We start from the raw sequence: 461373 nt of genomic DNA on the forward strand, positions 1-461373 counted from the left end.
CCCCAGGCGATCTGCCCCGGCTCGTACACCGACGCCGTCACCCGCTCCTTCACCCCCCAGCGCATCCCCCCGCTGGTGGCGACGACCATCACGAGCACCGCGACGGATGCCACCAGAGCCCGTGGCCCGCCGGACGCCGTCGCCCCACCCCGAGCGCCGCCCAGGAGCCGGGCGAGCCGGTCCCCCACGGCCGTGAGCCCGACCGCGGCGAGCAGCGCGGCGGGCAGCACGATGAGCGGCGCGATACGCGCGGCCTGGGTGTACCAGAAGCCGGTCAGCCCGCGCAGCGGGTTCTCCACCGGCCCGGCGGCGAGGAGCACGAGCACGACGGCGCCGGCCCAGCCAAGCACCAGCCAGCGGGCGCGCCGTCTCAGCAGGCACACCACCGCACCCACGGCCGCGAGCACGGTGACTGCCACGTGACCGAAGCCGACGTCGCCGTACTCGTACACCAGGGGCGCGTCGACGAGGAGCTTCTTGAGGGTGGGCACATAGCTGTCCGCCCCTCCCCGCTCGAACCCGAGCGTGCTGCGCAGGGCCGGGAATCGCGCGACCGCGAGCGCCGACGTGGCGAAGAGCCCCGCGCAGGCGACGGCGACCACGGTCACCAGGCGCGGTCGTCCGGCCCACCAGTGGCGCGCCTGCCGGGCGAGCACCACCACCACCAGGGCACCGGCCACCGCGATGACCGAGAATGCCCCGGAACCATGTGCGGCCACCGTCCCACCCAGGGCCAGCGCCGCGATGAGCGTCCCTGCGAGCTTCGGCCCCCACATCCACGGCGTGCGGAGCGCGACGACGAGTGCGGCGAGGGCTCCCGGCAGCACGGCGATGGAGAGTCCGTAGGGCCACGGGGCCAGGACCGTGAGGACCACCGTCGGATAGGCCACGAAGCTCGCGGCCAGCACCGGGGCAACCAGCGCAGGCAGCACCGGACGCACCGCGACGCGGGTGAGCGCGGCGACACCGGCAGGCCACACGACGGCCCCCAGCACCAAGTTCTGCAGGTTGGCCGCTGCGGGAACCGAGCTCAGCCCGGGCGCGACGGCCGCCATGGCGTGCCACACGATCGGGTAGTAGGGGCGGCCGCCGCCGTACATCGGGGCGAGCGCCCCCAGCGTGGACGCGTTGCCGCTCTCACGCACCAAGGCGAGGGCGTTGAGGTGGAAGACGGCGTCCCACGCCTGCTCGGGCCGGTCGGGGGCGCCCATGCCGGCGACCATCGGGCCTGCGATCAGCACCGCGGCGACGGCGAGAGCGAGCGTGAGGCCCGCCGCCTCAGCCCGGGCGAACGGGGCGGGCAGGGCGAGGCCGCGCCACCAGGCAGACGACGCCGCCGACGACGACGACGACGACGGACCGAACCACTCCCCCGGCCAGACACCTGCCCCAGGCGCGGGAACTACGAGGCGGCCGACCGACCGGCGTCGCAGGAGTGCTCCGGCCGCCGCGGCCAGCAGCACCACACCGAGGAGGCCGGTCAGCGCGCTTCCGAGTGACCACCGAACCCCGACGGCGCCATAGAGAACTCCCAGCCCACCGAGCATCGCCGCCGTGACGGCGGGCCCGGCGCCGAGCCCGACGATCCCCCGGGCTCCCAGCGCCCGCGTCACAGCCCAGCCGGGCAGCACCCACAGCGCCACCAGCGCCAGCGCGCCGGGCAGCGCCGCCCACCAGCTCAAGAGCAAGAGCCAGGAGCGAGGACGGCGATGCGCATGCGACTCCTTGACTCAGCTGGGGAAGTGCCGCCGTCCTCCGCGCACGGCACGGCTGCCAGCATAATCGGCCCCTTGTGCGGCACCCCGGCCGGGCTCTGTCTTGGACTCAGCGCGAAGCGGCCGCGCCGAGCAGTTCTGCGAGCGACGTCATGGTGGGGTCGGCATGGCATTCGCCGAGGCGTGAGCAGATCCTCTCGCCTTAACGCGCCACGAGCTCCGCAAGCGTCTGCGCGACGGGCCCGGGCACGACGCCGGTGCCCCCGAGCACCACGATCCGCCCCGGGCGCAGCCGGGCGAGCTCGGCCGCGAGCGACGGCGGCACCCCGGTCGGGGCGGTCAGCAGCACCGGGCCGCGCCCACCGGCGGCCGGCGCACCGGCCAGGGCGTCGGCGTAGTCCTGACCGGTGGCGACGTACGCGACCGGGACGCCGCCGTCGAACGTGGCGGCCGAGACCCGCGCGGCCGTCTCATACCGGTCCCCGCCGAACAGCCGCCGCACCTCCCCGCCGGTGTGCCCGCCGACCCGGTCCAGCACCGCCTCGGAGACCACCGACGGCCCGCCGAGCACTACGACCCGCCGCGGACGCAGCCGCTCGAGCTCGGCGGCGACCGAGGGCGGGAGCCGGTCGCGGCCCGTCAGCAGCACCGGGCCGCGCCCGCCGGCGGCCGCGGCCCCGGCCAGGGCGTCGGCGTACCCGCCGCCCGTGGCCAGGTAGGCGACCGGGACGCCGGGGTCGAACGTGGCGGCCGAGACCCGTGCCGAGGTCTCGTACCGGTCGGCGCCGGCCACCCGGGTCACCTCGCCGTACGTGTACCCGGCGAGCTCGGTCCGCACCGCCCCCGAGACCACCGACGGCCCACCGAGCACGACGATCCGGCCCGGCCGCAGCCGTGTCAGCTCGGCGCGGACCTCGGCGGGAACCGCTCGGGGGGACACCAGCAGCGTGGGCCCGTGGTCGTGCGCGGCGGCCGAGGCGGCGGCGAGGGCGTCGGCGTAGCCCTGCCCGGTGGCCACGTACGCCACCGGCACGCCGGGTTCGAACGCGTCAGTGGCGATCAGCGCCGCCGTCGCGTACCGGTTCGCTCCCCCCAGCCGGTCGAGGCCGTCGAGGGGCTTTGCCGGCTGCGGCACCCGCAGGAGCAGGTCCGGGGACCCCGGGCCGGTGCCGGTCAGCACCCGCCCGGCCTGGCCGGTGAGCGTCGCGGCCACCTGGGCCGGCGTCGCGCCTGGCACGTCGCCCAGGAGGAGCGCGGCGGCGCCCGCGACGTGCGGGGCGGCCGCCGAGGTGCCCGTCATGGCGGCGGTCCGGCCCGGGGCGGCGTAGTGCAGCGAGTGCACCTCGGCGCCGGGGGCGAACAGGTCGACCTTGGCCCCCCAGTTCGACCCGCGGCCGGCGTTTTCCGTCCACCGGGTGTCCGCCCTGGTCGACGCCCCGACGGTGACGGCCTCGTCGACGCGGGCCGGGGACGTGCGGGCGGCGGCGGTGTTCTCGTTCCCCGCGGCGACGACCACCGTCAGGCCGGCGTCGCGGACCGCACGGCGGATCGCCTGCTCCAGCCCCAGGTCGGGGTCCGTGCCGCCGATGCTGAGGTTGAGGACACCCGGGGTGCCGGCGGGGTGGGTGGCCAGTATCCAGTCGATGGCCTCGTGGACGTCGGTGGTCTCGCCGCGGCCGTCACAGCCGAGCACGCGTACGGGCACGATCGTCGCCCGCTTCGCGACGCCGTAGGTCTGCGAGGCGATCGTGCCGGCCACATGTGTGCCGTGGCCCTGGCAGTCGGTGGTCGTACGCCGGCCGTCGTCGGTGAAGTCCGCTCCCGGGGCCAGACGGCCGCCGAGCTCGGGCAGCGGCGTGACGCCGGTGTCCAGCACGTACACCCGGACGCCGCGCCCGGCGGTGTCGGGGTAGGTGTAGCGCCCGTCGAGCGTGCGGGCGGCCTGGTCGATGCGGTCGAGGCCCCAGGTGGGGTCGTACTGGGTGCCGAGGATGGAGACGGGCCGGGCCCGCTCCGCCGACGTGACGGCGGGCAGGTCGGCCAGGGCGGCGGCCTGCTCCTCGGTGAGCTGCGCGGTGAACCCGTCGGTCGTGGTGGTGAACTCGTAGCTGGGCTCGATGCCCAGCTCGGCGAGCTTGTCGCGGACGAGGTCCTGGGTGCCGGGAGCGACCTCGATCGTGTGGGCCGATACGTCCTCCGCCGAGACACCGTGCGCCGGGGCCCCCGCGAGAGCCGCAGTGAGAACGGCGGCCGCCGTCAACGTCTTGCCCCACCGCCTCACGTCCGACCCACCTCACTTGCCACCACGGGTGTCAGCCGTGCCGATGCCTTCTAGCTGTCACATCACATGCACCCATTCTCGATATCGGCGGCTGGACGAGCTTCATGAGCCGAGCTGGACGATCTCGTGATCGGCCAGTCAGTCGACCGGCATCCACACGCGCATGGTCGACGACCCCCGGTTGGCCCACCGGTGGTAGGGCGTGAGCGGCACGAGCCGGGGTTCGCTCGCCGGCGGGTTCGGTGCCCCGTGGCGGTAGGGCCAGGCCGCGTCGTCGAGCTCGGCGGTCACCACCGGGACGAGGACGGCGCCGTCGCGCTCGAGCGGCGGTTCGTCGGTCCGCACCCGGGCGGTGGCGACGTCGGCGCCGAGGTCGACCGACTCCAGGCACATGACGACCGGCCCACGTTCGACGGCGACCTGCCCGCGGGCCGCGTCCACCCGGGGGTCCGCCCAGCTCCAGCGGGCGTGGACGGGTAGTTCGAGCTGCACCACCTCCCCGGCCGCGAACGCACGGGTGACCCGGGCGTACCCGGCGGTCACGGGCTCCGAGCTGCGGGCGGCGGTCACGGTCGCACCGTCGGCCCAGGCGGGCACCCGCAGGCTGAGGGTCCACGGGCGCGCGGCCCCGCGCAGCACCTCGACCCGGATGTGGCCGTCGGCGGGGTACTCGGTCAGCACGCGCAGCTCGACAACCTCGCCGTCGGGCAGGGTGGTGCGGATGTCGGCCGGGGCGTACTGGTGGAGCTGGACGCCGTCGTCGTCGGCCGTGGCCACGTAGGCCCCGAGCGAGGCGAGCGTGCGGGCGACGTTCGTCGGGCAGCAGGAGACCGCGAACCACGGCGCGCGCAGACTGGCCGCGGCGCGGGGGCTGACGGCGTCGGGCGCCGCCACGATCCCGGGCGTGCGCTGGTGCAGCGTGTTCGTGTAGAAGAAGGCCTTGCCGTCCTCCGCCGGTGAGGTGGCGACCACGTTGTACAGCGCCCGCTCGACGAGGTCGGCGTGCCGGGCCTTCCCGGTGGCCAGCAGCATCCGCTGACCGGTCATGACGGCGGCCACGCCGGCGCACGTCTCGGAGTAGGACCGGTCGGGCGGCAGCTCATAGTCATCGCCGAAGGACTCGCCCTCGTGGTGAGCGCCCATGCCCCCCGTGATGTAGGTGCGGCGGGCCAGCGTGGTGGCGAGCTGACGGTCGACGGCACCGAGCAGCTCGGCGTCGGCGGTCTCGACGGCGACGTCGGCCGCGCCGGACGCGAGATACAAGGCCCGCACGGCATGCCCGCGCAGCACCTCGGCGTCCCGCACCGGCACGTCGTCCTGGAAGTACTGCTGCCCGAACTCGATCTGCGCGAGCGTGCCACGGCCGCGACGCTCGACGAACAGGCGGGCCTGCTCGAGGTATCGACGATCGCCGGTGTACCGCCCCAGCTCTACCAGGGCGACCTCGACCTCCGGGTGCCCGCACACGGCGTCGAGCCCGTCCGGGCCGAACGTCTCGCACACGTGGTCGGCGGCGCGCACCGCGATCTCCACCAGCTTGTCACGCCCGTGGGTGCGTCCGCGGGCGACGGCGGCCTGGAAGAGGTGGCCGTAGCAGTACAGCTCATGGCCCCACTCGAGGTCGCTGTAGCGCGGCTGCTGCCCGGGCCGGCCGAACATGGTGTTCAGGTAGCCGTCGGCCTCCTGGACCGGGGCGACGCGGTCCACCAGCGCGACGAGCCGGGCCTCGAGGGTCCGGTCACCGGTCCGTCCGATCTCCCAGGCCATGGCCTCCATGAGCTTGTAGACGTCGGAGTCGGAGAACTCGCGCCCACGGCGGTCGGCGGGGAGCCGGTTCTCGACGGCGGCGTCGAAGTTGCCGATCCAGCTCACCCGCTCCATCCACCGCTCGGCGTGGTCGATGATCGTAGTGGCGTTGAGCTCCTGGAACCGGCCCCAGAAACCGCCGGTGATCCGGACCTCATCGAGCCCGAGGGGCCGGAGCACCCCGGTCGACGGGGCAACGGGGCGGCCGTGGTCCGGGCCGGTGGCGAGGGCCGACGCGGCGTCAGCCGAAGGTGTGGACATGTCAGACCAGCTTCTTCCGTGCGGGTGGTGGTGCTACTTGACCGCGCCGACCGTGAGGCCGTCGCGCAGCAGCCGGTAGCTGAGGGCGTAGACGAGGAGGATGGGGATCGAGGTGAGGACGGCGAGGGCCATCAGGCCCGGCCAGTTGATACCGAACGCCCCCACCTGCTGGGCGAGCAGGGCGCTGAGCGGGTAGGTGCCGGGCGAGAGGAACAGGTTCACGGCGTAGAGGAACTCGCCCCAGGCGAGCATGAACACGAGCGTGCCGGAGGTCGCGATGCCGTTGCGGGCCATGGGCAGGACCACGGAGAAGAACGAGCGCCGGACCGAGGCGCCATCGATGGAGGCGGCTTCCTCCAGCTCGATCGGCACGGCGCGGAAGAACGGCCGCATGAGCATCACGGCGAACGGGGTGAGCAGTGCGGTGTCGGCGAAGATCACGCCGAGCGTGCTGTCGAGGAGCCCCCAGTTCCCGAACACCTGGAACAGCGGGATGATGTTCGCCGTCTGCGGGAGCATCTGCAGGACGATGAGCAGTCCAAGCCCGATCGTCGCCACGTGGCCGCGCGTGCGGGCCAGGCCGTAGGCAGCCGGGACCGCGATGAGGAGCACTAGAACGGTGGTCCCCACGGCGATGAGGACCGACTGCTGCAGGGCAGCCATGAGGTCACCGTTCAGCGCGTCCACGTAGGCGGTGGTGACGGGACGGAACAGGAACGTCGCGTCGGAGGCGAAGACGTCTGCCGAGCTCTTGAACGACGTGAGGATGATCCACAGCAGCGGGATGCCGTACATGATGGCGAGCAGGATCTTGATGGCCCCGGTGACGAGGCCGGCCTTGCGCCTCATTCCGACTCCTCCCGCTTGATGCTGCGGGCGTAGACCACCGCGAGGACGATGACGAACAGCACCGCGATCACGGAGGTCGAGGCGCCGAGGCCGAAGTCGTAGCGGCTGAACGCCTGGAGGTACCCGAGGAACGGCAGGGTGTTGGTGGCCGTGCCTGGACCGCCGTAGGTCATCACGTAGATGTAGTCGAAGCTGCGGAACCCGAAGACGATCGTCAGCACGAGCAGCACCAGCGCGGTGGGCCGCGCGGCCGGGATCATGATGTGCCGGATCTCCTGCCAGCGGGAGACGCCGTCGAGCGCGGCCGCCTCGAAGACCTCGGGATTGATGTTCATCAGCGCCGCCCGGAACACCAGCGCGTTGAACGGGATGCAGGCCCAGGCGTTGACGAACGCCACCGACCACAGGGCCCAGTACTGGTCGTACAGGAACGGCAGTGCGGTGTCCGTCAGGCCGATCCACCGGGCGACGACGTTGAGCAGGCCCGCGTCGGCGAAGAGGAACTTCCATACGCTGCCGTTGACCACCGGCGGCAGCGCCCAGACGAAGACCATCAGCGCCAGCACCACCTCCGACCAGCGGCCGGCGGTGCGCAGCGCCACCGCGGCCGCCAGGCCGCCGACCATGGAGACGATCGTGACGGCGACGACGAACACCAGCGTGCGGGTCAGGGCCGCGGTGGTGTCGCCCGAGGCGATCCCGTCGCGGAAGTTCTCCAGCCCGGTGAACACCCACTCCGAGTTCAGTGTCACGGAGGTGACGTCGCTCAGGCTCATCCGCACGAGGGTCATGAGCGGGTAGATGGCGAACAGGGCGAGGAAGACGGCGGCCGGGAGCAGGAAGAGGTACCGGCTGTGGCGCCGGGCGCGCCACGGGGACGGACGGGCGGCCGCCCGTCCCCGCGCCGACCGCGTGGGCACTGATGTGTCGATCACCGCCATGGCTGACCCTCCAGTGATTCGTGCGACCGGTGCCGGGCGCTCAGCCGAGGAGCGTCTGGAGCTTGGTCATCACCTGCGCCGCGGCCTGCTGGGGCGTCATCTGGCCAGCCAGGGCGGAGCTCCAGGCCTGTCCCACGGAGGTCTGCAGGTCCGCGACCGCCTCCGGCGGCACGACGGCGTCGGGGTAGTTGGCGCCCATCTCGTTCAGCGTCTGCGAGAACGGGGCCAGCAGCGGGTCGTCCGTGACGGCGGCGTCCTGGGACGCGTCGGCACGCGACGGGATGGACCCGACGAGCTCGACAGCCTTGGCCTGCCCCTCGGCCGAGAGGTACGTGGCCTGCAGGTACACCCAGGCCAGGTCGGGGTTCGCGCTGAAGGCGCCGATGGACTGGCCTTCTCCGCCGAGGTAGACCTTGCCCGAATCGCCCAGCGGGAGCGCGACGACGCCGTACTCGAAGGAGGCGTCCGTGGCGGCGGCCCCGGACTGCCAGTTGCCGTTCTCGGCAAAGGCCACCTTGCCGGAGGTGAACTGCTGGAAGGGGACGGTCTGATCCCACGTCACGGCCTCTTGGGAGAGGAAGCCGTCATCGATCCAGCCGCGGACCATCTCGAAGCCGGCGGTGAGCGCGGCCTCGTCGGGATCGGCGTAGTCGAAGCCCTGACTGGTCAGCCACGGGTAGGCCTGCCACTCGCCCTGTGACTGCGGCAGGCCGGAGAGCGTGATGCCCATGTAGCCGGCGTCCTTGGCCGTGGCCATGGCGGCCTCGAGCTCGTCGAGCGTGGTGGGCGGCTCGACGCCGATCTCCGCCAGGATGTCGGCGTTGTACCAGAGGCCCAGCAGGTTCACGTAGCCCTGCACGGCGTAGATGTTGTCGTCCATGCCGTGGATGACCGACTCGGGCAGCTGGTCCGCGTCGGCGTAGCCGTCCCAGTACTCGTTCAGAGGCGCCAGGGCGCCGGCCATGGCGAGGGTGCTCCACTCGGCGCCGTTGAAGACGACGACGTCGGGTCCCTGCTGCGCACCGGCGGCGGAGATCACCTTGGAGTTCATCTGGTCGTACGGGACGAAGACGTTGTTGACGGTCACGCCGTCGTGCGCCTCCTCGAACATGGCCGCGTAGTCGTCCATGAGCTGGACCTGGTTGTCCGCGTTGAAGTAGTGCCAGACGGTGAGCTCGGCGCTCTCGCCGCCCGCGGCGCTCTCACCGCCCTCCGGCGCGGTGGCGTCGCCCCCGCCAGAGCATGCGGCTAGGACGAGTGTGCCCGCCGTGATCGCTGCGGCGGCGGCCGCGAGCCGCCGGGTCCGCGCTGACCTGATGGTGATGTTCACGCCATTCCTCCGGATCGTCTTTGAGTGAGGTTTGTGGTGAGGCGAAACGGTCCGAAACCGTTTTCGTTACCGTATCGCGTGGCTATCAACACGTCAACAGCGCTATGATCTCAACCGGTTCACGGAGGAGGTGCGGCCCAATGGCCCAGGACGCCATGGCGCGACCACGAGGTGCGACTCTCCGCGATGTCGCCACCGTTGCCGGGGTGTCGGTCTCGACCGCCTCCAAGGCCCTCAACGGGCGCGCGCACGTGCATCCGGACACCCGCCGCCGGGTGATGGACGCCGCGGAACGGCTCTCGTTCACCCCGAACGTGCTCGCACAGAACCTCACCTCGGGCCAGAGCGGCACGGTCGGGCTCATCACCAACGACCTCGAGGGCCGTTTCTCGATCCCGATCCTCATGGGGGCGGAGAACGCGTTCGGTGCGGGAAAGATGTCGGTGTTCCTGTGCGACGCCCGCGGGGACGCGATCCGGGAGCGGTACCACCTGCAGGCGCTGCTGAGCCGCCGGGTGGACGGGATCATCGTGGTGGGCAGCCGGACGGACGTGCGCCCGTCTCTGGGCCACGAGATCCCGGTCCCAGTGGTGTACGTGTACGCCCCATCGGACGATCCCGAGGACCTCTCGCTCGTGCCTGACAACGTAGGCGCCGGCCACCAGGCGGTGGACCACCTCCTGTCGATCGGGCGCCGCACCATCGCCCACATCGCGGGCGACCCGACCTACGCGGCCGCCCAGGATCGGGTGCGCGGGATCCAGCACGCCATGGCGGCCGCCCAGCTGCCGCTCGTCGCCCCGACGCCGTTCGGGAACTGGTCCGAGGCCTGGGGCCGGGCCGCCACCCGGCAGCTGTTGGCTACCCATCCCGAGGTCGACGGCCTGATCTGCGGCAGCGACCAGATCGCCCGCGGCGCCCTCGACACCCTGCGCGACCTGGGGCGCGACGTCCCCCGGGACGTGGCCGTCGTCGGGTTCGACAACTGGGAGATCCTCGCGACCGGCTCGGCTCCGCCGCTGACGAGCGTGGACATGAGCTTCCAGGCGCTCGGCCGGATGGCGGCCGAACGTGTCTTCGCCGCGCTCGACGGCGAGCAGGGGTCCGGCGTCCTCACCCAGCCGTGCCGCCTGGTGGTACGCGGCTCGACCATCGAAGGGGCCTGAGCGAGTTCGCGCGAGGTGTCGGGCGACTCAGGCCCCGCCGCCCACCGTCAGCCGCGGCGTGCCCGCCCACCGCGCGGCATCGGTCACCCGACGCCCGTCGAAGAGGAGCCGCACCCCGGGCAGGTCCGCCGGGGTCAGGTCGGCGTACTCGGGGTGGTCGGCCTGCACGATCGCCAGGTCCACCGGCTCGGCGAGGTGGTACGGCGTCCAGCCGAACCCGGCGAGCTCGTCGTCGGAGAACATCGGGTCGTGCACGGCCACCTCCGCACCGCGCGCCCGCAGCGCGTCCACCGTGGCGAACACCCCGGAGAACGCCGTCTCCTTGACCCGACCGCGGTAGGAAGCGCCGAGCACGACGGCGCGCAGCCCGCTCAGGTCGCCGAGCACCTCGGCGGCCCGGTCCACCACGTACTGCGGCATGGCGGCATTCGACTGCCGCGCCATGCGCACGATCGAGGCGTCGGGGTCGGTGGACAGGTACAGGCGCGGGTAGACCGGGATGCAGTGCCCGCCGACGGCGATGCCGGGGCGATGGATGTGCGAGTACGGCTGGGAGTTGCAGGCCTCGATGACCTTGTACACGTCGATGCCGGCCTTGTCCGCGAACAGCGCGAACTGGTTGGCCAGGCCGATGTTGACGTCCCGGTAGGTGGTCTCGGCCAGCTTGGCCATCTCCGCGGCCTCGGCCGTCCCCATGTCCCACACCCCGTTCGGCCGCGGCAGGTCCGCACGCTCGTCGAAGGTCAGCACCGACTCGTAGAACTCCACCGCCCGGGCGGTGCCGGCGTCGGACAGCCCGCCGACCAGCTTGGGGTAGCGGCGCAGGTCCTGGAACACCCGCCCCGTGAGCACCCGCTCCGGGGAGAAGACCAGGTGGAAGTCCTCCCCCTCGCGCAACCCGGAGAGCTCCTCGATGAGCGGCTTCCACCGGCTCCGCGTGGTCCCGACGGGCAGCGTGGTCTCGTAGGAGATCAGCGTGCCCGGCGTGAGGTGCTCGGCGAGGGACCGGGTGGCGGCGTCCATCCAGGCGAAGTCCGGTTCCCACGTGGCGTCGTCGACGAACAGCGGGACCACGACGACGACGGCGTCCGCGCCGGGAATGGCCGCTGCGTAGTCCGTGGTCGCCTTCAACCGCCCGGCCGGGACGAGCTCGCCGAGCTTGTCCTGCAGGTGGGCCTCGCCGGGGAACGGCTCGGTGCCGGCGTTGACGAGGTCGACGATCTGCTGCTGCACGTCCACGCCGATGACCTCGTGCCCGGCGTCCGCGAACTGGACGGCCAGGGGCAGGCCGATCTTGCCCAGGGCGACGACGGCAATACGCATGGAGCTCCTCAGGTGGTCGGTGGCGCCACAGACGCGGCGGACGCGTTTGACAGCATAATCTTCGGCCCCCGGCCCGGCCTGTGACCGAGGCCCCACGTACGCTGCGGCGTATGCGGTCCGCTGGGACGAGGGCGACGGCGCTGGGCGCCGACCGCGGCCCCGGCCGGCCCGGGCGGCTCACCGGTCTGGACTGGGCCCGCGGGCTCGTCGCCCTCGTCCTGGTCGGCACCGAGTCGGTCCTAGCGCCGCGGCCCGCGCAGCTCGTGCACGCGGAGTGGACCGGCGTGACGGCCTATGACCTGATCTTCCCGTTGTTCGTGCTGCTGGCGGGCTGCGGCATGGCGTTGGCGTACCAGAACGAGGTCCCGGCCCGCCGCACGGCCAGGCAGGTGCTGGTCCTGCTGCTGGCCGGGCTGGCCTACAACGTGGCGACGACGGCGGAGGTCACCTGGGCGACGTTCCGCGTCACCGGCCCGTTGCAGGTCTTCGCCGTGCTCGTGCTCGTCATCGCGCCGCTGCACCGGGTCATCCGCACGGCCCGCGCCTGGGCGGTCCTCACCCTGCTCGCCGCCGTCGGCCACGCCGTCGCCCTGGCTGCGTGGGCGGGCCGGTGCGGTGGTGAGCTGACGCCGGGATGCAACCCGTCACGAACGATCGACGGTGCGCTGTTCGGCGCGCACATGTACGCCCAGGGCGCGCTCGGCCACGACCCCGAGGGCGTCGTCGCCATCGCCGGCGCCTTCGTGACCGCGGCCGCCGGGGTCACCGCCGGACATCTGGTCGCGCGGTACCGGCGGGCCCCGCTCGCGCCGCTGTACCTGCTCGCATGGGCAGCCGGGTGCTTCGGCGCCGGGGCCGCGCTGGCGCAGTGGGTGGAGCCGATGAAGCGGCTGTGGACACCCAGCTTCGCGCTCACCACCGCCGCCGCAGGGATCCTCCTGGTCGCCGTCGGCCTTGCCCTGCATGACGGTCCCGCGCCGGCGTGGTGGGCGACCGTGCGGGTGCGGCTGGCGGTGCCGCTTGTCGCGGTGGGCCGCAACAGCCTGCTCGTCTACTTCGGGTCCAGCGCGGTGCTTGCGCTGCTCCTCCGCAGGGGCGGGGAGCCGTCGGCGGCGGTGCGCATCGCCGACGCCGTCAGCCGGGACGGGGACCCGCGCCTGGAGTTCGCCTTGCTCTCGGTCGCCGCCTGGTGGCTGCTCGCCCTCGTGCTGCACCGGTGGCGGATCTATGTGCGCGCGTGAGAGCCCGTCGAGATTCTATTCTCTGCATTTCCGGTCGCGTGTGAAGTGTGCACTACCGCACTCATGAAACACACCGACGCGTACTTGCCAGCATCGCGGTTCACCTCACGAACGGGACCGCCGGGAGACGGGAATCGTCGGAGGGCCCGAGGGGCTTGAGCACCTCCCGCTCGAGCACCTGAGCCACCCCGTCCTCGGCGGCCGCCGGCGCGAGGTGCGCGGCCGCCGCGATGGCCTCGGGGTGCCCACCTTGCATCGCGTAGCCGGCGCCTGCCCAGGCGAGCATCTCCACGTCGTTGGGCATGTCCCCGAAGGCGATGACCTCCGTGTGGTGCACCCCAAGGGAGCTTGCGAGGGCGGCCAGTGTCGAGGCTTTCGAGACGTCTCGCGGACCGAGCTCGAGCAGTGCGAGACCTGTGCTGGAGTGGGTGGGAACCGCAAGGTCGCCAACGGCCTCCCGGCCGACGGCGAGCAGCTCGTCGGGGCTCAGCGTGGCGCTCAGCGCGACAACCTTGATGATCGGCTCGTCGTCGAGGAGCTGCTCGATACGAGGCGCCTCGGGCATCGCCGCCACGGTACGCGGCGCCAGGCTCTCCACGTGCACCCCGCCGCGGACAGCGCGGTAGCCGGCCTCCGCACGGAACTCGTGCGGTGTCTCGATCGCGAAGAGCACGTCCCGGACGCGACGCCGCAACGCATCGACCACTTCGTGGACGGTGGCTGCGGTGAGGCGATGGCGGGTCAGCATCCTGCGGGCCGAATCTATGACCACTGCGCCGTTCGCGGCGATCACCGTGCCGCGGTGCCCTGTCGCCTCGAGGATCGGTGTCACCCACCGCGGCGGCCTGCCGGTGGCGAGGACGACGTGGGTTCCGGCGTCCGTGCAGGCTGCCAGCGCTTTTCGCGTCCGGGCGGAGATGGTGCCGCCATGGGGAAGGATCGTGCCGTCGATATCGGTTGCCACCAAACGGTAGGTGGGGGCGCCGGCCACATTCATTTCCGCCAAGATTCTCCTCGTTTACGCCGTTCAACAGTCTCGCATGCACCGGGCACTCCAGGAAATCTCCCTGCAGTTGACCGCCGAGATGGAAAGCGTGCACCACGCCGACGTCACCACCGGCGGTCGCTACGCCGTCGGCGGTGACGAGGTCTGGCTGGTCGGGTCGACGGTGTCGGGGTGAACCTGGCGGGCTAGCCGCGCGGGCGGGGACTCTCACACGGGGCCCGCACCACGCCCGAGGCCACCGTGTCGCCATCGGCACCCGGACGAACGGATCGGGGAGCTTTCGTCAGGTATGCCCTGACGAAAGCTCCCCGATCGTGTGGAGAAGGCCCTGCCAGGCGGTCACCGCCGGGCGTGAAGCTCCTAACCCCTCAGCACCTCGTCGACGACGTCGGTGAGGTGCTCGACGGTGAACCCGTACCGCTCCGCGATCACCTCGGCGGGTGCTGAGGCCCCGAAGTCCGTCACGCCGACGCACCGGTCCGTCGGCCGCAGCACGCGGTACCAGGACATCGGGTGCGCGGCCTCGACCACCACCCGCGGCACCGCGGCCGGGGCGAGCCGCTCGAGGGCCTCGGTCGGCAGGGTCGAGAACCGCTCGACGTCGAGCACCGAGACCACCGCGGCGCGCCGGCCGCACGTCCGGGCAGCCTCCACGGCCAGGTGGGTCTCGCTGCCGGTGGCGATGAGCACCACCTCGGGGTCCTCTACCGGCACCAGCAGGTAGGCGCCGTCCTCAGCCGAGCCGACCTGCACCGAGTGGTCCAGCTGCGGCAGGTCGGAGCGGGAGAGCACCAGGCAGGTGGGACGGTTCTGCTCCTGCAACGCGAGCTTCCACGCCACCTTGGTCTCGTAGAAGTCCGCCGGCCGGAGCACCTGCATGTGCGGGATCGACCTCAGGAAGGGCAACACCTCCACCGGCTGGTGCGTGGGGCCGTCCTCCCCCAGCAGCACCGAGTCGTGGCTGAAGATGTGGATGGACGGGCACTCCTGCAGCGCCGCCATCCGCAGGGCGTTGGCCTGGTAGGTGGCGAACATCAGGAAGGTGCCGCCGAAGCCGCGGAGCACCGAGTGCATCGTGATGCCGTTGGCGATCGCGCCCATGGCGTGCTCGCGGACCCCGAACCGGATGTTCTGCCCGGCCCGCTCCGCCGGCCCGAACACCCCGCCGTCCGAGAGCCGCGCGAAGGTGGCCCCGGCGAGGTCGGCCGAGCCCCCCAGCAGGAACGGGGCGTACGGGGCGATCGCGTCGAGCACGGCGCCCGACGACGCCCGGGTGGCCTCCGCGCCGGCGGGCGCCTCGAGCACCTCAAGCACCTCGACGCACGCGGCCACCATCTCCTCCGGGCTCAGCAGCGACTCCGCGCCGCCCGCGCACGCAGTGCGCGTCTCCCAGGCGTCGTACACGGCCTTGTTGCCTTCCCGCACAGCCGCCCAGAACTGGGCGACCTCGGCGGGCACCTCGAACGGTGCATACCCGTCCAGCCCGAGATGGGCGCGAGTGGCCGCCAGGTCGGCGGCGCTGGGCGCCCCGGAGTGGCTCAGCCGGTCGTCCGTCAACGGCGACCCGGCGCCGATGGTCGTGCGCACGCGCACCAGGGTCGGCCGCTGCGACTCGGCGGCCGCCTCGGTGAACGCCCGGCTCAGCCCGCCGACGTCCATGCCGTCGACGGCGTCGACCACGTGCCATCCCAGCGCCCGGAACGCCTCGACGATGCCGTCGCTGTCCATGGTCTCCGAGGCGCGGGAGTCGATCACCACGTCGTTGTCGTCGTAGACCACGCACAGGTGGGACAGCTCGAGCTTGCCCGCGATCGCCGCGGCTTCGTAGGCGATGCCCTCCATGAGGTCACCGTCCGAGGCGAGCACCCAGGTGCGGTGGTCGACGACGTTCGGCCCGAGCCGTGATCGCAGGTACTCCTCGGCGATGGCGAGCCCGACGGCATTCGCCACCCCCTGGCCCAGCGGGCCGGTGGTGACCTCCACGCCGGGCGTGTCGCCCCGCTCGGGGTGGCCGGGCGTCTTGGAGCCCCACTGCCGGAAGTCGCGCAGGTCCTCCACGGACAGGTCGTACCCGGCGAGATGGAGCGCGGCGTAAAGCATCGCGCTGCCGTGCCCGGCCGACAGGACGAACCGGTCGCGGTTGAGCCAGGCCGGGTCCTCAGGGTTGAACCGGAGGTGGTGGGCGAAGAGGGTGTGCACGATGGCGCCGGCACCCAGCGGGAAGCCGTAGTGGCCGGACTTGGCGATGGCGACCTGGTCCATCGCCAGCATGCGGGCGGTGTTGACGGACAGGGCCTCGACGTCGGAGCAGTGGTGCGGGTGGAGCGAGATGGTCGTGGGTTCGGCCAGCATCGAGAATCAGCCTTTCGTAGCACCGGCGGACAGGCCCGCCACGATGTGCTTCTGTGCGAAGAGTGAGAAGACGAAGACGGGCAGCGTCATCAGGACGGCCGCCGCCATGAGGCCGCCCCAGTCGATGCTGGCGTAGCCGATGAAGTCGAAGAGGGCCACGGGCAGCGTCTTCTTCTGGGAGGCGCCGAGGATCATCGAGAACAGGAACTGGTTCCACGAGAAGATGAACGACAGCAGCGCCGCGGTCGCGATGCCTGGCTTCGACAGGGGCAGGACGATGCGGAAGAACGCGCCGATGCGGGTGAGCCCGTCCACCCGGGCGGCCTCCTCGAGCTCGATCGAGACGTTCTCGAAGAAGCTGATCATGATCCACACCACCATCGGCATGGTGATGACGAGGTGGCTCACGATGAGCGAGAAGTAGCTGCCCACCAGCCCGAGCTTGGTCAGGATGATGTACCACGGCACGAGGTAGGTGATGCCGGGGAGCATGCGCACGAGCAGCAGCACCACGCCGGTGCGGCGCAGGCTGTAGCGGGCGATGGCGTACGCGGCGGGCAGGCCGATCACCAGGGACACCAGGGTGGCGCCGACGGCGACGATCACCGAGTGCTGAGCGGCCTCGGGAATGTTCGACTCCGTCAGCACGGTGCCGTAGTTCTGCAGCGTGGGCGTGAAGGCGAGCAGCTTGTCCGGGTTGTAGATGTCGACGTTCGCCTTCAGCGACGAGACGATCATCCACACGATCGGGAACACGCACACCACCGCGACGAGCACGATGAGCACGGTCCGGATGAGGTCGGCGCGGTGCTTGGCACGGCGGAAGCCGGTCCGTATCGGGGCGGGCGAGGTGACGGCTGCCGGCTCGACAGCGGTGCGGGGACGGTCCTGGATGGCGGTCACTTGAGGGTCCTCCCGGCCATCTCGTTGCCCTTCGAGGTGATCAGCGTGATCACGAGGACGATGAGGATGAACAGCATGATGACGGCGGAGGCCATCCCGAAGTTGGTGTACTCGAACGCCTGCATGAAGCCGTAGGTGTTCAGGGTCTCCGTGGCGTACCCCGGCCCGCCCTTGGTGGTGGCGTAGATGATGTCGAAGGTCTTCAACGAGTCGACGAGGCGCAGCACGATGGCGGCGAACATTGCCGGGATCATCAGCGGGAAGGTGATGAAGCGGAACCGCTGCCACGCCGTCGCACCGTCCACGAGGGCCGCCTCGTAGGGCTCCTCGGGCAGCGAGGTCAGGCCGGCCAGGAGGATCAGGGCGATCATCGGCGTCCACTGCCACACGTCCACCACCATCAGCCACCACAGCGCGCCCTGCGGGTCGGCGAGGAACTGCTGGGTCTGCAGGCCGATCGCCTGGAAGAGCTGGTTCGCCACCCCGATGTTGGGGTCGTAGATGATCATCCACGCCATGGAGATGGCCACGGGCGTGGCGACCACGGGCAGGAGGATCAGGGTGCGGGTGACGCGTTCGCCCTTGAACGGCTTACGCAGCAGCAGCGCGATGGCGTAGCCCAGGGCGATCTCCACCGCGACGGTCACGAAGGTGAACAGCAGCGTGCGGCCGGCTGCCGCCATGAACCGGGCATCGGTGGTGAGCAGCTTGACGAAGTTGGTCACGCCGACGAACGTCGGTGCCTTGACGGCGCTGCCGCTCCACGTGGTCAGGCTCATGTAGAGCGTGTAGGCCAGCGGGAACACGAGCAGGGCCAGCGTCAGGAGCAGCGCCGGGGCGATGAAGACGTGCTTGATGTGCTTGTTGAGCCACGTGGACATGTTTCCTCGATCTGGGGGGCGTCACGGCCGGGGTCGTGACGCCCCCCATGTCTCGTTCTCGGTCGGGTGGTCGGGCGGCTACTCCAGCCCGAACTCCGTCTTCTCCGAGTCGATGAGCTGCTGGAAGGCCTCGTTCGCGGTCTTGGCGGCCGCGGCGACGTCGCCGCCCTCGATGGCCGTGACGAGCGCGCCGCCGATGGCGTCGCGGGCCTCGCCGACGCTGACGATGCGCGGGCGGTCGTAGGGCACGCCGTTGGCGTTGCCGTCCTGGACGGCGGTCACGACGTCGGCCGGGAACTTCTCGGCCGTCTGCTCCGACTCCCACGCCGAGTCACGCGCGCCCATGACGCCCGCGGCCTGCATCTCGGCGGCCATCTCCTTGCTGGTGGCCCAGCGGATGAACTCCCACGCGCCGTCGGGGTTGTCGCTGCCCGCGGCCATGCCGAAGGCCTGCGGGGTGACCACGGAGGTCTTCGCGGGCGACGGCGCGTAGCCCACCTGCTCGGTGGTCAGGGTGGACTTCTCCGGGTCGGTGAACTCGGGCCAGCGGTCGTCGCCCTCGATGTACATGGCGAGCTTGCCCTGGGAGAACAGCGCGCTGCACTCGGCCCAGGACATGTTCAGCACGCCGTCGGGGCCGTAGTTGCTCACGAGGTTGCCGTAGTACTCCAGGGCCTCGATCGCCTCGGGGCTGTCGATGGTGGCGTCGCCGTACGGCGCGCCGCCGTCGTTCCAGTCGCCGTCGAAGGCGTAGAGGAACTGGCCGAAGGTGGTGACCGCCTGGGCACGCTGGCCGCGCAGGCAGATGCCGGCGACGTCGTCGCCGTCCAGCTTGGCGGCGGTCGCCTCGAGCTCCTCGAGGGTGGTGGGCACGTTCTCGATGCCGGCCTCCGCGAAGAGGTCGGTGCGGTAGAAGAGCATCTGGCGGGCGGTCGCCACGGGGACGGCGATGACGTTGCCCTCCGTGGAGGTGACCGCCTCGCGGGTGGGGGCACCGAAGTCGTTCCAGTCGAACTCGGCGTCGCCCTCGACCTTGTCGGTGAGGTCCGCGATCCAGGCGTTGTTGACGAACTGTGCGGAGTCCTGCGGCGGGCGGTAGAGGAAGACGTCGGTCTCGCTGTTGCCGGAGCCGAACTCCACGCGCAGCTGCTGGGAGACCTGGTCCTCGTTGAGGCTGGTGATCTCGACGTCGATCCCGGTCGCCTCCTCGAACTCCGGGAGCCTCTCCTCGATCATGTCGGTGATCGAGTGCGGCGACATCATGACCTGAAGGCTGGAGGTTTCCCCGCCCTCGTTCGCGGCGCCGCTCGTCCCGCAGGCGGCGAGCCCGCCGGCCAGAACGGTGGTCCCGAGCACCGCAATCACTCTCGTGCTTCTCATCGCAACTTCCTCGTTGTCGGCAATGTGCAGCCCCACGACTGTGTGAGCAGCCCCACGAACTGTGGAGCGCCGCCAGGTTAGGGAAGTTGTCACTGACATGTCAAAACAATCGACAGAAGGCCGAAACGGGATGCACCGACACCCTGGGCGGATCACCGGGAATGTCTGTATTTTCACTGGTCGCCTTCGATCTCGGCAGTGTCACGGCATTGTCCGGACATTACGTGTGTTGTAAGGTCTGACACAATCCGGACGCAGAGGTCCGGCGCCGCGAAGCAGCGCAGCACGCGAACGGATGGGCACCGCCAGCCATGGAGACTCAGCAGCACGCATCACATCTACCGATCGAGCTCGACAGGTCGTCGACCACCCCGCTGTACCTCCAGCTCGCCGACGCCATGGAGACCGCGATCATGGAGGGGGCCCTCGCCCCCGGGTCCCGGCTGGAGGCCGAGGTGGGCCTGGCCGCGCGGCTGGGCCTGTCACGGCCCACCGTCCGCCAGGGCATCCAGGAGCTGGTCGACAAGGGCCTGGTGGCTCGCCAGCGCGGGGTGGGCACGCAGATCGTCTCGCCCGAGCTCCGGCCGTCCGTGGCCGCTCCTCGCCGTCCGGGGCTCGCGGGAACTGCTGACGACGGCGCCACGGCCCTCACCGGCACCGTGGGCCTCGCCGTCCCCGACTTCTCCAACCCGTTCTTCTCCGGCATCGCGCAGGTGATCGAGCGCCGCGCCCGCCAGCTCGGGTACTTCCTCCTCATGGCGGACACCGACGAGGACCCGGCCACCGAGCTGAGCACGCTGCAACGTATGAGCGAGCAGGTGGACGGCGTGATCGCCGTCGCCCCCCGCGCCGGCGACGAGGATCTGCACGGCGTCCTGGCCGGCATGGAGAACGTGGTGCTGATCAACCGTCAGCTCCCCGGACTGGCGAGCGTGAACGTCGACGTCGCGCTCGGGATGCGGCAGGCGGTGGCGCACCTGGCAGCCCTGGGCCACCGGGACCTGGGCTACATCGGCGGCCCGGAGGCCTCCCGCGCCGGGCGGACGATCGCGGCGAGCCTACGGGCCGCGGCCACCGAGTTCGGCTGCCAGCTGAGCGAGCTCGCACACGTGGAACCCAACCACCGCGGCGGGTTCGCGGCCGCGGACGTCGTCGTCGCGTCGAAGGTGACAGCCGTCGTCGCCCACAACGACCTCATCGCCTTCGGGCTCATCTCCCGGCTCGTGGAGCGGGGCCTGGCGGTGCCCGACGACGTCAGCGTGATCGGCTGCGACGACATCCCCTTCAGCTCTATGCTCACCCCGACCCTGACCTCCGTGGCGGTGGACCCCGACCGGGTCGGCCGCTCGGCGGTGGACCTGCTCATGCGCAGCATCCACGCCGGTGAGGACATCGGCGCGGTGGAGGTCACGGTGCCCTCCCAGCTGGTGGTGCGCGCCTCGACCGGGGTGGCGCCGGTCTAGTCGACCGTCACGCCCCACCCACCCGTCGGTCGAGGCCTGGTCGTGGCGCTGGTATCGATCTGCGAGCACCTGCGGGTGTGTGGCCGGAGGTCGGCGATAACGCCGCGATAACATCGAGGTGACGACGTCGTGACCATGCTCTGAGGTCACGATGAACGCGACACCGGGCCCACGAAGCGTCATGCCCGAGATCTTCCGCGTCTGCGCCGCCGGCACGGACGCCGAGAGCGAGGCCCTGGCCGATCGCGAGCTCCGGCGCATCGCCGAGGAGCTCGACGCCGCCCCCACCCAGACGCGGGCCCGCGCCGGGTCGGTCTTCACCGCACACCTGTGGCCACGGGGCGCGGCCTACGACCCCCGCACACTGAACCAGGACCTCGTCCCCCTCCACTTCCCGTGGCCGGAGCCGACCGCCCTGGCGAAGATGATGCGGCGTGAGGTCGACGACCTGTACGTCGGGGGCGGGGAGGACGGCGCGCGTCATCTGCTGGCCAGCATCGCCTACAGCGAGACCGTGTACGCCACCGGCCACGATCTGCCCGGTTCCCCGTTCCGCAACCTCGTCCCGTTCAGCAACTCCCAGGAGGCGTTGGAGGCCGGGCGGCGAACCTACGTCGCTTGTGACAACGCGATACGGGACGTGCTCAGACGTGCCCGAGCCACCCTGTCCGCCACCGAACAGACGGCCTTGGCGCTGGCCGACCACGACCTTCAGGCGGCGCGGGCAGAGATCCATCGCGAGGCGGAGCGGTACCTCGACATCGCCTCGGCGCCCGGCGCCGACGCCCGGCAGATCCTCGGCTGGGACGGCCCGTTGTCCGAGGTGGTGCTGCGTGGTCCGGATGTCGCCGCACTGGCGGGTGCCCTGCGGCGGATCCACGAACAGCTCCGCGCGCTCGAGGGTGCCGTCCACGCCCTGGTGCGGACCACCGCCGCCGGCGGCCCGCGAGCGCCGGGTGCACTGGCGGTCGAGGCCGCCGCACAGGACCTGGCCGTGGTGGTGGCGGCGGAGGCCGCCGGCTTCCCGATCCTGTACCGCGTCTGGCGAGACCACCCGCTGCCCGCCGGCATCGTCGCCGTCCCGGCCGACGGCGGATCCACCCTCACCACGGCGCCTCGCCGCGGTGAACGGCAGTCCGTCGCGGAGGCGAGCGGGAATGCGCGAGCCATCGCCGACCTGCAGAACGCCATCTTCCGCACCCTGCAGCGGGCCGACCGGGCGAATGCCGGCTTCAACGCCGCCCTGGTGAGCGATCCGCACAAGGTGTGGCGCTACGCACCGCTCGTCGCCCGCGCCCTGGACGCCCAGCAGGTCGACGGCCCCTCGATCGCCTTCCGCGCGGCCGCGGACGAGCTGGACGACGTGTCGGGGATGTCCGCGCTGGCCACGCTCAACCTCGTCGCGGGGGCCCTGTCCATCGCCGCGGGGCTCACGGCCGCGGCCCCGCCCGTCGCCTTGGCGTTCGCGGTGGCCAGCGCCGTGCTGGGTGCGGCCGAGACCCTGGAGGACTACTTCAGGCGCGCGGAGCAGGAGGACGCCTTCAACGCCGTGCTGGATCCCGGCAAGGCCGTGGCCGCCGCGCCCGGCTACCTCGGCATCGTGGTCGGCGTCGTCTTCTCGGTGCTCGACGTCAAGGGCGTGATGGACGCCGTCGCGGCCGCACGCGCGTTCCGCAGCGCGTCGGCGGCCACCGCGGCGGCTGAGCTGGTGTCACCGTGAAGCCGGCCGGCCTGGCGTCGCTCGCCGCCGAGCCGGTCTCCGCCGCGGCGGTGAAGTTCGAGATGCGCAGCCACGGCGCGGGGCTGCGTCCGTTCGCCGCGCTGCTCGCCCGGTTCGGCAAGGCGGCCGCGCGCGACGTCCAGCTGGTCGACCGGGTGCTGCGGACCGCGAGCAACACCGTGCTCACCGAGTCCGCGTCCGGCGAGGCGTGGGCGGCCGTGCGGCGGCTCGCCGAGCGTGCCGAGACGATTGCGGACGGCCCCGAGCGGCTGCGCACGGCGGTGGAGCTCGAGCGGGCGATGCTGGCCCTGCTCAGCCGCGAGAGCGGGTTCGCCGAGGCCTTCTCGGACGGTGTCGCAGCGGCAGCCCGAGAGGCACGCGACCTCAAGGACGCGGCGGCGGTCAAGGCCGCCGGCAAGCACCTGCTCCACACGCCGGCGCCCACGACCGCCTCGAAGGTGCTCGGCCGCATGGCCACCCTGGTCGACGCTGGTGACCCGCTGCTCGCCCGTCTGTGGCGGCGCTACCGAGCCGTGGCGGGCGCACCCGCGGGGCTGGAGCGGGCCGCCGCCGTCGCGGCCCAGCAGGCCGACGCGATGGCAGCCGTGCTGCGGCGCAAGGGCCTGAGCACGGTCGAGCGGCGCCTGAAGCTGTGGGGGTATCTGTCGAAGATCCGTGGCGAGCTCGGGGAGGCCTATGCGCTCGGGAACCGGGTCTGGCTCGGCGAGGTGGAGAAGGAGCTCGCCCGCGCCTGGGCGATCGCCGCGCAGCTGGGGCCCGGGCACACCGTCGAGTACCTGACGCAGGCCGCGCACGGCCTGCGGGTCAACGGGCGCGAGGGTGCGGACGCGATGATCGTGATCGTCGACCACGCCAACAAGGTGGTCTACGACACCATGCGCGGCCAGGTCAAGATCGCCACCTTCAGCGAGGGGGCCGGCCAGAGCGCCAACGACGTGTTCCGGGCCATCGGTCTCGAGCGCGGGGCCGCCCCCGGTGTCGCCTCCCTGGAGTTCCGCTCGAGCACCACGGGCCTGACCGAGGCGTACACGCTCGCCAGCCGGCCGGAGGTGAGCACCCGGCTCTACCTCCTCAACGCCGCCGGGAGCGTCACCCCGGCGCAGGATCTCGCAGATCTGGCGGCGCTGGGCTATCCGGTCACCGAGATCGTCCTCGACATGACGGTCAGCCAGTTCACCCACCTCGCGATCTCGGTCGCGGAGAGCGCCGTCAAGCTCGTGACGGTCGGCCCCTGAGGACACCCCATGGACATCGCCGAGTTCGCGGCCATCCGGCCGGCGCGCACCGTCGAACCGGAACGGTTGATCCGGCTCGAACCCTCGTTCGTCCTGCCACGGCCGGCCGGGGTGATGACCCACGTCCCCCCGCCACTCATCCTCTCGGGGGAGTCGATGCCGCCCGGCCTGGGCGACCCGGCGTGGGACCCGCTGCGCGAGTACGACAACGTCGCCGACGCGTCCCTCATCGCCCGCATCCATGCTCTCGTCCGGGCCTGCGAGCGCGCCCTCACCGCGGCCGACGACCGGCTCGACGCGGCCGGCCTGGTCGCCGTGGTGCAGCGCGAGGTCAAGGTGCACGAGCTCGATGCCGTGGACTGGAAGCTGGCGACCGGCGGCACGACCGACGCCACGGTGATATTCCCTATCGCCCGGGTGCTCGTGCGCCAGGCGCTGATCACGACCCTTTCCGCCAACCCACCGGACTACGAGCGCGCGCACCGGCTGACGCGACTGGCGCTCGTCGCCCACGCACTGTGCGAGCTGCTCCGTCACCCGAAGATGCGGGCGGAGCAGATTTACGACCTCCTCCACCGACGTCCGTTGGTCATCCCCGGGCTGGCCGACGCCGTCCTGGCCCCTGCACCGAAGATCAAGCTCATCCGGGAGACCACCGTCCGTGACCTGCAGGTGGTGCGGCGCGAGTGGGCCGGCTACGTCGCCGGGGAGGTCGCGAACGTCCGCAACGTGATGGCCGGGGAGAGCTTCAGCCAGCACGAGATGTCCACCCGGGAGACGGAGACGACGACCACGGCGCTGACCGAACGGCGCGAGGAGACCGAGACGGAGTCGGAGGCGAAGCAGACCAGCGAGCTCACCGCCTCGGTCTCCAACCAGCTGGGGGTGACCATCAACGGCCACGCCGAGGTCTCCGCGGAGTACCGCTACCCCGTGGTCACCGCCCGCATCAGCGGCGGCGTCGACGCCGGGCTGACGCTGCAACGCAGCGACCAGCAGTCGAGCAAGATCGCACGCGAGGCGGTCGCCCGGGCCACCAGCCGGGTGGAGTCGCTGACCCGCGAGACCCGGATGCGCCGCGAGCTGGCCCGCACCGAGGAGGGCTACACCTACGCGTTGCGCAACAGCACCGACAAGCACGTCCACGGCGTCTACCGCTGGGTCGACCGCATCGACACCTACCAGCTCTTCCGGTACACCGATCGCCTCCAGCTCGAGTTCCAGATCCCCGAGCCGGCCGAGTTCTACCGGTGGCGGCGCGACCGCCAGGAGGCCGCAGCCACCGCGGTGGACGCCCCGCCCGAATGGACCCTCACCGCGGACGCCATCAAGGCCGAGGACCTCATCACGCTCGCGAAGACCTACCACGCCACGAACGTGCCGCCTCCGCTCGAACCGACGGTGACCGTGGTGCGGACCGTCACGGTGGAGACGGCCGCGCCGGCGCCCGGGAGCGGCAAGCCGTGGAATCCCCCGACCGGCGCGAAGGAGCTCGACATCCCGATACCGACGGACTACGCCACGTCGTCGGTCTCCTTCGAGGGCGAGGGGTTCCCGGCCGCCGGGGAATGGACGGACGAGACCGGCAAGGAGGTCAAGGGCGTGCGTTCGGCCTTCGCCGCCGTCGCCGTCGGCAGCGAGAGCCACTTCTTCTGGAACGGCGGGATCTGGTACGGCCCGCTGCGCTTCCTGGCCACCCACGGCAACGTCAAGGACATCGGCGTCGCCAACGCGGTGCAGCGAGGTGAGCCACCGTACGGGCGGTCGTTCCTGCCGATCGGATCCGACGCCGGGCTGCATCCCAACCCGGTCACCGCGCCGCTGTCCGGTGCTCAGAACGTGCTGAAGGTCGCCCTGACAACCTTGGGGCTGCTGACGTGCACCGTCACCTTCGCGGTGAAGTGCGTTCCGACCTCGTCCGCCCAGCACGCGTGGCGGCTCAGCGTGTACGACGCCCTGTTCGCAGCCTGGTCGCAGTGGAAGCGCGACTACGAGTCCCGCCAGGTGCGGGGGCAGCTGCTCGGCGAGAGCGCGGCGGCCGATGCCGGCAGCAGCCAGCGCAACGAGCAGGTCATCCTCGAGGAGCTCAAGCGCAGCGTGATCGCCTGGCTCCTCGACGACGCTGAGTTCGCCGGGCGCCCCGCCCTGAAGCCGCGGAAGAAGGACGCGACCGGGGTGGAGACCGACTTCGCCAACATGGACATCCCTCAGGCCATCCTCGACGCTCCGACCATCCAGTTCCTGGAGCAGGCGTTCGAGTGGTCGAACCTGGCATACGTCTTCTACCCGTACTTCTGGGCTGCGCGAAGCCGGTGGGAGGTGCTCTCCGAGGTCACCGCCAACGACCCGGTCTTCGAGCGGTTCCTGCGCGCCGGGTCGGCCCGGGTCGTCGTCCCGGCCCGCCCGAGCTTCGAGAGTGCGGTGAAGAACTGGCTGATGACCGGCGTCCCGTTCCTCAACGGCGACCTGCCGACGCCGGACAAGAAGCTGTACATCTCGATCGACACCGAGGTCCGGGAGATCAGCGCACCGCAGCGCGGCGGGATCCCCGGCGACCACTGGCAGTCACGGCTGACCACGACGCTGGTGTACCTGGAGAGCAAGGGCGACCTGCCCTTCACCAACCAGCTGCACCAGCTGCCCGCGCCCGTCGGCGCTCCGTACGAGCCCGGTGACATCCTGGATCTGGACGAGGAGACGTAGCAGGACGCGTCAGAGCGGCCGCCCTGCTCGCCGGTACACCTCCCGAGGTGTACCGGGCACAGCTAGGGCAGCACGTGCCCCAGCTCGCGGCGGGCCACGCTGGCGGCGGGTGTGTGGTGCCGCGCCTCGAGGGCGGCATGCCAGGTGTAGCAGGCGGTGATGAGCTCGTCGAGGCGGTCGTCACCCTGGCCCTCGTCGAAGGCCAGCACCGCGGCCAACGCTTCCGCGCCCCGCAGGGCAACCCGCTGCAGCGCGCTGAACCCCTCGCGGGTGAGCCGGTGCTCGGGGCCCGCGAGCTGCCGCCCGATCTCCTCGACCACCTTGTCGCCGTTCGCGTCCTCCTGGTATGGCCACTCACGCGCGGGTGTGCCCGTCAGCCCGAAGACGGCGATGAGGTCGCGGTCACGGAGCACGGGATACGCCTCGTTGTCGGCGATGGCGGGCAGGGCCCGCTTTCTGCTCCAGTCGACGGTCGCACCCGAGACCCCGCGGAGGTACTCGCGCAGCGGTCGGTGCGCGGTCCGCACCCGGGCGCGCAGCATCGGGATGCCGGTGGCCTGGCTCCACTCGGCGAACGCGGCGGCAGCGGCCAGGAGCCCGTCCCTGAGCCGTTCGAAGTCGCTGTCGCCGGAACCCATGCCGAAGACGGGCTCGTACATGGCGCGCCGCTGGTCGGCGGACGGGTACCACTCCGAGTGCCCCACCCGGCTCCTGAGCCGCGCGAGCCGCGCCGGCATGTCCTCGTCACCCAGGCTGACGTACAGCTGGGGGCGCGCGAAGAAGTCGGCGGCCACGTGGCAGGCGAGCTCGATCAGCGGGTCCAGCTGGGCGTACGCGTACAGCCCCGCGACCGCCTTGTCGCCGCCGGTCACGTCCTTGAACGATTCAGGTCCTGAGATCGGCATCGAGATCGCCTCCGCTAGGAGATGCCCGGCCCATCGTGCGCGGGCCCGCGTTACTGCCTCGTTACCGCGAAGCGCACTGCGCGGTGCACCTCCCGGGCGCCGGCCGCTGCCGCAGACCGTCAGCCGCCGCAGGCGATGACGTCGATCAGCGGCGCGCCGTCGATAGAGATGTGAAGGACCCCGCACCCACCAGGGTGCGGGGTCCGCGTCAGCTGCGCGCCGGGGCAGGTCCGGCGCGGAGCCGTACTACTTGATCGAGGCCTCGATAGCGGCCTCGACCTGCGCGGAGACGGCCGCCTCACCGAAGAGGTACAGGTTGGTCTTCGTCTCCGCCGAGGTCAGCCAGCCCAGGTGCGCGGAGGTGTGCGCGGGAAGCGTGCTGGGCTTGGTCATCAAGAAGCGGGCCCTCCTGGTTCGCGATGAACGCCGCAGCGACGACGACGTCGGCCGAGCTGAGCCCGGACGCCTCCGCTGTGGAACGTGCAAGGTTGGCACCCAGAACTCTTCGGATGCGCAGGTGTAGTTCGTGTGCCACATCACTCATGATGGGGACGTACGGCTGTCGTTATTGGAGCCGTCACTTGTCTGCGCACAAAGGGGTGTATCCATGTCTTCAAAGTCCGTTGCTCCGGCCCCGGTCATCACGCCACCGGCCCATCCATTGGCGGCACTGACAGCCGATGAGATTCGTGCGGCAGTCGCGCTGGCCAAGGAGTCGGGCCGGCTCACGGACCGGGCCCGGTTCGTCACGGTGGCGCTCTGGGAGGACAAGGAGGCGACCCTCGCCCGGCAACCGGGCGAGACGGTGGACCGCCTGGTGGAGCTCGTCATCATCGACAAGGCGACCCGGGAGACGCACGAGGTCGTGGTCAACCTGTCGTCATCCGAGGTGGCGCGATGGGATGTCGCCCCCAAGGGGTCCGAGCCCATGATCCTCTGGGAGGAGTGGGACGAGGCCGAGCAGATCGCCAAGGCCGACCCCCGGTTCGTCGACGCCCTCGCCCGCCGTGGCATCGACGTCGCGAACGTGTTCGTCGACCCCCTCTCCCCCGGCAACTTCGCCCGGCCCGAGGAGGCGGGCCGCCGCCTCATCCGCGGCCTGGTGTACTGGCGCGAGGACGGCACCGACAACGGCTACGCCCACCCGGTGGAAGGCCTCGTCCCGGTGCTCGACCTCTACGAGCGCAAGATGATCAGCCTGCTGGACGAGGCGGACGCACCGCCGATGCCGACCGAGACGGGGCGGTACGACGCCGCCACCGTCGAGTCGACCTGGGGGCCGCTCCGCACCGACCTCAAGCCGCTGGACATCGTCCAGCCCGAGGGTGTGAGCTTCGCGCTCGACGGCAACGTCCTGGAGTGGCAGAAGTGGAAGGTCGTCATCCAGTTCCACTCGCGTGAGGGACTGGTCCTGAGCGACATCACCTACGACGGACGCTCGGTGCTCTACCGCGCGAGCCTGTCGGAGATGGCGGTCCCGTACGGTGAGCCCTCGGAGGCGCGCTACTACCAGGCGCCGCTCGACGTCGGCGAGTACGGCATCGGCAAGCTGACGAACTCCCTCGAGCTGGGCTGTGACTGCCTCGGCGAGATCCGGTACATGGACGCGGTCCTGGCGGACGAGCTCGGCGAGCCGATGACGATCAAGAACGCGATCTGCCTCCACGAGGAGGACGCCGGCATCCTGTGGAAGCACTTCGACCCCCGCGCCAACCAGGCCGAGGTCCGCCGGAGCCGGAAGATGGTGATCTCCTCGATCTGCACCATCGGCAACTACGACTACGCCTTCTACTGGAACTTCTACCAGGACGGCATGATCGAGCACACCGTCAAGGCCACAGGCATCATGCACACGCGCGCCCTCGCCGACGGCGAGACCTCGCCCTACGCCCCGCTCGTCGCCCCCAACCTCGGCGGCACGAACCACCAGCACTTCTTCAACTACCGGCTCGACTTCGCCGTCGACGGCGTGCGCAACTCGGTCGTCGAGGTCGACTCGACCGTGCTGCCGATCAGCGACGAGAACCCCTACGGCAACGCCATGACCACGACGGAGACGGTCCTCGCGCGCGAGTCCGGGGCGGCCCGCGACATGAGCCTGGAGCGGAACAGGTACTGGAAGGTCATCAACCCCGAGGTGCACAACCGGCTCGGCCAGCCGGTGGCGTACAAGCTGATGCCGGGCAACAACAGCACCTACCTGATGCACCCGGACTCCTCGCTCGGACGGCGGGCCGAGTTCGCGCGGCACCACCTGTGGGTGACCAAGTACGACCAGAACGAGCGTTACGCGGCGGGTGAGTACCCCAACCAGTCCAACCCCGAGGACCGGCCGGGCCTGCCCTCCTTCCAGGAGCAGGACCGGGCCCTGGAGAACGAGGACGTCGTCCTGTGGTACTCGTTCGGCCTGACCCACACGCCGCGGCCCGAGGACTGGCCCATCATGCCGAGCGACCCCATGTCGTTCTGGATCAAGCCCCACGGGTTCTTCGACCGCAACCCCGCGCTCGACGCCCCGCTGCCGCGGGCGGCGCAGTGCTGCAGCACCACGTCCGGCGGCCACGGCTGCCAGTGCCACTAGCGGCTGCCACCACCGCCCCCGAACCCGTCAGGACCGCCGCGCCGGCGGCGGTCCTGACGGGTTCGGGGGCGGCGCCGTGCGAACGGCTGGCACCCGTGCGGGGTTCGCCTACCGGTCGAGCTCGCCCAGCTTGAGACCCATCGACAGCAGGAGCAGGTCGTCGGGGTCCGCCGGGTCCAGGCCGGTCAGCTCGTGCACGCGACGCAACCGATAGGTGACGGTGTTCGGGTGGACGTGGAGCAGGTTCGCGCTGCGAGTCAGGCTGTACCGCGTCTCGTAGAAGGTGCGAAGGGTCTGCACCAACGTGGTGTTCCGCTCGTCGTCGTACTTCCTGAGCGGGACGAGCGTGTCCTCGATGAGCGAGTGCGAGAAGCGGCTCGCCCGGGCGAGGTGGTCGAGCAGGACCTCACGGAAGTGCGTGACCCTGCCGAACCTCTCGAGCGAGACGGCGATCGCCGCCGCTTCCGCGGCCTCGCCGTAGCTCATCTCGATGCCCTGCACACCCTCGTGCCGGCGCCCGACGCCGACGACGTACTGGTGGAGGCCTACCGCGACCGCCTCGCAGCGTTCCTCGATCTCGCCCTCGCGCTCGGTCGCCGTCGTGGGGTAGACGACGACCAGCTCCTGGCCGCGTGCCCCGATGAGCAGCCGTTCCTTGTCCGGACGCAGCTTCTCCCGCACGTGGTCCACGGCCGATCGCAGGGAGTAGGACCCGCTGTTGAACCGGTCCTCGGTGTGGAGCACGAGCACGACGTAGGAACCGGACAGCTCCTTGCTCATCGCGGCCAGGCGCCGCTCGACCTCGGCGCTGGCGGGCGCGTCACCCAGAAGCGCGTCGAGCAGGTCCCCCCGCACGATCGACCTGTCGGCCCGCACCCCGGAGACCTCGGCGAAGAAGGCCTGGGCGACGACGACCGACGTGTGGTCGACGTAGGTCATGATCCGCTCCGCGACCTCGAGCCCCGACGCGACCTCGACGGGATCCTCGGGCCGGATGACCGCCTTGATCTCGTTCCAGACCAGGCGGCCCCAGAGCCGGTACGACTGAAGCAGGCCCTCGATGGACACACCTTGGTGGAACCGACGGACGGCGCTGTCCCGTAGCTGCTCGTCGAACTCCGGGTCCACGTCGGACAGCGTGGTGATGCTGGTGAGCAGGTGCTCCACCAGGCTCAGGGAGTTGGGCAGGACGTCGTTCTCGATGACCGCCGCGGACAGCTTCGAGTAGTCCGGCACCTCGGCGCGGTAGACCGCGACGATCCGGGTCGCCAGCTCCTGGCTCAGCTCGATCCGCTGGATCAGCCGGCGGATCGTCGAGTCGAGAGATTCGGTCACGTCGCACCTTCCGCAAGCCCGCCGCCGCACCCGCGCGGCCCACCGCCCCGTGCACAGATGAGCCGGACGTTGGTGCAGTATGGCCCGCGCCGGCGCGGTCGGTCGTGGAGTCTCAGCGCTACGGCCCCGAACCGGCTGACGGCGCCTGGTCCTGTTCCGGCGGACAACGGCGTTGGGACCGCCGCCCCTCGGTGCGGGTGCAGCGGTCCCAACGTCATGTCGGTCGGATCAGGTCACTCCAGGGAGATCGGGCGCTTGGCCGCGAGGACCCAGCCCCCGACGAACGCGGCTCCCAGCAGGCAGAGGATCCCGATCGCGATCGGCTTGGAGTCTCCCACCAGGCCTGGCAAGTTCTGCAGGACCAGGATCGTGACACCGACGAGCCCGAGCACCGCCAGACCAGGCGCCACGAACGCCCGTCCCACGCTGTGGGTCAGCTGGCCGGCCTTGCGCTGACGGTTGAAGAACACGAGCACGGCGGTGCTCGTACCGAGGAGAAGAAGGATAAAGGCCACGGTGGTCGTGCCGGCGAACCACGCGTAGAGCTGGTTCGCCGGATCGAGCCCGACCAGGGCGGCACCGATGATGAAGACGATAGCGACGACGGTCAGCATGGCGGACGCCGTGTGGGGCGAGCCGTGCTTGGCGTGCGGCTTCCCGAACAGGGCGGGAAGGGCGCCGCGGTTCGACAGCGTGAAGGTGTACCGGGTCACGATGTTGTGGAACGAGAGCACGCAGGCGAACAGGCTCGACACGTAGAGCGCCTGGACGAGGTGGAACGCCATCGTGCCGAGGTAGCGCTCGGTGGCCAGCGGCAGCATCGAGTCCGGGGCCGTCGATGCGACCTCCAGCGCGGCCTGGTCCCCCCACGCGGAGATCAGCGCCCACGTCGAGATCACGTAGAAGACGCCGATGACGATGACGGCGGTGTACGTCGCGCGCGGGATGGTCCGGTCCGGGTCGCGCGCCTCGTCGCGGAAGACCGCGGTCGCCTCGAATCCGAGGAACCCGAGGAAGGCGAAGAGCAGCGCCAGGCCCGGCGCTCCCGACAGGACCGTGCTCGGCTCGAGGAAGCCGGTGGAGAGCCCGCTGTCGCCCCCGGTGACGAACACGGCCGTGTCGAGGGCGACGATGATGACGACCTCGGCGATGAGGAGAACCCCGAGCACACGCTTGGAGAGGTCGATGTTCCGGTGCCCGAGGTACGCGACCCCGAGGCAGGCGAGGATCGCCCAGAACGCCCAGTGCACGTCCAGCCCCCAAGAGCTGAACAGGTTGTCCGCGCCCCCGCCGAGGAGCCCGTAGACCGCGATCACCTCGGCCGTGTAGGCCAGGAGAGCGACGAACGCGGCGCCGAAGCCGGTCTTCCTGCCCAGCCCCGCCCCGATGTACGAGTAGAAGGCACCGGCGTTGCGCACGTAGGGCGTCAGCGCCGTGAACCCGGCTGCGAAGAGCAGCAGGATGATCGCGCCGGCGGCGAACGCGGCCGGGAAGCCCGCGCCGTTGCCGAAGCCCAGCCCGATGGGCACGGTGCCGCCCATCACCCCCAGGGGCGCGGCCGCCGCGACGACGATGAAGACGATTCCCCACACTCCGAGCGAACCCCTGAGCCGGGCTCGTTCGGGCCGTTCAGCGACGCCTGCTGCCGGCGGCCCCGCCGGCTCGAAGTCGAGATCCTTGGTCATTTCCTGCCTCCTCGATGCGCCACGCTGCGCTCATCGGACCTGCATTGTCGGACAGGGAACCGAACGTCCCTTGACCTCGTGGCGACCATAGGGCGGCCAGTTTGGGCTGTCTGTAGAGAAATTCTCAACACTTGACACTTCGACCTCGTGAATCACGCAAGAGGCGCCACATATGGCGGCGCTCCGCAAAGAACGAGGCGCCCCCCTGCAAAGGACGCGAGGACTCCGGCAAACGTTCTCGATTTCCCCAGTTCCACCGCGGTGCGCGTGCCACTACGACTAGTCCTATGAACTTCGAGAAATCCGGCAAGGTTGCCGCATTGATCGCGGGCGCCAGCGTCGTCGCCCACCTCGTCGCGGCTGTGCAGATGCCCCTGCAGGGGTTCGGCACCGCACTGATGCTGGTGATGGCGTTCGGGTGCCTCGTGTGCGTATGGCACCTGTGGAAGGCACCGAGCGCCAGGCGATGGGCCCAGACGTTGCTGATGTACGGCGCCATGCTGCTGGCGCACCTGCTCATACCGATGGACCACATGCACGGACACCACGGACACGAGGCGAGCGGCGGGTCCACCATGCTCTCCCTGAGCCTGGCCCTGATGGTCGTCATGGCCGTCGTCGCCGCCGTCAACCTTCTGCTCCTCGCGATCCGGCACAGCGGCGCCCCCCGCCGAACGGCGGCACCCGTTCCCGAGGCCTCACGGCCCTGACCGGTCCAGCTCACACTCAGCCCGCGCCCAACGAAGGGATACCCATGACCGCCATCGACACCCGGCCTCACGACATCAGCGACATCCTCGAGCGAGAGCCCAAGCTGCTCATCGACGGGGAGCTCGTGGACTCCCACTCGGGCGAGACGCTCGACGTCCTCGACCCCGCCACCGGGCAGAAGGTCGCGACCGCGGCGTCCGCGGACGCCACCGACGTCGACCGGGCCGTCCGTGCCGCCCACCGCGCCTTCGACCTCAGGGCACCGTGGCGGCGGATGAGCGCGCTGGACCGCGGGCGGGCGATCATCCGACTCGCACGGCTCGTCGAGCAGCACGCCGACGAGCTGGCCGAGATCGAGGTCGTCGACGGCGGCTGGCTGCGCCAGGCGGCACGCGACGTCGAGATCGACCTGACGGTCCGGCACCTGGACTACTTCGGTGGCTGGCCCACGAAGATCGAGGGCAACACCATCCCCGTCTCCATCCCGGACGTGATGGTGCGCACCGAGCGCGAGCCGGTCGGCGTCGTCGCCCAGATCGTGCCGTGGAACTACCCGCTGCTCATGGCGATCTGGAAGGTCGCGCCTGCGCTGGCCGCGGGCTGCACCATCGTCCTCAAGCCGGCGGAGAACACCCCCCTGATCGCCATGCGGCTCGGTGAGCTGGCGCTCGAGGCGGGTATCCCCCCCGGTGTCCTCAACATTCTCCCGGGCCTCGGCAGCGTCGCCGGGGAGGCCCTGGTCGAGCACCCGCTGGTGGACAAGGTGGCGTTCACCGGGTCGACCGCCGTCGGCACCCACATCGCCGCGAAGTGCGCGCCGATGGTCAAGCGCGTCACCCTCGAGATGGGCGGCAAGAGCCCGAACATCATCTTCGGTGACGCCCCGCTCGAGTCCGCCGTGGCCGGCGCCGCGTCAGCGATCTTCTTCAACGCCGGGCAGGCCTGCTCGGCGGGGTCGCGCCTGTACGTGGAGTCCGGGATCTTCGACGACGTCGTGGCGGGCCTCGCGGACACCGCAGATCGCATGGTCGTCGGACCGGGCAGCGACCCCCGCTCCCAGGTCGGCCCGCTCATCAGCGGCCGGCAGCTGGACCGGGTCCGCTCCTACATCGACGACACGGTCGAGCGCGGCGGACGTGCCGTCGCCGGCGGCTCCGGCACACCCGACGGCGTCGACCCCTCCGGGTACTTCGTCCGGCCGACGGTCCTGGTCGACGTGGACGAGACCATGCCGGCCGTCCGGGAGGAGATCTTCGGACCGGTCGTCGTCGTCCAGCCCTTCGACACCCTGGAGGACATCGCCCGCCGTGCCAACGACTCCGACTACGGGCTGGCGGCGGGGATCTGGACCCGGGACATCGGCCGCGCCAACACCCTCGCCGGGATGCTGCGCGCCGGTTCGGTCTACATCAACACCTACGGTCTGACCGACGCGGCCGCCCCCTTCGGCGGCTTCCGGCGGTCGGGGTACGGACGCGACATGGGCCACCAGAACCTCGAGTCCTACCTCGAGACGCGGACCGTGTGGACCGCGCTGGACGGCGAAGGCTGACCATGACGATCTCACCAGTCAAGGACGTCGCCGTGGACACCGGCAAGGTCATGTGGTCGCCTGACCCGGCGGAGGCGGCGGAGAGCAACCTCGCCCGGTTCATGGCGGCCACCGGCTTCCCGGGCGCGGCGTACGACGAGCTGCATGCCTGGTCGGTCGCAGAGCCGGGCGAGTTCTGGTCGGCGGTATGGGAGTTCACGGGCGTCGTCGGCGACCGGGGAGCCACCGCGTTCGTCCGGGACCAGGACGCGCCGATGACGGGGTCCCGCTTCTTCCCGGACGCGACGCTCAACCTGGCCGAGAACCTGCTCCAGGGCCCGGCCGACGCCGTCGCTGTCCTCCAGGCCGACGAGACGGGCGCCGTCACCGAGGTCACCCGGGACGAGCTGCGCATCCGGGTGGGCCGGGCGCAGCGGATGCTCGCCGGGCTCGGGGTCCAGCCCGGGGACCGGGTGGCCGGCATCCTGCCGAACACGGTGGACGCTCTTACCCACACGCTGGCCGCGCTGTCCCTCGGTGCCATCTGGACCTCGTGCGCCCCTGAGTTCGGGGTGCAGGGGGTGCTCGACCGGTTCGGGCAGGTCGACCCGGCTGTGCTCGTGGTCTCCGCGGGGTACGTGTACAACGGCAGGCGCCACTCGCTCGTCGACAAGGGCCTCAAGGTGGGGGCGGCGCTGCCGGGGCTCCGGCACGTGGTCATCCTGGGCGGGACGTCGTCCGCGTCGACGACCGGCACCGCGCGCGTGCACGGCGCGGCCGACCTCACCGACGAGCTCGAGACGGCGCCGCAGTTCCGGCGTCTGCCCTTCGACCACCCGGCCTACATCGTCTACACGTCCGGCACCACGGGGCTGCCGAAGTCGATCGTGCACCGAGCCGGCGGGGTGCTCCTGAACACCGTCAAGGAGCACGTGCTCCACGGTGACGTCCGGCCCGGGGACCGGATGCTCTACTTCACCAACACCGCCTGGATGATGTACCACTGGTCGATCGCGGCGCTGGCCTGCGGTGCCTCGGTGGTGCTCTACGACGGCGCGGCCATCCCCAAGGACGACCCGGCGGTCCTCTTCCGCCTGGTCCAGGACACCCGCGCCACCCACTTCGGCACGTCGCCGAAGTACCTGGCCACCCAGGACAAGCTCGGGATCAGGCCCCAGGACACCTTCCAGCTCGAGCGGCTGCGGATGATCTGCTCGGCGGGCGCCCCGCTCACCGACGACCACTTCGCCTACGTCTACGGCGCGGTCAAGCAGGACCTCATCCTGGCGTCCATCTCCGGCGGCACCGAGATCCTCGGCTGCTTCGTCCTCGGCAACCCGCTGCTCCCGGTGCGTAGCGGAGAGATCCAGTGCAAGGGGCTGGGCCTGGCCGTCGCGACACTCGACGACCGGCAGGTCCCGGTCATCGGGCGGCCCGGCGACCTGGTGTGCACCGAGCCGTTCCCCTCGATGCCGCTGCGCTTCTGGGGCGAGGACGGGTGGGAGCGGTACGTGGGCACCTACTTCGCCACCAAGCCCGAGGTCTGGTACCACGGCGACCTCGCGGAGATTCGCCCGCACGGCGGAGTGGTCGTCTCGGGCCGCACGGACACCACCCTGAAGCCGGGCGGTGTGCGCATCGGCACCAGCGAGATCTACCGCGTCGTCGAGACCACCCCCGGTGTCGCCGACTCCGTCGTCGTCGGCTTCCCGGTCGAGGACGACATGGAGATCTGGCTCTTCGTGGTCCCCGAGGCGGGCCGGAGCGTCGACTACGCCGAGGTGCGGCACCGGCTGCGCACGCAGGCGTCCCCGCGGCACGTCCCGGCCCGGATCTTCACGGTCCCGGCCGTGCCGTACAACCTCGCAGGGAAGAAGGTCGAGGCGGCCGTGCTGCAGACCCTCCTGGGCAAGGAGATCAAGAACCGGGAGTCCCTCGTGGACGCGGGAGACCTCGAGCACTACCGGCTCGAGATGCTCACGGAGGTCGTGGCATGAGCGGGGCCATCGTCGGCATCGGGGAGCTCGCCCCGCGGCGGTACTCCGAAGGGGCCACCACGCTGAGCATGCTGGCCGAGGCCAGCATCCGCGCCATCACCGATGCCGGGCTGACGCCCGACGCCGTCGACGGCCTGCTGGTGGGGCCGCAGGTGGGCGAGACACCCCAGCACGTGCCGGCCACCGTGGCGGAGTACCTGGGGCTGCGGCCGACGATGGCCGGCATCGTCGACCTCGGCGGGGCGACCGCCGCGGGCATGGCCTGGCGCGCGGCCGCGGCGATCGAGGCGGGGATGTGCGAGACGGTGCTGTGCGTCCTGGGCAACGTCAACGAGCGCGGCCGCAGCGCACGCTCCCCGAACCGCAACCCCATCCGGGAGTTCGACGTCCCGTTCGGGGCGTCCGGGGCGAACACCTCCTATGCGTTCCTCGCCAGCCGGCACATGGCCGAGTACGGCACCACGAGCGAGCAGCTCGCCCGGCCGGTCGTGGCCCAGCGGCACAACGCCCAGCTCAACCCGGCGGCCGTGTTCCACGGCCAGCCGCTGACGGTCGAGGATGTTCTCGCCTCGCCGATGGTCGTCGAGCCGCTCCGGCTCCTGGAGATCGTCATGCCGTGCGCGGGGGCCGCGGCGTTCGTGGTCACGAGCGAGAAGCGGGCCAGGTCGTTCCCGCACCCGGCCGTGCTCATCGCCGGAGCGGGCGAGAAGGTGACCCACCGCGCCATGTCCTCCGCGCCGTCGCTGACGTCCGGGCCCCTGAAGCCCGCCATCGCGCGGGCGTACGCCCAGAGCGGCACCGGGCCCGCGGACATGGACCTCATGCAGCTCTACGACTGCTACTCCATCGTCATCGCGATCACCCTCGAGGACGCGCAGGTCTGCGCCCCGGGCCAGTCCGGGCCGTGGATGGCGGAGCACGACCTCACCTGGGCCGGCGACACACCGCTGAACACCCACGGCGGGCAGCTCTCGTTCGGCCAGGCCGACCTGGCCGGCGGGATGTCCCACATCACCGAGGCGGTGGTCCAGCTGCGCCACCAGGCGGGCGAGCGCCAGGTGCGCGACGCCGGCACCGCGCTGGTGACCGGCAACGGCGCCACCCTGAGCGAAGCCACCGCGCTCGTGCTGCGGCGCGCGGACTAGAGGAGACCCGATGGACAAGACGATCCCGTTCCCGGCCCCGACCCCCACCCCGATCAGCCAGCCGTTCTGGGACGGCGCGGCCGAGCAGGAGCTGCGCTTCCAGCGCTGCCGATCCTGTGAGAGCGCCATCTTCCCGCCCCGGGCGCACTGCCCGCGGTGCTGGCACGCCGACCTGACGTGGGAGGTGAGCGGCGGGCGCGGCCGGCTCGCCTCCCGCGCGGTCGTCCACAAGCCCGGCCATCCGGCCTTCGCTGCGCTGGCGCCCTTCGCGCTGGCGCTCGTGGACCTGGACGAGGGCTTCCGGATGCTCACGCGCCTGGTGGGTCCCGGCGCGGACGAGCTCCCGGTGGAGGCACCGGTACAGGTGCGCTGGGAGCCGCAGGGCGACGTGACCCTGCCGCTGTTCGGCACTGACGACGGCGAGCTGTCGTGACGACGGCGGAGCGCACCCCCGTCCTGCTCGACGGCGTGCGCACGCCCTTCGGCAAGTACCTCAAGGGGCTGAGCACGCTGCCCTCCCGTGAGCTCGGTGCCCAGGCGCTGCGCGCCCTGCTGGAGCGGCACGAACATCTGCGCCGCTGCGACGGGGTGCTCCTGGCCCAGGTGCTCCAGGGCGGGCAGGGGCAGAACCCGGCCCGGCAGGTGGCGGCGAGCGCCGGTGTCGACCCGATCGTGCCGGCCCTGACCCTCAACAACGTCTGCCTGGGCGGCATGGCCGCGGTGGCGGACGCGTCCCGGCGGGTCCGCCTCGGCGAGGGGACGTCGTACGTGGTGGGCGGGGTCGACTCGATGAGCCGGGCCCCGCATGTCGGCTACCTGCGCCAGGGCGCCTCGATGAGCGGCCTGAACCTCATCGACTCGCTGTCCACCGACGGGCTGTGGTGCGCACTCGTCGACGAGTCCATGGGCGTGCTCTCCGAGCGGGCGAACGCCGAGCTGGACATCGACCGGCACGTCCAGGACGACATCGCCCTGCGCTCCCACGAGCGCGCGGCGGCGGCCCGCGACGCCGGCCGGCTCGCCGAGGAGATCGTCACCGTGCACGTGGACGGACGCACGGTCGAGCACGACGAGGGCATCAGAGACACGAGCCGCGAGCGCCTGGCCGCGCTCCGGCCGGCGTTCGCCGAGGACGGCACCATCACGGCCGGCAACTCCTCGCAGATGACCGACGGCGCGTCGATCGGTGCCGTGACCTCAGCGGCCGCCGCGGAGCGTGCGGGGACGCGGCCGCTCGCGCGGATCGCCGGCTACGCCGAGGTCGCCGGCCCGGACGCCTCCTTGCACCTCAAGCCGGCGGTCGCCGTGGAGCAGGTGCTCGAGCGTGCCGGCGTGCCGCTGAGCGCCGTGGCTCTGCTGGAGATCAACGAGGCCTTCGCCGGCGTCGTGGAGGCCAGCCGCCGTCGCCTGTCCGTCCCGCTGGACATCGTCAACCCCAACGGCGGCGCGATCGCCCTGGGCCACCCGCTCGGCGGAACCGGCTTCCGGCTGGTGCTCACCCTCGCCCGCGAGCTGGCCCGGCGGGGCGAACGCTACGGCGTGGCCAGCATGTGCGGCGGCGGCGGGCAAGGCGCCGCCGTCCTCCTGGAGAACCTCAACTAGCAAAGGGGCACGACCATGACCGAGACCAGCACCCGCGCCATCGGCTGGGAGGGCACCCGACTGGGCATGCCCCAGGTGGGCGCGTCGGCGAGCATCACCAAGACGCTGGGGGCCCACGAGGTGGAGCTCTTCAGCGAGATGACCGGTGACTACAACCCGCTCCACGTGGACGAGGCCGCCGCCAAGGCGTCGCGGTTCGGCGCGCTGATCACCCAGGGTGGCGTCACCTCCGGCCTGCTCAACGCGGTCGTCGCGGAGAAGCTCCCCGGGCCCGGCACGGTGTTCCTGTCGGTCAGCTGGAGCTTCAAGCGGCCCACCTACTTCGGGGAGACCATGACGGCCACCGTCACGGTCACGAAGGTGCGCGAGGACAAGCCGATCTGCACCGTCCAGACCACGGTGACGAACGCCGACGGGGAGGTCTGCATCGAGGGCGAGGCGGTGACCTTCACCGTCACCCTGGACTGATGACCAGCGCCGAGGTCCCGCCGGGCGCCTACCGCGGCCTGGCGGCGCTGGGACTGGCCATGCTCCTGGGCATGGCCACGTGGTTCTCCGCGAGCGCCGTCGTGCCGCAGCTCAGCGTGCAGTACGACCTGTCCAGCGGCGCCTCGGCATGGCTGACCATCGGCGTCCAGGTCGGGTTCGTCATCGGCGCCGTCCTGCTGGCCCTCACGAGCGCCGCCGACCGCTTCGGCCCCCGCCAGCTCATGGCGGCGGGGGCCGCACTGGCGGGGGCGGCGAACCTGGGCCTGCTGGTCGTCGAGACCGGCGCCGGGGCCATCGGCGTCCGCCTGCTCACCGGCGCGTGCCTGGCCGGTGTCTACCCACCGGCCATGAAGGCGATCGCCACCTGGTTCAGGGCGTCCCGGGCGACGGCGCTCGCCGTCCTCATCGGGGCGCTCACCCTGGGCTCGGCGAGCCCGCACCTCGCCGCCGCGGCGGGCGGGCTGGACTGGCGCTTCGTCGTCGTGGCGAGCAGCGTCCTCAGCGCCCTCGGGGCGGCGACGGCGTTCCTCGTGGCGAGCGACGGGCCCTTTCCGTTCCCGCGCACCACGTTCCGGCTAGGCGATGCGCTCCGTGCCTTCAGCGACCGGCGGGTGCTGCTCACGTCGCTCGGCTACTTCGGGCACATGTGGGAGCTGTACGCCATGTGGGCGTGGTTCGGGGTGTTCTTCGGCTCGGTGCTCGCGGCGGGCGGCACACCGGAGACCGGGCGCCTCGGCAGCCTTGTCACCTTCGTGGTGATCGGGATCGGCGCGATCGGCTGCTGGTTCGGCGGACGTCTCGCCGAGCGCATCGGCAGTGCCCGGACCGCCATCATCTCGATGCTGATCTCGGGCTCCTGCGCGCTCCTGATCGGCTGGCTCGCCGGCGGGCCGGTGTGGCTCGTCGTCGTCGTCGCCCTGGTGTGGGGGTTCTGGGTCATCCCGGACTCCGCACAGTTCTCCGCGCTGATCACGCAGGTGGCCGACCAGCGTTACGTCGGCAGCATGCTCACCCTGCAGATGGCGTGCGGCTACATCGTCACGGTGCCGATCGTGTGGCTCACTCCCCTGCTCCAGGAGAGCAGCGGGTGGGGCTGGACCTTCACGGTGCTGGCGCTGGGCCCGGCCGTCGGGGCGCTCGCGATCCGGGCGCTCGTGCGAGTCGGCACGGGAGACGACTCGGAGCCGGCCGTCAAGGGCCTCACCGGATGAGACCGGCCCCCGTCAGCCGGCGTAGCCGATCGCGTCGATCTCGATCCGGAACTCGGGCTTCACCAGCCGCTCGATCACGAGCAGGGTGTTGGGCGGGTACTTCCCGTTCGGGAAGAGCTCGGGGAAGATCTGGGCGCGCACCTCGTAGAAGGGGGCGATGTCGTCGGCGTCGACCAGGTAGGTGGTCAGCCTGGCGATGTTCTCCAGGCCCATCCCCTCGGACTCCAGCGCCATCCGGATGTTCGCGAACGCCTGACGGGTCTGGGCCATGACGTCCTCGCCGGCCAGCTCCCCGTCGGGCGCGACGCCCACCTGGCCGGCCACGTAGACCGTGTCCCCGGCGCGGCTGACGTGGGAGTACGGGCCGAGGGGGGTGCCGAGGGCCTCCGGGTTGGTCAGTACGGGTGCGGTGCTCATGCCTGCTCCTTCGTGGTGGATGTTGTGGGTACCGCCGCCAGGGTGCGGCAGGTGTTGGTGAGCGTGCCGATGCGCTCGATCTCGACCTCGATCGTGTCCCCGTCGCGCAGGAACACCGGCGGGGTGCGGAAGGCCCCCACCCCGAGCGGCGTCCCGGTGGCGATCACGTCACCCGGCACGAGGGTGAGGGAGGCCGAGAGGTAGGAGATGAGCTCCGCGACCGGGAAGATCATCTCCGCCGTGCTCGAGTCCTGCATGACTTGGCCGTTGAGCCGGCTGCGGATGGCCAGGGCCTGGGGGTCCGGGATCTCGCGCGCCGGGACGATTACCGGGCCCATGGGGCAGAACGTGTCGAGGCTCTTCGCCCGCACCCACTGCGCCTCCGCCTTCTGGATGTCCCGGGCCGTGACGTCGTTGACCACCGTGTAGCCGAACACGGCGTCCAGGGCCTCGGCCACCGAGACGTTGCGGGTGCGGCGGCCGATGACGACGCCGAGCTCGGCCTCCCAGTCCACGGCGTCGGTAATGTCGGTGGACCAGGTGATGGCGTCGCCGTCGCCGAGCACGGACTGGGGGGCCTTGGTGAAGATCACCGGAGTGTCCGGCGGGGTGGTGCCGAACTCGCGGCAGTGGTCGGCGTAGTTCAGGCCGATCGCGAGGACGGACGACGGCGTGAGCAGCGGGCTGAGGGTGCGCGTCCCGTCCGGCGCGGGCGCCGCCCCGTCTGAGCGGGCTCCTCCACCGATCGGGCGCGCCCCTCCCCCGTCCGCGAGCGCCGCCTCGATCCGGTCCAGCCAGTCCTCCGGCGAGCGGACCAGCTCGTCCAGGGTGGCCGGGGCGCCGGGCAGGGCGTCGGGGACGACCAGTCGAACGCCGTCGTCCTCCGCGAAGAGCCGGGGCCCGGCGGGGGTGTGCACATGACCGAGTCGCAACGTTCTCTCCCTTGGTAGACGTTCAGCGGGCCCAGGCCGTGAGCCGGCGTTCGAGCGTGCCGAAGACGAGCGCGTCCACGGCCCGCATGAGGACGATGAACAGGACGGCGACGGCGATCAGCTCGTCAGCGCGCAGCAGGCGAAAGGCGGTGTAGATCTGGGCGCCGGCCCCGAGCGGCTGGCTGATGGCCTCGACGAGCACCACGATCTTCCAGGCGAACGCGAACGAGGTGCGGGCGGCGACCACCAGGCCGGGGGCGACCTGCCGACCCAGCACGTGGGTGAGGTAGGGCCGGCGGCCGAGGCGGTACACCCGGCTCATGTCGTCCAGCGACCGGTCCCGCGCCTTCACGGCGCCGTGCACGATGGTGATGACGAACGGCAGGACCGCCAGGGTCAGCGCGATCACCCCGCTGGACTCGGCGGTGCCGAGGATGAGGATGGCGAAGATGATGTAGACGGGGTCGGGGATGGCGAGCGCGATCACCGTCAGCGGCCGGAAGAAGGCCTCCGCCCAGCGGTTCAGGCCCATGAAGGTCCCGATCGCGAACCCTACCGCCGTCGCGCCGACGAAGGCCTGGGCGATGCGCCAGGACGTGATGCGCACGCCCTCCCAGAACTCCCCGGTCTGGACCACCTTGACCATCGCGGCGAAGATCTCGCCCACGGACGGGATCCAGCCGTCGGAGATCCACGTGGCGAGCTGCCAGACCACCAGGCCCAGCACGAGCGCAACGACGGCGGACAGCGCGGTCATCCCGCGGCGTCCCGGTGCCGACGACTGCCGTGCGAGCACCGCACGCGGGGACCGGATGCTCGTGGCGGTCACGGCGTGTCCGCGGGTCGCTGGTCGTCTCCCCACACCGCCATGACGCGGTCGACGATCTCGGCCTCGACGGCGGTCAGGGCTGGGTCCTCGTAGCGCCGTGGCCGCCCGATCGGCACCACGACCTCCTCCAGCAGCGTCGCCGGGCCACGGGTGAGGATGACGATCCGGTCGGCCAGGAAGACGGCCTCGCGGATGGAGTGCGTCACGAAGATCACCGCGCCCGGCCGGGCCATCCACAGCTCGGAGAGCTGCTGGCGCATCACGCGCGCGGTGACCTCGTCGAGCGTGCTGAACGGTTCGTCCATGAGCATGACCGCCGGCTCGACCGCCAGCGCTCGCGCGATCGAGACGCGCTGGCGCTGGCCGCCGGAGAGCTGCATGGGCCAGCTGTCCACGTACGGCTCGACCTGGAGCATCGTGAGGTACTTGGTGATCCGGCCGGGCCACTCGGCGCGGGGCACGCCGGCGGCCGCGAGCACGATCTCGAGGTTCTGTCGGACGGACCGCCACGGCAGCAGGCGGTGGTCCTGGAAGACGTACCCCACCCGGAGCCGCTCCCCGGCCACCCGGGTGACATCGTGACCGGCGATGGCCGCCGAGCCAGCGGACGGCGGGAGCAGCCCGCTGAGCACCTGTAAGAGGGTCGACTTCCCGCACCCGCTGGGCCCGAGGACCGCCACGAACTCTGTCTCCCCGACGTCCATGCTGAGCCCGCCGAGCGCCTCCCTGCCGTTCTCGTAGGCGACCTTCAGGTTCTGGACCGAGATGTAGTCCTTCGGGGGTGCCTGAACCATGCTCATGCCTCACCTCCACGCCAGCGCAGGACGAACCGCTCCAGGGGCCGCAGCACCAGGTACTCGGTGCCCAGGAGCAGCGCGATGAACGTCAGCAACCAGAGGCACACGTCCATCAGCAGGAAGCGGTCGTAGGCCTGGATGAACCGCCGCCCGATCCCGCTGTTCACCGAAAACACCTCGGCGAGCACCACCACGCGCCACGCGTGCGCGTACTCGTTGCGCACCGCGGAGAGCGTGTAGGGCACCAGGTGCGGGACCGAGACGTGCCGCATCGTGCGCCACGGCCCCAGCCCGTACACCGAGGCCATCCCCGTCAGGTGCCCGCCGGCCGCCCGCAGGCCCTGGCTCAGGGCGATGGCGACGAAGGGGAACGTCGCCAGCGCCACCACGACGAACACGCCGATCTCGGAGCGCTTGAAGATGAACAGCGCGAGCAGCGCGGCGATCGTGCTCGGCAGCCCCAGCGCGAGGTCGACGTACCGGCTGACCACCCGGCCCCAGAACCGGCCCCGGGCCATGACCACGGCGGCCGCGAGGCCGGCGACGATCGCCAGCACGAGCGCACCCACCACCCGCATCAGGCTGACGAGGATGTCGCGGTAGATCGTGGTGTCGGCCAGGAACGCCGGGATCTCGGCCAGCACGTCGGTCACCGGCGGGATGAACGCCGTCTGCTCGCTGCCCACCCACCACAGCGCGATGAAGCTGGCCACCCCGGCCACGCCGACCAGCGCGGTGTTGGGGCCGTGCCGGCTCCGGACCCGGCGCGGCCGGACGGCGAGGCCCGCGGCCGTCAACTCTGGAGCTCCTCGAGTCGGATGGCCACCGGCTCCGGTGCCCGCTCCTCGATCAGGATCTGGTGCTTGACCATGAGGTCGAGCCAGTCGTTGAGGTGGGCGATGTCCTCGTCCGTCCACGAGGTGAGGAAGCACGGCAGGTCGGCGCAGTACTCGATGAAGCCCTGGAGCTCCTCGTCGCTCCCGGGGGCGAGGAACGTGGCGTAGGGCTCCTCGGCGAAGATCTCGTAGTTGCTCTCCTCGATCACCCCCACGGCCTCGATCCACGCGTCGCGCACGTTGATCGCGAGGTCGAGATTGTCGTTCAGCCAGTCGGTGCGGGCGGCGAGGTTGGTGAGGTAGGGCGACCAGCCGCCCGTGGCGCCCGCCCACTCCTTGGCGGGCTCGAACACGTACCGGCCCGGACCCTCGATGACGGCCCGCAGCGCGAGCGGCTCGTAGTCGAGGATCGCCTCGACCTCCCCGCTCTTGAGCAGCTCGGGCAGCGCGGCGGGCCCCGCCTCGCGGAGGTCGTAGTCGGTGAACAGGTCGATGTCGTACAGCTCACGGAGCATGACGGCGATCACCGACGTGGTGCCGGAGTCGACACCGAAGTGGCCCACCTTCTTGCCGATGAGGTCCTCGGGGCTCTGGTAGGGCGAGTCCTCCAGCACGACCATCGACATCATCGTGTTCAGCACCGGGAAGAACACCACGCCCTCCTCGCCCTGCTGCTGGGCGAGCGTCATGGTGACCGCGTCCTGCTCCATGGCGACGTCGCTCTCGCCGAGCAGGAGTGTGTTGGCCGCGGCGTCCGGGTCGACCTCGAGGAACTCGGCGTCGAACCCGTACTTGGTGTCGATGCCCTGGTCCTCCATCACGAGCATGGGCAGGGCGGCCGGGTCGGCCGGCAGGCCCTGCATGCGTACGACGGGCAGGTCGGTGCCGCTCTCCCCGGCGGCCGGCTCGCCGTCGTCGCTGCTGCCGCAGGCCGCGAGCGCCAGGACGGCGGTGAGGGTCGCCGCGGCGGCGGCACGGACCGGGACGGTGGGTCGTCGTTGACTCATGACTGGTCCTCCTAGGGCTGGGTCGGCGGGGCCGGCCCTCAGGACATGTCGGCAGTGCTCTGGACCGAGATGCCCAACGGGGTGGGGTTGAACCCGGTGCACGGGTTGTTCTCCTGAGGGCAGTTGGAGATGGCCACAAGGAGGTCCATCTCCGCGCGCAGCACCATGTAGTCCCCGGCGGTGGAGGGTGCCGGGTGGTCGATGGACACCACACCGGTCTCCTCGACGGGGTAGCGCAGGAAGATGTTGAAGCACATGGGGATGTCCTTGCGGCGCAGGCCCCACGGGGCGATCGCCGCCTCGAAGTTCTCCATGCACCCCGGCTTGGCCTTCTCGGTGCCGTACCGCACGACGTCGAGGGCGTAGCTGCAGGAGCCGCAGATGACATCGTTGACGCCGACGGTGTCTTCGATGATCGTCATCATCGGGTTGGCCAGAGTCGAGTACAGCACGTGGCCGGTGGAGAGATAGATGGTGCCGTTGAGCTTGGCGGAGTGGGCGGCCCAGAACCCCTCGTCGAGGTTGTCCAGGTTGTAGCAGATGAGGTCGACGGCCTGTTGGCCCTCAAGGTCCTCGATCCGCAGGGTCTGGCCCTTGGCCATCGGGAACGCCGTGCGTCCGCGTGCGGGAATGACCTCGGTCAGGCTGTCGGGGATGTCGTGGACCACGTTGTCCCTCTTCCTTGAGAGCCACGCAATTGAACATCGTATACCGCGTACGGGCCACTATTGCGGTGCCCGACACGTGCTGTCAAGCCTCGTCCGCACGCCGTCGCGCACGGCTACGGCATGAGCGCGCATGGACAAACCGTGCGGCGTGCGGGGTTATCGCGTGAGCTTGCCCGCGTAGTAGTCCTCGACGATCGCCAGCGTGGAGCGCAGGTGCTCGTTTGTCTTCCGTGCCGCGAGGTCGGCGTCCCCGGCCCGGAACGCCGCGAGGATCCGGGCGTGCTCGTCGTTCCCGGTGAGCATCCGGTCGCGGTACGCCCAGATCGACTGGGCCACCGGCACCGCCGCGGCATCGCGCAGCATGCCGATCATGTTGCGCAGCCACGTCGAGGGCGCGGCGTCCATGAAGACCGCATGGAACTGCCGGTTGAGCTCCACCCACTGCCCGATGTCATCCACGGCCAACATCCGCTCGTGGAGCTCGCCGGCCCGGTCCAGGTCCGCCGGCGTGAGCCGAGGCATCGCGGAGGTGACCGCGAGCGGCTCGAGGGCGAGCCGGAGCTCGTAGATCTCCCGGGCCTCCTCGACCGTGCCCTGATGAACCACCGGGCTGCGGTAGGCGTCGAAGTCCACCAGCCCCTCAGTGGAAAGATCGCGGATCGCCTCGCGGATGGGGGTCCGGCTCGTCCCGAGCTGCTCGCTGAGCTCGGAGAGGATCAGCGGGGTGCCGGGCGCCAGGACACCGCGCAGGATGGCCAGGCGCAGCTGCTCGCGCACCATCTGGTGCGCGGTCTGCCGGCGTACGTCCTTCAGGCCCTCGAGACGCCCGGGCGCCGTGTGGCGTGGCGCGAGCGGATGGTTCGACGGTGACGCCATGCGTCGCATCGTACCTGATATACAGTCGATTCATGACGGGCCTTTGGACGGTGGAGGTCATCGGTCTGGGCGGGACCATCGCGATGCCCCGCTCCGACGACGGCGGCGGCGGCGCCGTACCGAGCCTGACCGCCGAGGACCTGGCCGCGGCCACCCCGGGACTTCTCGACGTCGCGGACCTCAACGTCTCCACCCCGCACCTGCTGCCCGGCGCCTCGCTGACGTTCGAGCTCTTGCGCGACGTCACGGCGCAGGCGCGACAGGCTGTCGACGGCGGCGCCGCGGGCGTGGTGCTCACCCAGGGCACCGACACCATCGAAGAGACCGCCTACCTGTTGGACCTGCTCTGGGACCGCGACCAGCCGCTCGTGGTCACCGGCGCCATGCGACCGCCGGGCACCGCGGGCGCCGACGGCCCGGGCAACCTGCTCGCCGCCGTCGCGGTCGCGGTGGCTCCGGAGAGCCGCCGGCGGGGCGTGCTGGTGGTGTTCGGCGACGAGGTGCACGCGGCCCGGCGGGTGGCGAAGGTGCACAGCTCCCGGCTCGCCGCGTTCGCGTCCCCGGCGGCGGGGCCGGTCGGCGGCGTCACCGAGGGCATCGTGCGCTACTGGTCACCACCCCCCGCCCGCCGCTCGACCCTCACCGTCGGGAACGGGCCGGCGCCCGCGGTGGCACTCGTACCGGCGGTCCTGGGCGACACCGGCGCCGCGCTGCGCGCCACCGCCGCCGCCAGCGAGGGCGTCGTCCTCGCGGCGATGGGCGGCGGTCACGTACCGGCCGCGATGGTCGACGCGCTGGCGGCGGTCGTCGCGGCGAAGCCGTTGGCTGCGGCCACCCGCACGGGCGCGGGTCCTCTCCTCCGCGACACCTACGGTTTTCCCGGCTCCGAGCGGGACCTGCACCGCCTCGGCGTGCTCGACGCCGGCGACCTGCCGCCGCTCAAGGCGCGCATCCTGCTCACCGCGGTGATGTGGGCGCACGGCGCACGCGCAGAGCAGGAGGCGGCCTTTCGGCGCGGCGCCGACGTCTGAGCCGGCCTTCCGGCGCGGCGCCGAGGTCTGAGCCGGTCCAGCCCGCGGGCTCACCGACGATCGCGCGGCTCACGGACGAACATCGCCGATGCCCGAGCCTCACACCAGCAACGGGGAACTTTCGGCAGGCAGTGCCTGATGAAGTTGCCCCGATCTCACGTCCCAGCGGTCCTGCCTGCTAGCTGATCGCCTCGCTCAGCGACGCCACGACCCCGGGCGCGACGGCCCCGGGACCGCCGAACACCCGAACCAGCGACGTCGTCTCTGGCGAGGAGACGGAGGCGAGGTAGGAAGCGGTGGCCGCGGGGAGCGAGTCGGCCCTCGTCAGCAGCAACGGGCCGTCCCGGTTGGCGACGAAACCCGACGCGACGACGGCGTCGGCGAAGTCCTCGCCCGACGCGACAGCGATCGTCCTCACGCCGTCGGGGAAGAACGTCACCGAGCGTGCGACGAGCGCGGCGGTCTCGTACCGGTCCTTGCCGACGAAGGACGTCCCCCTGCCATGGAGCACCTTCGTCGCCGGGCCGCCGACCGTGTAGACGGGTCCGGTGATCACCTCGCCCTCCTCGCCGAGCATGAAGGACTGCGTGTATCCGCGCTGCCGCCATGGTCCGGTGTGGCTGTGAAGGTCCAACTGGTCCCCCTTGGTAAGGAGGACGACGCCGTTCACCTGGGCCGCTGCGGCGCCCGCGGCGAGGGCGTCCGGGTAGTCAAGGCCGGTCGCGAGGAACACGGGCGTGTCGCGGCGCTGCTCCCACTCCTCGTTCGGCCCCATGGTCGCGGGGTCCGGCGGCGCCGTCGACTCGCCCTGCCCGGCGGAGGTGATCGTCCACAGTGCGAGGGCGGCGGCGGTGGCGTACCGGTCGGGGCCGGCAATCCGGTGGACGGACTGAGCCCCCACGATCGCGCCGAGGTCCTCCTCGGCCGTCACTGAGACCGTCCCCGGGCCTCCCGCGATGACCACGTGTGCCGCCGAGAGCCGCCTGATCTCGGTGGCGACCCGGTCGTCGAGCGCCTTTCCGCTCGGGGTGATCAGGATCGGCGCGTCCAGCTGGTCAGCCAGCGGCACGGCGGTGAGTGCGTCCGGGAAGTCGTCGGAGCGGGTGACGATCACGGTGCCGGTTCCGGGGGCGAAGGCGTGCGGCCTCTGCGCCTGGGACGCCGCGACCGCGGTGTCGATACGGTCGTCTCCATGGATGCGGATCACTTCATCCGCCTCTGCGGTCACCGCAGTGTCCGGGCTCGCGGTCGCGGTCGTCGCTCCGGCGCACACGAGGGCCGCCGCCAGGGCAGCTGCGATGGAACCAACACAGGCACGTCTGAGCATCTCGCCCCCCACGAAGCGTTCGACGGCCGGCACAGACGCCGAATGCCATCGACACAGCACATTACCGTCGATCTCCGTCCATTGTGCATCGGTAGCCGCGGTGGGCCACAGACGTTCACGGCGTCTTTTCCGGTCACGACGGCCGCGCGCCCGGGCCCGCGCCCGGGCCGACTGCAGCCCACCGCCCGCATCGGGGTACTTCCGAAAGGCAGGACCTGACGGAGTTTCCCCGACGAGGCGCGCGGCAGCCCGGGGAGATGCACAGCCTGGCCCGCTGCGCGCGGCACGGCTGGAATCCCGGCCGGATCGGGGTAGTTCCGTAAGGCAGGACCTGACGGTCTTTCCCCGATGACGTCAGCGGGACAGCTGACCCCATGGCCCAGACCAAAACTCCCAACCCGCCCGCCCCACGTAAGGTCGTGTCCGTGACCGACCCCGCCGTCCTGCACTTCAACGACTGCGCGAACGTGGGCGCGAATCTCGTGCGCGCGGCCCGCGCGCAGGGCTGGCGCTGGGGCTACGTCCCGCCCGCCAAGGTCCGCCCGGCTGCCACACCCGAGCAGCTGCGCGGCGTCGGCAAGGCCCGGTACCTGCCCTTCCTCGCGCACCGCCGCCAGGCCCTGCAGCGGGCCGACGTCGTCCACGTCCACTACGCCACGTCCGCCCGGTTGCTGCGGGAGCGCTTCATGCCGCGGCGCCCGTACTTCCTGCACCTGCACGGCACAGACATCCGCACCCAGTGGCTCGACCCCGCCTACCACGAGGAGGTCCGCCGGGCCGCCGGCGAGGCGGTGGGCGTCTTCTACACCACCCCGGACAACCGGGAGCACGCCCTGCAGGCCCGCGCCGACGCGGAGTACATGCCAGTGTTCGTCAACTTCGACGAGCTGCCCGCCTGGCAGCCGGCGGACCGGCCGCGGGTGGTCTTCGTGTCCCGGTGGGAGGACGTCAAGGGCCTCGCCGACCAGCTCGCCACCGCCGAGCAGCTCGCCAACGCCAGCGGCCCGGACGTCGAGCTGGTCGGGCTCGACTGGGGTCCGGGCGCCGACGCCGCCAGGCGGGCCGGGGTGCGTCTCATCGCGCCGCTCCCCCACCCGGAGTATCTCGACCTGCTCGCGTCCGCACACGTCACGGTCGGGCAGTCCACGGCGATCCTCAGCGTCAGCGAGCTCGAGGCGATGGCCATCGGCGTCCCGCTCGCCGCCTCGGGTGAGCACTACCCCATGCCCGACGGCGGGACCCCCCCGATCCTCACCGGCACGGTCGGGGAGACGGTCGAGCAGGTCGTCGCCGCCCTGGCGGACCCGTCCGCCACCGCGCGGACCCTCGACGTCGCCCGGTGGGTCCGCGACCACCACGACGCCGCCGATCACGTCGCGGGGCTCGAGGCCCGTTACCGCGCGGCGACCGCGAGCGCCTGACGCGCGCGGCGGCCACGAGCGCCTGACGCGCGGCGGCGCACCAGATCGTCCTTGGCCGTCATGCAGATGCACCAACGAAACGGGGCCCCTGCCCGAAGGCAGGAGCCCCACTCCTGGTTCAGCTGCCCGAGGGCAGCGCCGCTACTGCATCAGCGGGTCAGGCGCCCGCCGTCGGCGCGGGGGCCGGAACCGGCTTCGCAGCGGTGACCGTCACCGGGAACGCGTTCGGCGCACCCGCCAGCGTGGCCGAGATCGTGTAGGAGCCCTCCGTGATGGGGTCGACCTTGGCGTCCTTGACCTCGAAGGTGTACACGCCGTTGGCGTCGGCCTTCACGGTCGCAGCCTTCGCCCAGTCGACGTCCGCACCAGTGCCGGCGGCGATCTTGACGTCCGCGCCCGGGGTGGCCTTGCCGGTGATCTTGGTGGCGTCGGTCGTCACCGTGGCGGCGTCCGCAGAGAGCACGACGGGCGCCTTGATGAAGACAGCCGTCTCGGCGCCGTTGGTCGCAACTGCCGAGAGGACGAGCACCTCGCCGGCCGGCACGCCGGCCTTGAGGGTCACGATCGTCTCTTCGTCGGTGTCTGCGGTCTGGCTGGCGACAACCGCACCCGCCTTCGTGGTCACGGTCAGCTTGGCGCTCGGCGTCGACTTGACCGTCAGGGTACGGGCGGCGTCGCTGGTCGACGTCGCGAAGACGCCGCTGACCGGCGTCGCGCCGAGCGTGGCCTTGACGGCGTCGGCGACGCCCTTGGAGACGGCGCCGGTCTCACCGAAGACGGTGACGTCGGCGTTGCCGTTGGCCGTGAAGTACACGGTGGTGAACGGCGAGGTCTCCGTGGCCTTGGTGAGCAGCACCGGGGCGTCGTTCGCGGCCGCCCAGGCGCCCGCCACGACGGCGTCGGGGAAGTTCTGGCCGCTGGCCAGCGCCACACGCGGTGCAGAGTCGAACGTCTCCGCGACGATCTTGGCAGTCTCGTAGCGGTCCACGCCGGAGAGCTTCACGCCGGCCTTGGTCCCGGCCGCGGTGACGGCGGAGCCGCCGACTGCGACGACGTTCGCCGAGGCGACCGCGTTGTTGTTGAAGTAGTCGTTCGTGAAGAACTCCAGCTTGTCGCCGCGGGTGAGCAGCACGACGCCGCCCTTCTCGGCTGCGGCAGCGCCGGCGGCGAGCGCGTCGGCGAAGTCGTCGCCGCGGGCAAGGTAGACCTGCGGCGTCGGGACCGCGGAGACGCCCGCGAGGGTCGTCGAGCCGATCTTGCCGGTCTTGATGACGTCGGCGATGAGCGTGGCGGTCTCGTACCGGTCCGCGCCGCCCACGCGGAAGACGTTGGCCGAGCCGACGGCGGAGACGAGCTCCTGCTCGGCGGCGGCGGAGACGGCGCCCTTCTCGCTACCGGCGATGATGACGCGCAGGGTGGCGTCGCCGTTCTCGGTGTTGAGGCGCTTGATCTCGGCGAGGACGCGGGCGTCCAGGCCCTTGCCCGGCTGGGTGAGCAGGATCGGGGCGTTGCCGGCGACCTCGGCCAGCGGGGTGGCGGCGAGCGCGTCGGCGTAGACGTCGTAGCGGGCGACGACGACGTAGCTCGCCTTGGAGTTGTTCGTCTCCGTGTCCGGGTAGACGTTCTTGGACGCCGCGATGGCGGTGTCGATGCGGTCCTGACCACCGAGGCGGTTCACGGTGTCCGCGGCCGTGGCGCCGGTGGCGCCGGCCAGGACGACCGCGATGGCGGCAGTTGCGGCAAGCGAGCCGCGGCGGATGAGCTTGTTCATGAGTGACCTCCAAGATCACGGGTGTTCGGGTCCCCCCTGCCTCGAGGAGGCCGCACCACGGAAGCGTGGGCGATCCTCGACGTCACGAGCGATGACCGAGGCAGGTATTCCGGACTCTATCCTTCGGGACTGACACCGTCCTGATATGGCTCTCCCGGGTAGTCACATGGCGGTAGTCCGGCGGCAAAGGCTTCATGAGCACCGCCGTGACCTGGGAGGACACTCCCGGGATGCGCCTACGGCGTGGCGTGCCTCACTGAGACGAATCGATTCAGTGGGCTGCGGCGGTTCGCTGCGCCCGCTTGTCCCACTCCCCCGCCACCCAGAGCGCCAACCCGATGAAGACCACCAGCAACCCCGCCATCTCGATAGCGATCAGCGTCACCACCGCCTCGATGCCGCCCTCGGCGAGCAGGAGCGTGAGCAGCGGGACAGCCATGTAGATCACCGAGAACGCCAGCGAGACGCCCTGGCGCTCCACGACGAGGAAGACCGTGGACAACGGCGAGGTGATGAAGTTCAGGTACAGCCACGGCACCAGCAGCTCGGCGAGACGCCCGGCCAGGCGCCACTGCTCCCCGAAGACGAACGCGAACGCCGGCTCGGCGAGGAAGAACAGCGCCGCGAACGGCACCACGCCCAGCAGCGTCGACCGCGAGACGCACCACCAGGCCAGCGCGCGCATCCCGCCGCGCTCGGTGGTGGCGAAGCGCTGGTAGTAGATCTGCGACAGCGCGCCGTTGACGAGCGTCAGCGGCGCCTGCACGGTGCGCCACGCGAGGGAGAACTGCCCGAGCAGCGCGTTGCCGAAGATCCGCCCGATGAGCACGTTGATGCCGTTGAGCCGGAACGCGTCGATGAGCGCCGTCGGCCCGTTGAGCACCGGCATGCGCCAGTACCGGCGCAGCAGCCCCGCCGTCTCGGCGGGCGCCGCCCCGGGTTCGGGCCGCGCACGCCGGGCGAGCAGGGCCAGCCCGAGCGCCGGTCCCACGAACGTGCCGCCGATCAGGCCCGGCGCTCCCGCGCCGGCGAACCCCGCGGCGAGCTGGGTGCCGGTGGTCCCGACGGCCTGCAGCATGCGGTTGCCGCTCATCGTGGCGTAGCTCTTCCGGCGGTTGAGCCAGCTGATGTAGATCTGAATGTGGCCGAGGACGAGGATGTTCAGGCCGGCCAGGTACAGCCACGGCTGCAGTGCGGGCGCGTCCAGCCACTGCGCGATGGGTCCCGCGAGCGGCAGCATCACCAGGGTGAGGACGACGGCGGTCACCGTCACCAACCGCGACGAGAGCCGCACGAGCCCGCGCCCCTCAGCGTCGGAGCGGGGCAGCACGATGGCGACGTCGTAGCGCCAGGCCGCCATGGTCGCGATCGCCGAGACGATCGAGGTGTACAGCGCGAGCACGCCGTAGTCGGCGGGCTCGTAGAGGCGTGTGAGGACGACGGACGCGGCGATCGGGATGGCCTGCGCGATCGCGGAGCCGGAGAAGAGGGTGAGGAAGTGGCGCGCGAACTCGTGCTCGCCCACGTACCGCCGGATCCGGTTCATCGTGCTCGATCCTGGCATGGCATGCGCGCGTGATCGGACACCGAGCTACCGCAGCGCGAGGCTCGAGTCGTAATAGTCCTCACGCAGCATCTTCGCGTCCCGCTCGAACTGCGACTCACCCGTGATGAGGCCGAGCAGCCGGAGCTGGTGGATGTGGATCATGTGGTAGACGTCGGTCTGCCACCGCTCACCTTCGCAGACGACCCCGTCCACGCAGTACCGGGAGATCTCACCGGGCTCGCGGAAGTCCTCGAAGACGTCGAGCACGGTGGTCGCACCCGCGTCGAACAACGCCGCGGCCCGCGGATCCTCGGTGAGGACGTAGTAGTCGTACAGCCCGAACAGCGCGAAGTTCTGTCCGTTGATGACCAGCAGCGGCTCGGTGTTGCCGGCGTACTCCTCGAACCAGAGGTTGCCGCCGTCGACCAGGGTGAAGCCGAGCCCGGTTGTCTCGTCGCGCTCCACGAGGAACGACTCCATCGTCCGGTCGGCGGCTTGGCGCCACCGCTCCTCGCCGGTCTCCTCGTACATCCGCACAAACAGCGACAGGGCCTGCCCCTGCGCCATGCCCGAGTACCACGGGGCGCGGATGACGTTGTTGCCGATGCCGCCCAGGACGTAGTCGCGGTCGTAGGAGAACCACAGCGCGCCCTCGCGAAGCTCGCCGTGATCCAGTAGCTCCTCGGCGTTCGCGGTGGCGCGGCGCAGGTGCTCCGCCCGGCCCTCGCGGTGGTACGACGCCAGCGCGTGCAGGGCGTACTGCGCCGTGGCGACCGGGTGCACCCAGCGGGTTCCAGTCTCCTTGCCGTCCACGCCGGCCCACATGACGACGACGCCGTCCTCGTCGATCTCGAACTCGGGATCGGCGAGGTCGAGATCACGGCGCTCGGCGTCGTAGGGCCGCGGCTCGATCTCGCGGAGCACGAAGCCGCTGGTGCGGTAGGGCGTGGACAGCCGCGGCGGCTTCTGCGCCAGCTCGACGCGGCGGCTCACCTCGGCCGCAGCCCCGGCACCGGCCGCCGGCAGCACCACGCAGCCGGTCAGGCTGAGCGCCACCGCCGCCAGGACGCCAACCAGCCCAGCCCGTCTCATGCCCGCTCCCCCCGGCCCGGTGCGTGACGATCACGCGGTGGACACGGCCTTCGACGGTAGTTCGAGACGGGTGCCGTCCTCCAGAAAGCGGAGGTGTTTGTGGGCTATCGCACGAGCAGTGAAGCGGCCATGAACCGCGCCGGGCCTTCGCGGGCGAGCAGTCCGCGCGGGTCCCGCGTCAGCACCGTGCTCGGCCGGCCGTGGCGGCGCCGCGCCCGGGCGCCGGCAATCAGCTCCTCGGCCAGCGCCGCGGGGTCGGCCGCCGCGTCGAGCACGCGGCGGTCCGCGAGCGAGAGCACCCGCTCGTAGCCCGGCGCCGCCTCGGCCAGCCGCCGGGTGACGGCCGCGAGCGCGGCGCGCTCCTCGGCAGTCCAGATCGCGGCGTCCTGCCGGTGGAACACCGCCCCGAAGAGATGGATGCGGGCCACCTTCACCGCGACGGCCTGCCGTGCCCGCAGCGGGTAGGCGGCGAACCACGGCTGGTCGAACAGGTGGTGCACGAACGCCAGCTCGACGGCGATCGGCCGGGGCGCGTAGGTCACCCGGTCGGCGGCGTCCTCGCCGATGACGTAGGCGGGACCGCCGCGGTCGACGGCCACCTTCGACTCGAACCACAGCCGGGTGACGTAGGGGACGTCGTCGCCCACCGCCAACCCCTCGGCGAGCTCGGCCCCGAGCCGTGCCCGGGCGGCGGTGGACACCAGTCCGAGCGGGGCGCTGCGGTAGCTGAGCCGGTCGGCCAGGGGGTCGGAGAGTCCGCGCAACCTGGGCCGGGTGGGCGGGGTGGGCACGATGGTCCGGCGCGCCCCGCGCACCAGGCGGGCCACCACGGTCTCGGCACCGGTGCGCCGGGCCAGCGCGAGCCAGGAGGCGACGGCGCCCGGCTCCATCGTGTCGTCCGAGCCCATGATCGAGACGAACTCGCCATCGGCGGCCCGCATACCGGCGTTGAACGGCCCGGCCGCGCTGCGGACAGAATCCCGGTGCTCGAGGAACCGCACCTGCTCGCGGTGGCCGGGCGGCACCTCGGCGGCGATCTGGTCGGCGTCGATGTTGTGGCACACCACGCTGAGCCGCACGCCCTGGCCGTTGCCGTCCAGCACCGAGGCCACCGCCCGGGCGATGGGCCGGGTGGGGGTGTGGACCGCGATGACGACGTCGACGGCCGGGTCAGCCACGCCGCTCCCCGACGCCGACGCCCTCCACGTCCGCGCCGTGGTCGAACTCGTTCATGGCGGTGAGGTTGGCGTGCATCCTGCGCAGCATGCCGATGAGCAGCTCCCGCTCCTCCTCGTCCAGGCCGTCGAGGAGGATCTGCTCCCGGCGCACTGCGATCGGCAGGATCCTGTCATGCAGGGCGACCCCGTCCTCGGTGAGGTAGATGCGCCGTGCGCCGTCGGCGCTGTCGAGCCCCACGAGCCCCTTGTCCTGGAGGGTCTTCAGGCTGCGGCTCACGACCGCCTTGTTGGTGCGCAGGAACCGGCTGACGTCGGCCGCGGTGCACCCCGGTTCGTTGGCCACGTGCGCCATCAGCCGCCACTCGTTCACCCCGACCCCGAAGCGTCGCAGGTACCCCAGGGCGCTGCCCCAGGAGATCGCGTTGCCGATCGTCACCAGGTAGTACGGCGTGGACGTCCATCCCGCCGCGGTGCGCGGCAGCCTGGCCCGCCGGAGCTCACTGGTCTTCACAAGGCTTCTTTGTACGCCATCGCCCCGCGCATCCACGTATCCGCCGCCTCACCAGTGGTTCCGCATCGGGAACTGGTCGAGCGGGCTGGCCCCGTCCTCGGTGAGGTGAACGAGCCGCTCGGTCCGCAGGCCGCCCACGCCGGGCTTGTTGATGGTGGCCTTGAGCGTGAAGACCATCCCTGGCTCGAGCACGTCGTCGTTCGTGGGCCCGATCCAGGGGTACTCCTCCTCCGGGTCCATCCCCGTGCCGTGGCCGGTGCCCCGCCCGCGCGCTTCGATGGAGTACTCCGCGTAGCCGCGGTCGACGAGCACCCCCTGGATCTCGTGGTTCAGGGCGGACGCCGTCACGCCCGGCCGCGCATAGGCGAGCCCGGCCTCGACGGCGCAGACGGATGCGTCGACCACGTCGAGGACCGCCTCGGAGACCTCACCGACGGTGAAGCCGCGTCCGCCGTCGGCCACGTAGTTGCCGTAACGCGCGCCGATGTCGGTCAGGACGAGGTCTCCCGGTGCGATCGTCCGGCCGGACGGCAGCGCCAGGCTGAAGGACGACCGTGGGCCGGACTGCACCATGGAAAGGAATGCCACGCCGTCTGCCCCGGCTCCGATCATCGCCATGTCCGCCTCGCGGGCGAGGTCGCGCTCGGTGCACCGCTCACCGGAGGCGACGATCTCCTCCAGCCGGGCGATCGCCACGTCGGTCAGCGCGGCGGCATGGCGCAGCTGGCTGACCTCCCAGTCCGACTTCACCGCCTTGGTGCGGGCCAGCACGTCGGTGTCCGTCACGCGGCAGCCGTCCAGCGCGGCCTCGAGCGTTGCCCGGACCGGGGCGGGCACTTGCCCAGAACCGGCGAAGCCGACCCTCCCCTTCGTCCAGACGCCGGCCTTTGCCGTGGAGATGCCCGGAAGTTCGCTGAGCAGGTGGACCGGAAACGGCGTGGTCTCCTGAGCGGCGTCGAGGCATCCGTCGGCGACGAACAGCTGCGGGTCGCCGGCCAGCGGAAAGAGCAGGACGGCCTGCTCGATGCCGTTGATGCCGTCCACCGGACGGAAGTCGGTGAAGTACCTCGTGTTCGCGGTCCGCCAGGCGTCGCCGTAGCAGACGAGCAGGTCGAGGTGGTTGACCGCCATGGCCGAGCGGAGGCGGTACTGCCGGTCCTCGTACTCCGCGCGCGGTGTCGGTCCGGGGGGCGGGATGTGCACGGGGGTGAGCTCCTTCGTCGTGGTCACGGTCGTGGTGGGTGCGGGGCGCGCCGCGGCCATCAGCCGAAGCCCAGCGTGGTCGGAAGCCAGAGGGACAAGGCCGGGAAGAGGACGAGCAACAGGAGCACGACGGCGACGGGCAGGTAAAGCCACCGCGCCTCCCAGTAGACGGAGGCCACCTTCGCCCTAGCGACGGCGGCGGCGATGAAGATCAGGCCGCCGACCGGCGGGGTGATCTGGCCGAGCATGATCGACAGGACGAGCACGACGCCGAGCCAGACGAGGTCGATGCCGGCTGCCTCGGCGATCGGGGCGAGGATCGGCACGACGAGCACCATCGCCGGCGGCGGCTCGAGCACGAGCCCGACCACCAGCAGGAAGACAACGATGAGCACCATGAGAAGGGCCTGGTTGTCGATTCCCTCCAGGCGGCGCGCGACATTGGCGGGGACCTGCTCGGCGATGAGGAGCCACGCGAGCGGCCCGGACGCGGCGAGCAGGAAGAGGATCACCGCAGTGTCGTTGGCCGACTCCTTTGCCGCGGCCCAGAAGGAGCCGAGCGAGACCCTGCGGTACACGAACGTGCCGATGACGACCGCGAATAGGCAGGCGACCGCACCGGCCTCCGTGGCGGTGACGGCGCCCTGGCGCAGCAGCATGAGAATCCCGAGCGGCAGGAGCAGTGCCGGGAGGGCGTAAACCAAGGCACGTCCCTTCTGCGACCACCCGCTCCTGGGCTCGGCCCGGATGCCGCGGTAGACCCGCCCGGCCAGCAACCAGACGGCGACCATCAGTGCGGCCGCGAAGATCAGGCCCGGGATGACGCCGGCCATGAACAGCGCGCCGACCGAGACGCCGGCGAGCGAGGCGTAGAGCAGGAACGAGATCGACGGCGGGATCATCGTCGTCGTGATGGAGCCCATGGCGGTCAGCGCCGCGGCGAACGCGCGCGGATAACCGGCCTGCTCCATAGGCCGCACCAGCAGCTTCGCCACCATGGCGGAGTCGGCCGAGCTGGACCCGGACAGCCCGCCCAGCAGCGTCGAAGTGGCGATGTTGACCTGTCCGAGGCCGCCGCGCAGGTGGCCCACCAGGGACAGGGCAAGGTCGATGATTGCCCGGGTGATCCCGCCGGCGTTCATGAGCGCGCCCATGAAGATGAAGAACGGGATGGCGAGCAGCGTGAAGTTGGTGCTGACCGCGGAGGCGAAGTGGTTTGCGATGACCACTTCCGGCAGGTCGCCCGCGGCGAAGGCGACCGCCGCGCCGAGGAGCAGCGCGTGGGCCACAGGGGCACCGAGTGCGAGCAGCAGCATCGATGCCACCAGCGACAGGACGGTCGCGTCGAGGACGACGAGGTAGGAGTACTGGACCCCCTCGAGCACGACGAAGGCCAGCACTGCACCAACGGCCACGGTCGCCGGGACCGCCCACCGCGGCACGCCGGTCACGTCCGCCCGCAGCAGGTTCAGCAGCGAGAGGAGCGCACCGACCGGCAGGGCGAGGTAGAGCCACTCGTAGGAGACGTGACCGCTGATGGAGAACCCTGTGGTCTCCGCCATGAGTCCGATGCCGAGGTAGCCCACAAGCGCCAACGCCGACGCCGAGAGCGCGATGCCGAGGAGGTCCGTGTACGGCCGGGTCCGAGTCGGCAAGAGGTGCACGAACATTGACATCCGGATGTGGCTGCCGGTCCGGGTGACAGTGACACAGCCGAGCATCACCAACCACATGAAGGCCCAGCGGGACATCTCCTCCGGCCACGCCAGGGGCGCGTCCATCACGTAGCGCATGAACACCTGCGTGATGGCGACGCCGACCATGGCTATCAGCAGCAACGCGGTCGCCGTCTCGATCGTCCGGTCGAACAGGACTACGGCCTGGAGCCGCGGGGCGCGGGCGGCGGGCAGGTCCTCGGACTCGTGCAGCTCGTCGAGCTTCGTCGACTCCTCGGGGGGCGCGACGGCGTTCCCGCGGCGCTCCGTGGGCGCGATGGTCACGGCGTCGTCCTCCTCAGTTGGACGCGAGGGACTTGACATCGGCGATGAACTCCTCGGCCTCCGGGAACTTCGCGAAGTACTGCTCGTCGTAGGTGGCGGACCGCGCCTTCCACTCGTCAAGGTCCGTCGGCTCCTCGAGCACCGTGACACCCTCGGCCTGGAGCTTCTCGAGCGTCTCCGCCTCGAGCTGCCGGCTGGTGGTCCGAACCTCGTCGAACACCTCCTCGGCCGTGGTGGTCAGGCAGTCCTGCAGCTCCGGCTCGAGGGCGTTGAACCACTCGGCGTTCGCGCGCACCGGCTTGATGTTGAACCAGTGCTTGGTGTTGTTCAGGTGCGGGGCCGGCTCCCAGAACGCGTTCGCGTCGATCTGGGCCAGCGCACTCTCCCCGCCCTCGATCACACCGGTCTCCAGCGCGTTGTACATCTCCGTGAACGGCACGGGCGTCGGTGCGGCGCCGAGCGCGGTCCACAGGCCGAGCGGGATCTCAGCCTCGGGGACGCGGATCTTCAGGCCGGCGAGGTCGTCGAGGTTGGCCACCGGTCGGGTGCTGAACGTCCAGCGCCAGCCGTCCTCCCCCATCCCGAGGATCGTCGCGCCGGTCGTGGCCTCGAGCTCCTCGGCCATCTGCGGCATCATCTCGTCGATGACCCGCTCGACGTGCTCCTCGTCCTCGAAGACGTAACCGAGCGAGAGGGCAGACAGGCTCGGAGCGAGCTCGCCCTCGACGTCGAAGCCGCCGCTGGTGATCTCGTACGTGCCGCTGCGGTTGCCGTCGATGAGGTCGACGAAGCCGCCAAGCTGACCGGCCGGAAAGTTCGTGCCGACGAGGCGGCCGTCCGAGCACTGCTCGACCTCCTCGACGAACCGGTCGAAGCCGTCGTTCATGGGGGTCCCCACGCCTTCGATCGTGGCGACGCGGTACTCGATGACGTCCCCGGCGGCGGCACCATCGGTGCCGTCGGAAGAGCTCTCGGTGTCCGGTGCACAGGCCGCCAGCACGGCAACGCCGGCGCCGAGGGCCGTGAGGGTGGTGAGGTTCTTCCGCCGCCCAGAGGTGAGAAGCATGCGTCCTGACCTTTCTCGTCGTTGAGGCGCACACGGTCCAGCCGCGCGCAGGAGGAGATTCAAATCTGTCTCGATGCCCGACGGCAGCGAGTTGCAATAGCAACTGTGCCACCGGCGTGGTTGCAATAGCAACCCCGATGTGAGAAGTGCCGCGGCGAGCGCGTGCTCATGGGAGGGAAGCGCAGGTCACCGCGGCGGCCGGCGCCAGAAACTCAGCTGTAGGTGCGTGCGCGCCGGGCGCGCACCTCGATCGCACGGCGGTAGGCCCGCTCGTACCCGACGGCCACCTGCTCGGCGGAGAACCGGTCCCCGATGGTGCCGGCGATCGTCTCGGCGCTCAGGCCCCGGGTGGCGGCGTCCACCCGCTCGATCGCGGCCGCGTACAGGTCCGGGTCCTGCCGGTCCACGAGCTCGCCCACGGCGTCGTCGATGTACTCCCCCTGCCCGCCGGTGGCGCCGACCACCACGGGCCGGCCGTGCACGAGCGCCTCGGCGGCGGAGACGCAGAAGTTGTCCGCGCGGGTGGGCAGGAAGAACAGGTCCGCGGCGGCCAGGGCGGCGGAGACGCCCGCGGTGGGCTGGTTCCCGGCGAGCGTCACACGGTCGGCGACGCCGAGCCGGGCGGCCTCGGCGCCGACCTCCTCGCGCAGCGACCCCTCCCCCACCCAGGTGAGGTGGGCGTCGGTGCCTCGCTCACGCAGCGCGGCCACCGTCCGGACGGCGACGACAGGGTCCTTACGTTCCACCAGCCCGCCCACGCCGACCAGGCGCAGCATGCCGTCCCGCTCGCGCCGCCCCGGCACGGGGTCCAGCGGCGGCACGATGCACGGCACGATCTCCATCGCGCCTGGGCGGGAGCGGCGGATGGTCCGGGCGAGGAAGTCGCAGACGGCGGTGGTCACGTCCGGGCGGGCCTGGAGGCGGGCGAGCACCGGCAGCGCCACCCGCCACGTCAGGGGCAGGGTCGCGGGGGTGGTCAACCCGGACCAGTGCTCCGTGTGGACCCACGGCGCGGCCGGGCGCCACCAGGCCAGCGGCAGCAGCGTGGAGAAGGCCATGGTGTGGACGACGTCGGCGCCGTCGAGCAAGGGACGCAGCGCCCGGCCCGCGGCCAGGATCTGGTCCGGCCGGTTCGTCGCCATCGGGATCCGCCGGACCGGCAGGCCCTCGTGGTCGAGCGCGCGGGTGCCGTCGTCCTGGTGCGGCGGCACGAGATGGACGACGGCGACGTCGTGCCCCGCGGCGGCGATGGCGGCGACGTCTTTGGCCACGAAGGTGCCGGACGACGGGGCGCGGGTGGTGGGGAACCAGGTGGAGACAGCAACGACCCGCATGGGCCTCATCATGCCAGCCGTGTCCGGAGTACTGATTTACGGACGTGCGCGCGTCCAGGCAACGTGCACACATCTCCTGTCCCGAGGGGCGTACGCTCGAAAGTCATCCGGACCGGAGTACCGCTCACCGATCGAGCGTCCCTCCATCCTCCACAGGAGCGGGTGACCGAAGGACTTCGATGACCGCAACGGTGCGCTCGGTGGCCAAGGCCGTGGCGATGCTGCAGGCGTTCGACAGCCAGCATCGCCTCCTCACCGTGCGCGAGCTCAGCGCCCTCACGGGCGTGCCACGCAGCACCTGCCACGCGCTGTGCCAGACCCTGGTGGAGACCGGGCTGCTGGAGATGCACGGCGCGGAGGGTTACCAGCTCGGCCAGTCGTTGGCAACGCTCGGTGGTCAGGTGATCGAGCGGACCGGGCTTGTCGACGCCACGCTCGGGCCTGTCTCGACGCAGCTCGCGTCCACCCGCACCGAGATCCACGTGGCCCAGTACGTCCCGACCGGCATCGTGTACCTCCTCCGCCTGCAGAACGGCCGGCGCCTGCCCAACAGGAACCGGACCGGGCGGCACTGGCCGCTGCACGGGAGCGCCTGCGGCCTCGCCGTGTACGCCACCCTGCCGGCCAACGCCCGGGCCCCGCACCGCGAGGGACTGCCGGAGGAGACGCTCGCGCTGATGGACGAGGCCGCGGTCGCTTTCGTCAAGCGCGGCTACATCGTCACCGAGGTCAGCCAGGAGGGCTTCCGCAGCGTCGGGGCACCCGTGCTCGACCAGCACGGCGACGTCGTCGGCGCCATCGGCACGGGCGACGCACGCAACCTCATGAACCCGCAACGTACGCACGAGATCGGTGTGGCGATCCGCCGCGCCGCCGAGACTTCCTCACGCGCCCTCGGCTTCCTCCCGTCGCTCGCACCCGACGCCAGTCAGAAGCGCCGGCCCGCCTGATTCAGCGGTCACCGCGCCACCGCGAGCGCGACCAGATTGGCAATCTGGTCGCAAAATCGGGGGGCCGCGAGCGCGACCAGATTGGCAATCTGGTCGCAACATGGGGGCTCCAGGTGGCCCACCTCACACCTCGTGTCCAGCGATACGGGACAGCCCGTGTGAGCGCGGTCACAGCCCTGCTTACTGTCACGCCATGGTTCTCGACACACTCTCTCGCCAACGCGAGCACACGTCCCTTCCCGACCACCCCATCACCGCGCTCGCCGAGCGCGACCTGCGCTGGCGCCGCCTGCACGACGCCATGGCCGCCGAGGGCTACGACGCCCTCCTCTTCGCCGCCGCCGACTACCGCGGCCACAAGGGCAGCCTGCGCTACCTCTCCGACTACAACCTGGGCCACCGGTACGGCTACGCCGTGATGTTCGCCGGCGAGGAGCCCATCGTGGTGCTCCCGCAGAACCTCGAGGCCGACCGCCGGCCGGCCGGCGGCTGGGTCTCCGACTACCGCTTCCCCTACAACCTCGGCGCCGGCCTCGCAGAGATCCTGCGGTCCAAGGGCGAGGCGCTGCGTGTGGGCATCGTCGGCCTAGGCCAGGTCATGAAGGTCGAGGACTACCTCGCCGTCACCCAGGGCCTGCCGCGCAGCACCTTCACCGACGCCTCGGCGCTCTTCGACCGGGTCCGCGCCATCAAGAGCCCGGCCGAGACGCGCGCGGTCCGCGAGGGCGCCTACATCGTCGACCGCTGCTTCGACCGGCTCCTGGAGATCGCCAAGCCGGGCATGACCGAGCAGCAGGTCGCCGCCGAGATGTTCCGCGTGGGCGCCGAGCTCGGCGGCCAGGACCCGCTCTTCCTCACCATGTACGCCGAGGAGCGCGACGGCGTCACCCGCGCCACCTTCGGCCAGCCCCAGGACCGGGTGCTCGGCGTCAACGACGTCTTCACCTTCTCCTACGAGATCGTCGGCCCCTCCGGGTACTGGGTGGAGCTGTCCCGCATGGTCACCTTCGGCGAACCCGCCGCCAGCGTGGACCACATCGGCCGCGCCGTGGCCCTCGGCATGGACGCCGCCGCCGCGGCACTGCGCCCGGGCACCGGGTTCGACGCCGTGCAGCGGGCCGTCATCGACGCCGTCGAGAGCCAGGGCGTCCGCTCGGAGTACTGGTCCGGCCACGGCCTGGGCCTGGACGTCCTCGAGGAGCCCTGGGTGGGTCTCGACGTCGTCCAGGACGGCTCCAAGGCGGGCGCCGTCACCGCCGTCGAGCCCGGCATGGTCCTCGCCATCCACCCCACCCTGTGGGACGAGGACACCCGCGCCATGGGCTACATGGCCAACACCTACGTCATCGACGACGACGGCGCCCAGGCGCTGTCCCGTCACCCCGTCACCGTCCACCCGATCCCCTGAGGGGCAGACCCATGACCACCACCACACCCGCCGTCGACCCGATCCTCGCGTCGGTGCTCCAGCGCCGGCTCGACGCGATCTCCAAGGAGATGGCGACCCTGCTCATGCGGTCCTCGCGCTCGCCGATCTTCAACGAGATCGGCGACCTCGTCACCGTCATCTTCGACGCCCACGGCCGCACCCTCGCCCAGGCCGAGTACGCCGCGATCATCGCCTTCGGCGCCCGGCCCCCGCTGGAGTACATCCTCGAGTACTTCGGGGACGACATCCACGAGGGCGACGTCATCATCCACAACGACGTCTTCACCGGCGGCAACCAGAACGCCGACACCGGCATCTACATGCCGATCTTCCACGACGGCGAGCTGGTGGCCTGGTCCGCCGCCAAGGGCCACCTGGCCGACATCGGCGGCATGACCGCCGGCGGGTACGACCCCAACGCCAAGGAGGTCTGGCAGGAGGCGTTCCGCATCCCGCCGGTGAAGATCTACGAGAGCGGCGTGCTGCGCAAGGACGTGTGGGACCTCGTCGCGGCGAACATCCGCTTCAGCTTCGTCATGGAGGACGTCAAGGCGATGGTGGGCGCGTGCGCGATCGGGCGCCGCCACATCCAGGCGCTGCTGGGCCGGTACGGGCGTGCCACGTTCGACACCCACATGGAGTACGTCCTCGACAGCTCCGAGCGGCAGGTGCGGGCGGAGATCTCGCGGTGGCCCGACGGCGTGTACCACGGCGAGAGCGAGATGGTCTCGGACGGCCTGGACCCCACCCGCCGCTACCGCATCGCCTGCGAGATCACGATCGACGGCGAGGAGATCACCTTCGACTTCTCCCACACCGACGACCAGGCACCCGGCTTCACCAACATGCCGCCGGCCTCCGCCTCCGGGGCGGTGCGCATCGCCTTCCTCATGCTGGTGGCCGCCGGCGACATCGTCATCCCGACCAACGAGGGCCTGTTCGCGCCCATCCGCACCGTGTTCCGCAAGGGCTCCCTGCTCAACCCGAACTTCCCGGCGGCCACGATCTTCGGCAACCAGATGAGCGACGAGGTCATGGAGTGCGTGATGTCCGCCCTCGCGGACGCCCTCCCCGACCGCGTCACCGCCGGCTGGGCGAAGTACATGGCCACCGCGTTGCACGGCACGGACCCCGCCACCGGTGAGCCGTACGTGACCCTGACGGTGTTCCAGCGCACCGGGCCGGGTGCCATGAACGGTTCGAACGGCTGGGACGCCCTCGGCTTCTCCGGCACGGCCGGGCAGATGCGCGCGGCGGACCCGGAGATGTTCGAGATCACCTCCCCGCACTTCATGGAGTACCACGAGTACCTGCCGGACTCCGCCGGCGCCGGGCGCTGGCGCGGGGGTCTGGGCACGCGCTCGGCCTGGCGCAGCGACGGCGTGCACGCGCACGGCGTGACCATGGGCGAGGACATCGAGGCCGAGGGCGCCACGCCCGGGCTGGGCCTGTTCGGCGGCCACGACGCCGGCCTGAACCGGATGCTGCTGGAGTACCCCGGCGGCTCCACCCACGAGTGGGGCTCGAAGGAGATCACCGACCTGCCTCAGGGCACCGTCATCCGCTCGTGGTGCGGCGGCGGCGCCGGGTACGGCGACCCGTTCGAGCGCGACGCCGCGGAGGTGGCCGAGGAGGTCCGCTCCGGCCTTCTCTCGGCCGCCAAGGCGCACGACGAGTACGGCGTCGTGGTCGACGCCGCCACCAACCTCACCGACGAGGCCGCCACCCGCGCACTCCGCGCGCTGCGCGCCACCACGACGAAGGAGAAGAACTGATGGGTACACGTATCGGCATCGACGTCGGCGGCACATTCACCGACTTCCTCGTGGTGGGCCCGGACGGCTCTCGCCTGGTGCACAAGACCAGCTCCATCCCCTCCGACCCCGCCCGGGCGGTGACCCAGGGCCTGCGGGAGATCGCGGAGAACCGCGGCGAGAGCGTCGAGGAGTTCCTCGCCGGGGTCGACACCATCGTCCACGGCACCACCGTGGCCACCAACGCCCTGCTCACCCGGCGCGGCGCGAAGACGGGCCTACTGGTCACCGAGGGCTTCCGCGACGTGCTCCCGCTGCGCGACGGCACCCGCGAGGAGCCCTACGACAACCGGCTCCAGCCGCCCGCCCCGCTCGTCAAGCGCGAGCACACCGCCCCGATCCCGGGCCGGTTCGACGTGCACGGCCAGGAGGTCACGCCGCTCGACGAGGACGCCGTGCGGCGCGCCGCCCGGCTGTTCAAGGACGAGGGCATCGGCGCCGTCGCCATCTCGTTCATGCACTCCTACACCGACGACCGGCACGAGGTGCGCGCCGCCGAGATCCTCGCCGAGGAGCTCGGGGAGGCCTACGTCACCCGGTCCGCCGACCTGCTCGCCCAGGCCCGCTACTACGACCGGACCAGCAGCACGGTGCTCAACTCCTACGTGGGCCCGATCATCCGCGAGTACATCCGGGTGCTCACGGCCACCCTGGAGGAGGCCTCCTTCCGCGGCGTCCTGCTGCTCATGCAGTCCAACGGCGGGGTCGCTACCCCCGAGGAGCTCAGCGCCCGTGCGGCGCTGTCCCTCCTGTCCGGCCCGGCGTCCGGGCCGACGGCGGGGCTGCTCGAGGTGGCCGCCCACGGCTGGGACCGGTGCCTGACGGTGGACATGGGCGGCACGAGCTTCGACGCGGCCATCGTCGACGGCGGCCGCCCGCTGGTCATGACCGACGGCAAGATCGACCGGTGGCGCATCGCCCTGCCCATGGTGGACATCCACACCATCGGCGCCGGCGGCGGCAGCATCGCGGCGGTCGACGACGGCGGGATGCTGCGCGTCGGCCCGCAGAGCGCCGGCGCCGTGCCCGGGCCGATCTCCTACCGCCGCGGCGGGCAGGTGCCCACCACCACCGACGCCGACGTCGTGCTGGGCTACATCTCGCCGTCGAGCTTCCTCGGCGGGGGCATGAGCCTGGACGTCGACGCCGCCCGGCAGGCCATCGGGGAGCAGATCGGCAAGCCCCTGGGGCTGGACGCGATCCACGCGGCCGCCGGCATCTACGACGTCGTCAACGTCTCCATGGCCGCCGGGGTCCGCGAGATCACCGTGCGACGCGGGCTGGACCCGCGCGACTTCCCCATCGTGGTGGCCGGCGGCGCCGGCCCGGTCCACGCCGCGGCGATCGCCCGCGAGCTGGAGATCCCGCTGCTCGTGGTGCCGCGTGAGTCGTCCATCTTCTGCGCCGCCGGCATGCTCGTGTGCGACTTCAAGCACGACTACGTGCAGAGCCAGCACTGGGACCTCGCCCAGGTCGACTCCGCGGAGGTCGCCGCCATCTGGCGGTCCATGGCCGAGCGCGGCACGACCACGCTGCTCGGCGAGGGCGTGCCCGAGGACAAGATCGAGTACGCCCCCTCGCTGGACATGCGCTACAAGGGCCAGTGGTTCGAGATCAACGTGCCCCTGCCCGCCGACGCCCTCGACACCCTGGACATCACCGCCGCGGCCCGGGAGTTCCACCGCCTGCACGACATCCAGTTCGGGTACCACACCGACGAGATGCCCATCGAGGTGCTCAACGTCCGGCTCACCGCCACCGGCCTGGTGGCCGGCTCGAGCGGCACCCCCACCTGGGGCGCCGCCGGGGTGGCCCAGGCGCACCGCGGGCAGCGGGACATCTGGTCCCCCGGTCAGCGGCGCATGGTCGCCGCCGACGTCTACGCCGGCCAGGACATGGTGCCGGGCGACGAGATCCAGGGCCCGGCGATCGTGGAGCTCGGCACCACCAGCATCGTGGTCCTGGACGAGTACGACGCCGTCGTCGACGTCACCGGATCGTTCGTGCTCTACCTGCGGGAGCGCGCGGAGGAGATGCGCGCGCGCATCCAGACCGGGCGGACGCCCGTGACCGCCTGACCGCGTCACCACCCGCGCCACGTCCCGACGGCGTCCGGCTCGTCCCGCCGTCGCACCTCGCTCGATCCACACTCCAGAACCGCACATCGCTCCCCAGCCTCGTCGCGCGCGGTACGCGCGCGACGAGGCCCGGGAGCCGTGCGCCCTCGGCTCGTATTCGAAGGAGAATGCCATGAGCTCAGAGCGAACCACCCCCACCCTGCGCGAACAGATGGAGGACAACGTCCTCAGCCCGGTCGCCGCCGCGGACCGGCAGGGCGGCTGGGCGCTGCTCTCCAACACCGCCGGCGTCGGCACCACCCTGGCGATGCTGCTGATCGGCGGCTCGGCCAGCTACATCGTCGGTGTGAAGTGGGCCATCGCCATGTCCCTCGTCTCGGCCCTGTTCGGGTCGGTGGTCGGCAGCCTGGTGGGCCGGGTGTCCCAGAGCACCGGGATGTCCTCGACCGTGACCAGCCGGTTCCACGGCCTCGGTGCCACCGGCTCGGTCGTGGCCTCGCTGATCTTCGCGTGGATGATCCTCAGCTTCCTCGCCCTGGAGAACGTGCTGCTCTACAACGGCACCCTGTTCATGCTGGGCTGGGCACCGAACCTCGCGAACGCGATCGGCATCTACGGCGCGCTGACCGCGCTGTGGATCTTCCTCGCGCTGTTCGGCGTCAAGCTGGTCCAGAAGACCTCCCTCGTGCTCACCCTCGTGGCGGGCGCGCTCATGATCGGGGTGGGCGTGCTGGCCTTCACCCGGTCCGAGCTGAGCGTGGGCCAGGTCTTCGGCGTCCAGCCGGAGCACGTGGGACCTGCCGAGATCATGGGTGTCCTGGCCGCCATGGTGGGCATGGCCGGGGCGCTGGCCCTCACCGGCGCGGACTTCGCCCGCTACGCCCGCACACCGAAGGACGTGCGGATCATGGCGATCGGCGGCAACATCATCGTCAACTTCGGCGTGGTCTCCCTCGGCGCCCTGCTCTACCAGGCGGGCGACACCGTGGTCTCCCGGTTCCTCGAGGACCCGGCCAACGCCGCGGTCGCCGCCGCGCAGGTCGGCGAGACCACCGCCGAGCAGGTGCAGTTCCTCGCCCACTCCAACGCCGGCGCCTACTTCATCCTCCTGGCCGGGGTGCTGGGCTTCGTGGTGATGTACGCGGCGCAGGTCAAGGCGCAGGTCATCAACGTGTACGCGGGCTCGCTGTCGCTGACGAACCTCGTCGACGCGCTCCTCGGCAAGAAGGTCAGCCGCATCCTCATGGTGCTGCTCGCCAACGCCATCGCGCTGCTCGCGGTGTGGGGCGGGATCCTCGGTGTCCTGGTCCAGTTCCTCGGGGCCCTCGGCATCGCCACCTTCTCCCTCGCCGCCCTGGTGGTCACCGACTTCTACATCGTGCGCCAGCGCCGGCCCGCCCCGGTGGCGCGGGTGGAGAAGGTGAACTGGGCCGGGCTGATCGCCATGGCCGTGGGCTTCACCGTGTCCTACCTCCTCCTGGTGACCGGAGTGTTCGCTCTCGGCTTCGTGGTCACGCTCGTCCTCACGCCGCTGGTCTACGTGGCGCTGCGCGGCACGGTGCTGCCCGAGGGCCGGGGCACCCGGTTCGTGCCCGGCACGGCCGCGCTGAAGGAGGTGGAGGACCTCGAGGCGGCACCGGTGAACTGACATCGACAGCTGGGTGTGCCCCCTCCCGTGGGAGGGGGCACACCCGTGCTCGGCCGGCTATCCGACGGTCGCGTCCATGCGGTCACCAGACCTGCGCCATGCTCGACGACGTGCTCGAGGCTCACCAGCCCGACTGCGTGCTCGTCTACGGCGACACCAACTCCAGCCTCGCCGGCCCGGTCTCGGCGGTGAACCTGCACGTGGGGATGTCCACCGTCAGGCCTCCGCCCGCCGGAAACCGAACCGAGCCAGGACGGCCGACTCGATCAGGTTGACCACCATGTACAGGCTGATCGAGACGATGGTCGCCACGGCGGCGAGCGCCCACACCTCGCTCATCTTCGCCTGCGCGACAGCGGCGACGATCGCACGGCCCACGCCCTGCCCCGTCGCAAGCCACTCGGCGATGAGCGCCCCGGTGATCGATCCCGGCACGGCGATGCGCACGGCGCTGAACAGGGCCGGGACCGATGAGGGCAGCGCTACGCGCAGAAGCGTCGCCAGCGAACCCCCGCCGTACACACTCACCAGCTCGACCATGTACGGGGAGACCGACCGGAGGCCGAACACGATCGTCACGAGGGCGGGGAAGACGACGACAAGGCCCCCCATCACCGCGACCGTGGCAGTCTCACGTCCGAAGATGAGGATGATCAGCGGGGCGATCGCGATGAGCGGCATCGACTGCACGAGCAGTGCCAGCGGCATGATGGCGTGCTCGAGCGGCCGCACCAAGAGGAACAGCGCTGCCAGAAGGAGCGCCGCCCCCATGCCGGTAGAGAACCCGATGGAGGCATCGAGCAGAGTCTGACCGAGCTCGCCGAAGACGTAGGCGCGGTTCGCCTCCGCCTCCTCTCCCATGAAGAGGTATCTCCACACGTCGACCGGCCCCTTGCCCACGAAGGGCGGTACGCGAAGGAGCCAGATCGCTGCCATCCAGACGATGATGAGGCTGCCCAGCGCGAGGATTGCCGTCAGCAGGCTGCTGCCCGTCGCACGCAGGACGCTGCTGGTGCCGCGCCGGCGAGCCGGGGCGGTGACCATCGTGTTCTCGCTCATGCCTCGCTCCTGGATGTCCCGCGCGTCCAAGGGGTGACGAACCGCGAGATGATCGCGATCACCACGAAGCCCAGCCCCGAGCAGATCCCCGTCACTAGGGCGATCGCCCACGCGCGGGGCGCCTGCAGGGTCTGCTGGGCGTTGACCAGTGCCGGTCCGATCCCCACGTCCACTCCCCCCATGTACTCGCCGATGATCGCCCCGAGGAACGCCAGGGGGGCGGCGATCTTGAGGGCGTTGAGAACGCCCGGCAGCGCGGCGATGCTCCTCACCAGCACGAACTGCTTCCACCGGCCCCCGCCGTAGACGCGGATCAGATCCAGGCTCGCCGCGTCCGCGGCACGCAGTCCCACGAGTGTCCCGATGACCGTTGTGAAGACGACCAGCATGGCGCTGAGGAAGACGGCCGTGACGGACGGCTCCCCCGGCTTCGGACTGCCCGCGACGATCCGCACGATCGGCCCGATCGCCACCACCGGGATGCAGTAGCTCACGGTCGCTATGAGGGTGATGAACCCTTCGAGGCGCGGTGCGAGCACGACGACGCTTGCCAGCACGAGCGCAAGGCCCACACCCCAGGCGAAACCGAGCAGCGCCTCGAGGCCGGTCACCGAGATGTGCCGGTACAGGTACGCGGGACCGACCTCCACGATCGCGCCGACCACCTCGGCCGGGTTGGGGATGGAGCCGCCCTGACCGTTCGGTGCGACCCCGACGTCGGCGAAGACAGTCTCGGCCAGGACCCACCAGGCGACGACGGTGCCGACCACGCCCAGTGCGCCGTACAGGCGCTTGACGGGCCACATGCGGGCGGATCCCCTGAGTGTGGGCGCAGTCACACCTCACCGTCCACCGGTGTGCCCGCCCCACCGAAGAGGAGGTCGGCGGCGTGGTCGTGGAGCTCGTGGAACTCGGGACTCCGCATGACGTCCGGTGTCCGTGGGCTCGGCAGGTTGATGTCCATGACCTCCTTGATGCGTCCCGGGCGGGCCGACATGACTGCCACCCGGTCAGACAGGAAGATTGCCTCGGCGATGCCGTGGGTCACCATGAGGGTGGTCACCGGCTTCTCGCTCCAGATCCGCAAGAGCTCGACGTTGAGGCGTTGGCGCGTCATGTCGTCCAGCGCACCGAACGGCTCGTCCAGCATCAGCACCGACGGCCGCATGACGAGGGCGCGGGCGATCGAGACGCGCTGCCGCATGCCGCCGGAGAGCTGGCCCGGACGTGCCTTCTCGAATCCCCGCAGACCGACGAGGTCGATCAGCTCGTCGATGTAGTCACGGTCGACCGAGACCCCAGAGACGTCGAACGGCAGGCGGATGTTCGCCTCGACCGTGCGCCACGGCAGCAGCGCCGAGTCCTGGAACGCGACACCGAGGCGGTTCTCGTCGCGCAGCTCCTTGGGTGCCTTGCCGTCCACCGTCACGGTGCCGGAGGTTGGTTCGTCGAGCCCAGAGAGCATCCGGAGGATGGTCGACTTCCCGCACCCGGACGGACCGAGCAGGGAGAGGAAGGTCCCTTGGTCCGTGTCCAGGTCGACGCCGTCGAGCGCGGTGACGGTTTGCCGTCCCTGGGTGAAGGTCTTGTTCAGGCCACGGAGCTGGATGCCCGTGGCCGTCGCGACACTCTCGTGCAGGCCCGCACGTGCTGTGGTCGAGATGGTCTCTGCCCTCATCGCTCAGCCCAGCAGCTCGGGGTTCTCTTCGTAGACCTCTTCCAGCAAGGAGAGGTCGAAGAGCTGGTCGGCAGTGATGTCGACGTCGGCGGCCCCGATGACGTCGATGTTCGCCTGGAGGAGCTCTGGGGTGATGGTGAAGAGCCCGTTGCTGTCGGTGTCGGCGGAGACGAGGAGGTCGTTCGCGGCGACGGCCTGCCCGAGCTCGAGGTCGAAGTTCAGCCCCAGGTCGGCGCCGTACTCCTCCACGGCCAGCCGGGCCGACTCCTCAGAGTCGGCGATGGCGTCGTGCCAACCCCGGATCATCGCGCGGAGGAACGCCTTGACCGCCTCCCGTTCGTTGTCGATGGAGTCCTGGGAGACGACCACGGCCTTGGCCACCAGGGGCAGCCCGTTGTCGGCGTAGAGGAGGTTCGCGACCTCGTAGCCCTGCGACTCCACGATCACGGCCTCGTTGGTGACGTACCCGAGGAAGCCGTCCACGTCACCGGTGATCAGCGACGAGGGGTCGTACTCGACCGGCACGATCGTGACCGAGTCTCGGTCCAGGCCGTTGGCCTCGAGCAGCGAGTAGAACAGCGGCTCGTTGCCCGTCTGGATCCCGATCCGCTTCCCCACGAGGTCCTGTGGAGTGGTGATGTTCGCCTTGTCGGCCAGCGAGATGATCGAGAACGGACTCTTCTGGTACTGCGCTGCCACGATCTTCACCGGGGCGCCTTCGTTGGCGACCGCCGGCGCGACCCGCGTGGGGTCGCTGATCCCGGCGAACGCCTGCCCGGAGGCCACGATCGACGGTGTCGCGGCCGGGCCGGGGATGAGCGTGACCTCGTCGAAGCCCTCCTCGGCGAAGTACCCCTTCGTGTCGGCGAAGTACTCGCCGGCGAACTCCACGGTCTTCACCCAGGACAGCTGGACCGAGATGTCGCCGAAGTCGGCCGTCCCCTCGGTGGTTTCCTGCTCGGAAGGCGCGGAGGCAGAACTGCCACCACACGCGGCCATGAGGGTGGTCGCCGCCGCGAGAGCGAGGACGGACGTGGTGCGACGACGGTGTCGCGTCAGGCGCTGAGACATTGGGGGTACTCCTCGTCGATGGGGAGGGTCCGTCCGTCCACTAGGACAGGACGAATGCGAATCAATACCGAACAGTAGGGGTGGGACGCATCACATAGCAAGGACTTCTGATCAGAAGTTCTAGCCGGTTACGAGCGGGTAAACGGGCTTGATCCAGTGCCCGGACGTGCGCCCGTGGTTACGCGCCCAAGGCGCGCACCGCAGGCCCGGACGGGTCGGCCTCAGCGCGCTGCTCTGTGCGCGTCCTGAAGCTGGTCCGCGGGGGAAGCACGTGGGTCACGACTGCGAGAACGGTGGCCAGGCGGGGCATCAACGGCGATGCCCGCCCGACGCGGATCAGTCCCGCGGCCCGGACAAAGGAAGCGTCGGTCGAGTAGTGGGGGTCAGTAGATCGGCGGGGCGCTCGAGAAGAGGATCACGCAGGGAGCGTCCGCCTTGTTGGCGAAGCGGTGCGGGGTGGCGGGGTCGAAAGACAGGCAGTCACCCTCGTAGAGGGTCATCTCGTCCCCGTCGATGTTCACCTCCAGCTCGCCCTGCTCGACGATCATGCTCGTCTCACCGGAGCCGTAGGTGTGCATCTCGGGCCCGGTCGAACCGCCGGGAGCGACGACGGACCGGATGACCTGCAGGTGCGAGAAGTCTCGCGGGGTCAGGAGCGTCTCGTCCCACTGCCGGTTCGGGTGCACCAGCCGTGGTCCGTCACCCCGGCGGAGGAGCCGGGATGTCGAGTGGTGCTCGAACAGGCTGCCGATCGTCCGCCCGAGGGAGTTGGCGATCCTCATCAGGCTGGCGATCGAAGGGCTCGCCGTGCCGCGTTCGACCTGGGACAGGAAGCTCACCGACACATCGCTCTGGGCGGCGAGCGCCCGCAGCGACATGTTCTGCTTGAGCCGATACTCCCGGATCGTCGCGCCGAGCTCACGCTCGTCGAACGACGCTTGAGTCGCCGAGAACTCGTGCGCAGGCAGCGGATTGGAGGGTTCAGCCATGCCGGTAGCCTAACTATTCTCGGGATGGGTGCCCGTGATGGGCGACCATCGCGCGGTCAGTGCGTCCACCCGAGCGGCCGTTGCCTCGGTATCGATCGTGAGCACGCGTCCTTCCTCGACGACCGTCCGGCCTCCGACGAGCACCCGGTCGATCGCCTCAGGCAGCATCGAGTAGATGATGTTCTGGGTGACGGTTCGGCGCGGCCGCAGCGACAGGGCGGTGAGGTCGAGGGAGACGATGTCGGCCTTGTACCCAGGGGCGATCTTCCCGACGGGCATGCGCAGCGCCCGCCCGCCTGCGGAGGTGCCCATGCGCAGGACGTCGACAGCGGTCATCGCTCGGCCGTCGCGTGCGGTCGCCTTGGCCAGGAGCGCGGCCTGGCGCATCTCGTCGAAGAGCGAGCGGCGTGAGTTCGCGCCGCCGGCGTCCGTTCCCAGACACACCGGGATGCCCCGCTCGACCATCTGCGCGACCGGGGCGATCCCCCCGCCGAGGAACGCGTTCGTCGAGGGGTTGTGCACCACCCCCGAGCCGCCCTCGGCGAGCAGCGCCAGGTCGTCCTCGTCGACGCGGACCGCGTGCACGGCCAGGAGGCGCTCGTCGAGAACCCCGACGGCGTCGAGCCGGCCGACGGGGCTCTGCCCGAAGCGCTCCCGCGAGACGTCCACCTCCCCTTGGGAGTCCGCCACGTGGATGTGCAGGGGCACGTCGTACTCGCCGGCGAGCGCGGACCCGAGCCGGAGCATCTCCTCGCTGGTGCCAAGGACCGAGTGGGGTGCGGGGTGCACCTCCAGCAGCGGATCGGCTGCGGTGGCCTCCCGGAGCTCGCGGAAGTTCCGCTCGAAGAGCTCGGGAGTCTCCAGGTACCTCGTCGGCCCACCCGCGGCGTCGAACATGCACCTGGCAAAGACCGTGCGCATGCCTACGCGCCGGCCGGCGTCGAGGATCGCCCAGGCGTTCTCGTTCCCGCCGTCGTGGAGGTAGAAGTACTCCACCGCCGTCGTGATGCCCATCCGAAGCATCTCGGCGAAGTCGTACTCGGTGGCGAGTGCGAGCTCGTCGGAGCCGAGCTGGGCGGCGGTGGGGTGCACGAGGCCACCCATCCACGCCATGAATGGCTGGTCGTCACCGAACCCGCGCAGCAGGGTCTGGAAGGCATGCCCGTGCCCGTTGACGCCGCCGGGGACGATCGCCCGGTCGTCCCAGTGCTCGACGTCGCCCCCCGCCTCAGCGGGCAGGACCGCATCGGCCCGGCCGGCGGCGACGATCTCGTCACCGTCGAGGACGACCGCCGCGCCGGCGAGCCACTCGTCGTCGACGAATGCCAGGGGCGCCGTAATCACCCGCCTGCTCATCGCGCCTCCGCGCCGAGCAGGGCGTCGACGGCGGCCTGGTCGGACTCGAAGAACCGCAGCGTCGCCAGTGCGCCGTCACGCACGGTCGAGACGATCACCCGCTGCCACTCCACGGTCTCCCCCGCCACCGTGGCGCTGGCGCGGGCGTAGGTCACCACGTGGTCGTCGCTGGCGAGCAGGTCGATCGGCTCGAGCCGGAAGGTGCCGCCCGTCAGCTGCGCCATCGTCCTGCCGAAGGTGACGACCCCGTCGTGCCTCTCGTAACGGCCCGCGGCGGGATGGGCACCCGGCACGTCGAGGACGACGTCGTCGGCGTAGTAGGGCATGGCCGCCGGCGGCCCGCCCTCCTTCATCGCCTGGAAGTAGTCCCGCAGGACCTGGAGGTTCTGGTCGGCGCTCATGCCTTGTCCTTTCCACGCACGTACCGGCCGGTGCCCGGTGCGGCGATCAGCTCGTGGTCCTTCACGACGTGCTCCCCGCGCACGAAGGTGTGCCGGGCCCAACCTCGCAGCGGTTGCTCGGCGTAGATCGAGTAGTCGGAGTTGGTGCCGAGCCACTCGGGGTCGGCGACGCGCTCGTTCTCGAGGTCGACGAGGGTCAGGTCGGCGTCGAAGCCGACGGAGATGTCGCCCTTGCGCTCGAGGCCGAGCAGCTCGGCGGGGCGCGCGCTGGTCAGCTCCGCGATGCGCCCCAGCGGGATGCCGCGCTCGAGGTGCCCGTGGGTGAGCAGGACGGGCAGGATCGTGGGTGAGCCGGGGAAGCCCGCGCTCGCGCTCCAGATGCTGCCGTCCTTCGTGGCCCGCTTCCGGCTGACGTGGTCGGAGGCGACGGTGTCGACGGTCCCGTCGGCGATCGCCTCCCAGATCGGCTCGACCTGGTCCGCCCGGCGCAGCGGCGGGTTGACCTTGCCCACGATGCCCTCGGAGTAGTCGACGGTGTGGGTGAGGTAGTGCGGGCAGGTCTCGACGGACATGTCGAGGTCGGGGAACTGCCCCCGAGCCGTGCGGATCTCCTCCAGGGACTCGCGGCTGCTGATGTGCACGAGGTACACGCGCGTGCCCAGCTCGTTGGCGAGGTACGCCACGCGCCGTACCGCCTCGGCCTCCACGTACGGGGGCCGGGCGTCGTCCCACGCTGCCAGGTCGTCCCGGCCGGCACGCTGCAGACCGTCCCGCAGGTACGAGACGACCTCCGGGTTCTCGGCGTGGACGAACAGCAGGTCGTCCAGCTCGGAGACGTCCCCGAAGATCTGGTACATCTTGCCGTCGTCGGTGCCCTCGACGCCGAGGTACTTGCCCTCGTCGCCTCGGAAGTGCATGAAGTACTTGTAGACACCCACGTCGTAGCGCTCGCGCAGCGCTGGGAGCTCGGCCAGGTGCTCCGGCGTCATCAAGGTGAGGTGGAACCCGAAGTCGATCCGTGACTGTGCCGAGGCGGACTCCAGGTGCTCGGCGAGCATGTCGCCGTAGGCCCCGCCGGTGGCGAGGATGTTGAACATGGTGGTCACCCCGCCGAGGGCCGCGGCCCCGGTCTCGGTGCTGTACTCCTCCAGGCCGTTGCCGGCGCCGAGGTGGGTGTGCCCGTCGACCACCCCGGGCAGGATGGTGAGGCCGGTGGCGTCGAGCACCTCCTTGGCGTCCACCGGCGCGCCCGGCTCGAGGATCGCGCTGATGCGGCCGTCACGGATACAGATGTCGCTCGCGACCGCCTGCTGACGCGGTCGGGCGACGATGCCGCCTCGGATGACGAGGTCCGCCGGGGCGGTAGACGTCATGATGGGTCCTTTCGTTCTGCGCTCAGCGCGGGGTGCAGGTCAGGGAAGAGGATGCTGAGGGGCCGCGCGTCGAGAATCTGGTCGACGAGCGGGGGTTCGACCGGCGGGGCGCCGGCAGGCGGGGACAAGACGAGGTCGCGGAGCTGGCGGATGCAGTCCGCCGGCGTGTAGATCGGGAAGTCGGAGCCGAAGAGCACGCGTTCGCCCACCCCGTAGTCGGTGAGCCCGCGCAGGATCGTGGCGAGCTGGTGCGGACGGCCGTAACGGGCGGACAGATCGGTCCACACGTTGGGGTTCTTGAACATCACCGCCGCCGTCTCATGGCTCCAGGGCTGGCCGGCGTGGGCGATGATGATGGAGGTGTCGCGGAAGCTGCGGGCGACCCGATCGAGCAGGATCGGCTGGGCGTACTCCAGGGCACCCCCGCGCAGGAAGACCCCTCCCTGGTGGAACATCAGCGCCAGCCCCCGGTCGGCGGCGGCGGTGTACACCGCCCACGCGGCGTCGCTGTGCGGGTGGAAGCCCTGGTAGGGCGGGGAGAGCTTCAGCCCGCGCAGGCCGAGGTCTGCGGCGTGGTGGACGCGGGCGACGGCGTGGGGATCGGCGGGGTCGACGCTGCCGAAGCCGACGATCCGCCCGGGGTGCGTCGCGGCGTACTCGGCGACGTACTCGTTCGGGATGTCGAGGTCGATCTCGCACGCCACGAGCGCGACCACCACGGCGGCGTCGATCTCGCCCTCGGCCATGGCGAGCTGGTGGGCCTCCCAGGACCCGTCCCGGCTGGGGTGCGCGCCGACGTTCGCGTCGAGCTCCGGTCCCCAGGTGGGGCCGAGGTGTCGCGGCTCCCAGACGTGCGAGTGCCAGTCGACCCTCACCGGGCCGCCCGGGCCAGGTAGGAGACGGCGTCGGCGGCGGGCACGACGTCGGCGTACTTGCTCGCCAGGTCGAAGAGGGAGACCGCGTGCACGCGCTCGGTGCGGTCGTAGACGGCGTCGGCGACCACACCCACCTTGAACCCGTAGGAGAAGGCGTCGACGGCGGAGGCGCGCACGCACCCGCTGGTGGTGGCGCCGGTGAGGATGACGGTGTCGACGCCGAGCTCGACCAGGTGGGTGAGCAGCCGGGTGGCGAAGAACGCGCTGGGGTGGTCCTTCGGCACGACCAGGTCACCCGGCTGCGGCGCCGTCTCGGCCGGGAACTCGTACGCCGTCGGCTCGGGCGAGGCCAGGCTCGGCGACTTGCCGCGGAACCCGCCGGGGGTGTCGCCGTCCTTGGGAGCCACGTGCGGGTAGAGCACGGGGACCCCGGCCGAACGGGCGGCGGTGAGCACCTCGGAGATCCGGTCGACAGCGGGCCAGCCGCGCTCGCCACATGCCGTGGGGTACTCGCGCATCGCCTCCTGGATCGGGGCGCGCTCATGCCCGAGCGTGCGGTACTGCACGTCGATGACCAGGACCGCCGGGCGCGTGCCGAACCCGGCGGTGCGCCCGAATCCGGCTGCGTCGTAGAGTTGGACGTCTTCTTCGGAGATGTGGCCCAGCCACGGGGACGTCGTTGTCGCAAGCATGTGGGGACCGTACCGACGCCGCCTCAGGGTGTCAATCAATACCGATCAACTGTTCTGTCCTGATTCACGAAGCTGGACGGGGCCCACCCCAACCGAACCCCGTCACGGCTACCGGGAGCTCGGTCGCCTGCGCCGGGCTCAGCAGCGCGTGCTGTGTCGCGGTGGCGACCACGGTGCCGCTGGCGTCCACCAGCTCCACCTGCCCGACAGCCAGGTCGCCGCACATTCGGGCGGTGACGCGCTGCCGCAGCCATGTCGAGCTCGTCAACGCGTGCACGGCGACCGCGAGCGACACCGTGGCGACACGGAACGGCCCTAACACCCCCGCGGCGAGGAGCGCCGGGCCGATCACGTCCGCGGCCACGAGGTACCAGCGCGGATCCAACACGCGGCGCCCGCCGGCCTCGTACCACCACTCGTGGCGCGGCCGGATCCAGGCATCGACCACACCGCGAGCCGCACCCGAACGTGTGCCCGCGGGCCACCCACCGACCAGCCGGAAGTCCGCCATCGGCGAGAGGTCACCGAAAGCCGGCTCGGCAGCCGGTGGCAGCTCGGCCGGCTCGACGGCGTCGGTCCGCACGAGGCGCTCCGGCGCCCCCCACGTGACATGGGCGCTGGCCAGCGCCTTCTGCTCACCCAGGACCAGCCGGGTGGTCGCCGTGGTACGGCCACGATGGACCGTCTCGACGCCGGCCGGCAGCACCCCCGTCGGCACGGGACGGTGGAAGCTCACGGCCACCATGAGCGGCACCCAGCTTCCGCCCAAGGCGCGCGCCCCGGCTCCCACCAGGCCGGCGGCGACCGCACCGCCGAACATCGCGCCGAGCGACCACGACTCGCTGAGCTCGACGAAGACACTCGCGGGGGCTCTTGCCATCATGCTCACCATCGTGCAGTATTCGTGCAATCTTGTGAAGTAGCACTTCACTACCCGCTACTCACCTCGACGGAGAGGCACTCCCCATGAAGTTCGACTACCTCTTTACGATGGACAACCCCGGCAACGTGTACCGGTACGGGGACCTGCTCGACATGGCGACCGAGCAGATCGTCTTCCTGGACGAGGCCGGCTTCGGCACCTTGTGGCAGGGGGAACACCACTTCGGTGGTGAGGGGTACGAGATCAACCCCAACCCTGTTCTTGCCGGAGCCTACGCCGCCGGCATCACGAAGAACCTGCGCTTGGGCACCGGCGCGGTCACGCCGCCGTTCTGGCACCCGCTTCGCCTCGCCGAGGATCTGGCCCTCCTGGACCAGTTCAGCAAGGGCCGGCTCGACGTCGGCGTGGCCCGTGGGATCCAGCCGCGCGAGGCGACCAACTTCAACCTGGCCGGGGACCGCCGCGACGAGGAGAAAAACTGGCGGTTCTTCCTCGAGCAGCTCGACATCATCAAGAAGGCCTGGACGCAGGAGGGCTTCACCCACGAGGGCGAGTTCTACCGCTTCCCGCACCCTGGGGTGAAGGACTCCGCCACCTGGTACCCCCGGAACCCGCTGTGGCGCGACGAGAACGACGAGTACGTCGGCATGTCGATCATCCCCAAGCCGTACCAGAAGCCGTACCCCTCGATGTGGAACCTGCTCGACAAGACGCCCGGCTTCAAGCGGAGCGCCGAGGAGCGGATGAACGTGATCACGTGGCTTCGCTCCCGCGAGGGGCTGCGCGAGGTGATGGACGTCTACCAGGAGGCGCTCAGCGAGACCCTCGGTCGCCCGGCGTTGCGCGGCGAGGGCGTCTCGCTCATGCGGATGGTCTACGTGGCCGAGACCGACGAGCAGGCACACCGGGAGGCCCGCCAGCCCATCGAGCAGCTGTACAACTACGTCGGCGGCGTGCGCCCGCGCGACATGTTCGCCAACCCGGGTGAGAAGCTCACCGACGAGGAGCAGACCGGCTCGTGGTGGGACTTCCTCTACCCGCGCGAGCACCTGTTCATCGGCTCCCCGGAGACCGTGCGCGCCCAGATCGAGCACCTGAACTCCGAGTACGGCGTCGACCGCGTCGTGCTGTGGTCCTGGATCCCGGGGCTCACGCAGGAGCAGGTCATGCGTTCGAACACCTTGTTCGCCGACGAGGTCATGCCCCACTTCGGCCGCGAGTGCCTTCCCGCGGTCACGCCCGCGATGCCCGAGAACTTCGGCCCGCTGACGGGAGACTGACCGATGCGCAGGATCATCCAGGTGGCCAATGGCCCCCAGTACGACGAGACCTACCCGCTGTCCCAGGGGGTGGAGACCGAGACGTTCGTCTTCGCCAACGGGATGGCGTTCGACAACGACACCCGTACCCGCATGGCAGAAGCGGTGACCATCGCGGACGAGACCCGCATCGTCATGGAGTCCATCGGCTCGGTCCTCGCCGACGCGGGCGCCACGATCAACGACATCGTCAAGACCACCGTCTACCTCTCGGAACGGTCGTACTACGACGAGATGAACTCGGTCTACAAGACCTACTGGCAGCCGGGGCAGTACCCCACCCGGGCCACCGTCTACGTCGGCATCGGCAGCGAGTGCCGGGTCGAGATCGACGTGGTGGCGGTCAAGGGGGCGTCACGATGACCGTCCTGACGCTTCCCGCTGTCGCCGCGTCGATCATCGGCGACGAGGAGATCACCGACGCCGCCGAGACCCTCGAGGTCACCAACCCGGCCGACGGCAGCACGATCGGCCGGGTGCCGCTGGCGGACGCGGCACTCGTCGAGCACGCCGTCGCCACCGCTGCGGCAGCCTTCCCGGCCTGGGCCGCCACGCCCGCCACGACTCGCGCCCGGCTGCTCCTGGCGCTCGGCGCGGCACTCGAGGAGCGGTCACCGGAGCTCGCCGAGCTCATCAGCCTGGACAACGGCAAGACGCTGGCCGACGCCCGGGCGGAGCTGGCCCGCGCCCGTGAGCACCTCGAGGCGGCCGCCACCGCGCCGGCGCTCCTCGCCGGCGACACCACGATGGACGTCCTGCCCGGCCTCGACGCCGCCATGGTGCGGGAACCGATCGGGGTGTGCGCCGTCGTCGCCCCGTTCAACTTCCCCATCATGACGGGGCTCATCTACTGGTCCTGGGCGCTGGCCTGCGGGAACACCGTCATCATCAAGGCGTCGGAGCAGGCGCCGTACGCGGCCACCCGCCTGGCGCGCATCGCCAGGGAGGTGGGCTTCCCCCCCGGCGTGATCAACGTCGTCCACGGCGCACGTGCCGCCGTCGAGGCGCTGTGCGACTCCCCCGGGGTCGCCGCGATCTCCCTGGTCGGCTCCTCGGCGACGGCGCAGGCGGTGTACGCCCGCGCCAGCGCCACGGGCAAGCGCGTGCACGCCGCCGGCGGCGCGCGCAACCCGCTGGTGGTCCTCCCGGACGCGCCGCTGGAGGGCACCGCCGACGCGATCGTCACGTCCGCCTACACCATGGCCGGGCAGCGGTGCCTGTCCGCCAGCATCGTCGTCACCGTCGGAGGCCGTCACGCCGAGCTCGTCGACCTCGTCGCGGAACGGACCCGCCGCCTCGTCGTCGGCCCCGGCTACGACGCCGCCACTCAGGTGCCGCCGCTCATCTCCGGGCACGCGGTGGAGGCGCTCGAGCGGACGGTCGCCGAGGCGATCGCCGCCGGCGCCACCGCCGTCGTGGACGGCCGCCACCCGGACGCGCCGGCGGGTGGGTACTACCACGGCCCCACCCTGCTCGACGGCGTGGCCCCGGACAGCGACCTGCTGGCCCGGGAGAGCTTCGGGCCGCTGGTGTCCGTCACCCACGCGGACGACCTCACCGGCGCACTCGAGATCGTCAACTCCAGCCCGTTCGGCAACGCCGCCTCGATCTTCACCGGGTCCGGCGCCGCCGCGCGGCGGTTCTCCCGCGAGGCGCAGGTGGGCAACGTCGGCGTGAACGTGGGCGTGGCCGCCCCCACGGCTCACGTCGGCTTCGGTGGCCGACGACGGTCGTTCTACGGGACGATCCACTCCCAGGGCCGGCACGCCGTCGAGTTCTACACGGACATCAAGGCGGTGCTGACGCGATGGCCGTGACCCTGACCGAGGACGCGCGGGACCTCCTCACGTTCCCGGTGCAGATCGGGCCCGCAAAGATCCGCAACCGGGTGTTCGTCGCGCCCCACACCACCAACTTCGGTCAGGCGGGCGCGAACCTGGTCACCGACAGGCACCTGGACTACCACCGCGCTCGCGCGCGTGGCGGCGCGGGACTCATCATCACCGAGGGGATCCGGGTCCATCCCACGAGCCTGCGCCAGCTGGGCCTCCAGGCGTACTCCGACGACGCAGTGCCGGGCCTGACCGCCCTCACCGAGGCCGTGCACGCGGAGGGGGCCGCGATCTTCGCGCAGATCCTGCACACCGGCCGGCACTCGGGCGACGAGCACTACGGCTCCTGGGCGCCCTCCCCCACCCCGTGGGCCACGGGGGCACCGGTCCCGCACGCCATGAACGCCTTCGATCTCGAAACCCTCGTGGCGTCCTACGCCGCCACCGTGGAACGGGTGATCCAGGCCGGCTTCGACGGGATGGAGGTGCACCTCGGCCACGGCCACCTGCTGCACCAGTTCCTCTCCCCCGTTACGAACGCCCGCGGCGACGGGTACGGCGGTGACCCGGCGAGCCGGCTTCGCCTCGCCCTAGAGGTGCTGCGCACGGTCCACGACGTGGTCGCGGGCCGGGTGGCGCTGGGCGTGCGGCTCAGCGCCGACGAGTTCCTCCCGGGCGGGCTCGGGCCCGAGGAGATGGTGGACATCATCCGCCGGCTTCTCGGGGAGGTCCCGCTGGACTTCCTCCACGTGAGCCACGCCGCCTACATCGGCACGTCCTCGCTGTCGACCCAGATGGCGGACATGAGCTACGGCCGTGCGCCGTTCCGCCACCTGCCCGCGCGGTTCAAGCAGGAGTTTCCCGAGCTGACGGTGCTCGCGGTCTGCCGCCTCGACACCCCCGAGACCGGCGCCGAGCTCCTCGCCGCCGGGGAAGCCGACCTGGTCGGCTTCGCCCGCGCTCACATCGCCGAGCCGCGGCTGCTGCGGGCCTACCTCGATCAGGACGAGCCCGCGCCGCGCACCTGCATCGCCTGCAACCAGGGGTGCAACGCCAACCTCGAGGCCATCACCCCGATCACCTGCACGGTCAACCCGGCCGTCGGCCGCGAACGGCAGTGGGACGCGGCCGCGGCCGCCCCGGCCCGGCCGCAGGACACCGTGGTGGTCGGTGGCGGCCCTGCCGGGATCGAGGCGGCCACGTGGTTGTCACGACGCGGGCACCGGGTGCGACTGGTCGACGCCGCCCCGGAGCTGGGCGGCCAGCTGCGCGAGGTCGTGCGCGTCGACGGCCGCGACGGGTTCCGGATCCTCCTGGACGAGCTCCTCGCCGAGCTGGCCACCACCGACGTCACGGTCGTGCTGGGCCGCCAGGTCACCGCCACGGACCTCGCCGCGTGGGACCCCGATGCCGTCGTCCTCGCCACGGGAGCTCACCACGATGCCCCCATGCCGGCATACGCGGGTGTCCGGGTGCTCAACCCCGAGGACGTCCTGCGGGACCCGACGCTCGCCGGAAGCCGCGCCGTGGTGGTGGACGAGCTCGGCGTGTGGGAGGCGAGCGGCGTCGCCCTGCACCTGGCGGCCCGAGGCGTCGACGTGGACTACGTGACCCCCCTGGCCGGGTTCGCGCCACGGGTGACGGTGTACTCGCGCCTCGCCCTGGGTGACCAGCTGGCCGCCGCGGGCGTCGCCGTGCACCCCATGTCTTCCATCGGCGTCGACGACGGGCTCGTCACCATCATCCCGACCATCGGTACGGACAGGATCATTCGCGACGGCGTGAAGTCGATCGTGCAGGTTCGTCCTCGACATGCCCGCAGCGCTCTTGTTGAGGGGTTGCTGGCGTCGACGTGGCAGGGCGAGCTGCACTTGGTCGGCGACGCATTCGCGCCACGCACCTCGCAGGAGGCTATCTACGAGGGCCGGGCGGTCGCCCACATCATCGGCGTCGACGATCCGACGATCGCCGCCGGGCTGAAGGTGAGGGCGCCGTACCGGTACCCGCGCCTGGCATTGGCGGTAACACGATGACTGCACCGGCCACGCCCGTCGCGCTCATCACCGGTGCCGGCGGCGGCATCGCCAAGTCCATCGTCTCCCGGCTGCTCGGCGAGGGGTGGCGGCTGGAGCTGGCCGACCTCGACCCGGCACAGGTGGAGCAGGCCCTCGCGGAGCTCCCGCAAGCAGATCGTGATCGTGTGCGCGTGCACCGCCTCGATGTCACCGACGAGGACTCGTGCCTGCGGGTGGCGCAGGACTCCGCGGCGAGATCGGGCGGCCTCGACGCCCTCATCAACGCCGCCGGCATCATGATCCGCCGCGACGCCAACGCCACGACGAGCGGGGACTGGCGCCGGGTGCTCGACGTCAACCTCACCGGCGCCTTCTTCATGGCTAAGGCGTGCTACCCCGCGTTGCGCGCCTCCGACCGGGCGGCGATCGTCTCGGTCTCCTCCAGCCACGCGGTGCTCGCCGCACGAGGGTCTGTCGCCTACTCCGTCAGCAAGGCCGGTCTCTCTCACCTGACTCGACTTCTCGCGCTGGAGTGGGCACCGGACCAGATCCGCGTCAATGCCGTCGCCCCGACGGTCGTCCCGTCCCCGATGACTGCCGACGTCCTCGCGGACCCCGCATACGTCGACCGCAAGCTCGCCGCGATCCCCCTGGGCCGCCCGATTCAGCCCGAGCACGTCGCCGCGGCCACGTCCTACCTGCTCTCTCCCGACTCCGGATCCACAACCGGCCAGACTCTGCTGCTCGACGGCGGCGAGAGCCTCGCCTGACCCCGAAGGAAACCGATGACCAACGTGAACACCGCACAGGCGACCACCACCCACCTCTACACGGCGCACGCCTCGGTAGCCGGGGGCCGCAACGGCCACGGCCGCACCGACGACGGGCGCCTCGACGTCGACCTCTCCCGGCCCGGTGCCATGGGGGGCGAGGGCACCGGCACCAACCCCGAGCAGCTCTTCGCGGTCGGGTACGGCGCGTGCTTCGAGGGGGCGCTGACGCTCGTCGCTCGCAGGCAGCGGGTCCAGCTGGGCGAGACGCACATCGACTCGGCAGTGGAGCTGCACTCCGTGGACGACGGCACCTTCCGCATCGAGGTGGCGCTGGACGTGTCGATGGCGGGTGTCGGCGACGACGAGCTCGCCGTCGCGCTGGTGCGTGAGGCGCACCAGGTGTGCCCATACTCCAACGCGCTCCGAGGGAACGTGGACGTGGCCCTGACGGCCAACGGCGTGTGGGTGGCAGGTCCCCGTGACTGAGGAGCTCACCATGATCCGCGGGATCGACGACCCGGTTCTCCTGCGACGTGGCTTCACGCTCTACCCGCGGGGGGTCATGGCCGTTGCCGCGCGGGTCGACGGCGTCCTGACCGGCTTCGCCGTGAGCGCCTTCACCTCGGTGTCCCTCGACCCGCCGTTGGGCCTCATCTGCGTGGACAAGGCTTCAACCACGTGGCCCAGCCTCTCGCGGGCCGAGACGTTGGGCGTCTCGGTACTTGCCGAGGAGCATGCCTGGCTCGGCCGTCAGCTCGCCTCCCGCCGAGGCGACCGGTTTGCCGGCGCCGAGTTCAAGGAGCGCCCCGGGGGCGCACTGTGGCTGCGCGGTTCTGTCGCGCGGTTTGACGCCTCGATCGATGCGGTTCATGACGGTGGGGATCACCTCCTGGTTGTTCTTCGGGTGTCCGACATGGAGGCCGATCCGTCGGTGCCCCCGCTCCTGTGGCACGACACCGCATTCGGCGCGGTAGCACCGCTAGGCAACAAGTGATTAGCACCCAGAGCCACCGTCCCCGGTCCGATGGCACCCTCGTGCTCCTCTCTTTTCGGCACCGTGGCGCTGCGCGGAACGGTGCCGGCTGATGGGGCACCGGAGCGTCGCTGGCACGGGCGCGCTGGAGGCGGTGAGTCCAGGCGCTAGTGAGACGGGCGCGTGCCATAAGGCCGTCACCGAGCCGCCGCGGCCCGCGTGAGAAGGGGCGCCACCGGGCCCGGCCAAGCCATTCATGCAGGCCCGCATAGGATGGCGCCCCGTGAAGGTTCTCAGCGTCGTCGGCGCCCGCCCCCAGTTCGTCAAGCTCGCCCCCATCGCCCACGAGGCCGCCGCCCGCGGGGTGGAGCACGTCATCGTGCACACCGGCCAGCACTACGACCCCATGCTCTCCGACGTCTTCTTCGAAGACCTGAAGATCCCCACTCCCGACGTGCACCTCGGCGTCGGCAGCGGCGGCCACGGCCAGCAGACCGGCGCCATGCTCGCCGCCCTCGACGACGTGCTCGACTCCCAGCAGCCCGACTGGGTGCTCGTCTACGGGGACACCAACTCCACCCTCGCCGGCGCCCTGTCCGCGGTGAAGCTGCACATCCCCGTCGCCCACCTCGAGGCCGGGCTCCGCTCCTTCAACCGCGCCATGCCCGAGGAGATCAACCGGGTGGTGACCGACCACGCGGCCGACTTGCTTCTCGCCCCCACCGACGTGGCCATGTCCCATCTGGCCGACGAGGGCCTGACCGCGCGCAGCGTTCTGGTCGGCGACGTCATGACCGACGTACTGCTGCAGGTCCGCGACGCCGTGGCGGGCAGGCCCCCGGCGCTGCTCGCCGAGCTGGGCCTGGAGCCCGGCGGCTACTCTCTCGCCACGATCCACCGGGCGGAGAACACCGACGACGCCGGCCGCCTCTCCGCGATCGTCGACTCCCTCGCCGCAGTCGACCATCCGGTGGTGCTGCTGGCCCACCCGCGCCTGGTGGCCAAGGCCCGCGACGCCGGCCTCGCCCTTGAACGGGGCAGCGTCCGCGTGCACGCCCCGCTGGCCTACCCCGATCTCGTGGCCGCGGCGCTGGCGAGCCGGGGCGTGGTCACCGACTCGGGTGGGCTGCAGAAGGAGGCCTTCTTGCTTAGCGTGCCGTGCACGACGGTGCGGCCGCAGACAGAGTGGGTGGAGACGGTCGACCTGGGCTGGAACGTGCTGGTTGAGCCCGGCCCGGCACTGGTGGCCGCCGCCTCGCGGCCGGCTCCGTCGGCGACGAGGGCGGCGCCTTACGGCGACGGCCACGCCGCCGCCCGGGTCATCACCGCGCTGGAGAGTGCCGCGCCTTCGCCATGAGAGCGTCGATCGCCCGCTCCCAGCCCTGCACCTGGGTCTCGGCGCTGAGCTCGTGGGCGCTGGCGTGCGCGGCCTGCTTCATGGCGGCCACCCGCTCCGGGGTGAGGGCCTCGATGGCGGCGATGGTGGCCTCGGTGGTGAAGTCCTCGGTGACGACGCCGAGGCCGTGCTCGCGCACCATGTGGGCCATCTCCGGGGAGGGGCCGACGAGGAGCCCGAGCCGGGCCTGGACGTAGTCGAACACCTTGTTCGGCAGCGCCCACTTGTTGTTGAAGTTCACTGGCGGCAGGACGTGGACGCCTACGTCGTACTGGTTGAGGGTGCCGACCAGCTCGGCGTAGGGCACGGGTTCGTGGATGGTCACCCGGCCTGAGCCGGCCGACCGGGCAGCGAGCTCGTCGAGCAAGTCGCGCTCGGTGGGCATCAGATAGAGGTCGAGCGTCACGTCGGCGCGGGCGCGTACGACGGCGTCCACCAGCTCCACCAGGCCTCGGGCACGCATGGCGTTGCCGCTGTGTACCAGCCGAATCGGGTTGCCCGCCTCGACCGGCTCGAGGTCGACATACGGCGCCGCGTTGGTGACCACCGTGGCGGGGATTCCAAATACCCTCGCGTACTCGTCGGCGATGCCCTGACCGACAGTCGTGACCGAGGAGCACTGAGTCACGTACTTCCGGCACAGCCAGGCCATGTACGGGCCGACGAACATTCGCCAGCGCAGGAGATCCTCTTTCTCACGCGGGGCGTACTCGTGAAGGTCGGCGTGGACGCCACCGCGCGGCGCAAGATGCAGCGCCAGCGGCACCGTGTCGACGTCGTCGGCGAGGACGACGTCAAAGTGGCCCCGCGGCAACCGGTCCCACAAGTAATCCACCACAGCGTTGCGGCGGTGGACAGCGGCAAACCGGCGCTGCATAAGTAGCGCACGATCCTTGTGCCAGTACACCAACTCGTCAGGAATCCGGATGTGCCCAGCGACACGGTCCGGCTGCTCCCCGTAGCCGCAGGTGGTCACCTCGTACTGCTCGAAGAAGAGCCGCGCCTGCTTGAGCACGCGCGCGTCTCTCGCTATAGGCGAGAAGGACAAGATGAGGAGACTTGGACGCAGCGACACAGTGTGATCCTGCCACGGTCCTGAGACCTTATCCCCTGCCGTCCCGAAAGCCGCAGTTTCTGAGATATCCGCAACGGGGCCGCACTCAGAAAGCGAGCGAGGCCCCCCACCAAGGGCGGGAGGCCTCGCTCGCGACGGCTAACTCTGGACTATCAGACCAGGGCGGGCCACACGAGGGTCGTCACGAGTCCCTCAGCGTTGGCTGCCTTGACCGTCAGAACATCGGTCGTAGCGAACTGCTTACCAGCGGGCAGCGTGCCGGTCCAGACATCTGCAGAGCTCTCGGTGAACGCGAGCTTGGTGCCTGCGTTGGTGCCGCCTGTGACCTCACCGGTGACGGTGCCGTTGGACGCCACGGCAACGAGACCGTTGCCCTTCGCCGGGCCCGTCAAGGAACTGACGGTCGAGGTCTTTGACGTGACCTTGAAAGCTGCGGAAACGTTCGCAGGCGACGCGTCGTCGCTCGCGGTCAAGCTGAACGTGTACTCCTTGTCAGCCTCGTAGGTCAGGCCCGTGAGGTTGAGCACGAACTGACCGTTGGCCGGCACGACAAGCGCAGCGCCGCTGGGCTGCGTGCCCGTGACAGTCCCACCCGTAATGCTCAGTGCAAGCGTCGCACCCGGCTCAGACGTGCCGACCAGGTGACCCGCCTTCAGCGAGGCCGTGAGACCAGGAGCGGTCGTGTCCTTGGTCTCCGAAGCAGCAGTCTTGATCGCAGCTTCGGTCGCCGCCGAGATCGGCTGAGTTCCACCGAAGAGGAAGAAGTCCTCGAAGCCCGTGTTCGCAACCGCGTCGTTGGGGTCCGTGTTGGCGCTGATGAAATCAGCTGTCACCTTGGGCAGTTCGGCAGCCTTGGTGAGCAGCAGGGGGCCATCCTGGTTCGCAATGAACGCGGACGCAATCACGGCGTCTGCGAAGGTCTCACCGCTCGCAACGGCGAACTGCGGGGTTGCTCCGAGCGCGTAAATCGGCGTGGTCCCGCCGGCCAAGGTGCCGCCAGCGACCTTAACGGCGGTCTCGTAACGGTCCTTGCCAACGAAGGACTTGAGAGCCTTCTCAGTGTCGGTGCTCAGCGTGCCCTTGGCCTTGCCGGAGCCAACTGCGTTTGCCGCAGGGCCACCCACGAGGTGCAGGTCGCCTGCAACGTAGTCAGTGACATCCTTGGCGGGCGTGCCTTCCGTCTTGTTCTCGAAGAGGTAGCCCAGCGTGTTGCTCGACTTGGTGACGGTGCCCCACTCGTTCTTCGTTGCGGAACCGTCAAACTCCGAGCCCTTGGTGAGAAGGACAACGCCGTTGCTCTCCGCCGCCGCCGCGCCCGCAGCGAGAGCGTCGGCGAACCCGTCCGCCGGGTTCGCGGGGTCGTAGCCGGTGGTCAGGAAGACGCGAGTGTTGGCCTTGTCAACAGCGTAGGTGTCCGCTGCGGGGTCGCTGTCGTATGCGCCCGTAACGAGGTAGTCGGCGATCTCAACAGCAGTGGCGTAGCGGTCGGAGCCTTCCAGGCGCTCAACCGCGATCCCGAGGCCCTTGATCGTAGCTTCGGCCGTAGCCGAGACCGCGCCGGTGCCACCGATGATGATGACGTTCTTGACACGCAGACGCGAGAGCTCGGCCTTCACGCGCGGGTCAAGGTCCCCCGTGTTCTGCGTGAGGAGGACCGGAGCGTCGTAGGCGTCCGCGAGCGGCGCGGCAGCCAGTGCGTCCGGGAACATGTCGTAGCGAGCGATCACGACGGTGTCCACGGCCGTGCCAACCAGGTCAAGGCCCGTGGCACTCGGGTACTGCGCCACCGATGCCGCGATAGCGGTCTGGATACGGTCCTGGCCTGCAACACGCTGGACCGTGTCGTCCGTCCGCGTCGTCACGTCCGAGCGGACGAGAGGGTCGGCGCCATCGGCCGGTGTGGGAGCAGCACTGGCAGTGGCAGCGCTCGAGAGAACCACCGCAACAGCGGCAGTCAGGGCGAGGGAGCCCCGGCGGGTAATCTTACCCATTTGTGTTGACCTCCTAAGGTCACGAGCTAGTTGTACAACTGGTCCCCACAACCCGTGCCATTTGGCCTGAGCAACCTTGGGAACTAGCCCTCGGCCGTGCTTCACCATCAACTCACATCGGTGGGTCATGGGTGACGTTAAGGGCTCGGGTTACGTTCGCGCAAGTCCGTTTCCCGGCGTGGCGGAAACCGATGAACACGTTCACCCGCCAGCCGGTTGGGCATGGTATGGCGCCGCACCACACGGTATTGTTGCAGTTTGATAACAGCTTGTTCCGTAACGACCCGGACCGCCTGACGCGGACCCGAACGTGGTATAGCCACCCGTCCCGTCCGCTACGACTTGCCAGGTCAGGTCATCACTGTCTCGCTCGTGGCGCTTCCCGTGGCACGAACGGCTCCACGCTTTAGGCCGGGACAAACCGCGCGATCCAAGACAACGTACTCGCCCCAAATAAAGCGACCGGCGGCCACCTTCGCTTCTCACGAGGATGACCGCCGGCCTGGTGCTCACAAGTTGGTCATGACCGTTTCGCCCGAGGGGACCGATTCGAGCTAAGACATGCCCGCAAGACCTTCCGCACCGCGGTCAGATTAGCCAGAAGGAATCCCTCAGCGCAACACGGCCGCCATGGGCACGATTAGATGTCGTCAACACACGTCGTTTAGCGCGGACGTTTTCACCGCACCTGTTCCGCCGAACACAGCAATTGCCGTGGGTGTAAGGCCAGCAAGCGCCTCGGAGGCTCGTCTCGGCAGGCACGCCGGTCGGGTGAGGAGCATCGGCGCCGCTGCCACGCCAGCCGCGGGGACACCGCTCAGGGCATCGGCGAAGTCGGTCCCGGTGGCCAGGAACGCCACACCGGACCCGTTCGGCCAGGTGGCGCCTGCGATCGTTGCGGCGGTGTCGTAGCGATCGCTCCCGGCTAACCGCGTCACGCGCGCGCCAGGAAGGGTCTGTTGCACCGCCTCAGCGACTCCCGCGTTCAGCGCACCCTCACCGCCGAGAAGGACGACCAGGTTCGGGCCTAGGCGCTGCAGCTCCGACTTCACCGAGTGCGTGAGGAGGTTGCCCGGTGTTACGTACAGTGGCGCACCAAGCGCGGCGGCGGCGGCCCCGCCAGCAAGCCCGTCGGCGAAGTCCTGACCGGAGGCGAGGTAGACCGTCTGGGCGCTCACCCACCCTGCCCGGCCGACCGCAGCCGACGTCTGGTACCTGTCCGAGCCGGCCAGGCGCGTGACGCCCGTGTACGCCATCAGCTCTGTCACCACCGAGTCGGCGACGGCCGCCGGTCCACCCAGCACGTAGATGCGCGAGGGCCGCAGCCGCTGAAGCTCGACGTGCACCGTCATCGGGATAGCCGTGCGCTGCACGAGCAGGATCGGCGCCCCCAACTTCACCGCTGCCGGGCCGGCGGAGAGGGCGTCGGCGTACTGCGTGCCGGTGGTGATGAAGACGGTGTCCGCCGTCGGGAAGGCATACCGTGAGGTGGCGGCGGCGGTGGCGTACCTGTCCGCTCCCCCAATCCGGGTCACGCCGCCGGCGGTGAGGCTGAGGTCGTCCGGCAGAAGCGCCTGATAGTCGTCCACCAGTCCGGTGAGCTCGCCGAGGCGGGGGTAGAAGTAGGCGCCCGGGCAGGCGGTGTTGCCGACGTCGCGGTGCCCCACCACCGGCTTCATGGCCTTGCCATTCACGCCGGTCGCGGTGCCGGCAGTGGCGATGCCGTGGACGGCGAACTTCCAGGCAACCACTTGTGCGACGGTCCGGAAGGCGGCGTCGGGCACGGGGATCTTGTCGAAGTTGCCCATGACGGAGATGCCGAAGGTGGTGGAGTTGACGCCCTTGGCGTGCGCGGCGATCACCGCGTTGGTCAGCCCGCCCGAGCGGCCCTCCCAGGCGCGGCCGTAGGCGTCGACGAGAACGTTGTAGCCGATGTCCCCCCAGCCCAGCGACTTGGCGTGGTACGTGTAGATGCCGCGGATGATGCCGGGCACGGCCTCGGCCGTGTAGCCGTTGGCGCCGGCGGTGTGGTGGACCACCACCCCGGTGACCTTGCCGATCTGCGGCTTCCAGGTGCGCAGCGACTCGTCCGCGCCCCAGTCCGCGCGGCCGTAGATTCGGGGCACGGCGTTCGCCGCTCCCACCGCGAAGGCACCGGTGGCCGCCCCGACGGCACCCTCGCCGAGCGGGCTCTCCCCCACGGGCACGTTGGCGTCGGCGGCACTCTCGCCGGGGTCCACCACCACGAGCTCAGGATCGGTCGGCAGGGTGCCCGGCGCACCGGCGAGGGTCACCTCGATCTCGTCGGCGTCCATGACCGCGAGCGGCTCGGTTCCGCCGCGCATTTCCGCGGTGGCCTCGCCGGCGCTGAGCGGTGCGGTGATCTCCAGGTCGGTCCAGCCCGACCAGGTCTCGCCGTCGCGGCTGCGCAGCCTCGCCGTCAGGCCCGCGCCGGCCTCGACCTCCGCCCAGCTGACGCCGACCACCACGAGGTCCCCGCCGGGGCCGGAGACGGTGACCTCCTCCACCGGCCGCGGGCCTTCGGTGGTCTCCGCGCCGTCCATCGCCACGGTGGCGACGTCCGCCTCCACGGGCACGGCGCCCTCCACGGTGGGGGTGGTGCTCGCCAGGGCGGCGGCCGCCGTCGCCGCCGCGTCCGCCGAGACCTCGGGGACGGCGTCGCCCGCGTCGGTGGACCGGGCGGGCGCGGCTGTGAGGGAGACGCCGAGCAGGGTGAGCGCCAGGCCGAGGGCGGCCGGGCGCACGAGAGTACGAGGGGTCACGAGATTCGCCTGTGCTTTCGGGGGAAGACGGCACATGGACGTCGCCACTGTCCCACAACCGTCCCGGTAGCGTCCGGAACTTCCGAAGGTGAGCGGGCGTGTCAGCCAGGGATACCGACGTCACACCGGCCGTCCGTGTGCCCGGTGCTCAAAGTCCCGAACCCGAGGGCCAGAAAAGGCGGCGGCGACGATGAACAGCAGTCCCGTCGTCGCTCCTGCGAGGGGCAGCAGCCTGCACGCGAAGGACGGGAGCCGGATACACCCTGATGTCGTCGCACGGGAGATCCTTCCACCGCCCGACGAAGCAGCATGAGGCTGTAAGCACGCCGGCGCGGACCTGGCCGAAGTTTCCCACGCTCGTCACAGGCTGCTCACCCGTGGCACGGAAACCGTGCGAGGGAGGCGTCAGTGCCGGTAACCGGGGCCGTCACCGTGAGACGAGCACGCTGTTGTCGGCGGCCCACGAGACACGGATGTCCTGACCTGGCACCGCCTGGCTCCAGCTGCCTGCCGTCTCCTTGACGACAGCCCGGCCACCGCCATCGAGGTCGAGGAGGACCTTGCGGTGGGAGCCGAGGTACACCACGTCCGAGACCGTGGCGCCCACGACGCCCAGGTTGTCGGTACTGGCGAGGTTCTCGTCTTCGAGCACGCGGATGCGCTCGGGCCGCACGACGATGGCGCACTCGCTGCCGCTCGCGATGCCGTCCTTGCTGCAGGCAGGGATCGACGTGCCGTCCGGGCGCCGCACCCGACCGTCGCCGCCGAGCACGCCGTCGATGATGGTGGAGTCGCCGAGGAACTCGGCGACGAACAGCGACCGCGGGTGGTCATAGAGCTCTGCGGCCGTGCCGACCTGCTCGACCTTGCCGTTGTTGAACACCGCTATCCGGTCGGAAAGAGCGAGGGCCTCCTCCTGGTCATGGGTGACGAAGATGATGGTGATGCCCAGGTCTCTGTGCAAGCGAGCGATCTCGCCCTGCAGCTGTTCGCGCAGCTTCTTGTCCAGCGCGCCGAGTGGCTCGTCGAGCAGCAGCACCCGCGGTCCGAACACGATCGAGCGGGCGACTGCTACGCGTTGCTGCTGTCCACCGGAGAGTTCCTTCGGATAGCGAGCACCCAGAGCGCCCAGCCGGACCATGTCCAGCGCCTCGGCCACGCGCCGCGAGATCTCGGTCTTCTCCACCTTCCGCCGCTCCAGGGGAAACGCGACGTTCTCGGCAGCGGTCATGTGCGGGAACAGCGCGTACTGCTGGAAGACCACACCGATGTTGCGGCGGTGGGGCGGTAGCCCGACGATGTCCTGGCCATCGATGTAGATGGATCCGCTGGTGACCTCAACGAACCCCGCGATCATGTTCAGCGTCGTGGTCTTGCCAGATCCGGACGGGCCTAGGAAGGTCATAAACTCCCCGGGCTGGACGTCCAGCGAGACGTCGTCGACCGCCAGAAGGTCGCCCTGACCGTAGGACTTGGTCAGGTTCTGGAGCCGGATCGGTGCGCCGCTCTTCGAAGACATGGGATCCATCAGCCTCTCTTGTCGCTTCGCCGCAGGACCTGCGGCAGCAGAACGAGCATCGTCGTGACGAGCAGGATCAGCGTCGACCCCGCCGCGATGGTCGGGTCGACATCGATCGTCACGCTGTTGAACATCTGGACCGGCAAGGTCCGCAGGTCGGGTGTCTGCAGGTACAGGGCGATCACGACCTCGTCGAGCGAGGTGACAAACGCGAACACCGCCCCGGAGAGGACGCCCGGCAAAATCATCGGCAGGGTGACGAGGCGGAACGTGCTCCAGGGGCCGCTGCCCAGGCTGGTCGCCGCGCGCTCGAGGTCCCGGTTGAACGTGCGCAGGCTCGCCGTCACCGCCACGAACACGAATGGCAGCGCCAGCACCGTGTGGGCGACGACGAAACCGAAGAGCGTGCCGTTCAGCCGCCACCGCAGGAACACACCGAGCACCGCAACGGCGGTGACGATGCCCGGGACGATCATCGGGGCAAGGATGGCCGCGCTGATGATTCCCTGACCGCGCAGCCGGGACCGGCTCAGGGAATACGCGGCCGCCGAACCGATCACCGTTGCGACGACCATGACGATCAGCGCCACCTGGATCGAGTTGGCGAGCGCGTCCACCCAGGCCGGCTCGGTGAAGAAGCGCCGGTACCAGCGCAGCGACCATCCCTCGGGCGGGAACCGGAAGCTCTGCGCATCGGTGAACCCCAACGGGATGATGATGAACCCCGGGGCGCCCAGCCAGACGGCGACCAGCGCGCACCAGATCTTCAGCCCCCAGGGGGACTTATGGGTCTTCTCGCTCATCAGGAGCCTCCCTCGAGCAGCTTGCGGTTCCCGGAGACCCGCGAGACGACGATGAGCAAAAGCGCCGTCAGCACCAGCAGGAGCACGGACATCGCGCCCGCACCGCCGAAGTCGAGCAGGCGCTCGACCCGGATGCCGATGACCTGGGCGATCAGCGACTGCTGCGGCGAGCCGAGGATGCGCGGGGTGATGTAAAAGCCCAGCGAGATGACGAACACCAGGGTGTACCCGGCGGCGACCCCGGGCAGCGACAGCGGCAGGTACACGCGACGGAATGCCGAACGGGGCGTCGCCCCAAGGCTCTTGGCCGCGTCGACCAGGCGCATGTCGATGCCCTGCATCGTGCCGTACAGCGTCAGGATCATGTAGGGCAGCAGCACCTGGACGGTGCCGACCACCACGCCCCAGACGGTGCCGAGGAGCACGACGTCGTCCATGCCGAAGAGCGCGAAGAGCTTCGCCACGGGACCTCCATGCCCCAGCAGAACGACCCAGGCAAACGTGCGCGCCATGAGGCTCATCCAGAACGGCAGCATCGCGATCGCCATGAGAACGGCTCTGGTGCGACGGTTGACCCTGGTCATCATGTACGCGTACGGGTACGCCATCACCAACGTGATGGTCGAGACCGCAAGCGCCGTCAGGAAGGTACGGAGGAGGACCTTGAGCGACGATTCGTTGGTGAAGAGCTCGACATAGTTCGCGAACCCCAGACTGGGCTCGCTGAAGCTGCGCCAGATGATCAAGGCCAGTGGGTAGAGGAAGAACACCGCCAGCACGATGCACGCCGGGAGCACGAGCAGCCCGGCAAGACGTCGCGGCCTGGCCTTCCTCGGAGCGGGAGTCGGGAGGGTACTCCCCGGCGCGTTGCGCGCCGGGGAGTACAGGAGGGAGGAGCTCATCAGCCGGTCGTCCAGGCGGTCCATTCGTTGACCGCTTCGTCCATGTGCTCGGCCCAGTAGCCCATGTCACGCAGGAAGGCGGTACCGCCATCCTGCCCGAGGGGGAGGAACTGCTCCTTGAGCGGGTCCACCTCCGGCTTTGCGTCGGTGTTGATCGGCGCGTAGGCCGTGTTCTCCGTCAGCGTCGCCTGCGGGCCGGCCGCGATGGAGAACGAGATGAACTGGTGCGCGGCATCGAGGTTGGTCGACCCCTTCGGGATCGCCATCCCGTCCCAGTAGAGCATCGCCTGGTTCCACACGGTGCCAAGGTTCGCGCCGTTCTGGGCAGCGCCGTACGCGCGGCCAGGCCAGGACAGCATCATGTCGACGGCGCCGCTCTCGAGTGCTTCCTGCTGCTCGGCACCGGTGGTGAGGTAGGTGGTGGTGTCGCGGATGGTGTCCAGCTTGGCCAGGGCCCGGTCGATGTCGAGCGGGTACAGGTCCTCCGGGTCGACGCCGTCTGCGATGAGCGCGATCTCCAGCGCACCCTGGTCCGGGTAGTCCATGATGCCGCGGGTGCCGGGGAACTTCTCCGCGTCGAAGAAGTCCATCCAGGAGGTCGGCGCCTCCGGGTAGGTGTCCTTGTTGTAGACGAACAGGTATGCCGACTTCATGTCCGGCATGCTGCACTCGGTGATGAGCTCGGGCTCGACACCCGTGGTATCGATCTTCTCCAGGTCGAGGACCTCGAAGTACTTCCCGCAGTTCTCGCCCATGGCGAGGTACGGGTCGACCTCCATCACGTCCCAGGTGGTCCGGCCGGACTCCACCATGGTCTTCACCTTGGCGAGGCTGTAGGGCTGGTCCTGGGCGACGGTGATGCCCGTCTCCTCCTGGAACGGCTCGATGAAGGCGATCGTCTGCGCCTCCTGGTAGGAGCCGCCGGCACCGGTGAAGACCATCTCGGTAGATGCGCCCTCGGCGGCTGCGGTGCCTTCGTTAGCGCCGCCGCACGCGGCGAGACCCATGGTCGCCAGTGCGGCCACCGCGGCCACGCCGGTCATCTTCTGCCTACGTCTGATCATTTGTTGTACCTCTCCATTGAAGGTTCTGTCTGCAACAGGTGAGTCGTTGGATCTGGGCATGCGCTTCCCCCCCGAGCACCTCCTCGGGTCAGAGTTGTCGGCCGCGAGAGACCGTCAGGCGGCCACCGCGCGCGCGGCGCCGGCGATCCCGGCAGCGTCCGGGATCACGGCCGCCAGCAGCGACGGTGCCGCGGGGATGCGGACGTCCGGCGCCCCCAGCCGTACCGGCCGCGAGAGCAGCTCGATGCCGGACTCGGCGACGGCGGCGACGATCTCCGCGCCGACGCCGAGGAACTGGTGGGCCTCATGGACGACGAGCAGCCGCCGCGTGCGGGTGACGCTGGTCAACACGGTGGTGATGTCGAGCGGCCTGATCCATCGCAGGTCGACCACCTCGGCGGAGACGCCCTCGGCCGCGAGAGCATCCGCAGCCTCGAGCGCGGTGCGGACCATCGAGCCCCAGCTGACGATGGTGACGTCGCTGCCCGGGCGGCGGACCTGGGCGCCGCCGAGGGACTGGACGGCCCCGCCGGTGGTGACCTGTTCCTTGGGCCCGTGGTACAGATTGCGGTTCTCGATGACGATCGTGGGGTCGTCGCTGCGGATCGCGGTGCGCAGCAGGTCGTAGGCGTCCTGGGCGCTGGCGGGCATGCAGACCTGCAGGCCCGGCACGTGCGCGAAGAAGGTCTCCAGACTCTGGGAGTGCTGGGCGCACGCGCCTGGTCCGGTGCCCTGCTGGGTGCGGACGGTGATGGGTGCGCTCAGCTGCCCACGTGAGACGTAGCGCACGTTGGCGGCCTGGTTGACCAGCTGGTCCAGGGCGACGAGGGAGAAGTCGGCCCACATGATCTCCACGATGGGGCGCATGCCGACAAGGGCTGAGCCCACGGCGCCGCCCAGGATCGCCGACTCCGAGATCGGTGTGTCGAATACGCGCTCACCGAAGTCCTTGTGCAGCCCCTTGGTGACGCCGAAGACACCGCCGGGCAGCGCGACGTCCTCTCCGAAGAGCAAGGTGTTGGGGATGGCGGACAGGGCCTCGCGCAGCGCGGCATTGACGGACTGCGCGTAGGTTAACGAGTTCTGCTCATGCATAGAGGTGCTGCCTCACAGTAGAAGGATCGGCCTTCGGCATCTGCAGGGCCCGAGCGCCCGCCTGCCGGACGTTGTCGAGCTCGCGCTCCTTGGCGAGCTCAAGCTCGCTTCGGGACATGCCGGCCTCGACCAGCGCGTTCTCAGTGCGGACGATCGGCTCGCGCGTGCTGGCGCTCTCGACCTCGCCGGCGGGCCGGTAGGCCTGCGCGTCGCCGATGTAGTGGCCAACAAGCCGCTCGGTCATCGCCTCGATGATGGCGGGGCCGCCGCCGTCGCGAGCCTTCTTGACCAGGTAGGCCACGGTGGCGCGCACGGCCTCGACATCGTTGCCGTCCACCCGCACGCCGGGGATGCCGTAGGCCGATCCGCGCTTGTAGAACCGGTCGGACGTGACCATGGAGTCCGAGGGCGTCAGCTCGGAGTAGTGGTTGTTCTCGATCACGAACAGCACGGGCAGCTTGCGGGACGCAGCGAAGTTCATGGCCTCGTGCACCGCCCCCTGGTTCATGGCACCTTCACCGAAGGCGGCGACGGTCACCCGCCCGGATCCGTCGAACGTGCTGGCGAGCGCGGCACCGGTCGCGATCGGCGCACCGGCACCAACGATCGAGTTCTCGCCGTACATGCCGTAGGCGGGCGCCGAGAGGTACGCGGAGCCACCGCGGCCACCGTTGGTGCCGCCCTCCCGGCCGAGCAGCTCGCCGAACATGGCGTCCAGCGGCACGCCCGTCGCGATCGCCCAGCCGTGCCCGCGATACGTCGGGAAGACGAGGTCGTCCGGGAGGTTCAGGGCGGTGCACGTACCGACGTAGATGGCCTCCTGACCGTTGCACAGGTGAACGGAGCCGACGATGTCGCCGGCGGCGCGCAGCCGCATCACCTCTTCCTCGAAGAACCGGATACGCCACATGACGACGAGGCTGTCGAACAGGGTGGAGGGCGGCGCGGTGTTCTCGAGCACCGCGCTGGTGGCCGTGGCCACTGCTGCTCCGCCGGGGCGCAGGTCCGGGTGCGTCGTCATCGGCCCTCGTCCTGCCCGATCGTGGCGGCGAACCACCCGACGACCGCCTTCTGGCCGTCCTGGTTCTCGGCCCAGGCCTCGACCTCGATGCGCGTGCCGTCTCTGTCCGGCGTCATGCCGCTCACCACGCCGTACATGGAGATGGTGTCCTCGGCGAACAGCGGCGCGAGGAACGACAGGGACATCCACCCGTTCGTGAACCAGGGTGCTCCGAAGAGGTCGGTCGCCCACTCCGACAGGTAGGTCGCCACCATGAGGCCCTGGGCGACCGTCCCCTTAAGTCCGCTCTCGACCGCCACGTCCTGGTCGGTGTGGATGCTGCGCCAGAACGTGTGCGCGCCTGAGTAGATGGACATCTGGTCCTGGTGGACCACCTTGCGGGGGCCTGCGAGAGGATCGCCGACCTGGGTCTCCGGTCCGACGGTGACGCCGAGCGGCCGGTCGGTAGGGAGCTCCCCGCGCACCCGGCGCGGCGGGACCGCGTCGACCCGCTCGTCCTCGGTGACGCGTGCCGCCGTGATCTCGGTGGTCTCGATGGCACGGTGCCGGATGATCAGCCGGTCGTCCTCGATCGTGCGCGCCTCGGCCTCCGTCACGATGTAGCCACGGCCCCGCTTGACGTACTTGTCGACGAACCGGCCGGTCAGCCGCACGCGCTCCCCGACGAAGACGGGGCTGTGCAGCCAGAACTCCTCGCGCTGGTGCAGTCCGCGATCGCGGTCGGGGTCGTAGCGCGTGTAGAGCAGGCGCAGCAGGTCGCACAGAAGCGCGCCGGCGTGCGCGACGGGGCCACCGAACGGCGACGCGTCACCCAGGTGCCAGGCCCGGTAGTCATCCACGGTGAAGGCCGTGGACTTGACGAAATGCTCGTCGATGTCGATCTCGACCGGGCCGAGATCCTCACCGATCTCCATCAGCTCGTATTCCACGGGCTTTCGTGTTGCGACTGTCATGGCGCCTTCACCTCATCTTTGATGCGGACGTCTTCGAGGACGGGTTGTTGTGCGTGTGCGGGGTTGCTCGGGGCCCGCCCAGGTTCGTGCGTGACGATGACCCGGTGTCGACGAAGCTCGTCGATCTCGTCGATGGTCAGGCCGCACAGGTCGTGGAGGATCTCCACGGTGTGCCTGCCCACCGGCGGTGCGGCAGAGACGATGCGCCCAGGCGTGGCGGAGAGGTTCAGGACCATGCCGGGCACGTTGATCCGCTGGCCGTCTTCCGTGGTGACCTCCGCGACCATCCCGCGGGCCCGGAACTGCGGATCCGTGATCGCCTCCTCGACCGTGTTGACCGCGCTGAACGGAATCCCGGCCCGGTCGAGGCCGGACCGCAGCACCTCGAACGGCACGCTGGCCGCCCACGTCTCGATGCGGTCGTGCAGGAGGTCGAGATTGTCGATGCGAGCCTCGTTCGAGACGAAGCGCGGATCGTCGGCGAGCTCCGGCGTGCCCATCACCTCGCACAAGTTGCGGAACAGCGTGTCGGTGCCGGCGTCGAGGTAGACCGGACGGTCATCTGCCGTGACGAACAGGTCGGCGGGCGCCGTGGCGCTGTCCCGGTTCCCGCTGCGGTCCGGGAAGGGCAGGTCGTTCATCTTCGCCGTGAGCGCAAACCCGAGCAGGGAGAACATCGCGTCAGTCAGCGCCAGCTCGACACGCTGCCCAACACCGGTGCGCTGACGCTCGACCCACGCGAGCAGGGTGCCGATCGCGGTGTACAGCCCGGTGCCGTGGTCCGCCGCGAAGTACCCGCTCATCGTGGGCGGCGCAGAGGCGTCGCCGGTCAGGCTCATCGCCCCGGAGAACGCTTCCGCGATCGTGTTGAAACACGGACGGTCGCTCTCTGGGCCGGTTTCCCCGTACCCGGACACTGACGTCATGATCAGCGCCGGGTTGGCCTGCCGCAGGGTCTCGTAGTCCAGACCCAGCCGCTGCAGGATTCCGGGACGGAAGTTCTCGACGATCACGTCGGCCCAGTCGGTCGCCAGGCTGCGCAGGATTTCCTGGCTGCGCGGGTCGCGCAGGTCCAGTGCCAAGGCACGCTTGTTCCGGTTGTAGTGGTGGACGTAGGCACTGCTGTCGGCCAAGGACGGGGCGGTGTGCCGCGCGTCCTCTCCCAGGAGTCCTTCGACCTTGATGACGTCGGCGCCGGCGTCGGCCATCAGCATGGTGGCGAAGGGGCCGGCGATCCATCGGCTCAGGTCGAGGACCTTCATTCCGTCCAGCGCGCCGCGGGGCAGAACGCCCGTCATCGGGCTGCCTCGGGCACCGCGATGACAGCCTCGAGCTCGACGAGGTGGTGCGGGGCGCTGAGCGCGTCGACCACCAAGAGGGTGTGCGTCGGGTAGCGGCCCTCGGGGTAGTGCGTGTCGAAGAAGTCCTTGCGCGCCGCCGCGAACGCCGGGTAGTCGCTCGCCGAGGTCAGATAGGTGGTCAGCTTCACGAGGGCCCCCCACCCCTGTCCCACGTGCGCCAGGGCTGCGCCGATGTTCTCCAGGATCTGGCGGGTCTGCCGCTCGACGTCGCCCTCGCCGACGAAGGATCCGTCGGGGCCGATCGCGACCTGCCCCGACACGAAGACCAGGCCGCCGGATCGCACATGGATGAGCTGGGTGTACAGGCCTTGCGCCGGCCCCATCGTCGCGGGGTCTATGTGCTCAATTTGTGTCATCTGTGCTCAGCCTTTCTGATTGCCAGGTCTCCACTCCGTCGAGAAACCTGGTCACGTCGTCGTCGTCGTTGAAGCCGTGGAAGCCGACCCGCAGCCCCGTCGGTCCGCCGCTGGCGATGACGCCGCGGCTCCGGAGGTGGCGGGCGAGCACGTCGCTGCCACCGGCGTACATCCGGACGATGTGGCTGGGCTGGTCAGAGGGCGCGACCTCGATGCCCAAGGACTCCAGCCCCCGCCGAGCTTGTCCCGCGAGGTCCAGGGCGCGGGCCTCGACCTGCTCCGCGTCGAGCCGCCGCAACCACTGGACCGCGGCACGCCCGCCGATCCACGGCAGCCATGGCAGCGCGCCGTCCAGCTTCCGTGCGTGCGCTGACCACGGTTCCTCACCGAAGTAGCTGGCATTGGGCCGGTCCACGGTGTGCCAGCCCGGGGCGAGCGGCTCGAGTTCGCTCACGTTGCCCGACCGCACGTACATCCAGGCGCACCCGCGCGGGGCCAGCATCCACTTGTACCCGTGCACGGCCACGTAGTCCGGTCTGATCGACTCGAGATCGAGGCGAAGGACGCCGAAGGACTGGGTCGCGTCGAGGAACAGCTTGGCTCCCGCTGCGCGCGCCCGTGCCGCGATGACGGACAGGTCAGGGCGTGCACCGGTGGAGGAGAGCGCCGTGCTGACTGCCACGAGATCGATGCCGTCGACCAAGCTCGCGCAGAGCCGGTCGGTGAGCGTGCCGGTGCCTCCCGCCTGGGGGCTGACGACCTCGATCTCGCCTCGCTCCGCAAGCGCTGTCCACGGGAAGAGGTTGCTGCGGAACTCCTCGGCCTCCACCAGGACCCTGGCTCCGCGCGGCAGCGAGCGCGCGATCGTCGACGCTGCCTCTGACACCGAGCTCACGAGCGCGATATCGGCGGGTGTCGCGCCGAGGAGCGACGCGATGTCGGCCCGAGCATGATCGGGATCCGCTTCCCACTCCGTCCAGCTGAAGTGGCCCTCCTGCCAGCTGTCGAGGTTTCGGTGCAGCGCCTCCAGAACCGGCCGGGAGGCCGGGGGACAGCCGGGTGTGTCGAGCCAAGCGAGTGTTTTCAACGCGTCAAACCCGGCACGGAACTCATCGAGAGTCATGTGGAGGGCCGGGCCCACGCCCGCCCTGCCCATCGCGACGCTTTTCATGAGCCCCCGACCATCGCTTCGGCCAGGTGCGACGAATCCGGGACGACGATCTCGACGTCGGCCGCCGCTTGGCACACGGCGGTGACAAGCTCGTTCTCCCGGTTTCGGAAACGCTCGATCGGTGCCGAGATGGTGATCGCGCCGAACACGCGCCCCAATGCGTAGACGGGCGCGGACGCGCAGCCGACGCCGACGATGAATTCCTCGAGCTCAGTGGCGTAGCCCTGCTCGCGAATCTTCACGAGCTCACTCATCAAGGTGGCGGGGTCGGTGATGGTCTCGTCCGTGACCCGGTTAAGGTTCTCGCTTCGGAGGAAGTTCTGGATCGTCTGGTCATCGCTGAGCGCTAGCAGAAGCTTTCCGGATGCCCGGGCGTGCTCCACCCCTCGAGAACCGCTCGGCAGGACCGCCACGTGGACGGCGTTGCTGCCCAGCTCCGACATGAGCATTTCGATCTTCCCGTGCCGCCACGCACTGAAGTACGCGCTCTCACCGGTCCTCGCCGCGAGCTCCCGCACCCTGGCGACAACCGTGGCGGGCAATCGCCCGCTTCTGTGGTGCGCCTCGGCCAAGAAGGCGAAGGTCGGGCCGAACTGGTAGCAGCCGGACGTGTCCTTCGACAGCAGCCCCGAATCCTCAAAGGTATTCAGGAGGTGGTAGGCCGAGGACAGGGTGAAACCCGCAGCATCCGCCAGGACGCGCGGCTTGCGAACGTCCATCGGGGTCTCTGCCAGCACGACCAACAGCTGTATTGCGCGGCTCACGGAGCCGATTCGCGTGGGGGCTGATTTCATATCCTGAACTACCATTTCATCGGGTGCCCACACCTTGGCGGTGAACTACAAAACTGTCAAGGAGCGTCCGACATTAAGAAAAAAGCGCCGGCTGGGGGCTCGCTCGCACCACTCGCGTCCGACGCCGATGTCTGCGCGTCGCTGCCGCGGCCGACCCGCGATCTTCAGCGTCCGTGGTCGTCGAGATGCCCGTCTAGAAGGCGCCTGAGCTCGCTGAAGTCTGGTCAGTCGCTCAGCCTCAAGGGGCTCTCCGACAGCTTGGGCATGAGCGCCATGCCCATCCGCGAGGCGCTCCGTCAGCTCGAGGGCATCGGGGTCGTCGAGATCATCCCCCACCGGGGTGCGCGGGTGCGGCCGCTCTCGTTGGACGACCTCGTCGACACCTATGACGCCAGGATCCCGCTCGAGAGAGCCCTTATCCGGCGCACCGCCGCCCGGATGGACGACGCCACGTCAGCCAGGGTACGTGGGGTGTTGGACCGACAGGCCGAGGCACTTGCAACGGGCAACTTCGCGGCCGCGCGCTCGGCCCACGAGGACTTCCACCTGACCCTGTACCGCGCCGCCGAGTCGCCGTGGCTGTTCAGACTGTGCAAGCAGGTGTGGCTGAACAGCGAGCGTTACCAGGCACTGACGATGACGGAGTACGCACACGTGCACGAGAGGCGGCTCGAACACCAGGCGATCCTCGATGCGTGCCAGACCCATCAGCCGGACAAGGCGGAGAAGGCCCTCGAACGCCACCTGACCCGTACCGTGACGTTCCTCAGCAGCGCGATGGCGAACGAGCACGAAGAAGTCGAGCACCGCACGCTGACGAGCCGGGCGCCGTGAGCCCCTTGTTTCCGCACGGGCGAGAACGGTGGTCGCCACATCCTCGCGTCTATCCGGTCGTTGACGCGACTGATGTGGCCACCACCGTCTCGCAGGTCGACGTCGCGGTGACGTGCGGGGTGGAGGGGGTCTTCCTCATCAACCACGGTGCCGACTACAAGAAGCTGGTGCGGTGCCTTGCCGCGGTGCGGGACGCTCATCCGAGCATCGTGCTCGGCGCAAACTTCATCCGGCTCGGACTCGCGGAATCCCTGAGCACACTGGCCGAGGATCACGATGCCACCGCGTTGGTCGATGCGCTGTGGACTGATGATGCTCGGAAGGAATGGTCACCAGACGGCCTGGACACCATCGCGCTCATGCGCGAGAAGACCGGGTGGCGCGGGGCTCACTTCGGCGGCATCGCGTTCAAGTACCAGGCCCCGGTGAGCGACGCCGAGCTCGAACCGTTGGCCGCGCTGGCAGCGGATCGCACGGACGTGCCCACCACCTCCGGCCCGGGCACGGGCAAGAGCGCCGACCCGTCGAAGCTCGCCGCGATCCGACGAGGTGCGGGCATGACGACGCCGCTAGCCATCGCGAGCGGTGTCACGACCGAGAACATCCACTCGATCCTCCCGGTGGTCGACTTCGTCCTCGTCGCCACCGGCATCGCTGCTCCTGACGGTCGCATCTCCCCCACCCGCCTGCGCGAGATGCTGGCAGTGGCGAGCGACGCCGGCTGACGAGGCGGCACGTCGGCAAGGGCGACGCCGCTGTCCCGAGCCGGCCGAAGCCCCGCCTGAGCCCGAGGGACTCGAGCACGCCTCGACCACGGTGAGCGTGTGCACGCCCTCGGCCACGGGACCTGCCGGAAGGCGGTCGTCGGACTCTACAAAGCAAGGTGGAGCCGAAGTGCGCCGTCCAGCTCCGACATGATCGGGTGAGGCACCCGCCCAAGGCGGGCCCGATGCGCTCGACCGCCACCGCGCGCACCTGCTCGGCCTGAGCCTTGGAATCAACCCGCAGCCCTGTGAGCTCGGCTGGCAGCAGGGTCTGGAACGGGAAGACTCGTGAGACGTTGCTGGTCAGCGGGACAACGGTGACAACACCCCTCGAGAGCCGTTCCGCCGTGGCGTTCGCGTGGTCGCTACTGACAATCACTGCCGGCCGTCGTTTGCTCGCCTCGCTGCCAAGCACCGGCTCGAGGTCGACGAGGTGGATGTCACCTCGGCGCATCGCGCAACCCGTCCACGACCGTGGCCTCCCAGTCGTGGCGGTGCCCCGACACTTCCCATTCCTCCCAGGCGGCCCCGTAGTCCTGCTCAAGGGCGGCCATCCGTAGCAGGGACAACGCACGCTGAATCACCGCGGATCGGGAGCTCAGCCCGGTGGCGCGGGCGTACTCGTCAATCAGTGCAACATCGTCCTCGGGAATGCTGATACTGAGCTTCATGCTCCATGCATGCTACCGAGGTACTACCGCGGTAGGAGAGGCCTCGCGCCGTCGTAGTCAGCGCCGACGCCTCACCCGAGCATGACGGTCCGCCCCGTGGCCGCGGACTCGAGCACCGCGTCGATCCGTGCGCCGCACCAGGCTTGGCCAGACGCGAGCCCACCATAGTTTCTCTCCTGCCGTACGTCGTCGTCGAGTCCGCTTGCGGCGACTACGGAAGGAGCGCCTCGAGGTCCGGGTCCGACTCGTCGAAGAGCCCCCACTTGGCGCCCAGCTCGGCGACGTGCTCCACGGACGCGGTGTTGATCTCCGCGGGCGCCGGGAGCGTGAGCGCGTCGTAGATCGACGGGTCGATCTCGGTGTATTCGGACAGGATCGCCCGGGTCTCGTAAGGGTTGTCGGTGGCGTAGGCGAAGGACTCCTTCACCGCCGTCGCAAAGGCGTCCACGACCTCAGGGTCTGACTCCGCGAAGGCGCCAGAGGTGAAGTAGGTCGCGACCGTGAGGTCGTCGGTGGCCTCGGCGTAGAGCGCCCACACGTCCTTCGCGCCGCCCTGGCGCGCGATGGTGAGGAAGGGCTCGACCTCCCAGATGACGTCAACCTGGCCGGCGTCCAGCGCGGCAACCATGTCCGGGTGCCGCATCTCGACGAACTTGATCGTCGAGGGGTCACCACCGGCTTGCTCGACCGCCTCGCGGATGAGCGTGTCGTTGATGTTGTTGAGCGTGTTGATCGCTACCGTCTTGCCGGCCAGGTCCGCGACGGAGGCGACGTCACCGTCCGGCTTCGCGAGGATCGCACCGAAGTCAGCCGACGGGTCCCCGTCGAGGAGGACCCTGGGCTGACGATCGTGGCCGGCTCGGTGGTTGCCGTGGTCGGAGGTATCGGAATCCTCGGGCGGTTCTTCTGGACCTGGCAGTCCGGCCATACCCGTCACCGCAGGCGCACGCTTCCACTCTTGGCCCTCGGCGGGGTGACCGCTTCTGCGACGCTCGCGGTCTCGGCATCGCTCGGCGCCTCAGGTGCGTACTGGATCGCAGCGGTGATCCATGCGTTCACCACGTTGGCGATCACTGGCGTGGTCGTTCTGAGCGTGATGCAGGCCGTACCGCCCGCCTCGGTGGGCGAGACTTCCGGGCTCGTCGGCCTGTGCCAGTTCGCTGGTTTCGCAGCAGGTCCGCCCGTGATGGGAGCCCTCTCCGCCGGCTACGGGCTTCGGGCGGGGTGGGTCTTCGTTGGCGCGTGCAGTGCCATGTCTGTGGCGCTGGCGCTGCTCGGAGCACCCCCGAAGGCAGCGCCCCGCTGATCGGAAGCGTCGCCAACCTCGTGATCCGGAAGGCAGGAGCACCACGAGTACTCGCGGCCGTTTTTCGCTGCAGCGCCGTCGCTGACAAGCTGTGCTCGGGGCAGGGCCGGTACCGCGTCAGGCCGGCCCTGCACTGCCACGGCGGTGGCGGCCGTGCACCAGCGCGTAGTGGGCGGCGGCGGCGATGGCGATTGCGGCCGTCACCAGGAACATCACGCGGTAGTCCGCGCGCGTGACGATCGCGCCCAGTGCCAGGGGGCCCAGCCCCATCCCGACCTCGAGCATGAGGAAGTACGTCGAGACCGCCAGGCCCATGCGGTGGGGCATGACCCGGGCGACCGCGATGGCCTGCCCGGAAGACATCAGCGTGCCGAACCCCGCGCCGAGCAGCGCGGCGCTGAGCAGCAGCACGGCGTCGGTCCGGGCCACCGCGATTGCGAGGAGGCCAGCGACGAACAGCACGAGCGAGGGGTACATGACGACGTTGTCCCCACGCAGATCCTGCACCCGGCCGGCGACGAGCCGGGCGCCGAACAGCACCACCGAGTAGACGAGGAAGAACGCCCCGGCACCTGTGGCCAGGTCGAGCTCGATGGCGTAGGAGTTCACGAACGTGATCACACCGGAGTACGCCACCCCGACGAGCAGCATGAACGTCGCCACCGGCAGCGCCGTTGGCTCCAGCAGGTTGCTGACGCGGAAGCCCCGCGTACGCACCCGCCGCGCGGATGCCGGGCGCGCGGACGGTACCCGCAGGGCCAGGGTGACCACCACCCCGACGACGGACAGGGTGAACGACGCCCAGAACAGCGCCTCGTAGCCGATGCGTTCGATGAGCGTGACGCCCAGGAACGACCCCACCGCGGCGGCCAGGGAACTGCCGAGGGTGAAGTAGCCGGTTCCCTCCCCGCGGCGCAGCGGCGGGACGAGGCTCTGGGCGATGGTGACCACCGCCGTCGTCGCTAGCCCGTGGGCCATGCCGTGGACGAACCGCACGATGAGCAGCAGGGGCATCGACGAGCTGGGCAGGTACGCCAGCGACACGACGACGAAGACCGCCATCATGAGCAGCAGCATCCGCCGACGGCCCACGGCCTCCGTGAGGGTGCCGGCGACGACCCGCACCACGATGGCGCCGATCACGAACATGCTCGAGGCGAGCCCGGCCATGCTGTCACTGGCACTGAAGCGGTCGACGGCGTACAGGGCCATCGTGACCATAAGCAAGAAGAAGTTGGTCGCGATGGTGAGGTTGATGACGCAGGCGAGGACGAAGCCCCGGGACCAGAGCTTGTCCGGGACCACCATGTGCGCTCCTCCTCAAGTGCGGGGCTGAGCGCCGTGCTCTCGCCAGGGTGATGGTCCCCCAGGGCGGCAGGAGGACGAATTCGGTATCGCGTTCCGACCCGCGCCTGTCCGCGTCACCCAGGACCACGCGGTCCACCGCCGTGCCAGCCAAGCGCCACCCGCTCCGGCCCGGGCGAAGGTCCCGCGGCCGGATGGCGGCGACGGCCGGCTCGGTGGCCGCCCGGCCTATTTAGACCGTCTGCCCCCGTCTGCGTCCCGAAGGGGAGATTGTCGAGAACCAGGGCGTCGATGACGTCCTTCCGGTGGGTGGATCGGTGAGCGCCCGGCACTGCCAATTATCACTGAAGGGCTTCGGGAAAAGTGTTTTCCAATCGTCCCTTGATCAAGTGAACTTCAGTCTTGAATGCGTGGTAGGTGCGCTGCCACGCTTCGTCGGTCGGCCGTGCGCCTCGCCAGGTGACCAACGTGATCACACATGTTTCCGGATCCCGCCCGAGCTCGGCCCCTGGAACGATGCGCGCCTGCACTAAACGTCGCAAGCCGTCGGGGCTGGTGCCGGTGTAGAAATCGACAAGTCCCAGCTCCGGATAGGACTTCAACTTGATGAACAGCTTCGACCCATCCCAGAGAGAAGTGCCGCTAAAGACACCATCTCCCTCGTCTTGCCGATTCCAGCTGCCTAGCGCCCAGTATTTCTGGTTGAGCCCTGAGGACATGAACTCGAACGCGACGTCGTGAGGCACCGCAACTTGCACGCTCGCAATGTGAGCGTTCGGATCGTCTGCAGGCATAGCTTCTCCTTGGGTCTACTGAGGGCCGTTATCGCGAAGTTCGCAGGCGGCCTGTGAGGTTTTACAACGGGACGATCGCCAGCGCGACGAACCGGGTCGTTGTGGCGCTGGTACTTCTTTGGTGGCGGCTTCGGGGCTCGCCGACACGGGCCCGGTGAATCACGCTTGCGAGGCCACCATTCGGCACGCGATCCACATCGACTCGTGTCGATACCCCGCACGCAACGCCCAAAGCCGGGCCGGAGGCGGAGGCGGAGCCGTTGAGGAACTGACGGGACGCGGCACCAGTGTCGCGTCTTGCGGCCCTTCGCGGTTCGGGGTGAACGCCCGTCACACTGGACGGTTAGCCCCGAACCGCGAGCCGCATGCACTGGTTGCCGTCTTGCCTAGACGCGTCGCATGCAGCTTGCTTCTCGCGATGAGACGATCGGCCTTTAGGGTCTGGATTCGACGTTCTGCTCGAACCAATCCGCCAGCATGACCTGCTGCAGGTCGATCGGCTTGTCTAGCACATCGATTCCTTCGAGGAACTGCACCAATCCCTCGACTGCTTCATAGTCTGATGGAGTGAACCCGCGGACATCGAACGAAATAGCCTCGATTGCGGAAGCGGCAATCTTTTCGTCGACCTGGATCGCCTGCATCGCGGCGTCGACGGCGCTAGCTTGGTCTGCTTCGACAAGCTCAGATGCTCGGTCGAGCACAGCAACAACCTTGGCTGCAGTTTCTTCATTTGCAGCGAGCCAGTCCCCATTCGCCACGACCCACTGGATTGCTTCAGTGTCAAAGTCCGCGCTGCTGCCCACCACTTCGCCCCCCTGTTCAACACCCCTGGAGACCCATGGTTCAAAGACGATGTATCCGTCGGCGTCACCGTTTCCCAAGATGGCGGGGAACTCGGGCGGACCAGCGCTAATCAGTTCGATCGCATCCGGGTCGAGTCCCTGACTCTCGAGATAGCGCAGGGTTATGTAGTGACCAAGTCCGGGAAAATACGCCATGGAACGGATATCGGCGGGACTTACCCCCTCTCGGAGCACCACCTTGAAGAGGTCTCCCGTCTCCTGGAATACCGCGACGGCTTTGAGTTTTGAATTTTGCGCACTGAGCGTTGCCACGTCGGAAGTGATCGCAATATCAGCAATGCCGGCACCGACGTTTTGAACGGCCGCCGGACCACCCTCGGTCTCAACGAACTCGACTGACAACCCGGCCTCTTCGAAGAGGCCTTCCTGGTCCGCAATATACAAAGGCGCGAACGATGGATCCACCCCCATCGAGATCCGGACACTTTCGAGGTCGTCACCGCCAGCATCCGGCGCACTGTCGGCGCTGGTACAGGCAGCCAACGACACCCCCAAAGCAGCTACCACCGCGGCGGCGGTGTATCGACGATTTTCTTTTCGCATGATTGTCGCTCCTATGCGCTTCTTCGATTGCGCGCGCCATCGAAGGGTTGGATGATGTCTGGACATAGCACTTCGATCGCCACGCTGTTCTGTCCTGAAAGGTGGCGGCGTCAAAAGCCTTCACGTCCGTTACCCGAACGGGGCGGCGTTCGGGCTCGAAGTGCGCCGATCGGGGTCGAGGGTGAGATCACAGTCCCGGCCGATGGCGGTGGCAATTGTTTGATACCTGAGCAGCTCTCGGGTTGTCCGCACCACGAAAAACGTGTGCTTACAGGTAGGTATCGTCCGAGATCGACTACGCGTTTTGGCGACGCGGCCGCTCATCACGAGTTCGCCTACACAACGAGAACGTCTGGCTCTCAGTGTTGAGCGAAGCTGATGTGTCTGCGTCTGAATTGATGGCTCGTCCGTGTCGTATGTCGGTCTTCTCCTGTGTCGGTCACCTCGTCGTGGCCAGCGGTCGTCGCGACGTTACGCAATTTGTGATCACGTGTCAATCATCACAAGTACGTAAGCGTCCCGGCTCCGCCTTGGTTCACGGCCGTTGTCGGTCAGCTAGCTCGTCCAGGCCCGCTGTGCCGGCTTTCCGCCGAGTCGTTCCTCCGAGGGGAACAGGCTGTCGGCGGCCCCGAGGAACTTGCCCGGCGACGGCCAGATAGTTGCCCGCTGACGGACATGAGAGTTGCACGCGGGCGGACATGGAGCGTTGCCCGCTGGCGGTCATCGGATCTGCCCGACAGGACATTCGTTGCCTCGTCGCTTGCGCGGTTCGGGGCCGCACCTTGGTTGCGAAAGCGGCGCTGAAGCGCCCATTGCCCCGGGCGGGGACACGTGAACCGAGGAGATCTTGAAAATTCTCGGAGCGTTCGACCTCACCGGGTCCTACCCCGACGCCGGCAAACTGGCCGGGATCTCCCCCACACCGTCGCCCGCTACGTCGCCGCCCGCGATGGGGGGCGGTTGAGCGACAGGCCCACCGCCCGGGCACAGCTGATCGATGAGTTCTTGCCCTTGTGGCCCTGGGCTGCGCGGGCTCGGAGCGCACCACCCGCCGAGCGGTCGCGACCGCGACTCAGCAACGGTTCCAGACCAGCCATGACCTCTTGGACGTGCTCGTCGTCGCCGACGCCGGCGCGCCGCCCGAGTAGGAGGTGAAGGTAGCGTCAGCCACGTGGACAGTCGGATCGGCGAAGATGGTCCGCATCGGAGAACCTCGCCCTCTACGCAGCGACCGACACGCGGCCGGGCCGACTCTTCCACCGCTAACGGCGAAGAGCCACTCTCCTTTGGAACGCGATCTTGCCGCCCCGTATCGCCACTTGATCCCTACATTACGGAGGTTCACCAATGATGACTTCGCTCGTTGGCCAGCATGTTGATGCGCTTGATACGCCGGCATTGCTTATCGATCGAAAGGTATTACTCGGGAACATTGAAGTGATCGGCGCAAGCCTGCGAAAGCTGGGGACAGCTTGGCGTCCACATGCCAAGGCGCACAAGTCGCCTTCGATCGCCCACCTGCTGCTTGAGGCTGGCGCACATGGGATCACCTGCGCCAAGACCAGCGAAGCTGAAATCTATGCCGCATCGGGTATTCGTGACATCCTCATCGCGAACCAGGTCGTCGGACCGATCAAGACTCGCCGACTCGCACAGCTGGCAAGACAAGCGGACATCGCTGTGGCGGTTGATTGCCTTGAGAACGCGCTCGAGCATGACGCTGCCGCGGCCGAGGCGGGGACATCGCCGCGGCTTGTGATCGAGATAAACTCCGGCATGAACCGTGCGGGAATTGACCCCGGTGACGACACGGTAGAGCTGGCGAAACGGATCGTGGCCCTGAAGCATGTCCGCTTTGGTGGTGTCATGACGTGGGAGGGACATACGACGACGGTCGTCGATCCGGCCGCGCGTGAGCAGGCGATCCACGATTCACTGGCGCCGGTGCTTGAGTCGGTGCTGGCCATCCAGGACGCTGGCATAGACGTGCCGATCGTCTCGTGTGGTGGCACCGGAACGTTTCGGACCACTGCTGGTATCGAAGGCGTGACGGAGGTACAGGCGGGTGGAGGCATTTTTGGCGATCAAATCTACCGCGCACTTGGCGTCCCGGTGCAGCCAGCGCTCTCGCTTCTGGTAACAGTGACGAGCCGGCCGGCACCGGACCGGGTGATTATCGATGCGGGGAGGAAATCTTTGGACCCCACCGCTGCTTTGCCCGAAGTACAAGGGTTGAGCAACGTCCAATCGATGTCGTTCTCAGCCGAGCACGGCATCATCAACCTCAGTGCACCTACCGCAGACGTTCGGATTGGCGATCGGCTGCAGCTGCTGATCGGCTATAGCGACCAAGCCGTGCATCTCCACGAGCAGTTCTTCGTTCTTGACGGCAACACCGTGAGTTCTGTCTGGCCGACGTGGGCGCGCGGACGCTTGCAGTGAGCATGATGGGTGTAGAGCACGCGCCGGTAGAGGTTGGCGTCGCGCTTCCGCTGACACTGCGACGCCTTCGACGGCGGCCAGCTCGTCGACTCCATCACCCCAAGAACCGGCCGGCGCAGCGAGAACGACCCGGCGCGGCGTGTGACCGCGAGCCCAGGCGGCCTCGTAGTCCTTCTCAAGGTCGGACGTCCGTAGCAGGGACAAGGCGCGCTGAATCACCGCGGATCGGGAGCTCAGCCCGGCGCCGTCGTTGTCAGCGCCGACGCCTCACCCGAGCGTGACGGTCCGGCCTGTGGCCGCGGACTCGAGCACCGCCTCGACCACGGTGAGGGTGTGCACGCCCTCGGCCATGGTGACGATGCCGCCGACGTCGCCGTTCAGGGCGTCGCGGAAGTGCTCCTGCTCCACCCGCAGCGGCTCGCGCTTGGAGATGGCGAATCGGGTGACGTCACCCTCGGTCACGCCCCGGAACGCGGCGACGGCGCTCCCACTCGGTGGGGATGGTGCCGTTGGCGTAGAACGTCAGGTCGCCCGGGGCGGTGTCCGCCACGAACGCGCCGCGCTCACCGGTGACGATGGTCTGGCGCTCCTTGCGTGGGGAGAGCCAGTTGACCAGGTGGTTGACGATGATGCCGTTGGCCAGCCGACCGGTGACGGAGACCATGTCCTCGTGCTCGCGCCCGAGCGGTGCGCCACGTGCGCGGCGACGGTGGCGTACGGGGACTGGGCGATCCGGGCGGTGAGGTCGACGTCGTGGGTGGCGAGGTCCTTGACCACCGACGTCAGAGATGCGGCCCGGGAATGGGCCCTGCCGGCAGGTGGAGATCTGGTACACCTCACCGAGCTCGCCGTCCGCGATGCGGCCGCGCAGCTCGAGCAGGGCGGGGTTGCACCGCTCCACGTAGCCGACCGCGCCGTCGTGCTCCAGCCTGAGCTAGAACGCGACGATGTGGACGATCGCCAGGACACCCACCGCTAGGACGACGACTCTGTAGACGAGGTCCGGGATACGTCGGCCGACCCGCGCGCCGATCTGGCCGCCTATGACGGCGCCGACCGCGACCAGCGCCGCGGCGGGCCAGTCGACGTCGCTGATGAGGATGAACACCACAGCCGCCGCGCCGTTGGCGGAAGCAGCCAGCACGTTCTTCAGCGCATTGGCCTTCTGCAGTCCTCCAGGCAAGGCGATGGAGAGCACCGAGAGCAGGATGACGCCCTGCGCCGCACCGAAGTAGCCGCCGTAGACGCCGGTCAGACCCACCCCGACACTCAGCTTCCCGGTCACCGCACCTGGCGCCCCGACCGCCGCCCGGCGAGCCGCCAGCCGCTGCTTGAGGCGCGGGCCGACGACGATGAGGACGCATGCCAGGACGATGAGCACGGGCACCACCCAGGCGAAGATCTCCTCGGGCAGCACCAGCAGGAGCAGTGCGCCGAGCACGCCGCCGATCATCGAGGCGATCGCCAGTCGCGAGGCCACCCGGTAGTTGCCCCGCAGCTCCCGCCGGTAGCCGATCGCCCCGGAGATGTTGCCCGGCAGCACCCCGATGTTGTTGGTCACGTTCGCCAGCACCGGGGGCAGGCCGACGGCGAGCAGTGCCGGGAACGTCACCAACGATCCGGAGCCCACCACGGTGTTGATCGTGCCGGCGGCCGTGCCGGCCACCAGCAGGAGCAGGGCGTCGGCCCACGTCATGGCGTGGCCTCAGAAGCCACCGGCGTGACCGTCCTTCCGCGGGTCTGACCCACCGATGAGGGCGTCGCCCTGGACGATGACCGCCTGCCCGCCGCCGAAGCCGTGGGCGTTGTCGTCGAGGACGACCTGCTCGCCGGCCTCCTCCAACGCGGCCGCCTCGGGCCAGTAGCCCTCCTCGAGGTGGACGCCGTCGCCTGCGACGAGGAAGCGGGGGCGGTCCAGCGCGGCCTGCACGTCGAGCCCGTCGTCGACGAGGCTCGACACGAACTGCATGTGGGCCTGCGCCTGGATCGGGCCGCCCATGATCCCGAACGGACCGTAGAGGTCGCCGTCCCGGGCCATCATCCCCGGGATGATCGTGTGGTACGGCCGGGTGCCGGCGACCACGCGACCCTGGACGCCGAAGCCCGCACCCCGGTTCTGCAGCACGACCCCCGTGCCGGGGGCGACGACTCCGGAGCCGAATGACATGTACAGGCTCTGGATGAACGACACGGCCATCCGGTCCTCGTCGACGGCGGCGATGTAGACGGTCCCGCCCAGCGGCTCGGCAACCAACTGCTCCTGGACCTGGACGCGCCGGTCGAGGTGGGCGGGATCCAGGAGGTGGCTCACGTCGACGCCGTCACGCACGTTCGCCAGTGCGTCCTCGATCGCCAGCCGAGCGGCGCGGATCCGGTTCGGCAGGGTCGGACCGTCCATCCGTTCGAGCAGCCCGAGCGCCTCCAGTGCCGCGACACCCTGGGTGGGCGCGGGAAGCTCGAGAACCTCGGTGCCGCGGTAATTGTGCCGCAGCGGCTCGACCCAGCGCGGCGCGTAGGCGCGCAGGTCCTCCTCCTCCAGCCAGCTGACGGATGCGATGGCCTCGGCCACCGGTCCGCGGTAGAAGGCGTCGGGGCCCCCGTCGGCGATCCGGCGCAGCGTGGCGGCGAGCTCGGTCGCGGTCACCCGCTCCCCCAGGGTCGGCGCCGGCATGCCCGCGGGGGAGTCGGCGGCCGCCCACAGCTGAGCGGTGATCGCCGCGACGGCGAAGCCTCGTTCCGCCGCGTCGATCGCGTCGGCCAGGCACTCCTCGAGGCTGAGGCGACCGTAGCGGGCGTTGAGCTCCGCCCAGCCCGCCACCGCGCCGGGCACCGTGACCGACCGTGGCCCACGCGTGGCCGGGGTGTCGTCGTCGATCCGGGCGGGAGCCGGCCCGGCGGCGTCGAGGGCGTCGGCCTTGCCGTCCTTCCAGACGATCGCGAAGCAGTCCCCGCCGATGCCCGTGGACATCGGCTCGACCACGGTCTGCATGGCCGCCGCGGCGAGCGCCGCGTCCGCGGCGTTGCCCCCGCGGTTCAGGGCCCGCAGCCCGGCCCACGTGGCCAGCGGCTGGCTCGTCGCCACCATGGCACGCCCTGCGACGGTGGGCGGCCGGCCGGCGGCGGTGCGCACCGGGCGCCGGACGTGCGCGGGACCGTAGGAGGGACCCTTGAGCTGCGCAGGAGCATTCGTCATTGAACTACCTTTCTCACCACATTGCTTTGTCTGTATCGATCTCGACCATCTGCTGCAGCTCGCGCTCGAGCACGCGCTCGCGGAGATAGACGCCGACGGCGATGTCCTGAAAGGTCAGGCCGGAGCTGTCGAACAGGGTGATCTCGGACTCGCTGCGTCTGCCCGGTCTCGCGCCGGCGATCACGTCACCGAGGCTCGCGGCGACCACCTCGGCGTCCGCCGCCCCGGCGGCGATCGCCGTGCTGAGCTTGCCGTGGGCGACGGCGTTCGCCTTCTCGTCGGCGATCGTGCGAGCCATCGAGAAGATCCGGGGATCGAGCTCGCCCTGGTGCCCCATCGCACTGACGTGCGTTCCGGGCGCCAGGACCGTGGGATCGAACGCCGGCGTGCCGGCCCCCGTGCCGGTGATGAGGATCTCGGCCCGGCGCGCGACGTCGTCGGCCGTGCCGAACGTCTCGACGTCCACCCCGTGCCGCTGCCGGATGTCCGCGGCGAAGCGCGCGGCGCGCTCCGCGGAGGGGCTGAACAAGCAGATCTTGTCCACGTCACGACCGAGCGCCAGGTGGGCATCGACCGAGAACCGCGACACCGCACCGCTGCCGAGCACACCGATCACCCGCGCGTCGGGACGGGCCAGGTGACGCGTCGCCACCGCGCCGGCCGCACCCGTCCGCATGTAGCCGAGGTAGTTGGCCTCGATGATCGCGGCCGGCAGCAGGGACTCCGCCTCGAAGAGCGTCACGATCGCCATCCGCCGCTTGGCGTCGACGTCACCGTCGGAGAAGGCGATCATCTTGATCCCCCACCAGTCCGGCTCGATCCCGCCGAGCATCATCTTCGCCGAGCGGGGATGGGCCATGGCCGCGACCTCCGGCCGGGCCCAGGCGCTGGCCCCCTCCCAGGCCCGGCCGGAGGCGCTCAGCCCGAACACCTCTTCCTGCAGCCGGACACACTCCTCGACCGACAGCAGGTCCTTCACCTGCTGCATGGGGATGACGAGCGTTGCGCCCATCATGTGATCACGAAGAGCCCGCGGTCGGGGACGGAGAGCACCTCGGGACCCGAGGAGGTCAGCACGATGCTTTCCTCCGTGCCCCACTGCATGTCCGGCCGCCGCACGTAGATCTCGACGGAGAACACCATGCCCTCCTCGAGGACGGTCTCGTCGGTGAGCCGCACGAGCGGCATCTCGCTGGACTGCAAGCCCAGGCCGTGCCCGGCGTGCATGTAGGGGAACCGGTCGTAGGGCGCCAGGCCGCTGCCGTTCTCGGAGAAGCCCTCCTCCTCGAGGATGCCCAGGATGTCGCGCATGGCCTGGTCCGAGGTCACGCCGGGCCGGATCGCCTCGTCGATGGACCGCCGCACGAGCGTCCGCACGAGATCGTGCGAACGGTGCTGGGACTCGCTCGGCTCGCCCATGACGGCCATGCGCCCGAACTCGCCCCAGTACCCGTCCACGACCACGCCGGTGTCGAGGAAGATGGAGTCCCCCGGCTCCAGGGGCACCTCGGTCGGGCCGGAGAACGGCGTGATCGTGCCGTGGCCGCGGTAGCGGGCACTGGAGGAGATCGTCATCTGCGAGAACGGCGGCTCGTTGGAACCGGCGTCGATCAGGGCGTGCGCGCACAGGTCGTAGATGTCGCGCTCGCTCATGCCGGGCTCGGCCTCGGCGAAGGTGTGCGCCAGGGCCCGGCCGTTCATCTCGTGCGCCGTGCGGAGCCGGTCGAGCTCCGCCTCGGACTTGCGCGTGCGCATCTTCCACAGCAGCGGGCTGGCGTCCTCCCACGAGCACTCGGGGAGCTCACGCTTCGCCCGCTCCAGCTCACCGATCGGCATCTGGACGCGCGAGTCGAGACCCATCTCCAGGCCGATGCGGCCGCGCTGAAGGCCCACGCGCTTGAAGAGCTCGACCACGTCGGTGTGGCCAAACGGCTGGGTGTACGTGTGGATCTCCTCCACCCATCCCTGACGCGCGGTCACCACGCTGGCGTGGTGCACACACATCGCCGCGCCGCCCTCACGGGTGAGGAGCAGCAGGTGCGGGCGGCTCGTGGTCGCCTGGTAGTTCCGGGGCGAGTGCCCGGACAGGTACCGGTAATTCGGAGCCGACGTGGCGTCCCCCGTGACGATGATCGCGTCGAGGTTCTCCTCCGCCATCAGCTCCTTCGCACGCTCGACGCGCGCCCGGTACTCCTGCTCCTCGAAATCCATCAGTTCCCACTCCTTTGCCAGAAAACGATCTTTTTGTCCAAGAACTCGACGAACCGGTAGACGGCCAGGCCGACGATCCCGAGCGTCGAGATCACCGCGAAGGCGTTGGCCATCTGCAGCTGCATGTTGAAGGTCGTGATGAGGACGCCCATCCCCTCGTTCCCCCCGACGAACTCACCCACGATCGAGCCGATGAGCGCGAGGGGGACGGCCGTGCGGATACCACCGAAGACGACCGGGAGGGCGAACGGCCACTGCAGCTTCCGGAACAGCTGCCAGCGGGAGGCGCCCAGCGACCGCATCAGGGTGCGGGCGTCCGCCGGCGCGGTCGACAGCCCGACGATCACGCTGACCAGGACCGGGAAGAAGCACGTGGTCGCCGCGAACAGCACACGCGGGGTCAGGCCGAAGCCGAACCACACGAAGAAGAGCGGCGCGAGCGCGACCTGCGGGGTGGTCTGGAACAGCACCGCCAGGGGGTAGATGGCGCTGCGCACGAGCGGGATGAGGCTGATGAGCGTGCCGAGGACGATTCCGGCACTGGCGCCGATGGCGAACCCGGCGACCGCCTGCCACATCGTGACCCGCACGGCCCCCCAGAAGAAGGCCTCGTCCGCGAGGTCGACCAGCGCCGTGGCGACCTCGGTCGGGGCCGGCATGACCAGCGGATTGACGAGCTCCGCCGTGCTGGCGACCTGCCACAGTGCCAGCAACGCGACGATCGTGATGATCGGCGCCGCGACAGATGTACGGAGGCGGCGCCGGCGAGCCGCGCCGACGGTGGCCGTTCGCGTCCCTCGGCGGGACGGGACGGCAGCCGGCACCGGGTTCGGCTGGGCGGCCACGTCTACCTTCACTGAACCTTCTCCTCGGTGGATCCGTCCAGCGCCCGCCGGATCCGCTCGATCAGCGCCGTCCCCTCAGGGCTCGTCATCGACAGGAGCGTTCGCGGCCTCGGCAGGTCGATGGGCACGATGTCGACGATCTCGCCCGGGCGCGCCGTCATCACGATGACCGTGTCGGAGATCAGCACGGACTCGGCGATGTTGTGCGTGACGTAGATCAGGGTGCGTTGGAACCGCTCGTGCAGCTGGACCAGCTCGAGGTCGAGCCGCTCGCGCGTCATCTCGTCGAGGGCCGCGAACGGCTCGTCCATCAGCAGGAGCTCGGGCTCGAACACCAGGAGCCGGGCGAGGCTGACACGCTGCTGCATGCCGCCCGACAGCTCCCAGGGATACTTCTTCTCGAACCCTTCGAGGCCGACGAGGTCGAGGAGGTCCTGCGTCCGCTGCGCAGCCTCGCTCTTGTCGAGCCCGAGGATCTCGACCGGGAGCATCACGTTCTCCCGGACGGTGCGCCAGGGCAGGAGGACGGCGGACTGCATCATGATCCCGCAGTCCCGGCGCCCCGGGGCCGGGTCGGAGCCGCGGACCGTGATGGTCCCGCGGTCGTAGGTCTCCAACCCGGCGATCATCTTCAGGACCGTGGACTTCCCGCAACCGCTCGGGCCGACCATCGAGACCACGTGGCCGTGCGGGACCTCGAAGCTCACGTCCCGCACCGCCTCGACAACGCCGTCCCGGGTGGCGTACGTCTTGAAGATCCCGGAGACCGTGACCGCGGGCTCACTGGCCTGCACCACCGTGGTGCCCGGGCGCGGCGATCCGTCAAGCTCTGGGGTGCTGTTCATCGCGGGCCGTTCCATTGTGATCGCTGCACGATTCCTCATCAGGCCCCCGCTTGCTCGAGCAGCCCGTCGTTGATCGACTCGAGGAACTTGCCGTTGAAGGCCTCCTCGACCGGCACCGTCAGCGCCTCGCCAAGCGTCATGTCGAGGAGGATCTGGATGTTCTCGTAGTCGAAGGCGCCGGCCTTGCCGTCCTTCTCGGGAGCGAACTTCTCCGAGACAAGCTCGAGGGTGGCGTTCACGTACTCGTCGTCGGTGCAGTCACTGGGGATGACGCCGCAGACGATCTCCTTGGCCTCCTCGGGGTGCTCCTGCAGGAACCAGGCACCGAGGAAATAGCCCCTGACGAGATTGATGGCGACCTCGCGATCCTCCGGGTCCGCCATGGACTCCTCCGAGACCACGAAGCCCTCCGCCGGGAGCGCCTGGTACTTCTCCGGCATGAGCGACCGGAGCGTCATCCCGGCGTTGACCTTGAGTGCGGGGATGTCGCTGAGGCCGTGCGCGTAGGCCGCGATCCGGCCCGAGTCGAACGCGGCAGCGACCGCCGGTCCACCGGCGCCGACCGCGGGGATCTCGTACTCGTCCTCGGAGATGCCGGCTTCCTCCATCAGCTGCTTGACCAGGGCGACCGAGCCGTCACTTGCCGACGGCACACCGATCGCCTTGCCCTTCAGGTCCGCGAGCGACTGGATCGGCGAGTCGTCCGGCACGCTGACGCGGTTGATCAGGCCTCGGCCGAAGGCCGCGATGGCCATGACCTCGCCGCCGGCTGCCCGCGCGGCATAGGTCTCGCGAACCGAGACGCTGCCGGCGAACGCGTTGCCGGTGGCGATCTGCTGGGCGACGCTGGCGCTGCCATCCACGGACGGCAGATCCACGTTGATCCCCATCTCGGGGTAGAACTTCTCGGCCGCGATGATGTACGGGGACCAGAAGAGGCCAAGTGGCACGGGAAGTGCGACCGTGACGTCGCGCATCTCCCCGGCCGGCTGGGTCTCGCTGGTTGGCTTGTCGCCGCTGGTCGGTTCGTCGCCGTCGGCCGCGACGGCAGGTTCGTTGCCTGAGTCCCCGCACGCGGCGGTTGCAAGAAGCGCTGCGGCGACCATCGCCGCCGCGATCCCGCGGCGGGCCGAGCTGGATCCGCTGATAGACGTTCTCATGGTTCCACTCCCCTTCGAGTGAGGTTGACAATTTGAAGGTACAAGCGCCCTGAAAACATGGTCAACCAAGTCTGGTGCCTCACGTAATTCGTCCGCGAAAGCGGCCGAGCGAACCCTGTCCGGCATGGAATATTTCGCAAGCAGCAAACACTTGACCAGGGGCGCGCGATCACCTGGCCCCGTTCGGGCGGGAACAGCACGCCATTGATCCTGGAATCCCGGATACCGCCGCCTATGTGAAATCCGGGCGGTCCACCGGCCCTTAGCCCGTGGCCCCGGCGCAGCTTCCGGTCAGGGCCTCGAAATGGGCGGACGGGATGCTTGCGTGCCCGGTCTCGGCCCGGGCCAGCAAGCGCCGCCGGGTCAACAAGTCGTTGATCTGGTGGTCGATGGCGGCGGGGTTGAGCCGCTCTCGCGAGGCAGCCAGCTCGGCCTCCTGCGCCGGTGAGACGACTCCTGCAGCCAGGAGACGGTCCAGCGGCGTGGCGGGGTCGTCATACAGCCGCTTGCGGCGGCCCTGCATGTCCCACTCCCACCCCAGCGGCTTACGAGTGGGCGTGAAGTGATTGAGCCGGTCATTGACCAGGCTCCACGCCGTGTTCAGGACCTGACGTTCCGCCTCCGTGTCGAAACCGTAGGGGAAGCGACACCGGTGCGACAGGTCGGTGTTCTTGAGCACGGGTGCCGGACTGCCGTCGTCGCACCGTGATATGACGACCTCGAGAGCACGCCGGCGTGCCCAGTCGATCAGCGCGGTACTGCTGAACTCCTTGCGATTCTCGAAGTCGATCGCGACTACGGCGAAGGGGATTGTTCCGAGCGCGATCTCGAGAACGTCCAGGAGGTGCAGGACATTCTTGTTTGGCGTGGTGCGGGTGAAGGTCCAGCCCGTGTGGGCATCAGTAAGCACCAACGTACGGGCGAACTCGCCGTCGGCTCCGGGCCGGCAGTGCTCGATCACCTCGGCCGTGAAGAATCCCGGTTCACCCTCGCCCTCGTCCACAGCCCTGGTGTTGTTGGGCCATGACCGGGACAGGGCCGATGCCTCCGTTCTGCTGAGCATCCGCGAATGCCCATCGGATTTCATCTGCTGGAGGTAGCGGTCGATCGTCGCAGCGCTCATGGACAGCAGCTCGTCGCGAACGGTGGCGGTGTAGCCACGCTCCCCCTCCACCACTTCGCCGTGGCGCTCCAGACCCTCGAGGATCAGCGGTATCGAGACCACCAGGTACTTGCCGCACTGCTCACCTGACACCTCCCACACCCACCGCAGAAGCCGTCGCGCCTCGTGGGAGTACTTCGACGCGCGCAGCCGCTGTTTCACGACCACCTTCTGCGCCGGCTCCTCAGCCGCGCCGACCAGTCGACGACGCGCAGTGTCACGCGACCACCCCGTGAGGTCCACCACCTCGGACAGGATCCGTCCCTTGTCCTTCTTCCTCGCCGCCACGTACGCCTTGGCGCTCATGGGGTCGATCTCGGCATGAACACGCACAGCAACCTCACTTCCCACGCGCCACCTCGTCTGCGGTCAGCAGGCGCGGTGCGCCCTACGGATACAGCCCTCTGGCCAGGTGCGCCTCTGCCACCGTCTTGACGGCGAGCGACATGGCCGCGGATCTGAGGTCCAGATCGGCGGCGGTCGCGTGGGCGAGGACCCGGTTCCACGTCAGCTCCATGCGCGCCGCCAACCGATCCTCGACCTCCTTCTGGGTCCACCAGTAGGCCTGGTTGCCCTGGACCCACTCGAAGTAGGACACGACAACCCCGCCGGCGTTGGCCAGGATGTCGGGCACCACGAGCTGACCGTTGGCCCGCAGCGCCGCGTCCGCCTCCGGGGTGGTCGGACCGTTCGCGCCCTCGACGATCAGTCGCGCCGACACGTTGGCGACGTTCGCCGAGGTGATGACGCGCTCGACGGCGGCCGGGACCAGGACATCGACGTCGAGCTCGAGCAGGTCCTCCCGGTCGGGGAGCATCTCGGCGCCCGCGAAGGCGACCACCGTGCCGGCACGGGCGAAGTACGTGTCCAGCTCCTCGACGTCGATGCCCTCGGCGTTGTAGATCGCGCCGTGCTCGTCACTCACCCCGACGACGGTGAAGCCGGCGTCGTAGAAGTACCGGACCGCACCCCGGCCGACCTTTCCGTACCCCTGGACCGCCACCCGCGCGCCGGTGGCCTTGATGCCCGCGTGGTCGAGCGCGTGCCTGGCCGTCAGGAAGACGCCCAGGGATGTCGCGCTCGACCGGCCCAGCGAGCCGCCCAGGGCGACCGGCTTACCGGTGACCACGCCGGGGACCGTGTGCGCCGCCGCCGTGGAGTACGTGTCCATCATCCAGGCCATGACCCGCTCGTCGGTCCCGATGTCCGGCGCCGGGATGTCGCTGCTCGGACCGAGCAGCGGCATCATCTCGCTGGTGTACCGGCGGGTGACCCGTTGGACCTCCGCCTGCGAGTACATCCTGGGATCGAACGTCACGCCGCCCTTGGCCCCACCGAACGGCACGTCGACGAGCGCGCACTTCCAGGTCATCAGCATGGCGAGGGCACGTACCTCGTCGAGGCTGACGCTGCTGCTGAACCGCAGCCCGCCCTTGGCCGGGCCGCGGGACAGGTTGTGCTGCACCCGGTAGCCGACGAGGACCTCGACGGACCCCGTGTCCCGGCGGAGCGGGATGCTCACGGTCATCTCGCGCCGCGCCCTGGCCAGGAGGCTGTAGAGGCCCTCGTCGTACCCGAGGAGGTCCACTGCCCCGCGCAGTTGCGAGAGAACGTCCGAGAGCGGACCGTCGTTGCCCTGCGCGGGGACCGACCTCTCGGGCGCTGTCGTACTCACTGACTGAATCATCTGCTCGCTCCTCCAGGAGGACTCGGACGAACCGGCTGGCCTGCGCAGTTCCCTACTTCACGACGGTGCTGGACAGCTCCCGCTCGGATGTACCGGCCGCGCTCGTGTGCACCGGGGTGCACCAGTGCCGGTACTTGGGGTTCTTGCCGCGCACCATGTCGAGGTAGAACTCCTGCAGCCGCCGCGTGATCGGGCCGATGTTGCCGTCGCCGATCTTTCGGCCGTCGACGCTGCCGATGGCGGCGACCTCGGCGCCCGTGCCGCACAGGAACGCCTCGTCCACGCTGTACAGCTCGCTGCGGTCGACCACCCGCTCGCGGACCTTCAGCCCGAACTCCTCCTCGGCGATCTCCATGATCGTGCCGCGGGTGATCCCCACGAGGATGTCCTCGGTGGACGGGGGCGTCACGAGCTCACCGCCCACCACCAGGAAGAGGTTCGACGTGGAGCCCTCGGCCACGTTGCCCTCGCTGGTGAGCATCAGGGCCTCGTCGAAGCCCTGCAGCAGGCTGTCGGTCTTGGCCAACGCGGGGTTGACGTACGTGCCGCCGATCTTGGCGCGCGGGGGCGCCGCGTTGTCCTGGATACGCACCCAGGAGGAGACGCCCACGCTCAGCCCGCGCTCGGTGGGGAGGTACCGCCCCTGGGGGAAGCAGTAGGCCACGAACTCGTCGACGGCGTCGAGCAGGTTGACGCCCAGCTTGGTCGGCAGGCCCTTGTAGGCGATCGGCCGCAGGTAGGAGTCCTCGCGCAGGTTGTTGCGCTCGAGGAGCGAGCGGCACCGCTCGACCATCTCGTCGATGTCTGCCGGGAGCTCCATGCGCAGGATTCGCGCGGAGTTGTGCAGGCGCTGAAGGTGCTCGGGCAGGCGGAAGACGAAGAGCTGCTTCTCCTCCTCGTTCCAGTACGCCCGGATGCCCTCGAAGACACTCCACCCGGAGTTGAAGGCCATGGTGCGCACACTGATGGTCGCCTCGGCCGCGGGGACATACTTGTCGCCCATCAGAACAACGTCGGTCACTTTGCCACACTCATTTCTTTTGCTGCATCACTCAGTGGAAGGTCGTTAAGCATCGATCGCCCGTCGCGCATGACGTACCACGGGAAATCGAGCAGGACGGGGTCCCGGGCGAAGTTCGGGTCGACCAGGATGAGGTCCGCGATCTTTCCCGGCTCGATGGAGCCGATCTGGTCGGCAAGCCCCAGGCACCGCGCCGAGTTCAGGGTCGCGAACTTCACCGCCGTGCTGATCGGGACACCGCCCTCGACCATGAGGCGGATCTCCAGGCCCACCCCGCCGTGCGGGTTCTGCGGGGTGCCGGCGTCCGTGCCGCAGACCACGTTCACGCCGGCCGCGACGGACCGCCGGAAGCTCTCCGTGTTGGACTGGGCGGCACCGACCGCCTTGCGAATGATCGACGGCGCAACCCCGTCCTGGGACCCGCCGGCCACCAGGGTGTGGTAGGCGGACAGGGTCGGGGCGTGGGAGACGTTGCGCGCACGCATGAGCTCGCACGCCTCGTCGTCCAGGTAGCTGCCGTGCTCGATCGAGCCGACTCCTGCGCGGAGCGCGTTCTTGATGCCCTCGGTACCGATGGCGTGGGCCGCGACCGGGATGCCGAGCCGGTCGGCCTCGGCCACGCCCGCGGCCAGCTCCTCCTCGGTGTACGAGGCGCCGCCCGGCTCGGTGCCCGGGGTGAGCACGCCGCCGGTCGCGATCAGCTTGATGGAGCGTGCGCCGCGCTTCGCCTGGCCGCGCACGGCGGCGCGGACGGCCTCGGCGCCGTCGGCCTCCACGCCCGCCCAGTTGCCGTGCCCACCGGTCATGGTGATGAACGACCCGCTCGCCACCACGCGCGGGCCCGCCACCAGACCGTTGTCCACGGCGTCGGCGAGCGCGATCACCGCCGAGGTCCGGGCGCCACAGTCACGCACGGTCGTGACGCCCCCGGCCAGCGACCGCAGTGCGCTGGAGACCACGATGAGCGTCTCCTGGGCCTCGGAGTTCGCCGCGTAGCTCGTCGGGTCCGGCCGGCCGTCGAAGCTCAGGTGGACGTGGGTGTTGATGAGGCCCGGCAGGAGGGCGCGGCCTTCGGCGTCGACGACAGACGGATCCGCGGCCACCTCCGCCGGCAGGTCGCTCAGCGGCCCCACCCACGCGATCCGCTCGCCGTCGATGCTGACGGCGGCGTCGTACAGAGGTGCACCCCCCCGGCCGTCGTAGACAACGACATTCCTAATGAGCATGAACTCGCCCTTCGATAAGTGGTGCAGCGGGCACGGTGCGCTCTGCGACACGTGCCAGGACTTCCCAGCCGAGCCGTACGTCGATGCTTGCTTTCCCGGTCGGCAGGGCAACCGTGGGTCCGGTTGCCTGCCGGGCACTGCTGCCGTCGAGGATCGAGGCGATCTCTTCCCAGTCCTGCCAGGCGATCCGGTCGGGTCGTTGGTCGTACTGCCCCGCGAGAAACTCGCGGTGGTCGGTGACGAATCGCCCGGCCGTGGCGAAGAGGGAGTCGTCCCAGACGTACAGCCCGTCGATCGGGACGGCGACCGCGTCGTCGTCCAGCCACGCGCTGCGCAGGCTGGGCTCAGGGCACGGCACCGTGGAGGAGACGATGAGCTGCGAGCCACGCACCGCCTGCTCGGCGTCGCCCAGGGGCACCAGCTCGCACGCCACCTCCTCGCGCATCTCCTCACAGAAGCGGTCCCTGGTGGCGGCGGTGCGGGACACCACGCGCACTGTCTCGATGGCCGGGAAGGTCTCGACCAGTGCACGCAGCGTCCACCGCGCCAACATGCCCGCGCCCACGAGCGTCACCGTCGTCGGGGCCCGCGGCACCGTGAACTTGGCGAGCACCGCCGCGCAGGCGGCCGTGCGCAGGTTCGTGATGAGCGAGCCCTCGACGACCGCCACGGGCAGGCCCGTGTCCCAGTCGTCGAGGATGATGACGCTGTGCGAGTCGGGGACGCCCCATCTGCTGTTCCCGGGGAAGAACGCCGCCCACTTCATGCCGGACTGGCGCCACCCGGGAATCGATGCGGGCATGGCCAGCTTGAACGCCCCGTCCCGGCCGGTGTGCATCTCGATCTTGACCGGGACGATGCTTCCCGACGCGGCCTCCATGCGGTACGTGTCCTCGACGGCGCGCAGCGCATCGGAGATGCTCAGCCCCGTCGCGTCGACGTCCTCGTGGGAGACCACCGTCAGTGTGTGGACCATGGCTATCTGACCCACACCTGCTTCTCGAGGTTCACCAGCGGCTCGGCGCCGCCGGCGGTGACCAGGGCGGTCTCGCTGATCGCCATCATGGTGACGTCGTCGCTGAGCGCCGGCACCACGTGCAGGACCATGCCCTCGGTGATGACGGTGTCGTCGTGCGGGCGCAGGCTCATGCCTTCGATCCAGGTGCGGAAGCCCAGGCCGATCGAGTAGCCGCTCCGGTGGTTGAAGTACTCCCCGAGGCCGTGCTTCTCGACGGCGGCCCGTGCGGCGGCGTCGACCTCACCGGACGTGGCGCCCGGCTTCAGGGCGGCCAGCCCGGCGTTCAGTCCGTCGCGGCTGGCGGCCTCGAGACGCCGGCGGGTGTCGTCCATCCGCCCCAGGGCCACCGTCCGCATGGCGCCGGCGTGGTACCTGTTCATCGCGCCGCCGCACTCGATGAAGATGAGGTCGCCGTCGCCGAGCCTGGTGCGCTCCCATGCGGCGTGCCCGAACGGTGCGCGGAACCCGGCGCCGACGAGCGGCCCCAGGGAAGGGTCCTCGCTCCCGGCGCGGATCATCGCGTCGAGGCAGGCCGCCGCGACGTCGTTCTCGGTGTTGCCGACCACGCACGCCTCGACGGCCGCGTGCATGCCGATCCGGGTGAACTCGGCGGCCTGGCGGATCTTGGCGATCTCGAGCTCGCTCTTGACCAGCCGGAGGCCGGGCAGCAGCGTGGTGGTGTCGTGCCAGGTGGCCCCGGGCAGCTCCCGGGCCAGCCGGGCGACGTCGTTGGCGGAGATGCTCAGCCCGCTGCTGGGGATGCCGATCCGGCCGGTCTGGGCGCCGAGGTCGTGCAGGAGACCGACGAAGGTGGTCACCGGGTCCTGGTGGTCGTCGTACGCGAGGTACTCCTCGGCCCAGGAGTTGTTGAGGTAGATCCGCCGCTCGAGGTCCCGCGAGAGCATGACGGGCGTGCCGTCTGCCCGGACGATCAGCGCCTGCCAGGCGAAGAACCCCATGGAGCGGTAGCCGGTGAGGTAGTACAGGTCCTCGGGGCCCATGACGACGAGCGTGTCGATGCCCTGTTCCGCCATGGCGGCGCGGGTGCGGGCCATCCGCGCGGCGTACTCCTCGCGGGGGAAGACCAGGCTCTTCTCCAGCCCCGTCCCGGTGGCGATGTTGGTGGTGGACGCGGTCATCAGTTCACTCCGAGATCTCTTGGTGGCCGTCGTTGTCGCGCAGGATCTCCTCGCGCCAGAAGTCCAACGACCGCATCACGGGGAAGTCGTTGAAGGAGAACAAGAAGGCTTCCTCGTTGGGGTCGAGGTTGACGTGCTCGTGCCACGCCCAGCTCGGCACGCAGAAGATGTCGCCCTTCGTCCAGTCGTACCGCTTGCCCGCGATGACGGAGTACCCCGAACCCTGCGCGACGGTGTAAACCACCGAACCGGTGTGGCGGTGCGCCTTGGTCGCCTGACCCGGCAGCAGCATCTGCATGTGCGCACTCAGGGTCGGCATCACCGACCCACCCGTGAGCGGGTTGGAGTACTCCACGATGTACCCGTCGCACTCCGACCCCGGCGAAGCCTTGGCCACGTTGTGCAACGCGTCGTAGACCTGCTCCCACGGGTAGGCGAACAGCGGCGAGTACCGCTTCGACCACGAGTCCTCGAACCCGTACGGGCGCAGCTGCCCCACCCCGTACTTCAGGTACGAGTGGTTCGGCACCGGGTCCACGTCCTGGTACAGCTTTGGGTGCACCTGGTAGAAACCCGCGTCCATCGCGTTGACCAACGGGATGTCCAACCCGTCCTGCCAGATCACGTTGGTGTCGTCGGACTCGTTACCGTGCTCGTGGAACGCACCCGACGGGGTGATCGCGAAGTCACCCGGACCCACCGTGAGCTTCTGGCCGTCGACAACCGTCCACGCCCCCTTGCCCTCGTGGACGAACCGCAACGCCGCCGCCATGTGCCGGTGCGCCGTCATCGACTCACCCGGCCCCATGATCTGCAGGCCCGTGTACACGTTGCCCACCACCGCCGAGCCGTCCTGCTTCCCGGGGTTGACCAACATGATCACCCGGCGCCCGGCGTCATCGGCCTTCACCAGCCCCAGCGCCTGCTCCACCAACGGGCGCAGGTCGCGGTACTTCCACAACGCCGGCACCGTCTTCGGCTGCGGGAACCACGGCTCAATATCATTGGCAACCGTCCACAGCGCCCCCGCATTCACCCCCTTCAAAACCTCATAAAACTCATCCAGCGCCGCATCACTCGCGACCCGCGCCCGACCAATAACATCATCCGAATACGTCATGCCTGCTCTCCTCACACTCTCGTGACTACTTGATCACCAAAGACTCGATATCAACCGGCTCATCGAGACAGCTGACGCAACTCTCTTGTCACGTCAGGCGACGACTTGACGAAACCCGCAGGACCTGTCCCACAGTGGGCGCACTCGCCGCACGGACCTTCGGTCCTGACCGGGCCCGCGACGACGAGGGTGTCGATTTCTTGTTCCGCCATGCTCGTGGACGCGGTCATCAGTTCACTCCGAGATCTCTTGGTGGCCGTCGTTGTCGCGCAGGATCTCCTCGCGCCAGAAGTCCAACGACCGCATCACGGGGAAGTCGTTGAAGGAGAACAAGAAGGCCTCCTCGTTGGGGTCGAGGTTGACGTGCTCGTGCCACGCCCAGCTCGGCACGCAGAAGATGTCGCCCTTCGTCCAGTCGTACCGCTTGCCCGCGATGACGGAGTACCCCGAACCCTGCGCGACGGTGTAAACCACCGAACCGGTGTGGCGGTGCGCCTTGGTCGCCTGACCCGGCAGCAGCATCTGCATGTGCGCACTCAGGGTCGGCATCACCGACCCACCCGTGAGCGGGTTGGAGTACTCCACGATGTACCCGTCGCACTCCGACCCCGGCGAAGCCTTGGCCACGTTGTGCAACGCGTCGTAGACCTGCTCCCACGGGTAGGCGAACAGCGGCGAGTACCGCTTCGACCACGAGTCCTCGAACCCGTACGGGCGCAGCTGCCCCACCCCGTACTTCAGGTACGAGTGGTTCGGCACCGGGTCCACGTCCTGGTACAGCTTTGGGTGCACCTGGTAGAAACCCGCGTCCATCGCGTTGACCAACGGGATGTCCAACCCGTCCTGCCAGATCACGTTGGTGTCGTCGGACTCGTTACCGTGCTCGTGGAACGCACCCGACGGGGTGATCGCGAAGTCACCCGGACCCACCGTGAGCTTCTGGCCGTCGACAACCGTCCACGCCCCCTTGCCCTCGTGGACGAACCGCAACGCCGCCGCCATGTGCCGGTGCGCCGTCATCGACTCACCCGGCCCCATGATCTGCAGGCCCGTGTACACGTTGCCCACCACCGCCGAGCCGTCCTGCTTCCCGGGGTTGACCAACATGATCACCCGGCGCCCGGCGTCATCGGCCTTCACCAGCCCCAGCGCCTGCTCCACCAACGGGCGCAGGTCGCGGTACTTCCACAACGCCGGCACCGTCTTCGGCTGCGGGAACCACGGCTCAATATCATTGGCAACCGTCCACAGCGCCCCCGCATTCACCCCCTTCAAAACCTCATAAAACTCATCCAGCGCCGCATCACTCGCGACCCGCGCCCGACCAATAACATCATCCGAATACGTCATGCCTGCTCTCCTCACACTCTCGTGACTACTTGATCACCAAAGACTCGATATCAACCGGCTCATCGAGATAGCCGGCCTTCACCATGAGGTCGGGATTGACCGCGATCTTGTCGACGTCGATGTCGGCCGGGAACTCCGGGAGCGTGACCGCGTCCATGACGTCGTCGTCGAGCTTGGTGTAGACCTGAAGCAGGTCCCGGGTCTCGTCAGGCGACGACTTCGCGAACTTCGCAGCATCGGCGAGCGCCGCCTTGATGCTCGCGATCGTCGTGGGGTTCGCCTCGGCGAACTTCTTCGTCGTGTAGAACCCGGCCACCGAGAGCCCGTCGGCGGGCCCGCTGTACGCGTCGACGACCTCGTTGACGTCGTAGTCCTTCTTCAGCAGGGTGATGAACGGTTCGGTCAGCCATGCCGCGTCGAAGTCCCCACGCGCCAGGCCGGCGCCCATGTCCGGATACGGCATCTCCACGCGTTCGATGGCGCCGTAGTCCACACCCAGGTCTTCCAGCACTGTTTGGGAGACGAGGTCCGGAATGGTTCGCACCTGGGCCAGTGCGAGCTTGTTGCCGGGCAGGTCCTCGGGCCCCACCACATCGGAGTCGGCGAGCGAGTAGATCCCCGCCAGGCCCTTGGTCGCGCGCGCCGCCTCGGCGATGATCGCCACGTCGAGGATGCCCTGGTCGTGGGCCTGCAGGATCGTGACGTAGGCGCCGAAGCCGACGTCGATGTCACCGGCGGCCATCGCGGTCGCGTTGGTCGCCCCGCCGATACCGGAGCTCAGCTCGACATTGAGACCGTGGTCCTCGAAGTAGCCCTTCTCCAGGGCGATGAAGACGAGGCCGGGGTCCAGCACGGGAATCAGGCCGATCGTGATGTCGGTCTGCTCCTCCGCGTCGCTGGCGGCGTTGGATCCGCCGCACGCCGAGAGCACCATGGTCGATGCGGCGATCGCCGCGATCACGCTAGAACGCCAAAGCTTGTTGTTCATGAGGCTCCTCAGGGGGTCTGGATGGTGGCTACGGCCGTGGCTTCGACCGAATCGGCTGGAGTGGTGGGGCCGAGGTCCGGCGGGACCCCCTTCGCTGCGCGGATGAGCCGCGCGAGGCGGGAACGAAGCTCGATGAACTCGTGCAGCTCCCTCGTGCGGATCTGGTGCCGCGGCCGTGGGATGGGGATCTCCACGTCCGCGATGACGCGCGTCGGGGAGGAGCCGAGCACCACGACACGGTCCGACTGGTACACGCTCTCGTCGATGTCGTGGGTGACGAACAGGATGGTCATGCCGAACTTCGCCCAGACGTCGAGGAGGAGGTCCTCCAGCTCGGCGCGGGTCTGCGCGTCGACGGAGGCGAACGGCTCGTCCAGCAGCAGGATCTTGGGCCGGTACGCGAGGGCTCGGGCGATGGCGACCCGCTGCTGCATACCGCCGGACAGCTGCCACGGGTACTGCGCCGGGATGTCGCCGAGCCCTACCGCGTGGAGGCTCTCGTCGATACGCGCGTTGACCTCCGCCTTGGAGAGCTTGAGCCCGTTGAGCGCGAACCGGACGTTCCCGGCGACGGTGAGCCAGGGGAAGAGCGACCGGCTGTAGTCCTGGAACACCAGGGCAAGCTCCCTGGGGACGCCGGTGTACCGCGCGCCGTCGAGCGCGACCGCCCCTGAGGTGGGCTCCATCAGGCCGGAGATGCAGCGCAGCAGCGTGCTCTTTCCGCAGCCCGAGGGACCGACGATGGAGACGAACTCCCCGGCCCCGACCGTGAAGGAGAGGTTCTCCAGGACCCGCCGGGTGGTGTCACCGGCGCCGTACTCGTGCATGACGTCGTCGGCGACCAGCACTCCCGTGGACCTGCGGGGCACGCCGTGGCCGCCGTCTGGTGTCGGGCCGTTCGAAAGGGTTGCTGCTGGCATCACACGCTCCTCTTCTTTGAGCCTCGATGCCACCGAAGTAGTCGAGATTCCGCGTACTGCAGGCCCACGCTGAGGGCATATCCCATGAGGCCGAGCAGGATGATCCCGGCCCACACGTTCAAGATGTCGAAGGACCGCTGCGCCGTGAGGATCCCGTACCCCACGCCGTTGACGCCCGCGACCATCTCCGAGATCACCATGAGGATGAGCCCCAGCGAGAGGCCGATCCGCAGTCCCGTGAAGATGTAGGGCAGGGCCGACGGCAGGACGATCTGCATCAGCCGCTGCCGTGCGCTCAGGCGGAAGATGATGCCTGCCTGGAGCTGCGTGGGTTCTACCGCCTGCACTCCGGTGATCGTGTTGAGCAGGATCGGCCACATCACCGCGAAGGCCACGAAGGAGATCCGCATGGTCTCGGTGGCACCGAACAGGATCAGGAACAACGGGATGAGCACGGGCGGGGGGATCGCCCTCATGAACTCCAGCAGCGGCATGAGGTAGGAGTCGAGCCCGCGGACCATCCCGAGGAGGACACCGAGGACGATGCCGATCACCGACGCCAGCGCCCACCCGCCGACCGCCCGGACCAGGCTGGGCAGCACGTCGTCGGCGACCGCCTGGGTGAGGAAGAGGGCGGACACCGGCCCGGACAACCAGTTCTCGCGCGCCCGGCCCAGAACGTCGAGCAGCGGCGGGAAGAACGGCGAGTCGATGGCGACGGCCGCGGCCTGCCACACCACGCCGGCTGCCAGGATGACGGCCAGGCTCAACGCGCCCCGCATCCCGAGGGCGCCTCGCCGGAGGGTCGTCGCGATCATGCCTTGCGCTCCGAGTTCTTCCAGAACAGCATCCGCCGCTCGACGTACACCAGGGCGCTGTTGATACCGAGTCCCAGCAGGCCCGTGAGCACGGTCGCCGCGTAGACCGTGTCGGCACCGGCGCCGGTGATGCTGGCCTGGAAGATCAGGGTGCCGATTCCGGCGTCACCCCCGGCGAGGAGCTCCGCACTGATGGCCACGACCAGGACGACGGCCGAGGCGATGCGCACACCCGTGTAGATGTGCGGGGCCGCGCTGGGAAGCGTCACGCGCGTGAGAACTCCCCAGCGGGAGTAGTTGAAGCTGACGGCGGTGTCCTTCGCCGTGGGGTCGACGTCGTGGACGCCGGAGATCGTGTTGAAGAAGATCGGCCAGAACGCGGCGTAGACGGTCAGGACGACCTTCATCTCGGTCCCGGTCCCCAGCATGAGCATGGCGATCGGGATCAGCGCCACGGACGGGATCGGCCGCAGGAACTCCACGAGTGCGCTCGACGCCCGGTAGGCGAGCTCCGAGGTCCCGACGAGGATGCCGACCGGTACGGCGAGCAGCATGGCCAGGGCGAGACCCGCCACCCACGCCAGCAGCGTGGCGGCCGCGTGACCGAGGAACTCACCGTCCAGGAGCAGCTCGCCCGCCCGGACCAGGACCACCGAGGACGGCGGCAGGTAGCTGGGCGGCACGATCCCGCTGCGACCGACGAGCTCCCCCACCACGATGAGCACGGCGAACCCGACCACGCCCTGGAGCCGTAGCCGGAACCGCCGCCGCGGCGGGCGCCCGACGGGTGCCACGCCGGGGCGCCGGAGGGTGGTGGCAGCCATGCTCAGTGCCCGAACGCTTCCACGAGCCACCAGGCGGCGAGATCCTGGCTCGTCTTCGCATCGATGACCAGCGGACGGTCGCGCGGGCCGGCCAACCAGGTCGTGATGATGTCGAGGTCCCGGGCCTCGCGCACCGTGGCCGCCTCGCAGCCCAGCGAGCGGGCCAGGCTGGCGATGTCGACGTCAGGGAACGTGACCGTGTCGAGCTCGTGACCGTCCGGACCGAAGTGGTGAACCTCCGCGCCGTAGCCGGCGTCATTGTACACCACGATCACCATCGGCAGCCGCAGCCTGACCACGGTCTCCAGCTCGGAGACCCCCATGAGGAATCCGCCGTCACCGCACGCGACCACCGGCAGCCGATGGGGCTGGGCCAGGGCGGCGCCGATCCCGGTCGCGAGGCCCAGGCCGATGCTCTGGAACGCCTGGGTGAAGCAGAAGGCGTCCTCGTCGGGCACCCTCAGGTAGGCCGCCGGGTAGCCCATGAAGTTCCCCGAGTCGACCGCGACCACGCGGTCGTCCGGGAGGGCGGCGTCCAGGGTCCTGCTCAGGATCCGCGGGTCGATCCGGTCACCGGTGTGCTCGTCCTCGACCGGGACGTTCGTCCAGTGGCCCCCCGCGGCGATCCGCGCGCCGACGGCGGCGGTGCGGTAGCCCTCGCGTGGCTGCGTGAGGCGCGAGGCGAGGTGCGCTCGGACGGCGGCGGCGGTCGCGGCGACGTCTCCGACCACTCCAAGGTCGATGGCCCGGTGCGCGCCCAACGCCTCGCGTTCGAGGTCGACCTGGACGACGGTGGCCTCCTCAGAGATGAGCTTGCCTGATCGCATCGTCCACATGTTGAGGGCGCAGCCCCAGCCCACGATGAGGTCGGCTCCATGGACCAGGTCCGCCACCTCCGGGGTGGAGAAGCCGCCTACGATCCCCAGGCTCCAGGGATTCCCGGCGAACAGCCCGTTCGCGACGGCGGAGGTCCCGACCAGGGCGCCGACCTCTGCCGCCAACGCCGTCAGCGCCTCGGCGCCCCGCTTGCCGCGAGAGCCGCGGCCTGCGACGAAGACGGGCTTGCGGGCGGCCAGGAGAAGGTCGGCAAGGGTCTGCACGGCTTCCGCGTCGGGCTCGACCGGGGAAGTGCCGCTCGCACGCCGCACCGCATACTCACCGTCGCCCGTGATCTCCTCGGCCAGGATGTCGATGGGCAGGTTGAGCAGCACCGTGCGTCGTTGCTCGCGTGCTTCGTCGAGCGCGGCGAGCGCTTCCGCGACTGCGGTCTGCGCGCTGGTGACGGTGCGCGCGACTGCACCGACCGATGTGGCGAGCTGCTGCTGCTCGATCCAGAAGTTCGAGTGCCGCAGCACTGCCTGCGGCGCCAGCACCAGCATCGGGGTGCGGCTCTTGGCAGCCTCGGCGATACCGGTGACGGCGTTGGTCAGGCCACACCCCTGGTGCACCGACAACACCCCGACCTCGCCGGACATCCGGGCGAAGGCGTCCGCCATGGTGGCGGCCCCGCCCTCGTGCCGCGCTGCCACGAAGCGAGCCCCGGACTGGTTGAGGGCGTTCGTGACGTGGAAGTTGCCGCTTCCCACGACGCCGAATACATGGCTCACCCCTGCTGCTGCTAGGTGCTGGCCGATGGCCTGATCTACGCGCATAGCTCCCCACACGTCATCGTGAATCGGGCGCCGCCGCTACCGCTCTGGGCGGGTGCTGCTGGCATCTTGTGACGGACACTACACAGACGTTTGATCAAATGCTAGTATGTATGTTGATCAAAGGAGACGATGTGGATCTTCCACAGTTCAAGGCCGCCGCAGTCCAGGCGGCCCCGGTGTTTCTCGACACTCAGGCCACCATCGACAAGGCTTGCTCGCTGATCCACGAGGCTAGCCGCGCCGGCGCGCGCCTCATCGCCTTTCCGGAGGTGTTCGTTCCGGGATATCCGTACTGGAACTGGACCAAGACGCCGATCGCCGGCAGCCCCCACTTCGAGGAGCTCGTCAAGGCCTCGATCGTCGTGCCGGGTCCGGAGATCTCCCAGCTCGCCGGCGCCGCCAGGGCCGCCGACGCCTATGTCGTCATCGGTGTCAACGAGCGGCACCCACGATTCCCGGCGACCATCTACAACTCGGTGGTGATCCTCGGCCCGGACGGCAGCCTGCTCGGCGTGCACCGCAAGCTCGTGCCGACCTGGGCGGAGAAGCTGACCTGGACGGGCGGCGACGGCAGCTCACTGCGTACGTACGACACCGCCGTCGGCAACCTCGGCGTGCTGGCGTGCGGCGAGAACACCAACACCTTGGCTCGGTTCACCTTGCTCGCCCAGGGCGAGACCGTGCACGTCGCGAACTACATCGCACTGCCGGTGGCACCGGACGACTACGACATGGTGGAAGCCATCAAGGTGCGTGCGGCCGCCCACTCGTTCGAGGGCAAGGTGTTCACCGTCGTCTCCTGCTCGACGATCACGCCGGAGATCGTCGACGCCGTCGCACACGACGACGAGTCACGCAGGTTGTTGGAGCGTCCACACTCCGCCTTCTCCGGGATCTTCGGCCCGGACGGACGACTCCTCACCGAGCCCTTGATCGACGACGAAGGGATCGTCTACGCAGAGATCGACATCGCGCGGTGCATCCAGCCCAAGCAGATGCACGACATCGTCGGCCACTACAACCGCTTCGACATCTTCGAGTTGCGCGTGAACCGACAGCGCCAGGACCCGATTCTCTGGAGCGGCGAAGCCGCCTGCCCTGACGTGCCAGCAGGAGCAAACGGTGAGCACCGATCGCTCGCCGGCCTGCCGGCGCCAGAAGTTTCACCACCCGACCCGAACGAGCTGATTGGGATGCCCAGGCCATGAGACTTGCGACGTACAAGAAGGACAACGAGGGGTCGACCTCGTGGGGAGTGGAGCAGAGCCCCGGCACCGTCATCGACGGTCCGGCTCTCTACCCCACTCCCGACGAGGCCCCAGCGACACTGCTCGAGCTGATCCAGCACGGCCCCGATGCACTCTCCCGACTCAAGGCGCTGGTGGCGGCTTCCGACCCGGAGACCTCCATGAAGGTCCTCGATCCTGTGCTTCTCGCCCCCCTCAAGCCGGGCAAGATCATCGGTGTCGGCCTGAACTACGTCGATCACGTCGCCGAGTCCAGCCGCAGTCTCGACACCGACGCGTCCCTGCCCACCCGGCCGGTGCTCTTCAGCAAGCCCGGCACCGCGGTCGTGGGCCCCAACGGACCGATCCTGCACAACAGCGAGCTCACCAACCAGCTCGACTGGGAGTGCGAGCTCGCCGTGGTCATCGGCAGGGAGGCTCGCAACGTCGCAGTCGAGGACGCCCTCGACTACGTGTTCGGTTACAGCATCATCAACGACATCAGCGCGCGGGACCAACGTCGCTCCGGCCAGTGGTTCTTCTCGAAGGGGCAGGACAGCTACGCGCCCCTCGGTCCTGCCATCGTCCTGCGCGACGCCGTCACCGATCCGCACAACCTCGACCTGTCGCTCCTCGTCAACGGCGTGCAGATGCAGAACGGCAACACCAGAGACATGCTGTTCAAGATCCCCCAGCTGATCGCGGACATCACGTCCGGCATGACGCTCGAGCCAGGCGACGTGATCGCGACGGGGTCACCGCAGGGCGTGGGTGCGGCGATGGACCCACCTCAGTACCTCCAGCCCGGCGACGAGGTGGTCGCCACCATCTCGGGCATCGGCACCCTCTCCAACTACGTCACGGCCGTGACGGCACCGATCAACCACGTCACGGAGGTGGCGGCACAATGACTCAGACCCTTTACCGCGTCGGGCAGATCGTTCCGAGCTCGAACGTGACCATGGAGACCGAGCTGCCCGAGATGTTCCGTCGCCGCGAGACGTTAAGGCCGGAACGATTCACGTTCCACAGCGCACGCATGCGGATGAAGCAGGTCACCAAGAGCGAGCTCGAGGCCATGGACGACGCCTCGGACCGCTGCGCCGTCGAGCTCTCCGACGCGGCGGTGGACATCATGGCGTACGCCTGCCTGGTGGCGATCATGACCAGGGGTGCCGGCTACCACCTGCAGTCCCAGAGCCGCCTGGAGGAGGCCACAGCGAACAACGGGCGGCCCACCCAGGTGGTGTCGAGCGCGGGAGCGCTCATTCATGGCCTCGCGACCCTGGGCGCACGGAAGGTCGCCCTGATCGCCCCGTACATGATTCCCCTCACCGATGAGGTCGTCCGCTACATCACCGAAGAAGGTTACGAGGTGACCGATCGCCTGGCGTTGGAGATCCCGGACAACCTCGAGGTCGGCCGCCGCGACCCCATGCTCCTGGAGGGTCTCGTGAACCAGCTCGACCATAGCGACGCGGATGTGGTCATACTTTCTGCGTGCGTGCAGATGCCGTCACTCGCAGCCATTCAGGTCGTCGAGGACAAGATCGGCAAACCGGTCATCTCCGCGGCGACTGCCACCACCCACCAGATCCTGCGCTCGCTCGGTCTCGACACCGTGGTGCCTGACGCAGGATCCCTATTGTCTGGACGCTACTGATGTCCCTTGATATCAACACCCCTGAACGCGTCACGACGACGTCGCAGGCGTACAACGCCGTCCTCACCGCAATCCTTGACGGCTCCTTGAAATCTGGTCAGTCGCTCAGCCTCAAGGGGCTCTCCGACAGCTTGGGCATGAGCGCCATGCCCATCCGCGAGGCGCTCCGTCAGCTCGAGGGCATCGGGGTCGTCGAGATCATCCCGCACCGGGGTGCGCGGGTGCGGCCGCTCTCGTTGGACGACCTCGTCGACACCTATGACGCCAGGATCCCGCTCGAGAGAGCCCTTATCCGGCGCACCGCCGCCCGGATGGACGACGCCACGGCAGTCAGGGCACGCGCGGCGTTGGACCGACAGGCCGAGGCACTTGCAACGGGCAACTTCGCGGCCGCGCGCTCGGCCCACGAGGACTTCCACCTGACCCTGTACCGCGCCGCCGAGTCGCCGTGGCTGTTCAGACTGTGCAAGCAGGTGTGGCTGAACAGCGAGCGTTACCAGGCACTGACGATGACGGAGTACGCACACGTGCACGAGAGGCGGCTCGAGCACCAGGCGATCCTCGATGCGTGCCAGACCCATCAGCCGGACAAGGCGGAGAAGGCCCTCGAACGCCACCTGACCCGTACCGTGACGTTCCTCAGCAGCGCGATGGCGAACGAGCACGAAGAAGTCGAGCACCGCACGCTGACGAGCCGGGCGCCGTGAGCCCCTTGTTTCCGCACGGGCGAGAACGGTGGTCGCCACATCCTCGCGTCTATCCGGTCGTTGACGCGACTGATGTGGCCACCACCGTCTCGCAGGTCGACGTCGCGGTGACGTGCGGGGTGGAGGGGGTCTTCCTCATCAACCACGGTGCCGACTACAAGAAGCTGGTGCGGTGCCTTGCCGCGGTGCGGGACGCTCATCCGAGCATCGTGCTCGGCGCAAACTTCATCCGGCTCGGACTCGCGGAATCCCTGAGCACACTGGCCGAGGATCACGATGCCACCGCGTTGGTCGATGCGCTGTGGACTGATGATGCTCGGAAGGAATGGTCACCAGACGGCCTGGACACCATCGCGCTCATGCGCGAGAAGACCGGGTGGCGCGGGGCTCACTTCGGCGGCATCGCGTTCAAGTACCAGGCCCCGGTGAGCGACGCCGAGCTCGAACCGTTGGCCGCGCTGGCAGCGGATCGCACGGACGTGCCCACCACCTCCGGCCCGGGCACGGGCAAGAGCGCCGACCCGTCGAAGCTCGCTGCGATCCGACGAGGTGCGGGCATGACGACGCCGCTCGGCATCGCGAGCGGTGTCACGACCGAGAACATCCACTCGATACTGCCGGTCGTCGACTTCGTCCTCGTCGCCACCGGCATCGCTGCTCCTGACGGTCGCATCTCCCCCACCCGCCTGCGCGAGATGCTGGCAGTGGCAAGCGACGCCGGCTGACGAAGTGGCACGTCGGCGAGCTCGACGCCGCTGACGCGGACTCGCCCGAAGACCTCTACATGCTTCAACCGGTGATCTCGACGTGCTCCAGGTTGACCGTCTGGCCAGTGGCGGCGGACTTCAGCACGGCCTCGACCACGGTGAGGGTGTGCACGCCCTCGGCCATGGTGACGATGCCGCCGCCGTCGCCGTTCAGGGCGTCGCGGAAGTGCTCCTGCTCCACCCGCAGCGGCTCACGCTTACTGATGGCGAAGCGGGTGACGTCCCCCTCCGTCACGCCCCGGAACGCGGCCACCCTCTCCCACTCGGTGGGGATGGTGCCGTTGGCGTAGAACGTCAGGTCCCCCGCGGCGGTGTCCGCCACGAACGCGCCTCGCTCGCCGGTGACGATCGTCTGGCGCTCCTTGCGCGGGGAGAGCCAGTTGACCAGGTGGTTGACGATGATGCCGTTGGCCAGCCGACCGGTCACGGAGACCATGTCCTCGTGCTCGCGGCCCGAGCGGTGCGCCACGTGCGCCGCGACGGTGGCGTACGGGGACTGAGCGATCCAGGCCGTGAGGTCGACGTCGTGAGTGGCGAGGTCCTTGACCACCCCGACGTCGGAGATCCGGCCCGGGAAGGGGCCCTGCCGGGAGGTGGAAATCTGGTAGACCTCGCCGAGCTCGCCGTCCGCGATGCGGCCGCGCAGCTCGAGCAGGGCGGGGTTGCACCGCTCGACGTAGCCGACGGCGCCGACGAGGCCGGCGCCCTCGAAGGCGGCGGCCACCCGGCGGCCGGCGTCGGCGGAGTGCGCGATGGGCTTCTCCACCATGGTGTGCACGCCGGCGGCGGCCAGGGCGAGGGCGACGTCCTCGTGGTAGACGGTGGGCACGGCGACCATCGCGGCGTCGATGCCCGCGTCGATGAGCGCGCCGACGTCGGGGAGCACCTCGAGGTCCTTGGCCACGCCCCAGGCGTCGCCGTTGGGGTCGGCGACGGCGACGAGCTCCAGGCCTTCGGTCTCCCGGATGACGCGGGCGTGGTGGCGGCCCATGGAGCCCAGGCCGATCAGGCCCATACGAACGTTCTGGCTCATCAGGCGCCTGCCTTCACGACGGTGTTCACGGCGGTGACGATGCGGTCCAGGTCCTCCTGGCTGAGCGAGGGGTGCACCGGCAGGGAGATGACCTCGGCCGCGGCCCGCTCGGTCTCGGGCAGCTCCAGGCCCGGCGCGTAGGGGGCGAGAGAGGCCAGGCGGTGGTTGGGGATCGGGTAGTACACGCCCGAGCCCACCTGGTGCTCCTCGCGCAGGGCGGTGACCACCCGGTCGCGCTCCGGGCCCGTGCTGCCGGGGATGCGGATCGTGTACTGGTGGTAGACGTGCACGGCGCCGCCGGCGACCGGGGGCGTGGTGACACCCTGGAGGTTGGCATCCATGAACGCGGCGTTGGCGCGGCGCTCCGCGGTCCAGTCGTCGACCTTGGTGAGCTGGACGCGGCCGATGGCGGCGTGGATGTCGGTCATGCGGTTGTTCAGGCCGACCAGCTCGTTGGCGTACTGGCGCTCCATGCCCTGGTTGCGCAGCAGCCGGACCTTGCGGGCGATCTCGTCGTCCACGCAGGAGACCATGCCGCCCTCGCCGGAGGTCATGTTCTTCGTGGGGTAGAGGGAGAACATCCCGAAGGTGCCGAAGGTGCCGACCTGCTGCTTGTTCAGGCTGGCGCCGTGGGCCTGGGCGGCGTCCTCGAAGACCATGAGGCCGTGGTCGTCGGCGATGGCCTGGAGGGCGGGCATGTTCGCCGGGTGTCCGTACAGGTGCACCGGCATGATCGCCTTGGTCTTGTCCGTGACCGAGGCGCGGACCGACTCGGGGTCGAGGCAGAAGTGGTCCGGCTCGATGTCCGCGAACACCGGGGTGGCGCCGGTGAGGGCCACGGCGTTGCCGGTGGCGGCGAAGGTGAAGGACGGCACGATCACCTCGTCGCCCCGGCCGATGCCCGCGGCGAGCAGGCCCAGGTGGAGACCCGAGGTGCCGGAGTTCACGGCCACGCACGCGTACCCGGGGGTGAAGTGCGCGGCGAACTCCTCCTCGAACGCCTTGACCTCGGGGCCCTGGGCGACCATGCCGGAGGCAAGAACGGCATCGACCGCCCGGCGCTCGTCCTCGCCGATGATCGGCTTGGCCGCGGGAATCATGGGCAGGCTCACTCGGCTGCCACCTCTCTGATCGTGTTCTCGAAGTCTTCGTAGACCTTGCCGGTCTGGGGGCAGCGCCAGCGCTGGGGCGTGGCGGCGGGGCCGCCGTCGAGGCCGGGCGCTTCCGCGGGAACGGGCGCGGCACCGTCGGGGGCTTCCGCGGAAACGGTTGGGCCGCCGTCGTCGAGGGGTTCCAGCCGCACCCCGGCCTCACCGACCCAGCCGATGCGGCGGGCCGGGACCCCGGCGACGAGCGCGTGGGCGGGGACGTCGCGGGTGACGACCGCGCCGGCCGCGACGGTGGCCCAGGCGCCGATGGTCACCGGGGCCACGCACACCGCGCGGGCGCCGATGGCGGCGCCGGTCTCGATGGTCACGCCCACCGGCTCCCAGTCGTGCGCGGACTTCAGGGACCCGTCGGGGTTGATGGCGCGCGGGTACGTGTCGTTGGTGAGGACGGCCGCGGGGCCGATGAACACGCCGTCGGCGAGCGTGGCCGGCTCGTAGACGAGGGCGTAGTTCTGCAGCTTGCAGTTGTCGCCGAGGTGCACGCCGGGGCCGATGTAGGCGCCGCGGCCGACGATGCAGTTCTTCCCGAGCCGGGCTCCTTCGCGGACCTGCGCGAGGTGCCAGACCGAGGTGCCCTCGCCGAGGGTGGCGTCGGGTGAGACGTCTGCGGTGTCGACGACGCGGGTGGCCATGCGCTCTCCTCGTGGTGCGGTCTCGCCGCCCGGTCGCCCCCCCGGTTGGGCCGGGGCGGCGTCTTCCGGGCCGGTAAGAACGTTATCCCAGCGGCGTGGGGGTCTGCCGGGGCGAAGGGCCCGGGGCCGACGTGAGTGAGGAAGCGCACGGACCAACGGTCGTGCACGCGGAGCGGGTTCGGTCAGAAATTGGCGCTGAGGGTGCCGACGGCCAGCATCAGGAATAAGACGATGAAGACGACCACGACGGCGATCGAGATGCCGAGGCCGACCCAGCCGAGCACCTTCCCGGCGGTCGCCCGACCACCCGCCTGTTCGGCCTTCTTGGCCTGCCAGATCGCCAGCGGGCCGAAGACGGGACCGAAGGCGACGATGGCGAGGATGCCGAAGACGAGGGCGAGCTGCTCGGCGCTACGCGCCTCCTCGGCCTGCGGGGAGTACCAGAAGGCCGGGGGTGCGGGCGGGGCGCCGTAGCCGTACGGCGGCGGCCCGTACTGGGCTTCGGGTGGTCCCTGCGGGCCGTATCCGGTGGCCGGTCCGGGCTGGGGGTCGGGGCGCGGTGCCACGGGCTGATCGTGCTGGTTCTCGGACATGCTCACCTCTCACGGTTGCGACACATTGTGTCCCTTCTCTCGGGTCACGGGACGACCGTCGACGCGTAGCCGCTCTCCTCCAGCGCGGTGAAGCCAAGGCCGGCCGACGCGTAACCGACCTCGTCGTACGCGGCGTCGGCGCGCTGGGCACCCCACAGGTAGCCGCTGGTGGGGCGGTACACGGTGCCGGGGCGGTCGTCCACGGGGCCGCGGGAGTAGCGGACCACGCGGGCGCCGCCGTCGCGCACGGCCTCGGCGGTGGCGCGGTGGTCCGGGTGGTCGTCGTCGAGCAGGGCGGCCACATAGAACTCCGTGGTGGGGCCGTACTGCGCCGCCAGGTCCTTGACGCGGGCGGTGATGGCGGCCTTGCGGCCGGCGACGGCGCCGTCCTCGAGGCCCAGCCGGATCACCTGCCCGTTGTCGGTGAGGTAGGACCAGGAGGCCACCTGCTCCGCCCGCCGGACCGCCTTCAGCTGGCCGACCGTGAACCCGAACTGCGCGCGGACCGCGCTCGCGCCGCCGTCGGTCACCGCGACGAGGATGAGCCGGTCCCCGCGTTCGACGGCGTAACGGATGTAGCCGGTCAGCCGCAGCGTCTCGTCGTCCGGATGCGGGCTGACGATGACGGTGGTGCGGGGGCCGGCCGCGGTGGCGCGCGGCGGGGCGGAGCCGGTGACGACCAGCAGTCCCAGGCACAGGACCACGACGGCGGAGATGGTGCGACTGAGGTTGTGGCGCATGGCCGCTCCCTGCTCGGGCGGCTCGTCTACGTCCCTGCGCGGCGGGCCGACGCGTGTGAGGTGGGCATCTTCGCGCGCGGACGTGGCGGCCCGAGGCTGTTTGACGAAAAAATGAACGGTTTGCATTTCGGACGGCTCATTCACCACGATGTGCCCGTGACCAACGCGCGCATCGACCCCCGGACCCAGCGCACCCTTCGTGCGCTGCAGGACGGTCTCCGCGAGGTGATGCGCACGACCTCCCCCGCCGACATCGACGTCTCCGCGCTGTGCCGGGTCGCCGGCGTGCACCGCACGACGTTCTACAAGCACTTCGACACCGTCTCGGACCTGGCGGCCACCTTGCTGCGCGACCTGCTGGACAAGGCGGGCTCCTCGAGCGCGCGGTCCCACCAGGGCTTCGGCGACTGGCTGACGTGCGTGCTCGAGCAGGTCGCCGCCGACCGGGCCACCTACCGCCATCTGCTCACCGAGAGCGGGGACCCGGCACTCGCCCGCCTGGTGTGCAGCGAGCTGAACCGGGCCGCTCAGCGCGCGGTGAGGACCGCCGTCGCCAGCGGCACGGACGTCGGCATGGATGAACGGGCGCTCGCCCTGGCGGTGGGCTTCGGCACCTACGGCCTCGTCGAGGCCGTCCTGACGGACGAGGACCTCGACATCCCGGCCACCGTCGAGGGCTTCGTCGCCCTGCTGCCAGGCACCCTGGGTGTCCGGCTCGCCGCCTGAGCCACCGGCGGGAGTGGCAAGGGCCACGCGCGAGGATTGCGGCCGGGGCCGTCCGGGCAGCGATCGGCCTGCGAGAATGACGGCCATGTCCGTGCCACCTTCCCTGCCCGAGGCGTGGCTCGTCATCCCTCTGTACAACGAGGCCCCGGTGATCGGGGACGTCATCGCCGAGGCCCGGCAGACGTTCCCGCGGATCGTGTGCGTCGACGACGGCTCCACCGACGCCTCGGCGGAACGGGCCGAGCGGGCCGGTGCCGTCGTCGTCCGGCACCCGGTCAACCTGGGCCAGGGCGCCGCCCTGCAGACCGGCATCGAGTACGTGCTGTCCCAGACCGACGGGCGCTACGTGGTGACCTTCGACGCCGACGGCCAGCACGACGTCGCCGACGCCGCGGCCATGGTGGGGCTGGCGAAGCAGGAGGACCTCGCCGTCGTGTTCGGCTCACGGTTCCTCGACGAGCGGACCAAGCCCGGCCTGGCCAAGCGGATGGTGCTCAAGACGGCCGTGTGGGTGACGAACCAGTCCACGGGCCTGCGGCTGACCGACGCGCATAATGGGTTGCGGGTGATCCGGCGCGACGCCGCGGCGCAGGTGCACCTGCGCCAGGACCGGATGGCGCACGCGAGCGAGATCGTGACCCAGCTCGGGCGGACGAAGCTGGCGTGGCGGGAGTACCCGGTGCACATCCGCTACACCGACTACTCGCGGGCGAAGGGGCAGCCGTTGCTGAACTCCATCAACATCCTCGTCGACCTGCTCGTGAACTGAAGGGGGCGCCCATGTGGATCCAGCTGCTCCTGCTGCTCGGCATCGCCGCCACGGTGATCCCGCTCACCCGCTCCGCGGGCGCCCGGCACCAGGCCATCCGCCGGCTCCTGCTCGGCGGGTTCGTGCTCCTCGCCGTCTTCGCCGTGCTGTTCCCGTCCGTGCTGACCTCGGTGGCCAACGCCCTCGGCGTGGGCCGCGGGACCGACCTGCTGCTCTACATGCTCGTCATCGCGTTCCTCACCTACGTCTCCAGCAGCTACCGGCGCCTGACCGGGCTCAACCAGAAGCTGACCGTGCTGGCGCGCGAGCTGGCGCTGACGCGGGCGGCGCTGGAGCGGACCGGGGCGCGTGGTGACGCCCTGGACGGTGACGGTGCGGGCGGTGACGGTGACGGTGCCGTTGCCGGTGACGGGGTGGTCCGACCCGATCACGGCGCTGTCCGACCCGACCGCCAGGGCGCCGTCCGACCCGACGGGCGCGCCACCGGCTGACCACCCTCTCGGCCAGTCCTCCAGCCCATTCCCAGCCCCGCTACATAGGATCAACCCTCGTGCCCACCGCGACTCCCCCCATCACCCGCCGCGGCCGCCGTGCCGCGCCGGTCGGTGGGGCGCGGGCCAGGGCGGCCGCCGCGGCGCAGGCCGCGGCCGCGCGTCACGTGCGTGGGACGCCGACCGACCCGCACAACCCCCGGCACGCCGCCCACGGGCTGCGCCGGCACCGAGTGCTCAACAGGGTGGGCATCGGCGCGCTGGCCGCCACCCTGTTCCTGGGCACCGGCGGCGCGCTGGCCTACAACGAGATTCAGGGCAACGTCTCCCGGCACGACATCACCGACCTCCTCGGCGACCGGCCCGGCGGGGCCGCCGAGGCCGCACCCCTGGACCAGAAGGCCGGCAAGCCCATCAACCTGCTGGTCATGGGCTCCGACATCCGGGAGGGCGCCAGCGACGTCGACGGCGCAGGTGCGGCCGGCGCGGTCGAGGGCATGCGCTCGGATACCACGATGATCGCCCACATCTCCGCCGACCGGTCCCGGGTGGAGATCGTCTCCATCCCCCGCGACACCCTCGTGGACATCCCCGCGTGCATGATGCCCAACGGCACCGAGACCGCCGCGCACTCCGACGCGATGTTCAACTCCGCCTTCGCCATCGGCGGGCAGACGGGCGACGTCGGCGCCGCGGCCGCGTGCACCATCCGCACCGTGGAGAACCTCACCGGCGTCCTCATCGACGACTTCGTGGTGGTCGACTTCGCCGGGTTCATCAACGTGGTCGACGCCCTGGGCGGGGTGCCGATGTACGTGCCCGAGGACGTGAACGACCCCGCCGCCGGACTGACCCTCCAGGCCGGCTGCCAGGTGCTCGGCGGGCAGGACGCGCTCGGCTTCGCCCGTGCGCGCAAGTCCCTCGGTGACGGGTCGGACATCTCCCGCATCGGCCGCCAGCAGGAGCTGGTGGCCGCGATCGCCCGCGAGGCGCTGGGCAAGAACCTGCTCACCGACCTGCCGGCGCTGTACAAGTTCCTCGACGCCACCACGTCCACGCTCACCACCGGCCAGTACATCGGCGGGCTGACCACCATGGCCGGCCTCGCGAGCTCGCTGCGCGGCCTGGACGCGGGCGGCATCTCTTTCACCACCATGCCCTTCGACTGGGCCGGCGCGCGCGTGGTCCCCGCCGCCGCGGCCGAGGACCTGTGGGACACCCTGGCCGCGGACCTGCCCATCGAGGCGACGCTCACCGGGACGGGCGAGGCGCCGACGGCGGAGCCGAGCGCGCCGGCCGGTGCCGGCGCTGAGGCGACCGGTGGCGGCACGGGCACCGGGACGCCCGGCGCGGTGACCACGGCGCCGGACGACGGCGTCGCGAGCGCGGCGCCGACACCCCAGGCCGAGCCCACCGTGCCGACCTGCACCAAGTAGGCCGTCAGGCAGCACAGGCCGGTATAGCCGCACTATAATCTCGCGCGTGGACGGGAATGCCTTGCGAGAGCTGCGCCGAAGCTTCGGACTCACGCAGGCGGAAGTCGCACGTGCCGCCGGCATCCATCAGCCGGACCTGTCGAACATCGAACGCGGCCGGGAGCTGCGGCCCCGGATGTTGGACGCGATCCGCGACGCGATGTACTCCCTCGTGCCGCCGTCGGTCGTGCTCGACCGGCACCGTGAAGAGCTTCGTCGGGTGCTGACGAGCATGGGTGTGAAAAACCCACGAACCTTCGGCTCCGTCCTGCACGGCACCGACCGGCCGGGCAGCGACATCGACATCCTCGCCGAGCTACCCACGGGAGCTGGGCTGCTCGAGCTCGCAGAGATCACCGACGCGGCGCACGACGTCATGAGAGTGCCGGTCGACATCTTGCCCGACGATCCGCGCAACCAGCACGCCCTGGCATCCGCCAGGTCGGAGGCAGTTCCGCTGTGAGTCGGTCCACCGAGCGCGACCACAAGCATGTGCGAGACATGCTCGCCCACATCAGTGACGCCGACGAGATCGTCCGGCGCGGTGAATCGGAGTTCCTCGACGAGCGGTCGGCTCTGCTGTTCCGCGCGGCGAAGTCGATCATCATCGATCTGTCGTCAGCCGCGGACCGGGTCTCCGACGAGTTCAAGGAGGATCACCCGGAGGTCCCCTGGTCGGCGATCCACCGCATGCGCAGCCTCCTGGCGCACCATTACGACAACATCCAACGCCCGATCGTCTGGGACACCCTGATTGGGAACCTGCCCTTGGTACGCGATGCCCTTGGGGAAGCGATCAAGTAGCGGACGGACAGCCTCGAGGCCGGCACGAGCGACGACCCCGCAGGGCCCGTCGACGACACGACGCGGCCCAGGAACGACACTGGATGAAGCCGATCGCGGATCGCGACTAGGATCACGGCGGTCCCGCACGAGCGTCCTGCTCGCTGCGGCTCGGCGGCGCATGAGGGAGCGACGATGGGACGTGATGAGCGCGACGTTCCGCCCAGCTACTCCCCCGGTTCGTCGGGCCGCCGGCCCGCCGCGCGCGGCGCCCGGCCCGTCGGGCCCGATCAGGGACCGGCCGTGCCGCGCCCCCGCCGGCAAGCCGGGGCGAGCCAGCCCCGTCCCGATGCCCCGGTGCGGCGCCGGTCGGTGCGCGAGCAGTCCGCGCGGGCCGGCGCGGGCTACGACGGCCAGCCGCCGCCGTCGTATGCCCCGGCGAACGGCGGGCACGCTCGCAGGGCCGGCGCTCGCGACGCCGCCGAGCACGACCCCACGGCGACCCGCGTGGACCCCGGCCGAACGGCACGGAGCGGAACACCACGCACTGCTGCCCCCGCCACCGCGCCGCACGCGCCCGGGAGGCGTCGGCGTCGGCCGCTGCGTACCGTCCTCGTGGTGCTGCTCGTGCTGCTCATCGCCTGGCCCGTGGGACTGCTGGTGTGGGCGAACGGGAAGATCCAGCACACCGAGGCGCTCTCCGGCGCGCCGAACACCCCGGGCACCACCTACCTGCTCGCCGGGTCCGACTCCCGCGCCGACGGCGCCGTGGCCGACCCCACCGAGGGGCAGCGCTCGGACACGATCATGGTGATGCATGTGCCCGCCTCCGGGCCGGCCGCGCTCATCTCCCTGCCTCGCGACACCCTGGTGGAGATCCCGGGCGGGGGGCTGAACAAGCTCAACGCGGCGTACTCCCAGGGCGGGGCGCCGCTGCTGGTGGAGACGGTCGAGGGCCTGACCGGGCTGACCATGGACCACTACGTCGAGATCGGCATGGGCGGGGTGCGCGACGTCGTCGACGCCGTCGGCGGGGTCAACCTGTGCCTGGACTACGACGTCGTCCACGACGAGTTTAGCGGGCTCGAGTGGGTCGCCGGCTGCCACCAGGCGGACGGCACCACGGCGCTGGCGTTCGCGCGGATGCGCTACTCCGACCCCCAGGGCGACATCGGTCGCGGCGAGCGGCAGCGGCAGGTGATCGGTGCGGTCGTCAAGGAGGTGGCCAAGCCCGCCACGCTGGTCAACCCGGTGGACCAGGTGCAGCTGATCGACGCGGGGACGAACGCGCTCGTGGTCGACACGGACACGGGGATCATCGACCTGGGCCGGATGGCGCTGGCGTTCCGGGGCGCCACCGGGCCGGACGGGATCGTCGGGGCCCCGCCCATCGCGAGCATGGATTACCGGCCGGGCGGCGGGCTCGGCTCGACCGTGCTGCTGGACCAGGAGAAGGCGCCGGCGTTCTTCCAGAAGCTGCGGGACGGGGAACTGACCGCGGCTGACGTCGAGACGCCGTGAGGTGGGTCGGCGGTACGTCATCGGGGCAGCGCCGGCGGCGGTCGCGCGTCATCGGGGCAGCGCCGGCGGCGGTCGCGCGTCATCGGGGCAGCGCCGGCGGCGGTCGCGCGTCATCGGGGCAGCGCCGGCGGCGGTCGCGCGTCATCGGGGCAACTCCGTCGTGCATAGCCTGACGGAAGTACCCCGTTATAAGTCCTCTGCCCGAACGCACAGCGGCCTCGGTGAGACGCGGGTGCATCCCGACACTCATATGTGACGCACATCACAATTGTGCCGTCCGTATCGGTTCCATGTTGCTGGTGTGACAGATGAGAATGACGGGTATGAGTGTTTACCCGTCCGTCTCGCTTTCGGCGCGCCCGTGAACGGGCGCCTGCGAGCCCTCGCTGTCGCCGCGGCGCTCGCGCTCGGCGCCACACCCGCTTCTCTAGCAGTGGCCCCGAACGCGCAAGCCGCACCGACGACCATCGCCTCAACGCGGCTGGCCGGGGACGACCGATATGCCACCTCGGCCGCCATCTCGGCGGCAAACTTCAAGCCGGGCGCTGCCGTGGCCTACGTGGCCAGCGGACGCGACTTCCCCGATGCGCTCTCAGGTGCCGCAGCCGCGGGCACGCAGGGCGCACCGGTGCTCCTGACCACACCGACCGCCCTCCCGGAGGCCGTGCGCGCCGAGCTGGCGCGGCTCAGGCCGAAGTCGATCGTCGTGCTCGGCGGCGAGGGCGCGGTGAGCGAGGTGGTGCGCGAGGGGCTGCAGGCGCTCACCACGGGCGTGGTCGCCAGGCTCGCCGGCACCGACCGGTACGCCACCTCGGCGGCCGTCTCCGCGGCGACCTTCCCGCGGGACGTGGCGGTGACCTACGTGGCCACCGGCCGCGGATTCGCCGACGCCCTCTCCGGCGCGGCCGCTGCGGGCGCGAAGGACGCACCCCTGCTGCTGGTGCCGGGCTCGTCGGTCACCGCGGAGGTCCGCACCGAGCTTGCGCGGCTCAGCCCGGACCGGATCGTCGTGCTGGGCAGCACGGGCGCCGTGTCCGCGGGCGTCGAGGCCGAGCTGGCGGCGTTCGCGCCCGCAGTGGACCGCCTGGGCGGCGCCGACCGGTACGCCACCTCCGCAGCCGTCTCGGCGGACAGCTTCCCCGCCGGCGTTCCGGCCGCGTACCTGGCCAGCGGCCTCGACTTCCCCGACGCGCTCGCCGGCGCCCCGGTGGCCGGGCTCGTCGGCGGGCCGGTGCTGCTGGTCCCCGCCAGCATCCCCGCTGCCGTGCGCACCGAGCTCACCCGGCTCTCCCCCGGCAAGGTCGTGGTGCTCGGCGGGCCGGGCGCCGTGAGCACCGCCGTCGTCCAGCAGGCCGTCGGGCACGACGAGATCGGCCGGATCGCCGCCGCCTACACCGCGCCGCCACTAAGCAAGGGTGCCGGCGCCAAGTCGCTGGCCTGGGCACACACCCAGCTGGGCGTGCCGTACAAGTGGGCGGGCACCGGCCCGGACACGGGCGGGTACGACTGCTCCGGGCTCGTCATGAAGGCGTACGAGGCGGCGGGCGTCACCCTGACCCGGACCACCCGGCAACAGTGGGCCTCCACCACCCGGGTGGCGCTCGAGGACCTTCAGCCTGGCGACATCGTGTTCTGGTCGAGCAACGGGCAACCGTCCGGGATCTACCACAACGCCCTCTACGCCGGGAAGGACCCGGTGACGGGCAAGAGCATGCGCCTGCAGGCACCGTCGCCGGGCAAGTTCGTCGAGCTGGTGCCGATGCTCGAGGCGAACCTGCTGCCCTTCGGGGGACGGATCGGGTGACCCGCACCCGCGCGACAGGTGTTGCCGAACTGAGACCCTCCCCGAACCGCAATCCCCGCCGGGGCTGCCACGCACGGCGGTAAGTTCCCACCTCCAGGTCGCAGCTTCGCGTTCCGGAGGAGCTCATGTCTCGACGCATCCGACCGCTCGCGGCCGCCACCGCACTCAGCGTCGCCGGGGCCCTCGGGCTCCTCACGGGACCGGCGGCGGCACCCGCCGCAGCGGCCACGTGCAGCAGCGGCTACGTGGCGCTGACGTTCGACGACGGCCCCCGGGCGGTCACCACCGGCCAGGTGCTCGACGCACTCAAGGGCCGCTCGGTGCGCGCCACCTTCTTCGTGGTCGGTCAGAACGTGGAACGGCTCCCCGCGCTCGTGCGACGCGCGGTGGCCGAGGGACACCGGGTGGAGAACCACAGCTGGGCGCACGAGCGGCTCACCGACCTCAGCGCCGCCGGGGTGCGGACCTCCCTGAGCCGGGCCGACCAGGCGGTGCGCAATGCTGGAGTGCGCGGCACCCGCCTGTTCCGGCCGCCCTACGGCCTCACGAACGCGACCGTGCGCAGTGTCGCCGCCGACCTCGGGCTGCGTCAGGTGCTGTGGAGCGTGGACCCGACCGACTACGCCACCGGCACCACCTCGGCGCAGATCCGCGACCGAGTCCTCGGCGGCCTGGCCGCCGGCGCCGTCGTCCTCCTGCACGACGGCGTGGTCAACTCCCCCGCCACCGTCGGCGCGCTGCCGGGCATCATCGACGGCGCCCGGGCGCGCGGCTTCTGCTTCGGGGTGCTCACCGACTCCGGCGCGGTGGTCCCACCGGCCACCCCCACCCCGACGAAGGTGACGTTCTATCTCACCGACACGTGGGGTCCCGGCACGAAGTACACCTTCGCCTACGGCCGCCCCACCGATGCGGCCTATACGGGCGACTGGGACGGCGACGGCCGGGACTCGCTCGCCGTGCGTCGTGACGCGACGCTCTACGCCAAGAATGCGCTCGGAGCCGGGGCGGCCGACGTCGCCGTCACCTACGGACGGTTCGACGACGCCGTGGTCGTCGGCGACTGGGACGGCGACGGCCGAGACACCCTCGCCGTGCGCCGGGGCAGCACCTACCACCTGCGCAACTCCCTCACGCCGGGCCCGGCGGACGCCGTCGTCACCTACGGCCGGACGGCCGACACGGTGCTGGTGGGCGACTGGGACGGCGACGGCCGAGACACCCTCGCCGTGCGCCGCGGCAGCACCGTCTACGTGCGGAACTCCCTGTCCGACGGGCCGGCCGACGTCGTCGTCACCTACGGCCGGTCGACGGACACGGTGCTCGTCGGGGACTGGAACGGCGACGGCCGCGACACCCTCGCCGTGCGCCGCGCCAGCACCTACTACCTGCGCAACTCGCTGACGCCCGGGGATGCCGAGGTGGTCGCCACCTACGGGAGGTCGACGGACCAGGCGCTGGTTGGGGACTGGGACGGCGACCGCGGCGACACGCTCGGGGTGCGCCGGCTGGAGTAGGGCGGCCGCGGGCACCCGGCACCCGGCACCCGGCACCCGGCACCCGGCACCCGGCACCCGGCACCCGGCACCCGGCACCCGGCACCCGGCACCCGGCACCCGGCACCCGGCACCCGGCACCCGGCACCCGGCACCCGGCACCCGGCACCCGGCGGAGGTTCGCACACGCGGGAGTGTCGGGACCGCTGACACTGCGCCCGGAAACCCGAACCTAGGTCAGAGGTGCCGAACTTACGCAAAGCTGACAGAGGTTCAGCAGCGCCGGCGCCAGATCGGAATTCCTGGCAGGTCCCCGTCGGGCGACTCGACCGGTACAGCAACGCACAGGGCCTCAGTCACCTAGGTGTCACGGCGGCCGGCGGCGACGACCTACTGCAGCATCGTGCGGTCGTCGAGACCGGCGCCCTTGATCTTCTCGAACTCGTGCAGCAGGTCCGGCACGGTCGCGCGGGACTTCGCCTCGGCGTCGAGGTCGAGGATGATCCGGCCGGCGTGCATCATGACCAGCCGGGTGCCCAGGCGCAGCGCCTGCTCCATGTTGTGGGTGACCATCAGCGTGGTGAGGTGATGGCGCTCGACGGCCTCCGCCGTCAGCCGGGCCACGAGCTCGGCGCGCTGGGGGTCCAGGGCAGCGGTGTGCTCGTCGAGGAGCAGGATCTTCGGTTCGCTGAAGGTGGCCATGAGCAGGGAGAGCGCCTGGCGCTGCCCGCCGGAGAGCATCCCGACCTTGGCCTTCAGCCGCGACTCCAGCCCGAGCTCGAGCGTGGCGAGCTCGCGGGCGAACAGCTGCCGTTTGGCGGCGGTGACGCCGCGGCGCAGCCCCCGGCCCTTGCCGCGCTCGTAGGCCATCGCGAGGTTCTCCTCGATGGTCATGTGCGGCGCGGTGCCGGCCATCGGGTCCTGGAAGACCCGGGCGACGTCGCGGGCGCGCTGGTGGTCGGCCAGGGCGGTGACGTCCTTGCCGTCGATGGTCACCGCGCCCGTCTCCGGGCGCAGCTTGCCGGCGGCGATGTTGAGCAGCGTGGACTTGCCGGCGCCGTTGGAGCCGATGACGGTGACGAAGTCGCCGGGTTCGAGGGTGAGGGTGACGCCCTGCAGTGCGGCGCGCTCGTTGGCGGTGCCGGCGAAGAAGATCTTGGTGACGTCGTCGAGGCGCAGCATCAGGCGTCCACCTTCACCTTCGTGCCGGCGGTGTGGGTGCGGCGCAGGCCGAGCCGGCTGTTGAGCCACCGGAACCCGCTCCACTGGGGCAGGATCAGCGCGGCCACCACGAGCACGGCGGAGACCAGCTTCATGTCGGTGGGTTCGAGCCCGACCATGAGCGCCACCTGGATGACCTCCCGGTAGAGCACCGAGCCGAGCACCACGGCCAGTGTGGAGATGAAGATGGTCCGGGCCCCGAAGACGGCCTGGCCAATAATCACCGAGGCCAGGCCGGCGACGATGAGACCGATGCCCATGCCGATGTCGGCGAAGCCCTGGTACTGGGCGATGAGCGCGCCGCACAGGGCGACCAGGCCGTTGGACAGCGCCAGCCCGAGGACCTTCATCCGGTCGGTGCTCACGCCGAAGCTGCGGATCATCTCCTCGTTGTCACCGGTGGCCTGCATCGCCAGCCCGAGGTCGGTGTGCAGGAACCAGTCCAGGAGGAGCTTAAACACCAGCGCGACGACGGCGAAGAGCGCCACCGACACGGCGCTGCCCATGAGGCCGCCGTCGCGCAACGGCGTGATCAAGGTGTCCTCACGCAGGAGCGAGAGGTTCGCCTTCATGCCCATGATGCGCAGGTTGATCGAGTACAGCGCGATCTGGGTGATGATGCCGGCGAGCAGCGGATTGATCTTGCCCTTGGTGTGCAGCAGCCCGGTGACCGCCCCTGCCGCCAGGCCCGCGGCGATGGCCGCGAGCGTGGCGAGCAGGGGGTTGGTGCCGCCCACGATGAGGATGGCGGCGACGGCGCCTCCGGTGGTGAAGCTGCCGTCGACCGTCAGGTCCGGGAAGTCGAGGATCCGGAAGGTCAGGTAGACCCCCAGGGCCATCAGCCCGTAGATCAGTCCCAGCTCGAGGGCGGCGATCATCCGCGGTCCTTACTCCTGCACGACGACGTCGGCGCTGTCGAGCAGCTCCTGCGGGATCGTCACGCCCATGCGCTCGGCCGCCGTCGGGTTGACGTACAGCTTCAGGTCGGTCGGCTTCTCGATCGGCATCTCGGCCGGGTCGGCGCCCTCGTCGAGGATCTTCACCGCCATGAGGCCGGTCTGGTAGCCGAGCTGCTCGTAGTCGAAGCCGTAGGTGGCGACGCCGCCGTTGGTGACGGAGTCACCCTCGCCGACGACGACCGGCACCTGCTTCTCCTCGGCCACCTGGACCAGGGCGTCGAGCGCGGAGACGACGTTGTTGTCGGTGGGGACGTAGAACGCGTCGACGTCGAGGGAGTTCGCGGCCTGCTGCACCTCGCCGGAGGTGGTGATGGTGGCTTCCTCGAGGGTCAGGCCGAGCTTCTCGGCGGCCTCCTTGGCCAGGTCCACCTGCACCTGGGAGTTGATCTCGCCGGAGGAGTAGACGACGCCGACGGTCTTGGCGTCCGGCGCGAGCTCCTTAATGAGGCCGAGCTGCTCCTCGACGGCGTTCAGGTCGGAGGTGCCGGTGATGTTGCCGCCCGGGGCCTCCCAGCTGTCCACCAGGCCGGCCTCGGCGGGCTCGGTGACGGCGGTGATGAGGATCGGGATGTCGGTGATCGCCTGCGCGGCGGCCTGCGCCGTCGGGGTGGCGATGGCCAGGACGAGGTCCTTGCCGTCCGAGGCGAACTTGTTCGCGATGGAGGTGGCGGTGGCCTGGTCGCCCTGGGCGTTCTGCTCGTCGTAGGTGACGTTCTCACCCTCGACGTAGCCGTTGTCCGCCAGCGCGTTCTTGAAGCCCTCACGGGCGGCGTCGAGGGAGGTGTGCGAGACGATCTGGGTGATGCCGATCTCGACGGTCTCCTGCTCGCCACCGGCGGCGTCGGTGCCGTTGGCCTCGGAGTCGCTGCTGCAGGCGGCCAGGGTGAGGGCGGTGGCCGCGAGCGCCGCGCCAAGGATGCTCGACTTCGAGCGCTTCATGGGGTTCCTTCCGGGACGAGCTGACGGGCCGGCTGGGCCCTTGGGGTCGGGGCGCCGGCTGGAGGGTGGCGCCGGGGCCGTCCGGCCCGCTGTGACCGCAGAATCTAGTGCACGCGTCCACGTGTTGGTACCAGCGTCTCAGGTTGTGGTTTGACCTCGCGCGGCCGCGACTACGGCGGCGGCCCGCTCGCCGCTGCTGCGCTGAGAACGGTGTTGCTCCACCCAGGCTGTCAGCCGCGCGCTCGTGGCGCCGTCGTCCGCTCGCTCGAGGGCCTCCGTCATCGCCTCAACGACCGCATCGACATCGTAGTCGGTGACCCAGCCGAGCCGGTGGTCCCGCACGTCTGCGGCGGCGGGGCCGACGCCGGCGTAGATCACCGGGGTGCCGCTGGCCAGGGCGGCGAGGATCTTCGTCGGGTAGGCGAAGTCGTAGCCCTGTCCCGGCACGATGCTGACCACCGCGGCGACGGCGCCACGCTGCCAGCGGGCCGCCTCGACCGGCGGAACGGCGTCGCGGAGCTCGACGGCGCCGGAGGGTAGATGTCGGGCGAGCTCGCCGATGTGCTCCCATGCGCTGCCTTGGCCGATGTAGACGAGCCGAGCGTCGGGCACACGGGCGAGGACCTTCGGCATGGCGCGGGCGAAGATGTCCGCGCCCTGCCACTCGGAGGCGGTGCCGGCGTAGAGCAGGTAGGGGCCGGGAGCCGCGGCGTCGCCGTCGGGACGGAAGATCGCAGTGTCGACGCCGTTCGGCACGACCTCGACGTGGGTGGCGCCGAGCTGGCGCACGCGGTCGGCGACGCCGTCGGAGACCGCGATCACCCGGGCGGCGCCGCGCAGCACCCAGGCCTCGAGCCGTCGCAGCAGGGCGACGACGATCTTCGGTGCACCGGTCTGGGCGGCGGCGTCCGACCAGACGTCGGCCGCGTAGTACACGTACGGCGTGCGGCGCAGCGTGCTCATGACGCGGACCACGGCGCCGGTCGTCGGGGGTGGCTCGACGACGACGACGTCTGCGCGAGTCACGGCCAGGCGCACGGCGAGCGGCACGTCGAAGCTCAGGTACTGCAGGTAGCCGCGCACGTAGCCCTGCTTGTCGCGCACGACAGGCCAGCGGGAGACGGCGACGCCGCGTGCCGATTCCGAGCGGGCGCTGGCGCGGACCCCGCCGGCGCTGGCGCGGTCCCCGCCGGTGCTGGCACGGCCCTCGGGGACGCGCGTGGTGAGCACCCGGACGTGGTGACCCGCGCGGGCGAGGGCTTCCGCCAGCGACTGCAGCCGGAAGGACGCCGCGGCGGGCTCGGGGGTGAAGATCCTGGTCGCCAGGACGACGCGCACGGTCGGTGATCCTTCGGTGGGGGCAGGTGACAGGGGCACGTTACCCACCGGCGGGTGCCGGGGGCCCATCCGCCCGCTGGTGACCGGCGCCTGTTGGTGACGGGCGCCCGCTGGTGACCCGCGCCCGTTCGTGACCGGCGCCCGACGACCGGGTCGAGATGTCTCGGTCAGGTCACGATCGGACGAGATTGCCCCGAAAGGGGTTCCCGTTACGGACGAGGGGTGCATGATGAGAATGAGTAAGGCGCACCCTGCTGGGGGTAGGAGGTCAGAAATGACTCCCCAGCAAGGTGCGCCTTTGCGTCGCTCGTGACGTGACACCAGCCTGCCTTGGCGGGCCAGGTGGATGCAACATCTACGGGCGTAGAAATTGTCCTGAACGGCCCGAATGGCGTGTGGATCGCCTCACGTCGAGCACGACCTCACGTCGAGCACGCCCCTCGCGTCGGTCTCCCCCGCTGACGCACGAACGCCCCACCTCCGCCGTGGCGGTGGTGGGGCGTCGGTGCGGTGTGTCGGTCAGTCGCAGCTGAAGCTGAACCGCTGGGTGTTGTACAGCCCGTTGTCGGTGGCGATGGTGCCGGTGGCCACGAAGCGCAGGTCGGGGTGCAGGATGTTGGCGCGGTGCCCCGGCGAGTCCATGTAGGCGGCCATGGCGGACTCCGGCGAGGCGGCCGTGTCCGAGGCCCAGTAGATGTTCTCGGCCCAGCCGCCACTGCAGCCGCCGGCCGCGGTGTCGGCGTCCATCGTGCCGTCGCTGGCGTGCTGGAAGGCGCCGGTGCTGTTCATCCAGCCCGAGTGGGCCAGCGCGCCCGCGCGCAGCCCGCCCCAGTACTTCAGCGGGGCGACGCCCGCCGCGGCCCGCTCGGCGTTGATGATCGCGGCCATCCGCTGGTCAAAGGAGTCCTGGACGCCGCCGGCAGCAGCCACGGTCGGCGCGGGCGCGGGCTTCGCCGGGGCGGTGGGCGCCGCACGTTGAGGCTCGGGGGCTGGGGCCGCTGTCGTCGGTTCCGGCCGCGCCGTCGTCTCCGGCTCGGCGGTGTTCTCGGCCGTGGGCTCTGGAGCGGGAGCCGTCGTCGGCGCCGGCTCGGCGATCTCGAGGGGCGCCTTCGTGGGCTGCTCGGTCGGCTCGGCGGGCGACTTCGCGGTCGGTGCGTCCGTCGCCTCGGACGAGGCGCCGTAGCGACCCGGCTTTAGGAGGTCGGTGACGGCCGCGGGCTTTTCCGCCGGTGCGGACACCGCCGGAAGCTCGGCCTTCCCGGGCCCGCTGAGCGGCAGCTCGATGGCACCGGCGGAGATGGTGGCGGCCAGACCGATGCCCACCGTCAGGCCGACGGCCACGACGGCGCGCTTCCTGATGGCAACACCGCGCTTCTTCACACGCATGCCGTGTTTGCTCCTTGTGTCGTCCGTTGGGCCACCCGAAAGGTTAGGTGGCGAACAGCCGTCCGATAAACCTGGAGGCGGCTCACGAGGAAAAGATCACAGTTTCGTAACGTCGGTGTGGTCGCCAACGTCCGATTGGCGGTGCTCGGCCCCACCGGACGCGGCCGCCCGGAACGTGGTTGGCTTCGACCATGGACCCGACCACGAGCCATGTCAACGACACCGAGGTCGTCCGCCGGCTGCTCAGCACGCCGGGCCGGTGGGCCGTCGTGGGCCTCTCCGAGAACCCGGCCCGCACGGCGTACGAGATCGCCGAATACCTGCAGCGGGACCTGGGCATGAAGATCGTCCCGGTTCACCCCAAGGCCGACACGGTGCACGGGGAGCCGGGCTACCCGACTCTCGCCGACGTGCCCGGCGCCATCGACGTCGTGGACGTCTTCGTGCGGTCCGCGCTCGCCGGGGCCGTGGTGGACCAGGCGATCGCCGTCGGCGCGAAGGCGGTCTGGCTGCAGCTGGGCGTGATCGACGAGGCCGCCGCCGCGCGGGCCACGGAGGCGGGCCTCGACGTCGTCATGAACACCTGCCCCGCCATCGAGGCGCCGCGGCTCGGGATCGCCTGATCAGCCAGGGCGTTCGTCCCGCCGAGCTCTCTCCGCATCGCTCTCGAAGATCGAGAGCGATGGTGCCGGCGCCGCACCCGCGAGGTCACACCTCGAGGACCAGCAGGAGCTCGGCTAACCCGTCGAAGTCATGCGCGTTCCGCGTGACCAGCGGAAGGTCCTCGGCGACGGCGACCGACGCGATGAGAAGGTCGGCGAAGCGTCGCGGTGGCCGCCGCCCGCGCGCGAATACCGCGGCGTACACCCGGCCATATGCACGAGCCGCTTCGATGCCAAAGGGCAGCGGGTCGAAGGCAGCCTCCGCTCGCTGAAGCCGGTCCTGCCGCCGGGCGCGCTCGGCTGCATCGGTCGCGGCCGACGGTCCCGCTGCGAGCTCGGCCATGGTGACCGCCGAGATGGCGACCTGCTCGGGCAGCCGCTCCGGATCCAATGATTCGAGGCCGATTACCACGGAGGTGTCGAGCAGACCCCGTGCGAGCCGCTCAGGCACTGGGATCGATGTCCTGCTCGACGACCTCATCGAGGTCCTGCTTCATCCGCTCCCAGTCGACACCCGGAGCGTGACGGAAGATGTCGATCGCCGCGCGGGAATCGATGAACCGCTGGCGGCGCAGCGGGCGCAGCTCTCCGACCGGATGGCCGTGGCGGGCCACAGTGAACGTCCGCCCTTCCTCGAGGGCGCGCATGATCCGACCGCTGTCGTTGCGCAGCTCGCGCTGGCTGATCTGCTCACTCACGGCTGGAAGCGTAGCGGAGCGTGCTACAGCTCGCAGGACTAGCTGTGGACGGTTGACCGATTCGTCCGCGGCGACAGGGCTGGCCGGGCCCGCCGCAAGGAAGTCTCAACCGAACGACGCATGCGCGGGCTGAGCCGCTTCTCCAGGGCGTGCAGCCCGATCGCCAAGACCACCGCGAGGGCACAGGCGGCGGCGAGGACCACCCACCGGTTGGCATGCGGGGCGAGCAGGTCGATCGCCCACCAGCCCCAGTACTCGTGGATGAGGTACAGCGGGTAGGTCAGTGCGCCGAACGTCATGAGCCACGGCGCCCGCAGGTGCTGCACGCGGGTCAGCGCGATGACGGCGATCGCCGCGAAGCAGCCCGCGGTGAGCACCCCGAGCACCCACGGGTTGGGGGTGAAGACGGTGTTGGTGGTCACCGAGGTCATCTGCCACGGGACCGTGTTGCGCACCGCCAGGCCGACGTTCATGACCACCAGGAGCCACGGCACGACCGCGTGGCCCTCGCGGTGCATGAGGTAGAGGAGCATGCCGCCGGCGAAGAAGGGGGCGTAGCCGTCGGCCAGGGCGGTGCTGGCGTGCTCCCACCCGAGCTCGAGCGCCACCTGCGCGACCACCGGCCACAGCGCGCACAGCCACAGCAGCCGCTTCCGGGTGATCCCCCACTCCACGAGCAGCACCATGATCAGGTAGAACCGCAGCTCCACCCACAGGGTCCAGTACACGCCGTCGACGTGCCGGACGTCGAAGAGCTCCTGGAGCATGGTGAGGTTGACCAGCGCCTCGTGGACGCTGATGTCCTTCCCGGCGGGCCAGATAAACAGCAGCAGCACCGAGGTGGCGACGACGGCGATCCAGTACGGCGGGTACAGCCGGGCGAGCCGGGAGGCGACGACGTACGGCACGTCCCGGCCCCAGGCGGTCATGAGGATCGCGAAGCCGGAGACGACGAAGAACAGCTCTGGGCCGAGCACGGCGTAGATGAGGACCGGGCCGGTCTCGGGGAAGACGTGTCCGGGGTCGTCTCCCCACACCTGCGACCAGCGTGCGGTGAAGTGGTAGAGCATGACGCCGACGGCGGCGAGGAACCGGATGCCGTCGATCGCGTAGAGCCGAGGACGGTCGTACGCCGTCATCCTTGGGTGTTTACCCAGGTCAGGCGTCGACGTGCGGAGGCGGAGCGTGGTTGCCATTCATTCCACGCTAGGTGCGGCCCTACGGACCTGCCACCGGAATATCACGATTCGGTCACGGTGGAGCGGGGCGGTGCGCCGCGGCGGCGATGCCGATGAAGTCGGCCACGCCGAGACCACGCGCACATCGGGGAACATCCGTCAGGGCTTGCCTGACGGATGTTCCCCGCGGCGCCGGGAACGGCGCCGTTCCCGGCGCCGAAGACGTGCACGGCGCGGTTCCGGAGCCCGGAAGCGGGCCCGCAGTGCCCAGAGCCGCGGCGACGCCCCCGCCCGTCCCGCGGTCCCGGGCCGGACGAGGGCGCCGTTTCGAGGCTAATTCGGTCTGCGTTGTTTGGCTACTTGTGACGCCGGAGCCGGTACGGCGTGGGCTTCACAGAGCGTCACCGAGCGTCACCGAGCGCCACCGGCGTGCGCTTCATCTCAGCGCTGCGCGAGGTCGACGCCCGCCTTGTCGGCCAGGACCTTGACAAGAGCAGAAGCGTTGAGCTCGCCGAGCCCCTCCGCCGCGGCGATCTCCAGCGTCTCGGCCGCCACCCACGCCCCGGGCACCGGCGCGCCGACCTGCTTGGCGAGGTGCCCGATCAGAGCGACGTCCTTGCGCATCAGGTGCAGCGCGAAAGCCGGCGAGTAGTCGTCCTTCAGGATCGAGGCGCCGACGCCGTCGTAGATCGGGGTGCGGAAGTCCGTCACGGCGACGACGTCGAGCACCTTGCGCAGGTCGAGCCCGGCAGCCCGGGCGAGGGTGAGGCCCTCCCCCAGGGACTGCAGCTGGGCTGCGACGAGCAGGTTGCCCACGAGCTTCATGCGGGCGCCTGAGCCCGCCGGCCCCATGTGGTGCACCGACTCGCTGACGGCATCGAGGACGGGACGCACCCGGGCGACCGTCTCGTCGTCGCCGCCCACGACCACCCACAGCCCGCCGGCCTCCGCCTCGCCCTTCGACCCGAACACCGGGGCGTCGAGCATCGCGATGCCACGCTCGGCGTAGGCCGCGTGCTCCTCGTCGCTGAGCGACGCGCTGATCGTGGACATGTCGACGACGACGGTGGGTGCCTCGACGTGGGCCAGCACGCCGTCCTCCCCCATGGCGACGGCACGCACGGCGGCGTCGTCCGAGAGGCAGTAGAGCACCACGTCCTGGTCGCGCACGGCGTCAGCGATCGACGCCGCCGTCCGCGCGCCGGAGACCTCGGCGCCTGCGGTGCGGTTCCACACCGTGACCACGTGCCCGGCCGCCACCAGGTTCACGGCCATGCCGCGCCCCATGGTGCCCAGCCCGAGAACCGCGACAGCGCTCATGACGCCACCACCGCTTCCGCAGTCTGCCAGGACTCGAGGAACCGCAACATGGCGGTGGCGCCCGGGTCCTGCAGGCCGATGCTGCGCTCCTGCAGCCAGGACGCCCGGCCGCGCCGGGACTGCAGGTCGCGGGTGTCGACCACGGCCTTCTCGGCCGCCGCGATGGCGTCCGCGAGACCGCTGGCGCCGTCCGGCGCGGCGGCGAGCGCGTCGGCCGCGGGCAGGATCGCGTCGAGGATCGTCTTGTCCCCCAGCTGCGTCTTGCCGCGCTGGGCGATGTTCTCGCCGGCGGCCCGGACGAACCGTGCGGCGGCCGCCACGTCTACCTCCTCGACGTCGGCCCATGCCTTGGACCCGGCGAGCAGCCCGCCGGCAACGAGCGCCGCCATCGTGGACGGGTTCGCGTTGGCAAACGCCTTCGCGGCGGCCCGGGCGATCTCGGCGGGCGTCGCACCCTCGTCGATGGCGCCGAGCGCCTCGATGACGGCGTTGGCGCCGAGCGAGATGGTGATGCCGAGGTCGCCGTCGCCCAGGGCCTGGTCGAGGTCGCGCAGCTCGTCGGCGTGCGTGACCAGCTCGGCCAGGCTGCGCTGGATGGCGCCGACAAGCTCTGTGGAATGCATGGGATCAGACCTCCTGGAAGAACGGGGACGCGGCGGGCGCGTCGAGCAGGGCGAGGCGGGCGTCGTCGAGCTTGAGCAGCGAGATGGAGGCGCCGGCCATCTCCAGGCTCGTGGCGTACTCGCCGACGTACTTGCGCTCGATGGCGATGCCGCGGTCAGCGAGCAGCTGGTGCACGCGGCGGTACATGACGTAGAGCTCCTCCAGCGGCGTGGCGCCCAGCCCGTTGACGAGCACGGCCACGCGGTCGCCCGACGTGACCTCCAGGTCCGCGACGAGCGCGGTGACGAGGCGCTCGGTGATCTCGTCCGCGGTCTCGAGCGGGCCGCGGTGGATGCCGGGCTCGCCGTGGATCCCGATGCCGATCTCCATCTCGCCGTCGGGCAGGTCGAAGCTCGGCTCGCCCGTGGTCGGCAGGATGGTCGGGGCCAGCCCGATGCCCATCGTCGCGGTGTGCTCGACGACGTCCTCGGCGACCGCGGCGACCTCCTCAAGGCTGTCGCCACGCTCGGCGGCGGCACCCGCGGCCTTGTACGCGAAGAAGATGCCTGCGACGCCGCGGCGGTCGTGCTTGCGCTCCTTCGGCTGGCTGGCGACGTCGTCGCGGCCGAGCACGGTACGGGTCTCGATGTCCTCGAGCTCGGCAAGGTCGGCGGCGAGGTCGAAGTTGAAGACGTCGCCGCCGTAGTTGCCGTACAGGTACAGCACGCCACGGCCGCCGTCGACGGCCTTCGCTGCCTCGAAGCACTGCTGCGAGCTGGGCGAGCTGAAGACGTTGCCGATCGCGACCCCGGAGGCGAGGCCCTTGCCGACGTAGCCCTTGAAGAGCGGCAGGTGGCCGGAGCCGCCGCCGGTGACGATGCCGACCTTGCCGGCGACCGGGGCGTCTGCCCGCACGAGGATGCGGGGGTCGTCGCCGGGGGTCTTCACCTGGTCGGGGTGGGCCAGGAGGATGCCCTCGATCATCTCGTCGACGAAGTTCTCGGGCTTGTTGATGATCTTCTTCATGACGTTCCTTTCGTCGAACAGCTAGGGATGACGGTCAAGCGCTGGTGGCCGCGACCGCGCGTCTCGGCCGACGGCGGCGGCGCCACTTGACCTGGTCGAGGACCATGACCGCCACGAGGATGAGGCCCTGGGCCATCGCGTACTCGAAGGCGGAGAGACGGACGGCGGTGAAGCCGCTCTGGACGATCTGCAGCGTGAGGGTCGCCAGGACGACCCCGAACACCGTCGCGAACCCGCCGTTGGGGTTGGTGCCCGCCAGGACGGCGATGACGACGACGAGCAGCAAGTACGAGGCGCCGTAGTCGGCCGAGGCGGTGGGGTTGCGGCCGAGGAACAGCACCCCGGCGACGGACCCGAGCAGGCCGGTGAGCAGGTACGTGCCCATGAGCACCCGGGTGCTGTTGATGCCGGAGAAGCGCGCCGCGGTGGGGTTGGCGCCCTGCAGGGTCACCTTCAGGCCGAGCGGCGTACGGTTGACGACCAGGCCGAGGGCCAGGGCGACGAGGATGAAGACGACGAACAGGGTGGGCACCCCGCCCAACGTCGACTGGCCGAAGGCGGTCAGTCCCGACGGCGCCCCGTACAGCGTCTTGCCGCCGGTCCAGGCGACCGCGATGCCGTTGTAGATCTGCATCGTGCCCAGCGTCGCGAGGATCGGGGTGATCCCGACCTTGGCCACCAGGATGCCGTTGATGAGGCCACCGAGGAGCCCGACCCCAACTCCCGCGAGCACGATCACCGGGAACAGCTGGTCGGCCTGGGCCGGGTCGTTCGCCGCGACCGCCGTGTAGAGCGTGGACATGGTGATCGCGGTGAGGCTCGCGATCGACACGAGCGAGAGGTCGATGCCGCCGCTGAGCATCGCGAGCATCATCGCCAGGGCGAGCACGCCGACCTCGGGCGACGCCAGCGCGATGTTCTGCAGGTTGATCGGGCTAAGGAACACCGAGGGGTTGAGCACCGTGAAGAGCGCGAACGCCGCGACGACGAGCAGCAGCATCCGCCGCGCGCTGCGGTCCACGTGGACCGAGGCGAGCAGGTCCTGCCACCGGGTGTCGACGGACCGGTTGAGCCGCCGCATCGAGGGCTGAGTGTCGTTCATGCCGTCACCTTCTCGTGCTCGAAGCTGGTCTCCGCCGGGCGCTCGGCGTCGTCGTCGGGATCCAGCGTGCGGATGGTGCGCGCGGCGCGCCGGGCCGCGACCGCCTGGACGCCCACGCCGATCACGAGGAGCAGGCCGACCGCTGTGCGCTGCCAGGCGCTGGGCACCCCGGCCAGGATGAGGCTGTTGTTGATGACCTGGATCAGGAGGACACCGAGCACGGTCCCCGTGACGGAGCCCCGGCCGCCGAAGATGGACGCCCCGCCGAGGACGACGGCGGCGATGATGTCGAGCTCGCCGCCGACCAGCTCCTGCGGCGTGCCGCTGCGGCCCATGATCATGTAGATCATCCCGCCGACGGCGGCCATCATCCCGACCAGCACGTACATCAGCACCTGGGTGCGTACCACCCGGATGCCGGCGCGGCGGGCTGCCTCGGTGTCACCGCCGATCGCGTAGATGCTGCGGCCGAACATGGTGCGACGCAGGACCCACGCGATGAGCACCGCGAGCAGGATCGCGGGGACCACCATCACGTGCAGGTAGGAGTTCCCGGCGCTCGTCTGCGCATGGATGAGGTTGGTGGTCGACACCGAGGCCATGCCGTCCGGGAGGTTGGCGATGTAGCGCGAGCCGACGTACGTGAGCAGCGCACCGGTGAAGATGCCCCGGGTGCCCAGCGTGACGATCATCGTGTTCAGGCGGAACCGTGCGATGAGGAAGCCGTTGATCGAGCCCAGCCCGGCGCCGATGGCCAGGGCCAGGACGAACGCGCCGACGAGGCCGAGATCGAACCCGCCGGCCAGCTGCACCTTGATCGTCGTGTAGGCCGCTGCCACCGCGATGGCGGCGAACGACATGTCGATGCCGCCGGAGATGATGACCAGCAGCACGCCGAGGGCGAAGATCAGCGGCACGATCGCGCTGCGCACGATGCTGAACGCCGTCGGCACGGTGAAGAACACCGGGTTGGCGATCGACATGCCGATGACCAGCACGATCAGGACAAGGGCGAGGATCCCTTCGTTGTTGCGCCCCCGTAGGCGGCGCAACCACGGCGTGGGCGACTCGAGCGCACTCATGCTGCAACCTTCTTCCGGATACTTTCGACGTCGACGTCGCCGCCCTCGAGCACGTCGACGACGCGCCCGTGACGCACCACGAGCACGCGGTGGCAGGAGGCGACGAGCTCGGGGGCGTCGTCGGAGATGACGATGACCCCCATCCCGTCGGCCGCCTGGGCGCGCAGGATGTCAAGGATCTCGGACTTCGACCCGACGTCCACGCCCACCGTGGGCCCGTTGAGCATGAGCACCTTCGGACCGCGGGCGAGCCACTTGGCGAGCACCACGCGCTGGGCGTTGCCGCCTGAGAGGGAGCGCACCGGTGCGTGGACGTTCGGGGCCTTCACGCGCAGGCGCTGGAAGAGCCGGTCGATGGTCTGGCGGATGGCGCGCGTGTCGAGTGTGCGCCACTTGGTGCGGTGGCGGTCCGCGGAGCTGGCGATGATGTTGTCCGCGATGGACTTCTCCAGGAAGAGGCCCTGGGTGAGGCGGTCCTCCGGCACATACCCGATCCCAGCCGCGATCGCGTCGTCGATGCTGCGCAGGCGGCTCCCCACGCCGTCGACCTTCACCGTGCCGGACTCGTAGGGATGGACACCGAAGAGCGACTCGGCGATCTCGGTGCGGCCGGAGCCGAGCAGGCCCGTGAGGCCGAGGATCTCGCCACGGCGCAACGTGAACGAGACGTCGTGGAAGGCGCCGGGGAGGCTGAGGTGCTCCACCTCGAGCACCGGCGGGGCGTCGGGCCTGAGCTCGCTGACGCGGCGGGTGTCGTCGACCTCCTGGCCGGTCATGTGCTCGGCGATCGACCGCAGGCCGAGCTCTGCCGCCGGGCTGGTGATGACGTGCCGTCCCGAACGCAGGACGGTCACCCGGTCGGAGATCGCCAGGACCTCGTCCAGCTTGTGGGAGACGAAGATGAACGCCACGCCCCGGGCGCGCAGCCGCTCGACGATGGCGAACAGACGCTGCACCTCGGTGTGGGTCAGGGCCGTGGTGGGCTCATCCATGATGATCACCCGGGCGTCATCGACGAGGGAGCGGCAGATCGCCGTCAGCTGCTTGTCCGCCACCGAGAGCGTCTCGACGTCGGCGTCGAGGTCGAGGGTGAGGCCGAGGTCGGTCACGACGCGCTGGGCGGCGGGCCGGGCGGCCCGCGGGTTGTGCAGGCGCCGCCGGGAGGCGACCGCTGAGGTGAAGACGATGTTCTCGGCGACGGTGAGGTTGGGGAACAGCGAGAAGTCCTGGTAGATGACCTGGATCCCGCTCTTGATGGCGTCGGTGGTGTCCATCGACGTGAACGTCTTGCCGTCGACGACGATCGAGCCCGAGTCCGGCTTCTCGGCGCCGGAGATGATCTTGATCAGGGTGGACTTCCCGCTGCCGTTCTCGCCGGCGAGGCACAGGACCTCACCGGGGCGAAGACCGATCGACACCCCGCCCAGGGCGGTCACGCCACCGAACGTCTTGACGATGTCGCGCACCTCGAGGACGGGTGCCGGGGTACCCGGAAGGGTGGTGGTTGTCATGCCGTGCGCCTCTCAACGGTTGGGATGCCGTGCGCGTCTCGCCAGCTGTCGTGCCGCGCGCGCCTGCCACCACCAGCGCGGGGCGGACCGGTGCGTCCGCCCCGCGCTGGTGGACCGGATCAGAACGCGTACTGCTTCGCGGCCTCGGCGTCGGCCGCGATGCCGGCATTGCCGACGAACACGTTGTCGTACCCGTCCATCTTGCGAAGGCTGGTGTAGCCCTCGATGCCCAGGTCGGTCCCCTCCTCGATCACGCCGCCCTCGGCGAGGATGCGGGCGATCTCCAGCTGAGCCTCACCGGCGAGCGCCGGGTCCCAGAAGAAGATCTTGTCGATCGAGCCGGTCTCCAGGTACTTCGCGGCAGCCGAGGGGATGGACGTGCCCATGTTGCAGACGGTGTCCTCCAGACCGGCCTCCTCGATCGCGCGTGCGATGCCCGGCACGTCGTTGCCGGCAGAGCCCTGGAAGCCCTTGAGGTTGGGGTACTTCGCGAGGATCTCCTTGGCCTTCTCGTACGCTGCGGTCTCGTTGTCGGTGCTCTCGATCGGCTCCTCGACGCGCGTCATGTCTGGGTAGTTCTCGAGCTGGTAGTCGTGCGCGGCGCCGACCCACTCCATGTGGGTCTTCGCGGTAAGACCGCCGACGAACTGGACGTACTCGCCCTCCTCACCCATGCACTGCGCGAGGTTCTCGAGGATGTCGACGCCGTAGTCGGCGTTGTCGAACGCCTCGATGTCGATGTCGACGTTCTCGATGCCGGTCGCCTCGTGCGCCACGGTGATGATGCCCTGGGCCTGCGCCTGGGCGAGCACCGCGGACAGTGCCTGGGGCGAGTTGGGCACGACGGTGATGGCAGTCGGCTTCTGGGCGATCAGGTCCTGGATGATCTGGATTTGCTTCTCCGGGGACACGTCGTCGCCGCCCTCGGTGCGCGTGTCGATCCCCGTGCGCTCGCCGTACGCGACGACGCCCTCGTCCATGCGGTCGAACCAGGCGATGCCCTTGACCTTGACGACCGTCACCATCGTGAGGTCGGAGCTTTCGCTGCCACCTCCCGCGCTCTTGTCGCCGGACGCCGCGGCGCCATCGTTCACCGACCCACAAGCAGCCATGAGCAGGGTCGCCAGACCCGCGGCGATGACACCGGCGGTGCGCTTGTTCCTCATGCGTTCACTCCCTCGTGATCGTGCGCAGAGACGCCTGTGTCCGCGCATCACATCCTAGATTCGTGCCGTCAGATGCTCTGACTAGGGCAGACGTTAGAGGGTCATTGCGCGAACTTGCAAATCGATCGTGCAAGAATCTGCACAGTTTCGTGCACATCTTGCGCGTCTCCATGCATCCAGGTTTGCTAACCTGTGCCCAGATCCAGCGGAAGGTCAACGATGTCGCGCCGCCAGCAGATCGCCGAGCTCATCGAGGAGCGCGGCTTCCAGAGCGTCACCATGCTCGCCCGCAGATTCGCGGTGGACACCTCCACCATCCGCCGCGACCTCGACCGCCTGGCCGACGAGGGCCTGGTGATCCGGACGCACGGCGGCGCCGCCGCCCCCCTGCCCAGCGACGGCGACACGGCGCAGCGGGTGACCGACCGCGATCCCCAGCTGGCGGAGAAGCGTGCGATCGGCGCAGCGATGGCGGAACGTATCCTGGAGGGTCAGACGATCCTCCTGGACGGCGGGTCCACGTGCCTCCAGGTCGCCCGGCATCTGGACCATCACCGGCTGACGGTCGTCACCAACGATCTGCACGTCGGCCTGGAGATCTCGACGAAGCCGCAGATCAACCTCGTCTTCGTCGGCGGTGAGCTGCTCCCGACCAGCACCTCCATGTGGGGGCCGACATCGATCCAGCAGCTGGAGACCATGCGGGTGCATGTCGCGATCTTCGGCGCCGGCACCGTCATGGATGACGGCATCTATGCGAGCAGCAGCTACGCCATCGAGCTCAAGCGCAAGATGCGCTCCATCGCCTCTGAGGCGTTCTTCGTCGCAGACTCGACGAAGTTCGGCCGCGACGCGCTCTTCAAGGTCTTCGGGTTCGAGAGCTTCACCGCGGGCATCACGGACGACACGCTCGACCCGATTCGGGCAGCACGGTTCCCCGTGCCGCTGATCCGGGCGGTTGCGCGCTCCAGCTAGCGACCGGCTCACCGAGACGACCCTCCGCTGCGTGCGAGGCAGGCGCGCCGCTGCGCTGCCTGATCATCGACGCGGTGGCGGCGGCCCTCGGGTGCGCGCGCCTCCCATCTCACGAGCGTGAGCGGCGCGGCTCCGGGCTGCTCGCCCCAGGGCGAACTTGACGTAACGGACCTCACAGGTGTTATATCCAATAACGGTCAACAGTTAACGGTTAACAACGAGGTCAAGCCGCCATGCAGATCACCCCCATCAAGCAGGACTCGCTGGGCGAGCAGGTCGCCCGCGAGCTGCGGCACCTCATCGCCACCCGCCGGGTCGCCGGCGGCACGCCGGTGGTGGAGGAGGCCCTCGCGAACCAGTTCGGCGTCAGCCGCGGCCCCGTGCGCGACGCCCTGAGGATCCTCGCCGCCGAGGGCCTGGTGACCGTCCGCGGACGCCGCGCCGAGATCCGCGGGCTCACCGGGACGGACATCGACGAGCTCTTCTCGCTGCGGCACATGCTCGAGTCGACGGCGCTGGGCCTGGCGATGGACCGGGACCCCGAGACGCTGCTCGCCGGGCTCGAAGCCGCCCTGCGCCGCATGGAGGCCGCCGTCACGACCGGCGGCGCCGAGGCGTTCGCCCAGGCAGACCTCCGTTTCCACTCCAGCTTCTACCTGGCCGCCGGCCACAGCCGGCTCACGGCCATCTGGGCGCAGTACCGGCCCAGCATCGAGATGGTGCTCCGCTCGTCACGCGAGACCTACCAGGACCTCGCGCCATCGATCGGCAGCCACTACACCCTGGCCGACCTCATCCGGGCCGGCGATCCCGGCCCGGCCCTCTACGAGCTGACCGAGCACCTCGACAACGCGCGCCGGCGCGTGCGGACCTTCTACGAGGCCGAGGTCGCGGCGCCCGCCAGCTGACGTCCCCCGCTGTCCCCAACCCCACCACCACCACCACCACCACCAATCACCACCACCACCACGAAGGAGTGGACCTTCACCATGAAGATGTCCAAGCGCACCACCTCGTCCCTCATCGCGGTCGCCGCGGCCACCTCCCTGCTCGCCGCCTGCTCGTCGGCAAAGGGCGACGCGGAGGCCTCGGCGGACTACCCGACCGACGACATCACCCTCGTCGTGCCCTACGACGCCGGCGGCGCCTCCGACCTCGCGGCCCGCACCCTGGCCGCCGAGATGGAGAACACCCTCGACGTCTCCGTCATTGTCGAGAACCGCACCGGCGGCGCCGGCTCGGTCGGCCTGTCCTCCCTCGCCGGCTCCGACGCCGACGGCTACACCCTCGGCTACATGCCCGTCGAGACGGTCATGCTCGGCCACCAGGGCTACGACATCGACCCCGAGGCCTACGACTACCTCGGCCAGATCGTCTCGGTCCCCGCCACCATCGCGGTCCCGGCCGACAGCCCGTACCAGACCCTGCAGGACCTCATCGACGCCGCCACCGAGAACCCGGACAAGCTCACCGTGTCCAACTCCGGCGCCGGGTCCATCTGGCACGCCGTCACCACCGCCCTGAACGAGGCGACCGGGGCGGCCCTGAAGCCGGTGCCCTTCGACGGCGGGGCGCCCGCCGTGACCGCCGCGATCGGCGGCCAGGTCGACGCCGTCATCGCGGGCGTCTCCGAGACCTCGCAGGCTCACAAGGACGGGCAGATCCGCGTGCTCGCCGTCCTCGCGGACGAGCCTGCCGGCGCCCTGCCCGACGTCAAGACCGCCAAGGACCTCGGCATCGACGTCTCCATGGGCGGCTGGGGCCTGCTCGGCGCGCCCGCCGGGCTGCCCGAGGAGGTCATCGAGGTGCTCGACGCCGCCGTCGAGGCGGCCGTCGCCTCCGACAGCTACGTCGACGTGATCACCAAGGCCGGCAACATCCCCGCCTGGCGATCCGCGGCCGAGACGCAGAGCTTCGTCGCCGACGAGGCCGCCCGGTTCGGCACGATCCTCGCCGACTGACGCCTGACCGGACCCGGGGCCGGGGCGCCGCCACGCACGGCGGCGCCCCGGCCCCTCCGGCCCGGCCGACGCCCTGCCGACCCGCCCACCGAGGCCGACGCCATCCCGTGCCGGCGCCCCGGCACCCCCCACCCGCACTCCAAGGAGCTTTCCGTGCCCTCGTCCGAGACCCAGTCCGTGCTCACCGACCCGACGGCGACCGCCGCCTCGCGCAGCGACCTCATCACCGCCGTCCCGACCCCGTTCCTCGCGGACGGGTCGCTGAACGTGCCGGGCACGAAGCGCCTCTTCACCGCCCTCGCCGCCCGTGACATCGATGGCGCGTTCGTCGCCGGCACCACCGGCGAGTTCACCACCCTCGAGGACGACGAGCGCCTCGCCGTCCTGGAGGCCGGGCTCGAGGCCTTCGGCGCCGAGCGGGCCTACCTGCACGTCGGCGCCGCGCACACCCGGCACGCCGTCAAGCTGACCCGGGCCGCCGTCGCCCTTGGCGCCCGCAAGCTCGCCGCGATCACCCCGTACTACTTCCCCGCGCCGCTGGACGCCGTCGTGGACTACTTCCGCCAGGTGGTCGACGCCGCCGGGGGCGCCGCCGTCTACGCCTACCTGTTCACCGCCCGCACCTGGACGGTCTTCCCCCACGACGCGCTGGGTCGCCTCGCCGAGGTCGGCGTGACCGGCGTGAAGATCTCCGGCGAGTCCGACGAGTCGGTCTCCGCCTACCTCGCCAACGCCCCGGCCGGCTTCGAGGTGCTCTCCGGCAACGACATCGCCTACGGCGAGCTCGTCGCGGCCGGTGGCCAGGGCATCATCTCCGGCGTCTCCTCCGTCTTCCCGCAGCCCTTCCTCAACTTGCGCGGTGCCCTGCGGGCCGGCGACGCCGACGGCGTCAGCGCCGCCAAGGAGGACGTGGCCCGCGCCGTCGGGCTCGTCCGCGCCGGCAGTCTCACCCACCTCAAGGCGGGCCTGGAGCTCCAGGGTCTCCCGGCCGGCCCGGTGCGCGCCGGCGTCGAGCCCATCTCCGACGACGACCGCGCCGCCATCGCGCGGGAGCTCGAGCGATGGAACAAGTGACCACGCCCCCGACGACCGGGCACCGCGAGCCGGAGCAGGCCGAGCCCGCACTCGATGAGAAGCACGTCGCGCCCGCCTCGCGCCGCCTCGAGCTGCTCATCGCGGTGCTGGCGGTGGCGCTCGCCGTCGTCGTCCTGGTGCTCAGCCAGGGCATCGAGTCCCGGGTCGACTCCGGTGGCCTGGCCCCGAGCTGGTGGCCCGCCGTCCTGGCCGGCAGCGCGCTCGCCATCTCCCTGGCGCTGCTCGTCCTCGCGCTGGTCCGGGCCCCGGGCGAGCGTGAGGACCTCCAGTCCGGGACCCGCGAGGGCCTTTACCGGGTGCTCATCAGCTCGGCGCTCTCGGTGCTCTTCCTCGTCGCCTGGGAGCCGGTCGGCTTCATCATCGCGTGCCCGATCTACCTGGCGGGCCTGCTCGCCACGTACGGGCTGCGCAGCCGCGGGCTGGTCATCTTCCCGGTGGCCGTCACCGCCGTCATCTACGTCCTCTTCGACGTCATCCTGAGGGTTCCGCTATGAGCACACTCCTCGAGGGACTCAGCTCCTTCACCGACCCGACCTTCCTGCTGTGCATGGCTGTCGGCACCGTCCTGGGCCTGCTCGTCGGGTTCTTCCCCGGCGTCACCATGACCATGGCGGTGGCGCTGGCCAGCGGCTTCACCCTCTCGCTCGAGCCCGAGCAGGGCCTGGCCGTGATGCTGACCATCTACGTGGCCGGCCAGTTCGGCGACCGGATCCCGTCGATCCTGGTCAACACCCCGGGCACGCCGGCGTCGATCGCGACCACGCTCGATGGCTACCCGATGGCGAAGAACGGCCAGGCCGGGCTGGCGCTCGTGGTCTCGGCGCTGGTCACCACGGGCGCGCTGCTGGCGAGCATGCTGATGTTCATCCTCATCGCCCGGCCGGTGGCCACGTTCGCCCTGAAGTTCGGGCCCGCCGAGATGTTCGCCCTCGTCCTCTTCGGCCTGACGATCATGATCTCGATCGCCTCGAAGTCGATCCTCAAGGGCCTGCTCGCCGGGCTCTTCGGCCTGATCATCGCGGTCATCGGCCGCGACCCCATCACCGGCGACGCGCGGTTCACCTTCGGCTCCAACGACATGAGCTCCGGGCTGGAGTTCATCGCGGTCATCATCGGCCTGTTCGGCATCGCCGAGGTGCTCGACCAGATGCTCACCCACCGCGCCACCAGCGTGCGGCCCATCTCGAGCCTGGGCCGCTGGTGGCCGAACAGACAAGAGCTCAAGGAAATCGCCAAGCCGACCGCGATCGGCACCGCCGTCGGCCTGGGCGTGGGCATCGTTCCGGCCGCGGGCGGCGACATCGCCGGCCTCGTCGGCTGGGACCGGGCCCGGGCGGCCTCGAAGCACCCGGAGAAGTTCGGCACCGGCTACATCGGCGGCGTCGCGGCCTCGGACAGCGCGTCCAGCGCCACGCTGGGCGGCGCGCTGACCACCACGATGGCGCTGGGTATCCCGGGCGACTCCGTCATGGCCGTGATGATCGGCTCGATGATCATCTGGGGCATCCAGCCCGGCCCGTCGATGTTCACCCAGCACCCGGACATGGTGGTGCTCATCGCGGCGATCATGATCATCGCGACCATCGTCACCGGCGGGCTGAGCCTGCTGCGGACCAAGGGCATGGTCAAGCTGCTCGACATGAAGCCGCAGTACCTGTGGGCGATCATCCTGATCTTCTGCATGGTGGGCACCTACGCCACCACGAACAACCTCTTCACCGTCGCCACGATGTTGGTGTTCGGGTTCATCGGCCTGGCGCTCAAGCGGGCGGCCATCCCGGCCGGCCCGGTGGTGCTGGGCCTGCTGCTCGGTCCGCTCGCGGAGAGCAACCTGCGCCGCGCGCTGCTCATCGGCGGCCCGGAGAGCCTGGTGGGCAGCCCCATCTCGATCGCGCTGCTCGGCCTCACCGTGGTCGTGCTGCTGAGCACGGTGCGTCGCGGCAGGAAGAAGCGTGGCGCGAAGCCGAGCGTGACGGCCGACCAGGACACCGTCTCGGTCTGAGACGGGCACAGAACAGGAGCAGGAACCATGGAGCAGTCGCAGGTGGTCGTCGTCGGCTCGGCCAACGCCGACCTCGTGCTCGACATCGATCACCGGCCCGCGCCTGGCGAGACGATCCTCGCCTCCGACGTCGTCACCACTCCCGGCGGGAAGGGCGCCAACCAGGCGGTCGCCGCCGGGAAGGTCGGCGGGCGCGTCGCGTTCCTCGGGTGCGTCGGCGACGACGACCACGGCCGTCTGCTGCGCGGCTCCCTCGAGGGCGCCGGGGTGGACGCGACCGGGCTGCGCACGGTGGCCGCGCCCACCGGGACGGCGATCATCTCGGTGACCCCCGACGGGGAGAACTCGATCATGGTCTCCCCCGGCGCCAACCGGCACGTCACCCCGGCGATGCTGACCGGGCTGCAGGACGTGTGGGCGTCCGCCGCGGTGGTCGTGCTGCAGCTGGAGATCCCGATGGAGAGCGTCGCCGCGGTGGCCGCCGGCGCCACCGGCCGGGTGGTCCTCAACGCGGCCCCGGCCGCTTCCCTGCCCGCCGAGGTCCTCGCCGTCGCCGATCCCCTGGTGGTGAATGAGTCCGAGGCCGAGTTCCTGCTCGCCGAGGCCGGGGCGGCCGACGGCGCGACCTCGCCCGACGGCGAAGGGGCACCCGGCGGCGACTCCCTCGCCGCCCGGCTTCTCGCCCTGGGCCCTCGCTCGGTGATCCTGACCCTCGGCGCGGCCGGCTCTGTGATCGTGGAGCGGGCGCCCGACGGCGGAGCCCGCCCGCCGGTGTGGGTGCCGGCGCGCCGTGTCGCCGCGACCGACACCACGGGCGCGGGCGACGCGTTCGTCGGCGCCCTTGCCGTCCGTCTGGCCGCGGGCGCGTCCCTGACTGAGGCAGTCGAGCTGGCGACCGCCGTCGCAGCCGTCGCGGTCACCCGCCGCGGCGCTTCGACCTCCTCGCCGACTCTCGTGGAGGTCGAAGCGATGTTCGGCGCTGTCGTATGACGTCCGGCCTCTCGACCTTGCAGGTCAGCACATCTAGCTGGGGAGAGTTCATCCCTTGTCTGGCCAAATCTCCCCATATGTCGAGGCCATGTACTGACCAGCTTTCCCCTAAATACGGACACTCTGATAGACCAATGTCATGACCACTATTCGCCCGCGGATGGGCGTGGTTCTCCCACGCGACCTTCCGTCTCCCCTCGTCCTCGAGTACGCCCGCACAGCCGAGCGGTTGGGCTTCGACGAGCTCTGGGTCGTGGAGGACCTTGGCTACCGCGGCGGACTGGTCCAGGCGACCGCGGTCCTGGGTGTCACCACCCGCATTCGAGTCGGCATCGGCATCCTCCCCGCCGCCGTCCGCAACGTCGCCTTCGCCGCCATGGAGATCGCCACGCTCGAACAGCTCTTTCCCGGCCGCACGGACGTCGGCATCGGCCACGGCATGCCCGGCTGGTTGCGTCAGGCCGGCTGCTGGCCGGAGCGGCCGCTGACGTTCCTCTCCGAGTACGTGACCGCGCTCCGGGCGCTGCTCGGCGGCGCCGAGGCCGGCGGCGTGCGTCTCGATCCCTCGGCGGTGCCCGCCGCCGTGCCGCCGTTGCTGCTCGGGGTACGTGGACCTCGGTCGCTCGCCCTGGCCGGCCAGATCGCGGACGGCACGATCCTGGCCGAGCCCGTCACACCGGAGTACACGGCGGCCGCGCTGGAATCGATCGCACCCACGGGCGAGCACAGTGTGGTGACGTACAACATCGGCGCCGTCGACGACGACCCGCACGCGGCGGTGGAGGCGGTGCGCCCCGGCCTGGAGTGGATCGGCGAGGCGGACTGGGCCCCCCACCTGGCGCCGCTGCCCTTCGCCGAGGAGTTCGCCGCACTGAGGGCCCGGTGCTCCACGCGGGAGGAGTTCGTCGCGCGGATGCCCGAGGAGTGGGTCCGCTTGCTCGCCCTGGCCGGTACTCCCGAGCAGGTGCGCGACCGGATCGACGAGCTCGGCCGCGCGGGCGTGACCTCGAGCCTGTTCATCCCCGCCGGTCCCGACCCCATGGCCGCGCTCACCCGCCTAGCAGCTGTGCTGTGACCACGCGCGACACCGGGTATTGAGGACCGGAGGGGTTCGCCCGGCACCTCCGGCGCGGGGTCACCGCCTTCGCGACCGCCACGAGATCACGCGACGAACCTGAGGCGACGGGGCGGCTCTCCTCGAAGGAGAGCCGCCCCGGGCCCATGGCCGCGCCGCTTCGGTCGCGGCGCGCGAGGAGGTCCTACGACGCCGTGACGACTGCCCCGGATGTGGTGTGCGCGTCCGCCAGGCTCAGCACCTCGTCGAGGATCGCCAGCCCGTCCTCCAGCTCCGCCTCGCTGATGGTGCACGGTGGGACCACGTGGATGCGGTGGTAGTTGTTGAACAGCAGCAGCCCGGCCTTCTTGGCCGCACCCAGCAGCTCGCCCATCGCCGGCGACGACCCGCCGTACGGGGCCAGCGGCTCCTTGGTGTCGCGGTCCACCACGAGGTCGAGCGCCCAGAAGACGCCCAGGCCGCGCACCTCGCCGATGACCGGGTGCCGCTCGGCCATCTCCCGCAGGCGCGGGCCGATGACACGCTCCCCCATCTCGGCGGCGTGCTCGACGATGCCCTCTTCCGCCATCGCCTCGATGGTGCCGACCGCGGCGGCGCAGGCGAGCGGGTGGCCCGAGTAGGTCAGCCCGCCTGGGTAGACCCGCTCGTCGAACGTCGTGGCGATCGCGTCGGAGATGATCACCCCGCCGAGCGGGACGTACCCGGAGTTCACGCCCTTGGCGAAGGTGATGAGGTCGGGCGTCACGTCGTAGTGGTCGACGGCGAACCAGGCCCCGGTGCGCCCGAACCCGGACATGACCTCGTCGGCGATGAACATGATGCCGTGGCGGTCGCACAGCTCGCGCACGCCGGCGAGATAGCCCGGCGGCGGGGGCATGATGCCGGCGGTGCCGGGGATGGTCTCGAGGATGATCGCCGCGATGGTGCCCGGGCCCTCGAACGCGATGATCTGCTCGAGGTGCTCCAGCGCCCGCGCCGACTCCTCCGCCTCGGTGGTGGCGTGGAACGGCGACCGGTACAGGAACGGGCCGAAGAAGTGCACGAACCCGGCGTTGCCGAACTCGTTGGGCCAGCGGCGCGGGTCGCCGGTGAGGTTGATCGCCGTCGTCGTGGCGCCGTGGTAGCTGCGGTAGGTGGACAGCACCTTCTGCCGGCCGGTGTGCAGGCGCGCCATGCGCACGGCGTTCTCCACCGCCTCGGCGCCGCCGTTGGTGAAGAACACCTTGTTCAGGCCCTCCGGGGCGCGCTCGACGATGAGGCGGGCGGCCTCGGAGCGGGCGTCGTTGGCGTAGGACGGGCTGATCGTGCACAGCTTGTCCGCCTGCGCCTTGATGGCCGCGACCACCTTGGGGTGCTGGTGACCGATGTTGGTGTTGACGAGCTGGGAGGAGAAGTCGAGGTACTTGTTCCCGTCGCCGTCCCAGACGTAGGAGCCCTCGGCGCGGGTGACGACCATGGGGTCGAGCGCGCCCTGGGCGGACCAGGAGTGGAAGACGTGGGCGCGGTCGAGCTCGTAGGCGCGCTTCGCAGCGGGGTCGGTGGGTGCGGGCACGGTGGGTGTCTCCTTGATCGCCGTCGTCAGTGGTTCTGCGGGAAGCCGAGGTTGATACCGCCGTGGCTGGGGTCGAGCCAGCGCTCGGTGATGGCCTTGGTGCGGGTGAAGAAGCGCACGCCGTCGACGCCGTAGGCGTGGGTGTCGCCGAACAGCGAGTTCTTCCACCCGCCGAATGAGTAGTAGGCCACCGGCACGGGGATCGGCACGTTGATGCCGACCATACCGACCTCCACCTCCGTCCGGAACTTCCGCGCCGCGCCGCCGTCGTTGGTGAAGATCGCGGTGCCGTTGCCGTAGGGGTTGGAGTTGATGAGCTCGAGCGCCTCCTCGTAGGTCTCCACCCGCAGCACCGACAGCACGGGGCCGAAGATCTCGTCGGTGTAGACGCTCATGTCCGGGGTGACGTGGTCGAGCAGGGTGGGGCCGAGCCAGAAGCCGCCGGCGGCGCCGTCGGGCTGGACGTCGCGGCCGTCGACGACGACGGTGGCGCCGTCGCTCTCGCCGGCGTCGATGTAGCCGGCGACCTTGTCTCTGTGCGGCTTGGTGACCAGCGGGCCCATGTCGCAGTTGCGGCGGCCGTCGCCGATCTTCAGGCCGTGGCTGCGCTCGGCGATCTTGGCGACCAGGTCGTCGGCGACCGGGCCGACGGCGACGAGGGCGGAGATAGCCATGCACCGCTCGCCGGCGGAGCCGAAGCCGGCGTTGACGGCGGAGTCGGCGGCGAGGTCGAGGTCGGCGTCGGGCAGGACGACCATGTGGTTCTTCGCACCGCCGAGGGCCTGCACGCGCTTGCCGTGGGCGGTGGCAGTCTCGTAGACGTACTTCGCGATCGGGGTGGAGCCGACGAAGGAGACGGCCTTGATGTCCTTGTGGGTGAGGAGGGCGTCGACGGCGACCTTGTCGCCCTGGACCACGTTGAAGACCCCGGCGGGCAAGCCGGCCTCGGCGAGGAGCTCGGCCATCCACAAGGAGGCGGAGGGATCCTTCTCGCTGGGCTTGAGGACCACGGTGTTACCGGCGGCGATGGCCATCGGGAAGAACCACATCGGGACCATGGCCGGGAAGTTGAACGGGGAGATCACCGCGACCGGGCCGAGCGGCTGGCGCACGGAGTACACGTCCACGTTGGTGGAGGCGTTCTCGGACATCTCGCCCTTGACCAGGTGGGCGATGCCGCAGGCGACCTCCACGACCTCCAGGCCGCGGGAGATCTCGCCGAGTGCGTCGGAGAGGACCTTGCCGTGCTCGGCGGTGATGATCTCGGCGAGCTCGTTCTTGCGGGCGTTGAGCAGCTCGCGGAAGGCGAAGAGGACCTGGGTGCGCTTGGTCAGCGAGGTGTCGCGCCAGGCGGGGAAGGCGGCTTTCGCGGAGGCGACGGCGGCCGCGACGTCCTGCTCGTCCGCGAAGGCCACCAGGGAGCTGACCTCGCCGGTGGCGGGGTTGAACACCTCGCCGGTGCGGGTGGAGGTGCCGGCGTAGGGCTTGCCGTCGAGCCAGTGCGAGGCGGGGGCTGTGGTGGTGCTCGTGGTGGTGGTCTGCGTGGTGGTCATGGGTTCCCCTTCATGTGCGTTCATGTGCGCGAGATGTCAAGTTCTCCGCGAGATGTCATCTTCTGCGCGCCACGTGCGCGCGAGATGTCATCTTCTCGGCGAGATGTCATCAGTCTGTGCCGCTGTGGTCGCGCGGACCAGAGGCAATGTGTCCGCGTTCACTACGAGATCCGTACACTCTGTCTCCATGCCGATGACAGTGGGCCAGGTGCTGGCCACGCCGGCCGTCCAGGCCGGCCATCCCGAGCTGCTCAGCGCCGCCGACCAGCTCGACCGGCCGGTGCGCTGGGTGCACGTGTTCGAGGGCTCGGACCCCGGCGCGCTGCTCTCCGGCGGGGAGCTGCTGCTCACCACGCTGCTGGCCCTGCCGGATGATCCAGGCAAGCAGCGGCGGTACGTGCGCGCAGTGGCCGGCGCCGGGGCGGCGGCGCTGGTGGTCGAGCTCGGCCGGCGCTTCGCCCGGGTGCCGGGCGTGATGGTGGACGAGGCCGCCGCGGCGTCGCTGCCCGTCGTGGCCCTGCACAAGGTGGTCAAGTTCGTCACCATCACCGAGGCGGTGCACGCGCAGATCGTCGACGAGCAGCACGACCTGCTCACCTTCGCCCGACGGGTGCACGAGGTCTTCACGGAGACCGCCGTCGAGGGCGCCGACGCGCAGGCGATCGTCGAGCGGACCGCGGCGATGGCGGGCTGCGCCGTCGTCCTGGAGGACCTCGCCCACGAGGTGATGGCCCACGCCGGGGCGGGTGCCCGCGTGCTGCGGGACTGGACGGCGCGCTCGCGCGTGGTGGCCGGGTCGGGGACGCGGGAGGTGCCCGAGCACGGGTGGCTGGTCACCGACGTGGGGTCGCGGCAGGGCGTGTGGGCGCGGCTGCTCCTCGCGGGCTCCCCCGATGTACCGCCCGCGGCGGCGCGCATGCTGGTGGAGCGGGCAGCGCAGGCGCTCGCCGTCGCTCGCCTCATGGAGCGGGACGTGGCGGCGCTGCGCGCCCGGGCGCTGAACCGGTTCCTCACCGGCCTTGTGAGCGCCGGGTCTGGCGACGAGGAGGACCTGCGTGCGGCGGCCGAGGTGCTGGGCCTGGCGCGGGCGTCACGGTTCCTGGCGGTGTGCGTCGCCCCCACCCTCCCGACCGACGAGATGTCATCTTCTCCGCGACATGTCATGACGTCTCGCGGAGAAGATGACATGTCACGGAAGGGGGGTGGGGCGGCCGATCACGATCCGCTCGATGGCCAGCGGCGGGAACAGGCGCTCGCCGACGCGGTCGCCACCGCGGCGGCAACTGCGGGGCTGTCGGCGCTGACCGGACCGCTCGAGGACGGCGTCGTCGGGCTGGTGGTGGCACTGACCGAGAAGCTCACGGGTGCCGGCGCGCTCGACCGCCTGACCGCTGCGCTCAAGCCGTCGCGCACGCGCGGCCATGTGGTCGCCACCGCCCGCGAGCGCGACCGCCTCGTCCAGGCCGGCGCGGACCTGCCGGAGGCCAGCTACGTGGCCCGCGCCGCGGCGCTCATGCCGGCACCGCACCGCCAGGACTACTACCGCATCACCGATATTCGCCTCCGTGGTCTGCTCATGCTGCTGGCCGACGACTCCCGGCTCACAGCCTTCGCCGAGCGTGAGCTGGCCCCGCTCCTCGTGCACGACGACCGCCACAGCACCGCTCTCGTCCCTTTGCTGCGGGAGTACCTCGCGGCGGGCGGGAACGTCGCCGGCCTGGCGCGGACCTCGCACCTGAGCCGGCAAGCGCTCTACGCACGGCTGCACACCATCGAACGAGTGCTCGGCGCCGACCTGGGGGACGCCGAGACGCGCACCAGCCTGCACGTCGCGCTGCTGACCAAAGAGGTCGGCGCGCGTGGGGCAGGGAGCCCTCCACCGCCCGCGCGGGATCCAGCCGTGGACTGAGTGACCGTCCGGCGCAGCGCGTTGGCGGACCTCGCTCCCGAAAGCCCCGGCAGTCACAGCAGTCACGCCCGGGTGGGATGCGGCTACGTGGGTGGTGTCAGCGTCGCTGACGTCGGTTCAGCGTGGCCGATCCAGCGTCAGATGGGCATCGGCCCGAGTCGAGCGGGACGCCGACGGGTCTACGAGAGGGCCGATGTGCGCTCGACCATCACCCGATCCGGCGCGGCCCCGCCTGCCATGCCTGCCATGCGCTGCGGACGATGTCCTCGAGGCGGTGCTCGGCCTTCCAGCCGAGCACCTTCCCGATCCGGTCGGGGGAGGCGATGAGCTGGGGCGGGTCGCCGGGACGGCGCGGCTCGACGTCCGCCGTCGTGTCCAAACCCGACACCTCGCCGAGCGTGTCAACGACCTGCCGCACCGAGGCACCCTCGCCGGTGCCGACGTTGAAGACATGCTCGGCGAGCGCGGCGTCGCCCTCGAGATAGTCCATGGCCGCGAGGTGCGCCTGCGCGAGGTCGAGGACGTGGATGTAGTCGCGGATGCACGTGCCGTCGGGCGTGGGGTAGTCGTCGCCGAAGATCTTCGGCCGCTCCCCACGCTCAAGCCGATCGAGCACCATGGGGACGAGGTTGAGCACGGCCGGGTCCCCCAGCTCGGGCCACCCGGCGCCCGCGACGTTGAAGTACCGCAGGGCCGACCACCGCAGCCCCCAGGCCCGCTCGCAGTCGGCGAGCATCCACTCGCCGATGAGCTTGGTCTCGCCGTAGGGGTTGATGGGGCGGCAGTCCGTGTCCTCGGTGACGAGCGCGACGTCCGGCATGCCGTACGTGGCCGCCGAGGAGGAGAAGATCATGTGCTTCACGTCGGCGTTCTCCATGGCGGCGAGCACGTTCGCCAGGCCCCCGACGTTCTGCTGGTAGTACCACGCGGGCCTGGCCACCGACTCCCCCACCTGCTTCTTCGCGGCGAAGTGGATGACGGCGGTGACGCCACGCTCGGCCATGAGCTTCTCGAGAGTCTCTTGCGCACCGGGCCCGGCCACATCGAGCTCGGCCAGGGTGGCTTGGCCCACGCGATCGGCCGCGCCGGTGGACAGGTCGTCGACGACGACGACGTCCTGCCCGCGCTCGAGCAGCAGACGGACCACGTGGGCGCCGATGTAGCCGGCGCCGCCGATCACCAGGGTGCTCATGGCGTCACATTACGGCCGCATCGTTACCGGGCGAGCACCGCAGCGGCTGCTGGCGCTCAGGAACTCCTCAGAAGCTCATGACGCGCGAGTGCTCCCACTGCCCACCCCTCACGGAACGTCGGCACCCAGCGTGACGACGGCACCAGGGTTCACCTCGAGATAGCTCGCCACGCTGTCCGCGGCGAACGCACGGCACAGCGCGTCCAACCGTGCGGCGTCGAGCAGCACGATGGACTGCGCACCGTCGGGGCTGCGCCCGGTGCCGGTGTATGGCGCGGTCATGAACGTCAGGTCCTCGGGGCGGACACTGCGCATCGAGAGCACGAGGTTGCGCATCTCGCCGATGGTGAAGCCCTCGTCCACGGCGACGGTGCGCGCGACCGTCTCGAGCAGGCCGACCAGCGCAACCGGGTCGGTCAGGACGTCTCGCCGGTACGCCGCCTGAAGGATGGAGCGCATCCAGTTCTGCTGGCGCTGGACGCGGCCGAAGTCCCCGCCGGGCACGCCGTACCGCTGCCGCGCGTACGCGAGCGACCCCTCGCCGTCGAGCGTGTGCGTGCCCGGCGGCAGCGCGACGCCGGCGTTGTCCATCCCGTTCGGCATGGTGATCTCCACGCCGCCCAGCTCGTCGGTGAGCTCCGAGAAGGACTCGAAGTCCGCGATGGCGAAGTGGTCGATGTGGATGCCCGTGAGCGCCTCGACCGTCTGGATCATGAGCGGTGGACCGCCGAAGGAGTACGCCGCGTTGAGCTTGTGCGTCCCGTGGCCGGGGATGTCCACCCAGGAGTCGCGCGGGATGGACATGACGTAGGCGTGCTGCCGGTCGCCGGAGACCTGGAGGACCATGATCGCGTCGGTGCGCTGCGCGCCGTAGCTCCACTGGGTGGGATCGCCGGCCGAGATTCGTGAGTCGGAGCCGAGGACCAGGATGTTCACCGCCGCAGACGGCGCTGGGCCGGCCCGATCGCTCGAGTCGGTCCCGGACCCGTTGTCCGGGCGGTCGGTCAGGGACGCGAACGGGTCGTCGATGCGCTCGATGCCGGCCTCGATCCGCCCCTGGATGTACGCGGCGGTCCCGACGAGCCCGGCCACGAGCATGACCACGATGGCAGCGGCGAGCCACAGTGCGACCTTCGTCCGCGAGCGCCGCGGCTCCGTGCTCTCCGGCAGTGCGAGGGCGACGGCTCGAGCGTCGTCGTCGCCTCCCTGTGGTGCGCCAGCCTCTGGGCTCGCCCGGCCGCGATCGACTTCCTCGACGACGGCGGCCGGCTCACCGCGCCGCTCCCCCGCAATACCCACCTTCGCCACCGCCTCTGGTCCCCGACCGAGCGACATCCGTCCCGAATCTCGCTGTGAGTGCCATCCCTACACGGGTTGTGGCCGCGGCGGGCGGGTTTGGTGCTGTTGGTCGACGAGAGCACGTCCACGGGTGCTGACCATGCCGGAGGAAGATGCCCGCCCCCGCACAGCGTCCCAGCACCCCGAGCCCATCCTCGGCTGAATCGTCGGCCGCGACGTGTGAAGACTTGTCGCGGAGAAGATGACATCTCGCCGGACGCGCGCGGGGTGTGCCGGGCGCTCAGGCCCCCGCCCGAAGCGTCGCGATCAACCCGCCCGTCACCACCATCTCCACCTGCCGGGGCGAGAGGTGGTGCCGCACGAGGAACGTGCGGTCCCGGGTGACGTTGCGGACATCGAACTCGTGCGTCCGGGCCAGCCAGTTCGGCAGGTCCTCGACGGTCAGCACGTCGCCCGTTTCGATGCGGTCGTGGTCGGCCGGGTCGGCGAACTCCAGCGCGAGGATCCCGAAGTTGGCGAGGTTCTGCCAGTGGATCCGGGCGAACGACTTGGCGATGACCACCCGAAGCCCGAGGTACCGCGGCGCGATGGCGGCGTGCTCACGGGAGGAGCCCTGGCCGTAGTTGTCCCCGCCGACGATCACGTGCGGCCCGTCGTGCGCCTGGGCACGCAAATGGTACGAGGGGTCGAGCTGGTCGAACACGAACTCCGCCATCCGCGGGATGTTCGACCGGAACGGCAACGCCCGTGCCCCGGCCGGGCTGATGGCATCGGTAGAGATGTCGTCGCCGACCTTGAGCAGCACCGGCGCTTCCAGGTGCGCGGGCAGTTCGTCGAGGTCGGGCAGTGCGGTGATGTTCGGCCCCTTGACGAGCTCCACCCTTGCCGCCTCCGACGGCGGCAGCGGTGCCTCGAGCATCGCGGTGTTGACCGTCGCCCGCTCGGGCAGGGCCAGCGCCGGGTACGCGAAGCCCTCGGCCTCAGCCCAGTCTCGCGGGTCGGTGATGACCCCGGTCAGCGCCGACGCCGCGGCCGTCTCCGGCGAGCACAGCCACACGGCGTCGTCGGCCACCCCGGACCGGCCGGGAAAGTTGCGCGGCATGGTGCGCAGCGAGTTGGTCGCCGTCGCCGGGGCCTGCCCCATGCCGATGCAACCCAAGCAGCCCGACTGGTGCAGCCGCGCACCCGCGCCGATGAGCTCGAACGTCGCTCCCATCTTCGTCAGGTCCATCAGCAGCTCGCGCGAGGTCGGGTTGACGTCGAAGCTGACCCCGTCCGCCGTCTGCCGCCCGGCCACCATGGCCGCGGCGACGGCGAAGTCGCGCAGCCCGGGGTTGGCGGAGGAGCCGATGACCACCTGCCCGATCGGCTCGCCGGCCACCGCCCGGACCGTGACGACGTTGCCCGGGGACGACGGCCGGGCGATGAGGGGCTCGAGGGTGGACAGGTCGATCTCGTCTTCTACGTCGTAGACGGCGTCATCGCCGGCGAGGATCTCGGTGAAGTCGTCTTCGCGGCCCTCGGCGCGCAGGAAGGCGCGGACGGCGTCGTCGGCGGGGAACACGGTGGTGGTCGCGCCGAGCTCGGCGCCCATGTTGGCGATGACATGCCGGTCCATCGCGCTGAGCCCGGCCAGCCCGGGACCGTGGTATTCGATGATCCGGTTCTTCGCGCCGGCGACGCCGTGGCGGCGCAGCATCTCGAGGATGACGTCCTTGGCACTGACCCACTCCGGGAGCTGCCCGCTCAGCCGGACGCCCCAGATCTCGGGCATCACCAGGTACAGGGGGTTGCCGGCGATCGCGAGCGCCACCTCGAGCCCGCCGACGCCGATGGCCAGCATGCCGAGCGACCCGGCGGCCGGGGTGTGCGAGTCCGAGCCGACCATCGTCGCGCCGGGCTTGCCGAAGCGCTGCATGTGCGTGGGGTGCGAGACGCCGTTGCCCGGCTTGGAGTACCACAGGCCCCAGCGCTGGCAGGCGGAGCGGAGGAAGCGGTGGTCGTCGGCATTCTTGGAGTCGGTCTGCAGCAGGTTGTGATCGACGTATTGCACCGAGACGTCGGTGCGGGCCCGGTCGAGGCCCATGGCCTCGAGCTCGAGCATCACCAGGGTGCCGGTGGCGTCCTGCGTGAGGGTCTGGTCGATGCGCAGACCAATCTCGGTGCCCGGCACCATCTCGCCGGAGACGAGGTGGGAAGCGATGAGCTTGTGCGCGACGCTGGTCATGGTCGGACAACCCCTTTCGGCTGTCCGTTCGACCTTACGACGCTCCCGAGCGGATGGCTACGGCCGCCCCTGGCGGTCAGCCAGAGACGGGACGGCCTACTCCAGGTCGCAGTCCCAGCGGTCGTCGGTCTCGTTCACGCCCCTGCCCTCCTCATTCAGGACGGAAAATTACACCATTGTCATACCGATTCGCTGCGGAATCGTGCGGTGGGTGTCCGACGCAAAGTCTCTACCGCCGTCGGGGACTGCGGCAAATCAGGCGAGTCTCACCCAGAACAGTCGCACCGGGCTCTCAGGAGCGATCGAGACGGTCTCCCAGAACGGTCGCGCCGGTCACACAGGAGCGTTCCCTCCGGGGCCCACCCCCTCATGTGGGGGGTCGAGAGGGCCGAAAACTGGGGTGGGCAGAGCCGACGCCGAGGGGCACAATTTCGAGTAGCGATCCGGGCACCGCAGGCAACCCGGCGTGACAAACTCCCGATGCCGCGTCCGAACCCAGAGCGCGGCCGGCGGCTTCAAGGGAGAGTGGTGTCTTCACGTATCGACTGAGAGCGGCAGGGCACAGGCGAAGTGGGTCCGGTCCGTGCGGGCGGGAGGTGTCATGGTTGACCAGCTCGGCGAGCGGCTGCTCGCCGCTCACGTGCGCGCCACGATCGACAACCCGATCGACGGCATCCTGCCGGACTTCTCCGTCTTCGGCACCGAGTTCACCCAATGGTGGCAGAAGGTCTTCGCCGCGCTCTGGGCCCTCGCCCTGCTCGTCACGATCTTCTTCCTGCTGCAGGGCATCGTCGTGATGGCCAACGCCGGCGACAACCCGCACAGCCACAGCCGCGGCCGCTCCCGCGCCGTCGTCGCCGGCATCTCCCTGGTGTGCGTGGCCGCCTTCGGGGTCATCGTCGGCGCCATCCTCCAGGTAGCCGGCTAACCGGCCCGCCGGCGCCCGAACCGAGGCCTGAATGAGCACCCACCAGCGGCAACGACGCCCCACCGGGGATGGCTGACGTGGCCACCCAGGACCCCACCGGGGTGGGGACGGTCGCCCCGCTGCCGGGCACCACCCCGCTGCCCGGCACCGTCCCGAGCCCGGACCCGACGACGGTGGTCGCCTTCGACGTCGACCCCCTCGGCTTCCTCTTCACCAACGTCAAGGAGGCCGCCCACGGCCTGACCACCGAGCTGCTCCCCTGGCTGATGAACGCCACCCAGCCCGACCTGAGCGCGCAGTGGTTCCTCGACGCCTACCGCATCTCCTTCGCGGCCGCCGTGTTCCTATGGGTGGCGCTGCTGCTGTGGAACCTGGTCCGCGCGGCGCGCCGGGTCATCACCGGGGCAGAGCTCGCCGAGTCCTTCACCACTTACTCGCTGCTCTTCCTCGCCGGCGCGATGTACGGGCCGGCGGCCGGCTGGGTGGTGGTGCGCTTCTTCGGCGCGCTCAGCGAGTCCCTGATGAGCTGGGCGTCGGGTGGGCCGGCCCCCACCGCCGTCGACAGCCTCGCCGACACGATCGCGGCCACCGAGCCCGACGGTGTCACCGGGGGCGTCGTCGTCGCCCTCATCGTCATGAGCCTGCTGCTGCTGGGGCTGATCCTGGTGGCGCTGGTGCTGGTGGTCACCACGGTGACCCTGTACTTCACGGGGGCGCTGGTGCCGCTGGCGCTGGCATGGCTGGTCGACCCCGCCCACCGCCGCACCGGCACCAGGATGATCACCACGTGGGTCGCGATCCTCGCGGCCAAGCCGCTCGTGTTCTTCCTGCTCGGCATCGCCCTGCGGATGACCGCGGCCCAGACCAGGTGGCTGTCCACCGACCCCCGCGTCGAGCAGCTCGCCACCCTCACGGCCGCGGCCATGGCGATGATCCTGGCGGCCCTCGCCCCGTTCGCGCTGCTGCGCGTCACCCCGCGGCTGCCCACGCCGGCGCTGTCGATGGGCGGTCCGGCCGCGCGCGGGGAGGCGGGACCTGCGGGCGAGTCGAGCGTCGCGCGGGTGGCACGGCTGCAGGCGGAGCGCTCCTCCGACGTCTCCGTGGTCGGCGGCCCGGGCGCGCTGCTGCCGATGTTCTCCAACGTCCACGTCCGCACCCTGCCGGCCGAGCCCGGCCCGGTGCAGCGGGCCGCGATGGCCCAGCAGGCGCGTGACGAGGACACGACGGTGGAGCCTGGCCGGCTGTCCGCGCCGTCCGGCAAGGGCGGATCCGACGACGGCGCCCGGCCCGCTTCCGCGGAAGCTGCGGACGGAGCGGGAGCGGGAGCGGTGGACGCTTCCGCGGAAGCGCCCGAAGCCGCCATCGACGCCCCCCGCCCTGACGGCGGAGGCGCCCGATGAGCCGCACCTCGATCCTCGGCGGCGAGAGCGGCCACCGCAGCTTCTTCGGCGGGTCCGTCCCGCACAGCCGCCTCATCGCGCTGCTCGTGGCGGCCATCGCCGCGATGATCCTCACGATCACGCTCGGCACGGCCGGCTTCGCCGTCGGCGCCGCGGTGGTGCTCGTCGCCTGGCTGGTCAGCTCCCCCACCGTGCACGGTTCGCTGCTCGAGCGGTGGGTGGCCCGGCGCCGGTGGCGCGAACGACTCCGCACCGGGACGGCCGCCTTCGCCCCGTTCGACCAGGCGCGGTGGGACGAGCTCACCGCACGCCGGCCCGGTCGCCGCGCCGCGGCCCAACAGGCTCACGCGCTGCGCGAACGCCCCGACGGCGCCGAGGGCATGGGCTGGCTGGACCTGCGGCCGGGCCGGCCCGGCATCGCCTGGCACACCCCGACGGGTGAGGACCCGTACCTGTCGGTCGTCTTCGAGGTCTCCGGGCAGATCCGCGGCATCGAGTCCGAGCACGCCGTCGAGGCCGGGCAGGTGGCGTGGGGTGCCTTCCTGGCATCGCTGGGCAGCGAGGAGTCGATCGCCCGGACGGTGCAGAGCCTGACCCGGGTGCTGCCCCCGGACTCGGCGGGCCACGAGGCCTGGGTGGTCTCCCAGGTGGACGGCGAGGCGCCGGACGAGCTGCTGCGCTCCTACGACGACCTCCTGCACCGCATGGGCCGGCGGGAGATGGCGCAGCGGCACTACGTCGCGGTCCGCTGGCCGCTGACCCCGGCGTTCCACCGGGCCGCGGAGCGCTACGGGCCCGGCCGCGACGGCTGGCGCCGGCTCATGGTCGACGAGGTCGACGCGCTCACCCGCGGCCTGCGCCGCGCCCGCATGGGGCACGTCCGGCCGCTCACCGCCCGGGAGGTCGCCGCCGTCATCCTGCACATGCAGAACCCTTCCCGGCCGATCGACCAGCTGGACGACGTCGACCCCGAGACCCTCGGTCTGCCCAGCGTGGACGACTACTCCGCGCACGTGGTCCACGACGTCGACCCCTTCACCGACGAGCCGGTCGAGTGGTGGCACCGCACCGCCGTCATCACGGCCCGGGCGATGGCCACCGGGGAGCGGACGAGTCTGTGGATGACACCGCTGCTCTCCGGGATGCCCGAGCGGATCGTGCGCACCCTGTCCCTGCAGACCTGGATGGTGCCCGCCCGGGAGGCCAAGGCCACCGCCCGCATCGACGCCACCTCCGACCACTCCGAGCTGCTGCGCCGCCGGGACGCCGGCCGGCTGCTCGACGACGAGTCCGAGGTCTCGCTCACCGCGGCCCAGCGCCGCCTCGAGGACCTGCGGCCGGGCACCCAGCACCACGGCGCCGAGTGGCTCGGGCACCTCACCGTCTCCGCACGCTCGCGCGACGAGCTGGCCCAGGCGGTTCGCCTGATCTCCGCGACGGCGGAGCGCGGCCTGGGCATCGAGCGGCTGGACTGGCTCGACACCTACCAGTCCGCCGCCTCCGGGTGCACGTGGCCCATCGTGCGGGGCATGCGGCCGCCGGCGCCCTCCGCGGCGCAGCGGGTCATGCGCACGCTGAGCGGGCACGGGGCGAGGGAGGCCCTATGACCGTCGGAGAGACACGCAAGCAGCGCCGCGAGCGGGCCGGCAAGACCGCCGCGTCCGTCGCGCAGGCCGCCCTGCATGCCGAGGCCCTGGCCGCCGACGAGGCGGCGCGAGAACCCGCGGGGCGGGCGCACACCACGACGCCGAGCAGCACGCCGGTTGTCGAGACGGCGCCCGGCCGGGGGCGGCTGACCCTGGCCGCGGCCCCGTCCCGGCTGCCACCGGCGCTCGCCGCCGCCATGGCGAAGCCGGATTCGGCCGATGTCAGTTCGTCCGCCACCCCGGTTGCCGACGAGGCAGCCCCGACGGACGGTCCGGCATCGATCCCGCGCCTCGACGCCGGGACCGACCACACCGACCACACCGACCACAAAGACCGCGCCACACAGTCCGCCGCGATCCCGTCGACACGCCATCACGAGGACCCGAAGGTGCCGCCCACCGTGGACTTTGTGGCGCGATCCGACGCGTTGGTCACCCAAGAGCTCGAGGTGGAGGTGCTGGAGCCCGAGGTCACGGCGGAGCCCGAGGTCACGGCAGAGCCCGAGGTCACGGCAGAGCCCGAGGCCGTCACCGAGCCCCCCACCATTCGCGCCCCCCGCTCCCCCAGGCCCAAGCGCCGCAACATCTTCCGCGCCCCGTCCGCCATCCCCGGCGACGGTGAGGGCCGCGCCCCCTGGGACGCCCGCGGCTGGGCCACCCGCGCGAAGCTCCGCAAGGCCAAGCGCGGCTTCTACGCCCCCCTGCACCGCGGCGCGCCCACCACCACCCGCCAGGCCGAGGTGCTCAACACCGCCGTCGTCGCCGCCCCGACGGACCTCGAGGGCGTGGCGATCGGGCGGGACTGCCTGTCCAACGCGGTCGTCGCGCACGACCCCTTCACCGCCTACGGCAAGGGCGTCATCTCCTCCCCGAACGTCCTCGTGCTCGGTGACGTCGGCGCCGGCAAGTCCAGCCTCCTCAAGACCGCGTACGTGCTGCGGCCACTCACGCTCGCGGGGCGCCGCTCGGTAGTCTTCGACAAGAAGGACCGCGGCGGCGAGGGCGAGTACTGCGCCCTGGTGGAGCGCTACGGCGCCGCCCCGCTGAAATTCTCCCTCGAGCCCGGCGGCACGGTGCTCAACCTCCTCGACCCGGTCATCACCGGCGGGATCGGCGCGAAGAACCAGGCCCAGCTGCTGCAGGTGGCCGCCGAGCTCGCCCAGGGCGGCCGGCCGCTGGACCAGTGGGAGCGCGAGGCGCTGCGCAGCGCGTACCGGCTCGCCATGCGCGCCGCCGAGGTCGACAGCCGCACCCCGGTGCTCCCCGACGTCCTCGCGCACGCCGGGCACGCCGCCCAGGACCCCGCCTACGCCGACCTCAGCCCCGCCGCCACCGAACGCATGCACGAGGCCGGCCTCGGCGTGCGGTTCCTCCTCGACGGCCTCCTGGAGGAGTACTCCGGCATCTTCGACGGCCCCACCTCTTCCTGGGTCTCCCTGAACGAGAAGCTCACCAGCTTCGACGTCTCCCAGCTGCCCGAGGACGGCCCCGCCGTCCCGACCGTCATGGCCATCGCCAACATGTGGCTGCTGGGCACGCTGCGCCGCGAGCGTGGCCGGTTCACCAACCTCATCGCCGAGGAGGGCTGGCACCTGGTCGGCGGCCCGAACGCCCAGCTCATGCGCGCCAACACCAAGCTCGCCCGCGGCCTGGGCCTGGCGCTGGTGGTCGCCATCCACAAGATCGCCGACATCCCGCCGGACTCCCCCGCCATGACCGTGCTGCAGGAGGCGCAGACAGTCCACTGCTACCGCACCTCGCGCGCCGACGACATCGAGCGAGTGGTCCACGACTTCGGCTTCGAACCGGGCCTGGCCGCCACGCTGCCCGCGCTCGGTGACGGGTTCCACCTGTTCAAGCGCGGCCGCGACCCAGAGGTGATGGTCGAGCACGTGCGCTCGGCGTTCGAGACCGGCCTGACCAACACCGACGAGGCGATGACCCGGGGCGGACGGCACACCTGACATGTCGCCACATGTCAGGTGCTCATCAGGGCGGACGGCGGTGACGGTGCGGGCTGCGGCGGCGGCCCTGCTCGCCCTCGCGCTGCTCACCGCGTGCAGCCCGGACGCCGAGGAGCCGGAGCCGAGCCCGCCCGCCACGGCCACCGCGAGCGCCACCTCTTCCGCCGCACCGAGCCCCAGCGAGCCCGCCCCCATGGAGGACGTCGCCGGGCAGGGCGCCACGCACGCCACGCCGGTGTGGGACGACGCCGCCAAGGCCGCCGCCCAGGCCCGGGCCGTGGAGTTCATGACCGGCTTCGCCCGCCCCGACCTCCCTGCCGATCAGTGGCTCGCCGGCATCCAGCCGCTCATGGCCCCCGAGGCGCGCGAGACCTACGCCGCCGTCAACCCGGCCCAGGTCCCCGCCTCCGCGCTGACCGGCGCGAGCCTCGTCCAGGACGGCCCGTCCCCCTACGTCGCCACCGTCGTCGTCGCCACGAACGCCGGCGACTACACCGTCACCCTCAGCCGCACCGCCGATGGCGAGCCCTGGCTGGTGCAGTACGCCGACCCCGCGGGCGGGTGAGACGTGCGCAAGCTTCTCGCCGTGCTGGCGGCGCTCGCGGTGGTGGTCGGCGGTGGGGTCGCGCTCGTCCTGTTCGTCGGCGCCGGGCTGAGCAGTCGCCCCCAGACAGCCTGGTGCCAGCCGGGCGGGGCGAGCATCGTCGTCGCCGGCGTGCCCACCGGCGACGTGGCCGGCTACTCCGGTGAGCAGCTGCAGAACGCCGCCACCATCGTGCAGGTGGGCGCCGACCGCGGGTTCGACCCCTGGGGGCAGGCCATCGCGGTGATGACGGCGATGGGTGAGTCGTCCCTGCGCAACGTGCCGTTCGGCGACGACCTACGCGGCGTCACCAACCCCGACGGCACGCCCACCTCGTCGGTGGGGCTGTTCCAGCAGCAGGAGTGGTGGGGCACCCTCGAGGAGCGGATGGACCCCGCGCGCTCGGCCGGCCTGTTCTTCGATGCCCTCGGCAAGGTGGAGGGGTGGCGCGAGCTCGAACCCACGCTTGCCGCGCACCGCACCCAGCGCAACGCCGACCCCTACCACTACGCCGCGTACTGGAGCCCCGCGGTGGCGGTGGTGGCCGCGCTCGCGAGCGGCTCGACGCCGTCCGACGGCGTCGCGCCCGCCGCCGTCACAGCGCCCGCCTCGGTCGTCGCCCCCGCCACCACGCCCACCCCCGAAGCGCCCGCCTCCGCCCCGCCACTCGCGGGCGGCCGGTGGAACCTCGGCCCCGTCGCCCCGCAGACCGCCGCCCTGGCCGTCGAGCTTGGCGAGCGCTTCGACGTCGCCGAGATCGGCGGCTACCGGGAGAACGCGGTGGACTCCGGCGGGCACCCGGCCGGCCTCGCCATCGACCTCATGACCGGCGCGGACCAGGCCAAGGGCGACGCGATCGTCACCTACGCCATGGAGAACGCGGAGCGGCTGAGCGTCGACTACATCATCTGGCGTCAGCACATCTGGTTCGCGGCGAGCCCCGGTCAGGGCTGGCAGCCGATGGAGGACCGCGGCAGCCCGACGGCCAACCACATGGACCATCCGCACATCAACCTCACCCCGGTGCCCGGACCCGGCGCCGGCGTGCTCTCCTGCCTGCTGGCAACCGCGGTCCAGCCGGCCGCGTTCGGCACCGGCCAGTGGGTGGCGCCCCTGGATGCGCCGGTGCGCTCCTCCTACGGGCCGCGCGACCTCCACGGCCAGACGTTCCACGCCGGCACGGACCTGGCGGCCGCGTGCGGCACACCCATCTACGCAGCCGCGGAGGGTCTCGTCACCTACGCTGCCGGCCCGTACCGCGGCCTCACCGGCAACGTGGTGTTCCTCGACCACGGCAACGGCGTGGAGACCTCGTACAACCACATGAACGCCGGCGGCACGCTCGTGCGCCCCGGCCAGCACGTGGCCGCGGGGCAGGTGATCGCCCTGGTGGGCAACTCAGGCAACTCCACGGGCTGCCATCTGCACTTCGGCGTCTACCTCGGCGGTCAGCACACCGACCCCGAGCCGTTCATGGCCGCGGCAGGCGCCCCCCTCGGCTGACCACACTCCCCCGCTCATGCCGAGATGTCAGAAGAGCCAGATGTCATTTTCTCCGCGACATGTCATCTCGTACCGGCGTCCTGGATCCTCGACCTCCCGGGTGTGGTTCCTACGCACGCCGGCCGGATCGGGCGGCCGAGCGACCGCCCGCCGCCGCCTCGTCGGCCGAACTGGCCGCCTCACGCCGCTGCCGCTCGCGGAGGACCTCCGCCGCGCGCTTCGACTCGAACGCCTTACGGGCGCGGGCGAACGCGGGAGTGGGGAGATTGGAGTAGCGGCCGTTGTCCATGACAACATCATCGTTCGAACGCTGTTCGATGTCGTGGGACCTTCTGCCTTCGCGGGCGGTTCGCTTTCTCACTCGGGTCGGCGGGCAGCGAGCTGGGACAGTCGACGCCGACGCTGGCTGTCCAGCCCCTCCCGCGTCGAGGCCAACCGCACGGTTCTGGACACGTTCCCGCGCTACTTAGTTGCCACCCGCCCGGGCCGACGCGATGCTCGGTCCAACGGTGAACCGGTACAGGAGCCCCATGGCCACGTACACGCAACCCACCATCGAGATCCGCCCGCTCGACGCCGCACGCTGGCCGGACTTTGAGCGGCTCTTCGCCCGACCCGGTGACCAGAGGGCCTGCCAGTGCATGTGGTGGCGCCTGCCGGGCAAGGCGTTCGGGGCCACCGCCCTGGCCGACCGCCGCAGGCTCATGGCCGCGCGCGCCACGCAGGCTCCCGCGCCCGGGCTCATCGCCTACGACGGGGAGGATCCTGTCGGATGGGTGGCACTGGCGCCCCGGGAGGAGTACCCGCGCATCCCCCGCTCGACGATCATCACCTACCTGAACGTCCCCGGTTGCTGGTCGGTCACCTGCTTCTTCGTCCGCCAGGACCACCGCCGGCAGGGCCTGCTCGAGCGGCTCCTGGCCGCCGCCGTCCAGCACGCCCGCGCGCACGGCGCCGAGCACCTCGAGGCCTACCCCGTGGAGCCGGGTCCCGCGCAGTCGGACTCCGGGCTGTTCCGCGGCCCGCTCGACCTGTTCCTCCGGGCGGGATTCATCGAGGTCGGCCGGGGGCAGGGACGGCCCACCGTCCGCCTCGCCCTCGCGCCGGGATGACCTGACCGGCGACGTCGCGACTCAGCGCGACGTTGGACACGGGGGCGGACTCCTACGTCACACCATGTCTCGTCTCACCAGAGGAACGGCACCCGCCGGTCCCCCGCCGTACCGAGATGGCCAAGCGCCAGCAGGACTCCGGCGGCGCCGTCCTCCAGCCCGACGGGGAAGCCCCCGGCCGGCGCCGCCCCGTTCGGCGCCCGGCGCAGGGTGACCGGCTCGAGGTACGGCCGCACGCGTGCGAACCGTTCCTCCGCCGTCTCCCACGGGAGGGAACGCAGGTACTGCAGCGCCAGGATCGCGCTCGCCCGTCCGCGCGACAGGCCCGGGGCCTCACGGAGCCGCTGCTCCGCGGCCGCCGTGATGGCCTCAGCGGCCTCGGCGACCCAGGGTGCGTCGAGGTGCTGGGCGGCATGGTGCAGGACGACGGCGACCCCCATGCTGCCGTTGGCCACCGAACCCGGCCGGGACCACAGCGGCAGCGCCGCGTGCCGGGCGAACGGGCGCCAGCCGAGCAGGGCCAGGTCGTGACGCAGGCAGTCCTCGATGGGCTCGACGAGCGTCGGGTCCTCGGTGAGCTCGTAGGCGTGGAGGAGGAACAGCGCCGCCCCTGACCCGCCCCGCAGCACCCCGAGGCGGTCGAGCCGGGGGCGCCACCGGAGCTGGCGCACGAGCGCGGCCGCCACTGTTTCGACCCGATCCAGGAGCGCCTCGCCGTCCAGCACCGGTGCGCGCTCGAGCAGCGCGAGCCCGAGCCCGGGCAGGCCGTCGGCCAGCGTCGGCCCCAGCTCGCCCAAGGGCGCCTTCTCCACCACCGACCACAGCTCCGCCGCCTCGTCGCCGCAGCCCAGCCGGTCGAGCGCGAGAGCGAGCCCGCTGAGGCCGTTGGCGAGACCGGGCTGGTCGCGCGGCGCGCGGCGGGCGGCCCGGACCAGCCACTCGACCAGCTCCCCGGGGATGTCGGCGCCCACCTCGGCCAGCGCCCACAGCACGCCGGCCGCCCCACGGGCGAACCCGGCACTCTGCCCGGCGGGAAGATCATCGGCGAAGAGGGCATCCGGTGACGACGGCGTCGCGGCGACCGCGATCCCGCCCGCCAGCCGGCGCACCGCACGGCCGAGGCGACGGAGGTCGGCGAGGTCGAGGGCGCAGTCCGGGCGCTCGCGCGCACCGAGCGTCCACGGCAGCACCGTCCCGTCACCGCGCGGGCCGGCGGCCCCCAGGACCTGCACGGCGGAGCGGCGCACGCGCGGGCCGACGCCTGCGGTGCTGGCGATACCGGCAGCGCTTGCGGTGTCGGTGGTCCCCGCCCACGGGGGCGGGGTGACATCGAGGGACGGAACAGTCATGGGGGGCTCGCTCACCTGCGTGGGGAGCCCCGCCCCGACCCCCGGTCTCGACGCCGCAGTTCCGGCGCCGTCAGGACGAATCGTGTCCCATTCATCTGCACATATGGCTCCGGCCGGGGTGCGGGGTTCCTGCCATGGCAGGAACCTGCCACCTTGACGGTGCGGCGCCGCCGCTCAGCGGGTGCGAGCGGCCGGCCCGCTCACGGGGTTGGCGCGCGCAGCCCGCTGCTGAGCTGGTCGAGCGCGTCCTCGACACGCGCAGCCAAGCCCGCCGCGCCGTCGCCCGACGCCGCCCACAGGCGGATCGCGCTCCTGATGCCCGCGACGGCGCTCGCCGCGACCAGCCACGGGTACAGCTGGGTGTCGGCGTCCGAGCCGGTGCGCTCGGCCACGACCGTCCGCAGCTCGTCCTCGAGGTGGCTCCAGAACCACGACTCGTACGGCCGCAACGACGGGTACTGCTGCTCGAGCTCCAGCTTTTGCACCATCGAGTGGAGCTGTTCGGCACTGCGGGAGCCAGTGAACTCCGAGAGCGCCGCACGGAGCGCCTCCCAGGGCCCCTCGGCCGTCGGCCGGTCCGCGACCGCCGCGACCACGGCCACCAGCTCATGCGTCCCGGCGGCCACCACGGCCTCCTCCTTGCAGGAGAAGTAGTTGGAGAAGGTGCGTGGCGACACGAACGCCAGACCCGCGATCCGGTGGATGGTCACGTTGTCGAGCCCGTGCTCGACGGCGAGCCGCAGCGCTGAGTCGGCGATCGCCGTGCGCGTCATCTGCTTCTTCAGCTCTCGCAGACCCAGCTCTGGCCGGTCGTCCGCGGGCAACGTCTGGGTCACACCTGAACAGTAGTGGATGCGCTCTCCGCGCTCTTGCCGAGATCGCAAACATCCCTGTCCAGCGATCGCGCCGGATTCCGATAACGGGCAGGCGCCGATTGCCTCACCTCAACACGCCGCACTGGCAGGTTCCTGCCATGGCAGTCTATTGCCAACAGGGAATGATTGCCCAATACGCAATGTTGCTCGACAGTCGGAACAAGCACGCGGCCATCCGGCCCGCGTGGCCACCGACCGGGGCCACCCGGCGAAGAAGCCATAGGGAGAGTGCATCATGAACCGCGCAGCCGCCTATTTCGTCACCCTGTACACCGCCGTCGGCGACCGCATCGAGGGCCGGAGGGATCGCGGCGCCACCGCGGTCGAGTACGGCCTGCTCGTCGGCCTCATCGCCGTCGCCATCATCGCGGCACTCGTCATCCTCGGACCGCAACTCGCCGCGCTGTTCACCTCGGTGAGCGACGAGCTTCCTGTTCCCGCCGGCGGCTGACCACTGCACAGCGCCACCCGGCGCAGCGATCCTCCTGACCGCTGCGCCGGGTTGGCCGGCGGGATGACCCACACATCTGGGGAGGTGCGAGCTCATGAAGCGACACCGCGAGCGCGGCGCCGCCGTCGTCGAGTTCGCCCTCGTGCTGCCGCTGCTCCTGCTGCTCGTTCTCGGCATCGTCGAGTTCGGCCGCGCCTACCACCTGCAGACCCAGCTCTCCGGCGCCGCCCGCGAGGCCGTCCGGGAGATGGCCCTGCACAACGACCCGACCGCCGCACGGGCGACCGCAAAGGCGTACGCCGCCGGGCTGAACCTCACCAACGCGCAGATCAGCGTCACCCCGACCACGTGCCTCAGCAGCGCGAGCGCACCGACCGCGACGGCCACCGTGACGGTGACCTACCCCATGGACTTCCTCACCGGCCTCGTCGGGGCCGACTTCACCCTCACCGGGAAGGGGACGATGCGATGCCACGGCTGAGCCGCGAGCGCGGCGCCATTAGCGTGATGGTGGCCCTGCTGGCCGTGCCGCTGATCGGGTTCGCCGCCATCGCCGTCGACGTCGCGGCGATGTGGTCCGACCGTCAGCAGCTCCAGACGGGAGCGGACGCCGGCGCGCTGGCGATCGCGCAAGACTGTGCGCGCGGCGACTGCCGCACGCCCGGCCAGACCGCCGCCGGGATGGCCGAGGCCAACATCAACGACGGCGAGGCCACCGCCGTCGTCACCGACCCCGCCCTGACCCCGGCCACCGGCCGCGTGACGGTCCGGACCTCGGGGACCACCGAGCACTGGTTCGCCCCGGTGCTCGGATTCGACGCCCTCGCCATCACGACGACGGCGACGGCCGCGTGGGGCAGCCCGACCGGCGGCACCGCCATGCTGCCGCTCGCCCTGCACCGGTGCGAGCTCACGGCCCAGATCCGGGCCCAGGGCGGCAGCCTCACCACGCCCAGCCCCGTGATGCTGACGATCCTGCCCTCCAAGGACCTCAGCCACTCCAAGCTCCCCGCCGACTGGCCGTGCGAGGCCACCCCGTCCGGCAACCACGTCCCGGGTGGCTTCGGCTGGCTCAAGTCGGACCCCGGCACCTGCCGGAGCACGAGCAGGATCGACGACCACGTCGAGGGCTCGGACCCGGGCAAGAGCCTGCCGTCCAGCTGCGAGCGATCCGACATCACCGCGCTGCGCGACGCCACCGTGCTGCTCCCGGTCTACGACGAGTACGGCGGACAGGGCAACAACGCCTGGTTCGACATCATCGGCTACGCCGCGTTCACCCTGAAGGGCTACGCATTCGTCGGCCACGGCGGCGACACCTGGGGCGTGCCGTGCCCGAAGTCCGTCAACACTTGCCTGAGCGGCCGCTTCGTCGAGTTCGTCGACCTGAGCACCGCCTTCCGCTACGGCGCCGGGGCGCCGGACCTCGGCGCCAGCATCGTGGCGCTGGTGGAGTAGTGAGCCAGATGAAGAGACGCCTCCTCGCCGCCGTCGCGGCCCTGGTGCTCGCCATTACCGGCGGCGTGCTGCTCCTGGGGTATGTGGCCGGGGCCGACGCCCGCGCCCAGGCCGGGATGGCGCCCGCCACCGTGCTGGTGGCAACCGAACCGATTCCCCAGGGCACCGGGGCGGCGGACGTGGCGGCCCTGGTGACCGCCCGGGAGATCCCCGCCGTCGCCGTCGTGCCCGGGGCACTCGCCAGCCTGGACGACGTCGCCGGGCTGGTGACCGCCGCGGGCGTCCACCCGGGCGAGCAGCTCCACGGGGGCCGGTTCACCGACGCCGACACGGCCGCCGCCACGGGTCAGGTCGAGATCCCCGCGGACCTGCACCAGGTGTCGGTGCTCCTGGACCCGCAACGGGTGGTCGGGGGCCGGCTCGTCGCCGGTGACACGGTGGCGGTGTTCGTCTCGCTGCGCGACCCCGCCCGCACCCACGCCGTCCTGCACAAGGTCCTGGTCGCGAACGTCCAGGGCGGGGTCGCCGCCCCGGCCCGGGACGGCGTCGCGACGGCGGGCGTCACGACGGACGGCGCGGCGGCGGACCCGGAGGCGCCCGCCGCGTCGCAGCCGGTGCCCGCCGAGAGCGTCCTGGTCACGCTGGCCGTCAGCGCCGCCGACGCCGAGCGCGTGGTCTTCGGCGCGGAGCACGGCACCCTCTGGCTCTCCCTCGAAAGCGCCGACGCACCCGAGCAGGGCACCCGCATCCTGACCGAGGAGGACGTTCTCGGATGAGCATCTTGCTGGCATCGGCTTCGGCCGACCTCACCGACCGCGTCCACCAGGCCACCGGCGGCCGGCTGGTCGTGCTGTCCGGGCCCGCCCCCGCCGAGCCCGGCCCGCTGCTCGCGCAGCCCGGCGGCCCGCCGGACATCGTGCTCCTCGACACCCGGCTGGGCACCGAGCAGTGCCTGGAGCTGGCCGCCGGCCTCGGGCACCAGAGCCCGGGCACCAGCGTCGTCCTGCTCAGTGCGGACGCACCGCGGATCGGCCTGCTCGCGTTGCGCGCCGGCGCGTGCGACGTGGTGGACCCCGACGCCGACGTCGCCGAGCTCACCCAGGCCATCGACCGCGCCTGGCAGCTCGCCCGCGCGCGACGACCGCTGCCCACTGCCCCGGCTGCCGCGGCGATCGCCGCGGTCGGGGCCGGACCCGCGGCACCGCCCGACGGGGGCCGGGTGATCAGCGTGCTGTCCCCGAAGGGCGGGGTCGGGAAGACCACAGTCGCCACCAACCTCGCCGTCGGGCTGGCCCGGGCCGGCCATGCCACGGTGCTGGTCGACCTGGACGTGCAGTTCGGGGACGTCGCCAGCGCGCTGAACCTCTCGCCCGAGTACTCGCTCTCCGACGTCGTGCGCAGCGGCGCGGGCCGTGACGCCATGGCCCTCAAGACGCTCCTGGCCCGCCACGAGACCGGGCTCTTCGTCCTGTGCGCGCCGGAGTCCCCCGCGGCGGCGGACGACATCACCGGGGCCGACGTCGACGGGCTCCTGCGCGTGCTCGCCTCGCAGTTCTCCTACGTCGTGGTCGACACCGCCCCCGGGCTCTCCGAGCACACCCTCGCCGCCGCGGACCAGACCACCGACCCGGTGCTGCTCACCAGCATGGACGTCCCGGGTGTGCGGGGGCTGCGCAAGGAGCTCGACACCCTCACCCAGCTCGGCATGTTCCTCGACGCGCGGCACGTGGTGCTGAACTTCACGGAACCGCGCGGTGGCCTGTCGGTCGGTGACATCGAGGCGACGATCGGCACCGGCGTCGACGTCCGGCTGCCCCGCTCCGAGGCCGTGCAGGCCTCGGTCAACGAGGGAGTGCCGCTGCTGCAGAGCGGGCGGCGAGACCCGATGACCTCCCAGCTGCACCGCCTGGTGGACCTGTTCACCCCCGTCCCCACGCTCGTCGCCGAGCCCGGGCGGCGCCGCGCACGCCACCGGGGGGTCCGGGTGGGGTCGCGATGAACCTGGCCGAGCGGCTCCGGAGCGTCCGGGGGGACGGCGGACCGGCAGTCGAGCCGCCCGCACGGGTGCCCGGCGTGCCCGCTGGCACGGTGCTCGCGGGCACGGTGCCGGCGGCGGCACCACCGGCCGGGGCCGGTCCGGCCGGGTCGGCAAGGGCAGGGGCCGCGTCGACCGCGTCGACCGGGTCGGCGCGGGTCATGGCCGCGCCGGCAGGGCCAGTGAAGGGCGCAACGGCGACGGCCTGGGCTCCACCGGCGACACGTGCGCCGGCCCCGTCCTCACCAGCCACCGCGGTCCCGGCGTCGGCCGCCGTCCCCGGGTCCGACGCCTTGACCAGGCTGAAGGATCACGCCGCCACCGCCCTGTTCCAGCGGATCGGGGCGCGCCTGAGCGATCCCGCGCTCGGTGAGGACCAGCTCCGGGCCCTGGTCCACGCCGAGCTGAACCAGGTGGTCGAGGAGGAGCAGGTGCCCCTCACCGGGGAGGAGCGGCGCCGGCTCATCCGTGAGGTCCTCGACGACGCGCTCGGTCTGGGCCCCCTGCAGCGGCTCATCGACGACGAGAGCGTCACGGAGGTCATGGTCAACGGGCCGGACATGGTCTACATCGAGCAGCACGGCAAGCTGACCCGCACCGGCGCACGGTTCACGTCCGAGGAGCACCTGCGCCGCGTCATCGAGCGCATCGTCTCCCGGGTGGGGCGGCGCATCGACGAGTCGTCACCGATGGTCGACGCCCGCCTGGAGGACGGCTCCCGCGTCAACGCGATCATCCCGCCCCTGGCCTTCAGCGGCTCCACCCTGACCATCCGGAAGTTCTCCCGGGACCCGTTCCAGGTGGAGGACCTCATCCGGTTCGGCACCCTCAGCCCGCAGATGGCCGACCTGCTGCGCGCCTGCGTGCAGGCCCGGCTGAACATCATCGTCTCCGGCGGCACCGGCACCGGGAAGACGACGCTGCTCAACGTGCTGTCCTCGTTCATCCCCGACGGCGAGCGCATCGTCACCATCGAGGACGCCGTCGAGCTCCAGCTCCAGCAGGACCACGTGGTCCAGCTCGAGTCCCGCCCGCCCAACAGCGAGGGCCGCGGCCAGGTCACCATCCGCGACCTCGTGCGCAACTCGCTGCGCATGCGACCCGACCGCATCGTCGTCGGCGAGGTCCGCGGCGGGGAGTCCCTGGACATGCTCCAGGCGATGAACACCGGCCACGACGGCTCGCTGTCCACCGTGCACGCCAACTCCCCGCGCGACGCCGTCGCCCGCCTCGAGACACTCGTGCTCATGGCCGGCATGGACCTGCCCCTGCGGGCCATCCGCGAGCAGGTCGCCTCCGCAGTCGACGTCATCGTCCAGCTCACCCGGCTGCGCGACGGCACCCGCCGGGTCACCGCCATCACCGAGGTCCACGGCATGGAGGGACAGACCGTCACGCTCCAGGACGCTTTCCTCTTCGACTACGCCGCCGGCGTCGACCCGAGCGGCCGCTTCCTCGGCTCCACCGTGCCCACCGGGGTGCGTCCCCGGTTCACCGACCGCTTCGCCGACCTCGGCATCGCGTTGCCGCCGCAGATCTTCGCGATGGCCGGCACGGGAGGCTTCCGGTGAGCGTCGCCGTCGTCGCGGCGGGCTGCTGCGCCGCAGCGGTGTTCCTGACCGCCTACCTCCTGCTCGCCCCGCGGCCCCGGCGGCTGGCCAGGGCCCGACGCCGGCCCGGCGTCGCCCCAGGCCCGGGGCTCCTTACCGGAGCCGCCGAGCAGGCAACCGGCGCCGTGGAGCGGATGATCCGCCGTCGCGGCGGCCGGGTGCCGGCGCTGGAACGGGCCGGCGTGCGGATGCGCCCGCAGGACCTCGCGGTGCTCGTGGTCGTCGCCGCCCTGGTGACCGGCGCGGCCGGCCTCGCGCTGGGTGGGCCGCTGCTCGGCCTCGTGCTGGCCGCGGCCGCTCCCGTGGCCGTGAAGGTGTGGCTGGCGCGCCGGGCCGAGAAGCGGCGGCGCGCGTTCGCGGACCAGCTCGACGACTCGCTCCAGCTCCTGGCCGGCAGCCTGCGCGCCGGCCACAGCCTGCAGCAGGCGCTCGCCTCCGTGGCCCGCGAGGCGGAGGAGCCGACGTCGGAGGAGTTCGCCCGGGTCATCAACGAGACCCGCGTGGGCCGCGACCTGGGCGAGGCGCTGAACGAGACCGCCGCGCGCATGGGCAGCCAGGACTTCGTCTGGGTCACCCAGGCCATCGCCATCAACCGGGAGGTCGGCGGGAACCTCGCCGAGGTGCTCGACGGAGTCGCGCACACGGTCCGCGAACGCCACCAGATCCGCCGCCAGATCAAGGCGCTCGCCGCCGAGGGCAAGCTCTCCGCGATCGTCCTCATGCTCCTGCCGGTCGGGATCGTGGGGTTCTTGTCCCTGACCTCCCGCAGCTACCTGGCCGCCTTCACCCAAAGCCCGCTGGGCTACGCCCTCATGGTGCTCGGTGCCGTCCTGCTCCTGGTCGGCGGCGTGTGGATGCGCAAGGTCGTCAGTTTCACCTTCTAGAGAAGGAGCCCCGGTGCCGCCCCTGCTCGCCACCCTCGCCGCCGCGATGCTCGCCGGCTCGCTGGGCACCTTCGCGTGGCTGCTGCTGGCCGGCCCCGGCGGGTCCCGGCGACGCACCGTGACCAACCTGCACCGCGGCCTCGCGGTCGAGGCGCCGGCTGCCCCGGCCGGCCGGCGCGGCCGCGTGGGCCACGCCGTCCGCCGCCTGACGCCGTCGGCCTCGCTCCGCGCCCTCGACCGGCTGCACGCCCGCGCGGGGCGGCCGGCGGCCTGGCCGCTCGACCGCCTCGTGGCGGCGAAGCTCGCACTGGCCGCCGCATCCGCGGTGGTGACCCTCCTCCTCGTCGCTGCGGCGCCGGGGCCGGTGCCCGTGCTGCTCGGGGCGGTGACCACGATCGTGCTGTACTTCCTGCCCGAGCTGCTCCTGCTCAGCCGCGGCATGGAGCGGCGTGAGCGGATCCAGGCCGAGCTGGCGGACACCCTGGACCAGATGACCATCGCCGTCGAGGCGGGTCTCGGCTTCGACTCGGCGATGGCGCGCGCCGGGCAGAACGGCACCGGCGCGCTGGCCGACGAGCTGCTGCGGACCCTGCAGGACATCCAGCTGGGCCAGGCCAGGCGGCAGGCCTACGAGGCCCTCGCCACCCGCGCCGACGTCCCCGACCTGCGCCGCTTCGTTCGCGCCGTCGTCCAGGCCGACGCGTTCGGCATCGCCATCGGCGACGTGCTGCGCACCCAGGCGGGCGAGATGCGGCTCAAGCGGCGGCAGCGCGCCGAGGAGAAGGCGATGCAGATCCCGGTCAAGGTGATCTTCCCGCTGATGCTGTGCATCCTCCCGGTGCTGTTCATCGTGCTGCTGGGTCCAGCGGTGATGGACATCATGCAGGCGTTCGGCTGACCGGCGGCCCGACCAAGTCGCATCACGACCCAATCCACGCATATCTGGTATTTGTCTGACTCAATGTGCCCTGCGTAACATTCCGGCAGAGATCAGGACTCGACGGGGAGGGGCGATGGAGCTACGGCACCTGCGGTACTTCGTCGCCGTCGCGCAGCACCGGCACTTCGGCCGGGCCGCGGACCATCTCAACATCTCGCAGCCGCCGCTGTCCCAGCAGATTCGCCAGCTCGAGCGCGAGCTCGGCGCCGAGCTGTTCGCGCGGACCACCCGCCGCGTCGAGCTCACCGAGGCCGGACGCGTCTTCTACCCGGACGCGGTAGCCATCCTCGCCGAGGTCGACGCCGCCCGGGCCCGCGTCCAGGCGTTGGCGGAGGGCTGGTCAGGCCTGCTCCGGATCGGCTTCGCGGGCTCCGCCTCCTACCGGCAGCTGCCCCAGGTGGCGCGCCTCGTGCAGCACTACCTGCCGCACGTCGAGCTGCAGATGAGCTCCGAGATGCTCACGCCCGAGCAGGAGCAGGCCTTGGCGGAGTCCCGGCTCGACCTCGGCATCCTGCGGCCACCGGTCCGGGTCCCGGGCATCGCCACCCGCACGCTCGCCAGCGAGCCGCTCATCCTGGCGGCTCCCGCCGGCCACCCCCTGAGCGCCCGCGAGGAGATCAGCGTCGCGGACCTCGCCGGCGAGGCGCTGCTGACCTACCCCGGCGCACGCTCCGTCGTCGCCGCGCGAGTGGCAGAGACCCTGCGCGAGGCCGGCACCACCATCGGGCGCAGCCGCGACGTCGCGCAGACCTCCAGCATGATCGCGCTGGTAGCCGCCGGCATGGGCGTCGCCCTCGTGCCGGACTCCGTCCGGGCGCTCACCATGGAGGGCGTCACGTACCTCCCGGTCACCGACGCCGGCACCGTCGACCTCGCGCTGGCCTGGCGCGAGGACGAGACCTCCCCGCTGATCGTCCGGTTCCGCGACCTGCTCCTCACCCACCTGGCAACGAACAAGCACGAGAAAGCGGCCTGACGGCCCGAGTTCACAGAGCCTCATCCAACCGACCAACGCACCCACACCGGAAACAAGGGAGTTCCCCGATGAACGCACACGTCGACGTCCCCGCGGCCGCCAAGTCCGGCGCCAAGGCCACCGACAAGTTCCTCACCAAGAAGGTCACCGCGGACAGCTCGCCCGAGCGAGTCTCGGCGATCCTCGACGACACCCTCGGCGCGCTCTTCGAGGTGATCCACAAGCACAAGGTCACCTACGCCGAGTACGACGTACTGAAGTCCTGGCTCATCCAGGTCGGCGAGGACGGCGAGTGGCCGCTGTGGCTGGACGTCTTCCTCGAGCACGAGATCGAGGACGTCAACACCGCCCACCGCAAGGGCAGCAAGGGCTCCATCGAGGGCCCGTACTACGTGCCCAACGCCCCCGAGCTGCCTGCACGCTGCACCATGCCGATGCGGCCGGACGAGAAGGGCACCCCGCTACGCTGGACCGGCCAGGTCACCTCTGTCGACGGCACCCCGCTCGGCGGCGCGACGGTCGAGCTGTGGCACGCCGACGACGACGGCTACTACTCCCAGTTCGCCGAGGGCATGGGCATCCCCGAGTGGAACCTGCGCGGCACGATCGTCACCGACGACGAGGGGCGGTTCGAGATCGACACCATGCAGCCGGCCCCGTACGCCATCCCCACCGACGGCGCGACCGGCCAGATGTGCCTCGCCGCGGCCTGGAGCCCGTTCCGCCCCGCGCACCTGCACATCAAGGCCTCCGCGCCCGGGCACGAGCAGCTGACCGCCCAGCTGTACTTCCAGGGCGGGGTGCACACCGACGACGACATCGCCAAGGCGGTCAAGCCCGAGCTCATCTTGGCCCCCACTCCCCGCGCCGACGGCAAGGGCAGCGAGGTCCACTACGGCTTCGTGCTCGACCCGGCGTGACCGTCGGCTCGACCGGCCCAGCCGCGGCGTGACCGTCGGCTCGACCGGCCCAGCCGCGCCGCGACCGGCCGCGCAATGACCCGGCCGCGCCGCGCGTGGCACCTGTCCCGAGCCCGAGGAGGGGCATGAAGATCACCCGGGTGGAGACCATCCCCTTCGCCATCCCGTACACCCACCCCTTGCGCTTCGCCTCGGGCGAGCAGCACGTGGCCGAGCACGTGCTCGTCCGGGTGCACGCCGAGGACGGCGTCGTCGGCACCGCGGAGGCGCCGCCCCGGCCCTACACCTACGGCGAGACTCAGGACTCCGTGCGGGCGGTGGTGGAGAAGGTCTTCGCCCCGCAGGTCGTCGGTCTCGACCTGCTCGACCGGGAGAAGGTGCACGCGCGGCTGAACCGCACCGTCGCCAACCCGGCCGCGAAGGCCGCCGTCGACATGGCACTGTGGGACGCCATCGGCCAGACCCTGGGCCAGCCCGTCACCAAGCTCCTCGGCGGTTACACCGACCGCATGCGGGTCAGCCACATGGTCGGGTTCGACGAGCCGCAGAAGGCGGTCGACGTCGTCGCCGAGTTCATGCAGCGGTACGGGATCACCACCTACAAGGTCAAGGTGGGGCGCCGGCCCTACCGCCTCGACGTCGCCGTCGTGCGGGCGCTGCGTGAGCACTTCGGGGACGCCATCGAGCTCTATGTCGACGGCAACCGGGGCTGGACGGCCAGCGAGGCCGCCCGCGCGCTGCGCGAGATGGACGACCTCGACCTCACGCTCGCGGAGGAGCTCAACCCGGCCGACGACGTCCTGGGCCGGCGCTGGCTCGTCGAGCGCACCGCCATCCCGTTCGTGGCCGACGAGTCGGTGCCGGGCCCGGCCGAGGTCGTGCGGGAGCTGCTCGGCGGGTCGGCGACCGCCATCTCGATCAAGACGGCCCGTACCGGCTTCACCTACTCCCAGCGCGTGCACTTCCTGTGCGAGTCGCTCGGGGTGGAGAACGTCATGGGCAACCAGATCGACGGCCAGGTCGGCACACTCTGCTCGGTGACCTTCGGCGCCGCGTACCGGGGCACGTCCGCCCGGGCCGGGGAGCTGTCGAACTTCCTGGACATGGCCGACGACCTTCTTGCCGAGCCCCTGCAGATCGTCGACGGCGAGCTGCACGTCCGCGATGTGCCGGGCACCGGCGTGCTGATCGACGAGGAGAAGCTGACCAGGTACCGCACGGACCGCTGAGCAGGGCACCATCCGACCCCACCGCCCCACCGACCCCACGAGAGGACCCCACATGCTCTACCTCGTCCATATGGACGTGCACATCCCCGACACCGTGCCCGCCGAGCAAGCCGCGGAGATCAAGGCCCGGGAGAAGGCTTACTCCCAGGAGCTGCAACGGGCGGGCGTCTGGGCGCACCTGTGGCGGGTGGTCGGGGAGTATGCCAACTACTCGGTGTTCGACGTCGAGAGCAACGACCAGCTGCACGAGGTCCTGTCGAACCTGCCGCTCTTCCCGTACATGACGATGACGGTCACGCCCCTGGCCCAGCACCCGTCCGCGGTGGTGGTGGCGCCGTAGTCCGCGGCACCATGCCCCCGCTCATCGAGGGCGCATCGTCGGGGTTGCCTCATCGACCGACCGTCGTCGGGCCGAGCGAGGGTGGCCGGCGACCCTCGGTCGGCCCGACGCCCCTCGGTCGGCGTGAGCGCCTTTGGTCGGCCAACGAACGGCGCCCGGTCCCCTCAGGGTGACCGGGCGCCGTCGTGCCTCAACAGCTCAGCGGGCGGCCAGCCGCTCCGCGGTGTCGACCACGTTCGCCAGCAGCATCGCCCGGGTCATCGGGCCCACCCCGCCCGGGTTGGGCGAGAGCCACCCCGCGACCTCGGCGACGCCGTCGGCCACGTCCCCGCGCAGCTTGGCCTTGCCGGTGGCGGGGTCGACCTGCCGGGAGACGCCGACGTCGAGCACGATCGCGCCGGCCTTGACCATGTCCGCGGTGATGATGCCGGGCTGCCCGGCTGCCGCGACGACGACGTCGGCCTCGCGCACGTGCTTGGCGAGGTCCGCCGTGCCGGTGTGGGTCAGGGTGACGGTGGCGTTGACGTCCTTGCGGGTGAGCAGCAGGCCGATGCTGCGGCCCACGGTGGTGCCGCGCCCGACGACGCACACCTCCGTGCCGGCCAGGTCCAGCCCGTGCCGGGCCACCAGCTCGAGCACCGCACGCGGCGTGCACGGCAGCGGGGAGGTGACCTCCTCCTTCACGCGCAGCACCAGCCGGCCGAGGTTGGTCGGGTGCAGGCCGTCGGCGTCCTTGGCCGGGTCGACCATCTCCAGGATCGCGTTGGTGTCGATCCCGCGCGGCAGCGGCAGCTGCACGATGTACCCGGTGCACGCGGGATCGGCGTTGAGGCGCGCGACGGCGGCCTCGACGTCGGCCTGCGAGGCGGAGGCGGGCAGGTCCTCGCGGAGGGAGGCGATGCCCACCTCGGCGCAGTCGCGGTGCTTGCCAGCCACGTAGGCCCGGCTGCCCGGATCGTCGCCGACCAGCACCGTGCCCAGGCCCGGGGTGATGCCCCGGGCGGCGAGCCCGGCGACCCGCTGAGCGAGCTCGGCCTTGATGGTGGCGGCGGTGGCCCGCCCGTCGAGGACCCGTGCGGTCACTGCTGCAGGCCGGGGTAGAGCGGGAAGGCGTCGGTCAGCGCCTTCACGCGCGCCCGGGCGGCGTCCACGTCGGTGCCGGCGCCGCCCACGAGCGTGGTGGCGATGATGTCGGCGACCTCGGTGAACTCGGCGGCGCCGAACCCGCGGGTGGCCAGCGCCGGCGTGCCGATGCGCAGGCCGGAGGTCACGCGCGGGGGGCGCGGGTCGAACGGGACGGCGTTGCGGTTGACGGTGATGCCGGCCGCGTGGAGGAGGTCCTCGGCCTGCTGGCCGTCGAGGGCGGAGCTGCGCAGGTCGACCAGGACGAGGTGGACGTCGGTGCCGCCGCTGACCATGGCGACGCCGGCGTCGCGTACGTCCTGCTCGGCGAGGCGCTCGGCGATGATCGAGGCGCCCTCGACCGTGCGGCGCTGGCGGTCCTTGAACTCCTCGCCGGCGGCGATCTTGAACGCGACCGCCTTGGCGGCGATGACGTGCATGAGCGGGCCGCCCTGCTGGCCGGGGAAGACGGCGGAGTTGAGCTTCTTGCCGAAGGCCTCCTCGTCGCGGGCCAGCAGGAAGCCGGAGCGGGGGCCGCCGATGGTCTTGTGGACGGTAGAGGAGACGACGTCGGAGTACGGCACCGGGGACGGGTGCAGGTCCGCGGCGACCAGGCCCGCGAAGTGCGCCATGTCGGTCCACAGGTAGGCACCGACCTCGTCGGCGATCTGCCGGAACGCGGCGAAGTCGAGCTGGCGCGGGTAGGCGGACCAGCCGGCGATGATGACCTTCGGGCGGGCCTCGAGGGCCTTGGCGCGCACGGTCTCCATCTCGATGCGGTGGCTCTGCTCGTCCACGCCGTAGGAGGCGACGTGGTAGAGCTTGCCGGAGAAGTTGATCTTCATGCCGTGCGTGAGGTGCCCGCCGTGGGCGAGCGAGAGGCCCAGGATGGTCTCGCCGGGGTTGGCCAGCGCGTGCAGGACGGCGGCGTTGGCCTGGGCGCCGGAGTGCGGCTGGACGTTGGCGTACGCGGCGCCGAACAGCGACTTGGCCCGGTCGATGGCGAGGTTCTCGGCAATGTCGACCTGCTCGCAGCCGCCGTAGTACCGCTTGCCGGGGTAGCCCTCGGCGTACTTGTTGGTCAGCACCGACCCCTGCGCCTGCAGGATGGCGCGCGGCACGAAGTTCTCGCTCGCGATCATCTCGAGGGTCTCGCGCTGGCGGGCGAGCTCGCCGTCGAGCACCGCCGCGATCTCGGGGTCGAGCTCGGCGAGCGACTGGTTGGCCACGGACGTGGCGCTGCCTGGGGTGGTCTGGCTCATGCTTCCTCCGCTGGTCCGCTCACGCACACGGTGTGCGCGCGCACTCGGTGTGGTGACTCTCGGCCCAGGCGGACGACCTCGAATCGGTGCTGCTCGCCGCTCCCTGGTGGTCAGTCCACCTCAGGCGCCAGTCGCGACGCGGACGAGACTACCCGAACCGGCGTGCCCTCTTTCATGCCGGCGAGATGTCAACTGCTCCACGAGATCTCATCTCACGCTTATTTCTTCGTCCTCAGGGCGCGACGTCGACGTCCGGCAGCTCAGCCTCGGCGTCCGGCTCGATCTCGCCCAGGATCCGGCGCAGGTAGGCGTAGGTGAGGTCCCCGGTGTGCTGGTCGTACTGGTGCGCGTAGCCCTGCTTGGCGTACATCGCGAGGTTCTGCTTGGAGTCCTGGCCGGTGAAGACCCAGACCTCCTTGGTCTGCTCGGGCAGGTACTGCAGCACCGCCATGAGCAGCTGCGTGCCGATTCCCTGGTTCTGCAGGTCCGGCACGACGGCGAGCCGGCCCAGGTTGGCCTTCTCGGCCTCCAGCTCCACCCGGATCGACCCGACGAGCCGGTGCCCCGCCCACGCACCGAGCGTGACGACGTCGGCCCGCTTGATGTCCGCGATCAGCTCGGTGAGCGACTGGGTCAGCGCGGGCAGGTTCGGGTCCCCGTACAGCTGCGCCTCGGTCACAAATGCCGCGCGTCGCACGGTGAGCAGCTCGCCTGCCTCATCTTCGGTGAGGAGGTCGATCCTGACGTCGTCCATGGGCACAGTCTGACATCCGCGGGGTAGGACCGGACGCCGAGTCCGCACTTCCGGACGCCGAGTTCGCGCTTCCGGACGGCGGCGGCGTGGCGCAGGCCCGGTGGACTACCCTCCGGCGGGTGAGCGCCGCACATCTCGTCCTTGCCCTCTCGTGCCCCGACCGCCCGGGCATCGTCCACGCCGTGTCCGGGGTCCTCGCCGAGCACGGCGGGAACATCACCGAGTCCCAGCAGTTCGGCGACCCCTCCACCGGCCTGTTCTTCATGCGCGTGCAGGTCGAGACCCAGGCGCCGCGCGCCGAGGTGGAGGAGGCGATGGCCGCGCTCGCGCACAAGTTCGACATGACGTTCCGCCTCGACGACGTCGGCCGCCCGCAGCGCACGCTCATCATGGCGTCGAAAGAGGGGCACTGCCTGTCCGACCTGCTGTTCCGCCAGCGGTCCCAGCGCCTGCCGATCGACCCGGTCGCCGTCGTCGCCAACCACCCGGACCTGGAGCCCATCGCCGCCTTCTACGGCGTCCCGTTCCACCACGTCCCGGTGACCCGCGAGACGAAGGACGAGGCGGAGGCCGAGCTGCTGCGGATGGTGCGCGACCTCGACGTCGAGCTGGTGGTGCTCGCCCGCTACATGCAGATCCTCTCCGACCGCCTCTGCACCGAGCTCGCCGGCAACGTCATCAACATCCACCACTCCTTCCTGCCCAGCTTCAAGGGCGCCCGCCCCTACGCCCAGGCGCACAACCGCGGCGTCAAGCTCATCGGGGCGACGGCGCACTACGTCACCGCCGACCTCGACGAGGGCCCGATCATCGAGCAGGACGTCGAGCGCGTCACCCACACCGACGACGTCGCCGAGATGGTCGCCCGCGGGCAGGACGTCGAGCGGCGTGTCCTGGCCCGAGCGGTCCGCTGGCACGCCGAGCACCGGGTGTTGGTGGACGGGCGGCGCACCGTCGTCTTTTCCTGAGCGGTTCTGCCCAACGGCGGGGGTAGCGTCGGCGGGCAGCCGCCGTCCCTGTCGTCAGGCCGCCGCCGTCCCGCCGTCCGAGGAGCCCCATGACCGAGCAGTCCCCCGGCCGTCCCACCAGCGCGGCCCAGGCGGCCCGGCTGCGCGCGATGCGCACGGCGTTCGGCGCGCTGGACAAGGCCGCCCCCGACCTCGCCGCCCGCTGGGCCCTGCGGATCTGGTGCACCCTTCCCACCAACCGGGGCCGACGGCGGGACGAGCGTCCGCGGGACGGCTCGCGATCCACGGTCGCACTGTCCGATGGCCGCACGGTCGCCGTCGAGACGTGGGGCGAGGGCGACCCCGTCTACCTCGCCCACGGCTGGGGCGGGTGGCGCGGGCAGCTCGGCGCGTTCGTCGCCCCGCTGGTCGACGCCGGACGGCGGGTGGTCGGCTTCGACGCCCCCAGCCACGGCGACTCCTCCCCCGGCCGGCTCGGCCCGCACCGCAGCACCGCGGTCGAGGTGGCCGAGGCGCTCGTGGCGGTTGCCGGCGTGCACGGGGAGCCGAGCGCCGTCGTCGCCCACTCGCTGGGCTGCACCACCACGGCGCTGGCGGCCGCGGACGGCCTGCCCGTGGACCGGATCGCGCTCATCGCCCCGAGCCGCGACCTCATGGCGATGACCGACACCCTGGCCCGCACGCTCGGGTACACCGAACGGACCAAGACCCGCTTCGACCGGAAGCTCGAGGCGCTGGCCGGCCGCCCGCTCGCGGACTTCGACCTCGCGGCGCTGCCGCAGCCGCACCCGACCCTCGTGGTCCACGACCGGCTGGACAAGGAGGTCGCGTACGCCGAGGGTGCGCACGTGGCCGATGCCTGGCCGGACGCCCGGCTGCACACCACCGAGGGGCTCGGGCACCAGCGGATCCTGCGCGATCCCGACGTCGTCGCGGTGGTGACGCGTTTCATCGTCGACTAGGTGCGCCTCATCCTCGGGTAGGGGCGCCTCATCGTCGGGTAGGGGCGCCGGCCGGGCCGCACAGGGCTCGCCTCAACGTTTGCGCTTCGGCGCGGTTTCGATTCGGCACGGTTGTGCTTCGGCGCGTCAATCGCGGGTGGCATCCGGCCGCCGTGGAGCGTCAGTGCCAGGATGAGAGCGACATTCCTCGAAGGGAGCCATCATGAGCAGCGCCGCACCTCCCCCTGACCAGCCCGACCAGGATCGCCCCGAGGGCACCACGGACGACCCGCCGCGCTACCCCGCGTCCGACCCCTACGCCGTCAAGCCCGGGGAGGAGTCGTCGTCCGGCCAGGCCGGGCAGCCACAGTACGGCGAGTATGGCCAGCCGGGCGCCACGCCGCCGCAGTACGGCCAGCCGGCGGACCAGGGTCAGTACGGGCAAGGCCAGTACGGGCAGCAGTCTCCCCAGGGCCAGTACGGGCAGGGCCAGTACGGCCAGCCAGACCAAGGCCAGCCCGGCCAAGGTCAGTACGGACAGCAGTACGGCGGCCAGCAGCCGGCCCAGCAGCACGGACAGCAGGGGGCCTACGGCCAGCCGCAGTACGGCCAGGGCCAGTACGGCCAGGGCCAGTACGGCCAACAAGGCTACGGCGGCTACGGCACACCGCCCGGCACGTCCGGCCAGCCCCGCAACGGCATGGGCCTGGCGGCCCTCATCGTGGGCATCGTGTCGCTGCTGGCGGCGTGGATCCCGTTCGTCGGGCTACTCGGCGTCGTCGGCGGGATCGTCGCCGTCATCCTGGGCATCATCGCCCTGGGCAAGGTGAACCGGCGCGAGGCGACCAACCGGACCCAGTCGATCGTCGGCATCGTGGTCGGCGCGGTCGCGATCCTGCTCGGGATCGCTGCCACCGTGTTCGGTTCGGTGATCATCTCCCGCGTGGCCCCGGAGGTGTTCGGCCCCGAGTTCCAGGCGTGCGTGCGGGAGAACCCGAACGACCCCACCGCGCTCGAGCGGTGCCTGGACGACGCGAACTTCTGAACCGGGCCGCACGCGGAACGGTTGGGGCTCGCGGCCGTCGTCCCGCGGCGCGTCCTAGCCGAGACGTCAGGGTTCCCGTCGGTCCGGCTGACCGACGGGAACCCTGACGTGATGCCCCGCTGTGCCGGTCGGGCTACTTGTCCCGCGGGTGGCTCGAGCTGAACTCGTACGTCCACACCCCAGCCGCACCCGGGGCCACGACGTAGCCAGCCAGCGCACGAGCCTCGACCCGGACCGTGCCGGCGGAGCCCACCGTATGGCGGCCCTGGCGGACGACCTGCCCATCGAGGAGGTACTCCACCCCCGTCGCCTTCGGCACGATGATCGCGTCGTTGGCCGTGCCCGGGACATCGATCAGCTTGACTTCTGCTGGGGTCACCCACCGGCCGTCGGAGAACCCGATCGTCCAGCCGGCCGCGGCGCCGTCGGCAAGCAGATAGCCGGCGCCCGGGACGGCGGTGATCACGACGGTTTCGGCGCCGGGGTAAGTACCTGCCGCGACCGGCGCGCCGTCGAGCAGGTAGGTGACGTGCTCGGTCACGGGCACGGTGTACGTGTCGCTGCTGCTGCCACTGGCGTCCGTCCAGGTCACCGGTGCGGGCGTGACCTCGGGAAGGGATGCGGTGTGGAACAGCACGCCTAGGTCCTGCCAGCCAGCGGCGATCTCGGCGGTCAGCAGCCGACCCTCGGCGGCGAGGGAGTACCGAGCCCTGTTCGTCAGCAGGTGCACGGGCCTGCTTCCCTCGACGGGCTCGGCAAGGACGTGGAAGACGTTGGTGTTGTAGGAGAACCCGTCCGCTCGTGCAGCGGCCCCCTGCTCGTCCGTGACGGCGTAGCGGTAGAGCTCGCCCTTCTTGTACTGCTTCACGGGCGTCGAGCCCTCGAAGGACTCACGTGCGACGAGGAACTGCGCCACCGGGTCGTCCCAGCGGGCCGTCCTGCCCCACTCGGCCGCCTTCGTCGCGCTAGCGGTGAAGTGCGTGTTGCCATCGGCCTCCCGCAGGGAGTAGGCGACGGTGTCGAGCCGGCTCAGCAGCTCCCCTGGCGTGACGACCGGCTCCTCGGGCCGCTTGGGCAGCTCAGCGAAGGTGCCACTCCGCGGGCCGATGGCGTCGTTCGCCTGGCCGGCGATCGACGGGGCCCAGAAGTCGTAGACCTGCTGGCCGACTGTGTCGGCGATCCAGCTCGCCGGCGGCGTCGAACCGCCGTGGGTAAACCCGTCTTCCACCGGGGCGCCCGTGCCATCCTGCGGCCAGATGCCGTAGAAGTCGTTGTCCACGACGGTCCGGTCGACGAGCTGCTGGGAGACGCCGGGCTCGTTCGGGTTGAGATAGAAGGTCGCCGTCGGCGCCTCGTTGTAGATCGTGTTGCCGGTGTAGGTGTACCTCTGGCCGTGGACGAACTCGGCCTCGGGGCGCAGGTAGGTCTCCCAGATGAGCTGCGGGTAGCCGTCGGCCTGTGCACGGTCCGGATTGACGTACTCGGGGTGGGTGTCCGGGTACTCGACGTCGGCGACCGGCTTGGCCCAGAAGGCGTTGTCCCGCACGGTCAGGTCGCTGAACGAGTAGTTGATGTTCATCGTTCGGCCCCTACCGCCGATCTCGATGTTCTGGTACACCTCGATGCCGCCGTCACGGGCGCGAGTGCACAGTGTCATGAGCCCGTAGTTGTTGTCGTGGCTGTAGTTGTAGCGCCACACGGTGTTCGGCGAGTCGAGGTCGGGATCGAACGCGGCGCCGTCCTTGGCGGCGTGCGCGACGTTGTGGCCCACCTGGTTCCACTCGACGACGGCACCGTTGACATAGCTGGTGAAGACGGTGTTGCCGGCCAGGACGCGGTCGGCGTTGTTCGCCACGACGTTGTGGTGGAACGAGCCGCCCTCCATCATGCGCAGGATCGCCGCGTTCTTGCCGACGTCGAGGATCGCGTTGTAGCCGATGTTGACATCGGTGAACTTGATCTCGTCCCACGTGTGGCCGGCCCGGGTCGTGCCCTCCGTGCCAGGCTGCAGCTCCTTGTCCCGGAAGGTCGACTCCAGCCAGATGCCGGTCTGGTCGACCCGCTCGATCCGTGAGTCGGTGACGGAGATGTCATGAAAGCGGACCGGCTCGCCGTCGAAATCGTCGTCGATGAGGAAGCCGATGCCCCCGGTGCGTTTGCCGTCGTTCGAGTCGCCGGCCGGGTCGGTCTTGCCGTCGACGTCGTAGATGTCGACGTCGCTGACGTGGATTCCACTGTAGACGCTCCGGTCAGCGTCGGTGACGGCGATGTTGATGCCCTGGCGCAGGCCTCCTCCGCCACCCTCGATCGAGCGACGCTCGGAGCGGTTCGTCAGCTCGAGGCCCTCCAGGGTGACGTGCTCGGAGTTGAGCAGCTCGACGGTGGCGTAGGACCTGGCGTAGTCCGGAGAAGTCCCGTGGATCACGGGCCGCCGGTCTGCGGAGCCGTACGATCCGACGGTGATCGGGCTGTCGACCGAGCCCGCGATGTTCTCCAGCACGAGCTGACCCCGCCACTGGTCCCCGCGCTCGAAGAGCAGGGAGTCGCCCGGTCCGAGGTCGAGCGCACTGGCGCGTTCCAGCGACTTCACGGCGGTGCTGGGAGTGGTACCGGAGTTGGCGTCGCTGCCCTTGTCGGCGTCGACGTAGTAGGTGGTGCCGGGCGCGTCAGCGACAGCGGGGGCGACGGACGCCCCGACGAGTACGGCGGTCGTCACGGCACAGATGCCGAGGGGCACAGAGATTCGGGGCGTTACGCGCGGGCGCAATTGTCAGACCAATCCAAGAGGGCGTCGTTGTCCAGCCAGGTTCTGAGCAGGCTACGGAGAAGCCCCAGAAGGGACGAGGGGTTGCCACCTGTTGCTTCCGGACGGCGTCGTGCCGGTTTTCGATCTTCGCGCATCCTGCCGTGCGTCCGTGCTCCTGCCCATCAGGCCGTGCGAGGGATTGCCGGGCTCCGGAGCCCGCTCGCACACGGGTCGCTCGTTTGGCGCACTGGTCGGAAGACAGAGGCCCCCGCCCTGCCGCAGCCTGGACAGCGCTGCGGTTATCGCCTGCAGACGCACCGCGCCCCGGCTTCCCTCACGGGAGCCGGGGCGCGGATGCGTGCGTTCTTGCGGTGGCCGTTACTTCGTGGTGGCCGTGATGGTGATGCTGCCGCCCGCCGAGGACGTCACCGTCACCTTCCCGTTGCCGATGGCGGCGGTGGAGTTGCGGGCGGAGCGGATGGTCCAGCTGCCGTCCGCCTGGACCGGAGCGGTCCCGATGGTGACCCCGGCGCTGTTCTTGGCCGTGATCGTGTTGTTCGCCGTGATGGAGGCCGAGCCGACGACCCGCCACTCGCGCTTGTCGGTGCGCAGCTCGGCGGTAGCGGTGAGCTGGTCCGCCGGGGTGACCGTCTTCGGCGCCGTCGGGCCGAACGTGGCCGAGGGGCTGTCGCCCGCCGCACTGGTGGCGACGACGTCGATCGTGTACGCCTTCGAGTTCGACAGGCCGGTCAGAGTGCCGCTCGTGCCGGTCGGTCCGGTCTCCACCGCGGCCGGGGCCGGCACCGCGGGGTCGACGGGCGTCGCGGTGAGCTTGTAGCCGGTCACCGGGGTGTTACCTGCCGTCGCCGCCTGCCACTCGACCGTGACGCTGCCGTTGCCCGGCTGCACCCGCACCACGTGGGCCGCGGACGGGGCAGTGAGCTCCGGGGAGGCCAGGGTGTGCGACGTCGGCTCGGCCGCGGTGTTGCCGGTGGCGCTGGTGGCGGTCACCACCACGGAGTAGGTCGAGCCGGGCGTCAGGCCGGTGAGGTTGGCGGAGCTGGCGTTGGCGGCGGCGTTCGCCTCGGCGGCGACAGTCCCGTCCTCGGCGAGCGCCTGGACCGTGTAGCCGGTCACGCGTGTGCCGTTGGTCGCGGGGGCCGTCCAGGAGACGCGCACCTCGCCGGCGAGCGCCGCATCCTCAACCGTCACGCCGGTCGGGGCGCCGGGGGCACCGGGCTCGGCCGGGGCCTCGCCGCCCACCTCGATGGTCCCGCCGCTGGCCGGGGCACTGGCCTGGCCGTTGAGCACGACGACGGTGATCGGGTAGCTCTGGCCGTTGACCAGCCCGCGCAGCTGCGCGGAGGTGGCGTTGGCGCCGACCTTGATGCTGACCTCCTGGCCCAGGACGGTGTCCTCGGCGATCAGCTGGTAGCCGGTGATCGGGTTGGCGTCGGCCGGGACGGTGGCCGCGGTCCACGACGCCGTGATGCTGCCGTCGCCGGCGGGCGCGACGTGGACGTCGGTCGGGGCGCTCGGCGCCTGGGTGGCCGGGCCGGCCGGCCAACCGCCGAAGCCGGGCCCGCTGATCTCGCCGAACTCGGCGAGGGTCAGGCCGAGCTGGGCCTCGACACCGGTGGGCTCGGCGAGCCAGCTCAGCGCCGTGGGGGCGCCGGCGAGAGCCAGGGCGCGGTCCGCGGCGGAGTAGAAGCCGTAGGTGACGGTGAACTCGCCGTTCTCGGCCACACCGTCGACCGTGTAGCCGGTGGGGGCGTCGTCCGCGGGCCAGCCGATGGCCCGCTCGCCGATCCGGCTGGGTGCCTCGCGCATGGCGGGGTTGACGATCTCGACGGCGAGCCGGGCGGTGTTGACGTCGGCGCCGTGGCCGCCCTTGACGACCACCTGCCACTCGGCGTCGTTCGGGTCGGCGGTGGCGGGCAGGTCGACACCCTCCACGGAGGTGACCGCGGCGGAACCGGTGGTGGCGCCGTCGGACACGCCGTCCTCGAAGGTGACGGTGATGAGGTCCCCGCCGCGGATGTCCGGGGTCACGACGTCCCAGCAGGAGCCGCCGGGGTGGTTGATCTCGTAGAACCCGGTGCTGTCGACGACGCCGCGGGCGACGCCGATGAGGTCGCTCCCGCGGCGGACCTCGAACACCACGTTCTGCCCCGCCTGCGCGCTGTAGCCCTCGATGGCCACCATGTCGCGGTCGGGGAAGATCTCGATGTTGCCGGGCCCGGCGGGCGGGTTGGCCGCCATCACCGCGGTCGCCCCGGCGAGGATCAGCCCCGCCGCGGAGACGCCGACGAGACCGGTGCGCCGGCCGCGTCCCATAAGCCAGGCCGGCACCGTCGCCGACCGGGCGTTCTTCTCAGTTGTCCTGGTCATCGCTCAGCTCACTTCCGTGCTGACCTTGGGGGGTCGGCTCGACCACGGTCGGTCGAGAGGTGAGCAGCGTGGCTGGGTCGCCTTGCGAAAAGGTTGGGCTTCTCGTTCTCCCCTTGCCCCGCGACATGTCGCGGAGAAGATGACATCTCGCGCGCTATACGGCGGGGCGGAGGACTGCGGACGCCCCGGCTCCCTCAGCAGGGAACCGGGGCGTCGCGTCGGTGACGTCAGATCAGGCCGAGGCCCTGCACCGCGTCGCGCTCCTCGACGAGCTCGGCGACCGAGGCGTCGATGCGGCTACGTGAGAAGTCGCTGACCTCGAGGCCCTGGACGATCTCCCACTTGCCGTCCTTCGCCCGCACGGGGAAGGAGGAGATGAGCCCCTCGGGCACGCCGTAGGAGCCGTCGGAGACGATGGCCGCGGAGGTCCACGAGTCGGCCGAGGTGCCGTTGACCCAATCGTAGACGTGGTCGAGGGCCGCGTTGGCCGCCGACGCCGCCGACGACGCCCCGCGGGCCTCGATGATCGCCGCGCCACGCTTGGCGACGGTCGGGATGAAGTCGCTCTCCAGCCAGGCCTGGTCCACCAGGTCCGACGCCGGCTTGCCCGCGATGGTGGCGTGGAAGATGTCCGGGTACTGCGTGGCGGAGTGGTTGCCCCAGATCGTGAGGTCCTTGATCTCCGAGACGGCGGCGCCGGTCTTGCTGGCCAGCTGGCTCAGCGCCCGGTTGTGGTCCAGCCGGGTCATCGCGGTGAACCGGTCGGCAGGGACGTCGGGGGCGTTGCGCTGCGCGATCAGGGCGTTGGTGTTGGCGGGGTTCCCCACCACGAGCACCTTGATGTCATCGGCGGCGCCGGCGTTGATCGCCTGTCCCTGGGGGCCGAAGATCCCTCCGTTGGCCTCGAGCAGGTCACCACGCTCCATGCCCTTGGCGCGCGGGCGCGCGCCGACGAGCAGCGCGACGTTGGCGCCCTCGAAGCCCGCCTTGGGGTCGTCGAAGATGTCGATGCCCGCCAAAAGCGGGAACGCGCAGTCCTCGAGCTCCATGGCGGTGCCCTCGGCCGCCTTGACGCCCTGCGGGATCTCGAGCAGGCGCAGCTTGACCGGGGTGTCCGGGCCGAGCAGGTGGCCCGAGGCGATGCGGAACAGCAGGGCGTAGCCGATCTGGCCGGCGGCGCCGGTGACGGTGACGTTCACGGGTGTTGCGCTCATATCTGGCTCCTTCGTCGGGTGAGCGTCACGCGAGGCGGGCGGCGAGGTTCTCGTCGAGGGTGGCGAGGAACTCCTCGGTGGTCTGCCACTCCTGGTCCTTGCCCACGAGCAGCGCGAGGTCCTTGGTCATCTTCCCGGACTCCACGGACTTGATGACGACGTCCTCGAGGGTCTCGGCGAAGCCGGTGACCTCGGGGGTGTTGTCGAGCTTGCCGCGGTGCTTCAGACCACCGGTCCAGGCGTAGATCGAGGCGATCGGGTTGGTCGAGGTGGGCTTGCCGGCCTGGTGCTGGCGGTAGTGCCGGGTCACGGTGCCGTGCGCGGCCTCGGCCTCGACGGTCTGACCGTCCGGCGTCATGAGCACCGACGTCATCAGGCCGAGGGAGCCGAAGCCCTGGGCGACGGTGTCGGACTGGACGTCGCCGTCGTAGTTCTTGCAGGCCCAGACGTAGCCGCCCTCCCACTTCATGGCAGCGGCGACCATGTCGTCGATGAGGCGGTGCTCGTAGGTCAGGCCCGCGGCGTCGTACTGCGCCTTGTACTCGGCCTCGAAGACCTCGGCGAAGATGTCCTTGAAGGCGCCGTCGTAGGCCTTGAGGATCGTGTTCTTCGTGGAGAGGTACACCGGGTAGTTGCGCTGCAGGCCGTAGGCGAAGGAGGCGCGCGCGAAGTCCGCGATCGAGTTGTTGTAGTTGTACATGCCCATCGCCACGCCGCCGTCCTCGCCGTAGTTGGCGACGACGTGCTGGATCGGCTCCGAGCCGTCCTCGGGGGTGAAGGTCATGGTCAGCTGGCCGGCGCCGGGCACCTTGAAGTTGGTGGCCTTGTACTGGTCGCCGTGGGCGTGACGGCCGATGACGATGGGCTTGGTCCAGCCCGGCACCAGGCGCGGCACGTTGGAGATGATGATCGGCTCGCGGAACACGACGCCCCCGAGGATGTTGCGGATCGTCCCGTTGGGCGAGACCCACATCTTCTTCAGGCCGAACTCCTCCACCCGCGCCTCGTCCGGCGTGATGGTGGCGCACTTGACGCCGACGTGGTGCTCCTTGATCGCGTTCGCGGCGTCGATCGTGATCTGGTCGTCCGTGGCGTCACGGCTCTGGATCGACAGGTCGAAGTAGCGCAGGTCGACGTCGAGGTAGGGATGGATGAGCCGGTCCTTGATGAACTGCCAGATGATCCTGGTCATCTCGTCGCCGTCGAGCTCGACGACGGGGCCCGCCACCTTGATCTTCGCCATGTCCTGCCACACTCCTGACCACCCCCTGTAGGGGGCGCCTCGACTTCGCGGGGCGCCGGGGCACCGGCGCCGCGGACCAGATTACTCGACATCGAGATAAATGCGTGATCGGTCTCACCGATCTAGCAGTGACCACGGTCACCCTGAAGCCGTAGCTGGATGCGCTTGACCCCGCTGCGCGCTTGGCGCCCGCTGCGCGCGGAGGGACCCGGCGCGATCGTGGTCGCTCAGGACGACGACGTCACCCCGGCGTGGCGGACCTCCACCCGGTCCACCCGCCGCCCATCCAACGCCGTGACGGTGAGCACGAGGTCGTCCCAGGTCACCGAGTCGCCGACCTCGGGCACCCGGCCCAGCCCGGCCATGACGAAACCGCCCAAGGTGTCGTAGGGCCCCTCGGGCAGGTCGCGGCCGAGGAGCTTGGCCACCTCCGCCCGCCCGAGCAGGCCCGAGACGTCCTCCCCGGTGCCCTGGGCCACCACCTCGGGCTCCTCCCGGTCGTACTCGTCCTGGATCTCCCCGACGAACTCCTCGACGACGTCCTCCAGCGTGACGATGCCGTCGGTGCCGCCGTACTCGTCGACGACGACGGCGAGGTGCGCGTGGTTCTTGCGCATCTCGGTCAGGACCGACAGCACGCGCGTGCCAGTGGGGAAGAACTCGATCTCCCGGACGAGGTCGCGCACGGTCCGCACGGACGCGTCGGGGTGGATGAGGTCGCGGACGTGGATGAAGCCCAGCACGTCATCGTTGTTCACCCCGCACACCGGGTAGCGGGAGTGCTCCAGGGTGCGCACGAGGGGCTGCGCCTCGTCGATCGGGAGCGCGGCGTCGAGGAACTCGACCTCCGTGCGCGGGGTCATGATCTCCTGGACGGTGCGGTCCCCCACCGAGAGCAGGTCGACCACCATGTCCCGCTCCTCGACCCCGAGCGCCTCGTGCCGGGCGACGAGCGAGCGGAGCTCCTCGGTGCCCATCTGCTCCTTCTGCTCCGACGGATCCCGCCCGAGCAGCCGCATGACCACGTTCACGGACGCACCCAGCAACCAGATCACCGGCCGCATGACGGTCGCGATCCAGTCCAGCGGCGTGGCGGCCGCGAGCGAGAACCGCTCCGCGCTCTGCATCGCGAGCCGCTTGGGCACCAGCTCACCGAACACGAGCGAGAGGTAGGAGATCACCACGGTGGTGGCGACGAACGCCGCCCCGTAGGCGACGCCCGAGGACAGGCCCCATCCCTGCAGGACCGGGGAGAGCATCGGCGCGATCTGGGCAGCACCGAAGGAGGCCGAGAAGAATCCCGCGAGCGTCACGCCGACCTGGACGGCGGAGAGGAAGCGGTTGGAGTCGGAGGTCAGCTTGGCGACCTTGGCGCCCGCGCCGCCGCGCTCGGCCAGCTGGCGCACCTGGCTCTCGCGCAGGGAGACCAGCGCCATCTCCGACGCCGCGAACACCCCGCCCAGCAGCACGAAGAGGAGGACAAGAACCACGTTGAGGGCGAGTTCGCTCACCGGCACATCCTCACACGGCGGTTCGGGGCGGCGGCGTGCCCGCTGGTGGCCGGGCGATCGGCTCTGCTCCCCGGCAGGTCACGCGTCCGTCGGCAGCGCGTCTCCCCACGGCGAGAGATAGGCCAGCGCGACGGCGCCCACCAGCAGCACGACGACGTCGGCCGTGCGGCTCCTCACCGCGGGCATGACGGTCTCGGGCGCCGCGGCGCGCAGCACGGCGCACCCGGCGAGCAGTGCCGCGAGCGCGGTGACCCCCGCCCGGGCGCTGACCGTCACGGACAGCACGCACACGGCGGCGATCGCGAGCACCAGCACGGCCATGATCCCGATCCGGACGCCTCTGGTGCTCGACATGATGGGCCGAGACTACCGTGGCAGCGTGGCCGACCTGCCTGCTGCCTCCCCCACCGAACCGCCCGCCTCGATCGTCGTGGTAGGCGCGGGCCTGGCCGGGCTGCGCACGGTGGCGGAGCTGCGCAGCCGAGGGTTCGTGGGGCGCATCACGGTGGTGGGCGCCGAGACCGTGTCGCCCTACGACCGCCCGCCGCTGTCGAAGGAGCTCTTCGCCCGGACCGAGCCGGTGTGGCTCGCCGGAGAGGGGTTCGGCGAGCTCGCCGACCTCGCCGACCGGGTGCTGCTCGGCCACCACGCGGCCGCCCTGCAGGCCCACGACGACGGCGTCACGCTCACCGTGGCCGCCGACGAGGCCCGAGGCGTCACCGCCGCCGGACACAGCGAGACCATCTCCGCCGACGCCGTCGTGCTCGCCACCGGCGCCTCTCCGGTCTTGCCCGCTGGCTGGGAAGGCGCCTCTGTCCTGCACACCGCCGACGACGCCGCGCGGCTGCGTGCCGCCCTCACCCCCGGCGCCCGGGTCGTCGTGATCGGTGCCGGGTGGATCGGCGCCGAGGTCGCCGGCCAGGCCGCCGCGCGCGGCTGCGCGGTCACCGTGGTCGAGGCGGCCCCGACACCGCTGTACCGCCAGCTCGGTGCCACCCTGGGCGAGCGCACCCGGCCCTGGTACGCCGCGGCCGGCGTCGCGCTGCGCACCGACAGCCCGGTCACCGCGGTCCGCCCCGGCGAGGTCCACGTCGCCGGGCCGGACGGCGCCCCGGAGCGCCTCGCTGCCGACGTCGTGCTGGCTGCGGTCGGGGTGCGGCCGGCCACCGGCTGGCTCGCCGGGGCGTTCCCGCTCACGCCACGTGGCGCACTACAGGTGGACACCGTGGGCCGGGTGGCGGGCGCGCCGTCGTCCGTGCGCGCCGTCGGCGACTGCGTAGACATGGCGGTGCCCGGCGTGGGGCTCGTGCCCGGCGGTCACTGGGACGCGGCGCTGACCCACCCGGCGGCGCTCGCGGCCGACATGCTCGGTCAAGCCCCGCCGCCGCTGGCCGCCCCGTACGTCTTCTCCACCCAGCTCCGCCACGACCTCGCCTTCGTCGGCATGCCCGATGACGCCGCCTCCCTGGTCCTGCGCGGGGATCCCGGCGGCGCGTGGACGGCGCTGCTCGTCGAGCGGGCAACGGACGGCACGACCGGGCGACTCCTCGCCGGGTTCACCGTGGACCGGCCGCGGGACGTCGGGCCGCTGCGCAAGCTCCTGGCCGACGGCACCCGCCCCGTGCTCGACCTGGCAAGGGCAGCCGACCCCGCGATGCAGCTGCGGCGGGCCGCCCTCACGCCCGACCGGGCCGCCGGTCCGGCGTGAAGCGGCCGGCGCGTGCGAAGACCGGGTCCGGCGTGAAGCGGCCGGCGCGTGCGAAGACCGGGGCCGGCGTGACGCACCGCAGCCCCTCCACCCCAAGGCGGTAGTACTTTCCTCAGGCTATTCCTGAGGGAAGTACTACCAGCATGCAGGGTGAGCGGCCGGCGGACCCGCAGGGAAGGGCAGCCAGCCGGAAGGCGTGCACGGCGGGCGGGACGGCCGTCAGCCAGCCGGAAGGCGTGCACGGCAGGCGGGACGGCCGTCAGCCAGCCACTCGCGCCCGGCGCTCCAACGGCGCCTGGTACCCCAGCTGGTCGGACAGCTGCGCCGCGCCCTGCCGGACCAGGTCAACCCAGTACTCCACCGGGCGCGAGTCCCACCGGGCCATCGGCACGGAGGTGCTGATGGCGGCCACCACCTGGCCGGTCATGTCGTGCACAGGAGCGGCCGCGCAGCAGATGTCCCGGCCGGACTCCTCCCGCTCGAACGCCACCCCGCGCGCCCGGACCGCGGCCAGCTCCTCCTCGAGCGCGGGCAGCGTGCGGATGCTCCGCTCGGTGAGCACCGGCAGGTGCTCGGGGTCGGGATACAGCGCGCGCACCGTCTCGACGGGCACGTACGCGAGCATCGCCTTGCCCAGGGAGGTGGAGCTGGCGGGCAGGCGCTGGCCGATGCGCGAGGCCATCGGCACGAGCTCACGCGCCTCGACCTTGGCCAGGTAGAACACCTCGGCGCCCTCGAGCAGCGCCACGCTGACGGTCTCCCCGGAGGCGTTGGAGACCTCCCGCGCGACGTCGTTGGCCGCCTGCAGCATGTCGAAGCGGGCGGAGTAGGCGTTGCCCAGCTGCAGCAGCCGCACGCCGAGCCGGTAGGCGCCGGCGTCGTCCTTCTGCAGGTAGTCCCGGGAGACGAGGGTGGCGAGCAGCTCGTGCACGGTGGTGCGTGGCAGGCCCGTACGGCGCACCACCTGCGGCGCCGTGAGCACCGCGTCGCCGTCCTCGAGGAAGAGCTCGAGGATGTCGAGCGTGCGCAGCACTGCGGGTGTGAGTCGGGCCATGCACCAATGAGTAGCCCGGAATCCCGCAGGAATCAACGCGGCCGACCGTGACCGGGCACGCGCGCAACCGCCGCCGGCCCTTCACCCACGAGCACTGAGCCGCACCGCGCGGGCACTCGAGCTGGGGATGCGCCCACCCTCCCGCGCGAGACGAAACGAGATGGCCGGAACGGTCGAAAAAGTGACCATCCAGGCCATCTCGTTCCGCAGTCGACAGCCTTGAGCGCGCCGAATCGGACCCCATGCAGGACCAAAGGCCCGTTGCAACCGACGAAATCATCACTTAACGTATGACCAACGAAATCTCGAACACCAAGCCGAAATTTCGAACACGCAGCCATCGACGGCGCACAACGAGGTGAAGGGGCAACGCATGGCACCCACGAAAGTAGCTATCATCGGATCGGGGAACATCGGCACCGACCTGATGTTCAAGATCATCCGCGGCAGCGGCAAGCTCGAGCTGGCCGCGATGGTCGGCATCGACCCGGCCTCCGACGGCCTCGCCCGCGCGGCCCGCCTCGGCATCAACGCGGTGTCCACCGGCGTCGACGGCCTCGTCGAGCAGCCGGACTTCCAGGACATCGACATCGTCTTCGACGCCACCTCGGCCGGCGCGCACAAGTACAACGCCAAGGTCCTCGTCGCCGCGAAGCCCAGCATCCGGCTCATCGACCTCACCCCGGCGGCCATCGGCCCGTACTGCGTCCCGGTCGTGAACCTGGACGAGGTCCTCGAGGCGTCCAGCATCAACATGGTCACCTGCGGCGGCCAGGCCACCGTCCCGATCGTCGCGGCCGTGTCCAGCGTGGTCGACGTCGTCTACGCCGAGATCGTCGCCTCCATCGCGTCGAAGTCCGCCGGCCCCGGCACCCGGGCCAACATCGACGAGTTCACCGAGACCACGTCGCGGGCCATCGAGAAGGTCGGCGGCGCCGACCACGGCAAGGCGATCATCGTCCTCAACCCGGCCGAGCCGCCGGTGATGATGCGCGACACCGTCTTCCTGCTCACGCCGGACGCCGACCGGGAGAAGATCTCCCGCGCCGTCGAGGAGCAGGTGGCCCGGGTGGCCGCCTACGTGCCCGGCTACCGCCTCAAGCAGCAGGTCCAGTTCGACGAGATCCCCGCCGACGAGCCCGTCAACGTCCCCGGCGTCGGTGCGTTCTCCGGCCTGAAGATCAGCGTCTTCCTCGAGGTCGAGGGAGCCGCCCACTACCTGCCCGCCTACGCGGGCAACCTCGACATCATGACCTCCGCCGCGCTGCGGACCGCCGAGGTCGTCGCCGAGCACGTGCAGAACCTGGAGGTCACGAAGGCATGATCAACCCCGACGGCAAGCTCTTCATCTCCGACGTGACGCTGCGCGACGGCAGCCACGCCGTGCGCCACCAGTACACGACGGACAACGTCCGCCAGATCGTCGCAGCCCTGGACGCCGCCGGCGTCGACAGCGTCGAGGTCGCCCACGGCGACGGCCTGGCCGGCTCCAGCGTCAACTACGGCTTCGGCCGCCACTCCGACCTGGAGTGGATCGAGGCCGCCGCCGAGACGGCCACGGACATCGCCATCGCGACCCTGCTGCTGCCCGGCATCGGCATCATCCACAACCTCCAGGACGCGGCCGCGGCCGGGGTCAGCTACGTGCGCGTGGCCACCCACTGCACCGAGGCCGACGTCGCCGCCCAGCACATCTCCACAGCCCGTGAGCTCGGCCTCAACACCGCCGGGTTCCTCATGATGAGCCACATGACCCCGCCGGCGAAGCTCGCCGAGCAGGCCAAGCTCATGGAGAGCTACGGCGCCCAGTGCGTCTACGTCGTCGACTCCGCCGGCGCGCAGACCATGACCGACGTGCGCGACCGGGTCACGGCCCTGCGTGACGCGCTCGACCCGGCGACCGAGATCGGTATCCACGCCCACCACAACCTCTCCCTCGGCGTGGCCAACTCCGTCGCCGCCGTCGAGGCCGGCGCGGACCGGGTCGACGCCTCCCTCACCGGCATGGGGGCCGGCGCCGGCAACGCGCCGCTGGAGGTCTTTATCGCCGTCGCCGACAAGCTCGGCTGGAACCACGGCTGCGACGTCTTCGGCCTCATGGACGCCGCGGACGACATCGTCCGCCCGCTCCAGCAGCGCCCCGTCCAGGTCGACCGCGAGACCCTCGGCCTGGGCTACGCCGGCGTGTACAGCTCGTTCCTGCTGCACGCCGAGCGCGCATCGGCCAAGTACGGCATCCCCACCATCGACATCCTGGTCGAGCTGGGCAAGCGCGGCATGGTCGGCGGGCAGGAAGACATGATCGTCGACGTCGCCCTCGACCTGGTCAAGCAGCGCGGGGTGGCGGCGTAGTGAGCTCCGCCTACTCAGGGACGACGGCGGCACCTCGCCCCGTCCCGAACCTGCGGGCCGCGCTGGCCGCGGGGCCGGTGGTGGGCACCTTCCAGGTGCTCGCCTCCCCCGCGGTCACCGAGGTGCTCGCGCTGGCCGGGGCGCAGGTGATCATCCTCGACGCCGAGCACGCGGCCCTGGACGTCACCGCGCTCGAGCACCACGTGCGCGCCGCGCGGTCCGTGGGCGGCTGCGCCGTCGTGCGGGTGCCCGAGATCGGCGCGTACCTCTCCCGGAGCCTCGACCTCGGCGCCGCCGGCGTGATCGTCCCCCGGGTCGAGACCGCCGCGCAGGCCAGACAGGTGGTCGAGGCCGTGCGGTTCCCCCCGCTGGGGGCGCGCGGCTTCGGCGCCGGCCGGGCCTCCGGCTTCGGCCTGCAGATGGCCGGCTACCGCCAGGCGGCGGACGCCGAGACCGCCGTCGTCGTCATGGTCGAGACCCGCCGCGGCCTGGAGAACGTCCACGAGATCGCCGCCGTCGACGGAGTCGACGTCATCATGGTCGGCCCCGCGGACCTCGCCTCCAGCCTCGGCACCGAGGTGGGCAGCGCACAGCACGCCGCGGCGGTCGAGGCCGTCTTCGACGCCGCGCTCGCCGCCGGCCGGCACGTCGGCATGCACTGCGCGGACGCCGCGGAGACGGCGACGTACGCGGCCCGGGGGGCCCGCCTCCTGCTCGTGGCCACCGACTCGCTGTTCCTGGCGGGCTCGGCGGCACGCACGTTCGACGACGCCGCGTCGTCACTCGCGGAGCAACAAGCGGCAAAAACTGGAGAAGAGCAACTTCAAGGAAGAAGGTTCCTGTCATGACGAAGACCGCCCCGGAGGTCGCGTACGCGACCGGCGGCGCAGGCGCAGGTGCGCCCGTGGACAAGTCGCAGCTGATCGACAAGAAGACCCGGATGCGGGCGCTCGGCGGCTCCGCCGTCGGCAGCGCCGTGGAGTGGTACGACTACTTCCTCTACGGCACCATGTCCGGCCTCGTGTTCGGGCCGTTGTTCTTCCCGGCCGAGAGCGCCACCGCCTCGCAGATGCTCGCCCTGGCGTCCTTCGCGCTGGCGTTCGTGATCCGCCCGATCGGCGGCATCGTGTTCAGCCACATCGGCGACCGCATCGGCCGCAAGAAGACCCTCGTCGTCACCCTCACGCTCATGGGCGTGGCCACCGTGGCCATCGGCCTCATGCCCACCTACGCGCAGATCGGCGCCGCGGCGCCGATCCTGCTCACGGTCCTGCGTCTGATCCAGGGCCTGGCCCTGGGCGGCGAGTGGGGCGGCGGCCTGCTCATGGCCGTGGAGTACTCCCCCAAGAAGAGCCGCGGCCTGTACGGGGCGGTCCCCCAGACCGGCGCCCTGTTCGGTCTCGCGCTGGGCAACCTCGCCGTCGTCGCCGCCGACGGGATCTTCACCGAGGAGCAGTTCCTCTCCTTCGGCTGGCGCATCCCGTTCCTGCTCTCCGTGGTCCTGGTGGCCGTGGGCCTGTGGATCCGGAACAAGGTCGCCGAGACTCCCTCGTTCCAGAAGGTCAAGGACTCCGGCACGACGGCGAAGGTCCCGCTGGTCGAGACCCTCAAGAACCACTGGCGCCAGGTGCTCGTGGTCATCGGCGCGAAGTTCATCGAGACCTCGACGTTCTTCATCTTCGCGACCTTCACGGTCAGCTACGCCGTCAGCCTCGGCTTCACCCGCGGCGAGGCCCTCAACGCCGTCCTCATCGCCGCGGTGGTCGCCATCCCGGTCATGCTCGGTGTCGGGTCGCTCTCCGACCGCATCGGCCGCAAGAAGATGTTCGTCGCCGGCACCGTCGCGGTGATGCTCTACATCGTCCCGTTCTTCTGGATGATGAACCAGGGTTCCGCGGTGCTGCTGACCGTCGCCTGCGTGCTCGGCTTCGGCGTGATCTGGTCGATGTACGGCGCCGTCCTGGGCACCCTCTTCGCCGAGAGCTTCAGCGCCGACGTCCGCTACACCGGTGCCTCGCTGGGCTACCAGATCGGTGCGGCCCTCGTGGGCGGCCCCGCCCCGCTGATCGCCACGGCGCTGCTCACCGCGTACTCGGGCAGCTACATCCCGATCGGGCTGTTCGTCATCGCCTGCGGCATCGTCTCCCTGATCGCCGTCCGCTTCGCCAAGGAGCGCGCCGGCCAGGACCTGGACGACTAAGTAGGCAGAAGTAGCGCGAGATGTCATCTCCTCCGTGAGAAGTCATCTCCTCGGCGAGATGTGGAAGGCCCCGGCCAATCGGCCGGGGCCTTTCCTCGTTTCACGATCGAGGGGCAGGGCCCGATCCGTTGACCCACGACCAGCAGGACCGAGTCCGTTGACTCACGACCAGCAGGACCGAGTCAGCCGGTATATCCGTGGCCTCAGCGCCACAATTCAGTGAGCTGCTCGGCAAGGGCTGTGCCCTGGTTGTAGCCAGCTCGAGCGGCGGCCGGACGCAGCGACAGATCCATGGCATGGGCGCCAAACATGTGCTCGGAGCTGCTGTCCGGGAAGATCGTTTCGACTCTGCTGCCGCGTGCGCGAAGTTCGTCGACCTGCGTGGCAAGCTGCATGCCCCACTCCTGCGGGTGCCGTGATCTGCCGCCGAATGGTGACAGCACCAGCACCCTCTTGTATCCGGCTGCCAGATCCGCGTTCTCGTTGCGTCGGTAGCCGCCGTCGATGTACCGGTTGTCGCCGATGTGCCAAGGCAGGCCGCTGGCAGTGCTGGCGGCGACGGCATCCACCAGATCGACCCCGCTGTGACGGTCGAACACCACCGGTTCACCGGTACGGGCATCGACCGCCGTGATGAACATCTTTGTGTCGGGCCAGTGCTGGCTGGGCAGCCGGGCGGCGACGGTAGCGCGCCACCGCCCTTGCCCGGAACCGTCCGAGCCCGCAGCCATCTCGAGCGCCGCCGCACCCATCCTGCGGCGCATGTCGGCCGCATCGTTGGCGGCGGCTATGATTCGGCTCGTTCTCTCCAGATGGTCGGCCACTGGCCCCACGGGAACTCGTCTAGCGTCTGATTCGCCCTGGCCGGTCCGTGGCTGAGGCGCGGCCGTAAGGATGGCGGCGAGCAGCTCGGTCGGGGTCGCACTCGTGATCTGCGCCGCGGCCGTCGCTCCGGCCGACGTCCCGATGATCAGATCGGCCTCGGCCACCTCCAGCCCGGCATCGAACAGGCCGGCAATCACACCGATCAGCCACGCGTTGCCCGTCGATCCGCCACCACCGAGGACCAACGCCCGCTCGCCCGCGGCGGGCACCCGCCTGGTGGCGTCGACCTGCGGCTCATCCTGGTCGGACCTCGGCCGCTCGGAGCCGGTCGTCGAGGTGAAGCGCAGAGGTGAAGAAGGCGTTGCGTTCATGGGAGGGGCCTCTCGCGAGTTTCCTGTGGGGCACTCCCGGTGGCGACTAGCTCAGTCGCGCGATCGTGGACTGCAGGGGAGCACCCACTGCGGACACTGCGTTCACGGGTCTCACCTCCTGCCGACGGCTCACGATCGCCAAAAACGCTAGCACTCCGACGGCGAGCGGGCGCGCGGCGTCATGCCGGTTGCCGTGCCGCCAGCAGACCTTCGACGACGGTTCCCGAACGGACAGCAACCGCGCCGCCATGGCACTGCCCTGGTCGGTTGAGGGCAGTGCCACGACAAGCGCGCCATCGCAACCAACCGCGCGACAGCGTGATGCCTCGGTCAGTGCGCGAAGTGCCGCGTCCCCGTGTGGTACATCGTGATCCCGGCCGCGTTCGCGGCGGCGATGACCTCCTCGTCGCGGATGGACCCGCCCGGGTGGACGACGGCGCGCACGCCGGCGTCGATAAGTACCTGGAGGCCGTCGGCGAAGGGGAAGAAGGCGTCCGAGGCGGCGACCGCGCCTTGGGCCCGGGCGGGCGCGGCGGCCTGGGCGTCGGCGTCGGCGTTCTCCGCTCCCCCGGCGGCGTCGACGGCGGAGTCCACGGACGCGCCGAGGGTGTTGGCCCGCTCGACGGCGAGGCGGCAGGAGTCCACCCGGTTGACCTGGCCCATGCCCACCCCGACGCTCGCGCCGGCGTCGGCCAGCAGGATGGCGTTGGAGCGGACGGCGCGCACGGCCCGCCACGCGAAGGTGAGGTCGGCCAGCGTGCGCTCGTCCGCGGCGTCGCCGGCTACCAGGGTCCAGCCGTCGGGGGTGTCGCCGGGGGCGTCGACGGCGTCGCGGTCCTGGGCGAGCACCCCGCCGGAGATGGGACGCAGGTCCACGCCGCCGCGGTCGCCGGGGTCCACCACGAGCAGTCGCACGTTCTTCTTGCGGGTGAGGATCTCCAGCGCTTCGGGCTCGAAGGCCGGGGCGGCGACGACCTCGGTGAACACCGGGGCGACCTGCTCGGCCATCGCGGCGGTGACGGGCCGGTTCGCGGCGACGACGCCGCCGTAGGCGGAGACCGGGTCGCAGGCGTGGGCCTTGCGGTGGGCCTCGGCCACGTCCGCCCCGGTGCCGATGCCGCACGGGTTGGCGTGCTTGATGATGGCGACGGCGGGGCCGTCGTGGTCGTAGGCGGCGCGGACGGCGGCGTCGGCGTCGACGTAGTTGTTGTAGCTCATGGCCTTGCCGTGCAGCTGCTCGGCGCCGGCGATGCCGGTGCGCACACCGTCGGCGGTGTACAGGGCGGCACGCTGGTGCGGGTTCTCGCCGTAGCGCAGGCTGGCGCGGCGCACCCAGGCGCCGCCGGTGAAGCCGGGCAGGGCGGCGGCGGCCGGCTGCTCAACTGCGCCCGCCGCAGCAGCACCGGCGGTGCCGGCGTCGGCTCCGCCGTCGGGCTCCTCGTCGAAGACGCCACTCATCCACGACGCCACCGCGACGTCGTACGCGGCGGTGTGCTCGAACGCGGCGACGGCGAGCCGGCGGCGCTGGGCCAGGGTGAACCCGCCGCCCGCGACGGCAGCGGCGACGTCGTCATACCGGTCCGGGTCGACCACTACGGCCACCGACGGGTGGTTCTTCGCCGCGGCCCGGACCATGGTGGGCCCGCCGATGTCGATCTGCTCGACGCACTCGTCCACCCCGGCGCCGGAGGCGACGGTCTCGGTGAACGGGTAGAGGTTGACGACCACGAGGTCGAAGGGCTCCACGCCGAGCTCGGTGAGCTCCTCGCGGTGGGTGGCGAGGCGGCGGTCGGCGAGCACGCCGGCGTGGATTCGCGGGTGCAGGGTCTTCACGCGCCCGTCGAGGCACTCGGGGAACCCGGTGACGTCCTCGACGCCGGTGACCGGGACACCGGCCGCGGCAATCTTCTTCGCCGTCGAGCCGGTGGAGACGATCTGCACCCCGGCGGCGTGCAGGGCCGTGGCGAGCTCCTCCAGGCCGGTCTTGTCGTAGACGGAGACGAGGGCCCGGCGCACGGGTACCTGGTCCCCCACGGGCTCGATGACGGGGTGGGCGGTCGCGCTCATGTGTCGCTCCTGGGTCGATGGCGGGCGTGTAGAGGTGCCTCGCGGGCACCCGACCCAGGCACCCAGGCGCGCGGTGCTCTGCAGGGGACTTCCGGCCGCTCCCCGGTGGTGGACGCCACCTTCCTCGCCAGTCACGGCCAGGACCGATCTTACCGCGCGCCTCCGACGACGACGCGGCGGCCCTCTATCCGCCAGCCCTCGCGGGCGAGCCGACCCACCTGCTCCACGAGCTGGGCGCGCTCGGCGACCTTGATCCGCTCGGTGAGGGTCTCGACGTCGTCGTCCTCGAGGACCGGGACGGCGACCTGGGCGAGGATCGCGCCGGAGTCGATGCCGGCGTCGACGAAGAAGAGGGTGGCGCCGGCGAGCTTGACGCCGTAGGCGAGGGCGTCGCGGGGGCCGTGGATGCCGGGGAAGGCGGGCAGCAAGGTGTTGTGGGTGTTGACGTAGCGGCCGTCGAACCGCTCGAGGAAGCGCGGCCCGCAGAGCTTGAGGAAGCCGGCGGAGATCACCAGGTCCGGCTCGTGCGCGGCGACCTGCGCGGTCAGCGCCGCGTCCCAGTCCTCCCGGGCGGGGTAGTCGCTCACGCGCTCGACGAACGTGGGCAGCCCGGCGTCGCGGGCCATCGCCACCCCGCCGGTGCCCTCCCGGTCCGCCCCGACGGCGACCACGCGGGCCCCGTAGGCGGGGTCCTGGGTCGCCTCGAGCAGCGCAGCGAGGTTCGACCCGCCGCCGGACACGAGGACGACGAGCCGGGCCGGCCCGGCGGGTGCGGATGGGGAGGTGCTCACCTGCGCGAGCGTAGTCGGCCGGTACGCGATGATGAGGGCATGCCCACGTCTCGTCCTCGGCCCCCGGGTCCGCCCGCGGCGCCGCCGCCGCCAGCGCCACCGGGCGTGCCGCCGGGCGTGCCGCCGGGTGCGCCGCCGTCGGGCGTGCGCCCCGTGGAACCGGACCCGCCTGCCGCGGCCCAGACCGATGCGCTGCGGTGGGTCCGCCGGTTCGGGGTGCTGCTCCTGACCGGCATGGGGATCGGCCTCTTCACCCTGCCCTGGCCGTGGCCGTTGCTGTCCGGCGTGCTGTGCGTGCTGGCACTCGTCGCCGGCGTGGTGGCGCTGGTGAAGGTGCGGGTCTCGCGCATCCGCGGTGCGATGACGCCGGTGCTCGCGATCGGCCTCGTGCTCGCCGCGGTGCTGGGGATGGCGTCGCTGAGCCAGGTGGTGCTGTGGCGCGAGTACGACGCGTACTCCTCCTGCCTGCGGGAGGCGCTGACCGAGCAGGCGCGCGACGCCTGCAGCAGCCGGCTCGAACGGCTGTTGGACGAGCGGCTGCAGAACATGCAGCAGATGGTGCGTCAGGCGTCCTGAGGGCCTGAGTTCCGTGAGCCGTCCCGAGGACTCGACCACTCCGACAGGCGGGTCCCGCCCCAGCCGCCGGTGTCGCGGGCACCGCTCTTGCGGTCGTGGGCGTCGCGGCTGGTGCGGGTGAACGTCGGGGCGGGCGCGGCCAGAGGGCTGTCGGTGGCGTCCTCGGTGGTGCCGCCTCCGGCGGCGTCTCCGCCGCCGGTGGTCGCGGCGTCCGGGGTCGCGGCGCTACGCCCGGTCGGGGAGCTTCGCCCGGTCGCGGCGCTTCGTGGGGTCGCGGCGCTGCGCCCGCTGCCGGCTTTGGTCGCCGCCCGGGCCGGCGAGGCTGCGGCGCTCGCCGAGGCAACGTTGCTCGCCGTCGGGGCCGAGGTGCCGGAAGCCGAGGCCGCCTCCGTGTGCGACGACCGCTCACGCAGCCCCGCCACCCGGGCACCGATCGCCGCACGTGTGGCGGGGTGCAGGGCGAGCACCGTCAGCAGCGCACCTCCCCCGACCTCCACCAGCAGCATGCCCGCGACGGCGAGCGGCTCCGGACCGATCACCGCCATCCGACCCGCGCCGATCGAGCCCGCGGCGGCCGCGCACATGACCAGGGCGGCGAGCGCCGTCGTCGTGCCGGCGGCGAGCGCCGCCGAGGCTGCGCCGGCGAGCGAGTCCTGCCGACGGCGGCGGTGCAGCCACCATCCCACGAGCGCACCGACGACGACCGGCAGTGCGACCACCCACCCCAGCGCCGGGCTGCCCGGCGACGGCAGGGCACCGAGCATCGGGACGGCGGGCAACGGGGCGGCGACCACCTCGCCGGCGCTGAACAGCGTGCCCTGCCCGACGGCGAACCCGGGCCCGGCGAGCCAGGCGCCGGCCCACACGAGCACGGTGGGCACGAACAGGAGCTGGGTGAGGACCATGACTACGCCGCTGACCACGTCCGGCGCGTACGCGCCCTGCACCTGCAGCACCCGTTCCCAGCCGGCGACGGCGGCGACCGTCGCCGCGGCGGCGGCCAGGAGGCCGAGCGCGCCGACCGCGCGGGCGCCTCCCGCCAGCCCGGCGATGACCGCCGTCTGGATTCGTGCCCAGGCGCGGGACCACCAGCCGACGTGCGCGCCCACCCGCCACAGTGCGAGACCGGCGCCAACCGCCGACACCAGCACGGTGCCCGCCAGCGCGAGCAGCCGCGCGCCGGGCACCGCGGCGAGGCCGCAGGCGATCAACGCGACCAGGGCGAAGCCGGCGGGGACGAACGCGGCGGCCCCGGCCGTGCTCAGCCGCATCCGGCGGGTGGCGCCGTAGCTGAGGGCGAGGCTCAGCAGCGTGACGCCGAGCGGCATCACCGAGAGGGTGGCGCCGGGCGCCAGGGTCATCGACCCGCCGTGCCCGAGCAGCCACAGGGAGGTGCCGAGACCGGCCGCGGCCTGCCACGAAGCCTCGCCGAGCGCCGGCGCGGCGGCGGTCGCGACGTAGGTGGCCACCGCCGGGATCACCACGGTGAGCCAGCTGAGCATCGCCGCCTCCACGCCGGCGACGAGCCCGCGCAGCCAGCCGGACGGCAGGGTGCGGTGGGCACGCGTCGTCGGGGCGTCGATGACGTGCGGGGCGGTGGGGTCGGCGGTGGGCATCACAACCATCGTCCGGCCTGCTCGGGGCCGGTGGCCGGACGCGCGGGCGGCGTGTCGGTCGCTGACCGGGTGATCCTCGCCCTGCCGGGGCCATGGCGCGCCGGGCAGCGCTCCGAGCGGGTCGGTGGGCTCGCCGTCGGGCTACCCCGCCGCGCTACTCTCCGCCGCGCTCCCAGGCCTGGGCGACGAGCTGCTCGAGCACGTCGAGATCGACCTTGCTCAGGCGGCCCAGGTACAGACAACTCACGCCGCGTTTGTATGGGCCGAGCTGGGCGAGCAGCGGCGCGGCCTCCTCGCGCAGCAGCCCGTACACGGACATCGAGGCCTTGCGCGGAGCGAAGCCGACGACGAACTCGTCGCCCTCGCGGCCGCTCTCGTACCGGTAGTGGTGCTCGCCGAAGCCGATCATCCCGGCGCCCCAGACGACGGGCGCGGTCCCGGTGACACGGCGCATCAGCTCGAGGAGGACCTGCGCGTCCTCGCGGCGGCCGGCGGGCTCGGCCTTCTCGATGACCTCGGTCGGTGAGGCGTCGGTGGGCCGCAAGGCGTTCTCGCTCATGGGGTCATGATGCCCGACCCACCCGACGACCCACGGATCGCGAGCCGTGGGCCCGAGACCTGGGCCGTGGGCCGTGGACGGGGAGATGCGCGCGCCCGCGAGATGTCATCTTCTCGGTACTTCTCGCGGAGAAGATGACATCTCGCGGGCTACAGGGGCGCACGGGGCGCGCGGCGTGTGCAGGGTGTGCGCGCACTGCCCCCGCGCGGTCGTGCGTCAGGCGCCGAGCAGCTCGCGCGCCAGGCGCGCAGTCTCCGACGGCGTCTTGCCGACCTTGACGCCGGCCGCCTCGAGGGCGACCTTCTTGGCCTCGGCGGTGCCCAAGGAACCGGAGACGATGGCGCCGGCGTGGCCCATGGTCTTGCCCTCCGGTGCGGTGAAGCCGGCGACGTACCCGACCACCGGCTTGGTGACGTTGGCCTTGATGAACTCGGCCGCCCGCTCCTCGGCGTCGCCGCCGATCTCCCCGATCATGACGATGAGGTCGGTGTTCGGGTCGTCCTGGAACGCCTGGAGGGCGTCGATGTGCGTGGTGCCGATGATCGGGTCGCCACCGATGCCGATGCAGGTGGAGAAGCCCAGGTCACCGAGCTCGTACATCATCTGGTAGGTCAGCGTGCCGGACTTCGAGACGAGCCCGATGCGGCCCGGCTGGGCGATGTTGGCCGGGGTGATGCCCACGTTGGACTCACCCGGGGTGATGATGCCGGGGCAGTTCGGGCCGATGAGCCGCACGCCCTTGGACTGGGCGTAGGTGAAGAACTCGGCGGTGTCGTCCACCGGGACGCCCTCGGTGATGATGACGATCAGCGGGACGCCGGCGTCGACGGCCTCGAGGACCGCGGCCTTGGTGTGGGCCGGCGGCACGAAGATCACCGAGACGTCCGCCCCGGTGGCCTCCTTGGCCTCGGCGACGGAGCCGAAGACGGGCACCGACACCTGGCCGGCCTGGCGGGACTCGGCGCCCGGCCCGATCGGGGCGACGTCGAAGTCGACGCTGGTGCCGGCCTTGCGGGGGTTGACGCCGCCGACAATCTGGGTGCCCGAGCTGAGCATGCGGCTGGTGTGGATCTGGCCCATCGCGCCCGTCATGCCCTGGACGATGACGCGGGAGCTGGAGCTGAGGAAGATCGACATTGTTGTATACGTCCCTTACTTCGCGGCCGCGAGCTCGGCGGCCTTGGCGGCCGCGCCGTCCATCGTGTCGGCCATGGTGACCAGCGGGTGGTTCGCCTCGGCGAGGATCCGGCGACCCTCCTCGACGTTGTTGCCGTCCAGGCGGACCACGAGGGGCTTGGTCTCCTTGTCGCCGAGGATCTCCAGCGCCTTGACGATGCCGTTGGCGACCTCGTCGCAGGCGGTGATGCCGCCGAAGACGTTGACGAACACCGACTTCACCTGGGGGTCGCCCAGGATGACGTCCAGGCCGTTGGCCATGACCTCGGCGTTCGCGCCGCCACCGATGTCGAGGAAGTTCGCGGGCTTGACGCCGTGCTCCTCGCCCGCGTAGGCGACGACGTCGAGGGTGGACATGACCAGCCCGGCACCGTTGCCGATGATGCCGACCTCGCCGTCGAGCTTGACGTAGTTCAGGCCCAGCTCCTTGGCCTTGGCCTCGAGCGGGTCCGCGGCGGCCTTGTCCTCGAGCTCGGCGTGCTCGGGGTGGCGGAAGTCGGCGTTGGTGTCGAGGGTGACCTTGGCGTCGAGGGCGATGACCGCCCCGTCCTCGGTGCGCACCAGCGGGTTGACCTCGACGAGGGTGGCGTCCTCCCCGTCGTAGACCGCCCAGAGCTTCTGGATCACGGAGGCGACCTCGTCGGCCACCTCGGGGGCGAAGCCGGCCTGGTCGACGATCTCCTTGGCCTTGGCCGCGTCGATGCCGACGGTCGGGTCCACGGGCACCTTCGCGAGGGCCTCGGGGCGCTCGACGGCGAGCTGCTCGATCTCCATGCCGCCCTCGACGGACGCCATGGCGAGATAGCGGCGCTCGGACCGGTCGAGCAGGACGGAGAAGTAGTACTCCTCGGCGATCTTGGCGCCCTCGGCGATCATCACGCGGTGGACCGTGTGGCCCTTGATGTCCATGCCGAGGATCTCCTCGGCGCGCGCCTCGGCCTCCTCGGGGCTGTGCGCGAGCTTGACGCCGCCCGCCTTGCCACGCCCGCCGATCTTGACCTGGGCCTTGACGACGACGGTCCCGCCGCCGAGCTGCTCTGCCGCGGCACGTGCCTCGGCCGGTGTCGTCGCGACGATCCCGCCAAGCACGGGCACGCCGTGCTTCTCGAGAATGTCCCGAGCCTGGTACTCGAAGAGGTCCACCCCGCTGCGTCCTTCCATTGGCATCACTAGATGCCTCGACATCGAGACATCTCGAGGAGCCTAGCGCGCCGTGGCCCCGGTCACGCACCCGCCCCACAGTGCGGACGGCCCCTGGCGAGCACATCTCAGGGCGGACGGCTGCCCCGGGCGCGTGACCACCGGGCCGACCGGGGCACGCCCGCGGCCAGCCTACTGCGCGGTCACGGTGGTGGCCTGCGCCGACGTCCCGGCTTCCTCGATGGCCGACGGCGTCACCTCCTTCACCGGCACGCCGGTCAGGCGCTCCGACAGCTCGGCGAAGGCACCCGCGACGACGTCGGCATAGAGGTAGGCGCCGTCGAGGTCCGGATGGATCCCGTCGGACTGGAGCAGCTCCGGGTGGGCGGAGATGGCGTCGTGCCAGTCCGCCACGATCGCGTTCGGGTAGCGGGCGACGATCCCGGCGAGGGTGGCGTTGGCCTCAGGCACCCAGTAGCTGCCGCCGTAGAGGTTGACGACCACGATCAACCGGTCGGGTCCGAGCGCGTCGAGCACCCGCCGGACGAGGGCCTCGTCGTCGACGCCCGCGTTGGTGCCGTAGTCGAGGAAGACCGCCCGGCGCACCGTGCCGTCGGCGAGCCGGTCGCGGACGGCGGTCTCGCCGTCGGGCCACTGGCGGTTGGAGACGGCGTCGAGCATGAGGCCGGGGAAACGCACCTCGAGGCCGTCGGCGCTGGTGACGACGATGGAGTCGCCGAAGCCGGTGATCTCCTCCCCCGTGGGCATCGAGAAGTCGGTGGCCGGCGACGGTGTTACCACCTCCGCCCGCTCGGCGGAGTCCTCGACACGTTCCTGACCGGCGAGGAGCTGCTCGTGGGTCCGCGAGCGCTCCGGCGCGACGGCGACGGCCGCCACGGTGGCGACGACGGCGAGCGCGGCGGCACCGGTCACGACGCGCGCGAGCACGCGGCGGCCCGGCAGCCGGCTGGTCAGCGCGGCCCGAGCCCGTGACCAGGTGCCACGGAATCCGAGGCTGCGGACGGGCTGCTCGACCAGCCGGAACGAGACGGCGGCGAGGGCCAGGGTGATCGTGAGCGCCGCGCCCCGGACCAGCCAGTGCCCGGCGGAGTCCTGGGCGGTGGGCACCAGCTCGCCGACGATGAGGATGACCGGCCAGTGCCACAGGTAGACCGCGTAGGAGCGCTGTCCGAGCCACTCCAGCGGGCGGGCACGCAGGAGGCGCTGGAACGGGCCGGCCGGGCCGAGCAGCGCGGCGACGAGCACGGCCGTGAACACCGAGGCGAGCACGATCCCGCCGCGGAACGTCCAGGTGGCGCCCTGGTCCAGGGTGAGCATCAGTGCGAGCAGGCCACCCAGCGCGACCAGGGTCGACGGCCCGCGCCAGCGTCGCCACTGCGCGGCCCCAACGGGGCCGCCGCCCGGCGCCGCCGAGGCGAAGGCCAGCGCGGCGCCGAGCATGAGACCGAACAGGTGCGTGTCCGTCCCGTAGTACACCCGCGTGGCGTCCTGCCCGGGCTCGTGGAGCACCGCCATGAGGACCGCCGACACGGCGGCGACCCCGAGCGCCACCATGGCGCGGCTGCGGGCGCGTGGGACCGCCGCGACGATGACGACGAGGGCGAGCGGCCACAGCAGGTAGAACTGCTCCTCCACGGCCAGGGACCAGAAGTTAACGAAGAGCTGGGGCGAGGTGGCGGTGAAGTAGCTCGACCCGGCCGCCACCTCCAGCCAGTTGCTGGAGAAGGTCAGGGCACCGAGCGTCTGGCGGGCGACGCCCACGAGGAGGTCTCGCTCGGCCAGCCACGCCAGCGGCACGGTGGTCACCACCACCGTCACCAGGGCGGGCAGCAGCCGGCGGGCGCGTCGCAGCCAGAACTTCGGCAGGTCGATCCGGTGCCTGGTGGCGAGCTCACGCAGCAGGAGCGTGGTGATGAGGAACCCGGAGACGACGAAGAACATGTCGACCCCGAGGTACCCGCCGGGCAGCGACGCCGGACGCAGGTGGAAGACCAGGACGGCGGCGACGGCGATGGCGCGCAAGCCGTCGAGCCCCTCGATGCGCCCGGCCGGCGCGCTGCCCGCCGTCGTGCCGGACGCGCTCTTGTCACGGTCCTGCTGCACCTGGGTAGTCATCGCCACCTCCTCGACCGCTCCGCTGAGGTCGAGGTTATGGGCGCCCACCCACATCACCGCGGACGGCGCGCGGTGGCGCCCCACAGCGAATCCTCGAGGGAAACCTCACGGCTCCTCAGCCGCTCCCGGTCACCAGGCCGCTGCGGTGGGCGATCACCACCGCCTGCACGCGGTCACGCACACCGAGCTTTGCGAGCACGCGGGTCACGTGGGTCTTCACCGTGGTCTCGGCCAGGTAGAGCGCCTCGCCGATCTCGACGTTGGACAGGCCCTTCGCCATGGCGAGCAGCACCTCCCGCTCCCGGTCGGTGAGGGTGTCCAGGCCCGGGAACGCGGCGGCGTCCGGCCGCTGCACGTAGCTCGCCACGAGCCGGTCGAGCACGGTAGGACCGAGCATCGTCTCCCCGGCCGCGCACGCCTTGACGGCCGCGACGATCTTTGCCGGCGGCATCGTCTTGACCAGGAACCCGCTGGCGCCGGCGCGCAGGGCGGCGAGCACGTACTCGTCCAGGTCGAAGGTGGTCAGCACCATCACGCGGACGGCCGGCTGGGCGGCGAGGATCTGGGCGGTGGCGGTCAGTCCGTCCCCGCCCGGCATCTCGATGTCCATGAGCACCACGTCGGGCTCCAGCAGGCGGGCGCGACGCACGGCGCTCGGGCCGTCGGGGCACTCGCCCACCACGTCCAGGCCTGCGTCGGTCCCGAGGATCGCAGCCAGTCCCTGCCGCAGCAGGTCATGGTCATCGACCAGCAGCACGCGCACGGTCATGGCGTCCCCGTCCCGGTGAGCGCGCGCCCCGCGCCTGGCACCGGTGGGGCGGCGCCGGCGGGAAGCGGCAGCTCCACCTCCACCCGGAAGCCGGTCCCGTCCGGTCCCGCGCCGGTGATGAGCGCACCGCCGTCGTGCTGGACACGCTCGGCGAGGCCGACGAGCCCGAACCCGCGGGGGGTGTCGGTGCCGGGCCCGGGTCCGTCGTCAACCACGACGACCCGCACCGTGCCGCCCGCGACGGCCAGCTCCGCGGACGCGCGGGCACCCGGGGCGTGCCGCAGCGTGTTGAGCAGCGACTCCTGCACGACGCGGTACACCGTGGGGATGACCGCGGCGGTGTCGCCGGTCACCGTGAGGTCGACGGCGAGCCCCGCCAGCCGCATTCGGTCCACGAGTCCCCGCAGGTCCGTCAGGTCGTGGCCGACGGCGCCCCGGAAGCCGTCCTCCGCGGCGAGGAACCGGTCCAGCTCCGCAAGGGTGTGGGCGCACGTGGTCAGGACCACGTCGAGCGCCCGGCGCGCGGCGGCCCGGTCCGTGGCGAGCAGCATCTCGGCCGCCCCGGCCTGCATGACCATGACGCCCACCGCGCCGGAGACGAGGTCGTGGAGCTCACGGGCAACCGTGAGCCGCTCGGCCCGCACGGCCGCGGTGGACGCGGCCCCGAGCGCGGCCTCACGGGCGCCCGTGACCCGTCGGGCGTGGTCCGCCCGGCTGCGGACCACACGGACCATGAACCCGCTGAACAGCGCCACACCCAGGATGACGAGGGCGATGAAGAGGTTCTCGGGCCGGTACTGGGCGTGCTTGTGGACCAGGGCCAGGACGAGCGCGGCCGGTCCGGCCAGCGCCCAGACCAGGCGGCGCTCCCACGCCCCGCACGCCCAGCCGAGCGCGCCGACCGTGACCAGCATCCACGCCCCCTCGATCACCGGGTGCCCCAGCAGCGTCCCGGTGGCATGGAGGACGGCGAGCAGGAGGGTGGAGGCACCGGGCGCGAGGGTGCGACCCAGGACAGTCAGGGCGGCGAGGACCGTCAGAACGACGGCGACGGGCGTCACGTACACCGCCTCCGGCCAGGCCATCCGGTGGGCGATCACCGCTTCGGCGAGCACGTCGGCGGCCGCGAGCGCGGCGAGCAGGACGTCCTGGCGGCGGATCCGCGCGCCGCCTCGACCCGAGGCCGTCACTGGCACCGGCTCGGGGGGCTCGCGCAGCAGGCCGAGCATGCGCCGCAGCTCACTCGTGGCGGACGACCCCGCGCGCTGGATCCGGCGGAGGTCGGCGACCGGGTCGGCGTCCCACAACTGGACGGCCCGCCGGGCGGCGTCGCGCATCTCGACCATCGCCGCCCGCACCACCGCCTGGATGTCGGCCCCCAGGCGGCCACGTTCCTCGCGCACCGCGGCCCGGGCGACGGCGCCCGGCTCCAACGCGGACACCTCGACCGCGCGGGCGCGGGCGGCCCGCCACCGCAGGACCGCACCCACGAGATGCCGCAGAGCAAGGAGGACGCCGAGCGCGAGGCAGGAGACGAACAGCGCGTCGGCGACGGTGCCACGCAGAAGGGCGCCCGTGAGGGCACCGATGAGCACGGCCCCCATGAGGATGCCGAGGTTCTCCCGCCGCAGCGCGCGCACGATGCCGAGCGTAGGGCCGCCCCCAGGCGGCGGACGTCCTCCTCGCGGACGACCCGCCCTCGTCCCCCACGCATCAGATCTGGCCACGTCGCGACGGACGGCGCAGGCACTCACCCGGTGCGCCGCGCAGGACGCCCCCAGCCGTGGCCGGCTCCTACCGTCCAGGGGTCGGCGTACACCGGTGCGCCCCTCACCCGAAGGACGTGCCATGACCCGCCTGACCTGGGCCGCGCTGGTGGCGGCCACCGCCGTTGCCGTCATCGCCCTGACCGACGCCATCACCCACGGCCTGACCGGGGAGTTCTCGGTCTTCGCCGACGGCGGCCCCGCCTGGGCGGAGTACGTCGCCAACGCCACGCACGGGTTGCTCTACGCGCTGCTCGTCGCCGTCCTGGTGGTTCATGCCCGCCGCATCGACGGCGGCCGGGCCGCCGTCCGGTGGGTGCGTCGCGTGCTCATCGCGCTGCTGGCGATGCTCGCGGTCCCGTTCCTGCTCGGGCTGGCCGTCCCCGGGGACGGGCCGGCCTGGTTGCTGGGCCTCACGACGGCCGGGTTCGTGCTCGGCTTCCCGGTCAGCACGGTCCTGGGCGTCCTGCTGCTGCGCCGGACCGGGATGCGGCTGCCCGCCGTCCTGCTCACGGCGGTCGGCGCCGGCCTCGCCCTGGCCCTTCTGCTGGCGGCGATCGGGTCGGACTTCGCCCACCCGGCCTACGCCGAGGCGCTGCAGTTCTTTGGCGTGGCCCTGCTGGGACGCACCGCTCCTACGCCGGCCGTCGCACCATCTCGTGCGCGTGACAGCGTCGTCGCCGGGGAGTAGGCCAAACCGCGTCGTCGCCGGGGAGTAGGCCCTACAGCTTCGTCACCGGGGAGTAGCGCAGGAGCAGACGCTTGGTCTGTCCGCCGCCGAAGTCGATCTTCGCGACGGCGGACGACCCGGCGCCCTCCAGCCCGATGACGGTGCCGACGCCGTAGCTGTCGTGGGTGACCTTGTCGCCGATGTCCAGGCCGGGAACGTCCGAGTCAGCGCGGGGCGTGGCCGAGCCGAACTTGGCGCCGGTCGACGTGGTGGCGCCGAGCTTGCCGGTGCGCACCGGTCCGCTGCGCGCGCCGGAGCCGCCGGGTGTGCGCGGGCCGAAGCCCTCGCGTGAGCCGAAGCCCTCCCGGGATCCGTACCCGCCGCGAGAGCCGTACCCCCCGCCCCAGCCGCCGGAGCCGCCCGGCCGGGAGCGCATCGCGTCCATCGAGGACTCGGCCCGGCGCCAGTCCACCAGCTCCTCAGGGATGTCGGAGAGGAACCGGGAGGCGGGCAGCTGCTGGGGCGCCCCCCAGGCGGTGCGGGCCGCGGCCCGGGAGAGGTAGAGCCGCTCGCGCGCGCGGGTCAGGGCCACGTACGCCAGGCGCCGCTCCTCGGAGAGCTCGTCCTCCTCGGTCAAGGACCGCTGGTGCGGGAAGGTGCCGTCCTCCATGCCGGTGACGAACACCACCGGGAACTCCAGGCCCTTGGCGGTGTGCACGGTCATCAGGGTGACCTGACCGGCGTCCACGCCGTCGGCGTCGGGAATCTGGTCGGAGTCCGCCACCAGGGCGACCCGCTCGAGGAAGTCGCCGAGGTCGCCGTCGGGGTCCTGCTCGGAGAACTCCGCGGCGACGGCGTGCAGCTCGGCGAGGTTCTCCACCCGGGTGGCGTCCTGGGGGTCCTCGCTGGCCCGCAGCTCGGCGAGGTAGCCGGAGTGGTCCAGGGCGGCGTCGAGCACCTCGGCCGGGATGGCGCCGCTGGTGAGCATGTCCCGCAGCCCGGTCATGAGCTCGTGGAAGCCTCGCACCTGGGTGCGGGCCCGGGTGGCCAGACCGATCACCTCGGGCACCGGCTGACCCTCGCGCAGCTCACCCGGCTCGGCGGCGGCATCGGCGATGGCCTGGCCGAAGGAGACCCGCTCACGCTCGGCGTGCGCGGCGAGCATGGCCTCGGCCCGGTCCCCCAGCCCGCGCTTGGGCACGTTGAGGATGCGGCGCAGGTTGACGGCGTCGTCGGGGTTGGCCACCGCACGCAGGTAAGCGATGGCGTCCTTGATCTCCTTGCGCTCGTAGAAGCGGGTGCCGCCGACCACCTTGTAGGGGATGCCGGTGCGCACCAGCACCTCCTCCAGCGCCCGGGACTGGGCGTTGGTGCGGTAGAAGACGGCGACGTCGCCCGGCCGGGTGCCGACGTCGTCGCCGAGGCGGTCGATCTCCTCGGCGATGAACCGGGCCTCCTCGTGCTCGGAGTCGGCCACGTACCCGACGATGAGCGGGCCGGCGCCGGCGTCCGTCCACAGGTTCTTGGCGCGGCGGCCGGGGTTGTGGGCGATGACCGCGTTGGCGGCGGTGAGGATGTTCTGGGTGGATCGGTAGTTCTGCTCGAGCAGGATCGTCGTGGCGGAGGGGTAGTCCTCCTCGAACTCGAGGATGTTGCGGATCGTTGCGCCGCGGAAGGCGTAGATCGACTGGTCCGCGTCACCGACCACCGTCAGCTCCGCGGCCGGCAGGCCGTCGTCGCCAGCGCCGTCCGCGTCCCGGTCTACCCCGGCGCCGGCCGCGTCGGCGTCACGGTGCACGCCGGCGAGCTCGCGGATCAGCACGTACTGGGCGTGGTTGGTGTCCTGGTACTCGTCGACCAGCACGTGCCGGAACCGGCGCCGGTAGTGCTCGGCCACCTGCGGGAAGGCCTGCAGGAGGTTGACCGTGGTCATGATGAGGTCGTCGAAGTCCAGGGCGTGGGCCTGGCGCAGCCGGTCGTTGTAGAGGGCGTAGGCCTGGGCGAGCGCCTTGTCGAAGGCGTTGGACTCGCTGACGGTCTTGGCGTAGTCCTCCGGGTCGACGAGCTCGTTCTTGAGGTCGGAGACCTTCCGGGAGAAGACCTTGGGCGGGTACTTCTTGGGGTCGATCTGGAGCTGGCGGCACACCAGGGTCATCAGCCGCTGCGAGTCGGCGGCGTCGTAGATGGAGAAGGTGGAGCGCAGCCCCAGCGCGGCGTGCTCGCGGCGCAGGATCCGCACGCACGCGGAGTGGAAGGTGGAGACCCACATGTTCCGGGCGGATGGGCCGACGAGCTCGCTGACGCGTTCGCGCATCTCGGCGGCGGCCTTGTTGGTGAAGGTGATCGCGAGGATCTCCCCGGGCCGGGACCGGCCGGTCGCGAGCAGGTGGGCGATGCGGTGGGTGAGGACCCGGGTCTTGCCCGAGCCGGCGCCCGCGACGATGAGCAGCGGCGCACCCTCGTGCAGGACGGCGGCGCGCTGCTCGGGGTTGAGGCCCTCGACGAGCTGGGCCGGGTCGAGCCGCTTCCGCTCGGGCCGGGAGGCGCCATCGAGCCCGGCGTGGCGGCGCGCACGGGCGACGGGATCGTCCGCGGGCGGCTCGGGCAGGTCTCGTGCTGGCGGCTCGACGGCCGCCCAGCTCGCGTCGGGCCCGTCCCGCGGGGGGACGGCAGCGGGCAGCGGCGGCAGGTCCTGGGCGGACAGACCGGTCATCGGCAGGTTGTCGAACAAAGATGTCATCGCACTGCCAAGGGTAAGCGGCGCCGCCGACATGCGGGGCCAGGCGCCCACAGGTCAGGAGTGCCGGCGCCCACAGGTTCGGGGCCACACCTCGGGCGAGGTGCCCGGTGCACCCGGCGCGCATCACCTGACTCGCTCACCGGCTGGAGATCGCGCCGAGACCTGCTGGTTGCGCCGAGACCTGCTAGTTGCGCCGAGACCTGCTGGCAGAACAGCAGGTCTCGGTCGGAATCTGCAGGTCTCGCCGCATCGAGCACGCTCTCGCACGATCACGCCGCAGACCGGCGTCGGCAACGAGGCGCTGGTCGGCACGGCGCAGCATTTCCTCGCTATCAAGAGGCCTTCCCGGCGGACCCCTCTCGTACTCCATGCCCGGCGCCACAGGTGTGGCGAGATGCCCCGAGCCACACCTCAGGTGAGCAGCAGACCGACCACCCAGGCGCCGGTGGCGACCAGCGCGCCGGCAAGCTCGATGAGGATGGTCAGCCCGGTGGCCTTCATGGCGACCACGGTGGCACGCCACGCCTCACCCTGGTTGCGCCGTCGGCCCATCTCCGCGAGGAACACGCCCAGGACGAACCCGAGCGGCAGACCCACGACCGGGACGACGAAGAACCCGACCACACCGAGCACCCCGCCGACGAGCAGGGTGCCGCCGGGCACCCCGGCGCGGGTGAGGTAGCGACCGGCGAGGAGGTACTTGGCCACGCCGGTGCCGAGCACCGCCACGGCGGCGATGACCAGGACGGTCCAGCCCACCACGCCGCCGGTGACCACGCCCCACACGCCGACGGCCCCGAGCACCAGCAGGCCGCCGGGGTAGAGCTGGACGACGGCGCCGACGAGCCCGACGAGGATGACGGCCCCGACGAGGAGCTCACCGAACGGTGCCACGCTGTCTGCCTCTCGTTGTGCGGGTCAGGCCAGGTCCGGGCCGGCCGCTCGGGCCAGCCGCTCGGGCCAGCCGCTCGAGCCGGCCGGGTCTTGCGTGACGGTCAGCGCCAGAGGACGGCCACGGCGATGTTGAGCACCGTGAGGCCGGCGAGCCCGCCGAGGTAGCCGGTGGTGACCTTGTCCTGGTTCTTCGAACCGTAGAGGGCCATGGCGGTGATGACGAGCGCGACCACGAGCTTGACGGCGATCTTGACGTGGTTGACGTCCCCGTCGCCCATCTCGGCCAGCCCCACGAGCAGGATCCCGGCGACCAGCGCCGTCAGCGCGCCATGCGTGACGCCGTTGGCGATACGCGGCTTGCGCATGGTGGTGAGCGCGCCGCCGAGCACGATGGCCCAGCCGATCATGTGGATGACGAGGATGACGCCGGTGAGGATGTCCATAGCGGACAGCCTAAGCGGGGAATCTGACAGGTCGTCACGTCGGCGTGGTCGGCGCTGGCGAGGTACTGGTCACAGGTGGGCGGGGTCCCGCCGAGCCGCCCCGCGGCACCACCTAGAGCAGGCGCCGCGCCGCCGCCCACCGCGTCAGCTCGTGCCGGGAGGACAGCTGCAGCTTCCGCAGGACGGCCGAGACGTGGGTCTCGACCGTCTTGATCGAGATGAACAGCTCGGCCGCCACCTCCTTGTAGGCGTAGCCGCGCGCGATCAGTCGCATGACCTCCTGCTCGCGGGCGGTGAGCCGGTCGAGCTCGTCGTCGTGCACGGCGATGTCGGCGGCGCCGGTGCCGAAAGCGTCCAGGACGAACCCGGCGAGGCGCGGGGAGAACGCGGCGTCCCCGGCGGCCACGCGGCGCACGGCGTCGGCGAGGTCGTCGGCGGTGATGGCCTTGGTGACGTAGCCGCGCGCCCCGGAGCGGATGACGGCGACGACGTCGTCGCTGGCGTCGGAGACCGACAGGGCGAGGAACTTCGTGGTGGCGAGGATGTCGGTGCAGGTGGCGACCACCTCGGCACCCCCGCCCCCGCGGCCGCCTGGCAGGTGCACGTCGAGCAGGACGACGTCGGGCAGCAGCGCGTGCGCCGCCGCCACGGCGCCCTCGACGTCGTCGGCCTCCCCCACCACGTCGATGTCCGGCGCGTGGCTGGCCAGCTCGGCCCGCACCCCGGCGCGGACCAGCGCGTGGTCGTCGACGAGGAGGACGCGGATCTTGCGCGCCTCGGCTGACTGGTTCATTCCTGTTCCTTCCGTGGCATGGTCAGGTGCACCTCGGTGCCCACGGCCCGGGTGCGGATCTGCGCGGCCCCGCCGTGGCGGCGCATGCGCCCGATGATCGACTCCCGGACGCCGTGCCGGTCGGCGGGCACGGCGTCGACGTCGAAGCCCTCGCCGCGGTCGCGCACGAAGACCTCCACCCGCTCGGCGCCCACCTCGACGTACAGGCTCACCGGCGCCCGCCCGTGCACGACGGCGTTCGCCAGCGCCTCCCGGGTGGCGGCGGCGAGCGCGGGGGTGCCGGCGTCCGGGACGGCGTCCCCGGCCGTGACCACCTCGATCGGCACGCCGTGCCGGTCCTCGACCTCCGCGGCCACCCGGCGCACGTCGTCGGCGGTGGAGGTGCCCGGGGCGGGGCGGTCGGTGTAGAGCCACTCGCGCAGCTCGCGCTCCTGCCCACGGGCCAGGCGAGCGACGTCCTCGTTGCCGGCCGCGCGGGAGCGGATCATCGACAGGGTCTGGAGCACGGAGTCGTGCAGGTGGGCGGCGATGTCGGCGCGCTCGGCCTCCCGGGCGCGGGCCTCCCGCTCGGAGCCGAGCTCGCGCACCAGCCGCAGCAGCAGCGGCGCGAGGACGACGGCGACGCCCGCCACGATCGCCAGGCCCGCTGCCGCGCCGCGCAGCAGCACCATCGGGCTCTCGCCCCGCCCCACCAGCAGCAGCGCGCCCAGCACCGCCAGCACGACCCCGGCGACCACCCGGACGACGACGCCGCCACGCCGGCGAGCACTGACCCCGGTGCGGGCCACCTCGGCGAGCTGGCCCCAGGCCAGCGCCGCACCGGCGGCCACGACGAGCATGGGCACGAGCCAGGTGGCGGGCTGGGTGACGTCGGTGCGCCACAGCAGCAGCAGGCCCGCCGAGCCCAGCAGGACGACGGCGGCCGTCATGTCCCGGGCGGCGGGCGAGAGCTGGCCCACGCGCAGCCGGGGCGCGAGGCGCGTGCGGCCGGGGGCGACGGCGTCGTGCGGGTCGCCGACGGGCACGGTCACCCACAGCCACACGTACAGGGCGGCGCCGGCGCCGGCCACGAAGCTAGTGAGCACGAACGCCCATCGCACGGCGGTCACCGGCCACCCCAGGTGCGCCGCAAGGCCGGCCGCCACACCACCGAAGACCCGGCCGGTGCGCGGACGGCGCAGCGGCAGCCGGGTGCGGGGAGCGGGCGGTGCGGTGAACACGGCCCCATCGTCACACGTCACGGGGCCGGAACCCACGTCCTGGCAGGGTTTCCAGGGTGGTGCCGGGGCAACATCAGGGTCGGACCAGGGGGGTCCCCCATGGTCGGGGCACGGCCCGGGGCGGTTGGCTTAGACCATGAACACCACCGACATGCCCTCCGGCGCGGAGCCACGGGGCGACCAGCAGGACCCGGGCCCGGGCGGCAGCGCCCCGCGCGGGAACGACCAGCACGCCAGCGGTCCGGGAGCTCCGGGCGCCGGCGGCTACGGCGCACCGGGGAGCACCGGCGGTGCACCCGGCGGTCCAGGCTTCGGCAGCGGCCCCGGCGGCCCAGGTTTCGGCGGCCCGGGCACACCCGGCTTCGGCGGCCCGGGCACACCCGGCTTCGGCGGCCCGGGCACACCCGGCTTCGGCGGCCCCGGCGCACCCGGCTTCGGCGGCCCCGGCGCACCCGGCGGGGGACCGTACGGTCCCCCGCCGGGTCCCCGCCCCACGCCCACCTCGGGCTTCTTCGACTCCATGCGCCGCACCGGCATCTGGCGCGGCGAGGACCGGTGGATCGGCGGCGTGGCCGCGGGCGTGGCCCGCCGCCTCGATGTCGACCCGCTGCTCGTGCGCGGCATTCTCGTGGTCCTCACCCTCTTCGGCGGGCTCGGGATGCTGCTCTACGGCGTCGCCTGGGCGCTGCTGCCGGAGGAGTCCGACGGCCGCATCCACCTCCAGGAGGCGCTGCGTGGCAATGTCGATGCCGCCCTCGCCGGCGCCATCGCCTTCGCCGTGATCGGGCTCTCCCGCCCCGGCACCTGGTGGGGCGACTGGTGGTGGTGGGGCGACGGGTTCTTCTGGTCCCTCATCCCGCTCGCCGCCGTCGCGCTCATTGTGGTCGGCATCGTGGCCCTGGTCCGCCGCGGCCGCGGTCACCGACCGCCCGCTCCCCCGGCCGGCTGGGCCGGCCCGCCGCCCACCTGGCAGGCGCCCCCCGCGTCGCAGGGTCCAGCCGCCGGCCACACCCCCACGTGGTCCGCCGCGGCAGGCGACACCGGCACGCCGGCCCCGTCGGCGACCGACTGGCGCCAGGCTGGTGGACCTGTGTGGTCCGCCGGGACCACTGCGGAACCGCGCGGTCCCGAGTCGTTCGCGGCGCCCGCCGCCGCACCGCACCCATACCCGACCCCCTCTCCAGCCCCGCGGCCCTACCCGACCACGACGACCACGGCGCAGCCGTACTCGGTCCCCCGACCGCCCGTTCCTCCGCGCCCGGTCACGCCCGGTCCCGGCCAGGCGATCGTCGCCGTCGTCCTGGCACTGTGCCTGCTCGCCGTGGCGGCGCTGCTCCTGTTCGACCGCATCAACCCCGTCGGCTGGCAGCTGCCGCTGCTGATCAGCGGCGTCGTGCTGAGCCTGCTCGGCCTCGGTGTCCTGATCTCCGGGGCGCGTGGCCGGCGCGGCGGCGGGCTCGCCGTGCTGGGCATCATCCTGGCGGTCCTGGTGGTGCCCGGCACCATCGCCGCCGCCACGATCCCGCTGAACCTCAGCGTCTCGGGGCGGATGGGCAACCTCAACGCCACCCCCACCGACACCACGGAGGCGGCCCGCGGCTACGAGCTCGCCGCCGGTGACCTCGACCTCGACCTGCGCGAGCTCGGCGACGTGACCGGCCTGCGCATCCCGGTGGACGTCGGCGCCGGCGACATCACCGTGCGGGTGCCGGCCGATGCCGCGGTGCGGGTTGACGTCGACATGGGGGCGGGCGCGGTCGAGTCCCGCACCGGCCCCGGCTGGTCCACGGGTGGCACCGCCGGAACGTCGTTCGACGACGGCGCCCGGTTCCGCCAGAACTGGTCCAGCGGGCTCGGGGTCGAGACCTCGTTGTGGTCGCCGGAGGCCCTCGCCGATAAGCCGGACATCGTGGTCGACATCGACGCCGGAGCCGGCCGCGTCTACGTCGTCGAGGACGCGGCGACGCAGGCGACCGAGACGCCGAGCGCGCCAGCCGAGACACCGAGCGAATCGACCGAGACGCCCACCGCGCCAGCCGAGACCCCCACGGACACCACGACGACCGGGCAGGCCGCCACACCCAGCGGGCTCACCGCCGTCACCTCTGAGGAGCTGTCATGACCACGCACGAGAACACCCCGACCGACCGACCCGAGGGCCCACCCGAGCCCCGGCCGACCTCCTCACCGGCATCCGACCCCACGGATGACACCACCTCGCTGTTCGAGCAAGGCCGTGGGCCCGCCGTCACCGACACCCACACGCTGCACGGCCAGGGCTCGACATCGACCGACACCCACACGCTGCACGGCCAGGGCTCGACGTCGACGACCGAGACCCGGACGCCCTACAGCCAGGAGTCGCTGAACGAACCGGCACCGCCGGTGTGGTCTGCGGCCACGGCCCCCGCCCCCCGGCCCCGCGGTCCCCGGTCGGGCACCTTGATCCTCGGGCTGGTCCTCACGGTGTGCGGCGTCGCCGCGATCCTTGTGGCGCTCGGTTTCCGGATCGACCTGCAGCTCGCGCTGATCGGCCTGCTGGTGCTGGCCGCGCTGACGCTGCTGCTCACGCCGCTGCTGCGCAAGCGGCCGTCCGGCCTGACGGAAGGCGCCGGACGGGCGTCCTGAGCAGCGGCCGGGCGCGCTGAGCGTCGGCCGGCACAGAACGGACCCCGTGGGCGAGATCCTCGCCCACGGGGTCCGTGTGGTGGTGAGGCCATACGGCGGCCGGAAGATGTCAGACGGTCGAAGCCGACTGCGTCGTCGCGGCGGGAGTGGTCCGCCCCAGGGAGCTGAACGCCCACCCGACCAGGATGAGCACCACGCCGAGGCCCATGACGAGGGCGGCCACGCCGTAGGCCACCACGGACGTGAACAGTGAGGCCCGGAGGAACGAGGCGTTCATCATCGTGGTGCGCTGCGTCTGGAGCTCCTCCGCCAGGGCCGTGTCGCCGGACTCCTGCGCCGCGGCGACCTCGCCACCCAGCTCGGCGTAGGTCTTGCCGTTCGTGGCGGCTTCCGCGTGGGTGTTGATGATCTGCGCCTGCGCGAACGCGGAGAACGGGCCGTTCACGCTGTCGCCAGCGAGCATCGGCGAGTCGTCGGCGACGGTGATGTTCTGCTCGTTGAGGTTCGAGGTGATCAGGCCCCAGGTGACCCCGCCGGCCAGAATGAAAATGATGCCGGCGATGATCGCGATGATCCCGGTCACCTTCGCGGGCTTGGTGTTCATTTCGATCCCTTTCGTCGAGCTCTGGTCACTCCGGCACCTGGGCGATGCGCCCTGTTAGGTCCGGTTTGTCTGTGTACATCCCAAAAGTAGATGCTCCGCAACGGAGAATGCACGACCAAGGTCCCGTCCGGCGTCGCGCCACGCTACCGAGGCCGGTGGCCCGAGTCACACACGCCAGTGCCGAGCCTGGCGGCGCGAGACAGCACGAAACCCCGTGGGCGAAGATCGCTCACGGGGTTCGTGATGCCGGATGCCGGCTGGGTCGGACGGCGGGGTCAGACGGCCATGCGCTCGCGACGCTCGGAGACCACAGTCACCGGGGCGGTCTTGGCCAGGCCGGTGAAGGTCCAGCCGATGACGGCGAGGATGACGCCCAGGCCCATCACCAGGGCGGCGACGCCGTAGGCGACGACCGAGGTGAACAGCGAGGCCCGCAGGAACGAGGCGTTCATGACCGTGGTGCGCTGGCCCTGCAGCTCCTCGGCCAGGGCGGTGTCACCGGCGGCCTCGGCCTCCTTGACCAGCCCACCGAGCTCGGCGTACGTGCGGCCCTCGGTGGCGGTCATCGCGTGCTCGTCGATGATCTGCGCCTCGGCGAAGGCGGAGAAGGGGCCGTTGACGTCGTCACCGGGCAGCATCTTCGAGTCCCCGGCGACGGTGATGTTCTGCTCGGCCAGGTTCGAGGTGATCAGGCCCCACGTCACCCCACCGGCGAGGATGAAGATGATGCCGGCGACGATCGCAACGATCCCGGTGACCTTGGCGGGCTTGAAGTTCATGACGGGTCCTTTCCGGATCCTGTATCGGCTCACCGAGAGCCGGCTCGTGTAGCTGGACGGTCTGGGCATTTCGCCCGAACCGCTGTCCGCACGGAAAATGTAAAGGGACCTGTTCCGGTGGATTCGCGACGTTGGTCCCGGGGCCTAAAGTCCCGGGGCCCAAGGTCCCGGCGCCTCGGGTCCCGGAACGCAGCCGCTCGACGGTGCGCTGGCCGACCCTCAGGCACACACAACCACCGGATAGGCCCAGGCTCCGACCCCTCCCGCTCGGCGGGCCAATCATTGCGACCACCCTCGCGCTCATGACCAAGGTGGTAGTACAAAACTCAGGCATAGCCTGGGTTTTGTACTACCACCCTCCAGCACAGCCGGGGTCCGCTCAGCCGTGCGACGCCGTCGGCGGTGCTCAGCTACCCGCTGCTACCGCGCGCAGGTCCTGGGCCCGCGCGTAGAGCGCGTCGGCGGCCGCCAGCACGTCCGCCCAGTCCGCGGCGGGCGGGGTGGACCGGTTGTGCGCGAGCATGTCGCGCAGCGGGCCGTCCGCCCCAGCGAGCCGCACCAGCGCGTCTGCGAGGGCTTCGTCAGCGGCGGTGTCGCGGAGGCCGTCCGAGCCGTCGGGTGTGAGCAGGCCGTCGACGCCGTCGCGGACGAACTCGCTGACTCCGGTGCCCCGACCGGCCACGACCACGAGCCCGGCCGCCCGCGCCTCGAGGGCGGCGATCCCGAAGGCCTCGAGGCGTGCGGGGGCGATGAAGACGTGCTCGTCGCGGTAGCGCGCCTTGACCTCCGGGCGGGGCAGCTTGCCGGTGACCTCGACGACGTCCTGCAGCCCCAGCCGGGTGATCTCGGCAAGGACGGCACGGTCGGTGGGCCCGGCGCCGATGAGGGTGAGGTGCACGCGGGGGTGGCCCGCGTTGTCGCGGCCGAGCCGCTCGTGCACCTGGTTGATGATCCGCAGCAGGGGCACCGGGCGCTTCCGGGGCGCCAACCGTTGGGTCGCGACCACGCGCAGCGGCCCGTCCGGCGGTAGCGGCGCCTCCGCCGGCGCACCGGCCCACCGGCCGCCCGGACCGCCGGTGGGCATCAGGGCCGGCGCCCACGCCGTCACGTCGAGGCCGTTGGGAACGACCCGGACCTCTTCCTGGGGCACCGCCATCACTTCGGCCACCCGCAGGCCGGCGACCGCCGACACGGCAGAGAGCGCGGCCGAGGAACGGCGCCAGCCGGCCAGCGCCGCGCCGACGCGCAGGAGCGGGACGACGCCGTCGAGCATGCAGTGCCAGGTCATCGCCAGCGGCAGGCCGAGCGCCCGGGCGGCACGGGCGCCGTCGTAGGCGAACGGGGAGACCACCCCGACGTGCACGTGGACGACGTCGGGCCTCAGCTCGGCCAAGGCGCGCCGCAGCAGGGTCGCCTCCCGCGGGTGGACCGGCAGCCCGAACGTGACCCGGGAGGCGAAGCGGTGCACCTGCGCCTCACCGGCACCCCCGGGCTGGTCGGCACGCTCAGCCACGCCACCCGCAGCCGCCGACACCGACCGGGCCACCGTCTCCGCACCCGCCGGCGCACCCGGCGCCCCGGTGGCGGTGAGCACGTGGACCTCGTGCCCCGCCCGGGCCTGTCGCGCGGCGAGGTCGTGGACCTGGGTCTCGATCCCGCCCACTCGCGGCGGGTAGCAGTCGGAGATGTGGACGATGCGGGCGATGGCCGGCCTCACTCCCACTCGATGGTGCCCGGGGGCTTGGAGGTGACGTCGAGGACCACCCGGTTGACCTCGGGCACGGAGTTGGTGATCCGGGTGGAGATGGTGGCCAGGACGTCGTAGGGCACGCGGGACCAGTCCGCGGTCATCGCGTCCTCGGAGGAGACGGGCCGCAGCACCACGGGGTGGCCATAGGTGCGCCCGTCGCCCTGCACGCCCACGGAGCGGACGTCGGCGAGCAGGACCACCGGGCACTGCCAGATGTCGCGGTCCAGGCCGGCCTTGGTGAGCTCTTCGCGGGCGATCGCGTCCGCGGCGCGCAGGATCTCCAGGCGTTCGGCGGTGACCTCGCCTATGATCCGGATGCCCAGCCCGGGGCCGGGGAAGGGCTGGCGCCACACGATCTGCTCGGGCACACCGAGCTCGAGGCCGACGGCGCGGACCTCGTCCTTGAACAGCGTGCGCAGCGGCTCGACGAGCTCGAACTGCAGGTCCTCGGGCAAGCCGCCGACGTTGTGGTGGGACTTGATGTTCGCCGCGCCCTCACCGCCGCCGGACTCCACGACGTCGGGGTACAACGTGCCCTGCACGAGGAACTTCACCTCGCCCTCGGCGTCGCCGGCCTCGGCGACCACCTCCCGGGCGGCGTGCTCGAACGCGCGGATGAACTCCCGACCGATGATCTTGCGCTTGGTCTCGGGGTCGGTGACGCCGGCGAGGGCGTCGAGGAACGTCTGGGAGGCGTCGACGATCTTGAGGTTCACCCCGGTCGCGGCGACGAAGTCCTGCTCGACCTGCTCGGCCTCTCCCGCCCGCAGCAGGCCGTGGTCGACGAACACGCAGGTGAGCTGGTCACCGACGGCGCGGTGCACCAGGGCGGCGGCGACGGAGGAGTCCACGCCGCCGGACAGGCCGCAGATGACCCGGTCCTTGCCGACCTGGGCGCGGATGGCCTCGACCTGCTCGGCGATGACGTTGCCGGGGGTCCAGCTCGGCTCCAGCCCGGCGCCGTCGTACAGGAACCGCTCGAGCGCCTCCTGGCCGAGCACGGAGTGCTTGACCTCGGGGTGCCACTGCATGCCGTACAGGCGCCGGCGCCGGTCCTCGAACGCGGCGACGGGCGAGCCCTCGGAGGAGGCGAGCACCTCAAAGCCCTCGGGGCGGCGTGCACCGCGTCGCCGTGGGACATCCACACGGTCTGCTGGGTGGGCGAGCCGGCCAGCAGGTCACCGGCGCCGGCCACCTGCACCACGGTCGAGCCGTACTCCCGGGCGCCGGTGTGGGCGACCTCGCCACCCAGCGCCCGAGCCATGGACTGGAAGCCGTAGCAGATGCCCAGCACCGGCACCCCGGCCTCGAACAGGGCCGGGTCGGTGGCCGGCGCACCCTCGGCGTAGACCGACGCGGGGCCACCGGAGAGGATGATCGCCGCGGGGTCCTTGGCCAGGATCGATTCCGTGCTGGCGGTGTGGGGGACGATCTCGGAGTAGACGCTGGCCTCGCGCACCCTGCGGGCGATGAGCTGGGCGTACTGGGCCCCGTAGTCGATCACCAGGACGGGGCGCTCGGTGCCGGCGCGGTCAGGCTCGGTCGCCGTCGGGCTCGGCTGTTCTGGGTTGCTCACGCGGCCAGGATACGGCGCGGCCCGCCACCCGGGCGCGCAGCCATCCCGCGCTGAGCGGGTCAGCGGGTCGCCGCCGAGCCCACTCAGCTCGGTCAGTCGGTGAGGACCTCCATGCTGTCCTCGATGTGCTGCACCGTGTCCTCGGGCAGCTCCTGTCCGGTCAGGTGCACGACGACGGTGCGCTCGGTGGCCGGGTCGTGCGCGGCCCAGCTCACGCCCTGGTAGGCGCCGTCGTCGAAGGTGAAGTCCCAGCGCCACAGGTCCAGGTCGCCGTCGGCGTCCAGCTCGGTGAGCCCACCGTCGCCGTCCAGGGCCCCGAACGGCGCCTGCGCGTCCAGCGTGCCCATCGTGGCGCGGGCGGTCTCGGTGCCGAACTCGGTCGCCGCGGCGAACTGGTACTGCGCGTCGTCGGTGGACTCGGTGTCCTGCAGGACGACGTCGTACGGTCCGGTCTGGTCCATCGCCACCTCGACCCAGGCCTTCGGGACGTCGACGGCGAGCCAACCCTTCTCCAACCGGGTCCAGCCCTCGGGGGTCGCCGCGGCCGTGCAGCCCGCCACCAGCCCGCCGGCCGCGATCACCGCTGCCGCTCCGAGAACCCCTGCCCTGACCTTGCGCATCATGCTCCCCCTGTGTCCCGCTGCCCCCTGCCGCACCGGCTGACGCCCGTCCGGCGCGGTCACGCTATCCGCCGGTGCCGCGGTGGCCGCACCCGCCCACCACCCGAGACGCGGCCGGTCGCACCTGAGACCGCCTCGCCCGGCTCACGCGTTCTCGGCCGCCGTGCGGGCCATGACATCCCGGGCCGCCCAGACGAAAACGAGGTCGCCGGATTGGTCGAAAAACCGACCAATCGGGCGACCTCGTTTGAGCGTCGAGCACCTCCGGCGGGGAGACGCGCCCGGTAGGGGGCGGCTCAGCGCGCCCGTGCGGGGGCCGCTCAGCGCACCCCAGGGGCCCGCTCAGCGCGCCCGTGCGGCCGCGCGGGCGGTGAGCGCCGGCAGATCGGCCTCCACCCACTTCTTCGCGCGGGTCTCCATCACGAAGGACAGCACCGGAACCACACCGCCGGCCACCAGCGCGACCATGCGGCCGAAACCCCACCGCATCGTGGACCACAGGTTGAAGACGGTGACGATGTAGATGACGTAGATCCAGCCGTGCACGATCGCGACCCAGGTGCCGAGCACCGGCCGGCCGTCGTTGAACACGTACTTGAGGACCATCTCGAGGCACAGGATGAGGAGCATCGTGCCGGTGACGAACGCCATGATCCTGTAGTACGAGAAGGCACTGCGGGTCTTGCGCTCCACCTGGGCGGCGGCGTCCATGCTCGCCTCGTCGTGCGTCTGGGGCACGTCCGTCACCTCTTCCTCTCGAACGGGCTCCCAGTCTCTCACCGGACTCACGCCAGCTCGGCTTCCTCCCGGCGGTACGTCACCTCGTCGCGCACCATGCGCCACCACAGGAACAGCGCGAAGCCACCGAACACCACCCACTCGACGGCGTAGGCCAGGTTCTGGATGTTCAGGCCGGTATCCACCGCCATGCCCGGGGGCGGCGCGTGCGGGAGACCAGCGCCGTCGCTCGCCGTACGGGTGCCGTCCGGCGCCTGCGTGAACTCGACCAGATAGCCGCTGAAGCTCGGCCCGCCCCACAGGTTCGCCAGCTCTGCCGAGCTGATCGCCCCGACCATGCCGTCGGGATAGTCGGCGGCAACGGCGGCTTCGGAGCCGCCGAGGTGGCCCGTGACGGTGCGCTCCCCCACCGGCACCTCGAGGATGGCGGCGGTGGCGGCGTCGGCGGGTGCGGCGGTCCCCCCGTCGGTCGTGATCGCCTCCGCCGGGACCCACCCGCGCAGCACCGGCAGCATCGCGCCGGCGTCCGGGCCCTGCGTCAGGCGCAGTGCGGTGACGACGAGGTCGGCGTCCTGCCCCTCCACGGCCCGGTCGGGGACGAGCACCTGCTGGTCCGGCACGAAGGTGCCCGTGACCTCGATCGACCGGCCGAGCTCCTCGGCCGTGAACGAGGTCTGGGCGCGCAGCACGTCCTCGAGGGGTACCGGGTCAGCCGCGAGCCGTTCGGCGTGCCCCTGCTCGGCCTCGGCCGCCCCGCGGATGGCGGCGCGGTCCAGCTGCCACGCCCCCAGCCGCACGCAGACGATGGCCGCCGCGAGCAGCAGCACGAACAGGCCGATGAGACGCGGGGTCACGGCCGCCCGCAGGAAGTCGGACCGCCCACCGGTGACACGCTCGCGCCAGCGGGGCGCACCGCCGTCGCCGGCGCGCGCGCGGTCGGCACGGCCGGCTGGCACGACGCCGTCGGCCGTGTTGTCGCCGTGCTCGCCGGCGTCACGCTGGTCGGTGGCGGGGCGTAGGTCCACGGGCCCAGGTTACGTGCCCGCAGGTGTGCCTCGGACCTGTGCGGTCGGGCACAAACCGGCCGCTCAGGAGGGGCGCAGGGGCGCGCAAAGCAGACATATGGAGGACACTGACGTGGTCGGGAACAGGCCCTGCCGGGCCGTCGGCGACCTCAGCAGCGAGCTGCCGGCGCGGGTGGAGGCGGGGCAGGAGCAACCTAACGAGGAGATCCGGATGACCACGACCACCGACGCCGCAACCGCGTGGCGGCACCGCTCGGACAGCACCACCGCCGCGCTGGACGACGACACGCTCGAGAAGGTGCACGCCTGGTGGCGCGCCGCCAACTACCTCTCGGTGGGCCAGATCTACCTGCTCGACAACCCGCTGATGCGCCAACCGCTCAGCCGTGACCACGTCAAGCCGCGCCTCCTCGGGCACTGGGGCACCACGCCTGGCCTGAACTTCCTCTACGCCCACATGAACCGCGCGATCAGCGAGCGCGACCTCTCCGCGATGTACATCACCGGCCCGGGCCACGGCGGCCCGGGCCTCGTCGCGAACACGTACCTCGAGGGCACCTACACCGAGACCTACCCGGACATCACCCGCGACGAGGAGGGCCTGCGCCGGCTGTTCCGGCAGTTCTCGTTCCCCGGCGGCATCCCCTCGCACGTGGCGCCGGAGACCCCCGGCTCCATCCACGAGGGCGGTGAGCTGGGCTACGCCCTCTCGCACGCGTACGGCGCCGCCTTCGACAACCCGGACCTGCTGGTGTTCGCGGTGGTGGGCGACGGCGAGGCCGAGACCGGCCCGCTGGCCACCTCCTGGCATTCCAACAAGTTCGTCAACCCCGCCAAGGACGGCGTCGTCCTGCCGGTGCTGCACCTCAACGGGTACAAGATCGCCAACCCCACCGTCCTCGCCCGCATCCCGGAGGAGGAGCTGGCCGCCCTCATGCGCGGGTACGGCCACAAGCCGCACTTCTTCACCGGCGGCTTCGACGGCGAGGACCCCGCCGCCTACCACCGCCGCTTCGCCGAGATGCTCGACGAGGTGCTGGACGAGATCGCCGACATCAAGGCCCGGGCGGCCGCCGACCCGGAGCTGGACCGCCCGCTGTGGCCGATGATCGTCTTCAAGTCCCCCAAGGGCTGGACCGGCCCGAAGGAGATCGACGGCAAGCGCACCGAGGACTCCTGGCGCTCGCACCAGGTGCCGCTCGCGAACGCCCGCGACACCGACGAGCACCTCGAGGACCTGGCGACGTGGCTGAAGAGCTACCGCGCCGAGGAGCTCTTCGACGACGACGGCCGGCTGCGGCCGGAGATCGCCAACCTCGCCCCCACCGGGCACCTGCGCATGAGCGCCAACCCGCACACCAACGGCGGCCTGGTGCTCAAGGACCTGCGCATCCCGGACTGGCGTGACTTCGCCGTCGACGTCAAGACGCCCGGCGCGCCGATGACCGAGGCCACCCGGATGCTCGGCAAGTTCCTCACCGAGGTGGTGCGGCTCAACCCCGACAACTTCCGGATCTTTGGCCCCGACGAGACGGCATCGAACCGGCTCCAGGACGTGTACTCGGTCACCGACAAGCAGTGGAACGCCCAGTACCTGCCCACGGACGACGACGACCACCTCGCCCGGGCGGGCCGGGTCATGGAGGTGCTCAGCGAGCACCAGTGCCAGGGCTGGCTCGAGGGGTACCTGCTCACCGGCCGGCACGGCCTGATGAGCTCCTACGAGGCGTTCATCCACATCATCGACTCGATGTTCAACCAGCACGCCAAGTGGCTGAAGGTCACCGACGACATCCCGTGGCGCCGCCCGATCGCGTCGCTGAACTACCTGCTCTCCTCGCACGTGTGGCGCCAGGACCACAACGGGTTCTCGCACCAGGACCCCGGATTCATCGACCACGTGGTCAACAAGAAGGCCGACATCATCCGGGTGTACCTGCCCCCGGACACGAACACCCTGCTGTCCACCTACGACCACGTGCTGCGCTCGAAGCAGTACGTCAACGTGGTGGTCGCCGGCAAGCAGCCCGCCCCGAACTTCCTCAGCATCGACGAGGCGACCAAGCACTGCGCCCGCGGTCTGGGCATCTGGGAGTGGGCCGGCTCGGAGGTCGAGGGCGAGGCGCCCGACGTCGTCCTCGGCTGTGCCGGCGACGTGCCCACGCTCGAGACGCTGGCGGCGGCGGACCTGCTGCGCCGGCACATCCCCGAGCTGAAGGTCCGTGTGGTCAACGTGGTCGACCTCATGCGCCTGCAGGACGAGAAGGAGCACCCGCACGGGCTGAGCGACCGCACGTTCGACACGATCTTCACCGCGGACAAGCCGATCGTCTTCGCCTACCACGGCTACCCGTGGCTGATCCACCGCTTGACCTACCGCCGCCGCGGGCACGGCAACCTGCACGTGCGCGGGTTCAAGGAGGAGGGCACCACCACCACGCCCTTCGACATGGTCATGCTCAACGACCTGGACCGGTACCACCTGGTCATGGACGTCATCGACCGGGTGCCCGGGCTGGCCGCCAAGTACGGCCCGCTGCGCCAGAAGATGGTGGACCTGCGTCTGGAGGCCCGCCAGTACACCCGCGAGCACGGCGAGGACATCCCCGCCGTCGCCGACTGGGTGTGGCCCGACGTCGGGGAGACCGGGACGGAGCAGGGCGGCCCCAACGCCGCGGTCACGACCGGCGGCGACAACGAGTAGTCCCGGCGCGGTGCGCGCGCGGCGGTCCGCGAGCGCACGCCGGTGACGGCGGCCCGGGCGGGGTGGGTGGGTCTTCGGTCCCTCCCGCCCCGCCCGGGCAGCCGATAGGAAGCAGGGCGGCCTACCGCCCTCAGACACGAGGGCGGTCAACCGCCTGTCTGCGCCTGAGGCGCGGACACACGTCCGGAACGGACGTCAACCACACAGGAGGGAAGCAGCGCCGTGGCGCGGAGCATCTACATCGCCTCACCAGAGGGGCATACCGGGAAGTCGGCCGTCGCGCTGGGACTGGTGGACCTGTTCGTCCGCCGCGTGGAGAAGGTCGGCGTCTTCCGGCCCGTCACCCGCAGCCGTGAGGAGCGGGACACCGTCGTCGAGCTGCTGCTGGGCCACGGCGTCCAAGGCACCTACGAGGACAGCGTGGGCGTGACCTACGAAGACGTCCACACCGACCCGGACGCCGCGCTCAGCACCATCGTCGAGCGCTACCGCACGGTCGAGCGCAGCAACGAGGTGGTCATCGTCGTCGGCTCGGACTACACCGACGTCGCCGGGCCCGCCGAGCTCGCGTTCAACGCCCGGGTGGCCGCCAACCTCGGCGCCCCCGTGCTGCTCGTCGTCAGCGCCCTGGACCGGACCCCCGAAGAGGTCGCCCAGCTCGCTGAGCTGGCCACCTCCGAGATCACCCACGACCACGCCACCACCGTCGGCGTGCTCGCCAACCGGTGCGCGCCCGAGCAGCTCGGCGAGGTCCGCGCCGCCCTCGGCGCGCTGAACCTGCCCGTGTGGGTGCTGCCCGAGGTGCCGCTGCTCTCCGCCCCGGTGGTGCGCGACCTCATGCGTGCCCTGGACGGCGAGCTGCTCCTGGGCGACGAGGCCCTGCTGGACCGCGAGGCCGAGCAGCTGCTCGTCTCCGGCATGAACACCGAGCACATCCTCGAGCGGCTCAAGGACGGCATGCTCGCCATCGCCGCCGGCGACCGGCCCGAGGTACTCATGACCCTGGTGATGGCGCACGCCTCCGAGGGGTTCCCGTCCCTGTCCGGCATCGTGCTCAACGGCGGCTACCGGCCCAGCCCCCAGGTCATCAAGATGGTCGAGGGCCTGGGGCAGCGGCTGCCGATCATCTCCACCTCGCACGACACCTACGAGTCCGCCCGCATCGTGGCCACCACCCGCGGGGTCTTCTCCCGCGGCACCCAGCGCAAGAAGGACGTCGCGCTCGGCCTGTTCGAGCAGCACATCGACGCCGAGGAGCTGATGCACACCCTCGACGTCCCCCGCAGCGCCGTCGTCACCCCGCTGATGTTCGAGTCCACCCTGCTCGAGCGGGCCCGCGCCGACCGGCAGCGGGTGGTGCTGCCCGAGGGCAAGGACGACCGCATCCTGCGGGCCGCCTCCACCCTGCTCTCCCGCCAGGTCGCCGACCTGACCATCCTGGGCAACGAGGCGAAGATCCGCGCCCGGGCCGCCGAGCTCGGCCTGGACCTGGACGCCGCGCAGATCATCGACCCGGCGACCTCGGAGCTCCTCGAGCGGTTCGCCGAAGAGTACGCCCGGCTGCGCGCCCACAAGGGCATGACGATCGAGAGGGCCCGGGAGATCGTCCGGGACGTGTCCTATTTCGGCACGATGATGGTGCACACCGGCGAGGCCGACGGCATGGTCTCCGGCGCCGCGCACACCACGGCGCACACCATCAAGCCGTCCTTCGAGATCATCAAGACCAAGCCGGGCACCTCGATCGTCTCCTCGGTGTTCCTCATGTGCCTCGCCGACCGGGTGCTCGTCTACGGCGACTGCGCCGTCAACCCCGACCCCACCGCCGAGCAGCTCGCCGACATCGCGATCTCCTCCGCGGCCACCGCCGCCCAGTTCGGCGTGGCCCCCCGGGTGGCGATGCTGTCCTACTCCACCGGGCAGTCCGGCACGGGCGCGGACGTCGACAAGGTCCGCGCAGCCACCGACTTCGTCCGCGAGCACCGCCCCGACCTCGACGTCGAGGGCCCCATCCAGTACGACGCCGCCGTCGACGCCTCCGTCGCGCAGACGAAGCTGCCCGACTCCGCCGTCGCGGGCAAGGCCACGGTGTTCGTCTTCCCCGACCTGAACACCGGCAACAACACCTACAAGGCCGTCCAGCGCTCGGCCGGCGCGATCGCCGTGGGCCCGGTGCTGCAGGGTCTGAACAAGCCGGTCAACGACCTCTCGCGCGGCGCGCTCGTGCAGGACATCGTCAACACCGTCGCCATCACCGCGGTCCAGGCCCAGGCCGACAAGGCCGCCCGCGCCGCCGCCACCCCCAAGGAGATCCACGCATGAGCCCCCGCCGCACCGTCCTCGTCATCAACTCCGGTTCGTCGTCCATCAAGTACCAGCTGGTCGACCCGGACGAGGGCACCGCGCTCGCCTCCGGCCTGGTGGAGCGCATCGGCCAGTCCGAGGGGCACCTCGAGCACAAGGCCGGCGGGACCAAGACCGAGAAGCACGACCCGGTCCCGGACCACAACGAGGGCCTGCGCCGCGTCCTGGCCCTCTTCGACGAGGTCGGCCCGAAGCTGGACGAGGCGAACATCGTCGCGGTGGGGCACCGCGTCGTCATGGGCGGGCAGGCCTACGACGGGCCGGTGCTCATCGACGACGAGCTCGTCGACATCGTCGAACGCCTCTCCCCCCTCGCCCCGCTGCACAACCCGGCGAACCTCACCGGGATCCGGGTGGGCCGCGAGCTGCTGCCCGACGTGCCGCACGTGGCCGTCTTCGACACCGCGTTCTTCCGGGACCTGCCCGAGGACGCCGCCACCTACGCGCTGAACAAGGAGGTCGCCGAGCAGTACTCGGTGCGCCGCTACGGCGCGCACGGCACCTCCCACCAGTACGTCTCCGCCCAGGCCGCCGAGATCCTCGGCCGGGACGACCTCAAGCAGATCGTCCTGCACATCGGCAACGGGGCCTCGGCCTCGGCCGTGGTCGCCGGCAAGGCCGTCGACACCTCCATGGGGCTGACGCCGCTGGAGGGCCTGGTCATGGGCACCCGCACCGGCGACATCGACGCCGCGGTGGTGTTCCACCTGGCCCGCAACGCCGGCATGAGCATCGACGAGATCGACAACCTCTTCAACAAGCGGTCGGGGCTGCTCGGCCTCGCCGGGGAGAGCGACCTGCGCGAGGTGCACCGGTTGGTGGAGGGCGGCGACGGCGACGCCAAGCTCGGGCTGGCCGTCTACGCCCACCGGCTGCGCAAGTACATCGGCTCCTACGCCGCGGTCATGGGCGGGCTCGACGCGATCTCCTTCACCGCCGGCGTGGGCGAGAACGACGACATCGTGCGCGCCGGCGCCCTGGCCGGCCTGGAGTTCCTCGGGATCCGGCTGGACCAGGAGAAGAACGCCGTGCGCTCGAAGGAGGCTCGGGTGATCTCCACCGAGGACTCGGCCGTCACGGTGCTGATCATCCCGACCAACGAGGAGCTCGCGATCGCCCGGCAGGCTATGACGCTGGTCTGAGCAAGTAGCCACGCTCGGCGAGGGCGGCCGCTCTCGCCGAGGGCGCCTCTTCGCGGCTCGCGCGGGTGGTGGACCACCCGCGCGTGCCGCGAACGGGCGCGCTGCCTGGCCCGAGCGACACGGCGCCCTCTCCCGCAAGCGAGGGGGCGCCGTCGTCGAGTGAGGCGGTCGAACAGGGTCAGCCTTCGGGCCCACCACGGACCTCGGGACAGCGCCCGGTGACATCTGGCGGAGAAGATGACATCTCGCGCCTCTTCGGTCAGGCCTGCTTGGGCGCCGTCATGCTGCGCACGTCCAGGGCGGCGTCGAGCTGCTCGGGCGTGACCTCCCCACGCTCGACGTAGCCGAGGTCCTCCACCGCGGCCCGCACCGTGATCCCCTGCTTCACCGAGTGCTTGGCGATCTTCGCGGCCGCCTCGTAGCCGATGACCCGGTTCAGCGGGGTCACGATCGACGGCGAGGACTCGGCGAGCTCGAGGCACCGGTCCACGTTCGCGACCAGCCCGTCCACCGTCTTGGTCGCCAGTACGCGGGAGACGTTGCCGACCAGGGTGATGGACTCGAGCAGGTTCCGGGCCATGACGGGCAGCATGACGAGCAGGTCGAAGTTGCCCTGCGCGCCGGCGAACGCGATCGCCGCGTCGTTGCCGATCACCTGCGCGGCAACCATGACGGTGGCCTCCGGGACGACCGGGTTGACCTTGCCCGGCATGATCGACGAGCCCGGCTGCAGGTCCGGCAGGGTCAGCTCGCCCAGGCCGGTGCGCGGGCCGGACCCCATCCACCGCAGGTCGTTGGCGATCTTGGTGAGAGAGACGGCGATAGTGCGCAGCGCGCCGGAGGTCTCCACCAGGGAGTCCTGCGCGGCCTGGGCCTCGAAGTGATTCGTGGCCTCGACCAGCGGCAGGCCGGTGTTCTGGGCGATGAGCTCGATGACCCGCTGGGAGAACCCGGGCGGGGTGTTGATGCCGGTGCCGACGGCGGTGCCGCCCAGGGGCAGCTCGGCGAGCCGCGGCAAGGTCGTGTTCACCCGGTCGATCCCGTAGCGGATCTGGGTGGCGTAGCCGGAGAACTCCTGCCCCAGGGTGATCGGGGTGGCATCCATGAGGTGGGTACGCCCGGACTTCACGACGTCCTTGAACTCCTCTGCCTTGCGCTCCAGCGAGGTGGCGAGGACCTCCAGGCCGGGCAGCAGCTCCGCCGTCACCGCCTGCATGGCGGCGATGTGGATGGAGGAGGGGAAGACGTCGTTCGACGACTGTGAGGCGTTGACGTGGTCGTTCGGGTGCACCGGCCGGCCGAGCCGAGTGCTCGCGAGGTTGGCCACGACCTCGTTGGTGTTCATGTTCGACGAGGTGCCCGAGCCGGTCTGGAAGACGTCGATCGGGAACTCGGTGTCGTGCTGGCCGGCGATGACCTCGTCGGCCGCGCCGACGATCGCCTGGGCGACGTCCTCGGGCAGCACGCCCAGCTCGGCGTTCGCCAGCGCAGCGGCGCGCTTGACCTCGCCGAGCGCGGCGATGTGGTGCGCGGACAGGCCCCTGCCCGAGATGGGGAAGTTCTCCACCGCGCGCTGGGTCTGCGCGGAGTACAGGGCCTCCTTAGGCACCCGCACCTCACCCATGGTGTCGTGCTCGACCCGGTACTCCTGCGCGGCCTCGCCGGTCTGCTGCTGCGTCACTGCTGCTCCATGTTCGTCAGGGCGCCGCGGGCGCCGCTTCGGTCCTGTGCGAGGCCATCCTCGCATCTGCCGGTGACAGGGCTCACGCCCGTCCGGTCAGGCGTCCAGGTCGGTCCGGTCAGGCGTCCAGGTCGGTGCTCAGCAGCTCCGCCAGCTCGTCGAGCACCGTGTCGGCGCCCTCGCCCTCGGCGGTGAGGGTGACCTCGTCGCCGTGCCCGGCGCCCAGTGTCATGACGCCGAGGATGCTGGTGGCGTCCACCGGCTCGCCGTCGCCCTTGGCGATCGTCACGGGGATCCCGGCGGCCGTGACGGCCTTGACGAAGACGGCGGCGGGCCGGGCGTGCAGCCCGACCTTCGAGGCGACGACGGCACTGCGCTGGGACATGGTGGTCCTTCCTTCGACGACGACGGCGAGGCAGGCGCCGGTCAATATACCGACGGCCACCGCCAGGATATCGACAGGCGAAGGCAAGCCGGTCACCGTGTCAGGGCGTGGGCCGGCCGCCGCCCGGGGGCCTCGGCGTTCCTCAGGGGTCCGCTGCCGTCCGAAGTCCCGCCGCGGCTCAGTCCGGGTTGTACGGCGAGACCACGACCTCCACCCGCTGGAACTCCTTGACGTCGGAGTACCCGGTGGTAGCCATCGTCCGGCGCAGCGCGCCGATGAGGTTCAGGGTGCCGTCGGCGGTGCGGGACGGGCCGTGCAGGATCTCCGCGAGCGTCCCGACGGTGCCCACGCGCACCCGCTCCCCGCGAGGCAGCTCGGAGTGGTGGGCCTCGGAGCCCCAGTGCCACCCGCGGCCCGGCGCCTCGCTGGCCCGCGCCAACGCGGCGCCGAGCATGACGGCGTCAGCCCCGCAGGCCACGGCCTTGACCAGGTCGCCCGAGCGGCCCACGCCGCCGTCGGCGATGACGTGCACGTACCGGCCGCCGGACTCGTCCATGTAGTCCCGGCGGGCGGCGGCCACGTCCGCGACGGCGCTGGCCATGGGGGCGTGGATGCCCAGCGAGCGGCGGGTGGTGTGCGCGGCGCCGCCGCCGAAGCCGACCAGCACACCGGCGGCCCCGGTGCGCATGAGGTGCAGCGCGGCGGTGTACGTGGCCGCGCCGCCGACGATGACCGGCACGTCGAGCTCGTAGATGAAGCGCTTGAGGTTCAGCGGCTCGGCCCGGGAGGAGACGTGCTCGGCCGAGACGGTGGTGCCACGGATGACGAACAGGTCCACGCCCGCCTCGACGACGGTGCGCCAGTGCTCCTGGGTGCGCTGCGGGGACAGGCTGCCCGCCACGGTCACGCCGGCGCCGCGGATCTCCTTGAGCCGGTCCCGGATCAGCTCTGGCACGATCGGACCGGAGTAGATCTCCTGCATCCGCGTGGTGGCCCGGTCGGCCGGCAGGTCGACGATCTCGTCGAACAGCGGCGTGGGGTCCTCGTAGCGGGTCCACAGGCCCTCGAGGTCGAGCACCCCGATGCCGCCGAGGTTGCCCAGCTCGATCGCGGTGGCCGGGCTCATCACCGAGTCCATCGGGGCGGCGAGGACCGGCGCGTCCACGTGGAACGCGTCGATCTGCCAGCTCACCGAGACGTCCTCGGGGTCCCGCGTGCGACGGGAGGGGACGACGGCGACGTCGTCGAAGCTGTAGGCGCGACGCGCGCGCTTGCCACGGCCGATCTCGATCTCGTTGGTCACCGGACGAGGCTACCGCCCGCTCAGGCGGGCGGGCGGGGGGTGGCCAGCCGCCGGACCGGGTCGTAGTCCATGAGCACCTCGCGGTCGCGGTCCCACTCCCGGGTCCAGCCGAGCTCGGTGAAGACGTGGTCGAGCAGGTTGCCGGTGAAGCCCCACACCCACCCGCCCGAGGTGCGGAAGCCCGCGCTGCGGTGGTCGCGGATCCGCACGGTGGCACGTTCGGCCGGGTCGAGGAGGGCGTCGACTGGGACCCGGATGGTGTGCAAGACCTCGCCGGGGTCCACCTCGGCGCAGAGGTCGGCGCGCGTCGTCCAGCCCAGCACCGGGGTGACGACGAAACCGCTGACCGGGACCATCACGGGTGGCAGCTGCCCGAGGACCTCCACGTACTCCGGGGGCAGGCCGATCTCCTCGTGGGTCTCCCGCAGCGCCGCGCCGGCCTCGTCGGCGTCGTCGTCGTCCACCCGGCCGCCCGGCAGCGCGATCTGCCCGGGATGGTCCCGCAGGTGCGGCGAGCGCTGCACCAGGAACAGGTCCGCGCCGCCCGGGCCCTGCCCGTCGGGCGGCGCGAGCAGGATCATGACGGCGGAGCGCCGGTACCCGGGGGCCACCGCGGGGTCGTAGGTGTGCACGCCGAGCAGCGGCCGGAACGTCCCGGCCGCGGCCCGCACCCCGAGCTCGACCAGCGCGTCCCGGGCGCGCGCGGTCACGCTGGCACCACCCGCCGGGGCTGCCCCGGCGGCCGACGGCGACGGATCGTCTGCGGCGCCCGCCGCAGGTCCGGCGGCGGAGGGGTCAAGGACATCCACGCGGCCAGAGTAGGCGGACGGCGGTCGGGCCGCCGAGTCCCACGTGCCACCCTCCGCCGACGGCGATGTCGGTGGCGGCTGGCAGACTCGGCGAGAAAGGAGGTGCCGATGACCAGCTGGCTGCAAGGACCGCTCCTCGGGTTCGACACCGAGACCACCGGCGTCGACGTCGCCACCGACAGGGTTGTCAGCGCGGCGCTCGTGCGGCGCGACGGCGCGGGCTCGACGACGCGCACGTGGCTCCTCGACCCGGGGGTGGACATCCCCGCCGGCGCGACGGCGATCAACGGCATCACCACCGAGCACGCCCGCACCCACGGGGCGGCGCCGTCCACCGCGCTGGAGGAGATCGCCGCGGAGATTGCGGCGGCGCAGGCGGCCGGGGTGCCGCTGGTCGCCTACAACGCCGCGTACGACCTCGCGCTCCTCGAGCACGAGCTCGCCCGGCACGCGCTGCCCGGCCTGGCCGAGCGCCTGTCCGGCGGCCTGCTGGTCCTCGACCCGCTGGTTCTCGACCGGCACGTCGACGGCTCGCGCCGCGGCCCGCGCAAGCTCGTCGACCTGTGCGAGGTGTATCTCGTACCGACCGGCGAGCTGCACACCGCCGAGGTCGACGTCGTCGCGACCTTGGACCTGCTCGCCCAGATGGCCGGCCGCCACCCGCAGCTCGTCGCGGCCACGCCCAACCAGCTGCACGCCACGCAGGTGGCCGCGCACGAGGAGTGGGCACGGTCGTACAACCGGTGGCGCGCCCGGCGGGGCCTGTCGTGGCCGGGCGCCGACCGCGGCTGGCCCCTGCCCGAGGAGCCGTCGCGCGGGGCGCTGCTGGTCCGCCGTCTGGTCTGGGCCGCCCACTGGGTGGCCGGCGTGCCGCACCGTCTGGTGCGGCGCCGCCGTCAGCGGCGCGAGGAGTAGTTCGGCGCCTCGATCGTCATCTGGATGTCGTGCGGGTGGGACTCCTTCAGGCCCGCCGAGGTGATGCGCACGAACTTGCCGCGCTGCTGCAGCTCGGGGATGGTCCGCGCACCGACGTAGAACATCGACTGGTGCAGGCCGCCCACGAGCTGGTAGGCGACGTTGGACAGCGGGCCGCGGTAGGGCACCTGGCCCTCGATGCCCTCGGGGACGATCTTGTCGTCGGTGTCGACGTCGGCCTGGAAGTACCGGTCCTTGGAGTACGAGACCCGGCCGCGGGAGGCCATGGCGCCCAGCGAGCCCATGCCGCGGTAGTGCTTGTACTGCTTGCCGTTGACGAAGACCAGCTCGCCGGGGGACTCCTCGCAGCCGGCGAGCAGGGAACCCAGCATGACGGTGTCCGCCCCGGCGACCAGCGCCTTGGCGATGTCGCCGGAGTACTGCAGTCCGCCGTCGGCGATGACCGGGACACCGGCCGGCTTGCAGGCCTGGGCGGCGAGGTGGACGGCGGTGACCTGCGGGACGCCTACGCCGGCGACCACGCGGGTGGTGCAGATCGAGCCCGGGCCCACGCCGACCTTGACGGCGTCCACACCGGCGTCCACGAGGGCCTGCGCCCCTTCGCGGGTGGCGACGTTGCCGCCGATGATCTGCACGTGCGCGAAGGCCTTGTCCTTCTTCATCTTCGCGATCATGTCGAGCAGGAGCTTCGCCTCGCCGTTGGCGGTGTCGGCCACGAGGACGTCGGCGCCGGCCTCGGCGAGCGCGGCGGCCCGCTCCCAGGCGTCGCCCCAGTAACCGATGGCGGCGCCCACCATGAGGCGCCCCTCGGCGTCCTTGGTGGCGTCGGGGTACTGCTCGGACTTGACGAAGTCCTTGACGGTGATGAGGCCGCGCAGCTTGCCCGCGTCGTCCACCAGCGGCAGCTTCTCGATCTTGTGCTGGGCGAGCAGGGCGGCGGCGTCCGGCGAGCTGATCCCCACCGGGGCGGTGATCAGCGGCATCGGGGTCATCGAGTCGCGCACGGTGCGGGTGTCGAACTCCGCGGGCGGGATGAACCGCAGGTCGCGGTTGGTGATGATGCCGAGCAGCACGCCGTCGGCGTCCACGACCGGCAGGCCGGAGACGCGGTAGCGCCCGCACAGGGCGTCGAGCTCGGCGAGCGAGGCCTCCGGGCCCACGGTCACGGGGTCGGTGACCATGCCGGACTCCGAGCGCTTGACCACGGTGACCTGCTGCGCCTGCTCCGCGATGGAGAGGTTGCGGTGCAGGATGCCGATGCCGCCCTGGCGGGCCATGGCGATCGCCATCCGCGCCTCGGTGACGGTGTCCATCGCGGCCGAGACCAGCGGCACCCGCAGGCTGATCTCCTTCGTCAGCCGCGAGGCGGTGCTCACCTCGGAGGGGATGACGTCGGTGGCGCCAGGCAGGAGCAGCACGTCGTCATAGGTCAGGCCGACCAGGGCAAACGGGTCATTGATGTGCGTCTCGGTCACACGGTGATAGTACGTGCGCCGGAGGCCCCGGAGCATAAGGGGTGACGCGTTCCACGCCCGCCCGCCCTCACTCGTCCACGAGGCGGGGCCTCACTCCTCCATGAGGCCGGCGATCTCCTCCACGGCGGCCAGCGCGCTGCGCACCCGGTGCACCCGGGGCAGCCACAGGTCCGGGGCGTCGCCGCCGAGCAGGAACACCTCGACGTCTCCGCGGGCCGAGACCGCGCGGACCAGCTCGTCGGTGCCGGGCGGGTTCCCGACGACGGCGAGCACGCGCGCCGCACGCTCGGCGATCGTCCGCAGCCCCTGCTCCGGCCCGCCCAGGCTCTCGGCGCGCAGGACGCGCGCGCGGACCCCGCGCTCGGCAAGACCGCCGCCGATGACGTGGGCGCGCAGCCGGCGGTCCTGCGCCGCGCAGAGCAGCGCGGTGCGGCTGGCCGAGGCGGTGGGGCCGTCGCCGGGGCGCAGCAGGTGCACGCCGCTCTCGCGGGCCCGTTCAGCTGCCGTCGCGACCTCGCGGACTGCGGTGAGGACGGCGGTGGCGATGACGCCCTCGGGGTCCACGCCGGGGCGGTCGGAACGCTCCCGCTGGGACAGCATCGCCAGCGCTGGCTTGGCGAGGCTGGTCCAGGCCTTGACGATGCCGGCGTCGCGGACCTCCTGGTCGAGCATCCGGTGCACGCGCGGCGCGTCCGGCTCGAGCGCGGCGGCGGCGAGGGAGAGCGGGTCGACGAGCAACCGCTCGTGGTGTGCGGGCTCCTCGGCCGCGGACTCCTGCAGCCGCCTGGGCCACGGGTGGGCCTCGAGGGGGACCGCGGGGTCCGAGCTGAGGGCGGCGCGGGCGGCGTCGGAGGGGGCGACCCCCTGCAGGGTGAGATGACGCATCCGCTCGAGCCGGGCGACGTCGGCGGGGGTGTAGCGCCGATGGCTGCCGGCCTCGTGCGAGGACGGTCCCAGCCCGTAGCGCCGGTCCCACGTGCGCAGGGTCGAGGCGGCGACCCCGAGCCTGGCCGCGACGGCGGCCACGGTCAGCGGAGCACCGCCCTCGCCGTCCGGCGAGGGCCGCCTCCGGGACCCGTCGCGGCCCGATGGCCCGGGAGGACGGCCGGATCCACGCGCGGACGCAGCCATGCCCGTCACCGCACTCCCTTCGTTGCCATGGATCGATCTTGACGCGATTTCGCCCATCTCGCCACCGCGCCGCTCCGACGACGGACGGAAAGTGACCGAATGACCAACTTTCGCGAGGGTCTTGAACAAGTTGTGCATCGGTTGCTAGTTTCTCTGACAGGGGGAACTCCCCCGGGGGGAGTTCCCACCGCAGGCAGACCTACGGAAGGACGATGAAGATGGCAGAGCTCTCGAGGCTTCCGGGCCCGGTGATGGATCTGTGGGAATGGCAGTACCAGGGGAAGTGCCGCGAGGCGGACCCCAACCTCTTCTTCCACCCCGAAGGTGAGCGGGGTGGCACACGCCGTCGCAGGGACGAGGCGGCGAAGGCGATCTGCGCCACGTGCCCGGTGATCGAGCAGTGCCGCTCGCACGCGTTGCGGGTGCGTGAGCCGTACGGCGTCTGGGGCGGCCTGAGCGAGGACGACCGTCAGGCGATCCTCGCCCGCCCGGCACGTCGCGCGTCCTGACGGCGCTGCCTGCGGACGACGGAGCTGCGCGGCCACGGTGGACGCCACGCAGCCCCGGACCTCACGAGGAGGTCCGGGGCTGCGTGGTGCCGGCTAGGCGGCGGTCACTTCTCGACGACGGCGAGGATGTCGCGCGCGGAGAGGATCAGGTACTCCTCACCCGCGTACTTCACCTCCGTGCCGCCGTACTTGCTGTAGATGACGACGTCGCCGACGGCGACGTCGAGCGGAACCCGGTTGCCGTTGTCGTCGATGCGACCCGGGCCGACCGCCAGGACGGTGCCCTCCTGGGGCTTCTCCTTGGCGGTGTCCGGGATGACCAGACCGGAAGCCGTGGTCTGCTCGGCCTCGAGGGTCTGAACGACGATACGGTCCTCGAGCGGCTTGATGGAGACCGACACTGCGGACCTCCCCTTCGCGTGTGTGATGGGACAGTACATAGGGTTTCGCGCACCCTCCGCTCCGCACCCGCCGTCGCGGGGGTCGGGCGCCGAGCATCCGGTACGCCGCCGCGACCCCGAAGGGCCGCGCCTGGCCCTCAATCTAGGACCGGAATTAGCACTCGGTCAAGGTGAGTGCCAATGCGTGGCCGGGGCAGCGCGCCCACCGCCGCCGCGCACGCACCACAGCGGCGCTGTCAGACCGCGCCGGAGATCCGCGGGACAGCGGCGACAAGCTGGGCCGTGTACGGGTGCGCCGGCTGGTCGAGCACCTGCCGGGTGGCCCCGGTCTCGGTCAGCCGGCCGTCCTTGAGCACCGCCGTCCGCTCGCACACCGCGGCGATGACGCTCATGTCGTGCGAGACCATCACGATCGTCAGGCCGTGCTCGCGCTTGAGCCGGTCGAGGAGGGCGATGACGCCCAGCCGGGTGCTGACGTCGAGCGCGCTCACCGGCTCGTCGGCGAGCAGGACACGGGGCCCGGTCACGAGCGCACGGGCGATGGCGATGCGCTGGCGCTGGCCGCCGGAGAACTCGTGCGGGAACCGGGAGGCGACGTCGGGCTCGAGGTCCACCGCCGCAAGGGCGCGCGCGACCGCGTCACGCGCCTCCCCCGCACGCTTCACACGCAGCGAGACCAGGGGCTCCGCGACGATCCGGTCCACCCGCTGGCGTGGATCGAGGGAGGAGTACGGATCCTGAAAGACCACCTGCACCTGGCGCCGGAAGCTGCGCATCCGCCGGCGGTCCGCCGAGTCGAGGCGCTCCCCCTCGAACAGCACACGTCCCGCGGTGGGCCGTGCCAGGCCGAGCAGGAGGGACAGTGCCGTGGACTTTCCCGAGCCGGACTCGCCCACGATGCCCAGGCTTACGCCGTCGTCGACGGCGAGGGTCACCTCGCTCAGCGCGTTCTCGGAGGCGCCGCGGTAACGGAAGTCCACCGCGTCCAGGGCCAGGACCGCGCTCATCGCTCCGGGCTCCCGTCGCCGCCCAGTGGTCCGCCCACGGGGCCGGTGACGGCGCTCGGGCTCCACGTGCCCGCGAGCGCGGCATCCAGCAGCCTGGCCCCCTCGACCAGACGCTGGGTGTACGGGTGCTGCGGCGCCGCGATCGTGCCGGCCACACTGCCCTCCTCGACCTTCCGCCCCGAGCGCAGCACCACCACCCGCTCGGCGACCTCGGCGACGACGCCCATGTCGTGGGTGATGAAGACCAGCGCCATGTCGCGCTCGCGCACCTCGCGCTGCAGCAGCTCGAGGATCCCCGCCTGCACCGTGACGTCCAGCGCGGTGGTGGGCTCGTCGGCGATGAGCACCTTGGGGTCGCAGGCCAGGGCCATGGCGATGGCCACGCGCTGGCGCTGCCCGCCGGAGACCTCGTGCGGGAACGCCTGCTCCGCCCGCTCGGGCAGCGCCACCTCCCGCATCAGCCCGCGCACGCCGTCGCGCAGCTCCGTCCCGCGCAGCCCACGGTGGCGCCGCAGCGGCTCGGCGATCTGCCGGCCGATCCGCATGAGCGGGTCCAGCGCGGTGCGCGGCTCCTGGAACACCAGGCTCACCCCGGCGCCGCGCACACGATTGAGCACCGCCTCCGGAGCTCCGACCACCTCGCGGCCCGCCACCGACACCGAGCCGCTGGCCTGCAGGCCGGGCGCCAGCAGACCCGCGACCGCGAGCGCCGTCAGCGACTTGCCCGAGCCAGACTCGCCGATGATGGCCAGCCGCTCCCCCGCCGCGACGGTGAACGAGAGGTCGTCGACCAGGCGCCGGGCAGGCTCGCCGGCCCGGCGGGCGCCAGCGGCACCGCGGGCGCCAGTGGCGCCCCGGGCCCCGGCGGCGCCTCGGGCCTCCCCCGCGAGGACGGTGAGCCCGGCCACGCTCAGCACGGGTGCCGCGGTCATCGGGCCCTCCGCCGGGTGGGGTCGAACCGGTCGCGCAGCCCGTCCGCCAGGAAGTTGGCCCCGAGCACGATCGCGACGACGACCACGCCCGGTGCGATGGCCCCCCACGGCGCGGTGAGCACCGTCCCCTGCGCCTGCTGCAGGAGCCGGCCGAGCGAGGCGTTCGGGGGCGGCACGCCCAGGCCCAGGTAGGACAGGCTGGCCTCGGCGAGGACGGCCACGCCGAAGAGCACGGCGACGTTGACCACCAGGCTGGGCCAGATGTTGGGCAGCACGTGGCGCCCGACGATGCCGAGCGTCCCCGTGCCGGACGTCCTCGCGGCCAGCACATACTGCTTGGCGAGCACCCGTTTGGTGAGGATCCGCGCGAACCGGGCGGCGATCGCCGAGGCACCGATGCCGATGGCGATAATCACGCTCCAGGTGCTCGACCCCTGGGCCGCCACGAGGAGCATCGCGAGCAGCAGCGTGGGGAAGGCGATGAGGATGTCGAGGGCGGAGGAGACGGCGTCGTCCAGCCACGGCGGCGCGAAGGCCGCGACGATCCCCAGGGTCACCCCGACCAGCACCGCCACTGCCGTCGCGCCCACGCCCACGGTCAGGGCGATGCGGGTGCCGACCATCGTCTGGCTCAGCAGGTCCCGGCCGAGGGTGTCGGTGCCCAGCCAGTGCGCGCTGCTGGGCTGCTCGAGCCGCCCCCCGGACGTGTCCGCCAGGTCGTAGGGCAGCCAGAACACGGAGAGGACGGCGACGGCGGCCACCAGGCCCAGCAGCACCGTGCCGAGCACGAGGGTCACCGACCGGTGCCGACGGCGCGGGCGAGGTGCGGGGGGCGCCTCGGGACCCAGCTCGTCCAGCGTGGTCCCGCCGTCGGACTCGCTCATGCGGCCCTCCCGGTCGTGGTGCTCCGCAGCCGCGGGTCGACGAGCCGCTGGGCGATGTCGGCGACGAAGCCGATCACGAGCACCAGCAGCGTGGTGACGAGGAGGACGCCCTGGATGCTGGGGTAGTCGTGCTGGGCGATGGCGCGGGTGAGCATGCTGCCCAGGCCGGGGAGGGCGAAGACGCTCTCGATGACGACGGCGCCGAGCAGCGTGGACGCCAGCTCCACGCCGAGGATCGAGATGACCGGGACGGCCGCGTTGCGCACCCCGTGCCGCCGGAACGCGCCGGGCAGGCTGCTGCCCAGCGCCCGTGCGGTGCGCAGGTAGTCGCTGCCCAGCACCTCGAGGGTGGCCGAGCGCACGTAGCGCGACAGGGACGCCGTCATGACGATGACGATCGTGAGGATGGGCAGCGCCAGGTAGCGCAGCGTCTCGGCCGGGTCCTCCCAGCCGCCGCGCGGGTAGCCGCCGGAGGGGAACCAGCCCAGGTACAGCGCGAAGATCCAGATCAGGATCATGCCCACCCAGAACGCGGGCACCGCGATGCCGAGCTGGGCGAAGCCGGAGAGCACGATCCCGTACCAGCGGTCGGCCCGGTAGGCGGCGACGAAACCGATCAGGCAGGCCGCCACCACCGCCAGCACGAAGGCGATGAGGGTCAGCGGCACGGTCACCGAGAGCCGGGACACGACGTCGGGCAGCACGGCCTGGCCGCTGATGAACGAGGTGCCCAGGTCCCCGGCGAGGAGCTGGCCCGCCCACGTCTGGAGCTGGGCGAGCATCGGGTCCCCGGCGCTGACCTGCTCGCGGGCAGCCTCGATCTGCTCCTGGGTGGCGTTGACGGAGATGAGTGCGTTGGCGGGGTCGCCCGGCAGCAGCCGCAGCAGCGCGAAGATCACGAGCATGGCGACGACGAGCGAGAGCAGCAGGAACGCCGCCCGTCGCGCGAGGTACCGAGCCATGGCGGGTGCTCCTGTTGCTGAAGGTCGGGGGCTTGGCGGGGCCGATTGCTTCCGGCGGCGGGCGTGGGACGGGGCGGGACGGACCGCCGTCCGCCCCGCCCCATTGTGTCCCGGGATCAGCCCTTGACGATGTCGTAGGCGAAGAACTGCGAGTTCAGCCCGTTGACCGGGTAGCCGCTCACGTCGGACGACGCGACGACGATCTGCGGGTAGAGGTACAGCCACGCGCTCGCGGCGTCCTTGGCGATCTGCTCGTTGACCTGCTTGAGCTTCGCCGTCTGCTCCTCCGGGGTCGCGGCGGCCTCGGCCTCGGCGACCCACGTGGTCACGTCCGGGTTGTCGTAGCCCCAGTAGAAGTCGGGGTTGCCGTACCAGACCACGTCACGGTCGTTGACGTGCTCCTGCAGGGTCGCCTCGAAGTCGCGCTCCTGGAACACCTTCGTGTACCACTCGTCCGCGCTGATCGGGTTGATCTCGACCGTGATCCCGACCTTGGCGAGCTCGCTCTGCACGAACTCGGCGACCACCGGGTGCGGGTCGTAGGTGGGGGTGTCCAGCGTGAAGGTGAACCCGTCGGGGAGCCCGGCCTCGGTCAGGAGGGACTTGGCCAGCGCGGGGTCGTACGGGTTCTCCTGGGTGAGGTCCTCGATGTACCAGGGGTCGGTCGGGGGCACCATGGAGCCGATGAGGGTGCCGTAGTCGCCCCAGATCGAGCTGAGCAGCTTCTCGCGGTCGATGGCCGAGTAGACGGCCTTGCGGACCTCGACCTTGTCGAACGGCGCGACACGGTCGTTGAACGCGAGCAGCTCCTTGGTGGTCGACGTCCCCTCCGAGATCGTGAAGTCCGGGTTGGACTCGAACTGAGCCAGTGCGTCCGGGCTCTGGATGGACGTGACCAGATCCACCTCGTTCGTCAGCAGCGCGTTGCTCAGGGCGCTGGCGTCGGTGAAGTACTGGAACACCACCTCACCGTTCGCGGCCGGCTCACCCCAGTAGTCGTCCGCGCGGGTCAGCGTCAGCGAGCTGCCGCGCGTCCACTCGCCCACGGTGTACGGCCCGGTGCCGTCCGCGGTGGTCTTGAGGTCGGTCGCCTCGGAGTCGACCACCCAGATGTAGGACAGGTTGTACGGGAAGGAGATCGACGGCGTGGAGAGCGTGAACACCACCGTCTGGTCGTCCGGGGTCTCGATCCCCACGATCGGCTCGAACGAGGACTTGCGGGCCGACTGCGAGGTCTCGGCGGTGACGCGCTCGACGCTGGCCTTGACGTCTTCGGAGGTGAGCTCGGCGCCCGACTGGAACGTCACGCCGTCGCGCAGCGTGACGGTGTAGGTGAGGCCGTCGTCGCTGACCGAGTAGTCCTCGGCGAGCAGGTTCTCGACCGACCCGTCGTCGGCGAGACGGAACAACCCCTCGTACACGTTGCCGTTCAGCGCCTCGGTGACGCCTTGCCCGCCGCCGTCGACGTTGCTGAGGTTCTGGGGCTCGTAGAGCGAGCCGATGTGGATGGTCGCGTCCGCGGCCTCCTCCGGCGTCGCCTCGTCGTCGCCTCCGCCGCCGGAGCCGCAGGCGGCCATCAGCGAGAGGGCGGCGACGGCGGCACCCGCGAGGGCGATACGACTTCTTATCATCAAGCTCATGTCTCCTTGTGCTGCGCCTGTGGCGCATTGTGCTGCGCCTGTGGCGCATTGTGGTGCGCCTGCGGCGCGGTCCGGGCATGTGGCGCGTCCCGGGCATGTGGCGCGTCAGCGTCAGAGCCCGGCGCCGGTCGGCGACTCACAGCGCCGACAGCGCCGCCTCGCACCTGCCACCGGCAACGTAACGCCGGGCGTGCGGCGGTGCTTCCCCGGGGCGGATTGCGTCCGTCACGTGAGACAGCACCCGCCCGGCGGCACGGCGCGCGACGACGTCGGCCGCGCTCGGACCATGCCGGCCGGTGGCAGGATCGAGCGGTGGACGCCGCCTCCCTCACCCAGCTGCTCAGCCCGCAGGGGCGGGCGCTGCTCGCCGAGCTCCCGCCCTACGTGGCGGAGGAGTCGCTGCGCGTGTCCACCCGGTTGCGTGAGCGTGGCGTGGACGCGGGGCTGGTCGCGGCGGCGCTGACGCAGTCCCGCCTGCGCGAGCGGGCCCGAGCGAAGTTCGGCGAGCGTGCCGGGCGGATGTTCTTCACCGTCGCGGGGCTGGAGCAGGCGACCCGGCAGGTGGTCGCCGCCCACCACGCCCGCCGCTACGCCGGCGCGGGCAGCCGGCTCGTGGCCGACCTGGGCTGCGGGCTGGGCGGGGACGCGATCGCGCTGTCCGGGCTCGGCGTCGCCGTCCTCGCAGTCGAGGCGGACCCGGTGACGGCCGACCTGGCCGAGGCCAACCTGCGCGAGTTCCCCACCGCGTCGGTGCGCCACGGCGACGCGCTCGCGCTCGACCTCGCCGCCGAGGGCGTCGACGCCGTCTTCGCGGACCCGGCACGGCGGGCGGGCGGGCGACGCATCTTCGACCCCACCGCCTACTCCCCGCCGCTCGACGTCGTCCTGGCGCTCCGGGCCCGGGTCCCGGCGCTCGGTGTGAAGGTGGCGCCGGGCGTGCCTTACAGCGCCCTGCCGCCGGACGCCCGCGCCCAGTGGGTCAGCGTGGACGGCGACGTGGTCGAGGCCGGGCTCTGGTTCGGCCCCCTCGCGGCCGAGGGTCCGGGCCGCTCGGCGCTGGTCCTCGCCGGCGGCGCCGCGCACGTGCTGACCGAGGCCGACGGCGCGGGCGCGGCCGGGCGGCCGGACGCACCGGCCCGGGCCGGCGAGGTGCGGCCGGTGGGCGCATTCCTGTACGAGCCGGACGGCGCGGTCATCCGCGCGGGCCTGGTGGCCCGGGCGGCGGAGCTGCTGGGCGCCGGGCTGCTCAGCGAGGACATCGCCTACCTGACCGGCGACACCCTGGTGGCGACGCCGTTCGCCACGGCCTACCGGGTGCTCGACCACTTCCCGTTCGGGCTCAAGCCCCTGCGGGCATACCTGCGTGCCCGCGACGTCGGCGTCGTCACCATCAAGAAGCGGGGCACCGCCGTCGAGCCCGAGCAGCTGCGCCGTCAGCTCGGGCTGCGGGGCACGCGCGCCGCGACGATCGTGCTCACGCGGATCGCCGGCCGGCAGAGCGTGCTCGTCGTCGAGCCTGCGTGACGGCGGAGCGCGGCGGGCTGCCGGCGCGCAGACGAACCGGCGGTCCGTGCCCGGAGGGGGTCGGGCACGGACCGCCGGTGGTCCGTCGTCGCGCCTGAGCGGCGCGGGCGCGTCAGCGGGAGATCACGACCTTCAGCGCCTTGGTCTCGGCCGCCCGGCCGAAGGTGTCGTAGGCGTCGAGGACCTGGTCGAAGGTGAAGTGGTGGGTCGCGAACTTCTCGGCCTCGAGCTTGTGCTGGGCGACCAGCTTGAGCAGCATCGAGGTGGTCGAGGTGCTCACCAGTCCCATCGTTATCGCGATGTCCTGGATCCACAGGTCTTGGAGCGGCAGCTCCACCGCCTTGCCGTGGACGCCGACGTTGGCGACCGTGCCGCCGGGTCGCACGAGCTTGAGGCAGGTCTCGAAGGTGGCGGGGATGCCGACCGCCTCGATGGCCACGTCGACGCCCAGCCCGTCGGTCATCGCCTTGACCGTGTCGACGAAGTCCGGCTTGCCGCTGTTGACGCCGTCGGAGGCCCCGAAGGTCCTCGCCAGCTCCAGGCGGTTGTCGTCCAGGTCGATGGCGATGATCCGCGCCGCGCCGTACAGGCCCGCCGTCATGATCGCGGCCAGCCCGACCGGTCCGGCGCCGACGACCGCGACCACGTCGCCGGGCTTGACGCGGCCGTAGCGCACGCCGATCTCGAAGCCCGTCGGCAGGATGTCGGAGAGCATGACCGCGGCCTCGTCGCTGACGCCGTCGGGCACCTTGTACACGGAGTTGTCGGCGAACGGGACCCGGACGTACTCCGCCTGGGTGCCGTCGATGAGGTGGCCGAAGATCCAGCCGATGCCGCTCGCACCCTCGTCCGCCAGGCAGTGGGCGTAGAGCCCCTGGTGGCAGTACGAGCACGCGCCGCAGGCGCTGATGCAGGAGATGATCACGCGGTCGCCGACGGCCAGCGTGGAGACGGCGTCGCCCACCTCGGTGATCGTGCCGACGCCCTCGTGCCCGAGGATCCGGCCGTCGGTCACGGCGGGGACGTCGCCCTTGAGGATGTGCAGGTCGGTGCCGCAGATGGTGGTGGTGTCCATCCGGACGATGACGTCGGTGGGGGCCTGGATCGTCGGGTCGGGCACGTCCTCCCACGCCTTCTGACCCGGTCCGTGGTACACGAGTGCCTTCATTGCTCACGACCTCCTTGTCGCTGCCGGCCTGACGGCCGGTGCCCGCCACACCGCGGACCTGGTTTCCATGGTGCGGTGCGGGCGGCGCCGGCGGCAAGGACGTTGGTCCTGCGTCACGGTTAGCAGCACCTGAGCCCGCGCCCACCGCGCCGCCGCGTGGGCGACCCGGCCCGCCGGCACGGCAGACTGAGGGAGTGATCGTCCCCTTCGCGCCTTCGGAGCGCTCGACCGTCGGCATCGAGTGGGAGCTGCAGCTCGTCGACGCCGACTCCGGTGACCTCCGGCAGGCCGCCGGCACCGTCCTCGAACGGCTCACCGGTCCCGACGGCCCCCACCCGAACGTCCATCCCGAGCTCCTCCTCAACACCGTCGAGGTGGTCTCCGGCGTCAACCGCACGGTCGGCGGGGCGGGACGCGACCTCGAGCGCGCCATCGCCGACCTGCGCCCCATCACCGACTCCCTGCGGATCGAGCTGGCCAGCGCCGGGACTCACCCCTTCGCGCGCCCCGCCTACCAGCGGGTCACCGACAAGGAGCGCTACGCCACCCTCATCGACCGCACCCGGTGGTGGGGCCGGCAGATGCTGCTCTACGGCGTGCACGTGCACGTGGGCATCGAGGACCGGGACAAGGTGCTGCCGCTCATCGGGGCGCTGATGACCCGGTTCGCGCATCTGCAGTCCCTGGCGGCGTCGTCGCCGTTCTGGGGCGGGGAGGACACCGGCTACGCGTCCAACCGGGCAATGATGTTCCAGCAGCTGCCCACCGCCGGGGTGCCGTACATGTTCCGCCGCTGGGAGCATCTGGAGCGCTACGTCGAGGACATGACCCGCACCGGCGTCATCGACGACTTCAGCGAGCTGCGCTGGGACGTGCGCCCCTCCCCCGGCCTGGGCACGATCGAGGTGCGGGTGTGCGACGCCGCCACGAACCTCCAGGAGGTGCTCGCCGTCTCGGCGCTCACCCACTGCCTGGTGGAGCACTACTCCGCCATGCTCGACGCCGGTGAGGAGCTGCCGCGGGTGCCGCCGTGGTTCGTCGCGGAGAACAAGTGGCGCTCGGCGCGCTACGGCATGGACGCGATCCTCATCCTCGACGACGCCGGCGAGGAGGAGCTCGTCACCGACACGGTCGCCAAGATGCTCGTCGAGCTCGCCCCCGTGGCCGAGCGGCTGGGCTGCGCGGCCGAGCTGGCGGACGTCCAGCGCATCCTCGACGGCGGCGCCTCCTACCAGCGCCAGCTCAAGGTCGCCGAGCGCGGCACGCTCGACGCCGTCGTCGCCTCGATGGTCGCCGAGATGCGGGCGGGCCACCCGCTCTGACCCGCCCCCGCCCCTTCCCGCGAGATGTCAACTTCTCCGCGACATGTCGAGTTCTCGGCGACGCCCACTACTAGTCATTACCCAGTACTGGGCATAGGTTGATGCCATGGCTCTGGCCGTCAGCCCCGCACGGGACCCGCAGCTGCTCAAGGGCGTGCTGCCGATGCTCGTGCTCGCGTTGCTGAAAGACCGCGACTCCTACGGGTACGAGCTGGTCACCCGACTGCAGCATGCCGGCCTGGTCGACATCGCTGCCGGTTCGGTCTACCCCGTCCTGGCCCGCCTCGAGCGCGACGAGCTGGTGGGCTCCTACCTCGTGCCCTCGTCCGCCGGCCCAGCCCGCAAGTACTACACCCCCGTGCCCGCCGGCCTGAGCCACCTCGCCACCCAACGCCGCGCCTGGCGGGCACTGGGCGACGTCGTCGACGCCGTGTTTGCCGCCGCACACCAGGAGGAGCCATGAGCACCCCAGCACCGTCCGCGACGCCCCGGCACCGCCCGAGCCTGCGCGAGCGATTGCGGCGCGAGGCCTACCTGCTCGACCTCCAAGTCTGGCTGGACACCTACCCCGGGCGGCGGCGCCGGGCCCTGGTGCGCCAGCTGCGGGCGGACCTCGACGCCGCCGCCGTGGAGTCGTCGATGAGCGAGGCGATCGCCTCGCTGGGTGACGCGCGCTCATTCGCCCGCGAGTACCTCGATCTGCTCCCGCGCGACAGGCCGCGCTGGCAGGTGGGTGCCGCCTGGGCGCTGGGATGGCTCGCCGCCTGGCTGCTCGTGGTGAGTGTCTTCGTTGCGGCACTGCTGCAGGTGGCGGCCGGGGCGGGGCCCGACGGCGTGCGCGCTCGCCTGCTCTGGGCGGAGCTCACGGTGCGGAACACCGGGGCGGGTGTCTCCGTGGAGAGCCTCGCCGGGTTCCCGTGGTCCCTGGTGATCGCGCTGACTCTGTTCCTCTTCGTCGGTCGGGCGTGGCGGGTGGTGCCGGCGCTCCGACCGGGGCGGCGCGACGGGGCCTAGGGCACGCCGTCGTCCCTTCGACGGCGGAACCGGCTCAGACGCGCACCGTCTCCAGCGGCATCCCGGAGTCGGTGGGCAGATCCAGGGACGACGGCGCCGCCCCCTCCCGCACGAGGGCCGAGCCGAGCGCGGCGATCATCGCCCCGTTGTCGGTGCAGTAACGGATGGGCGGGATGCGCACCGTGATTCCGTGCTGCTCGGCCCGCTCGGCGGCCAGGGCACGCAGGCGCGAGTTGGCGGAGAACCCGCCGCCGACCACGAGGGTGTCGCAGCCGTGGGTCTGGCAGGCGGCGAGCGCCTTGGCGGTCAGCACATCGGCGACAGCCTCGGAGAAGCCGGCGGCGACGTCGGCGGCGGGCACCGCCTCGCCCCGGTCCTCACAGCCCTCCACGTAGCGGGCGACCGCCGTCTTCAGGCCGGAGAAGGAGAAGTCGTACGGGTGACGGACCTTGTCCTTGCCGGTGGACAGCCCGCGCGGGAAGCGGATGGCCCCGGGGTCCCCGGTCTGGGCCAGCCGGTCGACGTGGGGGCCGCCGGGGTACGGCAGCCCCAGCAGTCGGCCGACCTTGTCGAAGGCCTCGCCGGCGGCGTCGTCGAGGGTCTGGCCCAGCTGTCGGACCCCGGTGGCAATGTTGTCCACAAGCAGGAGGGAGGTGTGCCCGCCCGAGACGACCAGCGCGACGAACCGCTCCGGGAACGCTCCGTGCACGAGCTCGTCGACGGCGGCATGGCCGATGACGTGGTTGACGCCGTAGAGCGGCTTGCCGGTGGCCAGCGCGAGGGCCTTGGCGCCGGCGACACCGACGGTCAGGGAGCCGACGAGCCCGGGCCCGGCCGTGACGGCGATGGCGTCGACGTCGCCCAGGTCCACCCGTGCCGCCTCGAGCGCGGCGTCGACGGTGGGCACGAACGTCTCGAGGTGGGCGCGGGAGGCGACCTCCGGAACGATGCCGCCGTAGCGGGCGTGCTCGTCCATCGAGGAGGCGGTGACGTCGGCCAGCAGCTCACGGCCACGCACCAGCGCGGCGCCGGTCTCGTCGCAGGAGGTCTCGATGCCCAGGATGAGGGGTTCGCTCACCGCACCAGGGTACGCGGGTGCCGCGGGCGCCCCGTCAGCGCAGCGCACGAAGGCGATCAGCGCAGGTGCCTGACGGCGCTCGGCGCCCGCACATGGCGGTGGGCCCCACCCGACCGGGTGAGGCCCACCGATGACATCTCACGGAGAAGATGACATCTCGCGGGATGTTGGGGTGCGGGTCAGCGGCCGTGCACCAGCGCGCGCTGCAGGTCGCCGTTGAGCGTGGAGATGACGTCGAGCGGGATCTCCTTGGGGCACACCGCGGCGCACTCGCCGATGTTGGTGCAGCCTCCGAAGCCCTCGGCGTCGTGCTGAGCCAGCATGTTCACCACGCGGGCGTCGCGCTCGGGCTGGCCCTGGGGCAGCAGCCCGAGGTGGGTCACCTTGGCGGCGGTGAAGAGCATCGCGGAGGCGTTCGGGCAGGCCGCCACGCAGGCGCCGCAGCCGATGCAGGCGGCCGCCTCGAAGGCGCGGTCGGCATCGCGCTTGTTCACCGGCGCGGCGTGCGCGTCGGGCGCGGCGCCCGTGTTCACCGAGATGTAGCCGCCGGCGTCGATGATGCGGTCGAAGGAGGAGCGGTCCACGACCAGGTCCTTGATCACCGGGAACGCGGTGGAACGCCACGGCTCGAGGGTGATCTTGTCGCCGTCCTTGAACGAGCGCATGTGCAGCTGGCACGTGGTGGTGCGCTCCGGGCCGTGCGCGTTGCCGTTGACCATAATGCCGCACATGCCGCAGATACCCTCGCGGCAGTCGGAGTCGAAGGCCACCGGGTCCTCGCCGCGCTCCGTGAGCTCCTCGTTGAGCACGTCGAGCATCTCCAGGAACGACATCTCCTCGGAGATGCCGACCAGGTCGTAGGCGACCAGGCGGGGCTCGGCGCTCGGGCCGGCCTGGCGCATGACGTTGAGGGTGATCTTCACTTGTAGCTCCGCAGCTTCAGCTCGATGTTCTCGTAGACCAGGGCTTCCTTGTGGAGCACGGGGGCGCCGTCGGCGCCGGCGTACTCCCATGCGGCCACGTAGGCGAACTCGTCGTCGTGGCGCAGCGCCTCGCCGTCCTCCGTCTGGGACTCCGCGCGGAAGTGGCCGCCGCAGGACTCGCGGCGGTGCAGCGCGTCGATGCACATGAGCTCACCGAGCTCGATGAAGTCGGCCACGCGGCCGGCGCGCTCGAGGGCCTGGTTGAGCTCCTCGTTGGTGCCGAGGACCTTGACGTCGCGCCAGAACTCCTCACGCAGCTCCCGGATGCGCCCGATGGCGAACCTCAGGCCCTCCTCGCTGCGCTCCATGCCGCAGTACTCCCACATGATCTGGCCCAGCTCGCGGTGGAAGGAGTCCACCGACCGGGTGCCGTTGGTGGTGAGGAGGTGGTTGATGCGTCCACGCACCGACGCCACCGCCTCGACGACGGCCGGGTGGTCCGAGGCGATCTTCTCGAACGGCGCGTCGGCCAGGTAGTCGTTGATGGTGTTCGGCAGCACGAAGTAGCCGTCCGAGAGACCCTGCATCAGCGCCGACGCGCCCAGCCGGTTGGCGCCGTGGTCGGAGAAGTTCGCCTCCCCCGTCACGAAGAGGCCGGGGATGGAGGACTGCAGGTCGTAGTCGACCCACAGCCCGCCCATCGTGTAGTGCACGGCAGGGTAGATGCGCATCGGCACGTCGTACGGGTTCTCCCCGGTGATGCGCTCGTACATGTCGAAGAGGTTGCCGTACTTGGCGGAGACGGCCGCCCGGCCCAGGCGCGCGATGGCCTCCGCGAAGTCGAGGTAGACGCCGCGGGAGACGCCCTCGACCTTCGGGCCCACGCCGTAGCCCTCGTCGCACACCTGCTTGGCCGCCCGCGAGGCGATGTCGCGGGGCACGAGGTTGCCGAAGGCGGGGTACTTGCGCTCGAGGTAGTAGTCGCGCTCGTCCTCGGGGATCTGCCGCGGGTCGCGGTCGTCGCCCTTCTTCTTGGGCACCCAGATGCGCCCGTCGTTGCGCAGCGACTCGCTCATGAGGGTGAGCTTGGACTGGTAGTCGCCGGCCACCGGGATGCAGGTGGGGTGGATCTGCGTGTAGCAGGGGTTGCCGAAGAAGGCGCCCTTGCGGTGCGCGCGCCACGTGGCCGTGACGTTGGAGCCCATGGCGTTGGTCGAGAGGTAGAACACGTTGCCGTACCCACCCGTGCCGAGGACGACGACGTCGGCCAGGTGCGTCTCGATCGCGCCGGTGACCATGTCGCGGACGATGATGCCGCGCGCGCGGCCGTCGACGACGACGAGCTCGAGCATCTCGTGCCGCGAGTAGGTGGTGACCGTGCCGGCGGCCACCTGGCGCTCGAGCGCCTGGTAGGCGCCGAGCAGGAGCTGCTGCCCGGTCTGGCCGCGGGCGTAGAAGGTGCGGGAGACCTGCACCCCGCCGAAGGAGCGGTTGTCGAGCAGGCCGCCGTACTCACGGGCGAACGGCACACCCTGCGCCACGGCCTGGTCGATGATGTTCGCGCTGACCTCGGCCAGGCGGTAGACGTTGGACTCGCGCGAGCGGTAGTCCCCGCCCTTGACCGTGTCGTAGAAGAGCCGGTAGACGGAGTCGTTGTCGTTCTTGTAGTTCTTCGCCGCGTTGATGCCGCCCTGGGCGGCGATCGAGTGCGCTCGGCGCGGGGAGTCCTGGTAGAAGAACGCGGAGACGTTGTAACCGGCCTCGCCCAGCGTGGCGGCCGCCGACGCCCCGGCCAGGCCGGTGCCCACGATGATGATGTGCATCTTGCGGCGGTTGGCCGGGTTGACCAGGCGGGCGGCGAACTTGCGCTGCTCCCAGCGGTCCCGCAGCGGCACGCCGGGAGCCTTGGTGTCGGCGACCGGCGCCCCCTCGCGGTACAGGCCCTGGAGGAGGTCGCTCGTCGTCTCGATGGTTGACGTCATGTCTGTTCCGTTCTCAGTTCACGAAGCCGAGCAGGATGGCGGTGGGAGGCGCCATGAACCCGACCAGGAGGACCGCGGCGACCGCGTAGGCAGCGAGGTTGATGGCCCGCTGGCGGCGCCGGTTGGACGCTCCGAGGGTCTGCAGGCCGCTCCACACACCGTGCCGCACGTGCATGGTCAGCGCCAGGATCGCGACCAGGTAGGCGAGGTAGACGTACCAGTGCTCGGGCTGGAAGGCCTCGACGAGGCGCTGGTAGGGGCTGTCGAACGTCCCGCCCACGTTGATGGTCAGCGTCGTGAACTGCAGCAGGTGGAAGATCACGAACGCCAGGATGATGAGGCCGCCCCACCGCATCGTCCGCGAGGCGTAGGTCTGCACCTGCCGCTTGTGCATGACGTAGCGGGTGTGCCGCGCCCCCCGCGCCCGCCGCCAGAGCGTGGCGGCCGCCGCCACGTGGACCACCAGGGCGATCACGAGGACCGCACGCTGGATCCACAGGAAGCCCTCGTGGGGGAGGTAGGGGTACAGCAGCGTGCGGAGACCGGCCGCGTAGCCGTCGAAGGCCTCCTGGCCGGAGAACGCCTTGAGGTTGCCGTACATGTGCAGAAGGACGAAGAGCACGAAGAGCACCCCGGTCACAGCCATCGTCACCTTGAGGGCGACAGTGGTGTTCCGGGCGCGGCGCGGCCTCGTCGGCGCTGTGGTCGTGACCATGGTCCTGATGGTAGCGAGTTCTAGGTCACAGCAGCGCCACCGTCCGGGCATCTGTCCGGCTTTTCGTTCGCATACCGGCCACCGACGTGTTCAGTCTCACACCGAGTTTCGGGACGTCTCAGGCGCGATCGTCCGTCTCAGCGAACCGTGACCCAAAGACCGATGCCCTTCGTCGCCGCGCGCCTGCTCGACGAAACCGCCCTCGCCGTCCTCTTCGACGGCGCCCGCGCGACCAACACCTTCACCCCGGAGCCGGTGCGCGCGCGTGTCGTCGCGCGCACCCGACCCGGCGGACCCCGCACGCCCAGCGCCCGCGCGCGTCGACTTCAGTTCGCTCAGGTGACAAACGTTCGCTGAGGTGACGCCTTGGCGCCTGACATCTCCCCGATGACGGGCCCGCTCAACGGCACGGCTAGCGTTCGTCGACCGCCGTCAGTCCGAGCCCGTCGCTGCCGGCCGGGCCGGGTCGCCGCACCACTGCGACCACGAGCCCGCGTAGAGGGTGGCCGTGACGCCCACGCTGGCCAGCGCGGCCACCTCGTGCGCGGCGGTGACTCCCGAGCCGCAGTAGACGGCAACCGGGCTGGTCCCGTCCGCACCGAGTGAGGCGAACCGCTCCCGCAGCTCGGCCGCCGGGCGGAACGTGACGTCGGGTCCGAGGTTGTCGGTGGTCGGCGCGCTCCGGGCCCCGGGGATGTGCCCGGCGCGGGGGTCCACCGGTTCCACCTCGCCGCGGTAGCGCTCTGCTGCGCGGGCGTCGAGCAGCACCCCGGTGGCGGGCCAGGCCGCCGCGTCGCGGGCCGCTGCCGTCGGCATCCCGGCCCGGCCGGTCGCGACGATCGGCAGGACGACGTCGCCCGGTTCCGGTGCCGCCTCCCCCTCCTCCAGCGGCAGCCCGGCGCGGCGCCAGGCGGCCAGGCCGCCGTCGAGCAGGCGCACCTGCAGGCCCGCCCAGCGCAGCAGCCACCAGGCGCGCGCCGCGGAGGTGCCGCCGACGTCGTCGTAGGCCACCACCTGGTCCCCCGCATGCAGCCCCCAGCGGCGGGCGGCGGCCTGCAGGTCGACAGGGTCAGGCAGCGGGTGCCGGCCGGCGGCGGCGGACGGCGGCGCCGCCAGCTCGGACTCCAGGTCCACGTACACCGCACGGGGCAGGTGTCCGGCCCGGTACGCCGCGCGCCCGTCCGGCGCGCCCAGCGCCCAGCGCACGTCCAGCAGCGCGGGCGCCCGGGGGCCGTCGACCTCGGCGGCAAGCGCCCGCGCGGTCACGAGCACGTCGCTGCGCTCCATCAGTCCTCCCCGAGCTCGTTGCCGACCGGCCCCGGGCCGCGGCGCAGCACCTTGCGCATGACCACCGCGTCCTCCCGCTCGGCGAGGTAGTAGTTCCGGCGCCGGCCGATCGGTACGAAACCGGCTCGGGCGTACAGCGCCTGCGCACCCTCGTCGGAGGCGCGCACCTCGAGGAGCATCGAGCGCGCCCCCTCCTCGGCGGCGGTGCGCACGAGCGCGTCGAGCAGTCGCGTGCCGATGCCGCGCCGCCGGTACCCGGCCGCGACGCCCACGGTCATCACCTGCGCCTCCTCGCCCGCCGCCACGCCGGCGTAGCCCACGAGCCGCTCGGCGCCGTCGGCCTCGATCACCGCGGCCACGTAGGTGCGTCCGGCGGCGGCGAGCTCCTCGATGTAGGTGCCGCGGCTCCAGGCGCCGGCGCCGAAGAGCTGGGGCTCGAGCTCGAGTACCCGGCCCAGGTCGGCCGTCGTCAACGGGCGCAACCGGACCGCGTCGGGCTCCGGCGTCGGGGCCGTCATCAGGTGGCGCGCTTGGGCGCGGCCGCGACGTGGACGTCGGGGCGGCGCAGGTAGCGCGGCTCGGTGCCCAGCTCGACCCGCTCCCCCGCCACGCGCCCGGCGAGCCGGGCGCGTACGAGTCGGGCCAGGACGGCCGGGTCGAGGCGGGTGGGCAGCCCGGGGGTGGGCGGGAGCTGTTCGGAGTACAGCTCGGCTCCCGCACCGACGACCAGCGCCCCGCTCGCGTCCTCGGCGGCACGGGCGGCGGGTCCGACCTCGGGGCCCGTGAGCCGCTCGACGTCGTCGGCGCCGCGGGCGCGGTAGCGGGCCCAGTAGACCTCCTTGCGCCGGGCATCGGTGGCGACCAGCACCTCGGCGTCGGGGCGCAGGTCGAGGGCCTGGCGGGCGAGGACGTCGAGCGAGCAGACCCCGTGGACCTCGACGCCGCGGGCCCGCCCGAGCGCCGCGGCCGTGATCAGGCCCACCCGCAGGCCGGTGAACGGTGCGGGGCCGGTGCCGACGGCGACGGCGTCGAGCTCGCTTCCCGCAGGCAGGAGCTCCGCGGTCATGGGCGCGAGGGACTCCGCGTGCCGCCGCGGGTCGGGGCTGTGCGCGGCGCCCAGGACGGTGACCGGCCCCTCGGCCGGGGCGTCCGTGAGCGCGACGGCGCTGCCGCTGGAGGTGTCGAGGCACAGGATCCGCACCTGGCCAGGGTAGTGCGCGCGGCCGGGACGGTAGCGCGGGGCCCCGGCCCGTGCGTCAGCGCCGGGCGCCGCGCCCGGGCCGGTGGCGGGCGCTTCGGCCCGGCGGCTGCTCGGCGCGGCTGCCTTCCTCGGGGCGGCGCAGCCACACGACGATCCCGACCCAGACCAGCACCACGGCCACCGCCACGGCCACCCAGACGAACGGCTCGGGGCCGCCCTGCGGTGCCGGTTCCGGGGCGCCGGAGCCCGGCTCGGCCGAGCCGGGGGTCTGGTCCGCGCGCTGTTTGATGAACTGCTGGTAGACCTCGAGCGGTGCGGCGCCGGCGAGGTTCTCGCGGGCGACGGGGTCGAGGGGGCGCACCTCGCCGTCGGTCACCGTGAACCAGCCGTCGAGCGGCACGTCGTGGATCAGCGGGTCGGCGAGGTCCAGTCCACGCATCGCCTCCGCCAGCTCGGCCGCGCCGGTGATCTGTGCGGTCGGGTCGGCGCCGTCGTCGGGCTCGTCGGCGAAGAGGACGCCGACGGCGGTGTCGTCGAGCACGAGGGGGGCCGCCCACTCGGCGGGGTTCGTCTTGGGCTCTGCCGCGGGGGTGAGGTCGGCGCGCTCGATCAGGCCCGGTGTCCAGACCATGACCGTGCGCACGGCGCCGATCTCGACGTCGGCACGCTGCTGCACGGTGAGCCCGGCCAGCTGACCGGCGCCCTGGGTGACGACGGCGTCGGGTCCCTCGAGCGCGAACCAGTCTGCGACGGCGGGCGGCACTCCCGGCCCGATGGGCAGCGGCTGGGGCGTGGGCCCAGGTTCGCTGACGGGGTGGGCGGGCGTCGGCCCTAGGAGCAGGATCACGAGCGCGCCGAGCAGCGCCAGCACGACGGTCAGTGCGGGAGCGGCCGGGCCGGCGGGAGTGGGAACAAGCCGCCCCGCAGCCGCAAGCCGCCCTGCAGTGGCTCGTCCGCTCACAGGTGCCATGGCGCCAGCACGCCGGCGAGGTCTGCCTCGGCCCACCGGGCGCCGACGGCGGTGACGCGCACCTCGCGCGGGCTCGCCCCGGCCAGGTCCTCCGGTCCCGCCGCGCCGTTCCCGCCGCCGCGCGGGCGGCGCACCTCCACCTCGAGGCGGTCCTCCGCGAGCGCCTCCACCTTGCCCTCGCCCCACTCGACCACCGTGACGGAGTCCTCCAGCGAGGTGTCCAGGTCGAGGGCGTCCACCTCCTCGAACGACCCCAGCCGGTAGGCGTCGACGTGCACCAGGTCCGGCCCCCGCCCAGGGCGGAATGCACCCGGGCGATGATGAAGGTCGGCGACGCCACCTGGCCGCGCACGCCCAGCCCGGCGCCGATGCCCTGGGTCAGCGTGGTCTTGCCCGCCCCGAGCGAACCGCTCAGCAGCACCAGGTCCCCGGCGCGCAGCACGCCGGCCAGGGCCTCCCCGAGCGCCCGGGTGGCGGCGGCGTCCGGGACGGTGACGGTCACGTCGGTCATGCGTCCTCCCACGTCCCCGCCGCACCGACGTGCACGCGGGGCACTCGGCACCCGAGGCGGGTGACGATCTCGTAGTTGATGGTGCCGACGGCGCGCGCCCAGTCGTCGGCGGTGGGGCCGCCGTCGCCGCCGTCACCGAACAGGACCGCGGTGTCCCCGACGGCGACGTCGCCGCTCTCCGGGCCCAGGTCGACGACCACCTGGTCCATGCACACCCGCCCGGCCACGTGGTAGCGCCGGCCGGCGACGGCGAGCGGGCCCGCCCCGGAGGCGGCGCGCGGGATGCCGTCGCCGTAGCCCAGCGGCACCACGCCCAGGTGGGTGTCGGCGGTGGTGACGGCGGTGTGCCCGTAGGAGAGCGGGGTGCCGGCCGGTGCGGCCTTGACCACGGTGAGCCGGGCCTCCAGCGTCATGGCCGGGCGCAGGCCGAGCGCCGCGGAGGTGGCGACCTCGGGCGCCGGGGACAGTCCGTAGACGGCGATCCCGGGACGCACGAGGTCGAAGTGGGTGGCCGGGTGGAACAGGGTGCCGGCCGAGGCGGCCAGGTGCCGTAGCTGCGGGCGCAGCCCGGCCCGCTCCGCCTGCGCCAGGGCCGCGGAGAACACCTCCACCTGACGGGCGGTGGCCGGGTTCGCCGGCTCGTCGGCACAGGCCAGGTGGGACCAGACGCCGACGACGTCCACAGTGCCCTCGGCCCGGGCGGCCATGGCGGCGGCAACGAGCTCTGCGAAGGCCTCCGGGCGGGCGCCGCCACGACCCATGCCGGTGTCGACCTTGAGGTGGACTCGGGCGGTGCGGCCGGTGGTCCGGGCGGCGGCGGCGATCTCGTGGACCGCCCACGGTGCGGAGGCGGACAGGTCGATGCCAGCCTCGAGGGCACGGCCCAGCGGCGCTCCCGGCGGGAAGATCCAGCTGAGGATCGGCGGGCGGCCCGCGGAGGGGGTCCGGTCCAGACCAGCGCGCAGCTCGAGCGCCTCGGTGAGCTGCGCCACCCCGAGCCAGGCGGCCCCGCCGGCCAGTGCCGCGCGCGCCACCGGCAGCAGCCCGTGCCCGTAGGCGTCGGCCTTCACCACGACCATCGTCGCGGCGCCCGGGGCAGCGGCACGCAGCAGGCCCACGTTGGCCGCGATGGCGTCGAGGTCGACGACGGCGCGCGCCGGGTGCGTGGCCGCGGTCTCGGCCGCGGTGAGCGGCAACGTCTCGGACGAAGTCACGTCCCCCAGTCTTTCATCCGTGCGGGGTGTCTCTGCGCAGCGAGGCTGGGCGGGAGCCCGGCTCAGCGCAGCAGCCCGGCGACGGCGGCCGGCAGCGCCGCGGCGACGTCGAGGGCGCTGATCGGCCCACCCGGCGCCGCCCCGTGCCGTGAGATGTCATCTTCGCGGCGAGATGGACGTCTCACCGAGAAGTTGACACGTCTCGGGAGGGCGGTGCCCTGGCCGGCGGCGAGCCGGGCCGCGCGTCCGTGCACGTACGCCGCGGCCGCGGCGAGCGAGGCGGGGACGCCGGCCAGCCGGCCCTCGGCGTCGACGGCGAGCGCCTCCCCGTACCCCGCGAGCAGCGCGCCGAGGACGCCTGCGAGCACGTCCCCGGCCCCGGCGGTCGCCAGCCAGGGTGTGGCGTCGGCCTGTGCGTAGAGGGGCCCGTCGGGGGCGGCGACGACGGTCGTAGGGCCCTTGAGCAGCACGGTGGCGCCGGTGACCTCGGCCGCCAGGCGGGCGTGGCGCGCCGGGGCGGCGTCGACGGCCGCCCGGGTGGTCTCCTCGCCGCGTGCGGTCAGCAGCAGGGCGAGCTCGCCGGCGTGCGGGGTCAGCACCACCGTGGCCGGCAGGTCGGCGTGGGCGTCGTCGTGGACGAGGCTGAGCCCGCCGGCGTCGAGGACGACGGGCACGCGGGCGGCCAGCCCCGCGGTGAACGCCTTCTCCATCTCCTGGGCGCGGGCGGCGTCGTCGGGGTCGATGCCACAGCCGATGGTCCAGGCCTGCACCCGGCCGGGCGTCGTGACCACCTCGGGGTGGCGGGCGTGCACCAGCGACGTCGGGACCTCCGGGCCGTGGTAGCGCACCATGCCCAGCCCGGTGCGAACGGCCCCGGCGACGGCGAGCACCGCGGCGCCGGGGTAGGCCTGCGACCCGGCCACCACGCCGAGGACGCCGCGGGTGTACTTGTGGTCCGCCGGGCCGGGCAGCGGCCACAGGTCGGCCACGTCCGTCGCGGACAGCCGGCACACGGCGGGCGCCTGGCCGGCGAGGGCCTCCAGCCCCACGTCGACCACCTCCACGCGCCCCGCGAGCGCCGCGGCCGGGGGCAGCAGGAGCCCGGGCTTGGCGGCGCCCATGGTGACGGTGACGTCGGCGGGGAGCACGGGACCGGGCAGGGCGCCGTCATCGACGCCGATGCCGCTGGGCACGTCGACCGCTACGACCACGGGCTCGTCCGGGGACGCCGCCCGCTCGGCGGCGAGCGCGGTGACGACGCCGGCCAGCGGCTCGCGGAGCGGCGCCCGGGCGCCGATGCCGGTGAGCGCGTCGACCCAGACGCCGGCCCGGCGGGCCAACGCGGTGACGGCGTCGTTCAGTTCCGGCGCACCGGCGAGCTCGTGCACCCGGACCCCGGCGGCGCGGGCGGCCGCGAGCCCGGCGGCGTGCGGGTGCTCGGCGAGCACCGCGGCGTGCACCTGGCAGCCGCGCCGGGCCAGGTGGCTGCCGGCGAACAGCGCGTCCCCGCCGTTGTTGCCGCCGCCGACCAGGAGCAGGATCACCGAACCGGGAATGCGGTGACCGCGCTCGCGCAGCTCGGCGGCCACGTGGGTGGTGAGCGCGAAGGCGGCTCGGGCCATGAGGGGTTCACCGGCGGCGAGGAGAGGCTCCTCGGCCGTCCGGACGTCGGCGGCGGTGTGTGCGCGGATCATGTGCCCATGGTGCCCGGGCCAGGGCGCAGCCGAGCGTCATCTCGCGCGCCGGGCTCGCTGGCGAGTTTTGCCTTCTCGAGGAGGTGGCGGTCCGATCGCGCCGCATTGTCCGGTCGGCTCCGGCCGCACAGCTGAGCGACCAGGGCTTTTGCCTCGCGCGCCACCACCTCCGCCATGACATCTGGCCGAGAAGATGACATCTCGCGGCGAAACGGGTGGCTCAGCCTTCCGCGACCACCATGGCCGAGGCGATGCCGGCGTCGTGGGAGATGGTCAGGTGCCACCGGGTGATGCCCAGCTCGGCGGCGCGGGCCGCGACGGTCCCGCGGATCTCCACCACGGGGGGCCCGCCCGCGACCCGGTGCACGGTGCAGTCGTGCCAGCGCATCCCCGCGGGGGCGCCCAGCGCCTTGGCGATGGCCTCCTTGGCGGCGAACCGGGCGGCGAGGGAGGCGTCGGGCAGGTCGCGCTCCTCCGGGGTGAAGAGCTTCTCCCGCAGGCGCGGCACGCGGTCGAGCTCGGCGATGAACCGGGCGACGTCGCACACGTCGATACCGACCGAGATGATCATCGCTGGGCCTTGGATCGTGCCGCCCCGGATCGCCGGGCCCGGACCGGTGCCGGGCGGCTCACTCGACCGTGACGGACTTGGCGAGGTTACGCGGCTGGTCCACGTCCAGGCCCTTCGCGCCGGCGAGCTCGCACGCGAAGATCTGCAGCGGTACCACGGTAACCAGCGGCATCATCAGCGTCGGGGTGCGCGGCACCCGGAAGATGACCTCGGCGAACTCGTTCACCGCGTCGTCGCCCTCCTCCGCGATGACCAGTGTGCGGGCGCCGCGGGCGCGCACCTCCTGGATGTTGGAGATGACCTTGTTGTGCAGCAGCGGCCGCCGCGGGGTGGGGACGATGAAGAAGACCGCCTGACCCTCCTCGACCAGCGCGATGGGACCGTGCTTGAGCTCGCCCGCGGCGAAGCCCTCGGCGTGGATGTAGGCGAGCTCCTTGAGCTTCAGCGCGCCCTCCAAGGCCACCGGGTAGCCCACGTGCCGGCCGAGGAAGAGCACCGAGGTGGTGTCCTTCATCGCCCGTGCCACCTCGCGGATCTGGTCCTCGTTGTCGATGACCTGCTGGATCTTCGCCGGCATCTGGGCGAGCTCGTCGAGGTAGCCGGCGACCTCGTCGGGGTACTTGTTGCCACGCAGCTGGGCCAGGTACAGGCCGAGCAGGTAGCAGGCGGTGATCTGGGCGAGGAACGCCTTCGTGGAGGCGACGGCGACCTCCGGGCCGGCGTGGGTGTAGAGCACCGCGTCGGACTCGCGCGGGATGGTCGAGCCGTGGGTGTTGACGACGGCGAGCACTTTGGCGCCCTGCTCACGGGCGTGGCGCACGGCCATGATCGTGTCCATGGTCTCCCCGGACTGGGAGATGGCCACGACGAGGGTCTTCTCGCTCACCACCGGGTCGCGGTAGCGGAACTCGTGCGCCAGCTCGACCTCGACGGGGATGCGGCACCAGTGCTCGATGGCGTATTTCGCCACGTGCCCGGCGTAGGCGGCGGTCCCGCAGGCGACCACGATGATCTTGTCGACGCTGCGCAGGATCGACTCGTCGATGCGCAGCTCGTCGAGGATGAGGTTGCCGTGCCCGTCCGTGCGGCCCAGGAGGGTGTCGGCGACCGCCTTGGGCTGGTCGTGGATCTCCTTGGCCATGAACGTGGGAAACCCGCCCTTGACCGCGGCGCTGGCGTCCCAGTCCACGGTGAAGCGGCGCCCCTCGGCGGGGTTGCCGTCGGCGTCGACGACGCGGACGTCGTCGGCGGTGATGGTGACGACCTGGTCCTGCCCCATCTCCAGGGCTTCCTTGGTGTGGGAGATGAAGGCGGCGACGTCGGAGCCCAGGAAGTTCTCGCCGTCGCCCAGGCCGATGACCAGCGGGGAGTTGCGCCGGGCGCCGACGACGGTGGCCGGCTCGTCGGCGTGGACGGCGAGCAGGGTGTAGGCGCCCTCGAGGCGGGGGGTGACCGCGAGCATGGCGGCGGTGAGGTCGCCGGTCTCCTCGTAGGCCCGGCCGAGGAGGTGGGCGACAACCTCGGTGTCTGTCTCGGACGTGAAGGCGGTGCCGTCGAGCTCGGCCTTGAGGGCCTGGAAGTTCTCGATGATGCCGTTGTGGATGACGGCGAGGCGGCCGTCCGCGCTCAGGTGCGGGTGGGCGTTGGCGTCCGTGGGGGCGCCGTGGGTGGCCCACCGGGTGTGCCCGATGGCGACGGTCGCGTCGGGCAGCGGCCGCTCCGCCAGCTCCTCGCGGAGGTTGGCGAGCTTGCCGGCCTTCTTCGCGGAGGTCAGGCCGTCCGGGGTGACCAGGGCGACGCCGGCGGAGTCGTACCCGCGGTACTCCAGGCGGGCGAGACCCTCGAGGGTCACCTGCAGCGGACGGTTGCTGGGTGCCAGCGGCCCCACGTACCCGACGATTCCACACATGCGCGCCAGGATAACTGCCGCGCCGGTCCCGTCTTGATGACGCGCGTCACGGGCGGCCTGGCCCAGACGGGTGCACAAGCCGGCTCCGACAACGAATAGGTCCAGATGGCTGCCACACCAGCCATCTCGTCCTATTCGTTCTGCGATCAGCGTCGAACGCCGGACCGGCGCCCGGACCGTCTGCGCGCGTGGGCGAGGGCTTACGCCACACTGACCCCGTGCCCGCCCACCCACGCGCCGCCGTCGCCGCCTCCCCGTTCGTCGAGTTCGACCGGGACTCCTGGAGCCGGCTGGCCTCGTCCACCCCGCTGCCGCTGACGGATGCGGACGTGGTGAACCTGCGCGGGCTGGGCGACCCGCTCGACCTGGCCGAGGTGGACGTGGTCTACCGCCCGCTGTCCGGGCTGCTGCAGCTCTACGCCGCCGCCACGCGGGCGCTGCACCAGGCGACGTCGACGTTCCTCGGCGAGCGGGCCACCCGCACGCCCTACGTCATCGGGGTGGCCGGCTCGGTGGCGGTCGGGAAGTCCTCGACCGCGCGGCTGCTCAGGGAGCTGCTGCGTCGCTGGCCGCAGACCCCGAAGGTGGAGCTCATCACCACCGACGGGTTCCTCTACCCCAACGCCGAGCTGGAGCGGCGCGGGCTGCTCGAGCGCAAGGGCTTTCCCGAGTCCTACGACCGGCGGGCGCTGCTGCGGTTCGTCGCGGAGGTCAAGGCCGGGGCGGCGGAGGTCGCGGCGCCGCTGTACGACCACGTCACCTACGACATCGTCGAGGACCGTCAGCAGGTGGTGCACCGCCCGGACGTGCTCATCGTCGAGGGGCTCAACGTGCTCCAGCCGGCGCGGGCGACGGCGACCGGCCGGTCGTCGCTGGCGGTGAGCGACTTCTTCGACTTCTCGATCTACGTCGACGCCCGGACCGCGGACGTCAACCGCTGGTACGTCGACCGGTTCCTCAAGCTGCGGCGGACGGCGTTCTCGCAGCCGGACTCCTACTTCCGCAAGTACGCCGACCTCGACGACGACGACGCCGTCGCCAAGGCGCAGTCCATCTGGGACGCGATCAACGCGCCGAACCTGGCCAACAACATCCTGCCCACGCGGGGCCGGGCGACGCTGGTGCTGACGAAGTCGTCGGACCACAGCATGCACCGGATGCGGCTGCGCAAGCTCTGAAGCGGGCAGGCCAAGCGCCGCTGGAGCGGCGGGCCCGGCACCTCTGAGGCCCGCGGCCAGCAGGGCTCAGGCGCCGGGTGCTGGAGCCGGCTCACCGCCGTCGCCGCGCAGCTCCCAGCCGTCCTCTGCCCGGGGCTCGATCCGCGGGGGCGTGCCAGGGGCGTGCGGGGAGGGACGCTGCTCGGTGCGGCGCGTCCCGCCGTCCGGCCCTGGCGTGGTGGCCTCGTCCTCGAGCAGCTCCTCCGGTGTGGGCAACGACGGGAACCAGCGGCGCTGCACCAGGCCGAGAAGCATGTCGACGCCGAACCCGATGAACACCCCGCCGGCCACCCCGATGGCCACCGCCACGAGGGGATGGTCGTGCAGGAACACCCCGGCGCTCATGCCGAGCAGGGTCGAGTAGGACGCCCAGACGACGGCGGCGATGGCCACGATGATCACGAAGCGGCGGCGGGGGAAGCCGACCGCGCCCGCGGTCATGTTCACGGCGACCCGGCCGATCGGGACGAAGCGCGCCGAGAGGATGAACACCGTGCCGCGCCGCGCAAGTGCCCGCTTGGCCCAGCGCAGCATGGACTGCCCGCGAGGCGAGGCGAAGATCCGGAGCCGGTCGATCGGCACCTTCGTACCGATGGTGTACGCGATCAGGTCGCCGCAGAACGCCCCGACGGCCCCGGCGAGGATCAGGAACCACAGGCTCGGCCCGCCGCCGGCGACGGTGAGCACGGCGACGGCGATGATGACCGACTCGCTCGGCACCGGCGGGAAGAACCCGTCGATGGTGGCCAGGACGACGACCGCGAGGAGGATCCAGGGCGAGCCGGCGAGGCCGAGGACGACCTCCTCGACGGCGAGCATGGCCTCGGTCACGCCTGGCTCCTGGGGGATTTCGGGGGCGCCCGACGGGGCACCGGCGCCGCGGTGGCGCTGGTCACCAACGGTAGTTCACCGCACGGCCGGCGCGGCACCCGGGTCACCCCCGAGGTTTCCCTGAGACGCGTCAGAGGGAGAGGCGCTCGCGTACCACGCCCGCGAGCCGGTGCGCTGCGGCGTCGGCCTCCTCCTGGGTGGCCGCCTCGACCATCACCCGGACCAGCGGCTCGGTGCCGGAGGGGCGCAGCAGCACCCGGCCGGTCTCGCCGAGCTCGGCCTCGACGGCGGCGACGGCGGCGGTCAGGCCGGCGTCCTCGCTCGCCCGGGCCTTGTCCACCCCCGGCACGTTGACCAGGACCTGCGGCAGCCGGGTGACGACCGACGCGAGGTCGGCGAGCGTCCGGCCGGTCTCGACCACGCGGGCCGCCAGGAGCAGGGACGTCAGGATGCCGTCCCCGGTGGTGGCGTGCTCGGCGTTGATGATGTGCCCGGACTGCTCACCGCCGAGGGTGTGGCCGCCCGCGCGCATGGCCTCGAGCACGTACCGGTCCCCCACCCCGGCCTGCACCGTGGCGATACCGGCCGCCTTCATGGCGAGCAGCAGGCCGAGGTTGCTCATGACGGTCACCACGAGCGTGTCCCCGGCGAGCGTGCCGGCCTCCTTCATCGCGGTGGCCAGCACCCCCATGATCTGGTCGCCGTCGACCAGGCGCCCGGTGTGGTCGACGGCGAGGCACCGGTCGGCGTCGCCGTCGTAGGCCACCCCGAACGCGGCCCCGGACGCCACCGTGACCGCCTGGAGCTGCTCGGGGTGGGTGGAGCCGCAGTCCTTGTTGATGTTGCGCCCGTCGGGCGAGGCGTTGACGACCACCACGTCCGCGCCCGCCTCCCGCAGGGCGAGCGGGGCGATGTCGCTGGCCGCGCCGTTGGCACAGTCGATGGCGATGCGCACGCCCTTCAGGTGGGTCCCGGCGGCGGCGACCAGGTGGTCGATGTAGTTGCGGTCGGCCAGGGCGGACTCCACGGTGATGCGGCCGACATCGCCGCCGACCGGCCGCTCCCACTCGGTCGCCATGCGGGACTCGATCTCGTCCTCGATGGCGTCCTCGAGCTTGAAACCGCCACGCGCGAAGAACTTGATGCCGTTGTCCGGCATGGGGTTGTGCGAGGCGGAGATGACCACACCGAGGTCGACGTCGGTACTCGCGGTCAGGTGGGCGACGCCCGGGGTCGGGAGCACGCCGACCTGGGTGACGTCCACGCCGGCGCTCGCCAGCCCGGCGGCGACGGCGGAGGAGAGGAACTCCCCAGAGATCCGGGTGTCGCGGCCGATGACGGCGCGGGGCCGGCGCCCGGTGATCTCACCGGAGGTGGTCAGCACCCTGGCGGCGGCGGCGCCCAGGTTCAGGGCCAGCTCGGCGCTGACGTCGCGGTTGGCGAGCCCACGCACGCCGTCGGTGCCGAAGAGCCGTGCCATGTGTCCTCCGAAGGGTTCCTGAGTCTGTGCGTGCGGGAGTCGGTGGGTGCAGGTTTCTGTTCGTGCGGGGAGTCGGTGCGTGCAGGGCCGCCGATGCCCACCGGTGGCCCGCCGTCGTACCTTCACCGCGGTGCCACCGCGGACGGCGGAGCGCCGGCCGTTGGGCGACCGGGTCCATGGTGCCATCTCACGACGCGCAGCCCGGCAGTGCGAGCACGCTTCCCCACCGTGCGCGCGTGCCGCGGCACGTGGCGCAGGGCGCGCCGGGCACGGGTGTTCGCGTCGACCGAGGGTCCTCGGGTCGAGCGAGTGTGGCCCGCCACGGTCGCTCGGCCCGGCGACCCTCGGTCGATGTGCAGCAGCGGCGCATGAGCCCCGGACGCCCGCTCGACCAGGCCGGCCCGGGTTGCCCCGCACACGCGAAGGCCCCGCCACGCAGCTGCGTGGCGGGGCCTCGGCGCAAAGCGCAGATCAGCGCTTCGAGTACTGCGGGGCCTTACGGGCCTTCTTGAGACCAGCCTTCTTGCGCTCGACCGAACGGTCGTCACGCGTGAGGAAGCCGGCCTTCTTCAGCGCCGGGCGGTTGGAGTCGCGGTCGATCTCGTTCAGCGCGCGGGAGATGCCCATGCGCAGCGCACCGGCCTGGCCGGAGGTGCCACCGCCGTGGATACGGGCGATGACGTCGAAGCGGCCGTCGATGTCGAGCAGCGTGAACGGCGAGCGCACCAGCTGCTGGTGGAGCTTGTTGGGGAAGTAGTCCTCGAGCGTGCGCCCGTTGACCTTCCACTGACCGGTGCCGGGGACGAGCCGCACGCGGGCGACTGCCTCCTTGCGGCGACCGAGCGCCTGGCCCGGAGCGGTCAGGGACTGGCCCAGACCGCCAGCGGGAGCAGAGCTCTCGGTGGTGTAGGTGCTGGGGGCGTTCTCGTCGCCCAGCTCGATGTCCGAAGTGGTCTCAGCCACAGTTCTCCTTCAGTCCTTTTCCTGCGGTGCCCGTGGCGCGAGGCCTACTGGGCTACCTGGGTGATCTCGAAGGTCTGCGGCTTCTGCGCGCTGTGCGGGTGCTCCGCACCGCGGTAGACCTTCAGCTTGCTGAGCTGGGCGCGGCCGAGGGTCGTCTTCGGGATCATGCCGCGAACGGCCTTCTCCACGGCGCGCTCCGGCTTCTTCTCGAGGAGCTCGGCGTAGGTGGTGGCCTTCAGCCCGCCCGGGAAACCGGAGTGGCGGTACGCAAGCTTCTTCTCACGCTTGCTACCGGTCAGGGCGATCTTGTCAGCGTTGATCACGATGACGAAGTCGCCGTTGTCCACGTGCGGGGCGAAGGTCGGCTTGTGCTTCCCACGGAGCAGGGTGGCGACCTGGGTCGCCAGTCGGCCGAGGACGACGTCGGTAGCGTCAATGACGTACCAGTTCTTCGTGACGTCGCCGGGCTTCGGTGTGTACGTGCGCACGGGCGTAGCCTTCGTTTCTTCAGCGTTCTTGTCGTCGGGTACAGCTATGGCGGCGCTGAGACCCATGGTCAAATTGGTGCTCGCTGCGCGCATCCGGGCGGCTACGCCGGCGAGTGGGAGCACCGGGAGCGCATGGGGATGCACAACGACGTCCCAGGGTACTCCGACGCGAGCGACGCGGTCAAAACATCTCACCCACTCGACCTGCGTGAGGCCCGCCACGAAACCCGGCCACGCCGCGCCGGGAGCCCGGGTGGAATGTGCGTCATGAGGCCCCGCGGCGCCGGACATCAAGCACCCCAGACCAACGCAGGCGGACCGCTCAACGACGGCGGACGCCGTCGTCCTCCCACACCGGCTCCGAGGTCTCCACGACCGTGCCGTCCGCGCGGACCTGGAGGAAGCGATCGAAGCCACGGGTGAACCACCGGTCGTGGGTGACCGCCACCACGGTGCCCTCGAACGCGTCCAGGCCCGCCTCGAGGGCCTCGGCTGAGTGCAGGTCGAGGTTGTCGGTGGGCTCGTCGAGCAGGAGGAGCGTCGCCCCGGAGAGCTCGAGCAAAAGGATCTGGAACCTCGCCTGCTGCCCGCCGGAGAGAGTCTCCACCCGCTGTTCGGCGGCGTGGGCGAGCTCGTAGCGGTCCAGCGCGCGGCCGGCCTGCTCGCGCCCCATGCCGGCCCGCGTCCCCGCACCGCGGTGGAGCACCTCGAGCAGGGTCCGGCCGGTGAGGTCCGCGCGCAGCTGCCCCTGAGCGAACCACCCGGGCCGCACACGCGCCCCGAGCCGGGCCTCGCCGGTGTGCGGGACGTCCGCGACGGGCTGACCGTCGGCGGGAAGGTGTTCCGGCCCGGGGTCCGAGCCGCCCCGCGCGAGCAGCCTGAGCAGGTGCGACTTGCCCGTGCCGTTCGCACCGAGCACGGCCACGCGCTCGCCGAACCACACCTCCAGGTCGAACGGCGTGGTCAGCCCGGGCAGCTCGAGAGCGGTGCAGACGATCGCCCGTTTGCCGGTGCGTCCGCCGCGCAGGCGCATGGTGACGTGCTGGGCGGCGACGACCACCTCCGGTGGGCCCGCCGCCTCGAAGCGGGCGAGGCGGGTGCGGGCCGCCTGCAGCCGGGCGGCCATGTCGGAGTTGTAGGCCGCCTTCTGCCGGTACATGACCACCAGCTGGCGCAGCTTGGCGTGCTCCTCGTCCCAGCGGCGCCGCAGCTCCTCCAGCCGGCTCATCCGCTCGGCCCGCGCGGCGGGGAACGTGGCGAAGGAGCCGCCGTGCACCCAGGACGTGGCGCCGGCGGGGCCGGGCTCGAGGGCGGCGACGTGCGTGGCCGTGCGGGCGAGGAGCTCGCGGTCGTGGCTGACGAAGAGGACGCCCTTGGTGGTGGCGCGCAGCTGGTCCTCGAGCCAGCGCTTGGTGGGCACGTCGAGGGAGTTGTCCGGTTCGTCCAGGACAAGCAGCCCGGCGGGGCCGCGCAGCAGGGCCGTGAGCGCCAGCCGCTTGGCCTCGCCGCCGGAGAGGGTGCGCACCGCGCGCCATTGAGCGCGGTCGAACGGCTGGGCGAGCACCTCCATGGTGATCTCGTCCCACTCGGCCTCGGCGGCGTAGCCGTCCACCTCGGCCCAGTCGGCCAGCGCCTGGGCGTACGCGAGCTGGGCGGGCTCGTCGTCGTCGGTCATCATCGCCAGCTCCGCGGCCTCGAGCCGGTGGGCCACCTCACGCAGCCGGTCGGGCGCGTGGGCGACGAGGAGGTCACGCACGGTGCGGTCGTCGGCCGTGCGACCGACGAGCTGGTCCATGACGGCGAGCGTGCCGCTGCGGCTGACGGTGCCGCGGTGGGGCTCCAGCTGACCGGTGGCGATGCGCACGAGGGTGGTCTTGCCGGCGCCGTTCGGGCCGATCAGCGCCACCCGGTCGCCCTCACCCGCGCGGAGCGAGACGTCGGCGAGGAGTCCGCGACCGTCCGGCAGGTCGTAGCCGATGCCGGCCAGGTCCAGGTGTGCCACCGCGTCAGGATCGCGCACGGGGTGCGCGGTGGTCCAACGGATTGGGGCCGGCTGTCCGTCCGTGCGAGCCCGCCGTCCGCCGGTGCGAGGCCGGCAGACCGGTGGCAGGCTGGCCGTATGAGTACCGATGTTCCCAACCTGCCCCAGGACTCTCCCGGCGACGACCAGTTCCTCAGCGACGAGTCGTGGCAGCCCAACAAGGAGGACGCGCTGCTGACGACGGACAGCGAGGACGTCCTCGACGACGGCCTGACCGCCCCGGACACCGACCCTTTGGCGTCACTCGACCTGACCGAGTCGGGACAGCGCGAGGGCGAGACATGGGACGACCGGCTCGCCCGCGAGGAGCCGGAGGTGTGGGAGGAACAGCCGCCCGCCGACGCGAGCGACCAGGCGGGCACGGGGATCAACGGTGAGGAGCCGACCGGTGAGGAGTCCGCCGTCGGGACCCTCGTGGCCGCGCCGGACGACGACGACCCCTCCGACCGTCCAGGTGAGGAGCAGGACGTGTTCGCCGCGACCGCCGCGCGAACCGGCAACCTCGCACCCGAGGAACAGGCCATGCACCTTGAGGACCAGGGCATCGCCGTCGACGAGGGCGGCACGATCGAGCCCGACGGCGAGGACGTCATCGCCGGTGAGGACCGCCTCTAGACCGGGGTCGCCGCACCCGAGGCGCCCGTAGACTGCACCGCACCACGAGGAGGTGCGGCCGTGCGAGCAACCAAGCGACGCCCGGTGGTGCGGCTCGACGCCGACGGCGGTCGCCGCGCCCGCGCGGACACCCTCGCGGGCGAGGAGCCGCTCGAGATCCGCGTGGCCGGCGTGCCGTACAGCATCACCATGCGCACGCCCGGCGCAGACTTCGACCTGGTGGCCGGTTTCCTGGTCTCCGAGGGTCTGGTGTGGCACGCCGGGCAGATCGTGTCCATCGCGTACGGCGCCGGCGTGGAGCCCGACGGCTCCCGCAGCTACAACTTGGTCGAGGTGCGGCTGGCAGCCGGAGTCGCGCCGCCCGACCCCTCGTTGAGCCGACACGTCTACACCTCCAGCTCGTGCGGCATCTGCGGGACCGCCTCCATCGAGGCGGTGACGCGCGCCTCCCGCTTCCCGCCCGACGGGGACGGCCTGCGCATCAGGCTTCCGGAGCTCCTCGCGCTGACCGAGCGGCTGCGCCAGGGCCAGCAGGTCTTCGACAGCACGGGCGGCGTGCACGCGGCCGGCTTGTTCGCGGTCACCGCGGACGGGCGCGCGGACCTCGCGTGCCTGCGCGAGGACGTGGGTCGCCACAACGCCGTCGACAAGACGGTCGGCTGGGCACTGCGGGAGGGCAGCCTGCCGCTGAGCGGGACCGTCCTGCAGGTGTCCGGCCGGGCGTCCTTCGAGCTCGTGCAGAAGGCGTACATGGCCGGGATCCCCGCACTGGCTGCGGTGAGCGCACCATCCGCGCTCGCCGTCGAGCTCGCCGCGGAGTGCGGCATCACGCTGGTCGGGTTCAGCCGCGGCGCGAGCGTCAACGTCTACGCGGGCGAGCACCGGATCCTGACCTGACCTGTCAGTTCTTCTTGGCCGGCGCCTTGCTCTTCCCGACGGCGTTGCCGGGCTTGGCGGTGCCGCATCACCGCGGCGGTGCGGTTTTGCACCAGGGTTCGGGGGTGTCGACGCTGGTCGGCGGTGTGTGCACAGGCGTGAGGTGGGATGTCGGTGGTCGTCGCTAGTGTCGTACACATGTTCGATACGGGCGGTGGTGCGGGATCGGTGGTGGTGGTGCCGGGCGGCGCTGGCACGCCGGGCGGCGCTGGGGTGCCGGGCGGCGCTGGGGTGCCGGGCCGGCCTGTGTCCGCGGTGGACGTGGACCGGTGGCGGGCGGCGGTGGTGGGGCTGGACCGGGATGTCTCGGATGCCGAGCGGGTGGACCAGCTGCGTGCCTTGGAGGACCTCAAGGCCGCCGCGGCGGCGGCGCAGGCGCGGATCGCGGTCGACTTCGAGGCCTCTCAGCGCAAGGCCCAGGCCTCGGCCGGTGTGCCGGCCGCCCGCCGGGGCCGGGGCATCGGCGCCCAGATCGCGTTGGCGAGGCGGGAGTCCCCGGCCCGGGCGGGGCGGCTGCTGGGTCTGGCCAAGGCGCTGGTGGAGGAGATGCCGCACACCTTCGCCGCGCTGGCGGCCGGGGTCCTGAGCGAGGGGCGTGCGACGTTGCTGGTGCGCGAGTCCGCGTGCCTGTCCGTGACGGACCGGGCCGTGTTCGACGCCGAGGTCGCCGCCGACCCCGCCGCCCTGGACGGGGTGGGCGACCGGCGGCTGGTGGCCCGCGCCAAGGCGGTGGCCTACCGGCTCGACGCGGCCGCGGCCGTGGGACGGCTGCGCCAGGTCGAGGCCGACCGCTACGTGAGCCTGCGCCCGGCGCCGGACACCATGACCTACCTGACTTGCCGGTGGTCCAGGGCGTGGGCGTCTACGCGGCGCAGAGCCGCGTCGCGCAGAGCCTGCGCGCCCAGGGCGACCCGCGTAGCCGCGGGCAGATCATGGCCGACACCCTCGTCGAGCGGGTCACCGGCCAGGCGGTGGCCGCCGCCGTGCCGGTCGAGGTCCAGGTCGTCATGACCGACCGGGCCCTGCTCGCCGGGGACGACGAACCCGCCACGATCCCCGGGTACGGCACCGTGCCCGCCGCGTGGGCCCGCCTGCTGGTCCACGAGCGCACCAACGGCGCCGGCTGCGCCGCCGGCACCGCGGATGAGCCGGTCCTGGTGTGGTTGCGGCGGTTGTTCACCGCCCCGAGCACCGGGCAGCTGGTCGCGCTGGACTCCCGGCGCCGCAGCGTCCCGGCCGGGCTGGCGCGGTTCATCGACCTGCGCGACCAGGGCTGTCGCACCCCGTGCTGCGACGCCCCGGTCCGCCACCACGACCACGTCGTGGCCCACGCCGACGGCGGACCCACCACCGCGGCGAACCTCAAGGGCACCTGCGAGGCCTGCAACTACGCCAAACAAGCACCCGGCTGGCGCGACCACCCCCTGACCACCGGCGAGCAACGCGCCGGACCGGCAGAACAGCAACGCGCCGGACCCGACCCCGGGCACCTCGTGCAGACCACCACCCCGACGGGCCACCGCTACACCTCGGCCGCGCCCGCCCTACCCGGCCACCACGCGCCCACACCCCAGGCACCGAACCCGGCCGCCAACCACAGCCCCATCGAACGCCTCCTGCTCGACCTATACTGGGCAGCCTGAGACCCCGGGTCTCGGCGGAGGCGGGCGCGGACCCTCCGTGTCGCCGCAGCCGCTGGTCGGGAATGCTCGCGACCCGGCTTCAGGGCGCAGGCAGCACGCGCCGGGCGCGGGCCTGAACCGCCCGGGCCGTGAGCTCGTGATCGGCCGGGTATGCGACCTCCTCGAGCGTGAGTCCGTGCGCCGGCGCCACCGTCACGGCGGCGTCGCGCAGGCCGGTGGCGAGCACCTGTGCGGGCCACCCCACCGGGCGGCGTCCCTCGCCTACCGCCAGGCACGCCCCGACGAGCGCACGGACCATGGAGTGGCAGAACGCGTCGGCGCGCACGGAGGCGACGACCAGACCGGCGTCCGGCTCGCCGGCGGGCCCCCTCCGCCACCGCAGGTCGAGCAGGGTCCGAATCGTCGTCGCGCCCTCACGAGGCTTGCAGTAGGCGGCGAAGTCGTGCTCGCCGAGCAGGTGCTGGGCCGCCGCGTCCATGCCGGCGACGTCGAGCGCCCGGCCGTGCCACACCACATCATGGCGACGCAACGGATCCCGGCACGCGACGTCGTCGGCGATGCGGTAGGCGTAGCGCCGCCAGACGGCGGCGAACCGGGCGTCGAAACCCGTCGGCGCCGCCACCGCCCGGTGCACGACGATGTCGCTCGCCCCACGCGGGGACCCCCCGCGGCCCAGCACACCAGCGAGCCGGACCACGAGGGCCTCCCCAGGCGTGCGGTCGCTGCGACCAGGGACCGCTACCCACGCCCGCGCGGGGACGTCGACGTGCGCGACCTGGCCCCGGGCGTGGACGCCCGCGTCGGTGCGGCCCGCCACGGTGAGCCGCACCGACGGCAGCCGCAGCACCGTGGCGAGCGCCTCCTCCAGCGTCCCCTGCACGGTGCGCAAACCAGGCTGCGCCGCCCACCCGGCGAACGCCGCGCCGTCGTAGGACAGGTCGAGGCGAACCCGCAGATCGGCCGTGTCGGGGGTGCTCACGCACGCAGGCTAACGCGAGACACCACGCCGTCCGAGGTCGCCATCGGAACCTCCGGGGGCACAGAGCCGACGGTAACCGTCCGGAGCACCACCCCTTCCGGCCCCCGAGGGCGCATGGCATGGTGGGGGTTCGGCCGGATGCTTCTGAGGCACGGCCGCGTCTCGGCCGGATGCAGGACACGGCCGCACTTTCGAGTCCGCACGACGACGTCAGACACGAAGGAGACCCAGCTGTGGGTGGAAACAAGGCAATCAGCTACGCAGGGACCGGCAAGGTCGAGGTGATCGACACCGATTACCCCACGTTCGAGCTCAAGGACGGGCCGGGGGTCAACCCGGCCAACATCGGCCGCAAGGTCGACCACGGGGTGATCCTCAAGACGGTCGCCACGAACATCTGCGGCTCGGACCAGCACATGGTCCGCGGCCGCACGACGGCGCCCACGGGGCTCGTCCTGGGGCACGAGATCACCGGCGAGGTGGTCGAGTGCGGCCCCGGCGTCGAGTTCATCAAGGAGGGGGACATCGTCTCGGTGCCCTTCAACATCTCCTGCGGCCGCTGCCGCAACTGTAAGGAGCGCAAGACCGGCATCTGCCTGAACGTCAACCCCGACCGGCCCGGCTCGGCCTACGGGTATGTGGACATGGGCGGCTGGGTCGGGGGGCAGGCACAGTACGTGCTGGTGCCCTACGCCGACTGGAACCTGCTGAAGTTCCCCGACAAGGACCAGGCCATGGAGAAGATCCTGGACCTGACCATGCTCTCCGACATCTTCCCGACCGGGTACCACGGCGCCTACACCGCCGGGGTGACCACGGGGTCGACGGTCTACATCGCCGGTGCCGGCCCGGTGGGGCTCGCTGCCGCCACCGCTGCGCAGCTGCTCGGCGCGGCCGTGGTGATCGTGGGCGACCTCAATGAGGAGCGTCTGGCGCAGGCCCGCAGCTTCGGCTGCGAGACGGTCGACGTGTCCAAGGGCGACCCGAAGGAACAGCTCGAGCAGATCCTCCGCGTCCCGGAGGTGGACTGCGCCGTCGACGCGGTCGGCTTCGAGGCACGCGGCCACGGCAAGGATGCGGCGACCGAGCAGCCGGCGACGGTGCTCAACTCGCTCATGGACCTCACCGCAGCCGGCGGCGCGATGGGCATCCCAGGCCTGTACGTCACCGGTGACCCGGGCGGCGTGGACGAGGCCGCGCAGCACGGCGACCTCTCCATCCGGCTCGGCCTCGGTTGGTCGAAGTCCCTCGGCTTCACCACCGGCCAGTGCCCGGTGATGAAGTACCACCGCGGCCTGATGATGGCGATCCTGCACGACAAGGTCCAGATCGCTAAGAACGTCAACGCCACGGCGATCCCGCTGGAGGAGGCCCCGCAGGGCTACGCCGACTTCGACAAGGGCGCCGCGAAGAAGTACGTGCTCAACCCGAACGACATGATCAAGGTGGCCTGACCGCCTCATGCCCGACGGCGGGGCCCGGCGTGCGTGCACCGCGCCGGGCCCCGCCGTCACCCCCTACGTGCCCCGCGAGATGTCATCTTCTCCGCGAGATGTCAGTTTGGTCCTTCGTACCGCACGCGCTCACCGCGCTCCAGGCGCTCTCGCTGCGGCACCACGGTGTAACGGGGGTCCTTCGCCGACTGCTGCCCGGCCTCGAACACGCCCACGCGCGTGCACGCGGAGCCCGCGACCAGCGCGGCCCCGGAGATGACCGCCGCCACGCGGCTGCGACCCGCCACCAGCGAACCGAGCGCCCCGCCCACGGTGAGCACCCGGGCGGCGCGCATCAGCCGGCCCGCGAGGCCCTGGTGCAACGGCTCGGCCGTGATGCCCATCGACCGTTCCATGCGGGCCTCGGCCAGCTGCTCGACGATCGCGCCGCCGAGCGCCAGGCGACGCGCGGGTCCCGCCTGGGCCGCGGGGGCGGTCACCATGCCCAGCCCACCGGCCGCCGCGGCCGCGGAGGCGGTGAAGACGAACGGCAGCTCCCGGTAGGCCTCGTGCCAGGACGGCGTCGCCGTGTCCGCCAGCAGGACGGCCGTGTACGCGGCGACAGGCGGCGCCGTCACCGCCGCGACCAGGCCGGCCGGGCGACCCAGGGCCATCAGCAGCCGCACCGGCCCACGACGCCAGCGGGCCGGGAGCACGGCGGCGACCTCCGCCGCGGCGGCGACCCCGGCGAACGGCCCATAGGCGGAGAGGATCCACGTGCCCACCGACATCGGTGAGGTCAGCTTCGCGACGCGCAGCATGTTGAGGAAGCGGGCGGGCCGTCCGAGGTCGTGGACGAGGGCCACGACGCTGAAGCTCAGGCCCGCGAGCGCCGCGAGCCGGCCCGACCGGCGCAGCGCGTCTCTGCCGGTGAGGTCGGCGCCGGCGGCGAGGAGCGAGGAGCCTGCCGCCAGCCCGCCGGCGAACATGTAGGCGGGGATGTCGATCTCCCACGGGGAGGGCTTGACGATCGGCCGCCCGTAGTAGGACGTGAACTCGGCGGGCGGCACCATGGGGCGCTCGCCGCCACGGTCGCCAGGGCCACCGCCACTACGGCCCCGGCGACGGCCCCGGTCTCGACCACCGCGGCCACCGTCTCGCCCCGCGTCGCGGCCGCTCCGCTCACCCCGGTCCGGACCGCCGCGCCGCTCCCCCGCGCCCGCCCACCGGCCCTGCCGGATGCCGTCCGGTCCTGTCTCCCCTGCCCCCACCGGCCCCCGTGATGCGTCCTGGGGCACCTCCGCGCCGCTCAACGCTTCCCCAGGAACACCGCGGCCGCACCGAGGAAGAGCGCGACAGCCGCCGTGGTGGCGCGGTTGAACATGTGTGGCAGATCGCGGGTGGTGACGACCGGATCCGGCGGCAGGCCGTAGACCTCGGGCTCATCGAGGAGCAGGAAGAACGCGCCGGCGCCGCCCACGCCGTCGTTCGGGTCGTCGCCGTAGAGGCGGGCCTCGCTCACCCCGGCACCGCGCAGCGTCTCCGCGCGCGCGCGGGCCCGCTCACGCAGCTCGTCGACGTCACCGAACTGGATGGAGTCGGTGGGGCACGCCTTGGCGCAGGCCGGCTCCATCCCGGCACCGAGCCGGTCGTAGCAGAGGGTGCACTTCTGGGCGACCCCGACGTTGCGTGCCCCCTCCGGGCCCTTGCGCCGCTCGATCACGCCGTACGGGCAGGCGGGCACGCAGTAGCCACACCCGTTACAGATGTCGGGCTGGACGACGACGGTGCCGAACTCGGTGCGGAAGAGCGACCCGGTGGGGCACACGTCCAGGCAGGCGGCGTGCGTGCAGTGCTTGCACACGTCCGAGGACATCAGCCACCGGAAGTCGGGCCGCTCGCCGTCGGACGAGCCGACCTCAGCCCTCCCGCCGTCGGGCGCGCCGACGTCGGAGCCTGGCCCGCCGGGCGGCCTCACTGACGGCATGCCGAGGTCCACCGTCGCCCGGTTCCCGCCGGACCGGGCCCCGGCGGGCTGCTCGACGAACGCCACGTGCCGCCAGGTGTTCGCGCCGAGCGCGCCGGTGTTGTCGAAGGACATGCCAAGCAGGTCGTAGCCCTCGTCGGGGACGAGATTCCACTCCTTGCAGGCCACCTCGCAGGCCTTGCACCCGATGCACACGCTGGTGTCGGTGAAGAAGCCCATGCGCGACGGCGGGTCCGAGTAACCCGCCTCGCGCGCCGGGTCGATCGGACCGAACAGGCTGTTCCTAGCCATGAGCGCCCTCCTGCTCCTCGCCGCCGTTCCCGGCTGCCCCAGCCCCGCCACCGCCGTCGTCGCCGCTACCGCCCGCCCCGCCACCGCCGTCGCCACCAGCACTGTCGCCACCACCACCACCGCGCGCCGTGACGAACGGGGCATACCGCTCCCCCGCCACCCCCGCACGACCACGGTAGCCAGCCACGTACGCCAACAGTGCCGGCCCGGTCGGCCGACGCCCGGCCCGCACGTCGCACGTGCCCGCCTTCGTCTCCTGGATGAGGACGTTGGGGTCCAGCGTGATGCCGAACAGGTCGTTGGCGGAGTCGCCCTGCACCAGGCCGCTGGTGCCCCAGTGGTAGGGCAACCACACCTGGTGCACCGTGCGTCCCTCCACCCGCAGCGGCACCAGCCGGTCGGTGACGAGCACCCGGCCCTCCACGGCGGCGCGCGCGGTCACGACGTGGCACCAGCCCAGGTGCTCCAACCCCCGCTCCGCCGCCAGCTCCGGGGAGACCTCGACGAACATCTCCGGCTGCAGCTCGGACAGGTACGGCACGAACCGGCTCATGCCGCCGGCCGTGTGGTGCTCGGTCAGGCGGCTGGTGGTGAACACGTACGGGAAGACCTCACCGTGGGCGAGCGGCGGGCTCGGGTTCAGCGGGTTGTCATCGCGCCGGTACTCGATGCGGGTGGGGTTGGCCTGCTGCCCGTACAGCGGGTTGGCGAACGGGGACTCCACCGGCTCGTAGTGGGTGGGCAGCGGCCCGTCCAGCAGGCCCTGCGGCACGAACAGGCTGCCCTTGCCGTCCCCCTGCATGATGAATGCGTCGTCCCCGGCGATGCCCGCCACCCCGGCCGCCCCCTCCGGCGGGCGGTAGGACGGCGGCTTGTCCGGTTCGAAGTCGGGCACGTCGTGGCCAGTCCACCGCCCGGCGTCGGCGTCCCACCACACGTAGGCCTTGCGCTCGCTCCACGGGCGTCCCTGCGGGTCGGCGGAGGCACGGTTGTACAGGATCCGCCGGTTTGCCGGCCACACCCACCCCCACTCCGGTGCCACCCAGCTCTGCTCCGAGCCGGGCTTGCGGCGGGCCGCCTGGTTCACGCCGTCGGCGAAGACGCCGGTGTAGATCCAGCAGCCGCCCACCGTGGAGCCGTCGGACCGCAGCTGCGTGAACGACGACAGCTCACGTCCCGTGGCGACCTCGTAACCGTTGATCTCCCGCAGCACGGCCTCCGCACTGGGCTCCGCCGTCGGGCCGTGGGTGGGGTAGTCCCAGGCCAGGTCGAGGACCGGACGGTCCTTGGGGTCGGTGGAAGCGGCCAGCTTCTCGCGGACCATCCGGCCGAGGTGGAAGAAGAACCACAGCTCCGAGCGCCGGTCCCCGGTCGGCTCGACCGCCTTCTCCCGCCACTGCAGCATCCGCTGGGTCTGGGTGAAGGTGCCCTCCTTCTCCACGTGCGAGGCGGCCGGCAGGAGGAAGACCTCGGTGGGGCACTCCTCGGTCACGATCTCACCGGTGGCGACCTCCGGGGAGTCCCTCCAGAACGTCGCGCTCTCGATCTCGTACAGGTCCCGGACCACGAGCCAGTCCAGCTGGGCCATGCCCAGGCGCTGGGCGCGGCCGTGCGCGGAGCCGACGGCGGGGTTCTGCCCGAGCAGGAAGTAGCCCTTGACCTTCCCGTCGATCATGTCCAGCACCGTGCGGTAGGTGCCGTGGTCGCCAGTCAGGCGGGGCAGGTAGTCGTAGCAGAAGTCGTTCTCCGCGGTCGCGGCCTCGCCCCAGTAGGCCTTGAGCAGGCTGACGGCGTAGGCGTCGGCCTGGGCCCAGTACCCCTTGGCGCCTGGGTGGCGCACGCTGTCCACCCACGCCTGGAGGTCCGGGTGGTCCGTGGCGTGCGGCATGGGCAGGTACCCGGGCAGGAGGTTGTACAGGGTGGGGATGTCGGTGGAGCCCTGGATGCTGGCGTGGCCGCGCAGGGCCATGATCCCGCCCCCGGGGCGGCCCATGTTGCCCAGCAGCAGCTGGAGGATGGCGCCGGTGCGGATGTACTGCGCGCCCACGCTGTGCTGGGTCCACCCCACGCTGTAGACCAGCGCCGTCGTCCGCTCCCGTCCGGAGTTCTCCGCCCAGGCCCGGGCGACCTCGAGGAACTGCTTTCGCGGGACCCCGCACGTAGTCTCGACGAGCTCGGGGGTGTACCGGGCGAAGTGCCGCTTGAGCACCTGGAAGACGCAGCGCGGGTCCTGCAGGGTCTCGTCCCGTGGCGGGTGGCCCTCGATCTGCACGCCGTGGGTCTCGTGCTGCATGGGGCTGGCGACGGCGCGCTCGCGGGCCGCGTCCGTCTCGTCCGAGCCGGAGTGCTCCTGGCCGGCGTACTGCCAGCTGCTCGTGTCGTAGGTGCGGGTGTCGGGGTCGAAGCCGGAGAAGAGCCCGTCGAGGTCCTCGGCGTCGGTGTAGTCCGCGCTGAGGATCGTGGCGGCGTTGGTGTACGCGAGCACGTACTCGCGGAAGTCGAGCTCGTTGCTCAGGACGTAGTTGATGATCGCGCCGAGGAAGACGATGTCGGTGCCGGCGCGCAGCGGCACGAAGGTGTCCGCGAGCGCGCTGGTCCGGGTGAAGCGGGGGTCGACGTGGATGACCCGCGCGCCGCGGGCCTTGGCCTCCATGACCCACTGGAACCCCACCGGGTGGGCCTCGGCCATGTTCGAGCCCTGGATGACGATGCAGTCAGCGTTGGCGAGGTCCTGCTGGAAACCGGTGGCGCCGCCGCGACCGAAGCTGGTCCCCAGACCGGGGACCGTTGCGGAGTGTCATATGCGCGCCTGGTTCTCGATCTGCAGGGCGCCGAGGGCGGTGAAGAGCTTCTTGATGAGGTAGTTCTCTTCGTTGTCCAGGGTCGCCCCGCCCAGGCTGGCGATGCCGAGGGTGCGCCGGACCTTCCGGTCCCGCTCGTCCAGGTCCTGCCAGGTGGCCTCGCGTGCCTTGAGGACCCGCTCGGCGATCATCTCCATGGCGACGTCGAGGTCGAGGTCCTCCCAGTCGGTGCCATAGGGACGGCGGTAGCGCACCTTGGACAGCCGGGCGGCGCCGGTGACCAGGCTCTTGCTGGCCGAGCCCTTCGGGCACAGCCGCCCCCGGGAGATGGGGCTGTCCGGGTCGCCCTCGATCTGCACGACCTGCTCGTCCTTGACGTAGACCCGCTGACCGCAGCCGACGGCGCAGTACGGGCACACGCTGCGGGCCACCCGGTCCGCGGTGACGGTGCGCGCGGTGAGCTCCTCGGTGGCCCGGGACCGGGCGGCGGGGCCGCGACCGAGCACGTCCGGGCCGAGTGCCTGGCGCACCACGGGCCAGCTGAGGAACACCTTGGAAACGTCCATGTCGATCCCCTCCCCGTGCCGCCGAACCTAGCGCGCCCGCCGCCGGTCCACTACCGGACGTCGATCGCGTGCTCGCGGGCGGGCACCAGCTCGCCGATGACCGGGAAGCCGGGGATCTCCCCGGCCACGAGCAGGCCGCCGGAGGTCTGCGCGTCGGCGAGCAGGAGCAGCTCGTCCTCGCTCACCGCCGAGCGCAGGTGCGGGCGCACCCAGTCGAGGTTGCGCCGGCTGCCGCCGGGGACGAACCTGTCGGCGAGGGCCTGGCGGGCGCCGTCGAGGTAGGGCACGGCGGCGGCCTCGACGACGGCGGTCAGCCCGCTGGCCCGGACGAGCTTGTACAGGTGGCCCAGCAGCCCGAAGCCGGTGACGTCGGTGGCGCAGCGCGCGCCGGTGGCCAGCGCCGCGACCGAGGCGTCCCGGTTGAGGGTGGTCATGGTGGCGACCGCCTCCTCGAAGCGCACCCCCGTGGCTTTGTGCCGGTTGTTGAGCACGCCGAGGCCGAGCGGCTTGGTCAGCGTCAGCGGCAGCCCCGCCTCGCCGGCGTCGTTGCGCAGCAGCCGGTCGGCGTCGGCCAGGCCGGTGACGGCCTGCCCGTACTTGGGCTCGGGGTCGTCCACGCTGTGCCCGCCGCCGAGGAAGGTCCCGGCCGCGGCGCACACGTCGGCGCCGCCGCGCAGCACCTCGGCGGCGACGTCGAACGGGATCTTCTGCCGCGGCCAGGACAGCAGGTTGACGGCGACCAGCGGGGTGCCACCCATGGCGTAGACGTCGGAGAGGGCGTTGGTGGCGGCGATGCGGCCCCAGTCGTAGGGGTCGTCGACCACCGGGGTGAAGAAGTCTGCGGTGACGATGACGGCCCGGCCGCCGTCGATGCGCACCGCCGCGGCGTCGTCGCCGTTCTCGAGGCCGACCAGCAGGTCCTCCCCGGTCGGGAGGGACAGCCCGCCGAGCACCCGTTCGAGCTCGCCGGGCGGCACCTTGCAGGCGCACCCGCCGCCGGCGGCGTACTGGGTCAGGCGCAGTGGGGACGTCGTCGTCGTCACCCGCGTCAGCCTAGGGAGGATCCGCGGGGCCGTCGAGGGGGAGCAACGTCGGCGGTCCGCGCCCGCCGTCGAGGGGAGGTACGACGGGCGGCCGGCGCACCCGCCCGTCGCGAGGGCCCGCCATACACGGGCCCCGGCCCGACGCCGCCGCTAGGGTGACCGGCGGAGGCGTACCTCGTCTGGTGATGGGCGCGGTCCTCAAAACCGTTGTGGTCGAGCATCTCGGCCAGGCGGGTTCGATTCCCGTCCGCCTCCGCCAGAAGGAGGCGTGCGTGCCCGAGGTGCCGGAGGGGCCCGACCCGCGCCGTGCGACGCCGCGCGCCGACCGGGTCCTGGCCGACCCGCGGCTTCGTGCCGCCCGCGACCGGCTCGGCGACGGCCTGGTCAAGACCGCGGTGGACCGGTCGCTGGCCCGCTGCCGGGCCGGGGAGCTGCCGGCCGAGGCGGTGACCGAGGCCGCCGTCGCCGCCCTGCCCGCGGCGGCCACGTCGTTGCGCCGGGTGGTCAACGCGACCGGCGTCGTCGTCCACACCAACCTCGGCCGGGCACCGCTCTCCGCCGCCGCCGTGACCGCGGTGGCGGTGGCAGCCGGCGCCACCGACGTCGAGCTCGACCTGGCCACCGGCCGCCGCGGGCCGCGCGGGGCCGGGGCGCTGGCGGCGCTGCGGGCCGCGGTGCCGGACGCCGGGGACGTCCACGTGGTCAACAACGGTGCGGCGGCCCTGGCGCTGGCCACGCTGGTCCTGGCCGCCGGACGCACCGTGGTGCTCGCGCGCGGGGAGATGGTGGAGATCGGGGACGGCTTCCGCATCCCCGAGCTGCTGGAGTCCGTCGGGGCCACGCTGCGCGAGGTGGGCACCACGAACCGGGTGCGCCTCGCCGACTACGCCGACGCCCTCGACGACACCGTGGCGTTCGTGCTGAAGGTCCACCCGTCGAACTTCGTGGTCGAGGGCTTCACCGCCGCGGTTCCGGTGGCCGAGCTGGCCACGCTCCGGGTGCCCGTGGTCGCGGACATCGGCTCGGGCCTGCTCGCACCGCACCCCCGCCTACCGGGCGAGCCGGATGCAGCGACCACCCTGCGGGCCGGGGCGGACCTGGTCACCGCCTCGGGCGACAAGCTCCTCGGCGGCCCGCAGTGCGGGCTGCTGCTGGGCCGCGCCGACCTCGTCCAGAGCCTGCGCCGCCACCCGTTCGCGCGGGCGTTGCGGGTGGACAAGCTCACGCTGGCCGCGCTGGAGGCCACCCTTACCGGGCCGCCACCACCCGTGGCGGCCGCCCTGGCGGCGGACCCGGCCGCGCTGCTGGCGCGGGCCGAGGCGATCGCGGCTCGGCTGCGGCCGGACGTGCCGGCGCAGGCCGTGCCGTCCAGGGCGGCGGTCGGTGGCGGCGGGGCGCCCGGGGTGCGGCTCGAGAGTGCCGCCGTGGCGCTGCGGGCGGACCTGGCCGCCCCGTTGCGGGCCGGGCCGGTGCCGGTGGTCGGGCACGTCGAGCGCGGGCGCCTGCTCCTGGACCTGCTGATGGTGCCGCCCGCGGACGACGGCGAGCTCGAGGCCGCGGTCCGGCAGGCCGCGCTGCGGCGGCCCTGATGCACGTCGTCGCGACGGCGGGGCACGTCGACCACGGCAAGTCCACCCTCGTGCGGGCGCTGACCGGGACGGACCCGGACCGGCTCGCGGAGGAGCGGCGCCGCGGCCTGACCATCGAGCTCGGGTTCGCCTGGACGTCCCTGCCGGGCGTGGGCGACGTGGCGTTCGTCGACGTGCCTGGTCACGAGCGTTTCGTGCCCACCATGCTCGCCGGCATCGGCCCGGTGCCCGCGGTCCTGCTCGCCGTCGCCGCCGACGACCCGTGGATGCCGCAGGCCGCCGAGCACCTCGCCGCGCTGGACGCGCTCGGCGTCACGCACGGTCTCGTCGCCGTCACCCGCGCCGACCTTGCCGATCCCGCCGCCGCCGTCGCCCGAGCGCGTACCCAGCTCGGGCCGACCACCCTGCGCGACGCCGCCGTCGTCCCGGTCAGCGCCGCCACCGGGCAGGGGATGGACGAGCTGCGCGCCGCCCTGGTGGCCATGCTGCGCGCGCTGCCCGCCCCCGACACCACCGGTGACGTGCGGCTGTGGGTGGACCGCCGCTTCAGCATGCGGGGCGCCGGCGTGGTGGTGACCGGCACGCTCAGCGCCGGGCGGGTCGCGGCGGGTGACCGGCTCGAGCACGAGGGCCGCCTGCTCCGGGTGCGCGCCGTGCAGTCCCTCGGCCGGGAGGTGCCCACCGCCACCGCCGTCGCCCGGGTGGCACTGAACCTCACCGGGGACGGCGTGGCGGACGTCGGGCGCGGCAGCGTGCTGCTCACCCCCGGCCGGTGGCACCTCACCGACGTCACCGACGTGCACCTGAGCGGCGCCGAGCCCCCGCCGACCCGGCCGTTGCTCCATGTGGGGGCGACGGCGGTGGCCGCCCATCACCGCCCGCTCGGCGACGGCGTCGCCCGGCTGCGGCTGGACCGTGCAGTGCCGCTGCGCGTGGGTGACCGGGCGCTGCTGCGCGACCCCGGCTCGCGGGCGCTGTGGGGCGTCACGGTGCTCGACCCCGCACCCCCACCCCTGACCCGCCGGGGCGACGGCGCCCGGCGGGCCCGCGCCCTGGCCGGCGCGACCGGCCGCCCGGACCTCGCCGAGGAGCTGCGCCGTCGCCCCCTGACCGACCTCGAGCTGCTCGCCCGCCTGGGCGTGCCCGTCGCGGGCGCGGCCGAGCTCGCCGTGGTGGCCGGGCGGTGGGCGCTGCCCCGCGACCGGGCGGCGGCGGCCGCGCGGGAAGCCGAGCGGGCCGTGCGTGCCCACGACGCCGCCGAGCCGCTCAGCCCAGGCGTGCCACCCGCCGTCCTGGCCGCGCACCTCGACGTGCCCGAGCCGCTGCTGCGGGCGCTGCTGCGCCCGCCGCTCGTCGTGGTGGGCGGACGCGTGACCACCGGGGAGGACACCGCCCTGCCCCCGGCCGTCGACCGGGCGCTTACCGATCTCGAGGCCGACCTGGTCGCCTCCCCGTTTGCCGCCCCGACCGTCGACCGGCTCCGCGAGCTCGGCCTCGACGAGCGGGCCCTGGCGGCAGCCGCACGGGCCGGCCGGGTGCTGCGCCCCGCCCCGGGCATCGTGCTGGCGGCCGGTGCCGCGGAGGCCGCCGCCCGCCGGCTCGCCGCCCTGGACCAGCCCTTCACCACCAGCGAGGCGCGGGTCTGCCTGGGCACGTCCCGTCGGGTGGCCCTGCCGCTCCTGGAGCACCTGGACCGCCGGGGCCTGACCCGCCGGCTGCCGGACGACCGCCGCACCGTGACCACAGCCGGAACCACATCCGGCCCCCGGTAGTCTCACGATGTGAAGCCCGATGTCCTGACCCTCGCCGTGGACTGCGGCGGCGGTGGCATCAAGGCCTCGGTGCTCGACACCGCCGGCACCGTGCACGCGCCACCGGTGCGCGCCACCACGCCCTACCCGCTGCCTCCGCATCGCCTCGTCCGCACCATCGCCTCGCTGGCCGAGCAGCTGCCCGCCGCCTCGCGTGCCACCGTGGGGATGCCGGGCATGCTGCGCCACGGGGTCGTCGTGGCCACCCCGCACTACGTCACCAAGTCCGGGCCGCGGACCCGGGTGCTGCCCGAGCTCGTGCTGCACTGGTCCGGCTTCGACATGCGCAGCGCCGTCGAGGACGCCCTCGGGATGCCCGCGCTGGTCCTCAACGACGCCGAGGTGCACGGGGCTGGGGTGATCGCGGGCGCGGGTCTGGAGATCATCGTGACCCTGGGGACCGGGCTGGGCAACGCCGTGTTCGACGGCGGCCGGCTCGCCCCGCACGTCGAGCTCAGCCAGGGGCCGGTGCGGTGGGGCCTGACCTACGACGACTACATCGGCGAGCACGAGCGGCTGCGCCTCGGTGACGCGCACTGGTCGCGCCGGGTCCGCAAGGTGGTCGACGCGCTGCGCCCGATGTACCTGTGGGACCGGCTCTACGTCGGCGGCGGCAACTCCCGCCGGATCGTCCCGGCGGTGCTCGAGCGGCTGGGTGACGACGTCGTCATCGTGCCCAACAGCGCCGGGATCGTCGGCGGGGTGCGCGCCTGGGAGCTGGAGATCCCGGGAACGGCGCGCCGGGACTGAGGCGCCGCCGCGGCCGTGGGCATCCTCCACCGGCCCTCGCGTACAGCCCCACCGGGCCCGCTCAGGCGGCCCGCGCCGGCGCCCGGACGTGCTCGACCAGCTCCAGCACCACCCGGGTGAAGGCGACCGGCTGCACGAGGGACACCAGGTGCGTCGCCCGCGGGATGATCACCAGGCGACCGTTCCCGCACCGGCGCACGAACCGGCGCTCCTGCGTGCGGAAGTGGTCCCACCGGCCGTTGACCAGCCACACCGGCATGCCATCGAGGGCCTCCAGGTCGGCCAGCATGTCGACGCCGGCCATCCCCGCGAGGACGGCATCCATGACGCCGAGCGCCATGCCGCCACCGGCCACGTCGTCCTGCGCGGCGACGGGCAGGAAGCGGCGGGCGAGGGCGTCGCTGAGGCGGGCCCCGCCGTCGGGCATGCGGCCGACGGCCCGGGCGACGTGCCGGTACGCCCACAGCCCGGGTCCCCGGGGCTGGGTGCTGCACGAGGCCGCGAGGACGGCGTCCGGCCGGTGCGTGGTGTGCGCGGCCCAGTGCACGGCGAGGTAGCCGCCCATCGACATCCCGACGACGACGAGCGGCCCCTGGACGCCAGCGGCCGCGGCGTCGATCGTGTCAAGAGCACCGGCCAGCGTGTACGGCGTCCTCGTGCGGGTGCCGTGACCGGGCATGTCCGGCGCCAGGACGGGCACGCCGACGGAGGTCAGCGCCTCGACCTGACGGCGCCACATCGTGGCGGACGTGCGCACGCCGTGGACGAGCAGCACGGTCGGGGTGGCCACGGCCCCACCCTCACACACGCCGAAGGGCCCGGTCCGGGTTTCCCCGGACCGGGCCCTTCGACGTCGCTGATCAGGCGTGCGGGTCGGGCTCGCCCTCGGCCTGGCCGGCCTCGGCGTCCGTGGCCTGCTCGGTCGCTGCCTCGGCCGAGCTCTCGGCTGCCTCCGCCTCGGCGGCGGGGGCCTCGGCGGCCGGGGTCTCCTCGGCAGCCTCGGCGGCCGGGGTCTTCTCGACCGGCGTGGCCTTCGCGGCCCGCTCGGTGGCCTTCTCGGCCTCACGGACGGTGGCCTGCTTGGGGCTCACCGGCTCGAGCACCAGCTCGATGACCGCCATGGGGGCGTTGTCGCCCTTGCGGGGGCCGATCTTCGTGATGCGGGTGTACCCGCCGTTACGCTCGGCGAACTGCTGCGCGGTCTGCTCGAACAGCTCCGCGACGATGTCCTTGCGGCTCAGCGTCGTCAGCACCTTGCGGCGCGAGGCGAGGTCACCCCGCTTGGCGAGCGTGATGAGCTTCTCGGCCACCGGGCGCAGGCGCTTCGCGCGGTGCTCGGTGGTCGTGATCTTCTTGTGCTCGAACAGCGCGGTGGCCAGGTTGGCCAGCATGTGCCGCTCGTGCGCAGCGCTGCCACCCAGACGGGGACCCTTGGGAGGGGTAGGCATGGTGTCTCCTAGTTGATATGGAAAGTCAGCTGGGCTGCTCGTCGCTGAACTGGATGTCGCCGTACGCGTCGTCGTCCTCGTCGCCGGCGTGCGCCGAGAGGTCGAAGTCCGCGGGGCTGTCCTTCAGGCCCAGCCCCAGCCCGGCCAGCTTCTCCTTGATCTCGCCGATCGACTTGGCGCCGAAGTTGCGGATGTCCAGGAGGTCGGCCTCGCTGCGGGCCACGAGCTCGCCCACGGTGTGGATGCCCTCGCGCTTGAGGCAGTTGTACGAGCGCGAGAGGAGCCCGAGGTCCTCGATCGGCAGTGCCAGGTCCTGAGCCAGGGCCGCGTCGGTCGGCGAGGGGCCGATCTCGATGCCCTCGGCCTCGACGTTGAGCTCGCGGGCAAGGCCGAAGAGCTCGACGAGGGTCTTGCCGGCGGAGGCGAGCGCGTCGCGCGGGTCGATCGCGTTCTTGGTCTCCACGTCGACGATCAGCTTGTCGAAGTCCGTGCGCTGCTCCACACGGGTGGCCTCGACCTTGTACGTGACCTTCAGGACCGGCGAGTAGATCGAGTCGACCGGGATGCGGCCGATTTCGGCGTCCGCGCTCTTGTTCTGCACCGCGGAGACATAACCGCGGCCACGCTCGACGGTGAGCTCGATCTCGAGCTTGCCCTTGGAGTTGATCGTGGCGATGTGCAGGTCGGGGTTGTGCACCTCCACACCGGCGGGCGGGGTGATGTCACCGGCGGTGACGACACCCGGGCCCTGCTTGCGCAGGTACATCACGACGGGCTCGTCGTTCTCCGAGGAGACGACGACGTTCTTGATGTTCAGGATGATCTCGGTGACGTCTTCCTTGACACCGGGAACGGTCGAGAACTCGTGGAGCACGCCGTCGATGCGGATCGACGTGACCGCCGCGCCAGGGATCGAGGACAGCAGGGTCCGGCGCAACGAGTTGCCGAGGGTGTAGCCGAAGCCGGGCTCGAGGGGCTCGACCACGAACCGCGAACGGTAGTCGGAGACGACCTCTTCGGTGAGCGAGGGGCGCTGTGCGATGAGCACTGGTGGGTTCCTTTCAGCCGACGTCCGCTATATGACGCCGAGGCGAGGACCCTGCCGGGCATCTGTCCGTCCGGCAGGGGTGGTGCTGAGGGCACGGAGCGGGGTGTGCGCCGTAGCGCACACCCCGGCCCGAGAGTCGATCAGACGCGGCGGCGCTTGGGCGGGCGGCAGCCGTTGTGCGCCTGGGGCGTCACGTCCTGGATCGAGCCCACCTCGAGGCCGGTGGCCTGGAGGGAGCGGATCGCGGTCTCACGGCCGGAGCCGGGACCCTTGACGAAGACATCGACCTTCTTCATGCCGTGCTCCTGGGCGCGGCGAGCGGCGGCCTCGGCCGCGAGCTGCGCGGCGAAGGGCGTCGACTTGCGCGAGCCCTTGAAGCCGACCTGGCCGGAGGACGCCCAGGCGAGGACGGCGCCGGTCGGGTCCGTGATGGACACGATCGTGTTGTTGAAGGTGCTCTTGATGTAGGCGTGGCCGTGGGAGACGTTCTTCCGCTCCTTGCGGCGCGGCTTGCGCGCCGCGGTCGCCGTACGAGTCTTGGGAGGCATAGGGGTTTTTTTCTCCTGGTGAGGTCATCGGACCGGGCCGGCGCGGCGGGCGCCGGGCTCGGACTGCTGGGTCAGCGGGCCTTCTTCTTGCCGGCCACGGTGCGCTTGGGTCCCTTGCGGGTGCGCGCGTTGGTCTTGGTGCGCTGCCCGTGCACGGGCAGGCCACGACGGTGGCGCAGGCCCTGGTAGCAGCCGATCTCCACCTTGCGGCGGATGTCCGCGGCGACCTCGCGGCGGAGGTCACCCTCGACCTTGAAGTTGCCCTCGATGTAGTCACGCAGCGCGACGAGGTCCGCGTCTGTCATGTCCTTGACGCGCAGGTCAGGGCTGATGCCCGTCGCCTGGAGCGTCTCGGCGGCGCGGGTGCGCCCGACGCCGTAGATGTAGGTGAGCGCAACCTCGAGCCGCTTCTCGCGGGGGAGGTCGACGCCAGAGAGACGTGCCAACTTTCACTCCTGTTGTGGGTCGGAGGTCTGGTGCACCACCCTCCCGCGAAGCCGCGGGCCCCGGCCTCCGAGCCGGGGGTCGCCCCCGCCTTCCGGCGGGCGTTGCGGTGGTGCGTTGGTGCCGGGGAGACCCCGGCTCAGGGCGTCAGCCCTGACGCTGCTTGTGGCGCAGGTTCTGGCAGATGACCATGACCCGGCCGTGGCGACGGATGACCTTGCAGTTGTCGCAGATCTTCTTGACGCTGGGCTTGACCTTCATGTTTCCTCCGCCGCCGCGCATGGTGGACCCACCCAGGTCCGTCACGACGGCGATTCGATCGTGGTGGTTACTTGTAGCGGTAGACGATGCGACCCCGGGTGAGGTCGTACGGGCTCAGCTCGACGACCACCCGGTCCTCGGGGAGGATCCGGATGTAGTGCTGGCGCATCTTGCCCGAGATGTGTGCAAGGACCTTGTGCCCGTTGCTCAGCTCCACGCGGAACATCGCATTGGGGAGTGCCTCGACCACACTGCCCTCGATCTCGATGACGCCGTCCTTCTTCGCCATGACCCCCGCTAACGTAGGTGTTTGAACTATCTGCGGTGCCGACTCCGTCCGCCGTGCGAGCGCACGGACGTAGAAGCCACGCCCAGCGGACCATCCTACGGCATCCCCTCCACCCAGGAAACCGTGCCGCCGGTGACGGCCGTCACCGGCAGGCCCGAGAAGCGGGGACGACGGCAGCCGGCGCACCGTCAGGCACGCGACGACGGCGCCCGGCTCACCCAGTAGGCAGGATACCGAGCGCCCGGGCCCGGCTGAGGGCGTCGGCGCGGGTGTGCACGTCCAGCTTGCGGTAGATGCTGCGCACCTGGGTCTTGACCGTGCTCTCGGACACGAACAGGCGCCGTGCCACATAGGTGACCGGCCGCCCGGTCGCCAGCTCGACCAGCACGCGCAGCTCGCTGCGGCTCAGGTTCACGGGCCGGCTGGGGAGCGGCTGTGCCACGGCACCGGCGGCGAGCTCGGGCCGGTCGAGGATCTCCCGAGCGCGCGGGGCGTGCGCGGCGAGCTGCTCGATGTCACCCCGGGGCACCAAGGCGAAGGCGCGGATGTTGCCCGAGCCGACCGCCAGCCCGGTCGCCAGGTCGAGAGCCTCGACGGCGGTCTGCCGGTGCCCGGCGCGGTGGGCCGCCACCGCGCGGATGACCGCCAGCTTCAGGGCGGTGCGGGGCCGCAGCGCCGCGAGCTGGTTGACGTCCCCCGTGAGCTCCATCGCGAGGTCGTGCTCGCCGGTGTACAGGGCCACCCGGGCGCGGGCCGCACGCATCCACGAGGTCTCCTCACCGTTCTCGTGGCCGTCGACCAGGGCCCGTGCGCGGTCCCCGCGTCCGGCGGCGAGGTAGAGGTCGACGAGCGCCGCGATCATGAGGTGCTCCGCGAGCGGGAAGTGCCCGGCCGGGCCGTGCCGGAACTGCTCGAGCTCGCCGACCACCTCGTGCGCGGCCCCGCTGTGCAGGGCGGTGCCCGCCCGGACGTAGAGGGCGATCGCCTCGAGGCCGGCGAGGTGTGGCGGCAGGGCGACGTCGTCGGCCGGCACGGTCGGGGTGAGGGCGTCCAGGGCGAGCAGGCTCGGCACGAGCGTGGCCGCCACGCGGCCGAGCGCGCCGTCCGCCGTGCCGCCGGCGAGGTAGCGGCGCGCCGCGGTGGGGTGTCCCAGGAGGGCCATGCTCACGGCGGCGCCGGCACGGGCCCTGCCGGCCGTGCCGTTGGCCCCGCCACCCGCCGGGCCGATGGCTCCGCCACCCGCCGGGTTGGCCCCGTCGCCGTCTGCCAGCCGGACCTCCGCGTCGGCGAAGGCGTGTGCGGCGCGCAGCGGGTCGCCGTCGAGCAGCGCCTGCGTGCCCAGCCGGACCAGGAGCTCGGCCTCCTCCGCCACATCGGTGCCAGGCGCCGGCAACCGGTCCGCGCCGTCGTCCTCCCACCCGGCGCCCGGTTGGAGCCCGCTGACCACGGCCATGAGGAAGCTTGTCGATACCTCGGCGGGCAGCAGGTGGTCGCGGGCCACGCGGCCTTTGGCGGAGCGTTCGAGCAGGTCGGCCGGCACGTGGGCGAGCGCGGCCCGCACGGCCGCGGGGTGGCCGACGAGATCGTTCCAGCCGTCCTCCACGACGTCGAGCACGGCGCCGGGGTCCTGGGTGCGCACCGCGTGCCCCAGCGCCCCGACGAAGTCTCCGGACCGCCTGGCGTGCTGCGTCATCGACCGGTTGAGGTCGCGGTAGCGCGTCGGCGAGTCCTCCCGCAGGATGCGCCGGAGCAGGTCACGCACGGTGGCGGGGTAGGTGAGGGAGTGGTCGCCGTCGGGCACGAGCCCGGCGGCCTGGGCGCGCGGCAGGGCCTCCGCGAGCACGTGGGGGCCGACCAGGTGGGCGGCCACCTCGTCGGTCACCGCCTCCGGGACGGCCAGCGCGGTGAGGTCCTCGCCGGTCCCGGCGAGCTCGTCGTCCTGGAGCACCAGCCGGAGGTAGTCGGCGAGACCACCGGTGTCGAGCACCAGGTCGCCGCCGGGCCCGCGAGACGCGGTGAGCAGGGCGGCGCGGAGCAGACCGGGCCACCCGCCGAGGTCCTCGCTCAGCCGGACCGCCTCGTCCGCGGTGACGGGTCGGCCGGTGGCCCGGGCGAGCTCCACCACCTGGACCGCGTCGAGCGCGAGGTCCTCCCGGGTCAGGACCACGGTGTCCATGGCCACCCGCGCCAGCGCCTCGACAGGCCGGCTGACGCGCATGAGCAGGGCGAGGTGGAGCTCCTCGTGGGCGTGGACGAGCGCCACGAGCTCTTCGTCCACCTGCGGGTCCCGCACCCGGTCGTAGCCGTCGACGGCGAGCACGAGCCGCCGTCGCCGCGCCTGGGCAACCTGGGCGACGCCTTCCCAGCCGTCGGCGGCGAGAGCCTCCCCCAGCCCTGCGCGCTCGACGGCGGCGTCCACCGCCCGCCAGAAGGTGGCACCGGTCGCGGGTTGGGGCGGGAGGGTCACCCACACCACGTCGTGGTCGGGCAGGTCCGGGCGTCGCAGCCACTCGGCGGCGGTGCTCGACTTGCCGAACCCGCGCGGCGCCCGCAGGACCACCACGGACGGCAGGGTGGAGAGCAGCTCGCGGGCCCGGGGCGTCGGGGTGAACGTGGCGGACACCCGCGGCAGCGGCGTCCCCGCCCGCGTGTACCTGCCCCCCCGCTGCGCCATCACGCTCATCCCTTCGCCCACTGCGGTCCCGGCGCCGTCGCCCCGCGGGCGGCCGCGGCGACCAGGGCCTCCTCACGGCTGCCCACACCCAGCTTCCTGTATACGGCTCGGAGGTGGGTTTTGATTGTGTTGACCGACAGTCCCAGCTCCTGCGCCACCCCGACGGCGCCCGCGTGCCGGCCGAGCGCGTCCAGCACCTGGTGCTCGCGGCGGCTCAGCGGCTCCGCGGGCCGGGCGGCCGAGGCGACATCGTCCTCCTGGGCGCGGGGCCGGAACCGCTCCGGCCACAGGGCCGCCGTGGCGGTGTCGGTGCCGGCCAGCTGAACGAAGGTCGCGTACCGCATGGTCAGCAACGGCCGGCGCTGGCCGGACCCGACCGCCACCTCGATGGCCTGCTCGAAGGCGCGGTGGGCGGCGAGCCGCTCGCCGAGGGCGTACTGCGCCGAGGCCACCACCAGGTGGCACACGACGGCGGAACGCTGGCTGAGCCGCGGGTGCGCCAGGCCGGTGCGCGCGTGCGCGATGGCCCGGGCGTAGTCGCCGTCGGCCAGGCTCATCCGCGCGTGGGTCGGCAGGCTCACCACGGAGACCGGCAGATTCAGCGCGGCCTGCCGGGCCGCGGCGACCATCCCGCCGTCCATGAGCAGGTCCACCAGCTCGACCCGGATCACGGTCTCGGCGAGCCCCGCCCGGGGCAGGTAGTGCCGGGCGGCCCGCAGGTTCGCCGCCCACCTGGCGACCTCCGCGGCCTCACCCGCGAGCCCCGCGCGGCTGGCGCGCAGGAACACGGTCAGGGACCAGATCTCGTCCCGGCGGTGCCGCTCGGGGATCGCGTCCACGGCGTCGTCGAGGTCCTCGTCGAGCGCGTCGAGCGCGACCAGGGCGCGGGCGATGCCCGCCGCGGTGGCGGTGAGCTCGGCGCCCTGCCGCGACTCGTCGTCGGGCAGCACCCGCAGCGCGGGGTCCTCGAGCCAGCCCCGGGCGATCTCGACGTCACCCAGCAGGGCGTGGGTCAGGGCGAGCCCCGCCGTCGCCGGCCGCACGGCACCGGGCACGTCCCCGCGGCTGTGCCCCCGCTCGCGGCAGCGCCCGAAGGCGTACAGGGCGGTGCCGAGGTCCCCGGCCATGACCGCCGCCACGCCCCACTGGAGCAGCGCGAGGGAGTTGCCGTCCCAGGCCTCGGCGCGCCGGGCGCGCAGCTCCGCGGTGAGGCCGCGCAGGTCGCTGGTGGGCCAGGGCGGGACGGGCAGCGCGCCGTCGTCATTGGCAGGCAGAGCCGGCCCGACCTCCTCGCGGACCACCTGCAGCCGCGGGTGGGCGGCGGCGACCTCCGGCGGGATCAGCTGCGCCGCCGCGACGAGGGACCACGGCTCCTGGGTGATGAGCCGCGCCCAGTGCTCCTCCATGAGCTGTTCGACCGTGTCCCACGCACCGGCCTGGACGGCGTGCAGGATGGCGCGGACGGGGTCGCCGTTGCGGATGTGCCAGCCGGTCAGGGCGGCGTGGACCTCGTGCAGCTGCTGGGGCCGGGACTCGGTGAGCACCCGGACGAGGGCTTGGCGCACCAGGGGCGCGTAGGAGTAGACCCGGCGCTCGTCCCGGACCTCCTCGCGCAGCAGACCGGCGGAGCGCACGTTGCGCAGGATGGCCAGCACCTTCTCGCTCGGGGCGACCTCCCCCGCGAGCTCGGCGTCGAACTCCTCCGGCACCGCGGTGCGGAGCATGAAGCTGCGGACCGCTTCGTGCCGCAGGTCGCGCACCATGGTGGCGATGTACTGGTCGGCGAGGGCGAGGTTGACCCGGCCGCCGTCGCCGCGTGAGCGGACCAGGACGTCACGGATCGCCGCCGGCCAGCCACCGAAACCGTCGGCGAGCCGCGCGGCCTGGGCCTCGCCGATCGCGACCCCGGTACGCGCCGCGAGGGCGGCCACGCTGGCCGCGCTCAGGCGCAGCTCGCGCGGGGAGATGACGGTGACGTCGATGGACAGCGAGCCGGTGGTCTCCAGGACCCGGCTGGTCCGGGTGGCCACCACGAGGTAGAGGTTTTCGTTCTGGCGGACGAGCTCGACGAGCTCGTCGTCGATGTCGGCGGCGTCCTCGCGCCGTCCGGCGTGGTGGAAGTCGTCGATGACGACGGTCAGCGGCCGCGACCGGGAACCGAGGTGGCGCACCACCTCCTCGCGGGCGTCGCCGGCCGGGTCCGGGTCGATGGCGCCTGCCGCGGCCAGCCCGCCGGCCAGGCCTGACCAGAAGGTGGCGGCGTCGTTGCTGGCCCGGGTGAGCCGGAGGTAGACCGCGTCCTGTTCCGTGGGCAGCGCGGCGAGCCAGGCCCCGATGAGGGTGGTCTTGCCGAAACCGCGGGGGCCGCGCACCACAGTCAGCGGCGTGCGCGCGTCCAGCAGGTCGAGCAGGCGCTGCTCGACGACGACGTCCTTGGGCGTGCGGGGCCGCTTGATCACCACCGCGGGTGCCACCTCGACCATTCGCACCTCACCCTCGCCACACGGGCCCCCGGCCCGGTCACCCGGGCCACGGCGGGCCTTCGGGCGGCCCAGCGCCACCCGTCAGGCCACTCAGGTTAGGTGCAAATCGTCAAACGTCGACGGGAAACGGACCCCCCATGTTCCTGGGGCGGGCGCGCGGGTGTGCGGGCGTCCCGCGCCCGGAAGAGTCGATGCTGTCGTTCTGGGTCTGCTTGGTTGTCCTCTTCTGGCCGCAGGGGCCGGGTCGATGGTGTGTCTCGGTGGGTTCAGTGGGGTCAGTACGCTCCCTTGCCGCCGAAGACGGCGCCGACCGTGCGCCCGAGGATGGCGAGGTCCATGGGGACGGACCAGTTGTCGACGTAGCGCAGGTCGAGCCGGACGGACTGTTCCCAGCTGAGGTCGGACCGGCCGGAGACCTGCCAGAGTCCGGTCAGGCCCGGCTTGACGCGGAGCCGGCGGGCCGCGGCGGCGTCGTAGGTCTCGGCCTCCCGCGGCAGCGGCGGCCGGGGACCCACCAGGGACATCTCCCCGCGCACCACGTTGATCAGCTGGGGCAGCTCGTCCACGGAGTACCGGCGCAGGAACTTGCCGACCGGGGTGACCCGGGGGTCCTGCCGCATCTTGAACAAGGTCCCGTTGCCGTCGGAGTGCTCGACGAGGTCGGCCAGTCGGGTGTCGGCGTCGGTGGTCATCGAGCGGAGCTTGAACATCGTGAACGGTTTGCCGTCCGAGCCGATCCGGGTCTGGCGGTAGAACGCCGGACCGGGGGAGGTGATCTTGACGGCGAGGGCGGCCGGGACCAGCACGGCCGCGGCGGCGAGCAGCAGCAGCGCACCGGCCACCCGGTCGAGCACCGCCTTGGTGGCCAGCCGGCGCCGGGAGGCCCCGATGGTCACCGACAGCAGGGCCATGCCCGCGGTGGGCTGCATGGAGATCCGGGGCATCCCCACCTCGAGGAGGTTGGGCGCGACCATGAACTGCACGCCCGCGCCCTCGAGCAGCCACGACAGCTCGCGCAGCTCGGCGGCGCTGACCGAGGCCGAGGCGACGATCACCACCTCCGCGCGGGACTCCATCAGGGCGTGCCGCAGGCAGGCGATGTCCCCCAGGACCGGCAGCGGCCAGGGTGCGTCGTCGGCTGCGGTGGTGCAGATCCCGATCGGCTCGAGACCGTATTCGGTGCCCTCGGCCAGCGCCTGGAGGAGGGGTTCGACGTGCTCGCGCCCGCCCACCACCAGTGCCGGGCGCATGAGGCGGCCACGGCGCCGGCGCCGGCGCACCACGGACCGCTGCGCTGCCCGGCCCGCCGCGATCGCGGCCAGGGTCAGGGGCAGCGCGCCGAGCAGCAGGGGACGGGGCAGGGCGACGTCGGCCACGTACGCGGCCGCGAGGGCGAGCCCGGCCAGGATGGTCCCGCCCCGGAAGATCGCCGCGAACTCTCGCGGCCCGTTGGCGGCGGTCTCGGCCGCGTAGCCGTGGTGCAGCGCGATCAGGCCCACCAGGAGGGCGGCGGTCGCCGCGGCCACCGCCACCACGGCCGCGGCGGGCAGCGTGGGCCCGCACACCACGGCCACCCCTGCGGCGGTGAGCAGCACGTCCTGCGCCACCGCGAGGAGGCGGTACACCGGTGCCCAGGTCCGCCACACGCCCACGGCGCCTGCGGTGCGGTGACCTGGCACGCGCCAGGCGCGTGAGCGCCAGGCCCGGTGGGACAGCGGGAGGAGCTCGCGCTGCTCCACGGTGACGGCCATCAGACCGCCTCCCGGCATGGGCGCGCGGCACCAGGTGCCTGCCCGACCACGACGCTGCCGACCACCCGTTGCCTCCCCGGTTCACCGACCGGGGCGGACGGGCCACGGACGGGCCCGTCACTCACTTCCCGGATACCCGAAGGCAACCAGCGACGCCCGGCCGGGATGGTGGCTCCCGTGGGTGATGGGAGCCTGAAAGGGTTGGATCTAGGCGGGTGAGACGGTCCTGGTGTGCAGGGCTACGGGGTGGTGCGGGGGTGAGGGGTGCTCACCCGAGCGGCGCCACCCGAACACCGAGCTCCCCGAGCGGGCCGGCGCCGCCGTCGGGGGCGGTGAGCACCCAGATGCCGCCGTCGAGCAGGGCGACGGTGTGCTCGAAATGCGCGGCGCGGGAGCCGTCGAGGGTGACGACGGTCCAGTCGTCCGCCAGCGTCTTGTTCTCCGGGGAGCCGGCGGTGATCATGGGCTCCACGCACAGGCACATGCCCGGGCGCAGCCGGGGGCCCTTGTCGCGGGTGCGGTAGTTCGGCACGTCCGGCGGCTGGTGCATCGCGGTCCCGATGCCATGGCCGACGTACTCCTCGACGATGCCGAGCTCGACCCCGCGGGCCGCGTTCGCCCGCGTGACGACGTCCTCGACGGCGTCACCCACGCCCCCGAGCCGGCTGCCGGTGGCCAGCGCGGCGATCCCCGCCCACATGGCTTCCTCGGTGGTCTCCACGAGCGCCTGGTCCTCGGCGGTCCCCTCCCCCACGACCAGCGAGAACGCGGCGTCGCCGTGCCAGCCGTCCACCACTGCGCCGCAGTCGAAGGAGACGACGTCGCCGTCGCGGATCACACGGTCCCCCGGGATGCCGTGGACGATCTCCTCGTTGACCGAGATGCAGGCGGTGGCCGGGAAGCCGTGGTAGCCGAGGAAGTTCGGCTTGGCCCCGGCGCGGGCGATGACATCGGCGGAGACGGCGTCGAGGTCGGCGGTGGTCATGCCGGGAGCGACGGCGTCGCGCAACGCCGCGTGGATGTCGGCGACCACCAGCCCGGCGCGCCGCATGGCGCGGACCTGGTCGGGGGTCTTGTACTCGATCTTCTCGCGGCCGAACACGGCGCTCTCCTTCTCTCCCCGCCGGGGCGACATGTCATCCGTCCGGCGAGATGTCATCTCCTCCGCGACATGTCACCGGGCAGGCGCTCACAGCACGGCAAGCGGTCTCAGCCGAGTCGCGGCTCGAGCGCAGCCATGATGCGGTCGGTGACCTCGTCGACCGCGCCGATGCCGTCGACCCGGACGACCAGGTCGCGCTCGTCGTAGGTCCGCGCCAGCGGCGCGGTCTGCTCGGCGTAGACCTCGAGACGACGCCGGATCACGGGCTCGGTGTCGTCCGGACGCCCCTGCTCGGCGGCGCGCTTGAGCATGCGCTGGACCACCTCGTCGGTGTCGGCGGTGATCTCCACGACGGCGTCGAGCCGGGTGCCGCCGTCGGCCAGCATGCCGTCGAGCTCCGCCACCTGATCCGCGGTGCGGGGGTAGCCGTCGAGGAGGAAGCCCTCCGCGGCGTCGGACTGGGCCAGGCGGTCCCGGACCATCGCGTTGGTGACCTCGTCGGGCACGTACTCGCCGGCGTCCATGTAGCGCTGGGCACGCTTGCCGAGCTCGGTCTGCTCCGCGACGTTGGCGCGAAAGATGTCGCCGGTCGAGATCGCGGGGATGCCGAGGCGCTCGCTGATGCGGGCGGCCTGGGTGCCCTTGCCGGCCCCGGGAGGACCGAGGAGGACGAGACGTGCACTCATCGCAGGAACCCTTCGTAGTGACGCTGCTGCAGCTGGGAGTCGATCTCCTTGACCGTCTGCAGGCCGACGCCCGCGACGATGATGATCGAGGTGCCGCCCAGCACGAGCTGGGTGATGTTCATCTGGGCCATGACGATGGTGGGCAGCAGGGCCACCACGGTGAGGTAGATGGCACCGGCGGTGGTGATCCGGGTGATCACGTACTGCAGGTACTCGGCGGTGGGCCGGCCGGCGCGAATGCCCGGGATGAACCCGCCGTACCGCTTCATGTTGTCCGCGACCTCGTCCGGGTTGAACGTGATCGAGGTGTAGAAGAACGCGAAGAAGAGGATCAGCAGGCCGTAGAACGCGATGTACAGGGGCGCCGTCGGGTCGGCGACGTTGGCGATGAGCCACTGCACCCAGCCGGAGGTCTGGTCGCCGAACTGGGCGGCCAGGGTGGGCAGCGCCAGCAGCGAGGACGCGAAGATCACCGGGATCACGTTCGCCATGTTGATCTTGATCGGGATGTAGGTGGACGAGCCGCCGTACAGGCGCCGGCCCACCATCCGCTTGGCGTACTGCACCGGGATGCGCCGCTGCGACTGCTCGACGAAGACCACCAGAAGGGTGACCAGGAGCAGGAGGACGATGACCACGATGAGGTTCAGGACGCCGTTGGTGCCGCCGGCGATGGAGCCGAGCGCCGAGGGGAAGCTCGCCACGATCGAGGTGAAGATGAGCAGCGACATGCCGTTGCCGACGCCGCGCTCGGTGATGAGCTCACCCAGCCACATGATCAGGCCGGTGCCGGCGGTCATCGTGGTGATGGTGATGAGCAAGTTGAGCGGGGAGTCGTCCGGGATCGGCAGCACGGGGCAGCCCTGGAACAGTGCCGTGTTCGCGACGGTGACGATCACCGAGGACTGCAGCACCGCCAGGAAGATCGTCAGGTAGCGCGTGTACTGCGTCAGCTTGGACTGGCCCGCCTGGCCCTCCTTGTGGAGGTCCTCGAAGCGGGGGATCACCACGCGCATGAGCTGGACGATGATGCTGGCCGTGATGTACGGCATGATGCCCAGCGCGAAGACGGACAGCTGCAGCAGCGCGCCGCCGCTGAACAGGTTGACCATCCCCAGGAGGTCACCGGTGCCCGCGGCCGAGAGGCACTGCTGCACGTTGGAGTAGGACACCCCGGGGGCCGGGATGAACGTCCCGATGCGGTAGATCGCGATGATCCCCAACGTGAAGAGCAGCTTGCGCCGCAGGTCAGGCGTGCGGAACGCCTGGGCGAATGCGCTGAGCAAAACTTCCTCCTGCATGTTCGGCCCGGTCGGGGCCTGCCGGCCGCCGGACGCGGCACGGGCCGTCGGTCAGACTACAGCGTGCTCTGCCACCACCGATTCCCCGGCCCGCGGCGGCCGGAGCCTCGTCCCCGATGACGTCTCACCGAGGAGATGACATCTCACGCGCATGTCTGCGGCGGGGACGACGACGCGGGCGGCCCGGCATGTGCCGGACCGCCCGCGCGCTGGGTCACTTGGCGGAGATGGTCCCGCCGGCGGCCTCGATCTTCTCCTTGGCCGAGCCGGACCAGGCGTCCACCGCGACCTCGAGCTTGACGGCGACCTCGCCGGTGCCGAGGACCTTCACCAGCTGGCCGGAGCGCACCGCGCCCTTGGCCACGAGGTCCTCGACGGTGACGGCGCCACCCTCGGGGTAGAGCGCGCCGAGCTTCTCCAGGTTGACCACCTGGTACTCGGTGCGGAACGGGTTCTTAAAGCCCCGGAGCTTGGGCAGCCGCATGTGCAGCGGCATCTGCCCACCCTCGAAGCGCTCGGGCACCTGGTAACGGGCCTTGGTGCCCTTGGTGCCACGACCCGCGGTCTTGCCCCGCTTGCCGCCCTCACCACGACCCACGCGGATCTTGGTGGACTTGGCACCGGGCGCCGGCCGCAGGTGGTGCACCTGCAGCGGGCGGGGGTTGTTCGTGCTGTCGGCCATGTCAGTCGACCTCCTCGACGGTGACGAGGTGCGCCACCGTCGTGATCATGCCGCGGACCTCGGGCCGGTCCTCGTGGACCGCCGACTGGCGGATCTTCCGCAGCCCGAGGGTGCGCAGCGTGTCACGCTGGTTCTGCTTGCCGCCGATGACGGACTTGGTCTGGGTCACCTTGAGCTTGGCCATCACGCACCAGCCCCGACGGCCTCGGCGGCCTTGTCGCCACGGTCCTTCGCCTCGCCGGCGGCACGCTCACGCAGCAGCGCGGCCGGGGCCACGTGCTCCAGGGGCAGGCCACGACGTGCGGCGACGGCCTCGGGCTGCTCAAGCATCTTCAGCGCGGCCACGGTGGCGTGGACGATGTTGATCGCGTTGGACGAGCCCAGCGACTTGCTCAGGATGTCGTGCACCCCGGCGCAGTCGAGGACGGCGCGCACCGGGCCGCCGGCGATGACGCCGGTACCCGGGGAGGCCGGGCGCAGGAAGACGACGCCGGCAGCGGCCTCGCCGGTCACGGCGTGCGGGATCGTCCGCTTGACGCGGGGGACGCGGAAGAAGTTCTTCTTCGCCTCCTCGGTGCCCTTGGCGATCGCCGCGGGCACCTCCTTCGCCTTGCCGTAGCCGACGCCGACGGTGCCGTCACCGTCGCCCACCACGACCAGCGCGGTGAAGCTGAATCGGCGACCACCCTTGACGACCTTTGAGACGCGGTTGATCGTGACCACGCGCTCGATGTAGTTGCTCTTCTCCTCGGCCCCGCGGCGGTTGTCGCGGCGGTCGCCCCGCCCACGCCCGTCGCGGCGGTTGCCGCCCTCGCGGTTATCGCCCGAGGCGGCGGCGGGACCAGAACCGGTCCTGCTTCGCTGCGGTGCAGCCATCAGATGTTCCTCTGCTCTCGTACGGTGCGCGTGCTCACAGGGTCAGACCACCCTCGCGGGCGCCGTCGGCCACAGCCGCGACCCGCCCGTGGTACTTGTTGCCGCCGCGGTCGAAGACCGCCGCGCCGACACCGGCGGCCTTGGCGCGCTCGGCGACGAGCTCACCGACCCGGCGGGCCTTGGCGGTCTTGTCGCCCTCGCCGGCCCGCAGGTCGGCCTCGAGCGTGGAGGCGGAGGCCAGGGTGCGGCCGGTGGTGTCGTCCACGAGCTGGGCCACCATGTGGCGGGCCGACCGGGTGACGACCAGACGCGGCCGCTCCGTGGTGCCGGAGATGCGCTTGCGCAGCCGGAGGTGGCGGCGCGTGCGGGCGATGGACTTGCCCTTGCCCTTGATCGAGATTGCCATGGCTTACTTACCAGCCTTTCCGACCTTGCGGCGGACCTGCTCGCCGGCGTAACGCACGCCCTTGCCCTTGTAGGGCTCGGGCTTGCGGATCTTGCGGATGTTCGCAGCGACCTCGCCGACCTGCTGCTTGTCGATCCCGGACACCGTGAGCTTCGTTGCGCCGTTCACGGTGAACGTGATGCCCTCGGGGGGGCTCACGACGACGGGGTGCGAGAAGCCGAGCGTGAACTCGAGGTCCGAGCCCTTCGCGAGCACGCGGTATCCGGTGCCGACGATCTCGAGGTCCTTGGTGTAGCCCTGCGTGACGCCGGTGACGAGGTTCGACAGCAGCGTGCGGGTCAGGCCGTGCAGCGAGCGGGACTCGCGCTCGTCGTTCGGGCGCGTCACCACGAGGGCGCCGTCGTCGTCACGGGAGACGGAGAGAGGCTCGGCCACGGTGTGGCTGAGGGTGCCCTTGGGGCCCTTGACGGTCACCAGCGCGCCGTCGATGGCGATGTCGACGCCAGCGGGGACCGGGACGGGGACCTTACCGATTCGGGACATGGTTGATCTCCTTCCTGGTCACCAGACGAAGGCGAGGACTTCCCCGCCAACGCCCTTGTTCTGTGCTTCGCGGTCGGTCAGCAGGCCGGAGGAGGTGGACAGGATGGCCACCCCGAGACCGCCGAGGACCCTGGGCAGGTTCGTGGACTTCGCGTAGACGCGCAGACCGGGCTTGGACACCCGGCGCACGCCCGCGAGCGAGCGCTCACGGTTCGGACCGAACTTGAGGTCCAGGGTCAGCTTCTTGCCGACCTCGGCGTCCTCCACCGTCCAGCTCGCGATGTAACCCTCGGACTTGAGGATCTCCGCGATGTTTGCCTTGAGCTTCGAGTACGGCATGGTCACCGACTCGTGGTACGCCGAGTTGGCGTTACGCAGACGCGTGAGCATGTCTGCGATGGGGTCAGTCATAGTCATCGGGCCTCGGCCCTTCCTCGTCGCGGTTTCCTCACGGGACCTACGACGTCAGTGTTACCAGCTGGACTTGGTGACGCCGGGGAGATGGCCGGCGAGGGCCATCTCGCGCAGGCACACGCGGCAGAGGCCGAACTTGCGGTAGACCGAGTGCGGGCGTCCGCAGCGCTGGCAGCGGGTGTAGCCGCGCACGCCGAACTTCGGCTTACGGTTGGCCTTCTGGATCAGAGCGGTCTTCGCCATCTCAGTCCTCCTTGAAAGGGAAGCCCAGGCGACGCAGCAGCGACCGCCCCTCTTCGTCGGTTGTGGCCGAGGTGACGACCGTGATGTCCATGCCGCGCACGCGGTCGATCTTGTCCTGGTCGATCTCGTGGAACATCGACTGCTCGTTCAGACCGAACGTGTAGTTGCCGTGCCCGTCGAACTGCTTCGGGCTGAGGCCGCGGAAGTCACGGATGCGGGGCAGCGCCAGCGAGAGCAGCCGGTCGAGGAACTCCCACATGCGGTCGCCGCGCAGCGTGACGTGCGCGCCGATCGGCTGTCCCTCGCGCAGCTTGAACTGCGCGATGGACTTGCGGGCCTTGGTGACCTGCGGCTTCTGACCGGTGATCAGGCTCAGGTCGCGGATGGCGCCCTCGATGAGCTTGGAGTCGCGTGCCGCGTCGCCCACGCCCATGTTGACCACGATCTTGGTCAGGCCGGCGACCTGGTTGACGTTGGCGTGCTGGAACTCCTCGCGCAGGCCGGCGATGATCTCGTCGCGGTAGCGCTGCTTGAGGCGCGGGAGGGTGATGGTCTCGCTCATGCTCAGATGTCCTTACCGGAGCGCTTGGCCACACGGACCCGCACGGAGCGGGTGCGCCCGTCACGCTCGACAGTCTCGGTGCGGTAGCCCACCCGGGTGCCCTTCTTGGTCTCCGGGTCGACCAGCATCACGTTGCTGACGTGGATGGGGGCCTCGATGGTCTCGATGCCGCCCGTGCGCGCGCCACGGCTGGACTGGCCAACCTTGGTGTGCTTCTTCACGCGCTGCACGCCCTCGACGACGACGCGGCGGCTGTCGACCTGGACCTCGAGCACCCGGCCCTGCTTGCCCTTGTCCCGGCCCGAGATGACGACGACGAGGTCGCCCTTCTTGATCTTCGCCATGGTCAGAGCACCTCCGGCGCCAGAGAAATGATGCGCATGAACTTCTTGTCGCGCAGCTCGCGGCCCACCGGGCCGAAGATGCGGGTCCCACGAGGCTCGCCGTCGCCCTTGAGGATCACGGCTGCGTTCTCGTCGAACTTGATGTACGAGCCGTCGGGGCGACGACGCTCCTTGCTGGTGCGGACGATGACCGCCTTGACGACGTCGCCCTTCTTGACGTTGCCGCCGGGGATGGCGTCCTTGACAGTGGCGACGATCGTGTCGCCGATGCCGGCATAGCGCCGGCCGGAGCCGCCGAGCACACGGATGCAAAGGATCTCCTTGGCACCGGTGTTGTCGGCGACCTTCAGCCGCGACTCCTGCTGGATCATTCGATGTACTCCTGTCGTCGTGCCGGTTCTCGGGCGAACCGAGCCTGGCCGAACGGATGGTGGGCTTGGCCGGGCTTACTTGGCCTTCTCAAGAATCTCGACCACGCGGTACCGCTTGGTCGCGGAGAGCGGACGGGTCTCCATGATGAGGACCAGGTCACCGACGCCGACCTCGTTCTTCTCGTCGTGGGCCTTGACCCGCTCGGTGCGGCGGATGACCTTGCCGTAGAGCGCGTGCTTGACGCGGTCCTCGACCTCGACCACCACGGTCTTGTCCATCTTGTCGCTGACGACGTAGCCGCGCCGCGTCTTGCGGAAGTTGCGCTCCGCCGTCGGGTCGACGGTCTGGTTCTCGCTCACTAGGACCTCGTTCACTTCTCGGTGCTGGGCGCGGTACGGATGCCGAGCTCCCGCTCGCGCACGATCGTGTAGATGCGGGCGATGTCCCGGCGCACGGCCTTGAGCCGGCCGTGGTCCTCGAGCTGCCCGGTCGCCGCGGAGAACCGCAGGTTGAACAGCTCGGCCTTGGCCTTGTCCAGCTCCTCGGCGAGACGGTCGTTGTCCATCCCGTCGAGGTCCTGGGGCGCCAGCCCCTTGGTTCCGATGGCCATCAGCCTTCACCACCCTCACGACGCACGAAGCGCGTCTTCATCGGGAGCTTGTGCTGCGCGCGGCTCATGGCCTCGCGCGCCAGCCCCTCATCGACGCCGGCGAGCTCGAACATGACGCGGCCGGGCTTGACGTTGGCGATCCACCACTCCGGGGAGCCCTTGCCGGAACCCATGCGGGTCTCGGCGGGCTTCTTCGTGAGCGGACGGTCGGGGAAGATGTTGATCCACACCTTGCCGCCACGCTTGATGTGACGGGTCATGGCGATACGCGCGGCCTCGATCTGCCGGTTGGTGACGTACGCACCCTCCACGGCCTGGATGCCGAAGTCGCCGAAGGCGATGGTGGTGCCACCCTTGGCCACGCCGCGACGCGTGGGGTGGTGCTGCTTGCGGTGCTTGGTCCGCCGGGGGATGAGCACGGCTCAGGCCTCCGTTCCGGTCGATGCCGAGGCGGCGCCGTCGGCCGGGGCCGCCTGCGCCTGGGGAGTCTCCGGTGCGCGGGACTCGCCGCCACGACCCGAGCCCTCGCGGCGCGGAGGAGCGCCACGGCGCTCACCACGACCACGCGGGGCCCGGCCGGCGGAGTCGGCCTGCTCGCGGGCGTACTCCTTCTCGGTCACGTCACCCTTGTAGATCCACACCTTCACGCCGATACGGCCGAAGGTGGTCCGGGCCTCGAAGAACCCGTAGTCGATGTTCGCGCGGAGCGTGTGCAGCGGCACCCGGCCCTCGCGGTAGAACTCCGAGCGCGACATCTCCGCGCCGCCGAGGCGACCGGCGCACTGCACCCGGATGCCCTTGGCGCCGGCGCGCTGGGCGGACTGCATGCCCTTGCGCATGGCGCGACGGAACGAGACACGGCTCGCGAGCTGCTCGGCGATGCCCTGGGCGACCAGCTGGGCGTCCGCCTCGGGGTTCTTCACCTCGAGGATGTTCAGCTGGACCTGCTTGCCGGTGAGCTTCTCGAGCTCGCCGCGCAGGCGGTCGGCCTCGGCGCCGCGGCGGCCGATGACGATGCCCGGGCGCGCGGTGTGCAGGTCGACGCGGACCCGGTCACGGGTGCGCTCGATGTCCACCTTGGCGATGCCGGCCCGCTCCATGCCGGCGGACATGAGCCGCCGGATCGCGACGTCCTCGCGGACGTAGTCACGGTAGCGCTGGCCGACCTTGGTGCTGTCGGCGAACCAGCGCGAACGGTGATCGGTGGTGATGCCGAGTCGGAACCCGGTCGGGTTGACCTTCTGACCCACTATCGGGTCCTCCCCTTCGTGCCGGCGGCCGCCTTGGCCGCGCCGTTGGACTCAGCCTCACCCACGACGACCGTGATGTGACTGGTGCGCTTGAGGATGCGGGCTGCCCGGCCCTGAGCACGCGGACGGAACCGCTTCAGGGTGGGGCCCTCGTCCACGTAGGCCTCGAGGACGACGAGCTTGCTCTCGTCGAACGCCTCGCTGGCCTGATCGGCCTTGACGCGTGCGTTCGCGATCGCGCTCTCGACGACCTTGCGCACGGTCTCGGCCGCCGCCTGCGGGGCGAACCGCAGCACCGCCACAGCCTCCTCGGCACGCTTGCCGCGGACAACGTCCACGACCCTGCGCGCCTTCTGGGGCGTGACGCGGACGAATCGCGCCTGCGCCTTGGCTTCCATGTTCCTGCCTTACTTGTCGGTTCGGTGTGCTCGGGACCCGCGCCTCAGCGGCGGCGGGCCTTGCGGTCGTCCTTGTCGTGCCCGCGGTAGGTGCGGGTCGGGGCGAACTCCCCGAGCTTGTGGCCGACCATCGACTCGGTGACGAAGACCGGGACGTGCTTGCGTCCGTCGTGCACCGCGAAGGTGTGCCCCAGGAAGTCAGGGGTGATCACGGACCGGCGGGACCAGGTCTTGATGACGTTCTTGGTGCCCTTCTCGTTCTGGACGTCCACCTTCTTCTGCAGGTGGTCGTCGACGAAGGGACCCTTCTTCAGACTGCGCGGCATGTCGTCGCCCTCTCCCTATCAGCGCTTCTTGCCGGTACGGCGACGGCGCACGATGAGCTTGTCGCTCGGCTTGTTCGGACGGCGGGTACGGCCCTCGGGCTGACCCCACGGGCTGACCGGGTGACGACCACCGGAGGTCTTGCCCTCGCCACCACCGTGCGGGTGGTCGACGGGGTTCATGACGACGCCTCGGACGGTCGGGCGCTTGCCCTTCCACCGCATGCGACCGGCCTTGCCCCAGTTGATGTTCGACTGCTCGGCGTTGCCGACCTCGCCGATGCTGGCGCGGCAGCGCACGTCGACGTTGCGGATCTCCCCGGAGGGCATGCGCAGCTGCGCGAACTGCCCCTCCTTGGCGACCAGCTGCACCGAGGCACCGGCCGAGCGGGCGATCTTCGCGCCGCCGCCGGGCTTGAGCTCGATGGCGTGGATGACCGTACCGACCGGGATGTTGCGCAGCGGGAGGCTGTTGCCCGGCTTGATGTCCGCGCCGGCGCCGTTCTCGATGCGGTCGCCCTGGCTGAGCTTGTTCGGGGCGATGATGTACCGCTTCTCGCCGTCTGCGTAGTGCAGCAGCGCGATGCGGGCGGTGCGGTTCGGGTCGTACTCGATGTGCGCGACCTTCGCCGGCACGCCGTCCTTGTCGTGACGACGGAAGTCGATGACTCGGTAGGCCCGCTTGTGGCCACCGCCCTTGTGGCGGGTGGTCACACGACCGGTCGAGTTGCGGCCACCGGACTTGCTCAGCGGACGGACCAGCGACTTCTCCGGCTCGGACCGGGTGATCTCGACGAAGTCGGCCACGCTCGAACCGCGGCGGCCCGGCGTCGTCGGCTTGTACTTACGGATTCCCATGGGTGTCGATCCTCAATCTGCTCTGGCCGCCGGCGGTCAGCCGGCCACCTCGCCAAAGATGTCGATGGAGCCCTCGCGCAGCGTGACGATCGCGCGCTTGGTGTCCTTGCGCTTGCCGAGGCCGAACTTCGTCCGGCGGGACTTGCCCTGCCGGTTCGCGGTGTTCACCGAGGCGACCTTGACGTCGAAGATCTTCTCGATGGCGTTCTTGATCTCGGTCTTGTTCGAGCGGGGGTCCACCTCGAAGGTGTACTTGCCCTCGTCGATCAGGCCGTAGCTCTTCTCCGAGACGATCGGCTTGAAGATGATGTCGCGCGGGTTCTTGCCCGACTCGATGCTCACTTGGTCTCCTCCTCGCCCGCCGGGCCACCCACGAAGGTGGCCAGCGCGCCGGCGGTGAACACGACGTCGTCGTGGACGAGGACGTCGTAGGTGTTCAGCTGGTCGACCCAGAGCAGGTGCACGCTGGGGACGTTGCGCAGGCTCAGCACCGACAGCTCGTCACTACGCTCGAGGACGACCAGCGCACTGCGCTCGGCGACGACGTTGCGCAGCGCGGTCAGCGCGGCCGAGGTCTTGGGGGTCTCCCCCTCGACCAGGGTGCTGACCACGTGCACGCGGCCGGCGCGGGCCCGGTCGGACAGGGCACCGCGCAGGGCGGCGGCCTTCATCTTCTTGGGGGTCCGCTGGCTGTAGTCACGCGGCTGCGGGCCGTGGACGACGCCACCGCCGGCGAACTGCGGGGCGCGGGTCGAGCCCTGACGGGCGCGGCCGGTGCCCTTCTGCTTGTAAGGCTTCTTACCACCGCCGCGGACGTCGCCGCGGGTCTTGGTGGAGTGGGTGCCCTGGCGCGCCGCGGCGAGCTGGGCAACCACGACCTGGTGGATCAGCGGAACGTTCGTCTGGACGTCGAACATCTCCGCGGGCAGGTCGGCGGAGCCGGCCTTGTTGCCCGCGGCGTCGAGCACGTCGACGGTCTGCGTAGCCATGCGGGTCACGCCCCCTTCGCGGCGGTACGGACCACGACGATCCCGCCCTTGGGGCCGGGGACGGCGCCGGCGACGAGGAGGAGGCCCTTCTCGGCGTCGACAGCGTGGATCGTGAGGTTCTGGGTGGTCTGGCGGGCGTTGCCCATCCGGCCGGCCATGCGCTGACCGCGGAAGACGCGGCCGGGCGTGGAGGCGCCGCCGATGGAGCCCGGCTTGCGGTGGTTGCGGTGCGAGCCGTGGGAGGCCGAGACGCCGGCGAAGCCGTGACGCTTCATGACACCGGCGGTGCCCTTGCCCTTGGTCGTGCCGACCACGTCGATCTTCGCGCCGGCCTCGAAGGCGTCGGCGGAGATCTCCTGGCCGAGGTTGTACTCGGCCGCGTCGGCGGTGCGGATCTCGGCCACGTGGCGACGCGGCGTGACGCCGGCCTTGCTGAAGTGGCCCTTGAGCGGCTGGGTGACCTTGCGCGGGTCGATCTGGCCGAAGGCGAGCTGGACGGCGCTGTAGCCGTCCGTCTCCGGGGTGCGCACCAGCGTCACCACGTTCGTGCCCACCTGGACGACCGTGACGGGGATGAGGCGCCCGGCCTCGTCCCAGACCTGGGTCATGCCGAGCTTCGTGCCGAGCAGCGCCTTGACGGCGCGGGCGGCAGCCTGCTGGGAAGTCGTAGTCATTGGTGGAGTCCTCAGAGCTTGATCTCGATGTTGACGTCCGCCGGCAGGTCGAGACGCATGAGCGAGTCGACTGCCTTCGGCGTCGGGTCGACGATGTCGATGAGCCGCTTGTGCGTGCGCATCTCGAAGTGCTCGCGGCTGTCCTTGTACTTGTGGGGCGAACGGATGACGACGAAGACGTTCTTCTCCGTCGGCAGCGGCACCGGGCCCACGACCGTCGCACCAGCGCGAGTCACCGTGTCGACGATCTTGCGCGCCGAGCTGTCGATGACCTCGTGGTCGTAGGACTTGAGCCGGATGCGGATCTTCTGTCCCGCCATGGCGTCGTCTAACCTCTCTCGTACCGCTACCTGTACCGACCCCCGCACTCGGGCGTGTCGCGTTTTCGCGTCGCGCTCCGACCGGGCACCCCGGCACGGGGCAGGTCGTTGTGATGCTTGTGGGAGCGGGTGGTGGCACCCGTTCCAGCAGTCGTGACGTCTGGGGCCCAACCCCAGGCAACCGGACTAGTCTGCCAGACCGATCAGCCGCTTGGCTAATCCGAACGGCGCCTCGCGGTGAGGTTCCGGTCACGTCCCAGCAGGCCACGCTTGCGCGTGTCCGGCCCGCAACGTTATCAGTTCGGGGCCCTCCCCCGCGAGTCCGCTTGACGCGCAGCGACTGTGACTCCCCTTACCCCCCACGAGATGTCATCTGCTCGGTGAGATGTCATTTCCCTTCGCTGTCGGCCGCTTAGGCGGCCGCCGGCTCGACCGTGCGGGCCGGCTCGACCGTGCGGGCCAGGCTTGCCCCTGCAGCCCCGGGCTGGCGTCGGCGCTCGACGCGGCTACACGTGCCTGGCCGTACCGCCGCAGCGCCGATCGCGCGCACCCGGTTGCCACGGCGCCGACCCACCGGTCGAGGATCGCCGCGGCACACGACGCACGCGCATCCCTCCTGGTAGCCAGGTGCGGCGTCTCTGAACCGCAACAACGTCGCACTCAGTACGCTCGGGCGGCGCGCCGAGAGACGAGTCTGACGCGCTTGCGGTCAGCATCGACCCTCCTCGGCGACACGTCGCACGGTTCGACGTAGCACCTGGAGGAACTGCTGACATCTCACGGAGAAAATGACATCTCACGGGCGAAGAGGGGGCGAGTGAAGGGGGTGGGCGAGCGGGTGGGCACGTGGGACTGGGCACGACGAGGGCCCGGCAGCCAAGAACGGCTGCCGGGCCCTCGTAGGTCCTGCGATGCCGGGCAGTGCCCGGCGATCATCACTCGATGATCTTGGTGACTCGGCCCGAGCCAACGGTGCGGCCACCCTCACGGATGGCGAAGCCGAGGCCCTCCTCCATGGCGATGGGCTGGATCAGCTCGACCGTCATGTCGGTGTTGTCGCCGGGCATGACCATCTCGGTGCCCTCCGGCAGCGTGATGACGCCGGTGACGTCCGTGGTGCGGAAGTAGAACTGCGGGCGGTAGTTCGAGTAGAACGGGTTGTGACGCCCGCCCTCGTCCTTGGCGAGGATGTAGACCGCGCCCTCGAACCTGGTGTGCGGGGTGATCGAGCCCGGCTTGCAGACGACCTGGCCGCGCTCGACGTCCTCACGCTTGGTGCCGCGGAGCAGCAGCCCGACGTTCTCGCCGGCGTCCGCGGTGTCGAGCAGCTTACGGAACATCTCGATGCCGGTGACGATCGTCTTCTGCTTCTCGGGGTGGATGCCGACGATCTCCACCTCCTCGTTGACCTTGAGCTGACCGCGCTCGACACGACCGGTGACGACGGTGCCACGACCGGTGATCGTGAAGACGTCCTCGATCGGCATGAGGAAGGGCTTGTCGATGTCGCGGACCGGGTCCGGCACGTTCTCGTCCACGGCCTCCATGAGGTCCTCGACGGACTTGACCCACTGGGGGTCGCCCTCGAGCGCCTTCAGGGCGGACACGCGCACGACCGGCGCGTCGTCGCCGGGGAAGCCCTGCGCGGACAGCAGCTCGCGGACCTCCATCTCGACGAGCTCGAGGATTTCCTCGTCCTCGACCATGTCGGACTTGTTCAGCGCCACCAGGAGGTAGGGCACACCGACCTGACGGGCGAGCAGCACGTGCTCGCGGGTCTGGGCCATGGGACCGTCGGTCGCGGCGACCACCAGGATCGCGCCGTCCATCTGGGCGGCACCGGTGATCATGTTCTTGATGTAGTCGGCGTGACCCGGGGCGTCCACGTGAGCGTAGTGACGCTTCTCGGTCTGGTACTCGACGTGCGAGACGTTGATCGTGATACCGCGCTGACGCTCCTCGGGAGCGTTGTCCACCTGGTCGAACGGCGTGAAGCTGTTCAGGTCCGGGTACTTGTCGGCCAGCACCTTGGTGATGGCCGCCGTCAGCGTCGTCTTGCCGTGGTCGACGTGACCGATGGTGCCGATGTTGACGTGCGGCTTGGTCCGCTCGAACTTGGCCTTCGCCACTGGGGTCCTCCTGGGACTCGGGTAGTTGTCTCTCAGCTCTGGCAGGTGCGGGGTTGCTCCCGCCGGGGCGGTTGGGATCCTACGGGTCGGTTATGGATTACTTGCAGGGTCGACCTGTGGGACTTACTCGCCCCGGGTCTTCTTGATGATCTCCTCGGCGACGTTCCGAGGAACCTCCGCGTAGCTGTCGAACTGCATCGAGTACACCGCACGGCCCTGGGTCTTGGACCGCAGGTCGCCGACGTATCCGAACATCTCGGACAGCGGCACAAGAGCGCGGACGACCTTGACGCCGCTCGCGTCCTCCATCGACTGGATCATGCCACGGCGGGAGTTGAGGTCGCCAATGACGTCGCCCATGTACTCCTCGGGCGTACGCACCTCGACGTCCATCATCGGCTCGAGCAGGACCGGGTCCGCCTTGCGGACACCCTCCTTGAGCACCATCGAGCCGGCGATCTTGAAGGCCATCTCCGAGGAGTCGACCTCGTGGTAGGCGCCGTCCAGCAGGCTGGCCTTGATGCCGACCAGCGGGTAGCCCGCGAGCACACCGTTCTGCATGGCGTCCTGAATACCGGCGTCCACGCTCGGGATGTACTCGCGCGGGACGCGGCCACCGGTGACCTTGTTCTCGAACTCGTACATCTCGCCGTCGGAGGTGTCGAGCGGCTCGAAGGCCATCTGCACCTTGGCGAACTGGCCGGAACCACCGGTCTGCTTCTTGTGCGTGTAGTCGATCTTGTCCACCTTGCGGCGGATGGTCTCGCGGTAGGCCACCTGCGGCTTGCCCACGTTGGCCTCGACCTTGAACTCGCGGCGCATGCGGTCGACGAGGATGTCGAGGTGGAGCTCGCCCATGCCGCCGATGACGGTCTGGCCCGTCTCCTCGTCCAGGCGGACGGAGAAGGTCGGGTCCTCCTCTGCCAGCTTCTGGATGGCGGTGCCGAGCTTCTCCTGGTCGCCCTTGGTCTTGGGCTCGATCGCCACGTGGATGACCGGCTCGGGGAAGGTCATCGACTCGAGCACGACCGGCGCGTCGAGGGCGCACAGGGTGTCACCGGTGGTGACGTCCTTGAGGCCGATGAACGCGTAGATGTGCCCGGCGTGGGCCTCCTCGATCGGGTTCTCCTTGTTGGAGTGCATCTGGAACATCTTCCCGATGCGCTCCTTCTTGCCCTTGGTGGAGTTGAGCACCTGGACGCCCTGGGCCACCTTGCCGGAGTACACCCGGATGTAGACCAGCTTCCCGAAGAACGGGTGCGTCGCGACCTTGAACGCCAGCGCCGAGAACGGGTCGCTCTCGTTCGGGTGCCGCTCGAGGATCTTCTCCTCGTCGCCGACGGCGTGGCCGTGGACCGAGCCGACGTCGAGCGGGGTGGGCAGGTAGTCCACGACGGCGTCGAGCATGGGCTGGATGCCCTTGTTCTTGAACGCCGAGCCGCAGAAGACCGGGTAGGCCGCGCCGGTGACCGTCAGGGCGCGAACGCCGCGCTTGATCTCCTCGGCCGTGAGCTCCTCGCCGCCGAGGTACTTCTCGAGCAGCTCCTCGTCTGCCTCCGCGACCTGCTCGATGAGCTTGGCGCGGTACTCCTCCGCCAGCTCCTGCAGGTTCGCGGGGATCTCCTCGACCTCGTAGTCCTCGCCGATCTTGACGTCGCCGCGCCAGGTCAGCGCGCGCATGCCGACGAGGTCGACGACGCCCTCGAACTCGCTCTCGGAGCCGATCGGGAGCTGCATGACCAGCGGGACGGCCTTGAGCCGGTCCACGATGGTCTTGACCGTGAAGAAGAAGTCCGCGCCGAGCTTGTCCATCTTGTTGACGAAGCAGACGCGCGGCACGTTGTACTTGTCCGCCTGGCGCCACACCGTCTCGGACTGGGGCTCGACACCCTCCTTGCCGTCGAACACGGCGACGGCGCCGTCGAGGACGCGCAGCGAGCGCTCGACCTCGACCGTGAAGTCCACGTGGCCGGGGGTGTCGATGATGTTGATCTGGTGGTCGTGCCAGAAGCAGGTCGTCGCGGCCGACGTGATCGTGATGCCGCGCTCCTGCTCCTGCTCCATCCAGTCCATCGTCGAGGCGCCGTCGTGCGTCTCGCCGATCTTGTAGTTGATGCCGGTGTAGAACAGAATCCGCTCGGTCGTCGTCGTCTTGCCGGCGTCGATGTGCGCCATGATGCCGATGTTGCGGACCTTGGTCAGGTCGGTCAGCACGTCAAGTGCCACGTGAGGCTCTCTTCGGTCGTGTCGGTACGTAAGGACATGGCGCGGCCACCGGGGTGGGGCGGCCGCGCGGGCCCTGCTACCAGCGGTAGTGGGCGAAGGCCTTGTTGGACTCGGCCATCTTGTGGGTGTCCTCGCGACGCTTCACCGCGGCACCCAGGCCGTTGGACGCGTCGAGGATCTCGTTCATGAGGCGCTCGGTCATGGTCTTCTCGCGCCGCGCCCGGGAGTAGCTGACCAGCCAGCGCAGGGCCAGCTGGGTCTGCCGCGGGATGCGGACCTCGATCGGGACCTGGTAGGTGGCGCCACCGACACGGCGGGAGCGGACCTCGAGGGCCGGCTTGATGTTCTCCAGCGCGCGCTTGAGGACGACGGCGGGGTCGCCCTGCGTCTTGTCGCGGACACCCTCGAGGGCGCCGTACACGATCCGCTCGGCGGTGGACTTCTTGCCGTCGAGCAGCACGCGGTTGACCAGCTGGGTGACGACCTGCGAGCCGTAGACCGGGTCGACGGCGAGCGGGCGCTGCGGTGCGGGGCCCTTACGAGGCATTACTTCTTCTCCTTCTTCGCGCCGTAGCGGCTGCGGGCCTGCTGGCGGCCACGAACACCCTGGGTGTCGAGCGCGCCGCGGACGATCTTGTAACGGACACCAGGCAGGTCCTTCACACGACCGCCACGCACGAGCACGATCGAGTGCTCCTGAAGGTTGTGGCCGACGCCCGGGATGTACGCGGTGACCTCGATGCCGCTGGACAGCCGCACACGGGCGACCTTGCGAAGCGCCGAGTTCGGCTTCTTCGGGGTCGTGGTGTACACGCGGGTGCACACACCACGACGCTGGGGGCTGCCCTTGAGGGCGGGCGTCTTGGAGGTCCCGACCTTGCGGCTGCGGCCCTTGCGGACCAGCTGCTGAATCGTAGGCACTACATCTCCGTCTCGAAGTACTTGCTGTGTCGATGTTTCTGCTCGCCCGACCATGGGGGTCGACCGGCTCGGGCACGGCGTAACGGCCCGTCCAGGCTCGCTCCCCTGCCCCCGTTGTCGGGCGTGTCGACCAGCAACGGGCACTCCGGGTCTGCCACCTTAGAAGGGGACGGACGCCGGTTCACCCAGCTGGCGCGGACGCCTGCATTGCTCCGCTCGGGGTGCGGCCAGGATGTCGCTTCCAGCCACGTGAGAGGCGCACACACGAGAGCCCGATGTCGCGGGCACCGCCGACCAGAATACTCTGCGCCGCTTAACGGCGTCAAAGCGTGGGACCTGTCCGGCACGTGGTCTGCGCCACGGGCGTGCCGCCCGCCGGTGGTAACCGGCCCGACGGCGGAGCGGTCACCGCTTCCGCGACGCACCGCGGCGGGGCCGGGTGACCCGGCCCCGCCGCAGGGGTACGTCAGCGGAACTCCAGCCCGTAGGTGTCGGGACCGAAGTCCAGCTCCTCGAGCAGGATCGACTCGTTGCCGCTCGCCGGCGCGAAGTCGATGTCGCTGTAGCCCAGGCGGCTGAACGCGGCCGCCTTGGCCTCCTCGGTCGGCTCCACGACCACCTCGTGGTAGCGGGGCAGGCCCGTCCCGGCGGGGATGAGCTTACCGAGGATGACGTTCTCCTTCAGGCCCAGCAGCGGGTCGCGCCGGCCGCTCATGGCCGCCTCGGTGAGGACCTTCGTCGTCTCCTGGAAGGAGGCGGCGGAGAGCCACGAGTCGGTGGCCAGCGAGGCCTTCGTGATGCCCATGAGCTCCGGACGACCGGCGGCGGGGGCGCTGCCCTCGGAGACGACGCGGCGGTTCTCGTCCTCGAACCGGGTGCGCTCCAGGAGCTCACCGGGCAGGAGACGGGTCTCGCCGGAGTCGAGCACCGTGACGCGGCGCAGCATCTGCCGCACGATGACCTCGATGTGCTTGTCGTGGATGTCCACGCCCTGCGAGCGGTAGACCTCCTGGACCTGCTCCACCAGGTGCTTCTGCGTGGCGCGCGGGCCGAGGATGCGCAGGACCTTCTTCGGGTCCACGGCACCGGCGATGAGCTGCTTGCCCACGGCCACGTGCTCGCCGTCCTCCACCAGCAGGCGGGCACGCTTGGTCACCGGGTAGACGGCGTCCTCCTGCCCGTCGTCGCGGGTGATGACGATCTTGCGCGTGCGCTCCGAGTCGTCGATCTTGACCCGGCCGGCGGCCTCGGCGATCGGGGCCTCACCCTTGGGGGTGCGGGCCTCGAACAGCTCCTGGACACGCGGCAGACCCTGGGTGATGTCCTCCGCGGAGGCGGCACCACCGGTGTGGAAGGTACGCATCGTCAGCTGGGTGCCGGGCTCGCCGATGGACTGCGCGGCGATGATGCCGACGGCCTCGCCGATGTCCACCAGCTTGCCGGTGGCCAGGGAGCGGCCGTAGCACTTGGCGCAGGTGCCCACACGGGACTCACAGGTGAGGACGGAGCGGACCTTGACCTCGGTCACCCCGGACTCGATGAGCCGTGCGATGAGCACGTCGCCGGCGTCGTCCCCGGCCGTGGCCAGCACGTTGCCCTCGGCGTCCTTGACGTCGGTGGCGATGGTGCGGGCATAGACCGAGGTCTCCACGGTGTCGGCGCGCACGAGGCCGCCGCTGCCGTCCGGCTCGGCGATGGTCTGCGTCAGGCCCATGCGGGTGCCGCAGTCGTCCTCGCGGACGATGACGTCCTGGGAGACGTCCACCAGGCGCCGGGTGAGGTACCCGGAGTCTGCGGTCCGCAGCGCGGTGTCCGCCAGGCCCTTGCGGGCACCGTGCGTGGCGATGAAGTACTCCAGGACCGACAGGCCCTCGCGGTAGTTGGACTTGATCGGGCGGGGGATGATCTCGCCCTTCGGGTCCGCCACCAGGCCGCGCATACCGGCGATCTGACGCACCTGCATCCAGTTACCACGAGCACCGGAGGAGACCATCCGGAAGACGGTGTTGCGCTCGGGGAAGTTCTCCCGCATCGCCTCGTCGACCTCGTTGGTGGCCTGCGTCCAGATGTCGATGAGCTCCTGACGGCGCTCGTCGTCGGTGATCAGACCCATGTCGTACTGGTCCTGGATCTTCTCGGCCTCGCCCTCGAACTTCTCGAGGATGCCGGCCTTGGCGGCCGGGGCCACGACGTCGGAGATCGCGATGGTCACACCGGAGCGGGATGCCCAGCGGAAGCCGGCCTCCTTCAGCGCGTCGAGGCTCGCCCCGACGGCGACCTTGGGGTACCGCTCCGCCAGGTCGTTGACGATCCGGCCGAGCACCTTCTTGTCGACGACACCGTTGATGTACGGGTAGTCCACGGGCAGCAGCTCGTTGAAGATCGTGCGGCCGAGCGTGGTCTCGAGGAGGTACGGGTCGCCGTCCTCCCAGCCCTCGGGCGCGGTCCAGTCGCTCGGCGGGACGAGCTCGTCGAAGCGGACCTTGATGACGGCGTTGAGGTCGAGCTCGCCGGCGTCGAAGGCCATGATGGCCTCGGACATCGAGGAGAACGCGCGGCCGACGCCCTTGGCCTCGTCGCGGTCGGCGGTGAGGTGGAACAGGCCGATGATCATGTCCTGGGAGGGCATGGTCACGGGCCGGCCGTCCGACGGCTTGAGGATGTTGTTGCTCGAGAGCATGAGGATGCGGGCCTCGGCCTGCGCCTCGGCGCTCAGCGGCAGGTGCACGGCCATCTGGTCGCCGTCGAAGTCGGCGTTGAACGCCGCACACACGAGCGGGTGCAGGTGGATGGCCTTGCCCTCGACCAGCTGCGGCTCGAAGGCCTGGATGCCCAGGCGGTGCAGCGTGGGCGCGCGGTTGAGCAGCACCGGGTGCTCGGTGATGACCTCGGAGAGGACGTCCCACACCTGCGGGCGCGAGCGCTCCACCATGCGCTTGGCGGCCTTGATGTTCTGGGCGTGGTTGAGGTCCACGAGCCGCTTCATGACGAAGGGCTTGAACAGCTCCAGGGCCATCTGCTTGGGCAGGCCGCACTGGTGCAGCTTCAGGGTCGGGCCGACCACGATGACCGAACGGCCGGAGTAGTCGACGCGCTTGCCGAGCAGGTTCTGGCGGAACCGGCCCTGCTTGCCCTTGAGCATGTCGGAGATCGACTTCAGGGCGCGGTTGCCCGGGCCCGTCACCGGACGCCCACGGCGGCCGTTGTCGAAGAGCGCGTCCACGGACTCCTGGAGCATGCGCTTCTCGTTGTTGACGATGATCTCCGGCGCGCCCAGGTCCAGCAGCCGCTTGAGGCGGTTGTTGCGGTTGATGACGCGGCGGTAGAGGTCGTTCAGGTCCGAGGTGGCGAAGCGGCCGCCGTCGAGCTGGACCATGGGGCGCAGGTCCGGCGGGATGACCGGGACGCAGTCGAGGACCATGCCCATCGGCGAGTTGCCGGTGGTGAGGAACGCGTTGACGACCTTGAGGCGCTTGAGCGCGCGGGTCTTGCGCTGCCCGGTGCCGGTGGCGATGGTCTCGCGCAGCGACTCGGCCTCGGCCTTCAGGTCGAAGGTCTCCAGGCGCTTCTGGATCGCCTCGGCGCCCATGGAGCCCTTGAAGTAGATGCTGTAGCGCGCGAGGAGCTCGCGGTAGAGCAGCTCGTCGCCCTCGAGGTCACCGACCTTGAGGTTCTTGAAGCGGTCCCAGACGCGGTCGAGCCGGTCGAGGTCCTGCTCCGCGCGCTTGCGGATCTGCGCCATCTCGCGCTCGGCGGACTTGCGAACCTTCTCGCGTGCGCTCGCCTCGGAGCCGGACGACTCCATCTCGGCCAGGTCGGCCTCGAGCCGCTGGGCGCGGGACTCGATGTCGCTGTCGCGCTTGTTCTCGGTCTGCTTCTTCTCCAGGTCCATCTCGTTCTGGAGCATGGTCAGGTCCTCGTGGCGACCGTCGTCGTCGACCTCGGTGATCATGTAGGCCGCGAAGTAGATGACCTTCTCGAGGTCCTTCGGCGCGAGGTTGAGCAGGTAGCCCAGGCGTGAGGGCACGCCCTTGAAGTACCAGATGTGGGTGACGGGCGCGGCGAGCTCGATGTGGCCCATCCGCTCGCGGCGGACCTTGGAGCGGGTGACCTCCACGCCGCAGCGCTCGCAGATGATGCCCTTGTAACGCACGCGCTTGTACTTGCCGCACGCGCACTCCCAGTCCCGGGTGGGACCGAAGATCTGCTCGCCGAAGAGGCCGTCCTTCTCGGGCTTCAGCGTGCGGTAGTTGATCGTCTCGGGCTTCTTGACCTCACCGTGCGACCATTCGCGCACGTCGGCTGCCGTCGCGAGGCTGATGTGCAGCTGGTCGAAGACATTGACGTCGAGCAAGGGTTCCTACTTCCTCCGGTAGAACACCGTGTACAGCATTAGTGGGGCGCCGAGGGCCGTCGGTGCCGCCGGCGTCGGGGGAGCGTGTTCCGTGCACTCCCCCGGACGCCGGCAGCGGGCCCGGGGAGCCTTAGAGTTCCTCGACGCTGCTTGCGTCCGGACGGCGGGACAGGTCGATCCCCAGCTCCTCCGCGGCGCGGTACACCTCGTCGTCGGCGTCACGCAGCTCGATGGCATTGCCCTCGGCGTCGAGCGCCTCCACGTTCAGGCAGAGCGATCGCATCTCCTTGATGAGCACCTTGAAGGACTCTGGGATGCCCGGCTCGGGGATGTTCTCCCCCTTGACGATGGCCTCGTAGACCTTCACGCGGCCGGTGACGTCGTCGGACTTGATGGTGAGCAGCTCCTGCAGGGCGTAGGCGGCGCCGTAGGCCTCCAGGGCCCACACCTCCATCTCGCCGAAGCGCTGGCCACCGAACTGGGCCTTACCACCAAGCGGCTGCTGGGTGATCATCGAGTACGGGCCCGTGGAGCGCGCGTGGATCTTGTCGTCCACCAGGTGGTGCAGCTTCAGGATGTACATGTAGCCGACGGAGATCGGCTCCGGGTACGGCTCGCCGGAGCGGCCGTCGAAGAGCTGCGCCTTGCCGTCGGTGCTCACCATGCGCTCACCGTCGCGGTTGGGCGTGGTGTGCGCGAGCAGCCCGGTGAGCTCCTCGTGCTGGAGGCCGTCGAACACCGGGGTGGCGACTGGCGTGCGCGGACCGACCTTGACCGAGTGCTCGTCGAAGTTCTTTGTCCACTCCTCGGCGGCCTTGCGGGCCTCCGTGACGTCCCAGCCCTGCGCCGCGATCCAGCCCAGGTGCAGCTCGAGGACCTGGCCGACGTTCATACGGCCGGGCACGCCGAGCGGGTTGAGGATGACGTCGACCGGGGTGCCGTCGGGCAGGAAGGGCATGTCCTCGACGGGGAGGATGTTGGAGATGACGCCCTTGTTGCCATGGCGGCCGGCGAGCTTGTCGCCCTCGGTGATCTTGCGGCGCTGCGCGATGTACACGCGCACCATCTGGTTCACGCCCGGGGGCAGCTCGTCGTCGTTGTCCGCGCTGAACTCGCGGATGCCGATGACGATGCCGGACTCGCCGTGCGGCACCTTCAGGGAGGTGTCGCGGACCTCGCGGGCCTTCTCGCCGAAGATGGCGCGCAGCAGGCGCTCCTCGGAGGTCAGCTCGGTCTCGCCCTTGGGGGTCACCTTGCCGACGAGGATGTCGCCGGAGACCACCTCGGCGCCGATGCGGATGATGCCGCGCTCGTCGAGGTTGGCCAGCACGTCCTCGGAGACGTTCGGGATGTCCCGGGTGATCTCCTCGGCGCCCAGCTTGGTCTCGCGGGCGTCGACCTCGTGCTCCTCGATGTGGATCGAGGTGAGCACGTCGTCGGCGACGAGGCGCTGGGACAGGATGATGGCGTCCTCGTAGTTGTAGCCCTCCCACGACATGAACGCGACGAGGAGGTTCTTGCCCAGGGCGAGCTCGCCCTCGTCGGTGGCGGGGCCGTCGGCGAGCACGGAGCCGACCTCGACCCGGGCGCCCTCGTCGACCAGCACACGCTGGTTGTAGGAGTTGCCCTGGTTCGAGCGGCGGTACTTCGACACGCGGTAGAGCTGGTTGGTGCCGTCGTCGGCCGCGACGTGGATGGCGTCGGCGGAGACCTCGGTGACGACACCGGGCTTGGTGGCGACGATGACGTCACCGGCGTCGACGGCGGCGCGCCGCTCCATGCCGGTGCCCACCAGCGGGGCCTCGCTGCGCAGCAGCGGGACGGCCTGGCGCTGCATGTTCGCGCCCATGAGCGCGCGGTTGGCGTCGTCGTGCTCGAGGAACGGGATCATCGCGGTGGCGACGGAGACCATCTGGCGTGCGGAGACGTCCATGTAGTCGATCTCGTCCACCGGCACCAGGGCCGGCTCGCCGCCGCTGAGGCGGCACAGGGCGCGGTCCTCGACGAACTTGCCGTCCTCGGCCACCGGGGCCGAGGCCTGGGCGATGATGTGCCGGTCCTCGTCGTCAGCGGTGAGGTAGACGACCTCGTCGGTGACGTGACCGCCCTCGACCTTGCGGTACGGGGTCTCGACGAACCCGAACGGGTTGATCCGCGCGTACGTGGCCAGCGAGCCGATGAGGCCGATGTTCGGGCCTTCCGGGGTCTCGATGGGGCACATGCGGCCGTAGTGCGACGGGTGGACGTCACGGACCTCCATGCCGGCGCGGTCACGGGACAGACCACCCGGGCCCAGCGCGGAAAGACGCCGCTTGTGCGTCAGGCCGGCCAGCGGGTTGTTCTGGTCCATGAACTGCGAGAGCTGGGAGGTGCCGAAGAACTCCTTGATCGACGCCACCACGGGGCGGATGTTGATCAGGGTCTGCGGGGTGATGGCCTCGACGTCCTGCGTGGTCATGCGCTCGCGCACCACGCGCTCCATCCGGGACAGGCCCGTGCGGACCTGGTTCTGGATGAGCTCGCCGACGGCGCGGATGCGCCGGTTGCCGAAGTGGTCGATGTCGTCGGTCTCGACGCGGACCTCGATCGGCTCGCCGTTACGCGTGCCGGGCAGCTCCTCGACATCCTTGTGCAGGGCGAGGAGGTACTTGATCGCGGCGGTGACGTCGTCGATGCGCAGCACGGACTCGCCGAGCTCGCTGGTCAGGCCGAGCTTCTTGTTGATCTTGTAACGTCCGACCTTGGCGAGGTCGTAGCGCTTGGCGTTGAAGTAGTAGTTCTCCAGCAGGGTGCGTCCGGCCTCGACCGTGGGCGGCTCGCCCGGGCGGATCTTGCGGTAGATGTCGAGGAGCGCCTCGTCCTGGGTGTGGACGTTGTCCTTCTCGAGGGTCTCCAGCAGCACCGGGAAGTCCGCGAACTCCTCGCGGATCTCCGACTCGGTCATGCCCAGCGCCCGGAGGAAGACCGTCACGGACTGCTTGCGCTTGCGGTCGATGCGCACGCCGACGGCGTCGCGCTTGTCGATCTCGAACTCGAGCCACGCGCCGCGGCTCGGGATGACCTTGGTGGTGAAGACGTCCTTGTCGGAGGTCTTGTCCGGCACCCGCTCGAAGTAGACGCCCGGAGAGCGCACGAGCTGGGAGACGACGACACGCTCGGTGCCGTTGATGATGAAGGTGCCGCGCTCGGTCATGAGCGGGAAGTCGCCCATGAAGACGGTCTGCGACTTGATCTCACCGGTGGTGTAGTTCACGAACTCCGCGGTGACGAACAGCGGGGCCGCGTACGTGAAGTCCTTCTCCTTGCACTCCTCGGCCGTGTACTTCGGCGGCTCGAAGCGGTGGTCGCGGAAGGACAGCGACATGGACTGACCGAAGTCCTCGATCGGGGAGATCTCTGAGAAGATCTCCTCCAGGCCCGAGGTGGTCGGGACGTTGGTGTCGCCGACCTCGGCGGCGGCCTGGACGCGGGAGCGCCAGGCGTCGTTACCGAGGAGCCAGTCGAAGCTCTCGGTCTGCAGGCCCAGCAGGTCGGGGGCCTGGAGCGGCTCATGAATCTTGGCGAACGAGATGCGGCGCGACGCCGTGCGGGTCGCGATAGCGTCAGCAGTAGGTGCGGAAGAGGTGCGCGAGGCAGCCAAAGGGGGTCCTTCCCTGCGAATGGGTTGCACACAGCGCCGACCACCTGGGGCGGGTGGCGAGCCTGGCGACAGGCATGAGTCAGCGCAAAGCGACAGCATAGCCGGTGGACGTGTGCGCGTCCACCTGCTGGGGTCCGACGGCGGCGCCCGCCGAGCGTGATAGAGGACGAGGCCCGCACCGTTCTATGTCGGTGCGGGCCTCGTCCTTGAGCCGGCTCTACGCCACGACGGGCGCGGCGTCGGGGCCGGCGGGGGTCACTTGAGGGTGACGGTGGCGCCGGCGCTCTCGAGCTGCTCCTTGGCCTTGTCCGCGGCCTCCTTGGCAACGCCCTCGAGGACGGCCTTGGGGGCGCCGTCGACGAGGTCCTTGGCCTCCTTCAGGCCGAGGGAGGTCAGGGCGCGCACCTCCTTGATGACCTGGATCTTCTTGTCGCCGACCGACTCGAGGACGACGTCGAACTCGGACTTCTCCTCGACCTCCTCGGCGGCGCCACCACCGGCCGGCGCGCCGGCAGCGGCCACGGCGACGGGGGCGGCGGCGGTGACCTCGAAGGTCTCCTCGAACTGCTTCACGAACTCCGAGAGCTCGATGAGCGTGAGCTCCTTGAAAGCCTCGATGAGCTCGTCGGTGCTGAGCTTCGCCATGGTTGGCGTTCCTTCCTGGTTGTCCTGCTACGCGAGCAGAGGGTGGGGTGGTGCGTGCCGGTGCCCGATGGCTCAGGCGTCGGCGGCCTGCTTCTCGCGCAGGGCCTCGATGGTGCGGACGGCCTTGGTGGCCGGCGCGGTGAAGAGGTAGGCGGCCTGGAACAGGGCCGCCTTGAACGCGCCGGCTGCCTTGCCCAGCAGCACGTCGCGGGACTCGAGCTCGGCGAGCGTGGTGATGTCCGCGGCGGAGAGCTTGCGGCCCTCCAGGACACCACCCTTGATCACGAGCTGGGGGTTCGCCTTGGCGAAGTCACGCAGCGACTTGGCCGCCTCGACCGGCTCACCGGTCACGAAGGCGATCGCCGTCGGGCCGGAGAGGTCGCCGTCGAGCACGTCGATGCCGGCCTCCTTCGCCGCGATGGCCGTCAGCGTGTTCTTCACCACGGCGTAGCTAGCGGTACCGGCGAGCGAGCGGCGCAGCTGCTTGAGCTGGGCGACGCTGAGCCCGCGGTACTCGGTCAGCACGACGGCGCTCGACCCACGGAACTGCTCCGTGAGCTCGGCAACCGCTGCCGCCTTGTCAGGCCTCGCCATGGCCCTCCTTCCGGTAATGCCGCACGGTCGGTGGGCCCGGGACGAGGAAGAGCCCCGTGCACAGGAAGGCACGGGGCTCGCACGCCACGAGGGCTGGGGAACTCGCATCTCACCTGCGCTGGCTCCGCGTTCGCGGACTTGGCCCCGTCTGGTGGACGGGCGACCGGCGGTCTTTGGCAGTTGTCGAGGCTACCGGAGCGGCGGCGGCCGGAGCAAGCGGGCGACGGCGGAGCGGGCGTGACGTGTACCACGTGCCAGCTCCCACGTGCCACGGCGCGCGTCAGCGCGTGGCGTCCTCGTGGTCCAGGCGGCGCAGGTAGACGTTGTCCGCGCGGCTCGGTGCGCCGGGCGCCACGAACAGCACGCCCATCAGGGCTCCGAGGACCCAGGTGGCGAGGTTCGTCACGGTGCCCCACGTGAGCACCGCGCCGTTTCCCCCGCCCAGCAGCGACAGCGGTGTCAGGAGCACCCAGGTGCCCAGCCCGAAGAGGGCCGCGAGCCGGGCCGCCTCGCTGCGGTCGGTGAGCCCGTGGCGCTGGCGCACGAGGACCAGACCGATGACGCCCACGACGGCCATGCGGATCACCTCGAGTGCGAGGAGGGGGGTGACCCACCCGGGACGGCCGGCCCCCAGGTGCAGGCTCAGCGTGGGTGAGGCCAGGACCATCCAGGCGAGGGCGATGTTCGTCACGGCGCCCATCGCGCTGGTCAGGGCGACCTCGCGCCAGCGGCCCGGGCCGGCGGTGCGCACGCGGGAGCGGCTCATCCCAGCGTCGCGCTCAGCACGGCGTCCTCGGCCGCGGAGCCGTCGAGCTCGCCCTCGGGTGCCACGGCCATGACGGTGTAGGTGCGCCCCTGCTCGTCGGCGAGCCAGAGCTGGAGGACGTCGTTGGTGTGCGTGCCACCGCCGTCCTCCTCGACCGACTGCGACCAGGTCAGGGCCACGGCCTCGGCGGCCCCGGGCCACTTCTCGGCGGAGCGGTGGATGTCGCTGTTGATCCCCGCCCCCTCAAGGAGCTGCTGCTGGAAGTAGGTCTCCTCGGTGAGCCCGCGGCCGAGGTCACCTTCCTGGACCTGCAGCGCGGGCAGCCCGGAGGCGGCGTCACCGCCCGGCAGCCGGTAGACGGCGGTGGTCATGCCCTTGTCGGTGGTGGGGGCCTCCTCGCTGGTGCCGTCCGGCACGGTGAGGGTGAGGCCGTCCACCGGGCTGACCTCGCGGCCCGCGGCGTCGGAAGGCACCAGACCGAGCGGTGCGTCGGTGGGCGTCATGTCGCCGGCCTCCTGGCTCGTCGTGGCCCCGGCCGCGTCGTCGGCGCCCTCGCCGTCCTGCCCGGCGCACCCGGCCAGGGCGAGCACGATCAGCGGGACGACGGCAAGGCTGCGCAGACTTCTCATGTGGGGGTCCTTTCGGGGGTGCGGCGGACTACGGCGGGCGGTCACGAGGGGCAGCTCACCCACGGCGGTCACGAGTGACAGCTCACCCACGGCGCCCATGCCTGGCCGTCCCAGTACTGGGCGTCGGTCACGTTCGTCTCGCTGGTGCTGTTGTCGTAGCGCGCGCCGAGGCCGATGCCGATCTTGCCGGAGGCGTTGAGCGCGAACGGCGTCTCGGAGGCGCCGTCGATCTCCTGGCGCCAGAGCTCTCCGCGGTCCTGGGCCGCCTGGACGAAGGTCTGGGCGGCGTTCAGCAACGATACCGGCCCGTTGGGGTTGGCTCCCCCGCGGTGTGCACCGGCGGGCACCGGGATGCCGGCGCCGCGGAGCAGGTCGGTGGCGATGGACAGGCTCTCGGGTGCGGTGAGGTCCACGGACGCGTTGATGACCTGACCGCCCGAGGCGTCGGGGCTGAAGCTCGGCCCGAAGACGGGGTCGATGCTCGCCTCGGCGGAGCCGAACATCGTGGCCTGGTACTCGACGTTGGTGAGGTAGTCGCCCGCGGGATCCACCGTCACGGCGATGACCCCCTGGATCCTGCCGTCGGCGGAGCCGCTCGTGTTCACCAGGCCGCCGGGCAGGTCCACGTCCGCCTGGGCGCCGGCATCGGCGTCGACCTGGTAGTAGGTGGTGATCTCGCCGGTCTCGAGGTTGGTCTCGACACCGATGGCCATCGCGAGGTTCGCCTCGGCCGAGGCCGACTGGTCCAGCGCGGTGGCGCTGGCGCTGGCGCTGCCCGTGGCGCCGACCGCACCGAAGATCGACGTGGGTGTGGGCGGCTGGTAGCGGTCCACCCAGGGCATGGCGTTCCACAGGTTCCGCGCCGGGCCCACGATGGGGGTGGTGGCGTTGAAGAGCTCGTCCTGGAAGTACCCGACGAGCGCGTCCTTCTCGGCCGCGTCGACCTCCCAGACCATGCCGCCCTCGATGAGGGCGCCACCGGAGGCCCCGGCCGTCAGCTCGCCGCCGTACTGCTGGTCGCCAACCGTGACCTGCAGGCCGCCGCCGACGCCGGCGCTGACCGCACCCTTGACGTCGCCCTGGTAGGTGACCCGGAAGGTGCCGTCCGCCAGCTCCTCGACGGCGACCGAGCCGCCCGTGTCCACGTCGATGAACGCGACGGAGACCCCGAGGGAGCGGGAGGTCTCCTCGGTGGCGACGACGCATACCTCGCCGGGCTCGCGCGAGTCGGCCGCGGCGTTACCGGAGCCGCCGCACTCGAGGCCGAAGGAGGAGAAGGCACGGCACAGGGTGTTCTCGAACGCGCCAGACAGTGCGCCACCCGGGGCGGCGGAGGTCAGCAGTGCGCCGACGACGAGCACGACGACGAAGAGGGTGCCCACCAGCTCGGCGGACGCGGCGCCCCGCTCGCCGTCCGGGCCGCCCGCAGCGGGGCGCGGCGCGAGCGCGCGGGCACGGGCCACCGCGCGGGCGACGGCCCCCCGCGCGGGCGCCGGCGGGTGGGTCGGGTGCGCTGGGCTCACCTGGTCTCCTCGGGTCGGCTGTGCGGCACCGTGACGGTGCCCGCGTCCGGTTCGGACGTTACGGACGGTCCTGGTAGGGCGGCCAGGGGCGGGTGCCCCGCCGGCGCCCCTCAACCGACGAGCCGGGTCTCGATCCGCAGCGCCGAGACCGGCGGGTCGAACGGGTCTGGGGGCTCGGGCGTGCAGGTCGGTTCGGGCTCGGGGGTCTCCCCGTCCTGGCCGGTCGGCGTCTCGGTCGCGCCGTCCGCGGGGCACTGGGTCTCGGCCGTCTCGTCCTCGGTCGGCTCGGCCGCCGTGCGGCAGCCGCCGTCGAGGTCGACACCGAGGAGCCCGCCGGCCAGGCAGAGGCCGCCCCGGAGCTCGATGCGGGCGGTGGCCTCGGCGTAGATGTAGTGCCCGGTCGGGTCCACCGGCTCGTGCGACTTCACCTCGACGCGGACCTCCCCGGCCCCCGGTCGCACACGCACATCGTGGCTCTGGAGCTCGGCGTCGTTGCGACCTGCGTACGTCCCGGCGGCCGCCCGCATGCCCGACGGCCCGTACGCGTCCAACGGCCGACCGAGCAACGCCCAGAAGTCCGCAGGTGACGTCGCGTGCAGAAGCCTGGAGTGCACGTCCTCCAGGCCGTCGGCCCAGAGCTCCACGGACGCCAGCGCGGCGGCGTCGGCGGCGGTTGCCTGCGTGCGCCGCTCGGTGACGGCCTGGCCGAGCGGCACGAGGAACAGCAGCCCGATCAGCGTCAGCAGTGCGGCCCCGGCCACGGCGAAGGGCAGGATGCTGCCCCGCTCACCGGCCAGGCGGGTGGCGCACCACCGCGGAAGCCGGATGACGCGCAACCGACCCAGCCGGGCGGCCAGCCTCACCCGGCCACCTCGATGTCGGTGAGGCGGAACGGCGGCTGGAACGAGTACGCGACCGGGTTGTCGTCCTCGTTGTGGACGTCGAGGGTGACGGAGTCTGCCGGCACCCCGGGCCAGACGACCGTGAGGGTCACCTGCTCCCCCGCCGTCAGGCCCGTGCGGGCGGCGAGCTCCGTCAGGCCACGCGGGTCCTCCTCGCCCATCTGGTAGTCCAGCGGGTAGATGCGCTGCCCGCCGTCGACCAGGGTGAGGTTGGTGGGCGAGAACTGCTGGGTCGGGGCGAAGCTGCCGCGGCTGTTGGCGGCCGTGCCCACGGAGAACCAGTTGCCGATGCTGGCGACCTCGCCGGCGACGTGCGAGACCTCGACCTCCCCCACCAGGTAGTCGCCGAGCCGGCGGACCTGCGCCAGCCGGACCGCGACCTGGCTGCCGTCGCGGCCCTCGAGGGTGACACCCTCGGACCCGGGGCCGGTGGGCCCGGCGCTGGCGGGCAGCTCCACTCCTGAGGCGCCGCCGACGACCCCGGCCGTGGGCGTTTCCTCGGGACGGAACTGCAGCTCGACGCGCCGGTTCTGGGCGCGTGCCTCGGTGGAGGTGCCCTCGGCCCGGGGCTCGGACTCCCCGCGTCCTTCGGTAGCCACGGTGTACGCGCCGAGGTCGGCCAGCGTCCCCAGGCGGGTGGCGACGGCGGCGGCTCGCTGCTCGGAGAGCGCCTGGTTGGCGGCGTCGTCGTCGACGGCGTCGGTGTGCCCGATGATCGTCAGCTCACCCGCGCCGTAGTCCGCGAGCTGCTCGGCCACCCCCGTCAGAGTGGCGTCGGCGTCCGGTGACAGGTCCGCGCTCGTGGGCGCGAACAGCACGTCGGCGGCGACGTTGATCTCGACCTCGTCCTCCACCACGCGGGTGTCGCTGGAGTCGTCGAGGGCCTCGGTGTAGGTGTTTAGCGTGGCCTCGTGGGCGGTGGCGCCGGGCTCGGCAAGCTCACCCAGGGCCTGCACGGCGTCCTCGCCGGCGTCCGCCGCCAGGATCACCGGGACGTCCTCGACCAGCCCGACCATGGGAATCATCACCGCGACGTCCTCGACGTCGACGGCACCGAACGCGACGTACCCGGTGACGGGCTGGTCCGGGCCGGCCACGAGCGGGTCGGTCGACGCGGCGATCTCCTCCTGGACGGTGCCTGCCACCGGGTCCACCAGCCGGAGGGCGTGCGGACCGGGCCGCTCCCCGGCGCCGAACGTCCAGTACTGCGCGAGGTCGACCGGCTCCGCGCCGTCTGCGGCGACCGCGGTGAGCGGCAGCACGCTGACGGCGCCGTCGTTCACGAGCGGACCGACCTCGACGGTGATCTCCGCCGCGCCGACGACAGCCGTGGTCGTCACTCCCGCCGGAGCCGCCGGCGTGGCGGTGGCCGAGGGCGTCTCGGACGCCGTCGGCGATGCCTCCGCGCCGGGGTCCTGGGCCGTGCAGCCGGCGAGCAGGCCGACGGCGCCCAGGAACGGCAGGATGATGGTGGTTCGGCGTCTCACGGGCGACCTTCCGGATCGGAGGGGTGGGTAGGCGTGCACGCGTGCGGATGCGGGTGCGCGGTGCGGCCCCCCTGCTCCGCACCACGCACCCGCACCCGGCGGACCTGCATCAGCCCCCGATGTTGCCGACTGCCTCGGTGATCCGCCCGCCGATCGCGCTGGCGATGCTGGGGCCGAACGCCACCAGGGCGGCGATGATCGCGACGACGACGAAGATGATGCCGGCGTACTCGGCGGAGCTCTGGCCCTTCTCCTCGTTCCGCAGGCGGTCGAACGCACCGGCCACGAGGGCCACGGTCGCGATCTGCGCGGCGAGAACCTGGGTCTTGACACGGTTCATCATGGAGTGCTCCTCGCTATCGGCAGGGTTCTGAGCCCCGCTGTGGTTGTCAGTTGGGACGTTACGGACACCTAGCGCCCCACGGGCAGGGCCGTCTGCCCCGAGACGCGCCCCTGGTCGGGGCCCCGCCCCGCCTCCGCGTCGAGCCAGGCCACGACGGCCTCGGCACGGTTGTGCACGCCGAGCTTGGGGTAGGTGGCGTTGAGGTAGTTCTTCACCGTGCGGGGCGAGAGGAACTGCGCGCGGGCGATCTCGTCGTTGCTCAGGCCCTGCGCGGCGGCCTCGAGCACCTCGGCCTCACGCTCGGTGAGGGCGGCGCGCAGCGGGTTCACGCCGGTCGGTCCGCCCGAGGTGACCGCCATGACACCCGTGGCCTGCCTGCTGAGGACGAGGCCGCCGGAGAGGCAGGTGCGCAGGGCGCCGGCGAGCTCGCGCGGGCCGATCTCGCCGTGCACCAGGTACCCGCGGGCGCCGGCGCGCAACGCCTCGCGGACGATCTCGGGGTCTTCTGAGTGGGTCAGCATGAGTGTCGGCGTGCTCGCCGCGATCACGTCGAGCACCTCGAGGCCGGACATCCGAGGCATCCGCACGTCCAGCAGGACGACGTCGGGCGGGTCGGCGGCCACGGCGTCGACGGCGGCGCGGCCGTCCGCGGCCTCGCACACCTCGCCCACCTCGTCCACCTGCTCGAGGGCGGCGCGCACGCCGAGCCGCACGATCGGGTTGTCGTCCACGACGAGGACCTTCATGACGGTTGGTTCCTTCCTGTCGGGATGGTGGGTGCGGGCGCCGCGGCGTCGACCGGAACCGGGGCTCCGGCGTCGTCCAGGGCAGCCGCCGGCTGGTGGGGCACCGCCGGCAGGTGCACGTGGATCTGGGTGCCGGTCCCGCCCGGTGGGACGCTCACGGTCACGCACCCGCCTACCTCCGCCGCCCGCTCGCGCACCCCGATGAGGCCGTAGTGGCCGCCGAGCGCGAGGGCGTCGTGGTCCAGCGGCGGCAGCCCCCGCCCGTCGTCGGCGACCACCAGGTCGAGGGCGTCCGGGGCGAGGCGAAGCGTGACGGTGGCACGGGAGGCCCCGGCGTGGCGGTGGATGTTCTCGAGGAGCTCGCCGAGGATGCGGATCGCGCGCCAGCTGGCCTCCGCGTCGGTCGGCCCGGTGTCCTCGCCCTGGACCTGGAGGTCGACGGGGATGCCGGTCCGCTCGTGCCAGAGCCGGGCCTCGAGCCGGACGGCGTCACCGAGCTGGTCCCGCGCGAGCGCGCGAAGCCCGCCCAGCACCTCCCGCGCCTCGCGGGTGGCCGTGTCGCACGCGTCGAAGATGACGTCCGCGGTCCCGGCGTGCGCGGAGCCGTCGGCGTGGAGACGCTCCGCGAGCACCTCGGTGAGCATGCGCACACCGTGCAGGGTCTTGGCGAGGGAGTCGTGCATCTCCCGTGCCAGGGCCGCGCGTTCGCTCACCGCGGCCTTGCGGGTGCGCAGCTCGATCAGCTCGCGGGCTAGGCGGCCCTGACGGCGCAGCGCCTGCCCCAGGCGGCCCGAGAGGTGTGAGAGGAACGCCGCCGCGGGGACGAGCAGCAGCCACTCCGGCGCGGTGCGGCCCGGCGTCGCGATCGAGGCGGCGAGCAGACAGCAGGCCGAGACGACCACGGCCCACGCCAGTGCGCGCCACCGGGGAAGGAGGATGCCCAGCAGCGCCGCGGAGACCAGGACGTACGCGGCGGTCAGCGCGTTCCCGGCGCCGGCGGCCCCGGCCGCCCCGGCGACGACGAGCGTCATGAGCGCGTCACTGAGGAGGAACCGGCGGTCGTCGGAGAAGAGCCGGGGCCGGGCGGCCCAGTACCGCAGGGGCAGCCAGCTGAAGGGGATCGCGAGCAGCAGCACCACGAGGAGGGGGCTCGGCCGGGCGGTTGCCTCCAGGACGACGAGCGCGGCCAGGGTGGCCAGGCGCGCGTCGCAGACGAACTGCACCGCGCCGGTGATGCTGGCCGTCTCCAGCGATCCCGGTCCGCGCGCCGCCAGCCGGGCGGTCAGGTCAGCCGAAGACATCGCCGAGCGACCCGAGGTTGGAGATGAGCATCCCGGCCATCATGAGGATGAGGGCGCCGGGCACGATCGTCATGGTCACGACCAGCGAGACCCGCGGCGCGGCCTTCGCCGCGTCGCGACGCACCTGCTGGGCACGCTGGCGCCGGACCTCCGAGGAGATGCTGCCCAGGGCCTCGGCGAGCGGCACCCCGAGCTCCTCGGCCTGCAGCAGGGCGGTGACGAAGGTGCTGACGTTCTCGGACTGGGCGCGGTCGCGCACCCCGATGAAGGCGTCCCGGCGAGGGATGCCGAGCTGCATCTCGCGCAGGGCGGTGGCCATCTCCTCCGCCAGCGGGCCGGCGTGGAAAGCGCTCACGCGCTCGACCGCCTGCCGGAACGAGGTACCGGCGCGCACGGTCACCCCGAGCACGTCGAGGAAGTCGGGCAGGTCGCGGTCGATCTGGCGGCGCCGGCGCGCGGCGACCATGCGCAGCCACACCTCCATCCAGGCCGCGAACACGAGGCCGAAGATGACGCCGAGCAGTGCCTGCCCCGCCAGGGCGAGAAGGACGACGACGACCATGCCGAGCACGGTGAAGCCCGCCTGCCGCTGCATGAACGCACTGACGGTGAGCCGCTCCGGCCGGCCGGCACGGCGCAGGCGGTCCTCGAGCCGGCGCAGCCGGGCGGGACCGTACATGGCCATCAGCGTGCGCTGGAACCGGGCGCCGAGCCGGTCCACGAACGCCGCGAACCCGCGCGGACCCTCGTCCTCCTCGCCCTGGCGGGTGATCACCTGGTCCTCGAGCCCGGTGGAGCCGAGCAGCCGCAGACCCTGGGCGCCGAAGAGCACGAGCAGCGCACCCGCGGCCCCCACGAGCAGGGCCGCCATCAGATCTCCACCTTGGTCATCATCTTCATCAGCACGAAGCCGACGACGAAGCAGCCGCCGGCCGCGGCCAGCGCCAGCTGCCCGAGGGGCGAGCTGGCCATGACGTCGAGGATCCCGGGCACGAACAGGTTCATGAGGAGCACCGAGGCCACGCCGATGGCCACGACGGCGTAACCGCCGAAGACGGAGCCGAGCATGACCGTGCCGACCTCGCGGCGCAGCTCCTTGCGGTCCTCGAGGGAGGAGGCGATGTCGCTGAGAGCGGTGACGAGCGCACCGCCGGCGCGCGACTGGATGACGATGGTCTGCACCAGGACGCTGAGCTCGCGGGAGGGCAGGCGGGTCGCGAGGTCGCGCATGGCGTACTCGAGGTCGCGGCCGAGGCGCAGCTGGCCGACGACCTTGACCAGCTCGCTCGACGCCGGCTCGCTCATCTCCCGGGACGCCATCTCCAGGCCGCGGCGGATGGACAGGCCGGCCGCGGCGGAGTTGGCGAGCAGCCGGGCGAGCTCGGGCAGCTGGGCGATGAACCGGTCGGTGCGGCGCAGCACCCGGTGGTCGAGCCACCGGGAGACCGCCACCGGGATGGCGACGACGATCACGATGGTGCTGATCCGCCCGAGGGTGGGCAGCAGGACCGCGACGGCCAGGGCCATCGCGAGCAGCTCGGTGGTGACCAGGCGGGCCGGCGACCAGCTCAGGCCCGCGCCACCGAGCCGGGCCTGGAGCCGCCGGCCGGGCCGGGTGCGCCGGATCCAGCCGTCCACCCGGACGAGCAGGCCGGCGACCGGCCGGCGGGTGAGAGTCCCGGACACCTCGACCACCTGCTGCGTGCGCAGGGCGTTGTCGATGAGCACGGACATGGCCCACAGGCCCACGGCCAGGGTGAGGAGGGTCGCGAGCAGGACCGCCTCGGCGGAGCCCCACGTCATCGCGGCACCTCGCTCGGCCGGCCGGCGTCGGCGAACTGCTGCGGCACGGCCTCCCCCGCGCGCAGGAGGCGGTCGCGCAGCGTCCCCGGCAGCACGAGGTGGCGGAAGGTCGGCGGGGTGCCGGCCGGGGCACCGAACGGCGCGGGCACGAGCTCGGTGAGGGCCTCGGTGCGGAAGGCCTCCCGGCGGGAGGAGGTGACGGCGTGGACCTCGCTGACCCGGCGGCTGCCGTCGGCGCCGCGCTCGAGCTGGACGACGACGTCGATCGCGCCGTTGATCTGGTCGCGCAGCGTCTCCACGGGCAGGGCCAGGTCGGTCATCGACGCCAGGGTCTCCAGCCGGCCGAGCGCCTCGGCCGCACCGTTGGCGTGCACGGTGGTCAGCGAGCCCTCGTGACCGGTGTTCATGGCCTGGAGCATGTCCAGGGTCTCACCGCCGCGGACCTCGCCGACGACGATGCGGTCGGGCCGCATGCGCAGGCTGTTGCGGACGAGGTCGCGGATCGTCACGGCGCCCTGACCCTCGACGTTGGCCGGGCGCGACTCCAGCCGGACGACGTGCGGCTGCTGGAGGGACAGCTCGGCGGCGTCCTCGATGGTGACGATGCGCTCGCCGTCGGGGATCATGCCGGACAGCGCGTTGAGGAAGGTGGTCTTGCCCGAGCCGGTGCCGCCGGAGACCAGCACGTTGCACCGGGCACGCACCATCGCCGCGAGCAGCAGGGCCAGCGGCTCGTCGATGGTGCCGCGCGCGACGAGGTCCCCCATGCGGAAGGGCTGGGGGAACCGGCGGATGGTCAGGGTCGGGCCGTCCATGGCGAGCGGCGGGATGATGACGTTGACACGCTCGCCGGTGGCGAGGCGGGCGTCGACCATGGGGCTGGACTCGTCCACGCGGCGGTTCACCGAGGACACGATGCGGTCGATGGTCTGGTACAGCTGGGCCTCGGAGGCGAAGGCGGTGGGCACGCGTTCGATCCGGCCGCGCCGCTCGACGAAGACGTCCCGGTAGCCGTTGACCATGATCTCGGTGACGGTCTCGTCGGCGAGCAGTCCCTCCAGGACACCGAGCCCTACTGTGTCGTCGACGATCCGCTGGATCAGCCGCCCGCGCTCGCGGGAGGACATGACCGGGCCCTCGAAGGAGAGCACCCGGGCCAGGACCCGCTCGAGGCGTGCCCGCCGCTTGGGCAGATCGAGGTCGGTGACCTCCTCGAGGTCCACCTCCTCGAGGAGCCGGGCCTTGAACTTGGTGACGAGGTCGTCTGAGTCGTCGACGGACCGGGAGTCCGTCGAGAGCCTGTCTCGCAGCGCCATCGGTCAGCCCGGGAAGTCCGCGGTGCGCCGCACGGTGACGGTGTCCACGCTGAAGGAGGGGATGCCGATGGGGATGCGCGCCTCCACGCTGACGCAGTGCCCCGCGCAGTCGGCGACGGCGGCCGCACCGGTGTCGATGCGCTCGACGGTGATCCAGTCGGGGACCTGGTCGTGCACCGCCTGGTCGACGGACCGCTGGCCGGTCATCTGCGCGCGCGCGCCGTCGCGGGCGGCCTGCTGGACGGCGGAGACGGTGGTCACTGCCAGCATGCCCTGGACGACGACGAGGGTGATCAGCACGAGGATGGGCACGACCCCGACGAGCTCCACGCTCAGGGCGCCGCGCTCCCGGCCCGCCTGGCGGAGCCGCCTCATCGGCCCTCCCACAAGATCTCCGCGGTGGCGCGGGTGTCGGGCAGGGTCAGCGGCGAGGGGGTGCGCAGCGTGACGGTGACCTTGTCCGCCGTCGGGTCGGAGACGGTGCCGCCCGAGCGCCAGGCGGCGGGGACTCGGTCCATGACCTCGGTGTAGACATCCTCGGCCGGCATGCCGCGGCCGAAGGCACGCGCAGCCTCCTGGGCGGCGTTGCCGGCGTAGATGTGGGTGACGCCCCACACGATCAGCTGGATGCACACCAGGAGCACGAGCGTGGCGAGCGCGAGGACGACCGGGGTCTCCACCGCGATCTGCCCGGACTCACCGGCCGGCTGACGCAGCCGCGGGACCCGCCGAGCGGGCTCGCGGCGTCGGCGCACGCGCGTCTCGCGCTGCGGCGCCTGTTCGGCGGTCGGTGGCGGGGGCGGCGCGAGGGATGCCTTCACGGCCTGCATGGGCTTCGCCAGCTCGGGCAGCCGGGCGTCGAGGGCGGTCGCGGTGTTCAGCGCGGCTTCCAGGGACTGCCCGGCGCGCGGGATGCTGGCCGCGACCGGGATTCCGGAGAGCTTGGGCGCCATCGCGGGCTGGATCTCCGCGGACCGGTCGGTCATGTTGAGCAGGAGCCGCAACGGTGCCGAGCCGCGCACCTCCAGCCGGTCCAGGGCCTCCGAGAGACGACGGGCGCCCCGCAGCGCGGGCACGTCCGGGGTGGTCACCACGAGGATCTCGTTCGCGGACTCCAGCCCCATGGCCGTGACATCGTCGAGGCGCGACCCGCAGTCGATGACCACGCGCTCGTACTGGTAGCGCAGCGCCTGGACGATCTGACGCGTCGCCGCCTCGGACATCTCCTCCCCGTGCTCGCCCTCGTTGGGCGCCGGGATGAGGCTGATGCGGTGGGGCAGGGAGTAGGTGACCTCGCCGAGGGCCCGGCCGGTCAGCTCGTCCGCGACCTCGACCAGGTCCACCACGCTGCGGCGCACCGAAACACCGGCGTAGGAGGCGAGGTCGCCGCCGCGCACGTCGAGGTCCACCAGGCAGGTGGTGTGCTCGGCGGCCAGCTCCTTCGCGAGCAGCAGCGCGAGCAGGGAGGTGCCCACCCCGCCCTTGGCCCCGACGAGGGCGATGACCTCACCCGCGGCACCCTGGTTGCCGCTGGAGTCGTCGATCTGGCGCCGCACCGACCGCGACCAGGTGGCCGCGGACTCGATGCGCGTGACGAACTGCTCCAGCGACGGCGGCATGGCCAGGATCGAGCGCGCGCCGACATCCATCGCGGTGGCCAGCGCCTCGGGCGTCGCTTGCTGGACGAGGACCAGGGTGGCGATCAGCGGGTGGTCCAGACCGACCTCACGGGCGGTCTCGAACCCCAGACCGCCATCGAGGCGCTCGTCCACGAGCACCACGTCCGGCGAGGACAGGGCGAGCTCGTGGCGCAGCTGCGCGACCGAGCCGACGACGGCCTGCGCCAACACGCTCTCCGCCTCGGCCAGGGTGGCCCGGACCTGCTCGACCGTTCGGGCGTCGTCCGAGACGACGAGCACGTTGAACGTCATGGCGCCACCACCTGTGGGATCTGTTCGTACACGCGTTGCTCGGCCGGTACGTCGGTCTCGTCCCCGAGCCCGCGCAGCGCGAGCCGGAGCTTGACGGCGAAGCTTTCCGCGTAGGCCACGCGGAGGGCGTCGTTCGTGCTGAGTGCGAAAGTCACGGGCACGCCCTGCGAGTCGGTGAAACCGCCCTGGGGGTTCTCCTCCTCCACGGCCTGGGGCAGGCCGACCTCGATCACGAGGGCGTTGCTCACCCAGACCTCGGCACGCTGGGCGTCGGTGACCGGGTCGACGGTGGTCGCCAGGAGGTCCACCCGGTCGCCCGGGCCGACCTTGCCGGCGACGCCGGTCTCGGCGTCGACCATGATGGCGACCTCGCGGTAGCCGGGCTGCAGACCGGGCGCCTCGCGGAGCATGCCGTCCTGGACGAGCGCACCGGCCCGATAAGTGCCGGCCGAGACCAGGCCGGCCACCTGCTCGGGCTCGGTGAGCGCACCCTCTGGGACCCAGCGAGCAGGCCGCTCGACCACCTCGATCATGTCCTGCGTCACCGGTTCAAGCTCTTCGACGTCCCGGCTCAGGGTCACCACCGGGACGAGGTTGCCCACCTGGGAGGCCACCGACGACACGTACGCGGAGACCGCGAAGAAGACGATGACGGCGCCGATTCCGGTGGCCAGCAGGAGGAGCACGCCGCGGCGCTGCCGCGGGTTCATCGTGCGCCCCCGGAATTCACGGTCACGGCGGTCTCCGAACGGTCGGCGGCCCCGGCAGTGACGTCGTCGCCGCCGGTGTTGCCGCAGAAGATGCAGCGCGGTCCGGTCGCGGGCCGGTCACACATCGGGCACGGCCGGGCCGGGAGCGCGGCGAGGATCTCGCGCGCGACGACGTCAGGCGTCCGGTCGAGCCAGCTGGCCTCCGCCCACTCGCGGGCGCGCCAGGCGGGGGCCTGGGGACGCGCCGGAAGGGTGAGGTCGGGGTCGCGGGCCGGCTCGAGCGTGACCGTGAGGCGGCGGCGCTCCGGCGAGGCATCCCAGACGACGACGTCGGCAGGGGCGACCGGCCAGACCACAGACCGGGTCTCGCGGACCTCACCGGCGGTGATGTCCACGTCGAACGCGGTCGACGGGAGCCAGCCGCGCACGTGCTGGCGCAGCGTCGGAGCCGGGTTGCCCAGGCGGCTGACCGAGGAGAGGGCGAGCCGCGTGCGGACGCGGCCGGCGGCGCGGGCCGCGACGGCCGGAGCGCTGGCGTAGCGCGCGAGGGGAAGCGCGAGAAGGCAAGACGCCACGAGGATGCGAGCAGTGCGGTGACCGCTCAGCACGACCAGCCCCACATCGCCCCGGGCCATCGCCGTGCGCGCCATGCGGGAGGTGCGCTCCGTCTCGCCGGGGCCGGAAATCACCAGCACGTCCCCGCCGCGCGAGCGGTCGAGAACATCGGCCGCCTCCTCTGCGTCGGAGACTGCGACGACGCCGTCACCGCCCGGCAGCTCGCCGAATCCGACGAGTACCCTCATAAACTCCCCCTGTCCCCCGTTGCCACGAACCTGCGGGCGCGCCAAAAGATCGGAAGAAACCTCATGACAGCCGCCGCGCCGGTGTGGGCAAACCGGAACGAAGTCTACCGATTGGCTGTTAACGGGCAAATGGTGACCAATTTGTGGGTGGCCCGCAACCGGGCGGAACGGCGCCAGGGACTGCTCGGGACCGACCACCTGGACGGCGCACTGTTGATCGAGCGGTGCTCCTCGGTGCACACCGTCGGCATGCGCTACGCCATCGACGTGGCGTTCGTCGGTGCCGCGGGGCGGGTCCGCGATGTCGTCACCATGGTGCCCGGCCGGGTGGGCCTGCCGCGTCCGCTGGCGCGCGCGGTCGTCGAGGCACCGGCCGGAGAGCTGCGGCGCCTGGGGGTGCGGCCGGGGACGGTTCTCGCTGCCCTATAACCCCGCCAGGGTGGCGACGGCGCGACGGTGGCAGCGGGCACGGGCACGGGCACGGGCACGGGCACGGGCACGGGCAGTCGATCGTCGCAGCGTGTGGTTAGGGTGACCCGGTCGATCGACGTGCCGACACCGGCACCGAACCGGAGGGACGCGCGAGCGCATGGCGGCACTGGTCATCTTCTTGTTCCTGGCGGGTCTTGCCCTCGTGGCGGGCGGCATCATCCTGCTGGTGCGCCGTGGCGCCGGCGCGGGCTCGTCCGGCCCGCGCGTGCCGGTCCCGGCGACCGTCGTCCGGCAGGTCGGTCTGCGTCAGCCGCCCGTGCTGGAGGTCGACTACCCGGGGCCGGACGGCCGCCCGTTGCGCGGGCGCGTGAGCGTCCCGATGAGCGCGGCCGGCTTCGGGCAGGCGCTGCTCACAGGCGGTTCGCCCACCACGGTGTGGGTCGATCCCCGCCGGCCCGAGGACATCTCGCTGCAGCAGTCCGGCCGGTCCGGCTCGGGACGGGCGCTCGGCGGCGCGCTGATGCTGTTCTTCGGTCTCGGCGCGCTCTTCTTCGGCGCCATGTTCTCGTTCCTGCTCCCGTTCGGGTGACTGCGCCCACGCCGTCGGGTGGCATCTCGACGTCGTGACAGAGAAACGCCCGGCCCGGCACTCCCCGAGGAGTGCCGGGCCGGGCGTCGATCAGGCCTAGATCAGGACGCGTCCTCGCTGACGAGGTTGCGCGTCTTGGTGGCGTCCAGCGGGATGCCGGGGCCCATGGTCGTGCTCATCGTGGCCTTGGTGATGTAGCGGCCCTTGGAGCTGGCCGGCTTGAGGCGGAGGATCTCCTCCTGCGCAGCGGCGTAGTTGTCCACGAGCTGCTTCTCGTCGAAGCTGGCCTTGCCGATGATGAAGTGCAGGTTCGAGTGCTTGTCCACGCGGAACTCGATGCGGCCGCCCTTGATGTCGGACACGGCCTTGGCCACGTCCATCGTCACGGTGCCGGTCTTCGGGTTCGGCATGAGGCCACGCGGGCCGAGCACGCGGCCGAGCCGGCCGACCTTGCCCATGAGGTCGGGGGTGGCCACCGCGGCGTCGAAGTCGACGTATCCGGCCGCGACCTTCTCGATCAGCTCGTCGCCACCGACCTCGTCGGCCCCGGCCTCGATGGCCTGGTTCGCCCGGTCACCGACGGCGAAGACCAGGACCCGAGCGGTCTTGCCGGTGCCGTGCGGCAGGTTGACGGTGCCGCGCACCATCTGGTCTGCCTTGCGGGGATCGACGCCGAGGCGGAAGACGACCTCGACGGTGGAGTCGAACTTGGTGGTGGCGGTCTCCTTCGCCAGGCGCACGGCCTGGAGCGGAGCGTAGAGCTCGCCGTCGTGGATCTTCTCGGAAACCTTGCGGTACGTCTTGCTGCGCGTTGCCATCTGCTTCTCCTGGATGCAGTCGTGGTCTGCGGGTCCGCGCGGACCCTGCCACTGCACGCCCGAGGGCGCGCTTACGGATGTGTCGGTCAGCCCTCGACCGTGATGCCCATGGAGCGGGCGGTGCCGGCGATGATCTTCTCGGCGGCGTCGATGTCGTTGGCGTTGAGGTCTTCCTGCTTGGTGCGGGCGATCTCCTGGACCTGCTCACGGGTGATCTTGGCGACCTTGACCGTGTGCGGGGTGGCGGAGCCCTTGGCCACACCGGCGGCCTTCTTGATCATCTCGGCGGCCGGCGGGGTCTTCGTGACGAAGGTGAAGGAACGGTCTTCGTAGACCGTGATCTCCACCGGGATCACGTTGCCACGCTGCGACTCGGTGGCCGCGTTGTAGGCCTTGCAGAACTCCATGATGTTGACGCCGTGCTGACCCAGCGCGGGGCCGATCGGCGGCGCGGGGGTTGCTGCGCCGGCCTGGATCTGGAGCTTGATCAGGCCTGCAACCTTCTTCTTGGGGGGCATGTTCGGGTCCTTACGGTTCTTCCTCGTGTCCTGCCGGAACGGGCGTCCGGCGGTGCTGCCGTCTCGCTAGATCTTGGCGACCTGCGAGAACGACAGCTCGACCGGCGTCTCCCGGCCGAAGATCGTGACCAGCACCTTGAGCTTTTGGCTCTCGGGCGTGATCTCGGAGATGGTGGCGGGCAGGGTCTCGAACGGACCGTCGGTGACGGTGACGGACTCACCCACGATGAAGTCGACCTTGATGGGGGTCGCAGCGGCGGCACCGCCGGCACCCTTGGAGGGCGCCGTCGCGGACTTCGCCTGGATGGCGGGGGCCAGCATGGAGAAGACCTCGTCCTCGGTCAGCGGGACGGGCTGGTGCGTGTTGCCGACGAAGCCGGTCACGCCGGGGGTGTGCCGCACAGCACCCCACGACTCGTCGGTCAGGTCCATGCGCACCAGGGTGTAGCCAGGGATGCGCACGCGGTTGACGAGCTTGCGCTGGGCGTTCTTGATCTCCACGACCTCTTCCATGGGGACTTCCACCTGGTAGATGTAGTCCTCCATGTTCAGGCTCTGGATGCGGTTCTCCAGGTTGGCCTTCACGCGCTTCTCGTAGCCCGCGTAGGTGTGCACGACGTACCAGTCGCCCGGCAGCAGGCGCAGCTCCTTGCGGAATGCCTCGGCGGGGTCGAGCTCCTCTTCCTCCTCGGGCTCGACCTCGGCCTCGTCGGCCGGCTCGGCGCCCTCAACCTCGTCGGTCGGCCCGGCGTCCTCGTCGGCGTCGACCTCGTCGGTCGGCCCGGCGTCCTCGGCGTCGTCGGCCGTGGCGGCATCCTGCTCGTCCCCGGCCTCGGCGAGGTCGGCAGCGGGCGCGTCGACGACGACGTCGTCCGCCGGCTGTCCGGGCTCGGCCGACGCCTCGTCGAGGTCCGTAGGCTCGAGGTTCTCAGACACGTGCGACCTGCTTTCTGATCGATTGGGACTTCTGGCGGGTCAGCCAGCTAGGGGCGGGCGGACGGCGTCATGCGGCTCAGCCGAAGACCCAGAGCACGAGCTGCCCGAACCCCAGGTCGAGCAGGCCGACGATCACCCCGATCGCGAGCACGAATGCCAGCACGACCACGAAGTACGTCATCAGCTCGCTGCGCGTGGGTCGCACGACCTTCTTGAGCTCGGCGATGACCTGCCGGAAGAACAGGACGATACGGCCGAAGAACCCGCGCTTCTTGACGTCCTTCTCCTCGGACGCGCTGCGGGCGCGCTCGGGCCGCCCCGAGGTCGCGCTTGCAGACTCGCTCACAGGTTCTTCCTCACGATTTTCCGCGGGGTCTCATCCCCGCCCATCTCGGGCAGGTAGGCCCGCCGGGTGGCGGGACCCCTCAGGACACGTGCACCCCTGAACGGGAGCCAGTCCTGGCAGGGCAGGAGGGACTCGAACCCACAACCGCCGGTTTTGGAGACCGGTGCGCTACCAATTGCGCCACTGCCCTATCAGCGATCGACCTTCCCGGGCCGCGCGGCGCCCTCGTGGGCGTGCACCAGCCTGGCGGACGTCAACCACCGGCGTCGAGTGTACGGCCTCGCTGCCGTTTTGGTCGAACCCGTCGGCTCGGGAGCCTCATCACACCGGCCGACGGCGGAGCGCACCTGGCACCGCACGCCTCGACGGCTGAGCGCAGCTGCCACCGCACGTCACGACGGCGGAGCGCATCTGCCCGGCCCACGACATGGGCGCCCAGGCGCGGCCTTCGGTGCCCGTGCCACGATAGTCGCCGTGAGCGCACCCACCTCCCCCATGACGAAGCCCCGCGTGTCCGCCCGCCTGGCGGCGATCGCCGAGTCGGCCACCCTGGCCGTGGACGCCAAGGCCAAGGCCCTCAAGGCGGCCGGCCGCCCGGTGATCGGGTTCGGCGCCGGCGAGCCGGACTTCCCCACCCCCGACTACATCGTCGAGGCGGCCGTCGCCGCCGCGAAGGATCCCGCGAACCACCGGTACACCCCCGCGAAGGGCCTGCCGGCGCTGCGCGAGGCGATCGCTGCTAAGACGCTGCGCGACTCCGGGTACGAGGTCTCCCCCGACGACGTGCTGGTCACCAACGGCGGCAAGCAGGCCGTCTACCAGTCCTTCGCCGCCATCCTCGACCCGGGCGACGAGGTGCTGCTGCCCGCGCCCTACTGGACGACCTACCCCGAGGCCATCCGGCTGGCGGGCGCGACCCCGGTGGAGGTCTTCGCCGGCGCCGACCAGGAGTACCTCGTCACCGTCGAGCAGCTCGAGGCCGCCCGGACCGACCGCACCAAGGCGCTGCTGTTCTGCTCGCCGTCGAACCCCACCGGGGCGGTGTACTCGGCCGAGCAGACCGAGGCGATCGGCCGTTGGGCACTCGAGCACGGCATCTGGGTGGTCACCGACGAGATCTACGAACACCTGCTGTACGACGGCGCCGCCTTCACCCCGATCCAGCGGGTGGTCCCCGAGCTGGTCGACACCTCGATCGTGCTCAACGGCGTCGCGAAGACCTACGCGATGACCGGCTGGCGGGTGGGCTGGATGATCGGCCCCAAGGACGTCATCAAGGCCGCGACCAACCTGCAGTCGCACCTGACCTCCAACGTCGCCAACGTCTCCCAGCGCGCGGCCATCGCGGCGCTCACCGGTGACCTGTCCGCCGTGGAGTCCATGCGGACGGCGTTCGACCGGCGTCGGCGCACGATGATGGACATGCTGCGTGCGATCGACGGCGTCGAGCTGCCCACTCCGCGCGGCGCGTTCTACGCCTACCCGTCGGTCGAGGGTGTCCTGGGCCGGACGATCCGCGGTCGCACGCCGATTACCTCCGCCGAGCTGGCGACCCTGATTCTCGAGGAGGTCGAGGTGGCGGTCGTGCCCGGTGAGGCGTTCGGCCCCAGCGGGTTCCTCCGGCTGAGCTACGCCCTGGGCGACGACGACCTCGCCGAGGGTGTCGGGCGCATCCAGGAGCTGCTCGCCTGAGCGTCGATCCGTCATCGTGAGGCCGCCCTTCTGGGCGGCCTCACGTCGTTCAGGGGAGCTCCGGACCCGGAGCACCCCTTGCGGCAGCCCCGCCGCACGAGTCTCAGCCTCAGGGCGTTCTCATCCGCATCTCATCGGCGCGCGCGAAGATGTGCCTCATGAAGCGGTGGGGACTGGTCATGGTCGGTGCGTGCGGGGCGCTCGCGCTGGTGGCGCTGGCCTCGCTCGGCGTCGGCGCGCTGGCCGGCCCCCGCGACGACGTCGTGGTGCAGACGGAGATCGTCCGCGACGCCGGCCCCACGCCGACACCTCCCCCGGCCCCGTCCGCGCCCGCCGCATCGCCCACCCCCGCCGACCCCGATCCCACCACGGCGCCGCCCACGCCGGCGCCCTCGCCGGCCCCAGCCCCCACCACGGCGCCGGCGCCGGCTCCCGCCCAGGGAACCGCCCCCACCGTCGTCCAGCCCGCCGCCCCGCGCTACGTCGACGACGACGACGACGATGACGACGACGACGACGACCGGCGTGATCGCAGGCGTGACCGGGACGACGACGACCGCCGCGATCGCCGCGGCGACCGGGACGACCGCGGCCGCGACCGTGACCGGGGCGACGACGATGACGACGACGATTGAGCGGCTTCGCGGCAGCGGTGGCGCCGGTGGCCTCACGGTCCGCTCGCGCATCCTCGCGACCGTCCTCGCGCTGACCCTGCTCACGCTCGTCGTGGCCGGCGGCACGGCCTGGGTGCTCCAGCGTGACCGCGTGGACGCCGGGATCGACGCGAGCCTGCAGCGCACGGTGGAGGAGTTCACCGCCTTCGCGACGTCGGCCACCGACCCGCAGACCGGCCAGCCGTACGCGAGCGCGCAGGACCTCATCTACGCCGGCATGCAGCGTGAGGTGCCCGGGCCCCACGAGGGCATGGCCGGGTTCGTCGAGGGCCGGCTGGAGCTCGAGCTGCCCACCGGCCTGAAGATCAACGAGGACCCCGAGCTGACTAGCCACCTCGAGGAGATGATCGCCACCGGGCCGGGGCGCATCGCCTCGGTGACGACCGCCTCGTCGGAGTACCGGTACGCGATCGTCAAGGTCACCCTCACCGACGTCGGGCAGGGAGCGCTGGTGGTGGCGTACAACCGCTCCGCCGAGATGGACGAGGTCGACGACACCTTCCGCACCTATGCCCTGGTGGCCGCCATCGCGCTGGTGGTTCTGGCCGCCGTCGGCTGGGTGCTGGCCGGCCGGCTGCTCTCACCGCTGCGGCACCTGCGTGAGACGGCGGAGTCGATCACGGACACCGACCTCTCCCGCCGCATCGAGGTGCGCGGCAACGACGACCTCTCCGAGCTCACCCGCACCGTCAACGCCATGCTCGGCCGGCTCGAGGACGCGTTCACGTCCCAGCGTGAGCTGCTCGACGACGCCGGGCACGAGCTGCGTACGCCCATCACCATCGTCCGCGGCCACCTCGAGCTCATGGACCCGGACGACCCCGCGGACGCCGCGGCGACCAAGGAGCTGGCGCTCAGCGAGCTCGACCGCATGCACCGGCTGGCCGACGACCTCGTGCTGCTGGCGAAGTCCGAGCGGCCCGACTTCGTCCAGCCGGCGAAGACCTCCATCGGCGAGCTGACGGACAACGTGCTGGACCAGGCCCGGGCGCTGGGCGAGCGTCGCTGGCTCATCGACGCCCGGCTGGAGGGCGAGGTCCTCGTCGACACCCAGCGCATCACCCAGGCGCTGCTCCAGCTCGCGGCCAACGCGGTGAAGTTCTCCGAGCCCGGCTCGGTGATCGCGCTGGGCTCGACCCTGCGCGGTGGGCGGCTCCTGCTGTGGGTGCGCGATGAGGGCATCGGCATCGCCCCGGACGAGCAGGCCCGCGTCTTCGAACGGTTCGGCCGGGCGAGCCAGTCGGTAGGCCGCGACGGCGCGGGCCTGGGCCTGGCCATCGTCGCCGCGATCGCCGCCGCACACGGTGGCCGGGTCGACGTCGACTCCAAGGTCGGCGCCGGGTCGGTGTTCGTCCTGGACCTGCCCGCGCGTGGCGCCGTCGTCGAGCAGGTCACCGAGGAGATCGAGCCGGTGACGGGCTGATTCCCCGCCCGCCTCCACCGGACCGGGGCATGCCGGTGTCAGACTCGGACCGAACCCGCCCGCACACCGAACGGAGGCCGACATGGCGCAGATCCTGATCGTCGAGGACGAGCCCGGCATCTCGTCCTTCATCACCAAGGGGCTGAAGTCCGCCGGGCACCAGCCCACCGCGGTGGGCACCGGGCGCGAGGGCCTGGCGCACGCGCACACCGACGGCTACGACCTCATGATCCTCGACATCGGCCTGCCCGACGTCGACGGGTTCGAGGTGCTGCGCCGCCTGCGCGGCCAGGGCTCGACGATGCCGGTCATCATCCTCACGGCCCGCTCGTCGGTGGACGACACGGTCGCCGGTCTCGAGGGCGGGGCCGACGACTACGTGCCCAAGCCGTTCCGGTTCGAGGAGCTGCTCGCCCGGGTGCGGCTGCGGCTGCGGACCACCGACCCCGCCGCCCCCGAGACGACGGTGCTCACCCACGGCCAGCTCTCGCTGGACATGCTCACGCGCCGGGTGAACGTGGACGGCAAGGAGGTGGAGCTCTCCGCCCGTGAGTTCGCGCTGCTCGAGACGTTCATGAGCCACCCGGGTCAGGTCCTCTCGCGCGAGCAGCTGCTCTCCCGGGTGTGGGGCTACGACTTCGACCCCGGCTCCAACGTGGTGGACGTCTACGTGCGCTACCTGCGCAAGAAGATCGGCGCCGAGCACCTGGCCACCGTGCGCGGGATGGGTTACCGCCTGGTCGACGCGAGCCGCTGACCTCAGCCCAACCGGCCGCGCACGTCCCCGACGACTCGGGCGAGGACGGGCACGTCGATCCCGTGCCGCTCGGCCAGGCGCAGCAGGTCCCCGCCGAGCGCCTCGATCTCGGCCGGGCCCCCGGCGTGGACGTCGTGCTGCAGCGAGGAGCGCATGGTTTCCGGCAGCCGCCGCAGCGCCCGGTCCAGCCCGGCGGGCTCGGTGGGCACACCCTCGGCGGTAGCCACCGCCGCCACCTCGGCGACGAGGCCGGCAGCGAGGGCCGGCTCCCGCTCGAGGGCCGGCCCGATCGGCTCGTCGGTCCAGCTCGTCAGGAGCGCCATCGGGGCCAGGAAGGCGTACTTGTGCCAGAGCACCTCGGTCTCGGTGCCCCCGGTGCGCACCGCCACCCCGGCCCCCTCCAGCGCCCGCGTGGTACGCCAGGAGGCGGCGTCGTCGGGCACCGTGAGGTTGCAGAAGCCGCCACGATGGACGACGACGCCGCCCTCACGCACCGACTCGACCTGGATGGACGCGCCCGCGACGGTTAGGCCCGCGCGGCGCAGGGTCTCGGCGTGCGCGGTGCCGTTGAGGAGGGCGAGCACCTCCGCGGGCCGGGCGGTCACCAGGTCCGGCAGCACGTGGGGCAGGGCGTAGGCCTTGACGGCGAGGACGACGGCGGCGCCGTCGGGGGCCTCGGTGGCGACGGGCAGGTGCGCCGTCCACTCCCCGTAGAGCTCGGAGCGCACGTGCAGCCCGTCCGCGAGCAGGCGTTGGGCGGTGGCGGGGCGGGCGACGGCGACGACGTCCTCCCCCGCACGATGGAGGAGGGCGGCGAGCAGCCCGCCCACGGCTCCTGGACCCACGACGGCGAGCATCCGTCTCTCCCTTCGACGCCGGCCCGCCGAGGTTATCGTGCGATCGGCCTGAACCGGCGGCCGGGGCGTCAGTCGGCCGAGGCGGCGCTCGGCGCGCTGACCGGACTGGCGGCGCTGACCGGGCTGAGCGGGGCGACGACGCGCGGCGCCGGGTCCGCTGGGGCTGCGGTGGCTGCCTCGGCCGGCACGGTCACCTCAGGTGCGGGGGTCGTGGCGGGCGCGATAGCCGTGGCGGCCGGCGCCGCCCCGCCCCCGGCGGGCTGCTTCGCACCGCGCGTGGCATCGGCCGCCGGGGCGTCCAGCACCACGGGCGCGACGGGCAGCGTCTCCGGCTGCTGGGCCATGGCCAGGTTCATCCCGCCGACCACCCCCGCGATCCCGATCGCCCCCGTGATGACCCAGCTCCGGCCCCTCATGTCTGCTCCCGCGACGTCTCGTGTGCTCCTGACGAGAACAACTCTGCGCTGTGCGAGTGAGACCACGGGAAGGGCAGCATGAGAGGCCTCTCATGCCGGGTGTGTCAGGGCTCAGTGCGGGCCGCGCTGGGCGAGCACCTCGCGGCCGCGGGCAAGCCAGGCCTCCGCGCGGGCGAGGCGCCCCTCGGCGTCGGCACGCCAGTGCGCGCCGTCGGACCGCCGCGCACCCGCGACGAGGGAGAGGACCACCCCGGCCGACCGGGCGTGCAGGGCCACCGGGTCCACGAGCTGCTCGCACGAGCGGGTCCAGCGCTCGAGCAGGTCGGGCACGTGCGGGTAGGTGGTGGGTGCGAGGTGCGGGAGCACGCTGACGTGGCCGAGCAGGCACGCGAGGTCGTCCACCCGGTGGCCGGGGCCGACGGCGTCGACGTCCAGCAGCGCGGTCACCCCGACGGCATCCTCCCGCGGGTCCATCAGGACGTTGGCCTCGTAGAAGTCACCGTGGCTGGGCACCACGGGTCCGGGGTCGGAGGCGGCGAGCAGGCTCTCCACGCCGTCCGCGAGCGCCGTGGTCCGGTCGGCGTGCTCGGGCAGCACCGTGGCGGCCGCGTGCGCGTAGTGCTGGGCTCGTTCGGCCCACGCGGGCCGGCGTGGCAGGTCGAGCACGTCGGCGGGTAGCGCGTCGAGCACGCGCAGCAGCGCGGTCAGCACCGCGGGCGCCGCCCGTCCGACGCCTCGGGCGAGCAGGTTGGACAACGGGGTGCCGCGCCCCTCCCCCAGCAGCACCAGCCCGTCGTCGTCGGCGCGCAGCACCTCCGGGGCGGGCACGCCGGCGGCGGTGAGCATACGGTGCCGGTCGGCGAAGACGCGGGCCCCGGAGGGGCGCACGACCTTGAGGTACGCCGTCGCGGTGGGGTCGCTGCGGCGCACCCGCAGCACCGCGCGGCGGGTGGGCCGGTAGGCGAGCAGCTCGACCGTCACCGGGGTGCCGAGGCGCCGGGACAGCAGGCTCGCGTCGCACGCCACGGGCAGCGCGGGGAGCTCCGGGTCGGCGGGATGCCGCCAGAGGTGCACGACCGGCCCCTCGCCATCCTGCTCCAGGCGCACCAGGCCGGGCCCGGCCGGCTGGCTGAGCCGCGCCGTCGTCGCGCACAGGTACTCCTCGCTGCGCAGCGCGGAGCCCGCGCCGGGCACCTGCCGCTCGACGGTCACCGTGTACCCGACCGTCACGCCCGCACCGGGCCGGTGGTGGATCGTGTGCACCTGCCAGTCCACGAGGTGACTGCCCTCGACGCCGAGGGCACCGGCCAGCATCGGGCCGGCCTCCGGTCCGGTCAGCAGCGCGACGTCGGCCGGTTCGTGCTGCGCGGCCACGGGAACGCTCATGGGAGACATAGTGCATCACGTGACGGTGCAGGTGGGCCCGTGCGCGCGTGTGACGGCGCGTCCGGCGCACGACGGTGCGGGCATGGTGGCGGGGCGGGGGCGCCGTCGCCTCGCGAGGGCGCCGTCGCCTCGCGGGGGGCGCCGTCGCCGGGCGGCGGTGCCGCGAGTGGCAGACTCGGCAGGTGCGTGACCTCGCCCTCCTGCCCAAGGCCCACCTGCATCTCCACTTCACCGGGTCGATGCGGACCTCGACGCTGGCCGAGCTCGCGGACGCGCAGGGCATCAAGCTGCCCCACCACCTCGTGGACGACCATGCCCTGCACGTCCCCGCCGACCAGCGCGGCTGGTTCCGATTCCAGCGCTCCTACGACACCGCCCGCGCCGTCGTCCGCTCGGAGGCGGCGATGCGCCGGATCGTGCGGGAGGCCGCCGAGGACGACGCCGCGGAGGGCTCACGCCGGCTCGAGATCCAGGTGGACCCCACCTCCTACGCGCCGTTCGTCGGCGGCATCACACCGGCACTGGAGATCGTGCTGGACGAGGCGCGGCTCGCCAACGCGGCCACGGGCGTCGAGGTCGGCGTCATCGTCGCGGCCTCCCGCACCCGCCACCCCCTCGACGCCCGCACGCTGGCCCGGCTCGCGGCCGCGCACGCCGGGGACGGCCCGGGCCAGGTGATCGGGTTCGGGCTGAGCAACGACGAGCGGCGCGGCAACACCGCCGATTGGGCGCCGGCCTTCCGGATCGCCCGGCACGCCGGGCTGGTGGGGGTGCCGCACGGCGGGGAGCTGCTCGGCCCGGAGCACGTGCGCGACGTCGTCGCCCACCTCAAGCCCGCCCGGCTCGGCCACGGCGTGCGCACCGCCGAGGACCCCGACCTGCTCGCGAGGATCGTCGACGCGGGCATCGCACTGGAGGTGTGCCCCTCCTCCAACGTCTCGCTGGGCGTCTACCCCGACGCGGGGCACGTGCCCCTGCAACGGCTGCTCGACGCCGGCGCCGAGGTGGCCCTGGGCGCGGACGACCCGCTGCTGTTCCTCTCGCGCCTGAACGACCAGTACCGCATCGCCCGCGACGAGCACGGCCTGGACGACGCCGCCCTGGCCGGCCTGGCGCGCAGCTCCATCCGCGCCTCGCTGGCCTCGGAGACGTCCAAGCGGGAGATGCTGGCCGACGTCGACGCCTGGCTGGCGGCTGAGCCCGTGCCCGCGTGGTGACGGCACGCCGGCCGCCCGCACGAGGTGGCCCACGCGGCACTGGCTGTCCTCGCGGTGTCGCGGGGTCGGCGTCGTGAGCCCCCTGCCTCGTCCCTGGCGGGTCATGCGCCTGCGGGAGAGAGCCGCGGACTATGCCTTCGCCCTGCGGCACGAGGCGCGGGCGCTCCTTCGGCGGACGGATCCGCACGTGTACCGTCGGTCAGCCGCGGCCGCGGCGGTCCTGCTCCTGCCGGGCGTGTTCGAGACGTGGCGGTTCATGGAGCCGCTCGCCGCCCGGCTCGCCGTCGACGGGCACCCCGTGCACGTTGTCAGCGCGCTGGGCATCAACCGCCGTCGAGTCCTCGACGGGGCCGAGCGTGCCGCGCGCTACCTCGAAGAGCAGGACCTCACCGGAGTCGTGCTCGTCGCGCACTCCAAGGGGGGCCTCATCGGCAAGACCCTCATGCTCGCCGACGGCGGAGCCCGGGTGGCCGGCATGGTCGCCGTGGCCACACCGTGGGAGGGCTCGGTCTACGCCCGCCTCTTCCCGCCCGGCTCCGCCGTGCGCCACTTCTCGCCACGCGACCCGCACATCGTGGCGCTGGGTCGGGCGCGCGGCGTCAACGACCGGATCATCGCAGTGGCCCCGGCGTGGGACCCGCACATCCCGGGCACCGGGGCGCTGCCGGGTGCCCGTCGCACGGTGCGGCTCAAGGGGTCCGGGCACTTTCGCGTGCTGGATGACGCGGACCTCGTGGAGGCGGTCCGCACCGCCGTGACCGAGCTCGGCGACGAGGGCTCGTTCCCGCGGGTCGACGGGGCCTGACCGCACCTGACGCGCCCTGGCACGGCCGACGCCGGCCGAGCATCCCGGCGCCCGTGGCCCGCCCCTCGCACCCCCGCGTACCCCGGCCCCACGCCCCCGCTGTTGACAGCACCACGCCCCACGAGCACGATGCGTCATTGATATAGATCATTGAGTCATTGAGGTGGTCGCGATGTCGTCTCCGCTCCTGCTCCTGGTGTTTGCTCCGCTGCTCGCCCTCGCCGTGGGCACCGCCCTGCTCGCCGCTGTGCTGGCCTGGACCGGTGCGCGCGCCCGGCCGGCGGGGACGGCCGACGCAGCGGCTGCCGCGGCTCGCCGCCACCAGCTCACCACCGGGGTGCTCGCGCTCGTCGGCGGCCTGGTCGTCGCCGCCGCCGCGGCCTCGCTCGCCCCGACCGCACTCCTCTCCGTCACCGGCGTGCCCGGACTCGTGGCCGCGCTCGCGCCCTACGGCGCCGCCCTGGTGCTCCTGGCGGTCCACGCGGCCGGCGAGCTCACCTGGCCACGCCCACGCGGCGCGGTGCGGTCTGCGGTGCTGGTGCACCGGAGCCTCCGCGACCTCACCGGTGCCCGGGCGTGGCTCCTAGCCGGCACCTCGGCCGTCACGGTCGCGCTGCTGGTGGCCTTCGGGGCCACCGCGGCCGACGACGGCCGCATGGTCGCCAACCACCTCACCGCCGCCGAGATCGCGGCAGGTATCTCGGGCCTGCGGGGGCCCTACCCCGGCTGGCCGTACGGCGGACCGGCCCTGGTGGCGCTCGGGCTGGTGCTCCTGAGCACGCTGGCGGTGCTGCACCTGGTCGCCCGCCGCGCCGCGGTGGGCGGCGCGGACCGGGAGGTCGACCACGCGCTGCGCCTCGCCTCTGTGCGGCGGGTGCTGGGTGGGGTGCAGCTGCTCGTGGGGGCGGCCCTGACCGGTTACGCAGTCGTCGGCGGGATCTCCCTGTACGGGGCGGGCTGGCAGGGTGCGGCGCTCACGTGTCTAGGGGTCGCCGTCGTCTCGCTGGTGGTCTCGTTCGGCGCGCTGCTGAGCTCGTTGCGCCCGGTCCGGGCGTGAGCGCGCGCATCGCCGTCGACCTGACCTCCGCGGTGCCGCCCTACGAACAGGTCCGCACCCAGGTCAGCGCCCTCGTCACCGCCGGCGAGCTGCGGCCCGGCGACCGGCTCCCGACCGTGCGCGACCTCGCCGCGGACCTCGGACTGGCCGTCGGCACCGTGCAGCGGGCGTACCGCGAGCTGGAGGCGGCCGGCGTGGTGCTCTCGCGGCGGCGGGTGGGGACGGTGGTCGCGCCGGGCGCGGCCGACGGCCGGGACGGCGCCGGACGCGACGCCGCCACCGCACGCGCCCGGGCGCTGGTGGCAGAGCTGCGCACGGCCGGGCTGACGGACGGTGAGATCCTCGACGTCGTGCGCGCGGCACTGCTCAGCCCGACGCCGCTCAGCCCAGGCTGACGCCCACGAGCACGGGCTCGGGGACGAGCTCGACGCCGTAGGTGTCGCGGACGCCGTCGCGCACCGACCGGGCCAGGGCGAGCAGGTCCGCCGCGGTGGCCCCGCCGCGGTTGGTCAGCGCCAGGGAGTGCTTGGTGGACAGACTGGCCGGGGCGCCGAGCGTGTAGCCCTTGTCGAAGCCGGCGCGGGAGATGAGCCAGGCGGCGGAGGTCTTGACCACGCCGTCGACGACGGGTGCGGCGGCGCCGATCTGCCGGATCCGGGTGTGGTCGGTCACCGGGTAGCGAGGCGCCTCGGGCGGCAGCGCCGCATCTGCCTGCGAAACGGTCATGACGGGGTTGGTGAAGAACGACCCGGCGGACCAGGTGTCGTGGTCGGCGGCATCGAGAACCATCCCCTTGCTCCCGCGCAGGGCGAGCACCGCCTCGCGCACCTCGGTCGCGGGCACCCGGGCGCCGACGTCGACGCCGAGCCGGCGGGCCAGCTCGGGGTAGCGCACCGGTGCCGACAGCGTGGCCAGGCGCATCTGGAAGGTCACCTCGAGGACGACGTAGCGCGGGGTGGGGCCCCAGGTGCGCCCACCGCCGTCATCGGCGTCCGTCAGGGAGCGCTTGAGGACCGAGGTGCGGTAGCCGAGGCCGAGCTCACCCACGGCGAGCATGCGGGTGCGGCGCTCGAGCCGGTCGTACACGCGCACCGAGGAGAGGGTCTCGGCGACCTCCTGGCCGTAAGCGCCGACGTTCTGCACAGGGGTGGCGCCGGTGGAGCCGGGGATACCGGAGAGGGCCTCGACGCCCATCCATCCCTCGTCGACGGCGGTGGCGACCACCTCGTCCCAGGGCTGGCCGGCGGGCACGGTCAGGCTGGCCCCGGCGCAGGAGGAGTCCGCCTGGCCGTCGATGCCCCGGCGGGCGTCGCGCACGACGACGCCGTCGAAGCCGGCGTCCGCGGCGAGCAGGTTCGACCCGCCGCCCAGGACCAGGACCGGCGTGCCGGCGTCGTCCGCCGCCCGGACGGCGTCGACGAGCTCGGCCTCGGTGCTCGCCTCGACGTAGGCGGCCACCGGACCGCCGACCCGCAGCGTGGTCAGCTCGGCCAGCGTGGGGGTGCCGGCGGCGAAGGTGGCGCCGGCGGGGGCGGCGAGGGAGGTCACGGCGGAGGTGGTCATCCGTCAAGGGTAGGTCGGGCCCTGCACGCGGGCTGTGTGATGCTCCTCGCCCGGTGCGCGCCCGGCCCCGTCAGTCCAGCCGCACCACTGCTTGGGCCTTGGCGAGCACGCTCGCGCCGCCGGAGGTCACCTTGAGGTCCACTCGCACGGAGCTGGCGGCCAGGTCCACCGCGCCCACCGTGCCGGTCACCTCGACCTCGACGTGCCCGGGGTCGGGCACCTCGATCGGCCGGGTGAACCGGACCCCGTAGTCCATGACGGCGCCCGGGTCGCCCGCCCAGTCGGCGACGGCGGACCCGGCCAGGCCCATCGTCGCCATGCCGTGCGCGATGACGCCGGGCAGCCCCACCTCACGGGCGAAGCGGTCGTTGTAGTGGATGGGGTTGAAGTCGCCGCTGGCGCCGGCGTAGCGCACGAGCAGGTCGCGGTCGACGGCGTAGGTGCGGATGAACAGCTGCTGGCCGGGCTCGAGGTCGGTGAGGACCGGCCGGGTCGCCGGCGCTTCCCTCGACGCTGGGGCGTCCGCCGTCACGGACGCATCCGCCGTCGGCTGGGCTTCCGCCGCCACGACTTCGAGCCCGCGCGTGGACTCGTCGGTCGTCGACTCGCTCATCGGCCCTCTCCTCGCACGGCGAGGGTGGACACGACCGTGGCCACCGGGGTGTCGTCGGCGTCGGCCACCTCCGCACGGGTGGTGACCAGCGTGATGCCGGCCCGCTCGACGATCTTGTCCACGTGGACCGTGGTCCGCAGCCGGTCCCCGGCCACGATCGGCCGGTGGTGGCTGAAGCGCTCCTCGGCGTGGACCACGCGGGAGAAGTCGATGCCCGCCTCCTCGCTGCCCACGTACGCCTGTTCGGCGCGCTGGGCGACGATCACCGCGAACGTGGGCGGCGCGACGACGTCCGCGTAGCCGAGCGCCCACGCGGCGTCGGGGTCGAAGTGCGCCGGATGGGTGGCGCCGGTGGCCCGGGCCATCTCGGCGATCTTCACGCGGGAGACCTCGTAGATCTCCGTAGGGGCATAGGAACGCCCCACGAGCGTCGTGTCGACGCTGGTGGGGCGTGCGCTGCTGGCGGTCATCTCCCCAGACTAGCCAGGGACGACCGCCAGGATCAGCGGGTCTCGCGGTGCGTGGTCTTGGCGTTGCAGCGCGGGCAGTACTTCGCCAGCTCGAGCCGGTCGGGGTTGTTCCGACGGTTCTTCTTGGTGATGTAGTTGCGCTCCTTGCACACCTCGCAGGCGAGGGTGATCTTGGGGCGAACGTCGCTCGACTTGCTGGCCACGGCTGTTCCTCACGTATCGATCGTGCGAGCGGCCATCTCAGGCTGCTTCGGCTGTTCCTGTCGGTAGCGGGGGCGGGGCTCGAACCCGCGACCTCACGATTATGAGTCGTGCGCTCTCACCAACTGAGCTACCCCGCCGCGTCTTGCGGACCGCACCACGATACCTGCTGGGCGGCGGTGGCGGTGGCCCGTAGACCAGAGCCCCGAAAGGGAATCGAACCCTTGACCTTCTCCTTACCATGGAGACGCTCTGCCGACTGAGCTATCGGGGCGGCGCAAACGAGACTACACACAGCGCATCGTGATCGTGAAATCCGGATGGGACCTGCGGGCCGTGAGTCCGCTCACACGGGTCTTTGGCCCGCATGTCGCCGCGCGCCGGCCCCCTGCGGGGCGTGCTGACGCATGGCAGGGTCCGCCGTCGGGAGCGTGCCGACGCACGGCGGGCGCCGCCGTCGGGAGCGTGTCGACCCACGGCGGGCGCCGCCGTCGGGCCCTCGATGCGCTGCCGAGGACGGCGGTACCGAGGACGACGGCGTGTCCCCCAACGACGACGGCCCACCACCGCTGTGCGCAGGTGATGGGCCGGTCCGTGGCGAGTGCAGGATTCGAACCTGCGAAGCTTCCGCGGCTGATTTACAGTCAGCTCCCTTTGGCCGCTCGGGCAACTCGCCCCGCACCCCGTAAGGTGCAGTGGGAACGATAGCAACAACTTCCGGGCGCCCGTTAACCGGCGCCGGCGCGACGATGGTCACACCTGGGCCTCGTCCCCGGTCGCTGCGACGGATGTGCCTGGCGAGCAGGAGGAGACACTTCATGGCCGATTCGTCTTTTGACATCGTCAGCAAGGTGGACCGCCAGGAGGTGGACAACGCCGTCAACCAGGCCGCCAAGGAGATCGCCCAGCGATACGACTTCAAGAACGTCGGCGCCTCGGTGAGGCTCGCGGGGGACGTCATCACGATGACGGCGAACTCGGCCGAGCGGGTCAAGGCCGTCCTGGACGTGCTGCAGTCGAAGCTCATCAAGCGAGGGATCTCGCTGAAGTCCCTCGACACCGGGGACGGTGAGCCCAAGCCCTCGGGCAAGGAGTACCACCTCACGGGCACCATCAAGGAGGGGCTGAGCCAGGAGGTCGCGAAGAAGATCACCAAGCTGGTGCGCGACGAGGGGCCCAAGGCCGTGAAGGCGCTGATCACCGGCGACGAGGTGCGGGTCACCTCCAAGAGCCGTGATGACCTGCAGGCGGTCATCACGCTGCTCAAGGGCGCCGACGACATCGACGCCGCGCTGCAGTTCGTGAACTACCGCTGAGGTTCGGCTCCGCGCTCGTCCGAGCCTCAGCGTGTCGCGTTGCGGAGCGCGGCCTCGATCTGCGCGCGGACGAACCACGGGCGGTCCACGATCTGGTGCCAGGTGAAGCGCAGCACGGTGTAGCCGGCCAGTGACAACGTGTTGAGGCGCACTCGTTCTGCCTCGAAGTCCGCGTGGGCTTCGCGGCCGTCGACCTCGACGATGAGCTTGGCCTCCGCGAAGAGGACGTCCGCGCGTGCCACGATCCGGCCGGCCACGATGATGGGTTGATCCGCCTGCCAGCCCCGGATGCCGGCATCGCGGAGGATCTGGTGCAGGCGCCGCTCCGCCGCGCTCAGCGCGCCGTCGCTGGTGTCGGCCAGCAGGCGGCGGAGCTGAGCCACACCGGGGCGGCCGGGCCACTCGTCGACCGCTCGCCGCAGCTCCGCGACCGTGAGGATCTCGCGCGTACGCACCCAGGCCATCAACCTCTCGGCCTCGGCCAAGGGCATCAGCGCCAGGCAGTCGATCGCTGTGGCACGCCGCCCGGTGACCCGGAAGCTCAGGACACGGCGGACGTCGGCAGCGGGGAAGTAGTGGGGCATGAGTCCGCGTCCGGGCCGGTGGTGCTGCGACACCAGGACGTGCGCAAGGTGGTCGTCCGTGACCGGCATGCCGTGAAGCAAGGCCGCGGTGCGGAGACAGATGACACCCTTCGGCCACGTGAGTGCGGCACCGGCGGCCCGCAGCCTCACCGGGTCGAGCGTCGGCGGCACCTGCTCGACGTACGCGGCACCGACGACGTGACGCCACACCCCGCGGTCGACCTTGACCCGGATGACCGCGCGCGTGAGCCCCGCCTGGGCGGCCATGGCAAGCGTGAAGACGTGGAGCACCTTGGCCTTCCTCAGGCGGTGCTCGGCCGCCTCGCGGTCGCGCCTGTCCATGGGCCGAAGCATGGCGGGCGCACCGATGAGGCCGTTCGCGTCATCCACAGGCAGGGCCACCTGCGTGTCGCTGGAGTGCGGTGGGTACGGCGCGAGCGCCACAGATGCGCGGTCCGGCTCGATGCGCACAGGCTCGACGAGCACCGAGAGCGGTCTGGTCAACGAGATGGTCAGGATGGTCGTTTAAACGACCAATCTGGCCACCTCGTTTCGGCACGCACGCACAAGCGGTCGCGATTAGCCCACGCGCGTAGCGGCTAAACGAGCGGTCGACGAGCGCGCGAGGACCGGTCCCGGCCGCACGGGAGCCACGACGCCGTCGCCGACCGTGGGCACGGCCCGAACACGCTGGTCCTGAAGCCGCGAGCCTCAGTATCCGGCGATGCGCTCCAGCCGTGCGATCCGTTCCGCCATCGGCGGGTGGGTGGAGAACATCCGCACGAGCCCGCCGCCGCCCCGGAACGGGTTGGCGATCATCATGTGGCTCACGTTCTCCATGCGCTGGGTGGGTTGCAGCGGGTGCGCGGCGGTGCCGCGCTCGAGCTTGCGCAGCGCCGAGGCGAGGGCCAGGGGATCGCCGGTGAGCCGGGCGCCGTCCTCGTCCGCGTCGAACTCGCGGGTGCGAGAGATGGCGAGCTGGATGAGCATCGCAGCAAGCGGCGCCAGGAGTGCGGTGGCGAGCAGCGCCAGCGGGTTGGCGTTGCGGTCGCGGCCGCCGAAGAAGAGCAGGAACTGCGCGATCGAGGTGATGACCCCGGCGAAGGCCGCCGCGACCGAGGAGGTGAGGATGTCCCGGTTGTACACATGCATGAGCTCGTGCCCGAGCACCGCCCGCAGCTCACGCGGCTCCAGCATGCGCATGATGCCCTCGGTCACGCACACGGCCGCGTGCCGGGCGTCGCGACCGGTCGCGAAGGCGTTGGGCTGGGCCGTCGGCGCGATGTACAGCCGCGGCATCGGCTGGCGAGCCGCGGTGGCAAGCTCGCGGACCGTGGCGTACAAGCCAGGCGCCTCGGCCTCGCTGAGCGGTCGGGCGGCCATGGCGCGGATGGCCAGCTTGTCCGAGTTCCAGTAGCTGTAGAACGTCGTGGCCAGGCCGATCGCGGCGAAGATCCAGATGAACGTCGACCGCCCGGTGCCCGAGGCCACCAGGGCACCGACCCCCAGCAGGACGACCCACATGCTCGCGAAGAGCAGGGTGGTCTTCAGCCCGTTGTGGTGCCGGTCGGTCATTGCGCGTGCTCCATCCTCGGGGGTCGGCGAGGGCCCGCCACCTACCGGTGGTGGGCCCCTCATCTCCTCCAACGGCCGGCTCGCCGCGCGTGTTCCCCGCGACGGGCCGCGCGTGACCCACGGCCCTGCCGTTTCAGCGCCGCTGAGGGTGCCACCCGCCGTCATACGAGTTTCCGGAGCCGGGCAGGAGACCTCGTGCACGGTGTCAGAGCAGCCGACCGTCGTGCTCCTCACCGCGGGAGATGGCCGTCATGGTCTCGCGGTGCACGACCTTCACTCGCTCGCGCTCGACCCCGTCGTACCTCTCCCCCAGGGACCGTTCGAAGGCGTCGAGCAGCTCCCAGCCCTCCCAGGTCGTGTAGCGCACGCCGGCGGCCTCCAGGGCGGCGAGCATGGCGTCGTGCCCGACTGCGGCCTCGTCGTCGGACCGGGCGTGCAGCAGCCCGGCCTGGGCGTCCTCGACGAGGTGGGCGATGGTCTGCTGGGCGTCGGACTTCGTCGAGCCGATCAGACCCACCGGGCCGCGCTTGATCCAGCCGGTGGCGTAGACCCCGGTGAGGTAGTCGCCGTCGTCGCCGATCACCCGGCCCTCGGTGTTGGGGATGACGCCGCTGCGTTCGTCGAAGGGCAGACCCGCCACGGGCGAGCCGAAGTACCCGACGGCGCGGTAGACCGCCTGGACGGGGGTGTCGACGAACTCACCGGTGCCGCGCACGCTGCCGTCCCCGGTCAGCTCGGTGCGCTCGGTGCGGATCGCCTCGACCTTGCCGTTGCCCAGGACCTCCACGGGCCGGTGCAGGAAGTGCAGGTGGATGCGGCGCGACGCCGTCCGGTCGGCCTCCTCCTTCAGGGTCCAGTCCATCAGCGTCTTGACCACCTGCTTGGTCTGGTTGGAGGACCGGATCGACTCCTCCGAGCCCTCGTCGAACTGGAAGTCCTCGTCGTAGACGATGACGTCGACGTCGGGCACCTTGCCCAGCTCGCGCAGCTCGAGGGGGGTGAACTTCACCTGTGCCGGGCCGCGGCGGCCGAACACGTGCACGTCGGTGACCGGGCTGCGGCGCAGCCCCTCGACCACGTTTTCGGGGATCTCGGTGACCAGGAGGTCCTCGGGGTGCTTCGCGAGCATGCGCGCGACGTCGAGGGCGACGTTGCCGACGCCGACGACGGCCACCTCCTTGGCCTCGAGCGGCCAGGTGCGTGGGACGTCGGGGTGCCCGTCGTACCAGGAGACGAAGTCGGCGGCGCCGTAGCTGCCGGCCAGGTCGATGCCCGGGATGTTCAGCGGGGCGTCGCGGTCGGAGCCGGTGGAGAAGATCACGGCGTCGTAGTGCCGCTGCAGCTCCTCGAGGGAGACGTCCGTACCGACGTCGACGTTGCCGATCAGGCGGATGTCACCGCGCTGGAGGATCTTGTACAGCGCCACGATGATCTGCTTGATCCGCGGGTGGTCCGGGGCGACGCCGTACCGCACCAGCCCGAACGGCGCGGGCAGCCGCTCGAAGAGGTCGATGCTCACCTCCAGCCCAGACTTGGACAGGATGTCGGCCGCGTAGATGCCGGCAGGGCCGGCACCGACGAGAGCCACGCTCAGCGGGCGGGAGCTGGTCACAAGAACCTCTCGTACAGGGGATGCGGGCGTCCGTCCTCGCGGCGCACGGACATGGCCGGGCCGGGAGAAAACCACCGTCCAGTCTATGGCCAGGCCGGGTGGGCCTGGTGGTGAGGGCCGTCACGCCGTCGGGCGGGCCAGCTCGAGGACCGTGGCCGACGGCGTCGCGTGCGCCGCCGCGACACCGAACCTGTCCGGTTGGTTCCGGCGTTCATCCCGGCGCGGTGCGAGAGTGTGGCGGTGACCGACCACTCCGCCCACGGCGCTGCCGCCGCTGTGTCCGCCACGGCACCTCCTGGGGTACCGCGCGACCCCGCCCCGCCAGGCGGCACGGATCGGGTGGGGCTGGCGCTCGGCCTGAGCTGCTACCTGCTCTGGGGCACCTTCCCGCTGTACTTCCGCCTGCTGGACCAGGCCTCGGCCACGGAGATCGTGGCGCACCGCGCGGTGTGGAGCCTGGGGTTCTGCCTCCTGGCCCTGGTGCTGATGCGGTCCATGCGGGCGTTCGGCGAGGTGCTGCGCCGTCCTGCGATGCTCGCTCAGCTGGCCGTGGCGGCGGTGCTGGTGGCGTCGAACTGGCTCGTGTACGTGTATGGGGTCAACTCCGGGCGCACGGTCGACGCGGCGCTGGGGTACTTCATCAACCCGCTCGTCACGGTGCTCCTCGCCGTCCTCGTGCTCCGCGAGCGGTTGCGACCCCTCCAGTGGGTGGCGAGCGGCATCGGCGCCGCGGCGTTCGTGGTGATCGCGGTCGGGTACGGCGAGCTCCCGTGGATCGCGCTCACCCTGGCGGTCACGTTCGGCCTGTACGGGCTGGCGAAGAACCGGGTGGGGCGGACGGTCGGGGCGCTGCCCGGTCTGGCGGTGGAGACGACCGTGCTCTTCCCGGTCGCGGTCGGCTACCTCCTCTGGCTGGGCGCGACCGGGGCCGGCACGTTCGGCGCGGCCGGCCCGGACCGCGTCTCGCACATGCTCCTGCTCCTGGCGGCGGGGCCGCTGACGGCGGTGCCGCTGCTGCTGTTCGGGGCGGCGGCCCGCCGGTTGCCGCTCAGCGTCGTCGGGATGCTCCAGTACGTCACCCCGGTGCTGCAGCTGTTGGTCGGTGTGGCGTTGTTCCGCGAGCCGATGCCACCGGAGCGGTGGGCGGGGTTCGTCCTCGTCTGGGTGGCAATCGCGCTGCTCACGCTGGACGGGTGGCGGCACCGGCCGTCGGGCCGGTCCGGCCGTTCTGAGCGCTCCGGCGCTCCGGGCGCTCCGGGCGGTCCGGGCGCTCGGCGCGCACGAGCCCAGCCTCCTGACGTCGCGGATCGGTAGGTCGTCGACCGTGCTCCTAGGCACGGCTGCGCGACCTGCCCGCCGGGGTCAGTGCGGCCCGCGCGACCGCCGGTCTTCCCGACCTACCGGTCGTGCGGCTGGGCAGCCATCGTGCGGCGGACCGATGGCGCGCCGGCCCGCTGATCAGCGCGGGGCCGGCGCGCTGACGTCACGCTGCGCCGGAAATCTCGCGGAGCAGATGACATCTCACGGAGAAGATGACATCTCGCGGGAGTGGGCGCTCCGCTGGCTCAGGCCAGGCGGTCCACCAGCAGCCCCGCGAACGCGCCTAGCGCGTCCTTGACGTCGCCCTCCGGCAGCGGAGCGAGCTCGTCGACGGCGTCGCGCGCCCAGGCGGCGGCGAGGTCGCGCGCCTCACCCACCACCTTGTGCCGGCGCAGGTCGGCCACGATGGAGCTGAGCGCCTCGTCGGAGCCCAGATCCTCCCCCAGCCGTTCGAGGAGCCGCAGCCCGTCGTCGTCGAGGGTGCCGGCCGCGGCGCGCTGGCGCAGCAGCAGCACGGGCATCGTGTCCACGCCCTCGCGCAGGTCGGTGCCCGGTGTCTTGCCGGTGGTGGCGGCGTCGGCGGAGAGGTCGATGACGTCGTCGGCCAGCTGGAACGCGACGCCGACCTTCTCGCCGTACCGCGTCAGGATCTCGGCGAGCTCCGCGCCGGCCCCGGAGAACGTGGCGCCGTACCGCGCGGACGCGGCGATGAGGGAGCCGGTCTTGTCCGCCAGCACCCGGATGTAGTGGCCGGTCGGCTCCTCGCCGTCCGCCGGGCCGAGCGTCTCGTGCAGCTGGCCCAGGCAGAGCCGCTCGAAGGTCTCGGCGTGCACGCGCACGGCGTCCGCCCCGAGCTGGGCGACCAGCTGTGACGCGCGAGCGAAGAGCAGGTCCCCGGTGAGGATCGCGACCGAGTTGCCCCACACCTCGTGGGCGGCCGGGGCCCCGCGCCGCATGGGCGCGGAGTCCATGACGTCGTCGTGGTAGAGCGTGGCCAGGTGGGTCAGCTCCACGGCGACGGCGGCCGTCAGGACGTCGTCGTTCACGCCCCCGCCGAGCTCGGCGGTCAGCAGGGTGAGCAGCGGGCGCAGCCGCTTGCCGCCCGCGGCGGCCAGGTGCGCCGCCGGGGCATCCACCAGCTGGTCCGCGCCCACCACGGACGCGCGCAGCCGGTCCTCGACGTCGCTCATCAGCGGCGTCAGGCGGGCCTCGAGGTCGTGGTCGCCCAGGGGCAGGATGGAGGAGGAAGTCACGAGAGGAACCGTACTCACGGGAGGAAGGTCGTCGCCTGGCCGGCGAGCTCGAGGACGGGCCCGGGCAGCACACCGACCAGGACAGTGGCGACGGCGCACACGCCCACGGCGACCGACGTCATGCCTTCGGAGGAGACGACGGCGGTGGTCTCGCCGTCGGGCTCGGTGAAGAACATGAGCACGATCAGGCGCACGTAGAAGAACGCCGTCGCCGCCGAGGCGAGCACGGCCAGGACCACCAGGACGGTGCCGCCGCCGTCGACCGCCGCGGAGAACACGGCGAACTTGCCCATGAAGCCGGCGGTGAGCGGGATGCCCGCGAAGGAGAGCAGGAAGATCACCATCGCGACGGCGATCGCCGGGCTGCGCCGGCCCAGGCCCGCCCACTGCGACAGGTGGGTGGCCTCGCCGGTGACGTTGCCGTCCGCGTCCCGCTCGCGCACCAGGGTCACGAGGGCGAAGGCGCCGATCGTGGCCAGGCCGTAGGCGAGGAGGTAGAACAGCACCGCACCGATGCCCTCCTTGGTCAGCGAGATGACGCCGATGAGCACGAACCCGGCGTGCGCGATCGAGGAGTAGGCCAGCATCCGCTTGATGTCGGTCTGCACGATGCCCAGCACGGTGCCGAGGAGCATGGTGAGGATGATGACCACCCACATCACCGGCTCGAGGTCCCAGCTCATGTCGGGCAGCACCACGTACACGAACCGCAGCAGCGCCGCGAAGGCGGCGAGCTTGGTGGCGGCGGCCATGAACCCGGTGATGGGGGTCGGGGCGCCGGTGTAGACGTCGGGCGTCCACGCGTGGAAGGGCACGGCACCGACCTTGAACAGCAGGCCCACGATGACCATGAGCGCGCCGCCGAGCAGGAGCCAGTCCATGCCGACGGTCGCAGGCACGGCCTGGGCGATGCCGTCCAGGCGCACGGTGCCGGAGTAGCCGTACAGCAGGGCGATGCCGAAGATGACGAACGCGGACGCGAACGCGCCGAGCAGGAAGTACTTCACCGACGCCTCCTGCGAGAGCAGGCGACGGCGGCGGGCGAGCCCGGAGAGCACGTACAGGGGCAGTGAGAGCACCTCGAGGGCGACGAACAGGGTCAGCAGGTCACCCGCGCCGGCGAAGAGCAGCATGCCGCCCAGCGCGAAGAGGGTCAGGGGGTAGACCTCGGTCTGCGCCATGCCGGCGCGAGTGGCGTCGGCCTCGTCGGTCGAGCCGGGCCGGGTCGCGGCCTGGGCGACGAACGCGCCCTCGCCGGACTCGGTGCGGTCGGCGATGACGAGCAGGCCGAGCAGCCCGAACAGGGCGAGCAGCCCCTGAGCGAACAGCGCGGGCGTGTCCTCGATCAGGGCGCCGGAGACGAGGGCGCTGGGCCCGGCGTCCTGGACCACGGTCCAGCGCCAGACCACCGCGACCAGGGCGCCGGCGGTGGCCAGCAGGCCCAGCACGAGCTGGATCGGGCGGCGTGAGCCGCGCGGGGCGAAGGCCTCGACCAGCACGCCGACGACGGCGGCGGCCAGGACGATGAGGACGGGTGTCAGCCCCGCCCAGTCCACCTCGGGGGCGACGAACGTGTTCACTTGGTGGTTCCCTCTTCCGTGCCGGCGTCGGTCCCTGCGGCCGTCGCGCCGAGCGCGACGCCGGCCTGGTCCGGGCCCCGGGCGGTGTCGATGGAGCTGGGCTGCTCGATGGCGGCGTTCTGCGCGACCGGGGTGACGGCGTCGATCACCGGCGCGGGGTAGAACCCGAGCGCGAGCATCGCCGCGACCAGCGGCGCCACGACCCACTTCTCACGGACGCTCAGGTCGGGGATCCGGGCGAGCTCGGGCACCTTGGGGCCGGTGAAGATCCGCTGGTAGGGCAGCAGGATGTACAGCGCCGCGATGATCACGCCGAGGACGGCGATGCATGCGGCGAGGATGTTGACCCGGAACGTGCCCTGGAGGACCAGGAACTCGGGCACGAACCCGCTCAGGCCGGGCAGCGCGATCGTGGCGAGACCGGAGATCAGGAACGTCCCGGCCAGCACCGGGGTGACCCGCTGCATCCCGCCGTAGGCGGGGATCTGCTGGGTGCCGCCGCGGCGGACCAGGAAGCCGGCGATGAGGAACAGCGCGGCGGTGGACACGCCGTGGGCGACCATGTAGACCATGGCGCCGGTCAGGGCGACCTGGTCGCGGACGAAGATGCCCAGCACGATGAAGCCGAAGTGGCTCACCGAGGTGAAGGCGATCAGGCGCATGATGTCGCGCTGGCCGATCGCGACGAGCCCGCCGTAGATGATCGAGACCAGGGCCAGCCCGATGATCACCGGCGCGGCCCACCGCGAGGCCTCGGGGAACAGCGGCAGGCACAGCGCGATCATCCCGAAGGTGCCGACCTTGTCCAGCACGCCGACCAGCAGCGTGGAGGTGCCGGCGGTGGCCTGCTGGGCGGTGTCGGGCAGCCAGGTGTGCACGGGCCACATCGGGGCCTTGATCGCCAGGGCGATGAAGAAGGAGACGAACAGCCAGCGCTCCGCGGACTGGGAGACCTCGAGGTTGCCGGCGAGGGTGTCGATGAGGAAGCCCTGCTCCCCGCCGGGGCCGGCGAGGTACACGGCGATGACGCCCACGAGCATGATCAGGCCACCGGCGAGGGAGTACAGCAGGAACTTCAGCGCCGCGGTGCGGCGGCGCGGTCCGCCGTAGTTGCCGATGAGGAAATACACCGGGATGAGCATCGCCTCGAACAGGACGTAGAAGAAGAACACGTCCCGGGCGGCGAACACGGCCACCATGAGGGCCTCGAGCGCGAGCACGAGGGCGACGAAGCCCATCTGCCGGCGCTCGAGCACGGCCCCGTCGGGCACGGCCTCCTGCTCACGCCAGGCCGCCAGGAGCACCAGCGGCACGAGGAACACCGCCAGGAGCACCATGGCCAGGCCGAGGCCGTTGACGCCGACGGCGTAGGAGACACCGAACTGCGGGATCCACCCGGCGAGCTCGGTCAGCTGCTGCTGCCCGGCGGCGCCCATGTCGAACTGGGTGGTCATCGCGATCGCGAGCAGGAGCTCGACGATCGAGACGGCCAGGCCGTAGGGGCGGGCCACCTTGTGCAGGGGCTTGACCAGCCACAGCACCGCGGCTGCCACCAGGGGCACCACGATGAGGACGGTCAGCCAGGGAAAGGCTGCGTTCATGGTCTGCATCTCTTCCTCGAACCTCTTCCCTCAGACCTGCACGCGCGAGGCGAGGACGACGACTAGGGCCAGCACCACGCCGATGAGCATGAGCGCGGCATAGGAGCGCACGTAGCCGTTTTGCAGGCGACGCAGGATCCTGCCGAGGCCGGAGGTGGCCCGGGCCACGCCCATGACGGCGCCGTCGACGACGGAGGAGTCCGCGTACACCAGCGAGCGGGTCAGGTACTGGCTGGGCTTCATGAAGACCCCTTCGTTGAAGGCGTCCTGGTACAGGTCCTGCCGGGCGGCACGGGTCAGCGCGGAGCCGCGCGGGGCCTCGACCGGCACCTCACGGGCGCCGTAGACACGCCAGGCGAGCAGGGCGCCGACGACGGCGAGCACGATCGTCAGCGTGACGATGACCGGCACCGGGATGACCGGGGCGGCGTGCTCGGCGCGGCCGACCACCGGCTCGAGCCAGGTGACGAAGGAGTCACCGGCGGCGAGGACACCACCGAGGGCCACCGAGCCGATGGCCAGGATGATCATCGGCACGGTCATCAGGGCAGGGGCCTCGTGCGGGTGGACCTGCTCGGCTGCCGGGTCCTTCCAGCGGGCCTTGCCGTGGAAGACCATGAAGAACAGCCGCGACATGTAGAACGCGGTGATCGCGGCGCCGATCAGCGCGACGGTGCCGAAGACCCACGGCCGCCAGCCCTCTCCGACGAACGCCGTCTCGATGATGAGGTCCTTGCTCCAGAAGCCGGAGAAGGGCGGGATGCCGATGATCGCGAGCCAGCCCAGCGCCATGGTCACCCAGGTGATCTTCATGTAGGGCGCCAGGGCGCCGAAGCCGCGCATGTCGACCCGGTCGTCCATCGCGTGCATGACCGAGCCGGCCCCGAGGAACAGGCCGGCCTTGAAGAAGCCGTGCGTGACCAGGTGGAAGATCGCGAAGGCGTACCCGATGGGGCCCAGGCCCGCGCCGAGCATCATGTAGCCGATCTGGGACATGGTCGAGGCGGCGAGCACCTTCTTCATGTCGTCCTTGGCGCAGCCGACGATCGCCCCGAACAGCAGGGTGATGGCGCCGACGATGGCGATGACGAGCAGCGCGTTGGGGGCGCCGTTCAGGATCGGGCCCGAGCGCACGAGCAGGTAGACGCCGGCGGTGACCATGGTGGCGGCGTGGATGAGGGCCGAGACGGGGGTGGGGCCGGCCATGGCGTCACCCAGCCAGGCCTGCAGGGGGAACTGCGCCGACTTGCCGCACGCGGCGAGCAGGAGCAGCAGGCCGATGGCGGTGAGCACCCCCTCGCCGGTGCCCTCCGCGGCGCCGAAGACGGTGACGAAGTCCACCGCACCGAAGGCGGCGAACATCGCGCCCATGGCGAGCAGCAGGCCGACGTCCCCGATCCGGTTCATCACGAAGGCCTTCTTGGCAGCCACCGCGTAGTCGGTGCGGTAGTTCCAGAACCCGATGAGCAGGTAGGACGCCAGGCCCACGCCCTCCCAGCCGACGAACAGCAGCACGTAGCTGTCGGCGAGGACGAGCAGCAGCATCGCGGCGACGAAGAGGTTGAGGTAGGCGAAGAACCGGCGCCGGTCGGTGTCGTGCTCCATGTAGGCCACGGAGTAGATGTGGATGAGTGTGCCCACGAAGGTCACGAGCATCACGAAGGTCATCGACAGCGGGTCGATCCGCAGCCCGGCGTCGACCGCGAGGTTCCCGGCCGGGATCCAGCTGAAGAGGTGCACGTCGAGCACCCGCTCCTCGGCCGGCAGGCCGAACAGCTGCGCGAGGACCGCGACACCGACGACGAAGGCGCCGGCGGAGGCGAGCACCCCGAGCCAGTGGCCCCACCGGTCGGCGCGACGGCCGAGCAGCAGCAGGACACCGGCACCGAGCAGCGGCAGGGCGACGAGCAGCCAGGCGAGCGAGACCGCCCCGCCGACCGCGCCGCCGTCGCCAGCAGTGACGGCGGAGGCAGCCGTGACGGCGGAGGCGGGCATGGACAAGGTACCCAGAGTGGCGAACACGCCTTCCCCCGTCAGTACTTCAGCAGGTTGACGTCGTCGACCGACGCGGACCTGCGGGTTCGGAAGATGGACACGATGATCGCGAGGCCGACGACGACCTCTGCCGCGGCGACGACCATCACGAAGAACGCCACGACCTGGCCGGTGAGGTCACCGTGCAGACGGGCGAACGTCACCAGCGCCAGGTTCGAGGAGTTCAGCATGATCTCCACGCCGAGCAGGGCGATGATCGCGTTGCGGCGCACCAGCACCGCGGTGGCTCCGACGGCGAACAGGATCGCGGCCAGGACCAGGTAGTTGACGAGGCTCACAGCTCCTCCTCCTTGGCAGCGCCGTCGGTGTGCTCCAGGGCAAGGCGCGAGGCCTTCTCCAGCGTGGCCGGGGCGCCGGGGCTGCCGGGCAGCTGCGGCGTGGGCGGCGCCTCGCCGCGCATGCCGGGCAGGCCGGACTGGCCGACGGCGCGGGTCGCGTCGCCGCCGTGGATCCCGGCGGTGCCCTCACCGGCGCGGGCGCGTGCCACCGCCTCGACGGTCTCGGGGCTGACGTCGCCGATGGTGCGCTCCTGACCGCGGATGCGCAGCACGCGGGGCACCGAGGCCTCGATGGGCTCACCGGTGCCGGACAGTGCCGGCACGGTGGCCGAGGTGGACCGGGCGTAGACGCCGGGGGCGGGCAGCTGACCGACGCCACCCTTGCCGGCGGCGTAGGCGCGCATCTTCGACTCGAGCACGTCGCGCTGGGTGGCCTTGGGCCGCAGCCGCTCGGCGTGGGTGAGCGTGACGGCCCCGACCGCGGCCACGACGAGCAGCACGCCGGTGATCTCCATCGTGAAGACGAAGTCGGAGAAGATCAGGCGGGCGACGCCGACCGGGTTGGAGTCGATGTTCGCGGCGGTCAGCCCGGCGGGACGGGGCAGCGTCGAGGCGGCCACCACTCCGCCGAGCACCAGCGCCAGGCCGAGGCCCGCGACGTAGGCGACCCAGCGCTGACCGCGGATCGTCTCGGTCAGCGAGTCGGCGGCGTCGACCCCGACGAGCATGAGGACGAACAGGAACAGCATCATGATCGCGCCGGTGTAGACGACCACCTGGGCGACGCCGAGGAACGGGGCGTCCTGGGCCACGTAGAGGATGGCCAGGCAGATCATGACGAGCACGACGCTGAGGGCGGCGTGGACGGCGCGGCGGGCGAAGAGCAGGCCCAGCGAGGCGATGACCATGATCGGGGCGATGACCCAGAACAGGACGGTCTCGCCACCGCTGACGGTGCCGGTCTCCACCAGCGTCATAGGCGCCGTTGCGGCGAACGGGGTCACTTGGCGCCCTCCTGGGCCATGCCGGCGGTGCGCGCGGTCGAGAGCGTGGGGTCGTGCGGGCGGCGCTCGCGGACCCAGTCCAGCTGGTCCCGGGTCGGGCCGGTGACCTCGTTGCGGTAATAGTCGTCGTCGTCCGTGCCCTCCACCATGGGGTGCGGGGCGGCGAGCATGCCCTCGAGCATCGGGGCGAGCAGGTCCTGCTTCTCGAAGATGAGGCCCTCGCGGGTGGGACCGGTGAGCTCGTACTCGTTGGTCATGGTCAGCGCTCGGGTGGGGCAGGCCTCGATGCACAGGCCGCAGAAGATGCAGCGCAGGTAGTTGATCTGGTAGACGCGGCCGTACCGCTCGCCCGGGGAGTACTGGGCGTCGGTGGTGTTGTCGCCGGCCTCGACGTAGATCGCGTCGGCGGGGCAGGCCCAGGCGCACAGCTCGCACCCGATGCACTTCTCCAGGCCGTCGGCGTACCGGTTGAGCTGGTGGCGGCCGTGGTAGCGCGGCTGCGTGGGCACCTTCTCGAACGGGTACTGCTCGGTGACGGTGGGCCGGAACATCGAGGAGATCGTCACGCCGAACCCGGCGACCGGGGCGAAGAACTGCCCGACGGAGCCCTTCTTCGCGGGGCCGAGCGCCGCCGGGTCGTACTTGGCGACCTCGCCGCGGCGGCGCTTGTCGCGCCGGCCGAGCTCGCCGCCCTTCGAAGCCTCAGACATCGTGGCTCTCCTTGTCCTGGGTGTGCGGTGCGGCGGTGCTGCCCGCAGGCGTGCGCTGCGTGGCGGCCATGGCCGTGGCCTCGCGCCGGGCGCGGCGCGGTGAGGGCGGCAGGGTCTGACCGGGCAGGGGCGGCACGGGATAGCCGCCGGCGAAGGCGTCGAAGTCGCTGCCGGCGGGCACGATGTCCGGCCGGCCCGCGGTCGGCACGACCGCCTCGGGCGGCGCCTCCTCCTTCTTCCTGGTGGGCCATAGCAGCAGCGCCACCATGAGCACCACGAAGACGCCGGCGATCCAGAGGAGCAAGGTCGTGAGGTCGACGTCGGCGAACTGGCGCACGCCCTGGATGATCGCGACGGCGACCAGCCAGACGAGGGCCACCGGGATGAGGATCTTCCAGCCGAGGTTCATGAACTGGTCGTACCGGAAGCGCAGGAGCGTGCCGCGCATCCAGATCATCATGAACATGACGATCCAGACCTTGGCGACGAACCACAGCACCGGCCACCAGCCGGTGTTCAGCACGCCGTCGCCGATGGCCGACAGCGGGAACGGGGCCCGCCAGCCGCCGAGGAACAGGGTGACGGCCACGCCGGAGACGTTGAGCATGTTGATGTACTCGGCCAGGTAGAACCAGGCGAACTTCATCGAGGAGTACTCGGTGGTGTGGCCCGCGACGAGCTCACCCTCGGCCTCGGGCAGGTCGAAGGGCAGGCGGTTGACCTCGCCGACCATCGAGATGAAGTAGATGACGAACGCCGGCAGCAGGGAGATGCCCCACCACAGCTGGGTCTGGGCGTCGACGATCTGCGAGGTGGACATCGACCCCGACACGAGGAAGACGCTCACCAGGGACAGGCCCATGCTCAACTCGTAGGAGATGATCTGCGCCGACGAGCGCACCGCACCAAGCAGCGGGTAGGTGGAGTTCGCGGACCAGCCGCCCAGCACGATGCCGTACACGCCGAGCGAGGTCACGGCGAGGATGTAGACCACGGCGACCGGCATGTCCGTCAGCTGCAGCGGGGTGGTGATGCCGAACATCGACACCTCGGGCCCGAACGGCAGCACGGCGTACACGAGGAACGAGGTGAAGGCCGCGACGAAGGGGCCGAGCAGGTAGATGAACTTGTCGGCGCCCTTGAGCCAGAAGTCCTCCTTGAGGACCAGCTTCAGGGCGTCGGCGATCGCCTGCCCGAACCCGAGCGGGCCGGTGACGTTGGGGCCGGGGCGGGTCTGCATGCGGCCGAGGCCGCGCCGCTCCACCCACAGGGCCAGGATGACCGAGGCCACGAGGAAGACCAGGATCACGACGGACTTGATCAGCCAGATCCACCAGGTGTCCTCGCTGAAGTCGGCCGTCGGCAGCGCCGTGGTCGCCAGGATGGTCATCGGTCCTCCCCAGACAAGGTGACGACGGCGCCCACGCCGGCGCCGAGCGTACGCACGTTCGAGCCGGGCGAGTTCTCCGGCAGCCACACCACGCCGTCGGGCATGGTGGTGACAGACAGCGGGAGGGTGATGGTCCCGGCCGGCCCGCCGACGGTGACGGGTGCGCCGTCGACCGCGCCGATGCCGGCGGCGGTGGCGGCGGACAGCCGCACGACCGGGCGGTGCGCGGTGCCGGCCAGGTGCGGCTCGCCGTCCTGCAGTCGGCCGGAGTCCAGCTGCGGCTTCCAGGTGGCGAGCAGGGCCTGCCCGGCCGAGGGCACGGGTGTCTCGGCGGGCGCGGCGGCGGGGCTGCCGGGACGCTCGCCCTCCCAGCCGGAGAGCTCGGTGAGCTCGGCGTGGGTGGCGGTCAGCTCGCGCAGCCCGAGCGGGGTGCCCAGCTCGGCGGCGAGGGCGTCGAGAACCTGACGGTCGGACAGCGACCGGGAGACGAGCACCTGCCCGAAGGGACGCACGCGGCCCTCCCAGTTCACGAACGTGCCGGCTTTCTCCACCGGCGGGGCGACGGGCAGGACCACGTCGGCGTAGGCGGACACCGCGGAGCGGCGCACCTCGAGCTGGAGCACGAACCCGGCGGCGGTCAGGGCCGCGCGGGCGAGCTCGGGGTCGGGGAGGTCGGCCGGTTCGAGGCCGCCAACCACCAGGGCGCCCAGCGCGCCGTCGCGGGCGGCGGTGAGGATGCCGGTCAGGTCACGTCCGGGCGTGGACGGGAGCCGGTCGGTGCCCCAGACGGCGGCGACGTCCACCCGGGCGGCCGGGTCGGCCACCAGGCGGCCGCCGGGCAGCAGCGCGGGCAGCGTGCCGGCGTCGACGGCGCCGCGCTCGCCGGCGCGCCGCGGCACCCAGGCGAGCCGGGCGCCGGTGCGCTCGGCCAGGGCGGCGACGGCGGACAGGGTGCCGCGCACCGCTGCGGCCCGCTCGCCGACGAGGATGACGGCGCCCGGTGCGGCGAGCCGCTCGGCGAGACCGGCGGTCTCGGCGTCGGTGCTCGCGGCGTCGATCGCGGCCAACGTGGCCGGCTCGGCCCCGGGGGCGGCGCCGACGAGCTGGGCGCGCATCTTGGTCGAGCCGCGCGTGAGGAACGGAGCCACGGTGGCGACCTGGACGGTGCCGGCGAGCATGCCCTTGCGCAGGCGCAGGAACACCGTGCCGGCCTCGTCCTCGGGCTCGAGCCCGACGAGCAGCACCTGACCGGCGTGCTCCAGGTCGGTGAAGGTCACGCCCAGGCCGCGGGCGGCCACGTGCTGGCCGAGGAACTGCTGCTCCTCGGCCGAGTGGACGCGTGCGCGGTGGTCGATGTCGTTGGTGCCGAGGACGACGCGGGCGAACTTCGACCAGGCGTAGGCGTCCTCGAGCGTCAGACGCCCGCCGGGCAGCAGGCCGACGCCGGAACCCTGGCCGGCGCCGGAGCTTTGGCCGGCGTTGCGCAGCGCGGTGGCGGCGAGGTCGAGGGCCTCGGACCAGCTCGTCGGGACGAGCTCGCCGGTCTCCTCGTCGCGCACGAGCGGGACGGTGAGGCGGTCGGGCGCGCTCTGCCAGGTAAAGGCGAAGCGGTCCTTGTCGGTGATCCACTCCTCGTTGACCTCGGGGTCGTCGCCGGCCTGACGGCGCAGGACGACGCCGCGGCGGTGGTCCACGCGGATGGCCGAGCCGCTGGCGTCGTGCTCGGCGACGGACTCGGTCGAGACGAGGTCGAACGGGCGGGAGCGGAACCGGTAGGCCGCCGAGGTCAGCGCGCCCACCGGACAGATCTGGATGGTGTTGCCCGAGAAGTAGGAGGCGAAGGGACGCCCGGAGGTGTCCTGCTCGGCCACGCCGAGCGGGCCGGCGGACAGCGAGCCCGCCACGCCGGGCTCGCCGTCGGGCCCGGAGACCTCGGGAGCGAGCGTGCGGGGCTGGTGGTCGCCGTCGGCGAAGTGGAGCACCTGGGTGTCGAAGGTGCCGATCTGGGAGCCGTTGAGCCCGTGGACCTCGCGGCCGGGGGTGCCGCCGCTGCGGCCCTGGAGCGCGATGAAAGGGTCGCCGGCGATCTCGGAGGAGAACCGGGTGCACCGCTGGCACAGGATGCACCGGTCGCGGTCGAGGAGGATCTGGGTGGAGATCTTCAGCGGCTTGGGGAACGTGCGCTTGATGTCCACGAACCGGGTGGTCGAGCGGCCGTTGCTCATGGCCTGGTTCTGCAGGGGGCACTCGCCGCCCTTGTCGCACACCGGGCAGTCCAGCGGGTGGTTGATCAGGAGGAACTCCATGATCCCGTGCTGTGCCTTGTCGGCCACGTCCGAGGTGTGCTGGGTGGCGACGACCATGCCGGGCGTCGCCTCCAGGGTGCAGGAGGCCTGCGGCTTGGGCATGGCGCGCAGGTTGCCCTCGCGGTCGGGGGTGGAGACCTCGACCAGGCACTGGCGGCACGCGCCCGCGGGCTTGAGCAGCGGGTGGTCGCAGAACCGCGGGATGGCGATGCCGGCTCGTTCGGCGGCCCGGATCACCAGGGTGCCCTTGGGCACCTGGACCCCCACGCCGTCGATCGTGACCGTGAGGGTCTCGACGGGAGCCGCGGTGGCGCGGTCGGTCGTCGCTGTCATCGAACACCTGCTTCGCTGAAGATCGCCGAGGCCTCGTACGGGAACAGCTCCCAGGCCGGGGTGTGGGTCCCCGCCTCGAACTCGGAGCGGAAGTGCTGGATGCCGCTCTGGATCGGCGTGGCGGAGGCGTCGCCGAGCGCGCAGAACGAGCGGCCGGCGATGTTGGCCGAGACGTCGAGCAGCAGGTCGATGTCGCTGGGCAGACCCTTGCCGGCCTCGAGCCGGTGCATGACCTGCTTCATCCAGTAGGTGCCCTCGCGGCAGGGCGTGCACTTGCCGCAGGACTCGTGCTGGTAGAAGTCCGTCCACCGCGAGATGACGCGCACCACCGAGGTGGTCTCGTCGAAGACCATGAGCGCGCGGGTGGCCAGCATGGAGCCGGCGGCGCCGACGGACTCGTAGTCCAGCGGGACGTCGAGCTCGGCCTCGGTGAGGATCGGGGTGGAGGAGCCGCCCGGGGTCCAGAACTTCAGCCGGTGGCCCTCACGGATGCCGCCGGCCATGTCGATGAGCTCGCGCATGGTGATGCCCAGCGGGGCCTCGAACTGGCCGGGGTTCGTCACGTGGCCCGAGAGGGAGAAGATGCCGTGGCCGGCACTCTTCGGGGTACCCATCGAGGCGAACCAGTCCTTGCCCTTGCCGATGATGCCGGGCACGGACGCGATGGACTCGACGTTGTTGACCACCGTCGGGCGCGCGTACAGACCGGCGACGGCGGGGAACGGGGGCTTCAGGCGCGGCTGGCCGCGGCGGCCCTCGAGGGAGTCGAGCAGCGCGGTCTCCTCGCCGCAGATGTACGCCCCGGCGCCGGCGTGCACGACGATCTCGAGGTCGTAGTCGCCGTTGGGGCCCAGGCCGGTGCCGATCAGGCCGGCCTCTCGGGCCTCGCGCACGGCCGCGAGCAGCCGGCGGTAGACGTGCACGGTCTCCCCGCGCAGGTAGATGAACGCGCGGTGCCCGCCGATGGCGTACGACGTGATCGCGACGCCCTCGATGAGGGAGTGCGGGTTCGCCAGCATGAGCGGGATGTCCTTGCAGGTGCCCGGCTCGGACTCGTCGGCGTTGACCACGAGGTAGCGGGGGCCGCCGTCGGGCTTGGGCAGGAAGGACCACTTCAGGCCGGTCGGGAAGCCGGCGCCGCCGCGGCCGCGCAGGCCCGAGTCCTTGACCTCGGTGACGACGGCCTCGGGGGCCATCGTCAGGGCCTTGGCCAGGGCCTCGTAGCCGCCGTGGGCGCGGTAGGTGCTCAGCTTCCAGGACTCCGGGGCGTCCCAGATGTCGGTGAGGACCGGGGTGAGCCGGTCCGGCGCCATGGTGCTCATTCGACGTTCCCCTTCTTCTCGTCCACGACCGGCCCGGCCGAGACGTCCGACGCCGTGGTGGGCTTGCGCTCGGCGCTGGACTGCAGGTCACCCACGGGGGCGGTGCCGGCGGCGGTGGCCCCGGCGACGTCGGCGCCGCTGGCTGCGCCGTCGCCGTCCGTGCGGGCGCCGTCGCCGCGCTCGCCTTCGGCGCGCGGGGCGGTCCACCCGTTCTCGCGGGCGATGCGCAGCCCCAGCAGGCTGGCCTCGCCGGCGCCGACGCCCTCGTCCGCCCGGCCGTCCTCGAAGCCGGCGAGCACGTGCGCGATCTCCTTGAAGGTGGCCACCGTGGCGGCCCCGCGGGTGGGGTGCACGGGGCGGCCGGCGGTGATCTGGTCGACGAGGTCGATCGTCGTGGTGGGCGTCTGGTTGTCGAAGAACTCCCAGTTGACCATCACCACGGGGGCGTAGTCGCAGGCCGCGTTGCACTCGACCTGCTCGAGCGTGATCCGGCCGTCCGCGGTGGTCTCGTCGTGCCCGATGCCGAGGTGCTCGGAGACCTTGTCCCAGATGATGTCGCCGCCCATGACGGCGCACAGGGCGTTGGTGCACACCCCGACGGTGTACTCGCCGTTGGGGTGGCGCTTGTACTGGCCGTAGAAGGTCGCGACCGCGGAGACCTCGGCGCGGCTCAGGTCCAGCAGCTCCGCGCACAGCGCGACGCCGCGGGGCGCCACATAGCCGTCCTCGGACTGCACCAGGTGCAGCAGGGGCAGCAGGGCCGAGCGCGGGTCGGGGTAGCGGGCGATGACCTCGGCCGCCTCGACGCGCAGGCGCGCATCGGTCTCGGGCAAAAACGTCTCGCTCATGTCAGCGGTCCACCCCTCCCAGGACGGGGTCGAGCGAAGCCAGGGTGACGACGATGTCGGCGAGCATGCCGCCCTCGGTCATCACGGCCGTGGACTGGAGGTTGGAGAAGGACGGGTCCCGGAAATGGGCCCGGTAGGGGCGCGTGGCGCCGTCGGAGACCAGGTGCACGCCTATGACGCCCCGGGGGTGCTCGACCATCTGGAACACCTGCCCCGCGGGGACGCGGAAGCCCTCGGTCACCAGCTTGAAGTGGTGGATCAAGGACTCCATGGAGGTGGCCATGATCTCCTTGATGTGCTCCATGGAGTTGCCCTGCCCGTCCGAGCCGATGGACAGCTGAGCGGGCCAGGCGATCTTCTTGTCCGCAACCATGACCGGGCCCGGGTTGGTGTCGAGCCGGTCGAGCACCTGGGTGATGATCCGGATCGACTCGTAGCACTCCTCGAAGCGGACCATGGCCCGGTTGTAGCCGTCGGACTTGTCGCGCACGGGCACGTCGAAGTCGTACGTCTCGTAGCCGCAGTACGGCTGGGTCTTGCGCATGTCGAGCGGCAACCCGGCGGCGCGGATGGAAGGGCCGGTCAGGCCCAGCGCCATCGCGGCGGAGACGGAGACGTAGCCGACGTCGACGTGACGGAGCTTGAAGATCGGGTTCTCCACCGTGAGGTCCTGCAGCTCCTTGACGGAGAGCCGGATGTTCGGCAGCAGCTCGCGGACGTAGTCGGTGGTGCCCGGGGGCAGGTCCTGTGCGACGCCGCCGGGCCGGATGAACGCGTGGTTCATGCGCAGACCGGTGATGCGCTCGAAGATCCGCAGCACGTCCTCACGGCCGCGGAAACCGATCGTCATCATCGTGGTGGCACCGAGCTCGTTGCCCGCGGTGCCCAGGGCCACGAGGTGCGAGGCGACGCGGTTGAGCTCCATGAGGAGCACCCGGATGAGGGTGGCCCGCTCGGGCACGTCGTCGGTGACGCCGAGGAGCTTCTCCACGCCGAGGCAGTAGGCGACCTCCTGGAAGAAGGGCGCCACGTAGTCCATGCGGGTGCAGAAGGTCACGCCCTGGGTCCAGGTGCGGTACTCCATGTTCTTCTCGATACCGGTGTGCAGGTAGCCGGTACCCACGCGCAGCTCGCGGATGGTCTCGCCGTCGATCTCGAGGATGAGGCGCAGCACGCCGTGGGTGGAGGGGTGCACCGGGCCCATGTTGACGACGATGCGCTCCTCGCCGAGGCGTTCGGCCTCGGCGGCGATCTCCGCCCAGTCGCCGCCGTCGGCGGTGAACTCCGGTGCGCCCGGGGCCTCGCCGGCCGGTCCGGCGGCGTGGGGGATGTTGATGGACGCGGACATCAGCTGTACGACCTCCGGGTGTCGGGCGGCGGGATGACGGCACCCTTGTACTCGACCGGGATACCGCCGAGCGGGTAGTCCTTGCGCTGCGGGTGCCCGACCCAGTCGTCGGGTAAGGCGGTGCGCGCGAGCGACGGGTGACCGTCGAAGACGATGCCGAACAGGTCCCACGTCTCCCGCTCGTGCCAGTCGTTGCCGGGGTAGACGTCCACCACGGTGGGGATGTGAGGGTCGGCGTCGGGGCAGGTGACCTCGAGGCGGAGCTGGCGGGAGTGCGTCACGGAGAACAGGTGGTACGCGGCGTGCAGCTCGCGGCCGGTGTCGCTGGGGTAGTGCACGCCAGAGACGCCCAGGCACAGCTCGAACCGCAGGTCCTGGTCGTCACGCAGCGCCCGGCTCACGGTGTTGATGTGCTCGCGGGCGACGAAGATCGTCAGCTCGCCGCGGTCGACGACCACCTTCTCCAGGACGGCCTCGGAGTCCAGCCCCTGCTCGGTCAGGATCTCCACGAGGACGTCGACGACCTCGTCGAACCAGCCGCCGTAGGGCCGCTCGGCGGCCGGCGGCATGGCGATGACGCTGACAAGGCCACCGAAGCCGGAGGTGTCCCCCGGGCCCTCGATGCCGAACATGCCCTTGCGGGTGGCGACGATCTCCAGCTGGGTGCGCCCGTCGCGCGGGCCGGCCGGGACGTTGTGCGCGCCGGCCTCGGCGGCCGCGGCGGTGGCCCGCTGGCCGACCTCGGCGCTGACCTTGCCGGGCTGGGCGGCGTCGGCCGCCGACTGCTTCTCGTCGTTGCGGTCGCTCACGCCAGCAGGCCCTTCATCTGGTGGGTGGGAGTGGCGGCCAGGGCGGCCTCCTCCGCCTTGCGGGCGGCCTCCTCGCGGTTGACGCCGAGGGGCGCGGCCTGGACGGCCTCACGCAGGGCCAGGATGGAGTTGATGAGCATCTCCGGGCGCGGGGGGCAGCCGGGCAGGTAGATGTCCACGGGCAGGATGTGGTCGACGCCCTGGACGATGGCGTAGTTGTTGAACATGCCGCCGGACGAGGCGCACACGCCCATGGAGATGACCCACTTGGGCTCGGCCATCTGGTCGTAGATGTTGCGCACGACCGGCGCCATCTTGTGGCTTACCCGGCCCGACACGATCATCAGGTCCGCGTGCCGGGGCGAGGCCCGGAACACCTCGAGCCCGAAGCGGGCCATGTCGAACCGCGGGGTGCCCGCGGCCATCATCTCGATGGCGCAGCACGCCAGGCCCATCGTCACCGGCCACTGCGAACGGCTCCGGCTCCAGCCGACGACCTTCTCGATCGTCGTGAGCATGATGCCGCTCGGTGCCTTCTCCTCAAGTCCCATGTCTGCTACCTCAGTCCCACTCGAGCCCGCCGCGGCGCCACTCGTACACGTAGGGCACCGTGATCAGGAAGATGAAGCCGAGCATGGCCACCAGACCGAAGACGGCGAGCTCGGAGAACGCCACCGCCCAGGGGTAGAGGAAGACCACCTCGATGTCGAAGATGATGAAGGTCATGGCGATCAGGTAGTACTTCACGGGGAAGCGACCCGACCGCGGCGCACGGGGCGTGGGGTCCACGCCGCACTCGTAGTTGGCGACCTTGACCCGGTTGTACCGCTTGGGCCCGATGACCGCGCTCGCGGCGAGGCCGCCGAGGGCCATCGCCGCAGCGACGCCCATCATGATGAGCAGCGGGACGTAAGGGTTCGTCATCGTTCCTCCGCGGATGTGCAGGCTTCGACCGCCGTCGCGGCGGGATTGATACGGCCAGCGTAGAGCGTTTCGCCTGGGCCTAAGGTCCCAGGCCCGTTGTGGGCGGTCATGCGGCTGGCACGACCTTGGTCATGGTTGTGATCAACCGATCCATCCAGTCTCCGTCCCGGCGGTCGAAGCCGTCCGAGAGCAGCTTCATGACGAACCGCATGAGTACTGGGCGGGGCAGCCCGTACTTCACGCAGAACCGCATGATCTCGGGGCGACCGATGAGGTGGGCGAAGGCCCGACCGAGCGTGTAGTACCCGCCCAGCTCGTCGCTGAGGATCTTGGGGTAGGTGCGCAGCGCCTTCTCGCGCCCGTAGGCGGAGGGGCGGGCGAGTGCCTGGCTGATGACGTCGGCGGCGATGCGGCCGGACTGCATGGCGTAGGCGATGCCCTCCCCGTTGAACGGGGACACCATCCCGCCGGAGTCACCCACGAGGAACAGGCCCTTGGTGTAATGCGGCTTGCGGTTGAAGGCCATCGGCAGCGCGGCGCTGCGCAGGTCCGCCACCTGGTTCTCCTCGGTGAGCTCCCACTCCTCGGGAGCGTTGCGCATCCAGGTGCGGAAGAGGCCCTTGTAGTCGAGGTTCATGGCCTTGGCGGTGGGGCTGAGGGAGCCGAGCCCGACGTTCACGGTGCCGTCGCCCAGGGCGAAGATCCACCCGTAGCCGGGCATGAGGTTTGACTCCCCCGGCTTGCCGTCCCACAGCTCCAGGTGTGACTCCATCATCGGGTCGTCGTGGCGCGGGGACTTGAAGTAGGTGCGCACGGCCACGCCCATGGGCCGGTTCATGTCCTTCTCGATGCCCATCGCCGTGGCGAGGCGGGCGGAGACGCCGCCGGCGTCGACCACGAGCGGGGCCCGGTAGGTGACGTCCTCGCCTGCGCGGCGACCGCTCGGGTCCACCGGCTTGGCGGTGACGCCGAGGATGCGGCCGGACCGCTCGTCGCGCACCGGGCCGGTGACGGCGGTGCCCTCGCGCAGGACGGCGCCGGAGGCGACGGCGTGCCGGGCGAGCGTCTCGTCCAGGTTCATGCGGGAGCGCGCCAGGCCGTAGTTGGGCATCTCGGCCAGCTCGGGCCAGGGCAGCTCGATGCGGTGCCCGGCACCGTAGGTGCGCAGCCCCCAGTTGCGGATCCAGCCGTCGGACTCCTCGATGGACACGCCCATCCGGATGAGCTCGGCGACGGCGCGCGGGGTCAGCCCGTCACCGCAGACCTTGTCGCGCGGGAAGGTGCCCTTCTCGAGCAGGAGGACCTGCAGTCCCGTCAGGGCGAGGTAGTGGGCGGTGGCGGCCCCACCGGGTCCGGCGCCGACGACGATGACGTCCGCGTCGTCACCACGCACGAGAGCCTCCCTACATCGACCGAGGACCAATTGACTGGCCCTCCGGCCGTCCCAGGTGCGGCCAATGGCCGAGCACCGCCGTCGAGTCTACAAATCGGGCGCGACCTTTTCTTGTTAGGCATACCTAACCGCGTGTCGGAACGGGCAGTTCCTCGCCGCCGGTGCCGGCGCGTGCGGCCACCCGTGCGAGCCGCGAACGGGCGCTCAGGCCGGGCGGACGGCCCGGTGCAGGGCGACGATCCCGCCGGAGAGGTTGCGGTAGGCCACCTGCCGCCAGCCGGCGCGCTGGAGGGTGGCGGCGAGGTCGCGCTGCGCGGGCCAGGTGAGGATCGACTCGGTGAGGTAGGTGTACGCGTCGGTGTTGGAGGAAACCAGGGAGGCCACGCGCGGCAGCACCTGCCCGAGGTAGGTCTCGTACACCGCCCGGAACGGCGCCCACGAGGGCCGTGAGAACTCGCACACCACCAGCCGGCCGCCCGGGCGCGTCACGCGGAGCATCTCGCGCAGCGCCCGGTCGGTGTCGACCACGTTGCGCAGCCCGAAGGAGATCGTCACGGCATCGAAGGTCTGGTCCGCGAAGGGCAGCGCCGTCGCGTCGCCCGCGACGAACGGCAGGTCCGGCCGGCGGCGCTTGCCGACCGCCATCATCCCGGTGGAGAAGTCGCAGGGGACGACGTCGATCCCCGCGTCCGCGTACTCCTCCGAGGAGGTGCCGGTGCCGGCGGCGAGGTCGAGCACCCGCTCGCCCGGCCTGGCGCCGACCGCCTTGCGGGTAGCGACACGCCAGATCCGGTCCTGCCCGAGGGAGAGGACATCGTTCGTCAGGTCGTAGCGCTGGGCGACCCCGTCGAACATGCGGGCGACCTCACGCGGCTTCTTCTCCAGGCTGGCTCGGTTCATGGGCGTCATCATCCCAGGTGACCGGGCGGCGATGGGCGCGGCGGGCCCATCACGGCGGGCTTATCGTTACCCGCGATGACCACCTCCTCCTCCGACGCCGCCGGGCGAGCCCGCGCACTGCGCGCCGTCCCCGCCGCGTCCCGCGCCGCAGCGGCGTCCCGCGCCGCTGCCCTGAACGGGCTGCCCGCGGTGGCGGATCTCCGCGCCCGGGCCGCCGCGACGGCCACGTCGACCGGGTCCGCGACCACGGACGACGAGCCGCCGGAGAGCAGTCCCGACCTGGTCGTGCGCACGGTCGAGATCCCCGACGTGGGCGACCTGCTTGCGCTGCTGCCCTCCGCGGACCCCGCCACGACGTTCTCCTGGGTGCGCCGCGGCGAGGGCATCGTGGGCTGGGGCGAGGCGCTGCGGCTGCGCACCTCGGGCGCCGACCGGATCCGGGCGGCGGACCAGGCCTGGGCGCGGACGGTCGGGCGCCTGCACGTCCTCGACGAGGTCCGCCTGCCGGGCAGCGGCGCCGTCGCGTTCGGGTCCTTCTCCTTCTCACCCCACTCCGCCGCGGGCGGCGTGCTGGTGGTGCCGGGCACCGTTGTCGGACGTCGCGACGGCCGTTCCTGGCTGACCACGGTGCACCGGGTCGGCGAGACGCCGTCGCGCGGCGCCCGCCTGCCGGCCCCCGCACCCGTTGGCGAGCCGGGACCGGTGACGTACCGGGACGGCGCGCTGACGCCGGAGGCGTGGCGGTCCGCCGTGGCGGGGGTGGTGCGGCGCATCCGGGCCGGTGAGGTGGCGAAGGTGGTCATGGCGCGCGACGTCGTCGCCCGTGCCGTCGCACCGCTGGACGTGCGCCACCTGCTGGGCCGGCTGGCTGCCGACTACCCCGGGTGCTGGACCTTCGCCGTCGACCATCTGGTGGGGGCGACGCCGGAGCTTCTGGTGCGCCGGGAGAAGGGGCTGGCCGCGTGCCGGGTGCTCGCGGGGACGATCGAGCGCACGGGCGACGACGCCGCGGACCTGCGCCGCGCGGCCGAGCTGGCCCGGTCCTCGAAGGACCTGGAGGAGCACGAGCTCGCCGTCGCGTCCCTGGTGCGGGCGCTGCGTCCGTACTGCGCGAGCATCAACGTGCCGGACGCGCCGTTCGTGCTGCACCTGCCCAACGTCATGCACCTGGCCAGCGACGTCACCGGTGCGGTGGATGCCGCGCTCGGCCACCCGAGCACGTACCTCTCGCACGCGGGCGGCGGGAACGGGCCCTCGAGCCTGGCGCTCGCGGCGGCCCTGCACCCGACGGCGGCGGTGGGCGGGACCCCCACGGGGTTGGCGACGGCGATCCTCGCCTCGGCCGAGCAGATGGACCGGGGCCGTTACGCCGGCCCCGTGGGCTGGATCGGGGCCGACGGCGACGGCGAGTGGGGCATCGGCCTGCGGTCCGGCGAGCTCTCGGCGAGCGACCCGCACGAGGTGCGGCTCTTCGCCGGCTGCGGCGTGGTGGCGGCCTCCGACCCCGACGCGGAACTGGCCGAGACCGAGGCGAAGCTGCGACCCATGCGCGAGGCGCTGGGCGGCTGACACGGCGCGGCGCCTCCCGGGTGCACCGCCCCGGGAGGCGCCCACCAGGCGCGGCGTCAGCCGGCCTGGTCCTCGCGGGTGGCGAGGGTGGCGGTCACGTCGACGGTCGTGCCGCCGCGGACCACCGTGAACGTGACCTGGTCCCCGCTGGCGTACTGGCGCACGAACCCGGTCAAGGACAGTGCGCCGTCGACCGGCTCGTCGTCGATGCCGATGATCACGTCGCCGGGCTGCAGGCCCGCCGCCTGGGCCGGGGTGTTCGGCTGCACGCCTTCGACCTGGGCCCCGGCGCGGCCGGCGCCGTCCACCTTCGCGAGCCCGTCCTGCATCGTGACACCGAGGTAGGCGTGCTGGGCCACCCCGTCGGCGATGAGCTGTCCGGCCACCTGCTTGGCCAGGTTGCTGGGGATCGCGAAGCCCAGGCCGATGTTGCCGGCAGAGCCGGAGGCCGTCGGCATGCTCGCGATGGAGCTGTTGATGCCGATGACGCGCCCCGCGGCATCGAAGAGCGGACCGCCCGAGTTGCCCGGGTTGATGGCCGCGTCGACCTGGATCGCGTTGGTCACCACCTGCACGCCCTGCTGGCCGGGGACCTGGGTCTGCTCGGAGGTCTGCACCGGCCGGTCGAGGGCGGAGACGATGCCGGTGGTCACCGTCGAGCTCAGGCCCAGCGGGTTGCCGACGGCGGCGACCGGGTCGCCGACGACGACGTCGTCGGAGTTGCCCAGCGTCGCGGCCTGCAGGTCCGCGGGCGGGTCGGTGAGCGTGATGACGGCGAGGTCCGTGGCGGGGTCCGTGCCGGCGACGGTGGCCTCGTAGATGCGGCCGTCGTAGAGGGTGACCTGGATGCCGCCGTCGACGGCGTCGCCGACGACGTGGTCGTTGGTCAGGATGTGTCCGTCGGTGTCGATGATGACACCCGAGCCGGCCCCCTCCCCCGAGGTCGTGCGCACGTCGATCGCGACCACGCTCTGCCGGACGGCGGCGGCGACGTTCGCCCAGTCGGGGTCGTCCGTGGTGGAGGTGACCACCGGGGCGGCGTTGGCGCCGGAGCTGCTCTGGGCGGAGGTGGAGGTCGCCGCCGTCGGGGTGGGCTCGTCGAACGCACCGGTCAGGCCGGCGGTGCCCACACTGGCGAGAACCGCCGCACCGGCCGCCGTCGCGACGAGGCCTACCCATGTCGGCCGACGGCGCGGCCCGCCCGGTCCCGCAGAGGTGCCGCCGCCCGGGGTGCCGTGACTCCCGCCGGGACCACCGGGCTGGGTGCGGTTGCCGTGCGCGTCCCACGCGCCGAAGGCGCTGCCCGCCTGGGTCGGGTGGCCGGCGGTGGGGCGGCCGGGTTCGCTCGGCTGGGCGGGGCCGCCGGCCGGGCCGCCGTAGGGGCTGTGCGGCGCGCGGTACGGGTTGTTCCAGTCCGTGCCGGTGGACCGTGCACCTTCCACGGTCTCACCGTAGGTGGGCGCGCCGGGGGTGGGGGCGGACCACTGGTTCGGCCGGGGCTGCTGGTCGTTGGTGCTCATGGAAGTCCTCCGTGCTTGGTTGCCCCTACGTAACACCCGGATTCTTGAGAAGACCTCCACGTAACCTGGGAACTTCCTGGGCGCCCCCCGCACGGAGAGCCTCGTTCACGGCCTCCTGCACCACTCGCGCCAGCGCCGCGCGACGAACCCGCAGGTCGGCGCGCCCCGCGGGGACCTCGACGACGCTGCGCCCACGCACCGGCTCGGCGAGGACGGTGCGCAGGTGGCCGGCGTCCTCCACCAGGGTGTGCCGTGCGCCGTAGGCGGCGGCGAGCGCGGCGAGGTCGACGTGCTGTGGGGTACCGAAGATCCGCTCGAACTGCCCGGCGCGTTCCGGGGCACCGTGCTCGAGGGTGGCAAAGATCCCCCCGCCGCCATCGTTGAGCACGACCACCTGCAGGTCCACCTCGTCCTCGAGGGCGCCTCGGAGCAGGGCGCCGGCGTCGTGGAGGAACGTCAGGTCCCCCATGACCGCCCGGACCGGCTGGTCCAGACCCAGGGCGAGCCCGGTGGCGGTGCTGATGGTGCCGTCGATGCCGGCCAGGCCACGGTTGGCCACCGCCATCGGCCGCCGGTCCGGGTCCCACGGGGCGGCGACCAGGTCGAGGTCGCGCACGATGTTGGACGAGCCGGCCACGAGCACCCTCGGCCCTTCGGAGCGGCCCGCCGCCCGCGCGACGTGGCGGGCGAGCAGCAGTCCGTCGACCGGTCGGCCCGGCTGGGCGATCTCCTGGTCGAGGGCCTGCTGGGCCGCGGCTCCCGCCGCCCGCCACCGGTGCAGCCACGCGGCATCGTCGTCGGCCGGCCGCGCCGGCGCGGCGACCGCACCGACCACCCGGGCGGCCGTCCCGGCCACGTCCGGCCAGGTGCCGCGGGGCGCGACGACGACGATCTCGACGCCCGCCCGCGCGAGGAGCGCGCTCACCGGGCGGGAGAGCGTGGGCCGGCCGAGGACCACCACCCGCTCGATGGCGCCACCCAGCGCCGGCTCGGCCAGGAGCAGCCGGTAGGGGCCGATCGCGTTCTCCCCCGCTCGGGCACCGGAGGTGGGCTCGGCCAGCAGCGGCCAGCCCGCGGCCTCGGCGAGCGCACGGGCCGCGGGCCCGGCGGCGTCGCCGGCCACGACGACCGTGCGCGGGCCGGCCCTCAGCGCCTCCGGTGTGGGGGGTGCGGGTGAGGCGACGACACGGCGCGGCGCCGGCGGCTGGCCCGGGCGCCATGGCGTGGCAGGTGCCAGGGGGTCGCGCAGGGCGACGTTGAGGTGCACGGGCCCGGGGTGGTTGCTGCGCAGCCCCTGCGCGGCGGCCAGCGCCCGGGTGAGGATCTGGTCCAGATGAGAGCCGCCGGGTGCACCGGCCGGCAGGTCGACGGCGTAGCGCACGGCCGAGCCGAAGATCCCCACCTGGTCGGTGGTCTGGTTCGCGCCCGTGCCGCGCATCTCGTGGGGGCGGTCGGCGCTGATGATCACGAGCGGCAGGCCGGCATGGGTGGCCTCGAGCACGGCGGGGTGCAGGTTGGCGACGGCGGTGCCCGACGTCGTCACGACGGCGACCGGGCGCCCCGGCGCACCATCCGCCTCGATCGCGCCGGCCCGGGTCAGCCCGACCGCGACGAAGCCTGCGACGCGCTCGTCGATGCGCACGTGCAGACTCAGCCAGCCGGCCGCCTCGGCGGCCTGCAGAGCGTAGGCCAGCGGGGCGCTGCGCGAACCGGGTGCGAGAACGACGTCCCGCACACCGTGCGCCACCAGGGTCGTGACGAGCTCGCGGGCCGTGGCGGTAGCGGGCTCGATCGCCGAGTCGTCAGCCGCCGTCGGCACCGGTGCCGTGACCGGCTGCGCCGTCGGGCCAAGCCGCGCTCCGCCGTCGTCCCTCATGAGAGGACCGCCAGGTGCCCGGCCATCTCCGTCAGGCGGCTCCGCCACCGTTCGGTCAGCTCAGGAGGCGCGGCCACCGCGTCGAGGGCGGCCGGGGTGGGCTCGGGCCGACGCACGGCGAGCTGACCGTCCACCGGGAGCAGCGGGTCCGGCACGGTGTCGCGCTCGAAGAGGTGCACCGTGGCCAGGCCGCAGGCGTAGGGCAGCTCGGGCAAGGCGGCGGCCAGTGCTAACCCGGCCGCGATGCCGACCGAGCTCTCCAGAGCCGAGCTCACGACCACCGGGAGTCCCACCTCCTCGGCTAGCCGCAGGCACGCCCGGACCCCGCCGAGGGGCTGGACCTTCAGCACGACGACGTCCGCCGCCTCCGCCCGGCGCACGGCCAGCGGGTCCGCCGCGCGGCGGATGGACTCATCCGCGGCGATCGGCACGTGCGTGCGGCGGCGCAGCGCCGCCAGGTCGGCCACGCTCGCGCAGGGCTGCTCGGCGTACTCCAGCTCACCGGCGGCCCGGTCCAGGTGTCGGAGGCGGGTGACGGCGGTCTCCAGGTCCCACCCGGCGTTGGCGTCGATACGGACCTTGCCCGCAGTCCCGAGGGCGTCGCGGACAGCCTCCAGCCGCTCCTGCTCCTCGGCGAGGGACTGGCCCGGCTCGGCGACCTTGACCTTCGCCGTCGTGCAACCTCCGGACGCGGCGACGATGCGGGCCGCCTGCTGCGGGCCGACGGCGGGGACGGTGACGTTGACGGGCACCGAGCTGCGCACCGGCTCGGGCCAGCCCTGCTCGGCGGCCTCCAGGCCAGCCTGCAGCCATGCGGCGGACTCGGGAGCGTCGTAGTCCCAGAAGGGGGAGACCTCGCCCCACCCGGCGGCGCCGCGCAGGAGGACGCCGTCGCGCACGGTCAGCCCGCGGAAGCGGGTGCGCAGGGGGATGGCGTACACGGCGCGCACCGGGATCGGGCCGGGTCGGGGAACGGACATGGTGGCCAGGATAGGAGGACGCACCTACACCACGTGCCGGAGGAGGTCGGTGGCGGTCTTGCGGACGTCGCGGCCCTCGCTCAGCGCGCTGACGACCGCACCGTCCACGACGGCGACGGCGAGCGGCCCGGGGCAGGCGCTGCCCGCCCTCGCGAGGAGGTCGGAGATGGCGGCGTCGAGCCGGCCACGGCCGGCCTGGTAGGCCCGGGCCAGCGCCGGTGAGGCACCCGCCATCAGCAGCTGCTGGTAGTGGCCGCGGACCTCCCCGTCCGGGGGTAGCAGTGCGGCGAGCACGGCGCCGACGACGTCGGCCCGACGGGCGCCACGCGCTTCGGCAGCGTCGAGGTCACTGGCACGGTCACGCGCACCGACAGCGGCACGGTCGGCGGTCGTTCTGTGGTCGTCCCGTACGCGTTCCGCCTGCTCCGCCCATCGTCCGACGAGATGGGCGCCTGCCGCCTCGAGCAGCTCGTCGATGCCGGAGAAGTAGTAGGTGGTGGCCGAGAGCGAGCACCTCGCACGCGCCGCGACCCCTCGGTGGGTCACCGCACCCGGCCCCTCGGCGAGGATGATCTCGGCTGCGGCCTCGATGATCTCCTGGCGCCGCCGGGCTCCCTTTCCCGGGCGGTCCGTGCCGCCGGGCGTCAAGCGACGTTCTCGGCGACGTGCAGGCCGATGATGCCGGCGACGATCAGGACCAGGGACACGAGCTTGAGCACGGAGGTCCCCTCGCCCAGCACGGCCATCCCGACGACGGCCGTCACGCTCGCGCCGATCCCGGTCCACACCGCGTAGGCCGTACCGACCGGCAAGGTCCGCAGGGCGTAGGCGAGGCCGACGAAGCTGAGCGTGGCCAGCACCAGGAAGCTCACCGAGGGCCACAGACGGCTGAACCCGTCGGACGCCTTGAGCGACAGCGCCCAGCCGGCCTCGAGAAGGCCGGACACGATAAGGACGATCCAGGCCATGGCGGCCCCCTTTCTGGTACGGATGTACCAAGATACACCTTCCCGGGGTTGGCGTGCGGATGCGTCTGCCGGAACCGCGCACAGCAACGCTTTGCTTCCGCACGCCTTCATCCACAGTTGCGCGACCCCATCGGCACGATGTCAGTGGCCGGCCCTATGGTAGACATATGTTCGAAAACGATGGAGTTCCCGAGCAGGCAGGGCCCGACGATCCCGGGCCACTGGCGACGTCGCGGGCCGACGAGCCCGCGGACCGCGAGCAGCGTTCGGCCGCGGAAGAGACCGCACCTCTCGAGCCGGAGTCGGCGTTGGCGCCACTGCTGGACACCGCCCAAGGTCTCGTCGGCGCTCGGCTGATCGCGACCCTGGATCCGATCGAGCCGTTCGGACAGGATGTGACCGATCTGGTCGAGCTCGTCGCGCAGTGGTCGCGGACGATCTCGTTCACCTACGCGCGTCGGGCCGAGGCGATCGCGGCCCTGGTCACCCAGTTCACCGACGATCTCGGCACCGGCACCGCGACCCTCGCCGCCACCACCGAGCTGGCCATGCGGCTGGGCATGACGCGGCAGGCGATGAAGAAGCTGGTCGACACCGGACTGGCACTGACAGGCCCCCTCATGACCACGGGTGAAGCGCTCGAGCACGGCGTGCTCGACCCGCGGAAGGCGGAGATGGTGGCCGCTGCCTTGGAGCACCTGCCCTACCCCGTGTGCGAAGCGGTCCAGGACGCCGTCCTGCCAACCGCCCCGAACCGCACTCACCCCCAGTTCGCCCAGGATCTCAGCCGGGCGCTCATCGAGGCGGACCACCACGACGTCGATGCACGGCACAAGGCAGCGCGGTCTCGTCGCCGGGTCTGTCACCCCCGCCATCTGCCCGACGGGATGGCCTCGATCTACGCGGTCTTCACCGCGCCGGACGCGCTGGCGCTCGATCTGGCCCTGGACGGCGCCGCCCGCTCGGCCAAGGCCACCGGAGACTCCCGGACCGTGGAGCAGCTTCGGGCGGACATCCTCGCTGCTGTCGGCGCCGGTGCGCTGGCACAGGGTGGCTTCGGAAATCCCGCGGGTGAGCCGACACCAATCCCACGGCCCGCGCCGCCCCCCGTGGATCCTCGCAAGCCTCCGCCCCCACGCGAGCGGCGCGAGTTCATGTTCCTCGATCCGGAGCCCGATCCCTTTGGTGGTGGCCCGGCCGATCCGACCGACAAGTGCCCGAACGACCACGGCAGGGCCGAGACGACTGACCACGGGACGGCCGAGACGGGAGGCGAGGTCCGCAGGAACGGCAGCACACCGGTCGTGGAACCGCCCGCGGACACCAGTGGATCGACTCCCGCCGTGACGCCAGCCCCCGTGAACTCTCCGGATCCGGCGGCCGCACCGCAGGACTGTTCAGCGTCACCACCGGACCCGCCACCCACACCACCGGACGCGCCACCGCCACCGCCGGAGGTCAAGGCACGGCCATGGTTCCCGGTGGGTGAGGTCGGCGGTGTCCCGGTCAGAATCAACGTCACCGTGCCGATGACCACGCTGCTCGGCGGCGACGAGCCCGGCACCCTGCACGGGTACGGCCCGATCGATCCCGCGACTGCCCGCGCCCTCGCGCTCGGCGGAACCTGGCGGCGCCTGGTCACCGACCCGCTCAGCGGCACCGTCCTCGACATCGGCCAAGCTCGATACCGGCCGCCGGCCGATCTCGCCGCACTCGTCCGCGCCCGCGACCGCACCTGTTTCCGGCCCGGGTGCGGCGCCGACGCCGACGGCTGCGAGCTCGACCACAGCCAGGCGTTCGCCCGCGGCGGGTCGACCGCGTACGCCAACCTCGGCGCAGGCTGCTCCATCGACCACCGGCTCAAGACGGTCGGGGACTTTCAGGTACGTCAGGTCAGCCCCGGCGTCTTTGACTGGACCAGCCGACGCACAGGCCGCACCTACCGCCGCGAGGCCGACGGCCGGACCACGCCGATGCACCCCCGCACCGGCGAACCGCTCACCAGCGGCTGGGCCCCGGAGTACGACGATCCGGCACCGTTCTGACCAACCGCCCTCCCAGGCACGAGAGCTCCGAGGCCGCCACCCGAGCACACACCGACCCATCGACCGGGCCGATTATGGTGAGCGACGTGAGTGAGCAGCCCGACCGCGTGTCCGACATCTTCGACCCGACCGTATGGCGTGAGGTGGTCGGCACCGACTTCACCGACATCACCTACCACCGCGGGGTGGACCGGTCCGGGGAGACCGAGCGGGACCTGCCGGTGGTGCGCATCGCGTTCGACCGGCCCGAGGTGCGCAACGCCTTCCGCCCGCACACGGTCGACGAGCTGTACCGGGCCCTGGACCACGCCCGGATGACCTCCGACGTCGCTGCTGTGATCCTCACCGGCAACGGCCCAAGTCCCAAGGACGGCGGTTGGGCCTTCTGTTCGGGCGGCGATCAGCGCATCCGGGGCCGCGACGGCTACCGCTACGAGACAGCGGGCGCCAACGACGAGGCCCCGCTGGACCAGCGCCGCGAGCAGATCGACCCCGCCCGCGCAGGCCGCCTGCACATCCTCGAGGTCCAGCGCCTGATCCGCACCATGCCCAAGGTGGTGATCGCCGCGGTACCCGGCTGGGCAGCCGGCGGCGGGCACAGCCTGAACGTGGTGTGCGACCTGTCGATCGCCTCCCGGCAGCACGCCCGCTTCATGCAGACCGACGCCAACGTCGGCTCCTTCGACGCGGGCTATGGCTCGGCCCTGCTCGCCCGACAGGTCGGTGACAAGCGCGCCCGGGAGATCTTCTTCCTCGCCCGGGAATACTCCGCGGAGGACGCCGAGCGGTGGGGCGCGGTCAACGAGGTCGTCGACCACGAACAGCTCGAGGTCCTCGCCCTGCAGTACGCGCGCATCATCGCGACGAAGTCGCCCCAGGCGATGCGGATGCTCAAGTTCGCGTTCAACATGGCCGACGACGGGCTAGCCGGCCAGCAGGTGTTCGCCGGCGAGGCCACCCGGCTGGCCTACATGACCGACGAGGCCGTGGAGGGCCGGGACGCCTTCCTCCAGCGGCGCGACCCGGACTGGTCGGGGTTCCCCTACTACTACTGACGAGTTCACCTACTACTGCTGACGAGCCTGCTACTGCTGACGAGCCCGCCCGGATCACCACACCCGGGCGGGCAGCCGCCTACTGCCAGGAGACCGCCCCGCCGTTCACGGGCACCAGCTCGATCCACGTGGTGCCCGGCACCAGCGTGACCTGTCCGCCGTCTGGGTCCGTGAGCACCACGGGGTCGGCTGTCGCAGCCTTGGACCAGCGAGCCTCGAGCACCTTCCCGCCCGAGGCGACGACGGCGTCCCCCTCGCCGGTCAGCACGGTCTCCGGCACGGGGTTGCCGGCGGGGTCGCGGGAGCCGGTGTCGACCACCTGCACTCTCAGCACGACCACGTTCGTGGCGAGGAGCCGGGCGCCGGCGGCGGAGGTCTGCACCACACCGTTATCGTCACGCACCCACGCCCCGGCGGGCCCGCCCCGGCCGGGGTCGGCGGCACCGTCCCATGTCCAGCCCGGCGCGGTCCGCGGGAAGGACACGTCGACCACCGACACCAGGGTGCCCTTGAGCACGGCACTGGCGCGAGCGGGGTGCCAGGCGTACACCAGCTGCTGCGGAGGCGGCGCGGAGTGGTCGGCGTCGGCCTGGGCGAGCAGGTCCGGCCCGGAGCCGTAGACGTTGTGCGGCGCCCGACGGAAACCGACGCGATACATCCCGGCCACACCCTCGTCGTTGCTGAGCACCTGCAGCCCGGCGTCGCGGATCTGCTGGACGAACGGCACCTGGCCCCCTGAGAACGCCATCAGCCCACCCAGCGGCGCGGCGATCGCCGCGTCCATCGGGCGCACGGACCGGATCGGGCCGACCTCACCAGGTACGACGGAGTGGTACACGGCGTTGAACCGGGTGATCCCGCCCTCGACCAGCTCCTCCCACACGACGTCGGCGTCCTCCAGCCCCGTCTGGGGGCGCGCGGCCGCGGAGTTCTCGACCTTCACCGACAGTGCGGGGCGCTCCTGGATCTCCCCAGCGACACCGGTCAGCGGCCAACGGGCCGGCAGCGGCTGGGGCACCGGCTTCCCCGGAAGACTCACCGACGGCGCCGCGCTCGCCGTGGTGCTCGGGGCGGGCTCGGGCTCCCCCTGCGACGTGCAGGCCGCGAGCGCGAGCAGCGCCGAGGCGAGGACCGCCGTCGTCAGGCGTCCCCGCCGGGGCCGGCGCCGCCGAAGCGTCTCCCGGGCAATGGCACGGCCGCGGCCCCCACCGGGCGTTGTCGCGCGATCCGTGGGCGTGCTCATGGTGGCCTGCTCTCTGCGGGGGAAGTCACGGTCAAGGTTAGTTGCGGACTAGCCTCTAACCGGTGACCCCGGAACTCGCGTCGCCCCCCGGACAGCCCGGCCCGCCCGATCTTGTGCCGGTCGCGGGCGGCACCGCCCCTCACCAGGTCACCCTCCTCGTTGACGCGCTACGCACGGTCCTGGCCGACGGCGCAGCCCCCGTCCTCGTCCCGCACGCACCGAGCCGGCCGGGCTCGCAGGTGGTCACCGAGCTGCGGGCCCGCCTTCAGGTGCCCCTCCCGGCCGGCACCGCCGCCGTCCTGCAGACCTCCGGCTCCACCACCGGCCGCGGTCACCTGGTCGCGCTCACCGCCGACGCCCTGACGGCGTCCGCCCGCGCCACCCACGAGCGGCTCGCCGGCCCCGGCCGATGGCTGCTCGCCGTCCCCGCCCACCACGTGGCCGGGCTGCAGGTGCTCGTGCGCTCACTGGTCGCGGGGACCGCACCGGTGGTCCTGGACACCTCCGCCGGGTTCGACCCGGGCGCCCTCGCCGCCGCGGCGGCCGCCATGGGCGACGACGCCCCCGGGTACCTCTCGCTGGTGCCCACCCAGCTCGTCCGGGTGCTCGACGCCGGCGAGGCGGCGACCGCCCCGCTGCGCCGGCTCGCGGCGATCCTCGTCGGCGGCGCCGCGTCCGGGCGGCGGACCCTCCAGCGCGCCCGGGACGCCGGGCTGCGGGTGGTGACCACCTACGGCATGACCGAGACCGGCGGCGGCTGCGTCTACGACGGCGTGCCGCTGCCCGGTGTCCGGCTGCGGCTGACCGAGGACGACCGTGTCGAGCTCAGCGGTCCCATGCTCGCCGCGGGCTACCTCGACGACGCCGCCGCGGACGCCGCCGCGTTCCGCACCGAACCGGGCGGCCGGTGGCTGCGCACCTCCGACCGTGGCCACCTCGAGGACCGCGACGGCGCTCAGCGCCTGACCGTGCTCGGCCGCGTCGACGAGGTCCTCAACACCGGCGGGGTCAAGGTCTCCCCCACCGCCGTCGAGCGGGTGCTCAGCGAGCACGACAGCGTGGGCGAGGTCGTCGTCGTCGGGGTGCCCGACGCCGAGTGGGGCCAGCTCGTCACCGCCGTCGTGGCCCCCGTGCCGGGCCGGCCGGTCCCCGGCTTGAGCGAGCTGCGCGCCGCCGTCCGTGCCCGCCTGGGCGGCGCGCACGCCCCGCGGGCGGTGGTGGTCCTGGACCACCTCCCCGCGCGTGGGCCCGGAAAGGTCGACAGGATCGGCGCGGCCCGGCTCGCGGCAGCGGCGCTCGCGGAGCCGGGACTGGCCCTGGTCGAGCGGCACGGAGGGTCGACGGCGCAGGCGTAGGCGGGTCGACGGCGCAGGCCTAGCCGCAGACGACGGCGCAGGCCATCGGGCCGTCCGACGGTGGGTGCCGCCCGCCCAGATATCCTCGGGTGTTCTTCTGACCGGCCGCGGCCGGTCCGCGCCCCCATGTCTGGACGGAGTTTCATGGCCACGCTCGCCGACTGGCTCGAAGGTGCGCGCGTGCGCACGCTGCCCGCCGCGGTCTCCCCGGTGATTCTCGGCACAGGGGCGGCGGCCGGGCTCGGGCAGGCGTCGGCGGGGCGGGCGCTGCTCGCCGGCGGGGTAGCCCTCGCCCTCCAGATTGGCGTGAACTTCGCCAACGACTACTCCGACGGCGTCCGCGGCACCGACGACGTCCGCACCGGACCCCCGCGCCTGACCGGCGGCGGCAAGGCCAGCCCGGCCACGGTGAAGCGTGCCGCGCTGCTCAGCCTCGGCCTCGGCGCGGTGCTCGGGCTGGCGCTCGTGGCAGTGTCCGGCACGTGGTGGCTGCTGGCCGCGGGGGCGGTGGCGATCGTCGCGGCGTGGGGCTACACCGGCGGGTCCAGGCCCTACGGGTACATGGGCCTGGGCGAGGTGGGGGTCTTCGTGTTCTTCGGCCTGCTCGCCACGCTCGGCACCACCTGGACGCAGGCCCTGCAGCTGTCCTGGCCCGCCTGGGCAGGCGCCGTCGGGATCGGGCTCATCGCCTGCGCCCTGCTGATGGTCAACAACATCCGCGACCTGCCGACCGACGCCCAGGTGGGCAAGCACACGCTGGCCGTGCGGCTCGGGGACCGGCCGGCCCGCGTGGTCTACGCCCTCATGGTGTGGCTGCCGCTGGCGCTGGGTGTGGCGTGCTCGGCGGTCTCACCGTGGGCGCTGCTCGTGCTGTTGCTCGCCCCGTGGACGTTCCGCGTCTCGCGGGTCGTGCTCTCCGGTGCGGCCGGGCGGGACCTGATCGTGGTCCTGCGCGACACCGGGCTCCTCGAGCTCGGCTACGGCGTGCTGCTCGGGGTCGGCCTGGCTCTCTAGCATGTTGCCGGCGGCCGCGGCGCTGGTCGTGGTGGCTGGCCCCGCACCCGCACTTCCGGCGTCGTCCACGAGGGCGTCCTCGTAGGCGGCATCGTCCTCAGCCGCGGCTGAGAAGGTGGGTCGGTCCTCCCGCAGCGGGCTGAGCTCGGCGATGACCTCGGCCGCAGCGCGGCCCTGCGGGCGCAGCACCAGGTAGGAGAGCAGGGCCCCCACGACGACGGCGGTCACCCACAGCAACCACGAGCGCATGCCGATCAGGTAGAGCACCCCCGCCGCTGCGAGCACGAGGAGCAGCCGGAGCACGGTGTAGACGAGCAGACGCATCCTCCCAGCCTACGGCGCACGTAGGGGGTGTCCCTGGCCCGCCTGCACGTCCGGGAAGCGCGCCGACTACCCTGGGGGACATGGGTAGGCTTTTCCCGGTGATCCTTCTGGTCGCCGTCATCGTGTACGCACTCATCGACTGCGTGCGCACGCCGGGCGACCGCATGCCGGCCGGGATCCCCAAGTTCCTCTGGCTGGTGCTGATCGTGGTGTTCCCCGGGCTCGGTGCGCTCGCCTGGATCGTCATCAGCCGCATCGCCCTGGCGGAGGCGTCGCGGCAGGCCGGCACCCGGCCGCAACCCGGCCTGTGGAGCGCCGAACCGACCCGTCGCACGCCCTGGCGCAGCGGCCCGGTGGCCCCCGACGACGACCCGGAGTTCCTCGCCCGCCTCGAGGCGGAGCAGCGCCGGGCCGAGCGCGAGCGGCGGGCACGTGGCAGGGCTGAGGGTCCACCGGAGGGCACCAAGAACGACGACGCCCCTGACGAGAGTCCGGGCGGCAGCGCCGAGGGCTCCAGCAGCGACGACGGCGACGTCACGCCGGGCACGCCGCGGCATCCCTGACGACCCGATCGCACCACATCGTCCGCGCGATACCGCCCGCGCACAGGCCCGACCAGTCCTGGTCCACAACCTCGCGGGCATCAACGCCTCGGTCGGCCAGGTGCCGACCAACGAGATGGCGAAGATGGTTGCCGTGCCAACCATTTTCGCCATCTCGTTCCAGTCTGGATCCGCGCGCGCATAGAGCGTGCCGCGTTGCGCGTGCACGGTTCGCCAGAGCGGGCGTGACACGTCGCGCGGCGGGGCGTGACACGTCGCGCGGCGCGGCTGCCCCTGGACCCGAAAGGCCAAACGGGCCCACCGTGACTTGGGGGCCCGTTTGGTATCAGCGGGTGCGGAAGGAAGCCGTCAGCCGAGCCCGCTGTAGGCGTGCAGGCTGTTGTTGAAGAGCAGGTTCACCACGAAGTAGTTCGCGAGGATGCACACGAAGCCGAAGATCGACAGGTAGGCGGCGCGGCGCCCCTCCCAGCCGCGGGTGGCCCGGGCGTGCAGGTAGGCGGCGTAGACCACCCAGATGACGAAGGACCAGACCTCCTTGGGGTCCCAGCCCCACGGCCGGCCCCAGGCATGCTCGGCCCAGATGGCGCCGGCGATGACCGTGAAGGTCCACATCATGAAGCCGACGGCGTTGAGCCGGAAGGCGAGGCGCTCGAGCTCCGCTGAGGACGGCACCGACTCCAGCAGGCGGCCCCACACGCCCAGCCGCGGCGCGGCCTCGGTCTGCTCGGCCACGACCGTGGCGACCGCACGCTCGGCGCCCTGCGACGGCCGCGGCGGGTCCAGGCTCTCGCGGCTGCGGTGCAGCTCGGCGCGCTCCTGGAAGAGCTGGATCACCGAGAAGGTCACGGCCACCGTGAAGACACCGGTCGCGAGCGTGGCGACGGAGACGTGGATGACGAGCCAGTAGCTGTCCAGCGCCGGGGGCACGCCATCGGCGCGCACGTACAGCACCGCGACGGCGACCCCGAGTAGGAGGAGCACCGGACCGGTGATGAAGGTGCCCAGGAACCGCAGGTCGCGACCTCGCTGCAGGCCGAGGAACAGCGCGACGGCCATGAAGGTCGCCAGGAGGGAGAACTCGTACATGTTGGCCCACGGCACGCGCCCGGCGGCGATGCCGCGGGTGACCACCGCGATGAGGTGGAGGGCGGCGCCGAGCCACGTGGTCGCCATCGCGATCCCGGCGGCCCGACGACGGCGGCCCTGGGGCCCGCGGTCACGCAGCCCGGAGAGGTCGACCGCGAAGCTCACGAGGGCGACCATGTACGCCGCCATGGCGCCGTAGACGAGCAGCGTGCTCAGCTGGCCGAGGGTGCTCTCGGGCATCAGTGTCCTTCCTTGGCCGGGGGTGTCCCGGCGGTGGTCTCCACGCGGGCCACAGGGCCGGCGTCGTCAGGGCTGGCGTCGTCAGGACCGGCGTCGTCGGCGGCGGAATGGGCGTCCACCGGTGCGGCGACGCCGGGCGGTGGGACTCGGCCGGGTGCGGCGACCTCATTGTGCTCCTGCGTGCCGGCCGCGGACAGCACGAGATCGAGGTCGCGGCCCAGACCGGGATCGTCCCCGCGGGCGAGCGCGGCCCCCTCGAGCGAGGTGCCGCCGTCGGACCGTGCGGCGAGGCGCACCCACAGGCGCCGGCGGGGCACGAACAACGAGGCGAACAGGCCGAGCATCGAGGTGACGGCGAAGGTCAGCAGCCAGGGCAGGGAGGGGTCGTAGCGCAGGTCGAGGGCCGCGAAGCGGGGCAGCGCGTCGAAGGTGACCGAGCCCAGGCCCTCCGGCAACTCGACCGTGTCGCCCGGCTCGAAGTAGAGCGTGACGGGCTCCTGGCCGCCGACGGCCGAACCCGGCGCGCCGTCGGCGGCGGGCTCGTAGACCTGCCGCATGCCGTCGGTCTTCAGCACGTAGACGTTCTGGGGCACGCCGTCGTCGAGGCCGAGATCGCCCGCCCACAGGGTGAGCACGAGCAGCGGCGCGTTCGGCTGGGGATGCATGGAGAAGGCGGTGCCGTCGTCGTTGACAAAGGCCGTGGGCAGGAAGGCGCCGGTCAGGCCGAGCTGGTCCTGCCCGCCGGTGACGTCTGGGACCTTGATGACGCCGCGGGAGGTGTAGACGCCGTCCTCCGGCAGGAACGGCACCGGCCCGGAGAAGGCGACCTCCCCGGCGCCGTCGCGCACCGTCACCTTGGGGGCGAAGCCGTTCCCGGAGAGGTAGACGTTCGCGCCGCCGGCGTCGAGGGGGTGGTTGACCTTGATGGTGTCCGCCCGGGTGACGCCGTCGGGCTCGGTGACGCTGACGTGGGCGGTGAAGTCGCGGGCCTGGGCGTCCACGGTGAAGGCGGACGTGAACTCCTCGAGCGTGAAGGTGAACGGCTCGAGGGAGTCGGGGTCGAACAGGGTACCGGGGTCGAAGGAGTCGTAGGCGACGACGGAGTTGGCGAAGGACTGTCCCTCGATGACCACGGCCTGACCGCGGTAGCTGAACAGCTGCCCGGCCGCGAGGGAGACGAGGAGGCCGACCAGGGAGAGGTGAAAGACCAGGTTGCCGGTCTCGCGGAGGTACCCGCGCTCGGCGGTGATGCCGTCGGCGGTCACGGCGGTGCGGTAGCGGCCCTTCAGCGCCCGCAGCACGTTGTCGCGGGCCACGTCGGGGCTCTCGACGACGACCCTGTCGCCGCGCGCCGGGAACCGGGCAAAGCTACGCGGCACACGCGGCGGCTGGGCGCGCAGGGCCCGCCAGTGGACCGCGATACGCGGCAGGATGCAGCCGATCAGCGACGTGAACAGCAGCAGGTACACCGCCGCGAACCACGGCGAGGCATAGACGTCGAAGAAGCCCAGCCGCTCCAGCCACGGCGCGAGCGTGGGGTGGTCCAGGTGGTACTGGGACACCGCGGTGGGGTCTTGTGGCGTCTGCGGGAAGAAGGAGCCGGGCAGCGCGGTGACGGCGAGCAGCAGGAGCAGCATGAGCGCCACCCGCATGCTGGTGAGCTGGCGCCACATCCAGCGCAGCCAGCCGGTGAGCCCGAGGGCCGGCTGCCGCGGGGCCGAGGCGGTGGGCGCGTCGGCGGTGGGCGCGTCGGCGGTGGGCGCGCGGTCGGCCAAGGCAACCTCGTCCCCCAGCCCCGCCTTGGAGCTGAGGTTCGTCGGGTCGGAGTCCTCGTTGGACCGGAGCCTGACCATCACACCACCGTCTCGAAGTTGGTGACCAGACCCTGAAGCTGGTTGGCGACGAGCCCCCACAGCCCCGTCACGAGGGCGAGGCCGAGGAGGACGAGCAGGGCGCCGCCGAACACCTGGATGCCTCGGCGGTGGCGACGCAGGAAGCCGAGGGTTCGCGCCGAGCGGGCGAAGGCCATCGCCAGCACCACGAACGGCACCCCCAGGCCGAGGCAGTACGCCAGTGCCAGGACGGCGCCGCGCGCCGGGTCCGCCCCACCGAAGGACAGGCTGAGGACCGCGGCCAGCGTGGGACCGATGCACGGCGCCCAGCCGAGCCCGAAGACCACCCCGAGCACCGGCGCGCCCCACATGCCCTGGCGTGGGGTCAGGTGCACCCGCCGCTCCCGCTGGAGGAACGGCACGCCGCCCATGAACGCGATCCCCATGACGATCACGAGCACGCCCAGCACCCGCAGGACGACGTCCATGTACTCCTGCAGCGCGACCCCGGCGAGCGAGAACACCACCCCGAGCAGCACGAACACCGCGGTGAACCCGCCGACGAAGAGCAGCACGCCGGCCAGAAGCCGGCCCTGCCCGCCGCGGCGACCGCCGTCGGCGCCGGTCATGCCGCCCAGGTACCCGACGTAGCCGGGCAGCAGCGGCAGCACGCACGGCGACGCGAAGGACACCAGCCCGGCGAGCGCGGCCACCGGCAGGGCGGCCAGCATCGACCCGTCGACGATGGTGCGCTCGAAGGTGTCGGCGATCTGCTCCCAGCCCACGGGTGCCTCAGGCCTCCTCGGCCAGGACGTCGTCGATGAGGCCGCGCAGGATGCCGGGGTCGAACTGGCCGAGCACCCTGGCGGCGACCCGGCCCTCCCGGTCGAGTACCACCGTGGACGGCATCGCCTGCAGCGGGACCAGCCCCTCGAGGGCCGCCACCGCGCGGGCGTCGGCGTCGTGCACCGACGGGTAGGGGATCTCGAAGGTGCGCTCGAAGGCCTGGGCCGTGCCGACGTCGTCGCGCGGGTTCACGCCGAGCAGGCGCACGCCGGCGTCGGCGTAGTCGTCGTGGATGGCGCGCAGGTCCGGCGCCTCGGCCCGGCACGGCGGGCAGGCCGCGTACCAGAAGTTCAGGACGACGACGTCGCCGCGGTCCTCGGCCAGGTCGACGGGGTCGCCCTCATAGGTGGTGCCGGTGAGCTCGACGGCGTCGCCCCGCTCCCCGGCGGCCCAGGTGGCGAAGGAGCCGTCGCCGGCGACGTAGCCGCTGTCCGCGGCCTGGGTGGTCCCCCCGGGTGCGCACGCGCCGAGCGCAAGGGCGGTCACGAGCAGGAGCAGGGCGACGGGCCGGGCCAGGGGCCGGGCGACGGGCCGGGCCAGGGGCCGGGCGAAGCTCGGGGCCTGGGCGCCACCGGGCGAGCGTTTCATGGGCGGGTCTCCCCCGCGTTCTCGGCGGCGGCCGACGTGCCGGGCACCATGTCCGAGGCGCCGCGAAGCAGCTCCCCGGCGGGCTCCCAGTAGCTCAGCCCCACGAGCCGGCGGCCGTCGAAGGTGAGCGAGGTCAACGAGGCGAGGGAGCATTGACGGCGCCGCGGGTCGTGGGCGAGGGGCCTGCGCTCCAGGGAGAGCCGGGTCACCCAGATCGGCAGCTGGTGGCTCACCAGCAGCGCCTCGCCGCCCGCGGCGCGGGTCAGGGCGTCGGAGATGGCACCGCTCATCCGGGCCACCTGCGCCCGGTACGGCTCGCCCCAGCTCGGCCGGAACGGGTTGACGTAGGCGTGCCAGTGGCGCGGGTGGGCCAGGACCGCACGGTTGCGGTTGACCGCGATGCCCTCGAAGTGGTTGGTCGCCTCGATGAGGCGGGGGTCGGTCGCCACGTCCAGCCCGTACGCACGGGCGGCGGGCAGGGCGCTCTCCTGGGCACGCTGCAGGGGCGAGGCGATCACCGCGCGCACGTCGTGCCCGCCGGAGTGGAGCACCTCGGCGACGCGGCCGACCATCTCCTGGCCGCGGTCGGACAGGCGGTAGCCCGGCGCGCGCCCGTACAGGATGCCGTCCGGGTTGTGCACCTCGCCGTGCCGCATGAGGTGGACCGTGGTTCGCTGCATGGCCCCAGTGTCGCAAACTCGGCGGGCCGCTCGGGCCCCCGCCGGATGTCAGGCGGTCGCGCCGTCCTCGTCCTCGTCGTGGACGAAGACCGACATGATCTCCCCGAGCTGGCGCATCTGCGCGGGAGTGAGCCGGTCCACCAGCCGCGCCCGCACGGACGCGACGTGCCCGGGGGCGATCTCCTCCAGGCGGGCGAACCCGGCGTCGGTGAGCGTGCAGTTCACCCCGCGGCGGTCGTCGGCGCAGGTGCGGCGCTCCACCAGGCCGGCCTGCTCCATGCGCCGGATGGTGTGCGTCACCCGGGAACGGGAGTGGACCAGCTCCGCCGCGAGCACCGACATGCGCAGCGTGCGCCCCTCGGCCTCCGACAGGCGCACAAGCACCTCGTACTCGCTCAGCGAGAGCCCGGACTGCTGCTCGAGGTCGTGGTTGACGTCGTCGAAGAGCTGCGCCGAGCCTCGCAGGAGCTGGCGCCAGCTGTGCTGCTGGTCCGCGTCGAGCCACCGCATGGTCGACGGCGTCTGCGTGGTCATGGCCACCATCCTCCTCGACGCCTGCCTCGGCGTCCTAGTCACGCGACCCCGCACATATTCCCGGGCGGAGAGTCGCGCAAAACACTTGCATGAACCTTCAAGCATCAAATATAGTTCAAGTGTCAACTACTCGCCCCACCCGAGGGAGCACCACCATGGCCACGATCCCCGCTGGTACCTACGTCATCGACGGCTCGCACACCGATGTCGCCTTCACCGTCCGCCACGCCGGCATCTCCAAGGTCCGCGGCAAGTTCGAGAAGGTCGAGGGCACCATCACGGTCGGTGAGAACCTCGCCGAGTCCGTCGCCAACATCACCATCGACGCCTCCTCGGTCAACACCGGTGACGCCAACCGCGACGGCCACCTGCGTTCCGCCGACTTCTGGGACGCCGAGAGCAAGCCCACCTGGACCTTCGTCTCCACCGGCGTCGAGGGCGACGGCGCGGAGTTCGTCCTGAAGGGCGACCTCACCATCAACGGAGTCACCAAGCCGGTCGCGCTGGACGTGGAGTTCAACGGTTCCGTTGTGGACGCCTTCGGCTACCCGCGCATCGGCTTCTCCGCGAGCACCGAGATCTCCCGCAAGGAGTTCGACCTGACCTGGAACGCGGCCATGGAGACCGGTGGTTTCCTCGTCGGCGACAAGGTCAAGGTCCTCCTCGAGGTCGAGGCGAACCCCCAGGCCTGAGTCACCCGCCCCCGTGCGGGGGCACGTGACTTCCGCGGCGACGGCACCCTCGGGTGCCGTCGCCGTCGTCGTGTGCACGGGCGCGGGCACGGGGCCGCGGTGTGCGGGCCCGCACCTACGTCGAGGGCTGATCGACGGGCCGACGGCGCATGGTGGGCCGTGCGCGGTCGGCCCGTCGATCAGCCCTCGATGAATCAGGTGCCTCACCGCGAGCGCGGGCTCAGCTCAGCGCTGCGCCAGCGCCGTCCGCACCCGGTCGGACTCGATCCGCCAGTAGCCCTGTTGCACGCCGTCCACGGTGACGACAGGGACGAGCTCGCCGTACTTTTCACGCAGCTGGGCGTCGGCGTCGATGTCGACCTCGGCGAAGGCCTCCCCCGTGTCCTCGCGGACTCGCTCGAGCATCGCGCGCGCCTGGTCGCACAGGTGGCAGCCGGCACGGCCATAGAGGACCACGCGCGGCGCGGCGGTCCCCACGGCGGGGTCAGGGGTGGGGAGGTCCATGGCTCATGACCTTACGCGGCCCGGCTAGGCTGCCCTGGTGCCAGCAACGCAGGACAGCACCGCTGCTGCCCGCGTGGCGGCGTTCTTCGACGTCGACAACACGATCGTGCGCGGGGCCAGCGCCTACCACCTGGCCCGCGAGCTCTACCGCCGGGGGTTCTTCGGGCCCCGGGACATCCTGTTCGCCGCCCGTCACGCGCTGGCGTTCGCGGTCAACGGCGAGAGCCTGGCCCGAATAGCCGCGATCCGCGAGCGGGCGCTGGGCATGGTGCGGGGCCGTTCGGTCGCGGAGGTGCTCTCCATCGGCGAGGAGGTCTACGACGAGGTGCTCGGTAGCCGCGTCTTCCCGGGCACCCTCGCCCTGCTGGAGTCGCACGTGGCGGCCGGGCACGAGGTGTGGCTGGTGACCGCCACCCCCACCGAGATCTCCGACCTGCTGGCCCGCCGCCTGGGCGCGACCGGGTCGCTCGGCACCCGGGTGGAGGCGACCGACGACGGGTACTACACCGGGCGGCTGCTCGGGGACATGGTGCACGGCGAGGCCAAGCGGGCCGGGGTGGAGGCCCTCGCCCGCGAGCGGGGCATCGACCTGCAGAACTCCTACGCCTACGGCGACTCGATCAACGACGTGCCGCTCCTGGCCGCGGTGGGCCGGCCGTGCGCGGTCAACCCCGAGCCGCGCCTGCGCGCCCACGCCCACGCGCGCGGCTGGCCAGTCCGGGACTTCCGCCGACGGCGGCGCGGAGTGGACCTCCGGGCCGGCGCCCGCTCGGCCCGGTGGGCGGGAACGGCGTGGGCGGCCGCGGTCGTAGTGCGCGCGCTGGTGCGGTGGGTGCGCTCGCGGGCGGCCTGACCAGGAAGCGACCTCGCGGGCATGACCCAGGAACGACGCAGGCCCGGCACATGGCCGGGCCTGTAGTCACGACGCCGCGAGGGGCGCCGGGTGCGTCACTTCTTGTTGCGACGCTGGTGGCGGGTCTTGCGCAGCAGCTTGCGGTGCTTCTTCTTCGACATGCGCTTGCGGCGCTTCTTGATAACTGAGCCCATCGGGCACCTCACATAGCTATCGGACGTACGGTGAGCGCGCGACGGCCCGTCACACGCAGAACGGGTAAATCCTAGTCGATCAGCGTCCGCCGGCGGACGCCTGCCCCCACTCGCCGAGGCCCTCGTTGATGAGGTTCTCCACGGCGGCCTGGGGCACGCGGAAGGACCGGCCCATCCGGACGGCGGGCAGCTCACCGGCGTGCACCATCCGGTAGACGGTCATCTTGGACACCCGCATGAGCTCGGCGACCTCGGCGACCGTGAGGAACCGCGGCGCTCCCAGCTGCTCGGCCATGTCCATCCGTCCTACTCGACCCCGCTCGTTCGCGTCGGGGTTCCCTCACCGAAATATAGGGGCAAATGTGGCCAGCGTGAAACGCTTCCAGATTGCATCCTTGTGACGAAGGTCTCCGGCCGCTTGACGAGAGGTCTCCGGCCGCCCCCGTCAGTCCAGCATCGGGTCCAGTCCGTGCCAAGGGAAAACCGCCTGGCGCGTGGCCATGATCGCCCGGTCGACGGCGTCGTCGGGGTTGAAACCGTCGGTGAACCGAGCGAAGCGGGCGTCGCGCCCGTCGGACATCGTGCGCGGGGCCTCCACGTCCGCCAGGTCCCGGACGCGCCGGCGCCACACGTCGGGCACCGCGGTGCCTGGCTCGAGCGGCCGCCCGGCGACGACGGCGACAAGATGCGCCCAGGCGCGCGGCACCACGCCGATCACCTCGTACCCACCGCCGCCCAGGGCCACCCAGCGGCCGGCCGCGTATCGGTCGGCGACATCCGCCACTAGCAGCTGGGCGGCGCGCTGGGCGTCGATCGAGACGTCCAGCTGGGCGAGCGGGTCCGTGCCGTGGCAGTCGCACCCGTGCTGGCTGACGACGATGTCGGGGGCGTGGGCGCGCACGAGCGGCTCGGTGACGGCCTCCACGGCCCGTAACCAGCCGGCGTCGGCGGTCCGCGGGGGCAGCGCGACGTTGACGGCGCTGCCGCGGGCGACGGCGGAGCCGACGTCCTGGGCGTAGCCGGTGCCGGGAAAGAGGCTGCCGGGGTGCTGGTGCACCGAGATGGTCAGCACCCGCTCGTCGTCCCAGAACATGCGCTCGACGCCGTCACCGTGATGGGCGTCGAGGTCGAGGTAGGCCACGCGGGCGCCCTGCTCCAGGAGCCAGGAGATCGCGACCCCCGCGTCGTTGTAGACGCAGAAGCCCGACGCCCGCGCGGGCATCGCATGGTGCATGCCGCCGGCGATGCTGGCCGCGCGGCGGGCATCGCCGCGCCAGACCGCCTGGGCCGCCGTCAGGGTGGAGCCGACGATCCGTGCGGAGGCGGTGTGCACCTGCCCGAAGACGGGGGTGTCGTCGTCACCCAGGCCGTACCCGGGCGGCGCGTGTCCGTCGGCCTCGGCCCGGCGGACGACGTCGAGGTACTCGGCGGTGTGCACCCGGCGCAGATCGGCGTCGGACGCGACCGGGGCGGGCACCACGCGGAGGCTGCCGTCGAGCACGCCGAGGTCCTCGAGCAGCTGGTGGGTGAGCAGCAGGCGAACCGGCGTCATCGGGTGCGCGAGCCCAAAGTCGTAGCTGACGAGGTCCTCGGACCAGACCAGCAGCGCGTCGGCGGGCATGCTTCACCGTACCGGCCGGGAGGCGCACCCATGTGCCACCGGCGTGCACGCCGTCGCGGGGCGTGCTGTGCCAAGGTTGGGCGGGGCCCGCCGGGTCCAGCCGGGCGGCGCGCGTGCCGGCGGCGCGAGACGAAGGAGGCGTCGTGGCGACGGAGTCGCTACCCGGCGCGATCCGCGTCTCGCGGGACTGGCTCGACAGGATCGCCCGCAACTCCCCCGCGCGACTGGCGCTGCTGGTCTTCGCCGGCATCATCGCCGTCGAGACGGTGCTGCTCTCGCTACCCGCCGCGACCGCGTCGGGCGAGCGGGCGCCGTTCGTGGACGCCCTCTTCACCGCGACGTCCGCGGTCTGCGTGACGGGCCTGGTCACGGTGGACACCGCGACCTACTGGTCGGGTTTCGGCCAGGCGGTGATCCTCGTCGGCATCCAGATCGGCGGCCTCGGTGTGATGACGCTGGCCTCGATCCTGGGCCTGGCCGTCTCCCGCCGGATCGGCCTGACCCAGCGGATGCTCACAGCTGTCGAGACGAAGACCACCCGCCTGGGTGAGGTCGGCTCGCTGATCCGGGCGGTCATCATCGCCTCCCTGGTGGTCGAGGGCATCCTCACGCTCGTGCTGGTGCCGCGGTTCCTGGTCCACGGCGAAACGTTTGGGCAGGCGGTGTGGCACGGCCTGTTCATGGCACTGAGCATCTTCAACAACGCCGGGTTCGTCGTCATCAACGGCGGACTGACCCAGTTCGTCGGGGACTGGTGGCTGGGGCTGCCGATCGTGATCGGCACGTTCATCGGCGCCATCGGCTTCCCGGTGATCCTCAACGTCTCGCGCCTGTGGCGTACGCCCGGCAAGTGGAGCCTGCACGCCAAGCTCACCGTGCTCACCTCGGCACTCCTGGCGGCCGGCTCCACCGTGGCCATCGGCCTGTTCGAGTGGACCAACCCGGACACCTTCGGGCGGCTCACGTTCGGCGACAAGATCCTCGCGAGCCTCGTCCACGGGATGACACCGCGGTCCTCCGGCCTGTCCACGGTCGACGTCGGGCAGATGCGCGAGTCGACCTGGTTCCTCACCGACGCGCTCATGTTCGTCGGCGGCGGCAGCGCCTCGACGGCGGGGGGCATCAAGGTCTCCACGCTCGCCGTGCTCGTCCTGGCCATCGTCGCCGAGGCGCGTGGTGATCGGGACATCGAGGCGTACGGCCGCCGGATCGGCTCCTCCACGGTGCGGCTGGCCGTGTCGGTGGCCTTCATCGGCTCGACCCTGGTGGGCGTCGCCACGCTCCTGCTGCTCATGCTCACCGACATGCGCCTGGACGTCATCCTCTTCGAGGTGATCTCGGCCTTCGCCACCTGTGGCCTGAGCACGGGCATCACCCCGGAGCTGCCGGACGGCGCGAAGTACGTCCTGACCGGGCTGATGTTCGCCGGGCGCACCGGGACGATGACCGTGGCGGCCGCGCTCGCCCTGCGCGAGCGCCGGCGCGTCATCCGGATGCCCAACGAGCGGCCGATCATCGGCTGACGCGTGTGCCGCCGTCGGCTGCCGCGTGTGCCGACGTCGGCCGCGAACGATCGCGCCAATCGGCCACCCACCTGCGAGGATGCTCCATGGATCGCGGCCACCGGGCCGCACGAGGAGCGGAAGAGATGTCGGAGAAGGCACAGTCCCGGGACTCCGGTGTGCTCGTCATCGGCCTGGGCCGGTTCGGCGCGGCGATCGCCGCGACGCTGGAGAAGCTGGGCCGGGACGTGCTCGCCGTGGAGAAGGACCCGGTGCTGGTGCAACAGTGGTCGAGCCGGCTGCCCGTCGTGGAGGCCGACGCCACGAACCCCGAGGCGCTCGTGCAGCTCGGCGTCGAGGACTTCCCCGTGGTCGTCGTGGGCGTGGGCTCCTACCTGGAGGCCTCGGTGCTCATCACCGGCAACCTCGTGGACCTGGAGCTGCCGCAGATCTGGGCCAAGGCCATCAGCGCCGAGCACGGCCGCATCCTGCGCCGCATCGGCGTGCACCACGTGGTCTACCCCGAGTACGACGCCGGGCAACGCGTGGCGCACATGGTCTCCGGGCGCATGCTCGACTACATCGAGATGGAGGACGGCTTCACCATCGTGAAGATGCGTCCGCCGCGCGAGACCCAGGGGTTCACCGTCGGGGAGTCGAAGATCCGCGAGCGCTACGGCATCACGGTCATCGGGGTGAAGCCGCCCGGCGAGCCCTTCGAGTACGCCACCCAGGAGACCCGCATCGGCGCGGACGACCTGCTCATCGTCAGCGGCGACTCGGCGCTGCTGGAGAAGTTCGCGCACCGTCCCTGACCGCGACCATCCGTGGTGGTCGCGGCCCAGGGCGGGTGATCAGCGCCCGGTCACCAGGTGCCGGCGGGCGGCGTACCGCTCGCGCACCTGCGGAGCGGGCTCGCCGTCGTAGGTGCGTACCTCCGTCGTGCTCCAGGTGGGTGGCTCCGGCTCACCCGAGAGCACCCAGGCGGCCTGGCGCGCGGCGCCATCGGCCACGTACTCCCCCGGTGCCGGGACCTGGACCGGGCGGCCCAGGACCGCGGGTGCGACTCGGCGGACGGCCTCGGACCTGGCGGCACCGCCGATCAGCTGGATGCGCTCGACCGGCACCCCCTGCGCGCGCACCGCGTCCACGCCGTCGGCCAGGCCGCAGAGCAGGCCCTCCACCGCGGCGCGGGCGAGGTGCTCGGGCGTCATGGTCGACAACGTCAGCCCGAGCAGCGATCCGGTGGCCCCGGGGAGGTTGGGTGTCCGCTCCCCTTCGAGGTAGGGCACCAACGTCAGTCCGCCGGCCCCGGCCGGCGCGGTCAGCGCCAGCGCGCTGAGGCCCGCGTGGTCGACGCCGAGCAGCCGGGCTGCGGCATCCAGCACGCGTGAACCGTTGAGCGTGACCGCCAGCGGCAGGAACGAGCCGGTGGCGTCGGCGAAGCCGGCGACCAGCCCGCTGGGGTCGGCCACCGGCCGCGGGGAGACGGCGCTGACGACGCCGGAGGTCCCGATGGAGACCGCCACGTCGCCCCCGGCCATCCCCAGACCGAGCGCCGCACCGGCGTTGTCCCCGGCGCCGGGCCCCAGCACCAGGTGGCCGAGGTCGGCCGCGAGGTCACCGCGCCCGGCCCCCACCCCCGGGCCAAGGACGCGCGGGAGCACGAGGTCCTCGACCCGGTCGCGCCGCAGCGCCAGGGCCAGCAGGTCCCGCCGGTAGACGCCACGGGCGGTGTCGAAGTACCCCGTGCCGGAGGCGTCGGACCGGTCCGTGACCAGGGTGTCGAAGCTCGTCGCCCCGCCCAGCCGCCACGTGAGCCAGTCGTGGGGCAACGCCACCGCCGCTACCCGGGCGGCGTTCTCCGGCTCGTGATCGGCGAGCCACCGCAGCTTGGTGACGGTCAGGGACGCCACCGGCACCGAACCGGTGGCCTCGGCCCAGGCCGCCGGACCGGCCGCGGCGTCCCCGCGGTCCGCGCGGCCGAGCTCGGCGATGAGGTCGCGGGCCGCACCGGCGCTGCGGGTGTCGTTCCACAGCAGCGCCGGACGGATGACCGCGCCCTCGGCGTCCAGCGCGACGAGGCCGTGCTGCTGGCCGGCCACGCTGACGGCCTCGACGTCGTCGAGGCCGCCGGCCGCGGCCAGGGCCGCCCGCAGGGCGTCCCACCACGCCTCGGGGTCGACCTCCGTGCCGTCCGGGTGAGGGGCCTGCCCGAACCGGCGCAGCGCACCGGTGGTGGCGTCGCGGACCACCACCTTGCAGGACTGGGTGGAGGAGTCGATCCCGGCGACCAGCGTCTCGCGCATCCGCCCCACCTCAGCCGATGAGGTGGCGCAGCGCCAGCTGGTTGAGGCGCACGAAGTTGAAGTCACGCTGCGCGGCGGCGTCGGCGTCGAAGTCCTCGAAGGCGCCACGGTCGGCGAGGAAGTCCTCGAGCGACTCCCCCCGGGCGAGCGTCGGCTCGGACAGCTCCAGGACGCCGGACTGCTCCATGGCCGCCTGCACCTCGGGGTCGGCGCGGTAGGCCTTGGCCTTCTCCGCGAGCATGAGGTACATCTCCATGTTGGCCCGGGCCGACTCCCACACACCGTCGAAGCCCTCGGTGCGCGAGGGCTTGTAGTCGAAGTGGCGTGGTCCGGTGTACATGGGGCCGTCCTGGCCGGCACCCGGGAAGCCGTTCTCAACCAGGTCCACGGTGAAGAACGCGGAGAGGAGGTCGCCGTGGCCGAATACGAGGTCCTGGTCGAACTTGATCGAGCGCTGGCCGTTGAGGTCGATGTGGAAGAGCTTGCCCGACCACAGGGCCTGCGCGAGGCCGTGGGTGTAGTTCAGCCCGGCCATCTGCTCGTGCCCCGTCTCGGGGTTCAGGCCCACGATGTCGCCGTTGTCCAGCTGGGCGATGAAGCCCAGGGCGTGGCCGACGGTCGGCAGCAGGATGTCACCGCGCGGCTCGTTGGGCTTGGGCTCCAGGGCGATGCGCAGGCCGTAGCCCTTGTCCTTGATGTAGCCCGCGACGGTGTCGATGCCCTCGGCATAGCGGTCGAGCGCGGCGTTCACGTCCTTCGCGCCGTCGTACTCGCTGCCCTCGCGCCCGCCCCACATCACGAACGTCTCCGCACCCAGCTCGGCGGCGAGGTCGACGTTGCGCAGGATCTTGCGCAGCGCGAAGCGGCGCACCGACCGGTCGTTGGAGGTGAAGGCGCCGTCCTTGAACACCGGGTGGCTGAAGGTGTTCGTGGTGACCATCTCGATCACCAGGCCGGCGTCGTCCGCGGCCTTCTTGAACGTGGTGAGGATCTGCCCGCGGCTGGCGTCGTCGGCACCGAACGGCACCACGTCGTCGTCGTGGAAGGTCACGCCCCAGGCGCCGAGCTCGGCGAGCCGGGTCGCATACTCCCAGGGGTCTAGGGCCGGTCTGGTTGCCTCGCCGAACTGGTCGCGGGCCGTCCAGCCGACGGTCCACAGACCGAAGGAGAAGCGGTCCTCGGGGGTGGGCTTGCGCACCATGTCGTACTCCTCATCGAGACTTTGTTTCGGGGAAAGACTTATTGGCTCGTGTGCTTCCCGGCGCCGTCAATCTGCTCGACATCGACCAGATCCGCTGGGTGCCGGAGCGGGGCGCACAGACACGGCAGCACCCGGTGCGGTGACACCGGGTGCTGCGTGATCACGCCGCGACGGCGGCTATGGGAAGCCCGCTGACGGTCACCGCAGGCCGGACGCCCGCCGCTTGTTGTAGACGTCGAAGGCGACGGCCAGCAGCAGCACGAGGCCGCGGACGACCGCCTGGACGGACTGGTCGATACCCATGAGCTGCATGCCGTTGCTCATGACGGCCATGATCATGCCACCGACCATGGCGCCGACCACCGTGCCGATGCCTCCGGTGACCGCGGCACCACCGATGAAGACGGCCGCGATGGCGTCGAGCTCGAACATGTTGCCCGCCGCGGGCTGCGCGCCGTTGGAGCGCGAGGAGTAGACGATGCCGGCCACGGAGGCCAGCACGCCCATGTTGACGAAGATCCAGAAGTTCACCGCGCGCACCTTCACGCCCGAGAGCTGCGCGGCGTTGAGGTTCCCCCCGATCGCGTACACGTGCCGTCCGAAGATGCTCTTCTGGGTCACCAGGCTGTACCCGATGATGAGGAACGCCAGCAGGATCAGCACGATCGGCAGGCCACGGCTGCGCGAGAGCTGGAACGCGAAGGCCATGACGACCGCGGCGACGGCCACCACCTTGAGGACGAACAGCGGCATCGACTCCACCGGCTGCTTGTATCGCAGCCGTGCGCTGCGGTGCCGGAACGAGTTCACCGCGTACCCCGCCACGCCGATGGCGCCGATGAGCAGGGTGAACACGTCGAAGCCCTGCCCGCCCAGCAGCCCGTTCAGGAAGCCGCTGGCGATCCGCTGGTACTCCGCCGGGAACGGCGACAGAGAGATGTTGCCGAGCACCAGCAGGGTCAGCCCGCGGAAGATGAGCATGCCGGCGAGCGTGACGATGAACGCCGGGATGCCGACGTACGCCACCCAGAACCCCTGCCAGACGCCGACCGCCACGCCGGTGGCGAGGGCCGCCAGGAGACCGACCCACCAGGGCATGCCCTGCTGGATGACCAGGACGGCGGAGACCGCGCCTGTCAGCGCGACCACCGACCCCACGGACAGGTCGATGTGCCCGCCGATGATCACGATGACCATGCCGATGGCGAGGATGAGGATGTAGGAGTACTGCAGGACGAGGTTGGTGATGTTGCCGGGGCTGAGCAGCACGCCGTTCGTGAGGATCGTGAAAAGACCGACGATCACGACGAACGCGATGTAGATGCCGCTGGTTCGCATGTTCCTGGAGAGCAGCTCCCGGACGCTCGCGATGGCAGTCATGAGACTGTCTCCTTCTGCTTGGTCTGCCCGGCCTTCACGGGCTCGAGGGTCATTAGCTCCATGAGCCGTTCCTGGGTGGCCTCCTGCTTGGGCAGGACGCCGGTGAGGTGGCCGAACGCGAGGGTGTAGATGCGGTCGCAGATGCCCAGGAGCTCGGGGAGCTCGGAGGAGATGACGATGACCGCCTTCCCTGCGTCGGCGAGGGCGTTGATGATGGTGTAGATCTCGTACTTGGCGCCGACGTCGATGCCGCGCGTCGGCTCGTCGAGGATGAGTAGCTCGGGGTCGGTGTAGAGCCACTTGCTCAGCACGACCTTCTGCTGGTTGCCGCCGGAGAGCTTGCCGACGAGGGCCATCACCGAGGGGGTCTTGATGTTGAGGCTCTGGCGGTACCGCTCCGCCGTCGCGATCTCCTCCTGGTCGTTGACCCAGCCGCCCTTGGACAGCTTGCCGAGCGCCGCGGCGGACACGTTGCGTTTGATGTCCTCGATGAGGTTGAGGCCGTAGCGCTTGCGGTCCTCGGTGGCGTACGCGATGCCGTGATCGATCGCCTCGCGGACGGTCCGGGTCTTGACCTCCTTGCCGTGCATGAAGACCTGCCCCGAGGTGACCCGGCCGTAGGTGCGGCCGAACACGCTCATCGCCAGCTCTGTGCGGCCGGCGCCCATGAGGCCGGCGATGCCGACGATCTCCCCCGCCCGTACGTTCAGGCTCGCGTTGTCGATGACCACCCGGTCCGCCTGCGTGGGGTGCAGGACGGTCCAGTCCGCCAGCCGGAAGACCTCCTCGCCGACGTGGGACTCGTGCTCGGGGTAGCGGTGGGTGAGGTCGCGACCGACCATGCCCCTGATGATCCGGTCCTGGGTCGCCGTCGGGTCCGACATGTCGAGGGTCTCGATCGTCTTGCCGTCCCGGATGATCGTGGTGGAGTCGGCGATGTCGGCGATCTCGTTGAGCTTGTGCGAGATCATGATGCAGGTGACGCCCTGCGTCCGGAGGTTGCGCAGCAGCCCCAGCAGGTGCGCGGAGTCCGTGTCGTTCAGCGCCGCGGTCGGCTCGTCCAGGATGAGCAGCTTGACGTTCTTCGACGCCGCCTTGGCGATCTCGACGAGCTGCTGCTTGCCCACGCCGAGCTGGTTCACCGCCGTGACCGGGTTCTCCTTGAGACCCACCCGGTCCAGCAGGGCGGCAGCCTCGGCGTTCGTGCGGTTCCAGTCGATCATCCCGCCGGCCGCGCGCTCGTTGCCGAGGAAGATGTTCTCGGCGATCGACAGGTGGGGTACCAGGGCGAGCTCCTGGTGGATGATGACGATCCCGCGCGCCTCGCTGTCCCGGATCGACTGGAACTCGACCTTCTCGCCCTCGTAGTAGATCTCGCCCTCGTACGAACCGGCTGGGTAGACGCCGGAGAGCACCTTCATGAGGGTGGACTTGCCGGCGCCGTTCTCCCCGCAGATCGCGTGGATCTCACCGCGCCGCACGCTCAGGGACACGTCCTCGAGCGCCTTGACCCCCGGGAACGTCTTGGTGATGGAGCGCATCTCGAGGATGCTCTCGCTCTCGCTCATGGTTCCTCCTTCGGTCGCCGACCGGTGGGCCCGGCGGTACCGGGCCCACCGACCACGCGATCAGGCCTGGCCGGACTCGACCTGGTCCTGGGTGTAGTAGCCGGAGTCGATCAGCAGCGACTGGATGTCGTCCTTGAAGACCACGTCCACGGGGAGCAGGAAGGACGGGACGACCTTGACGCCGTTGTCGTACGTCTCGGTGTCGTTCGCCTCGGGCTCGTTCCCCGCCAGGAAGGCCTCGGCGGAGGTCACCGCCTGGTCGGCGAGCTTGCGGGTGTCCTTGAAGATCGTCGAGGACTGGACGTCGTCGTTGATCAGCTTCACCGAGGCGATCTCGGCGTCCTGACCGGTGACGATGGGCATGCCGTCGGCGATGGTCGGGCCGTAGCCGGCGTTCTGCAGCGCCGTGAGGATGCCGCGGGAGATGCCGTCGAACGGCGAGAGGACGCCGTCGAGCTGGGAGCCGTCGCTGTACGCGGCGGTCAGGAGGTCTTCCATGCGCTTCTGCGCCGTCTCCTGCGCCCACCGGAGGATGGCGCCCTGCTCGATGGTGGTCTGACCCGACTTCACGACGAGCGTGCCGTCGTCGATGTAGGGCTGGAGCGTGTCCATGGCGCCCTTCCAGAAGAAGTGCGCGTTGTTGTCGTCCAGCGAACCCGCGAAGAGCTCGATGTTGAACGGGCCGGCCTCGGACCCCTTCGAGCCGTCCGCGTTGAGCACGCCGAGGCCCGTGAGCAGCGCGGTGGCCTGCTGGACGCCGACCTCCTCGTTGTCGAAGGTGACGTAGAAGTCGACGTTCTCCGTGTCCCGGATCAGCCGGTCGTAGGAGATCACCGGGATCCCAGCATCGGCCGCCGCCTGCAGTTGCCCGGACAGCGCGGTCCCGTCGATCGCGGCGACGATGAGCAGGTCCACGCCCGTCGTGATCATCTGGTCGATCTGCTGGGACTGCGTGGGGATGTCGTCACCGGCGAACTGCAGGGTCACGTCGTACCCGGCGTCCTTCAGTCCGGACTCGACGGCGTCACCGTCGGCGATCCAGCGCTCGGAGGTCTGGGTGGGCATGCTGACGCCCACGGTGCCGCCTTCCCCGCTGGCACCCTCGCTACCGCCGTCGCCGCTGGCACCACCGTTCCCGCTGCCCGCGCCCCCACCGGAGCAGGCCCCGAGCCCCAGCGCCAGCGTGATGCCCGCAACGGCCACCACGACCTTGTTCCTTCTCATGCTTCCTCCTTGAAGTGTCCTGCGTCGGGTCGAGCCGCTGGCGGCTCCACGGCTCCGGACCGCCGCAGGAGCGGCCGGGCGTTCGTACGTCCCCGGTATGGGGAACAGTGTGACGGTCCTCACATCCCTTGGGCCAGTCGGTAGTAGGCCTGGTTGAGCCGGAGCTCGCGGGTGAAGCCGCGGGCGGTGGTCCCGGCGTCGATGACGGCGAGCTCGATGCCCGCGATGTCGGCGAGGTCCTCGAAGGCCTCCAGACCCACCGCGGTGGTCAGCACCGTGTGGTGGGCGGCGCCGGCGGTCAGCCAGCACTCCGCCGAGGTGGCCAGGTCCGGGTGGGGTTGCCACACCGCCCGGGCCACGGGCAGGTTGGGCAGCGGCTCGTCCGGGCCGACGACGTCGACCACGTTGGCCGTCAGGCGGAACCGTTCACGCATGTCGGACATGGCCACCACGACGCCGGGACCGGGGTCGGTGTCGAAGACGAGCCGGACGGGGTCCTCCCGTTCGCCGATGCCCAGGGGGTGGACCTCCAGGCGGGCGCGCGCAGTGGTCAGCGTCGGGCAGATCTCGAGCATGTGGGCGCCGAGGATCTTCTCCTTGCCCGGGGTGAGCTCGTAGGTGTAGTCCTCCATCAACGACGCCCCGCCGGGCAACCCGTAGCCCATGACCTTCGCGGCCCGGACCAGGATCGCGGTCTTCCAGTCGCCCTCGGCGCCGAAGCCGTACCCGTCGGCCATGAGGCGCTGGACGGCCAGGCCGGGCAGCTGGCGCAGCCCGCCCAGGTCCTGGAAGTTCGTGGTGAAGGCAGCGAAGCCGCCTTGCTCCAGGAAGGTCCGCAGGCCGATCTCGATGCGGGCGCCGTAGCGCAACGACTCGTGCCGTGCCCCGCCCGGCCGCAGCTCGGCGGCCACGTCGTACTGCTGGTCGTACTGGGCCACCAGCTCGTCGACCTCGGCGTCGCTGGCCGCGTCCACGGCAGCGACGAGGTCGTTCACGCCCCAGGTGTTGACCGAGACCCCGAGGCGGATCTCGGCCTCGGTCTTGTCGCCCTCGGTGACGGCGACGTCGCGCATGTTGTCCCCGAAGCGGGCCAGGCGCAGGTGCCGCATGGCGTCCCAGCCCGCCGCCGCCCGCGCCCAGGTGCCGACCCTGGCCTGCACCCGGGCGTCGGAGGCGTGCCCGACGACGGTCTTGCGCGCCACCCCCAGCCGGGTCACGATGTACCCGAACTCCCGGTCGCCGTGAGCGGCCTGGTTCAGGTTCATGAAGTCCATGTCGATGTCGGCCCACGGCAGGGCCACGTTGGCCTGCGTGTGCAGATGGAGCATCGGCTTGGTCAGGGCCTCCAGGCCCAGGATCCACATCTTCGCCGGGGAGAAGGTGTGCATCCAGGTGATCACGCCTAGGCACGCCTCGTCCGCGTTGGCGTCCAGCGCGGCCCGGCGGATCGCGTCGCGGTCCTTCAGCACCGGCTTCCACACCACCTTGACCGGGACGCCCATGGCCTCGTCGAGCAAGGTCGCCACCGCGCGGGACTGCTCCGCCACCCGGGCCAGGGTCTCCTCGCCGTACAGGTCCTGACTCCCGGTGAGGAACCAGATCTCCTTGCCCTCATACGGGTTCTTCATGCGCGCTGCTCCTCCTGCCGGGCGGGCTGGCCGTAGACGTTCTGGTACCGGTCGAACAGCTTCTCGATGTCCGCCGGGGGGATGGGGACGGGTTCGCCGAGCTGGCGGGCGACGTGCACGGTGCGGGCGACCTCTTCGCACAGCACGGCGGCCTTGACCGCCGCGCGGGCGTCCTTCCCGACCGTGAAGGGTCCGTGGTTGCGCATCAGCACCGCCGGCGAGTGCGACCCCTGCAGGGTCTCGACGATCCCACGCCCGATCGAGTCGTCCCCGATCAGCGCGAACGGCCCCACCGGGACGTCCCCACCGAACTCGTCCGCCATCATCGTCAGCACGCACGGGATCGGCTCCCCCCGCGCCGCCCACGCCGTCGCGTACGTCGAGTGCGTGTGCACCACCCCACCCACGTGCGCCATGTGCCGGTAGACGTACGCGTGGGCGGCGGTGTCGGAGGAGGGCTGCAGGTGCGCAGGAGTGCCGTCGTCGATCTTGTTGCCCTCCAGGTCGCACACCACCATCAGCTCCGGCGCTAGCTCGTCGTAGGACACCCCCGAGGGCTTGATGACGAACAGGTCCGCCCCCGGCACACGCTCGGAGACGTTGCCCGCCGTCCACACCACCAGCTCCCACCGGGGCAGCTCGGCGTGCAGCGTGGCCACCCGTGCGCGGGTGCCGGCCACCGCGTCCCGGACGTCGGCCGGCAGCCCAGTGAGCTGGACGCTCATCGCGCCTGCCTCTCGAACGCGTCGCTCTCGGCGGCCGCGGCGGCCTCTCTGGTGGCGGCGGAGACGACCTCGCGGCGCAGCTTCTTGAGGCGGTGCATGACGTCGTTGCCGCCGCGGCCGAAGTAGTCGTGCAGCGTCTTGTACTCGGCGAACAGCGCGTCGTAGCGCAGCGCCGCGTCCTCGTCGGGCGTGTAGGCAGCCACGACCCGTTTGCCCATGGCCCGCGCGGCCGTGCGGACGTCCGCGTGCAGCCCCGCCGCGACCGTGGCATGGATCGCCGAGCCCAGCGCCGGGCCCTGCTCGGACACGATGGTCGACAGCGGCAGACGGGTGACGTCGGAGTACAGCTGCATGAGGAACCGGTTCTTCAGCAGCCCGCCGGCCACCACCAGCTCGTTGACCGGCACACCGGCGTCGTCGAACGCCTCGACGATCACCCGGGTGCCGAACGCGGTGGCCTCCAGCAGCGCCCGGTAGACCTCCTCCGGGCGCGTGGTCAGCGTCAGGCCCAGGACGAGCCCGGACAGCTCGTGG

The 461373-nt window shown here is 71.5% G+C and carries 418 protein-coding genes, 5 tRNA genes, 6 pseudogenes and 2 riboswitches (2 of these 431 running past the window's edge); of the genes and pseudogenes, 131 read left to right on the forward strand and 298 right to left on the reverse strand.

The window, feature by feature from the left end; all coding sequences use genetic code 11:
- The 6 genes from FE374_RS14235 to FE374_RS14260 form a co-directional block, all read right to left on the reverse strand.
- Positions 1-1682, reverse strand: the 5' portion of a protein-coding gene (locus FE374_RS14235; RefSeq protein WP_139929859.1) for a DUF6541 family protein. The gene continues 394 nt to the left of window position 1, outside the view; only the first 1682 of its 2076 coding nucleotides appear in the window; the start codon lies at positions 1680-1682; its stop codon lies off the left edge, out of view.
- 235 nt (positions 1683-1917) lie between these two features.
- Positions 1918-3996 carry a cell wall-binding repeat-containing protein gene (locus FE374_RS14240; RefSeq protein WP_139929860.1) on the reverse strand — a complete coding sequence of 693 codons (2079 nt, stop codon included), beginning with the start codon at positions 3994-3996 and terminating at the stop codon, positions 1918-1920.
- Positions 3997-4134: 138 nt separating this feature from the next.
- Positions 4135-6063, reverse strand: a complete 1929-nt coding sequence (locus FE374_RS14245) for a glycoside hydrolase family 127 protein (protein ID WP_139929861.1) — start codon at positions 6061-6063, stop codon at positions 4135-4137.
- Positions 6064-6096: 33 nt separating this feature from the next.
- A complete protein-coding gene (locus FE374_RS14250; RefSeq protein WP_139929862.1) occupies positions 6097-6912 on the reverse strand; it encodes a carbohydrate ABC transporter permease in 816 nt (271 codons plus the stop codon).
- On the reverse strand, positions 6909-7853 hold the full coding sequence (locus FE374_RS14255) for a carbohydrate ABC transporter permease (protein WP_139929863.1): 945 nt from the start codon (positions 7851-7853) through the stop codon (positions 6909-6911). Before FE374_RS14255 ends, FE374_RS14250 begins: the two co-directional genes overlap by 4 nt.
- A 40-nt stretch (positions 7854-7893) precedes the next feature.
- Positions 7894-9183 carry a sugar ABC transporter substrate-binding protein gene (locus tag FE374_RS14260; protein ID WP_139929864.1) on the reverse strand — a complete coding sequence of 430 codons (1290 nt, stop codon included), beginning with the start codon at positions 9181-9183 and terminating at the stop codon, positions 7894-7896.
- Between the two features lie 140 nt (positions 9184-9323).
- On the opposite strand from FE374_RS14260, the gene FE374_RS14265 reads away from it, so the two are divergent.
- Positions 9324-10349 (forward strand): LacI family DNA-binding transcriptional regulator, encoded by a 1026-nt coding sequence (locus FE374_RS14265; RefSeq protein ID WP_139929865.1) that lies wholly within the window; start codon positions 9324-9326, stop codon positions 10347-10349.
- A gap of 27 nt (positions 10350-10376) precedes the next feature.
- Here FE374_RS14265 and FE374_RS14270 read toward each other — a convergent pair whose 3' ends face one another.
- Entirely contained in the window at positions 10377-11672 is a 1296-nt protein-coding gene (locus FE374_RS14270) for a nucleotide sugar dehydrogenase (RefSeq protein WP_139929866.1), read from the reverse strand.
- 110 nt (positions 11673-11782) lie between these two features.
- On the opposite strand from FE374_RS14270, the gene FE374_RS14275 reads away from it, so the two are divergent.
- Positions 11783-12913, forward strand: coding sequence for a heparan-alpha-glucosaminide N-acetyltransferase domain-containing protein (locus FE374_RS14275; RefSeq protein ID WP_139929867.1), 1131 nt, complete (start codon positions 11783-11785; stop codon positions 12911-12913).
- Between the two features lie 100 nt (positions 12914-13013).
- Here the strand turns inward: FE374_RS14275 and FE374_RS14280 are convergent, their stop codons facing one another.
- Positions 13014-13877 (reverse strand): HAD family hydrolase, encoded by an 864-nt coding sequence (locus FE374_RS14280; protein ID WP_230978327.1) that lies wholly within the window; start codon positions 13875-13877, stop codon positions 13014-13016.
- A 76-nt stretch (positions 13878-13953) separates the two neighbouring features.
- Between FE374_RS14280 and FE374_RS19255 the strand changes: the two genes are divergently transcribed.
- Positions 13954-14094: a hypothetical protein gene (locus FE374_RS19255; RefSeq protein WP_168205697.1), complete on the forward strand. Its 141-nt coding sequence runs from the start codon at positions 13954-13956 to the stop codon at positions 14092-14094.
- A 185-nt stretch (positions 14095-14279) separates the two neighbouring features.
- Here FE374_RS19255 and FE374_RS14285 read toward each other — a convergent pair whose 3' ends face one another.
- The 4 genes from FE374_RS14285 to FE374_RS14300 all read right to left on the reverse strand — a co-directional run bounded on the left by FE374_RS14285 (position 14280) and on the right by FE374_RS14300 (position 19435).
- Complete coding sequence (locus FE374_RS14285) at positions 14280-16271, reverse strand: transketolase family protein (protein WP_139929868.1); 1992 nt, start codon at positions 16269-16271, stop codon at positions 14280-14282.
- A gap of 6 nt (positions 16272-16277) precedes the next feature.
- Positions 16278-17174 carry a carbohydrate ABC transporter permease gene (locus FE374_RS14290; RefSeq protein WP_230978328.1) on the reverse strand — a complete coding sequence of 299 codons (897 nt, stop codon included), beginning with the start codon at positions 17172-17174 and terminating at the stop codon, positions 16278-16280.
- Positions 17171-18055 carry a carbohydrate ABC transporter permease gene (locus FE374_RS14295; protein ID WP_139929869.1) on the reverse strand — a complete coding sequence of 295 codons (885 nt, stop codon included), beginning with the start codon at positions 18053-18055 and terminating at the stop codon, positions 17171-17173. Before FE374_RS14295 ends, FE374_RS14290 begins: the two co-directional genes overlap by 4 nt.
- A gap of 78 nt (positions 18056-18133) precedes the next feature.
- The gene (locus FE374_RS14300; protein ID WP_168205698.1) at positions 18134-19435 is read right to left on the reverse strand and encodes an ABC transporter substrate-binding protein; all 1302 of its coding nucleotides are present in this window, start codon (positions 19433-19435) and stop codon (positions 18134-18136) included.
- A 311-nt stretch (positions 19436-19746) separates the two neighbouring features.
- Here FE374_RS14300 and FE374_RS14305 point away from each other — a divergent pair, with 311 nt between their 5' ends.
- The 4 genes from FE374_RS14305 (at position 19747) to FE374_RS14320 (ending at position 26577) form a co-directional block, all read left to right on the forward strand.
- Entirely contained in the window at positions 19747-20898 is a 1152-nt protein-coding gene (locus FE374_RS14305) for a GntR family transcriptional regulator (RefSeq protein WP_139929871.1), read from the forward strand.
- A gap of 181 nt (positions 20899-21079) precedes the next feature.
- Positions 21080-22618 (forward strand): serine/threonine-protein kinase, encoded by a 1539-nt coding sequence (locus tag FE374_RS14310; protein ID WP_139929872.1) that lies wholly within the window; start codon positions 21080-21082, stop codon positions 22616-22618.
- Complete coding sequence (locus FE374_RS14315) at positions 22615-23874, forward strand: hypothetical protein (protein ID WP_139929873.1); 1260 nt, start codon at positions 22615-22617, stop codon at positions 23872-23874. Before FE374_RS14310 ends, FE374_RS14315 begins: the two co-directional genes overlap by 4 nt.
- 9 nt (positions 23875-23883) lie before the next feature.
- Entirely contained in the window at positions 23884-26577 is a 2694-nt protein-coding gene (locus FE374_RS14320) for a hypothetical protein (RefSeq protein WP_139929874.1), read from the forward strand.
- A gap of 62 nt (positions 26578-26639) precedes the next feature.
- On the opposite strand, the gene FE374_RS14325 is transcribed toward FE374_RS14320, so the two are convergent.
- Together FE374_RS14325 and FE374_RS19260 are read right to left on the reverse strand one after the other, a co-directional pair.
- Entirely contained in the window at positions 26640-27482 is an 843-nt protein-coding gene (locus tag FE374_RS14325) for a hypothetical protein (RefSeq protein WP_139929875.1), read from the reverse strand.
- A 246-nt stretch (positions 27483-27728) separates the two neighbouring features.
- On the reverse strand, positions 27729-27875 hold the full coding sequence (locus FE374_RS19260) for a hypothetical protein (protein ID WP_168205699.1): 147 nt from the start codon (positions 27873-27875) through the stop codon (positions 27729-27731).
- A gap of 214 nt (positions 27876-28089) precedes the next feature.
- Here FE374_RS19260 and FE374_RS14330 point away from each other — a divergent pair, with 214 nt between their 5' ends.
- Complete coding sequence (locus FE374_RS14330; RefSeq protein ID WP_139929876.1) at positions 28090-30063, forward strand: primary-amine oxidase; 1974 nt, start codon at positions 28090-28092, stop codon at positions 30061-30063.
- A gap of 108 nt (positions 30064-30171) precedes the next feature.
- Here FE374_RS14330 and FE374_RS14335 read toward each other — a convergent pair whose 3' ends face one another.
- Entirely contained in the window at positions 30172-31398 is a 1227-nt protein-coding gene (locus FE374_RS14335; RefSeq protein ID WP_139929877.1) for a PucR family transcriptional regulator, read from the reverse strand.
- 233 nt (positions 31399-31631) lie between these two features.
- Positions 31632-33083: an APC family permease gene (locus FE374_RS14340; RefSeq protein ID WP_139929878.1), complete on the reverse strand. Its 1452-nt coding sequence runs from the start codon at positions 33081-33083 to the stop codon at positions 31632-31634.
- Between the two features lie 287 nt (positions 33084-33370).
- Here FE374_RS14340 and FE374_RS14345 point away from each other — a divergent pair, with 287 nt between their 5' ends.
- The 8 genes from FE374_RS14345 to FE374_RS14380 are packed head-to-tail and all read left to right on the forward strand — an operon-like array spanning position 33371 to position 41769.
- A complete protein-coding gene (locus FE374_RS14345; RefSeq protein ID WP_139929879.1) occupies positions 33371-33793 on the forward strand; it encodes a hypothetical protein in 423 nt (140 codons plus the stop codon).
- Positions 33794-33837: 44 nt separating this feature from the next.
- Positions 33838-35346 carry an aldehyde dehydrogenase family protein gene (locus FE374_RS14350; RefSeq protein WP_139929880.1) on the forward strand — a complete coding sequence of 503 codons (1509 nt, stop codon included), beginning with the start codon at positions 33838-33840 and terminating at the stop codon, positions 35344-35346.
- A 2-nt stretch (positions 35347-35348) separates the two neighbouring features.
- Positions 35349-37322 carry an acetoacetate--CoA ligase gene (locus FE374_RS14355; protein WP_139929881.1) on the forward strand — a complete coding sequence of 658 codons (1974 nt, stop codon included), beginning with the start codon at positions 35349-35351 and terminating at the stop codon, positions 37320-37322.
- Positions 37319-38467 (forward strand): thiolase family protein, encoded by a 1149-nt coding sequence (locus FE374_RS14360; RefSeq protein WP_139929882.1) that lies wholly within the window; start codon positions 37319-37321, stop codon positions 38465-38467. Before FE374_RS14355 ends, FE374_RS14360 begins: the two co-directional genes overlap by 4 nt.
- 10 nt (positions 38468-38477) lie before the next feature.
- Complete coding sequence (locus tag FE374_RS14365) at positions 38478-38900, forward strand: Zn-ribbon domain-containing OB-fold protein (protein WP_139929883.1); 423 nt, start codon at positions 38478-38480, stop codon at positions 38898-38900.
- On the forward strand, positions 38897-40069 hold the full coding sequence (locus tag FE374_RS14370; protein ID WP_139929884.1) for a thiolase family protein: 1173 nt from the start codon (positions 38897-38899) through the stop codon (positions 40067-40069). The genes FE374_RS14365 and FE374_RS14370 overlap by 4 nt, the downstream gene beginning before the upstream one ends.
- 15 nt (positions 40070-40084) lie before the next feature.
- On the forward strand, positions 40085-40537 hold the full coding sequence (locus FE374_RS14375; RefSeq protein ID WP_139929885.1) for a MaoC family dehydratase: 453 nt from the start codon (positions 40085-40087) through the stop codon (positions 40535-40537).
- On the forward strand, positions 40537-41769 hold the full coding sequence (locus tag FE374_RS14380; RefSeq protein ID WP_139929886.1) for an MFS transporter: 1233 nt from the start codon (positions 40537-40539) through the stop codon (positions 41767-41769). Before FE374_RS14375 ends, FE374_RS14380 begins: the two co-directional genes overlap by 1 nt.
- A gap of 12 nt (positions 41770-41781) precedes the next feature.
- On the opposite strand, the gene FE374_RS14385 is transcribed toward FE374_RS14380, so the two are convergent.
- The 8 genes from FE374_RS14385 to FE374_RS14420 all read right to left on the reverse strand — a co-directional run bounded on the left by FE374_RS14385 (position 41782) and on the right by FE374_RS14420 (position 48131).
- Positions 41782-42186 carry a RidA family protein gene (locus FE374_RS14385; protein ID WP_139929887.1) on the reverse strand — a complete coding sequence of 135 codons (405 nt, stop codon included), beginning with the start codon at positions 42184-42186 and terminating at the stop codon, positions 41782-41784.
- Positions 42183-43118, reverse strand: a complete 936-nt coding sequence (locus FE374_RS14390; protein ID WP_223173547.1) for a fumarylacetoacetate hydrolase family protein — start codon at positions 43116-43118, stop codon at positions 42183-42185. The genes FE374_RS14385 and FE374_RS14390 overlap by 4 nt, the downstream gene beginning before the upstream one ends.
- A gap of 22 nt (positions 43119-43140) precedes the next feature.
- Positions 43141-43947, reverse strand: coding sequence for an ABC transporter permease (locus FE374_RS14395; protein ID WP_139929888.1), 807 nt, complete (start codon positions 43945-43947; stop codon positions 43141-43143).
- Positions 43944-44747, reverse strand: a complete 804-nt coding sequence (locus FE374_RS14400) for an ABC transporter ATP-binding protein (RefSeq protein ID WP_139929889.1) — start codon at positions 44745-44747, stop codon at positions 43944-43946. Before FE374_RS14400 ends, FE374_RS14395 begins: the two co-directional genes overlap by 4 nt.
- On the reverse strand, positions 44744-45541 hold the full coding sequence (locus FE374_RS14405; RefSeq protein ID WP_139929890.1) for an ABC transporter permease: 798 nt from the start codon (positions 45539-45541) through the stop codon (positions 44744-44746). Before FE374_RS14405 ends, FE374_RS14400 begins: the two co-directional genes overlap by 4 nt.
- Positions 45538-46587 carry an ABC transporter substrate-binding protein gene (locus tag FE374_RS14410; RefSeq protein WP_139929891.1) on the reverse strand — a complete coding sequence of 350 codons (1050 nt, stop codon included), beginning with the start codon at positions 46585-46587 and terminating at the stop codon, positions 45538-45540. Before FE374_RS14410 ends, FE374_RS14405 begins: the two co-directional genes overlap by 4 nt.
- A 38-nt stretch (positions 46588-46625) precedes the next feature.
- Positions 46626-47255 carry a DUF1989 domain-containing protein gene (locus FE374_RS14415; RefSeq protein ID WP_139929892.1) on the reverse strand — a complete coding sequence of 210 codons (630 nt, stop codon included), beginning with the start codon at positions 47253-47255 and terminating at the stop codon, positions 46626-46628.
- A gap of 156 nt (positions 47256-47411) precedes the next feature.
- On the reverse strand, positions 47412-48131 hold the full coding sequence (locus FE374_RS14420; protein ID WP_168205700.1) for a GntR family transcriptional regulator: 720 nt from the start codon (positions 48129-48131) through the stop codon (positions 47412-47414).
- A gap of 32 nt (positions 48132-48163) precedes the next feature.
- On the opposite strand from FE374_RS14420, the gene FE374_RS14425 reads away from it, so the two are divergent.
- Positions 48164-49162 (forward strand): asparaginase, encoded by a 999-nt coding sequence (locus tag FE374_RS14425; protein WP_139929894.1) that lies wholly within the window; start codon positions 48164-48166, stop codon positions 49160-49162.
- A 178-nt stretch (positions 49163-49340) separates the two neighbouring features.
- Here FE374_RS14425 and FE374_RS14430 read toward each other — a convergent pair whose 3' ends face one another.
- A complete protein-coding gene (locus tag FE374_RS14430) occupies positions 49341-50390 on the reverse strand; it encodes a cell wall-binding repeat-containing protein (protein WP_168205701.1) in 1050 nt (349 codons plus the stop codon).
- A 524-nt stretch (positions 50391-50914) separates the two neighbouring features.
- On the opposite strand from FE374_RS14430, the gene FE374_RS14435 reads away from it, so the two are divergent.
- Positions 50915-51910 (forward strand): glycosyltransferase family protein, encoded by a 996-nt coding sequence (locus FE374_RS14435; protein WP_223173548.1) that lies wholly within the window; start codon positions 50915-50917, stop codon positions 51908-51910.
- Positions 51911-52067: 157 nt separating this feature from the next.
- Here FE374_RS14435 and FE374_RS14440 read toward each other — a convergent pair whose 3' ends face one another.
- From FE374_RS14440 to FE374_RS14480, 9 genes are all read right to left on the reverse strand, one after another.
- Entirely contained in the window at positions 52068-53681 is a 1614-nt protein-coding gene (locus tag FE374_RS14440) for a cell wall-binding repeat-containing protein (protein ID WP_139929897.1), read from the reverse strand.
- Positions 53682-53952: 271 nt separating this feature from the next.
- A complete protein-coding gene (locus tag FE374_RS14445) occupies positions 53953-55227 on the reverse strand; it encodes an oligosaccharide flippase family protein (protein ID WP_168205702.1) in 1275 nt (424 codons plus the stop codon).
- A gap of 45 nt (positions 55228-55272) precedes the next feature.
- The gene (locus tag FE374_RS14450; protein WP_139929899.1) at positions 55273-56319 is read right to left on the reverse strand and encodes a D-glucuronyl C5-epimerase family protein; all 1047 of its coding nucleotides are present in this window, start codon (positions 56317-56319) and stop codon (positions 55273-55275) included.
- Positions 56320-56423: 104 nt separating this feature from the next.
- A complete protein-coding gene (locus FE374_RS14455) occupies positions 56424-57497 on the reverse strand; it encodes a glycosyltransferase (RefSeq protein WP_139929900.1) in 1074 nt (357 codons plus the stop codon).
- A complete protein-coding gene (locus tag FE374_RS14460; protein ID WP_139929901.1) occupies positions 57490-58008 on the reverse strand; it encodes a MarR family winged helix-turn-helix transcriptional regulator in 519 nt (172 codons plus the stop codon). The genes FE374_RS14455 and FE374_RS14460 overlap by 8 nt, the downstream gene beginning before the upstream one ends.
- Before the next feature lie 48 nt (positions 58009-58056).
- The gene (locus FE374_RS14465; RefSeq protein ID WP_168205703.1) at positions 58057-59238 is read right to left on the reverse strand and encodes a M24 family metallopeptidase; all 1182 of its coding nucleotides are present in this window, start codon (positions 59236-59238) and stop codon (positions 58057-58059) included.
- A 32-nt stretch (positions 59239-59270) separates the two neighbouring features.
- Positions 59271-61211, reverse strand: coding sequence for a TRAP transporter large permease (locus tag FE374_RS14470; RefSeq protein ID WP_168205704.1), 1941 nt, complete (start codon positions 61209-61211; stop codon positions 59271-59273).
- 13 nt (positions 61212-61224) lie between these two features.
- A complete protein-coding gene (locus FE374_RS14475) occupies positions 61225-62277 on the reverse strand; it encodes a TRAP transporter substrate-binding protein (RefSeq protein WP_139929904.1) in 1053 nt (350 codons plus the stop codon).
- A 212-nt stretch (positions 62278-62489) separates the two neighbouring features.
- Positions 62490-63611 (reverse strand): glycosyltransferase, encoded by a 1122-nt coding sequence (locus FE374_RS14480; protein WP_139929905.1) that lies wholly within the window; start codon positions 63609-63611, stop codon positions 62490-62492.
- Between the two features lie 179 nt (positions 63612-63790).
- On the opposite strand from FE374_RS14480, the gene FE374_RS14485 reads away from it, so the two are divergent.
- The 5 genes from FE374_RS14485 (at position 63791) to FE374_RS14505 (ending at position 71530) form a co-directional block, all read left to right on the forward strand.
- A complete protein-coding gene (locus tag FE374_RS14485; protein ID WP_139929906.1) occupies positions 63791-64561 on the forward strand; it encodes an IclR family transcriptional regulator in 771 nt (256 codons plus the stop codon).
- A 193-nt stretch (positions 64562-64754) separates the two neighbouring features.
- Positions 64755-65969 (forward strand): M24 family metallopeptidase, encoded by a 1215-nt coding sequence (locus FE374_RS14490; RefSeq protein WP_168205705.1) that lies wholly within the window; start codon positions 64755-64757, stop codon positions 65967-65969.
- Positions 65970-65980: 11 nt separating this feature from the next.
- Positions 65981-67765, forward strand: coding sequence for a hydantoinase B/oxoprolinase family protein (locus FE374_RS14495; RefSeq protein WP_139929908.1), 1785 nt, complete (start codon positions 65981-65983; stop codon positions 67763-67765).
- Complete coding sequence (locus tag FE374_RS14500; RefSeq protein ID WP_139929909.1) at positions 67765-69882, forward strand: hydantoinase/oxoprolinase family protein; 2118 nt, start codon at positions 67765-67767, stop codon at positions 69880-69882. The genes FE374_RS14495 and FE374_RS14500 overlap by 1 nt, the downstream gene beginning before the upstream one ends.
- Positions 69883-70054: 172 nt before the next feature.
- Positions 70055-71530, forward strand: a complete 1476-nt coding sequence (locus FE374_RS14505) for a purine-cytosine permease family protein (protein WP_179957322.1) — start codon at positions 70055-70057, stop codon at positions 71528-71530.
- Between the two features lie 216 nt (positions 71531-71746).
- On the opposite strand, the gene FE374_RS14510 is transcribed toward FE374_RS14505, so the two are convergent.
- From FE374_RS14510 to FE374_RS14560, 11 genes are all read right to left on the reverse strand, one after another.
- Positions 71747-72589 (reverse strand): ABC transporter permease, encoded by an 843-nt coding sequence (locus FE374_RS14510; protein ID WP_230978329.1) that lies wholly within the window; start codon positions 72587-72589, stop codon positions 71747-71749.
- The gene (locus FE374_RS14515) at positions 72586-73395 is read right to left on the reverse strand and encodes an ABC transporter permease (RefSeq protein ID WP_139929910.1); all 810 of its coding nucleotides are present in this window, start codon (positions 73393-73395) and stop codon (positions 72586-72588) included. Before FE374_RS14515 ends, FE374_RS14510 begins: the two co-directional genes overlap by 4 nt.
- A gap of 29 nt (positions 73396-73424) precedes the next feature.
- The gene (locus FE374_RS14520; RefSeq protein WP_139929911.1) at positions 73425-74267 is read right to left on the reverse strand and encodes an ABC transporter ATP-binding protein; all 843 of its coding nucleotides are present in this window, start codon (positions 74265-74267) and stop codon (positions 73425-73427) included.
- A gap of 3 nt (positions 74268-74270) precedes the next feature.
- The gene (locus FE374_RS14525; RefSeq protein ID WP_139929912.1) at positions 74271-75338 is read right to left on the reverse strand and encodes an ABC transporter substrate-binding protein; all 1068 of its coding nucleotides are present in this window, start codon (positions 75336-75338) and stop codon (positions 74271-74273) included.
- Positions 75339-75721: 383 nt separating this feature from the next.
- On the reverse strand, positions 75722-76327 hold the full coding sequence (locus FE374_RS14530) for an XRE family transcriptional regulator (RefSeq protein WP_139929913.1): 606 nt from the start codon (positions 76325-76327) through the stop codon (positions 75722-75724).
- Positions 76328-76336: 9 nt separating this feature from the next.
- On the reverse strand, positions 76337-77683 hold the full coding sequence (locus FE374_RS14535; RefSeq protein ID WP_139929914.1) for an amidohydrolase family protein: 1347 nt from the start codon (positions 77681-77683) through the stop codon (positions 76337-76339).
- Complete coding sequence (locus FE374_RS14540) at positions 77680-78084, reverse strand: nuclear transport factor 2 family protein (protein ID WP_139929915.1); 405 nt, start codon at positions 78082-78084, stop codon at positions 77680-77682. The genes FE374_RS14535 and FE374_RS14540 overlap by 4 nt, the downstream gene beginning before the upstream one ends.
- Positions 78081-79457, reverse strand: coding sequence for a dihydroorotase (locus FE374_RS14545; protein ID WP_139929916.1), 1377 nt, complete (start codon positions 79455-79457; stop codon positions 78081-78083). Before FE374_RS14545 ends, FE374_RS14540 begins: the two co-directional genes overlap by 4 nt.
- Positions 79454-80332, reverse strand: a complete 879-nt coding sequence (locus FE374_RS14550; protein ID WP_139929917.1) for an amidohydrolase family protein — start codon at positions 80330-80332, stop codon at positions 79454-79456. Before FE374_RS14550 ends, FE374_RS14545 begins: the two co-directional genes overlap by 4 nt.
- Entirely contained in the window at positions 80329-81024 is a 696-nt protein-coding gene (locus FE374_RS14555; RefSeq protein ID WP_139929918.1) for an isochorismatase family protein, read from the reverse strand. Before FE374_RS14555 ends, FE374_RS14550 begins: the two co-directional genes overlap by 4 nt.
- Before the next feature lie 64 nt (positions 81025-81088).
- Positions 81089-81907, reverse strand: coding sequence for an acyl-CoA thioesterase domain-containing protein (locus tag FE374_RS14560; RefSeq protein WP_168205706.1), 819 nt, complete (start codon positions 81905-81907; stop codon positions 81089-81091).
- Positions 81908-81990: 83 nt separating this feature from the next.
- On the opposite strand from FE374_RS14560, the gene FE374_RS14565 reads away from it, so the two are divergent.
- The 8 genes from FE374_RS14565 (at position 81991) to wecB (ending at position 90176) form a co-directional block, all read left to right on the forward strand.
- Complete coding sequence (locus FE374_RS14565; protein ID WP_139929920.1) at positions 81991-83187, forward strand: LLM class flavin-dependent oxidoreductase; 1197 nt, start codon at positions 81991-81993, stop codon at positions 83185-83187.
- Between the two features lie 3 nt (positions 83188-83190).
- Positions 83191-83589: a RidA family protein gene (locus FE374_RS14570; protein WP_139929921.1), complete on the forward strand. Its 399-nt coding sequence runs from the start codon at positions 83191-83193 to the stop codon at positions 83587-83589.
- A complete protein-coding gene (locus FE374_RS14575) occupies positions 83586-85043 on the forward strand; it encodes an aldehyde dehydrogenase family protein (protein ID WP_139929922.1) in 1458 nt (485 codons plus the stop codon). Before FE374_RS14570 ends, FE374_RS14575 begins: the two co-directional genes overlap by 4 nt.
- Positions 85034-87091, forward strand: coding sequence for an oxidoreductase (locus tag FE374_RS14580; protein WP_139929923.1), 2058 nt, complete (start codon positions 85034-85036; stop codon positions 87089-87091). Before FE374_RS14575 ends, FE374_RS14580 begins: the two co-directional genes overlap by 10 nt.
- Positions 87088-87843: an SDR family NAD(P)-dependent oxidoreductase gene (locus FE374_RS14585; protein ID WP_139929924.1), complete on the forward strand. Its 756-nt coding sequence runs from the start codon at positions 87088-87090 to the stop codon at positions 87841-87843. The genes FE374_RS14580 and FE374_RS14585 overlap by 4 nt, the downstream gene beginning before the upstream one ends.
- Positions 87844-87858: 15 nt before the next feature.
- The gene (locus tag FE374_RS14590; protein ID WP_139929925.1) at positions 87859-88332 is read left to right on the forward strand and encodes an organic hydroperoxide resistance protein; all 474 of its coding nucleotides are present in this window, start codon (positions 87859-87861) and stop codon (positions 88330-88332) included.
- Positions 88325-88840: a flavin reductase family protein gene (locus FE374_RS14595; RefSeq protein ID WP_168205707.1), complete on the forward strand. Its 516-nt coding sequence runs from the start codon at positions 88325-88327 to the stop codon at positions 88838-88840. The genes FE374_RS14590 and FE374_RS14595 overlap by 8 nt, the downstream gene beginning before the upstream one ends.
- A 262-nt stretch (positions 88841-89102) precedes the next feature.
- Entirely contained in the window at positions 89103-90176 is a 1074-nt protein-coding gene (gene wecB / locus FE374_RS14600) for a non-hydrolyzing UDP-N-acetylglucosamine 2-epimerase (protein ID WP_139929927.1), read from the forward strand.
- On the opposite strand, the gene FE374_RS14605 is transcribed toward wecB, so the two are convergent.
- The 14 genes from FE374_RS14605 to FE374_RS14670 form a co-directional block, all read right to left on the reverse strand.
- A complete protein-coding gene (locus FE374_RS14605; protein ID WP_179957324.1) occupies positions 90142-91230 on the reverse strand; it encodes a glycosyltransferase family protein in 1089 nt (362 codons plus the stop codon). The genes wecB and FE374_RS14605 overlap by 35 nt on opposite strands.
- A gap of 212 nt (positions 91231-91442) precedes the next feature.
- Positions 91443-93281: a cell wall-binding repeat-containing protein gene (locus tag FE374_RS14610; RefSeq protein ID WP_168205708.1), complete on the reverse strand. Its 1839-nt coding sequence runs from the start codon at positions 93279-93281 to the stop codon at positions 91443-91445.
- Positions 93282-93931: 650 nt separating this feature from the next.
- The gene (locus FE374_RS14615; RefSeq protein WP_139929929.1) at positions 93932-96064 is read right to left on the reverse strand and encodes a cell wall-binding repeat-containing protein; all 2133 of its coding nucleotides are present in this window, start codon (positions 96062-96064) and stop codon (positions 93932-93934) included.
- Between the two features lie 427 nt (positions 96065-96491).
- On the reverse strand, positions 96492-97583 hold the full coding sequence (locus FE374_RS14620; RefSeq protein WP_139929930.1) for an ABC transporter ATP-binding protein: 1092 nt from the start codon (positions 97581-97583) through the stop codon (positions 96492-96494).
- An 8-nt stretch (positions 97584-97591) separates the two neighbouring features.
- Positions 97592-98386: an ABC transporter permease gene (locus FE374_RS14625; protein WP_139929931.1), complete on the reverse strand. Its 795-nt coding sequence runs from the start codon at positions 98384-98386 to the stop codon at positions 97592-97594.
- Positions 98386-99312, reverse strand: coding sequence for an ABC transporter permease (locus FE374_RS14630; RefSeq protein WP_223173550.1), 927 nt, complete (start codon positions 99310-99312; stop codon positions 98386-98388). The genes FE374_RS14625 and FE374_RS14630 overlap by 1 nt, the downstream gene beginning before the upstream one ends.
- Entirely contained in the window at positions 99288-100352 is a 1065-nt protein-coding gene (locus FE374_RS14635) for an ABC transporter substrate-binding protein (RefSeq protein WP_168205709.1), read from the reverse strand. Before FE374_RS14635 ends, FE374_RS14630 begins: the two co-directional genes overlap by 25 nt.
- A gap of 114 nt (positions 100353-100466) precedes the next feature.
- A complete protein-coding gene (locus FE374_RS14640) occupies positions 100467-101447 on the reverse strand; it encodes an alpha-ketoacid dehydrogenase subunit beta (RefSeq protein WP_139929933.1) in 981 nt (326 codons plus the stop codon).
- Positions 101440-102468 carry a thiamine pyrophosphate-dependent dehydrogenase E1 component subunit alpha gene (locus tag FE374_RS14645; RefSeq protein ID WP_223173551.1) on the reverse strand — a complete coding sequence of 343 codons (1029 nt, stop codon included), beginning with the start codon at positions 102466-102468 and terminating at the stop codon, positions 101440-101442. The genes FE374_RS14640 and FE374_RS14645 overlap by 8 nt, the downstream gene beginning before the upstream one ends.
- Positions 102465-103421 (reverse strand): MaoC family dehydratase, encoded by a 957-nt coding sequence (locus FE374_RS14650; protein ID WP_139929934.1) that lies wholly within the window; start codon positions 103419-103421, stop codon positions 102465-102467. The genes FE374_RS14645 and FE374_RS14650 overlap by 4 nt, the downstream gene beginning before the upstream one ends.
- Complete coding sequence (locus tag FE374_RS14655; protein WP_139929935.1) at positions 103418-104719, reverse strand: CaiB/BaiF CoA transferase family protein; 1302 nt, start codon at positions 104717-104719, stop codon at positions 103418-103420. Before FE374_RS14655 ends, FE374_RS14650 begins: the two co-directional genes overlap by 4 nt.
- Entirely contained in the window at positions 104716-105138 is a 423-nt protein-coding gene (locus FE374_RS14660) for a RidA family protein (protein ID WP_139929936.1), read from the reverse strand. Before FE374_RS14660 ends, FE374_RS14655 begins: the two co-directional genes overlap by 4 nt.
- Complete coding sequence (locus FE374_RS14665) at positions 105125-106309, reverse strand: aminotransferase class V-fold PLP-dependent enzyme (protein WP_139929937.1); 1185 nt, start codon at positions 106307-106309, stop codon at positions 105125-105127. Before FE374_RS14665 ends, FE374_RS14660 begins: the two co-directional genes overlap by 14 nt.
- Complete coding sequence (locus FE374_RS14670; protein ID WP_330998449.1) at positions 106306-107118, reverse strand: IclR family transcriptional regulator; 813 nt, start codon at positions 107116-107118, stop codon at positions 106306-106308. The genes FE374_RS14665 and FE374_RS14670 overlap by 4 nt, the downstream gene beginning before the upstream one ends.
- Before the next feature lie 198 nt (positions 107119-107316).
- Between FE374_RS14670 and FE374_RS19410 the strand changes: the two genes are divergently transcribed.
- Positions 107317-107937, forward strand: coding sequence for a GntR family transcriptional regulator (locus FE374_RS19410; protein WP_269142076.1), 621 nt, complete (start codon positions 107317-107319; stop codon positions 107935-107937).
- A gap of 74 nt (positions 107938-108011) precedes the next feature.
- Positions 108012-108662, forward strand: coding sequence for a BtpA/SgcQ family protein (locus FE374_RS14680; RefSeq protein WP_139929939.1), 651 nt, complete (start codon positions 108012-108014; stop codon positions 108660-108662).
- A gap of 146 nt (positions 108663-108808) precedes the next feature.
- Here the strand turns inward: FE374_RS14680 and FE374_RS20425 are convergent.
- From FE374_RS20425 to FE374_RS14695, 3 genes and pseudogenes are all read right to left on the reverse strand, one after another.
- A pseudogene (locus FE374_RS20425) lies at positions 108809-109155 on the reverse strand (type II toxin-antitoxin system PemK/MazF family toxin).
- On the reverse strand, positions 109142-109372 hold the full coding sequence (locus tag FE374_RS14690) for a ribbon-helix-helix domain-containing protein (RefSeq protein WP_139929940.1): 231 nt from the start codon (positions 109370-109372) through the stop codon (positions 109142-109144). Before FE374_RS14690 ends, FE374_RS20425 begins: the two are co-directional and overlap by 14 nt.
- Before the next feature lie 211 nt (positions 109373-109583).
- Complete coding sequence (locus tag FE374_RS14695) at positions 109584-110126, reverse strand: ABC transporter substrate-binding protein (RefSeq protein ID WP_230978589.1); 543 nt, start codon at positions 110124-110126, stop codon at positions 109584-109586.
- Between FE374_RS14695 and FE374_RS19945 the strand changes: the two genes are divergently transcribed.
- A complete protein-coding gene (locus tag FE374_RS19945) occupies positions 110007-110678 on the forward strand; it encodes an MFS transporter (protein WP_230978625.1) in 672 nt (223 codons plus the stop codon). The genes FE374_RS14695 and FE374_RS19945 overlap by 120 nt on opposite strands.
- 117 nt (positions 110679-110795) lie before the next feature.
- Here the strand turns inward: FE374_RS19945 and FE374_RS14705 are convergent, their stop codons facing one another.
- The 3 genes from FE374_RS14705 to FE374_RS14715 form a co-directional block, all read right to left on the reverse strand.
- Positions 110796-111986 carry an MFS transporter gene (locus FE374_RS14705; protein ID WP_139929943.1) on the reverse strand — a complete coding sequence of 397 codons (1191 nt, stop codon included), beginning with the start codon at positions 111984-111986 and terminating at the stop codon, positions 110796-110798.
- 338 nt (positions 111987-112324) lie between these two features.
- Positions 112325-112777 carry a hypothetical protein gene (locus FE374_RS14710; protein ID WP_139929944.1) on the reverse strand — a complete coding sequence of 151 codons (453 nt, stop codon included), beginning with the start codon at positions 112775-112777 and terminating at the stop codon, positions 112325-112327.
- A gap of 434 nt (positions 112778-113211) precedes the next feature.
- A complete protein-coding gene (locus tag FE374_RS14715) occupies positions 113212-114186 on the reverse strand; it encodes an ABC transporter substrate-binding protein (RefSeq protein WP_168205711.1) in 975 nt (324 codons plus the stop codon).
- Between the two features lie 1347 nt (positions 114187-115533).
- On the opposite strand from FE374_RS14715, the gene FE374_RS14720 reads away from it, so the two are divergent.
- Positions 115534-116628, forward strand: a complete 1095-nt coding sequence (locus tag FE374_RS14720) for an alanine racemase (RefSeq protein ID WP_139929946.1) — start codon at positions 115534-115536, stop codon at positions 116626-116628.
- Between the two features lie 267 nt (positions 116629-116895).
- On the opposite strand, the pseudogene FE374_RS19950 reads toward FE374_RS14720, so the two are convergent.
- From FE374_RS19950 to FE374_RS14825, 21 genes and pseudogenes are all read right to left on the reverse strand, one after another.
- Positions 116896-117544 (reverse strand): annotated as a pseudogene (locus FE374_RS19950) (Gfo/Idh/MocA family protein); the annotation flags it as partial.
- Between the two features lie 18 nt (positions 117545-117562).
- Positions 117563-118324 (reverse strand): sulfite exporter TauE/SafE family protein, encoded by a 762-nt coding sequence (locus FE374_RS19270; protein ID WP_168205712.1) that lies wholly within the window; start codon positions 118322-118324, stop codon positions 117563-117565.
- Between the two features lie 9 nt (positions 118325-118333).
- Positions 118334-119821 carry a gamma-glutamyltransferase family protein gene (locus FE374_RS14735; RefSeq protein WP_139929947.1) on the reverse strand — a complete coding sequence of 496 codons (1488 nt, stop codon included), beginning with the start codon at positions 119819-119821 and terminating at the stop codon, positions 118334-118336.
- 13 nt (positions 119822-119834) lie between these two features.
- Positions 119835-120836, reverse strand: a complete 1002-nt coding sequence (locus FE374_RS14740) for an ornithine cyclodeaminase family protein (RefSeq protein WP_139929948.1) — start codon at positions 120834-120836, stop codon at positions 119835-119837.
- Positions 120833-122032 carry a M24 family metallopeptidase gene (locus FE374_RS14745; RefSeq protein ID WP_139929949.1) on the reverse strand — a complete coding sequence of 400 codons (1200 nt, stop codon included), beginning with the start codon at positions 122030-122032 and terminating at the stop codon, positions 120833-120835. The genes FE374_RS14740 and FE374_RS14745 overlap by 4 nt, the downstream gene beginning before the upstream one ends.
- On the reverse strand, positions 122032-122889 hold the full coding sequence (locus FE374_RS14750) for an ABC transporter permease (protein ID WP_139929950.1): 858 nt from the start codon (positions 122887-122889) through the stop codon (positions 122032-122034). The genes FE374_RS14745 and FE374_RS14750 overlap by 1 nt, the downstream gene beginning before the upstream one ends.
- On the reverse strand, positions 122886-123722 hold the full coding sequence (locus tag FE374_RS14755; protein ID WP_223173554.1) for an ABC transporter ATP-binding protein: 837 nt from the start codon (positions 123720-123722) through the stop codon (positions 122886-122888). Before FE374_RS14755 ends, FE374_RS14750 begins: the two co-directional genes overlap by 4 nt.
- A gap of 38 nt (positions 123723-123760) precedes the next feature.
- The gene (locus tag FE374_RS14760) at positions 123761-124882 is read right to left on the reverse strand and encodes an ABC transporter substrate-binding protein (protein ID WP_168205713.1); all 1122 of its coding nucleotides are present in this window, start codon (positions 124880-124882) and stop codon (positions 123761-123763) included.
- 262 nt (positions 124883-125144) lie between these two features.
- Positions 125145-126350 carry an integrase gene (locus FE374_RS14765; RefSeq protein ID WP_139931625.1) on the reverse strand — a complete coding sequence of 402 codons (1206 nt, stop codon included), beginning with the start codon at positions 126348-126350 and terminating at the stop codon, positions 125145-125147.
- Between the two features lie 82 nt (positions 126351-126432).
- Positions 126433-127731, reverse strand: coding sequence for a Glu/Leu/Phe/Val family dehydrogenase (locus FE374_RS14770; protein ID WP_139929952.1), 1299 nt, complete (start codon positions 127729-127731; stop codon positions 126433-126435).
- Positions 127732-127783: 52 nt separating this feature from the next.
- Complete coding sequence (locus FE374_RS14775; protein ID WP_269142040.1) at positions 127784-128752, reverse strand: branched-chain amino acid transaminase; 969 nt, start codon at positions 128750-128752, stop codon at positions 127784-127786.
- On the reverse strand, positions 128749-129978 hold the full coding sequence (locus FE374_RS14780; RefSeq protein ID WP_139929954.1) for a metal-dependent hydrolase family protein: 1230 nt from the start codon (positions 129976-129978) through the stop codon (positions 128749-128751). The genes FE374_RS14775 and FE374_RS14780 overlap by 4 nt, the downstream gene beginning before the upstream one ends.
- Positions 129968-130969, reverse strand: a complete 1002-nt coding sequence (locus FE374_RS14785; protein ID WP_139929955.1) for an ornithine cyclodeaminase family protein — start codon at positions 130967-130969, stop codon at positions 129968-129970. The genes FE374_RS14780 and FE374_RS14785 overlap by 11 nt, the downstream gene beginning before the upstream one ends.
- A complete protein-coding gene (locus FE374_RS14790) occupies positions 130957-132135 on the reverse strand; it encodes a M24 family metallopeptidase (protein ID WP_139929956.1) in 1179 nt (392 codons plus the stop codon). Before FE374_RS14790 ends, FE374_RS14785 begins: the two co-directional genes overlap by 13 nt.
- Positions 132136-132139: 4 nt before the next feature.
- Positions 132140-133255 (reverse strand): cupin domain-containing protein, encoded by a 1116-nt coding sequence (locus FE374_RS14795; RefSeq protein ID WP_139929957.1) that lies wholly within the window; start codon positions 133253-133255, stop codon positions 132140-132142.
- 234 nt (positions 133256-133489) lie between these two features.
- Positions 133490-134605: a cupin domain-containing protein gene (locus FE374_RS14800; protein ID WP_139929957.1), complete on the reverse strand. Its 1116-nt coding sequence runs from the start codon at positions 134603-134605 to the stop codon at positions 133490-133492.
- 25 nt (positions 134606-134630) lie between these two features.
- A complete protein-coding gene (locus FE374_RS14805; RefSeq protein WP_139929958.1) occupies positions 134631-135593 on the reverse strand; it encodes an ABC transporter substrate-binding protein in 963 nt (320 codons plus the stop codon).
- Between the two features lie 8 nt (positions 135594-135601).
- Positions 135602-136420, reverse strand: coding sequence for an ABC transporter ATP-binding protein (locus FE374_RS14810; protein WP_139931626.1), 819 nt, complete (start codon positions 136418-136420; stop codon positions 135602-135604).
- 92 nt (positions 136421-136512) lie between these two features.
- A complete protein-coding gene (locus FE374_RS14815) occupies positions 136513-137331 on the reverse strand; it encodes an ABC transporter permease (protein ID WP_223173556.1) in 819 nt (272 codons plus the stop codon).
- A complete protein-coding gene (locus FE374_RS14820; RefSeq protein WP_139929959.1) occupies positions 137328-138155 on the reverse strand; it encodes an ABC transporter permease in 828 nt (275 codons plus the stop codon). Before FE374_RS14820 ends, FE374_RS14815 begins: the two co-directional genes overlap by 4 nt.
- Positions 138156-138157: 2 nt before the next feature.
- Positions 138158-139807 (reverse strand): thiamine pyrophosphate-binding protein, encoded by a 1650-nt coding sequence (locus FE374_RS14825; protein WP_139929960.1) that lies wholly within the window; start codon positions 139805-139807, stop codon positions 138158-138160.
- A 113-nt stretch (positions 139808-139920) separates the two neighbouring features.
- Here FE374_RS14825 and FE374_RS14830 point away from each other — a divergent pair, with 113 nt between their 5' ends.
- From FE374_RS14830 to FE374_RS14850, 5 genes are all read left to right on the forward strand, one after another.
- Positions 139921-141015 (forward strand): carbon-nitrogen hydrolase family protein, encoded by a 1095-nt coding sequence (locus FE374_RS14830; RefSeq protein ID WP_223173557.1) that lies wholly within the window; start codon positions 139921-139923, stop codon positions 141013-141015.
- Positions 141012-141944, forward strand: a complete 933-nt coding sequence (locus FE374_RS14835) for a fumarylacetoacetate hydrolase family protein (RefSeq protein WP_139929961.1) — start codon at positions 141012-141014, stop codon at positions 141942-141944. The genes FE374_RS14830 and FE374_RS14835 overlap by 4 nt, the downstream gene beginning before the upstream one ends.
- Positions 141941-142696 carry a maleate cis-trans isomerase family protein gene (locus FE374_RS14840; RefSeq protein WP_139929962.1) on the forward strand — a complete coding sequence of 252 codons (756 nt, stop codon included), beginning with the start codon at positions 141941-141943 and terminating at the stop codon, positions 142694-142696. Before FE374_RS14835 ends, FE374_RS14840 begins: the two co-directional genes overlap by 4 nt.
- Entirely contained in the window at positions 142696-143403 is a 708-nt protein-coding gene (locus FE374_RS14845) for a GntR family transcriptional regulator (protein ID WP_139929963.1), read from the forward strand. The genes FE374_RS14840 and FE374_RS14845 overlap by 1 nt, the downstream gene beginning before the upstream one ends.
- Before the next feature lie 74 nt (positions 143404-143477).
- The gene (locus FE374_RS14850) at positions 143478-144128 is read left to right on the forward strand and encodes a hypothetical protein (RefSeq protein ID WP_139929964.1); all 651 of its coding nucleotides are present in this window, start codon (positions 143478-143480) and stop codon (positions 144126-144128) included.
- A gap of 64 nt (positions 144129-144192) precedes the next feature.
- Here FE374_RS14850 and FE374_RS14855 read toward each other — a convergent pair whose 3' ends face one another.
- From FE374_RS14855 to FE374_RS19275, 5 genes are all read right to left on the reverse strand, one after another.
- The gene (locus FE374_RS14855; RefSeq protein ID WP_139929965.1) at positions 144193-145203 is read right to left on the reverse strand and encodes a Gfo/Idh/MocA family protein; all 1011 of its coding nucleotides are present in this window, start codon (positions 145201-145203) and stop codon (positions 144193-144195) included.
- Positions 145203-146303 carry a DegT/DnrJ/EryC1/StrS family aminotransferase gene (locus tag FE374_RS14860; RefSeq protein ID WP_223173745.1) on the reverse strand — a complete coding sequence of 367 codons (1101 nt, stop codon included), beginning with the start codon at positions 146301-146303 and terminating at the stop codon, positions 145203-145205. The genes FE374_RS14855 and FE374_RS14860 overlap by 1 nt, the downstream gene beginning before the upstream one ends.
- 8 nt (positions 146304-146311) lie before the next feature.
- Entirely contained in the window at positions 146312-147004 is a 693-nt protein-coding gene (locus FE374_RS14865; RefSeq protein WP_139929967.1) for an acyltransferase, read from the reverse strand.
- A gap of 182 nt (positions 147005-147186) precedes the next feature.
- Positions 147187-147597: a DUF4190 domain-containing protein gene (locus FE374_RS14870; protein WP_139929968.1), complete on the reverse strand. Its 411-nt coding sequence runs from the start codon at positions 147595-147597 to the stop codon at positions 147187-147189.
- Positions 147598-147641: 44 nt separating this feature from the next.
- On the reverse strand, positions 147642-148337 hold the full coding sequence (locus tag FE374_RS19275; RefSeq protein WP_168205714.1) for a PIG-L deacetylase family protein: 696 nt from the start codon (positions 148335-148337) through the stop codon (positions 147642-147644).
- A gap of 156 nt (positions 148338-148493) precedes the next feature.
- On the opposite strand from FE374_RS19275, the gene FE374_RS19280 reads away from it, so the two are divergent.
- From FE374_RS19280 to FE374_RS14920, 9 genes are all read left to right on the forward strand, one after another.
- Complete coding sequence (locus FE374_RS19280) at positions 148494-149063, forward strand: TetR/AcrR family transcriptional regulator (protein ID WP_168205715.1); 570 nt, start codon at positions 148494-148496, stop codon at positions 149061-149063.
- 85 nt (positions 149064-149148) lie between these two features.
- Entirely contained in the window at positions 149149-149832 is a 684-nt protein-coding gene (locus FE374_RS14885) for a glycosyltransferase family 2 protein (RefSeq protein WP_223173558.1), read from the forward strand.
- Between the two features lie 11 nt (positions 149833-149843).
- Complete coding sequence (locus FE374_RS14890) at positions 149844-150323, forward strand: DUF2304 domain-containing protein (protein WP_139929972.1); 480 nt, start codon at positions 149844-149846, stop codon at positions 150321-150323.
- A 59-nt stretch (positions 150324-150382) separates the two neighbouring features.
- Entirely contained in the window at positions 150383-151759 is a 1377-nt protein-coding gene (locus tag FE374_RS14895; protein ID WP_139929973.1) for an LCP family protein, read from the forward strand.
- Positions 151760-151805: 46 nt separating this feature from the next.
- The gene (locus FE374_RS14900) at positions 151806-152261 is read left to right on the forward strand and encodes an XRE family transcriptional regulator (protein ID WP_139929974.1); all 456 of its coding nucleotides are present in this window, start codon (positions 151806-151808) and stop codon (positions 152259-152261) included.
- Positions 152262-152299: 38 nt separating this feature from the next.
- Positions 152300-152602, forward strand: a complete 303-nt coding sequence (locus FE374_RS14905; protein WP_139929975.1) for a HepT-like ribonuclease domain-containing protein — start codon at positions 152300-152302, stop codon at positions 152600-152602.
- Between the two features lie 174 nt (positions 152603-152776).
- Positions 152777-154102, forward strand: a complete 1326-nt coding sequence (locus FE374_RS14910; protein WP_139929976.1) for an LCP family protein — start codon at positions 152777-152779, stop codon at positions 154100-154102.
- A gap of 361 nt (positions 154103-154463) precedes the next feature.
- A complete protein-coding gene (locus FE374_RS14915) occupies positions 154464-155906 on the forward strand; it encodes a cell wall-binding repeat-containing protein (RefSeq protein ID WP_168205716.1) in 1443 nt (480 codons plus the stop codon).
- Between the two features lie 125 nt (positions 155907-156031).
- Positions 156032-157423: a polysaccharide deacetylase family protein gene (locus tag FE374_RS14920; protein WP_139929978.1), complete on the forward strand. Its 1392-nt coding sequence runs from the start codon at positions 156032-156034 to the stop codon at positions 157421-157423.
- Positions 157424-157792: 369 nt separating this feature from the next.
- Here the strand turns inward: FE374_RS14920 and FE374_RS14930 are convergent, their stop codons facing one another.
- From FE374_RS14930 to FE374_RS14950, 5 genes are all read right to left on the reverse strand, one after another.
- A complete protein-coding gene (locus FE374_RS14930) occupies positions 157793-158584 on the reverse strand; it encodes an ABC transporter ATP-binding protein (RefSeq protein ID WP_139929980.1) in 792 nt (263 codons plus the stop codon).
- Complete coding sequence (locus FE374_RS14935; RefSeq protein ID WP_139929981.1) at positions 158584-159501, reverse strand: ABC transporter permease; 918 nt, start codon at positions 159499-159501, stop codon at positions 158584-158586. The genes FE374_RS14930 and FE374_RS14935 overlap by 1 nt, the downstream gene beginning before the upstream one ends.
- Positions 159502-159510: 9 nt before the next feature.
- Positions 159511-160521, reverse strand: a complete 1011-nt coding sequence (locus FE374_RS14940) for an ABC transporter substrate-binding protein (RefSeq protein ID WP_139929982.1) — start codon at positions 160519-160521, stop codon at positions 159511-159513.
- 138 nt (positions 160522-160659) lie between these two features.
- Positions 160660-161859 (reverse strand): glycosyltransferase family 4 protein, encoded by a 1200-nt coding sequence (locus tag FE374_RS14945; RefSeq protein ID WP_230978331.1) that lies wholly within the window; start codon positions 161857-161859, stop codon positions 160660-160662.
- A 519-nt stretch (positions 161860-162378) separates the two neighbouring features.
- Complete coding sequence (locus FE374_RS14950) at positions 162379-163245, reverse strand: CAP domain-containing protein (RefSeq protein ID WP_139929984.1); 867 nt, start codon at positions 163243-163245, stop codon at positions 162379-162381.
- 191 nt (positions 163246-163436) lie between these two features.
- Here FE374_RS14950 and FE374_RS14955 point away from each other — a divergent pair, with 191 nt between their 5' ends.
- A complete protein-coding gene (locus FE374_RS14955) occupies positions 163437-163868 on the forward strand; it encodes a CoA-binding protein (protein ID WP_139929985.1) in 432 nt (143 codons plus the stop codon).
- Positions 163869-163953: 85 nt separating this feature from the next.
- On the opposite strand, the gene FE374_RS14960 is transcribed toward FE374_RS14955, so the two are convergent.
- The 10 genes from FE374_RS14960 to FE374_RS15005 form a co-directional block, all read right to left on the reverse strand.
- Positions 163954-164388 carry a type II toxin-antitoxin system VapC family toxin gene (locus FE374_RS14960; RefSeq protein ID WP_139929986.1) on the reverse strand — a complete coding sequence of 145 codons (435 nt, stop codon included), beginning with the start codon at positions 164386-164388 and terminating at the stop codon, positions 163954-163956.
- Positions 164351-164605, reverse strand: coding sequence for a type II toxin-antitoxin system Phd/YefM family antitoxin (locus FE374_RS14965; protein WP_139929987.1), 255 nt, complete (start codon positions 164603-164605; stop codon positions 164351-164353). Before FE374_RS14965 ends, FE374_RS14960 begins: the two co-directional genes overlap by 38 nt.
- A 38-nt stretch (positions 164606-164643) precedes the next feature.
- A complete protein-coding gene (locus tag FE374_RS14970; protein WP_168205717.1) occupies positions 164644-165744 on the reverse strand; it encodes an acyltransferase family protein in 1101 nt (366 codons plus the stop codon).
- 480 nt (positions 165745-166224) lie between these two features.
- On the reverse strand, positions 166225-167103 hold the full coding sequence (locus FE374_RS14975) for an NAD(P)-dependent oxidoreductase (RefSeq protein WP_139929989.1): 879 nt from the start codon (positions 167101-167103) through the stop codon (positions 166225-166227).
- On the reverse strand, positions 167100-167726 hold the full coding sequence (locus tag FE374_RS14980) for a DAK2 domain-containing protein (RefSeq protein ID WP_139929990.1): 627 nt from the start codon (positions 167724-167726) through the stop codon (positions 167100-167102). The genes FE374_RS14975 and FE374_RS14980 overlap by 4 nt, the downstream gene beginning before the upstream one ends.
- 4 nt (positions 167727-167730) lie before the next feature.
- Positions 167731-168732 (reverse strand): dihydroxyacetone kinase subunit DhaK, encoded by a 1002-nt coding sequence (locus tag FE374_RS14985; RefSeq protein WP_139929991.1) that lies wholly within the window; start codon positions 168730-168732, stop codon positions 167731-167733.
- A gap of 34 nt (positions 168733-168766) precedes the next feature.
- The gene (locus FE374_RS14990) at positions 168767-169834 is read right to left on the reverse strand and encodes an ABC transporter permease (protein ID WP_230978333.1); all 1068 of its coding nucleotides are present in this window, start codon (positions 169832-169834) and stop codon (positions 168767-168769) included.
- Positions 169831-170916, reverse strand: coding sequence for an ABC transporter permease (locus tag FE374_RS14995; protein ID WP_139929992.1), 1086 nt, complete (start codon positions 170914-170916; stop codon positions 169831-169833). Before FE374_RS14995 ends, FE374_RS14990 begins: the two co-directional genes overlap by 4 nt.
- Complete coding sequence (locus FE374_RS15000; RefSeq protein WP_139929993.1) at positions 170913-172427, reverse strand: sugar ABC transporter ATP-binding protein; 1515 nt, start codon at positions 172425-172427, stop codon at positions 170913-170915. Before FE374_RS15000 ends, FE374_RS14995 begins: the two co-directional genes overlap by 4 nt.
- 119 nt (positions 172428-172546) lie before the next feature.
- Positions 172547-173593, reverse strand: a complete 1047-nt coding sequence (locus FE374_RS15005) for a substrate-binding domain-containing protein (RefSeq protein WP_139929994.1) — start codon at positions 173591-173593, stop codon at positions 172547-172549.
- Between the two features lie 219 nt (positions 173594-173812).
- Here FE374_RS15005 and FE374_RS15010 point away from each other — a divergent pair, with 219 nt between their 5' ends.
- The 8 genes from FE374_RS15010 (at position 173813) to FE374_RS15045 (ending at position 181691) form a co-directional block, all read left to right on the forward strand.
- Complete coding sequence (locus FE374_RS15010) at positions 173813-174568, forward strand: DeoR/GlpR family DNA-binding transcription regulator (RefSeq protein WP_139929995.1); 756 nt, start codon at positions 173813-173815, stop codon at positions 174566-174568.
- A gap of 233 nt (positions 174569-174801) precedes the next feature.
- Complete coding sequence (locus FE374_RS15015) at positions 174802-175476, forward strand: GntR family transcriptional regulator (protein ID WP_139929996.1); 675 nt, start codon at positions 174802-174804, stop codon at positions 175474-175476.
- 81 nt (positions 175477-175557) lie between these two features.
- Positions 175558-176529 (forward strand): Bug family tripartite tricarboxylate transporter substrate binding protein, encoded by a 972-nt coding sequence (locus tag FE374_RS15020; RefSeq protein WP_139929997.1) that lies wholly within the window; start codon positions 175558-175560, stop codon positions 176527-176529.
- A gap of 153 nt (positions 176530-176682) precedes the next feature.
- Positions 176683-177603, forward strand: coding sequence for a dihydrodipicolinate synthase family protein (locus FE374_RS15025; protein WP_230978334.1), 921 nt, complete (start codon positions 176683-176685; stop codon positions 177601-177603).
- Positions 177591-178118 (forward strand): tripartite tricarboxylate transporter TctB family protein, encoded by a 528-nt coding sequence (locus FE374_RS15030; RefSeq protein ID WP_139929998.1) that lies wholly within the window; start codon positions 177591-177593, stop codon positions 178116-178118. The genes FE374_RS15025 and FE374_RS15030 overlap by 13 nt, the downstream gene beginning before the upstream one ends.
- Complete coding sequence (locus FE374_RS15035) at positions 178115-179626, forward strand: tripartite tricarboxylate transporter permease (RefSeq protein ID WP_139929999.1); 1512 nt, start codon at positions 178115-178117, stop codon at positions 179624-179626. The genes FE374_RS15030 and FE374_RS15035 overlap by 4 nt, the downstream gene beginning before the upstream one ends.
- Positions 179627-179653: 27 nt before the next feature.
- Positions 179654-180616, forward strand: coding sequence for a ribokinase (locus FE374_RS15040; protein ID WP_139930000.1), 963 nt, complete (start codon positions 179654-179656; stop codon positions 180614-180616).
- 139 nt (positions 180617-180755) lie between these two features.
- The gene (locus tag FE374_RS15045) at positions 180756-181691 is read left to right on the forward strand and encodes an LLM class flavin-dependent oxidoreductase (protein WP_139930001.1); all 936 of its coding nucleotides are present in this window, start codon (positions 180756-180758) and stop codon (positions 181689-181691) included.
- Between the two features lie 184 nt (positions 181692-181875).
- Here FE374_RS15045 and FE374_RS15050 read toward each other — a convergent pair whose 3' ends face one another.
- Complete coding sequence (locus tag FE374_RS15050) at positions 181876-183243, reverse strand: aspartate aminotransferase family protein (protein ID WP_230978335.1); 1368 nt, start codon at positions 183241-183243, stop codon at positions 181876-181878.
- A gap of 26 nt (positions 183244-183269) precedes the next feature.
- Positions 183270-184796: a CoA-acylating methylmalonate-semialdehyde dehydrogenase gene (locus tag FE374_RS15055; RefSeq protein WP_139930002.1), complete on the reverse strand. Its 1527-nt coding sequence runs from the start codon at positions 184794-184796 to the stop codon at positions 183270-183272.
- Positions 184797-184983: 187 nt separating this feature from the next.
- Here FE374_RS15055 and FE374_RS15060 point away from each other — a divergent pair, with 187 nt between their 5' ends.
- A complete protein-coding gene (locus tag FE374_RS15060; protein ID WP_168205718.1) occupies positions 184984-186705 on the forward strand; it encodes a PucR family transcriptional regulator in 1722 nt (573 codons plus the stop codon).
- A gap of 208 nt (positions 186706-186913) precedes the next feature.
- Here FE374_RS15060 and galE read toward each other — a convergent pair whose 3' ends face one another.
- The 3 genes from galE to FE374_RS15075 all read right to left on the reverse strand — a co-directional run bounded on the left by galE (position 186914) and on the right by FE374_RS15075 (position 191423).
- The gene (gene galE / locus FE374_RS15065) at positions 186914-187897 is read right to left on the reverse strand and encodes a UDP-glucose 4-epimerase GalE (RefSeq protein ID WP_139930004.1); all 984 of its coding nucleotides are present in this window, start codon (positions 187895-187897) and stop codon (positions 186914-186916) included.
- Between the two features lie 108 nt (positions 187898-188005).
- Positions 188006-189205: an LCP family protein gene (locus FE374_RS15070; protein ID WP_230978336.1), complete on the reverse strand. Its 1200-nt coding sequence runs from the start codon at positions 189203-189205 to the stop codon at positions 188006-188008.
- Between the two features lie 271 nt (positions 189206-189476).
- Positions 189477-191423 carry an aconitate hydratase gene (locus FE374_RS15075; RefSeq protein ID WP_139930006.1) on the reverse strand — a complete coding sequence of 649 codons (1947 nt, stop codon included), beginning with the start codon at positions 191421-191423 and terminating at the stop codon, positions 189477-189479.
- 601 nt (positions 191424-192024) lie between these two features.
- Here FE374_RS15075 and FE374_RS15080 point away from each other — a divergent pair.
- The 7 genes from FE374_RS15080 (at position 192025) to FE374_RS15110 (ending at position 200559) form a co-directional block, all read left to right on the forward strand.
- The gene (locus FE374_RS15080; RefSeq protein WP_179957325.1) at positions 192025-192351 is read left to right on the forward strand and encodes a hypothetical protein; all 327 of its coding nucleotides are present in this window, start codon (positions 192025-192027) and stop codon (positions 192349-192351) included.
- Positions 192352-192428: 77 nt separating this feature from the next.
- Positions 192429-193751, forward strand: a complete 1323-nt coding sequence (locus FE374_RS15085) for a hypothetical protein (protein WP_139930007.1) — start codon at positions 192429-192431, stop codon at positions 193749-193751.
- The gene (locus tag FE374_RS15090) at positions 193748-195358 is read left to right on the forward strand and encodes an SCO6880 family protein (protein WP_139930008.1); all 1611 of its coding nucleotides are present in this window, start codon (positions 193748-193750) and stop codon (positions 195356-195358) included. The genes FE374_RS15085 and FE374_RS15090 overlap by 4 nt, the downstream gene beginning before the upstream one ends.
- A complete protein-coding gene (locus tag FE374_RS15095) occupies positions 195355-197361 on the forward strand; it encodes an ATP/GTP-binding protein (protein WP_139930009.1) in 2007 nt (668 codons plus the stop codon). Before FE374_RS15090 ends, FE374_RS15095 begins: the two co-directional genes overlap by 4 nt.
- Before the next feature lie 40 nt (positions 197362-197401).
- On the forward strand, positions 197402-197926 hold the full coding sequence (locus FE374_RS15100) for a hypothetical protein (RefSeq protein ID WP_139930010.1): 525 nt from the start codon (positions 197402-197404) through the stop codon (positions 197924-197926).
- A gap of 3 nt (positions 197927-197929) precedes the next feature.
- The gene (locus FE374_RS19960; RefSeq protein ID WP_230978337.1) at positions 197930-199447 is read left to right on the forward strand and encodes a M23 family metallopeptidase; all 1518 of its coding nucleotides are present in this window, start codon (positions 197930-197932) and stop codon (positions 199445-199447) included.
- A gap of 530 nt (positions 199448-199977) precedes the next feature.
- The gene (locus FE374_RS15110) at positions 199978-200559 is read left to right on the forward strand and encodes a GNAT family N-acetyltransferase (RefSeq protein WP_168205719.1); all 582 of its coding nucleotides are present in this window, start codon (positions 199978-199980) and stop codon (positions 200557-200559) included.
- 74 nt (positions 200560-200633) lie between these two features.
- On the opposite strand, the gene FE374_RS15115 is transcribed toward FE374_RS15110, so the two are convergent.
- Both FE374_RS15115 and FE374_RS15120 read right to left on the reverse strand, forming a co-directional pair.
- Positions 200634-201908 carry a glycoside hydrolase family protein gene (locus FE374_RS15115; protein ID WP_139930012.1) on the reverse strand — a complete coding sequence of 425 codons (1275 nt, stop codon included), beginning with the start codon at positions 201906-201908 and terminating at the stop codon, positions 200634-200636.
- A 200-nt stretch (positions 201909-202108) separates the two neighbouring features.
- On the reverse strand, positions 202109-202744 hold the full coding sequence (locus FE374_RS15120) for a TetR/AcrR family transcriptional regulator (RefSeq protein ID WP_139930013.1): 636 nt from the start codon (positions 202742-202744) through the stop codon (positions 202109-202111).
- Between the two features lie 274 nt (positions 202745-203018).
- On the opposite strand from FE374_RS15120, the gene FE374_RS15125 reads away from it, so the two are divergent.
- The 12 genes from FE374_RS15125 to catC all read left to right on the forward strand — a co-directional run bounded on the left by FE374_RS15125 (position 203019) and on the right by catC (position 213626).
- Positions 203019-203234, forward strand: a complete 216-nt coding sequence (locus FE374_RS15125; protein WP_139930014.1) for a Flp family type IVb pilin — start codon at positions 203019-203021, stop codon at positions 203232-203234.
- Positions 203235-203328: 94 nt separating this feature from the next.
- Positions 203329-203715, forward strand: coding sequence for a TadE/TadG family type IV pilus assembly protein (locus tag FE374_RS15130; RefSeq protein ID WP_139930015.1), 387 nt, complete (start codon positions 203329-203331; stop codon positions 203713-203715).
- Positions 203703-204692 (forward strand): TadE/TadG family type IV pilus assembly protein, encoded by a 990-nt coding sequence (locus tag FE374_RS15135; protein ID WP_139930016.1) that lies wholly within the window; start codon positions 203703-203705, stop codon positions 204690-204692. Before FE374_RS15130 ends, FE374_RS15135 begins: the two co-directional genes overlap by 13 nt.
- Positions 204693-204700: 8 nt before the next feature.
- Positions 204701-205468, forward strand: a complete 768-nt coding sequence (cpaB, locus tag FE374_RS15140; RefSeq protein ID WP_139930017.1) for a Flp pilus assembly protein CpaB — start codon at positions 204701-204703, stop codon at positions 205466-205468.
- Positions 205465-206691: an AAA family ATPase gene (locus FE374_RS15145; RefSeq protein WP_139930018.1), complete on the forward strand. Its 1227-nt coding sequence runs from the start codon at positions 205465-205467 to the stop codon at positions 206689-206691. Before cpaB (FE374_RS15140) ends, FE374_RS15145 begins: the two co-directional genes overlap by 4 nt.
- Before the next feature lie 197 nt (positions 206692-206888).
- Entirely contained in the window at positions 206889-208298 is a 1410-nt protein-coding gene (locus tag FE374_RS15150; RefSeq protein WP_139931634.1) for a CpaF family protein, read from the forward strand.
- Entirely contained in the window at positions 208295-209221 is a 927-nt protein-coding gene (locus FE374_RS15155; protein WP_139930019.1) for a type II secretion system F family protein, read from the forward strand. The genes FE374_RS15150 and FE374_RS15155 overlap by 4 nt, the downstream gene beginning before the upstream one ends.
- Positions 209222-209267: 46 nt before the next feature.
- Positions 209268-210119, forward strand: a complete 852-nt coding sequence (locus tag FE374_RS15160; protein ID WP_139931635.1) for a type II secretion system F family protein — start codon at positions 209268-209270, stop codon at positions 210117-210119.
- A gap of 115 nt (positions 210120-210234) precedes the next feature.
- Complete coding sequence (locus tag FE374_RS15165) at positions 210235-211137, forward strand: LysR family transcriptional regulator (RefSeq protein ID WP_139930020.1); 903 nt, start codon at positions 210235-210237, stop codon at positions 211135-211137.
- Positions 211138-211205: 68 nt separating this feature from the next.
- The gene (gene catA / locus FE374_RS15170) at positions 211206-212057 is read left to right on the forward strand and encodes a catechol 1,2-dioxygenase (RefSeq protein ID WP_139930021.1); all 852 of its coding nucleotides are present in this window, start codon (positions 211206-211208) and stop codon (positions 212055-212057) included.
- A gap of 125 nt (positions 212058-212182) precedes the next feature.
- Positions 212183-213286: a mandelate racemase/muconate lactonizing enzyme family protein gene (locus tag FE374_RS15175; protein WP_139930022.1), complete on the forward strand. Its 1104-nt coding sequence runs from the start codon at positions 212183-212185 to the stop codon at positions 213284-213286.
- Positions 213287-213338: 52 nt separating this feature from the next.
- Positions 213339-213626 (forward strand): muconolactone Delta-isomerase, encoded by a 288-nt coding sequence (gene catC, locus FE374_RS15180; protein ID WP_139930023.1) that lies wholly within the window; start codon positions 213339-213341, stop codon positions 213624-213626.
- A gap of 198 nt (positions 213627-213824) precedes the next feature.
- Here catC and FE374_RS15185 read toward each other — a convergent pair whose 3' ends face one another.
- The 3 genes from FE374_RS15185 to FE374_RS15195 form a co-directional block, all read right to left on the reverse strand.
- Positions 213825-214709, reverse strand: coding sequence for a bifunctional methylenetetrahydrofolate dehydrogenase/methenyltetrahydrofolate cyclohydrolase (locus FE374_RS15185; protein ID WP_139930024.1), 885 nt, complete (start codon positions 214707-214709; stop codon positions 213825-213827).
- A complete protein-coding gene (glyA, locus tag FE374_RS15190) occupies positions 214706-216010 on the reverse strand; it encodes a serine hydroxymethyltransferase (RefSeq protein ID WP_139930025.1) in 1305 nt (434 codons plus the stop codon). The genes FE374_RS15185 and glyA overlap by 4 nt, the downstream gene beginning before the upstream one ends.
- Before the next feature lie 55 nt (positions 216011-216065).
- Positions 216066-216155, reverse strand: a riboswitch (ZMP/ZTP riboswitch).
- An 87-nt stretch (positions 216156-216242) separates the two neighbouring features.
- Entirely contained in the window at positions 216243-216764 is a 522-nt protein-coding gene (locus FE374_RS15195; protein WP_139930026.1) for a GNAT family N-acetyltransferase, read from the reverse strand.
- Positions 216765-216883: 119 nt separating this feature from the next.
- On the opposite strand from FE374_RS15195, the gene purU reads away from it, so the two are divergent.
- From purU to FE374_RS15210, 3 genes are all read left to right on the forward strand, one after another.
- Positions 216884-217732 (forward strand): formyltetrahydrofolate deformylase, encoded by an 849-nt coding sequence (purU, locus tag FE374_RS15200; RefSeq protein WP_139930027.1) that lies wholly within the window; start codon positions 216884-216886, stop codon positions 217730-217732.
- Positions 217733-217821: 89 nt separating this feature from the next.
- Positions 217822-218694, forward strand: coding sequence for an alpha/beta fold hydrolase (locus tag FE374_RS15205; RefSeq protein ID WP_139930028.1), 873 nt, complete (start codon positions 217822-217824; stop codon positions 218692-218694).
- 202 nt (positions 218695-218896) lie between these two features.
- Entirely contained in the window at positions 218897-219718 is an 822-nt protein-coding gene (locus FE374_RS15210) for a DUF4190 domain-containing protein (RefSeq protein WP_179957326.1), read from the forward strand.
- A 133-nt stretch (positions 219719-219851) separates the two neighbouring features.
- Here the strand turns inward: FE374_RS15210 and FE374_RS15215 are convergent, their stop codons facing one another.
- The 6 genes from FE374_RS15215 to FE374_RS15240 form a co-directional block, all read right to left on the reverse strand.
- Positions 219852-222434: a hypothetical protein gene (locus tag FE374_RS15215; protein WP_139930029.1), complete on the reverse strand. Its 2583-nt coding sequence runs from the start codon at positions 222432-222434 to the stop codon at positions 219852-219854.
- Between the two features lie 408 nt (positions 222435-222842).
- Positions 222843-224855, reverse strand: a complete 2013-nt coding sequence (locus FE374_RS15220; RefSeq protein ID WP_139930030.1) for a fibronectin type III domain-containing protein — start codon at positions 224853-224855, stop codon at positions 222843-222845.
- 227 nt (positions 224856-225082) lie between these two features.
- Entirely contained in the window at positions 225083-226069 is a 987-nt protein-coding gene (locus FE374_RS15225) for a malate dehydrogenase (protein ID WP_139930031.1), read from the reverse strand.
- A 25-nt stretch (positions 226070-226094) separates the two neighbouring features.
- Positions 226095-227312, reverse strand: coding sequence for an NADP-dependent isocitrate dehydrogenase (locus FE374_RS15230; protein ID WP_139930032.1), 1218 nt, complete (start codon positions 227310-227312; stop codon positions 226095-226097).
- A gap of 227 nt (positions 227313-227539) precedes the next feature.
- On the reverse strand, positions 227540-228823 hold the full coding sequence (locus FE374_RS15235; RefSeq protein ID WP_139930033.1) for a hemolysin family protein: 1284 nt from the start codon (positions 228821-228823) through the stop codon (positions 227540-227542).
- 78 nt (positions 228824-228901) lie between these two features.
- Positions 228902-229177: a DUF3017 domain-containing protein gene (locus tag FE374_RS15240; protein WP_139930034.1), complete on the reverse strand. Its 276-nt coding sequence runs from the start codon at positions 229175-229177 to the stop codon at positions 228902-228904.
- A 25-nt stretch (positions 229178-229202) separates the two neighbouring features.
- Here FE374_RS15240 and FE374_RS15245 point away from each other — a divergent pair, with 25 nt between their 5' ends.
- Positions 229203-230531, forward strand: coding sequence for an NAD(P)/FAD-dependent oxidoreductase (locus FE374_RS15245; protein ID WP_230978339.1), 1329 nt, complete (start codon positions 229203-229205; stop codon positions 230529-230531).
- A gap of 259 nt (positions 230532-230790) precedes the next feature.
- Here the strand turns inward: FE374_RS15245 and FE374_RS15250 are convergent, their stop codons facing one another.
- The gene (locus FE374_RS15250) at positions 230791-231585 is read right to left on the reverse strand and encodes an IclR family transcriptional regulator (RefSeq protein WP_139930035.1); all 795 of its coding nucleotides are present in this window, start codon (positions 231583-231585) and stop codon (positions 230791-230793) included.
- A 373-nt stretch (positions 231586-231958) separates the two neighbouring features.
- Here FE374_RS15250 and FE374_RS15255 point away from each other — a divergent pair, with 373 nt between their 5' ends.
- The 4 genes from FE374_RS15255 to FE374_RS15270 are packed head-to-tail and all read left to right on the forward strand — an operon-like array spanning position 231959 to position 236137.
- Positions 231959-232909, forward strand: a complete 951-nt coding sequence (locus tag FE374_RS15255; protein ID WP_139930036.1) for an acetaldehyde dehydrogenase (acetylating) — start codon at positions 231959-231961, stop codon at positions 232907-232909.
- On the forward strand, positions 232906-233937 hold the full coding sequence (dmpG, locus tag FE374_RS15260; RefSeq protein ID WP_139930037.1) for a 4-hydroxy-2-oxovalerate aldolase: 1032 nt from the start codon (positions 232906-232908) through the stop codon (positions 233935-233937). Before FE374_RS15255 ends, dmpG begins: the two co-directional genes overlap by 4 nt.
- Positions 233937-234785: an HpcH/HpaI aldolase family protein gene (locus FE374_RS15265; RefSeq protein WP_139930038.1), complete on the forward strand. Its 849-nt coding sequence runs from the start codon at positions 233937-233939 to the stop codon at positions 234783-234785. Before dmpG ends, FE374_RS15265 begins: the two co-directional genes overlap by 1 nt.
- A complete protein-coding gene (locus FE374_RS15270) occupies positions 234782-236137 on the forward strand; it encodes an MFS transporter (RefSeq protein WP_139930039.1) in 1356 nt (451 codons plus the stop codon). The genes FE374_RS15265 and FE374_RS15270 overlap by 4 nt, the downstream gene beginning before the upstream one ends.
- 203 nt (positions 236138-236340) lie before the next feature.
- On the opposite strand, the gene FE374_RS15275 is transcribed toward FE374_RS15270, so the two are convergent.
- From FE374_RS15275 to purN, 3 genes are all read right to left on the reverse strand, one after another.
- Positions 236341-237333 (reverse strand): patatin-like phospholipase family protein, encoded by a 993-nt coding sequence (locus tag FE374_RS15275; protein WP_139930040.1) that lies wholly within the window; start codon positions 237331-237333, stop codon positions 236341-236343.
- Positions 237334-237663: 330 nt separating this feature from the next.
- On the reverse strand, positions 237664-239400 hold the full coding sequence (purH, locus tag FE374_RS15280; RefSeq protein WP_139930041.1) for a bifunctional phosphoribosylaminoimidazolecarboxamide formyltransferase/IMP cyclohydrolase: 1737 nt from the start codon (positions 239398-239400) through the stop codon (positions 237664-237666).
- 53 nt (positions 239401-239453) lie between these two features.
- Positions 239454-239545, reverse strand: a riboswitch (ZMP/ZTP riboswitch).
- Positions 239546-239549: 4 nt separating this feature from the next.
- Positions 239550-240191 carry a phosphoribosylglycinamide formyltransferase gene (gene purN / locus FE374_RS15285; RefSeq protein WP_139930042.1) on the reverse strand — a complete coding sequence of 214 codons (642 nt, stop codon included), beginning with the start codon at positions 240189-240191 and terminating at the stop codon, positions 239550-239552.
- Between the two features lie 153 nt (positions 240192-240344).
- On the opposite strand from purN, the gene FE374_RS19400 reads away from it, so the two are divergent.
- Positions 240345-240767, forward strand: coding sequence for a cytochrome d ubiquinol oxidase subunit II (locus FE374_RS19400; protein WP_139930043.1), 423 nt, complete (start codon positions 240345-240347; stop codon positions 240765-240767).
- Here FE374_RS19400 and FE374_RS20120 read toward each other — a convergent pair.
- The 7 genes from FE374_RS20120 to FE374_RS15325 form a co-directional block, all read right to left on the reverse strand.
- The gene (locus FE374_RS20120) at positions 240755-242383 is read right to left on the reverse strand and encodes a cell division protein PerM (RefSeq protein ID WP_139930044.1); all 1629 of its coding nucleotides are present in this window, start codon (positions 242381-242383) and stop codon (positions 240755-240757) included. The two genes, FE374_RS19400 and FE374_RS20120, sit on opposite strands and share 13 nt — an antisense overlap.
- A 154-nt stretch (positions 242384-242537) precedes the next feature.
- Complete coding sequence (locus FE374_RS15300; RefSeq protein ID WP_139930045.1) at positions 242538-242942, reverse strand: DUF1801 domain-containing protein; 405 nt, start codon at positions 242940-242942, stop codon at positions 242538-242540.
- Positions 242943-243158: 216 nt separating this feature from the next.
- Positions 243159-244079 (reverse strand): succinate--CoA ligase subunit alpha, encoded by a 921-nt coding sequence (gene sucD, locus FE374_RS15305; RefSeq protein ID WP_139930046.1) that lies wholly within the window; start codon positions 244077-244079, stop codon positions 243159-243161.
- A 15-nt stretch (positions 244080-244094) separates the two neighbouring features.
- Entirely contained in the window at positions 244095-245261 is a 1167-nt protein-coding gene (gene sucC / locus FE374_RS15310; RefSeq protein ID WP_139931637.1) for an ADP-forming succinate--CoA ligase subunit beta, read from the reverse strand.
- A gap of 189 nt (positions 245262-245450) precedes the next feature.
- Positions 245451-247394 carry an acyltransferase family protein gene (locus tag FE374_RS15315; RefSeq protein ID WP_139930047.1) on the reverse strand — a complete coding sequence of 648 codons (1944 nt, stop codon included), beginning with the start codon at positions 247392-247394 and terminating at the stop codon, positions 245451-245453.
- 115 nt (positions 247395-247509) lie between these two features.
- Positions 247510-248163 carry a response regulator gene (locus FE374_RS15320; RefSeq protein WP_139930048.1) on the reverse strand — a complete coding sequence of 218 codons (654 nt, stop codon included), beginning with the start codon at positions 248161-248163 and terminating at the stop codon, positions 247510-247512.
- The gene (locus tag FE374_RS15325; protein WP_139930049.1) at positions 248160-249803 is read right to left on the reverse strand and encodes a sensor histidine kinase; all 1644 of its coding nucleotides are present in this window, start codon (positions 249801-249803) and stop codon (positions 248160-248162) included. Before FE374_RS15325 ends, FE374_RS15320 begins: the two co-directional genes overlap by 4 nt.
- Before the next feature lie 208 nt (positions 249804-250011).
- On the opposite strand from FE374_RS15325, the gene FE374_RS15330 reads away from it, so the two are divergent.
- Positions 250012-250620 (forward strand): hypothetical protein, encoded by a 609-nt coding sequence (locus FE374_RS15330; RefSeq protein ID WP_139930050.1) that lies wholly within the window; start codon positions 250012-250014, stop codon positions 250618-250620.
- A 31-nt stretch (positions 250621-250651) separates the two neighbouring features.
- Here the strand turns inward: FE374_RS15330 and FE374_RS15335 are convergent, their stop codons facing one another.
- From FE374_RS15335 to FE374_RS15355, 5 genes are all read right to left on the reverse strand, one after another.
- Positions 250652-253339 carry a UvrD-helicase domain-containing protein gene (locus FE374_RS15335; RefSeq protein WP_139930051.1) on the reverse strand — a complete coding sequence of 896 codons (2688 nt, stop codon included), beginning with the start codon at positions 253337-253339 and terminating at the stop codon, positions 250652-250654.
- A 411-nt stretch (positions 253340-253750) separates the two neighbouring features.
- Positions 253751-254233: a DUF456 domain-containing protein gene (locus FE374_RS15340; protein WP_139930052.1), complete on the reverse strand. Its 483-nt coding sequence runs from the start codon at positions 254231-254233 to the stop codon at positions 253751-253753.
- 101 nt (positions 254234-254334) lie between these two features.
- Positions 254335-254676: a hypothetical protein gene (locus FE374_RS15345; protein ID WP_139930053.1), complete on the reverse strand. Its 342-nt coding sequence runs from the start codon at positions 254674-254676 to the stop codon at positions 254335-254337.
- A 112-nt stretch (positions 254677-254788) separates the two neighbouring features.
- Positions 254789-255469, reverse strand: coding sequence for a LuxR C-terminal-related transcriptional regulator (locus FE374_RS15350; protein WP_139930054.1), 681 nt, complete (start codon positions 255467-255469; stop codon positions 254789-254791).
- Positions 255466-256689 carry an ATP-binding protein gene (locus FE374_RS15355; protein WP_139930055.1) on the reverse strand — a complete coding sequence of 408 codons (1224 nt, stop codon included), beginning with the start codon at positions 256687-256689 and terminating at the stop codon, positions 255466-255468. The genes FE374_RS15350 and FE374_RS15355 overlap by 4 nt, the downstream gene beginning before the upstream one ends.
- Positions 256690-256825: 136 nt before the next feature.
- Here FE374_RS15355 and FE374_RS15360 point away from each other — a divergent pair, with 136 nt between their 5' ends.
- Positions 256826-258811, forward strand: coding sequence for a PspC domain-containing protein (locus FE374_RS15360; protein WP_139930056.1), 1986 nt, complete (start codon positions 256826-256828; stop codon positions 258809-258811).
- Entirely contained in the window at positions 258808-259317 is a 510-nt protein-coding gene (locus FE374_RS15365) for a hypothetical protein (RefSeq protein WP_139930057.1), read from the forward strand. Before FE374_RS15360 ends, FE374_RS15365 begins: the two co-directional genes overlap by 4 nt.
- A gap of 109 nt (positions 259318-259426) precedes the next feature.
- Here FE374_RS15365 and FE374_RS15370 read toward each other — a convergent pair whose 3' ends face one another.
- The 7 genes and pseudogenes from FE374_RS15370 to FE374_RS15400 form a co-directional block, all read right to left on the reverse strand.
- A complete protein-coding gene (locus FE374_RS15370; protein ID WP_139930058.1) occupies positions 259427-259921 on the reverse strand; it encodes an aromatic ring-opening dioxygenase LigA in 495 nt (164 codons plus the stop codon).
- Positions 259922-260196: 275 nt separating this feature from the next.
- Positions 260197-260700, reverse strand: a complete 504-nt coding sequence (locus FE374_RS15375) for an aromatic ring-opening dioxygenase LigA (RefSeq protein WP_139930059.1) — start codon at positions 260698-260700, stop codon at positions 260197-260199.
- Between the two features lie 406 nt (positions 260701-261106).
- The gene (locus tag FE374_RS15380; protein WP_230978340.1) at positions 261107-262417 is read right to left on the reverse strand and encodes a glycosyltransferase family 4 protein; all 1311 of its coding nucleotides are present in this window, start codon (positions 262415-262417) and stop codon (positions 261107-261109) included.
- Positions 262414-264026, reverse strand: a pseudogene (gene guaA, locus FE374_RS15385) (glutamine-hydrolyzing GMP synthase). Before guaA ends, FE374_RS15380 begins: the two are co-directional and overlap by 4 nt.
- A 92-nt stretch (positions 264027-264118) precedes the next feature.
- Positions 264119-264649 carry a hypothetical protein gene (locus FE374_RS15390; RefSeq protein ID WP_139930060.1) on the reverse strand — a complete coding sequence of 177 codons (531 nt, stop codon included), beginning with the start codon at positions 264647-264649 and terminating at the stop codon, positions 264119-264121.
- A 339-nt stretch (positions 264650-264988) separates the two neighbouring features.
- Entirely contained in the window at positions 264989-265384 is a 396-nt protein-coding gene (locus FE374_RS15395) for a DUF3817 domain-containing protein (RefSeq protein ID WP_230978341.1), read from the reverse strand.
- A 47-nt stretch (positions 265385-265431) separates the two neighbouring features.
- Positions 265432-266409 (reverse strand): SURF1 family protein, encoded by a 978-nt coding sequence (locus tag FE374_RS15400; RefSeq protein WP_139930061.1) that lies wholly within the window; start codon positions 266407-266409, stop codon positions 265432-265434.
- A 211-nt stretch (positions 266410-266620) separates the two neighbouring features.
- Here FE374_RS15400 and FE374_RS15405 point away from each other — a divergent pair, with 211 nt between their 5' ends.
- From FE374_RS15405 to FE374_RS15415, 3 genes are all read left to right on the forward strand, one after another.
- Entirely contained in the window at positions 266621-269113 is a 2493-nt protein-coding gene (locus tag FE374_RS15405; RefSeq protein ID WP_139931640.1) for a phosphoketolase family protein, read from the forward strand.
- 222 nt (positions 269114-269335) lie between these two features.
- On the forward strand, positions 269336-271435 hold the full coding sequence (gene pta / locus FE374_RS15410) for a phosphate acetyltransferase (RefSeq protein WP_139930062.1): 2100 nt from the start codon (positions 269336-269338) through the stop codon (positions 271433-271435).
- The gene (locus FE374_RS15415) at positions 271432-272619 is read left to right on the forward strand and encodes an acetate/propionate family kinase (protein WP_139930063.1); all 1188 of its coding nucleotides are present in this window, start codon (positions 271432-271434) and stop codon (positions 272617-272619) included. The genes pta and FE374_RS15415 overlap by 4 nt, the downstream gene beginning before the upstream one ends.
- 259 nt (positions 272620-272878) lie before the next feature.
- On the opposite strand, the gene FE374_RS15420 is transcribed toward FE374_RS15415, so the two are convergent.
- From FE374_RS15420 to FE374_RS15435, 4 genes are all read right to left on the reverse strand, one after another.
- Positions 272879-274300, reverse strand: a complete 1422-nt coding sequence (locus FE374_RS15420; RefSeq protein ID WP_269142041.1) for a class II fumarate hydratase — start codon at positions 274298-274300, stop codon at positions 272879-272881.
- Positions 274301-274418: 118 nt separating this feature from the next.
- Entirely contained in the window at positions 274419-274685 is a 267-nt protein-coding gene (locus FE374_RS15425) for an HPr family phosphocarrier protein (RefSeq protein WP_139930065.1), read from the reverse strand.
- 178 nt (positions 274686-274863) lie between these two features.
- Positions 274864-275988: a GuaB3 family IMP dehydrogenase-related protein gene (locus FE374_RS15430; RefSeq protein ID WP_139930066.1), complete on the reverse strand. Its 1125-nt coding sequence runs from the start codon at positions 275986-275988 to the stop codon at positions 274864-274866.
- Positions 275989-276008: 20 nt separating this feature from the next.
- Positions 276009-276797: an NUDIX hydrolase gene (locus tag FE374_RS15435; protein WP_139930067.1), complete on the reverse strand. Its 789-nt coding sequence runs from the start codon at positions 276795-276797 to the stop codon at positions 276009-276011.
- A gap of 108 nt (positions 276798-276905) precedes the next feature.
- Here FE374_RS15435 and FE374_RS15440 point away from each other — a divergent pair, with 108 nt between their 5' ends.
- Complete coding sequence (locus FE374_RS15440; RefSeq protein WP_139930068.1) at positions 276906-277712, forward strand: exonuclease domain-containing protein; 807 nt, start codon at positions 276906-276908, stop codon at positions 277710-277712.
- Here the strand turns inward: FE374_RS15440 and guaB are convergent.
- Positions 277694-279208 (reverse strand): IMP dehydrogenase, encoded by a 1515-nt coding sequence (guaB, locus tag FE374_RS15445; protein WP_230978342.1) that lies wholly within the window; start codon positions 279206-279208, stop codon positions 277694-277696. The genes FE374_RS15440 and guaB overlap by 19 nt on opposite strands.
- 90 nt (positions 279209-279298) lie before the next feature.
- Positions 279299-280234: a MerR family transcriptional regulator gene (locus FE374_RS15450; RefSeq protein WP_168205720.1), complete on the reverse strand. Its 936-nt coding sequence runs from the start codon at positions 280232-280234 to the stop codon at positions 279299-279301.
- A 323-nt stretch (positions 280235-280557) separates the two neighbouring features.
- Here FE374_RS15450 and FE374_RS15455 point away from each other — a divergent pair, with 323 nt between their 5' ends.
- Positions 280558-280848 carry a WhiB family transcriptional regulator gene (locus tag FE374_RS15455; RefSeq protein WP_139930071.1) on the forward strand — a complete coding sequence of 97 codons (291 nt, stop codon included), beginning with the start codon at positions 280558-280560 and terminating at the stop codon, positions 280846-280848.
- A 104-nt stretch (positions 280849-280952) separates the two neighbouring features.
- On the opposite strand, the gene groES is transcribed toward FE374_RS15455, so the two are convergent.
- The 6 genes from groES to FE374_RS15485 form a co-directional block, all read right to left on the reverse strand.
- Entirely contained in the window at positions 280953-281288 is a 336-nt protein-coding gene (groES, locus tag FE374_RS15460; protein ID WP_139930072.1) for a co-chaperone GroES, read from the reverse strand.
- Positions 281289-281485: 197 nt separating this feature from the next.
- A complete protein-coding gene (locus FE374_RS15465; RefSeq protein ID WP_139930073.1) occupies positions 281486-282256 on the reverse strand; it encodes an ABC transporter ATP-binding protein in 771 nt (256 codons plus the stop codon).
- The gene (locus FE374_RS15470) at positions 282253-283188 is read right to left on the reverse strand and encodes an ATP-binding cassette domain-containing protein (protein WP_139930074.1); all 936 of its coding nucleotides are present in this window, start codon (positions 283186-283188) and stop codon (positions 282253-282255) included. The genes FE374_RS15465 and FE374_RS15470 overlap by 4 nt, the downstream gene beginning before the upstream one ends.
- Positions 283185-284072 (reverse strand): ABC transporter permease, encoded by an 888-nt coding sequence (locus FE374_RS15475; protein ID WP_139930075.1) that lies wholly within the window; start codon positions 284070-284072, stop codon positions 283185-283187. The genes FE374_RS15470 and FE374_RS15475 overlap by 4 nt, the downstream gene beginning before the upstream one ends.
- The gene (locus FE374_RS15480) at positions 284069-285034 is read right to left on the reverse strand and encodes an ABC transporter permease (RefSeq protein WP_139930076.1); all 966 of its coding nucleotides are present in this window, start codon (positions 285032-285034) and stop codon (positions 284069-284071) included. Before FE374_RS15480 ends, FE374_RS15475 begins: the two co-directional genes overlap by 4 nt.
- A gap of 116 nt (positions 285035-285150) precedes the next feature.
- A complete protein-coding gene (locus FE374_RS15485; RefSeq protein WP_230978343.1) occupies positions 285151-286665 on the reverse strand; it encodes an ABC transporter substrate-binding protein in 1515 nt (504 codons plus the stop codon).
- A gap of 321 nt (positions 286666-286986) precedes the next feature.
- Here FE374_RS15485 and FE374_RS15490 point away from each other — a divergent pair, with 321 nt between their 5' ends.
- Positions 286987-288198, forward strand: a complete 1212-nt coding sequence (locus FE374_RS15490) for a class I SAM-dependent methyltransferase (RefSeq protein ID WP_139930078.1) — start codon at positions 286987-286989, stop codon at positions 288196-288198.
- Positions 288199-288310: 112 nt separating this feature from the next.
- Here FE374_RS15490 and FE374_RS15495 read toward each other — a convergent pair whose 3' ends face one another.
- On the reverse strand, positions 288311-289366 hold the full coding sequence (locus tag FE374_RS15495) for a zinc-dependent alcohol dehydrogenase family protein (protein WP_139930079.1): 1056 nt from the start codon (positions 289364-289366) through the stop codon (positions 288311-288313).
- Between the two features lie 194 nt (positions 289367-289560).
- On the opposite strand from FE374_RS15495, the gene FE374_RS15500 reads away from it, so the two are divergent.
- From FE374_RS15500 to FE374_RS15510, 3 genes are all read left to right on the forward strand, one after another.
- Positions 289561-290688, forward strand: coding sequence for a glutamate--cysteine ligase (locus tag FE374_RS15500; protein ID WP_139930080.1), 1128 nt, complete (start codon positions 289561-289563; stop codon positions 290686-290688).
- Between the two features lie 106 nt (positions 290689-290794).
- On the forward strand, positions 290795-291151 hold the full coding sequence (locus FE374_RS15505; RefSeq protein WP_139930081.1) for a PadR family transcriptional regulator: 357 nt from the start codon (positions 290795-290797) through the stop codon (positions 291149-291151).
- Positions 291148-291702 (forward strand): HAAS signaling domain-containing protein, encoded by a 555-nt coding sequence (locus FE374_RS15510; protein WP_139930082.1) that lies wholly within the window; start codon positions 291148-291150, stop codon positions 291700-291702. Before FE374_RS15505 ends, FE374_RS15510 begins: the two co-directional genes overlap by 4 nt.
- 34 nt (positions 291703-291736) lie before the next feature.
- On the opposite strand, the gene tsaD is transcribed toward FE374_RS15510, so the two are convergent.
- The 4 genes from tsaD to FE374_RS15530 form a co-directional block, all read right to left on the reverse strand.
- Positions 291737-292780: a tRNA (adenosine(37)-N6)-threonylcarbamoyltransferase complex transferase subunit TsaD gene (gene tsaD, locus FE374_RS15515; protein WP_139930083.1), complete on the reverse strand. Its 1044-nt coding sequence runs from the start codon at positions 292778-292780 to the stop codon at positions 291737-291739.
- A 179-nt stretch (positions 292781-292959) separates the two neighbouring features.
- A complete protein-coding gene (locus tag FE374_RS15520) occupies positions 292960-293703 on the reverse strand; it encodes a succinate dehydrogenase/fumarate reductase iron-sulfur subunit (protein ID WP_139930084.1) in 744 nt (247 codons plus the stop codon).
- Positions 293700-295685, reverse strand: a complete 1986-nt coding sequence (locus tag FE374_RS15525) for a fumarate reductase/succinate dehydrogenase flavoprotein subunit (RefSeq protein ID WP_139930085.1) — start codon at positions 295683-295685, stop codon at positions 293700-293702. The genes FE374_RS15520 and FE374_RS15525 overlap by 4 nt, the downstream gene beginning before the upstream one ends.
- 13 nt (positions 295686-295698) lie before the next feature.
- The gene (locus FE374_RS15530) at positions 295699-296400 is read right to left on the reverse strand and encodes a succinate dehydrogenase cytochrome b subunit (protein WP_139930086.1); all 702 of its coding nucleotides are present in this window, start codon (positions 296398-296400) and stop codon (positions 295699-295701) included.
- Between the two features lie 162 nt (positions 296401-296562).
- Here FE374_RS15530 and FE374_RS15535 point away from each other — a divergent pair, with 162 nt between their 5' ends.
- Entirely contained in the window at positions 296563-296757 is a 195-nt protein-coding gene (locus FE374_RS15535; RefSeq protein WP_139930087.1) for a hypothetical protein, read from the forward strand.
- 75 nt (positions 296758-296832) lie between these two features.
- Here the strand turns inward: FE374_RS15535 and FE374_RS15540 are convergent, their stop codons facing one another.
- From FE374_RS15540 to glmS, 9 genes and pseudogenes are all read right to left on the reverse strand, one after another.
- A complete protein-coding gene (locus tag FE374_RS15540) occupies positions 296833-297687 on the reverse strand; it encodes a sulfurtransferase (RefSeq protein ID WP_139930088.1) in 855 nt (284 codons plus the stop codon).
- On the reverse strand, positions 297687-298205 hold the full coding sequence (gene rimI, locus FE374_RS15545) for a ribosomal protein S18-alanine N-acetyltransferase (protein WP_139930089.1): 519 nt from the start codon (positions 298203-298205) through the stop codon (positions 297687-297689). The genes FE374_RS15540 and rimI overlap by 1 nt, the downstream gene beginning before the upstream one ends.
- Positions 298205-298888 carry a tRNA (adenosine(37)-N6)-threonylcarbamoyltransferase complex dimerization subunit type 1 TsaB gene (tsaB, locus tag FE374_RS15550; protein ID WP_139930090.1) on the reverse strand — a complete coding sequence of 228 codons (684 nt, stop codon included), beginning with the start codon at positions 298886-298888 and terminating at the stop codon, positions 298205-298207. Before tsaB ends, rimI begins: the two co-directional genes overlap by 1 nt.
- A gap of 55 nt (positions 298889-298943) precedes the next feature.
- Positions 298944-299849 carry a hypothetical protein gene (locus FE374_RS15555; RefSeq protein ID WP_139930091.1) on the reverse strand — a complete coding sequence of 302 codons (906 nt, stop codon included), beginning with the start codon at positions 299847-299849 and terminating at the stop codon, positions 298944-298946.
- Positions 299846-300369: pseudogene (gene tsaE / locus FE374_RS15560) on the reverse strand (tRNA (adenosine(37)-N6)-threonylcarbamoyltransferase complex ATPase subunit type 1 TsaE). The gene FE374_RS15555 and the pseudogene tsaE overlap by 4 nt, the downstream one beginning before the upstream one ends.
- Positions 300366-301583, reverse strand: a complete 1218-nt coding sequence (gene alr / locus FE374_RS15565; protein WP_230978344.1) for an alanine racemase — start codon at positions 301581-301583, stop codon at positions 300366-300368. Before alr ends, tsaE begins: the two are co-directional and overlap by 4 nt.
- Before the next feature lie 62 nt (positions 301584-301645).
- Positions 301646-303277: an NAD(P)H-hydrate epimerase gene (locus FE374_RS15570; RefSeq protein WP_139930092.1), complete on the reverse strand. Its 1632-nt coding sequence runs from the start codon at positions 303275-303277 to the stop codon at positions 301646-301648.
- Between the two features lie 220 nt (positions 303278-303497).
- On the reverse strand, positions 303498-303848 hold the full coding sequence (locus FE374_RS15575; RefSeq protein ID WP_139930093.1) for a holo-ACP synthase: 351 nt from the start codon (positions 303846-303848) through the stop codon (positions 303498-303500).
- A gap of 58 nt (positions 303849-303906) precedes the next feature.
- Positions 303907-305757 carry a glutamine--fructose-6-phosphate transaminase (isomerizing) gene (glmS, locus tag FE374_RS15580; RefSeq protein ID WP_139930094.1) on the reverse strand — a complete coding sequence of 617 codons (1851 nt, stop codon included), beginning with the start codon at positions 305755-305757 and terminating at the stop codon, positions 303907-303909.
- A gap of 218 nt (positions 305758-305975) precedes the next feature.
- On the opposite strand from glmS, the gene coaA reads away from it, so the two are divergent.
- Positions 305976-306935, forward strand: a complete 960-nt coding sequence (gene coaA / locus FE374_RS15585; RefSeq protein ID WP_139930095.1) for a type I pantothenate kinase — start codon at positions 305976-305978, stop codon at positions 306933-306935.
- A 66-nt stretch (positions 306936-307001) separates the two neighbouring features.
- Here coaA and FE374_RS15590 read toward each other — a convergent pair whose 3' ends face one another.
- From FE374_RS15590 to FE374_RS15610, 5 genes are all read right to left on the reverse strand, one after another.
- Positions 307002-307805: a DedA family protein gene (locus FE374_RS15590; protein ID WP_139930096.1), complete on the reverse strand. Its 804-nt coding sequence runs from the start codon at positions 307803-307805 to the stop codon at positions 307002-307004.
- A 130-nt stretch (positions 307806-307935) separates the two neighbouring features.
- Positions 307936-309285: a phosphoglucosamine mutase gene (gene glmM / locus FE374_RS15595; protein WP_139930097.1), complete on the reverse strand. Its 1350-nt coding sequence runs from the start codon at positions 309283-309285 to the stop codon at positions 307936-307938.
- Between the two features lie 471 nt (positions 309286-309756).
- Entirely contained in the window at positions 309757-310248 is a 492-nt protein-coding gene (gene rpsI / locus FE374_RS15600; RefSeq protein ID WP_139930098.1) for a 30S ribosomal protein S9, read from the reverse strand.
- Between the two features lie 44 nt (positions 310249-310292).
- Positions 310293-310736, reverse strand: coding sequence for a 50S ribosomal protein L13 (gene rplM / locus FE374_RS15605; protein ID WP_139930099.1), 444 nt, complete (start codon positions 310734-310736; stop codon positions 310293-310295).
- Between the two features lie 322 nt (positions 310737-311058).
- Entirely contained in the window at positions 311059-312738 is a 1680-nt protein-coding gene (locus FE374_RS15610; RefSeq protein ID WP_139930100.1) for an ABC-F family ATP-binding cassette domain-containing protein, read from the reverse strand.
- A 117-nt stretch (positions 312739-312855) separates the two neighbouring features.
- Here FE374_RS15610 and FE374_RS15615 point away from each other — a divergent pair, with 117 nt between their 5' ends.
- The 3 genes and pseudogenes from FE374_RS15615 (at position 312856) to FE374_RS20430 (ending at position 315971) form a co-directional block, all read left to right on the forward strand.
- Positions 312856-313392: a hypothetical protein gene (locus tag FE374_RS15615; RefSeq protein ID WP_139930101.1), complete on the forward strand. Its 537-nt coding sequence runs from the start codon at positions 312856-312858 to the stop codon at positions 313390-313392.
- Positions 313393-313452: 60 nt separating this feature from the next.
- The gene (gene fdhD / locus FE374_RS15620) at positions 313453-314289 is read left to right on the forward strand and encodes a formate dehydrogenase accessory sulfurtransferase FdhD (RefSeq protein WP_139930102.1); all 837 of its coding nucleotides are present in this window, start codon (positions 313453-313455) and stop codon (positions 314287-314289) included.
- Between the two features lie 321 nt (positions 314290-314610).
- Positions 314611-315971, forward strand: a pseudogene (locus tag FE374_RS20430) (HNH endonuclease).
- A 79-nt stretch (positions 315972-316050) separates the two neighbouring features.
- Here the strand turns inward: FE374_RS20430 and truA are convergent.
- A complete protein-coding gene (gene truA / locus FE374_RS15630; RefSeq protein ID WP_139930103.1) occupies positions 316051-316950 on the reverse strand; it encodes a tRNA pseudouridine(38-40) synthase TruA in 900 nt (299 codons plus the stop codon).
- 233 nt (positions 316951-317183) lie between these two features.
- On the opposite strand from truA, the gene fdhA reads away from it, so the two are divergent.
- Positions 317184-318404 (forward strand): formaldehyde dehydrogenase, glutathione-independent, encoded by a 1221-nt coding sequence (gene fdhA / locus FE374_RS15635; RefSeq protein WP_139930104.1) that lies wholly within the window; start codon positions 317184-317186, stop codon positions 318402-318404.
- 101 nt (positions 318405-318505) lie between these two features.
- On the opposite strand, the gene nrfD is transcribed toward fdhA, so the two are convergent.
- From nrfD to selD, 4 genes are all read right to left on the reverse strand, one after another.
- Complete coding sequence (nrfD, locus tag FE374_RS15640; protein ID WP_139930105.1) at positions 318506-319456, reverse strand: NrfD/PsrC family molybdoenzyme membrane anchor subunit; 951 nt, start codon at positions 319454-319456, stop codon at positions 318506-318508.
- A gap of 236 nt (positions 319457-319692) precedes the next feature.
- Positions 319693-320661, reverse strand: a complete 969-nt coding sequence (locus FE374_RS15645) for a 4Fe-4S dicluster domain-containing protein (RefSeq protein ID WP_139930106.1) — start codon at positions 320659-320661, stop codon at positions 319693-319695.
- Positions 320654-324028 carry a formate dehydrogenase gene (gene fdh, locus FE374_RS15650; RefSeq protein ID WP_179957327.1) on the reverse strand — a complete coding sequence of 1125 codons (3375 nt, stop codon included), beginning with the start codon at positions 324026-324028 and terminating at the stop codon, positions 320654-320656. Before fdh ends, FE374_RS15645 begins: the two co-directional genes overlap by 8 nt.
- A 50-nt stretch (positions 324029-324078) precedes the next feature.
- Positions 324079-325071 carry a selenide, water dikinase SelD gene (gene selD, locus FE374_RS15660; protein WP_139930109.1) on the reverse strand — a complete coding sequence of 331 codons (993 nt, stop codon included), beginning with the start codon at positions 325069-325071 and terminating at the stop codon, positions 324079-324081.
- Between the two features lie 164 nt (positions 325072-325235).
- Here selD and FE374_RS15665 point away from each other — a divergent pair.
- The 4 genes from FE374_RS15665 (at position 325236) to FE374_RS15680 (ending at position 329221) form a co-directional block, all read left to right on the forward strand.
- Positions 325236-325330: transfer RNA gene (locus tag FE374_RS15665), tRNA-Sec, on the forward strand.
- 13 nt (positions 325331-325343) lie between these two features.
- Positions 325344-326660 (forward strand): L-seryl-tRNA(Sec) selenium transferase, encoded by a 1317-nt coding sequence (gene selA / locus FE374_RS15670; RefSeq protein WP_230978347.1) that lies wholly within the window; start codon positions 325344-325346, stop codon positions 326658-326660.
- Positions 326660-328432 (forward strand): selenocysteine-specific translation elongation factor, encoded by a 1773-nt coding sequence (gene selB, locus FE374_RS15675; protein WP_139930110.1) that lies wholly within the window; start codon positions 326660-326662, stop codon positions 328430-328432. Before selA ends, selB begins: the two co-directional genes overlap by 1 nt.
- Positions 328433-328441: 9 nt before the next feature.
- Positions 328442-329221: an ROK family protein gene (locus tag FE374_RS15680; RefSeq protein WP_139930111.1), complete on the forward strand. Its 780-nt coding sequence runs from the start codon at positions 328442-328444 to the stop codon at positions 329219-329221.
- Between the two features lie 61 nt (positions 329222-329282).
- On the opposite strand, the gene FE374_RS15685 is transcribed toward FE374_RS15680, so the two are convergent.
- The 57 genes from FE374_RS15685 to FE374_RS15965 all read right to left on the reverse strand — a co-directional run bounded on the left by FE374_RS15685 (position 329283) and on the right by FE374_RS15965 (position 381889).
- Positions 329283-330011 (reverse strand): alpha/beta fold hydrolase, encoded by a 729-nt coding sequence (locus FE374_RS15685; RefSeq protein ID WP_230978348.1) that lies wholly within the window; start codon positions 330009-330011, stop codon positions 329283-329285.
- Positions 330012-330081: 70 nt separating this feature from the next.
- A complete protein-coding gene (gene rplQ / locus FE374_RS15690; protein WP_139930112.1) occupies positions 330082-330669 on the reverse strand; it encodes a 50S ribosomal protein L17 in 588 nt (195 codons plus the stop codon).
- Positions 330670-330694: 25 nt separating this feature from the next.
- Positions 330695-331717 carry a DNA-directed RNA polymerase subunit alpha gene (locus FE374_RS15695; RefSeq protein ID WP_139930113.1) on the reverse strand — a complete coding sequence of 341 codons (1023 nt, stop codon included), beginning with the start codon at positions 331715-331717 and terminating at the stop codon, positions 330695-330697.
- Positions 331718-331857: 140 nt separating this feature from the next.
- Positions 331858-332265, reverse strand: a complete 408-nt coding sequence (rpsK, locus tag FE374_RS15700) for a 30S ribosomal protein S11 (RefSeq protein WP_139930114.1) — start codon at positions 332263-332265, stop codon at positions 331858-331860.
- Positions 332266-332336: 71 nt separating this feature from the next.
- On the reverse strand, positions 332337-332711 hold the full coding sequence (gene rpsM / locus FE374_RS15705) for a 30S ribosomal protein S13 (protein ID WP_139930115.1): 375 nt from the start codon (positions 332709-332711) through the stop codon (positions 332337-332339).
- Positions 332712-332856: 145 nt separating this feature from the next.
- Positions 332857-332970, reverse strand: a complete 114-nt coding sequence (gene rpmJ, locus FE374_RS15710) for a 50S ribosomal protein L36 (protein ID WP_139931644.1) — start codon at positions 332968-332970, stop codon at positions 332857-332859.
- Between the two features lie 67 nt (positions 332971-333037).
- Positions 333038-333259, reverse strand: coding sequence for a translation initiation factor IF-1 (gene infA / locus FE374_RS15715; protein WP_043501486.1), 222 nt, complete (start codon positions 333257-333259; stop codon positions 333038-333040).
- A 214-nt stretch (positions 333260-333473) separates the two neighbouring features.
- Entirely contained in the window at positions 333474-335933 is a 2460-nt protein-coding gene (locus FE374_RS15720) for a helix-turn-helix transcriptional regulator (RefSeq protein WP_139930116.1), read from the reverse strand.
- A 5-nt stretch (positions 335934-335938) separates the two neighbouring features.
- Positions 335939-338416: a helix-turn-helix transcriptional regulator gene (locus FE374_RS15725; protein WP_139930117.1), complete on the reverse strand. Its 2478-nt coding sequence runs from the start codon at positions 338414-338416 to the stop codon at positions 335939-335941.
- 275 nt (positions 338417-338691) lie between these two features.
- Entirely contained in the window at positions 338692-340167 is a 1476-nt protein-coding gene (locus FE374_RS15730) for a sugar transferase (protein ID WP_168205722.1), read from the reverse strand.
- A 268-nt stretch (positions 340168-340435) separates the two neighbouring features.
- On the reverse strand, positions 340436-341269 hold the full coding sequence (gene map / locus FE374_RS15735; RefSeq protein WP_139930119.1) for a type I methionyl aminopeptidase: 834 nt from the start codon (positions 341267-341269) through the stop codon (positions 340436-340438).
- A gap of 107 nt (positions 341270-341376) precedes the next feature.
- Positions 341377-341955 carry an adenylate kinase gene (locus tag FE374_RS15740; protein ID WP_139930120.1) on the reverse strand — a complete coding sequence of 193 codons (579 nt, stop codon included), beginning with the start codon at positions 341953-341955 and terminating at the stop codon, positions 341377-341379.
- Positions 341952-343241 (reverse strand): preprotein translocase subunit SecY, encoded by a 1290-nt coding sequence (secY, locus tag FE374_RS15745; RefSeq protein ID WP_139930121.1) that lies wholly within the window; start codon positions 343239-343241, stop codon positions 341952-341954. Before secY ends, FE374_RS15740 begins: the two co-directional genes overlap by 4 nt.
- A 229-nt stretch (positions 343242-343470) precedes the next feature.
- Positions 343471-343938 carry a 50S ribosomal protein L15 gene (gene rplO / locus FE374_RS15750; protein ID WP_139930122.1) on the reverse strand — a complete coding sequence of 156 codons (468 nt, stop codon included), beginning with the start codon at positions 343936-343938 and terminating at the stop codon, positions 343471-343473.
- Position 343939: 1 nt separating this feature from the next.
- A complete protein-coding gene (rpmD, locus tag FE374_RS15755) occupies positions 343940-344122 on the reverse strand; it encodes a 50S ribosomal protein L30 (RefSeq protein ID WP_139930123.1) in 183 nt (60 codons plus the stop codon).
- Positions 344122-344814: a 30S ribosomal protein S5 gene (gene rpsE / locus FE374_RS15760; protein ID WP_139930124.1), complete on the reverse strand. Its 693-nt coding sequence runs from the start codon at positions 344812-344814 to the stop codon at positions 344122-344124. The genes rpmD and rpsE overlap by 1 nt, the downstream gene beginning before the upstream one ends.
- Before the next feature lie 34 nt (positions 344815-344848).
- On the reverse strand, positions 344849-345220 hold the full coding sequence (gene rplR / locus FE374_RS15765) for a 50S ribosomal protein L18 (protein WP_139930125.1): 372 nt from the start codon (positions 345218-345220) through the stop codon (positions 344849-344851).
- A gap of 3 nt (positions 345221-345223) precedes the next feature.
- On the reverse strand, positions 345224-345763 hold the full coding sequence (gene rplF / locus FE374_RS15770) for a 50S ribosomal protein L6 (RefSeq protein ID WP_139930126.1): 540 nt from the start codon (positions 345761-345763) through the stop codon (positions 345224-345226).
- 18 nt (positions 345764-345781) lie between these two features.
- On the reverse strand, positions 345782-346180 hold the full coding sequence (gene rpsH, locus FE374_RS15775; protein ID WP_139930127.1) for a 30S ribosomal protein S8: 399 nt from the start codon (positions 346178-346180) through the stop codon (positions 345782-345784).
- Positions 346181-346234: 54 nt separating this feature from the next.
- Positions 346235-346420 (reverse strand): type Z 30S ribosomal protein S14, encoded by a 186-nt coding sequence (locus FE374_RS15780; protein ID WP_139930128.1) that lies wholly within the window; start codon positions 346418-346420, stop codon positions 346235-346237.
- A gap of 1 nt (position 346421) precedes the next feature.
- Positions 346422-346982 carry a 50S ribosomal protein L5 gene (gene rplE, locus FE374_RS15785; protein WP_139930129.1) on the reverse strand — a complete coding sequence of 187 codons (561 nt, stop codon included), beginning with the start codon at positions 346980-346982 and terminating at the stop codon, positions 346422-346424.
- Between the two features lie 2 nt (positions 346983-346984).
- The gene (gene rplX, locus FE374_RS15790; protein ID WP_139930130.1) at positions 346985-347326 is read right to left on the reverse strand and encodes a 50S ribosomal protein L24; all 342 of its coding nucleotides are present in this window, start codon (positions 347324-347326) and stop codon (positions 346985-346987) included.
- A 2-nt stretch (positions 347327-347328) separates the two neighbouring features.
- Complete coding sequence (gene rplN, locus FE374_RS15795; protein ID WP_139930131.1) at positions 347329-347697, reverse strand: 50S ribosomal protein L14; 369 nt, start codon at positions 347695-347697, stop codon at positions 347329-347331.
- Positions 347698-347772: 75 nt separating this feature from the next.
- Positions 347773-348057: a 30S ribosomal protein S17 gene (rpsQ, locus tag FE374_RS15800; protein ID WP_139930132.1), complete on the reverse strand. Its 285-nt coding sequence runs from the start codon at positions 348055-348057 to the stop codon at positions 347773-347775.
- Positions 348058-348068: 11 nt separating this feature from the next.
- Positions 348069-348308 (reverse strand): 50S ribosomal protein L29, encoded by a 240-nt coding sequence (gene rpmC, locus FE374_RS15805; protein ID WP_139930133.1) that lies wholly within the window; start codon positions 348306-348308, stop codon positions 348069-348071.
- Positions 348308-348727, reverse strand: a complete 420-nt coding sequence (gene rplP, locus FE374_RS15810; RefSeq protein ID WP_139930134.1) for a 50S ribosomal protein L16 — start codon at positions 348725-348727, stop codon at positions 348308-348310. Before rplP ends, rpmC begins: the two co-directional genes overlap by 1 nt.
- Before the next feature lie 3 nt (positions 348728-348730).
- Positions 348731-349558 (reverse strand): 30S ribosomal protein S3, encoded by an 828-nt coding sequence (rpsC, locus tag FE374_RS15815; RefSeq protein WP_139930135.1) that lies wholly within the window; start codon positions 349556-349558, stop codon positions 348731-348733.
- Positions 349558-349956, reverse strand: coding sequence for a 50S ribosomal protein L22 (rplV, locus tag FE374_RS15820; RefSeq protein WP_139930136.1), 399 nt, complete (start codon positions 349954-349956; stop codon positions 349558-349560). The genes rpsC and rplV overlap by 1 nt, the downstream gene beginning before the upstream one ends.
- A 44-nt stretch (positions 349957-350000) precedes the next feature.
- Positions 350001-350282 carry a 30S ribosomal protein S19 gene (gene rpsS, locus FE374_RS15825; RefSeq protein WP_139930137.1) on the reverse strand — a complete coding sequence of 94 codons (282 nt, stop codon included), beginning with the start codon at positions 350280-350282 and terminating at the stop codon, positions 350001-350003.
- An 18-nt stretch (positions 350283-350300) separates the two neighbouring features.
- The gene (gene rplB / locus FE374_RS15830) at positions 350301-351137 is read right to left on the reverse strand and encodes a 50S ribosomal protein L2 (RefSeq protein WP_139930138.1); all 837 of its coding nucleotides are present in this window, start codon (positions 351135-351137) and stop codon (positions 350301-350303) included.
- A gap of 36 nt (positions 351138-351173) precedes the next feature.
- Positions 351174-351479 carry a 50S ribosomal protein L23 gene (rplW, locus tag FE374_RS15835; RefSeq protein WP_139930139.1) on the reverse strand — a complete coding sequence of 102 codons (306 nt, stop codon included), beginning with the start codon at positions 351477-351479 and terminating at the stop codon, positions 351174-351176.
- Complete coding sequence (gene rplD / locus FE374_RS15840; protein ID WP_139930140.1) at positions 351476-352126, reverse strand: 50S ribosomal protein L4; 651 nt, start codon at positions 352124-352126, stop codon at positions 351476-351478. The genes rplW and rplD overlap by 4 nt, the downstream gene beginning before the upstream one ends.
- Positions 352127-352131: 5 nt before the next feature.
- Complete coding sequence (gene rplC / locus FE374_RS15845) at positions 352132-352800, reverse strand: 50S ribosomal protein L3 (protein ID WP_139930141.1); 669 nt, start codon at positions 352798-352800, stop codon at positions 352132-352134.
- Positions 352801-352811: 11 nt separating this feature from the next.
- Positions 352812-353120 carry a 30S ribosomal protein S10 gene (rpsJ, locus tag FE374_RS15850; protein WP_006502853.1) on the reverse strand — a complete coding sequence of 103 codons (309 nt, stop codon included), beginning with the start codon at positions 353118-353120 and terminating at the stop codon, positions 352812-352814.
- 935 nt (positions 353121-354055) lie between these two features.
- Entirely contained in the window at positions 354056-355249 is a 1194-nt protein-coding gene (tuf, locus tag FE374_RS15855) for an elongation factor Tu (protein WP_139930142.1), read from the reverse strand.
- A 123-nt stretch (positions 355250-355372) separates the two neighbouring features.
- Positions 355373-357475 carry an elongation factor G gene (fusA, locus tag FE374_RS15860; protein ID WP_139930143.1) on the reverse strand — a complete coding sequence of 701 codons (2103 nt, stop codon included), beginning with the start codon at positions 357473-357475 and terminating at the stop codon, positions 355373-355375.
- A 76-nt stretch (positions 357476-357551) separates the two neighbouring features.
- Positions 357552-358022, reverse strand: coding sequence for a 30S ribosomal protein S7 (gene rpsG, locus FE374_RS15865; protein WP_139930144.1), 471 nt, complete (start codon positions 358020-358022; stop codon positions 357552-357554).
- On the reverse strand, positions 358022-358396 hold the full coding sequence (rpsL, locus tag FE374_RS15870) for a 30S ribosomal protein S12 (RefSeq protein WP_139930145.1): 375 nt from the start codon (positions 358394-358396) through the stop codon (positions 358022-358024). The genes rpsG and rpsL overlap by 1 nt, the downstream gene beginning before the upstream one ends.
- A 466-nt stretch (positions 358397-358862) precedes the next feature.
- The gene (locus tag FE374_RS15875) at positions 358863-362750 is read right to left on the reverse strand and encodes a DNA-directed RNA polymerase subunit beta' (protein WP_139930146.1); all 3888 of its coding nucleotides are present in this window, start codon (positions 362748-362750) and stop codon (positions 358863-358865) included.
- 130 nt (positions 362751-362880) lie between these two features.
- On the reverse strand, positions 362881-366390 hold the full coding sequence (gene rpoB / locus FE374_RS15880; protein ID WP_139930147.1) for a DNA-directed RNA polymerase subunit beta: 3510 nt from the start codon (positions 366388-366390) through the stop codon (positions 362881-362883).
- A 255-nt stretch (positions 366391-366645) separates the two neighbouring features.
- The gene (rplL, locus tag FE374_RS15885; RefSeq protein ID WP_139930148.1) at positions 366646-367035 is read right to left on the reverse strand and encodes a 50S ribosomal protein L7/L12; all 390 of its coding nucleotides are present in this window, start codon (positions 367033-367035) and stop codon (positions 366646-366648) included.
- 72 nt (positions 367036-367107) lie between these two features.
- Entirely contained in the window at positions 367108-367629 is a 522-nt protein-coding gene (gene rplJ, locus FE374_RS15890; RefSeq protein ID WP_139930149.1) for a 50S ribosomal protein L10, read from the reverse strand.
- Positions 367630-367909: 280 nt separating this feature from the next.
- Complete coding sequence (locus tag FE374_RS15895; protein ID WP_139930150.1) at positions 367910-368395, reverse strand: hypothetical protein; 486 nt, start codon at positions 368393-368395, stop codon at positions 367910-367912.
- Positions 368392-369024, reverse strand: a complete 633-nt coding sequence (locus tag FE374_RS15900) for a hypothetical protein (protein WP_139930151.1) — start codon at positions 369022-369024, stop codon at positions 368392-368394. Before FE374_RS15900 ends, FE374_RS15895 begins: the two co-directional genes overlap by 4 nt.
- Positions 369025-369092: 68 nt before the next feature.
- Positions 369093-370547 carry a hypothetical protein gene (locus tag FE374_RS15905; protein ID WP_139930152.1) on the reverse strand — a complete coding sequence of 485 codons (1455 nt, stop codon included), beginning with the start codon at positions 370545-370547 and terminating at the stop codon, positions 369093-369095.
- A gap of 110 nt (positions 370548-370657) precedes the next feature.
- Positions 370658-371410, reverse strand: coding sequence for a pilus assembly protein TadG-related protein (locus tag FE374_RS15910; RefSeq protein ID WP_139930153.1), 753 nt, complete (start codon positions 371408-371410; stop codon positions 370658-370660).
- On the reverse strand, positions 371407-372936 hold the full coding sequence (locus FE374_RS15915; RefSeq protein WP_139930154.1) for an OmpA family protein: 1530 nt from the start codon (positions 372934-372936) through the stop codon (positions 371407-371409). The genes FE374_RS15910 and FE374_RS15915 overlap by 4 nt, the downstream gene beginning before the upstream one ends.
- A 109-nt stretch (positions 372937-373045) precedes the next feature.
- Positions 373046-373279: a hypothetical protein gene (locus tag FE374_RS15920; RefSeq protein WP_139930155.1), complete on the reverse strand. Its 234-nt coding sequence runs from the start codon at positions 373277-373279 to the stop codon at positions 373046-373048.
- 68 nt (positions 373280-373347) lie between these two features.
- Entirely contained in the window at positions 373348-374025 is a 678-nt protein-coding gene (locus FE374_RS15925; protein ID WP_139930156.1) for a response regulator, read from the reverse strand.
- Positions 374022-375326 carry a sensor histidine kinase gene (locus tag FE374_RS15930; RefSeq protein WP_139930157.1) on the reverse strand — a complete coding sequence of 435 codons (1305 nt, stop codon included), beginning with the start codon at positions 375324-375326 and terminating at the stop codon, positions 374022-374024. Before FE374_RS15930 ends, FE374_RS15925 begins: the two co-directional genes overlap by 4 nt.
- Entirely contained in the window at positions 375313-376197 is an 885-nt protein-coding gene (locus FE374_RS15935) for a type II secretion system F family protein (protein WP_139930158.1), read from the reverse strand. Before FE374_RS15935 ends, FE374_RS15930 begins: the two co-directional genes overlap by 14 nt.
- The gene (locus FE374_RS15940; protein ID WP_139930159.1) at positions 376197-377129 is read right to left on the reverse strand and encodes a type II secretion system F family protein; all 933 of its coding nucleotides are present in this window, start codon (positions 377127-377129) and stop codon (positions 376197-376199) included. The genes FE374_RS15935 and FE374_RS15940 overlap by 1 nt, the downstream gene beginning before the upstream one ends.
- Complete coding sequence (locus FE374_RS15945) at positions 377126-378445, reverse strand: CpaF family protein (protein ID WP_139930160.1); 1320 nt, start codon at positions 378443-378445, stop codon at positions 377126-377128. Before FE374_RS15945 ends, FE374_RS15940 begins: the two co-directional genes overlap by 4 nt.
- A 3-nt stretch (positions 378446-378448) precedes the next feature.
- Entirely contained in the window at positions 378449-378820 is a 372-nt protein-coding gene (locus tag FE374_RS15950) for a TadE/TadG family type IV pilus assembly protein (protein WP_139930161.1), read from the reverse strand.
- Positions 378817-380376, reverse strand: coding sequence for an AAA family ATPase (locus tag FE374_RS15955; protein ID WP_139930162.1), 1560 nt, complete (start codon positions 380374-380376; stop codon positions 378817-378819). Before FE374_RS15955 ends, FE374_RS15950 begins: the two co-directional genes overlap by 4 nt.
- Positions 380373-381086, reverse strand: coding sequence for a Flp pilus assembly protein CpaB (gene cpaB, locus FE374_RS15960; protein WP_139930163.1), 714 nt, complete (start codon positions 381084-381086; stop codon positions 380373-380375). The genes FE374_RS15955 and cpaB (FE374_RS15960) overlap by 4 nt, the downstream gene beginning before the upstream one ends.
- On the reverse strand, positions 381083-381889 hold the full coding sequence (locus FE374_RS15965) for a hypothetical protein (protein ID WP_139930164.1): 807 nt from the start codon (positions 381887-381889) through the stop codon (positions 381083-381085). The genes cpaB (FE374_RS15960) and FE374_RS15965 overlap by 4 nt, the downstream gene beginning before the upstream one ends.
- A 129-nt stretch (positions 381890-382018) precedes the next feature.
- On the opposite strand from FE374_RS15965, the gene FE374_RS15970 reads away from it, so the two are divergent.
- Together FE374_RS15970 and FE374_RS15975 are read left to right on the forward strand one after the other, a co-directional pair.
- Positions 382019-382318, forward strand: coding sequence for a DUF192 domain-containing protein (locus FE374_RS15970; protein ID WP_139930165.1), 300 nt, complete (start codon positions 382019-382021; stop codon positions 382316-382318).
- Positions 382319-382478: 160 nt separating this feature from the next.
- Entirely contained in the window at positions 382479-382910 is a 432-nt protein-coding gene (locus FE374_RS15975; protein ID WP_139930166.1) for a DUF3592 domain-containing protein, read from the forward strand.
- Between the two features lie 101 nt (positions 382911-383011).
- Here FE374_RS15975 and rplA read toward each other — a convergent pair whose 3' ends face one another.
- The 5 genes from rplA to FE374_RS16000 form a co-directional block, all read right to left on the reverse strand.
- A complete protein-coding gene (rplA, locus tag FE374_RS15980; RefSeq protein ID WP_139930167.1) occupies positions 383012-383728 on the reverse strand; it encodes a 50S ribosomal protein L1 in 717 nt (238 codons plus the stop codon).
- Positions 383729-383814: 86 nt separating this feature from the next.
- Positions 383815-384246 (reverse strand): 50S ribosomal protein L11, encoded by a 432-nt coding sequence (rplK, locus tag FE374_RS15985; protein ID WP_139930168.1) that lies wholly within the window; start codon positions 384244-384246, stop codon positions 383815-383817.
- A 66-nt stretch (positions 384247-384312) separates the two neighbouring features.
- Positions 384313-385182, reverse strand: coding sequence for a transcription termination/antitermination protein NusG (gene nusG / locus FE374_RS15990; RefSeq protein ID WP_139930169.1), 870 nt, complete (start codon positions 385180-385182; stop codon positions 384313-384315).
- Between the two features lie 76 nt (positions 385183-385258).
- Positions 385259-385528: a preprotein translocase subunit SecE gene (secE, locus tag FE374_RS15995; RefSeq protein ID WP_139930170.1), complete on the reverse strand. Its 270-nt coding sequence runs from the start codon at positions 385526-385528 to the stop codon at positions 385259-385261.
- Positions 385529-385642: 114 nt separating this feature from the next.
- Positions 385643-385718 (reverse strand) — tRNA-Trp (locus FE374_RS16000).
- A 284-nt stretch (positions 385719-386002) separates the two neighbouring features.
- On the opposite strand from FE374_RS16000, the gene FE374_RS16005 reads away from it, so the two are divergent.
- From FE374_RS16005 to FE374_RS16020, 4 genes are all read left to right on the forward strand, one after another.
- Positions 386003-387220 carry a pyridoxal phosphate-dependent aminotransferase gene (locus FE374_RS16005; RefSeq protein WP_139930171.1) on the forward strand — a complete coding sequence of 406 codons (1218 nt, stop codon included), beginning with the start codon at positions 386003-386005 and terminating at the stop codon, positions 387218-387220.
- A 158-nt stretch (positions 387221-387378) separates the two neighbouring features.
- Complete coding sequence (locus FE374_RS19405) at positions 387379-387855, forward strand: hypothetical protein (RefSeq protein WP_179957328.1); 477 nt, start codon at positions 387379-387381, stop codon at positions 387853-387855.
- Positions 387839-389317 carry a sensor histidine kinase gene (locus FE374_RS16015; RefSeq protein WP_139930172.1) on the forward strand — a complete coding sequence of 493 codons (1479 nt, stop codon included), beginning with the start codon at positions 387839-387841 and terminating at the stop codon, positions 389315-389317. The genes FE374_RS19405 and FE374_RS16015 overlap by 17 nt, the downstream gene beginning before the upstream one ends.
- An 82-nt stretch (positions 389318-389399) precedes the next feature.
- Complete coding sequence (locus tag FE374_RS16020; RefSeq protein ID WP_139930173.1) at positions 389400-390074, forward strand: response regulator transcription factor; 675 nt, start codon at positions 389400-389402, stop codon at positions 390072-390074.
- A gap of 2 nt (positions 390075-390076) precedes the next feature.
- Here the strand turns inward: FE374_RS16020 and FE374_RS16025 are convergent, their stop codons facing one another.
- From FE374_RS16025 to FE374_RS16035, 3 genes are all read right to left on the reverse strand, one after another.
- Positions 390077-390931 carry a ketopantoate reductase family protein gene (locus FE374_RS16025; protein ID WP_139930174.1) on the reverse strand — a complete coding sequence of 285 codons (855 nt, stop codon included), beginning with the start codon at positions 390929-390931 and terminating at the stop codon, positions 390077-390079.
- Between the two features lie 68 nt (positions 390932-390999).
- Positions 391000-391347, reverse strand: coding sequence for a hypothetical protein (locus FE374_RS16030; protein ID WP_139930175.1), 348 nt, complete (start codon positions 391345-391347; stop codon positions 391000-391002).
- Positions 391348-391458: 111 nt separating this feature from the next.
- Positions 391459-392733, reverse strand: coding sequence for a phosphotransferase family protein (locus FE374_RS16035; protein WP_139930176.1), 1275 nt, complete (start codon positions 392731-392733; stop codon positions 391459-391461).
- 182 nt (positions 392734-392915) lie between these two features.
- On the opposite strand from FE374_RS16035, the gene FE374_RS16040 reads away from it, so the two are divergent.
- The 4 genes from FE374_RS16040 to FE374_RS16055 all read left to right on the forward strand — a co-directional run bounded on the left by FE374_RS16040 (position 392916) and on the right by FE374_RS16055 (position 396207).
- Positions 392916-393950, forward strand: coding sequence for an adenosine deaminase (locus tag FE374_RS16040; protein WP_139930177.1), 1035 nt, complete (start codon positions 392916-392918; stop codon positions 393948-393950).
- A gap of 73 nt (positions 393951-394023) precedes the next feature.
- Positions 394024-394755, forward strand: a complete 732-nt coding sequence (locus FE374_RS16045) for a lipase family protein (RefSeq protein WP_179957329.1) — start codon at positions 394024-394026, stop codon at positions 394753-394755.
- A gap of 172 nt (positions 394756-394927) precedes the next feature.
- Complete coding sequence (locus FE374_RS16050) at positions 394928-395812, forward strand: hypothetical protein (RefSeq protein ID WP_139930178.1); 885 nt, start codon at positions 394928-394930, stop codon at positions 395810-395812.
- A complete protein-coding gene (locus FE374_RS16055) occupies positions 395809-396207 on the forward strand; it encodes a GntR family transcriptional regulator (RefSeq protein ID WP_139930179.1) in 399 nt (132 codons plus the stop codon). The genes FE374_RS16050 and FE374_RS16055 overlap by 4 nt, the downstream gene beginning before the upstream one ends.
- Here the strand turns inward: FE374_RS16055 and FE374_RS16060 are convergent.
- The 7 genes from FE374_RS16060 to FE374_RS16090 form a co-directional block, all read right to left on the reverse strand.
- Positions 396194-397375, reverse strand: a complete 1182-nt coding sequence (locus FE374_RS16060) for a UDP-N-acetylmuramate dehydrogenase (RefSeq protein ID WP_139930180.1) — start codon at positions 397373-397375, stop codon at positions 396194-396196. The two genes, FE374_RS16055 and FE374_RS16060, sit on opposite strands and share 14 nt — an antisense overlap.
- A 70-nt stretch (positions 397376-397445) precedes the next feature.
- Positions 397446-397907 (reverse strand): MaoC family dehydratase, encoded by a 462-nt coding sequence (locus tag FE374_RS16065; protein WP_388043852.1) that lies wholly within the window; start codon positions 397905-397907, stop codon positions 397446-397448.
- A 77-nt stretch (positions 397908-397984) separates the two neighbouring features.
- Entirely contained in the window at positions 397985-398458 is a 474-nt protein-coding gene (locus tag FE374_RS16070) for an FAS1-like dehydratase domain-containing protein (RefSeq protein ID WP_139930182.1), read from the reverse strand.
- Between the two features lie 32 nt (positions 398459-398490).
- Positions 398491-398661 (reverse strand): 50S ribosomal protein L33, encoded by a 171-nt coding sequence (rpmG, locus tag FE374_RS16075; protein WP_139930183.1) that lies wholly within the window; start codon positions 398659-398661, stop codon positions 398491-398493.
- 64 nt (positions 398662-398725) lie between these two features.
- Positions 398726-398799 (reverse strand) — tRNA-Met (locus tag FE374_RS16080).
- Positions 398800-398860: 61 nt separating this feature from the next.
- A tRNA-Thr gene (locus FE374_RS16085) sits at positions 398861-398933 on the reverse strand.
- A gap of 321 nt (positions 398934-399254) precedes the next feature.
- Positions 399255-399335: transfer RNA gene (locus tag FE374_RS16090), tRNA-Tyr, on the reverse strand.
- A gap of 142 nt (positions 399336-399477) precedes the next feature.
- Here FE374_RS16090 and FE374_RS16095 point away from each other — a divergent pair.
- Positions 399478-399975, forward strand: coding sequence for a YajQ family cyclic di-GMP-binding protein (locus FE374_RS16095; protein ID WP_139930184.1), 498 nt, complete (start codon positions 399478-399480; stop codon positions 399973-399975).
- Between the two features lie 26 nt (positions 399976-400001).
- Here FE374_RS16095 and FE374_RS16100 read toward each other — a convergent pair whose 3' ends face one another.
- The 3 genes from FE374_RS16100 to FE374_RS16110 form a co-directional block, all read right to left on the reverse strand.
- The gene (locus tag FE374_RS16100; protein ID WP_139930185.1) at positions 400002-401063 is read right to left on the reverse strand and encodes a DUF559 domain-containing protein; all 1062 of its coding nucleotides are present in this window, start codon (positions 401061-401063) and stop codon (positions 400002-400004) included.
- A gap of 207 nt (positions 401064-401270) precedes the next feature.
- Positions 401271-402134: a zinc metalloprotease HtpX gene (htpX, locus tag FE374_RS16105; protein WP_139930186.1), complete on the reverse strand. Its 864-nt coding sequence runs from the start codon at positions 402132-402134 to the stop codon at positions 401271-401273.
- 205 nt (positions 402135-402339) lie between these two features.
- A complete protein-coding gene (locus tag FE374_RS16110; RefSeq protein ID WP_139930187.1) occupies positions 402340-403746 on the reverse strand; it encodes an FAD-dependent oxidoreductase in 1407 nt (468 codons plus the stop codon).
- A gap of 276 nt (positions 403747-404022) precedes the next feature.
- Here FE374_RS16110 and rarD point away from each other — a divergent pair, with 276 nt between their 5' ends.
- Positions 404023-405060, forward strand: a complete 1038-nt coding sequence (gene rarD, locus FE374_RS16115) for an EamA family transporter RarD (RefSeq protein ID WP_139931645.1) — start codon at positions 404023-404025, stop codon at positions 405058-405060.
- A gap of 251 nt (positions 405061-405311) precedes the next feature.
- Here rarD and FE374_RS16120 read toward each other — a convergent pair whose 3' ends face one another.
- The 17 genes from FE374_RS16120 to FE374_RS16200 form a co-directional block, all read right to left on the reverse strand.
- Positions 405312-406319: a polyprenyl synthetase family protein gene (locus tag FE374_RS16120; protein WP_230978349.1), complete on the reverse strand. Its 1008-nt coding sequence runs from the start codon at positions 406317-406319 to the stop codon at positions 405312-405314.
- A gap of 14 nt (positions 406320-406333) precedes the next feature.
- Complete coding sequence (gene nuoN / locus FE374_RS16125; protein WP_139930188.1) at positions 406334-407899, reverse strand: NADH-quinone oxidoreductase subunit NuoN; 1566 nt, start codon at positions 407897-407899, stop codon at positions 406334-406336.
- A complete protein-coding gene (locus FE374_RS16130; RefSeq protein WP_139930189.1) occupies positions 407896-409509 on the reverse strand; it encodes an NADH-quinone oxidoreductase subunit M in 1614 nt (537 codons plus the stop codon). Before FE374_RS16130 ends, nuoN begins: the two co-directional genes overlap by 4 nt.
- Positions 409510-409530: 21 nt before the next feature.
- Entirely contained in the window at positions 409531-411495 is a 1965-nt protein-coding gene (gene nuoL / locus FE374_RS16135; protein WP_139931647.1) for an NADH-quinone oxidoreductase subunit L, read from the reverse strand.
- 38 nt (positions 411496-411533) lie between these two features.
- Positions 411534-411833 carry an NADH-quinone oxidoreductase subunit NuoK gene (nuoK, locus tag FE374_RS16140; RefSeq protein ID WP_139930190.1) on the reverse strand — a complete coding sequence of 100 codons (300 nt, stop codon included), beginning with the start codon at positions 411831-411833 and terminating at the stop codon, positions 411534-411536.
- Positions 411830-412837, reverse strand: a complete 1008-nt coding sequence (locus tag FE374_RS16145) for an NADH-quinone oxidoreductase subunit J (protein WP_330998419.1) — start codon at positions 412835-412837, stop codon at positions 411830-411832. The genes nuoK and FE374_RS16145 overlap by 4 nt, the downstream gene beginning before the upstream one ends.
- Complete coding sequence (gene nuoI / locus FE374_RS16150) at positions 412834-413547, reverse strand: NADH-quinone oxidoreductase subunit NuoI (RefSeq protein ID WP_139930191.1); 714 nt, start codon at positions 413545-413547, stop codon at positions 412834-412836. The genes FE374_RS16145 and nuoI overlap by 4 nt, the downstream gene beginning before the upstream one ends.
- Positions 413540-414937, reverse strand: a complete 1398-nt coding sequence (nuoH, locus tag FE374_RS16155; RefSeq protein WP_139930192.1) for an NADH-quinone oxidoreductase subunit NuoH — start codon at positions 414935-414937, stop codon at positions 413540-413542. Before nuoH ends, nuoI begins: the two co-directional genes overlap by 8 nt.
- Complete coding sequence (locus FE374_RS16160) at positions 414934-417576, reverse strand: NADH-quinone oxidoreductase subunit G (RefSeq protein WP_139930193.1); 2643 nt, start codon at positions 417574-417576, stop codon at positions 414934-414936. Before FE374_RS16160 ends, nuoH begins: the two co-directional genes overlap by 4 nt.
- On the reverse strand, positions 417573-418898 hold the full coding sequence (gene nuoF / locus FE374_RS16165) for an NADH-quinone oxidoreductase subunit NuoF (protein ID WP_139930194.1): 1326 nt from the start codon (positions 418896-418898) through the stop codon (positions 417573-417575). The genes FE374_RS16160 and nuoF overlap by 4 nt, the downstream gene beginning before the upstream one ends.
- The gene (gene nuoE / locus FE374_RS16170; protein WP_139930195.1) at positions 418895-419746 is read right to left on the reverse strand and encodes an NADH-quinone oxidoreductase subunit NuoE; all 852 of its coding nucleotides are present in this window, start codon (positions 419744-419746) and stop codon (positions 418895-418897) included. The genes nuoF and nuoE overlap by 4 nt, the downstream gene beginning before the upstream one ends.
- Position 419747: 1 nt before the next feature.
- Entirely contained in the window at positions 419748-421094 is a 1347-nt protein-coding gene (locus FE374_RS16175) for an NADH-quinone oxidoreductase subunit D (RefSeq protein ID WP_139930196.1), read from the reverse strand.
- On the reverse strand, positions 421094-421903 hold the full coding sequence (locus tag FE374_RS16180) for an NADH-quinone oxidoreductase subunit C (RefSeq protein WP_139930197.1): 810 nt from the start codon (positions 421901-421903) through the stop codon (positions 421094-421096). The genes FE374_RS16175 and FE374_RS16180 overlap by 1 nt, the downstream gene beginning before the upstream one ends.
- Positions 421900-422454: an NADH-quinone oxidoreductase subunit B gene (locus FE374_RS16185; protein ID WP_139930198.1), complete on the reverse strand. Its 555-nt coding sequence runs from the start codon at positions 422452-422454 to the stop codon at positions 421900-421902. The genes FE374_RS16180 and FE374_RS16185 overlap by 4 nt, the downstream gene beginning before the upstream one ends.
- 10 nt (positions 422455-422464) lie before the next feature.
- Entirely contained in the window at positions 422465-422827 is a 363-nt protein-coding gene (locus FE374_RS16190) for an NADH-quinone oxidoreductase subunit A (RefSeq protein WP_139930199.1), read from the reverse strand.
- Between the two features lie 106 nt (positions 422828-422933).
- Complete coding sequence (locus FE374_RS16195; RefSeq protein ID WP_223173562.1) at positions 422934-424220, reverse strand: geranylgeranyl reductase family protein; 1287 nt, start codon at positions 424218-424220, stop codon at positions 422934-422936.
- A 204-nt stretch (positions 424221-424424) separates the two neighbouring features.
- On the reverse strand, positions 424425-425120 hold the full coding sequence (locus FE374_RS16200; protein WP_139930201.1) for a demethylmenaquinone methyltransferase: 696 nt from the start codon (positions 425118-425120) through the stop codon (positions 424425-424427).
- Positions 425121-425195: 75 nt separating this feature from the next.
- On the opposite strand from FE374_RS16200, the gene FE374_RS16205 reads away from it, so the two are divergent.
- Positions 425196-426689: an isochorismate synthase gene (locus FE374_RS16205; protein WP_139930202.1), complete on the forward strand. Its 1494-nt coding sequence runs from the start codon at positions 425196-425198 to the stop codon at positions 426687-426689.
- Between the two features lie 56 nt (positions 426690-426745).
- Here FE374_RS16205 and FE374_RS16210 read toward each other — a convergent pair whose 3' ends face one another.
- Genes FE374_RS16210 through FE374_RS16230 form a run of 5 tightly spaced genes read right to left on the reverse strand, consistent with a single transcriptional unit; the run spans position 426746 to position 432033 of the window.
- Positions 426746-428209: a S1C family serine protease gene (locus tag FE374_RS16210; RefSeq protein ID WP_139930203.1), complete on the reverse strand. Its 1464-nt coding sequence runs from the start codon at positions 428207-428209 to the stop codon at positions 426746-426748.
- 25 nt (positions 428210-428234) lie between these two features.
- Positions 428235-430085, reverse strand: coding sequence for a 2-succinyl-5-enolpyruvyl-6-hydroxy-3-cyclohexene-1-carboxylic-acid synthase (gene menD, locus FE374_RS16215; RefSeq protein ID WP_139930205.1), 1851 nt, complete (start codon positions 430083-430085; stop codon positions 428235-428237).
- Positions 430082-431065, reverse strand: coding sequence for an o-succinylbenzoate synthase (locus tag FE374_RS16220; protein WP_139930207.1), 984 nt, complete (start codon positions 431063-431065; stop codon positions 430082-430084). Before FE374_RS16220 ends, menD begins: the two co-directional genes overlap by 4 nt.
- 24 nt (positions 431066-431089) lie before the next feature.
- Positions 431090-431713: a TetR/AcrR family transcriptional regulator gene (locus FE374_RS16225; protein ID WP_139930209.1), complete on the reverse strand. Its 624-nt coding sequence runs from the start codon at positions 431711-431713 to the stop codon at positions 431090-431092.
- Positions 431710-432033 (reverse strand): DMT family transporter, encoded by a 324-nt coding sequence (locus FE374_RS16230; RefSeq protein ID WP_139930212.1) that lies wholly within the window; start codon positions 432031-432033, stop codon positions 431710-431712. The genes FE374_RS16225 and FE374_RS16230 overlap by 4 nt, the downstream gene beginning before the upstream one ends.
- Before the next feature lie 59 nt (positions 432034-432092).
- Here FE374_RS16230 and FE374_RS16235 point away from each other — a divergent pair, with 59 nt between their 5' ends.
- Both FE374_RS16235 and FE374_RS16240 read left to right on the forward strand, forming a co-directional pair.
- A complete protein-coding gene (locus FE374_RS16235) occupies positions 432093-434078 on the forward strand; it encodes an HNH endonuclease signature motif containing protein (protein WP_139930214.1) in 1986 nt (661 codons plus the stop codon).
- 74 nt (positions 434079-434152) lie between these two features.
- Positions 434153-435133 carry a 1,4-dihydroxy-2-naphthoyl-CoA synthase gene (locus FE374_RS16240; RefSeq protein WP_139930216.1) on the forward strand — a complete coding sequence of 327 codons (981 nt, stop codon included), beginning with the start codon at positions 434153-434155 and terminating at the stop codon, positions 435131-435133.
- 79 nt (positions 435134-435212) lie between these two features.
- On the opposite strand, the gene FE374_RS16245 is transcribed toward FE374_RS16240, so the two are convergent.
- Positions 435213-436376 carry a DUF3048 domain-containing protein gene (locus FE374_RS16245; RefSeq protein WP_139930218.1) on the reverse strand — a complete coding sequence of 388 codons (1164 nt, stop codon included), beginning with the start codon at positions 436374-436376 and terminating at the stop codon, positions 435213-435215.
- Between the two features lie 62 nt (positions 436377-436438).
- Between FE374_RS16245 and menE the strand changes: the two genes are divergently transcribed.
- Positions 436439-437731, forward strand: a complete 1293-nt coding sequence (gene menE / locus FE374_RS16250; RefSeq protein WP_139930220.1) for an o-succinylbenzoate--CoA ligase — start codon at positions 436439-436441, stop codon at positions 437729-437731.
- Positions 437732-437875: 144 nt separating this feature from the next.
- Positions 437876-438745 carry a 1,4-dihydroxy-2-naphthoate polyprenyltransferase gene (locus FE374_RS16255; RefSeq protein WP_139930222.1) on the forward strand — a complete coding sequence of 290 codons (870 nt, stop codon included), beginning with the start codon at positions 437876-437878 and terminating at the stop codon, positions 438743-438745.
- A 201-nt stretch (positions 438746-438946) separates the two neighbouring features.
- On the opposite strand, the pseudogene FE374_RS19980 reads toward FE374_RS16255, so the two are convergent.
- Positions 438947-439069, reverse strand: a pseudogene (locus FE374_RS19980) (DUF4229 domain-containing protein); the annotation flags it as partial.
- An 80-nt stretch (positions 439070-439149) separates the two neighbouring features.
- Between FE374_RS19980 and FE374_RS16265 the strand changes: the two are divergent.
- Entirely contained in the window at positions 439150-439632 is a 483-nt protein-coding gene (locus tag FE374_RS16265) for a PLD nuclease N-terminal domain-containing protein (RefSeq protein WP_139930226.1), read from the forward strand.
- Positions 439633-439980: 348 nt separating this feature from the next.
- On the opposite strand, the gene ccsB is transcribed toward FE374_RS16265, so the two are convergent.
- From ccsB to FE374_RS16295, 6 genes are read right to left on the reverse strand one after another with little or no spacing between them, the layout of a single operon-like run.
- Entirely contained in the window at positions 439981-440958 is a 978-nt protein-coding gene (gene ccsB, locus FE374_RS16270) for a c-type cytochrome biogenesis protein CcsB (protein ID WP_139930228.1), read from the reverse strand.
- Complete coding sequence (resB, locus tag FE374_RS16275) at positions 440958-442811, reverse strand: cytochrome c biogenesis protein ResB (RefSeq protein WP_139930230.1); 1854 nt, start codon at positions 442809-442811, stop codon at positions 440958-440960. Before resB ends, ccsB begins: the two co-directional genes overlap by 1 nt.
- Complete coding sequence (locus tag FE374_RS16280; RefSeq protein WP_388043648.1) at positions 442811-443575, reverse strand: cytochrome c biogenesis CcdA family protein; 765 nt, start codon at positions 443573-443575, stop codon at positions 442811-442813. The genes resB and FE374_RS16280 overlap by 1 nt, the downstream gene beginning before the upstream one ends.
- Positions 443576-443582: 7 nt before the next feature.
- The gene (locus FE374_RS16285; protein ID WP_139930232.1) at positions 443583-444224 is read right to left on the reverse strand and encodes a TlpA family protein disulfide reductase; all 642 of its coding nucleotides are present in this window, start codon (positions 444222-444224) and stop codon (positions 443583-443585) included.
- Complete coding sequence (locus tag FE374_RS16290) at positions 444221-444904, reverse strand: histidine phosphatase family protein (protein WP_139930234.1); 684 nt, start codon at positions 444902-444904, stop codon at positions 444221-444223. Before FE374_RS16290 ends, FE374_RS16285 begins: the two co-directional genes overlap by 4 nt.
- A 48-nt stretch (positions 444905-444952) precedes the next feature.
- Positions 444953-445438: a MarR family winged helix-turn-helix transcriptional regulator gene (locus FE374_RS16295; protein WP_179957330.1), complete on the reverse strand. Its 486-nt coding sequence runs from the start codon at positions 445436-445438 to the stop codon at positions 444953-444955.
- A 155-nt stretch (positions 445439-445593) separates the two neighbouring features.
- Between FE374_RS16295 and FE374_RS16300 the strand changes: the two genes are divergently transcribed.
- Positions 445594-446130 (forward strand): YceI family protein, encoded by a 537-nt coding sequence (locus tag FE374_RS16300; RefSeq protein WP_139930238.1) that lies wholly within the window; start codon positions 445594-445596, stop codon positions 446128-446130.
- A 225-nt stretch (positions 446131-446355) separates the two neighbouring features.
- Here the strand turns inward: FE374_RS16300 and FE374_RS16305 are convergent, their stop codons facing one another.
- The gene (locus FE374_RS16305; protein ID WP_139930240.1) at positions 446356-446634 is read right to left on the reverse strand and encodes a glutaredoxin family protein; all 279 of its coding nucleotides are present in this window, start codon (positions 446632-446634) and stop codon (positions 446356-446358) included.
- Between the two features lie 37 nt (positions 446635-446671).
- On the opposite strand from FE374_RS16305, the gene FE374_RS16310 reads away from it, so the two are divergent.
- Entirely contained in the window at positions 446672-447487 is an 816-nt protein-coding gene (locus FE374_RS16310) for an HAD family hydrolase (RefSeq protein WP_139930242.1), read from the forward strand.
- A 95-nt stretch (positions 447488-447582) separates the two neighbouring features.
- Here FE374_RS16310 and FE374_RS16315 read toward each other — a convergent pair whose 3' ends face one another.
- The 3 genes from FE374_RS16315 to FE374_RS16325 form a co-directional block, all read right to left on the reverse strand.
- On the reverse strand, positions 447583-447681 hold the full coding sequence (locus tag FE374_RS16315; protein ID WP_005504750.1) for a 30S ribosomal protein bS22: 99 nt from the start codon (positions 447679-447681) through the stop codon (positions 447583-447585).
- Positions 447682-447760: 79 nt separating this feature from the next.
- A complete protein-coding gene (locus FE374_RS16320; RefSeq protein ID WP_139930244.1) occupies positions 447761-447976 on the reverse strand; it encodes a helix-turn-helix domain-containing protein in 216 nt (71 codons plus the stop codon).
- A 150-nt stretch (positions 447977-448126) separates the two neighbouring features.
- The gene (locus FE374_RS16325) at positions 448127-449302 is read right to left on the reverse strand and encodes an acetoin utilization protein AcuC (protein WP_139930246.1); all 1176 of its coding nucleotides are present in this window, start codon (positions 449300-449302) and stop codon (positions 448127-448129) included.
- 143 nt (positions 449303-449445) lie between these two features.
- Between FE374_RS16325 and FE374_RS16330 the strand changes: the two genes are divergently transcribed.
- Positions 449446-450825, forward strand: coding sequence for a TrkH family potassium uptake protein (locus FE374_RS16330; protein ID WP_223173563.1), 1380 nt, complete (start codon positions 449446-449448; stop codon positions 450823-450825).
- 125 nt (positions 450826-450950) lie between these two features.
- The gene (locus tag FE374_RS16335) at positions 450951-451619 is read left to right on the forward strand and encodes a potassium channel family protein (RefSeq protein ID WP_139930248.1); all 669 of its coding nucleotides are present in this window, start codon (positions 450951-450953) and stop codon (positions 451617-451619) included.
- A 39-nt stretch (positions 451620-451658) separates the two neighbouring features.
- On the opposite strand, the gene xylB is transcribed toward FE374_RS16335, so the two are convergent.
- From xylB to araB, 8 genes are all read right to left on the reverse strand, one after another.
- Entirely contained in the window at positions 451659-453113 is a 1455-nt protein-coding gene (gene xylB / locus FE374_RS16340; protein ID WP_139930250.1) for a xylulokinase, read from the reverse strand.
- A gap of 10 nt (positions 453114-453123) precedes the next feature.
- Positions 453124-454314 (reverse strand): xylose isomerase, encoded by a 1191-nt coding sequence (gene xylA / locus FE374_RS16345; RefSeq protein ID WP_139930252.1) that lies wholly within the window; start codon positions 454312-454314, stop codon positions 453124-453126.
- Between the two features lie 198 nt (positions 454315-454512).
- Positions 454513-455694, reverse strand: coding sequence for a multiple monosaccharide ABC transporter permease (gene mmsB / locus FE374_RS16350; RefSeq protein ID WP_139930254.1), 1182 nt, complete (start codon positions 455692-455694; stop codon positions 454513-454515).
- Complete coding sequence (gene mmsA / locus FE374_RS16355) at positions 455691-457262, reverse strand: multiple monosaccharide ABC transporter ATP-binding protein (RefSeq protein ID WP_139930256.1); 1572 nt, start codon at positions 457260-457262, stop codon at positions 455691-455693. The genes mmsB and mmsA overlap by 4 nt, the downstream gene beginning before the upstream one ends.
- A gap of 60 nt (positions 457263-457322) precedes the next feature.
- Positions 457323-458486 (reverse strand): multiple monosaccharide ABC transporter substrate-binding protein, encoded by a 1164-nt coding sequence (gene chvE, locus FE374_RS16360; protein ID WP_139930258.1) that lies wholly within the window; start codon positions 458484-458486, stop codon positions 457323-457325.
- A gap of 119 nt (positions 458487-458605) precedes the next feature.
- Positions 458606-460114 carry an L-arabinose isomerase gene (araA, locus tag FE374_RS16365; protein ID WP_139930260.1) on the reverse strand — a complete coding sequence of 503 codons (1509 nt, stop codon included), beginning with the start codon at positions 460112-460114 and terminating at the stop codon, positions 458606-458608.
- A complete protein-coding gene (locus FE374_RS16370) occupies positions 460111-460839 on the reverse strand; it encodes an L-ribulose-5-phosphate 4-epimerase (protein WP_139930262.1) in 729 nt (242 codons plus the stop codon). Before FE374_RS16370 ends, araA begins: the two co-directional genes overlap by 4 nt.
- Positions 460836-461373, reverse strand: partial view of a ribulokinase gene (gene araB / locus FE374_RS16375; RefSeq protein WP_139930264.1) — the 3' end only. Its footprint extends 1190 nt past the window's final position; 538 of the gene's 1728 nt are visible here — the last part of the coding sequence; its start codon lies beyond the right edge, outside the window — the gene reads right to left on this strand; it ends in the stop codon at positions 460836-460838. Before araB ends, FE374_RS16370 begins: the two co-directional genes overlap by 4 nt.

It is taken from the genome of Georgenia yuyongxinii (assembly GCF_006352065.1).
Taxonomy (GTDB): domain Bacteria; phylum Actinomycetota; class Actinomycetes; order Actinomycetales; family Actinomycetaceae; genus Georgenia; species Georgenia yuyongxinii.

What these genes read in the sequence shown, in the direction of transcription:
- FE374_RS14245 (WP_139929861.1), bottom strand. Translation starts at nt 6,063, where the DNA reads ATGTCCACACCTTCGGCTGACGCCGCGTCGGCCCTCGCCACCGGCCCG.
- FE374_RS14250 (WP_139929862.1), bottom strand. Translation starts at nt 6,912, where the DNA reads ATGAGGCGCAAGGCCGGCCTCGTCACCGGGGCCATCAAGATCCTGCTC.
- FE374_RS14255 (WP_139929863.1), bottom strand. Translation starts at nt 7,853, where the DNA reads ATGGCGGTGATCGACACATCAGTGCCCACGCGGTCGGCGCGGGGACGG.
- FE374_RS14265 (WP_139929865.1), top strand. Translation starts at nt 9,324, where the DNA reads ATGGCCCAGGACGCCATGGCGCGACCACGAGGTGCGACTCTCCGCGAT.
- FE374_RS14270 (WP_139929866.1), bottom strand. Translation starts at nt 11,672, where the DNA reads ATGCGTATTGCCGTCGTCGCCCTGGGCAAGATCGGCCTGCCCCTGGCC.
- FE374_RS14275 (WP_139929867.1), top strand. Translation starts at nt 11,783, where the DNA reads ATGCGGTCCGCTGGGACGAGGGCGACGGCGCTGGGCGCCGACCGCGGC.
- FE374_RS19255 (WP_168205697.1), top strand. Translation starts at nt 13,954, where the DNA reads ATGCACCGGGCACTCCAGGAAATCTCCCTGCAGTTGACCGCCGAGATG.
- FE374_RS14285 (WP_139929868.1), bottom strand. Translation starts at nt 16,271, where the DNA reads ATGCTGGCCGAACCCACGACCATCTCGCTCCACCCGCACCACTGCTCC.
- FE374_RS14295 (WP_139929869.1), bottom strand. Translation starts at nt 18,055, where the DNA reads ATGTCCACGTGGCTCAACAAGCACATCAAGCACGTCTTCATCGCCCCG.
- FE374_RS14300 (WP_168205698.1), bottom strand. Translation starts at nt 19,435, where the DNA reads ATGAGAAGCACGAGAGTGATTGCGGTGCTCGGGACCACCGTTCTGGCC.
- FE374_RS14305 (WP_139929871.1), top strand. Translation starts at nt 19,747, where the DNA reads ATGGAGACTCAGCAGCACGCATCACATCTACCGATCGAGCTCGACAGG.
- FE374_RS14310 (WP_139929872.1), top strand. Translation starts at nt 21,080, where the DNA reads ATGCCCGAGATCTTCCGCGTCTGCGCCGCCGGCACGGACGCCGAGAGC.
- FE374_RS14320 (WP_139929874.1), top strand. Translation starts at nt 23,884, where the DNA reads ATGGACATCGCCGAGTTCGCGGCCATCCGGCCGGCGCGCACCGTCGAA.
- FE374_RS14325 (WP_139929875.1), bottom strand. Translation starts at nt 27,482, where the DNA reads ATGCCGATCTCAGGACCTGAATCGTTCAAGGACGTGACCGGCGGCGAC.
- FE374_RS19260 (WP_168205699.1), bottom strand. Translation starts at nt 27,875, where the DNA reads ATGACCAAGCCCAGCACGCTTCCCGCGCACACCTCCGCGCACCTGGGC.
- FE374_RS14330 (WP_139929876.1), top strand. Translation starts at nt 28,090, where the DNA reads ATGTCTTCAAAGTCCGTTGCTCCGGCCCCGGTCATCACGCCACCGGCC.
- FE374_RS14340 (WP_139929878.1), bottom strand. Translation starts at nt 33,083, where the DNA reads ATGACCAAGGATCTCGACTTCGAGCCGGCGGGGCCGCCGGCAGCAGGC.
- FE374_RS14345 (WP_139929879.1), top strand. Translation starts at nt 33,371, where the DNA reads ATGAACTTCGAGAAATCCGGCAAGGTTGCCGCATTGATCGCGGGCGCC.
- FE374_RS14350 (WP_139929880.1), top strand. Translation starts at nt 33,838, where the DNA reads ATGACCGCCATCGACACCCGGCCTCACGACATCAGCGACATCCTCGAG.
- FE374_RS14355 (WP_139929881.1), top strand. Translation starts at nt 35,349, where the DNA reads ATGACGATCTCACCAGTCAAGGACGTCGCCGTGGACACCGGCAAGGTC.
- FE374_RS14360 (WP_139929882.1), top strand. Translation starts at nt 37,319, where the DNA reads ATGAGCGGGGCCATCGTCGGCATCGGGGAGCTCGCCCCGCGGCGGTAC.
- FE374_RS14365 (WP_139929883.1), top strand. Translation starts at nt 38,478, where the DNA reads ATGGACAAGACGATCCCGTTCCCGGCCCCGACCCCCACCCCGATCAGC.
- FE374_RS14375 (WP_139929885.1), top strand. Translation starts at nt 40,085, where the DNA reads ATGACCGAGACCAGCACCCGCGCCATCGGCTGGGAGGGCACCCGACTG.
- FE374_RS14380 (WP_139929886.1), top strand. Translation starts at nt 40,537, where the DNA reads ATGACCAGCGCCGAGGTCCCGCCGGGCGCCTACCGCGGCCTGGCGGCG.
- FE374_RS14385 (WP_139929887.1), bottom strand. Translation starts at nt 42,186, where the DNA reads ATGAGCACCGCACCCGTACTGACCAACCCGGAGGCCCTCGGCACCCCC.
- FE374_RS14400 (WP_139929889.1), bottom strand. Translation starts at nt 44,747, where the DNA reads ATGAGCATGGTTCAGGCACCCCCGAAGGACTACATCTCGGTCCAGAAC.
- FE374_RS14410 (WP_139929891.1), bottom strand. Translation starts at nt 46,587, where the DNA reads ATGAGTCAACGACGACCCACCGTCCCGGTCCGTGCCGCCGCCGCGGCG.
- FE374_RS14420 (WP_168205700.1), bottom strand. Translation starts at nt 48,131, where the DNA reads ATGGCGTCACCGTCGAACCATCCGCTCGCGCCACGCCACACGGCGCCC.
- FE374_RS14425 (WP_139929894.1), top strand. Translation starts at nt 48,164, where the DNA reads ATGACGGGCCTTTGGACGGTGGAGGTCATCGGTCTGGGCGGGACCATC.
- FE374_RS14440 (WP_139929897.1), bottom strand. Translation starts at nt 53,681, where the DNA reads ATGAACAAGCTCATCCGCCGCGGCTCGCTTGCCGCAACTGCCGCCATC.
- FE374_RS14445 (WP_168205702.1), bottom strand. Translation starts at nt 55,227, where the DNA reads ATGAACCGGATCCGGCGGTACGTGGGCGAGCACGAGTTCGCGCGCCAC.
- FE374_RS14450 (WP_139929899.1), bottom strand. Translation starts at nt 56,319, where the DNA reads ATGAGACGGGCTGGGCTGGTTGGCGTCCTGGCGGCGGTGGCGCTCAGC.
- FE374_RS14475 (WP_139929904.1), bottom strand. Translation starts at nt 62,277, where the DNA reads ATGCTTCTCACCTCTGGGCGGCGGAAGAACCTCACCACCCTCACGGCC.
- FE374_RS14480 (WP_139929905.1), bottom strand. Translation starts at nt 63,611, where the DNA reads ATGCGGGTCGTTGCTGTCTCCACCTGGTTCCCCACCACCCGCGCCCCG.
- FE374_RS14485 (WP_139929906.1), top strand. Translation starts at nt 63,791, where the DNA reads ATGACCGCAACGGTGCGCTCGGTGGCCAAGGCCGTGGCGATGCTGCAG.
- FE374_RS14490 (WP_168205705.1), top strand. Translation starts at nt 64,755, where the DNA reads ATGGTTCTCGACACACTCTCTCGCCAACGCGAGCACACGTCCCTTCCC.
- FE374_RS14495 (WP_139929908.1), top strand. Translation starts at nt 65,981, where the DNA reads ATGACCACCACCACACCCGCCGTCGACCCGATCCTCGCGTCGGTGCTC.
- FE374_RS14500 (WP_139929909.1), top strand. Translation starts at nt 67,765, where the DNA reads ATGGGTACACGTATCGGCATCGACGTCGGCGGCACATTCACCGACTTC.
- FE374_RS14505 (WP_179957322.1), top strand. Translation starts at nt 70,055, where the DNA reads ATGAGCTCAGAGCGAACCACCCCCACCCTGCGCGAACAGATGGAGGAC.
- FE374_RS14510 (WP_230978329.1), bottom strand. Translation starts at nt 72,589, where the DNA reads ATGAGCGAGAACACGATGGTCACCGCCCCGGCTCGCCGGCGCGGCACC.
- FE374_RS14515 (WP_139929910.1), bottom strand. Translation starts at nt 73,395, where the DNA reads ATGTGGCCCGTCAAGCGCCTGTACGGCGCACTGGGCGTGGTCGGCACC.
- FE374_RS14520 (WP_139929911.1), bottom strand. Translation starts at nt 74,267, where the DNA reads ATGAGGGCAGAGACCATCTCGACCACAGCACGTGCGGGCCTGCACGAG.
- FE374_RS14525 (WP_139929912.1), bottom strand. Translation starts at nt 75,338, where the DNA reads ATGTCTCAGCGCCTGACGCGACACCGTCGTCGCACCACGTCCGTCCTC.
- FE374_RS14530 (WP_139929913.1), bottom strand. Translation starts at nt 76,327, where the DNA reads ATGGCTGAACCCTCCAATCCGCTGCCTGCGCACGAGTTCTCGGCGACT.
- FE374_RS14535 (WP_139929914.1), bottom strand. Translation starts at nt 77,683, where the DNA reads ATGAGCAGGCGGGTGATTACGGCGCCCCTGGCATTCGTCGACGACGAG.
- FE374_RS14540 (WP_139929915.1), bottom strand. Translation starts at nt 78,084, where the DNA reads ATGAGCGCCGACCAGAACCTCCAGGTCCTGCGGGACTACTTCCAGGCG.
- FE374_RS14545 (WP_139929916.1), bottom strand. Translation starts at nt 79,457, where the DNA reads ATGACGTCTACCGCCCCGGCGGACCTCGTCATCCGAGGCGGCATCGTC.
- FE374_RS14555 (WP_139929918.1), bottom strand. Translation starts at nt 81,024, where the DNA reads ATGCTTGCGACAACGACGTCCCCGTGGCTGGGCCACATCTCCGAAGAA.
- FE374_RS14560 (WP_168205706.1), bottom strand. Translation starts at nt 81,907, where the DNA reads ATGATGGCAAGAGCCCCCGCGAGTGTCTTCGTCGAGCTCAGCGAGTCG.
- FE374_RS14565 (WP_139929920.1), top strand. Translation starts at nt 81,991, where the DNA reads ATGAAGTTCGACTACCTCTTTACGATGGACAACCCCGGCAACGTGTAC.
- FE374_RS14570 (WP_139929921.1), top strand. Translation starts at nt 83,191, where the DNA reads ATGCGCAGGATCATCCAGGTGGCCAATGGCCCCCAGTACGACGAGACC.
- FE374_RS14575 (WP_139929922.1), top strand. Translation starts at nt 83,586, where the DNA reads ATGACCGTCCTGACGCTTCCCGCTGTCGCCGCGTCGATCATCGGCGAC.
- FE374_RS14580 (WP_139929923.1), top strand. Translation starts at nt 85,034, where the DNA reads ATGGCCGTGACCCTGACCGAGGACGCGCGGGACCTCCTCACGTTCCCG.
- FE374_RS14585 (WP_139929924.1), top strand. Translation starts at nt 87,088, where the DNA reads ATGACTGCACCGGCCACGCCCGTCGCGCTCATCACCGGTGCCGGCGGC.
- FE374_RS14590 (WP_139929925.1), top strand. Translation starts at nt 87,859, where the DNA reads ATGACCAACGTGAACACCGCACAGGCGACCACCACCCACCTCTACACG.
- FE374_RS14610 (WP_168205708.1), bottom strand. Translation starts at nt 93,281, where the DNA reads ATGGGTAAGATTACCCGCCGGGGCTCCCTCGCCCTGACTGCCGCTGTT.
- FE374_RS14620 (WP_139929930.1), bottom strand. Translation starts at nt 97,583, where the DNA reads ATGTCTTCGAAGAGCGGCGCACCGATCCGGCTCCAGAACCTGACCAAG.
- FE374_RS14625 (WP_139929931.1), bottom strand. Translation starts at nt 98,386, where the DNA reads ATGAGCGAGAAGACCCATAAGTCCCCCTGGGGGCTGAAGATCTGGTGC.
- FE374_RS14630 (WP_223173550.1), bottom strand. Translation starts at nt 99,312, where the DNA reads ATGGACCGCCTGGACGACCGGCTGATGAGCTCCTCCCTCCTGTACTCC.
- FE374_RS14635 (WP_168205709.1), bottom strand. Translation starts at nt 100,352, where the DNA reads ATGATCAGACGTAGGCAGAAGATGACCGGCGTGGCCGCGGTGGCCGCA.
- FE374_RS14640 (WP_139929933.1), bottom strand. Translation starts at nt 101,447, where the DNA reads ATGCATGAGCAGAACTCGTTAACCTACGCGCAGTCCGTCAATGCCGCG.
- FE374_RS14645 (WP_223173551.1), bottom strand. Translation starts at nt 102,468, where the DNA reads ATGACGACGCACCCGGACCTGCGCCCCGGCGGAGCAGCAGTGGCCACG.
- FE374_RS14650 (WP_139929934.1), bottom strand. Translation starts at nt 103,421, where the DNA reads ATGACAGTCGCAACACGAAAGCCCGTGGAATACGAGCTGATGGAGATC.
- FE374_RS14655 (WP_139929935.1), bottom strand. Translation starts at nt 104,719, where the DNA reads ATGACGGGCGTTCTGCCCCGCGGCGCGCTGGACGGAATGAAGGTCCTC.
- FE374_RS14660 (WP_139929936.1), bottom strand. Translation starts at nt 105,138, where the DNA reads ATGACACAAATTGAGCACATAGACCCCGCGACGATGGGGCCGGCGCAA.
- FE374_RS14665 (WP_139929937.1), bottom strand. Translation starts at nt 106,309, where the DNA reads ATGAAAAGCGTCGCGATGGGCAGGGCGGGCGTGGGCCCGGCCCTCCAC.
- FE374_RS14670 (WP_330998449.1), bottom strand. Translation starts at nt 107,118, where the DNA reads ATGGTAGTTCAGGATATGAAATCAGCCCCCACGCGAATCGGCTCCGTG.
- FE374_RS14690 (WP_139929940.1), bottom strand. Translation starts at nt 109,372, where the DNA reads ATGAAGCTCAGTATCAGCATTCCCGAGGACGATGTTGCACTGATTGAC.
- FE374_RS14705 (WP_139929943.1), bottom strand. Translation starts at nt 111,986, where the DNA reads ATGGTGGTCCCGGACAAGCTCTGGTCCCGGGGCTTCGTCCTCGCCTGC.
- FE374_RS14710 (WP_139929944.1), bottom strand. Translation starts at nt 112,777, where the DNA reads ATGCCTGCAGACGATCCGAACGCTCACATTGCGAGCGTGCAAGTTGCG.
- FE374_RS14715 (WP_168205711.1), bottom strand. Translation starts at nt 114,186, where the DNA reads ATGCGAAAAGAAAATCGTCGATACACCGCCGCCGCGGTGGTAGCTGCT.
- FE374_RS14720 (WP_139929946.1), top strand. Translation starts at nt 115,534, where the DNA reads ATGATGACTTCGCTCGTTGGCCAGCATGTTGATGCGCTTGATACGCCG.
- FE374_RS19270 (WP_168205712.1), bottom strand. Translation starts at nt 118,324, where the DNA reads ATGACGTGGGCCGACGCCCTGCTCCTGCTGGTGGCCGGCACGGCCGCC.
- FE374_RS14735 (WP_139929947.1), bottom strand. Translation starts at nt 119,821, where the DNA reads ATGACGAATGCTCCTGCGCAGCTCAAGGGTCCCTCCTACGGTCCCGCG.
- FE374_RS14740 (WP_139929948.1), bottom strand. Translation starts at nt 120,836, where the DNA reads ATGATGGGCGCAACGCTCGTCATCCCCATGCAGCAGGTGAAGGACCTG.
- FE374_RS14745 (WP_139929949.1), bottom strand. Translation starts at nt 122,032, where the DNA reads ATGGATTTCGAGGAGCAGGAGTACCGGGCGCGCGTCGAGCGTGCGAAG.
- FE374_RS14755 (WP_223173554.1), bottom strand. Translation starts at nt 123,722, where the DNA reads ATGAACAGCACCCCAGAGCTTGACGGATCGCCGCGCCCGGGCACCACG.
- FE374_RS14760 (WP_168205713.1), bottom strand. Translation starts at nt 124,882, where the DNA reads ATGAGAACGTCTATCAGCGGATCCAGCTCGGCCCGCCGCGGGATCGCG.
- FE374_RS14765 (WP_139931625.1), bottom strand. Translation starts at nt 126,350, where the DNA reads ATGAGCGCCAAGGCGTACGTGGCGGCGAGGAAGAAGGACAAGGGACGG.
- FE374_RS14770 (WP_139929952.1), bottom strand. Translation starts at nt 127,731, where the DNA reads ATGATTCAGTCAGTGAGTACGACAGCGCCCGAGAGGTCGGTCCCCGCG.
- FE374_RS14780 (WP_139929954.1), bottom strand. Translation starts at nt 129,978, where the DNA reads ATGCTCATTAGGAATGTCGTTGTCTACGACGGCCGGGGGGGTGCACCT.
- FE374_RS14790 (WP_139929956.1), bottom strand. Translation starts at nt 132,135, where the DNA reads ATGACCGCGTCCACCACCAACATCGCCACCGGGACGGGGCTGGAGAAG.
- FE374_RS14795 (WP_139929957.1), bottom strand. Translation starts at nt 133,255, where the DNA reads ATGACGTATTCGGATGATGTTATTGGTCGGGCGCGGGTCGCGAGTGAT.
- FE374_RS14800 (WP_139929957.1), bottom strand. Translation starts at nt 134,605, where the DNA reads ATGACGTATTCGGATGATGTTATTGGTCGGGCGCGGGTCGCGAGTGAT.
- FE374_RS14805 (WP_139929958.1), bottom strand. Translation starts at nt 135,593, where the DNA reads ATGAACAACAAGCTTTGGCGTTCTAGCGTGATCGCGGCGATCGCCGCA.
- FE374_RS14810 (WP_139931626.1), bottom strand. Translation starts at nt 136,420, where the DNA reads ATGCACGAGTACGGCGCCGGTGACACCACCCGGCGGGTCCTGGAGAAC.
- FE374_RS14815 (WP_223173556.1), bottom strand. Translation starts at nt 137,331, where the DNA reads ATGATCGCGACGACCCTCCGGCGAGGCGCCCTCGGGATGCGGGGCGCG.
- FE374_RS14820 (WP_139929959.1), bottom strand. Translation starts at nt 138,155, where the DNA reads ATGGCTGCCACCACCCTCCGGCGCCCCGGCGTGGCACCCGTCGGGCGC.
- FE374_RS14825 (WP_139929960.1), bottom strand. Translation starts at nt 139,807, where the DNA reads ATGCGCGTAGATCAGGCCATCGGCCAGCACCTAGCAGCAGCAGGGGTG.
- FE374_RS14835 (WP_139929961.1), top strand. Translation starts at nt 141,012, where the DNA reads ATGAGACTTGCGACGTACAAGAAGGACAACGAGGGGTCGACCTCGTGG.
- FE374_RS14840 (WP_139929962.1), top strand. Translation starts at nt 141,941, where the DNA reads ATGACTCAGACCCTTTACCGCGTCGGGCAGATCGTTCCGAGCTCGAAC.
- FE374_RS14845 (WP_139929963.1), top strand. Translation starts at nt 142,696, where the DNA reads ATGTCCCTTGATATCAACACCCCTGAACGCGTCACGACGACGTCGCAG.
- FE374_RS14855 (WP_139929965.1), bottom strand. Translation starts at nt 145,203, where the DNA reads ATGAGCCAGAACGTTCGTATGGGCCTGATCGGCCTGGGCTCCATGGGC.
- FE374_RS14860 (WP_223173745.1), bottom strand. Translation starts at nt 146,303, where the DNA reads ATGATTCCCGCGGCCAAGCCGATCATCGGCGAGGACGAGCGCCGGGCG.
- FE374_RS14865 (WP_139929967.1), bottom strand. Translation starts at nt 147,004, where the DNA reads ATGGCCACCCGCGTCGTCGACACCGCAGACGTCTCACCCGACGCCACC.
- FE374_RS14870 (WP_139929968.1), bottom strand. Translation starts at nt 147,597, where the DNA reads ATGTCCGAGAACCAGCACGATCAGCCCGTGGCACCGCGCCCCGACCCC.
- FE374_RS19275 (WP_168205714.1), bottom strand. Translation starts at nt 148,337, where the DNA reads ATGCGCCACAACCTCAGTCGCACCATCTCCGCCGTCGTGGTCCTGTGC.
- FE374_RS14885 (WP_223173558.1), top strand. Translation starts at nt 149,149, where the DNA reads ATGTCCGTGCCACCTTCCCTGCCCGAGGCGTGGCTCGTCATCCCTCTG.
- FE374_RS14890 (WP_139929972.1), top strand. Translation starts at nt 149,844, where the DNA reads ATGTGGATCCAGCTGCTCCTGCTGCTCGGCATCGCCGCCACGGTGATC.
- FE374_RS14905 (WP_139929975.1), top strand. Translation starts at nt 152,300, where the DNA reads ATGCTCGCCCACATCAGTGACGCCGACGAGATCGTCCGGCGCGGTGAA.
- FE374_RS14910 (WP_139929976.1), top strand. Translation starts at nt 152,777, where the DNA reads ATGGGACGTGATGAGCGCGACGTTCCGCCCAGCTACTCCCCCGGTTCG.
- FE374_RS14920 (WP_139929978.1), top strand. Translation starts at nt 156,032, where the DNA reads ATGTCTCGACGCATCCGACCGCTCGCGGCCGCCACCGCACTCAGCGTC.
- FE374_RS14930 (WP_139929980.1), bottom strand. Translation starts at nt 158,584, where the DNA reads ATGCTGCGCCTCGACGACGTCACCAAGATCTTCTTCGCCGGCACCGCC.
- FE374_RS14935 (WP_139929981.1), bottom strand. Translation starts at nt 159,501, where the DNA reads ATGATCGCCGCCCTCGAGCTGGGACTGATCTACGGGCTGATGGCCCTG.
- FE374_RS14940 (WP_139929982.1), bottom strand. Translation starts at nt 160,521, where the DNA reads ATGAAGCGCTCGAAGTCGAGCATCCTTGGCGCGGCGCTCGCGGCCACC.
- FE374_RS14950 (WP_139929984.1), bottom strand. Translation starts at nt 163,245, where the DNA reads ATGCGTGTGAAGAAGCGCGGTGTTGCCATCAGGAAGCGCGCCGTCGTG.
- FE374_RS14955 (WP_139929985.1), top strand. Translation starts at nt 163,437, where the DNA reads ATGGACCCGACCACGAGCCATGTCAACGACACCGAGGTCGTCCGCCGG.
- FE374_RS14960 (WP_139929986.1), bottom strand. Translation starts at nt 164,388, where the DNA reads ATGAGGTCGTCGAGCAGGACATCGATCCCAGTGCCTGAGCGGCTCGCA.
- FE374_RS14970 (WP_168205717.1), bottom strand. Translation starts at nt 165,744, where the DNA reads ATGACGGCGTACGACCGTCCTCGGCTCTACGCGATCGACGGCATCCGG.
- FE374_RS14975 (WP_139929989.1), bottom strand. Translation starts at nt 167,103, where the DNA reads ATGAGCGCTGTCGCGGTTCTCGGGCTGGGCACCATGGGGCGCGGCATG.
- FE374_RS14980 (WP_139929990.1), bottom strand. Translation starts at nt 167,726, where the DNA reads ATGCATTCCACAGAGCTTGTCGGCGCCATCCAGCGCAGCCTGGCCGAG.
- FE374_RS14985 (WP_139929991.1), bottom strand. Translation starts at nt 168,732, where the DNA reads ATGAAGAAGATCATCAACAAGCCCGAGAACTTCGTCGACGAGATGATC.
- FE374_RS14990 (WP_230978333.1), bottom strand. Translation starts at nt 169,834, where the DNA reads ATGAACGACACTCAGCCCTCGATGCGGCGGCTCAACCGGTCCGTCGAC.
- FE374_RS14995 (WP_139929992.1), bottom strand. Translation starts at nt 170,916, where the DNA reads ATGAGTGCGCTCGAGTCGCCCACGCCGTGGTTGCGCCGCCTACGGGGG.
- FE374_RS15000 (WP_139929993.1), bottom strand. Translation starts at nt 172,427, where the DNA reads ATGACAACCACCACCCTTCCGGGTACCCCGGCACCCGTCCTCGAGGTG.
- FE374_RS15005 (WP_139929994.1), bottom strand. Translation starts at nt 173,593, where the DNA reads ATGAGGAACAAGCGCACCGCCGGTGTCATCGCCGCGGGTCTGGCGACC.
- FE374_RS15010 (WP_139929995.1), top strand. Translation starts at nt 173,813, where the DNA reads ATGTCGCGCCGCCAGCAGATCGCCGAGCTCATCGAGGAGCGCGGCTTC.
- FE374_RS15015 (WP_139929996.1), top strand. Translation starts at nt 174,802, where the DNA reads ATGCAGATCACCCCCATCAAGCAGGACTCGCTGGGCGAGCAGGTCGCC.
- FE374_RS15020 (WP_139929997.1), top strand. Translation starts at nt 175,558, where the DNA reads ATGAAGATGTCCAAGCGCACCACCTCGTCCCTCATCGCGGTCGCCGCG.
- FE374_RS15030 (WP_139929998.1), top strand. Translation starts at nt 177,591, where the DNA reads ATGGAACAAGTGACCACGCCCCCGACGACCGGGCACCGCGAGCCGGAG.
- FE374_RS15035 (WP_139929999.1), top strand. Translation starts at nt 178,115, where the DNA reads ATGAGCACACTCCTCGAGGGACTCAGCTCCTTCACCGACCCGACCTTC.
- FE374_RS15040 (WP_139930000.1), top strand. Translation starts at nt 179,654, where the DNA reads ATGGAGCAGTCGCAGGTGGTCGTCGTCGGCTCGGCCAACGCCGACCTC.
- FE374_RS15045 (WP_139930001.1), top strand. Translation starts at nt 180,756, where the DNA reads ATGACCACTATTCGCCCGCGGATGGGCGTGGTTCTCCCACGCGACCTT.
- FE374_RS15055 (WP_139930002.1), bottom strand. Translation starts at nt 184,796, where the DNA reads ATGACCACCACGCAGACCACCACCACGAGCACCACCACAGCCCCCGCC.
- FE374_RS15060 (WP_168205718.1), top strand. Translation starts at nt 184,984, where the DNA reads ATGCCGATGACAGTGGGCCAGGTGCTGGCCACGCCGGCCGTCCAGGCC.
- galE (WP_139930004.1), bottom strand. Translation starts at nt 187,897, where the DNA reads ATGAGCACCCTGGTGATCGGCGGCGCCGGCTACATCGGCGCCCACGTG.
- FE374_RS15075 (WP_139930006.1), bottom strand. Translation starts at nt 191,423, where the DNA reads ATGACCAGCGTCGCGCACAAGCTCATCGCTTCCCACCTCGTCTCCGGC.
- FE374_RS15080 (WP_179957325.1), top strand. Translation starts at nt 192,025, where the DNA reads ATGGTTGACCAGCTCGGCGAGCGGCTGCTCGCCGCTCACGTGCGCGCC.
- FE374_RS15090 (WP_139930008.1), top strand. Translation starts at nt 193,748, where the DNA reads ATGAGCCGCACCTCGATCCTCGGCGGCGAGAGCGGCCACCGCAGCTTC.
- FE374_RS15095 (WP_139930009.1), top strand. Translation starts at nt 195,355, where the DNA reads ATGACCGTCGGAGAGACACGCAAGCAGCGCCGCGAGCGGGCCGGCAAG.
- FE374_RS15110 (WP_168205719.1), top strand. Translation starts at nt 199,978, where the DNA reads ATGGCCACGTACACGCAACCCACCATCGAGATCCGCCCGCTCGACGCC.
- FE374_RS15115 (WP_139930012.1), bottom strand. Translation starts at nt 201,908, where the DNA reads ATGACTGTTCCGTCCCTCGATGTCACCCCGCCCCCGTGGGCGGGGACC.
- FE374_RS15125 (WP_139930014.1), top strand. Translation starts at nt 203,019, where the DNA reads ATGAACCGCGCAGCCGCCTATTTCGTCACCCTGTACACCGCCGTCGGC.
- FE374_RS15130 (WP_139930015.1), top strand. Translation starts at nt 203,329, where the DNA reads ATGAAGCGACACCGCGAGCGCGGCGCCGCCGTCGTCGAGTTCGCCCTC.
- FE374_RS15135 (WP_139930016.1), top strand. Translation starts at nt 203,703, where the DNA reads ATGCCACGGCTGAGCCGCGAGCGCGGCGCCATTAGCGTGATGGTGGCC.
- cpaB (WP_139930017.1), top strand. Translation starts at nt 204,701, where the DNA reads ATGAAGAGACGCCTCCTCGCCGCCGTCGCGGCCCTGGTGCTCGCCATT.
- FE374_RS15145 (WP_139930018.1), top strand. Translation starts at nt 205,465, where the DNA reads ATGAGCATCTTGCTGGCATCGGCTTCGGCCGACCTCACCGACCGCGTC.
- FE374_RS15150 (WP_139931634.1), top strand. Translation starts at nt 206,889, where the DNA reads ATGGCCGCGCCGGCAGGGCCAGTGAAGGGCGCAACGGCGACGGCCTGG.
- FE374_RS15160 (WP_139931635.1), top strand. Translation starts at nt 209,268, where the DNA reads ATGCTCGCCGGCTCGCTGGGCACCTTCGCGTGGCTGCTGCTGGCCGGC.
- FE374_RS15165 (WP_139930020.1), top strand. Translation starts at nt 210,235, where the DNA reads ATGGAGCTACGGCACCTGCGGTACTTCGTCGCCGTCGCGCAGCACCGG.
- catA (WP_139930021.1), top strand. Translation starts at nt 211,206, where the DNA reads ATGAACGCACACGTCGACGTCCCCGCGGCCGCCAAGTCCGGCGCCAAG.
- FE374_RS15175 (WP_139930022.1), top strand. Translation starts at nt 212,183, where the DNA reads ATGAAGATCACCCGGGTGGAGACCATCCCCTTCGCCATCCCGTACACC.
- catC (WP_139930023.1), top strand. Translation starts at nt 213,339, where the DNA reads ATGCTCTACCTCGTCCATATGGACGTGCACATCCCCGACACCGTGCCC.
- glyA (WP_139930025.1), bottom strand. Translation starts at nt 216,010, where the DNA reads ATGAGCCAGACCACCCCAGGCAGCGCCACGTCCGTGGCCAACCAGTCG.
- FE374_RS15195 (WP_139930026.1), bottom strand. Translation starts at nt 216,764, where the DNA reads ATGGACGACGTCAGGATCGACCTCCTCACCGAAGATGAGGCAGGCGAG.
- FE374_RS15205 (WP_139930028.1), top strand. Translation starts at nt 217,822, where the DNA reads ATGACCGAGCAGTCCCCCGGCCGTCCCACCAGCGCGGCCCAGGCGGCC.
- FE374_RS15210 (WP_179957326.1), top strand. Translation starts at nt 218,897, where the DNA reads ATGAGCAGCGCCGCACCTCCCCCTGACCAGCCCGACCAGGATCGCCCC.
- FE374_RS15220 (WP_139930030.1), bottom strand. Translation starts at nt 224,855, where the DNA reads ATGACCAGGACAACTGAGAAGAACGCCCGGTCGGCGACGGTGCCGGCC.
- FE374_RS15225 (WP_139930031.1), bottom strand. Translation starts at nt 226,069, where the DNA reads ATGAGCGCAACACCCGTGAACGTCACCGTCACCGGCGCCGCCGGCCAG.
- FE374_RS15230 (WP_139930032.1), bottom strand. Translation starts at nt 227,312, where the DNA reads ATGGCGAAGATCAAGGTGGCGGGCCCCGTCGTCGAGCTCGACGGCGAC.
- FE374_RS15240 (WP_139930034.1), bottom strand. Translation starts at nt 229,177, where the DNA reads ATGTCGAGCACCAGAGGCGTCCGGATCGGGATCATGGCCGTGCTGGTG.
- FE374_RS15250 (WP_139930035.1), bottom strand. Translation starts at nt 231,585, where the DNA reads ATGGCCCGACTCACACCCGCAGTGCTGCGCACGCTCGACATCCTCGAG.
- FE374_RS15255 (WP_139930036.1), top strand. Translation starts at nt 231,959, where the DNA reads ATGGCACCCACGAAAGTAGCTATCATCGGATCGGGGAACATCGGCACC.
- dmpG (WP_139930037.1), top strand. Translation starts at nt 232,906, where the DNA reads ATGATCAACCCCGACGGCAAGCTCTTCATCTCCGACGTGACGCTGCGC.
- FE374_RS15270 (WP_139930039.1), top strand. Translation starts at nt 234,782, where the DNA reads ATGACGAAGACCGCCCCGGAGGTCGCGTACGCGACCGGCGGCGCAGGC.
- FE374_RS15275 (WP_139930040.1), bottom strand. Translation starts at nt 237,333, where the DNA reads ATGAACGCAACGCCTTCTTCACCTCTGCGCTTCACCTCGACGACCGGC.
- purH (WP_139930041.1), bottom strand. Translation starts at nt 239,400, where the DNA reads ATGAGCGCGACCGCCCACCCCGTCATCGAGCCCGTGGGGGACCAGGTA.
- FE374_RS20120 (WP_139930044.1), bottom strand. Translation starts at nt 242,383, where the DNA reads ATGCCCACCGCCGACCCCACCGCCCCGCACGTCATCGACGCCCCGACG.
- FE374_RS15300 (WP_139930045.1), bottom strand. Translation starts at nt 242,942, where the DNA reads ATGAGCGAGAACGCCTTGCGGCCCACCGACGCCTCACCGACCGAGGTC.
- sucD (WP_139930046.1), bottom strand. Translation starts at nt 244,079, where the DNA reads ATGTCGATCTTCCTCAGCTCCAGCTCCCGCGTCATCGTCCAGGGCATG.
- FE374_RS15315 (WP_139930047.1), bottom strand. Translation starts at nt 247,394, where the DNA reads ATGACTACCCAGGTGCAGCAGGACCGTGACAAGAGCGCGTCCGGCACG.
- FE374_RS15320 (WP_139930048.1), bottom strand. Translation starts at nt 248,163, where the DNA reads ATGACCGTGCGCGTGCTGCTGGTCGATGACCATGACCTGCTGCGGCAG.
- FE374_RS15330 (WP_139930050.1), top strand. Translation starts at nt 250,012, where the DNA reads ATGACCCGCCTGACCTGGGCCGCGCTGGTGGCGGCCACCGCCGTTGCC.
- FE374_RS15335 (WP_139930051.1), bottom strand. Translation starts at nt 253,339, where the DNA reads ATGACATCTTTGTTCGACAACCTGCCGATGACCGGTCTGTCCGCCCAG.
- FE374_RS15345 (WP_139930053.1), bottom strand. Translation starts at nt 254,676, where the DNA reads ATGGACATCCTCACCGGCGTCATCCTCGTCATCCACATGATCGGCTGG.
- FE374_RS15350 (WP_139930054.1), bottom strand. Translation starts at nt 255,469, where the DNA reads ATGAACCAGTCAGCCGAGGCGCGCAAGATCCGCGTCCTCCTCGTCGAC.
- FE374_RS15360 (WP_139930056.1), top strand. Translation starts at nt 256,826, where the DNA reads ATGAACACCACCGACATGCCCTCCGGCGCGGAGCCACGGGGCGACCAG.
- FE374_RS15365 (WP_139930057.1), top strand. Translation starts at nt 258,808, where the DNA reads ATGACCACGCACGAGAACACCCCGACCGACCGACCCGAGGGCCCACCC.
- FE374_RS15370 (WP_139930058.1), bottom strand. Translation starts at nt 259,921, where the DNA reads ATGAACACCAAGCCCGCGAAGGTGACCGGGATCATCGCGATCATCGCC.
- FE374_RS15375 (WP_139930059.1), bottom strand. Translation starts at nt 260,700, where the DNA reads ATGAACTTCAAGCCCGCCAAGGTCACCGGGATCGTTGCGATCGTCGCC.
- FE374_RS15390 (WP_139930060.1), bottom strand. Translation starts at nt 264,649, where the DNA reads ATGATGCGCAAGGTCAGGGCAGGGGTTCTCGGAGCGGCAGCGGTGATC.
- FE374_RS15405 (WP_139931640.1), top strand. Translation starts at nt 266,621, where the DNA reads ATGACCACGACCACCGACGCCGCAACCGCGTGGCGGCACCGCTCGGAC.
- FE374_RS15415 (WP_139930063.1), top strand. Translation starts at nt 271,432, where the DNA reads ATGAGCCCCCGCCGCACCGTCCTCGTCATCAACTCCGGTTCGTCGTCC.
- FE374_RS15425 (WP_139930065.1), bottom strand. Translation starts at nt 274,685, where the DNA reads ATGTCCCAGCGCAGTGCCGTCGTCGCCTCGAAGGTCGGGCTGCACGCC.
- FE374_RS15440 (WP_139930068.1), top strand. Translation starts at nt 276,906, where the DNA reads ATGACCAGCTGGCTGCAAGGACCGCTCCTCGGGTTCGACACCGAGACC.
- FE374_RS15455 (WP_139930071.1), top strand. Translation starts at nt 280,558, where the DNA reads ATGGCAGAGCTCTCGAGGCTTCCGGGCCCGGTGATGGATCTGTGGGAA.
- groES (WP_139930072.1), bottom strand. Translation starts at nt 281,288, where the DNA reads ATGTACTGTCCCATCACACACGCGAAGGGGAGGTCCGCAGTGTCGGTC.
- FE374_RS15465 (WP_139930073.1), bottom strand. Translation starts at nt 282,256, where the DNA reads ATGAGCGCGGTCCTGGCCCTGGACGCGGTGGACTTCCGTTACCGCGGC.
- FE374_RS15470 (WP_139930074.1), bottom strand. Translation starts at nt 283,188, where the DNA reads ATGACCGCGGCACCCGTGCTGAGCGTGGCCGGGCTCACCGTCCTCGCG.
- FE374_RS15475 (WP_139930075.1), bottom strand. Translation starts at nt 284,072, where the DNA reads ATGAGCGAGTCCGACGGCGGGACCACGCTGGACGAGCTGGGTCCCGAG.
- FE374_RS15480 (WP_139930076.1), bottom strand. Translation starts at nt 285,034, where the DNA reads ATGGCTCGGTACCTCGCGCGACGGGCGGCGTTCCTGCTGCTCTCGCTC.
- FE374_RS15485 (WP_230978343.1), bottom strand. Translation starts at nt 286,665, where the DNA reads ATGATAAGAAGTCGTATCGCCCTCGCGGGTGCCGCCGTCGCCGCCCTC.
- FE374_RS15495 (WP_139930079.1), bottom strand. Translation starts at nt 289,366, where the DNA reads ATGAAGGCACTCGTGTACCACGGACCGGGTCAGAAGGCGTGGGAGGAC.
- FE374_RS15505 (WP_139930081.1), top strand. Translation starts at nt 290,795, where the DNA reads ATGGCTCTGGCCGTCAGCCCCGCACGGGACCCGCAGCTGCTCAAGGGC.
- FE374_RS15510 (WP_139930082.1), top strand. Translation starts at nt 291,148, where the DNA reads ATGAGCACCCCAGCACCGTCCGCGACGCCCCGGCACCGCCCGAGCCTG.
- FE374_RS15525 (WP_139930085.1), bottom strand. Translation starts at nt 295,685, where the DNA reads ATGACGTCAACCATCGAGACGACGAGCGACCTCCTCCAGGGCCTGTAC.
- FE374_RS15530 (WP_139930086.1), bottom strand. Translation starts at nt 296,400, where the DNA reads ATGGTCACGACCACAGCGCCGACGAGGCCGCGCCGCGCCCGGAACACC.
- FE374_RS15535 (WP_139930087.1), top strand. Translation starts at nt 296,563, where the DNA reads ATGCCCTTCGTCGCCGCGCGCCTGCTCGACGAAACCGCCCTCGCCGTC.
- FE374_RS15540 (WP_139930088.1), bottom strand. Translation starts at nt 297,687, where the DNA reads ATGGAGCGCAGCGACGTGCTCGTGACCGCGCGGGCGCTTGCCGCCGAG.
- rimI (WP_139930089.1), bottom strand. Translation starts at nt 298,205, where the DNA reads ATGACGGCCCCGACGCCGGAGCCCGACGCGGTCCGGTTGCGCCCGTTG.
- FE374_RS15570 (WP_139930092.1), bottom strand. Translation starts at nt 303,277, where the DNA reads ATGATCCGCGCACACACCGCCGCCGACGTCCGGACGGCCGAGGAGCCT.
- FE374_RS15575 (WP_139930093.1), bottom strand. Translation starts at nt 303,848, where the DNA reads ATGATCATCTCGGTCGGTATCGACGTGTGCGACGTCGCCCGGTTCATC.
- glmS (WP_139930094.1), bottom strand. Translation starts at nt 305,757, where the DNA reads ATGTGTGGAATCGTCGGGTACGTGGGGCCGCTGGCACCCAGCAACCGT.
- glmM (WP_139930097.1), bottom strand. Translation starts at nt 309,285, where the DNA reads ATGGCACGGCTCTTCGGCACCGACGGCGTGCGTGGGCTCGCCAACCGC.
- FE374_RS15615 (WP_139930101.1), top strand. Translation starts at nt 312,856, where the DNA reads ATGAGTACCGATGTTCCCAACCTGCCCCAGGACTCTCCCGGCGACGAC.
- nrfD (WP_139930105.1), bottom strand. Translation starts at nt 319,456, where the DNA reads ATGGTGCCGCCCGCCGAGTTCACGTCCTACTACGGGCGGCCGATCGTC.
- FE374_RS15645 (WP_139930106.1), bottom strand. Translation starts at nt 320,661, where the DNA reads ATGGCTAGGAACAGCCTGTTCGGTCCGATCGACCCGGCGCGCGAGGCG.
- selB (WP_139930110.1), top strand. Translation starts at nt 326,660, where the DNA reads ATGCACGTCGTCGCGACGGCGGGGCACGTCGACCACGGCAAGTCCACC.
- rplQ (WP_139930112.1), bottom strand. Translation starts at nt 330,669, where the DNA reads ATGCCTACCCCTCCCAAGGGTCCCCGTCTGGGTGGCAGCGCTGCGCAC.
- rpsK (WP_139930114.1), bottom strand. Translation starts at nt 332,265, where the DNA reads ATGCCTCCCAAGACTCGTACGGCGACCGCGGCGCGCAAGCCGCGCCGC.
- rpmJ (WP_139931644.1), bottom strand. Translation starts at nt 332,970, where the DNA reads ATGAAGGTCAAGCCCAGCGTCAAGAAGATCTGCGACAACTGCAAGGTC.
- infA (WP_043501486.1), bottom strand. Translation starts at nt 333,259, where the DNA reads ATGGCGAAGAAGGACGGCGTCATCGAGATCGAGGGCAGTGTGGTCGAG.
- FE374_RS15720 (WP_139930116.1), bottom strand. Translation starts at nt 335,933, where the DNA reads ATGGCGCAGCGGGGGGGCAGGTACACGCGGGCGGGGACGCCGCTGCCG.
- FE374_RS15725 (WP_139930117.1), bottom strand. Translation starts at nt 338,416, where the DNA reads ATGGTCGAGGTGGCACCCGCGGTGGTGATCAAGCGGCCCCGCACGCCC.
- FE374_RS15730 (WP_168205722.1), bottom strand. Translation starts at nt 340,167, where the DNA reads ATGGCCGTCACCGTGGAGCAGCGCGAGCTCCTCCCGCTGTCCCACCGG.
- FE374_RS15740 (WP_139930120.1), bottom strand. Translation starts at nt 341,955, where the DNA reads ATGAGTGCACGTCTCGTCCTCCTCGGTCCTCCCGGGGCCGGCAAGGGC.
- rplO (WP_139930122.1), bottom strand. Translation starts at nt 343,938, where the DNA reads ATGGCCGACAGCACGAACAACCCCCGCCCGCTGCAGGTGCACCACCTG.
- rpmD (WP_139930123.1), bottom strand. Translation starts at nt 344,122, where the DNA reads ATGGCCAAGCTCAAGGTGACCCAGACCAAGTCCGTCATCGGCGGCAAG.
- rpsE (WP_139930124.1), bottom strand. Translation starts at nt 344,814, where the DNA reads ATGGCTGCACCGCAGCGAAGCAGGACCGGTTCTGGTCCCGCCGCCGCC.
- rplR (WP_139930125.1), bottom strand. Translation starts at nt 345,220, where the DNA reads ATGGCAATCTCGATCAAGGGCAAGGGCAAGTCCATCGCCCGCACGCGC.
- rplF (WP_139930126.1), bottom strand. Translation starts at nt 345,763, where the DNA reads ATGTCCCGAATCGGTAAGGTCCCCGTCCCGGTCCCCGCTGGCGTCGAC.
- rpsH (WP_139930127.1), bottom strand. Translation starts at nt 346,180, where the DNA reads ATGACTATGACTGACCCCATCGCAGACATGCTCACGCGTCTGCGTAAC.
- FE374_RS15780 (WP_139930128.1), bottom strand. Translation starts at nt 346,420, where the DNA reads ATGGCGAAGACCGCTCTGATCCAGAAGGCCAACCGTAAGCCGAAGTTC.
- rplE (WP_139930129.1), bottom strand. Translation starts at nt 346,982, where the DNA reads ATGAGCGAGACCATCACCCTCCCGCGCCTCAAGCAGCGCTACCGCGAC.
- rplX (WP_139930130.1), bottom strand. Translation starts at nt 347,326, where the DNA reads ATGGCGAAGATCAAGAAGGGCGACCTCGTCGTCGTCATCTCGGGCCGG.
- rplN (WP_139930131.1), bottom strand. Translation starts at nt 347,697, where the DNA reads ATGATCCAGCAGGAGTCGCGGCTGAAGGTCGCCGACAACACCGGTGCC.
- rpmC (WP_139930133.1), bottom strand. Translation starts at nt 348,308, where the DNA reads ATGGCCATCGGAACCAAGGGGCTGGCGCCCCAGGACCTCGACGGGATG.
- rplV (WP_139930136.1), bottom strand. Translation starts at nt 349,956, where the DNA reads ATGGAAGCCAAGGCGCAGGCGCGATTCGTCCGCGTCACGCCCCAGAAG.
- rpsS (WP_139930137.1), bottom strand. Translation starts at nt 350,282, where the DNA reads ATGCCGCGCAGTCTGAAGAAGGGTCCCTTCGTCGACGACCACCTGCAG.
- rplB (WP_139930138.1), bottom strand. Translation starts at nt 351,137, where the DNA reads ATGGGAATCCGTAAGTACAAGCCGACGACGCCGGGCCGCCGCGGTTCG.
- rplD (WP_139930140.1), bottom strand. Translation starts at nt 352,126, where the DNA reads ATGGCTACGCAGACCGTCGACGTGCTCGACGCCGCGGGCAACAAGGCC.
- rplC (WP_139930141.1), bottom strand. Translation starts at nt 352,800, where the DNA reads ATGACTACGACTTCCCAGCAGGCTGCCGCCCGCGCCGTCAAGGCGCTG.
- rpsJ (WP_006502853.1), bottom strand. Translation starts at nt 353,120, where the DNA reads ATGGCGGGACAGAAGATCCGCATCCGGCTCAAGTCCTACGACCACGAG.
- rpsG (WP_139930144.1), bottom strand. Translation starts at nt 358,022, where the DNA reads ATGCCTCGTAAGGGCCCCGCACCGCAGCGCCCGCTCGCCGTCGACCCG.
- rplL (WP_139930148.1), bottom strand. Translation starts at nt 367,035, where the DNA reads ATGGCGAAGCTCAGCACCGACGAGCTCATCGAGGCTTTCAAGGAGCTC.
- rplJ (WP_139930149.1), bottom strand. Translation starts at nt 367,629, where the DNA reads ATGGCGAGGCCTGACAAGGCGGCAGCGGTTGCCGAGCTCACGGAGCAG.
- FE374_RS15895 (WP_139930150.1), bottom strand. Translation starts at nt 368,395, where the DNA reads ATGAGCCGCTCCCGCGTGCGCACCGCCGGCCCGGGCCGCTGGCGCGAG.
- FE374_RS15900 (WP_139930151.1), bottom strand. Translation starts at nt 369,024, where the DNA reads ATGAGAAGTCTGCGCAGCCTTGCCGTCGTCCCGCTGATCGTGCTCGCC.
- FE374_RS15920 (WP_139930155.1), bottom strand. Translation starts at nt 373,279, where the DNA reads ATGATGAACCGTGTCAAGACCCAGGTTCTCGCCGCGCAGATCGCGACC.
- FE374_RS15925 (WP_139930156.1), bottom strand. Translation starts at nt 374,025, where the DNA reads ATGAAGGTCCTCGTCGTGGACGACAACCCGATCGTGCGGCTCGGCGTG.
- FE374_RS15930 (WP_139930157.1), bottom strand. Translation starts at nt 375,326, where the DNA reads ATGTCTTCGGCTGACCTGACCGCCCGGCTGGCGGCGCGCGGACCGGGA.
- FE374_RS15935 (WP_139930158.1), bottom strand. Translation starts at nt 376,197, where the DNA reads ATGGCGGCCCTGCTCGTGGGGGCCGCGGGTGCGCTGCTCGTGCTCTTC.
- FE374_RS15940 (WP_139930159.1), bottom strand. Translation starts at nt 377,129, where the DNA reads ATGACGTGGGGCTCCGCCGAGGCGGTCCTGCTCGCGACCCTCCTCACC.
- FE374_RS15945 (WP_139930160.1), bottom strand. Translation starts at nt 378,445, where the DNA reads ATGGCGCTGCGAGACAGGCTCTCGACGGACTCCCGGTCCGTCGACGAC.
- FE374_RS15950 (WP_139930161.1), bottom strand. Translation starts at nt 378,820, where the DNA reads ATGAGGCGGCTCCGCCAGGCGGGCCGGGAGCGCGGCGCCCTGAGCGTG.
- FE374_RS15955 (WP_139930162.1), bottom strand. Translation starts at nt 380,376, where the DNA reads ATGACGTTCAACGTGCTCGTCGTCTCGGACGACGCCCGAACGGTCGAG.
- cpaB (WP_139930163.1), bottom strand. Translation starts at nt 381,086, where the DNA reads ATGAACCCGCGGCAGCGCCGCGGCGTGCTCCTCCTGCTGGCCACCGGA.
- FE374_RS15965 (WP_139930164.1), bottom strand. Translation starts at nt 381,889, where the DNA reads ATGAGGGTACTCGTCGGATTCGGCGAGCTGCCGGGCGGTGACGGCGTC.
- FE374_RS15970 (WP_139930165.1), top strand. Translation starts at nt 382,019, where the DNA reads ATGGTGACCAATTTGTGGGTGGCCCGCAACCGGGCGGAACGGCGCCAG.
- FE374_RS15975 (WP_139930166.1), top strand. Translation starts at nt 382,479, where the DNA reads ATGGCGGCACTGGTCATCTTCTTGTTCCTGGCGGGTCTTGCCCTCGTG.
- rplA (WP_139930167.1), bottom strand. Translation starts at nt 383,728, where the DNA reads ATGGCAACGCGCAGCAAGACGTACCGCAAGGTTTCCGAGAAGATCCAC.
- rplK (WP_139930168.1), bottom strand. Translation starts at nt 384,246, where the DNA reads ATGCCCCCCAAGAAGAAGGTTGCAGGCCTGATCAAGCTCCAGATCCAG.
- FE374_RS19405 (WP_179957328.1), top strand. Translation starts at nt 387,379, where the DNA reads ATGAAGCGGTGGGGACTGGTCATGGTCGGTGCGTGCGGGGCGCTCGCG.
- FE374_RS16015 (WP_139930172.1), top strand. Translation starts at nt 387,839, where the DNA reads ATGACGACGACGATTGAGCGGCTTCGCGGCAGCGGTGGCGCCGGTGGC.
- FE374_RS16020 (WP_139930173.1), top strand. Translation starts at nt 389,400, where the DNA reads ATGGCGCAGATCCTGATCGTCGAGGACGAGCCCGGCATCTCGTCCTTC.
- FE374_RS16025 (WP_139930174.1), bottom strand. Translation starts at nt 390,931, where the DNA reads ATGCTCGCCGTCGTGGGTCCAGGAGCCGTGGGCGGGCTGCTCGCCGCC.
- FE374_RS16030 (WP_139930175.1), bottom strand. Translation starts at nt 391,347, where the DNA reads ATGAGGGGCCGGAGCTGGGTCATCACGGGGGCGATCGGGATCGCGGGG.
- FE374_RS16035 (WP_139930176.1), bottom strand. Translation starts at nt 392,733, where the DNA reads ATGAGCGTTCCCGTGGCCGCGCAGCACGAACCGGCCGACGTCGCGCTG.
- FE374_RS16050 (WP_139930178.1), top strand. Translation starts at nt 394,928, where the DNA reads ATGTCGTCTCCGCTCCTGCTCCTGGTGTTTGCTCCGCTGCTCGCCCTC.
- FE374_RS16060 (WP_139930180.1), bottom strand. Translation starts at nt 397,375, where the DNA reads ATGACCACCTCCGCCGTGACCTCCCTCGCCGCCCCCGCCGGCGCCACC.
- FE374_RS16070 (WP_139930182.1), bottom strand. Translation starts at nt 398,458, where the DNA reads ATGACCGCCAGCAGCGCACGCCCCACCAGCGTCGACACGACGCTCGTG.
- FE374_RS16095 (WP_139930184.1), top strand. Translation starts at nt 399,478, where the DNA reads ATGGCCGATTCGTCTTTTGACATCGTCAGCAAGGTGGACCGCCAGGAG.
- htpX (WP_139930186.1), bottom strand. Translation starts at nt 402,134, where the DNA reads ATGACCGACCGGCACCACAACGGGCTGAAGACCACCCTGCTCTTCGCG.
- FE374_RS16130 (WP_139930189.1), bottom strand. Translation starts at nt 409,509, where the DNA reads ATGCAGACCATGAACGCAGCCTTTCCCTGGCTGACCGTCCTCATCGTG.
- nuoL (WP_139931647.1), bottom strand. Translation starts at nt 411,495, where the DNA reads ATGCCCGCCTCCGCCGTCACGGCTGCCTCCGCCGTCACTGCTGGCGAC.
- nuoI (WP_139930191.1), bottom strand. Translation starts at nt 413,547, where the DNA reads ATGTCTGAGGCTTCGAAGGGCGGCGAGCTCGGCCGGCGCGACAAGCGC.
- nuoH (WP_139930192.1), bottom strand. Translation starts at nt 414,937, where the DNA reads ATGACCATCCTGGCGACCACGGCGCTGCCGACGGCCGACTTCAGCGAG.
- FE374_RS16160 (WP_139930193.1), bottom strand. Translation starts at nt 417,576, where the DNA reads ATGACAGCGACGACCGACCGCGCCACCGCGGCTCCCGTCGAGACCCTC.
- nuoF (WP_139930194.1), bottom strand. Translation starts at nt 418,898, where the DNA reads ATGAGCACCATGGCGCCGGACCGGCTCACCCCGGTCCTCACCGACATC.
- nuoE (WP_139930195.1), bottom strand. Translation starts at nt 419,746, where the DNA reads ATGAGCGAGACGTTTTTGCCCGAGACCGATGCGCGCCTGCGCGTCGAG.
- FE374_RS16175 (WP_139930196.1), bottom strand. Translation starts at nt 421,094, where the DNA reads ATGTCCGCGTCCATCAACATCCCCCACGCCGCCGGACCGGCCGGCGAG.
- FE374_RS16185 (WP_139930198.1), bottom strand. Translation starts at nt 422,454, where the DNA reads ATGGGACTTGAGGAGAAGGCACCGAGCGGCATCATGCTCACGACGATC.
- FE374_RS16190 (WP_139930199.1), bottom strand. Translation starts at nt 422,827, where the DNA reads ATGACGAACCCTTACGTCCCGCTGCTCATCATGATGGGCGTCGCTGCG.
- FE374_RS16200 (WP_139930201.1), bottom strand. Translation starts at nt 425,120, where the DNA reads ATGAACCGAGCCAGCCTGGAGAAGAAGCCGCGTGAGGTCGCCCGCATG.
- FE374_RS16205 (WP_139930202.1), top strand. Translation starts at nt 425,196, where the DNA reads ATGACCACCTCCTCCTCCGACGCCGCCGGGCGAGCCCGCGCACTGCGC.
- FE374_RS16210 (WP_139930203.1), bottom strand. Translation starts at nt 428,209, where the DNA reads ATGAGCACCAACGACCAGCAGCCCCGGCCGAACCAGTGGTCCGCCCCC.
- menD (WP_139930205.1), bottom strand. Translation starts at nt 430,085, where the DNA reads ATGAGGGACGACGGCGGAGCGCGGCTTGGCCCGACGGCGCAGCCGGTC.
- FE374_RS16220 (WP_139930207.1), bottom strand. Translation starts at nt 431,065, where the DNA reads ATGTCCGTTCCCCGACCCGGCCCGATCCCGGTGCGCGCCGTGTACGCC.
- FE374_RS16230 (WP_139930212.1), bottom strand. Translation starts at nt 432,033, where the DNA reads ATGGCCTGGATCGTCCTTATCGTGTCCGGCCTTCTCGAGGCCGGCTGG.
- FE374_RS16235 (WP_139930214.1), top strand. Translation starts at nt 432,093, where the DNA reads ATGCGTCTGCCGGAACCGCGCACAGCAACGCTTTGCTTCCGCACGCCT.
- FE374_RS16240 (WP_139930216.1), top strand. Translation starts at nt 434,153, where the DNA reads ATGGTGAGCGACGTGAGTGAGCAGCCCGACCGCGTGTCCGACATCTTC.
- FE374_RS16245 (WP_139930218.1), bottom strand. Translation starts at nt 436,376, where the DNA reads ATGAGCACGCCCACGGATCGCGCGACAACGCCCGGTGGGGGCCGCGGC.
- FE374_RS16255 (WP_139930222.1), top strand. Translation starts at nt 437,876, where the DNA reads ATGGCCACGCTCGCCGACTGGCTCGAAGGTGCGCGCGTGCGCACGCTG.
- FE374_RS16265 (WP_139930226.1), top strand. Translation starts at nt 439,150, where the DNA reads ATGGGTAGGCTTTTCCCGGTGATCCTTCTGGTCGCCGTCATCGTGTAC.
- ccsB (WP_139930228.1), bottom strand. Translation starts at nt 440,958, where the DNA reads ATGCCCGAGAGCACCCTCGGCCAGCTGAGCACGCTGCTCGTCTACGGC.
- resB (WP_139930230.1), bottom strand. Translation starts at nt 442,811, where the DNA reads ATGGTCAGGCTCCGGTCCAACGAGGACTCCGACCCGACGAACCTCAGC.
- FE374_RS16285 (WP_139930232.1), bottom strand. Translation starts at nt 444,224, where the DNA reads ATGAAACGCTCGCCCGGTGGCGCCCAGGCCCCGAGCTTCGCCCGGCCC.
- FE374_RS16290 (WP_139930234.1), bottom strand. Translation starts at nt 444,904, where the DNA reads ATGCAGCGAACCACGGTCCACCTCATGCGGCACGGCGAGGTGCACAAC.
- FE374_RS16295 (WP_179957330.1), bottom strand. Translation starts at nt 445,438, where the DNA reads ATGACCACGCAGACGCCGTCGACCATGCGGTGGCTCGACGCGGACCAG.
- FE374_RS16300 (WP_139930238.1), top strand. Translation starts at nt 445,594, where the DNA reads ATGGCCACGATCCCCGCTGGTACCTACGTCATCGACGGCTCGCACACC.
- FE374_RS16305 (WP_139930240.1), bottom strand. Translation starts at nt 446,634, where the DNA reads ATGGACCTCCCCACCCCTGACCCCGCCGTGGGGACCGCCGCGCCGCGC.
- FE374_RS16315 (WP_005504750.1), bottom strand. Translation starts at nt 447,681, where the DNA reads ATGGGCTCAGTTATCAAGAAGCGCCGCAAGCGCATGTCGAAGAAGAAG.
- FE374_RS16320 (WP_139930244.1), bottom strand. Translation starts at nt 447,976, where the DNA reads ATGGCCGAGCAGCTGGGAGCGCCGCGGTTCCTCACGGTCGCCGAGGTC.
- FE374_RS16325 (WP_139930246.1), bottom strand. Translation starts at nt 449,302, where the DNA reads ATGCCCGCCGACGCGCTGCTGGTCTGGTCCGAGGACCTCGTCAGCTAC.
- FE374_RS16335 (WP_139930248.1), top strand. Translation starts at nt 450,951, where the DNA reads ATGTCGGAGAAGGCACAGTCCCGGGACTCCGGTGTGCTCGTCATCGGC.
- xylB (WP_139930250.1), bottom strand. Translation starts at nt 453,113, where the DNA reads ATGCGCGAGACGCTGGTCGCCGGGATCGACTCCTCCACCCAGTCCTGC.
- xylA (WP_139930252.1), bottom strand. Translation starts at nt 454,314, where the DNA reads ATGGTGCGCAAGCCCACCCCCGAGGACCGCTTCTCCTTCGGTCTGTGG.
- mmsB (WP_139930254.1), bottom strand. Translation starts at nt 455,694, where the DNA reads ATGACTGCCATCGCGAGCGTCCGGGAGCTGCTCTCCAGGAACATGCGA.
- mmsA (WP_139930256.1), bottom strand. Translation starts at nt 457,262, where the DNA reads ATGAGCGAGAGCGAGAGCATCCTCGAGATGCGCTCCATCACCAAGACG.
- chvE (WP_139930258.1), bottom strand. Translation starts at nt 458,486, where the DNA reads ATGAGAAGGAACAAGGTCGTGGTGGCCGTTGCGGGCATCACGCTGGCG.
- araA (WP_139930260.1), bottom strand. Translation starts at nt 460,114, where the DNA reads ATGAAGAACCCGTATGAGGGCAAGGAGATCTGGTTCCTCACCGGGAGT.
- FE374_RS16370 (WP_139930262.1), bottom strand. Translation starts at nt 460,839, where the DNA reads ATGAGCGTCCAGCTCACTGGGCTGCCGGCCGACGTCCGGGACGCGGTG.